The following is a 461,373-nucleotide window of genomic DNA, read 5'->3' as shown; positions in this document are numbered from 1 at the left end:
CACGCCCTCGGGTCCGGTACGCCACCCCGTGGGCGGCGCGAACCGGTCGGCGCCGCTGCGCGCGAACGTGGCGGCCAACTCCTCCTGGTGGTCGCCGAGTATGTGGACGCCGAGGTACTCGGTCTCGGCGATCACCGGCCAGCTGGACGACGAGGTGGCCACGCCGAACGACACCAACGGGGGTTCGGCGGCGACGGAGTTGAGCGAGGTGGCGGTGAAGCCGACGGGCCGGCCGCCGGGACCGTCGCCGCCGCGCGCGGTGATCACCGCGACCCCCGCCGCGTGCCGGCGGAAGACGGAGCGGAGGAGTTCGGGGGTGGCGGACCGGGGAGTGCTGAGCTCGGGCGTCGCCGTCATGCGTCGTCCTTCCGGGAGAAGAGGGGAACGGTTCCGTGGGTGCTCAGACACCCGGACAGCGCGCGCTCGCGTGACGGGCCAGGTCCACATCGGCCCGCCCGTACAACAGGAGTTCCCGGGGCACGACGTCAGGGTGCCGAGGGCGCGGGTCGCGGTCAAGGGCGCCCCCTCGGGGCGCGGTCAAGAGCGCACCTCACACGGCCTCGCCGAGCGCGGCGATCACGTCCGCCTTGCGCGGCTGACCTGCGGCCCTGCGGACGATACGGCCCCCGGCGTCCAGCACGAGGACGGTCGGGGTCCTGAGGATGCCCAGCTCCCGTACCAGCTCCAGCCGCTCCTCGGCGTCTATCTCGACGTGGGAGACCCCGTCGACCATCTCCGCGATCTCGGCGAGCGTGCGCCGGGTCGCCCGGCAGGGCGCGCAGAACGCGCTGGAGAACTGGACGAGTGTCGCCCGCTCCCCCAGCCCCACGCCCAGTTCGGCCTCGCCGAGCCGCTTCTCGCCGTCCCGCCCGCGCATCCTCAGCCTTCCGTCGCCGCGCCGGTGCCACAGCCCGAACACGCCCGCCACGGCGAGTACCGCCGCGCACACGATCAGTCCTGTCGTCGTCATCCTCAGCGGCAGCGTTCACACGACTGCAAAATATTCCGCGACCGCGCCGGTCCGCGGGCGGGAGATGCTGAGGGCATGGACCTTGACATCAGGGGCCCGCGCTTCGGGGCGGCCGTCACCACCGTCGTACTCGCCGTGGTCCTCGTCACGGGCAGCGGCGTTCTTCTCGCGTGGCAGACGCTCGCCTTCGCGGCGGGCGCGATCGGGGGCGTGCGGCGCTCTCCGTACGGCTGGCTGTTCCGTACGGTCGTCAGGCCGCGCCTGGGCCCCGCGGTGGAGTTCGAGTCCCCGGCGCCGCCGCGCTTCGCCCAGGCCGTCGGGCTGGTCTTCGCCGCGGTCGGCCTGGTCGGGTACTTCGCGGGCCCGGAGTGGCTCGGGGTCGCGGCCACGGCGTGCGCGCTGGCCGCCGCGTTCCTCAACGCCGCGTTCGGGTACTGCCTCGGCTGCGAGATGTACCTGCTGCTGCGCCGGACGACGGCGGCGGTGCGCTGACGTGACGAGAATCTCGCCCCGCGCGCAGACCAGGACTGGCCACGGCGCCCCGTATGGGGCACGATCGGCGCATTGCCGAAAACCTACGGCTGCGTAACTTCCGCCGGGAGAACCCTCCCCGGAACAGAAGGGTCCACCCCAGATGGCAGAGCTCGTCTATCGGCCGGTCATCGGCGCCGCCCGCACCATGTTCAAGGCGCTGGACCTGAAGATCGACACGCAGGGGTCGGAGAACATCCCGCGGACCGGCGGAGCCGTGCTCGTCAGCAATCACATCAGCTATCTGGACTTCATCTTCGCGGGCCTCACCACGCTCCCCCAGAAGCGCCTGGTGCGTTTCATGGCGAAGGAAGCGGTCTTCCGGCACCGGATCTCCGGTCCGCTGATGCGGGGCATGAAGCACATCCCGGTGGACCGCGAGCAGGGTGAGACGGCGTACACGCACGCGCTGGACTCGCTGCGCTCCGGGGAGATCATCGGGGTCTTCCCCGAGGCCACGATCTCCCCGTCCTTCACGCTCAAGAGCTTCAAGTCGGGCGCGGCCCGGCTCGCCCAGGAGGCCGGCGTCCCGCTGATCCCGATGGCGCTGTGGGGCACCCAGCGGCTGTGGACCAAGGGCAGGCCGCGCAACTTCCGGCGCAGCCACATCCCGGTGACGATGCGGGTGGGCGAGCCCATGGAGGCCCCGGCCGACCAGTACGCGGGCGCGATCACACGGCGGCTGCGGGACCGGGTGCAGGAGCTGCTGGAGGCGGCGCAGCGCGCCTATCCCGTACGTCCCAAGGACGCGAACGACACCTGGTGGGTGCCCGCGCACCTCGGGGGTACGGCCCCGACGGCGGCCGAGGTCCGGGAGGCCGAGACCGGCCGTCCCGCCACCAGCGCCTGACCGTTCCCCCTGCCCCTGGGAGCCCCCAGGAGTGACCCTGCGAGCCCGGGAGCCTGAACGGTCTCAGCACAGCGTGGTGGGCAGCGTCCTGACCAGGTGATCGAGGTCAGGAGCGGCCCGCAGCGCCCGCAGGACCGCCGGATGCGGGGCCTCGAACAGGACCGGGTGGTCCTTCTCGCCGAACTGCGGCTCGGGGGCGAAGGCCAACTGCTCGCCGTCCAGCGCGAAGTGGGCGTCCACCCCCGGCTTGTTGCCGCGCGCGTCCTGCCGGTCCCAGCGCTCGCGGCCCGGCAGCCGTATCGCGACCAGCCCGTGGACGACGTCGAACTCCTGGTAGCAGAGCGCGGTGGGGATCGACTCCGCCCGCAGCAGCGCGGCCAGGGCGTGGGACTTGGCGTAGCAGATGCCGGTGCGCTGCCCGATCACGTCGGAGGCGCGCCAGGTGACCCGCTGGTCCCCCGTGTCGCACGAGTGCGGTATCTCGTCGCGGACGAACTCATAGGCGGCTTTCGCGTATGCGTATGCACCGCCTTCCGTGGTACGGAGACGCGCCGCGGTCTCCCGTACCAACGGGTGGTCGTGATCGATGGCCTCATCGGCCGCCAGATAGGCGGAGAGATCAGGGTTGCGCTGGATCAGCTGCATACCCGTCACTCTAGGGAACGCAGGGCCAGCCATCCACTGAATATCCGGATTGCTACATAATTATGCGGCGAGTTCTTCCTTCAGGGCGTACAGGAAGCGGTCCACGTCGTCCTCGGTGGTGTCGAAGGAGCACATCCAGCGGACGTCCCCGGCCTGCTCGTCCCAGAAGTAGAAGCGGAAGCGCTTCTGGAGCCGTACACCCACGTCGTGCGGCAGCCGCGCGAAGACCGCGTTGGCCTGGACGGGGTACAGGATCTCGACACCGCCCAGCGCGCGCACGCCCTCCGCGAGCCGCCGCGCCATGGCGTTGCTGTGGCGGGCGCTGCGCAGCCAGAGGTCTCCCGCGAGCAGCGCCTCCAGCTGTACCGAGACGAACCGCATCTTGGACGACAGCTGCATGGACAGCTTGCGCAGCCGCTTCACGGCTCGTACGGCGTCGGGGTCGAGGACCACGACGGCCTCGCCGAAGAGCATGCCGTTCTTCGTCCCGCCGAAGGAGAGGACGTCCACGCCCGCGGCGTTGGTGAAGGTGCGCATCGGGACGTCCAGCGCGGCGGCGGCGTTGGCTATCCGCGCGCCGTCGAGGTGGACCTTCATGCCGAGACCGTGGGCGTGGGCGCAGAGGGCCCGGATCTCGTCGGGCGTGTAGAGCGTGCCCAGCTCGGTGCTCTGGGTGATCGACACGACCTGGGGCATGGCGCGGTGCTCGTCGTCGAAGCCGAAGGCCTGCCGGTCGACGAGGTCCGGCGTCAGCTTGCCGTCCGGGGTCGGTACGGTCAGCAGCTTGAGGCCGCCCATCCGCTCGGGGGCGCCGCCCTCGTCGGTGTTGATGTGGGCGGACTCGGCGCAGATGACCGCGCCCCAGCGCTCGGTCATCGCCTGGAGCGCCACGACGTTGGCGCCGGTGCCGTTGAAGACGGGGAACGCCTCCGCCGACGCGCCGAAGTGGCTGTGCATGACCTGCTGGAGGTGGCCGGTGTAGTCGTCCTCGCCGTAGGAGACCTGGTGGCCGCCGTTGGCGACGGCGAGGGCGGCGAGGATCTCCGGGTGCGCGCCGGCGTAGTTGTCGCTGGCGAAGCCCCGCACCTGGGGGTCGTGGTGCCGGCGGGCGTCCGTACCGCCGGCCGGCGCGAGGGATTCCGGCCGGCCTGACTTCACGACTCGGGGGTCAGCCACAGGCGCTTTCCGTTCACATCCTGGGCGGGCCTGTCCCAGACACCGGCGATGGCCTCGGCCAGGTCGGTGACGTCGGTGAAGCCCGCGAACTTCGCATTCGGGCGCTCGGCGCGCATGGCGTCGTGCACCAGTGCCTTGATGACCAGGATGGCAGCCGCCGAACGCGGCCCTTCGTCGCCCCCCGCCTTGCGGAAGGCGTCGGCCAGCGCCAGGGTCCACGCCTCGGCGGCGGCCTTGGAGGCGGCGTACGCGGCATTGCCCGCGGTGGGGTTCGACGCGCCGGCGGCGCTGATGAGCAGGTAGCGGCCGCGGTCGCTGCGCAGGAGTCCGTCGTGGAAGGCGAGGGAGGTGTGCTGGACGGTACGGATCAGCAGCTTCTCCAGCAGGTCCCAGTCGGCCAGGTCGGTCCCGGCGAAGGTGGCGCTGCCGCGCCAGCCGCCGACCAGGTGGACCAGGCCGTCGATCCGGCCGAACTCCTTCTCGGTCTTCTCGGCCCAGACGCGGGTGGCGTCGAGGTCGAGCAGGTCGACGGTGTCACCGGTGACCGTGGCTCCGCCGTGCGCGTACCGGGCGGCGTCGACCGCCTCGGCGAGGCGCGCGGGGTCCGCGTCCGAGCCCACCACGGTCGCGCCGGCCTCGGCCAGCCTCAGCAGGGCGGCGCGGCCCGCCGGGCCCGCGGCCCCGGCCACGGCGATCACGGCGCCGTCCAGCCTGCCGCTGCCCTCGATCCACCAGCTCGCGTTGGGGTCGCCGTTCTCGTCCATGACCGTCGTCCCGTCCATGACCGTCGCCTCCGGCTCGCGAGGGCTCACGCGGCCACTCGCTCGGTGCTCGTCGCGGTGATCCCCTTGGTGGAAGCGATCACGTTCTTCAATTTCTTGGACAGCGCCTCGTAGAACATGCTGAGGGGGAATTCGTCCGGCAGCACGTCGTCCACCAGTTTACGGGGCGGCTGGGTCAGGTCGAGGGCGTCGGGGCCCTTGGCCCAGCGGGACCCGGGGTGCGGGGCCAGGTAGGCGGAGACCAGGTCGTACGCGGCGAACCAGTGGACCAGCTTGGGGCGGTCGATGCCCGCCCGGTACAGGTCCTCGATCTCCGCGCAGAGCCGCTTGGTGACCTCGGGGGCGCGCTCCCAGTCGATGCGCAGGGTGTTGTCCGTCCAGCGCACCACGTCGTGCTGGTGGAGGTAGGCGAAGAGGAGTTGGCCGCCGAGTCCGTCGTAGTTGCGCTCACGCGCTCCCGTGACGGGGAAGCGGAACATCCGGTCGAAGAGGATCGCGTACTGCACGTCGCGGCCCTGCGGGACGCCGTCGGCCTCCAGCTGGACGGCCTCGCGGAACGCGGTGAGGTCGCAGCGCAGCTCTTCGAGGCCGTACATCCAGAACGGCTGGCGCTGCTTGATCATGAAGGGGTCGAAGGGCAGGTCGCCGTGGCTGTGGGTGCGGTCGTGGATCATGTCCCAGAGCACGAAGGCCTGCTGGCAGCGCTCCTGGTCGGCGACCATCTCGCGGATGTCGTCGGGCAGTTCGACACCGAGCACGCCGACGGCGGCCTCGGTGACCCGGCGGAAGCGGGCGGCCTCGCGGTCGCAGAAGATGCCGCCCCAGCTGAAGCGCTCGGGGGCCTCGCGCACGGCGATGGTCTCGGGGAAGAACACGGCCGAGTTCGTGTCGTACCCGGCGGTGAAGTCCTCGAAGGTGATGCCGCAGAACAGCGGGTTGTCGTAGCGCGTGCGCTCCAGCTCGGCCAGCCAGTCGGGCCAGACCATGCGCAGCACGACGGCCTCGAAGTTGCGGTCCGGGTTGCCGTTCTGGGTGTACATGGGGAAGACCGCCAGGTGCTGGAGGCCGTCCACGCGGTCGGCGGCGGGCCGGAAGGCGAGGAGCGAGTCCAGGAAGTCCGGTACGGCGAAGCCACCGGCGGTCCATTGACGCAGGTCCGCGACGAGGGCGGTGTGGTACGCGGCGTCGTGCGGCAGGAGCGGGGCGAGCTGCTCGACGGCGGCGATCACCCGGTCGACGGCGGCCCCGGCCACGGCACGCGTCGGCGCGCCCTCGGCGCCGAAGTCCACGGAGCCGTCCTTGGACTGCCAGGGGCGGATCTCCTCGACGGCGCTCTTGAGCTCCGGCCAGGCCGGGTGAGCGGTCACCGGGGCATCGCCGAATATGCGGCGCCCAGCGGGGTCCTGCTCAAGAATTTCCGTCATGTCACTTCCTCCACAGGAGAATCTTGCGTCAAGACAGCGTATATGTGCGAAGTTCTCCTATACAAGGCAACCAAGGGAAATTATCCTGCCCTACCCCCATGGTCGCCGCAGTTTTTCCTGCCCGCCACTGGCGCGGCACCGGCACGCCCCGCGGCCGGCCCCAGGACCACTAGGCTGCCGCCGTGCCGCGTGAGCACCGCGCGCCGCGCGGCGGCCGCCGTCGACGGGAGCGAGACGACCGTGAATTTCCAGATCATCGGCCACCGCGGGGTGATGGGGGTCGAGCCGGAGAACACCCTGCGCTCCTTCCTGCACGCCGAGCGGGCCGGCATGGACGCCCTCGAACTCGACCTGCACCTGAGCAAGGACGGCGCCCTGGTCGTCATGCACGACACGGACGTGGACCGTACGACCGACGGCACCGGCGCGATCGCCGAGCGGACCCTCGCCGAGCTGCGCGAGCTGGACGCCGGGGGCGGGGAGCGGATCCCCGTCTTCGAGGAGGTCCTGGACGCGGTGGGGTCCCCGCTCCAGGCGGAGATCAAGGACGCTGCGGCGGCGCGGGCGCTCGCCGGGGTGATGCGCCGGCGGGACCTGGCCGGGCGCGTCGAGGTGTCGTCGTTCCACGACGAGGCGGTCGCGGAGATCGCCGCGCTCGTACCGGGCGTACGGACCGTGCTGATCGCCAGCCGCTGGGGCGCGGACGTGGTCGACCGGGCGAAGGCGGTGGGCGCGGCCACGCTGGCCCTGAACATCCGCCGGCTCACGCTGGAGACCGTCGAGCGCGCGCACGCCGAGGGCATCCGGGTGATCGGCTGGGTGGTCAACACGCAGGAGCAGTTGCTCCTGGCGCGGGCGTTCCGACTGGCAGGTGTCACCACGGACTTCCCGGAGATCCGGCGCATCGGGCGTACCACCGCCTGAATCGGATCCGTGGTGATTGAACCGAAACCGCCGGCGGCCCGTACCCCTGACGGCGGCCCCCACTTCCGAACCGGGTCCGCCGCGCCCTCAGCGGGCCTCGCACGGAAGGATCCCCGGGTTGCCTCTCTTCACGCACTCCCGTCAGCGGCCGGACACCCCCACGACCACCACCGGTGACGGTCCGGCATCACCGGACGGCACCGGCGGCGGTGGTGGCGGCCGGTGGTTCCGGCACCCGGCCGTGGCGCGGGTCCTCACCGTCCTGTCCGCCCTCCTGGTGCTCACCGCCCTGCTGCTGCCCAACAATCTCGACCGCCTCACCCCCGGAGCGTTCGGCCGCATTCCGGTGGAAGGCGTCCTCGGAGCGGTCGTTCTGGTGGTCCTGCCACCGAGGCCGCGGCGGGTGGCGGCGGTTGTGTTCGGGCTCGGCCTCGGGCTGCTGACCCTCCTCAACTTCCTCGACATGGGCTTCTACTCGAACTTCGACCGGCCGTTCGACGTGCGGCTCGACTGGGTCCTGTTCGACGACGGCGAGGCGTTCGTCCGGGACTCGGTCGGCGGGGCCGCCGCGATCGGCGCCGTGGTCGGGGTGGTGGTCCTCGTGGTGGCCGTGCTCGTCCTGATGACACTGGCGGTCGTCCGGCTGAGCGGCCCGCTGGTACGGCACCGCGGCGTAACGTTCCGTACCACCGCCGTGCTCGGTACCGCCTGGATCGCCTGCGCGGCCCTCGGCGCGCAGATCGCCGGCGCGCCCGTCGCCGCCCGGAACGCCGCCGCCCTGGTCGACCATCACGCGCGGCTGGTCGGCGAGAGCTGGCGGGACCAGCGGGAGCTGTCCAGGGCCGCCGCCGTCGACGCCTTCGCCGACACCCCGCCCGACCAGTTGCTGACCGCGCTGCGCGGCAAGGACGTCATCTTCGCGTTCATCGAGAGCTACGGACGCAACGCGCTGGAGGAACCGCAGACGTCGTCGGAGGTCGGGGCGATGCTGACGAAGGGGACGGAGAAGCTGCGCGAGGCCGGGTTCTCCTCCCGCAGCGCCTTCCTCACCTCCCCGACGTACGGCGGCGGCAGCTGGCTCGCCCACTCCACCTTCAACACGGGTCTGTGGATCAAGAACCAACAGGGGTACGACTCCATCACCACCAGCGACCGGATGTCCCTCACCAGCGCCTTCAAGCGCACCGACGCCTGGCGGACGGTCGGCATCATGCCGGGGGTGACCCAGTCCTGGCCGGAGGGGAAGTTCTACGGCCTCGACCACGTCTACGACTCCGACCACCTCGGCTACCAGGGGCCCAAGTTCGGCTGGTCGCCCATCCCCGACCAGTACAGCCTGTCGGCCTTCGAGCGGCTGGAGCACGGCAAGAAAGACCGTGAGCCGCTGATGGCGGAGATCATCCTCGTCTCCAGCCACAACCCGTGGGCGCCGCTGCCGAAGACGATCGGCTGGAACCAGGTCGGGGACGGCTCGGTGTACGAGGGGATCAAGGCGGAGGGCAAGACCCGCGCCGAGGTGTGGAAGGACCCCAAGCAGGTGCGCGCCGAGTACGCGCACTCCGTCGAGTACTCGGTGAGCAACCTGGTCGACTACGTGGTCAAGTACGGCGACAAGAACACCGTGCTCGTCTTCCTCGGCGACCACCAGCCCGTCCCGACGGTCACCCACAACGCCTTCGGGCGTGACGTGCCGATCGCGCTGGTCGCCCACGACCCGAAGGTGCTCGACCGGATCTCCGGCTGGGGCTGGCAGGACGGGATCGAGCCGGGGCCCGACGCGCCCGTGTGGCGGATGGACCAGTTCCGCGACCGGTTCCTGACCGCGTACGGCTCGACGCCGACCCCCTGAGAGTCCTGCGGGCGCTGTGAGCGCGTGTGCTCAGCCGAGCGTCTTGACCAGCAGCTCGAACTCCAGGTCGTCCCGCTGCGGGATGCCGAAGCGGTCGTCGCCGTACGGGAACGGTGTCATCTTTCCCGTACGGCGGTAGCCGCGCCGCTCGTACCAGGCGATGAGTTCCTCGCGCACCGAGATGACCGTCATCTGCATCTCGGTCACCCCCCAGGCCTCCTGGGCGACCCGCTCGGCGTCGGACATGACCTGCTTGCCGAGGCCGCCGCCCTGGGCGGTGGGCCGGACGGCGAACATCCCGAAGTAGGCGACCTCGCCCCGGTGTTCGAGCTGGCAGCAGGCGACCGTCTCGCCGTCCCGCTCGAAGACCAGCAGCCGTCCCGCGGTCGACTCGATCACCGCGAGCACCCCCTGCGGGTCCGTGCGCTGCCCGTGGAGGATGTCCGCCTCGGTGGTCCACCCGGCCCGGCTGCTGTCACCCCGGTACGCCGACTCTATGAGGGCGACGAGGCTCTCGGTGTCGGACGCCGTGGCGTCCCGGTGGGTGAGAGGTGCGGTTTCCATGGGCACGTGCTCCGTATCTGTGCTGCGGGTCGAACGTCCGCACCCTAACCCGGCCGTTCCCCGCCCCGTCAGGGGCGGGGAACGGCCGGTCCGCTCACTCCCCGGCCACCGGCGCGAAGTGCGCGGTCACCGCGAGGTCACCGGTCACGTCGAGGGTGACCTCGGCGCCGCCGGGGACCTCCTCGCCGTTCACGGTCCAGCGGACGAACCGCTGTCCGGCCGCCGGCACCGCCGTGGCGGTCACCTGACTGCCCTTCTCGTAGCGGCCCGGCTCGGACTCGTTGCCCCCGAGCCGTACGGTCCCCGCCCCGGCGGGCTCGGCGGTCGCGCCCACCGTCTGCTGGACCATGTTGATGGCCATGACGTTGTAGAGCTTCGCCTTTCCGCTGCTGGTGGCGCCGTTGTAGCGCATGACGTTGACCGCGGTGACATCCCCGCCGTCCGCCTTCACCGTGAATCCGTCGGCGCCGAGGTTGTCGGTGCCCAGGTTGAAGGCCCGTACGTCACCGGACGTGACGACCAGACCGTGGTGGAAGCCGTACGCGAAGGCGTTGAACACCGTCAGCCGGGTGGCCCCGTCGACCGTCACGATCTGCGCCTGCAACCGCATCGGATCGTCGATGACCTGCGCGAAGATGTTGCTCTCCAGCACCCAGTTCGGCAGCGCGTACCCGACGCGCCCGACGGCGTTGCCGTTGTTCAGCACGCCTTCGATCCGGCCCCGGTCGCTCTTCCCCACGCTGATCGCCCGGTTGAAGACCGCGCCCGCCAGCTTGCGCACGGTGAAGCGGTCGTTGCGGTGGGCGGCCATGTCGATGCCGTTCCACGCGTTGGGCAGACCGAGGTCGATCGCGTACGTGCCGGTCCCGGCGCCGCGCACGGCGTACGGGTACGGCACGGGGCTGCCGTCCTCGCCGGGCCCGGTCTCGGCGGGGTTGTTCTCCGGGTACAGGACGCGCAGCCCGCGCACGCCCGCGTTCTTCCCGCCGAGCGTGACCAGGGCGATGGCGGTGTCGGGGCTCGGGGTGTTCCTGCCCTCGTACGCCATCAGGACCGTGCCGCCGCTCGCACCGTTCAGATCGCGGTTCGGTACGGCGGAGGCCCCGCGCAGCTCGACCCCGGCGGGGACCCGGAGGTGGCTGTCGATCCGGTACCACCCGGCGGGCAGGTAGACCGTGCCGCCACCGTCCCGTCCTGCCCGGTCCAGGGCCCGCTGGATCCGGGGGGTGGCGTCGCGCGTGGGCGGGATCCCGTGCCCTGCGGGCGCGGCGAAGGGAGCCTTCGTCACGTCGTACAGGGCCGCGCGGGCGGGTTTGGGGAGCGCCGTCTGTTCGTAGCGCGGGACGGCGCCCGCCAGCTGGTGGACGATGCCGGAGACCTCACCGGTCACGTCGGTGTCCGTCAGCTTCACATAGGCCTGGGCCTTGTTGCGTACGGCCGCCTCGCTGCCCTCCAGGGTGCTCGCCGCGAACGACAGCCCCCAGCGGGAGTCGAAGCTCTCCGCCTCCACGGCGACGTCCGTACGGCGGATGTCGGCCTGGAGGAAGGTGCCGGTGAAGGAGGCCCGCTGGCCCGGCACGATGTGGATGCCGGTCCGGTAGTCGGCCGCCTTGATCCGGTAGAACTGGTCCCACTCCAGGTCACCGAGGACGAAGCCGGTGCCGTGGGCGCGGGTCCAGGTGTCGAGCACGGCACGCTTCGGCGGGTGGTACGCGGCCGGTGCCTTCGCCCAGTAGCCGTTGTCGAGGGTGATGTTCTCCCACGTGCCGACGTCGGCGCCGTTGTAGGCGCGGAAGCCCTCGGAGAGGACCGTGCCCTTGATGTTCCGCAGGGTGGTCGACTCGTGGACCTGCCCGGCGCTCGGCGCGAGGCCCTGGTCGTTGGGCATCGTGCTGACACCCACACCCCGGTACGAGTTGAGCATGGTCACGTCGGCGACGGTGGCCATCATGTAGTTCTCGTTGCCGATCCACGCGTCGCCGGGGATCTCGAAGGTGGAGTTGTACGGCACGGGGTCGGCCGCGTTCTGCCGGGGGTAGTAGGTGGTGATGCCCATGACCCCGGCGCTGCCGCCGATCCGGAAGAGGACGGGACCGTCGGCGCCGGGCGGGAAGTCCGCCGACACGACCGTGCCGTAACTCCCCCTGCCCACATCGGGATCGCGCCGGTCGCCGCGCAGGGTGCAGAAGGAGTGGACCTCGACGGACGTGGTGACGCGGTACGTTCCGGACGGCAGCCAGACCGTGCCACCGCCCGCGTCGTAGCAGTCGTACAGCGCCTGCTGGATCGCCTTGGTGGAGTCCTTGACACCCTTGGGGTCGGCGCCGTAGTCGCGGGCGTCGAAGTCGGCGACGACCGGCGACTCGACGGGGTGGACGGTCTTGACGAGACGGGGTTCGGGGCGGACCGTACGCTGCCGCCGGACCTCCACCTCTCCGACCGTGACGCTCTTCGAACCGGCGGAGTAGCCGGTCACGTTCAGCCGGATGTAACGGGCCGTCAGCGGCTCGAAGGCGGTGCGGATCGTCTTGCCGCCGATGGCCCCGTTGTGGCCCACGGTAGTGAAGTCCTTGCCGTCCCGCGAGACTTGTACGGTGTAGTCGGGCGAGAAGGCCGAACCCCAGGCGATTTTGACCTCGTTGACCGTGAGGGCCTTGCCGAGGTCGGCCTGGAGCCACGCGCCCGCGCCGTCCTCGCCGCTCGTCCAGCCGTTGCCCGCGTCGCCGTCGGTCACCGCCTGCGGCGAACCCGCCGAGGTACTGCTCGCGGTGACCTTCGCCGTACGGGCGAGGTTGGTGGTCAGTGCCGAGCCGCGGAAGGTACGCAGCGCGGTGTCGAGGGTCAGCAGTGCGGCCTTGAGCTGCGCCTCGGTGGTGTCCTGGCCGTCGGCGGTCCGCTGGGCGGCGGTGATCGCGGCGGCGAGGGTGTTCTTGGCGCCGGCCGGGAACTGGCCGTCCCTGGTGCCCTCGCGGGCGGCCGTGTGGACGCGCCGTGCCTCGGAGATGAGGAGTTCCAGGCCCTCGGTGGGCTTGAGTTCGGCCGGGATGACGGTGATCCGGACGGCGGCGACCTTGAGTTCCGCGGCCGAATCGGCGGTGTGGACGCGGAAGTCGGAGCCGTTGGAGCGGTTGGTCATCAGGGCGTCGTCGAGCGTGAAGGTATGGGTCTTCCAGGTCTTGGTGTCGCCGTAGGTGAAGACCTCGGAGGACTTGAACATGTCGGGGATGGTGTCGCCCGGTGAGTCGTAGTGCAGGGCGATGCCGCCGCTGCCCTCGTCGAAGTAGTCGACGCTGACGAGGACGGTGTCGGTGGTGTTGTAGAGGAACGTGTCGGCGACGTTCATGTAGAAGAAGTTGAGGCCGGGGGCAGGCGCGGCGCGGTTCGTCCGCCAGTAGCCGCGGCCGTCCTGCTCGCCGGTGACGAGCCCGGTGGAGGCGTCACCGGCGCGCGGGCTGACGCCGTCGGACCGTACGGCGGTGCCCAGCGCCACGGACGCGCCGGGGGTGCCGACACGGACGGCGGCGACGGTGATGTCCCGGGCACTGTCCCCCTCCGACCCGCTGAGCCGCAGCGGACCGGCCTTGGCGTCGGCGGTGGTGATGTCGAAGGTGCTGGTCCGCCAGGCGCCGGTGCCGGTGAAGGCCGCGCGGGCGGGTGTGCCGCCGCCGGCCGGGCGCAGTTCCAGGGCGCCCGTGCCGGTGTCGCGGTAGGTGACGCTGAAGACGGCCGTCGGGGAGGTGAGCCGCGCGAGGTAGTCGGCGGCCAGGGCGAAGTCCAGGTGGCCGGTGCCGGCCGCGTGGTCGGTCTGCCAGTAGGTCCTGCCGTCCGCCTCGCCGGTGACCAGGCCCGCCGGGTCGTCGCCCGCCGTGGGGGTGACACCGAGGGTCTTGGGGGTGGGTCCGAGGTCGGCACCGACACCGTGCGGGTACATGTCGGGGCCTGCGGCGCGGGGTGCGGCGGTCGCGGCGGTGGGCGCGATCAGCGCGATGATCAGGAGCAGTAACAGCGGGAGTGTCCGGGGAGATCTGCGCCGGACGGCTCTGTTGCGGGCGGCTCTCTGACGGAACATGACGACCTCCGGGGTCAGGGGCGTGCGCGGCGTCAGGCGGGGCGTTGGGCCACGTACTGCTGGACCCAGTACTGGGTCCGGTCGATGTACGCCGTCTCGGCGGCGGCCCCGGTCTTTCCGTACGCCCCGTTGTACGTCTGGTACGGGAGGACGGACGGCGGGGTGGCGCTGGCGGGCTCGATCTGGCTGCCCTCGTGCCACTCGTTGAACGAGGTGATGCTGACCCAGGTCGGCGGCCTGCCGGTGGCGCCGCTGGTCAGGGTGTGCTGCCAGACCCGGTCGTACGTCGTGCCGTTCGCGCGCCCGACGGTCGGCGTGGTGTTGCCGGGCACGGCGCGGTCGTCGATGTACCCGGGGCCGAAGGACGGCGACCAGACCAGGCCGTTCGCGGTGCAGAAGCGGTCGACGCCGCTCCAGTTGGGCAGCGAGGCGGCGGCGATGCCGTCGTACGTGTACATCCCGCCGAAGTGGGCGGCCTTGGACGTGTCGGTGGTCTGGGTGAGCACGATGCCGAGGCTCTTGACCGCCTCGATCGCCGTCCAGTCGGGGATGTTGAGGCTCTGGAAGACGTAGAAGGCGTTGCGGTTGCCGTGGGCGGCGTCCCGGTAGTACGCGGGGTGGCCGCCGTAGGTGTTGACGAGGTAGCGGACGTCGTCCGCGACGGAGGCGGCGGTGCGGCCCCCGTACGGTTCGATGTGCCAGGCGACCTTGAGCCCGGCCGCCGCGGCGGCGTCCAGGACGACCCGGGACAGCGACTCCTCGTAACTGCCGCGCCCCCACCAGCTGGTGACGAGCACTCCGGTGCCGGCGGCGCGCATCCACCGCATGTGCTGGTCGACGGCTCCGGCGCGGTCCCCGGAGTCGTACGCGCCGAGCTTCGGGTAGAAGTCGGAGGACACGGCGTTCGGCGGGGTGAGGTTGCCCTGCTGCCAGTGGCGCCAGGAGCCGTGGACCTTCGGGGAGCCGTACCACGGGTAGTAGAAGATGTGGACGTTGGTGCTGAGCGCGGCGGCGGCGGCCGTCACGGACCCGGCGGCCCCGGCGGTGGGGACGCCGAGGACGGTGGCTCCGGCCGCGGCGGCGCCGGCGAGAAAGGTCCTGCGGGTGGGCGAAAGCCTGCGACGTGGGGTGGCAGACATCAGGTATCTCCTCTGGGGATGGTCTCTTCGGTGGGGGAGGAAGGACCGGCGCGCCAGCCGAACCGGGGGACGTACCCCAGCAGCCGGGCGCAGGCCGTGCTGTCGAACAGCGAGGTGTGCTCGTCCAGTTCGGCGAGGACAGGTACACCGGGGTGGTACTCCTGCATCAGCGCCGCCGTCGTCAGTGGGGATGACGTGTCGGGTGCGGCGACGTTGAGAATGTGGCAGCCGCGCAGCTCGGCGTGGAGCGCGCGGCGGATCGCGGCGGCCGCGTCCCGGGTGTCCAGCCAGCCCCAGAGGTCCATCCGGTGGGCGGCCGGGTCCTCCCGTACGGCGGCGAGCTGGCGGGTGAGGCGTTCGCCGGTGCCGGTGAAGGGGAAGCGCATGCAGACGATGTCGGTGCCGTGGCGCCGGTGGGTGGCGCGGGCCGTCTCCTCCAGCACGATCTTCGAGAGGCCGTACGGGTCCTGGACGAGGACGGGGTGTTCCTCGTCGAGCGGCACGTAGCGGGGTGACTGCGGCACCGGGGACCAGGCGAGGCCGACGGCGGAGAGGCTGGAGGCGGCCACCACCCGGCGGATCCCGGCGCGGCCGGCCTCGTCCAGCACGCGGTGCGCGGTGAGGCAGTTGGTGGCGAACAGGGCGCCGTCGTCGTCGCTGTTGGGGTGCGGGATCGCACCCAGGTGGACCACCGCCTCGGCGCCGTCCATGGCCTTGCGCACCAGGTCGCGGTCCTGGAGGTCGCCGGTGTGGACGGACGCGACGCGGGGGTCCTCGACGGGGACGAGGTCGACGGCGGTGATCTCGTTCCCCCGGATCAGGAGCTCGTCCAGCACGTACTGCCCGATGTGGCCGGCGGCTCCGGTGACCAGGACACGCATCAGCCCTTCACCGCCCCGACCAGTCCGTTGACGAAGTACCGCTGGAGGCTGAGGAAGAGGATGATCACCGGGATGACCACGATGAGGGCACCGGCCATCAGGTTGTTGTAGTGCGGCACGTTCTCCGCCGAGAGTGTCTGGAGCCCGAGGGGCAGGGTGTACGTGGACGGGTCGTTCAGCGAGACCCGGGTGAGCAGGAACTCGTTCCAGGTCGGGATCGCCGTCAGCAGTCCGACGGTGATCAACGCCGGTCTGGCCAGGGGCAGATAGACGCTGGTGAAGATGCGCAGCTCGCTCGCGCCGTCGACCCGCGCGGAGTCGCGCAGTTCCAGCGGGACGGCCAGGAAGGCGCCGGTCATCAGCAGGATCGACAGCGGGGCGCCGCCGTTGACGAACGGCAGCACCAGCCCGAAGTGGGTGCCGAGGATGCCCATCTTGTTCTCCAGCAGCACGATCGGCAGCATCACCGTGATGCCGGGCACGAACAGCAGGGAGACGAAGAGCTTCTGGAGCAGGCCCCGGCCGGGGAAGCGCAGGACGGCGAAGGCGTAGCCGGCCGCCGCGTAGACCACCAGGGTCAGCACCACGGTGTAGAGCGTGACCAGCAGGCTGTTCAGGAAGAAGTCGAAGAAGTGCAGTTCGTTCCAGGTGTCGACGAGCGTGTCGAACGTCGGGTTCTGCGGGATGAGGTGGCCGCCGCGTACGACCTCGATCTGGTCCTTGAAGGCCGCGGACACCATCCACAGGAACGGGTAGACGCTGACGAGGCCGTAGAGCGCCAGCAGGACGCCGACCACCACGCGGGCGATCCGCCTGCGGGTCCGGGCCCGGCTGTCGTCGGCGGCGCCCGGCCGGGCCTTGACGGATATCGATGTCATGTCTTGCTCCGCAGCGCTCGCAGGTTGATCAGGGCGAGGACCAGGGCGGCGGCGAACAGGATCCAGCCGAGCGCGCTGGCGAGCCCCAGGGTGGGCGCGAGGTTCTTGAGGAACGCGAGGCGGTACGCCTCCAGGCCCAGCACGTTGGTGTGGTCCCCCGGGCCGCCGTTCGTCATCACCAGGAAGGTCTGGAAGCCCTGGAGGGACTCCCGCAGGTTCAGCAGCATGACGATGGCCGTGATCGGCCGTACGAGCGGCCAGATGACGGAGGCGTTGGTGCGCCACCAGCCGGCGCCGTCCAGTTCCGCGGCCTCCAGCACGCTGCGGTCGATGCCCTGGAGCCCGGTCAGGTAGAGGAGCATCGCGACCGGCACATGGCCCCACACGGTGACCGCGATCATGGTCGGCATGGCGGTGGACGGGTTGCCGAGCCAGCCCTGCGGCTGGCTGAGGGAGCCCAGGCCGACGCTGTCCAGCAGGTAGTTGATCGCGCCGTCCGGCTGGAGGATGTACTGCCAGGCGAAGAAGACCGCGACACCACTGGTGACGTACGGCAGGAAGTACACCGAGCGCAGCACGGACTGGAGCCGCCTGACCCGGTTGAGCAGGACGGCCAGCGGAAAGGACACCGCGACGGTCAGGGCGGGCGAGGCGATCATCACCCAGAGGGTGTTGAGGGCCGCGTGCCGCACGCGGGGCGCGTAGACGGGGCTGCGCCAGAGCAGGTCGGCGTAGTTGTCGAGGCCGACCCAGGTCCAGTCCGGGGTGAAGCCGTTCCAGGTGGCGAAGCTGAGCGCGAAGCCGTACCCCACGGTGTACAGGCCCATGACGCAGAAGAGGATCACGGCGGGGCCGACGAACAGGTACCCGGTGAGGGTCTCGTACGAGCGCGGGCGCCGGCTCTTCGCGGTCCCGCCCGTGCCGGGGGCGCCGGCGGGGGGCCGGGGGCTCTCGCCGCCGGTCCCCGCCGTCCCCGGCACGGTCTGTCGGGGAGCTGTGGTCACTGCCGCGCCGCCGCCCAGTAGGAGGCGTTGAGCTCACGGAGCTTCCGGGCCGTCGTCTCCACGGACTGCTGCTTGAGCGGGGTCAGGTCGGCGAGGATCGCGCCGGCGTCGTCCTGCTCGTAGCCCGGCGCGCGGAACTCGTTGCCGCGGCTGGGGTCGTACGTGGTGCGGGGGGTGCCCTTGAAGCTGTCGACCAGGGCGGAGAGGGTGGGGCCGAGGACCGTGGCGGCGTCGGCGCCGAGCTCGGTGGCCGGTACGTCGGAGGCGTCCTTCGCGAACTGGGCGGCGACCTTCTGCTGGGAGAGGAACTCCATCCACTTCTTGGCGTTGTCGGGCTGCCCGCTCGTCGCGGTGAGGCTGAGGCCGGTGAGCGCGAGCGGGCCGAGCGCGCGGTGCGGGATGGCGCCGTTCTTCGGGGAGGGCAGGCCGAAGGCGAACACGTCGTCCGGCTTCATGCCGTTCTGCTGGAGGAAGGCGAGGGTGAAGGTGCCGCCGACGTCGAAGGCCGCCTTGCCCTGGGCGAAGGCCTGGTCGGCCTGGTCGATGGTGAGGGTCTGCGAGCCCGGCATCCAGTACGGGGTCAACTCGTTGTACATGCGGAGGACCTTGAGGCCGTTGGGCGAGGCGAAGTCGGCGTTCTTGTTCTCGCCGAACAGGCTCTCGTAGCCGGTCTGGCCCAACTGGCTGAACGCGAGCGGCTGGAGGACCCAGTTCAGTCCGGTGGACTGGACCTTGAGGCCGAGGGCGAGGCCGCCGGTGGCGGGGTTCTTGGCCTTGGTCACGCTGAGCGCGTCGAGGAAGCCCTCCCAGTCGTCGGGAGCCTTGTTGATGCCCACGTCGGCCAGGATCTTCTTGTTGGCGTAGACGATGCCGAAGGTGCCGACGGTGAGGGGGACGCTGAAGCGCTGGCCCTCCTTGATGCCGTGGTCCTTGGCGGTGGCCGGCTGCGAGTCCTTGAAACGCTGCGCGGTGACCAGTCCCGATTGCTGCACGGACTGCTGGACGCGCCCGGCCCAGTCGCCCTTGAAGTCGCCGCTGAGGTCGGAGAGGATCCCGGCCGCCCCGAGCACGCGGTCCTCGCCGTCGGAGTGCACTTCGAGCACGTCCGGCAGGTCCCCGGTCTTCGCCGCGCTCTGCACCTTGGTGGTGTACGCGTCGTCGGGGGTGTAGGCCTCGACCTTGACGGTGATGCCCGTCTGCTTCTTGAACTCGGCGGCCGCGGTGCGCAGGGCGCCGACGTGGGACTGCTTGAAGGTCCACATCTCCAGTGAGTTCGCGTCACTGCCGGAACCGGAGGAGCCGCTACAGGCGGACAGGCCTGTGAGTGAGAGGGCGGTGGCCGCGGCGACCACCGCGAGCCGGACATTCCGCGTGAAAGGTATGCGCATGGCCCCTACCTAAGGATCAACCGTTCAGAAGGCCGAATGGCGTTGGAGTGACTGAATTTATGGTCGTAGTGATATAGCGTCAAGACGCACGTCGAGATTCGTGCTGACCGGATCGCCGAGGGGCGCCGGTGCGGGAAGCGGAGGTTCCGTGGAATCGGTGGCAGCAGCAGCGCGCGGGCGCAGGCCCGAAGAGGTCAAGTCCGCCGCTCGGGTGCTTGAGGTGCTCGAACTACTCGGCGCGGAGGGCGCCCGGCTCTCGCTGGCCGAGATGGCCGGGGCGATGGCCGTGCCCAAGAGCAGCCTGCACGCGATCCTGCGCACGATGGAGGCACGCCACTGGGTGGATCTGGACGCGTCGGGGACCCGCTACAGCCTGGGCCTCAAGGCCCTGCTGACGGGGACCGCCTATCTGGAGGGCGACGACGTGGCGAGCCTCGCGGGGCCGGTGCTCGACGCCCTCGCGGAGGAGACGGGAGAGTCCGTACACCTGGGCAGGCTGGACGGGACGGACGTCGTCTACCTGGCCAAACGCGAGTCGCGGCACGCGCTGCGGATGTATTCGGCGGTGGGGCGCCGGCTGCCGGCGCACGCCACGGCGCTGGGCAAGGCGATGCTCTCCCAGTACGAGGCGTCGGAGGTGCAGATGCGGCTGAACTGGCCGCTGGAGCGGCTGACCCCGGACACCGTCACCGACCCGGACGAGCTGCTGGGGCAGCTGGCGGAGGCCCGGCTGCGGGGGTGGGCGATGGACGACGGCGAGAACTCGCCGGACATCCGGTGCGTGGCGGTGGCGCTCGGCACCGCCCAGGGCGGCGGCGACGCGATCAGCTGCTCGGCGCCGAAGAGCCGGATGGACGACGCCCGCGCGGAGGAGGTGGCCAGGGCCGTGACGGAGGCCGCGCACTCGCTGCGGACCCTCCTCAAACGGCTCGGTCAGCACTGAAGACGTGCCCTACGCCATTTGGTAGAGTCGTTGACAAATAGATTGACAAACGAATCCAGGGCTCCGTACGTTCGGATGGCGGTACACCATCCTGCTATCTGTACGCTGGAGTTCGCATGGCTCAGCCTGATGCCCGCTCCGAGGTCCTCGCTCCCGCTCCCTGGGTCGAGGAACGCGGCGCCAAGATCCGCATCACGGCCGTACGTACGTTCCTGACGGCCCCGCACGGCTGTCCCCACCTCATCGTCCGCGTCGAGACCAACGAACCGGGGCTGTACGGCCTGGGCTGTGCGAGCGACCCGCAGCGCACCCTCGCCGTGCGATCCGTCCTCGACGACTATCTGGCCCCGATGCTCACCGGACGCGACCCCGACGACATCGACGACATCCACCGCCTGCTGCTCAACAGCGCCTACTGGCGCGGCGGTTCCCTCACCGGGAACGCGCTGGGCGGCATCGACGTCGCCCTCTGGGACCTCAAGGCCAAACGGCTCGGGGCCCCGCTGTACTCGCTGTTCGGCGGCCGGGTGCGGGCGTTCGCCGAGGCCTACACCCATGTGGACGGCGCCGACGCCGCCGAGATCGCGGACCTGGTCACGGCCGCCCGCGAACGCGGCTACCGCCATGTCCGGATCCAGGCGGCGGTCCCCGGCTCCGACACGTACGGCACGAAGGCGGGCGGCGCCGCCGACACCCGGGCGCTGCGCACCCGTTCGGTGCCGTGGGACTCCGCCGCGTACGTACGGACCGTGCCCGGCGTCCTCACCGGGGTGCGGGAGCGTGTCGGGGACGGGGTGGAGCTGCTGCACGACGTGCACGAGCGGCTCGACCCCCGCCAGGCCCGGGACTTCCTGCGCCGCGTCGAGGACGCGGGGCTGTACTTCGTGGAGGATCTGCTGGCCCCGGAGGACGCGTCCCACTTCGCGGGACTGCGCGCCAACTCGTCCGTGCCTCTCGCCGTGGGTGAACTGTTCAGCGACGTCGGGCAGTTCCTGCCGCTGCTGGAGGGGCCCGCCATCGACTTCGCCCGGATCCGCGTCCCCACGCTCGGCGGACTCACCCCGGCCAGGAAGCTGGCGGCCTACTGCGAGCTGCGGGGCGTACGGCTCGCTCCGCACGGCCCCGCCGACGTGAGCCCGGTGGCCCAGGCCGCCACCCTGGCACTGGACATCAGCAGCCATGCCTTCGGCGTCCAGGAGGCGGCGGTCTTCAAGCCACCCGTCCACGAGGTGTTCCCGGGCACGATCACGGCCCGGGACGGCGGCCTCGTACCGTACGAGACACCCGGTCACGGCGTCGACTTCGACGAGGCCGCCGCGCGCCGGTACCCGGTGCCCGAGCCCCTGGAGCACGACCGCTGGGCCCTGCTGCGCAACACCGACGGGAGCGTGCAACGACCGTGACACACCAGGCATCCGAGGCCAGGAGGGCCCTGGTGGTCCGGGGCGGCTGGGAAGGGCACGACCCCGTGACGATCACGGATCTCTTCCTGCCCTTCCTGCGGGAGCGCGGGTTCGACGTCAGGGTCGCCGACTCCCTGGACGTCTACGCGGACTCCGAACTCCTCGCCGCCACCGACCTGGTGGTGCAGTGCTGGACGATGGGCGACCTGACGCGCGAGCAGAGCGCGGGGCTGGCCACGGCCGTCCGCGCCGGGACGGGGCTGGCGGGCTGGCACGGCGGGATCGTGGACTCCTTCCGCGGCGACGTCGGCTACACCCTGCTGACGGGAGGTCAGTTCCTCATGCACCCGCCCGGGTTCTCCGACCACACCGTCACCCTCGCCAAGGACCGCCCGGACCATCCGGTCATCGCCGGACTCGGCGACTTCCGGGTCCACACGGAGAAGTACTGGCTTGCCACCGACCCGGACATCGACGTCCTGGCGACCACCGTCTTCGAAGCGGCGGAGGACCGGCCGCGCGCCGTCACCATGCCCGCCGTCTGGACCAGGACCGCGGGCGCCGGGCGGGTGTTCGTCTCCACCATCGGCCACAAGGCGGACGACTTCGACGTACCGGAAGTACGCACACTCACCGAGAGGGGTCTGCTGTGGGCGAGCCGCTGAGGATCGGCATGGTCGGCGCGGGCAAGATCAGCGGCGCCTATCTGGACACCCTGGAGCGGCTGGAGAACGTCCGGCTCACCGCCGTGACCGACCTCGACGCGAGCCGCGCCAAGGCCGTGGCCGCGCGGGTGCCGGGCGTGGAGGTGGCGGGTTCGGTCGCGGAGCTGGTCGTACGGTCCGACGTGGACGCGGTCCTGAACCTGACCGTCCCCGCCGTGCACGCCGAGGTGGCGCGGGTCGCGCTCGCCGTCGGCAAGCACGTGTACGGCGAGAAGCCGCTCACCGCCACCCGCGAGGAGGCCGGCGCGCTACTGGCCTCGGCGGCGGCCGACGGGCTGCGGATCGGCTGCGCGCCGGACACCGTCCTCGGCACGGGCGTCCAGACCTCGCGCAAGGCGGTGGACGACGGGCTGATCGGCCGGCCGGTCGCCGCGACCGCCTTCATGACCACGGCGGGGCACGAACGGTGGCATCCCGACCCGGAGTTCTACTACCGCCCCGGCGGCGGCCCGCTGCTCGACATGGGGCCGTACTACCTCACCGCGCTCGTCCACCTGCTCGGTCCTGTCGTACGGGTCACCGGCGCGGCGTCCCGGCCGCGCGCCGAGCGGGAGATCGGGAGCGGGCCCCGGGCGGGCGAGCGGTTCGCCGTGGAGGTGGACACCCATGTCACCGGGATTCTGGAACACGCGGGCGGCGCGCTCACCACACTCGTCATGAGCTTCGACATCCACGCCGCGCGGCTGCCGCGCATCGAGGTGCACGGCACGGAGGGCTCCCTGTCCGTCCCCGACCCCAACGGTTTCGACGGACCCGTCGGCCTGCATCCCGCGAACGGCGCGTGGCAGACGCTCCCGGTGTCGGCGGGCCGGGTCGGAGCGGGGCGCGGGGAGGGGCTGTCCGACCTGGCCGACGCGATCGCGACGGGCCGGCCGCACCGGGCGTCGGCCGAGGTGGCCCGCCATGTCCTGGACGTGATGCTGACACTGCTCGACTCCGCGCGGGCGGGCGCCTCGCTCCCGGTGGAATCGACCTGTACGCGGCCCGATCCCGTGGCGCTGCGCCCGTAGCCGGAGCGCGTATTCCCGTTCATGGTGAGGCCATTCGTCAGGCCAATTAATTTCCGTCCACTTCACTTATCGGAAAATTATTTACCTGACACACCCTCTCGCAGCCCCCTGTTCACCAGTACCGCGAAGGAAAGGCGAAAGCCGTTGACTTGATAACACTCTTGGTTTTACATGGCGGTTACTGGCTGGACAGGGAGGGCCGCCCATGCATGACCGCAGGAAGTCCGGTGAGGCGCGAATAGCCCATTTTCTCGCCGACCGTTTGCGTCCCGCGCTGTATACCGGCCGGCTCCCCATGGACGTGGGCGCCTGGCACATCCCGGGTGAGCCGGTCCCTGTCGAGGTCGCCCTGCGCGCGGAGTACGCGCCGTTCGTCGTCGGCGATTCCTGGGGCGGGCCGTGGTCCACCACGTGGTTCCGGCTCCGCGCGGACGTCCCGGAACGCTGGGCGGGCCTGCGGGTCGAGGCGGTCCTCGACCTGGGGTCCGCCGAGGGCCTCGTCCACGACGAACTGGGCACGCCCCTCCAGGGGGTGCACGCCCGCAACCGCTCCGTCCTGCTCTCCGCCGCCGCGAGCGGCGGCGAGCCCGTCCATCTCCTGGTCGAGGCCGCCGCCAACCCGCCGATCGACGCGGCGTCGGGCACCGGCACGCGCTACGGCGACCCGCTGACGGTCGGCGACGAACCGCTCCACCGGCTGGTGCGCGCCGATCTCGCGGTCCGCGACGAGGACATCTGGCAGCTCATCCATGACATCGATGTCCTGGACGGGCTCATGCGCGCGCTCCCTCCCGGACTGCCGCGCCGCCACGCCCTCCTGCGGGCCCTGGAGGACGCCGTGGACGCGGTGGACCCCCGGGACATCCCCGGGACCGCCGCGCGGGCCCGCGCGGTCCTCGCCCCCGTCCTCGCCCGCCGCGCGTACGACTCCGCGCACACCGTCGCCGCCGTGGGCCACGTCCCTCCGCCGGAGGCCCGGCTGTGGCCGACGCGGGAGAGCGTCCGCAGGAGCGCCCGCGCCTTCAGCAGCATGACGGCGCTGGCCGAGGAGTATCCGGAGCTGACCTTCGCGGCCTCCTCCGCGCAGCGGTACGCCTGGATGAGGGACCACCACCCGCACGTCTTCGAGCGGGTGCGCAAGGCCGTCGCCGACGGCAACTGGGTGCCGGTCGGCGGGATGTGGGTGGAACCGGACGGAAGCCTGCCCGGCGGAGAGGCGCTGGTACGGCAGTTCGTCCACGGCCGCCGCTTCTACAGGGAGGAGCTGGGCGCCGACACCGACGGCGTCTGGCTGCCGGGTTCCCTCGGAATGAGCGCCGCCTTCCCGCAGGTGGCCGCGCTCGCCGGGGCCCGCTGGTTCCTCTCCCGCCAGCTCCCCGACGAGGACACCAGCGCCGTGCCCCACCACACGTTCTGGTGGGAGGGGATCGACGGCACGCGGCTGTTCAGCCACTTCCCGCCCGCCGGCGGGAACGTCGCGGAGCCGGCCGGGGGCGAGCACGGCGGGGGCGAGCACGGCGGGGAGCACGGCGCGGCGCTGACCGGGGGCGAACTGGCCGACGCGGTCGAGGCGTTCGCCGACAAGGGCGGCGGCACCCGCTCGCTGATGCCCTTCGGCGACGCCGACGGCGGGCCGACCCGCGAGATGCTGGAGCGCGCCCGCAGACTGGCCGACCTCGAAGGCTCCCCCCGCGTCGAGATGGCCGCCCCGTCGCACTTCTTCCGTGACGCGCTGGACGAGTACCCGGACGCGCCGGTGTGGCGCGGCGAGCTGGACCTGGCGGAGCGCCAGGGCACGTACACCAGCCAGGCCCGCACCAAGCGCGGCAACCGCCGGAGCGAATCCCTGCTGCGCGAGGCCGAGTTGTGGTCGGCGACGGCCGCCGTGCGGGACCGCATCCCGTATCCGTACGACGAGCTCGAATCGCTCTGGAGGAAGGTCCTGCTGCACCAGTCCCACGACGTCCTGCCGGGGACGTCGATCGCCTGGGCACACCAGGAGGCGGAGCAGACGTACCGCGAGGTCCACCGCAGGCTGGAGCATCTGATCCGGCGGGCCGTGGGCGCGCCTGACGCCGTCTCCGTGTCCGAGGTCTCCGTCTTCAACGCGGGTCCGCTCCCCCGCCGCGAGATCGTCGTCCTGGACGGCGACCGGCCCGCGGACGGCGGCCAGTTGCTGTCGGACGGGCGGATCGCCGTCCTCGCCGAGGCCCCCGCGCTCGGCCAGGGCCCGGCCGGGCTGCCGCAGGGGGACGTCGTGCCCGTGACGGTCGCCCCCGCCGAGGGCGGCGGCCACACGCTCGACAACGGCCTGCTGCGGGTCCACATCGACGCGGAAGGGCTGGTCCGCTCCGCGCTGGACCTGACCACCGGCCGCGAGGCCATCGCCCCCGGGGCCGCGGGCAACCTCCTCCAACTGCACCGCGACGACCCGGCGCGCTGGAGCGCCCGGAACCTGGACCCCCGGCCCCGCGCGGGCTGCCGTGACCTCGACGGGGCGGACTCGGTGGAGGTCACCGAGCACGGCCCCCTGCTGGCGGCGGTCAGGGTCGTGCGGTCCACCGGCCGGTCCACCGTGGGGCAGGAGCTGTCCCTGAGCGCCGGGAGCCGGGTCCTCACGCTGGACACCGAAGTCGACTGGCGGGAGCGGGACACCCTCCTCAAGGCGTCCTGGCCGCTGGACGTGCACGCCGAACACAGCAGGGGCGAGATCCAGTTCGGTCATGTCGAGCGCCCCACGCACGACAACACCGCGCGGGACGCGGCCCGTTACGAGATCTGGGCGCACCGCTGGATTCATGTCGGCGAGCACGGCTGGGGGGTGGCGCTGGCCGGGGACTCCACGTACGGGTACGACGTGTCGCGCGCGACCCGCGCGGACGCCGGGACGACCACGACCGTACGGCTCTCCCTGCTGCGCGCCGCCCACAGCCCCGACCCGCACGCGGACCGCGGTCCGCAGCGCTTCCGGCACACCCTGCGCCCCGGCGCGGACGTCGGCGACGCGATCGCCGAGGGGTACGCGCTCAACCTGCCGCTGCGCCCGGGGCCGGCCGGGCGGGGCGCGTCCCCGCTGGTCGGCGTGGACAGCCCCGACGTGGTGGTGGAGGCGGTCAAGCTCGCGGACGACCGCTCGGGTGACGTGGTCGTCCGGCTCTACGAGGCGCGCGGCGGCCGGGCCCGAACGACCCTCACCGCGGCCTTCCCCGTCGCGGCGGTGCACGAGACCGATCTGCTGGAGGACACTCTGACTGTCCGTCAACACCGGGACGGGGCGGTCACGCTGACCCTGCGGCCGTTCCAGATCCTCACCCTGCGGCTGGTACGCGGGGACGGCCGGCGGACGGGGGACACCGGTGCCTGACGCGCGTCCGGCCGAGAGGACGGCCGGTGGTCCGGCCGACCGGGCGGCCGGTCCCCTGTCGGCCGAGCACCGGGCCGTCCTGCGGCGCTGGGAGGCGGCGGGCGGGCCCCTGGCCACCCGCGCGAGTGTGGTCCTGCTGGCCGCCGACGGGCTGCGGGACGCCGAGATCTCGCGGCGGCTCGGGGTGTCCCGGCAGACCGTGGGCAACTGGCGGCAGCGGTGGACGAGCGCGGGCATCGACGGCCTGGAGCAGCGGCCCCGCACCGGCAGGCCGGCGACGGTGGACGAGGCCGAGGTGGTCACCCGTACGCTGCTGGCGCCCGGCGGCAGCGGCGCGTCCCGCGCCGTGGCAAGGGAGTTGGGCCTCTCCCACGCGACGGTCGCGGGGATACGGCGGCGCTGGCGGCTGACCCCGGACGAGGCCCCGGCCCCGTCCGTACCGACCAGGCCGCCGCTGCCCGGCGCCGACGTGTGGGTGATGGGTCTGTACGTGGACCCGGAGCGGGCCGTGCTGCTGGCGGGGACCCGCCGGGGCGCCGGCCGCCGGGGCGCGGGGCCGCAGGCCGCCACGGGCACGGTGATCGGCGCCGACGTACTCGCCGGGCTCGACCGGGCGCTGGACGCCGTGCTGGCCGCAGCGCCGGGGCCCGGGGCGGACGGTGCCTCCGCCGGGCCGGGGCCCGGGACGGAGCCGCCGCGCCCCGGGACCGGCGGTGCGTCCGCCGCGCTCCGCGCCGACCTGGCCGGGTATCTCGCGGAGGCGAGCCGCAGCCATCCGGATCTGCTGCTGCACGCCATCACGCTCTGGGAGCCGTCCGACGGGCCCGTACAGGAGCCGCCGGAACGGACTCTGACGCTCCATCAGATACCCGCGCGCTCCACCTGGCGGACGTTCCTGCGCGCCATGATCGCACTGGACAGCACGAGCCACCCGGAGTCCTCGCGCCGCGTGTACCTCGATCTGGCGGCGGAGTTGAAGCGGTACGCGGCGACCCGCTCCGAACGGCCGTGCGCGGCCGTGCGGTGGCTGCGGGAGAACGTCGCCGGCCACCTGCGCGCGGAGCGGGCCCCGGACGGCCCGGCGCCGAACCTGTCGTGGAGCGGGGTCAACCAGATCGACCTCGGGTCGTTCAACGAGTGTGTGGTCATCGAGACCGTACGGCTGTCGGGCACCATCACCCGCGGGGAGATCGCCCATCGCACGGGCCTCACCCAGCAGTCGGTGTCCCGCATCGCCCGCTCGCTGCTGGACCGGGGCATCCTCATCGAGGACGCGCAGCGGCGGGCCACCTCGGGCAAGCCCCGTACGCCGGTACGGCTCTCGGGCACGGCCGCCCACGCGCTCGGCATCCACATCGACCCGGAGGTCCTGACCGCGGTGGTCATCGACCTCGACGGGGCGATCGTGTGCACCCGCAGCAGGCCGGTGACCGCCGACACCGATCCCGCGGAGTTCGTCGAACGGGTCGCCACGCTGGGCCGGGAGACGCTCGCGGAGGCACGCGGGGCGGTGCGCGAGGACGGCTTCCTCGGGATCGGCGTGGCCGTGCCGGGGCCCGTCGACATCGCGTCGGGCACGGTCCTCGGCCCGCCGCTGATGTCCGCGTGGGGCGACCTGCCGCTGCTGTACCTGCTCAAGGACCATTTCCCCTGCCCGGTCCTGATGGAGAAGGACTCCACCGCCGCGGCGGCCGGGGAGCGGTGGATCGGCCGGGACCGCAGGGCGAGGGACTTCGCGTACCTCTATCTCGGTACGGGGGTGGGCACCGGGCTGTATCTCAACGGTGACCTCTACCGGGGGATCAGCTCCAACGCCGGGGAGTTCGGGCAGTTGTGCGCCATCGCGCTGGGGCGGGTGGACAAGGACGGCCGGCCGGAGATGGTGCCGGAGTGCAACCCGCCGGTGTCCGTGCCCGATCTGGCGCTGCGGGGCGGGATGCGGGGTCCGGCGGGGGGCTCCGCCCCCGGGGCCGGGGGCGCCGACTCCGGCAGTACGGCCGCCTACCTGGCCGTGGGCGAGGCCGCGGCGGCCGGTGATCCGGCGGCCGCTGCCGCCGTACGGGAGGTGGCCCAGGCGGTGGGACGCGGGGCCCTCGGTCTGGTCGACCTGCTGGACATCGATCTGATCGTGCTCGGCGGCCCGTTCTTCACGGCCGACGTCGCCGACTTCTACCTGGACGAGATCACCCGTACCGTCAACGAGTTCCCGACCGCCAGGCGGCTGCGGCGGGTCGAGGTCGAGCCGTCCGTGCTGAGCGCGGAGGCGGCGGCTGTGGGCGCCGCGTCGACGCTCTTCCATGCCACGTTCACCCCGCGCCTGCGGGGAGAACGCAGGCCGCCGGGTGCGTCCGGCGGCCTGCGCGCTTGAGGGGCACCGCCCGGCGCGCGCGTTCGCGCGGGCCGGGCGGGCGCTGGTGACGGAACGTCAGACGCGCGGCTGTGTCGGCCGGTTGGCCGTCAGCGCGATCTGCTTCTTCAGCATCCGGCCGCCGTCACCGGTCAGCCGGAGGTAGTAGTCGGACGAGCAGCCCGTGCCGTCCTCGTCGAGCGCGTAGATCCCCGACCCGGCCGGCACCTGTCCGCCGGTCTCCGCGGTCTTGGCGATCTGGTTGCCCTCGTTGAACTCGTCGTACATGGAGATGTAGATCCCCTGGGCGCCGACGCGGACCATGTTGTAGAACTGCCGCCACATGAAGTCGCCGTGCGCGCGCTGGCGTTCCTGGAGGTCGCCGGGGAGGACGCAGGGCTGGTAGTCGATGCCGTGCGCGTTGCAGTCGGCCTGGTCGGGCGTGTTGACGGAGGTGAAGAAGCGGTCGGTGTCGCTCACGTTGCCGATACGGCCGACCATCCAGGGCGAGAGCATGTTGAAGGCGTGGTACACGTCGGCGAATCCGGGCCGCGAGTCCTCGTTCCCGCTGCGCCAGTGGGTGGGCACGCCGCCGATCACGTAACAGCCCTGCGCCTTGAACCAGTCGACGACGTCCTTGCACGGACCCGGAGCGAACGGGCGTCCGTCGTCGTTGAACCCGAAGCCCCAGATGCAGACGACGGGCTTGCCGTTCTGGACGGCGTAGGCGCTGGACGCGGTATGCGCCTTCATCTTGTTCGTCCAGTCCTGCTTGATCTCCGACTGCATGTTCGTCCAGCCGGTGACGTCGTACATGATGTAGAACTTCCGGCCGTTGGCCTCCGCCGACTGCCGTACCCGCTGCGCCATCACGTCGCGCGTGGGACCCTCGCCGCCGAACGGGTTGAACCGCTGGAGCGCCGCGGTGTCGATGTTGTTCTCCCGCATCCACCGGAAGTGGGTGTCGACGGTCTGCTGGTCGTACGACGAGAAGAGCGTCGCGGGCTGCCCCTCGTTGGTGTTCGCGTAAGCGGTGCGGTAGGTGCGGCTGTACTCCCGCATGTCCGGCCACGACTTGATGGTGGTATTGCTCGGCGACGGGGGCTGGCCGGCATTCCTGCTCCAGTGCCACCAGCTGTTGATGGGGGCGCCGTCGCCGATGCAGGCGAACCATCCCTGATAGCCGACGGTGATTTTCCCGACGACGTCGCCGGGGGGACTCGCGGCGGGTGCGAGGGGGGCGGCCTCGGCCGCCACGGCACCCCGCTGGGCAGCGAGAACGCCGCCCACGGAAGCGGATGCGGCCAGCGCGGACGCGATGACCGATCGTCGTGAAACGCTCACGGAGGATATCCTCCCGGTAGGTGTCTGCCAGAAACACACGATTCCCTCGGGAGTGGGGGGAGTTATTGGGCGGTGGCAGTCCGTCCGGCCCCCAAGGGCACGCCTGTGCAAGGTAGTCGGGCCGCACATCCCGCACAAGGTGTGTTGTGCATGCATTCCGTCAAGAAAATGCGAAGGTCTGTCAGTTCATTTACTTGCCACTTTCCGTTTCCGGCGGAATGCGGAAAAGCGCGCGGAGAGTTCCGGCCGTGTCCGGCGCGCCCGGCGCGCTCCCCCGATGACCCTTTGCGCTCGCTTGCGCACCGAGCGTGCCGGGCAGCATCCGTTCGAGGTCGAAGGTCGAAGGTCAGGAGTCGAGGGGGAGGTGCGCGGTGCACGGACCGGCGACGGCCGGCTGGCTGCTGGTCGCGCTCTGCGCGGGGGCTGGGGGCTACTGCCTGCTGCGCATGCGCGGCGTCGTGGGTGAGGCGCGCGGTACGGCGGGCGGCGAGGCGCTGATGGGATTCGGGATGGCCGCCATGGCCGTCCCGGCGGTGGTGCTGTCGCCGCCGCGGTGGGTGTGGTTCGTGTACGCGGCGGTGTTCGGCGCGGCCGCACTGGGAACGGCCGTCCGGGCGCGGGGCTCGGCGCACCACGCGCACCACCTGCTGGGGATGCTCGCGATGGTCTACATGGCGGGGGCCATGGCCCTGACGCCGGGCGGGGCGCACGGCGTCCACACGGCGGCCGGCGCGCCGCTGGTCACCGGCGGGCTGCTGCTCTACTACACGGCGTACGTGCTGTGGGCGGGCGCCCGCCTGCTGCCGCTGCCCGCTCCGGCGGACGGTGGGCCGCCCGGCGGGGCGGCCGGGGCGGTGGCCGCCGGCTGGGGCGACCGGCCGGAGTTGACGCTGGTCTGCCGGCTCTCGATGGGCCTCGCGATGCTGGCGATGCTGCTGGGACTGTGAGCGGGGCCGTACCGGCCGGGCCGCCGTACGGCACCACGTACCGGACCACGCACGGCACCCCATACGGCACCACGTACGGCACCACGTACAAAACGTGTCCTGAGTCACATGGCCCGCCGGACCGTACCGCCGTGCGGCGCCGCCCTCATAGTCTGGTGACCATGATGGTCTCCTTGGCGCTGCTGCTGCTCGGTGCGCTGGCCGCCGTCGTCGCCCCGAGGCTCCTGGCCCGCGCCGACTGGCCGGAGCGCGAGCCCGTCGTGGCGCTGTGGGTGTGGCAGTGCGTGGTCGCCGCCGTGCTGCTGAGCTTCACCCTCGCCATGACCTTCAGCGCGGCCGCCGCCTGGCAGGCCGTACGGGGACACGTCTTCGCCCCCGCCCCGCGCGGCGTGATGGAGGCGTACGCGCTCGGCACCCACCGGCCCTGGTCCGCCGTGATCGCGGTGGTGCTCTTCGGTGGTGGGCTGTGGACGGCGGCGATGCTGACCCGGGAGATCCACCGGTCCCGCGCGCGGCGCAGGAACGACCGTACGGAACTGCTCCTCCGCTCTCCCGCCCTGCCCGGCGAGGAGTCCGGCTCCGATCCGCTCGTCGTGCTGGAGGGCGAGCGGCCCGACGCCTGGTGGCTGCCGGGCACCGCGCCCCGCCTCGTGATCACCACGGCCGCCCTGCGGCGGCTGAAAGGCCGTCAACTCGACGCCGTACTCGCCCATGAGGAGGGGCACGCGCGCGCCAGGCACGACTGGCTCCGGCACTGCTCGGCCGCGCTCGCGAACGGTTTCCCGCAGGTGCCGGTGTTCGCGGCGTTCCGCGACCAGATGCACCGGCTGGTCGAACTGGCCGCGGACGACATGGCCTCGCGCCGCTTCGGTCGGCGGACGACCGCCCTCGCGCTCGTCGAACTGAATGAGCACCGGGGGGTGTTCGGCCCCGGCACCACCCCTGACGCGCAACTGCCGCAGCGGGTGAACCGGCTGCTCGCGCCGGGCCCCCGGCTGACCGCGGGCCGCCGCCTGTGGCTGACCGCCACCGCCACGCTGGTCCCGGCCGTCCCGCTCCTGGTCGCCTTCGTACCGGCCCTGCGCGCCCTCGGATAGCTTGGCCTCTTCTCCATCGGCAAGGATCACCCCATGCACTCGCCGCCGATCCACTCCCCCGCGCCGACTCCCCCGGCCCCCCGCCCGCTCGTCACCCCCGCGCGTACGGCCGCCGTCCTCGCCGCCGTCTCGGCCGTCCTGGCGGGGCTGGTGGCCGCGGAGTGGGGGCCGCTGCTCTCCTTCGACCGTACGTCCGCCGACCGGCTGCACCGCTGGGCGGTGGCCGAGCCCGGCCTCACCCACACCAACCGGGTGCTGACCGACTGGGTGTGGGATCCCTGGACGATGCGGATCCTCACGGCGGTCGCGGTGGTCGTGCTGTGGTCGCAGGGCGCCCGGCTGCTCGCCGCGGCCGTCGTCGTGGGCGCCGCGGTGACCACGGCCCTCCAGCAGGGCCTCAAGGCTGTCGTGGGCCGTGAACGGCCCAGCTGGCCCGACCCGGTGGACTCGGCCCACTACGCGTCCTTCCCGTCCGGGCACGCGATGACGGCCACCTTCACCCTGGGGCTGTTCCTGTGGCTCCTGCGGCGCGCCGGCGCGAACGGGTGGCTGTGGGGCACGGCGGTGGCCGTCGCGGTCGTCTCCGTGGTGGGGGTGGGCCTGACCCGGCTGTGGCTGGGGGTGCACTGGAGTTCGGACGTCCTGGCCGGCTGGCTGCTGGGCGGGTGCCTCGTCGCACTGTTCATCACCACGTACGGGCGTCTGGCCTTGTCCCGGGGGCGCTGACCCGGGAAGTATCGGGCCCATGACGTTCAAGGGTGTGCTCTTCGACTTCTCCGGAACCCTCTTCCGTATCGAATCGGCGGGATCCTGGCTGCGCGCCGTGCTCGACGAGGCGGGTGCCGCCGTACCGCCCGACGAGGTGCGGCGGTACGCCATGGCGCTCGCCGTGTCCGGGGCGCTGCCGGGCGGTCCCGCGCCGGAGCGGGTCCCGCCGGACCTCGCCGGGCTGTGGGCGACCCGCGACCGGAGCGCGGCGGAGCACCGCGCCGCGTACACGGGGCTGGCCCGTCAGGTGGAACTGCCCGACCCTTCTCTGTACGACGCGCTCTACGAACGCCACATGACGCCGGAGGCATGGCGTCCGTACGCCGACGCGGGAGCCGTGCTCGGCGCGCTGCGGCAGGGCGGGGTCGGGGTGGCCGTGGTGAGCAACATCGGCTGGGACCTGCGGCCCGTCTTCCGGGCCCACGGCCTGGACTCACTCGTGGACGCGTACGTGCTGTCGTTCGAGCACGGCGTGCAGAAGCCCGACGAGCGGCTCTTCCGGGCGGCGTGCGACGAGTTGGGGCAGGACCCGCACGACGTCCTGATGGTCGGCGACGACCGTGCGGCGGACGGCGGGGCGGCCCGGCTGGGGTGCGCGGTGCACTTCGTGGACCATCTGCCGGTCGAGGAACGGCCCTCGGGTCTGCGGCCGGTGATCGCGCTGGCGGGCTGCGGGCCGCTCGTGTAGAGGCGCCGAGGACCCGCTTACGCCTGCCGGACCCGTTCACCCGTACAGGCCGGATCCGTCCACACGTGCAGAGTGCATATGTCCGCGCGGACGGGCCGGACATGGCAGCACGTACAGAAAAAGCCGTCTGCCTCGGGCGATCCCCCGCGTCGCCCAAGGCAGGCGGCAGCCCCGCTGACCAGGCACAAAGAGGCCTGTGGCAGGACGCTCTGAGTATACTGGTTGAAAGCCAGTCAACGCAGGAGTCCAGCATGTCCCCGCGGAGCGCATCGGTCAATGAAGAGCTGCGTCGGCGATCCCGGGATCGACTGCTGCAAGCCACGGTGGAATTGGTCGCCGAGCGCGGTTACGAGGCCACGAAGATCGCCGACATCGCCGACCGGGCCGGTACCGCGCGGGGTCTGGTGTCGTACTACTTCCCCAGCAAGCGCCAGCTCTTCCAGTCCGCGGTCCACCGGCTGATGCACCGCACGCTGGAGGCGGGGCTGGAGCGCGAGCCGCGTACGGACGACGGCCCCGAGCTGCTGGCGCGCGCGATCGACGCGATCCTCGGACTGGCCGTCGACAGCCCTGTCCTGATGCGGGCTCACATGGCCGGAATTCTCCAGGCCGAGGGCTTCGTACAGTGCCCGGAACAGCAGCGTCTCGCGCAGCTGCTGCGCGAGACGGTGGTGCGGTACGGCTCACCGGACGTGGACAGCGACTATCCGCTGTTGCGCGCCCTGCTGATGGGCGCGGTCTTCGCCGTCCTGATACCGGGGGCTCCGATGCCCCGGCAGCGGCTGCGCGACGAGCTGTTCACGCGCTACGGGCTGGCGTGGGAGCTCGGCGTCCCGCCGGGCGGCTGACCGCCCGGCGGAACGGATCGGGGCATCACCCCGCGGCGACCTCAGTCGTCGTGGTGGTCGTGGTGGTCGTCGCGGTCGAAGTAGTCGGGCTGCGTCTGGACGTTGAGCTCGTCGAGGCGCACGCGCTTCGCGGGGTCCGTCCTGCGGTCGTCGAGCTTCAGTACGTCGAAGCCCTTGGCGATGTCGTTGGAGTAGATGTAGCCGTTGTAGTAGTACGCGGACCAGGAACCGCCGGTCGCGTTGGTGGTGGCGGAGAGGGGACCGCGCTCGAAGTAGCCGATCTCGGTGGGACGCGACGAGTTGGTGAAGTCCCAGACGGATATGCCGCCCTGGTACCACGCCTGGACCATGATGTCGCGGCCCTTGACCGGGATGATCGAGCCGTTGTGGGCGACGCAGTTCTCGGTGCTCGCCTGGTAGCGGGGGATCTTGTAGTAGCTGCGGAAGACCAGCTTGCGGTGGTCGCCGCGGCCCACGATGTCGTAGATGCCGTCGGCGCCCTTGTTCGGGCCGATCGCCTCGTTGCAGGTGGCGGCGCCGCCGCCGCCCAGCTCGTCGGTGAAGACGACCTTGTCGGCGTCCTGGTTGAAGGTGGCCGAGTGCCAGAACGCGAAGTTGACGTTGTCCTGGACGCGGTCGATGACCTTGGGCCGCGCCGGGTTCTTGATGTCGAGGAGGATGCCGTCACCCATGCAGGCGCCGGCGGCCAGGTCCTTGGAGGGCAGCACGGTGATGTCGTGGCAGCCGGAGGTCGTGGAGACGCCCGGGTTGGTGGTCCCGCCCGGGTTGCCGCCGTCCGGGAAGAGCAGCGGGAAGTTCACGATCGACGACTTCTCGGGGGCCTTGCGCGGCACCTTGATGACGGTGATGCCGTCGTGCGGCGGCTGGCAGTCCGGGAAGCTGGCGCTGGGCGAGTACGAGGAGACGTAGATGTACACGTCCTTGCGCTCGGGCACCAGCGTGTGGGTGTGCGAGCCGCACGCGGTCTCGACAGCGGCGACGTACTTCGGGTTCCGCTTGTCGCTGATGTCGAAGATCTTCATGCCCTCCCAGGAGGACTTCTCCGAGGCCGGCTGCGTCACGCTGGAGCAGGAGTTGTCACTGCGTGAGGAGTCGGTCGACAGGAAGAGGAGATCCCCGGAGACGGTGATGTCGTTCTGGGAACCGGGGCAGAGGACCTGCGCGACGGTCTTGGGGGCCTTCGGGTTGCTGAGGTCGAAGATCCGGAAGCCGTCGTAGTTGCCCGCGAAGGCGTACTTGCCCTGGAACGCGAGGTCCGAGTTGGTCCCGGCGAGCGCGTCCTTGGGGGTGTTGCTCAGGTGCTTGATGTTGCTGCTGTGGACGATCTCGTCCACGCCGGGTATCTCACCGCTCTTGATCGCGGCAGTCGCGTCGGCGACGGCGGCGGCCGAGATCTTCGCCGGAGCGGATGTGTCACCTGGGTCGGGTGTGGCGACCGCGGGCCCTGCTACGAGCAGGGTGGCGAAAAGCCCGGCTGCGGCTGCCGCCACGCCCAGACGTCTCCGCCGCACGCGGGTGGTGTGCAACGAGGTCACTGCGTCCTCCCTTTCATCCGTTCAGAGTTGAACGGCTTACAGACCACGGCAGTATCGTCCCTCCCATGTACATCTCAACAGATGGCAACAGAGACGTAATGAAAGTTTTTGATCACTTGGTTGCGGAAGCGTGTTAGTACGGAGTCTCTTCTAGTCTCTTCTTCGTCTCTTCGAGATCATGTGCCGCAGGAGGTAGCTGTGTTGATCCGCCGCAGGAACCCGCGTTCCCGCGTGGCCGCCGTCGCGACGGCCGTCGCCGTCGCCGTACTCGCCCTGGGAGCCTGCGACTCGGGCGACGACAGTGCTTCTGGCGCGTCAAAGTTCAAAGCAGACAAGGGACTTGAGGTGGTGGCACCGGGAAAGCCGGGCGAACCGGCGAAGACCCTGTCGCCCGAGGAGGCGCTCAAGGCCGCACCGGACGACAGCCCCAACTCGGCTGATTTCACCTACGCGCAGATGATGATCGTGCATCACACGCAGGCGCTGAAGATGACCGAACTTGTCCCGAAGAGAGCGGCTTCGACCTCCGTGAAGCGGCTGGCCGAACGCATCGCCTCGGCCCAGAAGCCCGAGATCGACGCGATGGCCGGATGGCTGGAAATCAACGGTGGGGTAAAGAAGACGTCAGGACATGACCATGGCCCGATGCCGGGCATGGCGACCGAGGCGCAGCTGGACCAGCTGCGCGCGTCGAAGGGCAAGGCGTTCGACGAGCTTTTCCTGACGCTGATGATCACGCACCACCAGGGGGCGATCACGATGGCGACGGAGGCGTTGTCGTCGGGCAACAACGTGCTGGTCGAGGAGATGGCCGGCGATGTCATCGCGCAGCAGACGTCGGAGATGGCGCGGATGCGGGCGCTCTGAGGGGCCCGGGGGGTGTTCGGCGGCGTCCTGCCGTGGTCCTGTCGCGCGCCCTGCCCTGTTCTGGTGTGGTCCCGCCCTGCTCCTGCCGGTCAGCGGCGGTGGTGACGGGGTGACAGGTGTCCCTCGTCGCGGGCGCCCGCGATCAGCCTGAGTGACTTGCGCCGGCTGAATCCGGTGGCGGACATGACGGCGAGCACCGGGTCCAGGCCGTCGCGCTGGGCCGCGCGGTAGATGTCTGCGACGGTGCGGCGGCCGGGGGCGCGGCGGGAGGTGGCAGGGTCGGCGCGGTGGCGTCCGCCGAGCTGAGGGCTCGATGCGGCGCCGCCCTCCGCGGGCTCGGGCCCGGGTTCCGTTTCACCTCCCGCCGGGGGGTCCGGCACGTCGGGTACGGGCGGCTCCGGGGCGGCCGGCTCGGCGGCGGCCGGCTCGGGGGCCGGCGAAGGCTCGGGCACCGGGGTGCCCTCCTGCCCCACCACCACCTTGCACGCGTCCTGCAACGGCGCCTCGATCACCCCCGCGAGTGCCGCGAACCCTTCCAGGGCCAGTGGGGGGTCGGCCTGCGCGTCCTCGATGGCGATGCGCCCTTCGTGCACCACGGCCAGTACGTCGATCCGGGCGCCGTCGGCGAAGGTAAGCCGGATGTCCACCCACGGCGGCCGGATCTCCCGCCGCGCCGGGCCCGCCAGGGGGTCTCCGGCCGTGGTGACGGTGCCGTATCCCTGCACCTCCCAGACGGGCCATGCGGCCGTCTCGGGGTCGTTCGGTTCGGATTCATCGGGTTCCTGGGCGGACATCCATCTGCGTTCCGACACGTTCACAACTTAATCAGGCAATCCGTCCTTATTGCCACGGCACGCACGGGGGTGGGGTGACGGCACCCTGTCGGCGCATCGCTCCGCGCGCTGTTCGTTGCGCTTCCTGCTTGTCCTCAATCGCCGGACGGGCTTTGTTTGTGGCGTCTGCCCGGTGCGGGCGGGTGCGGCTTACTGATTGTCCTCAATCGCCGGACGGGCTTGGTTGTGCCCGCTGCGGCCCGGTGGGCTGGGTGCGGGTTGTTGCCGGGGGCCGGGCAGGGGTCGTGTCCTGCACTGCATGTTTTACGTCGCGTTCGGGGACTTCGGACATTCACGGTAGCCACGCGACACAAAACACGCTCTACGTTCCGGACACGACCCCTGCCCGTCCCCCTTCCACGCCCGCGCCAAAACAACCCGGCCCGTCCGGCGTTGGAGGGCACCGGGGGCACCATCCAGCCCGTCCGGCGATTGAGGACATCAGTAAGCGACACCGCCCACCGGCGGAAACTGACCCACCCCGCAGCGGGGGGTCGTTCAGCTCACCCTCGGCGTGAGGGGGGTGGGGTCGGAGGAGGTGCGTGTGTCCGGACGTAAAGCGTGTTTTGTGGCGCATGGCGAACGTGAATGTCCGGGGTCCCCCGAACGCGCCGTAAAACATGCAGTCCGGACATACGTACCTCCGCAGGCCCCACCCCCCGCCACCACGACAAACCCAAGCCCGTCCGGCGATTGAGGACATCAGTAACCCGCGCCCACCACCGGGGCGCAGACGCCCGTCCGGCGCGAGGACAAGCAGGAAGCGCAACGAACACCGGCAGAGGCAACACACTCACGCCCCACCAAGCCGCACCGCCTGGGCAGCCGCCGCGCCCAGGACACTGTCCAGCAGGCCAGGGAACAGCACGTCCAGATCCCGCCGCCGAAGCCCGTTCATCTTCGCCGTGCCCCGATAGATCTGGTGGATCACCCCACTCTCCCGCAGCACCCGGAAGTGATACGTCGTCGTCGACTTGGTGATCGGCAGCGGGATCTGCGAGCAGGTCAACTCCCCCTCCGCACACGCCAGATCCCTGACGATGCTCAGCCGCAGCGGATCGGACAACGCATGCAGAACGCCCTCGAGACGGATCTCCGCGCGCAGGGGATGAACCAGTTCGCGCGTGCTGCTCGCGGCACTCATCTGCGGCTCCACTTCGTCGGGAATCCCATTGTACGAGGATTCTCGTAGTTTGACATTCGCCTTACTACGATGCGTATCGTAGTAGCGCCATCCCGCCGCCCGTCACGTCCGACTGGAGTCCCCCGTGAGCGCACTGTTCGAGCCGTACACCCTGCGGTCGCTGACCATCCCCAACCGCGTGTGGATGGCACCCATGTGCCAGTACTCCGCCGAGGAGACGGGCCCGGACGCGGGCGTGCCCCGTGACTGGCACTTCGCTCACCTCGCCTCCCGGGCCATCGGCGGTACGGGGCTGATCCTCGTCGAGGCCACGGCCGTCAGCCCGGAGGGCCGGATCAGCCCCGCCGACGTCGGCATCTGGAACGACACGCAGGTCGAGGCGTTCCGCCGGATCACCCGCTTCCTCGCCTCGCAGGGGACGGTCCCGGGCATCCAGCTCGCCCACGCCGGGCGGAAAGCATCGACGGACCGGCCCTGGAAGGGCGGCGGCCCGGTCGCCCCCGACTCCAACGGCTGGGAGGTCCTCGCGCCGAGCCCCTTGCCCTTCACGGACGGGTATCCGGTGCCGGCCGAGCTGACGGTGGAGCAGATCCAGGAGATCGTGGAGCAGTTCGGGGCGGCGGCCCGGCGGGCCCGCGAGGCCGGGTTCCAGGTCGTGGAGGTGCACGGCGCGCACGGCTACCTGGTCGGCCAGTTCCTCTCCCCGCACAGCAACAAGCGCACGGATTCCTACGGGGGTTCGTACGAGAACCGCACGCGGTTCGCCCTGGAGGTCGTGGACGCGATCCGGGCGGAGTGGCCCGAGGATCTGCCCGTGTTCTTCCGCATCTCGGCTACCGACTGGCTCGACGAGGACGGCTGGACCGTGGACGAGACGGTACGGCTGGCGGACGACCTGCTGGCGCACGGCGTGGACCTGCTCGACGTGTCCAGCGGGGGCAACGCGGCGCACGCCCGGATCACGGTCGGCCCCGGCTACCAGGTGCCGTTCGCGGCCCGCGTCAGGGCCGAGACCCGGATGCCCGTGACGGCCGTCGGCCTGATCACCGAGCCGGAGCAGGCGGAGAAGATCGTCGCCAACGGCGAGGCGGACGCGGTGCTGCTCGGCAGGGAGCTGCTGCGCGACCCGTACTGGGCCCGCCGCGCGGCCCGCGAACTGGGCGGCACGGTGCACACCCCGCCGCAGTACGCGCGCGCCCACTGATCAGCCGCCCCTCCTCACCGGCCGGCCCGGGGAGCCGTACGGTGCGTCAGGTCCGCACCGTACGGCGGCGTACGGGTCTTACCGCCGTTCAGGCCGTCAGGAAGTCGGTCAGCACCTCGTTCACCGTGTCGGGTCGCTCCAGATAGCCGTAGTGGCCGCAGTCGGGTATCTCGGTGTACCGGGCGCACGGAATCGCCTCGGCGAGTTCCCGTGACAGGTGCGGGCGGACGGCCAGGTCGTCCCGGAAGCCGATGACCAGGCAGGGGCGGTCGATCGCCCGGTAGTGCGCGAGGCGGTTCGGGATCACCTCCAGGCCGAGCTGCCGGCGGAGCGCCGCCGGGTCGGGCGCGGTCATCTCCAGTACGGCGAGCCAGTCCCGTAACTTCGCCTCGTCGTTCAGCGTGCGCGGGGCGAGGTTCTGCAACGCGAGCTGGTACGCGGCCACGGCGGGCGGGAGCTTGACGCCGCCGCGCGCGAGTTCGAGGTCGGCGGCGGCCATGGCCCTGATCAGTTCGTCCGCGCGGCCGCAGCTCGACATGAGAACCGCCCGGCTGACGAGGTCGGGGCGCGCCAGCAGAAGTTCCTGCACGATGACACCGCCCAGCGAGTGGCCGACCACCCGGCAGGGCCCCTCCCCCAGGTGCTCGATCAGGGCCGCGACGTCCGCGACCAGGTCGTCCAGGGTGAACCGACGGGCTCCGGCGACGGTCATCCCGCTGCCCCGGTTGTCGACGGTGATCACCCGGAGGCCGGCCTTCCGCAGCGCGGGCACCTGGTGGGCGCGCCAGACGCGGCCCGGCGCGCCCGTTCCGGCCACCATCACCACCGGTTCACCACGACCGTGGTCCTCGAACCAGAGATCCACTCCGTTGACGTGCGCCATCGGCATCGGTGTACTCCTTCCCCGCGCGTCGGCCGGAGGCCCGGCCCTGATCTCGTCGGAGCACGGTCCTGGTCCCTTCGGAGCCCGGACCGGCCCCCGGCCCCTCGCCGACCGGTCCGGGCAGGGACCGCTCAGTCGGCCGGGGCGCGGCCCGCCGTCACGAGGAGCCCGCCGCGAACCTGCCCACCTTGCCGATCACATCGGCCCCGTACAGGCGCAGCGCCTGCTGGAACGCGAACTCGGCCATGTACGCGCGGAAGGCGTCCACCGGCTCCTCGGCGAGGTTGAGCATGTGCCGGTTGACCAACACCGCCTCACCGTCGAGCCGCGCCAGGCTGCGTTCCACGGCGGCGTCCAACTCCTCGGGCTCCACGACCTCGTCGACCAGCAGCCGGGCCGCCGGTTCCGACGCCCGGACCCGGCGGCCCTCCAGGATGATCTGGCGGGACAGCCGTGGTCCCGTGGAGCGGCCGAGGCGGAAGTTGGCGACCCCGGGGACGATCCCCTCCTTCGCCGCCGGAAGGCTGAAGTAGGCGTCCGAGGCGGCGAGGACGTGGTCGAAGACCAGGAGCAGCTGCGCGCCGCCGCCGATCGCGAAGCCGTCGACGGCGGCGACCCAGGGCTTCTCCGCGTACGGCGTGTGCCAGGCGGTGGGACCTTCGACCCGGATGCCACGGACCAGCTTGTGGACGTAGCCCAGCTCGCGGCGCAGCAGGAAGTCGACCAGGGAGATACCGCCGGAGCTGAGGTTCTTCAGGTTGATGCCCGCGCTGAAGATCCGCCTGCCCCGGTAGCGGGGGTGGCTCATCTCGCCGCCCCGCACCAGGCCCACCCGGACGCCTGGGTCGAGCAGGGCGAGGTCGACGGCGGTCTCCATGTCGTCGACCTGCTGGTTGTCCTCCGCGTTGAGACAGTCGTCCCGGCACAGGGTCAGCCGGGCGACCCCGTCGCGGCGCTCCAGCCGTACCGCCTTCATCCGGACCGTTCCCGTCCGGCGGAACTCCGGCAGCAGGGCGAGTGCGCGGTCCGTGGGACGCAGCATGGACGCGAGGAGGTGGGGTCCGGCGACGGGCGAGCGCAGGACGGCCCGCAGGAAGATGCCCTGGTCGATCTCGTGGCCTTCCTTGTCGGCCTGCGGCCGGCTGTTCTCCCGCTCCAGCAGCTCCGCCGTCGGCACCAGTCCGGGGTAGGCGGTCGCTGCCGCCGCGACCAGTTCGTCGATGCGCGGTTCGCGGGTACGTCCGTCGGTGAGGCGGTCGTAGACGGCGTCGGCGTGCCTCTGGAGGAACCCGGCCCGCTCCGCGCGCGCCCGGTTCTTCGCGGCGTCGGCGACGGCCCGCTGCGCGGCGGTGCGCCGCGCGGGGGCCGGTAGCGGGGTCAGCGTCCTCTCCGCCTGTTCCACCGCCTCGGTCAGGGCGTGCCACCCGTCGAGCGTCGATCCGCGCAGGGGCGGCGCCGTCGTCATGCGGCCTCCTCGGCGGCGGCGGAGCGCCGCAAGGCACGGTCGCAGGCCGCCAGGTGGGGGCCGAGGGCCTCTTCGAAGCTCGTGTGCTGCGCGTCGAACAACAGCTGGCGCCGGATGGCCAGTTCCTTGCCGGACAGCTCTTCGATCAGCTGCTCCGTGGCGGCGGCCGCCGCGTCGGGGCCTTCGGCCACTTCGTCGGCGATGCCCAGCTCCAGCGCCTCGGACGCGGTGAGGGGATGGCCGAAGAGCACACTGCGGCGCACCCGGGCGGCCCCGGCGAGCCGGACGAGCCGGAAGGTGGCCATGCCGGGCCAGGTCGACTCCCCGTCGAAGGGCACGAGCAGCCGGGTGTCCGGGGTGGCGATGCGGATGTCGGCGACGAGGAACACGTCGAGGGCCACTCCGCCGCAGTCGCCGGTCGCGAGGGCGACGGTCCCGGCGGGCAGCCGCTCCAGCCGGCGCAGCACCCGCTCCCACTTTGTGACCAGCGCGACGTCCAAGGTGTCCGTCCAGCCCGGTCCTGGCGCTCCGGTGACGCGCAGGGTGACGGTCCCCCCGGTGTCCCGGTCCTCGGCCCGGTCGCACAGGACGGTCAGGTCCTTGACGGTGCCGGCCGTGAGCGGCCGGGTCCCGTCGACGGTCAGTGTCAGTACACCGCTCGGGTCGCTCACCGCACCCACCGCGTTCACAGCACTCACGTCGCTCGCTTCTCGCATGGTGTTCTCCCCCGTCGTCACCACTGGACCAGCGCCGTTTCCAGCGTGGATCCCGGTCCCATCGTCATCAGCACGCCGTAGTCTCCGGGCCTGGTCACCCGCTCGTCGAGCAGCCGTTCGTACGAGAAGAGGAACGAGCCGCTCGACACATTGCCGTAGTCCCTGAGCACTCCGGTGGTGTGCCGCAGGTCGTGGCGGGTCAGCCCCAGATTGACGGTGACCGCGTCGATGACCTTCTTGCCGCCCGAGTGCACCAGCCAGTGGCCGATGTCGCTGCGGCGCAGGCCGGTGTCCGCGAGCAGGCGGTCGATGACGATCTCGGCGTGGGCGCCGACGACGTACGGGATCTGCGGGTCGAGGTAGAAGCTGAACCGGTCCAGCTCGCGGTCCCAGTCGTAGCGCATCGCGTCGATCGCCTCGGGAATGAGGCAGCTGGCGAACTTGAGGACGGTCGGACCCTCCGTGACCCCCGACACCTCGTCGCCGGCCCCCGACAGGAGGGCGATGGCCCCGGATCCGTCACCGAAGAGGCTGTTGACGACGGCCGTACGCATCGAGGAGTCCATCGCGTACGCGGCGGAGCAGGCCTCGGCGCAGAGCACCACGGCGAGTTCGCCGGGGTGGGCGGCGGACCAGCCGGCCACGACGTTCAGCGCGTTGAGGCCCGCGTTGCAGCCCATGCCGACGATGTCGCTGCGGCTGCAATGGCGGTCGATGCCCAGTTCGCGGATCAGCAGGGCGCTCAGGCCGGGGGTGAGGAAGCCGGTGGAGGACACGCAGCACAGGTGACGCAGGTCGGACAGTTCGGCGCCGGCCCGCTTCAGGCAGGCGCGCAGCGCCTCGGCGCCCATGCCGACGGCCATGGCCTTGTGCTTGTCCAGCAGGTCGCCCTGCGGCTCCGGGTGGCGGACGCCGTCGGCGCCGGGTTCGGGCAGGGTCAGATGGCGCCGGTCGATGGCGCTGTTGCGGAAGACGGAGCCGATCTTCGGGTCGGTGATGCCGAAGGCGTCGAGCACCTCCTGCTGGGTGTAGACGGTGGGCGACGCGGCGGTGCCCACGCCCACGATCCGCGGCCGGTACGGCGTCTTGAGGGAGCCGTCCCCGGTCAGGGCCGGGCGGTGTTCGAGCGACTCGGGCCGGTCGAGATCATCGAGCTGGTCGAGCTGGTCGAGGCTTGTGCTCATCGGAACGTCCATCCCCACATGCGCGGCTTGCTGCGCGGTTTCCGTGCACTGATACCGGTCACTTGCCTTCGTCGCCTTTCCGTGCGGAAACGGTCGGAACATTGAATTTCGACGCGTTGATTTCGACGGCCAGGATCACACGATTTCCACCGGGGTCACAATGCTGTCCAACAGGCCGGAATGCGCACTTGGACGGGGCTTGACGGCGAGTTCCCCACACGACGGAAATGCCGTACGTTTTATCGACCCTCAACTTCCGGCAGGCCGTGCGGCCACCTTGTGGAATGCCTGCCGCCGGGTGGGGGCCGGGGCGGGGGCCGCGCACCGGGGCGGCGCCGCCGGCTCGGCGGCCCAGCCCTCGTCGCGGAGGATACGGAGCACGGGCGCCACCAGCTCGGGCGAGACCGGTACCCGTACCTCCAGCGCCCCGCCGGCCGCGTCGCCCCCGGCCGTCAGGACCACCGTGTCCTCCGGGATGACGCCGAACTCCCCCACCCGGCGCAGCAGTTCGGGCAGCGCACCGGCACGCCCCGGGACGGCCACCAGGATCCCGGCGCCGGTGGCCGCGCCGTCCGCCCGGTTCGCGGGCAGCTCGGCCAGGCCCTCGACGCCTCGGTCGAGCAGATCCAGCAGCGTCCCCAGCCCCCGATCGGCACCGCCTCGGGCACCGGCACCGGCTTCGGCGCCGCCAGCGACACCAGGGCCGAGACCGGGTCCGGGCACGGACAGGGCTCCCGGAGCCGCTTCCGGATCCGCTTCCGCGAGCAGCTCGAACGCCGTCACCAGCCGGGACAGGTCGGTGTGCAACTCCCTGACGACCCCCACGATGGCCGGGGCGTTGGCCTGGAGAATGTCGCCCCACAGCCGTGAGTCGCCACCCGCGATCCGGGTGACGTCCCGCACCCCCTGCCCGGCGAACCGGGACATCCCGTCAGGCCCCTCGCGCAGACGCGCGGCCATCAGGCTGGCCACCAGGTGCGGCACGTGCGAGGTCAGGGCCACCGCGTCGTCATGGTCACGGCCGTGGGTCAGCACCGGGACCCCGCCGCACAGTTCGACCAACTCCCTGGCGAACGTCAGCGCCAGGTCCGAGGTGCACGCCGACGGGGTGAGCGCCCAGGGCCGGCCGTGGAACAGGTCGGCCCGCGCGGCCAGCGGGCCGGAGCGTTCACGGCCCGCCATCGGGTGCCCGCCGACGAAGCGGGCCGGGTCGGGAGCCTGGCTGAGCACCATCCGTACCGGCAGGGACTTCACGCTGGCCACATCGGTGTAACTGCGGGCGAGAAACCGGCGCTGGGCCCGTGCCAGCACCCCGCCGACCATGCTGGGCGGCACCGCGAGGACCGCCAGGTCCACCGGTCCGACGGGCTCTTCCGCCAGCCCGGCCCCCAGCGCCGCCGCCGTCCGCGCGGCCAGCGGGTCGCGGTCGGACAAGAAGACCGTCACCCCGCGCAGCCTCGCGGCCAGCGCCACCGACGTTCCGATGAGTCCCGTACCGACGACGGCCATCGTGCGGACCATGAACATCACTCCGTCCAAAAGGCGTCGACGTGCGAGCGAAATGCGGAACGAGTTTATGAACCAGCCCTGTCCGACTACCAGAGCGGACGAATACCGGTACGGGTTCGACCGATCCCTTTCTCTCCGACCACCACCATCCGTCCCGAGTGTCCGGCCCCGAGTGTCCAACCAATACCGCCCGGTGTTCGTGGCCCGATCCACGAGGCGCGTCCTACAGTGCAGAAAACTCGCTCCTTTTCCGGTTGGGGGACACATGCGGGACATATCCAGCACCGGGGCCGCCGATCCGCTCGGCGACCTCTCCGTCGACCATGTCGAGCTGTACGTCGGGCATCTGGAGGAGGCGGTGTTCGACTGGGTCGACCGGTACGCCTTCACCGTCGCCGGCACCGGCGGCTCGGCCGACCACCGCAGCGTCGCCCTGCGCCATGGCCAGATCACACTCGTCCTGACCCAGGCGACCTCGGACCACCACCCCGCCTCCGCCTACGTCGCCGAGCACGGCGACGGCGTCGCGGACATCGCGCTGCGTACGGCGGACGTGGGAGCCGCGTTCGCCGCCGCCGTCGCCAACGGCGCCCGGGGCCACCGCGGTCCGACCCGGCACGCGGACGGTGGCGCGGGCACGGCGGGGGGTCCCCGGGCCAGCGCCGTGATCAAGGGCTTCGGCGATGTCGTACACACGCTGGTACAGCGCGCTCCGGGGGAGGGCCCGGGGCTACCGTCGGGGTTCGTACCGGCGCTGCGCGCCCCCGACGAGGGCGCCGCCGACGTGGGCCTGCTGGACATCGATCATTTCGCGGTCTGCCTGAACACCGGCGACCTGGGGCCCACCGTCGACTACTACATGCGCGTGCTGGGGTTCCTCGACGTTTTCGAGGAGCACATCGTAGTGGGCGCCCAGGCCATGGATTCGAAGGTCGTACAGAGTCCGTCCGGCTCGGTCACCCTGACGCTGATCCAGCCCGACGCGTCCGCGCAGCCCGGACAGATCGACGAGTTCCTCAAGGGACATCAGGGGGCCGGCGTCCAGCACGTGGCGTTCTCGTCCGAGGACGCGGTCCGCTCCGTACGGGCGCTGGGACGGCGCGGGGTCAGCTTCCTGAACACGCCGTCCACCTACTACGACCTGCTCGGCGAGCGCATCCCCCTGGCCCCGGGCCGACTGGCGGACCTGCGGGCCACCCACGTGCTGGCGGACGCCGACCACGGGGGGCAGCTGTTCCAGATCTTCACCGCCTCCACCCACCCGCGGCACACCCTGTTCTTCGAGGTCATCGAGCGGCAGGGCGCCGAGACCTTCGGCAGCTCCAACATCAAGGCGTTGTACGAGGCCGTGGAGATGGAGCGAACGGGCCAGCGCGGCTTCCAGCCCTGACCCGGCGGGGAACTGAACAGGGAAGAACGAACAGGGGCCGGGGGTACGGGGAGGCCGCCACACGACATTCCGTGGCGGCCTCCCCGTACCCCCGGCCCCTGTTCCCGGTCCCGCAGCGCCGGCCCTGAATTGCCGGCACCGAGTTCCCGGATCGGGCGGGAAACCCGGGCGTCCAACCGTCCGCTTTCGACACTCGGACGCCCGGTTCCCCGGCCCGCTCAGCCGGTCTGCGGCACCTCGTCCCTGACCCGGACCGCGAACTCCGACCATAGGTCGGCGAACTGACGGGCCAGGTCGGCCACGATGTCCGTGCAGTGCGGAGGGACGTTGTTGACTATGGCATCCCATTCCTCCTCACGCACCGTGTGCAGCGCGAGGAGGCGCAGCAGGTTGCGCCCCGTGTCCGTGAACCGCAGGGCCGGGTCGGCCGTCAGGCGCCTCACGAGCGCGGCCCGGTCCAGGACCGGCCCCCCGTGGGGACGCCGGCCCGTGCGGGCGAGCCCCAGCGGCGCGGCCCTGGGCCGGTCGGCCAGGGTGTCCGCCGCTCCCCGGCGTCTGCGCGGCAGCGGGTCCTCGCCGTTGCGCAGCCGGTTGCGGACGTCGCGCGCCGTCTCCGGGGAGATACCCGCCGCATGGGCCACCTGACGCAACGACAGGCCCGGATTCGCGGCGAGCAGCTCCTGTGCCTGGAGGCGCCCCACACTGCCGTCGACCGGTCGCAGCCGGCCGTCCTGGCCCAGTCGGCGCCCGCTCGGCCCGATGTCGGGGCTCATCCTGCGCCGGAGGTCGCCGACGGTCCCCGGGGAGATCCCGGTGACGGTGGCGACCCGTCGGTCCGACCACTGGGGATGCGTCACGATGATGCGGTCGGCGGCGCGTTTGCGGTCCGACAGGGTCAGTGGCAGACCGTGGGCGACGTTCAGCTTCACCGCCAGGACGAAGGCCGCCGCCTCGTCCCCGTCGAAGAACCTGGCGGCGATGGTGTGTTCGCCCCGAAGGCGGGTCGCCTTCAGCCGGTGGAAGCCGTCGATGACACGCATCGTCGACCGGTGCACCGTGATGGGCGGCAGCGGATCCTGGACCGCGGCCAGGATCTGAATGTGTTCCGGCCTCTCTCCGGCCAGTCGTGGCGAACCCGACAGGTCGAGCGTGTCGATGTCGATGTCCACGACGGGCTGCTGATTGAGTTCCTCCTCTTCGGGTTCCATCCCGGCGCCTCTCAATCGCCGTCGCCGGGACGGCCGAAGGCCGCCGCCCGCGTGAGGTCTTCGTGCCGCGGCACCCCGTGTGCGGCACCTTCACAGCGCTTTGCCTGGGATCTCAGGAACCAGCCAGTTTCCAATGCTCTCGACTCCCCCTTGACGATGTGGTGCAAAAGATCTCAGCGGTTGTCGTACTTCCGCTGATGTGTCCGAAATTAACAGCACCTGCGGCACATCGACACCCCTGCTCGCAAAGCCTGAGCGACCCTTACGCCCCCTGTTTCCTAGGGGGGTGTAAGGGTCGGGCGAGCCACGAACAGGAGCGATGCCCCGGCCGGGCGGGGGTGGCCGGCAGGGGCACCGCCGTATCAGGTGGTGGCCAGGGCCTCCGTAGGGGGCAGCCGGGCGGCGCGTACGGCCGGGTAGAAGCCGGCGAGACCGCCGATGACAAGGGTGGCGCCGACGCCGCCGACCATCGCCCAGACCGGCACGACGGACGGCAGGCCCTGGTAACCGGCGTAGCCCGCCGTGACACCGATGCCGAGCAGCACGCCGCCGAGTCCGCCGAGCGCGGACAGGAGCAGTGCCTCGGACAGGAACTGGGTACGGATCTGGCCCCGGGTGGCACCCAGGGAACGGCGCAGGCCGATCTCGGAGCGGCGCTCCAGCACGGAGATCACCATCGTGTTGGCCACACCGACACCGCCCACCAGCAGGGCCACCCCGCCGAGTCCCAGCAGCAGTCCGCTGAGCGCGTCGTCGGTGGCCTCCTTGGCGGCCAGGGCGTCGGAGGGGCGTGAGACGTTGACGCCGCTGGGGTTCTGGGGGTTGGCGGTGGCACCGAGGACGGCCTGCACGTCGGCGACCGCGGATTCGTCGGTACGGGTGTAGACGGCCGTCGGATACCCGTCGAAGTTCAGGAGTTCCTCGGCGACCGGCCATCCCACGAGGGCCGCGGAGTCCAGCTCCGGCAGAAGTTCGTTGGCGGCGAGCAGGCCGACCACCGTGAACCAGCGTCCGCCGATCCACACCTGGACGTCCTCGCCGGCCTCGTGCACGCCGAGCTGCTGGGCCGCCTTGGCACCGAGGACGGCCGCCGGATAGCGGCTGTTGGCAGCGTTCAGCCACCGACCGTCCACAATCTCCGCCCCGGTGCTCTTCGGCAGGTCCGTACGGGCCGCGTTGACGGTGAGACCGCCGGTCTCCTCCTTGGGGATGTGGTCGTTGCGATAGACCTTCGCGCTCGTCTTGCCGATGGCGGACACCGACTCGACGGCACCGATCTCGCCGATCATGCCGATCGACTCGTCGGGCAGGTGCGCGGTGTCGCCGCTGATCGACTGCCCGGGGGTGACGGTGAGCAGGTTGGTCCCGAGGGCGGCGAGCCTGCGGTTGAGCCCCTCGGTGGACGAGCTGGAGATGCCCACCACCGAGACCATGGCGGCGATGCCGATGGCGATGCCGAGCGCGGACAGGAAGACCCGCATCGGCCGGGACCGCAGGCCGGAACCGCCCACGCGCACCACGTCCGCCGGGCCCATCCTGGCCGGCTTGGGACGGACGGGCGGTGGCAGCGCCGGCGAGTCCAGCTCCTCCGCCACCGGCTCGGTGTGGAGCGTGCTCATGACGTGATCTCCTGGGGGGCTCTGCCGGCGAGCGCCGCCGGGCGGCCGGAGTCGTACTCGATCAGGCCGTCCCTGACCCGGACCTCGCGGGGCAGGGACGCGGCGATGTCGTGGTCGTGCGTGATGACCACCACTGTCGTACCCGCCTCGTGCAGTTCGTGCAGCAGTTCCATCACCACGGCGCCCGAGCGGGAGTCGAGCGCTCCTGTCGGCTCGTCGGCCAGCAGCAGCGGCGGATCGCCGAGTACGGCGCGGGCGATGGCCACCCGCTGTTTCTCACCGCCGGACAGCTGGTGCGGCTGGTGGTCGAGCCGGTGGCCGAGGCCGACCCGGCGCAGCGCGGCCTCCGCCTTCCGGCGGCGCCAGGCGCGCGGCCGGCCGCCGTAGAGCAGCCCGTCCGCGACACTGTCCACCGCCGGTACGCCCTGGGCCAGGTGGAACTGCTGGAAGACAAAACCGATGGTGCGGGCCCGCAGCGCGGACAGTTCACGGTCGGTGAGGTCGTCCGTGAGATGTCCGTCGATGCGGACCGTGCCCGCGGTGGGCCGGTCGAGGGTGCCCATGATGTTCAGCATCGTGGACTTGCCCGAGCCGGAGGGGCCGACGATGGCGAGCAGTTCGCCGCGCCGGATGACCAGGTCGGCGCCCTGGAGGGCGTGGACCTCGCCGTATGCCTTGGTGACCCCGCTCAGGTGTACGACGGGGTGGGCCGGACCGGTCACTTGGGAACCCCCACGACCATGCCTTCCTTGACGGCCGCCCCGGTCACCTCGACCAGGTTGCCGGCGAACATGCCGAGCTTGACCGGGACGTACTCGACGCCCTTGTCGGTCACGGCCTCCAGCGCGTAGCCGCCCCGCTGCGCGGTCAGCGCGTTGACGGGGACGGCGAGGACGTCCTCGCGGGTCTCGGCCTTGAGGACCACGTCGACCTGCGCGGCCTGGTACCGCCCCAGCTTCTTCTGCTCCTTGATCTTCAGCTGTACGGGGATGGTGGCGGTGTCGCTGCCGCCCTCGGGCTGCTGGCCCGCGTCGCCGCCGGAGCCGCTCTGCGCGGGCGGCGGGGTGCCGATGTCGGTCACCACGGCCTCGACGGTGGTGTCGTCGGGGAGGGTGACGGTCGCCTTCGTGCCCTCCTTGACGAGGTCCTCGAACTGCGGGTCGAGGTCGACGTTCACCACGCGCGAGGTGCCCGTCAGGGACAGCAGGCTGCCGCTGAGCAGGGCGCCGGGCACCGACTTGACCTCGGCGACGCGGCGGGGGCCGGAGGCCACGACCGCGTCGCCGACCTGGACGGTGCCGGTCTCCTCCCGGTCCAGGTCCTCCTGCCAGTCCTCGACGGCTTCCGCGGTGCTGGACGTATAGGTGTCGTCAACGGTGAAGCCGGTGTAGCCGAGGGCCTTCAGGTTCTTCTCAAGGATCTTCACGTCCTCGCCCTCGTTCCCGGTCTCCAGGGTGCGGTACAGGGGAATGGAGCCGTACAGCAGCGGCACCTTCTCCTGTCCCACGCGGTAGACGGTGTCGCCGCGTTCAAGGACGACGCCGTCGCTCGGCAGCCAGGTGATGACCCCGGCGCCGGTATCGCCGGAGCCCTGCTGGCCGCCGCCCGAGCCGGCTCCGCCCGAGGCGGCCGGGGCCTGGACGTCGGTCGCGTCGCCGTAGCTGAGGTTGCCGTCCACCGTCTCGGTGTCGGTCAGCGTGGTGCGCTGCACCTTGGTCGTGGCGGGCGGCCCGGAGGGAGCGGCGCTCGCGGCGCTCTCTCCGTCGCTGCCGAGGACTCCGGAGGCGGCCATGCCCGCCGTCGCGGCCACGGCGACCGCGATCGCGATGAGCAGTACCGTACGCAGCGGGCGGCGCCTTCGCCCGCCGCGGCCCGACTCCTGGTCGCCGTCGCCGGATCCGCCGTCGTCGCTCCTGGTGGCGAGGGGCTCGCCGGTCCCCTCGGACGCGGGGACCGGCGGCGTGCCGGGTGTCCTGCGTTCCAGGGCGTTCGGTTCTTCGCCGCGCACGGCGAGTTCGGTCTCGTCGGAGGTGGTCACTGACCCGGCCCCGGTCCCAGCATCAGGCCACCGCCCGGGTACTTGTCCTGGCAGGCCTGCTGCGCCTGCTGGAACTCCTCGGGCGTGATCCCGGCGGCCTTGGGGTCGATCGTCATGTTGCCGCCGTTGATCTCCGGGTCGGGCAGCTTGGCGAGACCGTTCTCCCGGAGGCACTTGGCCCACTCGGCGACCTTGGCGGAGTCGAGCTGGCCGCCGCCACCACCGGGGCCGCCCTGGCCTTGTGGCATCTTGTCGCGGCAGGCCGACTCCGCCTTCTGGTAGCCGGCGGAGTTCGGGTCGACGTCACCGGGGCTGATCCGGACGCCGCCGCTGTCCTGCTGCGGGTCGGGGAAGCCGGGGACGCCGTTGGACCGCATGCACTCGGCGTAGTCCAAGGCCTTGTCGAAGGGACTGGTAGGGGAGGCCGCCGCCCCTGCGCCGACGTCGCTGCCGACGGTGTCGCTCTTGCCGTCGTCGGAGCAGCCGGTCAGGCAGAGGGCGACGGCGAGCGCCGACGCGGCCAGCGTGGTGTGCGAGAGAGCTCGCTTCTTCAGAGAGAACATGCGCTCAGTTCTACGCAGCGACCGGTCACACGGCGGACACAGAAGAGGGCACCAGCACCACCCATGACATCCAGGACACCGAGAACACGACGTGGCCCGGTGGGGCAGCGGGACGAAACCGTCTCGTCCCGCTGCCCCACCGGGCCACGGGTGTACGTAGGTGTCGCGTCCGTCAGGCGGCGCTGCCGGAGACCGTGGCCACCGCACGGGCGCTCTCGGGCTCTGCGGGCGTGACGCCGGCGAGCGAGGCCAGCATCGAGACGAAGTCCGACAGGGTCGGGTGCTCGAAGACGGTACGCAGGTCCAGCTCGACCTGGAAGGCGTCCTCGACGTCGGTCAGGACGTTCAGCGCCGCCAGCGAATGCCCCCCGAGGGCGAAGAAGTCGTCCGTGTCGCCCACGTCGGGCACACCGAGTTCCGCGCACCACAGGGAGACGACAAAACGGCGTACGTCCCCCGGGCCCCCCTGTGCCGCGTTGCCCTTGATCATGTTCTCTCCCTCGTGTTCATGGCGTCCCCTTGCCGTTCATGGAGCGTGATCGCGCCCGAGGGGCATCGCTTCGCGGCCCCCCGCACCGATCCGGTCAGCCCGGCGCCCGGCACCGGGATCTTGAGCAGGACCTTGCCGTCGTCGTCCGACTGGTCGAAGACCACGGGCACGAACAGCACGCACATCCCGCCGCCCACGCATCTGCCGCGGTCGACCTCGACCTCCAACTGTCCGTCCATGCGCCCTTCTTCTCCCCCTCCTCCGCTCGCCTCTCTGCTCGCTCCTCCGCTCGCTCCTCCGCCTTCTGTTTGTCTTCCTCTCACCAGGCGACCGGCAGCCGTTCCAGCCCGTAGGCGGGCGAACGGACCCGGAAGCGCACCTCGTCGGCGGGGACCGCCGGGCGCAGCCCGGGGAAGCGCTCCACCAGGGCCGTGAGTGCGACGCGCAGTTCGATACGGGCCAGCGCGGCGCCCAGGCAGTGGTGGATGCCGTGTCCGAAAGCGACGTGGGGCACCGGGTCGCGGCCGGGGTCGAAGCGGTCGGGGTCCGGGGTGAGCGCGGGGTCCCGGTTGGCCATCGGCAGGGAGCACACGACGTTCTCACCCGCGCGGACCAGCTCCCCGCCGATGACGACGTCCTCCCGAGCGATCCGGGGGGTCGGGGCGTGCGGGACGGACAGGTAGCGCAGCAGTTCGTCGATGACGCGGTCGGCGGTCCCCGTGTCCTGGCGCAGGGCGGCCAGTTCGGCCGGGTGTTCCAGCAGGACCAGCGTGCCCAGGCCGATCATGCCGGAGATGTTGTCCAGTCCCGCGAGCATCAACAGAACGCACAAGCCGCGCAGTTCCTCGTCGGTCAGCTCGTCGCCGTGGTCGCGCACGAGAGCGCCGAGGAAACCGTCGTCCGGCTCCTTGCGCCGGCGTTCCACCAGACCGGAGAGGTAGCGCAGGAACGACTCCCCGGCGGCGGCACGGCGCTGTCTGCCCCGCGCGGCCTCCAGGTGCGCGTGGCCCCGGCGCAGGAAGTCGTCACGGTCGTCACGGGGCACTCCGATCAGCTCGCACAGCACCGCGCCCGGCACGGGCGACGCGAACCTCTCCACCAGGTCGGCCGGCGGCCCCACCCGTTCCATGGCGTCCAGGCGCTCCGCCACGGTCCGGGCGATGTACGGCTCCATCCCGCGCAGGCGGCGGAGGGTGAACTCCGGCGTCAGCATCCGGCGCAGCCGGGTGTGCTCGGGCGGGTCGTAGTCCATCAGCTGGCCGACAGCCTGCTCCGGCCGATCGGGGCCCGGCGCGTCCGGTGGTCGCGCGGGGCCGGTACGGCGGCGGGTGGAGAAGCGGGTGTGGTCGCCGAGGACCTGGCGCACTTCCTCGTACCCGGTGACCAGCCAGACGGGCCGTCCGTCCGTGCCGGGGCCCACGGGCAGGCGCACGACAGGGCGTCCGCCGGTGAGCGTACGCAGGTCGTCCGCGGGGTCGAAGCGTGTCCGGCGGGTGTGTACGGGCACGGCCGGCGTTTCGCGTGGCATGCCGCCCCCTACCAGGTGACCGGCAGCGCGTCGACGCCGTAGTTGGGGGCCAGTGTGCGGTAGCGCAGCTCCTCCGGCGGGACCGCCGGTCGCAGCTTGGGGAAGCGCGCGAGCAGGGCGGGGAAGGCGATCCGGAGGGTCAGCCGGGTGAGCGGGGCGCCCAGGCAGTAGTGGATGCCGTGTCCGAAGGCCAGGTGGGAGGAGATCTCGCGGGTGATGTCGAGTTCTTCGCGCGAGGGCTGTGGCGGCTCCGTGGGCTCGAACCGGTTGACCGCCATCAGGGAACACACCACGGTCTCCCCCGCCTTGACCTCGTGCCCCTCGATGGTCAGGTCCTCCAGCGCGGTGCGCGGCGAGGCCGTGGCGATGACGGAGACGTACCGGATCAGCTCCTCGACGGCCCGGTCGACCACCTCGGGACTGTCCTGGAACAGGGCCAGTTGATCCGGGTGCCGCATCAGCGCCAGGGCGCCGAGGCCCAGGGTGCCCGCGACGTTCTCGAACCCGGCCGCCATGGTCGTGGCGGCTGTCCCGACCAGTTCGTCGTCGGTGATGTCGTCGCCGTGCTCCCGGATCAGTCTGCTGAGCAGGTCGTCGCCGGGGGCGCGCCGCTTCTGTCCGATCAGTTTGTGCATGTACGCCATGTAGGCCTTGCCCGCCGCCTGTTGCTGTTCGCGGCTGCGGTTGGTGGCGCGGGTGACATCAAGGTTGCGGGCCAGTTCTGCGTGGTCGTCGCGGGGGATGCCGAGCAGCGCGCAGCTCACCAGTCCGGGCACGGGCCAGGCGAAGTGCCGCATGAAGTCGGCGGGCGGACCGGCCAGTTCGAGGGCGTCGAGGCGGTCGGCCACGATGTCCGCGATCAGTGGCTCCAGCCTGCGCATGCGGCGCAGCGTGAACTCCGGTGTGAGCAGCTGCCGGAGCCGGGTGTGCTCGGGCGGGTCGTACTGGAGGAGGTTGCCCGGCTGGATGAGCCGGCGGGAGTCCTCCTTGCTGTCCGCGGGCGGCAGGGTGCTGAACCGCGCGGCGTCGCCGAGGACCGTACGTACCGTCTCGTTGCCCGACGCGAGCCAGGCACGGGCCGAGGTGCCCGGCGCGGGGGTCTCCGCGAACGGGCACTCCCGGCTCGTACGGCCCAGTTCGGGCAGCGGATCGAGTCCGACCCGGCGGTTGTGCAGAGGGATTTCCGGGGGCTTCGGCATCGGCGGTTCCCTTTCGTCATTTCTCGCTGCGGGATCCGTGGCGCCCACCGTCTGATTCTGAAATCGCCGGGCACTGACGTCAACGAATGTCCAACTGACCAATTTCGCAGGAGAACCGCCGGTGTCGATCACCGTCCGGCCGGCTCAGTCCTTTTCCCCACAGGAAAGCCGTTCCGGAAGGCCTTCCCGGAACGGCTTTCCAAAACGGTCTTCCTGCAACGGCATTCCGGCAGTGCTCCGTGCGTTCCGCCACTGTTCCGTGCCGCTCCGGCCCTGACCGGAGCCGTTACGGTTCACGCGGAGACGTTCCTGCCTACTCGGAGCCGTTCCGAGCCGCTCCGAGCTTCTCCGTGAGGACGCGCCCGATGTGGGCGGCCGGTGTGGGCTTCAGCATTTCCTTGTGGCGGGTGGCGATCTCGTGGGACTCGACGTTTCCGGATACGTACGGATCCCAGGTCGCGACCGCCTCCGATACCGGCCTGTCCTGGGGCCGGTCCACCGTCGCGACAAAGACGAGCAGGTCGCCCCGGAAGTGACGCGGTGTGTAGTCCGGCATGAATCCGGCCGTGTTCTGGATGACCTTCTTGACGTTCTCCAGCGCGGGACCGCTCACGCCGGTGATGTCCTGGCCGCCGGGACCACGTTGCATTCGCCGGCCGCTGTCCCGTCCCTCGGGTGTCTCCTCGTCGTCGTAGGTGTACAGCGACGTACCGACGCCGTGCTGGGGATAGGCGTCGAGCACCGCGAGCAGGGCCACCTCCTCGCCCAGTTCCTCCAGCCGGGTGGCGACGGCGTGGGCGAGGACTCCGCCCAGGGACCAGCCGAGCAGGTGGTACGGGCCGGTGGGCTGCACCGAGCGGATCTGCTCGGCGTAGTCCGCCGCCATCTCCTCGATGCCGTCCGCCGGCGGTTCGGCGCCCGTCAGACCGCGCGCCTGGACTCCGTAGACCGGCAGGTCCTGCGGCAGGTACTGGAGGAGGGCCGCGTAGATCCAGCTCAGGCCGGTGGTCTCGTGCAGACAGAACAGCGGCGGCCGGCCGCCGCTCGCCCGCAGCGGCAGCAGCACCTCCAGCTCCCGGCTGTCGGTGACCGTGCGCCGGGCCCGGGAGCCCCTGTCGCGCTCCTCACCCGGATCACGCAGCGCCAGCAGCCCGGCGGGGGTCCGCCGCGCTCGTTCCCCGGTGCGCAGCATCCGCTCACCCGGGCCGCCGTACGGGAGGGCCACGAACCGTTCCGCGGTCAGTGACGACCCGCCCGCGATCCCACGGGACAGCGGGGTCCCCGTCACGTACACGTCACCCACGACACCCGGCGGAACCGGGCGCAGCAGGTCGTCCAGGACAAGCGCCCGGCTGCCGTGCACGGGCCGTCCGGCCGGGAGCCGTACCGGGGCAGGGTCGCCCGGCGACAGCCGGTGTTCGAGCCACGGTCCCGCCGTGCCGACCGCGGTGACGCTGCTGATCAGCGAGGTGTCCGGGTGGAGTTCCTGCCACTCACGGGTCTCCGCGGCGCCGACCGGCCGCCCGGACTCGACCACCGTAACCTCGGCGAAGGGACGGTGCCCCGCCTCCGATCCGATGATCTTCCGCAGCCGGTCCCTGGTGGTGACCAGGGTCGTCTCGGCCGGCTCCGCCGCGGTGGCGAGGGCCACGGCGTCCTCTCCCGGCACGACGAATCGAACGCCGCCGCCCGCGCCGAGGGACGCGAGCAGCGGTACGAGGAACGCGCCGACAGGGGCCCGCGCGTCGAGCAGGGCAGGGGCGCCGTTCACCGCGACGGTTCGCAACCGGTGCGCTGTCTGGCGCAGCAACGCCCGGTGGTCGACGACCGAGCCGGGAGCGGACTCGTCCGCTCCGAGGGCGTCGAGGACGACGGCCGCCTGAGCGGGCCGGGACTGCGGCGGCGCCGCGGCGGTCGGGGTGGCGGCGGGCGCGAACTCGGCGTCCTCCTCCAACAGGTCGTCGATCCACAGCACCGGAATCCGGCTGTCCGCGTTCATCCGTCCCGCCATGGCCGCCGTGCAGACCAGCGCCGCGGGCCGACTGCGCGGTCCGGGGCCGTCCGAGCCGCCGACGAACGGCCGGGTGGGGTCGACGAAGGAGCACACCCCGCCGGCCTTGAGCACCCCGATCAGAGCGACGGTGAAGCCGGCGCCGGGCGGCAGCATCACGATGACCCGCTGCTCGGTGCCCGCGCCCCGCCGGGAGAGCCGGCGCGCGAGCAGATCGGTCACCGAGTCCAGCGCACGGTAGGTGAGGGACCCGTCCTGGCCCTTCACGGCGAGGGCGTCCGGTGTACGGGCCACCTGATCGGCGAGCAGGCCGAGGACGGTGTCGTGACCGAGAAGCGTGTCGCGGAGGGGCGTCGGACCGTGGACAGGATCTGTGTCGTGAACAAGGTCATCGGCCGGATCGAGGCCTCCGCCCAGGAGCTGACGGCGTTCCTCCTCGCCGAGCAGCACGTCCACCTCGCTGACTCGCAACTCCGGTTCGGCGGCCACCTGTTCCAACACGCGCACGAGGCGGCCCGCGAGCGCGGTCGCGGTGGAGGCGTCGAAGAGTTCGGTGGCGTAGCGCAGCACCCCCTCGATGCCGTTGGGTGTGCCGTCGCCGTGGGTGCGTTCGTTGAGCGCGAACCACAGGTCGAGTTCCGTGTCACCGCTGACGCCGTCCAGCCGGGTGGTGCGCAGACCGGGCAGGTCCGCCGCGTCCAGCTCCTCGACGCTCAGGTCACCCACTTCGAGCAGGACCTGGAACACCGGGTGGCGCGCCGCCGATGCGGGGTGCCGGAGCACGTCCACGAGCCGTTCGAACGGCATGTCCCGGTGGCGCAGGGCTTCCTGGTTCACCTCCTGCGCACGGCGCAGCAGTTCGCGGTAGGTCGGGTCACCGGAGGTGTCGGTCCGCAGCACGAGCGGGTGGGTCAGCGGCCCGACCACGCCCTCCAGATCGCCTTCCTCGAAGCGCCGCGACAGCCGGGTGCCGAGCACCACGTCGTCACCGGCACCGAGCCGGGTCAGCAGCAGGGCGAGGGCCGCCTGTACGGCCACGAAGACCGGGGCGTCCTCGGCTTCCGCCGCGTCCGCCAGACGGTCGTGCGCGTCCGCGTCGAGGCTCAGCGGCACGGAGCCGGTCCGGTGGTCGGCCAGCACCGGACGCGGCCGGTCGAAGGGAAGCGGCAGTTCGGGCTCCAGGTCGGCCAGCCGCTCCTTCCAGTAGGTGAGCTGGTCGCTGATCAGACTGTCCGACTCCTCCGTGCCTCGCAGCAGCTCACCCTCCCACAGGGCGTAGTCGGCGAACTGGAGTGACAGCGGGGCCCGTTCGGGCTTGCGGCCCTCGCGCCGGGCACCGTAGGCGGCGGCGAGGTCACGGACGACGATGTCCAGCGACGCGTCGTCCCCGGCGATCCGGTGTACGACGAGCAGCAGCACGTGCTCCGTGTCCGACAGCGCGAACAGGTCCGCCCTCCAGGGCAGTTGACGTGCAAGGTCGAACTCGCGCCCCGACCGGTCGGCGAGCAGTCCGGCGAGTTCTTCCTCTCCGGCGGAGGTGGCGGAGGTCACCGACAGTGCGGGCCTGGCCGCGGGATCGTCGGCGTCCAGAACGTGCTGACGCAGGTCGTCGGCACGTTCGCCGGTGAACCGGGTCCGCAGGATCTCGTGCCGTACGGCGACGTCCCCGAGGGCCGCCTCCAGGGCGGCCCGGTCCAGCGAGCCGGAGAGCCGCAGGGCGATCGAACTCCGGTGGGCGGCGCGCGACTCCTCGGCCAGCCCGCTCATCAGCCAGGTGCGCTGCTGCTCCACCGAGACCGGCATCTCCTCGGAACGCTCGGCCGGCCCGAGTTCCGGCCGCGCCTTCGCCGCGAGCATCCGAGCGACACCCACAGGCGTCGACGCACCAAAGAACTGACGCATGCTCAGATCCGCGCCCAACTCCTCGCGGATGCGGGCGGCCAGGCGCATCGCCAGCCCCGAGTCACCACCCAGGTCGAAGAAGTTGTCGTCGACACCGACCCGTTCCAGCTCCAGGACCTCGGCGAACAGCGCGCACAGCTTCTCCTCCGTCTCCCCGACCGGCGTGCGGTCCGACACCCGCCCGGCGAAGTCCGGGGCGGGCAGGGCGCCCCGGTCGACCTTGCCGTTCGGTGTCAGGGGCAGGGCGTCCAGTACGAGGAGCGCGGCGGGGACCATATACTCCGGCAGCGCCTCGGCGAGGTGCTCCCGAACCTGCCGCATGTCGATGTCCTGAGTCCGCGGTACGACGTAGCCGACGAGCTGCTTGTCGCCGGGGCCATCCTCGCGGGCCACGACAACCGCCTGACCGACGGCGGGGTGGGCGGAGAGTATCGCCTCGATCTCACCCAGCTCGATACGGAAGCCACGCACCTTCACCTGCGCGTCGGCCCGCCCGACAAACGCCAACTCCCCCTCACCGTTCCAGCGCGCCAGATCACCCGAGCGATACATCCGCTCACCGGTAACGAACGGACACGCCACAAAACGCTCCGACGTGAGATCAGGGCGGGCGACGTAACCACGAGCCAGACCCGCACCCGCGACATACACCTCACCCGTGATGCCCGGCGGAACCGGACGCAGGAAGGAATCCAGCACATAGATACGGGAGTTGGACAGCGGACGGCCGATGACAGGAGCCTCGTCCGCCGACGCGATACGTGCGTCGACCGGACCCGCCGTCACCATCACCGTCGCCTCGGTCGGCCCGTACGTGTTGACCACCTTCGCCCCAGGCACCCACCGAGCAGCGAGATCCGCGGTCAGGCGCTCTGCGCCTAACACCCAGGTCTTCACTCCCGACACCTGCTCGGGATTCAGAACCCCGAGGAGAGAGGGCACCACACTGGCCGTAGTCACGCCGTGGGCCGCGATCATCCCCGCCAACGCACCCGGCTCCGCACGCTCCTCACCCATCGCGATCGCCAACGTGCCACCCGAACCCAGCACCACCGCCACATCCAGGATCGCCGCATCAAAACTGAACGAAGCGAACTGCAACGTCACCACACCAGGACCCGCACCCAACACCGGAGCCATCGCCCCCACCAGGTTCACCACACCCCGATGCCCCACCGCCACGCCTTTGGGCCGACCCGTCGACCCAGAGGTATAGATCACATACGCGAGCTGGTCCGGATCCGTCACACCCGGCAACACGACCGGATCAGGCGCAGCAGGGACTTCCTCAAGCAGAACAACGCGGGCCGGCCCCGCAGGCACCCGGGCCAACGTCTCCGCCGTCGCCAGCACCACACCCGCACCACTGTTCCCGACCATGTACCGCAACCGATCGGACGGATACTCAGGATCAAGCGGCACGAAAGCCCCACCGGCCTTCCATACGGCCAACTCCCCCACCACCACATCCACCCCACGCGGCAGGCACAGACCCACCACCCCTTCACGCCCCACACCCACACTCACCAGGAATCTGGCCAACCGGTCCGACCGCTCATCCAACTCCGCATACGACAAAACCTCAGAGCCCGACCGAACCGCCACCACACCCGGACTCGCACGAACATGCGAACCGAACAACTCCAACAACGACCCACCCGCCACAGGCCGCCCCGTATCGTTGAACCCCCCCACCACAAGCTCCCGCTCAACCTCCCCCACCACATCAACCCGCCCCACCGCCACCAACGGATCAGCCACCACCTGCTCCAACACCCGCATCACCCGACGGAAGACAGACTCCGCGGTGGCCCGGTCGAACAGGTCGGGACGGTAGTCCAGCTTGAAACGCAGGCGCGGACCAGGGGTGACAACCAACGTGATCGGATAGTGGGACGCGTCGCGCGACATGCCCGACGGCCTGATGGACACGGCGTCGGGAACCGCCGGCGCGGCGGGCGGTGCCGGGAAGCTCTCATACAGTACGAGCGAGTCGAACACGGCGCCGGGACCGGACAGCTTCTGGATCTCGGACAGGCCCATGTACTGGTAGGACATGAGTCCGGTCTGGCGTTCCTGCAACCGCTCCAGGGTTTGGAGCATCGACTGCGTACCGTCGAGTTCGACCCGTACCGGCAGTGTGTTGATGAGCAGTCCCACCATCGATTCCACACCCGGCAGCTCGGCCGGCCGGCCGGCCACCGTAGCGCCGAAGACGACGTCGTCGCGCCCGGCCAGCCGCGCCAGTACCAGCGCCCACGCGCCCTGCACCACCGTGTTCATGGTGAGGCCCTGGCTGCGGGCGAGATCGCTCAAGGCTCGCGTGGTGTCCTCGGGGAGCTCGCCGAAGACGTGGGCCGGGAAGGCCGGGGCACGGGTGGGGTCCGCCGGGGCCACGAGGGTCGGCTCGTCGGCGCCGGACAGTTCCGTACGCCATGCGCTCCTCGCTTCCTCCTTGTCCTGGCGTGACAGCCATGCCATGTACTGGCCGTAGGACGGGGCCCGTCGTAGGCGTGAGGCGTCACCGTCGGCCGCGTAGATCGTGGAGAGTTCGCTGAGCAGGACGGGCATGGACCAGCCGTCCATCAGGACGTGATGGAACGTCATCACCAGGCGGTGCCGGTTCTCGCCGAGCCGGATGAACAACAGTCGCAGCAGAGGAGCGACGGCAAGGTCGAACCGTACGGCCAACTCGCCGGCCGCCAGGCGTTCCACCTCGGCCGCCGCTTCCGGTTCGGTCAGCTCGCTGACGTCCGCCTCGGTCCAGGGCAGTTTCACCTCGCGGGCGATGACCTGGACCATCTGGCCTCCGCTCACTTGGCGGAAGCAGGCGCGCAGCGCCGCGTGACGGGCGGCGAGCGCCTGCCAGGAGGCTCTGAAACGGGCCGCGTTCACGGGTCCGCCGATGTCCAGGGCGGACTGGACGGTGTAGACGTCGGGGCCTTCGTTGTCGAAGGCGGCGTGGAACAGCATGCCTTCCTGCAACGGCGACAGCGGCCACACGTCTTCGACAAGGGATCGGGTCATGGAACTCTCTCCTCACAGAGGCTTGCGACTGTGGCTACTGCTGGTCGCCGGCGAGGCCGGCTTCAAGTTCTTCGATCTGGTTCTGCGCCAGGCTCAGGAGGGGGAAGTCGGAGGGGGTGTGTCCGCCTGCGGTGGGGGCGTCGGTGTGGGCGGCGAGTCCGGCGAGCAGATCAGTCCAGGCCGCGCCCAACGCCTCCGCGTCGGCCGCCTCCAGGACTCCGTCCGGCCAGCTCAGCGTGAGCGTCAGCTCCGGACCCTCAACCGTGTCACGAACGACAGCACCCGCCTCGACCACATGCGTCACCGGCATATCAGGATCGGCGGAACCACCCACCGCACTCTCCCCGGCCATCTGCCACACCCCCACCAAAGCAGAACGGCCGGACCCAGTAGCCGCAGCGAACCGACCTAGATAGTTGAAACCAATCTGGGCCACCGGCGCGTTCTTGAGCACCTCCGCCGTCTGCGGGTTCAGATGGCGCAGCAGTTCGTAACCCATCCCGTCAGCCGGCACGGCACGGGCCTGCTCCTTGACCACCTTCACCAGGTCACCGGCCGCGGCCCCACCCTCGGTCACCACACCCAGGTCGATACCGGTCACGTCCAGCCGTACGGGCTGCACGCTGGTGAACCACCCCACCGTCCGTGACAGTTCGGTGCCCTCCAACGGCTCACGGCCGTGCCCCTCGATGTCCACCAGGACGCTGCTCGTGCCCGGCCGCCAACCGCTGACCGCACCGGCCAGCGTCGACAGCAGCACCTCGTGCACTCCGCAGTGGAAAGCCGCCGGAGTACGGCCCACCAACGTGGCCGCCTGCCAGGCCGGCACCGCCCACTCACGGCCCCGCAACGTCCGGGCCAGATCCACCTCGGGATCCAACGGCCGACGGCCCAGGGTCCGGGCCTCCTCCCCCAACAGGGCTAGCCAGGCGTCCAGTTCCGCGATCCGCTCCGGGCCGTTGGCTTGCTCGGTAAGTACCCCTGCCCAGCGGCGGAAGGATGTCCCGACCGGATCGAGTACGGGAGTACGGCCTGCGGCCAGATCCTCGTACGCACGCTCCAAGTCCGGCAACAAAATCCGCCACGAGACTCCGTCCACCACCAGGTGATGCACCACCAGCACCAGCCGGCCAACCCGACCAGGCCCCGCGTCCACCCACACCACCTGAACCATCACCCCAGCCGCAGGATCCAACCGCCCCACAGCCCCACGAGCCACCCGACCCGCCACCACATCAAGGCTCTCACCACCGGCCCCGGCCCCGGCACCAGCCTCGACCCGGGTGATCAGGCTCGCGGCATCCACCGACCCCGGCTCACCCACGATCAGCTTCGACTCGCCACTGACCACGCGTGCCCGCAGCATCCCGTGCCCGTTCAGCAGCACACTCACAGCCCGACCCAACACATCTAGGTCCAGATCCGCCGGAGCACCCACCACCACCCATTGCGCGAAATCGGGTCGTACGATCCGGTCACCGAGCGTCCGCATGACGGGCGTCCATGGCACTTCTCCTTCCGCCACGTCGTCCACGGCGCCGACCGCCTGGGGGTCCGCCGACTCGACGACGTCGGCCAGTCGCTCGACTGTCTTCTCCTCGAAGACCTGCCGAGGGGTGATCGCGAGACCGGCCTTGCGCGCACGTGATGCCAGCTGCATCGACATGATCGAGTCGCCGCCCAGCTCGAAGAAACTGTCGTCGGCGCCGACCCGTTCAAGCCCCAGGGTCTCGGCGAACAGCGTGCACAGCAATTCCTCCAGCTCGCCGACCGGCGGTCGCCCGGCGACCCGTTCGGCGAAGTCGGGCGTCGGCAGCGCGGCCCGGTCCACCTTGCCGTTCGGAGTGAGGGGCAAGGTGTCGAGGACCATGACGGCCGTCGGCACCATGTACTCCGGCAGACGGTCACGCAGGAAGTCCACAAGCACGGTGGTCAGTTCGCCGCCCCGCTGCCCGGAGTCCGTGGTGGGGTCGGCCACCGCGTACGCGATCAGCCTCTCGTCTCCGGGACGGTCCCGGCGTACGGTGACCGCCGCCTGGACCACGAAGGGATGGGTGGCCAGGACGGCTTCGATCTCGCCGAGTTCGACGCGGTGGCCGCGGACCTTGACCTGGTCGTCGGCCCGGCCGACGAAGAGCAGGTCGCCGTCGCCGGTCCAGCTGACCAGGTCCCCGGTGCGGTACATCCGCTCACCCGACGCGAACGGAGAGGCCACGAACCGGCCCGCCGTCAGCGCCGACCGCCCCAGGTAGCCCCGCGTCAATCCGGCCCCGGCCACGTACAGTTCACCACTCGTGCCGGGCGGCACCGGTTGCAGGAACGGGTCCAGGACGAAGGTCCGTACGTTGGAGATCGGGCGCCCGACCGGCACCACGTCCGCACCCGGCGACAGCGGCGCACTCATGCTGGCGCACACGGTCACCTCCGTGGGGCCGTAGGCGTTGATCATGCGGCGGTCCCGTGACCAACGGTCCGCAACACCAACCGGGCAGGTCTCCCCGGCCACCACGACTGTCGCCAGTTGCGGAGGGATCTCGTCCTCGACGGCGAGAACGCTGGGCGGCACGGTGACATGCGTCGCGCCGGTCTCACGCAGGGCTTCGGAGAGAGACACCTGCGGCGGCAGCCGGTCCGGTGTGGCGACGGCGACCGACGCGCCGGAGAGCAGGGCCATGCACAGTTCGGAGACGGCGGCGTCGAAGCTCACCGACGCGAACTGGAGAACCCGGGACTCCGGTCCCACGGCGAAGCGTTCGATCTGCGCCCGCGCCAGATTGCCGAGCCCCGCATGGGGGACGACGACTCCCTTGGGTATGCCCGTCGATCCGGACGTGTAGATCACGTACGCGGCGTGGTCGGGCCGCAGCGGAGACAACCGCTCCCCGTCCCCGATCGCGCCACCCTCCAGTTCCGCCAGCCGGGCAAGCACCGAAGGATCATCCAGTACCACCACCACGCCACCGAACCCCGCCGGCACCACCTCCCGCGTCCCCGACGTGCACACCACCACCGCCGGATCCGCATCCCCCAGCACAAACCCCACACGCTCCGCCGGATACCCCACATCCACCGGCACGAACACACCACCCGCCATCGACACCGCCAGCAACGACACCACCAACGCCACCGACCGCTCCACCACCACCCCCACCCGACACTCAGGCCCCACACCCAACCCCACCAACAACCGACCCAACCGACCCGCCCGACCCTCCAACTCCCCATACGTCAAAAATTCTTCACCACCAACAACCGCCACCGCACCCGCCGACAACACCACCCGCCGCGCGAACAACTCCGGCAACACCTCCGGCACCCACGGCACCACCGTCCGATTCCACCGGTCCACCACCACCTCACGACCGGCACCACCCACCACACCGATCCGCCCCACCAACCCACCAGAATCAGACACAAACTGCTCCAACACCCCCACGAACGACGCCAACACCTCACCCGCCCGCACCCGATCAAACACATCCGGCCGATAGATCAGGTCACCCTGCATAGGGTCGCCGGGCGCGACGATCAGCGTCAGCGGGTAGTGGCCGGTGTCCTCCGGTACGTCGGCCGGGCGGATGGTGATGGCGTCGGGGCCGGTCACGGGATCGATCGCGGCACGCGGGTAGTTCTCATACACCACCAACGTGTCGAAAACGGCTCCCGCACCCACCCACTGGTTGATCTCCTGCAACCCCACATGCTGATGCGACATCAACACCGACTGCCGCGCCTGAAGATCCACCAACAGGCCAAGCAAGGGCCGACCGCCGTCGAGACGCACCCGCACCGGCAGCGTATTGATGAACAACCCGATCATCGACTCCACACCCGGCAACTCCGCCGGCCGGCCGGCCACCGTCGCCCCGAACACCACATCCTCCCGACCCGCCAACCGCGCCAGAACCAACGCCCACGCCCCCTGCACCAACGTATTCACCGTCAGCCCATGCGCACGCGCCAGCTCACCCAACCCCCGCGACAACCCCTCCTCCAGAGCGAACCGCACCCGCTCCGGCACCACCACCGACCGCACGGACTCCGCAGCCACCACCAACGTCGGGCCATCAACCCCCGCCAACTCCCCCTGCCAGACCTCCCGAGCAGCCCCCTTGTCCTGCTCCCCCAACCACCCCAAGTACTCCCCATACGACCCCACCACCGGCAACCCACGCCCAGAACCACCCGCCGCATACGCCGCCGACACCTCCCCCACCAACACCGGCAACGACCAACCATCCAACACAATGTGATGGCTCGTCACCACCATGCGATACCGCTCCGGCGCCAGCCTGACGATCAGCACACGTACCAATGGCGCCTCGGCCAGGTCGAACCGCGAAGCCCGCTCACGGCCGGACAGCCGCTCCACCTCGGCCGTCGCCTCGACGTCCGTCAACTCCGACACATCCGCCACGGTCCACGGCAGGACCACCCGCCCCGACACCACCTGCACCGCACCACCCGACACCGCCACACCCGGATGGAAACTCGCCCTCAACACCGGATGCCGCTCCAACACCACCCCCCACGCCAACCGCAACCGCCCCACATCCAACGGCCCCTCCACCACAAGCGACCGCTGCCCCTCATAGACGTCGGGCCCGTCCTCGTCATAGGCCGCATGGAACAGCAGGCCCTCCTGCAACGGCGACAAGGGCCAGACATCCACCAGATCGGGAACCACAGCCTCAAGCTCCGCCACAGCCGCCTGCGACACCTCCACCAACGGGAAGTCGGAGGGGGTGTGTCCTCCTGCGGTGGGGGCGTCGGTGTGGGCGGCGAGTCCGGCGAGCAGATCAGTCCAGGCCGCGCCCAACGCCTCCGCGTCGGCCGTCTCCAGGACTCCGTCCGGCCAGCTCAGCGTGAGCGTCAGCTCCGGACCCTCAACCGTGTCACGAATAACAGCACCCGCCTCGACCACATGCGTCACCGGCATATCAGGATCGGCGGAACCACCCACCGCACTCTCCCCGGCCATCTGCCACACCCCCACCAAACCAGAACGGCCGGACCCAGTAGCCGCAGCGAACCGACCCAGATAATTGAAACCAATCTGGGCCACCGGCGCGTTCTTGAGCACCTCCGCCGTCTCCGGGTTCAGATGGCGCAGCAGTTCGTAACCCATCCCGTCACCCGGCACGGCACGGGCCTGCTCCTTGACCACCTTGAGAATCTGCCCCGCCGAGGCCCCGCCGTCGACCGCGTCTGCGAGATCCAGGCCGGTCACGTTCAGCCGTACGGGCTGCACGCTGGTGAACCACCCCACCGTCCGCGACAGTTCGGTGCCCTCCAACGGCTCACGGCCGTGCCCTTCGATGTCCACGAGCACGCTCGCCGCTTCCGGCCGCCACCGGCCCACCGCCCCGGCCAGCGTCGACAGCAACACCTCGTGCACACCACAGTGGAACGCCACCGGAGTCCGGCCCGCCAGTGTCGCCGCCTGCCCGGCCGGCACGACCCACTCCCGGCGACGCAACGTCCTGGTAACGTCCACGACCGGATCCAGGGGACGACGGCCCAGCGTCGAGACCTGGTCGCCCAACAAAGCTTCCCATGCGGGGAGTTCAGCGACTCGCTCCGGACCGACGGCCTGTTCGGCCAGTACCCCCGCCCAGCGGCGGAACGACGTCCCGACCAGATCGAGTACGGGCGTACGGCCGCCGGCCAGATCCTCGTACGCACGCTCCAAGTCCGGCAGCAGAATCCGCCAAGACACACCATCCACCACCAGGTGATGCACCACCAGCACCAGCCGACCAACCCGACCAGGCCCGGCATCCACCCACACCACCTGAACCATCACCCCAGCCGCGGGATCCAACCGCCCCACAGCCTCACGAGCCACCCGACCCGCTACCCCATCAAGGCTTTCACCACCGGCATCAACCCGAGTAATCAGACTCGCGGCGTCCACCGACCCCGGCTCACCCACGATCAGCTTCGGCTCGCCACTGACCACGCGTGCCCGCAGCATCCCGTGCCCGTTCAGCAGCACACTCACCGCCCGACCCAACACATCTAGGTCCAGATCCGCCGGAGCACCCACCACCACCCACTGGGCGTTCTTCGGCAGAGCCGCTCGTTCCCCCGAGGCACGCATGGCAGGCGTCCAGGGAATCTCTCCCACAGCCACGTCGTCCACGTCGTCACTCTCAGCAGCCCCCGCGGCTTCAACCGCTCGCGCAAGCCGTTCGACGGTCTTCTCCTCGAAGACCTGCCGAGGAGTAATCACCAGCCCGGCCCGCCGAGCACGCGACGCCAACTGCATCGACATGATCGAATCGCCACCCAGCTCGAAGAAGCCGTCGTCAGCGCCCACCCGCTCCAACCCGAGGACCTCCGCGAACAGAGCACACAGCTTCTCTTCCGTCTCCCCTACCGGCGTACGACCCGAGGCCCCTTCACCCACCTCGGGGGCAGGAAGGGCGGCGCGGTCGACCTTGCCGTTGACGGTCAGGGGCAGCGCATCCAACGTCACCAACACCGCCGGCACCATGTACTCCGGCAGCGCCTTTCCGACGTACTCGCGAAGCTCGGCCGCCTCGGCCCCTTGCGTCTGCGGTACGACGTAGCCGACGAGCTGCTTGTCGCCGGGGCCATCCTCGCGGGCCACAACAACCGCCTGACCGACGGCGGGATGGGCGGACAGCACCGCCTCGATCTCGCCCAGCTCGATACGGAAGCCACGCACCTTCACCTGCGCGTCAGCCCGCCCGACGAACGCCAACTCCCCCTCACCGTTCCAGCGCGCCAGATCACCCGAGCGATACATCCGCTCACCCATCGCGAACGGACACGCCACAAAACGCTCCGACGTGAGATCAGGGCGCGCGACGTAACCACGAGCCAGACCCGCACCCGCGACATACACCTCACCCGTGATGCCCGGCGGAACCGGACGCAAGAAGGAATCCAGCACATAGACACGGGAGTTGGACAGCGGACGGCCGATGACAGGAGCCTCGTCCGCCGACGCGATACGTGCGTCGACCGGACCCGCCGTCACCATCACCGTCGCCTCGGTCGGCCCGTACGTGTTGACCACCTTCGCCCCAGGCACCCACCGGGCAGCGAGATCTGCGGTCAGGCGCTCTGCGCCTAACACCCAGGTCTTCACTCCCGACACCTGCTCGGGATCCAGAACCCCGAGGAGAGAGGGCACCACGCTGGCCGTAGTCACGCCGTGGGCCGCGATCATCCCGGCCAACGCACCCGGTTCCGCGCGCTCCTCACCCGTCGCGATCGCCAACGTGCCACCCGAACCCAGCACCACCGCCACATCCAGAATCGCCGCATCAAAACTGAACGAAGCGAACTGCAACGTCACCACACCAGGCCCAGCACCCAGTGAAGGCCCCATAGCCTCCACCAGGTTCACCACACCCCGATGCCCCACCGCCACACCCTTCGGCCGACCCGTCGACCCAGAGGTATAGATCACATACGCAAGCTGGTTCGCATCCGTCACACCCGGCAACGCGACCGGATCAGGCGCAGCAGGGACTTCCTCAAGCAGAACAACGCGGGCCGGCCCCTCAGGCACCCGGGCCAACGTCTCCGCCGTCGCCAACACCACACCCGCACCACTGTTCCCGACCATGTACCGCAACCGATCGGACGGATACTCAGGATCAAGCGGCACGAAAGCCCCACCGGCCTTCCACACCGCCAACTCCCCCACCACCACATCCACCCCACGCGGCAGGCACAGACCCACCACCCCTTCACGCCCCACACCCACACTCACCAGAAATCTGGCCAGCCGGTCCGACCGCTCGTCCAACTCCGCATACGACAAAACCTCAGAGCCCGACCGAACCGCCACCACACCCGGACTCATACGAACATGCGAACCGAACAACTCCAACAACGACCCACCCACCACAGGCCGCCCCGTATCGTTGAACCCCCCCACCACAAGCTCCCGCTCAACCTCCCCCACCACATCAACCCGCCCCACCGCCACCAACGGATCAGCCACCACCTGCTCCAACACCCGCACCAGCCGACGCCCGACCCCCGACGCCTCCGCGAGGGAGAACAGATCCGGCCGGAAGGTGAGGCGGATCTGAAGGCGGTCCGCCGGGGCGATGCCCACGGCCAGGGGATAGTGCGTACCAGCCAGGGTGTCCAACTGTCGGATCGACACAGTGCCGTCATCCCGGCCGGACGCGGAGAGAGCGACCGAGTTCCGGGGGTAGTTCTCGAACATGAGCATGGTGTCGAAGGAGGCACCCGGACCGGCGATTCCCTGGATCTCCGCCAGACTCATGTGCTGGTGGGACATGAGCCGTGTCTGCCGTTGCTGAAGGTCGGCCAGCGTCTCCAGGACCGACCGCGCGCCGTCCAGCCGTACCCGTACCGGCAAAGTGTTGATGAAAAGCCCCACCATGCCCTCCACGCCAGGCAGCTCCGGGGGACGCCCGGCCACCGTCGCGCCGAACACCACATCCTCCCGCCCGGCCAGCCGCGCCAGTACCAGCGCCCACGCGCCCTGCACCACCGTGTTCACCGTCAGACCATGCGTCCGGGCCAGTGCCGCGAGGCCTTGGGTGGTTTCCCGGGAGAGGTCCACCGAGGTCTGCCCGGGGGCGACTGATGTCCTGCCCGGGTCGGCAGGGGCCACGAGTGTCGATTCCTCGACTCCCGCCAGTTCCGCGCGCCAGGCCTCCCGAGCCGCCGACGTGTCCTGACGGCCGAGCCAGGCCAGGTACTCGCCGTACGAATGCGTCCGCTGGAGGCCGGAAGCCTCGCCTCCGGCGGCGTAGACGGCTGCCACCTCGTTGAGCACGATCGGTGTCGACCAGCCGTCCAGCACGATGTGATGGCTGGTGACGACCAGGCGGTGCCTATCGTCCGCCAGCCGGATCAGCAGCAGCCTGAGCAGGGGTGCCCGGGTCAGGTCGAAGCGCTGCGCCGCCTCGACGTCCGCCAGCCGTTCGGCCTCTGCCTGGGCTGCGGTCTCCGGCAGTTGCGAGAGGTCGACCTCCTGCCAGGGGAGTACCGCGTCCCGGGCGACAACCTGGACCGACTCGCCGGTCGCGCTCTCGTGGAAGCTCGCGCGGAGGACGGCGTGCCGTGCCACCAGGGCCTCCCACGAGGCCCGCAGTCGAGAGGTGTCCAGCCGGCCGTCGAGGGCCAGCGTCCGCCGGGTCTGATAGACGTCCGGTCCCGCCTCGTCGTAGGAGGCGTGGAAGAGCATCCCCTCCTGCAACGGGGCGAGCGGCCAGATGTCCAGGAGGTCCGGAACGGCATGCTCCAGCTCCTCCACGGCCGTCTGTTCCAGTGCCACCAGCGGAAAGTCGGAGGGCGTGTGTCCGCCGACGACAGGGCTGGTCGTGTGGGCGGCGAGACCGGACAGGATGGTCATCCATGCCTCGCCGAGGGCCTCCGCGTCGTCCTCGTCGAGAAGGCCGTCCGGCCAGCTGAGGCTGAGTGTCAACTCCGGCCCCCGCGCGGTGTCGCGGATGACGGCACCGGCTTCCAGGGTGTGCGCCAAGGGCACGTCCGGATCGGCGGAGCCGCCGACCGCGCTCTCCCCCGCCATCTGCCACGGCCGGGCCGGCCCCGTCTCCACTGAGGCCGCAGCGAAGCGGCCCAGGTAGTTGAAACCGATCTGCGGAGCCGGGGCCGCAGAGAGCACCTTCGCGGTCTCCGCGTTGAGATGGCGCAGGAGTTCGTAGCCCGTCCCGTCGCCCGGCACGGCACGGGCCTGTTCCTTGACCGCTTTCACCAAGTCACCGGCCGCGGCCCCGCCCTCGGTCACCACACCCAGGTCGATATCGGTCACGTCCAGGCGTACCGGCTGCACGCTGGTGAACCAGCCGACCGTCCGTGACAGATCAACGTCACCGATCGGCTCACGTCCGTGCCCCTCCACGTCTACCAACAGGTCCGCGGCCTCCGGCCGCCACCGGCCCACCGCCCCCGCCAGCGTCGACAGCAACACCTCGTGCACACCGCAGTGGAAAGCCGCCGGAGTACGGCCCGCCAATGTCGCCGCATCCCCGGCCGGCACCACCCACTCCCGACGACGCAAGGTACCGGCCACATCCACCACCGGATCCAACGGCCGACGCCCAAGCAGCGGACCTTCCTCGCCCAACAAGCCCAACCAGGAATCCAGTTCGGCCACCCGTTCCGGACTCAGCGCCTGTTCGGCCAACAGCCCGGCCCAGCGGCGGAACGACGTCCCGACCAGATCGAGTACGGGAGTACGGCCTGCGGCCAGATCCTCGTACGCACGCTCCAAGTCCGGCAGCAGGATCCGCCACGACACCCCGTCCACCACCAGGTGATGCACCACCAGCACCAGCCGGCCAACCCGACCAGGCCCCGCATCCACCCACACCACCTGAACCATCACCCCAGCCGCAGGATCCAACCGCCCCACAGCCCCACGAGCCACCCGCCCCGCCACCACATCAAGGCTCTCACCACCAGACCCGGCCTCAACCCGAGTGATCAGAGCAGACACATCCACCGACCCCGGCTCACCCACGATCAGCTTCGGCTCGCCACTGACCACGCGTGCCCGCAACATGTCATGCCCGCCCAACAACACACCCACAGCATGGCCCAACACATCCAGATCCAGATCCGCCGGAGCACCCACCACCACCCACTGCGCAAAACCCGCGCGAGCGGCCCGCTCCCCCAGCGCCCGCATCACAGGCGACCACGGCACCTCACCCACACCCACGTCACCACCACGCACGGCTCCACCCGCGCCCACCACATCAGCAACCAGGGCCAGCCGTTCGACGGTCTTCTCCTCGAAGACCTGCCGAGGAGTAATCACCAGCCCGGCCCGACGAGCACGCGACGCCAACTGCATCGACATGATCGAGTCACCGCCCAGCTCGAAGAAGCCGTCGTCAGCCCCCACCCGCTCCAACCCGAGAACATCCGCGAACAACCCACACAACAACTCCTCGACCCCACCCACCGGCGCCCGCCCCGACACCCGGCCGGCGAAGTCCGGCTCAGGCAGAACACCGCGGTCCACCTTCCCGTTCACAGTCAACGGCAGGGCATCCAGAACAACCACCACCGCCGGAACCATGTACTCCGGCAGAACCCCCGCCACATACGCACGCACCGCCGAGGGATCAACACCGGAACCCTCCGACACCACATAACCGACAAGCCGCTTCTCCCCCGGAAGGTCCTGTCGGGCGACAACAACGGCCTGGCCGACGGTCGGATGGGCGGACAACACCGCCTCCACCTCGCCGAGTTCCACCCGGAAACCCCGGACCTTCACCTGCTCGTCAGCCCTGCCGAGGAAGACCAACTCCCCGTCGTCGGTCCACCGCACCAGGTCCCCGGTGCGGTACAACCGCTCGCCCGCCACGAACGGAGAGGCCACGAAACGGCCCGCAGTCAGACCCGAACGCCCCAGATATCCCCGCGCCAGCCCGGCGCCCCCGATGTACAACTCCCCCGCCGCGCCCGGCGGTACCGGAAGCAGGAAGGAGTCCAGGACGTAGGTCCGCCGGTTGTCGAGCGGGCGGCCGATGGGTAGCACGCCGGGCGAATCGTCGCCCGGGTGCAGGACGTGCGACGTCGCGCAGAGGGTGATCTCGGTCGGACCGTACAGGTGTCTGACCGAGACCTCCGGGCAGACCTCCCGTACCCGGCGGACGGATGCGGCGGGAACCACATCGCCGCCGGTCAGTACCTCGCGCAGGCCGAAAAGACTCTCGGGGGACTCCTCCGCCAGCACCCGGAACAGCCCGGCGGTGACGTGCGCGACCGTCACACCGTCGGCCACCGCCTGGCGCAGTCGCTGGGCGTCGACGGCGCCGGGCCCGGCGATCACCACGCGGCCGCCCGCGGCGAGCGGGACCCACACCTCGAACAGGGAGATGTCGAAAGCATGCGGGGCGTGCATCAGGACCGCATCGTCCGCGCCGACAGACCAGCCGCGCTCTCCGACGAGAGCGGCCACACTGCCGTGCGGGACGGCCACGCCCTTGGGCACCCCGGTCGACCCGGACGTGTACATCACATAGGCCAGATCCCCGGCGGACGACGGAAGCCGGCCGCCCTCTTGAAGGGAGACCTCGGAGGCCTGAGAAGCCGGGGAAGCAGCTACGGCCGCCGCCACCACCGGATCGTCCAACACCAACGCATCCGGCGCGAGTTCCGCAGGGAGCACACCGCGCGACTGCTCCGTGCAGACCACCCTCGCCGGGACGGAGTCGGACAGCAGGAACGCAATCCGCTCGGCGGGGTAGCCCGCATCCACGGGTACGTACGCGGCTCCGGCCTTCCAGATCGCCAGCAGGGTCACCAGCAGATCGGCGGAGCGCTCCATCAGCACGGCCACGCGGTCGCCGCGACGGACACCGGTGCCCGTCAGGTACGACGCGAGCCGCGCGGAGGCGGAGTCCAACTCCTCGTACGAAAGACGCGTCTCCCCGTCGACAACAGCCACGGCGGCCGGCGCGCGCCGCACCTGGGCGGCGAACAGCTCGGGTACGGAGTGGCTCAGAGTTGGGGCCGCCGTGGCGTTCCAGGCCTCAACAACCTGTCCATGCTCGGATCCGGTCATCACGCCGAGCCGGCCGACCGGCAGCGACGGATCGGCCACCACCTGCTCCAGGACCCGCACGAACCGGTCGAAGACGGCCTGGGCGGCAGCGCCGTCGTAAAGGTCCGGCCGGTGGTCGAGCTTGACGCGCATCGTGTCGCCGGGTGCCACGACCAGGGTGAACGGGTAGTGAGCCGCCTCCCGGCCACCGGAGAGACGGATCGCGAAACGGTCCGGAGTGGTCGGTTCGGCGTGGGGCAGAGGGTAGTTCTCGTAGACCACCAGCGTGTCGAAGATCGCGCCGGGGCCGACCAGGCGCTGGATCTCGGAGAGTCCTAGGTGCTGGTGGGACATCAGCGCGGACTGGCGCGCCTGGAGGTCCGTCAGCAGGTCAAGGAGGGGCTGCCCGCCGTCAAGACGTACCCGTACCGGCAAGGTGTTGATGAACAAGCCGATCATCGACTCGACGCCCGGCAACTCCGCGGGCCGGCCCGCCACCGTCGCCCCGAACACCACGTCCTCCCGGCCGGCCAGCCGCGCCAGCACCAGCGCCCATGCCCCCTGCACCACCGTGTTGACGGTCAGGCCATGGGTACGGGCCAGGCGCACCATGCCCCGCGCCACTTCCTCGGGGATCTCGGTGATCAGGCTCTCGGGGGCCACAGGCGCCCTGCCCGGATCGGCCGGCGCCACCAGCGTCGGCTCGTCGGCGCCCGCCAGTTCCTCCCGCCACGCGGCGCGCGCGGCTTCCTTGTCCTGCGCTGCCAGCCAGGCCAGGTAGTCGCGGTAGGGGGAGACCTGCGGAAGCCCGGCGATCGCGTCAGCACCGGATGCGGCACCGGCACCGTTTCCCCGCCCGGTAAGCGCACTCGCACCCCCCGCCTCGTAGATCCGCGTGAGTTCGTTGATGAGTACGGGTACGGACCAACCGTCCATCACCACGTGGTGGCTCGTCAGGACCAGGCGGTGCCGGTCCTCGCCGAGCCTGATCAGCAGCACGCGCAGCAACGGAGCCGAGGCGAGGTCGAACCGCCGCGCCTGCTCCCCGCCGGCCAGCCGCTCGACCTCGGCGGACGCCTCGACCTCCGGCAGCCCGGAGACATCGGCCTCCTGCCACGGCAGTACGACCTCTCGCGCGATGACCTGTACGGCCTCACCCGACTTGCGCCGCCGGAAACTCGCCCGGAGCGCCGCGTGCCGGGCGAGCAGCGCCTCCCACGCCCCGCGCAGCCGGTCCGCGTCGAGCGGACCGATCAGGTCGAAGTTCCGTTGTCCCTGATAGACGTCGGGGCCCTGGTCGTCAAAGGCGGCGTGGAAGAGCATCCCCTCCTGCAACGGCGAGAGCGGCCAGACATCCTCGACACGGGATCGGGTCATCACTTCTTCTCCTCAGCGGCTTGCATCGAGATGTCTAGAAGTCGTGGTTGTTGTCGTTGCCATCGGCGAACTCGGCTTCGAGTTCGTCCACTTCGTCCTGTGCGAGGTTCAGAAGACCGAAGTCGGAGGGGGTGTGTCCGCCTGCGGTGGGGGCGTCGGTGTGGGCGGCGAGTCCGGCGAGCAGATCAGTCCAGGCCGCGCCCAACGCCTCCGCGTCGGCCGCCTCCAGGACTCCGTCCGGCCAGCTCAGCGTGAGCGTCAGCTCCGGACCCTCAACCGTGTCACGAATAACAGCACCCGCCTCGACCACATGCGTCACCGGCATATCAGGATCGGCGGAACCACCCACCGCACTCTCCCCGGCCATCTGCCACGCCCCCACCGAAGCAGAACGGCCGGACTCAGTAGCCGCAGCGAACCGACCCAGATAATTGAAACCAATCTGGGCGCGAGGAGCAGATTCGAGAACAGGCCGGGTCTCCGGGTTGAGATGAAGCAGCAGTTCGTAGCCAAGGCCGTCGCCTGGGACCTGGTGGGCCTGTTCCTTGACCACCTTCACCAGGTCGCCGGCGGCGGCTCCACCTTCGGCCGCGTCCACCAGGTCGACGTCGGTCACGTCCAGGCGTACCGGCTGCACGCTGGTGAACCACCCGACCGTCCGTGACAGATCAACGTCACCGATAGGCTCACGGCCGTGCCCCTCCACCTCCACCAGGACGCTCGCCGCTTCCGGCCGCCACCGGCCCACCGCTCCGGCCAGCGTCGACAGCAGCACCTCGTGCACACCACAGTGGAAGGCCGCCGGAGTACGGCCCACCAGTGTCGCCGCCTGCCCGGCCGGCACCGCCCACTCACGACGACGCGACGTCCCAGTCACGTCCACCGCCAGGTTCAGCGCCCGACGCCCGAGCACCGGAGCTCCCTCGCCCAACAGGGCAAGCCAACCGTCCAGTTCGGCGGCCCGCTCCGGACTCACCGCCTGTTCGGCCAGTATCCCCGCCCAGCGGCGGAAGGATGTCCCCACCGGGTCGAGTACGGCAGTACGGCCTGCGGCCACATCCTCGTACGCACGCTCCAAGTCCGGCAACAAAATCCGCCAAGACACACCATCCACCACCAGGTGATGCACCACCAGCACCAGCCGACCAACCCGACCAGGCCCCGCATCCACCCACACCACCTGAACCATCACCCCAGCCGCAGGATCCAACCGCCCCACAGCCCCACGAGCCACCCGACCCGCCACCACATCAAGGCTCTCACCACCGGCTTCGGCATCGACCCGAGTAATCAGAGCAGACGCATCCACCGAACCAGGCTCACCCACCACCAACCGGGACGCACCACCGACCCGCGCCCGCAACATGTCATGCCCGTCCAACAACACACCCACAGCACGGCCCAACACATCCAGGTCCAGATCCGCCGGAGCACCCACCACCACCCACTGCGCAAAACCCGCGCGAGCGGCCCGCTCGCCCAGCGCCCGCATGACGGGGGTCCACAGCACCTCGCCCACCCCGACGTCATCGGCAGGCTTGTCGTCCTCGCGAACAAGAGACTCCGCGATCCTCGCAAGCCGCTCAACAGTCTTCTCCTCGAAGACCTGCCGAGGAGTAATCACCAGCCCGGCCCGCCGAGCACGCGACGCCAACTGCATCGACATGATCGAGTCACCGCCCAACTCAAAGAACCCGTCGTCAGCCCCCACCCGCTCCAACCCGAGAACCTCCGCGAACAGAGCACACAACAGCTCTTCGACCCCACCCATCGGTGGCCGACTTGAAGCTCTCCCAAGGAGGTCCGGGGCGGGCAGGGCGCCCCGGTCGACCTTGCCGTTCGGTGTCAGGGGCAGGGCGTCCAGTACGAGGAGCGCGGCGGGGACCATGTACTCCGGCAGCGCCTCGGCGAGGTGCTCCCGAACCTGCCGCATGTCGATGTCCTGAGTCCGCGGTACGACGTAGCCGACGAGCTGCTTGTCGCCGGGGCCATCCTCGCGGGCCACGACAACCGCCTGGGCCACTCCCGGATGGGCGGACAGCACCGCCTCGATCTCGCCCAGCTCGATACGGAAGCCACGCACCTTCACCTGCGCGTCAGCCCGCCCGACAAACGCCAACTCCCCCTCACCGTTCCAGCGCGCCAGATCACCCGAGCGATACATCCGCTCACCCATCGCGAACGGACACGCCACAAAACGCTCCGACGTGAGATCAGGGCGCGCGACGTAACCACGAGCCAGACCCGCACCCGCCACATACACCTCCCCGGTGATGCCGGGCGGAACCGGGCGCAAGAAGGAATCCAGCACGAAGAGACGGGAGTTGGACAGCGGACGGCCGATGACAGGAGCTTCGTCCGCCGGCGTGACGTCCTCCGCCACGAGCCCGGCAGTGACCATGACGGTCGCCTCGGTCGGCCCGTACGTGTTGACCACCTTCGCCCCAGGCACCCACCGAGCCGCCAAGTCGGAGGTCAAACGCTCAGCGCCCAGCACCCAGGTGTCCACTCCAGGCACCTGCGCCGGATCCAGAACCCCGAGCAGCGAGGGCACCACACTGGCCGTGGTCACGCCGTGGGCCGCGATCATCCCCGCCAACGCACCCGGCTCCGCACGCTCCTCACCCGTCGCGATCGCCAACGTGCCACCCGACCCCAGCACCACCGCCACATCCAGAATCGCCGCGTCAAAACTGAACGAAGCGAACTGCAACGTCACCACACCAGGACCCGCACCCAACACCGGAGCCATCGCCCCCACCAGGTTCACCACACCCCGATGCCCTACCGCCACACCCTTCGGCCGACCCGTCGACCCAGAGGTATAGATCACATACGCGAGCTGGTCCGGATCGGTGACACCCGGAAGATCTTCGACCCCCGTGGTAGCCGGAACCTCCTCAAGCAACACCACACGGGCCGGCCCCGCAGGCACCCGGGCCAACGTCTCCGCCGTCGCCAACACCACACCCGCACCACTGTTCCCGATCATGTACCGCAACCGATCGGACGGATACTCAGGATCAAGCGGTACGAAAGCCCCACCGGCCTTCCACACCGCCAACTCCCCCACCACCACATCCACCCCACGCGGCAGACAAAGACCCACCACCCCCTCACGCCCCACACCCACACTCACCAAAAACCGGGCCAACCGATCCGAACGCTCATCCAACTCCCCATACGACAAAACCTCCGAGCCCGACCGAACCGCCACCGCACCCGGACACGCACGAACACGCGAGCCGAACAACTCCAACAACGACCCACCCACCACAGGCCGCCCCGTATCGTTGAACCCCCCCACCACAAGCTCCCGCTCAACCTCCCCCACCACATCAACCCGCCCCACCGCCACCAACGGATCAGCCACCACCTGCTCCAACACCCGCACCAGCCGATGCCCAATCCCCGATGCCTCCGCGAAGGAGAAGAGATCCGGCCGGTAGGTGACATGGATCTGAAGCGAGTCTCCAGGCAGAATGCCCAGCGTCAGGGGGTAGTTGGTCGACTGGGAACCTTCGAGGATGGAGACCGAAAGGGCGTCCGGAGCTGACGAGTCCGCGGATCCATGCGGGTAGCTCTCGTAGACGACGAGTGTGTCGAAGACGCTCCCGGGGCCGGCGAGTTTCTGAATCTCGGCCAGGCCCATGTGCTGGTGGGACATGAGCCGTGTCTGCCGTTGCTGAAGGTCGGCCAGCGTCTCCAGGACCGACCGCGCGCCGTCCAGCCGTACCCGTACCGGCAAGGTGTTGATGAACAGGCCGATCATCGACTCCACGCCGGGCAACTCCGGAGGTCGGCCGGCCACCGTCGCGCCGAACACCACATCCTCCCGCCCGGCCAGCCGCGCCAACACCAGCGCCCACGCACCCTGTACCACCGTGTTCACCGTCAGACCATGCGTTCGGGCCAACCCGGCCAGCTCGGCGCTGGTTTCGGAGCTGAGCTCGACCGTCACCTCTCCGGGTAGTACGGCGGTACGCGTCGCGTCGGAGGGAGCGATGAGCGTCGACTCTTCGATACCGGCCAGCTCCGCCCGCCATGCGGTTCGTGCGGCTTCCTTGTCCTGGTGGTCGAGCCACGTCAGGTACTCGCCGTACGAGTGCGCCCGTCCGAGTCCGCCGGTGGCACCTTCGGCCGCGTAGATCGCCGAAAGTTCACTCAGCAGGACGGGCATCGACCAGCCGTCCATCAGAAGGTGGTGGGTCGTCATCACGAGGCGATGACGGTCGTCGGCTAGCCGGATCAGGACCAGGCGCAACAGCGGCGGCACGGTCAAGTCGAGTCGCTGGGCCCGTTCCCGTCCGGCGAGTTCGTCGATGCGCGCCGCTACCTCGGACTCGGGCAGATCCGAGAGATCGGTCTCGCACCAGGGCAGGGCGACCTCACGCATGATGAGCTGCACCGCCTCGCCAGACCCCCGACGGTGGAAGCTGGCCCGCAGGGTGGCATGGCGCCTGAGCAGGGCCTCCCAGGATGCCCGGAGCCGCGCGGCGTCCAAGGGGCCGTCAACGGCGAGCACAAACTGCACACCGTAGATGTCCGGCCCCTGGTCGTCGTAGGCCGCGTGGAAGAGCAGCCCTTCCTGCAACGGCGACAGCGGCCATACCTCCGCCAGGGCCGACTTTTGGGCACCACGGGTTGATGTCACTGGGAGAGCCCTCCTTCGAGGCGTGCGGCAATCGCTTCAAATTCGTCGACTTCGTCCTGTACGAGGCGCAGGAGCCCGAAGTCGGAAGGGGTGTGTCCGCCGGCGGCGGGAGCGTCCGTGTGAGCGGCCAGGCCGGACAGCATGTCCATCCATGCCTCGCCCAGCGCCTCCACGTCGTCCCCGTCGAGAAGGCCCTCCGGCCAGCTGAGGCTGAACGTCAACTCCGGCCCCCGCGCGGTGTCGCGGATGACGGCACCGGCCCCCAGCGCGTACGCCGCCGGCATGTAGGGGTCGGCGGAACCGCCGACCGCGCTCTCCCCCGCCATCTGCCACGGCCGGGCCGGCCCCGCCTCCACTGAGGCCGCGGCGAAGCGGCCCAGGTAGTTGAAACCGATCTGCGCGCGCGGTGCGGAGGCGAGGACAGCGCCGGTCTGCGGATTGAGATGGCGCAGGAGTTCGTAGCCCATCCCGTCACCGGGCACGGTCCGGATCTGTTCCTTGACCGCTTTCAGCAGGTCACCAGCTGCGGCCCCGCCCCCGGCCGCGTCCATCAGGTCGACGTCGGTCACGTCCATCCGTACCGGCTGCACGCTGGTGAACCAGCCGACCGTCCGTGACAGATCGACGTCACCGATCGGCTCACGGCCGTGCCCCTCGATGTCCACGAGCACGCTCACCGCTTCCGGCCGCCACCGGCCCACCGCCCCGGCCAGCGTCGACAGCAACACCTCATGCACACCACAGTGGAACGCCACCGGAGTCCGCCCCGCCAGAGTCGCTGCCTCCCCGGCCGGCACCACCCACTCCCGACGACGCAACGTCCCCGCCACATCCACCGCCGGATCCAACGGCCGACGACCAAGCACTGGATCGTGCTCGCCCAACACACTCAACCAGGGCTCGAGTTCGGCCACCCGCTCCGGACTCATCGCCTGCTCGGCCAACACCCCGGCCCACCGGCGGAACGACGTCCCCACCGGCTCCAGCACCGCCGCACGCCCCACCGCCAGATCCCCATACGCACGCTCAAGATCCGGCAGGAGGATCCGCCACGACACCCCGTCCACCACCAGGTGATGCACCACCAGCACCAGCCGGCCAACCAGGCCCGGCCCCGCATCCACCCACACCACCTGAACCATCACCCCAGCCGCAGGATCCAACCGCCCCACAGCCCCACGAGCCACCCGACCCGCCACCACATCCAAACCCTCGACGCCCACCTCAACCCGAGTAATCAGACTCGCGGCATCCACCGACCCTGGCTCGCCCACCACCAGCGTCAACGCACCACCGACCACCCGCGCCCGCAACATGTCATGCCCGTCCAACAACACACCCACAGCACGGCCCAACACATCCGGGTCCAGATCCGCCGGAGCACCCACCACCACCCACTGCGCGAACCCCGACCCCACCACCCGCTCGCCCAGCACCCGCATCACAGGCGTCCAGGGCACCTCGCCCACCCCTATGTCTCCGGCAAGGGGCGTCTCAGCCGCGCCGGAAGCGCTGATCGTTTCCGCCAACCGCTCGACGGTCTTCTCCTCGAAGACCTGCCGAGGAGTAATCACCAGCCCGGCCCGACGAGCACGCGACGCCAACTGCATCGACATGATCGAATCGCCACCCAGCTCAAAGAACCCGTCGTCAGCCCCCACCCGCTCCAGTCCAAGAACCTCCGCGAACAACCCACACAACAACTCCTCGACCCCACCCACCGGCGCCCGCCCCACCGCTCGTTCGGCGATGGCGGGGTCAGGGTCGGGGAGGGCCGCCCGGTCGACCTTGCCGTTCGACGTCAGAGGCAGGGCGTCCAGAACGACCACCAGCGCTGGGACCATGTACTCCGGCAGCCTCTCGGCAACGTGCTCGCGCACCGCCCGACCGTCCAGTGCCGGTCCGCTTCGCGCCACGTAGCCGATGAGACGGCGCGGCCCCTGGCGGTCTTCCCGTACAAGAGCGACAGCCTGGGCGACACCGGGACTGTCGGCGAGGGCGGCTTCGATCTCGCCCAGTTCGATACGGTGGCCCCGGACCTTGACCTGATGGTCGACACGGCCGACGAAGAAGAGTTGGCCGTCGTCGGTCCAGCTGACCAGGTCTCCGGTGCGGTACATCCGCTCGCCCGCCACGAACGGAGAGGCCACGAACCGGCCCGCCGTCAGACCTGAACGCCCCAGATACCCCCGCGCCAGCCCGGCGCCCCCGATGTACAACTCCCCCGCCACACCCGGCGGTACGGGAAGCAGGAAGGAGTCCAGGACGTACACACGTGTGTTGTTGATGGGCCGGCCGATCGGAGGTGTCTCTCCTCCGCTGAGGGGCCGGCTCACGGTGGAGGCGACCGTTGCCTCGGTGACACCGTACTCGTTGACCAGCTCACGGCCCTCCGCCCAGCGGCGCCGTAGTTCCCCGGACCCGGGCTCGCCACCGATGACGATGGAGCGCAGCTCGGGCAGTCGGTCCGCCGGCAGCTGCGCGAGCACCGTGGGGGTCGCGGCGACGTGGGTGACGTGTCGGGTACGCATCAGGTCGGCCAGTTCGTCACCGGAGGTGTCGTGGAGTCGTCCCGGAGCGAGGACGAGCCGTCCGCCGGCACACAGTACGGGCCAGATGTCGGCCATCGAGACGTCGAAGCTCGGTGAGACGAGCTGGAACACCGCGCTGTCCGCGTCGATCCGGTAGCGCCGGACGCGATCCGCGACAAGGTTGCTCAGGCCCGCGTGGGGGACGGCGACTCCCTTGGGTGTGCCCGTCGATCCGGACGTGTAGATCACGTACGCGGCGTGGTCGGGCCGCAGCGGAGACAACCGCTCCCCGTCCCCGATCGCGCCACCCTCCAGTTCCGCCAGCCGGGCAAGCACCGAAGGATCATCCAGTACCACCACCACGCCACCGAACCCCGCCGGCACCACGCCCCGCGTCCCCGACGTGCACACCACCACCGCCGGATCCGCATCCCCCAGCACAAACCCCACACGCTCCGCCGGATACCCCACATCCACCGGCACGAACACACCACCCGCCATCGACACCGCCAGCAACGACACCACCAACGCCACCGACCGCTCCACCACCACCCCCACCCGACACTCAGGCCCCACACCCAACCCCACCAACAACCGACCCAACCGACCCGCCCGACCCTCCAACTCCCCATACGTCAACAACTCTTCACCACCAACAACCGCCACCGCACCCGCCGACAACACCACCCGCCGCGCGAACAACTCCGGCAACACCTCCGGCACCCACGGCACCACCGTCCGATTCCACCGGTCCACCACCACCTCACGACCGGCACCACCCACCACACCGATCCGCCCCACCAACCCACCGGAATCAGACACAAACTGCTCCAACACCCCCACGAACGACGCCAACACCTCACCCGCCCGCACCCGATCGAACACATCCGGCCGATAGACGAGTTCGGCGTGGAGGCGCTCGTGTCCCGGATCCACAACAAGACTCAGCGGGTAGTGGCCCGCGTCGAGAGGGATGCCTGCGGACCGGATGGTGATGGCGTCGGGGCCGGTCACGGCATCGGTCGCGGCACGCGGGTAGTTCTCATACACCACCAACGTGTCGAAAACGGCTCCCGCACCCACCCACTGGTTGATCTCCTGCAACCCCACATGCTGATGCGACATCAACACCGACTGCCGCGCCTGAAGATCCACCAACAGGCCAAGCAAGGGCCGACCGCCGTCGAGACGCACCCGCACCGGCAGCGTATTGATGAACAACCCGATCATCGACTCCACACCCGGCAACTCCGCCGGCCGGCCGGCCACCGTCGCCCCGAACACCACATCCTCCCGACCCGCCAACCGCGCCAGAACCAACGCCCACGCCCCCTGCACCAACGTATTCACCGTCAGCCCATGCGCACGCGCCAGCTCACCCAACCCCCGCGACAACCCCTCCTCCAAAGCGAACCGCACCCGCTCCGGCACCACCACCGACCGCACCGACTCCGCAGCCACCACCAACGTCGCACCATCAACCCCCGCCAACTCCCCCTGCCAAACCTCCCGAGCAGCCCCCTTGTCCTGCTCCCCCAACCACCCCAAGTACTCCCCATACGACCCCACCACCGGCAACCCACGCCCAGAACCACCCGCCGCATACGCCGCCGACACCTCCCCCACCAACACCGGCAACGACCAACCATCCAACACAATGTGATGACTGGTAATGACCAAGCGGTGCCGGCCCTCGGCGAGCCGGATCAGGAGCAGCCGAAGCAGGGGTGGCCGGGTCAGATCGAAGCGGTGCGCCTTTTCGGCGGCGGACAGCCGCTCCACCTCGGCCGTCGCCTCGACGTCCGTCAACTCCGACACATCCGCCACGGTCCACGGCAGGACCACCCGCCCCGACACCACCTGCACCGCACCACCCCACACCGCCACACCCGGATGGAAACTCGCCCTCAACACCGGATGCCGCTCCAACACCACCCCCCACGCCAACCGCAACCGCCCCACATCCAACGGCCCCTCCACCACAAGCGACCGCTGCCCCTCATAGACGTCGGGCCCGTCCCCGTCATAAGCCGCATGGAACAACAAGCCCTCCTGCAACGGCGACAAAGGCCAGACATCCACCAGATCCGGAACCACAGCCTCAAGCTCCGCCACACCCACCTGCGACACCTCCACCAACGGGAAGTCCGACGGCGTGCGCCCGCCCGCTCCCGGGGTGTCCGTGTGCGCGGCCAGGCCCGTGAGCATCCGCATCCAGGTCTCGCCCAGTTCCGCTGCCTCGGCATCGGCCAGGACTGCTTCCGGCCAGCTCAGAGTGAGCGTCAGCTCGGGACCGTCGGCCGTGTCGCGCACGACGGCCCGTACCTCGACCACGTGGGCCACGGGCATGTCGGGGTTGGAGGAACCGGCCACGGCCGTCTCACCGGCCATCTCCCAGGCGCCCACCGCCGCCGTCCCGGTGCCGGCCGCGAACCTGCCCAGGTAGTTGAAGCCGATCAGGGGAGCCGGGGCCGCGGAGAGCACCTGCGCCGCCTCCGGGTTGAGGTGCCGGAGCAGGCCGAAGCCGAGCCCATCACCGGGTACGGCACGGGACTGCTCCTTGACCGCCTTGAGAAGGCCCCCGGCCGCCGCGCCTCCCACGGCCGCGTCCGCGAGGTCGATGCCGGTCACGTCCAGCCGTACAGGATGAATCTTGGTGAACCAGCCGACCGTACGCGACAGATCGAGGTCCCCGACCGGCTCACGTCCGTGCCCCTCCACGTCCACCAACAGGTCCGCGGCTTCCGGCCGCCACCGGCCCACCGCCCCTGCCAGCGTCGACAGCAACACCTCATGCACACCACAGTGGAACGCCACCGGGGTCCGCCCCACCAATGTGGCCGCCGCGTCTGCCGGCACCACCCACTCCTGGCGGCGCAACGTCTTGGAGACATCCACCGCCGGATCCAACTCCCGACGGCCCAGTACGGGGTCCGTGTCCCCCAACATCTCCAACCAGGAGTCCAGTTCGGCGAACCGTTCCGGGCTCTTCGCCTGCTCGGCCAACAGCCCGGCCCACCGGCGGAACGACGTCCCCACCGGCTCCAGCACCGCCGCACGCCCCGCCGCCAGATCCTCGTACGCACGCTCAAGATCCGCCATGAGGATCCGCCACGACACCCCGTCCACTGCCAGGTGATGCACCACCAGCACCAGCCGACCCACGCGGCCCGGCCCCGCATCCACCCACACCACCTGAACCATCACCCCAGCCGCGGCATCCAACCGCCCCACAGCCCCACGAGCCACCCGCCCCGCCACCACATCAAGGCCTTCACCACCGGCATCGACCCGAGTGATCAGAGCAGACGCATCCACCGACCCCGGCTCGCCCACCACCAGCGTCAACGCACCACCGACCACCCGCGCCCGCAACATGTCATGCCCGTCCAACAACACACCCACAGCACGGCCCAACACATCCAGGTCCAGATCCGCCGGAGCGCCCACCACCACCCACTGGGTGAACCGCGCCCCTACGATCCGCTCTCCCAAAGCCTTCATGACGGGGGTCCACGGCACCTCGCCCACCCCGACGTCACCGGCGGGCTTGCTGTCCTCACGAACAAGAGACTCCGCGACCCTCGCAAGCCGCTCGACGGTCTTCTCCTCGAAAACCTGCCGAGGAGTAATCACCAGCCCGGCCCGACGAGCACGCGACGCCAACTGCATCGACATGATCGAGTCGCCACCCAGCTCGAAGAAGCCGTCGTCAGCCCCCACCCGCTCCAACCCGAGAACCTCCGCGAACAGAGCACACAACCGCTCCTCGACCCCACCCACCGGCGCCCGCCCCGACACCCGGCCGGCAAAGTCCGGCTCAGGCAGAACACCACGGTCCACCTTCCCGTTCACAGTCAACGGCAGAGCATCCAGAACAACCACCACCGCCGGAACCATGTACTCCGGCAGAACCCCCGCCACATACGCACGCACCGCCGAGGGATCAACACCGGAACCCTCCGACACCACATACCCGACAAGCCGCTTCTCCCCGGACCCGTTCTCAATCGGGAGCCCGCCCCCTGCGCCGGCGGCCCCGCCATCTCCGGCCCCGACATCCCTGGCCACAACCACGGCCTGCCCGACGCCCGGATGGGCGGACAACACCGCCTCCACCTCGCCGAGTTCCACCCGGAAACCCCGGACCTTCACCTGGGCGTCCGCCCTGCCGACGAAGACCAGATCACCGTTCCCGGTCCACCGCACCAGGTCCCCGGTGCGGTACATCCGCTCACCCGGCACGAACGGGGAGGCCACAAACCGGCCCGCCGTCAACCCCGAACGCCCCAGATACCCCCGCGCCACCCCGGCGCCGACGACGTACAGCTCCCCCGCCAGCCCGGCGGAGACCGGCCGCAGGAAAGAGTCCAGGACGAAGGTGCGCATGTTGTCGAGCGGCTTGCCGATGGGCACGGCCGACGGCACGGGGGTCATCGGTTCGAGGCGGTGGGAAGTGGCGAAGGTGGTGGTCTCGGTCGGGCCGTATCCGTCCACGACGACCAGACCGGGGCATGCCTCCCGTACCCGCAGGACCGCTTCGGCCCGGACCGCGTCGCCACCGGTCCACACCTCGCGCAGCCCGCGCAGGCAGCCCGGGTCGTCCTGGGCGAACAGGTGGAACAGGGCGGCGGTGAGCCACATCGCGGTGATTCCGTGCCGGTCGATCCACTCGCGCGCGAGTGCCGGGGTCAGAACGCCCGGTGGGGCCATCACCGCGCGCCCACCCCGGAGGAGAGGCACCCACAGCTCGTACGTTGAGGCGTCGAAAGTCTGCGCGGAATGGACCAGGACGCTCTCGTGCCCCTGCGCGAAGCGGCTGTCGTGCGCGAGCGCCACCACGTCTGCGTGCGTGACCACCACGCCCTTGGGTACGCCGGTCGACCCGGAGGTGTACATCACGTACGCCACGTCACGCGCCGTCACCCGCGCCTCGCCGCTGTCACCCAGGCCGGACGCGGCGGGCTCCCCGGTCTCCGCGAGCAGCGTTCCGGCCGGTACCGCGTCAGCGAAGGCGGACGTGTCCGCCGTATGCGGCCCGGACACGCTCAGCACCGTGTCCTCCAGCATCAACCGCACACGGCGCTCCGGCCAGTCCGGGTCCACCGGTACGTAACCCGCGCCCGCCTGGAGCACTCCCAGTACCACGGCCATGTAGTCCGCCGAACGCTCCAGCGCTACCCCGACCAGGTCGCCGCGGCGCACCCCCCGGGCGGTGAGTCCGCGGGCCACCCGATCGGCGGCCGAGGCAAGTCGGGCGTACGTCCACACGCGGTCCGTCTCGATCACGGCCACCGCGTCCGGGGTGCGCGCCACCTGGGCGCGGAACAGCTCCGGCAGAGAGCCGGAGGGCATCGGGCGCGCGGTGGCGTTCCACTCCTCGGTGACCCGGCGCCGCTCGCCTCCGTCCATGAGCGTGAGGCGGCCGACAGGCGTGTGCGGGTGAGCGGCCAACTGCTCCAGGGCGTGCAGGAAGCGGCCGAGGAGGGCTTCCGCGGCGGGCCTGTCGAGGATGTCCGTGCCATAGGAAAGGCGGAGGCGGAGCCCGTCGAGCGGGTCGGCCACCAGCACGACGGGGTAGTTGACCGACTCGCGCATCCAGGCCTCGGTGAGCATCACACCCTCGGGGGCCTGGCCGTCGGTTCCCGAGGCGGTCGCGGGGTTCATCCGGGACGGGTAGTTCTCGAACGCGAGGAGTGTGTCGAAGCCGGAGCCGGGTCCGGCGAGGCGGTGGATGTCGCTGAGACGCAGGGTCTGGTGGTCGAGCAGCGCCGACTGGTGTGCCTGGAGGTCGGTCAGGGTGTCGGTGACGGTCCGTTCCGGGGCGAGGGGGACCCGTACGGGAACGGTGTTGATGAACAGCCCGAGCATGTTCTCCATGCCGGGCAGTTCGGCGGGCCGGCCCGCCACGGAGGCGCCGAAGACCACGTCGTCACGGCCGGTCAGCTGGCCGACGACAAGGGCCCACGCGGTCTGGACGACGGTGTTCAGGGTCACGCCCAGGCTTCGGGTCAACGCACCGAGGGCCTCGAAGAGGTGGTGCGGCGCCTCGCCGGAAACCGTCTCGGACGTGGCTCCGGGGTCGTCCCGGTCGGCGGGAGCGACCAACGTCGGCTCCTCAAGGCCCGCCAGTTCCGCGCGCCAGGCCTCCCGGGCCGCTTCCTGGTCCTGCCGCGCCAGCCAGGACAGGTAGGTCCCCTCGGAGGTCACCGGGGGCAGACCGGCCGCACTGCCGCCCGCCGCGTAGCAGGCCCACAGTTCGCGGCGCAGGACGGGCAGCGACCAGCCGTCGAGTACGAGGTGGTGCAGCGTCACCAGCATGCGGTGGCGGTCGGGCCCGGTCTTGACCAGCAGTACCCTCAGCAGGGGCGGCCGCGCCACGTCGAAGCGGTGTGCGCGTTCCTCGATCGCGACGCGTTCCGATTCCGCCCAGGCGTCGGCTTCATCCCGACCTGACAGGTCCTCCTCCCGCCAGGGCAGCACGACCTCGTCCACCACGACCCTCACCGGTCGCTCCACCCCGGCGACCTGGCGGAATCCCGCCCGCAGGGTCGGGTGCCGGTCCAGGAGGGCTTGCCAGGAAGCCCGCAGTACGCCGGTGTCCAACGGGCCTTCGAGGCCGAGGACCATCTGCTCGACGTACACGTCCGTGGCCTGCTCGTCGTAGAGGGCGTGGAACAGCAGTCCTTCCTGGAGCGGTGCGAGCGGCCAGACGTCGACAAGCCCGTCGACTGCGGATTCCAGCGCCTCGACCTGGTGCTGTTCGAGCGCCACCAACGGGAAGTCGGACGGGGTACGGCCGCCGCCGCTGAATCGGGTGACGTGCGCGGCCAGACCGGCGAGCATCGCCGCCCAGCCCTCCGTGAGGGCGCGTGCCGCCGCTTCGTCCAGCAGGCGGCCGGGCGCGGCGACGGTCAGGGTGAGTTCGGGGCCATCGGCGCGGTCGCGCACCTCGCCCATCGCTTCTACCGCGTGCATGACGGGGAACTTTCCGCCGGAGCCGGCGGTGAGGGCGAGTTCAGCGGTCGGCGTCCAGGGGGGCGTGTCCGTGGGTGTGCTGGTGGAGGTGCCCGGCGTGGTGACGGTGGAGGTACCTGCGGAGGTGCCGGGGGCGGTACCCACGGGGGTGCCCGCCGTAGACCTGCCCAGGTAGTTGAAGCCGATCTGCGCCGACGGCAGTTCCGCGAGTACGGCCCTGGTCTCGGGGTTGAGATACCGGAGCAGGCCGTGCCCAAGACCGTCGCCGGGGACCGCCCGCAGCTGCTCCTTGACGAGCTTCAGCGCCCGGCCGACTGCCGGACCGCCGGACCGGAACTCGGCCGCGTCGGCCCTCCCGAGGTCGAGCCGGACCGGGTGTGCGCCGGTGAACCACCCCACCGTGCGCGACAGGTCCATTCCCTCCGTCAGCGGCTCCCGCCCGTGGCTCTCCACGTCCACCAGCAGCCCGCCGTCCTCCGAGCGCCCGTCCTTCGGGTTTGCGTTGCCCCGGTCCGCCTCCCCCGAGTCCACGTTCCGGGCGCCCTGCCACTCGGCAACTGCCGCGCCCAACGCGGTCAGGAGGACGTCGTCAATGCCGGCCCGGAAGGCGGCCGGTACGGCGGTCAGCAGCGCGGACGTCACCTCCGACGGCACTGTCACGGAGACCCGACGCACGGTGGCGACGAGATCACGGGTGGGGTCGACCGGCTGCTCGGTGAGGGGGCGCTCGGATGAGCCGAGCAGGCGCGCCCACCGCGGAAGCTCCGCCAACCGGGCCTCTCCGGAGGCCTGTTCGGCCAAGCGTCGTGACCAGTGCCGGAACGACGTCGGCACCGGCAGCGTCACGGGTTCGCGCCCGGCCGCCAACTCCTCGTAGGCGTGGGCAAGACCGGGCAGCAGCACTCGCCACGACACCGCGTCGACCACAAGGTGGTGTGCGGTCATCAGCAGCCGACCGGGCACGTGCGGCCCGCAGTCGAGCCACACCACCTGTGCCACGGTCCCGGAGAACGGATCCAGCCGGTCCACGGCGGCTTCTATCTGCCGCTCCATCACGTGATCGAGGTCGGCGGAGGTCACCTCGACGCGGCGGACCCATGCCATGGCGGAGACGGTCCCCGGCTCGGCCACCACCAGCCGCTGCGGCTCGGTCTCCGTCTCCAGCCGGGCGCGCAACATGTCGTGGTGGTCGACGATCGCCTGGACTGCTCGGACCAGCGTGTCGTACCGCAGGCCGGGCGGGGTGGACAAGGCGCCGGACTGTACGACCTGGCTCAGGCGGTCGAGGCCGACCCGGTCGATCAGTTCCCGCATGACCGGCGTCAGCGGCACGTCGCCCACGCCCGGATCACCGCCGCCCACCGGTACGTCCCGGGCGAGAACGGCCACGGCTGCCAGCGACGCGGGGGTACGACGCTCGAACACCTGGCGGGCGGTAATGGCCAGCCCGGCCCGCCGGGCGGCGGACACCAGCATCATCGACATGATCGAGTCGCCGCCCAGCTCGAAGAAGCCGTCGTCGGCGCCCACGCGCTCCAGCCCGAGGACTTCGGCGAACAGCGCACAGAGCAGCTCCTCGACCACACCCGCCGGGGCACGACCGCCGGCGGCTTCACCACGACCGGGGGCAGGCAGGGCGGAGCGGTCGACCTTCCCGTTCGGGGTCAGGGGCAGCGCGTCCAGCGTCACGAACACCGCCGGCACCATGTACTCCGGCAACCGCTCACCCGCGAACGCCCGGAGGTCACCGACGGACAGTGCCGTCCCGTCGGCCGCGACCACGTAGCCGACGAGTTGCTTGTCGCCGGGCCCGTCCTCGCGGGCCACAACAACCGCCTGACCGACGGCGGGATGGGCGGAGAGGACCGCCTCGATCTCGCCCAGCTCGATACGGAAACCACGCACCTTCACCTGCGCGTCGGCCCGCCCGACGAACGCCAACTCCCCCTCACCGTTCCAGCGCGCCAGATCACCCGAGCGATACATCCGCTCACCGGTAACGAACGGACACGCCACAAAACGCTCCGACGTGAGATCAGGGCGGGCAACGTAACCACGAGCCAGCCCCGCACCCGCGACATACACCTCCCCGGTGATGCCCGGCGGAACCGGACGCAAGAAGGAATCCAGCACGAAGAGACGGGAGTTCGACAGCGGACGGCCGATGACAGGAGCTTCGTCCGCCGGCATGACGTCCTCCGCCACAAGCCCGGCAGTGACCATGACGGTCGCCTCGGTCGGCCCGTACGTGTTGACCACCTTCGCCCCAGGCACCCACCGGGCAGCGAGATCCGCGGTCAGGCGCTCTGCGCCTAACACCCAGGTCTTCACTCCCGACACCTGCTCGGGATCCAGAACCCCGAGGAGAGAGGGCACCACGCTGGCCGTGGAGACGCCGTGGGCCGCGATCATCCCCGCCAACGCACCCGGCTCCGCACGCTCCTCACCCGTCGCGATCGCCAACGTGCCACCCGAACCCAGCACCACCGCCACATCCAGGATCGCCGCATCAAAACTGAACGAAGCGAACTGCAACGTCACCACACCAGGACCCGCACCCAACACCGGAGCCATCGCCCCCACCAGGTTCACCACACCCCGATGCCCCACCGCCACGCCTTTGGGCCGACCCGTCGACCCAGAGGTATAGATCACATACGCGAGCTGGTCCGGATCCGTCACACCCGGCAACACGACCGGATCAGGCGCAGCAGGGACTTCCTCAAGCAGAACAACGCGGGCCGGCCCCGCAGGCACCCGGGCCGACGTCTCCGCCGTCGCAAGGACCACACCCGCACCACTGTTCCCGATCATGTACCGCAACCGATCGGACGGATACTCAGGATCAAGCGGCACGAAAGCCCCACCGGCCTTCCACACCGCCAGCTCCCCCACCACCACATCCACCCCACGCGGCAGGCACAGACCCACCACCCCTTCACGCCCCACACCCACACTCACCAGGAATCTGGCCAACCGGTCCGAACGCTCGTCCAACTCCGCATACGACAAAACCTCCGAGCCCGACCGAACCGCCACCGCCCCCGGACACGCACGAACATGCGAGCCGAACAACTCCAACAACGACCCACCCACCACAGGCCGCCCCGTATCGTTGAACCCCCCAACCACAAGCTCCCGCTCAACCTCCCCCACCACATCAACCCGCCCCACCGCCACCAACGGATCAGCCAGCACACGTTCCAGGAAGTGGAGGAAGGAGGCGTGGGCGGAGTGGAGCCACCGGGCGTCGTACAGGCGGGAATTGGCTTCGAAGGTGACGCGCATTCCGTCGTCGTCCGACCAGCCGCTCACCAGGACGCCGAATTCTTCGACGCGCCGGTTCGACCGCTCCTGCACGACGGCCCTGTGCTCACCGAAGCGGAGGGTTTCGCCGATCGGCATGATGTTGACGTACGGGCCGAACTGCCAGCGAATGCCCGTGGGCCAGCCGGCCGTCCGGCGCAGCCACTCGCCGCGGAAGCGCTGGTGCTCGACCAGGCCGCCGACTTCCCGCTCGGCGAGCCGGGCGAGTTCGACGAGTGTGGTGTCGGCGGTCACGGGGAGGCGGACCGGGAGCACGTTCGCGGTCGTCACCGGGGTTCGTCGTGCCTGTGCGGTGGTGCGGACCGAGACCGGGAGGCTGAGGAGGGCCTCGTCCGTGCCGCCGAGCCGGCTCGTGAAAGCGGCGACGGCCGCGACGACCAGGCGGGGCCAGCTCACCTTGGTCAGAGCGGCGGCCCGGTGCAAGGCCTCGACCGAGGCGGGAGGCAGGTGGCCCGTTCGCCGGAGGACTTCGTCGGGCCCGTCGGAGCGCTGCCCCGGGATGCTCACGGGTTCGGGCCGGTCCGCGAAGTGGTCGGTCCAGTACTGGAGGTCGTTGTTGTACTCGTCGGAGGCGCGGTAGTCGGACTCCTGCCGTCGTAGTTCGCGGAGAGGCGCGTGACCGGGGGGCAGGCAGGTGTCACCGTTCAGGAGGGCTGTGTAGATCTTCGCCACGCGGCGGCCGATGAGTGAGCAGCCGTACGCGTCCATCAGCAAGTGGTTGTAACGCTGGAACCAGCCGTAGCGGTCGGGGGCGAGACGGAGGAGGGCATGGGAGAAGAGCCGACTCTCGGTGGGGTCGCCGACCTGGTGCAGTTCCGCCCGCATCCATGTTTCTGCGGCTTCGTCGGGGTCGCTCTCCGCGCTGAGGTCCACGAGAAGCATGGCCCCGTGTTCCTCTCCTGTCCCGGGATCGCCGGCGAACCGCTGTACGACGCGGTCGCCGTCTGCCACGAGTTTCACGCGCAGGATCTCCGTCTCCGCGACGGCCTGCCGCAAAGCCCGCTCGAAGAGTTGGCGATCGACGGCGCCGGCGATTTCGATGTACTGGCCGACGTTGTAGAGGCGACGCGAGTCTTCCATGCGCTGCGCCAGCAGAATTCCCTCTTGGGAATGGAAGAGTGGCAGTTCGTAATCAGCCTGACCGTTCATCATTCCCCCGGGCCTGAAATTCCGAGCAGGGCGCGATCCGTGCGATCCGCGTAATCCGTCTGTCGCGGATGAGCAATTCGTGTCTGGTGTCGATAACGGGCATGATCCAGCCCGGGTTCATGCTCTCACGGACATTTGCTGGGCGACAGTGTGTACGGATCGGGGCTTGGGGAATGGTGTCCAACCGACTGTTTTTCTCGGTTGGACACGCCGTCGGAGAACCAATGGGACACACCGTTGGACACGTCAAAGGCGCTCAGCCCGCGGGCATGCGAAAAGAGCCCGCCTGCGACACTTCACAGGCGGGCGCTTATGGCGTAAGGGAGTTCTTCGGTCCGCTCAGTCCACTCGGGCGGCTGGTTTGCGGACCGTCTGGTGCCCGGTGCCGTTCGGGAGAGCGCGGACGCGTTTCGGGAAGAAGGCTTGCATCATCAGGCCGCCTCCGGGGCGGGCGCGGGCCACAAGTTCGGCCCCGTGCGCGGTGACGATGGCCCGGACGATGGAGAGGCCGAGGCCGTGGTGGCCGTCGTCCGGCGTGCGGACGAGCCGCTGGAAGGGTTCCAGGAGGCGCTCGACCTGCTCGGGCGGGATCTCGTTGCCGGAGTTGGAGACGGCGACGAAGGGGCGGCCGGAGCGTGCGGTGCCGGTGGTGATCTCCACGCGGCCGCCGGGCACGTTGTAGTCGATGGCGTTGTCGAGGAGGTTGGCGACCAGGCGCTGGATGAGGGCGGGGTCGCCGGAGATACCCGTCGGCCGGATGTCCGCCACCAGCCGCAGTCCGCGCCGGTCGATCTCCCCGTCGAAGGAGAGCAGGACGTCCTCGGCGAGCGCCGCCAGGTCCAGCGGTTCGGGCTGTTCCACGCCGCGTTCGCTGCTGGAGAGGGTGAGCAGTGACTCCAGGAGGCGCGCCTGCTGCCTGCTGATGACGAGCAGGCGGTCGAAGGTGCCCCGGAAGGTGTCGACCGTGGCCTCGTCGTCCATGAGGGCTTCTTCCAGCAGCGCGTGTTCCAGGGTGAGCGGGGTGCGCAGTTCGTGGGCGGCATTGGCGACGAACCGTTTGTGGGACTCCAGGGCGGTCTGTAGCCGGCCCAGAAGCCCGTCCACGGTGTCCGCGAGATCCTTGAGTTCGTCGGAGGGGCCCTTGGCGTCGAGGCGCTCGTGCACGTTGCGCGCGGAGATCTGGCGGATGGTGGAGGTCATGGTGCGCAGGGGGCGTACGAGGCGGCCCGCGACCAGCCAGCTGAGCACGATGGAGATGCCGGCCATGATCGCCAGAGCTATCCCGGACTGCACGAGGAGGTGGTGCATCTCCATCGCGTGCTGCCGTACGGCCTGTTCGCTCAGCTCCCGGGCGACACCCTCGGCCCAGGGAGGGGGCCGGCCGGGCAGGGTCTCCCCGCCGCCCGTGCCGTCGGGCAGGGGCAGCCGGGTGGCGCCCTGGTTGAAGATGGTGATGTTGCCCTTGCGGCGGGAGACCAGGAAGTACGTGATGGCGAGCAGCCCGGCGCCGGAGGCGACGAAGAGCAGACCGAACAGCAGCGTGAGCCGCATACGGACGCGTCGGGGCAGCAGGCGTGCCGGAACACCGGCGGGGACCGGTCGGATCAGGCGGGGCAAGGGGGGCAGGCGGAACAGCCGCATCGGCATCTCAGATCCGGTAGCCGCCGCGCGGGACGGTCTCGATCAGGGGCGGTGACCCGAGCTTCGGCCGTAACCGGTTCACGGTGGTCTTGACGGTGTTGGTGAAGGGGTCGGCGGCTTCGTCCCAGACACGTTCGAGGAGTTCTTCCGCGGAGACGGGTCGGCCCTGGGCAGCCAGCAGGCATTCGAGGACCGCGAACTCCTTGGGGGTGAGCCGCAGCGGGAGGCCCGCCCGGGTGGCGACCCGGCGGGCGGGGTCGAGGCTCAGGTCGCCGTGGACCAGGACGGGGGGCAGTGCCTGTTCGGGGCGGCGCGCGACGGCGCGGATACGCGCGACGAGTTCGGCGTACGCGAAAGGCTTGGGCAGGTAGTCGTCCGCCCCACGGGTGAGTCCCGCCACCCGGTCGGCGATCGTGGTGGACGCCGTCAGCATCAGGACGCGGGCCCTGTGCTCCTGAGCCACGAGCACGGCGCACACCTCGTCGCCGTGGACCTTGGGAAGGTCCCGGTCCAGCACGACGACGTCGTAGTCGACGACCGTCGCTCGTTCGAGCGCGTCGGCTCCGTCGTGGGAGACGTCGACCGCCATTCCCTCGCGGCGCAGTACGCGCGCCACCGATGCCGCGAGTTCGGCATGGTCTTCGACGACGAGAACCCTCAACTCTTCACCCCCGGCGCGGCGCTTCATGGCAGGGAGGCCGGGCGGCACAGGCTGTTCATGCTGGTCAGCCTGCCCGGACCATGGTCACACCCCGGTCACAGCGTCCGCGTGTCAGTTCTGCGTGGTCGGCTTCCCCGTGGTCGGCCCGTACGTCTTCCGCGTGGTCGGCCCGTATGTCCTTCAGGGTAGGGCCGGGCTCTGTACCACGGCCCGGTTTTCCCATTTGTGGCCACTTCCCTCATGGTGTCTCCCGCATCCGCCTCCCACCGTGCACGGCACGGTGTCCGGAACGCGGCGTGCGCGTTCCGGACACCGTGCCGACGCGCGGGGCGCCCTGTTCCGTACGGCTCACCGCTGTACCGGAGGGGGTCCGCCGAGAATCATCGGGGCGGGCCCCGAACCCGGCGGCGGGAGGGGTGGGAGCGGGTCGGCGCCTCCGCCGCCGAAGGACTGCGGCCCGACGGCCGGCTGCGGGACCGGCCTTACGTACCCGTTGCCGCGGCCGTTGCCCGCGAACTGGGTGCGGTACAGCTCCGCGTAGAGGCCGCCGAGTTCGAGCAGTTCCTCGTGGGTTCCCTGCTCCTGGACCCGGCCCTTGTCGATGACGAGGATCTGGTCGGCGTCGCGGATCGTGGAGAGCCGGTGCGCGATGACCAGGGAGGTCCGGCCGATGAGCGCGGTCTTCAGGGCCCGTTGCAGAGCGGCCTCCGATTCCGAGTCGAGGTGCGCGGTGGCCTCGTCCAGGACGACGACGGGCGGGGCCTTGAGCAGCAGCCGGGCCATTGCCATACGTTGCTTCTCGCCGCCGGAGAGGCGGTAGCCGCGGTCGCCGACGACGGTGTCGAATCCGTCGGGCAGCGACTCGATCAGGTCCCAGATCTGTGCCGCCCGGCACGCCTCGACGAGCATGGGCTCGGTGGCGTCGGGGCGTGCGTACAGCAAATTCTGACGGATGGTCAGGTGGAACATGTGTGCGTCCTGGGTGACCATGCCGACGGTGTCGTGCAGGGAGGCCAGGGTGAGATCGCGCAGGTCCTGGCCTCCGATACGGACCGTTCCCTCGACCGGGTCGTACAACCGCGGTACCAGGTGCGTGATGGTGGTCTTGCCCGCGCCAGAGGGTCCGACCAGCGCGGTGAGCTTGCCGGCCGGCACGGTGAAGCTGAGGTTTCGCAGGGTCCAGGAGTCGTCCACGCGTTCCGCGGAGGGCAGGGCGATCGATTCGAGCGAGGCGAGAGAGACCTCCCGGGCACGGGGATAGCGGAAGGACACGTTGTCGAACTCGATGTCCGGGGCGCTGCCGGTGCCGGCGCCGAAGGCGGGCAGGGCGCGGGCTCCCTGCTTCTCCGCGATGAGCGGCTTCAGGTCGAGGACCTCGAACAGCCGGTCGAAGCTGACCAGGGCGGTCATCACGTCGGCCTGGGCGTTGGAGAGTTGGGTGATCGGGGTCATCAGGCGGGTGAGCAGCGTCGCGAGTGCCACCAGGGTGCCGATGTAGAACGACCCCTCGATGACGAGCTTGCCACCGACGCCGTAGACCGCGGCCGTGGCCAGTGATCCCAGGAGCATCATCGACAGGAAGAGCATCTTGCCGTGGACGGCGGTCCGGATGCCGAGGTCGCGGCCCCGGCCCGCCTGTTCCGCGTAGAGGCCGGCCTCGGTGTCGGGGCGACCGTAGAGCTTGGCCAGCAGAGCCCCCGTCACGTTGAACCGCTCGTTCATCAACGAGCCCATCTCGGCGTTGACCTGCATGTGGGACCGCATGAGGTGTTGCAGCCTGCGTCCGATGATCTTTCCGGGGAGGATGAACAGCGGGACGATCACCAGGCCGATCAGAGTGATCTTCCAGGACAGCAGGAACATCGTCACCAGGACGAAGACCAGGGTCAGCCCGGCGGAGACGACGGTCGACAGCAGGGTGGTCAGCGCGCGCTGGGCGCCTACGACGTCCGTGTTGAGCCGGCTGACCAGGGCGCCGGTCTGGGCCCTGGTGAAGAACGCGAGCGGCTGGCGCTGTACGTGGTCGAAGACTTCGGTGCGCAGCTCGTAGATGAGGCCCTCGCTGACGCGGGCCGAATACCAGGTCTCCGCCCATCCCACGACCAGTCCGACCACCGCGAGCGCGCCGATCCCCATCGCGAGCCACATCACGAGAGACGTGTCGCGTTTCACGATGCCGTCGTCGATGAGGTACTTGAACATCACGGGGGGCGCCACGGTGATGGCGGCGTTCAGGGTCGTGATGAGCAGGAGCAGACCGATGCTGGACCGGTACGGCCGGGTGTAGGGCAGGATGCGTCCGGCCGTACCGGGTTTGACGCGTTGTCGGGCTCCGGACGAATCCGGCCCCACTCCGCCGAATGTCACCGGCCCGGAGCCGCCGATCATGGACACAGGAATCTCCTCTTGTTCCGCGCCATCAACGGGCGGCTTGCGCGGACTCGACGTCCTGCTTGTTCGCGGCGTCCTTGTTGGCGGCGTCCTTGTTCATGGCGTCCACGAGGCTCTGCGGACGCAGGTCCGTCCAGTTCTCCTCGACGTAGTCGACGCAGTCCTTCCGGGAGCTCTCGCCGAACACCACACGCCAGCCGTCGGGGATTTCGGCGAAGGCCGGCCAGAGGGAATGCTGGTTCTCGTCGTTCACCAGCACGAAGAATGAACCGTCTTCATTGTCGAACGGGTTTGCCATGACTACTCCAATTCAATTGGGGCCTGCCTGGACTCGCTCAAGGTAGTCGCGAGAACGATGGCACACAAGGCTGGACAAACTGACGTGCTCTGCCGGGATTTCCGGGGTCGGCAAAAGAGCCGCGTATCGCGTCCGCGACACCGTCGAATTGATTCGTCGGGGAACTGTCCAAGTGACGGATTCGGACACTTGGACACCCGGAAACACCCGGCCCGGTGGTCTGCGGTGTTTCGTTCTGCCGCCGTTGTTCAGTTGCCGGACCAGATGGGGTCCCGCTTCTCCGCGAACGCCCGTGGCCCTTCGACCGCGTCGTTGCTGTGCCTGCGGCGTTCCTCCCATGTGTACCGGGTGGTGAACGCCTCGGCGAGCGGGAGGTCGACGGAGGTGAGAGCGGCTTCCTTGATGGCCCTCACGGAGAGGGGCGCGCTCCGGACCAGGTCGCTCGTCCACTCCTCGACGCAGTTGTCCAGCTGTTCGCGGGCGACCACCTCGTTGACGAGGCCGAAGTGCAGGGCCGTCGCGGCGCTCAGTCGGCGGCCGGTGAGCAGATGGCCGAGGGCGACCTTCTGGGGCATCTGCCGGACGAGCCGGAACACACCCCCCGCCCCCGGGACGAGCCCGAGGCGCGCCTCCGGCAGGGCGAAGACCGCGTCCTCGGAGGCGATGACGATGTCGCAGGCCAGGGCCAGTTCGAACCCGCCCCCTAGGGCGAAGCCGTTGACCCGTGCCACCACCGGCTTGGACAGCGTGAAACGGTCGGTGAGCCGGGGCCAGCCCGGCTGGCCCCGGCTGCCGAAGGTCGTCGGAGGCGCTCCCTCGCGGTTGAGCGTGGCGCGCTCCTTGAGATCCTGGCCGACGGAGAACGAGCGGTCCCCGGCGCCCGTGAGCACCGCGACGCGGAGAGTGTCGTCCGCCTCGAAGTCGTCCCAGACAAGGGCGAGTTCGTCGTGGGTCCGGGTGTCCATCGCGTTGAGGACGTGGGGGCGGTCGAGGGTGACGTACGCGACGTGGTCCTTCTTCTCGTACCGCACCCTGGGGCTTTCCGCGGCCCGTGTCATGGCGTTCCTCCACCGGCTTTCTTGACGGTCCCGGCTGTCAGGTCTTCGGTTTCCCCGGACGCCGCTTCCCGGAATGCCGCGTGTCCGTACACCGCTTCGCAGTACCCCGCTCCTCAGGGCGCCCGCTCCTCAGCACGCCGCGCTCTCCGCCTCGATGAAGCGCGCGAGCCGCGCGGTGCCCTCCTCGATCTCCGCGGGTGTCAGATAGCTGATGGACAGCCGGAGCCCGTGGTGGCCGCCGCCCTGCGGGTAGAAGTACGACATGGGCGTCCAGATGACGCCGTATTCCTGCGCGGACCGGGTCAGCGCCGCGTTGTCGACACGGAACGGGACGTGCACGGTGAGGAAGAAGCCGCCGGTGGGTTCGTTCCACCGGACGCCGAGGGCCGCCCGGCGGTCGGCCGGCAGGTGTTTCTCCAGGCTCCTGATGGTGTCCCGCAAGGCGGTGCCGTAGTACGCGGCAGCCTCGGTGTTCACCTCGGAGATCCGTCCGCCCGCCGCCAGGAGGGTGCCCGCCACCGCGGCCTGGCTCAGCGACGACGTGTTGACCGTCACCATGCTCTTGATCTTGGCGAGTTCGTCCGCGAGGAGGCTGGTCCTGCCGGAGCTGTCCACGACACGCTGGTCGGCGACGGCGAAGCCGACGCGGGCACCGGGGAAGACCGTCTTGGCGAACGAGCCGAGATGGACGACGGTACGCGCGCGATCCAGGGACTTGAGGGTCGGCAGCGGTGTGCCGGGGCTCACCAGCCGGTACGGGCTGTCCTCCAGGATGAGGATCCCGTGGCGTTCGGCCAGCTCCAGCAGATCGGCGCGGGTCTCCGAACTCATCGTGGTGCCGGACGGGTTCGAGTGGTCGGGCACCACGTAGAAGGCACGCGGGCGGCGACCGCGCGCCCGCTCCTGCCGGATGACCGCTTCGAGGTCGTCGCAGGACAGCCCGTCCTCCCGCTCCTCAACGGCGGTCACGGCGATGTCCAGCAGCCTGGCCGCACCGGTGATTCCCACGTAGCAGGGGCTGGCTGCCAGGAGCACGTCGTCCGGGCCCGTGATGAGGGCGCGCAGCACCAGCAGCATGGCTTCCTGGGCGCCGACGGTGACCACGATGGACTCGGGTGCGACGTCGATGTTCTCGTCGGCGCGCAGCGAGTCGGCGATGATGCCGCGGATCTGGCCGGCGGTGGGGCCGTATTGGTACATGGCCGTACGGATCTCCTGGGCCGAACGGCCCTGCTCCGCCAGGTGGTTCAGGTAGCGGCGGATGTGGGTGACGATCTGCTCGGTGTCGAAGAAGCCGTCGTACGGGCGGCCGGGTGCGAAGGAGATCGCGTCGGAGTAGCGGTGGGTGACCTCGTTGAGGAAGGTCATGGTGTCCAGGACGGGGTCGGAGACGCTGGCGTGCAGGTCGCTCTTGCGCAACACCTGCGCCGCCCGGGCCGGTGTCACCCGCGCGGGCCGGTGGCTTGTGCGGATCAGTCCGGGCGCGGCGTCCGCCGGTGAACCGGTACCGGTGAACTCCATTGCCTTGCGGAGGCCGTGGACGAGGCCGTCCAGGATGTTCCCGGCCCCCCTGTCCCCGGCCTGTGCGACGCTCGCGGTCAGCGGTCCGTCGGTCAGCAGGCCGTCCAGAAGCGGGTGGTCGACCATCACGGCGTCGGCGCCGGAGGCCAGCGCCACCAGGACGTCGGCGCCGCTCCGTACACCTCCGGTCAGCAGGACGGGACCGCGGCCGGCCACCGCCGACACGATCCGCGGCAGTGTGTCCAGGGCCTCCGTGACGATCCCGTCGGCGCCCGCTTCGAGCGCCCGCTCGGCGTCCTCGGCGGTCCGTACCCCCGCGACCAGCAGGGGAAGGGAGGAGACCGAGCGCAGCCACGCGATGTCGGACCAGTCGGTGGCGGTGGCCGGCGGGGTGCCCACCGGGCCTCCCCCGCGCACGACGGCCCGGGGGGAGGACGGAGCAGGACCGTCGTGCGCGAGGTTGGCCGGTGCGGCGCCCGGCGCGAGCCGGACGTCCTCGCCGGGGCCGACCGCGAGGATCACGGCGCCGAACCCGGCCTCGGTGGCGTGGTCGACAAGGCCCCGCGCCAGGGCGCGGTCCTGGAAGGTGTGGGTCCGCAGCCACAGCGGGCCACCGGCGGCGGAGGCCAGGTCCGCGAAGGTCCGTGCGGTGAAGGCGCTCACGACGACGGGCAGGCCGGCCGCCCCGGCGGCCCGTACCACCGCAGGCTCGGCGTCGGGGCGTACGAGACCGGTGAGCGGCCCGACGACCACCGGCGCGCTCCAGGAGCGGCCGAGGATCTTCGCGGCGGTGTCCGGCGGGCCGGTGTGAACGGATCCGCCCTGGCGCAGTCCGGTGCTGTCAAAGACTTCGCGGTTCCCCGCGAACTCACGTTCCTCGGCCGCGAGGCAGTCCGACAGAAAGGAGTCCTGGCCTTTCGGCGCCGAACGCGCAGAGCCGTCGAGGCTCCGTCCTGTCATGGATTTCCCCCATGCGACATCAACTCATTGACGGATGTGATTTCCACGTCAGGATCACATGAACGCCGTGGCACCGACAACGCCGTCCAACGGGCCGTTTCTCTCACTTGGACAGTGCCCTATTCACCTGGGCGTGGTGTCAGTATCTTTTGTTTTTCGACGTCCGTCCGGGGTACATCTGATGTCCGCGAATAGCACGAGCCGCTGCGGGAGGTCGGACCGGCTGCTGACCTTTAACTTGCGGTAGATTTTGGTGAGATGCTGCTCCACCGTGCTCACGGTGATGAAGAGTTTGCCGGCGATCTCCCGATTGGTGCAGCCCAAGGCGGCGAGCGCCCCGACCCTTCGTTCGGCGTCGGTCAGCTCCGCCAGTAAGGGGTCGGAACCGCTCTCCTCGGCGAGCCCGTGTTCGCCTCGCGTGTCGCGGTGGGGCCACGCGTGGCCGCGAGGTCCCGGCCGGCCCTCCTCGTAGCCCGGTAACGCCCGCGACAATACGGCGAACGCCTCCCTCCCGGCCGCCGTGCCCGGCCGCTGGAGGGCCGTTCGGGTGAACGTCAAGTCGCCCTGCGCCCGTCTCAGTTCCGGCTGGTCACCGCAGGCCGCAAGGATCTCCACCGCCTCCAGGAGCAGCGGCAGGCGCTCGTTCAGTGGGCTTGTGGCCGCCAGGAGGCGCAGCGCGATGCCCCGCGCCCGGGAGTGTCCTTCGCTCTGGCGGGACAGCTGCTCCTCGATGAGCGCGCGAGCCCCGCCGAGCTGTCCCATGGCGATGAGCGCCGAGGCGGCGTCGTTACGCCAGTCCGCCAGCTCCGACCAGTCGAGCCGCCACTTCGCCATCAGCTCCCCGCACAGCTGGAAGTTGGTGAGCGCGGTGTGCGGTCGTCCCGTGGCCAGGTGGTAGCGGCCGAAGGCCCGGAGGTAGGGCAGCGCGAAGGGTGTGTCGAACATGACCGGCGGGACGGGCAGGTTGAGGTATGACAGTACGACGTCGAACTGGCCCAGTTCGGTGGCCACATGGACCGCCAGCGCCAGCGGGAGGCCGGCCATGACACCCCAGGCGGACGGCGAGGCCACCTCCAGTGCCGTACGCACGGACCTCCCGGCCGTCACCAGGTCACCCTGGCGCAGCGCCGCCACCGTCCTGATGGTCTCCATGAGCGCGCGCCGCATGGGGACACGGCGGATCCACGGCTCCTGGAGGAGCCGTTCCGACCAGTGGACCGCCTCGTCCACGCGGTGCGTCTGGATCAGGAAGATCAGCGCGAAGAGCCTGGCGGCCATCGGGCTGCCCGCGTGGGTACCCCGGAGCAGCCGATCTGTCTCATATGTGCCGTCGGCGTTGCCCTCTCCCTCGCCGGAGAGACTTCCCAGGAGGTTGAGGAAGGTGAGGGCGGATACCGGACCGGATCCGATCGCGGGGTGGACGAGCGGGTGGTACGTCCCGTCCATGTCGGCCGTCGCGGCCTCGCGGGACAGGTTGGGGTAGCAGAAGGACAGCCATAATCGGACGAGCGTGACGTCCGACGGCAAGGGGCCGCGCGAGGGGCCGGCGCGGTCCCGGTCCTGGCTCGCCTCGATCGTCCTCAGCAGGGCGTCGGCCTCGGCGAAGTCGCCCCGCCAGATGAGCTGTTTGACCGGCACCATGGCGCCGTCGCCGGTGAGCAGCCCCGTACGGACCAGATAGCCGAGTTGGTGCGTGTGCCTGGCCGCCTTGGTCGGATCGATGAGCCATTGGGCTTCGGCCAGCTCGGCGGTGACACGTGCTACCTGTGCCCCGTCCGCGCAGATGCCGGACGCGTGGCGGAGGAAGTCGACGGATTGGGCGATGTCGCCCGATTCCATGGCGTCCCGGGCGGCCTCGCGGAGGATGTCGACCCGCCACGCGGCTTTGACGGTGCCGTGCGTGGCCATGAGCTGGGCGGCCACGGCGAGCGCGGGTGCCCCGCTCTCGTGGAGCAGTTCGGCGGCGCGGTTGTGCATGGCGTGCAGGTCCCGGGCCGGGATGTCGTCGAGCACGGCGGGCGGTGCCTGTTCGTGCCGGAACCGCACGCCCGAGAGCAGGCCGGCGGCATTGAGGTCGGCGAGGGCACGGCGCGCCGATGTGGCGTCGGCGTCGAGGAAGTCACCGACGAGCGACGGCGAGGCCGACTCCCCGAGGACCGCGACGGCGCGGGCGGCGTCGAGCATCGAGAGTTCGCACCGGTGCAGGCAGCGCAGGAAGGCATGCCGGAAGGACGCACCGGCCACAGGCGCGATCTGTGGCGGCTCCTCCGACGCGGGCTCCCGAGGCTCGGCCTCCGGCGGCCCGGGCTCCGGCGGCTCGGAGTTCCCCGGCCCGGCGTGTCCTGGCCCGGAGTGTCCCGGCCCGGAGTGCTCAGGCCCGGACAGCGCAGACCTGGACTCCCCCTGTACGTACCTTCCGGGCACGTACTGCCCCAGTACGGGACCTGGTACGGCCTCCCCCGGCACCGCCGTTCGCGCCGCGTCGTCCTCCAGGAGGTGGTCGTCCACGAGGGCGTGCAGCAGCAAGGGGTTGCCTCCGCTGGCGTCCGCCCACGCCTCGGCGGCCCCGCGCTCGGGAGCGGCGCCGAGGCGGTCGGCGAGTTGGTCGGTGACGCCGGCCACGGTCAGCGGCGCGATTCTGATCCGGTGGCAGTAGGGCAGGTGCAGCGTCTCCGCGTGGAGCGTCGCCAACTCCCGCTCGTGGCAGGAACTCTCGTTCATCACGATCATGACCGCCGAGGAGTCGATCCGGCGGATCAGATAGCGCAGGCACTGGAGGGACGGTTCGTCCGCGAAGTGCACGTCGTCGATGCCGAGGACGAGTGGCCTGTCCTCGGCGGAGTCAGCGACGGCCCTGCTGATGCGTTGCAGGAGCCCGAGCGGGACCTGCGGGGCGCCTTGGGACTCCGCGTCGGCGGACACCGTGACCCCGTCCTCGGCGGCGAACAGGTCGGCGGTCGTTCCGCCTGTCCGCATCGCGTTGCCCAGTTGGTCGATCAGTCCGAACAGGTGGAGCTTCTCGGTCGCCGAGGCGGTCACCGAGAGGAACCGGCCTCCCCGTTCCTCCACGTGCTCGGCGAACGTCTGGAGCAGGGCGGTCTTCCCGCAGCCGACGGGACCGTTCGTGAGGACGACGGACCCTTTGCCTCGCACACATCCCCCGTACAGCTGATTGAGCAGCTGGAGTTCTTCGTCTCTTTCGCTGAGCTTCACAGATACCCCCGTATCTTCCGTGCGCTCTCCGCCACCGGGCGATCAGACCCCGCATCATTCGCCGCGGACCGTGAACAGGCGGGAAGGGGCGAAAGGATACCCCTAACCTGCAGCGATCGAACTGGTGTGAGACCACGACCATAATGTTGTGCGGAGAGAGACACACCTATACACAGAGTAGCGAGTCGCTCCACCACATGTGGGACCTTTTCGGACACCCAAAACCGACTCGCGTCAACGTTATTGGGCCACACACGAATTGGGTATGAGCCAGGGCCGCGGAACGGCCGGTACGGCGCCGTTCCGCCCGCCGCACCGGGAGCCTGACCTGTCAGGCGCCGAGTGCGGCGGTACGAGCGGCCAGGTGGTCGCGGTCGGAAAGGCATACCGGCCACCCCGCGCCGGCGGACGGCGAGCGCGATCCAGGTACCGATCGGACCCGTGCCGATCCGGGTCGCGGGGAATCAGCCGGAGAATGATCTCTTCCCTTCTGTTGCCCGGCCGTTCGGGGCGGGCCGTCCGGTCAACGCAGAAATGCCTTCGTAGCCGGATCGGCGATAAGAACCGTACTGTTCCATCGAATCGGTTGATTTCCCGGTCGGGGGGACGCTCATGACGGACTTGCCCAAGGAAACGGATCCGCGCGCGGAACTCTCCGTCGACCATGTCGAGGCGGACATCGAGAACCGGGAAGCGGCGTGACGTCCCGGAGGGACCACGGTGATCTCCTCCGTGGAATGTCGGCGTCCGGCGTCAAAGATCCCGGCGTCCATGGGCTCGGCATGGAGGAGCCCGGCCTCGAAGAGCCGGCGACGGCGCTGTGCCTGGGCGACTTCGAGCGCGCGGCGGCCTCCGTACTGCCCCCCGACGTCTGGGACTTCGTGACGGGAGGCAGCGGCGACGAGTCGACCCTCGACGCCAACCGGACCGCGCTGGACCGCGTCCGTGTCGTGTCCCGGGTCCTGAGAGACGTCTCGCGGGTCACCACGGACGCCTCGCTGCTCGGCCGTCGGGCTGACCTGCCGGTCGCGGTCGCGCCGATCGCCTACCACCGGCTCGTCCACCCCGACGGCGAATTCGCCACCGCCCGTGCCGCGAAGGCGGCGGGGGTGCCGTTCACCGTGAGCACCCTGAGCAGCGTCCCCATCGAGGCGATCACCCAGGTCGGGGGGACGGTCTGGTTCCAGCTCTACTGGCTGCGGGACACCGAACAGTCCCTGGACCTGGTCCGCCGGGCCGAGGACGCCGGGTGCCGGGCCATCGTCCTGACGGTCGACGTGCCCTGGATGGGCCGCAGGCTCCGGGACGTACGCAACCGGTTCACCTTGCCCGGCCATGTGCGGGCGGCCAACATCACGACGGGTGCGGCGGGTGCGACGGGCACCACGGCCCACCGGCGGTCCGCGGACGCGTCCGCCGTCGCCGTCCACACCGGCCAGGCGTTCTCCCCCTCGCTGACCTGGTCGTCGGTGACGGCCCTGCGCCGGCTGACCTCCCTTCCCCTGGTGCTGAAGGGCGTGTTGGCGCCCGAGGACGCCCGCCGCGCGATCGAACTGGGGGTCGACGCCGTCGTGGTCTCCAACCACGGCGGCCGGCAGCTCGACGGCGCTGTTGCCAGCATCGACGCGCTGCCCGAGGTCGTACGGGCTGTCGGCGGGGAGTGCGAGGTCCTGCTCGACAGTGGAGTACGTGGTGGCACCGACGTGCTCAGGGCCCTCGCCCTCGGGGCGTCCGGTGTACTCCTGGGGCGTCCCCTGCTGTGGGGGCTGGCCGTGGCCGGGGAAGCCGGTGCGCGGGCGGTGCTCGACCTGCTCGCCGACGAACTCCGGGACGCCCTCGGGCTCTCGGGCTGCGACAGCGTCGCAGCGGCGGCCGGACTGCGTACGGCCTGAGAGCCGCCTCTCACGGGCCGGGCCCTCCGGCTGTCCAACCGTTCACTTTTCACGCTCGGACACCACCCGTGCGGCTACGGCCCCGTCACCGCCCGGCGCCCACCCGGTCACGGAGCGGGCGGGGTGGTGTTCGCGGCTGACCAGCTTGTACGGTACGGAGATCCGCATGACCTGGAGCACACCCCTCGGGCCCCCAAATGCAGAACTTCAAAATCCTGTACGTCTCCGACCAGGTCGGTGATCGTCCGCAATACTCCACGGCTGACAAAAGCGTCACCGACCGCCGAGCGCACCGATTCGACTACAGCGTCGATGTCCACAGCGTTCCGGCAACCGGGCCGGAACGGCCTGGAATTGTGCTGCCGTCGAATTCGTTGAGAAAAGCAACGGAAAGCGGACCACGTCAGGGAAGCTGCCACTCGACCGGCTGGGCGCCCTGACGGACCAGCAGGTCGTTGGCCCGGCTGAACGGGCGCGATCCGAAGAAGCCCCGGTCCGCCGACATCGGCGAGGGGTGGGCCGACTCGATCGCCGGGTAGTCGCCGAGGAGGGGGCGCGCGTTGCGGGCGTCGCGCCCCCACAGGATGGACACCAGCGGCTTGCCCCGGGCGGCCAGGGCCCGGATCGCCTGTTCGGTGACCTCTTCCCAGCCCTTGCCGCGGTGCGCGGCGGGCTTGCGGGGTGCGGTGGTCAGCGCGCGGTTGAGCAGCAGGACCCCCTGGCGCGTCCACGGGGTCAGGTCGCCGTTGGACGGGAGGGGCAGGCCGAGATCCGACTGGAGCTCGCGGAATATGTTCTGGAGGCTGCCGGGGAGCGGGCGGACGTCGGACGCCACGGCGAAGCTGAGGCCGATGGCATGTCCCGGGGTCGGGTACGGGTCCTGGCCGACGACGAGGACCCGTACCTCGTCGAAGGGCTGCTGGAAAGCGCGCAGCACGTTCGCCCCCGCGGGCAGATAGGTACGGCCGGCGGCGATCTCCGCGCGCAGGAAGTCGCCCATCTCGGCGATGCGCCCGGCGACGGGCGCCAGTGCGTCCGCCCAGCCGGGCTCGACAATTTCGTTCAGAGGTCGTGCTGCCACGGGATCACTCTACTGGTCACGGGAGCGTGCCCAGGACCCCTCAACCGACTGCGAAGACGCCTCACTTGCGGACCGCTCGCCCGGCCGGGCGGCCGCGACGCGCGGTAGGTGCCCCCTCCCGGGTGACCCGGTGTCCCCTCTTTAAGGTGGAAGCCGCGTACGCCCGGCGCCGAAGAGCGCGAGGGCGGCGTGAGCCCGGTGCTGATCCGCGCCGGGCGCGCAACGAGCCAGGGGTAGTGGGATGAGCCGGGTGCGGGGATGAGCTGGGTGCTGGGCGTCGATTCGGGCGGCTCGGGGCTGCGGATCGCACTGCGTTCCACGGACGACCCCGCACGCGTCCTGCTCGCGGATCCGGGCGAGCCGCTCCGTACCGGCCTTTCGGGCATCGACGCCGGCCAGCTGCTCCGTCAACTCCTTTCCACCGCAAAGGAGTTGCTGGTACGGGCCGGGGCGCCGGAACCGGTCGCGGTGGCTGTCGGCGCGGCCGGGATGGCCACGCTCGGCGACGGGCTGCGTGCGGAGCTGCCCGCCGCGCTGGAGCGGTCCCTGGGGGTACGGCGGCTCGCGCTCGCCGCCGATGCCGTCACCGCGTACGCCGGCGCGCTGGGCCAGCGGCCCGGGGTGGTCGTCGCGGCCGGCACGGGCATGATCGCGCTGGGGACGGACCTGGCCGCCTGGCACCGCGCCGACGGCTGGGGCCACTTGCTGGGCGACTGCGGCGGCGGCGCCTGGATCGGCCGCGCGGGGCTGGAGGCGGCCCTGCGGGAACACGACGGCCGGCGCGGCGGCTCGCCCGCGCTGCTGGCCGCGACGGAGGATTTTTTCGGACCCGCCCCCGAGCTGCCGGGACTTCTCTATCCGCGCGGCGACCGGCCCGCCGTACTCGCCTCGTTCGCCCCCGAAGTGGCCCGCCTCGCGTCCGGCGATCCGGTCGCGCGGTCGATCCTCGCGGCGGCCGCGGAGGGGATCGCGGAGTCGGCCGAGGCGGTCTGCCCGAGGATCGGGGAGTGTGAAGTCGCCCTTACAGGCGGCCTGTTCAAACTGGGCGAGCCGCTGCTGGCGCCCCTGCGGGCCGAACTGGCGGACCGGCTGCCCCACGCCCGTACCGTCCCCGCGGCCGGCGATCCGCTGGTGGGCGCGTTGAACATCGCGGCCGCGCTCGCCACGGACACGCTGCGACTGCCGCCCGACGAGCGGCTGTTGTACATCACGACACAACAGGATAGATGAGCAGAAAAATACCTAACGGATAAATAGGGACAGATGCCTCGGTGTTGGCCCCTCCCCGAACAGCCGCACCCACAAAACCAGTAGCATTCGACGCCATGAGCACCCCCACTGGGCCTGCACCCGGCCTGCCTGTACGAATGCCGCGACCCCGTCAGTCGGGGCGCCACCGCCGCCCGGAGCCCGTGGCGGCGCCCGAAGGTGCCCCCGCGCTGGTCCTCGCCGTTCCCGGCGCCCCCTCGGACGCGGCGCGCGGCCTGGCCGAGGAAGTCATCAGCATCGCCCGCTCCGAGCTGCCGGGACTGGACGCCGCGATCGGCTTCCTCGACGGCGCCGACGACGCGGACGAGACGACCGAGCAGCCCACGCTCCAGGCCGTCCTGACCCGGCTCGCCGCGCGGCGCATCGAGCGCTACGAGCTGGCGAAGGCCGCGGGCCGCGAGGTCACCGAGCCCGAGGGTCCGGCCGCGGTGGTCGTCCCCCTGCTGACGGGTCCCGAGAACGACCTGCTCGACCGGATACGCCGGGCTGTCGCGGACAGCGGCACGGAGGCGCGGACGACGGACGTCCTCGGTCCGCACCCGCTGCTCGCCGAAGGTCTGCACGTACGGCTGTCGGAGGCCGGGCTCGCCCGCGCCGACCGCGCCAGGCTGTTCACGGTGGCGACCGCCGCCGACGGCATCATCCTGGTCACGGTGGGCGGGGAGGAGGCGGTACGGACCGCCGGGATCACGGGCATGCTGCTGGCCGCCCGTCTCGCCGTACCGGTGATGGCCGCCGCGCTCGACGTGGAGGGTTCGGTCGCCGCCGTCGCGGAGGAGCTGCGCGGCTCCGGCGCGACGCAGCTGGCGCTCGCGCCGTACCTGGTCGGTCCCGAGCTGCCCGGCGGGCTGCTCGACACGGCCCTCAAGGAGGCGGACAGCGCTGCGGCCGAGCCGCTCGGGGCGTATCCCGCGATCGGCAAGCTGGTGCTCTCCAAGTACACGGCGGAGCTGGGCATCGCGGAGCCGGCTCAGGGGGCACCGACCCACTGAAGCCGGGGCCGCGCAGGGGCGGCAGGCACACCCCGTGACGCGGAAGGGCCGCGCCGGTCAGTCTTCGGCGCAGGCCCTTCCTCGGGTGCTCTCACGGGGTCACAGGGGCTCTCGCGGGCCGGCCGGGGGCGTACGGTCCGCGCTCAGCGGTCGTACGGTCAGCGCTCAGCCGGCCCCGAGGGTCAGCCGAAGATCACACAGGAGGCCGCAGGGGCCGTGAAGGACCCCGCCGGGACGGGGATCCCCGTCTCCTGGTCGATGTCGAACCAGCTCACGTCGCCGGAGTGCTCATTCGCGGCGTAGAGGCGGCGGCCCGCCGGGTCCAGCGCGAGATCGCGCGGCCAGCGGCCGCCGCACGGCACGGTGGTGACCAGCTCGGCCTTCTCGCGCGACTCGTCGAGCGCGAGGACGCTGATGCTGTCGTGCCCCCGGTTGGCCGTCCAGACGAACCGCCCGTCCCGCGCCACGACCACCTCGGAGGCGAAGCTCTCCGTCTCCACGCCGTCCGGCAGGACGGCCGTCTCGCCGACCGCCTCCAGGACCCCCGCCGCCGCGTCCCAGCGGCAGACGGTCAGGGTCGGTTCGAGTTCGTTCAGGACGTACGCGTGAGTGCCTTCCGGGTGGAAGGCGAGATGACGCGGCCCCGAGCCCGGCCGCAGGGCCGTCTCCCCGCGCGGGACCAGCTCTCCCGACGCGGCGTCCACGGAGGAAACCTGGACGGAGTCGGTGCCGAGGTCGACGGCGAGGAGCCACCGGCCGCTCGGGTCGGCCACCACCTGGTGCGCGTGCGGTCCGCGCTGCCGGTCCGGGTGCGGTCCCGTGCCCTCGTGCTGGAGCACCCCGCTGGCCGGGAGCAGCGCGCCGTCGACGGCGAGCGGCAGCACGGTGACGCTGCCGGAGCCGTAGTTCGCGGTCACGAGATGACCGGCGGCGAGCGTGAGATGGGTGGGGCCCGCGCCGCACACGGGTACGGGCTCCCCGAGCGGCCGGGGCGCCCCGGGTCCGGAGACCGTGAAAGCCGCCGCCGCGCCCTCCTCCGTCTCCGAGACCGCGTAGAGCACGGACCCGCCGGGGGCCGCCGCGAGGAAGGAGGGGTCCGCCACGGCGTCGGTGGCCCCGAGTTCGGTGAGGGCGCCCGTCTCCGGGTCCACGGTCACGGCGATGATGCCGCGGCCGCCCGCCGAGGTGAACGACCCGATGAAGGCCCGCCCGTCGCTCCTGCCGCTCACGTGTATGTCCCCTCTTCGACTGAAACTCGCCGGGGCGACGGTAGCAGGCGGTCTGGACCAATTTCCCGTCGCGCGTGCCCCCGTTTCCCGCCGCGTGCGCGGCGGGGCGTGCGTCCTGGCCGTATACCCGGCGTACGGCTTGGCATGCTGGGGGTATGAGCACTTCGCACCACCCGGCGGTCATCTTCGATCTCGACGGAACCCTGATCGACAGCGAACCCAACTACTACGAGGCCGGGCGGCTGCTGCTCGCCCGGCACGGCGTCGACGGCTTCACCTGGGAGCACCACAGCCGTTTCATCGGGATCAGCACCTGGGAGACGCTGGTGGCGCTGCGCGAGGAGTACGGCATCGACGCCCCCGTGGAGCGGCTGCTGGCGGAGAAGAACCGGCTCTACCTGGAGCTGGTGCGCGCCTCCACGGAGGTGTTCCCCGAGATGCGGAAGTTCGTGGAGCGGCTGCACGCGGAGGGCGTACGGATGGCGGTGGCGTCCGGGTCGTCCGGCGAGGCGATCACCGTGGCGCTGGGCGTCACGGGTCTGGACCCGTACTTCACGACGACGGTCTCCGCCGAGGAGGTCCCGCACGGCAAGCCGGCCCCGGACGTCTTCCTGGAGGCGGCCCGCCGGCTGGGCGCCGAACCCGCCGCGTGTGTGGTCCTGGAGGACGCGATCCCGGGGGTGGCCGCCGCGAACGCGGCGGGCATGCGCTGCGTCGCCGTTCCGTACGTCGCCGCCCTGGCCACCGATCCCGTGTACGGCACCGCGGGGCTGCTGTTCCCCGGTGGCCAGAGCACCTTCACGGCGGAGGCGGCCCACGCGTGGGTGTTCGGCTCACCGGACGAGCGCCCTTAGGACGGCCTACGCCACGTCAGGACGGCCTACGCCGCGTCGTCCCGTGCAGAGGCCGGCGTGGCCAGCAGCAGAGCCACGTCGTCCTCCTGCCCCTGCCGGGTCTCTATCGTCTGGACGATGTACTCCGCCAGTTCGTCGAGGTCCGCGGGGCCGTCGTACAGCGCGCTCCGGATGCGCTGCTCCCCGACATCGATGTCCTCGCCCCGGAATTCGAGCAGCCCGTCCGTACACAGCAGGAGCGTGTCGTCGGGCCCGAGGACCAGCTCGGTCGTGGGATAGGGCGCGTCGCTGTACTGGAGCAGCCCGAACGGCAGGCCGCCCGCCACCCCGGGGCTGCTGCTGCTCCCGTCGGCGTGGCGGATCACGGGTCCCGGGTGCCCGGCCCGTACCAGCAGCGCGCGCCCGGTCGCCGGGTCGAGATCGACGTAGATGCAGGTGGCGAGGCGGTCGGTGTCCAGGTCCTGGAGGAACTTCGACGCCCGGGCCATGACGGCCGCCGGCGGATGCCCCTCGGCGGCGTACGCGCGCAAGGCCGTGCGCAGCTGGCCCATGACGGCGGACGCCTGGATGTCGTGTCCTTGGACGTCACCCACCACCAGGCCGACCCGCCCGCCCGGGAGGGGGACGACGTCGTACCAGTCACCGCCGATCTGGTGGCCGGTGCGCGCGGGCTGGTAGCGCACGGCGACCCGCAGGCCCGGCATGCTCGGGATGGCCGCCGGCAGCATCGACTGCTGGAGGCCGACCGCCATGGCGTGCTCCTCGTCGTACAGCGCGGCCCGCTGCACGGACTGGGCGATGGTGGCCGCGAGGGCGATCAGGAGGGTGCGTTCCTCGGGGGTGAAGGAGGTCTTGCCCTCGTACATGATCGACAGCACGCCGCTCGCCCTGGCCTGCGCGATCAGGGGGAGGACGGCGCCCGCGGTGAGCGGGGTGTCCTTGACGTGCGGCCACAGCTGCGGGTATTCGGCCTCGACGCTCTGCCTGGTGATGAACACGGGGCGGTGGGTACGGAACGCCTCCGCGACGGGCAGGTCGGCGTCGATCCGGGAGAACTCCATCTCCTCCCGCATCGTCATGGGCAGGCTGGCGACGGCGATACGGCGCAGCCGGTCCTGGTCGAGGACGGTGAGGGAGATCGCCTGGGCGCCCACCGGGTCGAGGATCTCGCGGCTGGTGAGCGCCGCCAGGACGTCCTCCACGGTCAGGGCCCGGGACAGGGCGGCGGTGGTCGCCTGGACCACGTCGCTCTGGTGGCGGCGCTGGGGCTCCAGAATGGCCTGCTGGGCGACGTGCTGGAGTTCGGCGCTCGCGTCCCGGACGACGCCGATGGCCCGCAGCGGGGCCCCCGAGGCGTCCCGTTCGATGACGCCCTGGGTGTGTGCCCAGCGGATGGTGCCGTCGGAGCACCGGATGCGGAAGTACGTGCCGTAGGCGCCGGGCTCGTACCGTACCCGGGAGACCATCGCGCGCAGGGCGGCCGCGTCCTCGGGCACCATGAGCGCGAACAGGGTCTCCGGCCGGCCGTCGAACCCGTCGGGCGGGAGGTCGAAGACCGCGAGGGCGCCCTCGTCCAGGAAGATCATGTCGGACCTCAGGTCCCGCAGGAATCCGCCCATCCGGTTCGCCGCCAGCGTCCTCGGGAGCGCTGCCCGCAGGTCCGCGCCCAGCGCCCGGAGGGTCGCGTCTCGGTCCTGCGTGGATCGGGCGCTGCGGCGCTCCATGTGACCTGCCCTTCCTCAGCGGCATTGGCGGGACAGCACTCAGGCGACGGCGCTGACGGACGGGTATCGGCGGGCATCGGCGGGGCGGCTCGGACGGCCGGAGGGCAGCCGGCGGACCCATTTGTCCTGGAACCAACTATATGCACGCTTCGGTGTGGCGTTGAGTCCGCCCGAGGGAGGCCGGTGCCGTCCCGGCGCACGGACCGGGCGGGGCCCTGGCCAGAGGTGGGCGTCCACGGGATATCTTGATATCAAGCAATGTTGCAGACGTGGAGCGGAGCACCGGGTGACTGACTCGACCATCATCTATACACACACCGACGAGGCGCCGGCCCAGGCGACGTATTCCTTCTTGCCCGTGGTCGAGGCCTATGCCGCGACGGCCGGGGTCACCGTGGAGAGCCGCGACATCTCCCTCTCCGGGCGCATCATCGCCGGTTTCCCCGAGCGCCTGGAGGAGGGCCAGCGCATCGAGGACGCGCTGGCGGAGCTGGGCAAGCTCGCCAAGACGCCCGAGGCGAACATCATCAAGCTGCCGAACATCTCGGCGTCCATCCCGCAGCTCAAGGCGGCGATCGCCGAGCTCCAGGGGCAGGGCTACGCGCTGCCGGACTACCCCGACGACCCGAAGACCGACGAGGACCGGGACGTCCGCGCGCGGTACGACAAGGTCAAGGGCAGCGCCGTCAACCCGGTCCTGCGCGAGGGCAACTCCGACCGCCGCGCCCCGGCCTCGGTGAAGAACTACGCGAAGGCCCACCCGCACTCGATGGGCGCCTGGGACCCTCGGTCCAAGACGAACGTCGCCACGATGGACGCCGACGACTTCCGTAGCGGCGAGAAGTCCGCGGTGATCGCCGAGGCGGGCTCGCTGCGGATCGAGCTGGCCGGCGACGACGGTACGACGACGGTCCTGCGGGAGTCGGTGCCCGTGCTGGCCGGGGAGATCGTGGACGCCTCGGTGATGCGCGTGGCGGCGCTGCGTGAGTTCTTCACCGCGCAGGTGGCGCGCGCCAAGGCCGAGGGCGTGCTGTTCTCGGTGCACCTCAAGGCCACGATGATGAAGGTCTCCGACCCGATCATCTTCGGCCATGTCGTACGGGCGTTCTTCCCGAAGACGTTCGCGGAGTACGGCGAGACGCTGGCGGCGGCCGGCCTGAGCCCCAACGACGGGCTGGGCGGCATCCTGGGCGGTCTGGATACGCTGCCCGACGGCGCGGCGATCAAGGCATCCTTCGACGCCGAGCTGGCCGACGGCCCCGCGCTCGCGATGGTCGACTCGGACCGCGGCATCACCAATCTGCACGTGCCGAGCGATGTCATCGTGGACGCCTCCATGCCGGCCATGATCCGCACCTCGGGGCACATGTGGGGCCCCGACGGCCAGGAGGCCGACACCCTCGCGGTGATCCCCGACAGCAGCTACTCGGGGATCTACCAGGTCGTCCTGGACGACTGCCGCGCGCACGGCGCCTTCGACCCGGCGACGATGGGCTCCGTGTCCAACGTCGGCCTGATGGCGCAGGCGGCGGAGGAGTACGGCAGCCACGACAAGACCTTCGAGATCCCCGCCACCGGCACGGTGCGCGTGGTCGACACGGCGGGCGAGGTCGTCCTCCAGCACGCGGTGAGCGCGGGCGACGTGTGGCGCATGTGCCAGACCAAGGACGTACCGGTCCGGGACTGGGTCAAGCTCGCCGTCTCGCGCGCCCGCGCGACCGGTGTCCCGGCCGTTTTCTGGCTGGACGAGACCCGCGCTCACGACGCGAACCTCATCGAGAAGGTCAAGGCGTACCTGCCCGAGCACAACACGGAGGGGCTCCAGATCGAGATCAAGTCGCCGGTCGACGCGATCGCGTTCTCCCTGGAGCGGATCCGCCGCGGCGAGGACACGATCTCGGTCACCGGCAACGTGCTGCGTGACTACCTGACCGACCTGTTCCCGATCCTGGAGCTGGGCACGAGCGCGAAGATGCTCTCCGTCGTGCCGCTGATCAACGGGGGCGGCCTGTTCGAGACGGGCGCCGGCGGTTCCGCGCCCAAGCACGTCCAGCAGCTCATCAAGGAGAACTACCTGCGGTGGGACAGCCTGGGTGAGTTCCTCGCCCTCGCCGTCAGCTTCGAGCACTTGGCGCAGACGACGGGCAACGCGCGCGCCCAGGTGCTCGCCGACACGCTCGACCGCGCGACGGGCACGTTCCTGGACAAGGACAAGTCGCCCAGCCGCCGGGTGGGTGGCATCGACAACCGCGGCAGCCACTTCTACCTGGCTCTCTACTGGGCCCAGGAGCTCGCCCAGCAGACGGACGACGTCCAGCTGGCGGAGGCGTTCGCCGCTCTCGCCAAGACGCTGTCCGAGCAGGAGACGACGATCGTCGAGGAACTGATCGCCGTCCAGGGCAAGCCGGCCGACATCGGCGGCTACTACCGCCCGGACCCGGTCAAGGCGGCGGCGGTCATGCGCCCGTCGGCGACCTTCAACCAGGCGCTGGCAACGCTCGGCTGACGGTCCGTCCACGCTGAACGCAAGAGGGCCGGGAGCCCGCACGGCAAGTGCGGCCTCCCGGCCCTCCGTTCGTTCCCTACCGGCTCAACGGCCTTGCAGGGCCTTGACGTTGTTGCCGAACGTCCAGTTCTTTGAACCGTCCCAGTTGATGGACCAGGTCATCAGGCCCTTGAGCCCGTTGGCGTACTTGTTCCAGGCCTGCGTGACCAGGTTCGGCGCCATGTAGCCGCCGCCCGCGCCCGTTTGGGCGGGGAGTCCCGGGACCTGCTTGTCGTACGGGACCTTGATCGTGGTGCCCTGGACGACCAGTCCCTTGTTCAGGCAGTCGGTCTGGGCGGTGAAGCCCGCGACGGTGCCGGCGGAGTACGAGTCGCCCGCGCACCCGTACATGCTGCCGTTGTAGTACTGCATGTTCAGCCACCAGAGGCGGCCGTTGTCCGCGTACTTCTTGATGATGGGCAGGTACGCGCCCCAGATCGAGCCGTACGTGATGGAGCCGCCGGTGACGTAGGCCGTCTCGGGGGCCATCGTCAGGCCGAAGTTGGAAGGCATCTGGGCCAGGACGCCGTCGATGATGCGGATCAGGTTGGCCTGCGAGGTGGACGGCTTGGTGATGGTGCCGCTGCCGACCAGCCCGGTCTCGATGTCGATGTCGATGCCGTCGAAGTTGTACTTCTTGAGGATCGGCACGACGGTCGCGACGAAGCGGTCCGCCACGGCGGTGGAGTTGAGGTCGATGCCGGCGGCGGCCCCGCCGATCGACATCAGGAGCGTCAGGCCGTTCTGCTTGGCCTGGCACATCTCGGACGGGGTCGCGACCTTGACCGTCGCGTCCATCCCGTCCTCCCACAGGACGGTGCCATCCGAACGGATCACGGGGAAGGCCGCGTTGACCACGTTGTAGCCGTGGGCGGCGATGCGGCTGTCGGTGATCGGGATCCAGCCGAGCGGGGGGTGGACGCCGTTCGCGGCGCCGTCCCAGTTCTCCCAGTACCCCTGGAGAACCTTGCCCGCGGGCTTCGACTTGACGGCGCAGGTCTCGGCCTGCGGGGCGCTCGGCGCGGCGGTGGCGGGCGGCTGGGCGAGGAAGCCGAGCGAGGCGAGCGCGAGTCCGGCGCCGAGGATGCGTATGGTCCGACCGATCATGCGGTAGTCCCTTCTGGCCATGACAGGCGGCACCTGAGCGGGCCGGCCGTTCATGACGGTCTGTGGGGGGGGACCCGGCCAACTCCCGGCCTGTGGGGGCCTGGAGACGTCCGTGGGGGTTCCGGTGTTCCGCCGAACGGTAATTTGGTCCAGACCTTCGGTCAAGAGGTCTGGACCACACGCCCGTGGGGCCGCCGGGACGGGTGGGAGACGGGTGGCGCCATTGACTCCGGGCGGCGCCCCCTCCACCATCCTCCCCACAGCCGCTTCCCCCCACCGGCCGACAGGAGACCCCCCATGCCCACGGCGCCCCCGCAGGAGCCGGACCCGAAGCCGGCGCTCCCCACGCCGTCCGAACCGTCGTCTCCGGCCGGAGACAACTGGCTCGCGCGGCTGGCCCTGCGTTTCACCGCCTTCACCGAGAAGTGGCTGCCCGACGCGCTGGGCTTCGTCCTGGTGGGTACGTTCGCGGTCCTCGCGCTCGGACTCGCCTCCGGGGAAGGGCTGTTCGGCAGTCCGTCCGATCCGGCGGACACCACCGGGTACGGCCTGGTGGACGCGTGGGGCCAGGGCTTCTGGTCCCTGATCACGTTCACGCTCCAGATGGCCATGATCATCATCGCGGGTTACGCGGTCGCGGTCTCCCCGCCGGTGAGCCGGCTGATAGCGAGGATCGCGCGGCTGCCCCGTACCCCGCGCGGTGCCATCGCCTTCACCGCCGCCGTCGCCATGGTGACCTCGTACCTCAACTGGGCGTTCAGCCTCATCTTCACGGCGATCCTCGCCAAGGAGATCGCCCGCAGGGTCAGCGGGGTCGACTACCGGGCGCTCGGCGCGATGGCCTTCCTGGGCCTCGGTACGGTCTGGGCGCAGGGCCTCTCCGGGTCGGCCGCGCTCCAGGTGGCGAGCGACGCGTCGAGCCCGCCCGCGGTGCAGAAGGTCATCGCGGAGGGGCGCGGCAGCGGGCTCATCCCGCTCACCGAGACGATCTTCCTGTGGCAGGGCGTCGTGGCCACGGCGGTCATCTTCGTCATCGCCGTGACGACGGCCTGGTTCCTCTCCCCGTCCCCCGACCGCGCGAAGACCGCCGACCAGTTGGGCATCGAACTGGGGCCGAGCGTCGCGGGGAAGCGGCCCGAGACGCGGCGGGGGCGTCCCGGGGAGTGGATCGAGTACAGCCCGGTCTTCGCGGTCCTGCTGTTCGCGCTCGGCGCCTGGTATCTCGTACGGCACTTCGCCGACGCGGAGGGCGACGCCCTCGCCGCGCTCGACCTGAACACCATCAACCTGATCCTGATCCTGCTGGCCCTCATCCTCCACTGGCGCCCGGTCCGGCTGGCCCAGGCCTTCCGCGAGGGCGCCCCCGCCGCCTCCGGTGTGCTGCTCCAATTCCCCCTGTACGGCGGCATCTTCGGGATGATCGCCTTCACCGGCCTGAGCAAAACGATCGCGGGCTGGCTGGTGTCGGTGTCGAACGAGTTCTTCTACCCGGCCCTCACCGCGGTCTACAGCTGTGTCCTGGGCATCTTCGTCCCGAGCGGCGGCAGCAAGTGGGTGATCGAGGCACCGTACGTCCTGGACGCGGCGAACCAACTCCACGTGAACCAGGGTTGGGTGGTCGTGGTGTACGACCTCGGCGAGGCGAGCGCCAACCTCCTGCAACCGTTCTGGATGCTCCCCACGCTCACGATCCTGGGCCTCAAGGCCCGCGACATCATGGGCTACACGTTCGCCATGTTCCTCGCCTGCTTCCCCGCGGTCCTGATCCTGGTCACCCTCTTCGCCCGCACCCTCCCGTTCCCGTAGGGCGCGGGGCGCGGTGGCGGTAAGCGGACTCCGGGCCGGAGTGGTCCGGTCCGGAGCCCGCTCGCTCCCCCGATGTGCCCGTCAGGAGCCGATGGGGATCCTGACGGACAGTCTGTGATGTGTGGTGGCGGGTGGCTCAGTAGAGCTTGGCCACCGCCGTGCGGGTGGTCGTGCGGAAGCCGTTCAGGGGTGCTCCGTCGAGGTCGCCCAGCTGGCTCCAGCCGATCACCGTGACCGCCTTGCCGTCGCGGCCGACCGCGTACAGCGCGATGTCGGTCGAGCCCACCCCGGGGTCGGCGGTGTCGATGCTGTAGAGGTCGGCGCCCTCCTCCACGGCGATCCGGCCGTGGTGGAAAGCCTCGCCCTCCAGGGTCGGGTACTCCGCCTTGAGGCGGTCGACGCAGCCCTCGATCGCGGTGCGCAGCTTCGCCGCCAGGGCCTTCGCCTTGGTCTCGCTGGCGGCGACCGTGATCGTCTGCCGGGCGCCGGTGTCCAGGTCGGTCCTGAACTCGCGGTGTTTGCTGTTCGCGTCCGGTGCGACGCCCTCGACGCAGAAGTCGTCGGCCGCCCCGGACTGCACGGGCCCGGCGATCCACGGCGTGCTCGCGGCCGGCAGCTGGGAGGCCGAGAGGAAGGCGGGTGTGACGGGAGCGGCGGTGGCCGCGGTGATCGTGGCGACGGTCATCCCCACGGCCGCTGTGGTCAGAGCGGCGGCGCGGAACATGTTGGTGATCATGGAAGTACTTCCCCCGTGTTCGTCGTCTGCTGAACGATCACCAGCTTCGACGGCTCGTGACGTAGGCCGCAAGCATCTGAGCCGTCGGTGGAACGCTGGAACCGTTCCACCCCCTTTGACGTGGGTCTCTTCAGTAGGGATGGAACGCCGTCCTGTGACGGCCGGGGGGAGTGGGCACGCTGTGAGCACGCCGAAGGACGCGGAGACCGACGCGTTCGCGCGACGACTGCGTGAGATCCGGGAGGGATCGGGCCGTAGTTACGGTGCGCTGGCGCGCCGGGTGGGGGTGAGCGGCTCGACGCTGCACCGGTACTGCTCGGGGAGCACGGTGCCGGTGGAGTTCGCGCCGATCGAACGGCTGGCGCGGCTGTGCGGCTGCGAGGCCGACGACCTGATCGCCCTTCACCGCCTGTGGGTACGGGCCGACATCGAGCGCCGGAAACGTCAGGAGGCCGGGGCCGGAGTGGCCGCGGGGGCCGGGGCGGGGGCGGGGGCGGGCGCCGACAAGGAGATGGAGGGGGAAGTGGAGGTGGAGGGCGGATCGGCCGACACCAGCGAGCCCCTCACCGTCGGTCCTCCCCCGCCCGACCCGCCCCCTCCCGCCCGCCGCCGGCTCCTGCGCCGTACCGGCTGCTCCGCCGCCGTCGCCGCGGCCGTCCTCGCGCTTGTCCTCCTCGTGGCCTTCGACCGCTCGCCCCTGTCCACGGCCGACCGGCCGCGCGCCGCCGATCGGCCGGCCGGCGGCTCCACCACCGGCACTACGCCGTCGCCGGGCGGCGGCGTCACGTCCGGTACCTCCTCGTCCCCGGGCCCCCGCATCTCAGGTACGGCCACGGCTCCCACCGGAGCCCCCCGTTCGGGTGATCCGAAGCAGACGAAGAACCCCCGCCCGGGGACCACGGCCGGCAAGAAGCCGTCCGGTCCGTCGTCGGGCACCAAGGGCGGCGGCGGAAGCGGAAACACCGGTGGAGGCAACGACAGCGGCACCCCCTTCACCTGGAGCACCAACCGCTACGTCTGGGAAGGCGGTTGCGGCCACGCCTTCCTCGTCAACCGCGCCCCCTCCGCCGTCCCCCCGCCCCCCACCGAGGCCGACGCCGAGCCCTGGGCCCGGTCGGTCGGCGCGGTGGACGCCGGGGAGAGCAGCGTGCGCGTCACTGTGCAGGGCAAGAGCGACACGGCGGTGGTCCTCCAGGCCCTGCACGTCCGGATCGCGGCGAAGCGGACACCGCTGCCGTACCGCACGTACCACATGAGCCCCGGTTGCGGCGGCTCCCTCACCCCCCGCCTGTTCGACATCGACCTCGACGCGTCCCGCCCCCTCGCCCGCTCCAAGGCGGGCAACGACGCGGGCGAACCGATCCCCGCCGTCTCCTTCCCCTACCGGGTGTCGGCCACGGATCCCGAGATCCTGCTGGCCACCGGCCGTGCGGTCACCTGCGACTGCGCGTGGTACCTGGAGCTGGAGTGGAGCAGCGGGGCGCGCTCCGGGACCGTACGCATCGACGACCACGGGAAGCCGTTCCGTACGAGCGGTCTCCGGGGCCGCCCCGCCTATGAATACGACACCGGATCGCACCGCTGGATCCCGGCCGAGCCGACCCTGGCAGCCGACCCGGCCGGGATCACGGACACACCCCAGGGCAGCCCTGAGGCCTGAGCCCTGTCCGCGAGGAGCGGCGCGCTAGTTCCAGCCCGTCAGCCCCGCCCCGTACTGATAGAGCGGATTCCCGTACGTGGGCGGCACCGGCTGGCCCGCGTCGATCTTCGCGCGGATGTCCGCCCGTTCGGCGTCGGTCGCGCCGAGGTCGTACGGCAGGTCCCACTTCTCGTTGGCGTCCGCCTGGACGTCACCGCCGCCGGGCTTGAGGACCTGGTCCAGGCTCCTCGGCATCTGCCACGGAAGCTTCCCGCGCGGGGTGTAGTCGCCGAAGAGCAGGGAGGCCGTGGCCGGTCCCACTTCCTCGCCGCCCCGGTAGGTGACCACGATGGCGTCCGCGAGCCCGTTCCACTCGCTGATCACGATCGGCCGCGGCAGAGTGAGCACCACGACCACCGGGATCCCCTGATTCTTGAAGTTCTGGATCAGGGCGAGTTGATCGGCCGGCAGATGGGGCTGGGTGTTCGGCCACGAGGTGGCGTGGGTGTACGACGGCTCCCCCACGGCCACGACCGCCAGCTTCGGCGCGGGACCGCTGTCCTGGTAGACGTTGACCCCGGCGGTCGCGGCTCTCGCCCTGATCGCCTCCAGGGTGGTCTGCGAACCGTAGTTGGGGTGGAAGTAGCTGGACCAGATGCAGCACGCGGCGCCGTCCGTGGCCCGGGCGCCCGCGACGACGATGTTGTCGCCCCGGTTGAGCCTGACCGGCAGGACGCCGTTGTTCTTGAGCAGGGTGTTGGACTCGCGCGCCGCCTTGTTGGCGAGAGCCACGTAGCTCGGCTGGTGGAAACGGTAGGGGCCGTTGACCGGATCGCCGTACGGCCGGTCGAAGACGCCCAGTTGGAACTTGAGCCGCAGGATCCGGGTCACCGCGTCGTTGATCCGCGCGATCGGGACCTGCTGCTGGAAGCCCGCCATGGTGAAGCCGGCCGCGCCCGGGTCGGCCCCGCCCATCACGTCGGACCCGGCGTTGGCCGCGTTCACCCAGGCGCCGGACGGCAGCCAGTCGGTGGTGATGAGGCCCGTGTAACCGAGGTTCTGGCGCAGGTACGCGAGGATCTTGGCGCTGTCGCCCGCGCCGGGACCACCCGGGTCGAGGAACGAACTGCCCGCGTAGCCGGGCATGATGTTGACGGCCCCGGCCTCCATCGCCGCCCGGAACGGGATCATGTGGTACTTGATGGTGACCCCGTCGTAGACGATGCCCGCCTCGCCGCCGGCCCCTTCACCGGGCCAGTGCTTGACGGTCGCGAGGACGGAGGCGGGGTTCAGCTCGGGCCCGCCCTGGAGTCCGGCCACCAGCGCCCGCAGCTGCGCGCCGACGGCGTCGGCGTTCTCGCCGCCGCCCTCCTGGATGCGGGGGTAGAGCACCTTGGTGCCGACCTCCGCGAGCGGTGAGAGGGTGCCGCGCGCGCCGACCTCCAGCTGCTCCTTGCGCTGCATGTCGCCGAGTTGGTAGTCGAGCGGGTAGTCCTTGCTCGCGCCCAGCGTGCTCTGGAGCGGGTACGTGGTCTGGTAGCCGGCGGTGGTGTCGCCGGCGGAGACCGGCGGGATGCCGAGCCGGGTGGCGGCCGTGGAGAGCAGGATGTCGTGCAGGTCGCCCGGTTGCGCGGGGCCGAAGTGCCAGCCGGAGCGCGGGAACGACTGGACGTTGTAGAACATCTGGTACGCCTTCTCCTCCGGCGTCATCCTGCCGAGGAGATCGCTGACCCGGGTCTCGACCGGCTGGCGCCAGTCCTCGTACGGTTCGAGTGTCCCGTTCTTGTTGAGATCCCGCGCGCCGTTGACGAGGCCGACCCCGTCACTGACGGTCTCGATGTCGGGCTTGTAGACGCTGAAGGTACGGATGTTGGAGGTGGTCTTCGCCCCGGAGCCGCTCACCGCGACGACGTACCACTTGTAGGTCCACCGGTCGGTGATGTCCCAGGAGGGCGCGTACGTGGTGCCGGTGGGCTCGGCGACCTTGGTGTACAGGTCGAGGAGGTTGCCCGACGCGGTGAAGTCGTAGTCGGTACGGCTGACGTTGAGCCACACCTCGTAGCGGGCGGCCCCGGCGACGGCCGCCCAGGAGAAGGCGGGCCTGCGGGTGCTCGTGATCATGGCCCGGTCGGCCGGCGCGGAGAGCGCGAACTGGTTGAGGGTGCCGGGGGCCTTGGTGGGCGGGGACAGCAGCGGCGCGGTGGCGGCGGAGCTGTCGACGGACCCGAAGACCTGGAACTCCCAGAGCGAGACGCCGTAGCCGGTGGCGCGCGTCGTGGCGAACAGCCGTACGTACCGGGCCTTACCGGTGACGGCAGGGCGCTCGACGCCGCCCTTCCCCGTGGTGGTGGTGTGGACCGTGGTCCAGTTCGTGCCGTCGTCGGACAGCTCGACGCGATAGCTGGAGGCGAACGCGGATTCCCAGTTCAGCTCGACCCCGGTGATCGTGGCCGTTCCGCCGAGGTCCACCTGCAACCACTGGTTGTCGGCGAACTGGCTCGACCACCGGGTGTCGGTCCGCCCGTCGAGGGCCGCCGCGGGCGCGTTGGCGCCCTCCCAGGTCGACGCGGACACCTGCTTGTAGGCGGAGATGGGCGTGCCGGTGGGGGTGGGGCCCCCGCCACCGCCGCCCGCTGTGCCGTACACCTGGAACTCCCAGAGGGAGTAGCCGTAGCCGGTGGCGCGGGCGGTGCCGTACACCCGCACATAACGCCCGGATCCGTTGACGGCGATCGTCTGGTTGCCGCCGGGGCCGGTGGTCGTTGAGTGGATGTCGGTCCAGTTCTGGTCGTCGCCCGAGACCTGGATCTTGAACGACGTGGCGTACGCCGTCTCCCAGTTGAGGACGACGGAGCTGATGGTGGCGGTGGCGCCGAGGTCGACCCGGAGCCACTGCGGGTCGGCGGCGGCGCTGGACCAGCGGGTCCCCGCGTCCCCGTCGACCGCCGCGGAGGCGGGGGTTCCGGCGTTCTCGGTCGAGGAGGTGGTGACGGCCTTGCCCTGCGACAGCAGGGTGTCGGCCGCTTGGGCGGTGCCGGCCGAGGTGGCGGCGGCACCGCCCATCGCGAGGCTCATCGCGACGGCCACCGCGATCAGCGGTCTGCGGCGCCGGACGGTTCGCAGTAACGAGGACAGGAGGCGCATGCGGGTCTCCACGGGTTGTGATGCCTCTCCACCACAACGCCGGGGCACGGTCGGCGACGGCGCGTGCGGGGCGGCTGTCGGTGACTCAGGACTCATCGCTCCGTGGTCGGAAATGACCACGGAGAGCGCTCTCCCGCGAGAGTGTCTTCATGACTGACCACTGTCAACCCTTGGAGCCGTTCCCGGTACGCGATCTCCTTTCCCGGTACGCCTGCCCTGCCCGGCGCCCTCTGCCCGGCCCCGCCGTGCCGTGCGCCCGCTCAGTCCTCGTCGGCGGCCGCGTACAGCGCGGCGATGTCGAGCTTCTTCATGCCGAACATCGCCTTCATGGCCCGTTGCGCGCGCGACTGGTCCGGGTCGTTCATCAGCTCAGCCATCGCCGCCGGGACCACCTGCCACGACAGGCCGTACCGGTCCTTGAGCCAGCCGCAGGGGCCTTCCTCGCCGCCGTCGGAGAGCTTGTCCCAGTAGTAGTCGATCTCCGCCTGGTCGGCGCAGTCGATCGCGAAGGAGACCGCCTCGTCGAAGGTGAACTGGGGACCGCCGTTGATCGCGAGGTACTCCTGACCGTCGAGCACGAACTCGACGGTCAGCACCGTGCCCGCCTCACCCGGACCGGCCTCGCCGTAGTAGGAGATGTTCTTGATCTTCGAGTTCGGAAAGACCGAGACGTAGAACTCGGCAGCTTCCTCGCCCTGGGTGTCGAACCAGAGACTGGGAGTGATACGGGGCATGACCGCCTCCTCGTGGCGTCGATGGCGCGCGACCGATGTCCGCTGTCCGTAGTGACCGTCGCGGCGGCCGGAACTCATCGCGATACGGTATCGGGACAAATCGACTCACGACAGCTGTGGCGCAGAACGGGAGACCGCTCGATGGCGGGACTGGAGATCGCCCTCGTCCTGGTGACGACCGTTCTGCTGCTGACCTGGGTGTCCCGCCGCCTGCACGTCAGTGAGCCGGTGGCCCTGCTCCTGGGCGGCGTACTGGTCGGGCTCATCCCCGAGTTCCGCCACGTGCACCTGTCGTCGGACCTCATCCTGCTGATCTTCCTGCCGCCGCTGCTGTACGCGGAGTCCCTGAAGATCTCGCTCCACCAGATCCTGGCCAACCTGCGGGTCATCGTCCTGCTCGCGGTGGGACTGGTGCTGACCACCGCGGTGACCGTGGCGGCCACCGCGCACGGCTTCGGCATGGCCTGGCCGCTGGCGTTCGTCCTGGGCGCCGTACTGGCGCCCACGGACGCGACGGCGGTCGCGAGCGTGGCTCGTGGCATGCCACGCAGGACGCTCACCACCATGCGGGCCGAGAGCCTGGTCAACGACGGTACGGCGCTGGCCGTCTTCGCGGTGGCCGTGGAGATCGCCACCGGCGAGCACTCCTTCCAGTGGGGCGGGGCGATCCTGCGGTTCGTCCTGTCGTACGTGGGCGGGGCGGCGATCGGCGCGGCGGTCGCGCTGCTCGTGCTGGCCGCCCGGCGCAGGACCCACGACAGCACGATCGAGAGCGGGATCAGTGTCCTCACGCCGTTCGCCGTCTACGTCCCGGCGGAGCTGGCCGACGTGTCGGGCGTACTGGCCGTGGTGGTGTGCGGGCTGATCGTCAGCAGGGCGAGTCCCCTGCTGATGCCCGCGAGCACCCGCGTCCAGAGCTTCGCGTTCTGGCAGGTCACCACGTTCCTCCTCAACGGGTCGCTGTTCGTGCTGGTCGGCCTGCAACTGCCCGACGTGATCGGGTCGCTTCCCACGCTCGGCCAGGGCGATGTGGTCGCCCTCGCGGCGGCGGTCACGGGAGCGGTGATCCTCACCCGGCTGGTGTACCTGCACACCACGCCGTACCTGATCCGGGCAGTGGACCGGCGCCCGCAGCAGCGGGCCCGCCGGATCGGCGCCCGGCAGCGCATGCCGGTCGCCTGGGGCGGGGTACGGGGCGGGGTGTCCCTGGCGGCCGCGCTCGCCGTACCGACCCTGGCGGCCGACGGGACGAGGCTGGCGGACCGGAACGTGATCGTCTTCGTGACGGCCGTGGTCATCGTGGCGACCCTGCTGCTCCAGGGGCAGACCCTGCCTGCCGTGATCCGGTGGTCACGGCTGTCCCCGGACCCCACCGAGGCCGGCGAGGAACTGCTGGCGCGCCAGGAGATGACCGCCGGCGCGCTGGCGGCGCTGCGCGAGCGGGCGGAAGGGTGCGGTGCGCCGCCCGAGGTCGAGCGGCACCTCGCCGAGGAGCTGGAATCGTACGCGGAGAGCCTGCGCGGGACAGAACCACCGGCGCACCACACCGAACTGCGCCTGCGCCAGGAGCTGATCGGGGTGAAACGCGCCCGGCTGGTCACCCTCCGGGACGCGGGCCGCATCGACGACACCGTGCTGCGCCGGGTGCAGGAGACGCTGGACAGCGAGGAGACCCGGCTCAACCTGCGGATCGAGGAGGGACGCGCGACGGCGGGCGGTCTGCGTGCCCAGGGGGAGGGACGGGACGAAGGCGGCACTCCCTGAGAGCATCCGACGGACACGCCCTACGGCCGCCCGGGGTCGGCCGCCGATCGCAGCAGGAGCAGGGCGATGTCGTCGTTGCGGATCGGGCCGCACGGCCCCGGGAGCAGCAGGTTGTCCGCGAGGGCGTCCAAGGACCGGTACTCGCTGCGGGCCAGGCGCCGGGCGACGTCCCTGACGGCCTCGTCCATGTCGACTCCCGGGCACTCGACCAGACCGTCGGTGTACATCATCAGCAGGCTGCCCGGCGGCAGCGCGACGTCCACGGTCTCGTACGTGGCAGCGGAGTCCACGCCCAGCAGGACCCCGGCCGGCAGGGGGATCGTCTCGGCGTGCCCGTCAGGGGCGTACAGCAGCGGCGGCGGATGGCCCGCCGTGACCAGCCGGGCCCGGTGGGCCGCCAGGTCCACCTGGACGTAGAGGCAGCTCGTGGACAGGTCGGGGGCGAGGTCGGTGAGCAGGCGGTTGGTCCTGGCGAGGACTTCACCGGGGGCCGCGCCGGCGGTCGCGTAGGCGTGGACGGCGGTACGGACCTGTCCCATCAGCGCCGCCGCCGAGACGTTGTGGCCCTCGACGTCACCGATCACCGCCGCCACGGTGGTGTCGTCCAGCCGGATGAGGTCGTAGAAGTCACCTCCGATGTCCATGCCGTACGTGGCGGGCAGATAGCGCCCTGTCACGTCCAGGCCGGTGACGCCGGGGAGTCTCTGCGGGAGCAGGCCCTCCTGGAGTCCCTGGGCGAGCTGGTGCTTGGCGTCGTACAGCCGGCCGCGGTCGAGCGCCTGGGCGATGAGTCCCGCCAGCGAGGTGAGGGCCGCGCGCTCCTCGTGGGGGAAGGGGTGCGGCTTGTCGTACGCGAGCAGGCAGACGCCCACGGTACGGCCCGACGCGATGAGGGGCAGGAACGCCCAGGCGCCCTTCGTCGTCCGCGAGATCACTTCGGGGAACGCCTCGGCCAGCTCGTCGCGGGTGGCGAAGAAGCTGGCGGTCCCGGTGCGGGCGACGAGCGATCCCGGGCTGAGGCCGGAGACGTGCATGGCGTCGAAACGCTCCAGGAGGTCGGGGCCGAAGCCGTGCGAGCCGATGATCCGCAGCCGGCCTTCCTGGAGCGTCGCCAAGGCCACCGCCTCGGCGTCGAAGGCGCTCACGATCTGGTCGGCGATCAGCTCCACGACGTCATCCACTCCGACGGCCTCGGTGAGTGAGGCGGCCAGGTGCATCAGGTGGTAGAGGGCGCCGGGTCTGACCGGCGCGGGTGTCTCGGTGTGCCGCGGCTGCCGGGCGCCCTCGGGTTCGCCGGAGGGGGCCGGGGTGATCACCACGCTGATGCCGGAGGGGTCGGGGTGGAGGCGGAAGGTCAGCCAGGTGTCGGGCGGGCGCAGGGCGGTGAAGGTCATGGGCTGCTGGCTGAGCACCGCCGACCGGTAACGGTCCTCGAACACCGGGTCGTTGAGCCACGACAGTTTCTCGGCGGGAAGGAAGCCGACCAGGTCCGCCGGGTCCCGGCCGACGAGTTCGCCGGCCCGTGGGCTGATGAAGACGATCCGTCCGTCCAGGTCCAGGGAGCAGGCCCCCTCGGGAAGGCGCGCGGCGAAGTCGACTGCGGCGAGGGCCTGCGCGGGTCCCGGCGGCTCCGAGGGGCGGGGGGACAGCACGCGCGGCTCGGGGCCGATCAGGGTGGAGCGGCCCCGGGCGGCGGCGCGGCGGCACACCGCCGCCAGGTCCGCGCAGGCCGTCTCGGCGGCGTCCTGTTCGGCCTCGCTGAGTTCGGAAGGGTGGGTGCCGGGCCAGAGCAGGACCAGGGCGCCCCAGGCCGTACCGCCGCTCGTGATCGGAGCGGCGACCATGGCGAACGAGTACGGCAGGATCAGTCCCGTCCGTGGGTAGTGGCGGGACAGCGCGCCGTCGGGGCTGAGCCACACCAGCCGGCGTTCACGGGTGGCGTCGGCGACCGGGACGGAAGCGGCCACGGAGACCCGCTCCCACGGCCTTGTCACGGTCTGCGGCACCCCGGTCGTGACCACGAGCCGCAGGATCTTCCGGTCGGGCGGGGACAGGAGCCACACACCGCCCGCGTACGCGCCCGTGTCACGGACCGCCCGCTCCAGTACGGAGTCCAGCGCGAGGCCGGGGCCCGTACGGGAGAGGAAGAAGGACGTCTGACCGGCCATGCACGCTCACCTCCGCCCCTGGTGGGCGGCCCACCGGCGCCGCCGGACACCACGCGCGTGCCCGAACGGACACTGTGGGCCTTACAAGAACAATAAGCGATGAGGCGAATATGCGAAGAATGTCGGCTCCGAGCGTCAACCGTTCTAAAATGGTGAATACCGGACCCCCGGGGCCACGGTGGGCGAGCGTGCGTTTTCGCCACTCTTCGCACTCACCCGCCTACCGGATGTATGCGATGTCGAGCGCGGCCCCGAGGGCGATGCCGTGCAGTGGCAGGGAAGGGGCTCACGATGAGCAATCCGATCGACGACTGGACCTCCCGCCTCCAGGACATGACGGGCGAGAAGGAATCCGACCCCGAGGACACGCGGCGCTTCGTCGAGGATCTGTACACGGCGGCGCAGGTCGACCAGGACAAAATGCGCGCGCAGGCGGAGTTCGAACGGGAGGAGTGACACGCCACCGGCACATGCCAACGGCCGTTCCGGGGGCCGCGACCCGTTTTCGGTTCATGTAACACGTTTCACGAAGTAGCAGGTCAGAGGCGTGGGTTGACATATCCCCACACCTCACCTTTCCGCCTGCTTTACATGACGTCACGGTCAAAAACAAGGAACATCTGGGTTTCCTCACCCCACAGAGGTAGTTGAGATGTGAACGTTCGTCCGGCTGTCGATCACTCGCGGCAGCCGCGTCGTCGGACTCATCCCGCACGGGCGGCAGTCGCCCGCGCACACCGAAGTGAGGTCAGGCACAGGTGGACATATCAAGACCCATGCGGACGTGGCTGCGTCCGCTTGCCGGAGCAACAGCGGGCCTGCTGGCCCTGAGCGTTCTCTCGATGACCGGGGCACTCCCGGCCGCCGCGTCCACAGGCCCGTCAACAGGCCCCGACGCGTCGGTGGTTCGTTCGGGTGACGGATGGACCGTGACCCGGGCCGCCGGCGGTTACGTCGTGTCGCTGAAGCTGGACACGGCCCTGCCCGTCAGGAGCGACCTGCCCGAACTGGTCGCCGACGGTACGGATCTCGGCCCGGCCAAGGAGTCCCGCGACGGGCGCACCCTGACGGTGACGACGTCCGACCCGTCGGTCGCCACCGCCGGGAAGGTCGACTGGCGCTGGTCCGCCGGCGGCGACAGCACCGCCGCCGGACCGACGAGCCTGCTCTCGGCGGGCGCCCAGGCCAAGGCCAGGAAGCTGACCGAGGCGAAGGCCGAGGCCGACGCCGAGGACAGCCCGGGGACCGGCGTGGTCGCCGAAGGCGTCGGCGGATCGGGGACGACGTCCGACGATCCCACGACCATCGGCCAGGGCTCCTACACGATCGCCGACTACAACTTCGGCGCGCAGTCGATCCCGCTCACCAACATCGGCGGGATCCGGGGCGAGTTCGAGGGCCGTATCTACCTGCCGACCGACGGCAAGGCCCACCCGGTCGCGATCTTCCTGCACGGCCGGCACAGCTCCTGTTACAACACCACGACCCTGCGGGGCGCCAGCGGCTGGCCCTGTCCGGTCGGTACGGCACCGATCCTCAGCTACGCGGGGTACGACGCGGCCGCCGAGGCACTGGCGGCGGACGGCGTCACCGTCGTCTCGATCTCGGCCAACGCCATCAACGCCAACGACAACCAGCTCGCCCCGGACAACGGGGCCAACAGCCGGGGCCAGTTGGTCCTCGACACCCTGGCCATGCTGAAGAAGGCCAACGCGGGTGAGCCGGTCGCGTACCACGACGCGGCGACCGACCAGGACGTCACCCTGGCCCAGGCCCTCGACTCGGGCGACGCCACCTACCCCGGCGGTACGGTGACGGCGCAGCAGCTCGTCGGCACCATGGACTTCGGCTCGATCGGCCTGATGGGCCACTCGCGGGGCGGCGAGGGCGTCGTGTCCGCCGCCGCCCTCAACGCGGGGCTGCCGCAGCCGTGGCACCTCACGTCCGTACTCCCCCTGGCCCCGGTCGACTTCACCCGTACGACCCTGCCGGACGTGGTCACCACCACGATGCTGCCGTACTGCGACGGAGACGTCTCCGACCAGCAGGGTCAGCACTTCTACGCGGACTCGCGGGACGCGTTCCCGGACGACGACGTCCTGCGCTCCAACGTCTGGGTCATGGGCGCCGACCACAACTTCTTCAACTCCCAGTGGACTCCGCCCTCCCCGGGCGGCTCCGACGACTGGTCGAGCACCGCGGACGCCGTCTGCGGGACCAGCGCCGCCGCGCTGGCCTCGGGCAAGAACATCCGGCTCACGGCGGCGCAGCAGTACCAGGTGGGCGCCGCCTACATCGCCGGCTTCTTCGAGGCGACCCTCGGCGGCCGGACCCAGTTCCGGGGCCTGTTCGACGGCTCCGAGCTGGTGCCGCCGTCGGTGGCCGCCTTCGCCGACGTCCGTACGATCGCGCAGCAGCCGGCCTCGGCACGGCGGGACCTCGCCTCGTTCAAGACGACCAGCCCGCTCATCGGCACCACGTCGACGGCCACGGCGACGGTCTGCGCCAACAAGTCCGGGCGTACCGTTCCGCAGCCGTACCCGCTCTGCACCAACCCGGGGAGCACGCTCACCAACCAGCAACTCCCGCACTGGACACCGGCGTCGTTCGCCCCGAACGTGCCGCTGAACGTGATGACGCACCTGACGTGGACGGCGGCGACCGGAGCCCTCGGGGTGACGCTCGCGGCCAACGGGCAGAACGCCTCTCGCTACGACGAGCTGAGCGTCGGCATGTCGCCGGACGAGAGTGTCACCACCGGCACGGACATGACACTGAGTGTGGCCGACGCGTCGGGACACACATGGAGCAGTCCGGTGTCGGCCCTCAACCCGTGGGGCGTCACCAGGATGCCGGCGAGCGGCTCGACGACGCTGGGCAAGATCGTGCTCCAGCAGGTACGGGTCCCCACCGCCACCCTGGCCGCCGCCGGGCTGGACCTCACCCACCTCACCAAGGTCACCTTCACCGGGGCCGTCGGCGCCGACGGCGTACCTGGCGGCGGGGTGTACCTCTCCGACCTGGGCTTCAACAGCAAGGCGCTGGGGACGCCGAAGGTCCAGGCGCGGCCGACGGTCAACGTCGCGTCGACCAGGACCGAGGAGGGCAACGGGCCCGGGGTGTCCACGGCGGCGGTGTACCTGTCGCGGCCGAGCACGACCCCGGTCTCCGCGTACCTCACCGTGGTGGGTTCCGCGACCGGCAAGGTCGGGCTCGCGATGCAGAAGGTCACCTTCGCGCCGGGCACGACCTGCCAGGTGACCGACATCCCGGCGGCCGGTGACACCGTGGCGGGAACAACCCCCACCACCGCCTTCAAGCTCGGGGTGTCCAACTCCACGTACGCGGTCCTCGGCGTGCAGGACTTCGGCACCCTCACGGTGCGCGAGGACGACGGGGTGACCGGTACGGCGACCGCCGCACCGCCGGTGGGCGTCCAGGGCGACCCCTGCGCGGAGTACGAGGCGCTCTCCCGGCCGGGGCCGCTGACGGTCGGCGACTCCAAGCCGGAGCCGGGAGCCGCCGTCACCCTCGGCGGGTCCGGCTACCGCGCCGGGGAGAGCGTGGCGTTCACGCTCGGCTCGGCCGCGCTCGGCAGCGCGGTCGCCGGCAGCGACGGTACGGTCTCGTTCCAGGCCACCGTCCCCGCGGACCAGGCCTACGGCAGCGCGCAGGCCAGCGCGGTCGGGGCGGGGTCCGGGTACACCCGTACGGCGTCCGTCGAGGTCCTCGCGACCACCACGACGGCGCTCGCCCTCTCCCCCGCCGCGCCCCGGATCAACGAGACGGTCACGCTCAAGGCGACGGTCACCGGGGCGGGCACCGACGGCGCGGTGGTCACCTTCCGGGACGGCGCCACCGTCCTGGGCTCGGCCCCGGTCAGCGGCGGGACGGCGTCCCTGCGGATCCCGTCGGGCTTCAAGGCGGGGACGCACACCTTCACCGCCTCGTTCGCGGGCTCCGCGTCGGCGGACGTGTCGGTGTCCGACCCGGTGGGGCTGATCCTGACGAAGGGTCAGAGTTCCCTCGCCATGTCGCTGGTGGCGAACTCCACCCGCTACGGGCACGCGGTCTCCGGGGTCTTCGCGGTGGCCGGTGCCAAGGAGGGCACGGTGACCGTCACGTACGGCACGGGGTCCGGTCTGAAGGCGAAGGTCGGGGCCTCGGGAACGGGTACGTTCAAGCTGCCCGCCACCCTGTCCGTCGGCGCGCACACGGTCTCCGTCTCCTACGACGGAACCGACTTCGTGGCTCCGAGCGGGGTCGCCTCGCAGAAGCTCACGGTCCTGAAGGCGAAGACGACCACGGCGCTCAGCCTCTCCAAGACCAAGCTGGCGCGGGGGAAGTCGCAGACCGTCAAGGTCACGGTCGGCGGGCACAGCGCGGGCGCGTACCCGACCGGCACGATCACCGTCACGGCCAAGGTCGGCGGCACCACGACCACCAAGAAGGTCAGCCTGTCCGCCGCCAAGAAGGGCGTGCTGAGCTTCTCCGTCACCATGCCGAAGAAGAAGGGCACGGCGACCGTGACCGCCGTCTACGCGGGCAACGGCAGCTTCCTGTCGAGTACGTCACCGCACAAGAAGGTGACGCTGACCTGAGCCGGAGGGGGTAGAGCAGAAGGGGGAGGGGGCCCGGTCCGGGCCCCCTCCCCCCGCTCGTCGCCGCGGCCCGCCGTCAGCTCAAGGCCGCGAGTTCATGGTTCAGTTCCACGACGTTGACCGCCTGCTGGCCCAGGAAGCCCACGTTCCGGCTCTTGACGTGGTGCGAGACCGTCTCCCGTACGAGGGCCGGGCTCAGCCCGCGGGCCCTGGCGACCCTGGCCACCTGCTGGTGGGCGTACGCCTTCGAGATGTCCGGGTCGATGCCCGAGCCCGAGGACGTCAGCGCGTCGGCGGGCACGGTCTCCGGCCGCACCCCGTCGAACGCGGCCACCGCGGCCCTGCGCTGCCGGATGGTGGACACCAGCCCCGCGTCGTTGGGGCCCAGGTTGGAGGCGCCGGTGGCGGTCGGGTCGTACCCGGCGGTGCCGGCCGCCGGCGGGCGCGGCTGGAACCACCGGGGGTCGGGACGGCCGGTGGTCTCGCCCTCGCGGAGGGGCAAGGTGAAGTTCTGGCCGATCAGGCTGGAGCCGACGGTCCGCCCGCCGTCCTTGATCAGTGAGCCGTTGGCCTGGTGGGCGAAGAGTCCCTGGGCGATCCCGGTGAGGGCCAGCGGGTACGCGACACCGGTGATCACACTGAACACCAGCAGCATCCGCAGCGCCGCCAGATGCTGCCGGACGACGGAGGAGAGGGAGGAGGGCATGACGGGCATTCTCCTGGGGGTCAGCGCAGGCCGGGGATGAACTGGACGATCAGGTCGATTACTTTGATCCCCGCGAACGGGAGGACCAGGCCGCCCAGCCCGTACAGCAGGATGTTGCGGGCCAGGAGCGCCGACGCGGACGACGGCCGGTAGCGGACGCCGCGCAGGGCCAGCGGGATCATCGCCACGATGATCAGCGCGTTGAAGATGACCGCGGCGGAGATCGCCGACGTCGGGCTGTGCAGGCGCATGACGTTGAGCTGGTCCAGCCCGGGGATGACGGCGGCGAACATGGCCGGGATGATCGCGAAGTACTTCGCGACGTCGTTGGCGATGGAGAAGGTCGTGAGCGCGCCGCGCGTGATGAGCAGCTGCTTGCCGATCTCCACGATCTCGATGAGCTTGGTGGGGTTGGAGTCCAGGTCCACCATGTTCCCGGCCTCCTTGGCGGCCGAGGTCCCGGTGTTCATGGCCACCCCCACGTCCGCCTGCGCCAGCGCCGGGGCGTCGTTCGTGCCGTCCCCCGCCATGGCCACGAGCTTGCCGCCCGACTGCTCGCGGCGGATCAGCGCGATCTTGTCCTCGGGGGTGGCCTCCGCGAGGAAGTCGTCGACACCCGCCTCGTCCGCGATGGCCCGTGCGGTCAGCGGGTTGTCACCCGTGATCATGACCGTCTTGATCCCCATCAGCCGCAGCTCGGCGAACCGCTCCCGCATGCCCTCCTTGACGACGTCCTTGAGGTGGATCACCCCGAGGACCCGGGCGGTACGGGTGTCCCCCTGGCGGGTCGACTCGGCGACGACGAGGGGCGTTCCCCCGCCGGCGGAGATGCCGTCCACGAGTGTGCCGACCCCGCCCATCGTGTCGCCGCCGTTCTCCCGCACCCAGCGCATCACGGCGGCCGCCGCGCCCTTGCGCAACGCGTGCCCGCCGTCCGGGCCTTCGAGGTCGACACCGCTCATCCGGGTCTGCGCGGTGAACGGGACGAAGGAGGCGCCCGCCAACTCCCCCTCGCCGCGGGCGCGCAGCGCGTACAGCTGCTTGGCCAGGACGACGATCGAGCGGCCCTCGGGGGTCTCGTCCACGAGCGACGACAGCTGGGCGGCGTCGGCCAGTTCCTCCGCCCCGACACCCTCGGCGGGCAGGAACTCGGCGGCCTGCCGGTTGCCGAGGGTGATGGTGCCGGTCTTGTCCAGCAGCAGCGTGTTGACGTCCCCGGCCGCCTCGACCGCGCGGCCCGACATGGCCAGCACGTTGCGTTGCACCAGCCGGTCCATGCCCGCGATGCCGATCGCCGAGAGCAGGGCGCCGATGGTCGTCGGGATCAGCGCGACCGTCAGGGCCACCAGGATGACGATGGTCTGCTCCGCGTGCGCGAAGATCGCGAAGGGCTGGAGGGTGGTCACGGCGACGAGGAAGATGACCGTCAGGGAGGCCAGCAGGATGTTGAGGGCGATCTCGTTCGGTGTCTTCTGCCGGGCGGCGCCCTCGACCAGGGCGATCATCCGGTCGATGAAGGTCTCGCCCGGCTTCGAGGTGATCCGTACGACCACCCGGTCCGACAGCACCTTCGTCCCGCCGGTGACCCCCGACCGGTCGCCGCCCGACTCGCGGATGACCGGAGCCGACTCCCCGGTGATCGCCGACTCGTCCACGCTGGCGACCCCCTCGACCACATCGCCGTCCCCGGGGATGGCCTGCCCCGCCTCGACCACCACGAAGTCGCCCACCCGCAACCGGTCGGCGGCCACCTCCTCTTCGCCTTCGTCCCGGTCGGCGCCGCCCGGCCGCCACCCGTGCGTGAGGCGGCGGGCGATGGTGTCCGTTCTCGTACGGCGCAGCGTCTCGGCCTGTGCCTTGCCGCGCCACTCGGCCACCGCCTCGGACAGGTTGGCGAAGACGCTGGTCAGCCAGAGCCAGACGGTGATCACCCAGGCGAAGACACTGGGATCCTTGATCGCCGAGTACGTCGTCAGGACCGCGCCCACCTCGACGACGAACATGACGGGGTTACGGAACATCACCCGCGGATCGAGTTTGCGCAGCGCCTCCGGGAAGGACGCCACCAGTTGTCGCGGGTCGAGCAGACCACCCGAGACCCGGGAGGTGTCCCGCGCGGGAGGGCCCGGAGGCGGGGCCGAGGTCGTGGCCATCAGTGCAGCCCTTCCGCGAGCGGACCCAGCGCGAGCGCGGGGAAGTAGGTGAGGCCGACGACGATGAGGATCACGCCGATCAGCAGGCCGACGAAGAGCGGCCGGTGCGTGGGCAGCGTGCCCGCGTTGGCGGGGACCGCCTGCTGCTGGGCGAGGGATCCGGCGAGGGCCAGCACGAACACGATCGGCAGATAGCGGCCGACGGCCATCGCCAGGCCCAGCGCGGTGTTGTACCAGACCGTGTTGACCGACAGCCCGGCGAAGGCCGATCCGTTGTTGTTGGCCGCCGAGGTGAAGGCGTACAACACCTCGGAGAAGCCGTGCGGCCCGGAGTTGAGCATCGCGGCCCGCTCCCCCGGCAGCGACATCGCGACGCCCGCCCCGGCCAGGACGACCGCCGGGGTCGTGAGGATGTACAGCGAGGCGAACTTCATCTGCTGTCCGCGCAGCTTCTTGCCCAGGTACTCGGGCGTGCGGCCCACCATCAGGCCCGCCACGAACACACCGACGATCGCCAGGACCAGGATGCCGTAGAGGCCGGAGCCCGTACCGCCGGGGGCGATCTCCCCGAGCATCATGTTGAAGATCGTCATTCCGCCGCCGAGCGGGGTGTACGAGTCGAGGAAGGAGTTCACCGCACCGGTGGACGTCAGGGTGGTGGACGCGGCGAACAGGGCGGAGGCCCAGACGCCGAACCGCTGCTCCTTGCCCTCCATCATGCCGCCGGCCGCGTGACCCGCCGTACTGCTGACCTTGTACAGCTCGTTGATCGTCACGATCGCCACGGAGGCGGCCCAGATCAGCGCCATGACGGCGACGATCGCGTACCCCTGCCTGCGGTCGCCGACCATCGTGCCGAAGGTGCGGGGCAGGCAGACGGCGATCACCATCAGCAGATAGATCTGGAGCCAGTTGGTGAATCCGTTGGGGTTCTCGAAGGGGTGGGCGGAGTTGGCGTTGTAGAAACCGCCGCCGTTGGTGCCCAGTTCCTTGATGACCTCCTGGGAGGCGACCGGGCCGCCCGTGATGCTCTGCTCGCCGCCCGCGACGGTGGTGACCGACTGGAGGCCGTGGAGGTTCTGGACCACCCCGGCCGCCACCAGCACGATCGCGAAGACGACACAGAGGGGCAGCAGGACGCGCAGCACGATCCTGGTGACGTCCACCCAGAAGTTGCCCACCTGGTCGGTCCGTTGCCGGGTGAAGCCTCGGATGAGGGCGGCCACGACGGCGATCCCGACGGCGGCGGAGACGAAGTTCTGGACGGCGAGACCCGACATCTGCACGAGATGGCCGAGGGCCGACTCCCCCGAGTAGGACTGCCAGTTGGTGTTGGTCACGAACGACACGGCCGTGTTGAAGGACTGGTCGGTGTCCATGGCCGGGGTGCCGAGCCCCAGCACGAAGTGGTTCTGGAGCCGGAGGAAGCCGTAGAGGAAGAGCACGGAGACGAGCGCGAAGGCGAGCACACTGCGCAGGAACGCGGACCAGGGCTGACCGGCGTCGGCGTCGACCCCTCCGAGGCGGTACAGCACGCGCTCCGGCGCCGAGTGGCGGGGCGAGGTGAGGACGTACGCCATGTAGTCGCCCAGCGGCCGGAAGGACAGCGCGAGCGCCGCCACCAGGGCGAGGATCTGGAGCCACCCCGCGAGGGTGTCGTTCATCGAGGGCTTTCCACCGTTCGGGGTGTACGGGCGCGGTCAGAAGCGCTCGGGGAACATCAGGCAGAGGACGAGGTACACGACGAGCAGCGCCGCGGCCGACAGCCCGACGATGTTGTCGGTGCTCACAGCCGGCCCACTCCCTTCGCGATCAGATGGAGCAGGGCGAACACGGCGACAGTGACCACGACGAAGACAAGATCCGCCACGTGCGGTACCCCCAGGGGAGCGGTCGGGAGAGACTCCGACGTTATCGACCACGGCCCCGGCCGGCCGGTGACACGCCGGTGCACGGCCCCCGGGCCCGGCGGACCTCGCCGGGCGGATTTTCCTACAAGCCCTCCCTTGACCCACCGTTCACCGGCCGGACACCGCGACCCCGCCCAGAATGATCAACAGCTGCTCCATCCTGTTGACCGTGTGCTCGTCCGCGGATCGGGTGAGCCGTCAACGAAGGGTCCTCACCGTGGTGTTGTCCCGTACCGCGTCCCGTACCGCGTCCTCCGACCGCCGCCGCCACCTGGCGGTCTGTCGCGGTGTCACGCTGGCGCTCGTCGCCGGTCTCTCCGTACCCGCCGCCCTCCCGGCCGCCGCGGCGGCCCCCGCCACCCCCACCATCAGCCTGTCCACCGCCTATGTGTCGGGTGCGGTGGGCGCGACGGGAGACCCGACGGTCACGGTGCGGGTGGCGCAGCAGGCCACCGACGCGGCGACGCTGACGGTCCGCGCCTCGGCCAGTTCCCGCGCCTCGGTCGCCGGTACGGGAGATGTCACCGTCACGGGCACCGGCGGCAGTCGTGAGATAGCCGTCCAGGCGCGTGCCACCGGCTACACCGACCTGACGATCCAGGTCACCGGCGCGGGCGGCAAGACCGCCACGACGAAGCTGCACTACGCGGCGTCCTCGGCGGTGCGGTCCCCCGCCGACACCCGCTACTTCACCGGCTCCAGCGACGCCTCGGCGGCGGTGGACGCCGGCGGGGGCTACGCGGTGGTGGCCGACGACGAGTCCAACACCCTGCGCCTGTACCGGCGGGACGCGTCGGGCGCCCCGGTGAAGACCTGGGACTTCAGCTCCCAGCTCAAGGTCGACGGCGAGATCGACATCGAGGCGGGAACCCGCGTCGGCGACACCATCTACTGGAACGGCTCGCTGGGCAACAACAAGGACGGCAAGGTGAAGGCGGAGCGTTCCACGCTCTTCACCACCACCGTGTCCGGTTCCGGCGCCGACACCCAGCTGGCCCTCGCCGGCTCGTACCAGGGGCTGCGCGCGGACCTGATCGCCTGGGACAAGGCGGCCCAGAACCGGTACGGCTTCGCGGCGGGCGCCGCGTCCGGCCAGATTCCCAAGCAGATCGACGGGTTCAACGCGGAGGGACTGGAGTTCGCCCCCGGGAGCACCACCACCGCCTATGTCGGTTTCCGGGCGCCTCTCGTGCCGCCGGCCAACGGCGGGAAGGCGCTGCTGGTCCCGGTCACCAACATGGACAAGCTCGCGACGTCCGTCGGCGGCAAGGTCCACGCCGCCTTCGGTACGCCCGTCACGCTCGACCTCGGCGGACTGAGCGTCCGGGACATCCGACGCGACGCCTCGGGCGGGCTCCTTCTCCTCGCCGGCTCCTGGGCGGCCGAGGACAACTCCGCGCCCTACGCCCTCTACTCCTGGGACGGTGTCGCGGGACACGCGCCGGTCAAGCGCCTGGACCTGCCCACGACCGACCCGGGCGGCTGGGAGGCCATCGTCGACGTTCCCGACGCGGGCGCGCAGGACCCGCGCGTCCAGCTGATCACCGACAACGGTTCGGCGGATCTGTACGGGGACGGGACCGAGGCCAAGGATCTCGACCACGCGGAGTGGAAGAAGTCCAGGACCGTACGGTTCGCCCTCCAGCCCTGACAGCACGGCACGCCCGCCCGCCCGCCCGGCCGCACGGACACGACTGCGGCCGGGCGGGCGTGTGTGTGGGCCGAACGAACCACGATACGGGACGTCTGGCGGCTCGCTGGTGGGTCGGCTTGAGCGGGTGACCGGTGGGTGTCAGCATCCGCAGACCTCTGCCGGAAGGAACGCACGTCATGGGCACCCTCACCACGACCGACGGAACCGATCTCCACTACAAGGACTGGGGGTCGGGACAGCCCGTCGTGTTCAGCCACGGCTGGCCGCTCAACGCCGACGCCTGGGACGACCAGATGCACCTCGTCGCCCGCGAGGGCTTCCGGGCCGTCGCACACGACCGCCGGGGGCACGGCCGGTCGGAACAGCCGTCGAACGGCAACGACATGGACACGTACGCGGACGACCTCGCCCAGCTGATCGAGGCCCTGGACCTGCGGGACGTGATCCTCGTCGGCCACTCCACCGGCGGCGGTGAGATCACCCGCTACATCGGCAGGCACGGGACGTCCCGCGTCGCCAAGGCGGTGCTCCTGAGCGCGATCCCGCCGCTGATGCTCCGGACGGACGCCAACCCGGAGGGTACGCCGATCGGGGCCTTCGACGACATCCGGGCCGGACTGCTGGCCGACCGGTCGCAGTTCTACGCCGACCTCAGTGCGCAGTTCTACGGGGCGAACCGCAAGGGTTCGAAGGTCTCGCAGGGCGTGCGGGACGCGTTCTGGATGTGGTCGATGCAGGTCGGGTTCAAGGGCGCGTACGACTGCGTCAAGGCCTTCTCGGAGACCGACCTCACCGAGGACCTCAAGCGTTTCGACGTTCCGACCCTGGTCATCCACGGGGACGACGACCAGATCGTGCCCATCGTGGCGGCGGGCCCCAAGTCGGCGAAGATCGTCAAGGACGCGACGCTCAAGGTCTATCCCGGGGCGCCGCACGGGCTGATGTCCGTGAGCCCGTTCAAGGAGCAGTTCGACACCGACCTGCTGGCGTTCATCAGGAGCTGACCCTTCCTCAAGAGCTGACCTGCCCGGCGCGGCGCTGCGTCCGCAGCGTCTCCAGCAGGCGGAGCCAGACCTCGGACGGGGTGGGGTAGCTGGGGACGACGTGCCACAGGACGGGGACCGGAATCCGCGCGACGACGGCCGTCGTCGCCGCGTGGACGAGGTCCGAGATGTCCGGTCCGACGAACGTCGCCCCCACCACGGTGTCCGTGGCCCGGTCGAGGACCAGCCGGGCCCGGCCGGTGTAGTCCTCGCGCATCACGTACGTACCGGCGAGACCGGCCATGTCGTACTCCACGGTCTCGACGTCGATGCCCGCCGCGCGCGCCTCCCGCTCGGTCAGGCCGGCCGAGCCGACCTCCGGGTCGGTGAAGGTCACCTGCGGGGCGCCGCGATGTCCGGCGGCGGCGTTCAGCGGGCTGTCCTCGCGGCTGTCCGGCTGTTGTCCGGCGGCGCGCGCGGCGATGACCTCGCCGGCCACCCGCGCCTGGTACTTGCCCATGTGGGTCAGCAGCGCGCGTCCGCAGGCGTCGCCGACGGCGTAGAGCCACTCGCCCGGTACGGCGCACACGGACTGGTGGTGGTCGACCTCCAGATAGCCGCCGTCGGGGCGGCCCACCGACGACAGCCCGATGTCCCCGGTGTTCGGGGTGCGCCCGGCGGCGACCACCACCTCGTCGGCGACCAGGGTCGTACCGTCGTCCAGCACGCATGTGACCTCGCCGCCGTGCCGCGTCCCCGTCCCCGTGTCGCGGGAGTCCTCCCGGGACACCTGGGTGATCGCCCGGCCCGGCAGCAACCGCACGCCCGCGGCGCTCAGCGCCTCACCGACCATGCGCCCGGCGAAGGGTTCGGAGCGCGGGAGGAGGCCGTCGTCGCGGTAGACGAGGGTCAGTTCGGCGACGCCCAGCGAGCGGAGCCAGGTCGCCGACTCGCAGGCGACCACCCCTCCGCCGAGGATCACGACGCGGCGCGGCACCTCGTGCAGGTGGGTGACGTCCCGTGAGGTCCACGGGCGGGCCCCGGCCAGGCCGGGGATCGGTGGCACGGTGCTGGTGGATCCCGTGTCGACCACCACCGCGTGACGGGCCGTCAGGGTACGGATGCCGCCGTCGGGCCCGGTCACCCGTACGGCACGCTCCCCCGCGAGCCTTCCGTACCCCCGCACCACGTCGATGCCCGTGTCCAGTGCCCACTGGATCTGGGACGTGTCGTCGAGGTGGTTGACGACGGTGTCCCGGTGGGCGAGTACGGCGGGGACGTCGAGTGTGCCGCCCTCCACCAGGGCGGCGACGCCGGGGACGTGGTGCGCGGTGTCCAGGACGTCGCCGGGGCGCAGCAGTGCCTTGCTGGGCATGCACGCCCAGTACGAGCACTCGCCGCCGAGCAGTTCCGCCTCGACGAGCACCGCGTCGAGATCGGAGAACTGTGTGGCGTACTGGGCCGCGTTCTCACCGGCGGCGGCGCCTCCCAGGACGATGACGTCCCATTCCGTACGGTCGGGGTCGACGGAACCTGCCATCGGCGGCTTCCCCTTTCGTGAGGCTCGGATCTCGTGAGGCTCGGGCGAACGGGCTCGGGCGAACGGTCCTCAGACGAACGGCGCCATGAAGTCACCGATGTGTCCGGCGATCTCGTCGCCGTGTGTCTCCAGCGCGAAGTGCCCGGCGTCGAGCAGGTGGAACTCGCCCTTCGGCAGATCCTGCCGGTACGCCTCGGCGCCCGCCGCCCCGAAGATCTCGTCGTTCTCGCCCCATGTGACGAGGAGCGGGGGCTGGTGTGCGCGGAAGTACTCGTGGAAGACCGGGTAGAGGTCCAGGTTGAACTGGTAGTCCCAGAAGAGCTGGAGCTGGATCTCGCTGTTCCCCGGCCGGTCGAGGCCGGCCTGGTCCATGAGCCACGCCTCGGGCGCGATCCGGTCCAGCCGGTCCCGGGGCGTGCCCTGCGTGTACTGCCAGCGGGTCGCCTCCACGGTGAACAGCTTCCGTACCTCCGCCTCGTTCGCAGCGCGGTCCTTGGCGTGGGCGAACAGGAGGTCCCAGAAGGGGGTGAACCCCTCCATGTACGCGTTGCCGCTCTGCGTGATCAGGGCGGTGACCCGCTCGGGCCGCCGGCTGGCCATGCGCAGACCGATCGGAGCCCCGTAGTCGTGGATGTACAGCGCGAAACGCTCCAGCCCGAGGTGGGCGACCAGCCCTTCCGTGACCTCCGTCAGCTTCTCGAAGCTGTAGTCGAAGGTGTCGACGGGGGGCATCGCCGAACGGCCGAAGCCGATGTGGTCGGGTGCCACCAGGTGGTAGTCGTCCGCCAGCGCGCGGATCAGGTCGCGGAACATGTGGGAGCTGGACGGGAAGCCGTGGAGCAACAGGATCGCCGGGTTCGCCGGGTCACCGGCCTCCCGGTAGAACACGTCCAGACCGTCAATGGATGCCGTCCTGTGGTGAACGATGGAAGGGGTCATGACGCCTCACTTCGCTGCTTGCACCACTTTCCAGCGTGCGCCGGGGCAGGACCCTCCGCAATCGGGCCCGCCGGGGCGGGATGATGGGACGAGGAGCGGGCCGCCCGGCGTGGGCCGCCCGCCTGAGGCCCACCAGCGTACGGAGACAGCGTGTCGGAGACCGTGTTCGTGACCGTGAAGGACGTCGAGGAGCTCCACCGCTTCGAGGCCCGCGTGGACGGCCGGCCGGCCGGCTTCGCCGACTACATCCGTACGGGAAACCTGGTGGTCTACCCGCACACGGAGGTGGAGCGGGAGTACGAGGGCCAGGGCGTCGGCGGCGTACTGGCGCGAGCGGTTCTCGACGACGCGCGGACCCGGGATCTCCCGGTCCTGGCGACGTGCCCCTTCATCTCGTCGTGGATGAGCCGGCACCCGGAATACCTGGACCTGGCGTACCAGAACCGCAGCAGGGTCACGGACTGAGGACGCCGTCCTAGGAGGGTGGTCAGGGGCGCTTCCTCAGGAGGTGTCCTGAGAAGGTGTCTTGACGTTGACGTGCGCGTCAGGGGTTAGCGTCGCCGGGCTCTCGCGGCGGACACGTACCGCTCCGCCGCGCCGTACCGTCCAGGAGTCCGGCCATGACCACAGCCCTGCCCACTCCCCCTGCCCTCCCCGCCGTCACGCGCGAGATCCGGCTCGTCGCCGCGCCCCCCGGGCTGCCCGCTCCGGAACACTTCGCCCTCACCGAGGTGCCTCTTCCGCCGCCGGGACCGGGGCAGGTGCTCGTCAGGAACAGCCACTTCCTCGTCTTTCCCGGCCTGCGCACCCTCATCGGCGGGGAGGTCGACGGTGTCCCGCTGCCCGCGCTCCACCCGGGTGACGCCCTGTTCGGGCCGGCCGTCGGCCAGGTGGTCGCCGCGGCGGACGACGGCCCGCTGCGCCCCGGCGACACGGTCTCCCACCTGCTCGGCTGGCGGGAGCACGCCCTGCTCCCCGTCGCCGGGTGCACGCCGCTGGACGGCGTGCTGCCGGACCCGGTCGCCCACCTCGCCCAGGGGTCGGCCCCGTACGGCGCGCTGACCCGGCTCGCCCGGGTCGGTCCCGCCGACACCGTCCTCGTCACCGGCGCGGCGGGGGCGGTGGGCTCGCTGGCCGGGCGGATCGCGCGGCTGCTGGGCGCGGAGCGGGTCATCGGCAGTACCCGTTCGCCGGAGAAGGCGGAGCGGCTGGTGTCCGAGTGCGGCTACGACGCCGTCGTACCGCGGGGAGCCGGGCCCTTCGCGGCGCGGCTCGCCGAGGTGGCGCCCGACGGGATCGACGTCCTGCTGGACACCGTCGGGGGCGAGCAGCTGACCGCCGCGCTCGGCGCGGCCCGGCAGGGAGCGCGCTTCGCGCTGGTCGGCGCGCTCTCCGGGCAGTTGTCGGCGGCGCGGCGGGGCGGCAGCGCGCCGACCGAGATCGACGCGTTCCGGATCGTCGTCCGGGGCATCTCCGTACGCGGCTACAGCGGCGCGGACCACCCCGAGGTGGAGGCGGAGTGGACCGAGCGCTTCGGCGGCTGGCTCCGCTCCGGTGAGATCGGCTTTCCGCACGTACGGATCCCCGGCATAGCGCGGGCCCCGCAGGCGTTGGCGGAACTGATGGAAGGACGGCACTTCGGGGCCGTGGTCGTGGAGTTGTGACGGTGACGAAGCCGTGGTGAGAAGGCGGCGGGGGGCGGGGGCAGGGTGCGGATAGGTGACGCGGCAGCGGCGGCGGGGACGACGCCCAGGGCACTGCGGTTCTACGAGGAGCGCGGGCTGCTGCCCCCGCCCGTACGCACGGCTTCCGGCCAGCGGGACTACGGTCCTGGTGAGGTGGCCCGCGTCCGGGTCGTCCGCGACCTGCTGGCGCTCGGGCTCACGGTCGAGGATCTGCGCGGCTTCGCGGACCGCATCGACCTGCTGGCCCAGGACCCGCCGCAGCGGTGCGGCTCCGCCGAGCCCGGGGCCCGTACCTCGGAGATCGTCGGCCGCAGGCTCGCCGCCCTCGACGCGGAGATCGACCGACTGACCCGACTGCGGGACCGCCTCGCCCGGCAGACCGGCCGCGCACCGGGCGAATAATGCGATGCGGGCACGTCGGGGGCGGGCATAGGGTCGACGCCCGTGGAACCACTCAGTGAGAACCAGATCCGCTCGTCCTTCGTGAACAGCACCAAGGGCGAGGCGGCCCGGCTGCGGCTGCCGCTCGACTTCGCCGAACTGCCCTGGGACGACCTGGACTTCCTGGGGTGGGTGGATCCGGGAGCGCCGCTGCGGGCCCATCTCGTCCTGCCCGGGGCGCGGGGGCCGCTGGGGATCTCCCTGCGTGTCCCTTCCGTGAACCGCACCAGCGTGGTGAAGTCCAGCCTGTGCCAGATCTGCCTGACGGGCCACGCCTCGTCCGGGGTCGCCCTGCTCGTCGCCCCGCTGGCGGGCGCCCAGGGCCGCCAGGGCAACACGGTCGGCACGTACATCTGCGCGGACCTCGCCTGCCCGCTGTACGTACGGGGCAAGCGGCAGCCGAGGCTGCGAGCCGGGCGGTACGAGGAGTCCCTGACCCTGGACGAACGGCTCGCGCGCATGTCGGGCAACCTGGACGCCTTCGCGGCGAGGGTCACCGCGGGCTGAGCGGGCGCAGATATACAGCTAGGCTGTATTATTGCTCCATGAAGAACGAGGAGATCCTGGCCGACCGGCTGCGGGAGTCCATCGGCCGTTTCGTACGGGTCACCCGCGCGCACGCCGACTCGCTGAGCGGGCCCCACACGTCCACACTCGGCCTGCTCAGCCGTGAGGGCGACGCCACGATCGCGGCGCTGGCCCAGCGGCGCGGCGTACGGCACCAGAGCGCGAGCCGTACCGTGCTGGAGCTGCAAGATCTCGGTTACGTGCGCCGCCGCCCCGACCCGGCGGACGGCAGGGCCGTCCTGGTCGCCCTGACGGAGGCCGGGCGCGAGGCCGTCGAGGCCGACCGCCGGGCCCGGCGCGACTGGATGGCGGGCGCCATCGCGGTGGCCCTCGACGCGGACGAGCGCCGACAGCTGGAGGCGCTGCCCGGCCTGCTGGACAAGCTGGCGGCGCACGAGGACGGGCAGGGGTAGCGGGCCCCCTCAGCACCCCTCTCCGGATCGCCTTATACAGCCAAGTTGTACACTCGGGTTGTACAGTTCGCCGCCGTCCGTGAGGAGCCACCATGAAGTTGACCAAGTACGCCCACGCCTGCGTCGCCCTGGAGAAGGACGGCGTGACCCTCGTACTCGATCCGGGGAAGTTCACCCCCGAGGCCGAGGAAGCGGTGGCGGGCGCGGCGGCGGTGCTCGTGACGCACGAGCACGCCGACCACTTCGACGCCGAGCTGATCTCCAAGGCGCTGGACGCACGGCCCGGCCTGGTGGTCTTCGGCCCCGCGGTCGTGACGGCACAGCTCGGGGAGCGCGCCGGCCGGGTGACGGCCGTGACCGCCGGGGACACGTTCACCGTCGGCGGCTTCTCCGTCGCGGTCGACGGGGAGCGGCACGCCCCCATCCACCCGGACATCCCGATCGCGGACAACGTCGGCTACCTGGTCGACGGTACGGTCTTCCACCCCGGCGACTCGTACCACGTACCAGGCGCGCCGGTCGGGACGCTGCTGCTGCCGACCAGTGGACCGTGGACCAAGCTCAGTGAAGCGGCGGACTACGTACGCGCCGTGAAGCCGCGGCGGGTGGTCCAGATCCACGAACTGCTGCTCAGTGAGCTGGGGCAGAAGTCCACCGCGGCGATTCTGGGTGAGGGCGGCCTGACGGGAACGGCGCTGACGATCCTCGCCCCGGGGGAGTCGCTGATGGTGTGACCGTACCGGTGACGGCTCTTCCCGCCACTTCAATTTCCAGGAGGAGAGTTCTCATGCGGGTGCCGCTGTCGACCATCGGATCGCGGGGCGAGGTCCAGCCGTTGACGGCGCCGGCGGTGCGGCTGAGGGCCCTCGGTGAGGATGTCCGGCGGTGCGCGCCGCCCGACTTCCGGGAGGGGGCCCGTGCGCTCGGGATCCCGTTCGCGTCCGTCGGACCCGGCCGAGCAGCTGGGAATCCCGTACTTCTACGCCAGTTACTGCCCCGTCACCCTGCCGTCCCCGTACCACGCGCCTCCGCCGATGTCCCTGCGCGGGCCGACTCCCGGGCCCGGCACGGCAGATCCCCGTACCCTCTGGGCCGAGGACGGGGAACGCTGGAACAGCACCATCGGACCGGCCGTCAACTCCCACCGGTCGCCGGTCGCCGGTCGCCGACGTACGGGACCACATCTTCACCGACTCGCCCTGGCCGGCCGCCGACCCGACGCCGGCGCCCTGGCAGGAACCGGCGGAGCTGGAAGTGGTCCCCACGGGCGCCTGGATCCTGCCGGACGAGCGGCCCCTTTCACCGGAGGTGGAGAAGTTCCTCGACGCCGGCGAGCCGCCCGTCTATTTCGGCTTCGGCAGCATCCGCGCGCCCCACGACCTCAGCGGGACGATGATCCGGACCGCCCGCGCGCTCGGACGCCGTGTGATCGTGTCGCGCGGGTGGGCGGACCTGGCGCTGCTGGACGACCGCCCCGACTGCCTGTCCCTCGGAGACGTGAACCAGCAGGCGCTCTTCACGCATGTCCTGACAGGTCCGCGAGTCCGCCCCGAAGAAGGTCCGCCGGCTTCTCAGGAAGAGCGGACGGCGGTCAGACCGCGCCGGCCGGGCCCCGGTGCTCCAGCTGCCTCAGCCGACGGGCGCGTCCCTCCGCCGCGAGCGCGCCGGCGCGGTCGGCGAGCAGAGGGCCGCCGTCCGCGAGGTGCCCGGCCAGGACCCGCAGGGCGGCCGTACGAATGACGTCGAACGCCGGGGTCTCGCGGGCGGCGAGCAGGTGCTCGCGCTGCTCGCCGCCGAGCCCCGCGGCGGCCGGTGCCGCCTCGACGGCGGAGACGGCGTGTGATTCGAGGACCTGGTACGCGGCCGGCAGCTCCACGCGGTCGAGGCCGGTGCCTGCCAGGTCCGCCGCGAGAGCGCGGTCGTGGAGGGCCGCCGCGAGCAGCACCACCACGGGGCCGTGATGCTCCTGGACCTCCTCGGCCCGGTCCTGCCGTGCGGCAGCGGTGCCGAGGTGCCAGAGCACCAGCTCGTCCGCCGCCGCGAGCGCGTACTCCCAGAGCCCGGGGCCCGGTTCCACTGTGCGATCTCCCATCCCGGCACGCTATCCCGCCGTCATGTGTGTCCGTCCGGCGGGCCGGACCTGGGGCGGGCATCGTCGTGGAACCACGCAGGACCCACGTACCGGGCCTCACTCCGCACGCAGCGGCGGCACCTCTCGGGCAACGGCTCCTCTACGGGATCACCGGCTCCATCACCGCGACGGGCACGCTCAGCCGCGACAACTGACCCCCGTCAGCCCAGGTAGGCGGGGGCGACGGCGGACCGCATCAGGCGCCGGGGGGCTCCGTTGCCGTCGGCGGGGACCGTCCACAGGTCGGAGCCGTAGTCGCCCGGCAGCGCGTACACGAGTGTGGAGCCGTCCGCCCACAGCGCCTGGTCGTCCACGTCGCGCCGCTCGGCGGTGGCGGTCTCCGTCATGTCGCGGAGATTGAGCACGTACAGCCGCCAGGGCGCGTCGGCCGGTGCGCCGGGAACGCGCTTCTTGTAGGCGATCCGGCTGCCGTCGGGCGAGAGCGACGGGCACTCGACGTTGCGGTGCAGGGTCGTCAACGTCCGCGCCGTCAGGTCCCCTTGGACCAGGTACGTCTGCCCGGCCGTGGCCAGCGTCGCGTAGAAGCGGGAGTCGTCGGCGAAGGTGACGCCCCAGATGTTGACGTCGGAGGCGTGGTAGGGGCGGCCGTCCCTGACGACCGCGAACGTCTCCAGGTTGTCGTCGATCGCCCCCGTACGGGCGTCGGCGATCGAGGTGCGGGTGGAGAAGGCGGTGCCCGCGTACGAGTCGCCGCTGACGAAGACCGTCCAGGCGACCAGGTGTCCGGAGGGCGAGACCCTGGCCCGGGTGGGGATGCCGGCGACGGGATAGTGGCGTACTTCGCGCAGGTCCGCGTCGAGCACCACCGCGCGGTACGTGTCCTCCAGCGCGCCGCGCCGGGCCTGGAGGCAGATGCCGGTCCCGGCGGCGGCGTGGAAGCGCAGGCACTTCACGCCGGAGACGGTGCGCGGTCCGTCGGGGCGGGAGGCGGGGACGGTGGCGATCTCGTCGCGGTGCGGCCCCCAGGCCAGGTTGCGGACGAGGAGGCGGCGACCGGTGTCCGGCCGGAGCGTGACCGTACCGCTCCTGACGGGCGCGCCGCCCGCCTGTTCCTGGTTCCGCTCGCCGGAACGGTTCGCGGCGTGCAGCACCGCGCCGGTGCCGGCCGCGCCGAGCAGCAGGACGGCGACGAAGAGGATCACCAGGCGGGTGGTGCGGGTCATGCGGGCACCTCTTCGGCGGTACGGAGGACGAAGGAGGCCGCGACGGCGGCGGCGACGAGCGCGGCGGCGGTGACCGCGAGGGCGGTCCGGCCGTCCCACAGGGTCCAGGCCGCGCCGAAGGCGAGCGAGCAGACGAACCGGGCCAGCGCCTGGCCGGTGCCCACCAGGGCCTGCCCCGCGCCCTGGTGTTCCGCCGGGACCACACGGGCGGTGGCCGCCGCCAGCACTCCGTCGGTGGCCGCGTAGAACGCGCCGTGCAGTACGAGGACAGCCACCACCACGGACGCGCCGGCGTCCCGGGACGCGAGGAGCACCAACCCGTACCCCAGCAGCAGGAATCCGTGTCCCGCCAGGAAGAGGCGGCGCCGTCCCACGCGGTCGGCGACCGCGCCCATCGGCACGGCCAGCAGCAGGAAGGTGGCGGCCGTGCCCAGCGGCAGCAGGGGGAACAGGTGGACGGGCAGGCGCAGTTCGCGCTGGAGCAGCAGGTAGAGGAAGGAGTCGCTGACGGTGGTGAGGCCGAGGAGCACGGCGCACAGGGTGAGCCGCCGGAGGGCGGGCCGGCGCAGCAGGGCGACCGAGTCGCGCAGCGTGGCACGGCGCTCGGGGTCACCGGGTTCGCCGGCGTCCGGCCGGGTGGCGGGGTGACGTGACGCGACCTGCCGGGGTACGAAGAGCACGAGCACCAGGACGCCCAGCGCCGCGACACACCCGCTGACCGCGAAGACCGCGTCGTACCCGTCGACGGTGACCCGGAGCACGGCGAAGGCGGCGAGCGGACCCAGGAGCGCGCCGGTGGTGTCCATGGCGCGGTGCACCCCGAACGCCCTGCCCAGGCGCTCGGGCGGGGTCGACAGCGAGATCATCGCGTCCCGGGGTGCCGTACGGAGGCCTTTGCCGGTGCGGTCCAGGGCGAGCACGGCGCTGATCACGGGGAGCGTGTGCGCGAGCAGCAGCAGGGGCTTGCAGAGCGCGGACAGACCGTAACCGATCCCCGCCACCACCTTGTGCCGCCGTCCGCCGCGGTCGGCGAGGTGGCCGCCGGCCAGCCGGACCAGCGCGCCGACCCCGTTGTTGATGCCGTCGAGCAGGCCGAAGCCGAGGGGGGAGAGTCCGAGGGCGGCGACCACGTAGAGCGGGAGGACCGCGGTGACCATCTCGGAGGAGATGTCGGTGATGAGGCTGACCGCGCCGAGGGCCAGTACGGTGCCGGGCACGGCGGGCGCCCGCCGCCCCGGACGGATGCCGGTGTCCGGGGCGGCGGGGGCCTTGCTGCCGCGGGAGTCCGCGAGGTACACGGGGGTCAGTTCCAGATACCCGTGACGGCGGAGGCCGAGGCGGCGTTGCCCGCGTGGGTGGTCAGGCCGGCCAGGTCCTCCAGGGTGCGGAGGACGTTGTAGTGGTTGTAGGTGGTGGCCACGGAGCTGCCGGGGGTGACGTGCTGCCCGTAGAAGAGGGTGGGGATGCGGTTGCCCGACAGCTTGTTGTCCTCGTCGAAGGTCACCACCAGCATGCTGTTGTGGGTCTTCGCCCAGGAGGCGTACGCGCCGAGCTTGTTCTTGATCCAGGTGTCACCGGTGGAGACCGAGCAGTCGTGCATGTCGCTGCACAGGTTCGGCACGACGAAGGAGACCTTCGGCAGGGTGGTGTAGTCGGTGGGGAACTGCGTCATCGTCTTCGCCGTGCTGGTGGGGACGTTGGAGAAGCCGAACCACGGGTTGTGCTTCTGCGCGTAGTCGCCGCTGCTGCACGTGGTCGAACCCTGGCTGGGCAGCGACTCGTTGTAACTCGCCCACGTCTTGCCCGCCTTGATCAGCTCGGAGGCGAGGTTGGCGGCGGAGAGGGAGCCGACCTTGACACAACCGTCGTCGGTACGGCCCTGGTTGGAGCCCGAGAAGAGCATGTAGTAGTTCGGCTCGCTCGGGTGGGTGAGGCCGAAGGACTGGGTGAGGGTGGCGCCGCCGGCCTTCAGTGTGGTGTTGAGGTACGGCGCGCCGGAGGCGCCGATGACCTGGCTGTAGGCGTGGTTCTCCATGACGACGACCACGACGTGGTCGGGGGCCGGGAGCGCCGCCGCCTGGGCGGTGGATCCGGTCGCGGCCCAGAGGCCGAGCGAGGCGGCGGCGAGGCCTGCGGCCCCGGCCAGTGCGGTGAGGGAAAGTCGTCGGCTCCTGCGGACCTTGGATGCGCTCATGGCTCTCCTCGGGAAAGTGGCTTGCCCCTGTGGGGTGTTGGGGCGCCGCAAACCCTAGAAGTGGTCCGGCTCACCGTCCGCCGTACCTGAGTGAAAATCAGAAGAACAAATGCCCGCTACATCCAATGGCCGCTGCATCCATCGGCCCGCGTCCCTCCGGACCGAGGAAGCCGGCCACGTCAGGACGGCTGGGGAACGATCGCCACCGGGCAGGGGGCGTGGTGCAGCGCGCCGTGGCTGACCGGGCCCAGCTGGAGTCCGAACGCGCGCTGGAGGCGTCGCGAGCCGACCACGAGGAGGTCGGCGGCGGCCGCCGCGCGCAGGAGACCGTCCCGCGCGGAGCCGCAGTAGGCCTCCTGGCTGATGACCTTCACGCCGGGGTGGCGCGCGGCGGGCCCCTTGAGGGTCTCCTCCAGGTGTTCCTTCGCCGCGAACATCATCGGACCGCAGGGAATGCCGTCCTTCATCGCTTCGTCCTGGCCGGACTGGAGGTGCCACGCGTGTACGGCGTGCAGTTCGCAGTTCCTCGCCTCGGCCTCCCGGAACGCGAACTCCGCCGCCGCGGGCGCGTCGTCCGTCTCACGTACACCGAGGACGACCCTGCCGAACTCGCCGGCGATGTTCGACTTCTCCCCCCGGATGATGACCACGGGGCACTCGGCCCGTCCGGCCACCTCAAGGCCCACCGAGCCCAGCAGCAGTCCGGTGAGCGCGCCGCGGCCCCGGTGTCCGAGGACCAGGGCGAGCGCTCCCGCGCTCTCGCCCAGCAGGGCGTCCACCGCTTCGCCGGGCAAGACCTCGGCGGTCACCTTCACGCCGGGCGCCCGCCGCCTCACTCGTTCGGCCGCCGCCCCGACGACCTCGTCGCCCTCTTCCACCGCCTGTTCGCGGGTCTGGGGCGGGGCGAAGGGGAGAGCCTCGTCCTCATGCGGCTCCGGGCGGTTGGCCTGCACCACACCGTGGACGATCCGCAGCGGCACATCCTGCCTGGCCGCTTCGTCCGCGGCCCAGTCCACCGCTTCGAGGCTGGACGGGGATCCGTCGACAGCGACCATCAGGGGAGACACCATGGCCCCCACCGCCTTTCACACCGGTCGGTTTGCTCTCCTCCCAGCTTCACACTTCGCGCCCGCACATGGACACCGTCGGGCCCCCGACACGGCCGGACTCCCCGGACCGGGGGCCGCCGACCGGTGGATCCGGGGCGGGTAGGGGCAGTGTGCCGCCGGGTGGTCACGGATGGTGACAGCTGTACGGATCCGGCGGGACCCGTGCCCCCGCCCGGGTGACGGAGGGGTGACCGTGCCCCCGGGCAGCCGTTCTCACTGCACTCGCTCGCCCCCAGGGGCCGTGGTAAGCGTTGATCGATGAATCGATGATCCGCGTGCAAGGGAGAAGCGCATGACCGAGGCGCAGCCCGCGAAGGACGGGGCATTCACGGCCGGGTCGGTGAGTGACCCGTACGACGTGCCTGAATTCCGTTCCGAGGCCGCGACCGACCTTCGGCGCACCGGGATCGATCCGGATTTCTGGTATCCCGTCGCCGTCGCCCGGAGTGTCCGCAAGAACAGGGCGTTCGCCGCCACGTTCGCCGGTGAGCGGATCGCGCTGTACCGGGGCGCGAGCGGCACGGTCTACGCGCTGGAGGACCGGTGCGCCCACCGCCAGGTGCCGCTGAGCATGGGCGTGGTGGAGGGGGAGGCGCTGCGCTGCTGCTATCACGCCTGGGCCTATCGCGGGAACGGTCACATCTCGCAGATCCCCTATCTGCCCAAGGGCGTCGCCAGGCCGCCGCGCGGTGTGCGCGCCTATCCGGTCCGCGAGGCGTACGGATTTGTCTTCGTCTTTCCCGGCGACCCGGAGAAGGCGGCCACGACGCCGATGCCCGAACTGCCGGAATTCCATTCGCCCCGGCACCGGACGATGACGTTCTCGCGCACCGTGAAGTGCCACTACTCGTTCATGCACGAGAATTTGCTCGACATGAACCACCAATTCCTCCACCGGGGTGTTCTCGGCCGGATCCAGCCCAAGCTCCTCGGGTCCGAGTCCGGTCCGCGATTTGTCGAGGCGCGGTACCTCTTCACGCCCTCGGGCGGGAAGAAGGACCCCGGTGCCGGTCTGCTCTCCGCCGAGGGGTTCGGCGGCGCCGGTTCCCCGGACGTCGTCACGGTCCGTACCGACTATCCGTACCAGACCCTCCAGGTGGTCCCCGAGAAGGCCGACCTTCCCGCGTTCTCCCTGTGGGTGGCGTACGTACCGGAGGACGCCGAGCAGCGCGCCAACCACGTCTACGGCCTCCTCATGATCGAGAAGCCGCCGGTCCCGGGGGCGCTCCGACTGGCCTGGCCGTTCATCCGGCGCTTCACCGAGCGGGTGTTCGCCGAGGACCGGATGGCGGTCGAGGCCGAGCAGCGGGCCTGGGACGAGCAGGGCGAGGACTGGAACCAAGAGGTCTTCCCGCTGATCCTGGAGGTCCGTGACGTGCTGCGCACGAACGGCGTCCCCATCCGCCCCGGGTCCGCCCTGTGCGGCGCCGCCGCGCTCTGCGGCAGCACCGCACCGGCCGGGGCGAACCAGCCCGGCTGAATCGCCGCCCTCATCCGCCGTGCCGTCCCCGCCGTCGGCCGGTCACCCCTGCCCCGGGATATCCCGTCACCTCTGCCCCGGGATATATAGTGAACGCGACGTCCAGAAATTAGGAGTGCGATTCCCGGGGAACATGCCCCACGGGAACGGACGCGGGACGTGTGGAGGAGGGGCCCGATGGATCACACCCGGAAGTGCCTGGCGGGACCTGGCGCGGGCGGCCCGTCCCCGGAGGCGCCGCGCCTGTCCCGCGTCCCCCGGCCCTCCGGCGGGCAGGAGAAATCGCGGACGCCAACGCCAATGCCGGCAGCACCGGCACCGGCCCCGGCGTCCGACGGCACGCTGTCGCCCGCCCGGCTGCGGCGCGTGGTGCTGCTCCTCGCCTTCGCGTGCGGCGTGACCGTGGCGAACATCTACTACGCGCAGCCGCTCCTGTCCCCCATCGCCTCGACCTTCGGCGTCAGCGCGGGCAGCACCGCGCTGGTGGTCACCCTCACCCAGCTCGGCTACGCCCTCGGCCTGGTGCTCCTGCTGCCCCTCGGGGACCTGCTGGAGAACCGGGCGCTGGCCTCGCGCACCCTGCTGGTGACGGCGGCGGCCCTGGTGGCCGCCGGCCTGTCGCCGTACTTCGGCGTGTTCCTGGCGGCGTCGGTGCTGGTCGGGACCGTCTCGGTGGTCGCCCAGATCCTCGTCGCGTTCGGAGTGCACCTGGCGCCCGAGCGGGAGCGGGGGAAGTTCGTCGGTACGGTGATGAGCGGCCTGCTGCTGGGCATCCTCCTGGCGCGTACGGTCTCCAGCCTGGTCGCCGCCGCCTGGGGCTGGCGGGCCATCTACCTGATCTCCGCCGTCCTCATGGTCGCCCTGTCGGTCCTGCTGGTCCGCATGCTCCCCGAGCGGCGTCCGGTCCACAGCGGCAGCTATCCGAAGCTGCTGCTCTCACTCGGCCATCTCGTCCGGGAGGAGCCGGCGCTGCGGCGCCGTGCGGTGATCCAGGCGCTGATGTTCGGCGCGTTCAGCTGCTTCTGGACGTCGGTGGCGTTCGAACTGATCACCCGCCACCACCTCGGCCAGGTCGGGATCGGCGCGTTCGCGCTGGTGGGCGCCGCGGGCGCGGCGGCCGCCCCGCTGGCGGGCCGGCTCAGCGACCGCGGCCATGCCCGTATCGGCAGCGGTCTGGCGCTGGTGCTGGCCGCGGGCGCGCTGGTACTGGCCTGCCTCGGGGCGGGCAGTCTGATCCTGCTGGCGCTGGCCGGTGTCCTGCTGGACTTCGCCGTCCAGAGCCACCAGGTGTTCAGCCAGCGGGAGATATTCGGGCTGCGGGCCGACGCCCGTGCCCGCGTCAACACCGTGTTCATGGGCTCCGTCTTCCTCGGTGGGGCGGCGGGTTCCGGAATCGCGGGCATCCTGCACGACGGCTACGGCTGGACGGGCGTCACCCTCTTCGGCGCCGCGCTCCCCGTGGCCGGACTGGCCGTCTGGACCGTCTCCACCCTCCGGCAACGGCGGACGGAAGCCGCGTCCTGACCGTTCCGGACCGTCGGGCCGACCGCGCGGTCACACGCCTCTCACGCCTTCTCTGTCTCCGCCTTCCCCGTCTTCCCCGTCTACGTCTCCGCCGGCGGCGTCGGCGTCGGCGGGCGGGCACTCCGTACCCCGTCCAGCAGTTGCCTGACGAGCGTCGCCGCCAGCGCTTCGTCCAGGGGTTCGTGCCCCATCAGCAGCCGGTGGTAGACGGGCGCGAAGAGCTGATCGACCGCGGCCGCCACGTCGATCCGGGGGTCCAGTTCCCCTCGCTCCACCGCCTCCCGCAGCAGTCGCGCCCCCACCTGCCTGCGGGGACGCAGCCACTCGTCGTCGAGCGCCGCGCGGATCTCCGGGTCGGCCTGCCCCGCTGCCACCAGGTCACCCATCAACGGCCCCGCCGCCGTGTCCCGGAACAGGTCCGAGAGCGACGCCAGGTGGAAGGTCAGTACGTCCTGGAGCGACGCGTCCTCGTCGACCACGATGGTGCTCTTCGCCAGGCTGAAAAAACTCTCCAGCATCACGTGCGCGCGCGACGGCCACCATTTGTAGAGGGTCCCCTTGCTGACCTTGGCACGCGCGGCGATGGCCTCCATCGTCACCGCGTCGATCCCCCCGGTCACCAACAGGTCGGAGGCGGCGTCCAGAACGGCGGCCCGCGCCCGCTCGCTCCGCGGCCGGCCCCTGACGCCACGTCCCGGACCTTCGTTGTCCACCACTCACTCCACTCCCACCGGATACAGGCCCATAGTAGAAGGGCGGGATCCACCGGTCCGGAACGTCCGGTGGCACAGCTCACAGGCCGTACGGAAAGCCCGGGGAACATCCCGTATTGGTTCGCCGTTCATCCATACGTGGGTACGGAGGGGACAGTGTCCCCGGGCCTCACCTCCGGCCCATGGGGAAGATCGTTCGGCTGAAGCCCCATGGAGCCTTTCGCCGCGAAGGCGACCGCCTCTCCGGGCCCACACCTCATGACCACCCTGGCCGGCATCCCCCGTACCGGTCAGGGTTCCCGCCCCGGCCCAGGTCCCCCGCCTCGGCCGGGGCTCCCCTTTGCCTCGGGACGCACGACGCTGTCAGTCGTGCGGTGCGGCGCCGCTCAGACGGTGGTCCGCCAGGCTCAGAGCTTCCTCGATGACCCGCCGCAGATGCCCGTCGGACAGCCCGTGGACCATGCGGCGCCCCTCCCTCCGTACGGACACCAGCCCGGCCAGGCGCAGTTTGGCCAGATGCTGGCTGACCGCCGGGCGTGCCACGTCGCACACGGCGGTGAGGCTGGTGACGTCCGCCTCGCCCGAGGCCAGGGCGTGGAGCAGCGTCAGGCGGGTGCGGTCGGCGAGCAGCCCCAGGACCTCCGCCGCGAGCGCGAACTGTTCGGCGCCCGGGTCTCGCGGGTGCGCATCCTGCGCAGGTGATAGGTGCATGCGTGCGCTCATACGCACATAATGGGGCTGGGCGCGTTCGCGTGTCCACCTCTGTCCCGCGTCGGAAGGCCGGTTTCGTGAGCGACCAGCACGGACACACCCACCCGCACGAGCACCCCCACCCCCATGACCGGGGCCACCACCACGGCCACCGGGTCGGACACCTCCTCAAGCCGCACTCGCACCACAGCGCAGACAAGGTCGATCCCGCGCTGGAGTCCTCCGCCAAGGGCATGCGGGCGCTGTGGATCTCGCTCGCGGTCCTGGGCGTCACGGCGGCGGCGCAGGCGGTTGTCGTCGTGCTCTCCGGCTCGGTCGCGCTGCTCGGCGACACGGTCCACAACACCGCGGACGCCCTGACCGCGCTGCCGTTGGGCATCGCCTTCGTCCTCGGACGGCGGGCCGCCGACCGCCGCTTCACGTACGGCTACGGCCGCGCCGAGGATCTCGCCGGCATCGTCATCGTGCTCACCATCGCCGCCTCCGCCGTCCTCGCCGCCTGGACCGCGATCGACCGCCTGGTGAACCCTCGGGACCTCAGCTACCTGCCCGCCGTCGCGGCGGCGGCCGTGGTCGGTTTCCTCGGCAACGAGTGGGTGGCGCGCTACCGCATCCGCGTGGGCCGCGAGATCGGCTCGGCCGCGCTCGTCGCCGACGGACTGCACGCCCGTACCGACGGATTCACCTCGCTCGCCGTTCTGCTCGGCGCGGGCGGCGCCGCTCTCGGCTGGCGGCTCGCCGACCCCGTGGTGGGCCTGGCCATCACCGCCGCCCTCCTCCTCGTGCTGCGCGACGCCGGCCGGGAGGTCTTCCGGCGGGTGATGGACGCCGTGGACCCCGCGCTCGTCGACGCCGCGGAACAGGCCCTCGTCCAGGTGTCCGGGGTGCGGGCCGTGGGGGAACTGCGCCTGCGCTGGATCGGCCACCGGCTGCGCGCCGAGGTCGCGATCGTCGTGGACCCGGACCTCACCGTGCGTGACGCCCACCAGGTGGCCGTCGAGGCCGAACACGCGCTGCTGCACGCCGTACCGAAACTCGCCGCGACCCTCGTCCACGCCGACCCGGCCCCCGCGCCGGGCACCCCGGACCCGCACCTGACGCTGTCCCACCACGCCGTGTGAGCCGGCAGGTCCCCCGGATACGCCGGGCCGTCAGGTGGTGCCCTTCCTGGCGGCACCTGGCACCCGGCGGGCCTTCTCGCCGGCGGAAACGCCGATGCCGTACGCGCGGCGCGCCTCCTCGCCGCCCGCTTCTTCGAGTTGCCGGCGGCCTTCCTTCCCGTACCCCTCCGCGATCAGCAGCCGGCCGTCGAGGATGCCCGCCCGGAGCCGGTCCCGGTGGGTCAGCCGCATCTCGTCCCGGCGCAGTTCGTCCAGGTGCGCGCGTGCGTCCGCGAACCGCGTCTCCTCGAAGGCGAGATGGGCCCTCAGCGTCAGCAACTCCTGGTTGAGCAGCGGCGTCCCCACATAGCTGAGCGCGGATTGCGCCTCCTTCAGGCGCTCGGCGGCCGGCCCGGTCAGCGGGGGGACGCTCTGGAGGTACAGCGAGGCGGCAGCCAGCCTCAGGCGCGCCCACAGGGTCACATCGGCGCGGCTGTCGAGTCCTTCGATCGCGCGCTCGATGTGATCCCGGGCCGCTTCCTGGTCGCCCTGGCGGAACCGTACGGTCGCCGCCGACCAGAGCGCCTCGGCCCTGAGGGGGGTGCCACCGCACTCCCCGACCAGCCCGACCAACTCGTCCACGTGCGCGCGGGCTTCGGGCAGCCGCCCCTCCTCGGCCTCCGCGGACACGAGTGCCATCAGGGCGGCGGCGGTGTCCGGCAGGGACAGCCCGGCCTCCCGCGCCAGCCGGACAGCCTGGCCCGCCACGTCGATCGCCCGGCTCGTCTCACCCGTGGAGCGCAGACATCGTGCGAGGGAGGCCCATACCCGGCACCGCAGCTCGGGTAATCCCAATGTGTCGGCGAGCTGGTCCAGTTCCTCCAGGCAGGCGAGTTCCTCGGCGGTGTCGCCGCGTTTCCGCCAACTGCGGGCGACCAGCCACAGCGCCCGCCAGCGCAGCAACGGGTCGTCGCTGTCGGGCCTGCCGAGGGCGGACAGGAGATCCTCCACGTCCTCGTCGCCGTCAGTGGAGGACGCGATGCTCAAGGCCCGGGCCAGTGCCGTACCGCTCGGCGGCGCTTCGAAGACACGTCGGTCGACTCCCAACCGCTCTGCCACGTAGGCGATGACGCGCTCGGTGGGTTGCCGCGCCCCTGATTCCAGGCGGGACAGATACCCGGTGGAAAGCTCGTCGCCCGCGAGAGCGGCTTGAGAAAGTCCGCGCGCGCGTCTCAGTTCTTTGACGCGGCGGCCGAAAAGCGGTTGTTGCATCATCTGCATCCCAATGCTCAGGGTGCGCGACGGCGTTGCCCCCATCAGATGAGAATTCCCGCGGCACCAAGGGGCACGATCCCGCCGGGAGCATAGCCAAGGTCACGCATTCCAGGCAACTACTTGCCCGCGCCCCGACCTGGCATGAAGTCTGACTCAACCCCGGGGCGAACAGTTCCAGTTGCCATCAGGAGACACATTGTTGCCACCGGGGTCCGGCGCCGGGGAGGCCGCGGACACCGCGTCCGGCGTCGCGCGCCTCGCACGACACCGGCGCCACCTGGCCGGAACGTACGTATGTTGTATCGTCCCTCAATTGTGGCGCCCCCTCCCGGGGGCTGTGGAGTGGGTGGGGGGGCGGGTGACCGGGTTCGTTCTGTTCCGTATCAGGGCGCACCGACTGCTGCTCGCCGCGGCGTTTCTGGCCGTCCTGCTGACCACGTGCGTGCTGACCGCCCTCGTGGCGCTGTCCGGTTCCGTCGGTGACGCCTCGCTGCGGCACGCTCTGGCCCGTGACCAGGGGGCGTCGACCGCGCTGGTCGTCACCGCCCATCTGCCCGAGGAGAAGCTGGACGCGGCGCGGGCCGCCGTGGTCCGCGGGGCGCGGCAGACCTTCGGCGGACTGCCGACGACGGTGCGCAGGCTGGAGCGTTCGGGGGCGTACGCGCTGCCCCGCGCCCTCCAGGACCCGGCCGCGGACTCCACGTACCCCGATCTGACCCACTTCGCGGCGCTGGACCCGTCCAAGGTCGAGCTGACGGCCGGGACGATGCCCGATCCCGCGCGACGCGGCGACGGACCACTGCCCGTCGCCCTCCCCCAGGTCGCCGCCCAGCGGTTGGAACTGCGGCCGGGCGCGGTGCTCAGGCTCACCGACCGGGTGTCCGGCAAACCGCTGACCGTACGGCTCACCGGCCTGTACCGGCCCCTGGACCAGAGCGATCCGTACTGGACGCTGGACAGTCTCGACGGCCGCGGCGTGAGTCACCTCGTCTTCACCACGTACGGACCGCTCCTCACCGATCCGTCGGTGCTGTCGTCGGGCCGTACCAGCCGCGGCGACACGGGCTGGCTCGTGACCGCCGACTTCGCGGGGACGGGCGTCGGGGAGATCGGCGCACTGCGCACGGCGGCCACCGAGGGGGTCACGGCGCTCGGCAAGGATCCCGCGCTCGTCGGTTCGGTGGATGTACGCGGCGACCTGGCAACGGTCCTCACGCGCGCCGAGCGCGCGCTGCTGGTCTCCCGCTCCACCCTGATGATCGTCGCGCTCCAGCTCGTCCTGCTGGCCGCGTACGCCCTGCTCCTGGTGGCCCGGCTGCTGACCACCGAGCGGACGGCCGAAACCCAACTCCTGCGGGCCCGGGGGGCGTCCAGGGCGCGGCTGGCGGGCCTCGCGTCGCTGGAGGCGCTGCTGCTCTCCCTCCCCGCGGCGGTGGGCGCGCCGCTGCTGGCCGGTCCCCTGGTGCGGCTGATGACCCGGGGGTCCGTCCTCGGCCGGCTGGACCTGACGCTCGACGCTGTCCCGCGACCGGACGTCTGGTTGACGGCGGGCCTGGTCGCGGCGTGCTGCGCGGCGGCGGTGCTGGTGCCCGCGCTCGCCGGTTCCGCCGGGGCCCTGGGCCGGGGCCGGGCCGCCTCGCTGCCCGCGCCGGTGCGGGCGGGCGCCGACGTGGGCCTGCTGCTGGTGGCGGCCGTGGCGCTGTGGCAGCTGGCCCGGCGGACGGGCGGCGCCCTCACCGGCGACCAGGACGGCAACCTCGGGATCGATCCGCTGCTGGTGGCGGCGCCCGCGCTGGCGCTGCTGGCCGGAACCGTCCTCACCCTGCGGCTGCTGCCCCCGGCCGCACGCCTGGCGGAACGGCTCGCGGCTCGCGGGCGCGGGTTGTCGGCGGCGCTGGCGGGCTGGCAGTTCAGCCGCCGGCTGCTGGGCAGCGCGGGCTCGGTGCTGCTGCTGGTCCTGGCGGTGGCGACGGGGATGCTGGCGATCAGCCAGAACGCCTCCTGGGAGCGGTCGCAGAACGACCAGGCGGACTTCGGCGCGGGCACGTCGGTCCGGGTCCTGTCCCACCAGGGCGGCACGCCCGGGGAGGCCGGACGCTACGCCGAGCTGCCGGGCGTACGGGCGGCGGCGCCCGCCCACCGTACGACCACGGCCCTGTCGGACGGCCGCACCGCCACGGTGCTGGCGCTGGACACGGAGGACACGCGCGACCAGTTGCTCCTGCGGGACGACCTGACGCAGGAGCGGGCCGGGCGGCTGCTCACACCGCTCCGGCCCCGGGACACACCGCGCCCCGGCATCCCCCTGCCCGTGGACGCACGCCGGCTCACCCTCGATGTCAGGATCGCTCAGAACGGCACCGGCCCAGGCAGTGCCCCGGCCCGCTTCGTGCCCAGGGTCACGGTCCTCGTCGAGGACGGGTACGGCCTCCTCTACCGCCTGCCCGCCGGGGAGGTGTCCGCCGACGGCCGCGTCCGTTCCCTGTCCCTCGACCTGGGCAGCGGCGCTGAACTCGGCGCCTTTCACGGCGCGTTGACCCTCACAGGTCTTCACGTGGACGGACCGGTGCCTCCTGGCGCGCGGAGTGGTCAGCGGCTGGATGTCGTACGGGTCGGGGTGACGGACCGGGCGGGCGCGGCCCGAACCGTCCTTGTTCCGGAGGGACTTCGCTGGCGGGGTTCCGGTACGACCACGCAGGACGCGGTGGCGGGGAAGCCGGTGGCGCTGCGGCCCGCGGCGACCGCTGCGAGGCCCGTGTCCGTGCCGTACCAGCTCCGTTCGAGCGTGGGCGCGGACACCCCGTACCCGCCGGCCGAAAGTCTGGAGCTGCGGGTCGACGCCGTACGCTCGCCCGTCCCCCAGTTGGTCCCGGGGATCGCCACGGACGGGTTCCTGCGGGCGACCGGGGCCGAGGAGGGGCAGCGCGTCGACGTGACCCTCGCGGGCGAGCGGATACAGGTCACCCTTCTCCGCGCGGTGCGGCAGCTCCCCACCACCGCTCCGGACGAGGCGGTGACGGCGGGAGCGTCCTCCACGACGACGAAGCCGTCGGAGGCCGGGAACAGCGCGGACGGTGGGGCGTTGCTGCTCGATCTCCGTACCGTCAACGAGGTGCTCGCGCAGCGGGACGGCGGCTCGCTCGTGCCCAACGAGTGGTGGCTGAGCACGGACCCCGGCGCCGCCGGGCAGGTCGCGAAGGTGCTCCGCGCCGGTCCCGACGTCGACCCGGCGGATGTGCTGGTACGTGACGAGGCCGCCGACGAGCTGTTCGACGACCCGCTGGGCGCCGGGCCTTACGCGGCGCTGCTGGCCGTCGCCGTGGCCGCCGCCGCGCTCGCCGCGGTGGGATTCGCCGTCACGGTGGTGGGCACACTGCGGGAGCGTTCGGCGGAGCTGGCCGTCCTGCACGCCCTGGGCACACCGCGGCGCAAGCTGGTGGTGGCGGTCGCCGCCGAGCACAGTGTGCTGGTCGGCATCGCCCTGCTGGTGGGGCTGGTCCTGGGCGCCGCCCTGACCAGGACGGTGGTCCCGCTCATCGTCCTGACGAGCCGTGCCACCGCTCCCCTGCCACCCGTGCTGGTCGAACTGCCGCTCCCGCAGGTGGCTCTGCTGATCGCCGGGGTCGCCGCCCTGCCCCTGCTGACCGTCGCCGTCGCCGCCGCCCGCGCGGCCGACCCCGCCGTGACACCGCGCCTCCGGGGGGCGAACTGACATGACCGGCCGTCCGCGTGACAAGCAGCGCGAGAGAGACGAGAAATACCAGGAGAAACACCGCGACGGCCGCCGTGAGCGGCCCGTCGCCCCCTGGGTCAGGACCCGGCTGCGCACCGCGCCGGGAACGGCCCTTGTTCTCGGCCTGCTTGTCGTCCTGACCGCGTTCCTCGCCGCCGCCTTCCCCCGCACCGTGGACACCTACGAGACGCGGGGGCTGCGCGACGCCGTCGCCGAGGCGTCGCCCGAGCGCCGGGTACTGGACTTCCGCTCGCCCGAGCGTTCCTTCCAACTCCCCCTGTCCGTACGGGAGGAGAAGCTGCGGCCGAGCGGGGTGGACGCCGTACAGCGAGAGGTCTCAGGTCTGCTCTCCGATCCGCTCCGCGCGGACACGGGCGAGTCCGCCCGTGGGGTAAGGACCGGCAGGACCCTGATCGGGAGTGACCCCTGGCTGCCGCGCCACGACGGACTGCCCCCGCAGTTCGCCCTGGCCGCACAGGCCGGTCTGGCCGGCCACTCCACCGTGCGCCGTGGCCAACTTCCCACCGCCGTCGGGCGGGTGACGGCGGCGACGACCGACGTGGAGGCGGCGGTGTCGTCGGCCACGGCGACCACACTGCGTCTCTCCGTCGGCACGGTGCTGCACGTCGGCAGGGCGGGCAGCCCGACCCTCACCGTCCGGATCACCGGCATCGTCGACCCGGTCCGGCCGTCGGGGAGCTACTGGACGGCGGACAGTCTGCTGCGGACGCCGCACCTCAGCAGCACGGGCGCCAAACCACCGCAATTCTTCTGGGAGGCGGCGCTGTTGCTCGCCCCCGAGGCGGCCCCGGCCCTGCTGGGTACGGCGGGTGAGCCCGAGCGCTACTGGCGTGTCGCACCGGACACGAGCCGCCTCACCGGACCGCAGGTCGGCGCACTGTCGGAACGCATCGCCTCGCTCCAGGACGGACCTGCCCTGTCGCGCCTGAGGTCGGCCGCCGGGACCAACGCGTCCCTGGACACCGACCTGGACGACATCCTCCACTCGTACGAGTCGCTGCGCTCGGCGATCACCCCCGTGGTGGCCGTCGCGGCCGTCGGGATCGGTACGGTCGCCGGGGTGGTCCTGGTGCTGGCCGGCGGCCTGTCCGCGAGCCGCCGTCACACCGAACTGGTGCTGGTACGGGCCCGGGGCGGCTCGCTGAAGGGCATCGGCGGCCGGCTGCTGGCGGAGACGGCCGTGGTCACCCTGCCCGCCGCCGCGCTCGGCCTGCTGGTGGCCGTCCTCCTCGTGCCCGGCGGCCGGACGGGCCCGGCCGTGCTCGCGACGACGGCGGTCGCCGTGGTGGCCTGCGCCACGCTCCCGCTCCGCGCGGTGCTGACCCACCGCACCCCGCAGGTGTACGGGGAGCGCGACGACCTCGTGCGCGGCCGGCCGAGCCGGCGCCGTACCGTCGCCGAACTGACCCTGCTGGTCCTGGCCGTTGGCGCGGTGACGGCGCTGCGGCAGCGCGGTACGACCGACTCCGGCGACCACCTCGTCAGCGCCGCGCCCGTGCTGATCGGGCTGATCACGGCGACGGTACTCGTCCGGCTGTACCCGCTGCCGCTGCGCCTGGCAGCGCGCCCGGCGAAACGCCTGCGCGGCGCGGTCGGATTCCTGTCCCTGGCCCGCGCCGGCCGTGCCCCGGCTACGGGGACGCTGACCCTGCTCGTCCTCGTCGTCGCGCTCAGCACCGCCGCCTTCGGACAGGCGGTCCTCTCGGGCACGGCGGACGCCCGGGACCGGGCGGCCCTGCTCGCCGTCCGCGCCGACGCGCGGATCTCCTCACCCAACGCCACACTCGTGGTGCCGGCCCGTACGGAGCGTGCGGTCCGGGAAGTCCCCGGAGTGCGGTCGGTGACCGCCGTACGCACGGAGCACCAGGTGAACGTGGGGGCGCGGCCCGGCAGTTCGAGCCCCGTCCACGCGACCCTGGTCGGCGTGGATCCGGAGCCGTACGCGGGGCTGGCGCGCGACACGGACCTGGGCGGCTTCCCCGCGGGCGTGCTGGGTACGGACACAACGCCCGGCCCGTCCGGGGGCGGGGCCCTGCCGGTGGTCGCCTCGCCGGGAGTCGCCGACGCCCTCGGCCGTACCCCACGCGAGATCACCACCCTCGTGGGTGTTGTCACGGTACGGGTCGTCGCGGTCCGTTCGCGGACGCCCGCGACGGCGTCCTCGGAGTTCCTGCTGGTCGACCGCGCGGGGTTGCCCCAGCGTGCGGCGACCACACTGCTGGTCTCCGGCGGCGGTGCGGACGGGACGGCTCTGGACGGGACGGCTCTGCGGGCCGCGGTCCGCGCGTCGGGTGCGGAGCACTCCGTACAACTGCGCGGCGAGATCCGGGCGCGGCTGGTCGACTCGCCGCTCCAGACCGGTGCCAAGGTGATCTACCACGCCTCCATCCTGGCGGGCGGTTGTTACCTCGTGGTCGCCCTGCTGCTCTCGCTGGTGCACACCACGCCCGAGCGCGTCTCGCTCCTGGCTCTCCTGCGCACCCTCGGCCTCACGTCCCGGCAGGGGCGCCGGCTGCTCGCGCTGGAGGCCCTGCCGCAGGCGGTACTCGCCGCCGTGGGCGGAGCGCTCGCCGGCTGGGCGACGATCCTGCTGATCGCGCCCGGCGTCGACGTGACCCAGCTCGCCCTCGCCGCCGCGCCCGGCCTGGCCACCGGGCTCACCGCCGCCGGGGGTGCCGCGCTGCGGCCCGAGCCCTGGTCCCTCACGCTCTCCGCGCTGGCCGTGGTGGTGCTCACCGGTACGGTGGCGGCGGTCCAGGCCCGGTGGGCGGCCCGCCACGGATCCGCGGACCGACTCAGGACAGGGGACGCACGATGACCGACACCACGCTCGCCGAGCTGGAGCAGCGCGCGACCGCCCGCCGTGACGCGGTGCGCGACGACCACGACGCGCTCATCGCCTGCGACCGCCTCGTCCGGATCTTCGCCACGGACGGGGTGGAGGTGCAGGCGCTCCAAGGGCTCGATCTCCGCGTGGAGAAGGGAGACCTGATCGCTCTCGTCGGGGCGTCGGGCAGCGGAAAGTCCACCCTGATGAACATCCTCGCGGGCCTGGACGTGCCCACCGCCGGCGCGGCCAGGGTCGGCGGCCACAACCTCCTCGCCATGGACGCCAAGGCGCGGCTGGGCTACCGGCGCGACGTGGTGGGCTTTGTGTGGCAGCAGACCGCCCGCAACCTGCTCCCGTATCTGACGGCCTCTCAGAACATCGCTCTGCCCATGCAGTTGCGGGGCCGCACCCCCAAGAAGGCCGAACGGGTGGAGTCCCTGCTGTCCATGCTGGAGATCACCGAGTGCCGGGACCGCCGCCCGTACCAGCTGTCCGGCGGCCAGCAGCAGCGGGTGGCCATCGCGGTGGCGCTGGCCAACTCCCCTTCCGTGGTGCTCGCCGACGAGCCGACGGGAGAGCTGGACTCGGCCACCGGCGAACAGGTCTTCTCCGCGTTCCGCCGCGCCAACGACGAACTCGGCACCACGATCGTCATCGTCACCCATGACCAGGCCGTGGCGAGCGAGGTCCGGCGCACGGTCGCCATCCGGGACGGCCGCACCTCCTCCGAGGTGCTGCGGCGCACGGAGGTCGACGCGGAGGGACGGGAGTCGGTGGTGTCACGGGAGTACGCGATGCTGGACCGGGCGGGACGGCTCCAGCTGCCCGCCGACCACCTCGCCGCGCTGGGCATGAAACACCGGGTCGCGCTGGAACTCGAACGGGACCACATCGGCGTATGGCCGTCCGACGAGCCGGAGCAGCGGGCGTCCGGCGACACCACCGACAGGGGTATGTGATGGCCGAGGCAATCGATCCGCGCCCCGCAGACACTTCGGTGGAGACGCTGGTCCACGACCCGATGGTGCGGGCCGAGGGGCTGCGGCGCTCGTACGGCACCGGCGAGAACGCCGTACACGCCCTACGGGGCGTCTCGTTCACGGTCGGGCGCGGCGAACTGGTCGCGCTGAAAGGACGGTCGGGATCCGGGAAGACCACCCTGCTCAACCTGATCGGCGGTCTGGACACCCCGGACGACGGAAGTGTCACCGTCGACGGGGTGGGCCTGGCCGGCCTGAACGAGTCGGGGCTGCTGCGGCTGCGCCGGGACCGGATCGGTTTTGTGTTCCAGTCGTTCGGACTCATTCCGATCCTCACGGCGGCCGAGAACGTCGGCATCCCCCTGCGCATACGGGAGTCGGACCCGCGCGAGCGTGAGGAGCGGGTGGCGCTCCTGCTCTCGCTGGTCGGCCTCGACGGACACGCCGCCCAGCGGCCCGGCGAGCTGTCCGGCGGGCAGCAGCAGCGGGTCGCGATCGCCCGCGCGCTCGCCAACCGGCCGGCGCTGCTGATCGCCGACGAGCCGACGGGCCAACTCGACGCGGAGACGGGCATGGTGGTGATGAACCTGATCCGCGCGGTGGTACGGAGCGAGGGGGTGACGGCGCTGGTGGCCACGCACGACGCCCAGTGGCTGGGGCTGGCGGACCGCGTCCTGGAGCTGAACGACGGCGACATCACCGAGGAGCACGGCCCCCGGTGACGGGCGCGCGGAACGCCGTACCGGGCGCGGACCGGTGGTCACCGCCGTGCACGCCGGGCGGTACGCCTGGAACGCGTTCGGGTCTACCGTCCCGGTGACCAGACCGGCGAGGAACCGCCGTACCGAGGAACCCCGGCGACGCACCCGGCCGGTCGGAGATCGTTCCCGCCGCGGGGCCTTAAGCTCGGCGGATGGCGAAGTATTTCGATGTGCACCCAGAGAACCCCCAGCGACGCACGATCAGCGGTGTGGCGGACAACATCCGGTCCGGCGCGCTCATCGCGTACCCCACCGACTCCTGCTACGCCCTCGGATGCCAGCTGGGCAGCCGCGACGGTATCGACCGCATCCGGTCGATCAGGAAGCTCGACGATCGTCACCACTTCACGCTGGTGTGCCAGAACTTCGCGCAGCTGGGCCAGTTCGTGCACATCGACAACGACGTGTTCCGCGCGATCAAGGCCGCGACGCCCGGCAGTTACACCTTCATCCTGCCCGCGACGAGGGAAGTGCCGCGTCAGTTGCTGCACCCGAAGAAGAAGACGGTCGGGGTCCGGATCCCCGACCATGTCGTCGCCCAGGCCCTCCTCGCCGAACTGGGGGAGCCGATGCTGTCCAGCACCCTGCTCCTGCCCGACGAGGAGGAGCCGCTGACGCAGGGCTGGGAGATCAAGGAACGGCTCGACCATGAGGTGGACATCGTGATCGACTCGGGCGACTGCGGCACCGAGCCGACGACGGTCATCGACTTCTCGGGGGACGAGATGGAGATCGTACGGCGGGGGGCGGGCGACACGGCGCGGTTCGAGTAACCGGGGCGAGCGGCCGGCCGGCCACCGACCGGCCCGGCCGGCTCCCAGGGGTCGGAGCCCGCGAGCCGGAACCCGCGGGTCGGAGCACGGCGCACCCCGTTACGGTGGTGACCCCATCCCATCCGCAGGGGGCAGCCGTGAAAGTGTCGTTCTGGACCGTCCTCGCCGTTCTCCTCGCCGCCCTCGCGGTCGGCAGCTTCGCGTCGGCGGGCCGGGGGACCGGTGGGCCCAGCGAGGTCGGTGACCTGGTCGTCACCGCCGTACTCGCCGTCGGGGCGTGGGCGAGCTGGAAGATGCGGCGGCGGCGATGACCGTGTGATCAGGCGGGCGCCTTCGCAAGGTTCTTCTCCAGGTTCTTCAGGTAGGCGCCCATGAAGTGGTCGCGGATACCGTCCGAGGTGGGGGCCAGGAGGTCGGCGGTCAGGCCCTTGGCCCGGTCGCGCAGCCCGGTCAACAGCGGCATCCCGTCGTGCAGTTCGCCGTTGGCGTCGAAGTAGCGGATGGCGTCGACGTGGGTGAACACCGGCTCCGGCGGGACCTGGGGCACGATGTCGTTGTTGTTGACGAACCGGTAGGTGCGGTTCTTGAGCGCGGTGTTGTGCGCGGCGGCCAGCAGGCGGTCGCAGGTACGGGGCTGCCCGTACGTGTAGATGCCGTGCGGTACGACTCGGGGCCGGTCGAGGCACAGCCGGGTTCCGGCCAGCATGGCCAGCGCGCCGCCGAGGCTGTGCCCGGTGAACCACACGCTCTGCCCGTCTGCGCCGAACTCGGTGACGGTGTCACGTACTTCGGGGTAGACCGAGGCGAGCGCCTGGTGGAAGCCGAAGTGCACGAAGCCCTTGCCGCCGGGGCCGGGGACGGGCGGGGTGGTGGTGTCGGAGAGCCAGTCCTTGATCTGCGTCGGCTCCGTGCCCCGGAACGCGACCACCACCATCCGGTCGCTGCCCGCCACGTACGCCTGTGTGTCCTCCAGCGGGAAGGGCAGGGCATGTGGCGACACGAAGTGCCGGAACCGGTCGAACCCCCAGGCGGCCGTCTCGTCCCGCGCCGCGTCGGCGTCGCTGTACGCCAGCTCGGCGGCCCTGGCCAGCCAGTACGCGTGCTTCAGGTCGTACCGGGTGACGGAGTGGTCGATGGGGGTGATGGGCGGCACGGAGCCTCCTGCGACTCGGTCGGGCGTGGCAGCTTGATGACGGTGATCATCGAGCACGGGAGCCGCGCCCGCACCACGCCCCTACACCCGATCGGTCGGCGCACGGGAGCCCGCCGGGGCCGGGGCCGCACGCCCTTCGTCCGCCGTCAGTGCGTCGAGCAGCAGCTTCGCCGCCGCCGTCGCCCGGCCCACCCCGTACGACTGGTCCACCATCCGGGCCACCACGACCTGGCGCGTGCCGGCGCGGGCGGCGGCCGTCGTTGTGCCCGCGCCGCCGTGGTGGACAACTGTCGATCCGCGCCAAAAAAGGAGATCACAGCCCAGCGACCAGGACATCGTCCCGCTGGGCCTGCCCGAGATCCGCCCGACGAGGCCACGGCCCCTGAACCGACACACGGTCGCGCTACTACCCCAGCAGTCCGAGCAATCGTCCCAGCGCGTCCCCGACGGGCTGGGCCACCGGGCCGACCGCTGTGGTGATCTGGCCGAGACGGGCCAGGGTGAGGCCGCGCCCGGTCATGGCTTCGCGGTCCAGGGCGAGCACAGGCAGGGTCTCCTCGACCGCACGTGCCTGGTCCGGGGTGAGGTGGGCGGCGAGGTCGCGGAGCCGAGCGGTCAACTCCTCGACGGCCGCTCGCAATTCCGGGTCCTGGCCGGCACCGACGTAGCCGTAGTTGATGCCGATGTTCCGATCGCCGTTCTGGTTGAAGACCGGCGCGTTGTAGGTCGAGTGGTGCGTCGGTTCGCTCACAGCCTGATCCCCGTGTTCTGACCGCCGTTCTGGTTGAAGACGGGGCCGTTGTAGTTGTTCAACTGGTGCACGTACGCCGTGAACTCGGCCTCCGGGTGGTCGATCGCGTGGACGATGTGCCCGGCGATCGCCCGCAGCTCGTCCACGCTCGGCAAGGTCACGAGCACCAAGGAGCCGCCTGCCGTCTCCACCACCAGGACCGGCCTCTCCGGTTTGATCAGCGCCGCGATGAAGAAGGCGGCCAGAACGATCAGTAGGAAGAGAACCAGTGTCCAGCCGGTCACCGAGTAGACGACGGCGACAAGCGCCAGCCCCATCAGGAAACGGACGAGGTTCCGATCCGGCCGGAGCTTGATGGCCTCGACCCGGGTGAGGTTGTGCAGCGGCAGGGCCGCCGCGCCGATCCAGAGCATCCGGCGCTTGACCGAAATCTCCAGGACGCCTCCCGGGGTCGGCAGCGGCGGTAGCGGCGGCGGCGTCGAGGGAGGCCCGGACGGAGGATCCGGCGGGCGGGAGGGCGGCGGTCCGGACGGTGGCGTAGGTGTCGACGGCGGCCCGAAGCCCCCCGTGGTGTTCATGTGCTCCCCGTGTACTTGTCAGTCACCCGCACGCGCGGGAGCCCTATTAAGCAGCAACCCGGCTCCGCGCGGGAGACGAGAAGCAGCCAATCCTGGGGCCATGGGCCTTCCCCCTGTGAAGGTGGGCACGCGGTGGTCGGTACCGTCGGGCGGGAGCGGCCGGCCCCGGCGGCGCACATCCGCACCTCGGCGCCGAACCCCCCTGACCTCACGGCGAGTCCCACCAGCAGCTCGACGTCCCCGCGTGCTCCGTACGTTGTGAGCGTCCGCGTCAGGGCGACGGCCGCGTGTCGACGACGGCGAAGAGATCGCGTGCCGTGCTGCCGTCCGGGAGGAGCCATTCGGCGGAGACGTACCCGAGCGGTTGTTCCGTGCGGGCGGCCGTGTCGTGCTCGCCGGGGCGCAGGACGCGGTTCAGCTGGACGGTCAGCTCGGTGTCCGGGCGGGTCTGTGCGCCAACGGTGGCCGCGTCGGCGGTCCGTACGAGAAGACGTGTGCCGTCCGGCCCGTCCGTCACCCTCGTGGACCTGATCGCCCCCAGCTCACCGCTCCCCCCGAAGAAGGTGGTGACCGTCAAGTCGGGGGTCTGGCTCACGCTCTGGTCCTGCGCCTGCGCCTCGCCCCGCACAAGGGCGAGCAGTTGGGCGACCACCACCGGGTCGTGGGTCCCGTCGTAGACCCACCGCCGCCCCAGCACCTCGTGCTCGGTGGTGCCGACGAGCGCGTGGTCCGCACCGTCGAGCGGCGCATCGCGATAGCTGAGCGGGACTTGGTACGAGACCGGCTCGTCGCCGGACCAGTCGGTCACCACGACGAACTCGATGCCGACCGCGCCGTCCGGGTCGTCGAGCCGGAAACCGCCCACCTTGGCCAGTTCCGCCTCGTCGCCCTTGCCGATGTACCACGGCTGTCCGGGCAACCACCCGGCGAGCAACTCCAGCTTGCCGGGTTTCAGTGTGACGTGGTGGATGATCGCCATGCCTGATCTCGCTTCCCCTGAGCCGCGCGGGCCTCGCGATCATCTCACCGCACCCCGGGTCCTGCCGAACCATTTTTCCGGGGCGTGCGCGGTCGGGGACTCCGCTCGCGGCGGACAGGGTGGCGCTCATGGCCGCGCTCGGGCACGGCCGTGAGGCCACACCCGCCGCGCGGACCCGCGTTCCCGGCGCCGTACCGGCAGGCCTAGGCCGCGTCCGTGGGGGCGGGGACCCGGCCGCAGAGCAGGTTGCCCGGGTCCGCCGGATCGTCGCTCATCCAGAACTGGCGCCACAGCAGGGCGAATTCCTCGCGGCTGAGGTGTCCGTCGCCGTTCAGGTCGAGGAGTTCGAAGACGCCCGTCACGTCCACGGGGCGGCCGTTCCAGGTCTCGACCAGCCGGCGGTGTTCCTCGGGAGAGATCACGCCGTCGCCGTTGGCGTCCACGGCGTCGAAGACGGTCTCGGCCGTCGCCGTGACATCCGCGACCATGGCGGGCAACTGGTCCACGAGGGCGAGCAGTTCGCCCATGTCGATCGCGCCGTCCCCGTTCGTGTCGCCGGTTTCCAGCAGCGCCGCCCACCACCCCATCAGCAGCGTCTCCACCCGGGCGCGCAGTTCCGTCCCGGGGTCCACTCCGGGAAGGCGGTTCCAGCGGGCGACCAGCGCCCTGAAGTCCTCTCCGCGCAGGTAGCCGTCGCTGTCCGTGTCGAACGCGGCGAACATCGTCCTGAGCTTGCGCTCCTGAAACGTACTGGCCATGAGCGGCCTCCCTCTCGGCGCGGAAGCGATCCACCAACCACCGGTCGCGCCACCGCCCCGCGCGGGACAACGGCGGTCCGACCAACTGCTTTTCACCATAGGCCGAGAGGCGCCCCCACCCCCACGGGCACATCCACGCGAAGAGTCACCCACAAGTGCGACAATGAACGAAGGCCACCGCGTGTTCGTGGAGGGACCGCACATCTCTCCAACAACACACGGTGGCCGCCCTCCGTGTCAGAGCCGCGACCGGTCAGGTGGAGACCGGTCAGGTGGAAACCGTCAGAGCAGTTCCAGCCGGGTGATCTCCCGTCCCGCCGACCGGTCCATCACCATGCGCAGTCCGGCCGCCCGCGTCCTGTCGTACGCGGCCTCGTCCGTGACGCCCAGCTGGAACCAGACCGCCTCGGCCCCGAGCGCCACCGCCTGGTCGGCGACCTCGCCCGCCAGGTCGGAGTTGACGAACACGTTCACCACGTCCACCGGGAACGGGATCTCCGCGAGCGAGGCGTACCCCTGCTCGCCCCGCACCGTCTCGGCCTTGGGGTGCACGGGCACCACCCTCTTTCCGATGCGCCGCAGCTTGTCGGCCACCCGATAGGCTGCCCGTTCCTCGTTGTTGGACAGGCCGACCACGGCCCAGGTGTCCCCCGTTTCGGTAAGAATGTGTCTTATCGTCTCATCATCGCCATAGATCGTCATGCGGGTTCAACGTCGGTGACAGCGGCGGCGTTCCAGGACCGGGCATGCGAATCCACCACCCGGCAGGGCCTGCCTACCGGCGGTGGAGCCTGACGCCGATGCCGTGGATCGGGACCTCCAGGGTGACGGTGGTGCCTTCCCCGGGTGTCGAGTGGACCGTGAGGTGCGCGTCCAGGAGGTCGGCGCGCTCGCGCATGGCCGCCACCCCCATGCCTCCGGACACGGTCGTACGGGGCGGGGCCCGGAGGGCCGCCGCGGCGGCGGGCGTCAGGCCGACGCCGTCGTCCGTGACCTTCGTGGAGAGGGAGTGGCTGTCGCTGTCCAGGTCGACGCGGATCCGGGTCGGCCGGGCGTGCTTGACGGCGTTGGTCACCGCCTCCTGCACGATGCGGTAGACGTGGGCCTGCGCCTCGGGGCTCAGTTTCGCGCCGAGTTGGTCCCACCGCGCCCCCACGCGCAGTTCGGCGTCGATGCCGAAGTTGTCCGACGTGCTCCGGCACAAGGCCTCCAGCGCGGGGCGCAGGCCGAGTTGGTCGAGGGCGACCGGGCGCAGTTCGGCGATGAGATGGCGCAACGAGGTGATCTGGTTGCCGACCAGGCGCCGCGCCTGGTCGATGGCTTCCTTCATGGCACCGGGGCGGTCGCTCGCGGAGGCCGAGGTCAGCACGATCTGTACGGCGCCCAGTTCCTGGAGTGTGTCGTCGTGCAGTTCGCGCGCCCAGTGCCGTCGTTCCCGCTCCTCCCCGTCCCGGCGGGCCTGGATCCACTCCCGGTCGAGGCCGCGGTGGCGCAGGGCGGACCGGCGTCCTATCGCCGCGGCGAAGGCGATCAGGGTGAGGGGGACGAGGTGCAGACCGTTGAGCAGGGGTGCCTCGACGATACGGACCAGGAGGGCTACGGCGATCACGTACGAGATCGCGCCGATGACCGCGAGCCAGGGCCGGCGGGCTTCGGGGCTCAGTACGGCGGCCGCCAGGAAGGACGTACCGGCGGCGACACAGAGCGCGAATTCGACGCTCAGCGAGTGATGGGCGACCTCGAACGCGAGCGTGATCAGGAGCAGGAACGAACCGGCCGCCTCGACGACCGCGCCGGCCCGTGCCCGTGACAGATGGATCATGCGAGCAGCCCGCGCTCACGTGCGGCGGTGACCAGGTCGGCCTTGGTCTCGGCGCCCAGCTTCTCCCGGATCCGGGCGCGGTGCGTCTCCACCGTCCGTACGGATACGTGCTCGTGCCAGGCGATCTCCTGGTTGGTGTGGCCCTGCGCGAGCAGGGACAGCACCTCCACCTCGCGCGCCGTCAGCGCGCTGTCGTCCCCCGCGCCGGGCACGTCGGGGCCGGTGACGGCCAGGCGGGCGCCCAGCGAGGGCTGTACGTACGTGTCCCCCGCGCCGACCTGGCGGGCCGCCCCCAGCAGCTCCTCGGCGGCCGCCTCCTTCAGCAGGTAGCCGGTGGCCCCGGCCCGCAGCGCCTCGCGGGCGAACGCGGGATCCTCCTGCATGGTGAGGACGAGGATGCGGGTACGGGGCGAGGCGGCCAGCAGGTCGGGAATCGACCGCAGGCTGGGCTGCCTCGCCAGGGTCAGGTCCAGGACGAGGACCGAGGGGTGGTGCCGGGCCACGGCCGCGAAGGTCTCCGGCAGGGTGGCGCTCTCCGCGACGATCTCGAACGCGGGGTCCTGGGCCAGGAGGAGCCGCATGCCCGCGCGGACCACGAGATGGTCGTCCGCGAGCACCACGCTCAGGCGTGGCGACGGGCCCCCAGCGGTGACGCGGTCGACGTCGTCCATGCCCCAACCGTAGATCGCGGGACCGCTCCGCGAGAACTCGGCGATCAAGGATGCGGGGAACCCGCACCAGCCGTGCGGCGACCGTGCGGGCCGGAGGGGACAGGCCCGCACCCGGCGGTACGGAAGGCGGCAGAGAGCGTGCGGGGCAGTGCCGACGCCGTGGGGCCGCCCGGGCGGCAGGCTCGTGAGGGACAGGTTCGGCACTTCCTCTCAGGATGCACACGATGACCTCCCGCCCCACCGCCCGCAGGACCGCGGACCCGTCCGCGGCCTCCTCCGACACCCCCTCGGCAGTCCTCTCCCGGAACCTCTTCGATGCGGCCCGGAACCTCACGGGCGCCGCGGTCCCCACGCTGGCCGACGCGTCCTCCGTGGACGTGCTCGAACAGCTGCTGCGCGGTGAGGTCCCGCCGCCCGGACCCGTGCACGGGAGCGAACAGTTCCGGTGCGCGGCCTTCGCCACCACGCGGGAGGACGTCGCCCGGAGCGCGTACGAGGTCGGCGGGACGAGCCACGTGCCGCACGCGACGCCGTTCCGGCAGAGCCTGTCGGATCTGCGTCCGCGCCTGATCCGCCATCTGAGCCACAGCAGCCGGTGGCTCGCCCGCGACCCGGGGCGGGCGCGCCTGATCCGCGAGGCGGGGGCCCATTCCCTGATCGTGCTTCCACTGACGGTCCGGGGCGTGGTCCTGGGCCTGTTCGTCCTGTACCGGCTGGCCGGGTCGAACCCGTTCGGCGAGGACAGCCTCCAGGAGGCCGCCCGGCTCGCGAACCGCGCCGCGCTGACCCTGGACACCGTCCGGCGCCGCATCGAGGAGGACGCGCTCGCCCGGCTCCTGCGGCACTCCCCCGAGGCCGAGGAGCCTCCGGCCCTCAGCGCGCTCGAAGCGGCCCACGGGCGCGGCACCGCCGAGTCGTCCGCCGCGCAGTGGTACGACGTGCTGCCGCTGTCCGGCGCGCGGGCGGCCCTGGTGGTGGGCACGGCGGCCGGGCGGGGGGTGCCCGCCGCGGTCGCCATGCACCAGCTCAGAGCCGTGATCACCGCCCTGTCGGCTCTCGACCTGCCGCCCCACGAGCTGCTGGCCCGCCTGGACGACGCCGTGAGGCGGCTGGACCACCGGCCGCCCGCCCCGTACCGGCAACCCCCCGACCGGAGCCGGCCCGGCACCAGTTGCCTCTACGTGATCTACGACCCCACCACCGAGCGCTGTGTCGCGGCCCGCGCGGGCGATCCGTCGGTCCTGGTCGCCGACCCCGACGGCGAGGTCAGCATCCCCCGCCTCGCCCCGCACAGCTCCCTGGGTACGGGCGACGAGCCCTTCGAGACCACCGAGTTCGAGGCGCCGACGGGGAGCACCGTGCTTCTGAGGGGTGGCGGCACCGGTGTCCCGGAACAACACGAACCGCACGAACCGCACCCGCCGCAGTGCGCCGGCGCCGACGACGACGCCGACGACCCGACCCCGGAACGGCTCCGTGAAGCCATGATCCACTCCGCACCCCACCTGCCCCGACTCGCCGACCGCGTCCTGCGCCACCTGCCTCTCGACCGGAGGCCTCCCGTCCTGCTGGCCCGCACGCGGGCGCTGGACGCCAAGGATGTCGCCGCCGTGACGCTGCCGCCGGACCCCGCCACCGTCTCCACGGCCCGCGCCTGGGCCGGCCGCCAGCTGGCGGCCTGGCTGCTGGACGACCTCGCGTACGACACCGCCCTGGTCGTCAGCGAACTGGTGACGAACGCCGTCCGGTACTCCGGCGGGCCCATCGGTCTGCGTCTCATCCGCGACGAGCATGTACTGATCTGTGAGGTCTCCGACACCAGCGGGGAGGGCCCGCACCCGTACCGTCCGCGCGCGACCGACGAAGGCGGGCGCGGCCTGACGATCGTCGGCCGGCTCACCCAGCACCAGGGCACCCGGTACACGTCGTCGGGCAAGACGGTCTGGACCGAGCAGTCCCTGCCGGAGTGAGTCCGTCCGGTGCTGCCGGAGTGAGTCCGGTGTTGTGTTACGGGAGCGGGGCCGGCGCGTCCGGTTCCACGGGGCTCACGGAGAACGCGAGTCCACCCGTGAGCGCCACGACGGCGTCCTTCGTGAGGTACACGTGGGGCGGCCCCGCCTCCGCCTGGGGACGGGCGCCTTCCCTGGCGGGCGTACGCCACACCTCGCCGCCCGCCTTGTCCAGGGCCAGCAGTCCCCCGTAGCCGGTGACGAAGTACAGCTCGTCGTACGTCTCCGACCACACCGGCGCGGACAGGTTCTGCACCTCCGTGGCCCGGCGCCACCGCTCCTCGCCGGTGCGCGCGGACACCGCGGAGACCGTCCCGTCGGCCCGCGCCGTGTAGAGGGTTCCGCCGATCAGCCGTGTCGCGTCGTCCTTCATGACCCCGCCGCCCTTCGGCAGCGGCACCCGGCGGCTGGTGCCGGCCGTGGTGTCCACCCGTACCACCGAGGAGTACGCGAGGGGCTCCCCGGCGGGGTCGACCGGGTACTCCAGCAGCACCAGGTCGGACCCGTCGACACCGGCCGGCCGCGCGCGGTACGGGACGGCGCCCACCTCGTGCGGGTCGCCGTCCGCCGGGTCGAAGCGCCACAACGTACCCGTGAGGTCCTTCGCGTCCGCCGCGTAGCACAGCGCGTACAGGACATCGCCCGACCAGGGATCGCAGTACATCCCGGCCGGGACGGGAAAGCGCCAGGCCTCGGTGCCGTCGTCCGCGTTCATCGCTATCAGGTACCGCTCGTCCACGGACAGGACCACGACCCACGTCCCGAACGCCGCCGCACGCGCGCCGTCGGCGACGGAATGGGTCCACCGCGCCTTTCCGTCGTCTGCGCCCAGCCCGGTCACCCACTGCCGCTTCTCGGTCGACCACGCGGGACCCTGGTGGTCGTTCACCACCACGACCCCGTCCCGCGCCAGCACCGGCGTCGAGGATTCGACGCCCGCGGAGAACCGCCACGCGGTTGTGCCCGTGGCGGCGTCGAGCCGGACGGCGGTGAAGCCCTCACCACCGCAGTAGAGCGCTTCGCCCGAGACGAGACACCCGCTGTCGGAGTCGCCGGACCCGTACAGGGGCGTTGTGGTCCGTAGCGTCGTCTGCCAGGGCTGCCACCCCTTCGGGAGGGTGGGTGCGGGGGCGCCCGGGGCGTCCGAGCCGGGCGTGGCCCCGGCCGCCGCGTCACCGGTCCCCGTCCCGCCGGTCCCGCCGTACCAGGTGACCGCCACCGCACCGAGGCCCGCCAGGGCCAGGCCGGCGGTCAGCGAGGCGAGCAGCACCCGGCGTCGTGGGACCCGTGGCGGGCTCGTGGTGTGCCGGCTCGCGGGGTCCCAGGTGGTCACGACGGGCGCGGCCACCCGCCCCGTACCGCTCGCGCCGTCCGCCGGAAGCCCCTGGAACAGGGGGAGCAACTCGTCCAGCCCCGGCCGCCGTCGGGGGTCCTTCTCCAGGCAGCGCGCGACGATCGACCGCAGCGGCTCCGCCACGTCGTCCAGCACCGGCGGCAGATGCACCACGTTGTACGCCGTCAGGTACGCGCTCTCCGCGTCGAACGGCCCCCGCCCGCAGGCCGCGAACACCAGGACGGCGGCCAGGGAGAACACGTCCGAGGCGGGACCGGCACCGCGCGTCGAGTTCATCTGCTCGGGAGACATGAAGGGCGGCGTGCCGAAGGCCCGGCCGGTCGTGGTGAGGGCCTGGCTGTCGGCAGCGCGGGAGATCCCGAAGTCGATGACACGCGGCCCGTCCCCGGCCAGCAGGACGTTGGCGGGTTTCAGGTCGCGGTGCACTACGCCGGCCTGGTGGATGTCCCGCAGGGCCTCGCACAGGCCGAGCGCCAGCGTCCGCAACTCCGCGCCGGCGAGGGGCCCGCTCTCCGTCACCCGCTGGGCGAGCGTCGGCCCCGGCACGTACAGCGTCGCCATCCACGGACGCTCCGCCTCCGGGTCGGCGTCCACGACGGGCGCGGTGAACGCTCCGCTCACCCGCCGGGCCGCCGCGATCTCCTGCCGGAAGCGCGCCCGGAACTCGTCGTTCTCCGCGAACTGCGCGTGCACCAGCTTCACGGCCACCTGGCGGCCGGACGCCGAACGGGCCAGGTAGACCATTCCCATGCCGCCGGAACCGAGCCGGTCGATCAGGGTGTAGCCGCCCACCGTCGCCGCGTCCGAACTGCTCAACGGCACCGGCCCCAGCTCCCCCACCACATCAGTCACATCAGTCACATCGGCGCGACCCGTGCGACCACACCTTAGAGGAGAGAGTCCGGCGTCCCGGCGACGGGCGGGACCGTCAGCGGCTTGGCGTAACAGAGGCTCAGTTCGTGGAAACGGTAGTGGCCGAACTTGGCGCACGGTTCGTAGCCGCTGGACGCGTAGAGGGACAGCGCCTCGGGCTGCTTGGTGCCGGTCTCCAGCACCATCCGGATACGGCCCGCGGCCCGCGCATCGTCCTCCAGGGCGGCCAGGATCAGCCGGGCCAGACCACGCCCGCGCACCTCCGGGGTCACGTACATGCGCTTGATCTCCGCGTCCCCGTCCGCGTACCCGTCCTCGTTCTTCTCCTGGCTGCGCCAGCCGCCGGTGGCCACCGGGACGCCCAGGTCGTCGTAGACGATCAGGTACCGGCCGCGCGGCGGGTCGAACATGTCCGGCGCGAGAGGGGTGACGTCGCCTTCGTCGCCGTACCGCTCGCCGTATTCGAGCTGCACGCGATCGTTGAGCCGGACGGCGTCGGGGTGACCGAAGGAGACAGTGCGCATATCCATGCAGGTGATTGTACTTCTATGCATTTCCGCCCGGTGAGCCACCCCTCGGACGGGCACGGGCCGGAGATCACACCTAGAGTGAATCGAGCGACATACCCACCCACACCATGCCTTGTTGCCGGTGAGGGCCGGTGAGGGAAGGTGCGACATGGCGAAGACCGACGACGCACGGACGACGACGGACCCTACCAGCGCGCTGGACACGCTGGTCATCTTCGGTATCACCGGGGACCTCGGCCGCAAGATGACGCTCCGGTCCCTCTACCGTCTGGAGCGGCGGGGCCTGCTCGACTGCCGCATCATCGGGGTGGCGTCCACGGACATGAGTACCGCGCAGCTCGCGGCGTACGCGCGCGACGCGATCGCCGCCACCGGGGAGCCGGTGGAGGACGCGGTCTTCCAGCGGTTCGCCGGGCGGCTGACGTATCTGCCCGGCGATGTCATGGACGACTCGCTCTACGACCGGCTGGCGGGGGAGATCGGGCCGGGACACCGCCCCCTGTTCTACCTGGAGATGCCCCCGTCGCTGTTCGCGCCCATCGTCGAGCGGCTCGGCAAGGCGGACATCCTGGCGAACGCCTGCGTCGCGGTGGAGAAGCCCTTCGGGAACGACCTGGAGTCCGCGCGTCAGCTCAACGCGCGGCTGCGCGCGGTGCTGGACGAGGACCAGCTGCTGCGGGTCGACCACTTCCTCGGCAAGGAACCGGTCATCGAGCTGGAGTACCTGCGGTTCGCGAATCCGGCGCTGGCCGGCCTGTGGGACCGGAACAGCGTGTCGGCCGTCCAGATCACCATGGCGGAGGACTTCGGCGTCGAGGACCGCGGGAAGTTCTACGACTCCGTGGGCGCGCTCCGTGACGTCGTACAGAATCATCTCCTCCAGGTGCTGGCGCTGGTCACGATGGATCCGCCGACCCGCTCCGACGCGGACAGCGTGCGCGACAAGAAGGCCGAGATCCTCAGCGTCGTGCGTGCGGCCGATCCGGAGCACTGCGTCCGGGGCCAGTACGAGGGGTACGCGGACGTTCCCGGGGTGTCGGCGGGCTCCACCACCGAGACGTTCACCGCTCTGCGCCTGGAGGTGGAGAACTGGCGGTGGGCCGACGTCCCGTTCTTCCTGCGGGCGGGGAAGAAGCTGCCGCTGCGGGCGACGGAGGTACGGCTCCTGCTGCGCCGCGCGCCGCGGCTGGCCTGCCTTCCCGCGCCGACGCAGGCGGAGCAGAACCAGATCGTGCTCCGTATCGACCCCGATCCCGGTCTGCGGGTCCAGCTGGTCGGGCAGGGCGACGACGAGTCCTGGCAGCCGATCAACCTCAGCGCCTCGTTCGCCCCGGATGTCGGTGAGCCCTTCGAGCCGTACGAGCGGCTGCTGCACACCGCTCTGACGGGCGATCACCGGCTGTTCACGCGCGAGGACAGCGTCGAGGAGTCCTGGCGGATCGTGCAGCCGCTGCTCGACAACCCGCCCGAGGTGCATCCGTACCGGCCGGGATCGTGGGGCCCGGAGGAGGCGAAGAGGCTCGTACGCGGCCATCCCTCGTGGCGCGAGCCCTGGACGGGCCCGGCCCGCTGAGACCCGCTCTCGCGGTCCGGTTTTGAGGCGCGCGCGGTGTGCGCTACAGTCGATCTTGAGCTTGCCGCCGACACACCGGATCGCAAGACTCGCGTTGGTGGTCCAAGGAAAGACGCCCCGCTTCCTGCGGGGAAATGCAGGTGCAAGGCCTGCCCAGCGCTCCACCGAAGGCTCCGGACCCGCTCAGGGTCCGGGGCCTTCCGCGTGCTCCAGTGCCGTCGCGACCTCGCGGGTGCGGGGGTGGTCCTCGCCGTGGACGCGGGTCATGTCGGTCAGCAGGGTGGTGAGGAGCGCGGCGGACCCGGTGTGGTCGCCGGCGAGTGCCGGGACTTCGGCCTGCTGTTGGCGGGTGCGCAGGGCGCGCGGGTGGTCGGGGCCCAGCACCTCGTCAACAGTCGGGCGAAGGAGGGCCAGTTCGGTCGCGGCGGCGGCCGTGTCCCCCGAAAGGCCGCGCCAGTACGCGAGGTTGTGGCGGGCGATCAAAGTGTCCCGGTGGAGGCGGCCCACCGCTGCCTCCAGCCCGGCCACCGCCCGGACGTACGTGGCGACCGCTTCGCGCGGGTCGCCCGCCTCGCCCTCGTGCCGCCCCAGATCGGTGAGGACGCTCAGGGTCACCGGGTGGCCGGGGCCGAACTGCCGCTCCACGGCGGTGGCGATCGCGGCGCAGGCGTCCCGCGCGCCGCCGGCGTCCCCGGTCAGGCTGCGGCAGAGCGCGGCGTTCCGCCGCGCGTCGGTCACCAGGGAGTGGTCCGCGCCGAGCACGGTGGCCGCCCGGTCGGCGAGTGCGGTGAAGTGGTCCAGGGCGTCGGCCACCGCGCCCGCCTCCATGCGGAAGCGTGTCTCGTGGAGCCGTACGGTCAGGGTGTCGGGGTCCGAGGGTCCCAGGGTCCTTTCGGCCTCCCGCCGGATCTCCACCAGGGAGGCGAGCGCGGTCGCCGCCTCTCCCGACTCGCCGGTGGCGCGGGCGACCTGGCCGCGCAGGACGAGGACGTCGCGGTGTCCGTCGCCGAGTGTGGCGCGGGCCTGGGCGAGCAGCTCCCGGGAGACGTCGCGTTCCGCCGCGTAGCGGCCGAGTTCGGCGAGGTACGGGCCGACGCGGCGCAGGACCGGGTGCCTGCGCCCGTCCCGGAGCAGACCGCCGGGCGCGGTCCGGCGCAGGGACTCCACACCGCGGTAGAGGGCGGCCTCGGTGTCGGGCCCGTGCGGGGACTCCGCTGTGCCCGACCAGAGTTCCTCGATCGCGTCGGCGGCGGCGGCGACCGCGAGGGCGGGCAGGGCGGGGGCGGGTACGGTCTCGCGCGTCGCGCGCTGCACCAAGGCGTGTACCTCGACCGAGGCGGGGGTGCGGGACGGTGCGTGGGTGCCTTCGTGGGTGATCAGGCTGAGGCGGTGCAGGGCGCGCAGGGCGAGGAGGACGGCGCGTTCGGCGGAACGGGGGTGGGGGTCGGTGTTCCGGTGGGAGCTGTCCTGGTGCGCGCCGTCCCCGTGGGCGGTCATGGCCGCTTCGATCCAGCCCCGGGCCGCCGTCGTGTGCAGCACCGCCTCCGGGATGCCGTCCGGGGCGAGCATCGACACAAGTTCGAGCGCCGCCCTGGCACTTCGGGCCGGTGCGAAGGCCTCCGCCCGGTCCAGGGCCGGCTTCCAGGCGGTCTCCACCGTGTCGGTGTGTTCGTCGGCCGGGGAGGTCGCCGGCAGCAGGTCGGACAGGGTTTCCCGCCGGTCGTCGAACAGCCGGCGGTACGTCGTCAGCGGCATGCCGGTGTCGATGAGGACGGCCGCCGCCCGGGAGAGCGCGAGCGGGAAGTGGCCGAGGTCGTCGGCGGCGGGTCAGTGCCGACCTGAGCGGTACAGGTCGCGGAGCAGGGCGATTTCGGCTCCGTGGTGGAGCACTTCCTGGTTGACCCACCACACGATGTCGACAAAAGGCTCCTCGGCGTCGCTGCCGTGCGGGTAGGTGCAGTACCCCACGGCGTCGAGCGCGGCATCGTCCGCCGCCGAGAGTGCCTTCCGCCAGGCCGCCGCGCCCTCCTCGAAGGCCGCGACCGCGCTCGCCGCGTCGCCGGGGACGGGGTGGTCGTCGCGGGTCAGCACGTGGCGGCCGGCCGTGTGGTCGGCGCGGAGCGTCAGCATCTCGCTGAGGTGGCTCAGCCGCCAGGCGAGGGTGGTGAACGGCGGGGGCCAGGGGTGGGGGTACGGCGCGGCGTCGCGCCCCCACTCGCCCTGGCCCGCCAGGAGGGTCGCGCGTGCGCCCGGGCCGTCCGTGCGCCGCCGGACCGACCAGCAGTCGGGCACCGGCTCCCAGAGGTACTCCGCGTCCGTCAGCGGTCCGACCTCGGTCTGCGCGCCGTCGCCGCTGTCCATGACGGGCCCCGCCAGACGGCCGGCCAGGCGCTCGCACGCGAAGTCGAATTGTTCCAGCAGAGGAACCAGCCGTGGGGGGATCATTGGACGCTCCCATGTTCGACGGAGTTGCGGAAGGAGAGAGAAGGGCGGCCGAGTCCGTCAGCTTGGCACGTGCCTCACCTCACCGCATCTCCCTTACGCCCGCACCGCGCCTCGCGTGTCCACATGGTGTTGACGATCGGGGAGCCGGGATTGCTCGGGGCGGCGTTGGCCCCGACGAGGCCGTCCCGCCGTACGAGTTGGGGCAGTGCGCTCTGCGCGCCGACAAGTTGCCCTACAAGCCCGGTGGGTCGCCTTGGCGCACCACGGAGGTCCGGTGGGTGCGGAAGGTGCTCCGGTAGGTGTCCGGGGGCACACCGAGGGCGCGGTGGAAGTGCCGGCGCAGCGTCGCGGCGGTCCCCATGCCCGTGCGGGCGGCGATGAGTTCGACGCTGTCGTCGGTGGTTTCGAGGAGTTCCTGGGCGCGGTGGACGCGCTGGGTGTGCAGCCAGCGCAGGGGGGTGACACCGGTGGCGGCGGTGAAGCGGCGGGTCAGGTTGCGGGTGCTCATGTTCGCCCGGCGGGCCAGGTCGGGCACGGTCAGCGGCCGGTGCAGCCGCGCGCTCGCCCAGTCCAGCAGGTCGGCGAGCGCGTGGCCGGTGTCGGCGGGGACCGGTACGGCGACGAACTGGGCCTGGCCGCCCGCGCGCCGGGCGGGCACCACCAGGCGGCGCGCCAGCGCGTTGGCGACCGCCGCGCCGTGGTCGAGGGTGACGAGGTGCAGGCACAGGTCCATCCCGGCGGCCTTGCCGGCCGAGGTGAGGACCGTACCCTCGTCGACGTAGAGGACGTCCGGGTCGACACGGACCCGGGGGTGGCGCGCGGCGAGTGCGGCGGCGTGCTCCCAGTGGGTGGTGGCGCGGCGGCCGTCCAGCACTCCGGCGGCGGCCAGGACGAACGCCCCGGTGCACAGCGACACGACCCGGGCGCCCCGCTCGTGCGCCGCGCGCACGGCGTCCACCAACTCGCCCGGCAGGTCGGCCTCGACGTCACCGCAGGCCGCCACAATGACGGTGTCCGCGTCCGCCAGGGCGTCGTACCCGTGCGGGGTGTCGACGCGCAGCCAGCCGCCGAGCCGCGCCTGCCGGGGCCCGCAGACGCGGAAGTCGTACCACGGCTCGGCCAGGCCCCGGTCGACGCCGAACACCTCGCAGGCCGCGGCGGCTTCGAACAACAGGGCCCCGTCGTACAGCGCCAGCACCACAGAGGTCATGTCCGAAAGTGTACGCATCTCGTCGTTCCAGCCACTCGTAGCCGCCACCCCCGGCCGTGATCCTGGCCGAATGAACAGACAACAGCGGGCAGTCGCGGTCATCGGCGCCTACGGACACACCGCCGCCTTCGTCCTCGCCGAACTGCGCCGCCGCGGCCTCACCCCCGTCCTCGTCGGCCGGGATACCACCAGGCTGCGCTCCGCCGCCGAGGCGCACCCGGGAGCGGAGACCCACGTCGCGTCGCTCGCGGATCCCGCGTCCTTGGACCGCGCCCTGTCGGTCGCGGCGGCGGTCATCAACTGCGCGGGGCCCTTCGCCGACACCGCGGCCCCCGTGATCGACGCGGCGCTGCGGGCTCGCATCCCCTACCTGGACGTGGCCGCGGAGCAGGCCGTCGCGCTGGAGACGTTCGAGCGGTACGCCCTGCGGGCCCGCGAGGCCGGGGTGGTGGTCGCCCCGTCGGTGGCGTTCTACGGCGGGCTCGGCGACCTGCTGGCCTGCGCGGCGACGGGCGACTGGCCGGACGCGGACGACGTCACGATCGCGATCGCCCTCGACAGCTGGCTGCCGACCCGGGGCACCCGCGCGACCGTACGGCGCAACGCGGGCCGCCACCTGGTCTTCACCGGCAACCGCCTCACCCCGCCGCCCGCGCCGCCCGAAGGCCCGTCACGGACGGAGACCTGGCCGTTCCCGCACCCGCTGGGCGTCCAGGAGGTCACCGAGCTGTCCACCGCCGACCAGGTCACCCTCTCCCGCCACCTGCGGGTGCCCGAAATCCGCGTCCGTATCAACCGCGCGCCCCTGCGCGACCTGGGCGATCCCGGCACTCCCCCGCCCACGGCGGCCGACAGCTCCGGACGCTCGGCGCAGACCTTCGTGGTCGACGTGGTCGCACGCCGGGCCGGGGAGGAGCGCCGCGCGACGGCGTCCGGCCGTGACATCTACGCGGTCACCGCGCCCCTGGTGGTGGAGGCGGCGGTACGGATCCTCGACGGCCGGGCCCGCCGGGTGGGGGTGGCCGCCGCGGGAGAACTCTTCGACGCCCCGGACTTCCTGCGGGCGCTCGATCCCGCCCACCTCACCTACACCGCACCCGGCGCGCACCGGCCCTGATCACACTGGTCACCTCCGGCGCGACGTGGCACGCTTCCGGAGTGACCACCAGACCCACCCCGGAGCAGCACCTCCGCGATCTCGCGCGGCTGCGCCGCGTCCGCGACCGGATCGACCGGGAGTACGCGCGGCCGCTCAACATCGAGGAGCTCGCCCGTGGGGCGCACATGTCGGCCGGGCACCTCAGCCGCGCGTTCCGGCTCGCGTACGGCGAGTCACCGTACGCGTACCTGATGACCCGCCGTATCGAGCGCGCGATGGCGCTCCTGCGGCGGGGGGACCTCAGCGTCACCGAGGTGTGTTTCGCGGTCGGCTGTTCGTCGCTGGGCACCTTCAGCACCCGCTTCACCGAGCTGGTCGGTGTGCCGCCCAGCACCTACCGGCGCCGTACGGCGGGCGCCACGGCGGAGATGCCGCCGTGTGTCACGAAACAGGTGACGCGACCGGTCAGGAATCGAGAAGCGCGGGCCTCGGAGCGCACCTAGTGTGACCGGCATGGACCTCACGATTCACACCACGTTCCTCCCGCACGTCGACGCCGACGAGTCCCTGGCCTTCTACCGCGACACCCTCGGCTTCGAGGTGCGCAACGACGTCGGATACGGCGGGATGCGCTGGATCACCGTCGGCCCGGTCGGCCAGCCCGGCACGTCCATCGTCCTGGAGCCGCCGGCCGGCGACCCCGGCACCACGGACGACGAGCGCCGTACTATCGCCGAGATGATGGCCAAGGGCACGTACCTCCGTATCATTCTGGCCACCGCCGACGTCGACGCCACCTTCGCGCAGATCCAGGCCGCGGGTGCCGAGGTCGTCCAGGAGCCGACCGACCAGCCCTACGGTGTACGGGACTGTGCCTTCCGCGATCCCGCGGGGAACCTGATCCGGATCAACGAGGTCCGCTGAACGGTCCAGGACCGTTCGAACAGGACCGTTCCAAGAGGAAGACAGATGGAGACACGATGAGCAGGGCCCCCGAGGCGGACGCGCAGTCCCCCGCGCCGCACGTCGCGGACAGCCACGAGCTGATCCGCGTGCACGGCGCGCGCGTGAACAACCTCCAGGACGTCAGCATCGAGATCCCGAAGCGGCGGCTGACCGTGTTCACCGGCGTCTCGGGATCGGGCAAGAGCTCGCTCGTGTTCCACACGATCGCCGCCGAGTCGCAGCGGCTGATCAACGAGACGTACAGCGCGTTCGTCCAGGGCTTCATGCCGACGCTGGCGCGCCCCGAGGTCGACGTACTCGAAGGGCTGACCACCGCGATCATCGTGGACCAGCAGCGGATGGGCGCCGACCCCCGCTCCACGGTCGGCACCGCCACCGACGCCAACGCCATGCTGCGCATCCTCTTCAGCCGGCTCGGGCAGCCGCACATCGGCCCACCCGGCGCGTACGCCTTCAACGTGCCGTCCGTCCGGGCGAGCGGCGCCATCACCGTCGAGCGCGGCGACAAGAAGACGGTGAAGGCGACCTTCAACCGCACCGGCGGCATGTGCAACCGGTGCGAGGGCCGGGGCGCGGTCTCCGACATCGACCTCAGCCAGCTCTACGACGACTCCAAGTCGATCGCGGAGGGCGCGTTCACCATCCCGGGCTGGAAGTCCGACAGCTTCTGGACCGTACGGGTCTACGCCGGGTCGGGCTTCCTCGACCCGCACAAGCCGATCCGTGAGTTCACCGAGAAGGAGATGCGGGACTTCCTCCACCGGGAGCCGACCAAGGTGAAGGTCGAGGGCGTGAACCTCACCTACGAGGGGCTCATCCCCAAGATCCAGAAGTCGATGCTCTCGAAGGACAAGGAGGCGCTCCAGCCGCACATCCGGGCGTTCGTGGAGCGGGCGGTCACGTTCACTACCTGCCCGGAGTGCGACGGTACGCGGCTCAGCGAGGGGGCCCGCTCCTCGAAGATCGAGCGGATCAGCATCGCCGACGCCTGCGCGATGCAGATCAGCGACCTGGCCGCCTGGGTCGGCGACCTGGACGAGCCGTCGGTGGCGCCGCTGCTCACCACCCTGCGGCAGACGCTCGACTCGTTCGTGGAGATCGGTCTCGGCTATCTCTCGCTCGACCGGTCCTCGGGCACGCTGTCGGGCGGCGAGGCGCAGCGCGTCAAGATGATCCGGCACCTGGGGTCCTCGCTCACGGACACCACGTACGTCTTCGACGAGCCGACCGCGGGCCTGCACCCCCATGACATCCAGCGGATGAACGACCTGCTCCTGCGGCTGCGGGACAAGGGCAACACGGTGCTCGTCGTGGAGCACAAGCCGGAGACGATAGCCATCGCCGACCACGTGGTCGACCTCGGACCCGGAGCCGGTACGGCGGGTGGCACCGTCTGTTTCGAGGGCACCGTCGAGGGGTTGCGGACCGGCGGCACGCTGACCGGGCGCCATTTCGACGACCGGGCCGCCGTCAAGGAGACCGTACGGACGCCCAGCGGGGCGCTGGAGATCCGGGGCGCGACGGCGCACAACCTGCGGGGTGTCGACGTCGACATCCCGCTCGGGGTGCTCGCCGTCGTGACGGGTGTCGCCGGTTCCGGGAAGAGTTCCCTGATCCACGGTTCGGTGTCCGAGCGGGACGGGGTGGTGTCGATCGACCAGAGCGCGATCCGCGGCTCGCGGCGCAGCAACCCGGCGACGTACACGGGGCTGCTCGACCCGATCCGCAAGGCGTTCGCGAAGGCCAACGGGGTGAAGCCGGCGCTGTTCAGCGCCAACTCCGAGGGCGCCTGCCCGACGTGCAACGGTGCCGGGGTCACGTACATCGATCTGGCGATGATGGCCGGTGTCGCCTCTCCCTGCGAGGAGTGCGAGGGGAAGCGGTTCCAGGCGTCGGTGCTGGATTACCACTTCGGCGGCCGTGACATCAGCGAGGTGCTCGCGATGTCGGTGAGCGAGGCGGAGACGTTCTTCGGCGCGGGCGAGGCGCGTACGCCCGCCGCGCACACCATTCTCGGCCGGCTGGCGGACGTCGGACTCGGCTACCTCAGTCTCGGACAGCCGCTCACGACGCTGTCCGGCGGGGAGCGGCAGCGCCTCAAGCTGGCGACCCACATGGCGGAGAAGGGCGGGGTGTACGTGCTCGACGAGCCGACCACCGGCCTGCACCTCGCCGATGTGGAACAGTTGCTCGGGCTGCTGGACCGGCTCGTGGACTCCGGGAAGTCGGTCGTCGTCATCGAGCACCACCAGGCGGTCATGGCGCACGCGGACTGGATCATCGACCTGGGCCCGGGGGCGGGTCACGACGGCGGGCGGATCGTCTTCGAGGGCACCCCGGCGGACCTGGTCGCGGACCGTACGACCCTCACGGGCGAGCACCTGGCGGCGTACGTCGGCGACTGACGGGGGGCTGACGGGGCGACTGACGGGGCAGGCGGCTGACGGGCGGGACGGCCAGGCGGTCAGCGTGCCAGCAGGTCGTCCAGCTCGGCGGTGAAGAGCAGGCCGCTGTCGAATCCCATCCCGGTGAAGTGGCCCGCGAGTTCGAGGGACAGGACACCGTGCAGCCGGGTCCAGAAGGTCAGGCCCCGGTGGAGGGTCACGGCGGAGGCGGGGTGGTCGCGCGCCCACTGCCGGTGCTCTTCGAGATGCGTCTCGAACGGTGTCGCGGGACCGTCCGACGGCAGGCCCGCGAAGGCGTCGAGCACGGTTGTCATGATCTCGGCCGCGATGGCGGTGATGTCGCCGGGCGCGTGGTAGCCGGGGACGGGGGTGCCGTAGACGAGGAAGTACCGGTGGGGGTCCGCCAGGGCCCAGCCGCGCATGGCGTGGGCCAGCGCGGCCAGGTCGGCGCCGGACGCGGCGGCCGTACGGAAGGTGTCGGCGAGGCTCCGGTACGCGTCCCGGATGAGTTCGGTGATCAGGTCGTCGCGGCTGGCGAAGTACCGGTAGAGCGCGGGCCCGCTCATGCCCATCCGCTTGGCGATCGCGTTGAGGGAGAGCGCGGACGCCCCCGCCGTGGCGATCTGCTCCCACGCGTGTTCCTTGACCTCCGCGCGTACCTGGGTGCGGTAGCGCTCGCGGGGGGTCGTCGTGCCCGCCTCTGCCATGGCCTGCCGCCTTTCCGCACCTGCGCTTCTACAGTCTCAAGATTTAGTTAGAGGCTATCACGAGACTCGATCTCCTCGATCAGCTCCGCGGTCTCCATGATCATGCCCGCCGGTCCTGAGGGATTGACGTAGAGCGCGTACCCCTCGGGGAGCCGCTCGACCAGTTCGGCGACCGGGACGATCCGGGCCGCGAAGGCCCCGAAGGCGTCGTGGTACGCGGGCGAGGTGAAGACGGGGATCACCGGTTCGCCCTCCGCCGACCGCACGGCCAGCGCGCCGCCGTCGGCGCCCGTGAGGACGGCGACCTTGGCGGCGGCCAGCGTCCGCACGACGTCCTCGGTGGGCCCGTACCCCGTCACGGCGAGCTGGATGGCGGACTCGACCGGATCGGTGGGTGCGGGCCAGCCGAGGGCCTCCGGGGAGGGGCGGTACTCCTCGTTGTCCTCCCACGCCACGATCGCGCCGGTGGGGCCGGCCCGCCAGCGCCCGGGGATCGCCCAGTCCGGCGGCGCCTCCGCGTCCCGATCCTGGTCTGTGTCCCCGGGCCCGTCCCTGTCCCCGTCCTTGTCCCTGTCCCCGTCGGCGCCCGACCAGGCCGGATCGGGGAGGCTGAGCCACTGGTCGGGCAGGTGCCGGGCGGCCTCGATGATCTCCACCGGCGGCTCGGGTATCTCCGGGTCGAACCCGTCGTCGATCTCTGCCATGCGCGTTCCTCACATCAGTCCGGCTGTCCCGGGTGTCGAGTGATGTCCAGCGATACGACCGGCCCGTCGGGCGGCCCGAGAAACAGGCGGCCCCCGGCCGCGTCCAACAGCGCGAGCCGGATGCCCAGTTCGTACGCCGTGAGGGCGGCGAGCGCCTCGGCGAAGGCGGCGCTCGCCGCGTCGGTGCCCAGCCGGGCGAGGAGCAACCGGAATTGCTGAGTGCGTGTCAGACCGGCTGCGCGAACGGAGAGTTGGTCCCCTTGAAGGGACGCCTCCGCGTACTTGTCGAGCGTCAACGGTATGTGCAGAGCTGTCAGTTGCTCGATGGTGACCATCTCGTACGGTGGAAGCAGCGCCTCCGTACCGGGGATGCGGTCCTCCGCGTCCGGGACCTCCCCCGCCAGCCGGCTGTCCAGCCACGCTGCCAGCGCCTCGGGGGTGGCCGATCCGGAGCCCGCGCCGAGCAGTTCGGGAACGTCCCGGTCCAGCGCGGCGACCAGCAGGCGCGCGAACGCGCCGGGGTCGAGATCGAGGGCGGTCCGGTCGAACTCCGCGCTCTGCGCCCGTTCCGGGCTCTCTGTGCTCTCTGTGCTGTCCGCATCCTCCCCGTCGGCGGAGGGCACGGTCAGAAGCGCCGGGGCCGGTGGGGGGACGGGCACCGGAGCGGGAACAGGAGAGGGAGACGGGGGCGAAGGAACCCGTAGCGGCCCGGGCCGGAAAGTGAACCAGTCGGGCCGTTGCGGTACCGGTGTCCCCGTCAGGACGATGACCGCCTTGCGCAGAGCGGGATCGAAGACCAGCTGCGTCCCCTCGCGGGCCACCAGTGCCTTCCTCGCCGTACTCGACCGGGAGGCGATGCCCACCGCCACCTCGACCGGCGGCTCACCTGCGTCGGAGCCGATCAGGACGACGGGGGTGGCGAGGGGTATCGCGCCCAGCCGCTGGTCGTACTTGACCAGAGCGGCGACCTCGTCGTCCGGCACCCCGGGAACGGTGCCGGACGGCAGGTGCAGGTCGAGTTTCCCGCCGGAACCGTCGGCCACCAGGAAGTAAGGGGCGGCGGGCTGTCCCGAACCCGGCGCGGGCTGCCATGGGGAGGGGCTGGACACCCCGTTGGCGACCGTGCCGTCGGGCGACACCAGGTAGGTGTCCGTGACGATCTCCCCACGGATCGGCCGACTCCTCCAGTTGCGCCCCGGCACGGCCCCCCGCTTGGCCGACACGATGAGCGTCCTGCAGCTCAGCGCGCCCCGCTGCATGAGGTGGTACGCGGCGAGCTCCGCCGGATCGCGCGGATCGAGCCCGATGACCGCGGCGCCGGCCGCCAGCCGGAGCAGCGCCGACCCCCGCGTCAGGTCCACGGCCGGCCTCGGGCTGTCCCCGGGGTTCACGGGGCCGAGATGCAGGACCTTCTCCTCCAGGGCCCGCAGTTCCTCGGGGGTCCGCTCCCCGAGCGCCTCGCGCGCCTTGAGCGTCCCCCAGAAGAGCTTCACCCGGTCCGTGGCTCCAAGTCCCCAGAAGACCTCACCCCGCGCCCGCGTGGCGAGGTCGTCGAGATCCTCGTCCTTGAGCAGGGCCACCGCCCGGTCCACCGAGGGCAGCGGCACAAACGCGCGCAGCGGCAGCGGCGTTCCGTCGGCCCGGGTGGCCCCGGCGGCCTCCGCCGCGTACAGCATCGCCTTGATGTCGGCCGGCTCGACGGCGACCCGCGGGGGTGTGGGCCGCCCCGCCCGCTCCAGGTGCGCGCGGGTGACCTGGTCCAGCAGGTTCAGGCCGAACGGGCCGCCGAGCGCGGCCAGTTCCGGATCCGCCCGTCGCATCCGCTCCAACGCCCCGATCCCGCGCAGGAGTCGCTGGTACTCGCCCGAGGGATCGTCCTTGTCCTTCTCGACCCACACGCCGAGCGTCCAGCGCAGGGCCCGGACCAACGACAGGGTCCCCCGCCGTGCCTTCCCCGGGGAGACGCGCCCGTCCGCGGGGAGTCCGGCCCACCGCGCCAACCGGTCCAGCTCCGCGTCCTCCGGGTCAGGCCACAGTTCCCGCCAAGAGCCCTTCACCCCCTGAACGGTGGCCGCGGTCCCGTGCTGGTACGTACCGTCCATGGTCGTGCCCAGGTAGTGCAGCCGGTTGGGGGCGAAGACCGGCTGCCCGCTTCCGTTGGCGGCCGCTTGCGCCATGGACTCCATGTGGAGCGGATCGAAGACGAACGGGGAGGCGGTGCCTTCGTCCAGGTCGAACCCGTCGTCCGCGAGTGTGTCGGCCCAGCACGACGGAAGGACGATCGCGGGCTTGCGGCCGGCCCTGAGTGCCTCACCGCGGAGCTTCCGGAAACTCGGACGCCGTTTGATGAAGCCGCCCACCTGGCCACCACGGACGGACAGGACTCTTCCGTCGACATGCTCCAGCTCCGCCCGCAGCGGCTTGCCGTGCACGTGGAAGTAGTAGACCGGCCGGCCGGCCCACAGGACCGGGTCCGCGTCGCCGAACCAGTTGCCGCTGACCGGATCGAGGTGGCCGCTGGTGAGCATCTCCGGCAGCCGCCGGTGCAGTTCGTCCCTGGTGGCCAGGTCATGGTCCCTCATGGAGACACGTCCGATCGGCCGGTGGTTGTGGAGGAGGGTGACGGTCTTGACGCGGCGGTCCGCGACGAGCCCCACGTCCTCCACGTACAGCTCGTCGTGCGGCTCCTCCCGCGCGCCCTGCCCTTCGAGGCCTCCGGACTCTTCGAAGCCGGCCGGGTCCCGGTCCTCCGGCAGGCTGAGGGCCCAGTCGCCGAGCGCTCTTCGCGGGCGGAGGTCGGGGACTTCGATCCTGACCTCGTGGTCGGCGGGGTCGTCGGCGACCAGGTGAGTGGCCCGGCCGGTGTGGGTCCAGACCTTTCTGCCGGCCTTGAACGCGCTCCGGCCGGGCAGGTCGAGGCCCTGGCCACCGGCGTCCGGCACGAGCAGCAGCACGGGCACCTCGGCGCCGAGAGCGGCCAACTCGGGATCCATGGCGAGCAGTTCGGCGAACTCCTGCCACGAGATCCTGATGTGGCCACCGTTCCACGGCACCCTCACATGATCATGGCCTCCGTCGGCCACGACGGCGTACGGTTTCGGCTGTCCCTGTTCGCCGGGCCGGTGCCACGGCGACGGCTTCGGCGCTCCGACGGCCTTCCCGAGCCGGGTCTCGACGTAGGTGTCCGTCACCACGTTCGTGATCGGGTCGGTCGTCAGGTTGCGGCCTCCCGTACGGCCGTCGGGGCCGGCGATGCGGGTCGCCGCCCCGAACACACCGTTCCTGCTGAGGTGGTACGCGGCCAGCGCGTCCACACTCGTCGCGTGCCCGGCCCTCATGGCGTCCGCCGTCAGCTCGTAGAGTTCGGTGAGCGTGGTGTCGTCGACGGCGGCGTCCTCGTCCCGGTGCAGGATCCGGGCGGCCAGCACCTCGGGCTCGAAGAAGTCGACCAGCGTGGCCAGTTGCCTGACGGCGGCGGCGTAGGGGGGCAACCCCACCTCGACCGTCACCTTCTGCCGCCCGGTCCGCCCGTGGGGGCCGCTGTCCCGGCCGCGGCTGTCCACGACGATGCCGAAGCCGCCGAACAAGTGCGCCTGGCGCAAGCGCCTCAGGGCCCTTCGCAGGTGTTCCTCGAAGACAGCCTCGACCCTCTCCGCGCGTACGAGTCCGGTGACGCGGGCGGTCGTCCCTCTCTTCAGCCCCCTTCGGCCGTTGCCGTATCCGGTGATGCGTACGGTGACGGCCTTCTCGGGCGTCGGTATCCGCGCCTGCGCGCTCAGGGTTCCGGCCCAGGCGACCTGGCGGGCCAGCTCGGCGAGCTGCTCCTCGTCCTCGTCGCCCAGCAGCTTTCCCCGCTCCTCGAAGCGGATCACCGTCGAAGGAGGCGGCAAGGGGGAGTTCGCGGGGGTGGGATAACGCTCCGAATCGGACATGCCGTCGAGGTCGTGGCCGGTGTCGATCACCGCTTCGTCATCCGAATCCGTGTAGGTGCCGATGTCGTCGGCGTCGGAATCCGCCACGGCATCGTCCGCCGCGTCCGTATCGGCCTCATCCCCCTGCGCGGACGGCTGGGACAACGCGGGTACGGTCCCCCGCCCCGACGAGGCGGCCCGGGTGACGTCCGCCCGGTGGTCCCGGTCGGCCGCTCGCTGCCGGATGAGCAACACCTGCTCGGCGGGGGTGAGGCCGGCGTCCGCGACCGACAGCGGTGCGGCGCCACCGAGCAGGGCCGCGTGGATCTGCCGCGGGCCGGTCAACTCGATTCCGGCGCGGGCGAGTTCGTCGGTGGTGACCGGCTCCCCCGGGTCCAGCGAGGGTACGTCCGCCGGTACGTCGGCCTCCGGTGCCGCGTCGCTGCCCTCGTAGTGGTTGAACCCGTTGTAGTAGACCTCTATGTGCCGTACGGCGCTGTCGGGCCCCGCGACACCGCTCAGCCGCCGGTATCCCGATCCCAACGGCCGTACCACGTCGACCCGTACGTCGAACGCGTGCGCCAGGAGCGGCAGGAAGATCTCTCCCGCCTCCGTCCCCCAGCGGCTCTCCCAGTTCTCCACCGCGTCCAGGAGCCTGGCCGACTCCTCGCTGTCCAGCGGCGCGTGGCTCTGCGGATACACCGCGCTGAGCAGGCGGCGGAGTTGTCCGTCCGTCAGGGAGTCCAGACGCGGAAGCCGGCCCTGCTCCTCGATGTAGGCGAACATCCGGCCCGGCGCCAAGCCGCCGGCCTGTGCCTCCTCCACGGCTCGGGCGTCGTCCGTGGACAGGCCCTCGCGGGCGGGTTCGGACGCCAGGCGGGCGTCGACGTAGAGCCTGAGCAGTTCGTCGGGATCGAACGCCTCCGGCAGGGAGACGTGACCGACACCGTGGTGGGCGAGGTGACCGAGCGCCTCGGCGCGGTCCATCCGCTCGACACGGTGGGCGAAGGCATCGCTGACCGTCCTGCGGAACTGGCCCACGATCTGCGGATGGAGGACACCGTCGCTGCGGCCCACATAATCCGCCACAAGACCACGCACGGCCTTGATGACGGCGTTCCACGGCCCACGGGGCCGCCAGGTGGTGGCGTGGCTCCGCAGGTCCCGGTGGACCGTACCCGGATTCCCGAGCCAGTCGTGTGCGGCCCGGTCGACGGAGGCGAGGCCGAGGCGCTCGCGCAGGCGCTCGGGGTCGCTGGCCATGAAGGAGTACAGCAGGCACTCACCGTTGCGGGGAACCCGTACGGCGCGGCCCCGGGCGGTGGCGCTGTGGTCGATGGCGCTGTGGTCGGTGGTGGGGAGCGGGGCCGCCTTCTCGGCCGGGGGCATGGTCGCGGGCGGGGTGACCACACCCTCGGGGGTGTCGACGACCGGCGGCACGGGAGGCAGAGGCACGGCAGGCGGCGGCACAGGGAGGGGTGTGGCGGGAGGCGGCGTGGCGGGAAGCGGCGTGGCGGGAAGCGGTGTCACGGTGGTGCCGACCGACGGGTCGGGCTCGGTGGTCGGCAACGTCGTATCACCGGTCAGCGGCGCCGGGTCGGTGGACGGCGGCGGCACCGGTGGCGTCACCGTGCCCGACCGCGTCGACTCCACCGGCGGCAGGGCCAGTTGATAGTGGCGGTCCTCAAGGCTGAGCACCACATGGGGGAGATCACGGTCGGCGTCCCGCACCAAGCCCTGGAGATTGCCTCCCCCTGTGCGGCCCCCGGGCGTGAAGTGCTGGAAGCTGCCGTCCCCGCCGACCACCGTGATCCGTACCCCGAACGTCCGCGCGGCCAGCGTCGGGAGCAGGTCCGCGGCGGAGTGGTTCCAGCCGGTCTCGGCGTCGGCGTCGCCCCGCCGCAGGAGTTGCGCCTCCGCCAGACCCGCGCGGACCTCCGGGCTCAGGTCGGCGGCGTACGGCATGAGACCGCCGAGCGCGTCGAACTCACGGCGGGCCGGTGTGTCCGCTCCGAGGTCGAGCCCCGCGTTGTCGATCTCACCGCTGCTGAAGACGTCGGTGTCGTCGGGCGCGACAAAGGCCAGCAGATCCGCGTCCGCCGGATCGGTCAGCCGGGCGGCCAACCGCCGCCGCAGCAAGGTCATCGCGTTGCTGTCGGCGAGGTCGATGCCGACGGACGTCAGCAGCTCCGGGTCGGCCCGGTCGAGGCCCTCGGCGAGCGCGCGGAAGAACGACTCGCCGTCCTTCGGCACGTCGTGAAGCGTGTACGTGTCCTGCTCGGGCGAGGTGAGCACGGTGTCGGGGCCGGTACCGGTCCTCGTGTAGCGAGGAGGGTCCGGACGCGCGGGCGGGGTCGGCCTGGGCGGGGCCTGGTAGGTCACCGGCGGCGGTTCCTCCAGGCCGTCGAGCTGCCGTACGCCCTCCTCGGTGGCCGCCAGCCGGTGCCAGCGGGTGAGCTGGTCGGCCGCCGCCCGTACCCGGTGGTACTCCGCCGCCGCCCGTTCCGCCGCCTCCCTGAGCCCGCGCAGCTCATCCGCCGCCGCCTCGAAGGCGTCCCGTTCCGTGTCCCGGCGGGCGGTGGCGGCCGTGAGCGCCAGGCCGGCCTCGTCCGCGGGCCGTTTGAGCGCGGCGAGCCGGTCGGCTGCCTCCGTCTGTCCCGTACGCGCGGCTTCGAGCCGGAGATCGGCCGCCGCGCGCAGGGCGGCGGCAGCTGTCACGGCCTCGGCCAACCGGGTCCGGGCGGCGTCGTGTTCGTCCCGCAGGAGCCGCGCCCAGCCGTCGTGTTCCGGCTCGGCCTCGGCCTCGTACCGGGCGTGGGCGTCCACTTCGGCCTGGGCGGCGGCAATGCTGCTCCGCGCGCTGGCGTGGTCCCGGGTGGCGGCGTCCTGGGCCTGTCGCAGCGCGGTGTCCGCCGCGTCGAGGGCCGTGCGGGCGGGCCCGAGCGGAAGGCCCGCGACACGGGCCGCTTCACCGGCTCGGTCCAGGGCGTCCTGCGCGGTGTCGAGGGTCTCGCGCAGACCTGCGGCGCCACGCCGCTTCTTCCAGTACGCCTTGTCCCCGTCGACCCACCCCTTGCTCGCGCTCCCGACCGCGTCCCACGCCTTCCCGACCCGCTCCGGGAAGTTCGCGTCGGTGATCAGCATCAGTTCGCGGGCGATGTCCTCCCGTATCCAGGCGATGACGTACGCCTCGGACGTCATCGCCTGCGGACCCGACCGCGCCTGGCTGAACGTTCCGCCCCGGATCCGGTTCGCGGCCCGCGAGTCCACGATGTTGCGGTGTACGTCACCGATGCTCAGCCAGGAGCCGGGGACGGCGAACAGGAACGAGCGTCCGGTCTTCGGCTTGAGGTTGCGCGAGGTCAGGTGGTCGTCGCCGACCGGCATCCCGGTGCCGTCCAGGTCGTTGGGCCCGGGGAGGGTCAACCCCACCTGGTTGAGGCCCACGCCGTTCGGAGAGTCGTACAGGAACGCGCCGCCGAGACTCCCCGACTGGGTGTGCTCGTCGGCGGACGAGGTGCCCGCGATCTCCCCATACCGTCTGAGCACCTCTAGCTTCTTGCCGTCGGCGACCGTCAGCAGCAGCGCGCGGGAGAAGTCGGGTGTCGAGCGCAGGGAGAGCTGTCCGGTGTCGGTCCCGAGGAACGACTTCTCGCTCAGCCCGGCGAGTTGGTAGGCCTCGGGCTCCAGGGTGCGGGGGTAGAACGAGGTGACCGCCATGGTGCTGGTGCCGTCCTCCAGCGCCTGGGCGGAGCCGGTGCCGACCCGGGTCAGGCCGGTTCGCCTCGTCGTACGGAGGAGTTCGGTCAGGGTGGCGGCGGACGGGCCTTCGTCGCTCTCCAGGTCGCTGAGGGAGAAGCCGGCGTCGTAGGCGCGGGTGAGGAGGAGGTCGTTCGCGATGCGGATGTTCTCCAGGCCGATGATCCCGCGCGGGTGGAAGCCGTTCTCGGGAAAGGTGAACGACCGCTCGACGCCGTCCCCGTAACGGACCGTCAGTGTTGTCGGCACCACCGGGACGGGCACCGGCCTGGGCGCCCTGCCCCGGGCGAGAACGGCTCTCGGGTCCGGTGCGGGCAGGCGGGTGTCCGCGGGCGACGGACCGCTGCCGGACGGCGAGGGCTCCATCAGGCTCAGCGGCACGTGCTCGCGCAGGTCGCCGATGTCGGCCTCCTCGACGATCCGGTCCCTGCCCCGGAAACGGTCGAAGGCCGTGACCGCCTTGTCCCGCCCCTCCTCGGACTTCGGGGAACGGCCCGCCGGGGCTCCCGTGTTGGGGGTGTCGTCCGCCTCCAGGGTGATCCGCATCCGGTACGGGGTGACGATCTCCGCGTGCGGTTCGGTGGACGCCGCCCGGTAGATGGTGACGGTGGTGGTCGAGTGACCCGACGCCACCGTCTTCCGGTGGGAGCCGCTTTCGGTGTACGTGACGCCGGCGGCCGGGACATGTGTGTCGCCGGTGTGCAGCATCTGGGTGGTCAGGATCCCGACGTCCGGCCCGGAGGAGATCTCCGAGTTCTTCTGGACGGTCTCGATGGCCCGCCGGTTCTCCTCCAGCTCCGCACTGTGGTCGAGCCCCTCGAACACGGGTGTCCCGGGGATCAGTTCGACCCGCGCCCTGACCCACCGGTCGCCGATCCGCACCCTGCTCCAGCCCCAGCCTCCGACGGTGACCAGGGTGGAGGGGCCCGTGGACGTCATCTCGCCCTTCAGGGCCCGGGTGGCACGGGCCGTCACCAGCTGCCGGATCCTCTCCCGGCTCGCGTCGTCCAGGCCCAGTCGCGCGATCCGCTGCTCGAACACGCGCAGCACCTCGGTGGGGTCGAGCGTGTTCACCGCGTACGTACCGAATCCGGCGCCGCGCAACCAGGGCTGCGCGGACCAGAGCCGGTCCGTGTACCGGGGGACGTCGCCCAGGCCGTCGTCGAGCAGGCCCAGCCGGTGCGCGCTCTTCTCCGGCAGGTGCCCCAGCAGGCCGCCCGGGGTCGTCAGCGCCGTCCCCGCCGCTCCCGCGAGGGACCGTGGCACCAGCGGACTGCGCGCCGCCGCCCTCCCGATCGAGCCCATCCCGACCCGGCTCGCCGTCAGCGCGAACAGGTGGTGGACGTCCCCGGCGACCAGTACCTGGTGGGTGAATCCCTTGCGGTTCATGTCCGCGACGACGGTCCGTACGACGTTGAGGCTCTGCGCGGCCGACCGTGACAGGGGGTTGGCGACCACTCCGTACGCACTCAGCAGACCGTGCCCGGGGGCCTGGCCGTGGGAGAAGATCACCTGGCCGCCGAAGACCAGGCTCGTGCTCTTGCTGATCTTGCCGGCCGCCTGCCGGGTGCCGCCGAGGATCATCTCGGTGTCCATGGCCATCGACGAGGTGAGGGCGGTCATGTCGCCCACCGAGGTGGCGTAACGGAACGTCCCCCACAGTTCGCCGAAGGGGCCCTTGCCCAGCAGGCCGGTCCCCGGCATCCCCAGCGGCCCGGAACTCTGGTCGAAGCCGGCCGCCATGTACTGGGGTGTGAAGGTGCGGACGATCGCCTCCCGGGTGGGAGCGCCCTCCTTCACCAGCTGCCAGGCGCCTCCCGACGCCGCCTCCAGGACCCGGTCCACCTCCGCGGTCAGAAGGGGTGACAGCACCACACTGACGATCACGAACGGGTGCTGCTGGAAGGCGTGGAACCAGTCCGATCCCCGCGCCGTGTGCGGCCCGCCGCCGTCCCCGGGCGGCGCGAGGTCGCCCTTCGCCAGCGCGAGCGCCCGTTTCGTCGTGAGGGGTACGGGGGCGGGCTCGGCGGCCTTGTAGAGGTTGAGCGCGCCGTCCGCGTGCGGGTCGGCGGCGGGGGTGTGCTGGACGGGGATGCTGATCAGCACCTGCCCGGTCACCGCGCCGCCGCCGTGCAGCTGGAATCGGTCCCCCACCGGCGTCCGGCCGAAGAGGACGTTGCGCGGTTCCTCCAGCACGAGCAGTCCCGGCAGCCCCAGGCCCAGACCGCGGATCATGCCGCGGGGCCGCCAGTAGCCGCCCATCGAGGCGGTGAGCGCGAGGTCGTAGCGGTACAGGTGGGTGGGTTCGTTGCTCACCGACATCGGCTCGTTGGTGACGGTCGAGCCGAAGGAGGTCTCGGCGTCCCCCTGCCACCCCTTGCGCATGCCCAGCGTGACCCCGAGCGTGTTCTTGGGCAGGTCCGCGCTGTCGACGCTGTGGTCGCGGCCCGAGAACGTGCCCTCGAAGCCCAGTTCCGTACCGTGCTTGGCGCTCGTCTGTCCGTCCAGCCGGTCGATGCCCTGGGCGCTGAAACGCATCCCCTCGTTGATGTCCTTCCCCTCGTACCGCCGCCCCGTCAGCGTCCCGTGCACCCACAGCTCGTAGTAGGTCTGCCCGATCGTGTCCGGGTCGGACAGCCTGATCCGCAGGCCGACGGTGCTCAGGGCCTCCAGGTTGGCGGTGACGTTCTGCGCGGAGATCACACCGAGGATCTGGAGGGTGTTCTGGAGCGCCGTGTGGTACTTCGCGCGGCTGGACCACTGGGGCGGTACGGGCAGGGTCCTGGCCGCGTCCAGCACCTCGCCGGGGTGGCGCCTCAGCAGGTCGTCGAAGCGGGCGCGCCAGCTCTTCGGCAGGCCGGGCGGCAGGAGGTGGCCGAGCGGCGCCACCAGTCCCCGGCGCCGGGCGGCGACGGCGTTCACGACGCTGTCGGCGAACGCGTCCAGCAGCGTACGGCCCACGTCGTCCGCGTCGACCCGGGTCCGCAGGCCGTCGTCGAAGGTGAACTCCTTCACCCGGTGCATGCCCAGGGTCCGCGGTTTGTTCTCGGACAGGTACGCCGGGACGAACGGCGTGGAACCGTGGCGCAGGACCAGCCCCGTCCCGTCGTCCCAGCCGGCCAGCCGGCGGGCCTCGGCGCTGGTCATCCGGTCCAGGCTCCAGGTGAGGAACCGGGCCGGCGGCCCTGTGTCACCCGCCCGCCGTACGCGGACCGACTTCACGACCAGGTAGAGGGCGGTCCTGGGGCCCTTGACCTGTCCGGCCGACTTGAGGGTCCCGGCGCCGCCGAGTCCGGCCGTGTAGGTACGCGAGTGCCCGTACTGGGCGCTGGGCCCGAACAGGAGCCGCAGGTCGAACGGCACCGGGACCATGTCCCGGAAGTTGAACGCGGGTCCGGCGGCGGCCTGGAGCAGCAGGTTCCTGCCCTGCGCGCGGCTCCGCTCGCTGCGGACCGTCGACGTGTTGATGTCCCGCATCTCGGCCTTGTCCGTCTCGCCGACGAGCACGGCGGCGCGGGGGATCACCTCCTCCACCACGAAGACACCGAGGGGCGACTTCCTGTCGTCGTCGGCGAAGAGGGGCGGGGTGGTGACCCGGCCGCGCGCCATCATGCCGCCGTGCCGCTGGAAACTGTCCCCGGAGAAGAACGTGTCCAGCTCGGCGTAGGCGGTACTGCCCGGCAGCGCCCCGACGCGCCCGGCCGCCCAGTCGCGGATCGCCGCCACGGGGCCGTACCCCTCGATCCGGACCAGGCGGTACTGGGAGTTGCGGTCCAGGGTGATCGACGCCGGGATCCGGCCCGGCTCGGAGCTCCTGAGCACGCTGTCGGGCAGGCGCACCAGCAGCCCGTTGCGGACGGCGAAGCCGAAGCGTTCGCGCGTGGCCCGGCCGGCGCCGGGGTCGAGCACGGCGCCGGTGACGCGTGCCTCGAAGTAGGCGTCGTCCAGGTACGACCGGGAGTCGTCGAGCGTACGGGTCTCCATCTGGTTCATCCGCGCGTTCGTCAGCGTGTATCCGACCTTGTTGACGAACCCGAACCGGAAGGCGAGGCGGCCGAAGCCGCTGAACGCGGCGGTGCTCGCGGGGCCGAGCGGAGCACCGAGGCCGTAGTTGTAGTTGGCCTGCATGTTCTTGGTCAGGCCGAAGGTCGCGGCGCCCCGGTGCATGCTGTCGATCTTCGAGGCGTTCCCGAAGCCGTCCTCAAACGGCATCCAGTGGGCGTAGTGGCGCGCCTTGAGGTGGAAGACCCGGATCTTTCCCTTCGCGTTGACGTACGGGAAGGGCCGCCCGCCCTCCGTACCCAGCGTCTTCGGCTTCTCGCGGAGCGTCTGCCTGATGTCGGACAGGAGTTGGGTGTCACCCTCGGGCAGTCGTGCGTCCGGCCGGCTCTTCAGCTCGTCCGCGATCGCCCGCACGATCTCGTCGATGCCGCGCAGGACGACGGTGCTCTGGCCGAACGTGCCGGGGTTGGCGAGGAGTTCGTCCACCTCGTTCTTGGTGAGGCCGCCGGGCAGCAGGGACCTGAGGTGGTCGACGTAGGCGGGCATCCGCCTGCCGTCGGCGAAGGTGACGGGGGTGGCGGGGGTCCCCGAGGGCGGGGCGAGGGCGCGGTCGACCACGGGCGGGCGTGTGGGGCCGTCGGGGTCGGGGGCCGGCTCCTCGGTCCGGATCAGGTCCGAAGCGGAGTCGGAGCCCGGGTCCGAGCCCGGGTCCGGATCCGAGCCCGGGTCCGACGCCGGGTCAGGACCCGCGAAGACGACCCCCGTATCGCCGAGGGGCGCGGGGGCACCCTCCGGGAGCAGGTCGCGCGGCCGGACGGCCGCCCAGTCGCCGGCCGCCGGACTTCCCGGCACGAGGGGGAGCAGGGAGGGCACGTACAGATTCGGCTGGGCCTCCACCAGGTTCGCGCCGCCCTGGGACGCCCACACCCCCCGGCCGGTCGCCGCGCTGACCACGGCGCGCGGGTCGGGGTGCGGGGCGACGGTGGCCAAAGGTCCCGGTCCCGCCGGGGCCACGGGGGCCACCGGGGCGACCTTCGAGGCGGTCAGCACCACATCCACGTCCAGGCGGCGGACGGACAGGACCGGGTCACGCGACAACAGCTCGGCGACCTCGTCGTACGGCACCGGGCGGCTGAACCCGCCGGGCAGGGTGAGGGTCAGAGCGCCCGCCGCGCCGCCCGCCCACACCAGGTACGGCGCCGGCCGGCCGGGGGCGGTCCAGGGCGAGGTCTCCGTGCTGACGGGACGGTAGCCGCCACCCTGGGTGGGGGCCGCGACAACGGCGCGGTCCGTCACCACCTTGGCGCTCGGCACCCCGCCGGCGTTCGGCGCCACCTCGGCCTCCGGCGCCGGCTTGGCCCAGTTCCGGCCGGTCGGCACGCCCTTGGGATCGACCAGCTGGGTCTCCGGGCCGAGGGCTCCGAGCACTTCGAGGTGGAAGGCGGCCAGCTCCGTCGCGTTGTACGGATCACGTCCCGCGGCCGCCGCCCGGGCGACCAGCAGGAACAGCTCATCACGCCGGGCGGGGTCCGGCCGGTCGAGATGGAGGACCTTGGCGGTGAGTACGTCCGGGTCGGGCGTCCGGCTCTCCCATTCCAGGGCCTTCACCGTCGCCCAGAACAGCCGTGCCCGCTCGGGTTCCCCGACGGCCGCCGGGCCGCCGGACAGGCCCAGGATCCTGACGGCCTCGGCGTCCGGGTCCGCGAGGCCGCCCAGCCGCCGGGCCGCGCCGGTGACGTGCGGCAGGCCGGCGAAGTCACCGAGGGCCAGGCCGGGGCGCCTGGTGACGGCCCCGGCGGCTTCGGCCAGCAGATGCCGGAAGTCGCCGGGACCCAGGTCACCGTCCACCGCGCCGGACCGTTGCGGCCGGGCCGCGCGGGCGGCCCGCTCGAACAGGTCGAGGGAGAACGGCCCGAAGCCGCCGAGCACCGGATCGGCGGCGCGCAGGGCCTCCAGCGCCCCGATGCCGCCGAGCAGATCCCCGTACCCGCTCTCGTCCTCCACGGCCGGCCCGAACGTCAGACGCAGGGCACGGACCAGCCGCAGCGTCCGGTACCGGACCGCGTCCGTGGCGGGCCCGGGGCCGTGGTGCAGGCCGGCCGCCCGGGCCCGGTCGTCGAGGGCGTCCCCGGTGGGCTCAGGCCGGTGCTCCACCCACCTGCCGCGCCGCCCTCGCGCGTCGGTCAACGAGACGTGGACGTAACCCCGCCCCGGCAGGAACTGGAGACCGACGCCCCGGGTGGCGCCGTACACCGTGCGCCCGGTCTCGTCGGCCGCGTGCTGCGCCTTGCCGATCGTCGCGAGCGGGTCGGGGACGAAGGCGTCGGGAGCGGCACCGCGTACGGTCGTGAGCCCCTTGCCCGGCACGGTCCAGCATTCCTCCATCAGGATGCCGTACTCCCGGGGCAGTCGGGCGAGGCTCGGGCGCCGCTTGAGCATGCCCCCGGTCTCCCGTTCCCGGGCGACCTTGACCGTCTTTCCTTCCAGGGGCACATGGGTCTCGCCCGTCCTGCCGTGGGCGGCGAAGACGTACACCGGCTTTCCGGCGAACGGAAGGGGCTCGTCGTCCCGGGTCCAGACGTCGGTCGCCGGGTTCCTGTGCCAGTGCTCCGTCGCCTCCGTCGCGTGGCTGAGGTGCTCCAGGACGGCCGGGGCCTCGGCGTCGTCGAACACGCCTCTGCCGATCGGCCCGCTGTCGGACACGATGGTGTGGCTCACCATCCTTCGTTCCCAGGCAGGGGCGTTCTCGTCCGTGCCGGGGGCGGGCACCTGACCGGGGTCGCTGGGGATCCAGTCGGCGCGCCGCAGGCCGGGTCCGGACAGCAGGGAGATGGTGCGCGGCAGCGCCGGGTCCCGCTGCGGGGTCAGTTTCACCAGGCCGTTGGCCGACCAGAGGCGCCGGCCGACCCGGTCCGCCGTACGGCGGGGCAGTTCCAGGCCGCTGTCGCCCGCGCCGGGAATCAGCAGGAGTACGGGAACGTCGGAGGGAAGCGCGGCCAGCACGGGGTCGAGGGCGAGCAGTTCGGCGAACACGTCGATCGGCACCCGGCGCGACGCGCCGTCGAAGCCGCGCACCACGACGTGGTCGTGGGCGCCTTCCGCCGTCACCACGTACGGCCGCGGCTTGCCGGGCCCCTGCCAGCGCGCCGTACGGACGTCACCGCGCTCCAGCAGGCCGTCGGGACGGTAGGAGACCTTCCCGGTGGTCGTCAGGTCGAGATCCTTACGCGGAGAGCCCGTCCAGTCACGACCCTGGAAACCGCTGGGGTCGGACACCGCGCGGGTCGGGGACAGGACGCCCCTCAGCTGGAGGTGGAACGCGGCGAGGGCGGCCAGGCTGTCCGCGGACTCGACGGCTTCGTCCATCGCCACCCGGAACAGCTCACCGTGGTGCGCGCCGGTCACCGGGGTCGCGGGGTCCAGGAGGAGCACGCGGCGGGCCAGGGCGTCCAGGTCGAGCGGGCCGTCCCGCAGGGCGGGATCGGCCTGCCGCAGTCGGTCGAGGTGGTCGAGGGTGGCGCGGAGGGCCGGGTAGAGACGGCTCGACCCGATGGCGGAGCCGAACACGCCCACCAGCAGCGGGTGGGCCGGGGTTTCCCGGGAGGAAGTGGCTGGGGTTTCCCGGGACGTAGGGGCCGGGGCTGCCCGTGACGAAGTGGCCGGGGCGGGCTCCCTCTGGGTGCGGTCGGCGGACGTCGGTGATGCGCCCTCGGGCCGGCCGGGGGTGTGGGTGACCGGGGCGCCGCCCGGCCCTCGGGGGCGCAGTCCGAGGCCGTGCCGGAGGCGTCCGGCGACGTGCACGGCCGTACGGTGGTCCGCCCCCTCCGTCGCCAGGTGGGCGGCGACCTGCCGGACCGCGTCGCGGTACTCCTCCCCGGCGTAGCGGGAGTCGGCGAGCACGGGGTGCAGCTCCAGGGGCAGCACGAGGCCGACGGCCGTGTCCCAGGCCCGGGCGGCGGCCGTGTCCGTGGACGTCTTCATCTCCGTGTCGCCGGCCGGATCCGTGCCCTCGAACTCCGCGGACGCCGTCCGCCAGATCCGCCGCGACGCGTTGGCCGCGACGGTGTCGAGCGCGGTGGGCCAGGAGCCGGACCGCACCATCAGCAGGCGCACCTGGTCGAGAGGCGTCAGCCGGCCGGCGTTCAGGGGAAGTTGACCCGGAGTGATACCTGCGGCGTTCAGTTCGGCGGGGGTGACGGTGTCGGCGCTGTCGAGACCTGGCGGGTCCTCCGGCAGGTCCTCGGCCGTCACGTGCTGGGCGATCCAGTGGCGCGAGGCCTCGTCGCGCCGGACGACGGGCACCTGGTCCGCGCTGCCGAAGCCGCGCCGGGGGCCCAGGTCGTAGGGGTCGACGCCCAGGTGGATCAGCCGGGCCTCGGCTTCCTCCAACTGACCGCGCGCGTGCTGTTCCCGCTCCGTGGCCGTCCGGAGCACGGTGGTGTCGGAACCGGTCGCCGCGTCCGGCGGGAGCTGTCTGATGCTCTCGGCGGCACGGTTCGCGTCGGCGTAGGTGCGCAGGGCGTCGGCGTGCTCGTCCCGTGCGTCGGCGATGGCGTCCGGGTCCGGGCTCTCGGGCAGGCTCTCGGGCAGGTCGCTCAGGAACGCTGCCCGGCTCTTGCCCTTGCCGTTGTCATGGGCGTCGGTGTTGTCGTGAGCGTCGGCATCCCGGTCCGTATCGGCCGCCGGGCCGTAGGTGTCCTGGGACTCGGTCGGAACGGGCCGGTACGGCGGCGGGATCTCCGAGCCGGTCCGCGGCGGTGTCGAAGGCCGCGCCGATTCCTCCGAGGACGGAGGGGTACGGAGGTCGGAGTTGTCGTTCTGCCCGGGCAGCGGCGACAACCCGGCGGAGTCGGGCGTCCCGTCGGTGGCGGGGACATCGGCCGGGACTTCCTCGGGGACGCCGGCCCGGTGGTCGGTCGTGTCGGGCTCGACGGAGGAGGTCTGGGGCCGGGGCTGCGGGGTGACGCTCTGCTGCCCGCCGGCGGGGGCGGAGGCGGCGGGCGCGGAGGCGCTGGGCGCGAGGGCCGCCGCCGGTGTGGTGCCGCCGGTGACCGCGTCCTCGTCGAACGGCGCCAGGCCGTCCTCGTCCACCGAGCGTTCTCGTACGGTCTCGTCCGGGAGGGACCCGGTGCCGTTCTGGGTGCCCGGCCGGCCTGCGGACGACTCGGCGGTGTCCGCCCCCGCCAGGGGCGGCCGGTGAACGTCGGACCGAGCACTCTCCGGGTCGGACACCACCTCGTCCGGAGCGGCGAAGTCCTCGTCGGCGAAGAATCCCTCGGCGTGCTGGTCGCCGGAAGCGGCCTGCCCGCCGGCGGGGGTGAAGGCGGGCAGGGGGGCGGAAGCACCCACCGGGGGAAGGATGTTCGGCGGCGCTCCGATGCCGTTGTCCCCGGGCGTGGCACTCCGCTGCGGGCTGAGCGTCGAGAAGACAGAATCCGCGTTCAGGTCCACCGGTGAGGGCAGCGCGCTCTCGCCGACGACGGATTCCGGGTCGGCGGTCTCGTCGTACGGACGCGCGGGAATGTCGTACGGGTACGGCGGCTTCGCCGCCTGGCCCGTACCGACTCCGATCGGCGGCCCCTGCTGCTCGTACTCGTCCAGGCCGTAGTCCGAGACGGACAAGACGTCATCAAAATCGCTGCCGTCACTGAAAACTGACGACGTCTCACTGAAGTCGCCGACGGACGACGCGAAGTCGTCGGGGTCGGAGTCGGGGTCGGGGTCGGGGTCGAAGCCACGGCCGGGGTCGTACGGCGGTACGTAGGCGTCGTCGGCGGAAGCCGTGGAGGGACGCGGCACGGAGTTGATGCCGTAGTCGGCCGGGGGGTCGTACAGATCGACACCCCCGGCAGGACCGGTGTCCACGGTCCTCCGGGGAGGCGGCGTGTGATCGCCGCCCCCGCTCCCCTCCCGGCCGCCCGGCGGAAGGTGATTGAGGCCCTGCCCGAAGTCGAGATTCTGGAAGAATTTGTGGTTCAGCCACTTCCCGCCGTACTCGACTGTGGTGGAAGCCGCCTCGGTGAGAAGTCCACTGGTCCCGGCGCTCACGAACGTGCCGGGGTTGATGGAGAACGTGCCCTGGAAGATGAGCTTGGTGAAGGCTTCCGCGAAGGTCTCGGCCTGCCCTTCGTTGACGAAGGAGGCCGGAAGCTCGAACAGGTCCTTCCACGGCGAGTTCTTCTTGAAGAGGTCGCGGAAGAACGGCGCCGCCGCGCCCGAGAAGATTCCGGCGAAGGCCCCCGCCAGCGCCCCCGCGACCGCCGACTGCCCGATGTCGCCCCAGTCGAAATCCGGGCGCCGGCGCCTCGGATCGCCCGGCGCGACCATCGAGATCACCTGGGACGCGAACGTGACGAACGCTTCCTGGATCGCTTCGAGCAACGCCGACAGCGGAGTCGGCACCGCGTGCCCCAACCGCTGGAGGATCAGCAGCATCGACAACGCGGTACGTGATCTCACCGCGGCGATCTCGGCCAGCGACGTACCCCCGGTGAAAAAGGCAAGCGCCGCGATGAGGGCGAGTTCCAGATTCATCAGGATGAACTCGAGAAGAATCTGGTACTTCGCTTCATTGAGCTTGATCGACCGGTCCACCTGCCGGTCACCGATCGTCCGGACCTCCTCGGCGAAGTCCGCCAGATGGTTCCGCCCGCCGTCGTCCACGAATAACCTCAGCGCGGCGACGAATTCCTTGGCCACGGCCGGCGGAAGCGAATCCCCGGACGTCAGGATCGCCGACTTCATCGCATCGGACATCGTCCCGATGTCGTCCGACAACCGGTAATAGGGGCCGCTGCTGTTGAATCCGTCCCGCGCGTTACCGCTCGCGACACTCGCACCGACCCAGACCTCAAGGAACTCCCGCAGAGCGGGAGGGAAGTTGATGTCCATCGCTGCGGCCAGTCCACCCCGGCCAGATGACAAGCGCGGGGCGGGGCGGGGTGACCACCAGATGACAAACAGAAGAAGGAAAGGGAGAACGTCCCACGTCCCGTGCCAGGAAAGGGGTTCGGGGTCGGGCTACGCCCCGTCCGCCGCTACCGCCTGGTCTCGCTCTCCGCGCCGTACGTCTGGATGTCGTCCATCGCGAGCGTCTGCGGCCTGCGTACGTTCTCCGCCTCCGCGTCGACCGCGTCCACCAGGGCCCGGTAGCCGCTCGTGATGCTGAGGAGCGTTTCGAGGACCATCTCCCGCTCCTTCCGGGCCTGCGGACCGACCTGGTTGGCGAATTCGTCGTCGCCACCCTCCTCGCCCCAGCAGTTCTCGTACGCGCTGCTGTCGGCGTCGAACCTCGGCCCGATCTCCTCGCCCGTCCTGGAGGCGTCCGCGATGTGCCGCGAAAGGCCCCGGATTCCCTCGTAGTCGCCCGAATACGTACCCGACATCGCTACGCGCCTCCCGGTCGCTCGGTCCCCGCGCCACGACCGCCGGGCGGCGGGCCGGCCGGCTCCGGTTCGTCCTCATGGATCTCGTCACGCAGCCGGCTCATCGCCGTCGGCCCCTGGTCGACGGAGGTCTCTTCGAGCAGCGACCCGAAGAGCGAGCCCCAGTCGACGCCGGCCCGTTCCGGTGCGATGCCCCGCGCGGTCATCCGGGTGAGGGGGTCCAGCAGGTCGACGACCCGGCGCGCCATCTCGGCGCGTGCCGTGTTCGCGGCCTCCAGCACCGAGGCGGAGAGCTGTGAGGCGGCCATGGTGCGGTACTTGCCGTCGAGGAACTCCACACTGGTCAGTTCCCCCTTCGACCCGACGGCCACCCGCACCGACCTGTCGGCGGAACGCGCGGTCGCCGACGCCGCGTCCAGCTCGCCCCGCGCCTTCGCCGCCGCCTCTTCCGTCGCCTTCAGGTGGGCGATCGCCTGGGCCACCCGGTCATCCATCGACTGACTCAACCCGGTCTCCTCACTGGGTAACTCTCCTGCGTGCGGCGCGCGGTCATCGTCCCAGGGCCTGGGGAGCGCCGCCCTCGTCGGTGCCCCAGACGTCCTCGTCCTCCACCACCCACGTGGTGCGCTCGCGGTCGCCGCTCTCGGTCTGCTGCCCTCCCCCGCCGCCGGGCCCGCCGGCCATCGGCGGCATGAACGGCGTCTGGCTGCTGGTCTGCGTGCCGCGCGGGACGACGCGGTGTTCCTGGTCCTCGACGGTCGACACACCGCCGCCCGCTCTGGCGGAGCGGCCGAGGCCGGGCTCGATGACGTTACGGGTGCGCTCGCCGGAGGACCCGGACTCGCCGCCGCCGCCGGCGCCCCGCATCATCGGCGGGGACATCCCCGGCGAACCGGCCGCCCCGTTGGAGCCGTCGGCGGCGGCCATGGCGCCGCTCCCCTCGGGGCGCCCCAGCGCGGACGTCAGATCGTCCTGGTTGTAGAGGTTGTCGTTGAACACGGACGAGTACGCCGAGTCCGCGCCGACCGACGAGAAGTCGGGGGGCTGCGGGAGATCCGCGATGCGCTGGCGGATCTGCTCGTCGATGTTCCTGTCGCCGGCCCCGATGCGGTCCTGCTCGGCCTGGATGTCGCCCATGCGCCGGTCGTACTCGGCCCTGGCGTCCCGCCGCGCCTGCTGCGCGTCCTCGCGGGCCTCCTCCCGGACGTCCTGGGCCGCCTCCTTCTGCTGCTCGTACTCCTTCTTGGCGTCCGCCTCGGCGGCGTCGGCGTCCTGGACGGCATCCCGCTCGGTGGCGTCGATCTCGGCGAGCCGGCGTTCGTACTCCTCGCGGGCCTGCTGCTCGTCGCCACCGCCGGCTATCTCGCGGTCGTACTCGCGCCGTGCTTCCGCGCGGTCCTCGTCGGCCTCCTGCTTGGCCTCGTCGCGCTGCTCCTGCGCCTCGGCCTTCTCGTGCTCGTACTCCTGCTTCGCCGCCGCCTCCTGGCGGTCGGCCTGCTGCTCAACGGCCTCGCGCTCGGCGCGCGCGTCGGCCTTGTCCCGCTCATAGTCAGCTTGTGCTTCGGTCTTGGCCTGCTCGGCCTCCAGCCGGGCCTGCTGCTTCTCCCGTACGGCCTCGCTCCGGGCCTGCTCCTGGGCGTTCTCCGCCTCGCCCCGGGCGGCGGCCTGCTCCTCCTTCGCGGCGGCCTTCTCGGCCTCCGCCTCCTTCTTGGCCTCTTCCTGGGCCTTCTCGGCCTCGGCCTTCGCCGCTGCCTGCTCCTCCTTGGCTGCGGCCTTCTCCGCGACCTGCTCGGCCTTCGCTTCTTCCTGGGCCTGCTTGGCCTCGGCGCGGTCCGCCTCGTTCTGGGCCTTTACCTCTTCCCGCTCCTTGTCCGCCTCGGCCTTCTCCGCGGCCTGTTCCGCCTTGGCCGCCTCCTTCTCCTTGTCCGCCTCGGCCTTCGCCGCCTCCTGCTCGGCCTTCGCCGCTTCCTTCTCCTGCCGGGCTTCCTCCTTCGCCTGTTCCTTCTCCGCCTCGGCCTCGGCCTTAGCCGCTGCCTGCTCCTCCTTCGCGGCGGCCTTCTCCGCGGCTGCCTCCTTCTTGGCCTCCTCCTTCTCCTTCTCCGCGTCGGCCCGCTGCCGCGCCGCCATGGAAAGGGCCAACGCCTGCTGCGCCGCCGCCTCCGCCTTCGCCTCTTCCTGAGCCTTCTTGGCCTCGGCGCGGTCCTCGGCGTTCTGGGCCTTCACCTCTTCCCTGTCCTTGTCGGCCTCCGCCTTCGCGGCATCCTGCTCCGCCTTGGCCGCTTCCTTCTCCTTGTCGGCCTCGGCCTTCTCCGCGTCGCGCTCGGCCTTGGCCTCCTCTTTCTCCTTGGCCGCCTCGGCCTTGGCCTCTTCCTTCTCCCTGTCAGCCTCCGCCTTCTCGGCGTCCCGCTCCTTCTTGGCCTCCTCCTTCTCCTTCTCCGCCTCGGCCTTGGCCTCTTCCTTCTCCCTGTCAGCCTCCGCCTTCTCCGCGTCCCGCTCCTTCTTGGCCTCCTCCTTCTCCTTCTCCGCCTCGGCCTTGGCCTCTTCCTTCTCCCTGTCAGCCTCCGCCTTCTCCGCGTCCCGCTCGGCCTTGGCTTCCGCCTTCTCCTTTTCGGCCTCCTTCTTCGCGTCCTCCTTTTCCTTCTCCGCCTCCTTCTTGGCGTCCTCCTTCTCCTTCTCGGCGGCGGCCTTCTCCGCCTTCGACTCCTCCTTCGCGGCGATGTCCGAGAGGGACTTCTTGTCCTTGTCCGTGATGGTGGGGTCGAAAGCCTTCTCCGCCGCGGTGAACGCGTTGCCGATGGCGAGGACCGCCTCGGCTCCCGCCGGACCGAGCCAGTTCTTCACCGACAGTTCCCAGCGGCGTACGGCCTCCTCGCCGATCTTCTTCCACGTCGTCATCTCGGTCGGCGCGCCGTAGGGCTGGCCGTCGATCGTGATCACACCCGAGAATCCCTCGCCCGCGACGATATTGCTGGAGTAGTCGTAGCGGTTGGTGGACGGCTGGAAGTCGATCTTGCCGAACTGATTGTCGAGGATGTCCATCCGGGCTTCCTGCAACAGGTCGTACAGATGCTGCTGCGGACTGCTCTCGGGCCGCCACGCGTCCCAGGCCGCGACCAGATTCATCGCCTGTTGGTGCAGAGTCCACTGGGCGTCCGCGAGGGCACGCGCGGGCTCGGAGAACACCGGATCACCCTCGATGGTGACGTAGGTGGTCGACTCCGCACCCTCTTCACCCGCGATCTGGTCGGCGTATCCCTCGTAATTTCTCGCCAGCTTGTGGATGAGCGCCTTGAAAATGGCAGCCGAGGTGCCGTCCCAGGATTTACTGCCCTCGCCGATGTCCTCGTTGTCCCATTTCCCGACGGCGGCGGCACTGTTCTTGAAGAAGGTGACCACCCGGTCGAACGCCCTGGCCGTGTCCGAGAAGGATCCGAGGTCGACATAGAGGGAGTCCGTCACGTCGACGCCGCTGTGGCTGAACCCGTGGGAGGAATACGGGGGCGTCGCGATCTCCATGAGGGCGGCCCTGGTGCCGTGGATGTACTGGGCGAGTTTGGTGGTGTCCCAGGAAACGGCCTTGCCGTCCTTGTTCCAGCCGCCCTCGTCCTTCAGCACCTTGCTCGTGTACTCGAAACTCCCGATCACGTCCATTCCGCTCGGCGGTGCGTCGCCGACGGTCGCCAGGATGGTGATGTACGCCCGGTACCGGTCGAGCTTCGTTCCCGGCGACGTTTTGTCCGCGTCGTGGTAGGACCGGTAGAACGGAATGGTGTAGTCGGTGTTCTTGGTGTGCCAGCCACCCGAGCCGGCGAAGCCGGATTCGTAGTAACTGCCCGCGTGATCCAGCCGGACATGCATCAGCGGGATCTCGTCGTTGCCCTTCATCTTCTCGAACAACGACGCGCGCGGGCCCGCCTCGTACCCGGTGAGCTTCTTGACGGCCGTGGCCCAGTCGTCGTCGTTGTTGTCCGTGGGGCTGGCCTCGGACTCTGCCATCACCGTGCTCCGGGAGGTTGTGGGGGTCGTGGAGGGGCAACTGAGGACGAGAGGTGGGGGAAGGAGCCCTGGGACAGGCCCTAGTCCTCCTTTTCGCCGCCGGATCCGCCGAGGTCACTGTCGACGTCTTCGAACACGTCCATGAACTCTTCCGGGGTGATGCCCTGCAGGGTCGCCCCCTGGGTCTTCTCCAGCTGTTTGATCGTTTCCCGCAGCGCTTCCTCGAAGTCCTCGAAGAGCACGGTCTGCTCCTCGATGATGCGGACGATCTCGACCGCCTCCGCCTGGATGACCCCGTTGAGCTTGCCCCCGGCGCCCTCCTTCTCCGCGGCCATGTTGCCGATGATGAGCGGCTTCGTGGTGCTGAGCGTGGTGGTCGACCTGCCGTCGGCGATGTACGAGATCGCCTCGCCCTCCGTCGGGCTGTACTTGACGATCCCCTCCAGGGTCCCCACGAACGGCTCGATGTGGTCGCTGATGAACTTCTTCAGGAACGCGCTGTCAAGGACCGTGACCTCGGCCATGTCGCCCTTCCCCTCCCCTTTTCCCTACCGTGCCGTCCGGCCGACGACCGGTCAGCGACCGCCGATCCTGATGTCCGACCACCGCTGGGAGAGGTTCTGCTCGGTGTGCCGGTAGCTGCCGGAGATGTCCGTGAGCAGGGTGGAGTGATTGGCGAGCAGCGTCCGGATGTTCGTGACGGCCGCGTCCCACTTCGCCTGCACGTCCTGGTAGACGTCCCGGTCGTCACCGATCCAGCTGTTCTTCAGCTCGGTCAGCTCCGCTTCCAGGTTCTCCAGGACGCTCATGATGGACTGGGACTGCGTGACCATGTTGTCCGCCGCGCCCTCGGCGTGGTTGTAGTCGATGTAGATGTAACCGTCGGTGAAATCCATCAGAAACCCTCGATTCGCCGCGTGTACGGTGAGTGTGCGGTGGGTGTGCGATCACGGCCGGTGGGCCGGCCCGTGACGGTCAGGCGTTGGGGTTGGTACCGCCCGCGACGCCGTTCGGGCCGCTGTTGTACCCGTTGAGCTCGTCGAACACGGCCGTGGACCTGGAGTACTCCTGGTCGATCGCCTCGCTCGAAGAGCCCTGCGCCAGGCCGTGTTCGGTGAGGGTGGAGTTGAGCTCGTCCACCATCCGGTCCAGATTGAGCAGGATCGTGTCGACGTGCCCGTCCCACTGTTCGAGCAACCGCTTGAAGCTTCCGCCGTCCGAACCACCGTAGTTGGAGGCGAGGGTGCCCGCCGTGGTCTGGACGTCCTGCTGGCACCGCTGGACACCGCTGAACGCCGTCTCCAGCGCCATGATTCCGTTGCGTGTCGCGTGCTCTTCGGACTGCTGCATGGCCATGAGAGAGAACTTCCTTCCGGCGGAATTCACCGACCTGTGGACCCCCGCACCACCTGTGGGCAGACAAGGTGGCCCTGTGAACACACCCCGCTTCACAGGGACATGGGGTGGCCCGATGCTAAGCAGGCGGCAAGTTGTTTGGCAATTGCCACCCAACCCGCCGCGGCGGAGCGGGCCTTGCCCCCGAATGCTCGATTGAGCAGGGGCCCGGAATGCGGGCCGCTCACCTGAGCGGCGGCCGGATTCCGGCCGGAGATAACGGTCATTGACCCCGTTTCAGCGACGCGTCCGGACACGCGGACTTCACACGGGGCCACTGCGGGGAATCCAAAAGTTTGCCCGTCCGAACAGTCTCCGCGGGGCGATTTTTCCGCCATAGCCCCTACATCTCCGGACACCGCAGTGTCACGCGCCCTTCTCCGGAAGAAGCCGCCTCCGGAGTGAGGTCGGGTCCGCTCGGCAGCATGGCCAGCAGTGGCGACGGCATCGTCCGCTCCTCGACGCCCTCGTACCCGAGCGCCTTCACCCCTTCCTGGGACAGCAGGCGGTACTTGACCCCTTCGTCCGTCACCAGGTACGTGGTGTCGCCCAGCGCACTGCCGCCCGCGCCCACCACCCTGACCAGCGCGCCCTTTCCGGCCCGTACGGCGATCGCGTCGACCTTCAGGCAGGCGGGCACGACCTCCGGGGCCGGCGGCTGCACGACCTGCGGCAGCGCGTGCTCGGGCAGTACGGACGTACCCACCCGTACGCCGCCCGGGGTGGAGTCGACGTCCGCGCACGCGACGGAGCCGACGGCGATCTCGACCGGCCTCGGCGGCTTCTCCGGCAGCCGCGCCGGGTTCACGACGGCGTCCTCGGAGCGGGGGGCGAGATTCCCGGTCAGCGCGTCCGCCCCGAGCGTCGCGACCCGTACGGCGTTGCCTTCGTACGCCTTCGCGCGGGTCTCCGGGTCGCCCATGAGGAGCGCCGCCCCGGTGGCCGTGAGCGGGACCAGGCCGTCCTTCTGGAGCAGGTGGTAGCGGGCGGCGGAGCCCGGGACGTCGACGAGGAAGAGCTGCCCGATCCTCGTGGCGCGGCCGGCCAGGTCGGGTCCCTTCGCGCCCCGGTCCGGCACCTCGGCCGCCGCGAGGTCGGGTCCCTGGGGGAAGGCGTCGAGGAAGGAGGCGGCGACCGGGCGGGGCGTGACGTTGCCGTACCCGAGAGCCTGCGCCGCGTGCCCGCGCCCGTCGAGGCGCAGCCTGCTCCCCTGCCACAGCAGGTAGGTGGTGGAGCCGGGCCCGGCGACCAACAGGCCCTCCTGGTCGGCCAGTCGGCGCCCGCCGGGTACGTCCCCGGGCTCGTCCGTGCCGACGGCGAGCGTCGTGGTCGCCGTGGCGCCGCCCGACGTGCCCGGGAGGAGGCCGGAACACACCAGCCACGGCTTGGTGTCCAGGTCGCCGGTGCCGGGCAGCGCCTCGGGGCCGTCCGGGATGCCGACGGGTGTGCCGTGCGGGGTGCCGGCGAGGGAGCCGGTGCCGACGGTCGTGACGGCGAGGGCGCCGCCGGTGATCAGCTGGGCGGACGCGTAGTTCCGTACGGGGCGGAGCCGTCCGTCCAGGTACAGGTAGCGGGCGCCCGTCTGCTTGTCGACGATCAGGTTCTGCGCGGTGCGCCAGGAGTCGTTCCCGCCGGGCTTGATGAGCCCGAAGACGAAGGCCCCGGCGCACACCAGCACGGCGATGAGCACGCCGATCGCGGCGCCGCGGTTGGTCCGGCCCAGGGGGCTCTCCGGATCGTCGGGTTCGGCCCGCAGCATGGCCGAGGCGAGCCTGCCCATCACGAAGAGGTGCGCCTGTACTTGGTCCCGTTTGCTGTGCATGGTTGCCCGTTCTTCCGATCAGCCGGATCAGCCGTTGATGCCGCGCAGCGTGCCGTACACGCCCATCGCCCAGAGCATCAGCGGCAGCATGCTGATGGCGGCGAGGGAGTGCAGCAGCTCGGCCGCGCGTCCCCAGTACGGCAGGAGCCGCCGCCCGGGCACGGTCCAGGAGGCGATGGTGATCGTGGCGGCCAGGGCCAGCAGACCGGCCGTCAGGGTCAGCCGGTCCGTGGGGTCGAGAGCCCGGGCCGCCCCGTACAGCAGCAGGGCCGAGCCCCAGGCGCCGGCGGTGGTCAGGGCGAGCCGCTGCCAGACGTTGCCCAGTCCCCTGCTGTGCAGCAGCAGCAACAGCGACAGGGCGACGACGGTGAGGATGCCCGGGAGGTCGGGGTCGGCCACGAGCATTGCGAGGCACGGCAGGCAGATCAGGCCGATGGCCGCGTAGAAGGCGGTCATCCAGCCGTCCGCCAGGGTGGCGCGGGTCTCCACGTCGGAGGCGGGGTACGGGTCGATGCCCTGCTGCAACTGCTGGACGTTGGTGGGCAGCGGGGGCATCCGCATCCCGGAGAGCCGGAACGACAGCGAGGGGACGAAGCCGCCGAACAGCACCACCACGACGGCCACCACGCTGGCCGCCTGGTCCGGTGCCAGGTCCATGATGATCAGGGTGGCCCCGAGCGCGCCCGCGACGGCGACGGAGGCCGTGCCGAGGAACAGCGCCGGGTACACGCCGACCGCCGCCAGCGCGAGCACGACCGCGCCACCGCCGGCGGCGGAGGCCGCCAACAGCCGTGCCCCCAGCACCGCGTCGCCCCCGGCGCCGCCCAACTCCCCGCCGGGCAACAGCCATCCGGCCAGCGCGAAGTAGGGGGCCGCCATGAGGCCGAGCACCGAGCCCGCCCCGGAGTCGCCGACGGCCCGGGCGGCCGAGCCGGCCCCGGCGATCAGCAGCAGTCCCGCGGCCCCGGCCGCCAGCGCCCGCAGCCAGCCGGGGGAGCCCGGCAGGCCCAGGAGCACGAGGCCCAGCGTGAGGGTGGCGGCGGCCAGGGCGAGCAGCAGGCGCCGTCCTGCCACCGGGCTCCACCCGTGCGGGCGGTTCTGCATGGTGGTGGATATGCCGTCGACCAGGTCGTCGAGATGGACCTCGGGGAGCGCCTCGGCGCGCGGCCGCAGACTGAGTACCTCGCCGTCACGCAGGCCGAGGGAGTCCAAGGTACTCTCGGGGTCGAGCGGTGGGCCGCCGAGACGTTGCAGCACCCAACCACCGTGCTCCAGGCCGGATTCCTCCAGGTCCTCGCCTCCGTAACCGATGACTGTGGGCAGCAGGTCGGCTACGGAGACGTCGGAGGGCACCGCCAGGTCGATGATCCTCGTCGGAGCGCGTACGGTGACGCGGCACAGATTCGCCGTCTGGGTTTCTGTCATGGGCTTGGGTTTCACGCTTTCCGCTGAATGTGACAGGAAGTCGGGCGTGTGGGTGCCGACGAGCCCATTGGGGAAACCGGCGGCATCGCGCGAGACTCTACTTCATCCGCATTGCGAGGCAACTCGCCCTTCCGGCAGCCGACTTCGAATGCCTTATGGGCGCCCGTCGTTCCGGTGAACCCCGGTATCGGCTGAACTCCGGTGAAGACCGGGTGAACTCCGGTAAAGGCGGACCGTCCCGCGCTGTTTTCATGGAATTGTTCGGAATCGCACAGGAGGCCATTCGTTGAGCGTGATCCTGTTCCGCAGGCCGGCACGCCGTAGAGGTCCGGAATCGCCGTCGGGAGACCTGAGTCTTCAGGAGCCGCCGACGCTTCCCGAAGTGGTCCCGGACAGTTCCGCGGTGTGGACCTACTTGCCGATGGCCCTGATGTCCGTGTCCATGATGCTGATGTTCATGCGGCCCGGCATGGCCAAGTCCAGCGGCGGATTCATCTATATCGCGCTCGGTGTGATGGTGGTCGCCTCCGCGGGCATGATGATCGGTCAGGTGATGAAGCGCAACGCCGACCGCAAGCAGCGGATGAAGGGCGAACGCCGCGACTACCTGCGTTATCTGCGGCAGACGCGGCGCAAGGTGCGGGCCTCCATCGTCGACCAGCAGCGCGCGCTCGCGTGGCGCCATCCCGAGCCCGACGCGCTGTCGTCCTTCGTGCGGACGTCGCGGCTGTGGGAGCGCCGCACGTCCGACGAGGACTTCGCGGAGGTCCGGATGGCCGTCGGTGACCAGCGCCTGGCGATGAAGCTGATCCCGTTGTCCACCAAGCCCGTCGAGGATCTGGAACCGCTGTCCGCGCACGCCCTGCGCAGCTTCACCCGGGCCTATTCGACGGTACGGGACCAGCCCATCGCGATCTATCTGCGCGCCTGGTCGAAGGTGTTGTTCCGGGGGGACGAGGAGCGGATACGCGGCCTGGTGCGCGGCCTGCTCGGCCAGTTGGCGGTCTTCCACTCGCCCGACGACCTGTGGATCGCGCTGTGCGTGTCCGACGAGCGGCGGTCGGAGTGGGAGTGGGCGAAGTGGCTCCCGCACAGCCTGCACCGGTACGAGGAGGACGGCGCGGGCCCGACCCGGATGATCACCTCGGCCTTCAACGAGCTGGAGAACCTGCTCGGTGTCGAGTTCCAGGAGCGTCCGGGCGCCGATCCCGACGCGGCCCCGGGGCGGGAGGAGCCGTACACGGTCATCGTGATCGACGGCTGCGCCCTGCCGGCGGGCCACCGTTTCGACGGCCCCGGGTTCCGCAACGCCGTCGTCCTCGACATCACGGGGGCCCTCACCTGGAAGCCCGGGCGCACCACCCTGCGCCTGGAGGTGGAGGAGGACAGCGTCGCGCTGGTCCGCACCGACCGCGACCGCAAGGAGCAGTCGACGGTGCTGGGAAGGCCCGACAAGTTCGGCCCGGTGGGGGCGCGGGCGCTCGCCCGGCTGCTCGCGCCGTACCGGATGAGCATGGGCGGCGACGACTCCAAGCCGTTCTCCGACGACGTCGAGCTGACCGCGCTGCTGAACATCCCCGATCTGCACCAGCACGAGCCGGCCACACTCTGGGAGCGGTACACGGGCAGCGCCCGGCTCCGCGTCCCCATCGCGGTCAGTGGCGAGGGCAGGCCCGTGGAGCTGGACATCAAGGAGTCCGCGCAGGGCGGTACGGGTCCCCACGGCATGCTCATCGGGGCCACCGGTTCCGGCAAGAGCGAGCTGCTGCGCACCCTTGTTCTCTCCCTCGCTCTCACCAACTCCTCGGAGACGCTGAACTTCATCCTGGTCGACTTCAAGGGTGGTGCCACCTTCCTCGGTCTGGACGAACTGCCGCACACCTCCGCGGTCATCACCAACCTCGCCGACGAGGTGTCACTGGTCGCCCGCATGCAGGACGCCCTGCACGGCGAGCTGATACGCCGTCAGGAACTGCTGCGCGCCGCCGGGAACTACACCTCGGCCCTGGAGTACGAGAAGGCGCGGCAGTCCGGTGTCCCGCTGGCGCCGCTGCCGAGCCTGTTCGTCGTGGTGGACGAGTTCAGCGAACTGCTGTCCGCGCACCGCGACTTCATGGAGCTGTTCGTCATGATCGGCCGGCTCGGGCGCTCGCTCGGGGTGCATCTGCTGCTCGCCTCGCAGCGGTTGGACGAGGGCCGCATGCACCAGTTGGAGAGCCATCTCTCGTACCGGATCGGTCTGCGCACCTTCTCCGCGATGGAGAGCCGGGGTGTGCTGGGGGTGCCGGACGCGTACGAACTGCCGGCCCAGCCGGGCGCCGGTTTCCTGAAGAGCGGGGTGGACGCGCTGACGCGGTTCCGTGCCGCCTACGTCTCGGGGCCGTACCAGCGCCGCCGGGCCGTCGTGCAGGCGCAGGTGGCCCGCCAGGTGGTGCCGTGGACGGCGGAGTGGGTGGTGCCGCGCGCGCCGGCGGACCCGGACGTGTCCGGCGGGGGCGAGGAGGAGCCGGAGGGCGACGAGGAGAACGGCGAGACGCTGTTGTCGGTGGCGCTGGACCGGCTGCGCGGTTCGGGACCGCCCGCCCACCAGGTCTGGCTGCCGCCGCTGTCCGCGCCGGCCAGTCTGGACCAGATCCTGCCTCCGCTGGCGCCCGACCCGCGCTTCGGCCTCACCACGGCCGACTGGCCGCTGCGGGGCCGGCTCACCGTCCCGGTGGGTGTGGTGGACCGGCCGTTCGACCAGCTCCGTGATCTGCTGACGGTGGACCTGTCGGCGGCGGGAGGCCATGTGGCGATCGCGGGCGGCCCGCAGAGCGGCAAGAGCACCCTGCTGAGGACCCTCATCACCGCGCTCGCGCTGACCCACACACCGAGGGAAGTGCAGTTCTACTGCCTGGACTTCGGCGGTGGCACCCTCGCCGCCCTCGACGAACTGCCCCACATGGGCGGGGTGGCGGCGCGGGTGGACGCCGAGCGGGTGGGCCGTACGATCGCCGAGGTCAGTACGCTGCTCAGTAAGCGGGAGCGGTTCTTCCTCGAACAGGGCATCGACTCCATGCCGACGTATCGCAGGCGGCGGGCGGCGGGCGAGTTCCCCGATGAACCGCACGGCGACATCTTCCTGGTGGTCGACGGCTGGTCCACGGTGCGCCAGGACTTCGACCGGCACCTTCCCACCTTCAACGCGCTGGCCGCCCGCGGCCTCAACTACGGTGTCCACCTGATGATCACCACGGGCCGGTGGGTGGAACTGTCGTCGTCCGTACGGGACCAGACCGGCACCCGTCTCGAACTGCGCATGGGTGACGCGATGGACTCCCAGATCGACTCCCGCAAGGCGGCGACGATCCCGCGCAGCCCCGGCCGGGGCCTGACCCCCGACAAGCTGCACTACCTGTCGGCGCTGCCGCGCGTCGACGGGGTCGAGGACGCCGACGACCTCGCCGACGGTGTCGCCGGGCTGGTCGCCGCGATCAGCGAGAACTGGACGGGCCCGCCGGCGCCCCGGGTGCGGATGCTGCCGACCGCCCTGCCCGTCGCCGAACTCCCGGCGCCCGTGGGCGAGAACGGGCTGCGGATCGCCATCGGCCTGGACGAGAACGAACTCGCCCCGGTGTGGCACGACTTCTCCGAGAACCCGCACATGATCGTGGTGGGTGACAGCGAGTGCGGCAAGACCAACCTGCTGCGGGTGGTCGCCAAGGGCATCACCGAGCGGTACACCCCGGCCGAGGCCCGCATCATGACGGTGGACTACCGGCGGGAGCTGGTGGAGGCCGTCCCGGAGGCGTACCGCCTGGGTCACGCGGTGTCGATGGACATCCTCAAGGACCTGGTGGACGGGGTGGCGAGGGCGGTCAGGCAGCGCGTTCCCGGGGAGAGCATCGCCCCGTCGCGGATGAGGCTGGCCGACTGGTGGTCGGGGCCGCGGCTGTTCATCCTGGTCGACGACTACGACATGATCGGCAGCGGTCCCATGGCGCAGCCGTTCGCCCCGCTGCTCGACCATCTCGCGCTCGGCCACGAGGTGGGCCTGCACATGGTCGTGGCCCGCTCCTCGGCCGGCGCCGGGCGCGGCCTCAACGAGGCGTTGCTGCGGCGGCTGTTGGAGATCAACACACCGGGCCTGCTGATGTCGTGCCCGCCGAGCGAGGGGTATCTCTTCGGCAGTGTGAAGGGGCGCGAGCTGATCCCCGGGCGGGCCGTGCGCATCGCGCGGCGCAAGACGCTCCAGATCCAGACCCCGCTGGGGGACGAGCGCTGATGTCCCCCAGGCGTGTCGCGGCGGCCGGCGGCCTGCTCCCTTCGGGGGGCCGGGCCGCCGGGGCCGTACGGACGTTACCGGGCCGGCGGAGTGCTGTCCGGGCGGCGGCCGGGCGGCAGCCAACTCCTGGCCCTGCCACGGGGGATCACCGCGGCCGCGCCTCCCACGAGCAGGACGAGCGCCAGTCCCCCGCCCGCGATCGCCAGCGCCCGGTTCCTGGGGCCGGGGTCGGCGGGCTCGGGCAGGTGCGCGGGTACGGCCTCCGCGGCGGCCTCCCGCGCGGACGCGCCTTGTTCCTGTACGAGGGACAGGGCGGCGTAAGGATCGAGGCGGGGGGTGTCCGACGGGTAGGCGGTCGCGAGCAGGCGGCGCGCGACCTCCCGGGCGGTCAACTCCGGCCGGTAGGCCCGTACCAGAGCGGCGGTCCCCGCCGCCCCCGCCGCGGCGAGCGAGGCCCCGGACCCGATGTAGTGGCCGGGTCCCCCCGGCCCGGCGCCGACCATGGAACTGCCCGGCGCCGACAGGTCCGGCTCATGGGCGGGCGGCGCGTTCTCCTGCCGTACGCCGGTGGGCCCGAAGTCCACCACGGCGAGGACGCCCGGCGCGGCGGCCGGCCAATAGGGGCCTCTGGGCATGGAGTTGCCGGGCCCGCGCTCCTCCTTGGGCACGGCGTCCGGGGCGGCGGGGGCGACCACCAGCACGTCGTGCTCCGTGGCGTAGGCGACGGCGTCGGTGATCTCCTCCCTGCCCGTACGCAGCGCGTGCCCGACGTAGACGACCCGCGCCTTCCGGTCCACGGCCGTCCGGATTCCGAGGGCGACCAGTTCCGGCGACGGCACCCCGCGCTCGTCGGTCCCCCGCAGCGCGACGATGTCGGCCTTCGGGGCGACTCCCGTGATTCCGCTGCCCTTCTGCGGGGCCGCGGCGATGAGACCGGCCACGAAGGTGCCGTGTCCCACGCAGTCCTCCCCCGCCCCGTCGACCGCCGTCACCCGGCCGGACAGGCCGGGCACACCGGAGGCGACCCCGGTGTCGATCACCGCGACGGTCACCCCGGCCCCCTCGGAGATCCGCTGGGCCCTCGGCAGCCCGAGCGCCTTCTGCGACCAGGCCGCCCCGGTGGCGGTCTCCTTGGAGGGCTCGGTGCAGGGGTTGCCCTCGCCGAGGCGCAGCGGCAGCGGGGGCAGCAGCGTGGCGACCGGCTCGTCGGCGCCGGGACCGAACGACCCGCCCGGCGTGGCGAAGGCGGGCCCGCAGGTGACTGGCAGGATGACCGCGACAGCCAGCACGAGGCCCGCATACCTGTATTTCATGGTGCTTCGCATTATCACATGGTATGCGCATGCCATACTCAGGCGCACGCACAGGGCAGGCCAAAGACCCAGCAATACCAGGAGGTTCGAGGCGCGTGGCACGGCACATACTCACGGTCTGCCCGGAACGGCCGGACTGTTTCCCGACGATCGGTGAGGCACTGGCCCAGGCGCGCACCGGGGCGGTGATCCATGTGCGCCCCGGGCGGTACGCCGAGAACCTGGTCATCAGGAACCGGGTGACGATCGTTGCCGAGGGCGAGCCGGGAACGGTCGAGATCTGCCCGCGCGCGGGCAGCGCGATCAGTCTCATGGCCGACGCCGTCATGCTCAGCGGTCTGACCCTGCGCGGACGCGACAAGGAACTGCCCGTCGTGGACATCCCGGCCGGCCAGGCCGCCCTCGACGGCTGCACCGTGAGCGGCGCGGGATGGGCGGCGCTGCTGGTCCGGGGCAAGGGCTCGCTGGCCGCCCGCGGCTGCCGTGTCGGCAATCCCGGCGGCGCGGGGGTCGTCGACTCCTCGGAGACCGAAAGCATCATCGAGGACTGCGTGTTCGAGAACTTCGGCACCTCCGCCGTGGTGATCGGCGAGAGCGCCCGGCCCCTCGTCCGCGACTGCCGGATACGCGGCGCGCGGGCCAACGGCATCCTCGCCAGCGGCGAGGCCGGCGGCACCGTCGACAGCTGTGACATCTCCGGCACCGACAAGCCCGCCATCGCCCTGGAGGGCCACAGCTCGACCCGCGTCCTGCGCTCCACCGTCCACCACACGTCGGTGGGCCTGCTCGTGAGCAGCCTCTCCCGCCCCGAGATCGAGGACACGACCTTCGAGTCGACGGCCCAGAGCGCCATCGTCATCTCCGGCGGCGCCGACCCCCTGCTGCGGCGGTGCGTGACCCGGCGTACCAAACACAGCGGACTCCTCGTCCTCGACCGCTCGCGCGGAAACCTGGAGGGGTGCGCCTTCCACACCTCGGCACAGTCCGCCGTGCGGGTCGTGGACGGCAGCTCCCCGCTGCTCAGGGACACGGTGGTGAGCGACTGCGCCGACACCTCGGGGGCGGTGTACCTCAGTGACCACTCCACCGCCGAGTTCGAGCGCCTGGACGTCCTGGACGCGGCCGGGGTCGGCATCCACGTCCGCGCCTCCGCCAACCCGCTGCTGCGCCACACCCGGGTCCTCGGAGCGGGCGGCCACGGCATCGAGATCACCGACGACGGCCGGGGCCGTCTGGAGCACTGCGAGGTCGAGTCCGCGGGCGGCTCCGGGCTGAGCGTGGACGACGACGCCGACCCCGAGATCAGCGACACCGCGCTGCGCTCCTCCGCCCGCTCGGGCGTGGTCATCGGCGAGCGCGGGCGCGGAACCCTGCGGGACTGCGAGATCAGCGACAGCGCCGACGCGGGCATCACCGTCGGGGACGAGGGCGAACTCGCCCTGGACCGGGTGCGGGTGAGCGGCTCGAAGGCCCACGGCATCCAGGTGTCCCACGGCGGCCGGGCCTCGCTCACCTCCTGCGAGATCACCGGCAGCACGGGCGACGGCATACGGGTCGACAGCGCCGAGCCCGTCCAGCTCAACCGGTGTGTGGTGCGCGACAACCGCGGGGCGGGCCTGCGGCAGAGCCGGGGCAGCGAGCGCCTCTCGGTCGAGTACCTGACCAGCGCGGACAACGGCGCGGCGGACAGCTGGGGCGAGACCGCCGAGGTGACGGGCGGGAGCGGGGCGCCGGGCGGGTCCGAGAAGGGGTCCGCGCCGCGCACCCCGATGGACGACCTGGACGCGCTCATCGGCCTGGAGAACGTCAAGCACCAGGTGACCACCCTGGTCAACCTCAACCAGCTCGCCGAACGCCGCCGCAAGCTCGGCATGCCGGTCCCCTCGATGAGCCGGCACCTGATCTTCTCCGGACCGCCCGGCACCGGAAAGACCACGGTGGCCCGGCTGTACGGGAGCATCCTCGCCGACCTGGGCATCCTGCGCAGCGGCCACCTCGTCGAGGTCGCCCGGGCCGATCTGGTCGCCCAGATCATCGGCGGTACGGCCATCAAGACCACGGAGGCCTTCACCAGCGCACTGGGCGGGGTGCTGTTCATCGACGAGGCGTACACCCTGACCCCCGAGGGATCCTCCAACGACTTCGGACGCGAAGCCGTCGACACCCTCCTCAAGCTCATGGAGGACCACCGTGACGACGTGGTCGTGGTCGCCGCCGGCTACTCCGAGCAGATGGAGTCGTTCCTGTCCGCCAACCCGGGGATGGCCTCCCGGTTCACCCGTACCATCGAGTTCGGCAACTACGCGGTGGAAGAACTCGTCACCATCACCGAATCCATGTGCAACCGCCACCAGTTCGAGCTGGGACCGCTGACGCGCGAGGCGCTGGCCGTACGGTTCGAGGGGATGACGCGCGACGCGTCCTTCGGCAACGGCCGGGCGGCGCGCGGGGTGTTCGAGGACATGGTGGACCGTCAGTCCTTCCGGCTCGCGTCCATGGCCGACCCAGACGAGAGCGACCTGACCCTGCTGCTGCCGCAGGACGTCGGGGACGCGGAGGCGGCGGCCGTCGACGGCACACCGCGCGGCGGCGACGACGCGGCCGACCCGATGGCGGAGCTGACTGCCATGGTGGGCCTCGGGGCGGTGAAGCGTGAAGTGACCGATCTGGTCAGCCTGTTGTCCAACGCACGGCAGCGGGTCGCCGCCGGGCTGCCCAGCCCCAGGATCAGCAACCATCTGGTCTTCACCGGGCCACCGGGCACCGGAAAGACCACCGTGGCGCGGCTGTACGCCAAACTCCTGCACTCGCTCGGGGTGTTGCCCCGCGCCGGCCTGGTCGAGGTGGCCAGGGCCGACCTGGTCGGCCAGTACGTCGGACACACCGCCCAGCGCACCAAGGAGGTCTTCACCAGCGCGCTGGGAGGGGTGCTCTTCATCGACGAGGCGTACACCCTCACCCCCGAGGGATCGTCCAACGACTTCGGACGCGAAGCCGTCGACACGATCCTCAAGCTCATGGAGGACCACCGCGACGAGGTGGTGGTCATCGTCGCCGGGTACACCGAGGAGATGGAGCGCTTCCTCGCCTCCAACCCCGGGCTGGCCTCGCGGTTCTCCAAGTACGTGCAGTTCGAGGACTACAGCACGGAGGAACTGGTCACCATCGTCTCCCGGCACGCCACCGCGTCCGGTTACGAGTGCGGCCCCGACACCCTCGCGATGCTGCGCGCCCACGTGGACGCGATCCCCCGGGACCGGTCCTTCGGCAACGCCCGGCTCGCCCGCCAGCTGCTGGAGACCATGATGACCAGCCAGGCGCGCCGGCTCGGCGGACTCCGGTCCCCCAGCCTCGCCGACCTCACCACGCTGCTGCCCGAGGATCTGCCGTACGGGGAGCGCCCGGCGCGGCACGAACAAGCGGCGCTCTGAGCCGCCGTACCGCTTCGAGAAGAGCCGTACCGCTGTGAAAAGAAGCGCCCGCCGGGAAGGTTCACCCGGCGGGCGCTTCCTTCGCGGTCACGTGTGCGGCGTTCCGCCACCCACCCGCGTGACGGCCCGCCTCACACGGTGAGCCTGATGGCCTGGAGCGCCAGGGTCTTCTCCAGGGTCCCGGCGAAGATGAGATTCTCGCCGCCGGGGTTGTCGCACTTCAGACCGAGCCATCCCCGGTCGGTGACAAACGCGTTCTCGCACACCAGGGGCAGGCCGATGTTGATCGCGAAGCCGCCCAGGGCCGGGGCGCTGCTCGACGCGACCCCGATGTACAGGTCGCCGCCGTCGGACGCGCCCTTCCAGGGTGCCTTGTAGCCCTCCCCCATGGTCCAGGGGGTGGCGTTCACCCCGTTGGTCGAGGACACGGCGATGTTGAGGGCCGTGATGGGCCGGTTCTGCCCCTGCGTGCCCGCTTCCGCGCCGTCGCACACCGGTGCCTGCCAGCCGATGCCCTTGACGTAGGCCCGGTAGCAGATGTGCCGGCCCGCGTTCTGGGTGGCCAGCTTCATGACGGCGAGCGACGCGGTGTTGGCCGGCGGCTTGGCCTCGACCACCGCCTTCTTCTTGGGCGCCTTCTTCACCGGCGCGGACTTCTCCGCCGTCGGCGACGGCGACGGCGGACTCAGCGGCTCGGGCGGCGGCAGGGCCTTCGCCTTCGCCTTGACGGAGGGCTTGGCGGTCGTCGGCTTCGCCGTCGGCGACGCCGGGGCGTAGTCCTCCGGCGGCGCGTTGAGCGCCTGGTCGTCGAGGATGGTGTCGGACTCGGCGACCACCGACGTGGTGTCCGTCTTCTTGTCGGAGTCGTTCGTCGCCCAGATCAGCAGCGGCACCGCCAGGAGGACCACACCCGCGAGGCCGGCGGCCGCGAGGAGGGGCTTCTTCGGGTTGCCGGAGGGCGGTTCGCCGTCCCCCCGCCCGTCGCCCCGCCCGGCTCCTTCGCCGGAGGCCTCACCCGAGGCCGAGGCCGAAGCCGCGGCGGAGGCGGAGGCGGAGGCGTCCGGAGCGGTCGCGGCCGAGGCCGATCCCGTACGGGTCGCCTGGGTTGCCTGGGCCGCCTGGGCCCGCCTGCCCGCACCGGCGGACGCTTCCGGCTCCGGCTGCTGCCGCGTGGCCGCCGCGCCGGTGGCGGCACCCGCCGCCGCCTCCGCTTCGGCCGTACCGCTCGTGGTGCCCGGCTGTACGGGGACGGTCGCCGCCGCGGCCTCCTCGTCCGCGCCACGCCCCGTGGGGGCGGACGACGACGCGGCGGACGACGACGCGGCGGGCGTCGGCAGCCGGCCCGGGTCGGCTCCCACGGACCGCAGAGTGACGGCCCGGCGGATGGAAGGGCCGCCCGTGGCGCCCGACGGGTCCCCGTTACCGGTGGCGGAGGACCCTCGCGATGGTTCGTCCGGTGACGATCGATTTTGACGATTTGTCATATTCTTCCTTTGCTGTCGTACGTGATCGGTGGTGCGGACCCCGGCACGCCGGGGTGGTCTTGGATCCCCCTCGGACGCACGCCCTACCCGGCGCCCTGGCCCACGGGCCCGGCGCAGCGTTCCGGCCAGCCCTGGCCCTCGCCGGCGGGCGGTTTTGTGGCCAGCGCCGCTTCGAGGTGCGCGAGCGCCTTGAGGTCCAGGCCGCTCAGTTCCTCCGCCCCGTCCATGTAGGCGGTCGCGTTGCCGGGGAGTTCCCGCAGCAGCACGACGGAGGGCCCGGCGGGCACGGTCCGTACGGCCAGCACCCGGAAACCGGTCCCCGGCACGAAGACGATCTCGTCGTACGCATCCGGGGATCCGGCGGGCCGGTCCAGCAGTTGACGCACCTTGCGGCCGGTGATGGACCAGATCGCGTAGCGCACGGTGGCCCCGGCCGGCAGCGCGGACGGCTTGGCCAGCGCGCTGATCGGCCCCGGCTCCTGCAACAGGGCGCCGACGGCGGGCTCGGGCGAGGCCACGTCGCCGCCGCGCAGCGCCACACCCCGGTAGGAGGGCAGCCGCCGCAGCGCGGACGCCAGGCACCCGGCGTAGGGCAGCAGGCGCCCTTCGCCCGTGCACAGGTCCCGGATCAGCTCACGCGGGTGCAACGGCCCTTCCTCGGTGGTCAGATACGCGTGCGCCGCGATGAGATCGGTCCGCGCCGCGTCCAGTTCGTGCCCGCGAAGCGCGGGCATCCGCGTGAGCACCCGGGAGACGGCGGCCGCGTGCCCTTCCCAGGCGGAGCCGGCGAAGTCGCGGAACGCGACACGTTCGGCGACGGAGCTGACGTGCCCCGGGGAGAAGGGCAGGGGCACGGCGGATCGCGCCGGGTCGGTTGCCGCGGACGGGCCCGACGCGCGGCGGACCGGCTCCGGTGGAGCCGGTGTTACGGGATCCGGGGCGTCCGGAACCGAAGGGGCCGGTCCCGGTCCGACAGGTCCCGGTCCGGCCGGACCAAACACGGCCGGACCGGACGCGACGCGAGCCGATTCGTCCGGGGCCACGGGATCCGACGCTTGCGCCCGCGCCGGTGAAACCGGAGCCCCCGGCCCTGGAACGGCAGACCCAGGCACAGCCGGACCGGACACGGCCGGGTCCATGGGATCAGGTGCCCGCACCCGCGCACCCGCCGACGGTCCGGAAACGTCCGCTCCCGGTGTGGCGGGTCCCGCCGCGACCGGTCCGGACGCAACCGGACCGGCCCAAGCCCCTTCGGCCGAGGCCACGGAATCAGGTACCTGTGCCTTTGCCGGCGGTACGGGAACGTCCGGGCCCGGAACGGCAGACCCCGTCCCGACCGGACCGGACGCGGCCGGGTCCGTACCCGCCGGAGCCGGAGCGGCCGGGGTCACCGGATCCGGCGCCTGCGCCCATGCCGGTGAAACCGGACCATCCGGGCCCGGTACGGCGGGTCCCGCTGCGGCCGGACCGAACGCGGCCGGGGCCGTACCCGCCGGATCCGGCGCGGCCGGTATGACGGGATCCGGCGCCTGCACCCGTGCCGATGGAACCGGAACATCAGGTCCCGGTACGGCAGGTCCGGCTCCCGCCGGGTCGGATGCGATCGGACCGGACCCGGCGGGAGCCGAAGCGGTCCGAGCCGGTGCGGCCGAGGCCACAGGATCCGGCGCCTGCGCCCATGCGGGTGGAACCGGACCATCCGAGCCCGGTACGGCGGGTCCCGCCCCGACCGGACCCGAGGTGGCCCGAGCCAGCGTGGCCGGATCTGTCGCCTGTGCCCATGCCGGTGAAACAGGACCATCCGAGCCCGGCACAGCAGGTCCCGCCGCGACCGGACCGGACGCAGCCGGACCGGTCCAAGCCTGTTCAGCCGGGGCCACGGCATCAGGTGCCCGTACCCGCGCCCCCGCTGGCGGTACGGAAACATCCGGGCCCGGCACGGCAGGCCCCGCCCCGACCGGACCGGGCGCGGCCGGGTCCGTGCCCGCCGGCGCCGGTCCGGTCGGGGACGCGGGCGGCCGCTCGCCCGCGGGCGCTTCGCGTTCGGGGCGCTCGATGCGAGCGGGGTCCCCACCGGCCGTACCGGCAACCGGCCCGCCGGGTACGTGCCCCAACGCCCCCGCGACCGCTTCGCCTGCCCGTGGTGCGGGGGCGTGGTCCGCCCCCTCACCGGACGGTGAGCCGGACAGCGGGGGACGGCCGGGTACGGGTCGACCGGGTGACGCCAGACCCGCCGAGGTGTCACCCGGCGCCCGCGTCGTCGCCCCGGCGACCGGGCCGTGCCCCGACGTACCGTCACGCCGTCCGCCGGCCTCCGCGCCACGCGGCGGCAAGGTGCCTCCGGCGCCCCGCGCAGTCCCGCCGGGCGCTCCACCCCCCGCCGCACCGGCGGCAGTGGCCGCTGCCCCCTCCGCCATGCCCCGGACCGCCGGTCCGGCAGGCTGCCCGGACGGGCCGCTCCCGGTGGCGATCGCCTGTCCCGTCGGCCCGGACGAGGAGGAGACCCGTACAGGAGGCATCGGTGGGCCGGCCGGAGCCGCTCCCGCGACCGGGCGCGGGGCGGGAGCGGGCCGGCGCGCGGGCCCGGGAACCCGGGGCGGACCCGCGGTGACGTAACGGATGCCCGGTACACCGTGTTCGGCGGCCAGGCGGCGCAGTTCGCCCTCCCCGCTCATGAGCTTGCCGCGCACCAACAGCGTCGTCCTCGCGCGGACGTCGGACCCGAGGCCGGCCAGGAGCCGGGAGAGCGCGGGCAGGACGGAGTTGTCCAACGGCCTTCCCGGCGCGCCCAGTTCGACGGCGCACCGGTCCGGGTCCACAGGCAGCGCCGCCAACGGCGGCCGGGGGCCGTCCCGTTCCCACAGGGCCAGCCCGGCCCGGGTCACCGTGGCCTGCCAGCGGTCCGTCAGCACGACGGTCCCCGGTTGGGTGCCGCGCGGGATCCAGGCGGGCGGATGGCTTCCCAGCAGGCGCGGGGCGGGGAACCTGCCCTCCGCGTCGGCGGGTCCACACGTCACGGAGGACACGAACGGCTGCCAGCTCGGCGCGCCGTCGGCGCCCACCAGGGTCGGCCGGGGAGCCGTTCCCGGCGGTGCGTGGTCGGCGAGCAGCGGCAGACCGGTGAGGACTTCCACCTCGCTGCCCAGCAGACCGGCGACCGCGTGGCCGAGCCGCAGCAGATCACGCCGGCCGCCCGGCGCGAGGCGAACGCGGGACCGCTGCCCGACCGGCAACGCCGAAAGCACGGCGGCCACTTCGTCGGCCGCCACGTCCTCCGCCCGGGGAGCGCCGACCACGACCGTGGGGCGTTCGAAGTCGGCGGGCACCGCGAAGCACAGGTCGTCGAGGTCCGGCGTGGGGGCGCCCGCCGGGCGCATCACCACGCCAGCCGGTATCTGCTCCACCACACAGCCGCCGGTCGTGCGCGCGGGCACCCGGCCCAACGCCTCCTGCCAGGCGGGGGCCGGAGCGCGCGGGCCCAGTTTCCTGGGCGCCTCGCCGGGCGCGAAGCGCCACCATCCGCGGCCGCCCGTCCGGGAGTCGCCGTGGACGAAGAGCCCGCCCCCGGGGGTGATCAGGACGGCCCCGTCGGGAGCCAGCACCTCCAACTCCCAGGCGTCCGCGATCCTGCGGGCCACACAGGGCCGGCCCGGCTGGTCGTCACCGGCACCGGACATGACGAGCCGGACCCGGCCGACACCCGTCGAGCGCAGGGAGTCGAGCAGGGCGCCCAGCCGGGTCCAGAGGTCGTCGTCCGCCGGGCCACCCCCGGCGGCGGAGCCGACCATCACCGTGACGATGTCCGCGTCCACGCTCACGGCATGGGCGACTTCGGCCAGCGTGGCGAGCGGGAACGAGTCGTCCTCGACGGAACGCACCAGCAGGAGGCCGTCGATGTCCTCGACGGGCGGGGCGCCGCCGGCGCCCTGGCGCCCGGCGCCGGCCGGCGACGCGGCCGTATTCCCGGGAGCGCGCTCCGGGGCGGACCTGCCGCGCCTGCGGTGGAGGGCGGATGACCAACGGCTCACGCGTCCGCCCCCCGTGACCGAGGGCCGGCCTCGCGGATCTCGGCGGGAACGGGGGGAGGCCCGTCGTCCGGGCCGTCGCTCTGGGGCATCGCTGTCCTTACTCGTTGGTTCGGTGGCGGGTCGGTCACACGGCCTGGGCGGCGGCCGTCGTACGGCGGAAGGAGCGAAGGCGGAGGCCCGCGCGGCGGGTCCCCCCGAGGGGCGGCTCGCGAACGGCCTTACGCAAGAACCCGGTTGTCCGGTACGGCGCTCTCACGTGGCCTTCTCCACCACACGGGCGTCCGGCGTCCGCGCCGTGCCGTCCGGCATCCGAGCTGTGCCGTCCGGCGTCCGAGCTGTGTTGTCGGGTCTCCGCGCCGCGCCGTCCGGGCCCTCGTACCACAGGAGGCGGCGCGCCGTGGCCGCGTCCGTGACCACGCGGGTGAGAAGCCCGGACTTCAGGACGGCGTGGATCGCCCCGGCCCTCCGCACCCCGCCCGCGACCCCGATCAGCTCGGGAATCTCCCGGAGTTGGCCGGCGCTCGGGGCGATCGTACGGGCGTCCAACGCGCCGGGAAGCGGGCGGCCGTCCCGGTCGAAGAGGTGCCCGGCCACCTCGGCGCACGCCCCGAGTGTGCGGTACGTGTCGCGCTCCCGCTCCGTCAGGGCGTCGTACACCGCCGACAGCGTGGCCTCCCACGCGCCGATGCCGACGACGGCCTTGGTGACCCGGCCGAACCGGCCCAGGGTCTCGGCCGTGTCCGGCTGGCTCCTGAGGAGGGCGGCCGTCGGCGCGTCGGGCAGGACGAACGGGGCGTGGAGCGGAAAGGCCCTGCCCCGGCCGGCCGCGGCGGTACGGTGGACCGCCTCGATCGCCGTGTCGTGGGCCAGGTCAGGCCCGTGCACCCCGGTCAACTGGACGACCTCGCGGGAACGCAGCCGCCCGACCGCCTCGCTGAGCGCCTCGACCGTGCGGCTCGCGTCCAGCCCGAGGACGTCGCCCTCCTCGCTGATCTCCGAGATCAGCCGGGCCGCCGCCGTCCCCAGCCACCGGCCGGCGCGGCGCGAGTCCCCCGGGGCCACCGCGTCGCCCTCGCTCCGGGTCAGATCGACCACCACGGCCTGGCGGAGCCCGAAGCGTTCGGCCAGGGCGTGCGAGAGCGGGGCGTCGATCTCGGCGGGGACGGTGATGTCGATCCTGACGATGTCGTGGGCCACCGCGGCGTCGAGGAGACGTGCCACTTTGAACCGGCTGATCCTGAATTCCTTTGCGATGTCGACCTTCGACCGGTGCTCCAGGTAGAAACGCCGGGCGACGGACGCGGCGAGCAGTTTGTCGACCGCGGCGAAGGGAGCCTCCGCCTCGCGGTCTTCGCCCAGGTTCATGAGGGGACGACCGCCGTCCCTGAGGTGCCCGGGCGGATCGCCGTCGGCGGCGCGGTCGGCGTCACGTGCCACGGCTCACGAGGGTGCGCGCCTGGCGTACTGTCCGCTGCTAACACGTCTCTCCTCCTCCGGGAATGCCGTCCTCCGCGGGACGCGTCGCACGGGAGTTCGGTTCCGAGGCTCGGCACGGACGACTCCCCGCGATCGGACCGGCACGCGGAGCAGTGGTCACGATCGGGGCGGTCGTGTCCTCGGCGGGCCCGCGCGGGCAGACTTCCGGGGCCCGGCCGGCCAGGTCCGTCTCCCGCCCCGTGCGATCCACAGACAACTCCCGCCCCACGGTCATCAGTTCGATGCTACGCACCTGGTGTTACGCCAGGGGTACAGGGGCACCACATGAGGCGGAAATCTCGCCGTCGGGGGGACGTCTTCGGCGCGACGGGCCCGGCGCCGCGCCGCGCACCCCGTTGTCAGTGGGACTGTCTAGGCTCGGCGAGGCCAGGTCGGCGGCCCAACTCCGCTGCCCTTCACCCTACTTCGACACCTCGGCGGTTGTTGCGACCGTCATCCCGGGAGCACAGCGTGCGAGCGACCTTCGCGGACTTCACCACCGATCCGCCCCGCCGGGGCCCCGGCGCGGCCCGGTTCGAGAACTGCCGTATCGCGCCGGACCATCTCGCGATCGACGCGGGCGGCAGCGCGACGTTCGACTTCCTGCCGGCCGACGTCTTTCCGCCGGGCGAGGGCGGGACGCCCGAGGAGCTGGCCCTCACGGTCACCGCACTGGTCCCCTCGAACGGCGAGTCCCCGGAGGGCACCCCGATCGAGGTCACGGTCAACGGCCGTGCGGTCGTGGCCGATTCCGCCGTGTCGGGCGAAGTCGTGCCCGGGGAGGCGGTGTTCGCGGTGCCCGGCGCGCTTCTGGTTCCGCACACGAACACGCTGCGCCTGCGCCACCCCGCCGGGGCGCGGGGCGGCCTCCGGCTGTACTGGATCGCGCTGGACCCGTCCCGTACGACCGGCGACGTGCCACGTACGACCAGTGACCCGTCCCGTACCACCGGCGGCGCGGACCGCGTCACCGGCGGCGCGGACCGTACGACGGCGGAAGTGGCGGCCGGGGAGGCCGTGTTCACCTTCCTCACCGAGCGCCGCGCCCACACGTCCGCGAGCTGGCGGCCCGCTCCACGGCTGACCGTCCACCTGGACCGTGCCGGGCGCTCACTTCCGGAACAGCTCTCCTGGCGCGGCGAGGACGGTGCGGAGGCGGCGGTCGCCTTCCCTCCGGCGCGGACGGAGTTCTACGGGCACCACCGCGCCGCCGACGGCTCGCTCACGGAGTACCGCGGGGTGCTGGAGGAGCGCGCGGCGCTCCCGGAGGGCCCGTACACCGGCCCCTGCGCGGGCACGGCCCCGCACCGGTTCCGCACGGAGGAGAGCCGGGGCGACGGCGACTGGCACGCCTCCGGCGAGCTGCGGCTGCTGATCGAGGACGGGGGCGCGCCCGTCGAGCGGGTGACGTGGCACGACCGGGCGGGCGATTCTGGCTCGTTGGCGCTGCGGAGGGGCGGGCCCGACCCACGGGAGGAGGTGACCGGGCTGGTGACCGGGGTACGGGCGAGTGATGAGTTCACGGAGGCCGGCGAGATCGCCCGTAACCTCCTCGACGCCACCCGGCACAAGTGGCTGGGCGACGGGCACACCGCCTGGCTGGAGTTCTCCCTGAGCCGGCCGGTCGCCGTCCTCCACTACATACTGGCCTCGGCGAACGACTGCGGCGACCGCGACCCCGAGGACTGGACCCTCCAGGGTTCGCACGACGGCGAGCGGTGGGTCGCGCTCGACTCCCGCGCCGGGGAGCGCTTCCCCGAACGCCACCAGCCCCGGGGCTTCACCCTGTCCGCGGGCCCGGCCACGGCCTACCGCCACTACCGTCTTGAGATCACCCGCAACGCGGGGGCCCGCCATGTCCAGCTCTCCCAGGTGCGATTCTTCGCGTCCGCCCCTGAACCGCGGGGTTTTTCCGGCTACCACCAGCGGGTGAACGAGGGCCCGACCGGCTACCGGGGCACGTCGGCGTCGACCGCCCCGGAGCGAGAGCAGGGGCCGGAGCCGCGGTCCGAGCACGCCACCGACCCGGAACCGGAGCCGGAGCCGGAACCCACGTCCGGCCCGGCGGCCGCACTGCGTACCGTCGAGAAGTGGCGGGGCTACCTCGCCGAACACAGCGCCGACTTCCTGGCCGTACCGGACAACGAGGAGCCGGACGGCGTCACCGCCCGGCAGCGAGCCGTCGGCCGGCTGCTCTACGGAGGCGCCGACGACGAACGGATAGCGGCCCTGGAAGAACGGCTCGGCACGCGGCTCCCGCCGAGCTATCGCGCGTTCCTCGCCACCTCGGACGGTCGGCTGAATCTCAGTCCGTTCATGTGGGAGATGCGGACGGCCGAGGCCGTCGACTGGTTCCGCAGTGAGTCCGGCCTCTGGGAGATGCTCCGGATGGACGGCGAGGAGGGCTTCGAGGAGCAGACCGCGATGATGGACCGCGCGCTGCTGATCTCCGAGGACGGCGACGCGCAGTACTGGCTGCTGGACCCGGGGGACGTGTCGGAGGACGGCGAGTGGGCCGCGTACATCTGGGCGAGCTGGTACCCGGGCCTGAGCGAGAGGTACGCGTCCTTCGCGGAGCTGGTCATCGAGGAGCGCAGCGGGTTCGAGGACGAGTGACGGACGGCGACGACTGACCTGCGGCCTGGGCCTGGTACGGGAGACCTCAGGGCACCCCGGGCGCTCAGCCGGTGTTCCCGGACCGGGCCTCCAGGACCGCGCGGGCCGCCGCCACGACGGTCGCGCGCCGCAGGGCGGGGTCGCCGCCCAGGGCCGGGGCCAGCGGCCCGTTGGAGAGGGACAGCAGGACCATCAGATCGCGCAGCTCCTCGGCGGGGAAGTCGGCGGAGATCCGCCCCTCCTTCTGGGCCCGGGCGATCCTCCCGGCCTTCTGGGCCTGCGCGTCGTGCACGGCCTGGGGCGGCGCGTGCTCGGGCCGTTCCAGCTGGTGCCAGGCCGCCAGGCGTACGACGTGAGGGTGCGCCTCGTAGTAGTCGTAGAGCCGCCCGACGTACCCGGGCAGGTCTTCGGGGTCCAGGTCCACGGCCTCGACGATCTCGACCACATGGCGGCTGTACACGACGTCGAACAGCTCCAGCTTGCCGCCGAAGTAGCGGTACAGCAGGGCGTTGTTGACGCCCGCCGTGGTGGTGATGCGGTCGACACGCGCCCCGGCGATGCCGTACCGGGCGAATTCGTCCGCCGCGGCGTCCAGGATCTTGCGCCGGGTCTCTTCCGCGCTGCGTGCCATGGCCCCAGCATAAGTAGGTAAGCACCTACTTGACAAGTATTCCGGGGCGTCCTAGCGTCGAAGTAGGTAACCACCTACCTTCATACGGACCGGAGAGATCATGATCGTCTACGACAAGCTCTACATCGGCGGCCACTGGGCGCCCTCGTCCCTCGACGAGCGGATCGAGATCCTTTCCCCGCACGACCGGTCCCCCGTCGGCCACGCCGCCCAGGCCGCGCCCGCCGATGTGGACGCGGCCGTCGCCCTCGCGCGCGAGGCCTTCGACCATGGACCGTGGCCCCGGCTGAGCCCCGGGGAGCGCCGGGCCACGGTGGCCCGGTTCAACGCCCTGCACGCCGCGCGGGCCGAGGAGATCGCCGACCTCGTCACGGCCGAGAACGGCTCGGCGAGCTGGTTCACCCGCAGCCTCCAGACCGCCCTGGCCGGGCAGACCGACGCGTATCTGCGCGCCTCCGAGGCTCTGCCGTGGGAGGAGGAGGTACGGTCCCCCGCGGGCGCCCGGTCGCTGGTGCGCCGCGAGCCCGTCGGCGTGGTCGCGGCGGTCATCCCCTGGAACGCGCCGCACCAGTCCGCCCTGGTCAAGATGGTTCCCGCCCTCCTCGCGGGCTGCGCGGTCATCCTCAAGGCCTCACCCGAGACCGCCCTGGACGCGCTCCTGCTGGCCGAGGTCTTCGACGCGGCCGGATTCCCGGAGGGCGTGGTCTCCGTGCTGCCCGCCGGCCGGGAGACCAGCGAATACCTCGTCTCCCACCCCGGTGTCGACAAGATCGCCTTCACCGGCTCGACCGCGGCGGGCCGCCGTATCGCCTCGATCGCCGGGGAGCAGCTCAAGCGGGTCAGCCTGGAGCTGGGCGGGAAGTCCGCCGCGATCGTGCTGGACGACGCGGATCTGGAATCGGTGACGGAGGGGCTGCGGTACGCGTCGTACGGGAACAACGGCGAGTCCTGCGTGAGCCTCACCCGCGTCCTCGCCCCGCGCGCCCGCTACGAGGAGGTCGTCGCCGCGGTGGCCGCCCTGACCGAGAGCCTGACCGTGGGCGATCCGGCCTCGCCGGACACGTTCATCGGCCCGATGGTGCGCCCGGGCCAGCAGGAACGGGTCCAGTCGTACATCAGGACCGGTATCGAGGAGGGCGCGCGGCTGGTTGTCGGCGGTCCCGACACCCCCGCCGGGCTGGAGGGCGGCAACTACGTGCGCCCGACCGTCTTCGCCGACGTGGACAACTCCATGCGGATCGCGCGGGAGGAGATCTTCGGCCCGGTTCTCGTCGTCATCCCCTACGACGACGACAACGACGCGGTACGCATCGCCAACGACTCGCCGTACGGCCTCTCCGGCGGTGTGTGGACGGCGGACGCCGAACGCGGTACGGAGATCGCCCGCCGCGTCCGTACCGGCACGTTCTCCGTGAACGGCGCCGCGCCCGACTTCAGCACCCCGTTCGGCGGCTACAAGGCCAGCGGCATCGGCCGCGAGTTCGGCGCGGCGGGGCTGGGCCAGTACCTGGAGCTCAAGTCCATAGCCCTGTGAGGCCGCCGCCCCGAGGGCGTCCAGGGCCGGGCCGAGCCGGCCGCGCTCCGGAAGGACGCGCTCGGCCCCGGGCCGCCGAGCGTGGAAGTCAGGCCCGAAACATGGTCCGATGACGGCATGAGCGAATCATCAGAAAAGCCACAAACAGGGCAGGGTCGGGGCTCGGACCTCACGTACGACGTCGTGGTCATCGGCGCCGGTCCGGTGGGCCAGAACGTCGCCGAACGGGCCCGCGCCGCCGGGCTGAGCGTGGCGGCGGTGGAGCGGGAACTGGTGGGCGGGGAGTGTTCGTACTGGGCGTGTGTGCCCAGCAAGGCACTGCTGCGTCCGGTGCTCGCCGTCGCCGACGCCCGCAAGGTGGACGGGGCGCGCGAAGCGGTCAGCGGCACGATCTCCACGGACGGCGTCTTCGGGCGGCGCGACCGCTACGTCACCGACTGGGACGACACGGGCCAGGCCGACTGGGTCCGGGGCATCGGCGCCGACCTCGTGCGCGGCGACGCGCGGCTGGACGGCAGCCGCCGCGTGGTGGTCCGTACCCCCGACGGCGGGGAGACGGTCCTCACCGCCCGGCACGCGGTCGCCCTGTGCACCGGCAGCGACGCGGTCGTCCCCGACCTGCCCGGACTCGCCGAGGCCCGCCCCTGGACCAACCGCGAGGCCACCGACTCCCGTACCGTCCCCGGCCGGCTCGTCGTGGTCGGCGGGGGCGGGGTCGGCGTCGAGATGGCCACCGCCTGGCAGGGACTCGGCTCGACGGTCACGCTGCTGGCCCGGAGTCCGCTGCTGCCCCGGATGGAACCCTTCGTCGGCGGGATGGTCGCCGACGGGCTCAAGGACGGCGGGGTGGACGTACGGATCGGCGTGTCCGTCACCGCGCTGCACCGCCCCGATCCGGACGGTCCTGTCGGCATCGTCCTGGACGACGGCACCCGGCTGGAGGCCGACGAGATCCTCTTCGCCACCGGCCGCTCGCCCCGGACCAAGGACGTCGGTCTCGAGACGGTGGGCCTGACCCCCGGGACCTGGCTGGACGTGGACGGGACCTGCGCGGTCCGCGATGTCGACGGGGCCTGGCTGTACGCGGTCGGCGACATCAACCATCACGCCCTCCTCACCCACCAGGGCAAGTACCAGGCCCGGATCGCCGGCGACGCGATCGGCGCCCGCGCGGCGGGGGAACCGCTGGACACCGCGCCCTGGGGCGCCCACGCCACCACCGCCGACCAGCACGCCGTCCCCCAGATCTTCTTCACCGACCCCGAGGCCGCCGCGGTGGGCCTGTCGACGCAGGAGGCCACCCGCGCCGGCCACCGCGTCCGGGCCGTCGACGTCGACTTCGCGACCGTCCCCGGCGCCCTGCTCCACGCCGACGGCTACCGGGGCCGGGCCCGTATCGTCGTGGACCTGGACCGCGAAACCCTGCTCGGCGCGACCTTCGTCGGCCCCGGCGTCAGCGAACTGCTCCACTCCGCCACGATCGCCGTCGCCGGCGAGGTGCCTGTCCCCCGCCTGTGGCACGCCGTGTCCTGTTTCCCGACGGTCAGCGAGATCTGGCTGTACCTGCTGAAGGCGTACCGGGGCTGACCCGGAGAGACCGGGAGCCGGGAGGGACCGGGGGGCCGTGAGCGACCACGGCCCCGCCACCGGCGAGGGGGCCGTGCGGGTCTCCCCTCCGGCCCCCGTTCTCCGGTGTCAGTCGTTCCGTACGGCCCTGATGATGACGTCGGTGACCGCGTCCGGGTCGGAGACCATCGACAGGTGCGGCGCCTTCACACTGACGGTGCGGGATCCGGCCCGTGCGGTCATGAATCGCTGCTCCGCCGGGGGAATGACCTGGTCCTCGGTGCCGATGAGGGCCCAGGAGGGGATCTTCTTCCAGGCGGGCTTCCCGGAGGGCTCGTCGAGTGTGCTCGCCGCGAGGGGCCGCTGTCCGGCCGCCAGCACCGCGGCCTTGTTGCGCGGGACACCACCGGCGAAGATCTGCGGGAACAGGTTCTGCTTCACGTACAGATCCGCGTCGCCGTCGCTGCCCGGGATCGGCACGGTGTCGAAGACGGTGCTGGGATCGGGAACGGCCAGCGCCGACCCCGGCTCGGCCGCGCTCAGCTCGCCCGCCGTCTCCCCCTCGGCCGGGATGAAGGCGTCGATGAAGACCAGGGACTTGATGTTCTTGATGCCCGTCGCGGCGTTGGAGATGACAAACCCGCCGTAGGAGTGGCCCGCCAGCACCACAGGGCCCGTGAGCGTCTCCAGGTACGCCCGCAGGTTGGCGGAGTCCGTGGCGACTCCCCGCAGTGTGTTGGGCGGAGCCTTGACGGTGAAACCCCGGTCCTGGAGACGTTCGGTGACGGCGGCCCAGCTGGAGGCGTCCGCCCACGCTCCGTGGACCAGGACGATCGTGGGCGTACGGCCGTGCGAAGGACCGGCGGACTCGGCGTTGCCGGTGGTCGCGGAACCGAGGGTCAGAGTGACCGCGGCGGCCGCCGCCAGCACGCTGAGGGTGACTTTTCGCTTTGCCTTCATGGGCGATTTCTCTTTTCGTGAAGTCCGACTACCGAATGTCCCCGCCCGCGATCGACGGCGTCAGATTACGTTCGCCCTCCGGAAAGCAGCCCGCCCGGCTGGGGAGTTCACCCAAGTTCAGTCGAACGGCCGCGCGAGTGAGCCCCGGACCGTCTTCCGGTCCGGGGCTCACTCGCGGGCACGCCGGTGCCGGTCGCGGTGTCAGGCGCGGTAGCGCTCCGCGGGAACGTCCCGCGACATGATGGGGGCGACGGCGTCCCGCGCCTCTTCGTAGGCGTTCCACGCCGCGACGTCGACCAGGGACGGGATCGTGACGTCCTCCCCCGCGTCGAGTCCGGACAGCGCGGCGTCCACGGCGTCCTCGGGCGTCATGACATTCGAGGCGGGGAAGTTGGACAGTTCGACGCCGGATCCGTCCCAGAAACCGGTGGACATCGCGCCGGGCACGACCACCTGCACCCGGACGCCCGTACCGGACAGCTCCTGCTGGAGCGCCTGGCTGAAGGTCAGCACATAACTCTTGGTGGCGCTGTAGACCGAGCTGACCGGCTGGATCCAGAACGCCATGGCGGACGAGATGTTCACGATCGTCCCCTGTCCGCGCCGCGTCATGCCGCTCAGCGCGGCCAACGCCAGGCGGGTGGTGGCGGTGACGTTGAGGGCCACCTGCTGGTTGATCGCGTTCACGTCGAAGCCCGGGCTGGGCGCGAACGTGGCCGCCCCCGCCGCGTTGACCAGCAGGTCGAGGGACTCGTCGGTACGCAGCCCCTCCTCGACCTTCGCGAGCTGGGCCTCGTCGCCCAGATCGGCGACCAGGGTCCGCACCTCCACCTCGCTGTGCTCGGCGATGTCCGCGGCCACGTTCTTGATCTTGCCTTCGTTACGGCCCACCAGCACCAGGTCGTACCCCCGCTCGGCGAGCCTTCGGGCGTAGGCCTCACCGAACGGGGAGGAGGCTCCGGTGATGACAGCGGTCTTGGAGGCGTTTCCGGACATGATCGATTCCCATCTGGCGGTGTCGCATGGTCGATGTGGTTTGATTTCCCAACCGCAAGCCGATGATCGAACGCTAGCACGCCATGGTCCGACTTTCAAACCACATTCGAGGTAGAGTGCGCTCATGCCCGTGATACGCATCGACCCGACCACCCTCGCCGGCCGCCCGTGCAGCCTCGCCTCCGCGCTCGAACTCGTGGGAGACCGCTGGTCGCTGCTCGCGGTGCGCGAGGTGTCCTTCGGCAACCACCGGTTCAGCCAGATCGCACGGAACACCGGAGCGCCGCGCGACCGCCTCTCGGCGCGGCTCAAGGCCCTGGTCGAGGGAGGCGTCCTCGAACGGAGGGCCGATCCCGAGGGCTCCCGTTACGAGGGGTACTACCTCACCGAGGCCGGCGAGGATCTCGGCCCGGCCGTCCTGATGCTGATGTCGTGGGGCGCCAAGTGGACCGTGACCTCACCGCCGATGCGCCAGACGCACGAGGACCACCCGCTGGCCCTCACCGCGACCTGCGCGACCTGCGGCCGCCTGGGCGGCGCCGACGAGATCACCCACGAGATGGCCGTACCCCACTGGAACCTCGCCGGACCCGAGAAGTAGCGGATCCCGCGACCGGGCGCCATGAACGAACGCGGCGACCTCGGCGGTCACGGGAACGTCCGTCCCATGACCGCCGAGGTAGCCGTCGCCCCCTGCGCCGATTACTCCGCGCGGGAGCGCCGGGGTGTCGCGGTCAGCTGATCTTCTGGAGTGTGACGTCGTCGACCGTCTGCCACGTACTCACGCCGGACGGGCCGTAGTACCCGGCGTACACGGACAGTTGGGTCGCCGTCCCGGGCTTCACCGTGAGGACGTAACGGTTCCAGCCGGGGCTGGTTCCGTGGCTGATCTCGTTGACCACGGTGCCCGTGGTCGTCTTCGCTCCGAGCCAGGCGTGGTCGATGTTCCCGGAGTTCTTCACCCAGACCGTGAGCCGGTACGTGGCGCCGGCGGTGACGTTGACGGTCTGCTTGACGCCGCCCCAGTCCGTCGTGCCGCTGGAGGAGATCCAGGCGTTGTCCTGACCGGTGTGCGCCTTGCCCTGGGCGACGTCCAGGCCGTACGGCAGGCTGCCGTCGCCCGCCCAGGGGGTGCTGGTCGCCGTGATGGCCGTCTGCTGCTCGAAGCCGCCGTCGGTCACGGCGTTCGCGCCCGCCGCCGGCGCGTTCTGCGCCTCGACCGCCCCGATGTCGGTGCCGAGACCCACACTGCTGTTGTTGCCGTAGATGTCGGTGGTGGCCGTCGCCGCCGTGCCGTTGTCCTTGGCCGGACTTGTCGGACCGGGCCGGTAGTCGCCGCCCGTGGTGTCGGTGAACTGGGGATCGGCCGCCATGTCACCGACGCCCGGGGAGTAGCCGAGCGCGCCGTACACGAGGTTGTGATGGTGCGGCCAGTTGTGGTCGTAGAGGACCACACCCGACGTCAGGTAGAAGATGTTGTTGGTGAGGGAGAGCCAGGCGTCGGCCGCCGGAGGGCCCTCTTCCCGGTAGAAGTAGATCGCGAACTGCGTCTGGTTGTCGCCCCGGGCCCGTACCACCGTGTTGTGGTCGACCGTGTATCCGGACGGGGTGGTGGTGGTGTCGAAGGCCACGAACTGCTGGTAGTCGTCGCTGATGTTGTACAGCAGGCTGACGTCGGAGCTGTGGGTCTCGGTCACCTCCAGGAAGCCCTGCGACCCCGAGGAGAAGTTGTGGTCGATCGTGATGTTGTTCTTGTCGTGGTCGAAGCCCTCGATCTCGACCGCGCCGCCGTCCGCTCCGTACGGGCTGTCGGTGGAACGGCAGTTGACGAACTGGTTGTGACTGACCTGGGCGTCGCTGTTGTTGATCGAGACACCGACGGCTCCGTAGGAGGTCTCGGTGCCGGAGTCGACGCCCCTGAAGGCGATCTTCAGGTCGTGGAACGAGTTGTGATCGATCCGCGTGCTGGTGGCGTAGGTCTTCACCCCGATGCCGACCTGGGTGAACTCGTTGTCGTGGATGTGCGCCGACGTGGCCGGGTCGGTGACCGCGACCGCGCCGCTGAGCCTGTACTTGGGGCCGGTGATGCCCTGGCCGTCCGCGTTGTCGAACACCACGCCGTCCGCGAACCGCAGCTGGCTGACGTCGATGTGCGTACCCGCCAGCTGGAGCATGTTCCAGCCCGTCGGGTTCGACAGGGTCGGCGCGGCCCCGCTGCCGAACGCGGTGACGGCGATGGGGGCGGCGGCGGTGCCGGAGCCGTTCACGGTCGCGCTGCCGGTGAACGTCTGGCCCCGGCGCAGGGCGACCACGTCACCGGGTGCCAGTGAGGCGGTGGTGACCCGGCTCAGTGTTTTCCACGCGGTCGCGGTGGTGGTGCCCGCCGCGGTGTCATTTCCGGACTGCGCGTCCAGGTAGTAGACCTTCCCGGTGCCCACCGGGGTGGGGCTGCCCGAGGTCTGGAGCCGGGCGCCGGTTGTCGGGGGCGGTACGGCCGCCGCCAGGGACGGGGCCGGGACGGCCTTACGGGGAGTGGAGGTGGTGTCGGCGTGGGCCGGGACGGTCGCCGAGAAGGTGGCGAGAACGGCAACGACGAGACCTGCCGCGGTGTTCCGCAGGTGGCGTATACGGCGTGGTGCGTCGGCTCTGACGTGCACGCGATGCTCCTATCGGCTGGACCTTGGTGTCTGAATGGCCTGAGCTGCTGCCTGAGTTGCGTGTTGGGCGGCCTCGACCAGGCCGGTTCCGCGGGCGAGACGGGCCGCCGTGACGCCGGCGAACATGTCGCCCGCTCCCGTGGTGTCGACTGCTGTGAGCCTCGGTGCGGGAAGGTGGGTCGTACGCCCGTTCTCCACGACGAGGGAACCGTCGGAGCCGAGGGTGATGATGACCGAAACACACTGCTTCGCAAGGATCTTCGCGGCGTCCGACGGTGTGTCGGTGGACGTCAGGAAGTGTGCTTCGGTGAGATTTACCACGAGGGGGTCCGCCGCGGCAAGGACCGCTTCGGGCAGGGCCGCACTGGGGCTGGCGTTGAGCATCAGCCGTGCGCCGTGGGTGAGCGCCCACCGTGCCGTGGCCCCGGTGGCCGCGAGCGGGATCTCCTGCTGGGTGAGAACGACCTGGGGTACGAGGACGTCGAGGGCCCGGGTGACGTCGTCCGGCAGCAACAGGTGATTCGCCTCGGGCAGTACGGTGATGCTGTTCTCCCCGTCGTGCGTCACCGTGATCAGGGCGTGGCCGCTGGGCCCTTCCACGGCGAGGAACTGGGACGTGTCGACGCCGCGCCGTACCAGCTCGGCCTCCAGCACCCGCCCCGCTTCGTCGGATCCGCGGCGGCCGACGAACGACGTCGTGGTCACCGTCGCCGCCGCGGCGGCCTGGTTGAGGCCCTTTCCACCGGGATGCTGGAAGTAGCCCGTGCCGAGGACGGTTTCGCCCGGGGCGGGGCGGCGGGGGGTGTGGGCGACGAGGTCGAGATTCGCGGATCCGACGACGGCTACGCGGGTCAATTCTTGCTCCCAGTGGTGGCGACCGATGCGACGAAGTAGCGCTGGAGACCGAGCAGGATCGCCGCGGGAATGACCGCCAGCACCGCTGTCTCGGCGAAGACACGGCCGTAGTCCGTACTGAACGCGGCGAAGGTCTTGGCGATGGCGACGGGCGCCACGTCATTGCCGTCGCTGGTGGTGACGAGGATGGGCCACAGATAGGCCTGCCACTGGAAGAGGAACAGGATGAGACCCGTGCCGATGAGCGCCGGGCGGGTCAGGGGGAGGTAGATCCTGAGGAAGATACGGGGCCACCCGGCACCGTCCACGCGGGCGGCCTCGGCCAGCTCCGACGGGATGCCCAGGAAGAACTGACGGAGTGTGAAGATCGCCAGTCCGTTGCCGAGTCCGGGCAGGATCAGGGCGGGCATGTTGTTCGTGAGGCCCCAGTCGCTGAACGTGTGCGCCAGGGGGATGGCGATGGCCTCGAAGGGGACGAGGAAGCTCAGGACGACCATGCCGAAGACGATCTTCCGGCCCGGGAAGTCGACCACGGCCAGCGCGAAGGCGGCCATCGCCGAGATCACGATGCCGAGGAGGACGGTCACCGCCGCGACGACCACACTGTTGGCGAGGTTGCGCAGGAAACCGTTGTCGATCGCCGAGTGAAGGTTCTCCAGGGTCCAGTGGGCCGGCCACAGCATGTGCCAGTTCATGGACGAGCTGTTGGCGAAAGTCTCCGTGGAGCTGCGGAACGTACTGGCGATGAGCCACAGGACCGGCAGCAGGAAGGCGAGGGCCACGACGAGGGCGGCGGCGGTCAGGACCACACGGCCGGTACGGCTGCGCTTCTGGGCCACATAGGCGCCGGGGTTCGGAGGCGGGGTGCGGTTCATGATCAGCTCTCCTCGGCGCTGCGCAGCAGCCGGAACTGGACCGCGACGATGACGATCATCAGGACGAGCAGGACGAGGAGTTCCGCCGCGGCGGTGTGCGGGTCGGACAGCTCGAAGCTGTTGTGGAAGATGTCGTACATCAGGAAGTTCGACTTTCCTTGCGGTCCCCCGTCGGTCAGGATCTGCATGGGCGCGAACAGGACGAAGTTCGAGACGGTGTCGGCGACCAGGACGAACAGCAGGGGCCGGCGGAGCAGGGGAAGCGTCACCGACCAGAAGCGGCGCAGGGGCCCCGCTCCGTCGATCGCGGCCGCTTCGTAGTACACGGCCGGGATGTCGTTGAGCCCGGCGATGAGGAAGATCATCCAGTATCCGACGCCGATCCAGCTGGCGATGAGGATGATGCTCCCGAGGACCTGTCCCTGTCCGGTGAGGAAGGGCTGCTGGTGGATGCCGACGGAGGTGAGGGCCGCGTTGACCGGGCCGTCCGGGCGCAGTGCGATGCCCCACACCACCGCGGAGCCGGTCATCGGGACCGCGGCGGGCAGGAAGACCAGGGTGCGCCAGATGCCGGTGGCGGGGAGGTTCTGGGTGAGGAGCACCGCGAGGGCCAGCGCCAGCGCGATCTGGAGCGGGTTCACGATGACGTTGAAGACCAGCGTCTGCTGCACCGAGGACCAGAAGGCGTGGGACGAGAACAGGGCGGTGAAGTTGTCCAGCCCCACGTAGCGCGGCGGCAGTGTGCTGCCGGGCAGACTCGTGTGGGTGGCGTCGTTCACGGCCTGGACGACCGGGATCAGCCGGAGCACGACGATGAGCGCGAGCGCGGGGGTCAGGAAGATCGCCGCCGCGCTGAGGTTGCCCACGAATCTGCGCCGCTGGAGTGTGCCCTTGGGGAGTGGGGGCGGTTTCGCCCCGGTGCTCTCCGGGTGGTGTGTTGTCAGTGTCATTGCGGGTTGTCCCTCTCGCCGGCCGGGGCTCCATCGGCTCGCCCCGGCCGGTCGGCTCGCATGGGTCAGCGGTACTTCGCCCACGCCTGGTTGATCGTGCTGGTGGCCGACGACAGCGCGCTCTTCGCGGAGGCGCCGTTACTGATGTCGTCGAAGGTCTTGGACAGCGTGTCCTCGAACTCGACATAGCCGGTGGTCCTGGCACGCAGGGTGGCGGTGTTGGCCAGTTCGTACTTGGTCAGGTCCACGGCGCCCGCCATGCGGGGGTCCTTGAAGATCTTCTCGTCGTAGAAGCTCGCCGTACCGGCCGTGTTGGACGGCGGCACCGCCAGGCTCGGCATGTACTGGGCGAAGCCGCCCTTGTCGAGGCCCATGAACTTCATGAAGATCTCGGAGGCGACCGCCTTCTTGCTGGCGGGGTTCAGCCCGAGGGACCAGCCGCCGGTGGGGGTGACCGCCTTGCCGCCCTTGAAGTACGGGTAGGCGGTGACGCCGAAGTCCAGCTTGGAGTTCGCGGCGAACTTGGGGCCCCACCACGGCCCGCCCGGGAAGAACGCGACCTGGCCGGAGGCGAAGAGGTCGGGGGTCTGTGCCACCGGGACGCCGCGCGGGGAGATCTTGTCCTTGAACAGCGACCCGTACCAGTCCATCGACTTTTCCCAGCCCGCGGTCTGGAGCGCGGGGGTCAGGTTCTTGTCACCACCGGCACCCGAGCCGCCGCCGAGGCTCTCGGCCAGGGGCTGCAACTGGTAGTAGCGGTTCACCTGGTCGAAGACCAGTCCGTACTTGGCACCGGCCTGCTGGGTCTTCTTGGCGTCGGCGGTGACCGCCTCCCAGGTCAGGCGGTCGTCGGGCTTCGCCGAGGGGAAGGCGACACCGGCCTTCTTGAGCAGCGCCTTGTTGTAGTAGAGGAGCTGGCTCGACGTCTGGTACGGCATCGTGACGAGCTTTCCGTCACTGGTCGCGGCGTCCAGGGACGCCTTGTCGACCTGTCCCGCCAGGTCGGGGAACGCCTTCGACAGGTCGGTGAGCCAGCCGCGTGCCTGGTACGCGTCGGTACGGGGCATGTCGACGTCGTACACGTCGAGCGTCGCGTCCTTGCGGCTCAGGCGGGTGCTCAGGACACTGTTGAACTGGTCGAACGGAACCGCCTGGTAGTTGACGGTGATGTTCGGGTGTTCCTGGTGGAAGGCCGCGAGGACCGGCTTGATGTCGTCGGCCGCGTACGCGGCACCGGCGTAGTTGATGGTGACCGGCGTGGCCGGGTCCTTGAGCCCGGTGGCAGCGGTGAGACCCGCGGGCTGCTGGGCGCCGCCGGAGGAATCACCGCCGGATCCGCAGCCGGTGATCAGCAGGGACACGGCGATCGCGCCGCCGACGAGTGAGGTGGTCGCCCGGACGGGGCGGGTAAGGACGGGGAACTTCATGACGGTCCTCTCTGACGGTCATGGGGATTGCGGTCAATCGCCGGCGGGAGTACCGGTGAGGCGATCGAGGAAGAGGCGGCCGAAGCCAGGCACGTCGGTGTCGACGGCGACCGAGGCGTTGGGGGGTCCGAGGGGTGGGGCGAGGGCGAGTCCGCGGTCGGCCACGACCAGGCCCCGGGCCAGCTCGCTGGTGGTGTCGGTGACGACGTGCGCGTCGGCCCACGTACAGAGGGACGGGTCGAGGAACGCCGCCACCACGAGGGGGTCGTGCAGGAAGCACGCGTCCCGGTGCTCCTCCCGCAGCGGGAAGGCCCTGGAGAGGAAGTCGATCCAGGCCAGCGCGCACTCCCCCGCCCAGCGGCCGAAGGAGTCCCCGCGGGACAGGACCGCCGCGTCGTCGCGGGTGAGCCGTACGCGCGAGGTCTGGTCGATGCCCACCATACGCAGCGGGGCACCGCTGGCCAGGACGATCGCGAGGGCCTCGGGGTCGACGTAGGCGTTGAAGTCACCGACGACGGTGATGTTCTGGGCGTACCCGGTGGCGGAGCCCGCCATCATGATGATGTCCGCCACATTCCGGGCGAATCCGGGGTCGAGGCGCAGCGCCAGCGCGAGGTTGGTCATGGGGCCGATGGCGACGACCGAGATCTCGCCGGGGTACGTGGCCGCCAGCTCCACCAGGTATTCGGCGGCCGTGACGTCGGTCGTCGGTCCGATCCGGTCCTCCGCCGCCGTCCGGACGGGATGGTCCCCGACCACGTCGTCGAACAGCGCCCGGACGGGAGCCATGTCGCGCAGCAGCGGACGGTCGGCGCCGCGCAGGACCGGCAGGTCAGGGTGGCCCAGGCGCTCGACGAGACGCCTCGCGACGTCGACTCCCGTGTCGACGTCGACGTTGCCGTTGACGACGGTCAGCGCCTCGACGGTCAGTTCCGGCGAGCGCAGGGCCAGCGCGATGGCCAGGCCGTCGTCGATGTCGGACCCGGGTTCGCCCAGGCCGGGGTCGGTGTCGATCACGATCCTGCGGGTGGCGGTCATGCGAGCACTTCCTGTTCGAAGGCGGCACGGACGGCTTCGGTCCGTGCGGCGAGTTCGGTGACGGTGATCCGGTCGAAGCCCTGGACGGCGCTGCGGACCACTCCGCCGGTCGGCTCCACCAGCCGGGCGGGGACGGCGTCGGGCCCGTGCAGGGCGCCGAACACACTGCCGACGGTGGCCGCGGTCGAGTCGGTGTCACGGCCGGCGCCGACAGCGAGGGCCACCGTACGGACGAAGTCGCCCTCGCCCCACAACAATGCCGCGGCGATGATGGCGGCGTTGTTGACGGTGTGCACCCAGTTGTAGTGGCCCAGCTCCTGGTCGATCCAGTCCTGCGCCGCCTGGGCGGTGGCACCCTGCTCGAACAGGCGCAGCACCCCGGCCTGGCTCGCGTGGAGCCGGGAGCGCGGGGGGACGACGGTGAGGGCGGCCCGCAGGGCGTCGGCCGGCTCGGTGGAGACCAGGGCCTCGGCGACCAGGGCGGCCGACCACATCGCGCCGTAGATCCCGTTGGCGGTGTGCGACAGGACCGCGTCGGTCAGCGCCATCCTCGCCGCGGCACGTGGGTCGCCCGGCTGGACGTAACCGTAGATGTCGGTACGGATCAGCGCACCGATCCATTCACGGTACGGGTTGTCGTGCGTGGCCGTCTCCGGCGTCCGGAGGCCGTGGATGAGGTTGCGGTACGCCGCGCGCTCGGCCGTGAACGTCTGGGTGAAGGGGATGCGGTCGAGCCACTCGTGGCCGATGTCCTCCGTCGTGAGGCCGCGCCCGTACGTCTCCAGCAGGTGCAGGCCGAGGATCGTCCAGTCCAGGTCGTCGTCGCGGGGGACGGCGTCGAAGCGGCCGGCCGCGGCGAAGGGGGCCGATTCGTGCAGGTGGCTGACCCCGGCGGGCAGCTCGTCCAGCAAGGGTATGAAGCCGGTCTGCGGCCATTGGCCGGTGGCCCGCAGGTAGATGCCGACCTCGTCCCGGGTCAGTCCCTCGACGGGCTTGCCCATCGTGTTGGCCACACACCGTCCCAGCCAGGCACCTGCCAGGCGGGTGGGCAGTTCTCCCCCGGCGACGGGCCGCGCGGGCCCCGTCGGCGGGGCGAGGGCCGCCCATATCTCCTCGGCGTCGGACGGTTCGTCGAAGTCCCAGCCCGGGGAGCGCCGCAGTGCGGCGAGTGCCTCCGCTGTGGAGGCGAGTTCCGCGAGGTCGTCGGCCGCGGCGGCCCGGCGGGCCGCGTCCAGCAGCTCTCCGGCCGCGTACCCCGAGGACAGAAGCTGTTCGGCTTCGTCGGGGACGAGATCGCGTGGGTCGAGTACGTCGTGCACGAGCGGTGAGCTCCTCAGGCAGATTCGCGATGAACAAGGTGGTGCTGGACCAGAACCCGGCGGGGCGTCTGGGACGGAGCGTCTATGCGGGCGAGCAGCAGCTCTCCCGCCACCCGCCCGATCTCCTGGGCCGGCACCCGTACGGTGGTCAGGGACGGGCTGACGAGGCTGGCCGCGTCGATGTCGTCCACGCCCAGTACGGCGACGTCGCCGGGGACCGACAGGCCGAGCGCGCGGGCCGCGTCGAGCGCGCCGATGGCCATGAGGTCGTTGGCGCAGAACACCGCCGTGGGCCGTCGCTCCAGGTCCATCAGCTGGTGCATCGCCTTGGCCCCGGACTCCCGCGTCCAGTCCCCCACCGCCTCGGCCGCCCGCAACGGCCGCAGGCCGTGGTCGCGCAGGGCCTGCCGGTAGCCGTCGAGGCGCGCGGATCCGGGGGCGACCCGGACGGGCCCGGAGATGATGCCCAGGGTGCGGTGGCCCTGACCGTGCAGGTAGGCGACGGCGTCGGTGGCGATCCTCTCGTCGTCGGAGGACACCACGTCGGTCGACGTACCGTGCCGGGGTGAGCCGACGGTCACCACCCGGGCGCCCGAGGCGAGCAGAGGTTCGAGCAGCCGGTCCGGTACGTCGACGGCGGCCACGACCACTCCGTCGACGCGGCGCTGGACGGCCTCGTTGAGGAAGGCCTCGATCGGTGGGGTGCCGGCGCCGACGTCGGCCAGCAGGACGACGTAGTCACGCCCGCCGACCGCTTGCTGGAGCCCCCGGGCGAGGGCGGGGTAGAACGGGTTGGTCAGGTCCTGGACGACCAGGGCGACGGTCTGGCTGCGGCGTCCTGACAGGCCGAGTGCGAAGAAGTTCTGCTGGAACCCCATCTCCTCGACCGCCCGTGTGACCTTGCGGCGTGTGGCCTCGGAGACGGGGCGCCGGCCGGACAGCACGTGCGAGACGGTCGTCTTGCTCACCCCGGCGCGGGCGGCGACGTCGGAGATGGTCGCGGGCCCCTTCGCGGGCCCTTTTGATCTCTCGCCCTCCAAACCGGTTTGCGTGGGGATCCCCGCAGGCGCACCGCCCGTCTCCTTCATCTGTGCTCCTTCGATGCAAACCGGTTTGCGTACGAGAGCAACAGTCATCCAGATCCGGCCAGGAAGTCAAGAGGTGTGCTGTCTGAAATTCGACAACCGCGCTCATCTCGCCTCGTCGAGGCGGCCGGATTGACGGCGCCGGTACGACATCAGTGTGCCGGGACCGGGCCGCGCGACGGTGCCGCCGGTGCCTTCGGTGTGCGGCGGAGTGGCGGGCGGTGTGCCACCGGACACGTGAGAGACACCGACGGGCGCGGACGTGAGACACCGTGCCACGTTCGGCCCGTGTGCGGGGTCGGGTCGGAACTGTCGGCGTCGGCGAACACGGCCGGTTCGGCGAACCGGCCGGCGGCCCGCCCCCGCGGGGCGGGCCCCACCCCCCGCCAGGCGCGCGTCCGACGTGGCGCCCTGTTCCCCGTACGCCTCCACCCGCGCCCGCTGCCGCTCGCTCACCAGGGGTCCCGCCTGGGTCCGGCGATCGAGGGACGGCCCGACGCGCAGGGCCCGCGCGAACGCCGCCACGGCCTCCTCGTACCGGCCGTGCGGTGGGAGCACGCGACCGGCGAGGGACCGGCCGCAGTCGCCAAGAGAAGCGCGAGCGCGAGCCGGTCCCGGCTGCCATGGTTCCCGGACGTCTCCTCGCTCCCGCCCCCGCCCCCGGGTCCGGGTCCGGGTCCGTCCAGGAGTCCGGCGAACCGCCGCAGGACCGCCGCCCGTTCGCGCGGCCGCCGGTGGGCCCATCCGCCGGGAGCGTCGAAGGCCGTACGCGCGGCGGCGACGGAGGAGTCCACATCGGCGGTGTCGGCGTCGGGCGCCGGCCCGATCACTCGGCCCGAGTGGGCCGACAGGACCGGGGTGGTCTCCTTCGAGTGAGGCGTCGCCCCTCGCCCGCCGATGAACAGTTCGCGCCGGCGGGTGTCCGAGAAGGTGGCGCGGCTCATGCCGTTCCCCTTCCTTCGGTGTCATGGTTCGTGAAGGCTCACCTCTTTCACGGTCACCCCCGGCAGTCATCATGACCAGCGATTTCTCGTGATGGGGATCAGCACGGCGTGTGATAATCGAGGTATGGAGCTACGCCACCTCGAATACTTCCTCGCGGTCGCCGACACCGGCAGCTTCACCCGGGCCGCGCGGGCCCTGCACGTGGTCCAGTCGGGGGTGTCGGCGACCGTCAAGGCGCTGGAGCGGGAGCTGGGCTCCGCCCTGTTCGTCCGGAGTTCCAACGCCGTCACACTGACCGCCGCGGGACGGGCCTTCCTGCCCCGCGCCCGGGACACACTCAGCGCCGCGAGCGCGGCCAAGGACGCCGTGCACCGGACCCGGGGCACACTTCAGGGCGAGGTGACGGTCGGCACACTGACCTCGATCGACGTCACCAACCTCCCGGAGCTGCTGAGCGTCTTCCGGGACAGGCACCCCGCGGTCACCGTACGGCTCAGGGCGGCGTCGGCCGGATCGGCCGGACTGGCACAGCAGTTGCGCGACGGGCAGCTCGACGTGGCCTTCCTGTCCCTGCCCGGGCCGGCCCCGGCCGGCCTGGACACCCGGCTGCTGGCCACAGCGCCTCTCTTCCTGTACGTGCCCCGCACCCATCCCCTCGCCGGGACGGGCCGGGTGTCGCTGGCGCAGCTGGGCGAGTTCCCCTTCGTCGACTCCCCGCAGGGTTTCGGCAACCGCGTTCTGGTCGACCGGGCGTTCGCCGCCGCGGGGGTCGAGCGGGAAGTGACCCTGGAGGTCGCCGACATCGGCACCGCCGTGCACTACATCCGCGCGGGGCTCGGGATCGGATTCCTCAGCCGCTTCCTCGTCGGCGACCACGCGGGCCTGGACGTCCTGGAGGTCGCCGACCACGAACTGCGCTGGCAACTCACCGTCGCCACCGCCGCGAACCGGCGTCCCGGCGCCACGACGGAGGCGTTCCTGGACCTGCTCAGGGAGCGCAATCCGGCACCGCGCGAACTCACGGGCCGATAGGGCCGCCGCGCGCCTGCGCCCGTCGGACTCCGGTCGGACTCCTTGACGTTCCAGCGAACCGGGTCTCAGAATGAGCGCGCTTGACAACGTTGTCGAAGCCTCGTGCCCAGGAGGTGCATGCGCGTGACACATCAACCGGCCGAACTGAACAGGCGCCGTTTCGCCCAACTCGCCGGCCTGACCGCCGCATTGACCGCGGTGCCGCTTTCCCTCGCCGAGGCCGGGCCCGCCATGGCGTCCGGTCACCACAGAAAGAAGTCCTACGCCGCGCCGCCGGACGAGGTCGCCGCCGCGTACCACAAGGCACTGCTCACGCACACCCGCTGGTCGGAGACGCAGTGGGACGCGGCCAAGGGCTACTACACCGCCAAGGACTTCGGGTTCGCGGTGGTCCTCGGACATGCCCTCCTGCTCACCCGGGGTACCTACGACGCCGCGGAGGCGGGCGTCGACAAGGAGACCCTGCGCTCGCGCACCCTCGCCACGATCACGCACTTCGCCGCGTCGAACCGCCTGACCGGCGGCTCCGAATGGGGTCGCACCCTGTTCTTCGACACCACGTTCCAGCTGTACTTCGTGCTCGCCGCGCGGCTCCTGTGGGACCAGCTGGACGACACGACCCGTAGCAACATCGACACCATCGTCCGCGCCCAGGCCGCCTACACCACCGCGCTCGGCTCGGCCAACGACCCGGCCTCGGGCGGCTGGACGCCCAACGGCCTGACCGGCGGCCACGTGGGTGACACCAAGCTGGAGGAGATGGGCGTCTACGCCCAGTCCCTCGCGCCGGGTCTCGCCTGGGCCTCCGACGACACGCGGTACAAGGCCTGGAGCGACGCCTTCGGCCGGTGGAGCCGCAACGAGGCGGGCCTGCCCGCCGCCGACCGCGCCAACCCCGCCCTGGTGGACGGTGTCGCGGTCAGCGCGAACACGGCGCAGAACCTGTACGACACGTTCATCGTCGAGAACCACAACTCCTTCGGACCGCACTACCAGGAGGAGTTGTGGCGTACGTCGGGGCGTAACGCGGCCCACTTCATCGCCGCCGGGCGTCCCCTGCCCCAGGTCCTCACCGCGCAGCCCAACGCGGGGCCGCTCTGGGACACCCTGCTCACCGTCATGAGCGACGCGGGCGAACCGCTGATGCCCATGGTCAACGACCGCGAGCACCTGTACGGGCGTGACGTCATCCCGATCGCCTTCCTGGCCCAGGTGTTGGGGGACCGGGCCGCTGCCCGCTCCGAGGCGGCGCTCGCGGAGCGCCTGGCCGCGTACCAGGCGTACGCGCCGGCCTACCGGCTCACCAAGTTCTCCGGCGAACCCAAGTACGAGCCGGAGGCCCGCGCCGAGGTCGCCATCAGCTATCTGCTGCACGAGTGGCGGGCCGCGCACGGCACGGCGGTCCGTCCCCTCACCGACGCCGAGTTGTTCGCGCGGGCGAGCGGCGTGAAGGACTTCGGCGCGGGCCCCGGGCTGGTGGCACACCAGTCCCCCGCCGCCTGGGCCGCGGCGGTCAGCAAGCAGGGCTTCCTCAAGTTCTGCTGGCAGCCGGCGCACGACGACTGGCTGTTCTCGCTGAGCGGCACCACGCCCATGTTCCTGCCGTCGGTGGCGGGCGGTACGACCACCCGTTCCGTCTCCGCGTACCGCAAGGTCCGGGACGGATTCGACGGCAGCGCCTCGGTGTTCACCCTGGGCACCGGCTTCGCCGGATTCAGCACCCTGCCCACCGGTGACGTCGTCTACGCGTCCAGCGGGGTCGCGGCGGGCGAGGGACACATCGAGGTGTGGAACCTGACGATGCCGGGCGTCGCCGGTCTGGACGGCAGCCGTACGTACACAACCGCCGAGGGCAGCGTCAGCGTCGCGGCCAAGGACGCGGGCACCGCGCCGCCGTCCACGACCGGGCGTACCGACGACCTCACCTTCGCCCGGGCGTCGTACCGTCACGTACGGGTCCAGGGCATCAGCCCCGATCCCCGGTACGGGTACTCGCTGTTCGCGGTCGAGATACGCGACGGCGCCGCCGGCACCGACCTCGCGCGGAGCGGCACGGCCACGGCCTCCTCCGCCGACCCCGGCAAGGGCGCGCCCCTCGCCGTCGACGGCGATCTCGCCACCCGCTGGGCGGTGTCGCTCGCCGACCGGCCGAAGGCGGACAGCTGGCTCGCGGTCGACCTGGGCGCGGAGCGGAGCTTCGACCGCGTCACCCTGCGCTGGGAGGCGGCGGCCGGGCGGGGTTACGTGATCCAGGGCTCGGCGGACGGGAAGGCGTGGACCGATCTCGTCCGGTATCCGCGTCCGAACCTCACCAGCGACGGCGGCTGGGTCGATGTCGACGGCCGCGCCGGGTTTGTCGTCCGGGGTGCGAAGAACCCCCTCACCGTCTCCGACGACATCCTCGTCCTGTCCGACGGGCCGGCCGGACCTGTCGTGATCGAGGGGTACGTGGGGAAGACCGCGGCCGACGTGAAGGCCGCCGCCGCCCGCCCTGCTCCGGTCGCCGCCAGTACGGCGGTGAAGGCGAGCGTCGCAGGAGGACACCTGAGCCTCTTCAACCTGTCCGCCGCCGCGGTCAAGACCACCGTGTCCGTGGCGCAGGACACGCGGACGGTCCACCTGTACGCGGGGATCCAGACCGTCACGGCGACCGGCACCGACCATGTCGCCCAGCTCGCCGCCGCGTCCGCCGTGATCGCACCCGCCCGGTTCACCCTGCGGCCGGGCAGCGGCACACGCGTCCCGGTGGGCGTGCGCGCCGAGGTGGTCGACGCGGCAACGGTCACGTTCTCGGGGCCGTCCTGCCAGCTTGTCCTGACCGCCACGAGCGGCCAGGTCGTCCATGTCACCGTACGGAGCGGGCGTACCGAGCGGGTGTCGGTGGCGGGCGTCATCGCCTATCCGCTCAACGACCTCGCGCTCGGGCGGATCACGTTCCCCACGGCCCCGCTGCCGTCCGGCATGTCCGATCCGGCGGCCGCGGTGGACGGTGACACGCACACCGCCTGGAACCCGGGCGCGGCGGGCCGGATGGTGGTGGACCTGGGCGCCGTGATCCCGGTCGGTGAGGTACGGGTGGCCTGGACGAGCGGCCGCGTCCCGGCCTCCAAGGTCGAGTTCAGCACGGACGGGCTGACCTACACACCGGCGGGAACCCTGCGGGTCAGGAGCCGTACCGGCACACTGGCCACCTCGGCCGGCGCGCGCTATGTGGCGTTCGCCGTCCAAGGACGGGGGGCGAACGACGCGCGGGTGGTCTCGGTGTCGGTGCTCGGTTCGTGAACCACTGAGGAACCGCTGAGGAACCACTGAGGCGTACGGCCCCGGGGTGGGCCCTCCCCGCGAACGGGAGGGCCCACCCCGGTCTCACCTCGCGGCCCGTGTCCCGTGGACGGTCACTCGCCCAGGAGGACGGTCGGGTCGCCGGAGAACCACGCGCTGTCGATGGTGAGGCGCCTGATGCGCCAGATCTCGCCGTCGCGTACCAGGTCGGCGTCGTAACGGTTCATCATCAGCGCCTGCCGGGTGCGGTCCGGCCTGGGCCCGTCGCCGGGCGGGAAGTGCTGGGCCATCGCGCAGGCCCGGGCGTGCGCGGTGTCGCCGTCGACCGTCGTACGGATGTTGCTGACCACGTGGCTGGTGTCCAGGGGGCCCACCGCGGGGATCAGCACCCCCACCACGGTCTCGCGCGGCGCCAGCACGGGGAAGTCCAGGCCGATCTTGCCCGTGGCGGGCGTCAGGTCGACCGTGGCGTCCTCGGTCAGCGAGGACGTGAGCAGTTCGGCGTCGTTGAGGTCAAGTCCCGCCGTGTAGCGGTGCAGTGTGTCCGCGACGGCGGCGCGGTCGGCGAGAAGCTGAAGCGTGGTGTCGGTCATTCCGTGGCCTCCGAGGGCGGGATGTTGTGGTTGAGGCGGAACAGGTTGCGGGGGTCGTACCGGCGCTTGACCTCGCGCAGGCGGCGGTAGGCGGCCTCGTCGTACGAGGCACGCACGTCCGGTACGGAGCTGTGGTGCGCGGCGATGAAGTTGAGGTAGCGGCCGCCGGTCGACCAGGGGCGCACCTGGGCCAGCAGCGCGTCGGCGTAGGCGTCCTGCGCCGCGAGATCGCCGGGCATGCCGATGGCCACGATCCACAGGGCGTAGCGCGCGTTGCGGTTGCCGACGGCGTTGTCCGCCGGGCGGGCGAACGCGCCGCCGAGGTGGCGCAGTTCGACGAACTGCACCGGGCAGTCCGCGCCGGGTCCTGCCGCCGCCAGGATCGCGTCGAGGGCGCCGGGCGTCAGCGCCGACAGCAGGGTGGTGTACTCCGAGAACGGAGCGGGATCGACCGGGTCGGAGTGGATCTGGGCGAAGTCCTCGTAGGGGATGAGGCCGACGGTGTCGAGGAGGAGCGGGGCCGCCGCGCGCAGCGGCGCGAGCAGCCGCTCTCCGTCCTCTTCGCCGCCCAGGTAGGAGATCCGGACGTGGAGGGTGAACTTCCCGGCCAGCAGCTCGGGGATCCCCGGCAGCGGAGGCAGCCGCAGCAGGGCGATCGAGGAGCTGAGGGCGTCGGGGGCGGTGGCGGTGAGGTCCGCGTAGGCGCGCAGGACCGCTTCCGTGTCGTCCCCGGAGAAGAACAGGCCGCCGGCCCACAGGTGGGTGACGGGGAACAGGGCGAACTCCATGGCCGTGACGACGCCGAAGTTGCTCTTGCCGCCGCGCAGGGCCCAGAAGAGGTCGGGTTCCGTGGTGGCGTCCACGTGCCGCGGGGCGCCGTCCGCCGTGACGACGTCGATCGAGGTGACGTGGTCGCTCGCCCAGCCGTAGGTACGGCCCATCGTCGGGCTGAGGCCGCCGCCGAGCGTGTAGCCGACGACCCCGACGAGCGGGGAGGAGCCGTTGAGCGGGGCGAGCCCGTGGGGGGCGGCCGCGTCGACCACCTGCCGCCAGAGGGCTCCCGCCTCGACCCGTACCGTACGGGCCTCCGGGTCGACGCTCACCCGGGCCATCCGCCCGGTGGTGATGAGGACGGCCCCGTCGGCCGGGACGATCGCCTGGTGCCCGGTGGCCAGGACGGCGGCGGGCAGGCCGTGTGCCGCCGCGAAGCGGACGGCGGCCTGGACGTCGGCGCTGTCCACCGCGCCCACCACCACGGCGGGACGGTGGGTCACGGCAAGGTTGTAGGGCGCGCACTCCTCGGCGAACCCGTCGTCCTCCGGCCCCAGGACGGGGCCGGTGACCTGGGTGACCAGGAGGTCGCGCTTCGATGAACTCAGCATGGGGCCATACGACAGGAGGCCTGTCGACGTGGTGTCGACGAACCGCCGACGGACGGTCGATCGGGTCGATCGAAGCCGTCACCGGTCCCGGACGGCGCCTCGCACGGTGACACCCTGCCCTTGCGGACCGCCGCGCCGGTAGGTGTGCCGGTGCCGGTCCACACGCTCCGGTACGCGCACCGGCGCCGCGTCCAGGAGGGCGGCGGCCTGGTCCCGTACCGCCCGTACGTCCGAGGGGTCGGCGGACCCGTCGGCCAGATAGTGGCGCAGCAGGCGTCGTAGCGCCTGCCCGAGCCGCGCGCGGCCCAGGCCGTCCAGGGCCTGGCGGCGGGCGAAGGCCTTGACAAGGCCGAGGTAGTGGTAGCCGCCGGGCCCTGTCTCCACCACGTGCAGGTCCACCAGCGCCTCCATCAGCGCCTTCGCCCGGTCGACGGGCAGGTCGAGCAGGGCCGCGGCGGCGGCCGGGGAGAGCTGCCGGCAGTCGGGGAAGGCCGCGAGGTGGAAGGCGGCCCGCCGGCGGGTGTCCATGTGCGCCTCGGCGTCCCGGAAGGGCCGGTCGACGATCGCGCAGTCCTCGTGCATGACCACCGGCCGGCGCAGGTCGTCCTCCAGCTGGGCGAGGATCTCGTCGATCGTCCAGGACGGCCGGGCGGCGAGCCGGGCCGCCGCCACCTCGACGGACAGCGGGTGGTACGAGCAGGCGGCGACCAGCCGCTCGGACGCCTCGCGCTCGGCGTACACCCTGCCGCGCCCGGAGATCGTGGCCAGCAGCTCCAGCGCGTCGTGCGGCGGCAGGACCCCGAGCCGGTGCCAGTGGACGCCCGGCAGGTCGATGATCCGGCGGCGGGCCGTCACCAGGACGGCGCATCCGGGCGAGGCGGGCAGGAGCGGGCGGACCTGCCCGGCCGCGTCGGCGCTGTCCAGGACCACCAGGAGTCTGCGGCCCGAGACGGCTGTACGCCACTGGGCGGCCCGTTCTCCGAGCGTGGCCGCCGGCTGCTCGACGCCGAGGGCGCGCAAGAACCGGCCCAGTACGTCGGCCGGTTCGGCGGGGGTGTCGTCCCCTCCGAGGTCGGCGTAGAACTGGCCGTCGGGGAACCGGTCCCGCAGCAGGTGCGCGACCCGGACGGCGAGGGTGGTCCTGCCCGTGCCGCCGAGGCCGGTGATGCCGGCGACCGGCGGCCCGGACGTGTCGTGGAGCGCCGCCGTCAGTTCGGCGATCTCCGCCGCGCGGCCGGTGAACGCCGAGAGGTCCGGGGGCAGTTGGGACGGGACCGGCGGCCGCGCGGCACGCCGTACGTCCAGTGCCGGATCGGTGTGCAGGATACGGCTGTGCAGCCGGTCGAGGCCGGCACCGGGATCGACGCCCAGCTCCTCCCGCAGGACCTTCCGGGCGTCTCGGTACGCGGCCAGGGCGTCGGCGCGGCGTCCTGAGCGGTACAGGGACAGCATCAGTTGCTCGTGCAGGCGCTCGCGCAGCGGGTGCGCCGCGACGGCGGTACGGAGTTCGGCCGTCAGGCCCGGCCGCTCGCCGAGTTCGAGTTCGGCGGCGTGCAACTCCTCCAGTGCGGCGAGCCGCAGCTCCTCCAGCCGGTCGCGCTCCGATTCGAAGAAGATCCCCCGTACCCCGGCCAGCGCCTGTCCGTGCCAGGCTCCGAGGGCCTGCCGCAGACAGCGGGCCGCGCCCCCCGGATCGCCGCGGCGGCCGGCCTCGTACGCCTGGTCCGTCAGCCGCAGGAAGCCGTTCACGTCAAGCGTGGCGTCCCGCAGTCCCAGGACGTATCCGTTGCTGGTCGACTCGATCACCGCCCCGGCGCCGAGGAGCGGGCGCAGGCGGTAGACGTACGTACGAACGGTCCCCCGGCCGCCGCGCGGTGTCCGCTCCCCCCACAGGACGTCGAGCGCCGTGTCCGTCTCGACCAGGCGCCCCTCGTGCAGGAGGAGGAGGGCCAGCAGGGCTCGCTGCTGCGGAGTGCCGAGGCCGATCTCCTCGTCGTCCCGCCAGGCCCGTACCGGGCCGAGAAGCTCGAAGCGCATCATCAGGTCATTGTCCGCCGCTCCGGACGTTACGGACGATCTGTCTCCCGGAGCCCGGTGCGGCCGGTGCGGCCGGTGCGGCCGGTGCGGCCGGAGGGGTCGCACCGGACGTCGGAGTCGTACCGGCCGGTGGGGTGGACGGCCGGCGGGCCACGGCATGGGCCGACGCGCGGGCCCATGCGGTGGCCGACAGGAGGCCGAGGAGGAGGACCCCGGCCCCGTAACCGGCGTTGAGCCACCATCCGGTCCGGATGCCGTCGGTGCCCACGCCGCCGCTGCCGCCGCTACCGGCGAGAACGGCGCCCGCGACGGCGACGCCGAGGGTCGCCCCGATCTGGCGGCTGGTGGAGCTGATGCCGGTGGCGACGCCGATCCGCTCGCGCGGCATGCCCGCCACCGCCGCCTGCGAGATCGGGGCGCCGACGGCCGCGTTGCCGATTCCCATGACCGTGTAGGCGAGCAGCAGCCACCGGACGGGGGTGGTGGTGTCGACGACGGACAGCATGACACCGGTGGCGCCGATGCCGGTTCCGGCGATGGCCAGCGGGATGCGGGGCCCTCGTACGGCCAGGATGCGTCCGCCGACCGGGCCGAAGACGATGCTGACCGCCGCGAGCGGGAGGACGAGGAGTCCGGAGGTGAAGGCGTGGAAGCGGGCGCCGATCGTGGGCAGTGCCACGTTCACGCCGGTCATGTCGATCCCGACGAGGAGGACGCTGGCACAGCACAGGGCCAGCAGCAGGTTCTTGCGCAGGGGAGTCAGAGGGGTGGTCATCTCGGTCCTGTCGGTCCTGTCGGTCCTGTCGGTCCTGTCGGTGCTGCCGGTGCCGCCGGACCTGCCGGTCCTGTCCGTGCTGCCGTCAGATCTGGGCGTGGCCGCCGTCGACGAACAACTCGGCCCCGTTCACGAAGCTCGACGCCCCCGAGGCCAGGAACACCGCCGCCGTGGCGATCTCCGTGGGGTCGGCGACCCGGCCGAGCGGGATCCTCGCCGCGAAGGAGTCGAGGAACTCCTCCTCCCGGCCGGCCCGGGCCAGCCCGAGCAGGCCCGGCGTCCTGGTCGGCCCCGGGGTCAGTACGTTGACCCGTATGCCGCGTCCCCGCAGGTCGACCGCCCAACTGCGGGCGAAGCTCCGTACGGCGGCCTTGCTCGCGGCGTAGACGCTGAACCCCGGCCCGTCGACCCTGATCGAGGTGGTGGATCCGATGAGGATCACCGACGCGTCGCGGTCCATCAGCGGGAGAGCCTCCTGCACGGTGAAGAGGAGCCCCTTGACGTTGATGTCGAACGTGGTGTCGTACTGCTGCTCCGTGATCGTCCCCAGCGGCGCGCCACCCCCGCCTCCCGCGTTGGCGACCAGGATGTCGAGCCTGCCCTCGCGTTCCCTGACGGTACGGAACAGCGCCTCGATCCCGGACAGGTCGGCCGCGTCGGTACGTACGCCCGACGTACCCGGCCCGATCTCCGCCACCGCGGCGTCCAGTTCGGCCTTCCTGCGCCCCGTGAGGTAGACGCGGGCTCCTTCCGCCACGAACTCGGCGGCGATGGCCCGCCCGATACCGGAGGAGGCTCCGGTGACGACGGCGATCTTTCCTTCGAGCGATGCGGTCACAGCGATGCTCCGTGGGGTTCCGTGGTGCCGGTGGACGAGGTCACCGAAGGGGCGGCCACGACATCCGCCGGCGGGTAGTCGGTGTAGCCGCGGTGGCCGCCCTGGTAGAACGTCTCGCGGTCGCCGTCGGCGAGCGGGAGATGGTGCGCGAAGCGCTTCGGCAGGTCGGGGTTGCTGATGAACAGCGCCGCGAACGACACCAGGTCGGCAAGGCCTTCGCCGATGACCGTGTTGCCCGATTCCTGGTCGAGGCCGGCGTTCGCGATGAGCGTCCCCCGGTACAACGGCCGGAACACTCCCAGCGATTCGAGTCGCTGCTCCGCCGTCACCCGTACGTTGGGCTGCCGGGTCATCATCAGGTGCAGATAGGCGAGCGGGTGGTCGTTGAGGCGGGCGGCCACGTACTCGTGGACGGCCAGCACCTCGGGCGAGGCCGCCGCCGACTCGCCCAGCACCTGGTGCGGGGCGAACTTGACGCCCACCCGGTGCGGCCCCCAGACACCCACCACCGCGTCGAGCACCTCGAACAGGAACCGTGCGCGGCCCTCGGCGGTGCCGCCGTAGGCGTCCGTACGCAGGTTGAGCGCGGGGTTCAGGAACTGGGCGATCAGATAACCCCGTTGGGCGTGCAGCTCCACACCGTCGAAGCCGGCCAGCTTCGCGTTGACGGCCGCCGACCGGTACTGCTCCACGACGTCCGCGATCTGCGACACGCTCAGCGCGCGGGGCGTGACGACGTGGGTGAGTCCGTTCGGTGTGAACACCTTGCCGCCCGGGTTGACCGCGGAAGGCGCGACCGGCAGGTGGCCCTGGTGGAAGTCCGGATGCGAGGCGGCGCCGGTGTGCGCCAGCTGGGCGAAGATGGCTCCGCCCTCGGCGTGCACCGCCGAGGTCACCTCGGCCCAGGCACGGGCCTGTTCCTCGCTGTACATGCCGGGTACGTGCACCGCCCCGATCGCTCCGGCGCTGATCCAGGTGCCTTCCGACACGATCAGGCCGGCGCCCGCGCGCTGCCGGTAGTACTCGCTGTGCAACTCCGTCGGGGCCAGCTCCGGATTCTCCGCCCGGGCCCGGGTCATCGGGGCCATGACCACGCGGTTGCGCAGGGTCAGGCCGTCGCCGAGATCGTACGGATCGAGCAGTGGCTGCTCCGCGGTGCGCAGCGGGAGGGACATCCCCGCCTCCTCGTCATGACAGATGGATCAAGCTGGCCCGTCCACTGTCGCCCCGCGCCACCCATCACGTCCAACGATCACTGGTGATGAGTGCCAGCATCGGTGGTGATAGGCCGGAGCCCTGAAAAGGCGCTACCGTCGCAGGTGAGGGGGAGCCGTTCACCCACCCACTTCACCCGTTCACGGGGAAGGAAGAACCTCACATGAGCGAGCACACGAACGAGAACAAGGTGCTGACCGATCTTGTCCTCTCGGACTCGACGGTCCACGCGACCATCGGCGCGCCCTTCGACCAGGTCGACCTCGCCGACTGGCTGGGGAATCTGTCGGACGAGGAGTACCAGCGCTGCGCGCCGGGCGAACACAAGGCCTGCGCGCACGGCATCACCGACGACGGCCGCCGGGAAACGCTGAACGTCGAGATGATCGGCACCACCCTGACGATCCAGCACGCCGTGCACGACGTCTTCGAGAAGCACCACCTGCGCCTGGTGTCGCTCTCTGACGCGCTGACACCGAACGGCTGGACCACTTCGCAGGGGATCTGGGAACTCGGTGTGACGGACAACGGAGACGGCACCTGCCGGCTGAGCAACAGCATCCTCGCCCACCCGACCACGGAGGGGATGGAGTTCTACGGGACGAACGGCATCACGTTCGAACAGGCCGCGTCAGCACGTCAGGAGGCCTCGGACGCCCACAACCACCGGGAGACCCCGAACTACGCCGCCAGCATCACGCGCAAGGCACTGGCCTCCCGCGCCTGAACACCGGCGGGACCGTGTGGGCCGACAGGGCTGCGTGTGTCGGCAGTGTGAAATCTCGCGATCGCGGCTCCCGGCCCCCGAAGCGCTGTTGTCGCCCACTGCCAACGCTCGCGCCGCGTCAACACACCGACTGACACCGTGTGAGGCGGGTCACCGGCACTCCCCGCCGTCCGGAAAGGGGGTTAACGTCTGCCGCACACCCCCCAACACCCCCTCATCGACCGGGAAGTCCGCCGTGACCGAGCTCCTTTTCAACGCGTTCCTCATGAACACCGCGTCCCACTACCACCACGGCCAGTGGCGGCAGCCGGTGGCACGCCAGGCCGACTTCAACGACGTCGACGTGTGGATCGATCTCGCCAAGCGGCTGGAGGCGGGCCTGTTCGACGGCATCTTCTTCGCGGACCAGGTCGGCGTACAGGGCCCGGCGGACGGCGACTTCAGTGGGAACGTACGGGAAGGGCTGCACATACCCAGCAACGACCCGGCGGTCCTCCTGTCGGCGCTCGCCGTGCACACGGAACATCTCGGTCTCGCCTTCACCAGCTCGATCGTCCAGGAGCACCCCTTCGACTTCGCGCGCAAGGTGTCCACGCTCGACCACATCTCCCGCGGCCGCGTCGCGTGGAACATCGTCACGAGCGCCGTCGAGAACACCGCCCGCAACTTCGGCCTCGACCAGTTGCCGGAACGGGAGGAGCGCTACCGGTGGGCGGCCGAGTACGTCGACGTCGTCTACAAGCTGTGGGAGGGCTCGTGGGACGAGGGCGCGGTCCTGAAGGACCGGGAGCGGGGCATCTACTCGGACCCCGCGAAGGTCCACCGGATCCATCACGTCGGTGAGCGCTACCGCGTCCTCGGGCCGCACCTGCCCTCGCCGTCGCCGCAGCGCACACCGGTGCTCTTCCAGGCCGGCGCCTCGGGACCGGGCAAGGCGTTCGCCGCCCGGAACGCGGAGGCCGTCTTCATCGCCGCGCCCACGCCCGAGGTCGCCAAGGCCGTGATCGCGGAGACCCGCGCGCTCGCCGTCGAAGCGGGCCGGCGGGCCGAGGACATCATGTTCTTCCAGGCGCTGACCTTTGTGATCGGCGACACCGAGGAAGAGGCCCGCGCGCAGGAGGCACACCTGGAGAGCTTCATCAGCCCCGGGGGCTATCTCATCCAGCTGAACTACGGGAACCGCCCGGACGGTACGCCGTATCCGCTCGACACCCCGCTCTCCGAGGTCAGGACGACCGGGAGCCAGGCCGTCCTGGACTGGACACGCATGGGTGTCACCGAGGAGAACCCCGTGGTCGCCGACCTGGCGCGGATCCTGACGCGCCGTAACCGGGTGGTCGGTTCGCCCTCCCGGGTCGCCGACATCCTGGAGGAGTGGCAGGCCGCGGGCGTCGACGGCATCAACGTCACCAACTGGCACATCCCCGGTTCGTACCAGGAGGTCATCGACAAACTCCTGCCGGAACTGCGCCGCCGCGGCCTCGCCAGGACCGCCTACACACCCGGCACCCTGCGCGCGAAGCTCTTCCACACCGGCGCCCACCTCAACGACCGGCACCCGGCGGCGGCCTACCGGGGAGCGTTCGCGGCGGGCGCGTGAGGAACGCCGATCCCGGCGGTGCCGTGCGTCGCGGAGCGGCCGTCCTCCTCAAGGGGCGGCCGCTCCGGGGTTTCCGGCGAGCCGCCGAAAACACTTGACACGACATACATGTCGTGTCATCTTTCTTCTATGACGACTCACACGAACCCCGCCCCCGTCCAGCGCGTCTCCGTGGTCAGCACCGGCGAGGTGATGATCCGCCCCGAGCACCGGGCCGCGACCCGCAAGCCGATGTACTGGTGGCTGGCCACCTCGCGGCGCTGGACCGAGCCGCTGCCGATCAATGTGTACGTGATCGAACACCGCGACGGACTCGTGCTGTTCGACACCGGCCAGGACCGCGCCTCGGTGACCGACCCGGCCTACTTCCCCGGCGGCCCTGTCGGGCTGATCTACAAGCGGCTCGCCCGCTTCGACATCGCCGCCGACCAGACCCTCACCAACCAACTCGCCGCCCTCGGGTACGACATCCGCGACGTCACCACCGCCGTCGTCTCCCATCTGCACCAGGACCACATCGGCGGTCTGCGCGAACTGACCCACGCCGAGATCGTCGTCAGCCGCCGCGAGTGGGAGACCCTGAAGGAACCGGCCCCCGAACAGAAGGGGTTGCTGCGCTCCCACATCCAGATCCCCGGCCTGCGCTGGAAGCACGTCGATCCCCGGCCGCTCACCGATCCCGCCCTCGCCCCCTTCACCACCGGGCACGACCTGTTCGGCGACGGCAGCATGGTCCTGGTGCCCACGCCCGGCCACACCCCGGGTTCCCTGTCGATGCTCGTCCGGGGGCCCCACCACCCGCCGCTGCTCATGGTCGGTGACGTCACGTACGACTCCGCCCTGCTCGAAGCGGGACACGTCCCGGGTGTGGGCGAGAAGAGGCGCCTCACCGACACCACCACGTTGATCAACGAAATGCGCCGGCGCAACCCCGGCCTGACCGTACTGGCCGCCCACGACCCCGGCGCCGCCGCCGCTCTCACCGCTGCCACCGCCAACGCCACCCAGGGGACCCGGCTCGCCGAAGCGGCCCGAGCCTGAGCGAGCGCGAGCCCCCACCCGTACGCCTCCCGAACAGCCCGAACAGCCGGGACAGACCGGACAGTCCACACAGGACAGGACCTGACATGACCAGCCAGCACGCCACCCGTTTCCTCGACGCCTCCCCCGCCCAGGTCCGCCACGCCCTCCTGGACCCCCTTGCCCTGCGCGACTGGAACCCGGCGTTCAAGCGCGTCGACGGACCGGCCCGCGCCACCACGGGAGTCCCGTACGCCCTCACCGTGGTCGGCGGACTCACCGGGACCTGGCAGTACACCCGTATCGAAGAGCGGGAGATCGACTGCGCCTGGCAGGTCCCCGGCTTCCAGGAGACGGGCACCTGGCGCCTCCGGCCCCACCTCGACGGCACCCTGGTCACCCACGCGTTCACCCACCAGGGGCCGCTGGCCCGCGCCCTCGCCAAGGCGTACCGGGGCGTGGCCGAGCTGCGCCTGGACCGTCTCACCGAACGCGCGGCCCATGTGGGGCTCCTCGCCGACGCGGCCGTATGAGCGAATCCGCCGTCACCGATCAGGGAGAATGTCCCCATGCCCGCCATGCGTCCCGCCGAGGAACTCCGCTACCTGATCCTGGCCGCCCAACGTGAAGGCAACCGGCTGCTCGGCCAGGCCCTCAAGCCCCTGGGGGTCACCACTTCCCAGGCGGAGGTCATCCGCGTCCTGGAAGAGCGCCAGCCACTCACCCTGAACGGTCTGGGCGAACTCCTGGTCTGCGAGAGCGGCAGTCCCAGCCGCCTCGTGGACCGGCTGGTCTCCGCCGGCCTGGTCACCCGCGAGGCGGCCGCGCACGACCGCCGTCACATCGAGATCGCGCTCACCCCGGCCGGGGCCCGGCTGGCCCGCCGGGTCGCGGAGATCGAGGAAACCCTCTACCGGTCCATCGACGCCCTGACCCACACGCACGACACCGGACAACTCACGGATTTCCTCCGCGCCTTCGTGGCGGGCCTCCCCTCCGGCCAGGCCCTGGCCAACCGCATGGCGTGACACCGGCCGGGTGTCACGCGGGGCACCACCGCCCCGGAGCCTTACAGGAACCGGCGGATGGGGGTGACGGCCGCCTCCCGCAGCCGTTGTGCGGTCGGGCGCCGCTTCCAGCGCCCCTTCTCGATCCGCTCGCTGACCGCCAGGTCCTCGTCGAAGTGGCCGTCCAGGGTGGCGGTGAAGTCCTCGTCCAGGACGGCGAGCATCACCTCTTCGTCGTGGTCGAGGGAGCGGCGGTTGAAGTTGGTCGAGCCGATCAGGGCGGCGACCCGGTCGACGGTGATGACCTTGGCGTGCATCATCGTCGGCTGGTACTCGAAGATCTTCACTCCACAGGCGAGGAGGTCGTCGTAGTGGTTCTGGCCCGCGAGCTGGCAGACCCGCTTGTCGGTGTGGGGGCCGGGCAGCAGGATCTCCACCTCGACGCCGCGCCTGGCCGCCGCGCACAGCAGCTCGATGAAGTACGTGTCGGGGGCGAAGTACGCGGTGGCCAGGCGGAACCGCTCCTGGGCCGACTCGATCATGACGCGCAGGAGGGTCTGCATGTCCTGCCAGCCGAAGCTCGCCGAACCGCGGACCACCTGGACGACGGCGTCCCCCTGCGGCTCGTGGCCGGTGAAGCGGTCGTGCGCGTCGAAGAGGGTGTCGTGGCACTCGGCCCAGTTCTGCGCGAAGGCCGCGGCGACGCCGTCGACCGCGGGCCCGCGCACCTGGACATGGGTGTCGCGCCACTCGTTCGCGTTGCTCGCGTTGCCGCACCACTCCTCGGCGATTCCCACCCCGCCGGTGTAGGCGACACGTTCGTCCACGACGAGTACCTTGCGGTGACACCGATGGTTCTGCTTCAGCGGCGAGAGGTACAGCGGCTTGCGGAACCACTCCACCTCCGCGCCCGCCGCCGCCATCAGATCGAGCAGATCCTTCTCGATCAGCCGGCTGCCGAAGCCGTCCAGCAGCAGCCGTACGCGCACCCCTTCGCGCGCCCGGTCCGCCAGGGCCGTCGCGAACCGGCGGGCTATCTCACCCCGCCAGTACACGAACGTCATCATGTCGATGGTGTACTCGGCGCCGCGGATGCTCTCCAGCATCGCCGCGAAGATCTCGTCCCCGTTGCGCAGCGGAAGCAGCGTGTTGCCTTCCGTGGCGGCGATCCCGATCAGCCGTTCCAGGCGGCGCCGCATCCGCTGCTTCCGCTCCGGTACGGATCCGGGCCGGTCGGGGACGTCCGGGGTGGGTTCGAGTTCACTGCGTGCGCTTGTCATACGATGCCGCCGTGCCGGGAAAGGCGACACCTCCGCGTTTCCGGCGACCGCTGAGGCGACTGCGAGCCGGTCGGAAGGGGTGGCTGACGCAGCTCGACCAACAGTCTGGCCGCGAACGCCGTCCTCAAACCCGTCCTGGCCAGGACCGCGCCATGGCCGTTCCGTCCGGGGCGTGGTCCGCCTCGGCGAAGGCGGGCGACCCGGTCGAGGTCCGGGTTTTGCGGAGGGGCGTTCCGCGACGGCGCTGACGGCGGTGATGAGAAGGGTGAGGGCGACACCGCCGAGGATCGCGACCGAAGGAGTCGCCGGATTCAGCGCCACGGCGGACAGGGACGCGGTGAGGCTGTAGCCCGCCCCCTGGACCGCGTACATGACCGAGTACGCGGCGGCGTGGGCGTGTTCGGGCAGGCGTTCCCGGAGGCTGAGGTTGCGGGTGGCCATGACGCCGGACTGGAAGACGCCCGCTGCGGAAAGCTCGGCATCCGCTCCCGTGTCGCACTCGCCCCGGCCACATCCACGACCACGGCTTCGGGGCGGCCTGCGAGGGCATGTGACCGCGCGAAGGGGGCGGGGAGCGAACGCCCGGCCGGCGTCCGCCCCCTGCCCCCCCCTGCCGCCCGGTCCGGCGGTCACTGAGTCCCGGGCACCGTGTCCTCGAAGGCCTTGCCCGCCGCGCGGTACGCGGCGACCTTGGCGTTGACCTGCGCCGGTGTGAGCACCTGGTCCTTGACGTGCAGCACGTAGTCGACCTTCTGGTCGTACGCCCGGGGCGTCGTGCTCGTCTGCCCCGCGAGGTCGATCAGCCACTGGTTGAAGTTGATCGACATGGGCCGCTCGGGCAGATAGCGGGCGTCATGGGTGCCGAACGGCTGGCCGTCGACGTAATAGGTGATCGCCGTATTGTCGATGGTGACCACCAGATCGTGCCAGCCCGCGTAGCTGGTACGGGACTCGGAGTGCTGGTTGACCGCCTCCCAGGGATCGGGGCGGTAGGTCTCCCAGGAGGTGGTGTAGAGGATGTTGGACGGCTCCCCCCAGCCACCGTTGGGCAGGTACTCGAAGTCGTACTCGGCGTAGTCGTCCGCCATCGGCGCCTTGAGGTCGTTGATGGTGAAGAACGTCTGGACCAGGCGGTCGCCGTCGGGTCCTGACTTCGGTGTGTCCGCGAACTTCACCCGTGCCGCGTACGTGCCGTTCCTGAACTTCGTTGCTTTGGTGAGGACTTCGGTCTGTTCCGTGGTGGAGGCGGTACCCGCGGTCGACGTCTCCAGGTTCATGACCGAGTTGGTCCCCTCCTTGGCGAAGGTGACGTTGTCGGCCGCCCAGGTCGCGCCCGGCACGCCGGGGCCGCCCGCGTTGGACCGCACGTTCCAGCCGTGGGTGCCGATCAACGGATCGGTGTACGAGGTGTAGTTGAAGTCGTCGAAGAGGGCCGCGCCGCCGGTGGGCGGGTCCGTCGGGGGGTCGGTGGGCGGGTCGGTCGGCGGGTTGGTCGGACCTCCCGGGTCGTTGCCCGCCGGGGCCGTACCCCAGACCGTGGTGCCACCCACCGTCGCGGTCGCCTTGGTCCAGTCCCCGTACGTGGTCTGCGCGGGGCCGAAGGAGTAGTCGTCGCTCTGGTTGAGCGCCGCCCAGTTGGAGCGGTAGAAGCGCAGTTGCATGTCTCCGGTGTCCGCCCCCGCGGCGAGGCTGCCCGCCCCCGCCGTGAAGCCGATCTCCAGATAGCGGTCGGCGGTCGCGGTGGGATGGGCGAGAGTGCCGAAGGTGCCGGTGATGTTCGCGCAGCCCTTCACCGCCCAGGAGCAGGCGAAGGTGTACGAGGCGCCGGCCTCGGCCCTGAAGTAGTAGCGCACCTTGACACCGGTGAGCGCGACGGAGGAACCGGAGGTGTTGACGACCTTGAACCAGGGCTCCGCCTGGTCGGATCCCGTCGAGCTCTGGCGGTACTGCACCTTCACGGTCGGGTCGGCGGCCCCGGCGGGCACCGCGGTCAGTGCGGCGCAGCCGAGTCCGGCCGCCACGCCCAGGGCGACGGCGGTACGGAGGCGTCCGGCGGACCGCCTTCCGGGGGTCCCTGTTCCTTCGGTGGCGCTGCTGTCTTGCCTGGTCATCGGGTGTCTGGTCATCGACCTGATTCCTCTCCTGGCGGGGGGATGTGCGGGGAGTGGTGCGGGTCGTGCGGGTCCTGCGGGTCCTGCGGGTCGTGCTGGTCCTGCGGGTCGTGCGGTGGTCGGTCCGGCACGCCGAGCGTGTCGAGCCGGGTTCTGTGGTGGGCCAGCCGGCGCTGGAAGCCCGGCCAGTCGCGGTGGGCGGACCAGGCCGTCTCCGCGAGGGCGCAGAGCCGGGGGAAGGCCAGGTACTCGGCGTGCGCGGCGGTGGGGACGTACTCGCTCCACAACTGCGCCTGGGTGCCGAGGACGCGGGCGGCCGTGGCCGCCTCCCAGCCGGCGGGCGCCGGGTCGAGGTCGTACACGTCCCGCAGGGTCACCGGGCCGCCCGGCTGGCCGGGCGGTTCCTCGGGCCGGCCGCTCTGCGGGTAGTCGAGGTACGTCGAGCGGTGGGGCGCCATGATGATGTCCTGGCCCCGCCCCGCAGCCACCAGGCCGTGCGCGGCGTCCCGCCACGGCAGGGCGGTGAAGCCGAGGGGCAGGTCGCGGCCGCTCTCCGTCCAGCCGAGGGGCGTACGGCCCCGTTCCGCGAGGAAGCCGCCGATCCGGTCCATGAACCAGCGGTGCAGCTCGCCGGGGCCGCTCAGCCCTTCCCGCGCCGCCCTGCGCCGGGCCGCGTCGGACCGCTCCCACTCGACGATCGGGCACTCCTCGCCGCCGACGTGCACGTACGGCGAGGGAAAGACGTCGACCACCTCGTCCAGCACGGCACGGCAGAAGTCCAGGACCTCGTCGTGCACCCCGAGGATCGTGTCGCAGACCCCCCAGCGGTTCCACACCTCCAGCCGGCGCGAGGGGTCGTTGCCCAGTTCGGGATAGGCGGCGAGGGCGGCCCGTACATGGCCGGGCATCTCGATCTCGGGGACGACGCTGATGCCGCGCGCGGCGGCGTAGGCGATCAGGTCCTCCAACTCCCGGCGGGTGTAGGCCCCGCCGTGCGGCTCGCCGCCCACGGTGGTGAGCCGGGGATAGGCGGCGACCGGCATGCGCCAGCCCTGGTCGTCGGTGAGGTGCAGATGCAGCACGTTGAGTTTGTGCAGGGCGAGCAGGTCGACGAACCGGCGGAGGAAGGAGACGGGCCGGAAGCGCCTGGCCACGTCGAGCATGACGCCGCGCCAGGCGAAGCGCGGAACGTCGGTGATCTGGACGCACGGCAGCGTCCACTCCGTCCCGCGTACGGGCTCCGCCGACAGGGCCTCGGGCGGCAGGAGTTGACGGATCGTCTGGACGGCGTTGAGCAGACCGTCCGGGTGCGCGGCGCGCAGCAGCACGGCGTCGGCGCCGACCGTGAGGCCGTAGCCCTCCCGGCCGAGACCGGCGAGGGCCGGGTCGACCACCAGGACGACACTGCCGTCCGCCGCCGCGGGCAGGGGCAGTCCGGTGGCGGGAGCGAGGAGGGTACGGAGCAGGTCCGCGGCGGCGGTGGCGCCGCCGGGCGCGGCCCGTACCGCGGTGTGCGCGTCGAGCGTGAACCTCCCGGGCAGGGTGGTCAGCTGGGACGGGCGGGGGATCAGGGGTGGTCCGCCGCGCCGGGTGGCGGGGTCGGCTGCGGGGTGCGCGGGTGCGGTCATCCGGTGTGTGTCCCTATCCCTTGACGGCGCCGCTGGTCATCCCGGCGGCGACCCGGCCCTGGAGGACCAGGAAGAGCAGCAGCACGGGCAGGGCGAAGAGAGTGGAGGCGGCCATGGTGGCGCCCCAGTCCGTGCCGAAGACGTTGGAGAAGGAGGACAGCCAGACGGGGAGGGTCCGGTCGTCCTGGTTCTTGATGATCAGCATGTTGGCGAAGGCGAATTCGTTCCAGGCGGTGATGAATCCGAAGAGCGAGGTGGCGAGCAGGCCGGGTGCGAGGAGCGGCAGGGTGACCCGGCGGAAGGCGACCGCCCGGGTGCATCCGTCGACCTGCGCGGCCTCTTCCAGTTCGACCGGGATGGCGGTGAGGAAACCCCGCAGGGTGACGATGGTGAAGGGCAGGGTGATCATGAAGTAGATCAGCGTCAGGGTGGACAGCCTGTCGAGCATGTCCGTGTCCCTGGCGATGATGTACATCGGGATCAACAGCGCTTCCCAGGGCGCCACTTGCGCGATGAACACCATGAGGATGAAGCCGCGGCGCCCCTTCCACCGCAGCCGCGCCACGGCGAACGCGGCGCCGAGGGCGACGATCAGGGCGAGGACGACACAACTGACCGTGACGATCAGGCTGTTGCGCCAGAAGAGCCAGAAGCCGTCGGCCTCGAAGGCCTTGGTGAAGTGGTCGAGGGTCACCGAGGTGGGCAGGAAGACCGGGGTCTCGGACTGGATGTCCGCGGTGGGCTTGAAGGCGGTCAGCACCATCCAGTACACGGGGAAGGCCGACAGGACGAAGACCAGCAGAGCGGCGGCGTGGAGCGGGACGCGCCGGGCGCGGGATCGGCTCACTGTTCTGCCTCCTGCCGGAACATCTGACGGAAGTAGAGGACGAGCACGGCCAGGAGCAGCAGGACGGTGACGGTCGAGACCGCCGCGCCCAGGTCGTACCGGTGCAGGGACTGGGCGACGCGGTAGGCGTAGACGGGCAGGGTGGTGGTGGCGTCGCCGGGGCCGCCCTTGCTGATGGCCCAGATCTGGGCGAAGCAGCGGAAGACCCAGATGACTTCGAGGCAGAGCACGAGTCCGAAGATCGGGCGGAGGATGGGCAGCGTCACGGAGCGGAAGATCCGTGCCGCGCCGGCGCCGTCGAGCCGTGCCGATTCGTACAACTCGGCGGGGACGGTGAGCAGGGCCGCGTGCAGCGTGATGGCGGCGAACGGGACGGACTGCCAGACGACGACGATCACCAGGATGGTGAAGGTGGCGCGGCCGTCGGCGAACCAGGAGTAGTTCTCGTACGACGTGAAGCCGAGGCGTACGAGCAGCCAGTTGACCACTCCGAGCCGGGACGAGAACAGCCACTGGAAGACGGTGGTGGTGGCGATGACGGGGCTGGCCCAGGCGAGCACCAGCCCGCTCAGCACCAACAGCCGGGAGCGGCGGTCGAGTTGCTGGAGCAGGAGGGCGACGAGCGTGGCCAGGACCATGATCAGGAAGACGTTGACGGCCGTCCACCAGAGGGTGCGGCGTACGACCTCCCAGAACTCGTCGTCCCCGAGGATGTCCCGGTAGTTGGCGAGACCGGCGAACGAGGCTCCGCCGCGGACGAGTTCGCCCATTCCGTACCGCTGGAAGGAGATGACGATATTGCGGACCAGCGGGTAGAGGAGCAGACCGGCCGCCCCGAGGACCGTGGGAGCGACGAGCAGATACGGCCAGAAGGCCCTGGGGAGAGTCCTGGGAAGCGCCCTGGGGAGAGCCCGGTTCATGAGCCGAGCGTCTTGGTGATGCTGTCGGACGCGTCCTCGGCCGCCCGCGCGGGGTCGGCTCCGGTCAGTACGGCGGTCATGTACTGCTTGATGGGATTGGTGGCCTCGACGGCGGCCCACTGCGGGGAGTTGGGGGTTGCCCGCCCCCGCGCCGCGCCGGCCGCCATCGCCGCCGTACCCGCGTCGCCCTGGACGGCCGACGCGAGGGACGTCCGGTTGGGTACGTAGCTCATGGTCTTCGCCATGTCCTTCTGCCAGGTGTCGCCGGTGAGGGCCTTGATCACCTGATAGGCGCCGTCCTGGTGGCCGGAGGCCTCGGGGACGACGAGGTCGGAGCCGCCGGTGAAGACGGATCCGGGGACGCCGGCGGTCCTGCCCGGCACCGGGAAGAAGCCGATCTTCCCCTTCAGCGCGGGATTGGCCTCCTCGACGATCTTCGCCCCGCCGGGGACGGAGATGATCTGTGCGACACCCCCCTCGGCGAAGACCTCGGCCTGCGGCGGCTTGGCCTCGTCGGAGTCCTTGGGACCCTTGCCCAGCACCTGGAGGCGACGGTAGAAGTCCATCCCCGCCAGGGCCTGCGGGCTCTGAAGGGCCCCCTTCCAGGTGTCGCCGGAGCGGGTGGCGAGGTCCCCGCCCTGGTCCCAGATGAAGCCGGCGAGGGTGTACCAGTTCTGCCCGGGGAGGTAAATGCCCTGGGTGGCACCCTTGTTGAGCTTCGCCGTGGCGGCGAGCCAGGCGTCCTGGGTGGCGGGCGGCCCGGTGATCCCGGCCTCGGCGAAGAGGTCCTTGTTGTAGAGCACGACCCGGTTGGCCGCGTACCAGGGGATGCCGTACTGCTTGCCGTCGATCCTGCCCGGCTCGGCGAGACCGGGCAGCCAGTCGCCACCGGACAGGTCCCCGGTCCGGTCGGTGAGGTCCTTGACCCCGCCGCTCGCCGCGTACTGCGCGACCTGGGTGTTGCCCACCTCGATCACGTCGGGGGCGTCCTTGCTGGCGAGGGCGGCCGTGACCCTCTCGCCTATGCCGTCCCACTCCTGGATCTGGATGTCCAGGGCGAGGTCCTTGTGCCGGCGTTCGAAGTCCTGGGTGAAGCGGCCGAGGAAGTCGGAGGTGACGCTGTCCTTCATGATCCAGACAGTGAGCTTCTCGGGCCCGGCGGCGGTGTCGGAGGAAGAGCTACAGGCGCTGAGCGCCAGGGTCGTGGCGAGAGCTGCGATACCGGCGATGAAGCGGATCTTCACGGACCACCTCGATGAGAGATTTACCAATTGGTCAACTGGCAAGACGCGGTGACCAGAAGGTGGCATGGACCAATGAAGCCGTCAAGCCCGGAACCAAAGGATTCACTTGCGCCCGACGGCGACGGCAGCGGCTAGAATGGTGCAGAATGACCCTTACCAGTTGACCAGCCACCGACCAGTCACTGACCACTGACCAGTAGGATCGACGCAGGATCGACGCAGGATCGACGCAAGCGAAAGAGGTCACCTCCATGGGGAGCGGTTCGTCGGGCGGGGTACTCAAGCGCGAGCGGGTCAGGGACCACCTGCTCGGCCTGATCGAGACGCGCCACGCGGGCGACGCCATCCCCTCCGAACGCACCCTCTGCGCCGAACTGGGCGTCTCCCGGCCGACGTTGCGCTCGGCCGTGGACGAACTCGTCGCCACAGGCCTGCTGGTGCGGGAGCACGGCCGCGGCATGTTCGTGGCCCCGGCGAAGATCACTCAGGAACTCAGCGCCGACGACACCGCGTTTGTCGTCCCCCGGGCCTCCGGCGCCTGGTCGAGCCGCATCCTGGAGCGCAGCACCTCGCAGGCCGGCGCCAGGATCGGCCGCAAGCTGCGCGTCTCCCCGGCCGCCGAGCTGATCTACATCGCCCGCCTGCGGCTGGTGAACGGCGCTCCCATGGCGATCGAGCACCTGCACATCCCGGCCGAGCTGGCTCCCGGACTGACACCGCAGGAGCTGGAGTCGGGCGAGCTCTACGACCACCTGCGGGAACACCACCAGGTGTACGTGCACGAGGCCACCCAGTCCATCGAACCCACCGTCGTGAACGAGGCGGAGGCCTCCGTCCTGGACGTCCCGGTCCTCTCCCCCGCCCTGCTCATCGAACGGCTGACCCTGGACACCTCGGGCCGCCCCGTCGAGTACGTACATTCCCTCTACCGGGGCGACCGCTACCGCATCGTCTCCCGCCTGGCCCTCGGCACGTCGTCCCCGCACCCGCGCCCCCAGGGCCACCACCCCGGCATCCCCCCGGGCGACTTCGCACACGACGGCATCATCACGTCGTCCACGACGGGGGACGCGTACTGACACCCACGCCGGGCCGGCTCAGCGCGGACCGTGCAGCGGCACGACGCGGTCGCGGATCTCGTCCCGGTCGGACGGGTGCCCGGTGATCAGGATGATCAGGGCTGGGCCAGGAGGCGGGCCGGCAGGGGGCGGGCGCCGCCGTTGAGGCTCCGCGCCAGGCGGTCAACGAGTTGCCGGCCCCGGTGGGCCGTAGTGCACGAGCGTGGTCGGCACGACGGTGCGCCGGAACGGAGTGGCGGCCCCGGCGCTCGCGGGTCCTCCGCCCATACGCGCGACCAGCAACCGGCCCGCCTCACGGCCCAGTTCGTCGCTGTCGTAGGCAACGACGGTCAGCGGCAGGCCGAGTGTGTCCGCGAGTTCGAAATCGTCGAAGCCGGCCAGCACCGTGGTGGTTCCGGCGCGGCGGACGGCACGGAAGGCTCCGATGGTGTTGCGGTTGTTGGAACAGAACAGGGCCGTCGGGGGTTCCGGCAGGCCGAGCAGTTCCGCGGCGGCGCTCGCGGCCTCGCCGGTCTGCCGCTGTCCCCGCCGCACGTAGGCGGGGTCGGTGGACAGGCCCGCGGAGGCGAGGGCGTCGGTGAATCCGCGCAACCGCTCCGTACCGGTGTAGACGGCGGGTGGCGAACCGAGGAATCCGATCCTGCGATGACCGGCGCCGAGCAGGCTTTCGGTGGCGGCGCGAGCGCCGCCGTAGTCGTCGACCAGGACACAGTCCGCGCCGAACCCCTCGGGCGGACGGCTCGCGACCACGACGGGCACCCCCTCGGCCGCCGCGGCGGCCAGATGCCGCTGGTCAGGACCGGCGGGCACGGCGATGATGCCGTCGACACGCCGCCCGACCAGGTCCTCGACGAGACCGCGCTCGGTGTCGAGGTCCTGGCCGGTGTTGCCGATGACGGCCTTGAGGCCGTGCCGGACGACGACGGAGTCGACGCCCAGGGCCAGTCGTGAGTAGAACGGGTTGGCCAGGTTGGTGACCACCAGGCCCACGAGGCCCGTACCACTTCCGAGACGCAGGCTGCGGGCCATCTCGTTGCGGCGGTAGCCGAGTTCCGCGACCGCCGCGCGCACGCGGGCCGCGGTGGCCGGCAGCACCTTCGGATCGTCACGCAGAACGCGGGAGACGGTCATGGCGCTGACCTTCGCCCTCTCGGCGACGTCACGCACCGTCGGCTGAGCGTCCTTCGACCCGTGTGTCCCCGGCATCCCGGCCGTGTTCCCTTCGTCCGTCCTCACGCGGTGGCAGCCGCGCGTGCCGCGCCGATCAGTGCGGCGTCCTCGGCGGAGCCGGCGGGCCTCACCGCACGAGTATGCCGTGCGGTGCCGGCCGGGACGCGACGCGGACCGGTGGTGGTACCCGGAGGGCTCGCAGGTGTGTCGGTACGCTGCGATCCGTCGCCCCGGTCCACGTCGTCCGGGACCACGTCCCCCGGCTCCCCGTCGTCCGGAACCCAGCCGCCCGAGGCGAGTCCGCCGCGCAGCGCGGGGAAGACAAGATCCCAGGAGCGGGCCATGGACCCTCCGACGACCAGGACGGTCGCGCCAAAAGCCGCCAGGCGCGGGCCGAGCGCGGCACCCAGCGCGGTCAGGGCGTCGGCCAGCACCCGGCGGGCCCGTTGCTCCCCCGCCCTGGCGCGGTCGGCGATGTCGCGCACGTCGGCGGCCGGATCGCCGTACCGGACGAGGATCGCCCGGCGGGAAACGGTGTCCTCCAACGGCCTGCCGCCGACCTCGGTCAGGTCCATGCGCCCCCCGGGCGGCACGCCGGAACCGTCCTCGCGGATGAGGCCGTCGGCGAGAAACGCCGAACCGACGCCCGTACCGAGCGTGATGCCGACAGCACGGCGGTGTCCGTGGGCCGCGCCCCCGGTCCACTCACCGGCCAGGAAGGCGTGCGCGTCGTTGAGGAACACGACGTCACCGGGACGCTGCCACAGACCGCCGAGGAGTGCCGCTCGCACGTCCACTCCGTACAACGCCTCGAACTTGCCGACACCCGCGAAGAGCGCGACTCCCTTCGCGTAGTCGAACGGTCCCGGCACGGCCACGCCCCACCGTGCGCCGGGAGGCGCCGGCAGCCCGGCGGCGCAGCGCCGTACGCCGCCAAGAATGTCCCCGGCGCCGCCGTGCGGGTCGAGCGGGCTCCTGGTGCGGTGGACGACCCGTCGCCCGGGCAGGTCGACGAGGGCGGCGGTGACATGGGTGCCGCCGATCTCCAGGACGGGGATCAACGGACGAGCGCCTTCACGACCCGTACCGGGCGATCACCGACCGCCCGCAGGGTGTAGCCGCCGACCGCGGCCGGCACGGTCAGCGTCTCCGCGTAGGCCAGTTCGTGCCGGTCCCCGGCCGCCGTGTGCACGGTGACGCCCTCGCCCTCCACCACGTTCAGCAGGTGGAAGCGGTCGCGGGTGTGGTCGTCCGCCTCGGCGCCGGCGTCGATCACGTACCTCCTGACCTCGTAGAACATCTCGTCCAGTGCGCCGATCACCTCTTCCCGCCAGCCGTTGCCCTCGCGCAGGGTGCGCGGCTCCTGCACCAGGTCGCGGGCGACACTCTCGCCACGCCGTCCGCTCTCCAGGTTGGCGAATCCGTGTTCGTACGGCAGGGGGCGCGGGGTGCCGTCGGCGGCGGGCCGCAGCCAGTCGTAGAACCTCAGGCTGTACAGGTACGGGGTGGCGCTGATCTCCAGCACCAGATTGCCCGCCCCGCTGGCGTGCGGGGTGCCCGCGGGGATCATGAACAACTGCCCCTGCTCGGCGGGGAAGGCGAGGACGTGGTCCTCGGGGTCCATGGGCACTCCCCCGGCGACGGACTCCCGTACCTCCTTGCGGAAGAGATCGACGTCGGCGTCCTCACGCAGGCCGAGGAAGACCTTGGCACCGGGGCCGCCGAGGGTCAGGTAGTACGTCTCGTGCTGGGTGTAGGGCCAGCCGAAACGCTCCCGCATGTACGCCTCCTTGGGGTGGCAGTGCAGCGAGAGGTTGCCGCCGCCGACGGTGTCGAGATAGTCGAAGCGGATCGGGAAGGAGGTGCCGAAGCGGGCGTGGGCCTCGGCCCCCATCACGTTCTCGGGTTCCAGCACGCACATCAGCTGGAAGGGCACCTCGACCTGAGCCCGCGGCCCGGTGCCGATGAGGATGCCGGCCTCCGGCGCGATCAGTTCGTAGCCGAGCGCGGTATTGCCGGCGTCGCGGTTGAACCCGAGCTCACGCTGGGCCCAATGGCCGCCCCAGGGCGTGGAGTTGAAGTACGGACGGGTGCGGACGGGCCCGCGCGCCAACGTCGCGTAGGTGGCGCGCAGGCCGTCGCCGTCGATCAGCGCGGGACGGTCGGGTTCTTGCATATCGAGCCAGGCGTCGAGGCGGTGGGCCAACGCGTCGCGGTGGCGGTCGAGCATCGGCCAGTCGACGTAGAACAGCCGCCTGAAGTCGGGCTTCCCTTCGGGCAGTCCGAGGTTCGCCCCCCGCCTGCCCGCGGCCACCGCGGCCTCCGCGTACCGCTTGGGCACGTCGGCGTACCAGAGCAGGTCGTGCTCCACGAGAGCGGCGCCCGGCCCGTAGACGAGCAGGACCCCTTCCTGCGGGGGAGCCGGCCGCGGAAGGGTGTCGAAGAGGTCGTCGAGGGGGTTCTCGGCGAGCTTGCGGAAGTACGGGTCGTCCGCGTCCTCCGGTCGCTCGGTGCGCCGCTCGACCTGGGCCGGCGGTACGTAATGGGCGCGGACATCGAGCAGGACGAGCGGGGTGCCACGCGCGGTCAGCTCGCGTTCGAGGCCGTCGCGGAATCGCTCCCAGTCGACGGACGGGGGTCCGTCGACGGCCACCACCGCCGGGCCGTCCGGGAGTTGCGCGGACACCGCCCGCCATCCGGCGGCGAGGACGGCCCGGGGTGCGGGGGTGTAACGCGGGTCGAGCCGGTACATGCGGTCTCCTTCACGTTCATGAATGTTATCGTTAACACGCTACGCGTCGAGGTTGCCTGCCGAACCCTGCCGATGTCAATCCCCGGGACGGATCGCTCCCGCCCAGGCCCTTGATAGGCAAGCGAAGACTTGCCTATCCTGTGGTCGTGGCCGACGATCTTTTCAAAGCCCTGGCCGACTCCACCCGCCGTACCATCCTCGACGAACTCGCGGAGAAGTCCGGACAGACCCTGTTCGAGATCTGCTCGCGACTGGCCATGAAGCATCAACTCGGCATCTCACGCCAGGCGGTGTCCCAGCACCTCGCCCTGCTGGAGGCCGCCGGGCTGGTCGAGACCCGGCGGGAGGGCCGCTACAAGTTCCACGACCTCAACACGGCCCCGCTGCGGCGGATCGCCGAGCGATGGCCCCTGCCCGACACCCCCGGACCCGAGGAGAACACCCCATGAAGATCCATCTGACCAGCGTCTTCGTCGACGACCAGGCCAAGGCCCTGCGCTTCTACACCGAGATCCTCGGCTTCGTGAAGAAGTACGACGTCCCGGTGGGCGGGCAGGACCGGTGGCTGACCGTCGTCTCGCCCGCCGAGCCCGGCGGCACCGAACTCCTCCTGGAGCCCGCCGGCCACCCGGCCGTCAAGCCCTACCGCGACGCGCTCGTCCAGGACGGCATCCCGATCCACCAGTTCGCCGTCGACGACGTACAGGCTGAGTACGAGCGGCTGCGCGCCCTCGGCGTCGTCTTCACCCAGGAACCCCTGGAGATGGGCCCCGTCACCACCGCCGTCCTCGACGACACCTGCGGCAACCTGATCCAGATCGCGACGCAGCCGAAAGACACGCCCTAGGCACGCAAAGCGTCGACAGCGTCTTCGAGGGTGGGCTGGAAGCTGAAGAGCTGGTCCAGGCCGACGATACGGAAGACACGCGTCAGGTCGGCGTTCAGCCCGACGAGGACCAGCGGGGTACCGGCCTGCTGGGCCCGGTTGTAGGCGGCGACAAGGACGGTGAGGCCGGTGGAGTCGCAGTAGGTGAGATCCGTCAGGTCGATGATCACGGGAGCGTCGGAGGTGAAGGGAGCCTCGTCGACGACGTGGCTGAGCTCCCGGGCGGTGTGGTGGTCGAGTTCGCCCGTCACGGCCAGCACCGTGGCGCCCGCGGGGTGAGGTCGTCGGGTCGCGGTCAGAGTACGGTCGGTCACCTGTTCTCCTGTACGGGTCGGTCGGTGGTACCCAGGGGGACCAAGGGGACGGAAAGGGCGAGCAGCGCGGTGTCGTCGCTGACTCCCGTGCCCAGGTCCGTGAAGAGGGTGTGCAGCATCGCGAGCAGGGCGTCGGCTCCCTGGGCAGGATGTTCGGACAGGTGGCGGGCCAGTCCGTCCTCGCCGAGCATGGCGCCCCCCGCGGTGCGGGCCTCGCTGAGTCCGTCGGTGTACAGCAGCAGCGCGTCGCCGGGGGCGAGGCGTGTGGTGGTCCCTACGAAGTGCGGATCGGGCAGCAGTCCGATCAGCTGGCCGCCCGTGGTGGAGATGGGCTCGACGGTGCCGTCCGCACGCAGCGCCAGGGCCGGGGGGTGGCCGCCACCGGCCAGTGTGACGGCGAACGACCCGTCGGCCAGGGCGTCCAGCACGCCGAACACCGCGGTGCAGAACCGCGGGGTGCTGCCCTGGTACTCCCCTTTCAGGACGGTGTCGAGGTTCGCCAGGGCGGTGCACGGGTCGGGGTTGTAGATGGCCGCGGCGCGCAGGGTGTAGCGGGTCAGCGACGTCAGGGCGGCGGCGTCGGCCCCCTTGCCGCACACGTCACCGAGGAAGAACGCCCAGCGGCCGTCGTCGAGGGGGAACAGGTCGTAGAAGTCGCCGCCGACCTCGTCGACGGAGGCGGGGTGGTAGGCGGCGGCCGCGTCCAGGCCGGGCACCAGAGGCAGGGCGGGGGGCAGGAGAGTGCGCTGAAGGGTGCGCGCCAGCCGTTCGGCGTCGGTTCGCCGCTCGCGCTCGGCGGCGACGGTACGCAGCGTGGACAGGCGTACTTCGAGTTCGTCCATGACGAGCGCGGCGAGGTCCTCCAGCGCTTCGAGCTGACCAGGGGTGGGATGCCGGGGCCTGGTGTCCAGGACGTTGACGGTGCCGAGCCGGTGGCCGTCGGCGGTGGTGATCGCCGCGGCGGCGTAGAAGCGGACGGCCGGACAGCTCCGCACGAGAGGGTGGACGGTGGCCCGGGGGTCGGCCCGGGTGTCGCTGACGACGTACGGCCCGCTGTGCAGGATGGCGGAGGCACACAGGCCCGGGGCGCAGCTGGTCTCGCTCATGTCCTTGAGGCCGTGGGCGGCCTTGAACCACACCCGGTCGCTGTCCACGATCGTCACCGTGGCCATGGGTGCGTCGAAGATGCGCGCCGCCAGGGAGGCGATCCTGCCGAAGGCGCCGTCGGGCGCGCTGTCGAGGATCCGGTAGCGGCGTACGGCGGCGAGGCGTGCCTGCTCGTCCGGCGAGGACTGCCCCGCGTCCGGATGGAAGGCGTCCTGGGTCGCCGTCATAGTGTCTCCCCCGCTGCCGGCAACCGGACCGCCGGCCCGAGGGCGGCTGCCTTATCCTACGGAACGCGTCCCATGAGTTACCCCGGGGTGGCTCGAAGCAGTCCTACGGCGAGCGGCACGCGGCCTGTGCGTGTGGTCTGTGACGTGCGCGCACCGGTACGCCGGAAGCGGCCGGCACGGAGGGGACTGACGTGAACGGAAGGGTGGAACAGTGACAGGTTCCGAGGACGCGGAGCTCGACATGCCTCCCGCGGAAGGCGCCGCCGTGTTCACGGCCGACGAGGAGATCGGCCGGGATCTGGCCCGCGTGGACTGGGCGGCCGTACCGCTCGGGGATCCGGCCGGCTGGCCGCAGAGCCTTCAGACAGCGGTGAGCATCCTGCTGTCGTCGCGTTTTTCCATGTGGATGGCGTGGGGCGAGGATCTGACGTTCTTCTGCAACGCCGCGTACCGCCGTGACACCCTGGACCGCAAGTACCCCTGGGCGCTGGGGCGTCCGGCCAGTGAGGTGTGGGAGGAGATCTGGGACGACATCGGTCCCCGCATCCACACCGTACTGAACACCGGCAAGGCGACCTGGGACGAGGCGCTGCTGCTGTTCCTGGAGCGCTCCGGCTACACGGAGGAGAGCTATCACACGTTCTCCTACAGTCCGCTGCGCGACGACGCGGGACGTGTCGTCGGCATGCTGTGTGTGGTCATCGAGGAGACCGAACGGGTCATCGGCGAGCGCCGCATGGGCACGCTGCGCGATCTCGGTTCCGACCCGAGCGTGGTACGCACCGAGCAGGAGATGCTCGACTTCACCAGCCGGCAGTTGGAGCGGAACGGGCACGACCTGCCCTTCACGCTGACCTATCTCTTCGACGACGACGGCGGTGCCCGCCTGACCGCGGCCACCGGAATCGCGCCGGGCCACCCCGCCGCCGCCGAACTCCTCCTCCCCGCCGACGAGGGTGTCTGGCCGGCGAGTTCCCTCGCGGGCGGGCAGTCCGTGGTGGTGCCGCTCGACAGCGACGCGTTCCCGGACCTGCCGACCGGGGCGTGGCAGGAGCCGCCCGTCCAGGCCGTGGTGGTGCCGCTGCTGCAACAGGGCGGCGCGCCCTACGGGTTCATGGTGGCCGGCCTGAACCGCTACCGGGCCTGGGACGACGACTACCGCGGCTTCGTGGACCTGGTCGCCGGCCATGTCGCCGCCGGTGTGGCCAGCGCCCGCAGCTATCAGGCGCAGCAGCGCAGGGCGGAGGAACTGGCGGAGCTGGACCGGGCGAAGACGACGTTCTTCTCCAACATCAGCCACGAGTTCCGCACTCCCCTCACCCTGATCACGGGCCCGGTCCAGGAACTGCGGAACCGGCTCTCCGACGCGGACCCGGAGGTGCGTGAGGAACTGGAGCTGATCCATCGCAACGGGCTGCGCCTGAGCAAGCTGGTCAACACGCTGCTCGACTTCTCCCGCCTGGAGGCGGGACGGATGCAGGCGAGCTACGAGCCGGTCGATCTGGCCGCCGTCACCGGCGAGTTGACCAGCGTCTTCCGTTCCGCCATCGACAGGGCCGGCCTGGACTTCCATGTCGACTGCGCGCCGTTGCCGGAGCCGGTCTACATAGACCGGAGCATGTGGGAGAAGGTGGTCCTGAACCTGCTCAGCAACGCGCTGAAGTTCACCTTCGACGGCTCGATCCGGGTCAGCGTGCGCGCCGTGGACACCGCGGCGGAGGTGGTTGTCGTGGACACCGGGATCGGTGTCGCGGCCGGGGAGATGGCCCGGCTGTTCGAGCGCTTCCACCGTATCGAGAAAGCCCGCTCCCGCTCGAACGAGGGCAGCGGTATCGGCCTGGCCCTGGTCAAGGAGCTGGTGGGTCTGCACGGCGGTACGATCACCGCCGCGTCCACGGAGGGCCGGGGCACCCGCTTCACCATCCGGCTGCCGTTCGGATCCGCGCATCTGCCCGCCGACGCCCTCCTGCGGGAGAGCGGCACGGACACGATCCCCGTCGCCACCGACCCCTTCGTACAAGAGGCTCTGAGGTGGCTTCCCGGCGAACAGGCGCCGCCGGCCCCCGCGGCCGTGAGCGGACCCGGATCCGGCGCGGGGGGCCAGGCCAAGGTACTCGTCGCCGACGACAACGCGGACATGCGCGAGTACCTCACCCGCCTGCTGCGCGGTGCCGGCTACACCGTCAGCACGGCGTACGACGGCCGGCAGGCCCTGGAGGCCATCCGCGCCGAGACTCCCGACCTGGTGGTCAGCGACGTCATGATGCCCCGCCTGGACGGCCTGGCCCTGGTCGAGGCGCTGCGGGGCGACTCGCGTACCGCCTCCGTACCAGTACTGCTGCTGTCCGCCCGGGCCGGGCAGGAGGCGTCCATCGAGGGCTTGCAGGCCGGTGCCGACGACTACCTGGTCAAACCGTTCGCCGCCGCCGAACTCCTCGCCCGGGCCCGGGCGGCCATCCGGCTGGCGCGCCTGCGCAGCCACCACGCCCGCTGGCGCACCGCGCTGATCGAGTCGCTCCAGGAGGCCTTCTTCGTCTGCGACGAGGACGGCGCCGTCATCGAGATCAACGCGGCTTTCACCAACATCCTCGGTTACGGCCCCGAGGGGCTGCCCTACGCACCCGTACAGCCGTGGTGGCCGAACGCCGACAGCGATCCCGAGGCCCACGAGAAAGTACGGAACGCCTTCGACCTGCTGGTCGGCAACCTGAAGGGCAGCTACACCGTCCCCCTCACCCACCGTGAGGGACACCGGATCTGGGTCAGCGCCACCTTCAACCAGGTCCAGGATCCCGACACCGGCCGCACCGTGATCGTCGGCACCTTCCGCGACGTCACGGCCGAGCACTACGCCATCCAGCGGGAAAGCGCCCTGGCCGCCCTCGGAACCTGCCTGTCCCGGGCCACCAGCCTGTCCGAGGCGCTGGGCGGCGCGCTGGACGAGCTGAAGAAGCGGTGGCGTGCCCAAGGGGTCATGGCCGCGGTCTTCGACCACGGCGAGGAACCCACCATGACGGCCACCGACCAGGGCCTCACCTGGGAGGACCTGGCCCCGGGCAGGCGCCAGGCGCTCGCGGGGCTGCGCCGGCACCCGCTGCTCGCCCCGGTGACCGACCCGTCGGGAGCCGGCGTCCTGCTGGAGCATCCCGACGGGCCGCTCGTCCTCTGGATCGACCTCGGAGAACAGCGGCCCTTCACCGGGGAGGACCAGCTGCTGCTGTCGCTGCTGGCCGGTCACCTCGCGCAGGGCCTGGCGCGGGCCCACCAGATCGACCAGCAGCGCGAGACCGCCATCGCCCTCCAGCGCGCCATCCTGGGCCCCTCCCACCTGCCCGACGGTTTCGCCGTCCGCTACGAGCCCGCCACCCGGCCCCTGGAGGTCGGGGGCGACTGGTACGACACCGTCCCCCTCCCCGACGGCCGTATCGGCATCGTCGTCGGCGACTGCGTCGGCCGCGGCCTGCAAGCCGCCACCGTCATGGGGCAGTTGCGCAGTGCCTGTCGCGCCCTGCTGTTGCAGGACGCGCGGCCCGCCCAGGCGCTGATGGCCCTGGACCGGTTCGCCGCCGGTGTCCCGGGCGCGGTCTGCACCACCGTCTTCTGCGGGGTCCTCCATCCCGAGAGCGGACAGCTGACCTATTCCAGCGCGGGACACCCGCCCGGCATCCTCGTCCAACCCGACGGGACCACCCGCCTGTTGGAGGAGGGCCGTTCCCTGCCCCTCGCCGTCCGCCCCGGCACACCCCGCCCCGAAGCCAGTTGCACCATCCGGGCCCGCTCGACCCTCCTGCTGTACACCGACGGGCTCGTCGAACGCCGCCGCCGCCCGCTCACCGCGGGCATCGACCAGGCGGGGAAGGCCCTCAGGGACGGCCGGAACACCGCCATCGACGACCTGGCCACCGACGTGATGGCCACGCTCGCCCCGGCCGACGGCTACGACGACGACGTCGCCCTGCTGCTGTACCGCCACCCCGCGCCGCTGGAGATGTCGTTCCCCGCCGAATCCGCCCAGCTCGCCCCCGTCCGCAAGACCCTGCGCGGCTGGCTCGACCAGTGCGATCTTCCGCCCCACACCGTGCAGAACGTCCTGGTGGCGGCCGGCGAGGCGTGCGCCAACGCCATCGAACACGGCCATCGGGACGCCCCTGGTGCCCCCGTGCACTTCCGTGCGGAGGCTTTTGTCGACAACCTGCACCTGACCATCACCGACACGGGCCGCTGGAAGACCCCCCAGCCCGAGCTCAACGCGCACCGCGGTCGAGGCATGGGCCTCATGCATGCCCTGATGCACGACGTCACCATCACCTCCGGCCCGACCGGCACCACCGTCGACATGCACACGAGGATCGCCTGATGACCACACCGCTCACCCTCACCTCCGGCCGACGGCCCGACGGCACCGCGCTGTTGACCGCGGTCGGCGAGATCGACCTGAGCAACACCGAGGTCCTCGCCTCCGCCCTCGACGGTACGAGCGGCCTCCTCGTCCTCGACCTGACCGGCGTCGAGTACCTCGACAGCGCGGGCCTCAGCGTGCTGTTCCCCCACGCCGACCGGATCGAGCTCATCGCCACCCCGCTCCTGAAACCCGTACTGACCATCTCGGGTCTCGCCGACGTCACCACCATCCACGACGCGTAAGCAGAAAGGGGAAGCGTGACCGAGACCGGCGACACCCGATCCGCCACCGGTGAAGCGCGGGAGGTGCCACGGGGCCGGCTGCGGCTCCTGATGCGCTACCTCCCCCTGATCGCCCCCGTCCTGCTCTGGGCCGTACCGTGCTGGGTTCTCCTGTACACCGGTCAGCACTGGCCGTTCCCCGTCACCCTGATCGGCACCGTGCTGTTCGCCGTCGGCCTGATCGGTATGCCGCTCGCCATGGCGCGCGGCCACGGCCGGCGTCAGCGGGACCGGGCGGCGATCGTCGGGGACACGCTGCTGGGCTCCGTCTGGGTCCTGTTCACCTGGTCCGTGTTGCTCGGCGTCCTCCTGCGGCCCGCCCTGACCGTGGCCGGTGCCGGTGACGGACAGGACCGGGCGCGTATCGTCACCTGGACCGTCCTCGGCGTGACCGCCGGGCTCCTCTCCTGGGGGTACGCCGAGGCCCGGCGCGTGCCACGCGTGCGCCGGCTCGACGTGCAACTCTCCCGTCTGGGCGCCGGGTTGGACGGCACGCGGGTCGTCCTGATCACCGACACCCACTACGGTCCGCTCGACCGCGCCCGCTGGTCGGCACGGGTCTGCGAGACGGTGAACACCCTGGAGGCCGACCTGGTCTGCCACACCGGCGACATCGCGGACGGAACGGCCGAACGGCGTCGTGCCCAGGCCGCCCCCCTGGGCACCGTGCGGGCGACCCGGGCGCGTGTCTACGTCACCGGCAACCACGAGTACTACAGCGAGGCCCAGGGCTGGGTCGACCTGATGGACGAACTGGGCTGGGAGCCGCTGCGCAACCGCCATGTGCTGCTCGAACGCGGCGGTGACACCCTCGTGGTCGCAGGCGTCGACGACGTCACGGCCGAGTCCTCCGGACTGGCGGGCCACCGCGCCCACCTCGCCGGAGCCCTCCAGGACGCCGACCCCGACCTCCCCGTCCTCCTCCTCGCCCACCAGCCCACGTTCGTCGACCGCGCCGCGGCCCACGGCGTCGACCTCCAGCTCTCCGGCCACACCCACGGCGGCCAGATCTGGCCCTTCCACTACTTGGTACGTCTCGACCAGCCGGCCCTGGCCGGCCTGAGCCACCACGGCCCGCGCACGCTCCTGTACACGAGCCGAGGCACCGGCTTCTGGGGCCCGCCCTTCCGCGTCTTCGCCCCCAGCGAGATCACCCTGCTGGTACTCCGCTCCCCGCAACGGCCCACCGCGCCCTGAGCCGGAGGCCGGCGCGCCCCGCCCGCTCCACCGGACCGGCTCACTGCCCGAGGAAGCTCAGGCGGACCTGGCGGTCCGGATTGTCCCTGTTCGTGTCCACCAAACTCCGCTAAGGCAACCGCCAGGACACCGCTACGCGACTCGACGTGGCGCGTCACCGGAAAGATGTCACCATGGACGCAGGCGGCCCAGCCCCCGGCATCTCCACGTCCTCGCCGATCTTGTTCGCGGTCTTCCCCATCCTCATCCCGTGTTGGGGGTAATGGACCGCTTCTCCCCAGTCACAGATGACAGGGCCGTTGCACGCGGCGCCCGAGGACGTTGCCGCAGGCACCCAGCCCCCCTCCTCACACGGCACCGACCAAAACGTCGAAACAGCCCCCACTGACAATCACCCTGACCTGCAACGACGTTGCCACCTGCCTCCCCTCACCACCGGAGGCGTTAAGCTCAGCAGATGACGACCAGCAACCCGGAGCAGCAGGTCAAGGGATTGCAAAGCGCCCACTAAGCTGCAGGTCAGGAAGAGTCCTCCCCGCCAGCGCGGGGGTGTTCCGAGCACGGCGATGCCTCGGGTGGTGCCGTAGCGGTCCTCCCCGCCGGTGCGGGGGTGTTCCGGAGAGCCCTCGAACCGCGCCCAGGCCGAGCGGTCCTTCCGGCCGGCGCGAGGGTCTTCCGCTCGCCAAACCTGCGGAGATCAAGGGGAAAAGTCCTCAACGAGACCGCACCAGCGCGCGGCACCCGCTCCCCTACGGCTTTGGACCACAGTGCGAACCCGGACGAAACGCTGCACCACCACTCCGGCCAGGTGGCGGAGGTCTGCCGCCGCGAGGACCTGGCGGGCCTGGTCGCCGCCGGCACCCCGCTCGGACCCGGGCAGCCGCCGCCCGGCCCCGGTCCGGTAACCGCCTGAGCCTGAGGGAGTGTCGTTCTCCGGCCGGTCCCTCTTAAGCCTTGGGGCCGGTCCAGCGCATGATGGTGTCCCTCGTGTCTTTCGACCTGGTGGACGAGGAAGCGCGCCCTGCCGGTGATGCGGGCGGCATTGAGCGGGTATCCGTTGACTTGCGATGACCGCCGCGAGAGCCGGTCCCCCTACAGACAGGTGCCCACCATGGTTCACGTTGTCCGCTCGATGACCGTCAACAGGCCGCTCGGCCCCGTGGTCGCCTACCTCGCCGACTTCTCCAACGCCCTGGAATGGGACCCGGGCACGCGTGAGTGCACGCGCCAGGACCACGGTCCGCTGCAGGTGGGCTCCCTCTGGCACAACGTCTCCGAGCTACGCGGCCGGCGCACCTCCTTGACCTACCGGCTCACCCGGATGGACTCGGACCGGCTGACGTTCGTGGGCAGCAACGACACAGCGACCTCCACCGACGACCTCACCTTCAAGGACCATGGCGCGGCAACCCTCGTGGTCTACGAGGCCACCGTTACGTTCAACGGTCTGGCCAAGCTCGCCGACCCCTTCATGCGCCGTGTGTTCGAAGGCCTGGGGGACGAACTCGTTCACTCCCTGCCGGCCGCGGTCGAAGCGCGCGTGACACCCGCCTGAGAGCCGCGCCCTCGGACTGCGGGCCCTCACTCACCATCCTCCCCAAGCACCGACGGATTGCCGCGGGAAGCCGCAGGCCGTGCGGATCGAGGTCGTGCAGGCCGACCGCCGGCCTGCGGGCGGCGGGGTGTTCGCGCGAGGGTACGGTCCTCCGGCAGCCACGTCCTGGGCATGGAGACCACCGGAAGGCGCAGCCACCGCGACCACGTCATCAACGGGGCGGAAGACCTTCGTCGGCAACAGCCACGTCGGCGATCCGCACGACGCCGCCGACCTCCTGGACCACGGTCTGCCCTGCGATCCCGAGCTGATCAACGCGAACCACGTGGGTTCCGTGTCGGCCCGGGAATCCGCGTACCGCCATACTGCTCGCCGGCGCCTCGGGGCTCTGCCGCGTCCTGCCCTTCGAGCGCTCCCGGCGGGACGCGCAGTATATGGACACCCCTGCCGGGACCGGCGACATCCGGATCCGCCGCCTGGCGGAGGGGGCCCTCGGCATCACCGAAAGCCCCCAGTGGTCGCAGCGGTTCGCCCACCTCCTCGCCCGGCCGGGCCCGCGCCCGGCGGCGAGGGCGTCATGAACGACGGGACTCCCTGCTCCGGGGTACCGGCGGACTGCTCCGGACCCTTTGTGGGTGCCCGCGCGGGTGAGGTGTGGTCTCCGCGCGGGCCGGGTGTCAGACAGTACGGAGCCAGACGCTGGTGTCGTTGGGCAGCTGATTGCCGTTCAGGGGGTGGGAGGCCAGCAGTACGGCGTGGTTGCCGGGCAGCTCGACCGGGGTGCCGGACAGGTTGACGAGGCAGGTGAAGTCCGTGCCGCGGCGGTAGGCGAGGACGCCCTCGGGGGCGGGCAGCCACTGGATGGGGCCGTCGCCGAGGTCTTGGCGCTCTGCTCGCAGGGCGAGCGCGGCGCGGTAGAGGTTGAGCATGGAGGCGGGGTCGGGCTCCTGTGCCGCGACGCTGAGCCCGGCCCAGGCGGCGGGCTGGGGCAGCCACGGGCGGGCGGCGGCGTCGGGGCTGAAGCCGTAGGGGGCTTCGGTGCCGGACCAGGGCAGGGGGACGCGGCAGCCGTCGCGGCCGGGGTCCTTTCCACCGGTGCGGTGGTAGATGGGGTCGTCGCGGCGGTCGGCGGGAATGTCCTCGACCTCGGGGAGTCCGAGTTCCTCGCCCTGGTAGATGTAGACCGCGCCGGGCAGGGAGAGCGTGAGCAGGGCTGCGGCGCGGGCACGGCGCCGGCCGAGATCCTCGTCGACGATCGGGTTGTACTGGCGGATGCCGGCGGCGGTGCTGGTGTCGGGGCGGCCGTAGCGCGTGACGTGGCGGGTGACGTCGTGGTTGGACAGTACCCAGGTACTGGGGGCCCCGACCGTCGCGTGGATGCTGAGTGTCCGGTCGATGACGGTGCGCAGGGCGGAGGCGTCCCAAGCGCAGCCGAGGAAGTCGAAGTTGAAGGCGGCGTGCAGCTCGTCGGCGCGGAGGTAGCGCGCGAAGCGTGCGGAGTCGGCCAGCCAGACCTCGCCGATCAGGGCCCGGGAGTCGGGGTAGGAGTCGGCGACGGCCCGCCAGCCCCGGTAGATGTCGTGGTTGATGTCGAGGTCGACGTAAGGGTGGGGGTCGGGCAGGCCGGAGTGGTCGAAGTCGGGCAGCTCGGGGTCCTTGCCGCACATGGCGGCGGAGTCGACGCGGATGCCGTCGACACCGCGGTCGAACCAGAAGCGCAGGATGTCCTCGTACTCGCTGTGGACGAGAGGGTTGCGCCAGTTGAGGTCGGGCTGCTCGGGAGCGAAGAGGTGGAGGTACCACTGGCCGTCGGGCAACCGGGTCCAGGCGGGGCCGCCGAAGATGGACTGCCACTCGTTGGGGGGCAGCTCGCCGTTCTCGCCGCGGCCGTCGCGGAACCAGAAGAGGTCGCGCTCGGGTGAGCCGGGGGTGGCGGCGAGGGCCTTGAGGAACCACTCGTGCTCGTTGGAGACGTGGTTGGGGATGACGTCGACGATGATGCGGATGCCGCGCTCGTGTGCCTCGCCGATGAGGGCGTCGGCGTCGGCGAGGGTGCCGAAGCGGGGGTCGATCTGCCGGAAGTCGGTGACGTCGTAGCCGGCGTCGGCCATGGGGGTCAGGTACCAGGGCGAGAACCAGATGGCTTCGATGCCGAGCCCTTTGAGGTAGTCCAGGCGGTTCCGGACGCCGGTCAGGTCGCCGATACCGTCGCCGTTGCCGTCCGCGAAGCTGCGCGGGTAGACCTGGTAAATGGCTGCGTGACGCCACCAGTCGGTGGTGCGCGGGGTCATGGGACCTGCCTTCGTGAGTGTGGTGGAACGGGCGCGCGGGCCCGGCAGCGGGGTTGGGCCGGGCCCGCGGGTCTGCGTGTCCGGTCGACCGCGGGCCCGGCGGTCAGGGGGCAACCGGGCCCGCGGTCGGCCGTGGCTACCAGCCGGAGTTGCCGGTTCCGCGCTGGATGGCGAATCCGCCGGTCATGTTCAGGGGCGCGCCGGCGGTGGAGGTGACCTTGGTGTTGGAGAAGCTTCCGCTGCCCGCGGCGTTGCCCTCGATGCCGTGGAGACCGGTCTGGTTGATGGTCAGGCCGTTCACGCGCAGGTCGGAGACCACCCGCTGCCAGCTGATGAGGAGGCCGCTGTAGGTGGAGTCCTCGACCGTGTTGTTCGTCAGGACGACGGGCTGGGTGATGTCGTAGCGGTCGGCGTAGACCCACAGGGCGCCGAGCTTGCTGTTCCAGTTGACCTCCATGCTGCCGGTGCGGCGCAGGAGGTTGCCGGAGACGGTGGTGGTGCCGCTGAAGGGGTCGCCGAAGCGTGTGGAGACGGTGATGCCCGCGGCGGCCACGACGGTGTCGGAGATGAGGTTGTTCTCGACGCTGTTGCCGCTGCCGCCGTAGACGGCGGCGCCGTTGGCCAGGGTGGGGAGCTGGACGGTGTTGTTGCGGAAGGCGCTGTTGGTGACAGCCGCTCCGTCCGACCACATGGCCAGGGCGTCGTCTCCGGTACCGCGGAGGCTGCTGTTGGAGATGACGGTGTTCCTCACCGCGCCGTGCAGGTTGACCCCGTCGGCGAAGGTGTTGCGGATGCGCAGATCGCTGGCCTTCAGGCCGTCGGTCGGCGCGGAGATCCACAGGCCGACCTTGGTGTGCTGGATCCAGACGTTCTTGATCACCGATCCGGTGCCGAAGTCGCCCTCGACGGCGGCCTGGCCGGCCGCGTCGTCACGGACGTTGTTCTGCCCGTCGATCATCAGGTTCTCGACGGTGCTGGTGCCGCCTCGGCCGAACAGTCCGCCCTTGAGGCCGGTGCCGCGCAGGACGGTGTACCAGACACCCGCGCCGCGCAGCTTCACGCCGCTGAGGTTGACGTGGTCGGAGATGTTGTAGGTGCCGGCGGGGAGGAACAGGCCCCGGCCCTGGCTCTTGGCCGTGTTCAGGGCGGTGTTCAGGGCGGCGGTGTCGTCCTGGTTGTCGTCGGGCGTGACACCCAGGGTGCCGGCGGAGACGTAACCGCTGGGCAGTGTGCCGGCCGCGCCGGTCTCCTCCGCCTCGATCAGGTCGATCGTGTAGGAGGCGGCGGTGTCTCCGGTGTCCTTCTGCAGCCGCAGGACCGTGCCCGCCGGCAGGGTGCGGCCGAAGGAGGCGCGGCTCTCGTCGAAGAAGCGGTGGGCCTGGCCCTCGCCCGGGTTGTTCGTGTACGGGTACGCGCCGTAGACCCAGGCGTATCGGGAGGTCAGCTGGAGGTCGGGCAGGGCTGTGCCGTCCGCGTAGGCGCTCAGCGTGGCGTCGATGCCCCTGCCGTCGCCGCTGTCGGGCAGGGAGTAGCGCAGGTTGACGGCGTTGGCGGGCTTGGTGAGCTTGACCTCGACGTAGTCGCCGGCCTGGGTCAGCTTGACGGCCTTGCGGCCGGAGGCTTCCGAGGCGACGGTGAGGTAGGTGCGGTCGGGGCCGATGGACGAGCCCTTGAAGGTGCCGGACTCGGCCTCGTAGGTGGTGAAGGGCAGGGTGGCGCCCACGCCGCTGGGGGCCGGGGGGCCGGGGTCGGTGGGCGTGGTGGGGGTGTTCGCCTTGACGCTGTCGATGTTGACGTTGCCGCTGTCGTTGTTGGTGAAGGCCAGCGTGAGGGTGTTGGCGCCCTGGGTGAAGGTGACGGGCACGTCGATGGTCGCCCAGCTCGTCCAGCCGCTCGTGGCGGGGAGATTGACCCCCGAGGCGGTTCCGCCCGCCGTGAGGGTCAGCGTCTTGGCCGAGCCGTTGCCGTTGGCATAGCGGACGGTGACGGTTCCGGCACCGGCGTAGGCCGACTGCACGGTGGTGGTGAGGGACGCGCGGCCCCTGTTGGCGTCGGTCAGTCCGCCGACGTAGCCGGTGCCGGTGTAGCCGGCGTGCTCGTTCTCGACGATGGCGCCGCCCGCGAGGACGGCGCCCTCGGCCTCGGAGGAGCCCGGCTGCGTCGTGGTGTCGGGCGTGACGGCCGTGAGGCTGTCGACGTTGACGTTGCCGCTGTCGGCGGCGCCGAACTTCAGGGCGAGGGGGTTGGCGCCCTGGGTGAAGGCGACCGGCACGTCGATGGTCGCCCAGGTCGTCCAGCCGCTCGTCGCGGGCAGGGTGACCTGCTGGGAGGCGGTGCCGCGGACCAGGGTCAGCGTCTTGGCCGCGCCGTTGCCGTTGGCGTAGCGGATCTTCACCGACCCGTTGCCCGTATGCGTGGACTGCACGGTGTAGGCCGCGGTGGCGCCCCGGTTGGCGTCGGTGTAGCCGCCGACGTAACCGGTGCCGGTGTATCCCGAGTGCTCCGTCTCGACCCGGGCACCGCCCGTGAGCGTCGCGGTCTCGGCCTGAAGGAGGGCGGTGGCGGCGTGCGCCGGGAGGGGGGCTGCGACGCCGTAGGAGGCGGCGCCGGTGAGCGCGAGGAGGAGGGCCGCTGTCACGGCCGAGTTTCTGGGGCGCGGGTTGGTGTGGTGGATCGACACAGCGTTGTGTCCTTTCGGGGCAGGGGCGGCTCAGCCCTTGGGGGTGTACCGGCGGGGGCCGGCGGTAGGCGCCGTCGGGCAGGCGGAGGCCAGTCGGCGGTCGGGCGACCGGTGCGCGGGATTCGTGCGGGGAGGCGCCGGTCGGTCGGAGGGGATGTGCTTCTCGCCGGGCCGGGCGGGCTGGTTCAGCCCTTCAGGCTGCCCGCGGTCAGACCGGCGATGATGTGCCGCTGGAAGATCAGGAAGATGACCAGCAGCGGGACGGAGGCCATGACCATGCCGGCGAGGAGCTGGTTGGCGGGCATGAACTCGGCGAGACGGTTGAGGGCCACGGTGATGGGCTGGCGTGCAGGGTCGGGCAGGACCAGCAGGGGCCACAGGAAGTCCTTCCAGACCCCGACGACCGCGAAGATCGACACGACGGCCAGGACCGGCCGGGACAGCGGCAGGACGAGCGACCACAGGATCCGCACGGGGCCGGCGCCGTCCAGGCGGGCGGATTCCAACAGCTCGCCCGGGATCTGGTCGAAGAACCTCTTCAGGATGAAGATGTTGAAGGCGTTGGCGCAGGCCGGCAGCCAGATCGCCCAGGGGGTGTTGATCAGGTTGGCGTGGATGAGGGGAACGTCCGTGACCGTGAGGTAGGTCGGGACCAGGAGCGCCGAGACCGGCAGCATGAGCGTGGCCAGCATCATGCCCAGGACGACGTTGCCCAGTACCGGCCGCAGCCGGGACAGGGCGTAGGTGGCGGCGACGTCGACGATGACCTGCGTGAGCCAGGCGCCGACAGCGAGGAGCAGGGTGTTGAGGAAGTACTGGCCCAGGCCGACGTTGGTCCACGCCTCGCTGTAGGACTCCGGGTGCCAGCTCTGCGGCAGCAGCGTCGGGTTCGGATCGGCGAGTTCCGCGGAGGACTTGAGGGCCCCGCTGGCCATCCAGTACAGCGGGAAGACGAACGCGAGGGTGAAGCCGACGACAGTCAGGACGAGGACGAACCGGTAGAGGAGCCGGCCCGCACGGCGGTTCATCTCAGTGGGGGCGATGAGGGTGCGTTCCGCAGGGGCGGACATGGTGGTTCCTTTCAGCCCTTGCTGCGGGTCAGCCGCAGGTAGACGGCGGCGAACAGGCCCAGGACGATGAAGAGCACGGTGCTCATCGCGCTGGCCATGCCGAAGTCGTTGTAGACGAACGCGTACCGGTACAGCAGCAGCAGGACGGTGACGGTGGCGTCGTTGGGGCCGCCGCCGGTGAGCACGTAGGGCTCGACGAACACCTGCATGGTGCCGATGATCTGCAACAGCAGGGTGATCATGAGGATGAACCGCGTCTGCGGGATGGTCACGTGCCACAGCCGCTGCCGGATGGAGGCGCCGTCCAGTTCGGCCGCCTCGTACAGTTCGCCCGGGATGGAGCCGAGGGCGGCGAGGTAGATCAGGGTGGTGGTGCCCATGTTCGCCCAGGTGGAGACCAGGACCAGGGAGACCATGGCGAGGTTCTCCGACTCCAGCCACTGCTGGGCCGGCAGGTGGAACATCTCCAGGACGTTGTTGAACAGGCCAGGGCCCGGGTCGTAGAACCAGCGCCACAGCAGCATGGTCACGATCGGTGGCAGCATCACCGGGAGGTAGACGGTCATCCGCAGGTAGGACCGGGCGTGCCGGAACTCGTTGAGGACGACCGCGGTGGCGAACGGGGCGACGAAGCCGAAGACGAGGGCGAGGAGCGTGAAGTAGCCGGTGTTCTTCCACGCGGTGGCGAACAGCGGGTCGTCGAAGAGGCGCTGGTAGTTCTCCCAGCCCACCCAGGTCGACGGCCGGGCGAAGGTGACCTGCTGGAATCCCAGCAGGATGCCCCGCACGATCGGGTACCAGGAGAACAGGGCGAAGCAGATCAGCCCCGCGCCGAGGAACGCGTAGGCGGTGAGGTTCTCGCGGATGCGGCGCCGGAGCCTGCTGGGGTGGTCCACCGAGTGCTTCTGCGGCTTGGCTGTGCGCTGGGGTGCCCTGGCCAGGGTCGGAGCCGCCATGTCACTTGACCGTCGCGAGGATGCCGTCGACCTTCTTGGCGGCATCCGCGAGCAGCTGGTCGATGTTCGCGTCCTTCTTGGTCAGCACCGCCTGCATCAGCCCGTCCAGGACGGTGTAGATCTGCTGGGCGTTCGGCGGCTCGACCTTCTGCTCCAGCTGGGCGTTGCGCTCGATGAAGGGCTTGTAGTTGCCCTGCGGGACGTTGGCGTACGTGCGGTGCGCGGCGTCCTGCTTGGCCGCGGCGCCACCGGTGAGGAGCCTGTCCAGCGGGAGGCCGATCGGGACGTCGTTGCTGGAGGCGCGCTTGTCCTCGAACTCGGTGCGGTCGGGGTTGAGGTACTTCCACTGGAGCCACTCGATGCCGGCCTTGATCTTCTCCGGCGACGCCTTCGGATTGAACATGAAGCCGCTGCCGCCGCCCAGGGTGGCGTTGTCGTTCGGCATGCCGGCGACGCCGTAGTCCTCGTACTCGCGCTCGAACTGCTTGACGATGGTGGGGATGTTGTCCGGCCCGGCCATGTACATACCGAGCTTGCCGGCGCCCATCATCTTCTGCACGTCCTCGATCTGCAGGAGCTGACGGGTGCCCATGGTGTTGTCGGTCCAGCGCATGTCGTGCAGCATCTGGAGCGCCTTGCGGCCGGCGTCGCTGTTGAACGCGGCCTTCCAACGGCCCTGCTCCTTGACGGCGATGTCGCCGCCCATGGAGTAGACCCAGGCGGTGTAGTGCCAGCCGCCCTGGTTGTTCTTGCTGTAGTCGGCGTAGCCGACGGTCCCGTCACCCAGCGCCGAGATCTTCTTCGCGGCCGCCCGGACCTCGTCCCACGTGGTCGGCGGCTTGTCCGGGTCGAGGCCGGCCTTCTTGAACAGGGCGCGGTTGTACACCAGGCCGAGGGAGTACTGGCCGTTCGGCAGCCCGTACAGGCCGCCGTCGGGGCCGGTGAACACCTTCAGGTAGTCCTTCTTGATCTGGTCGTAGTACGGCATGTCCTTCACGTACTTGCTGATGTCGGCGCCCTGGCCGCGCTGTATCAGCCCCGAGGGGTCGGTGAAGTACACGTAGTAGACGTCCTCCAGCTGGCCACCGGCCAGTTTCGCGGAGAAGGTCTTGGGGTCCATCTGGCCCTCGCGGGCGTCGATCCTGATCTTGGGGTGCGCCTTCTCGAAAGCCTTGATGTCCTCCACGAAGTACTTGTGGTCCACAGGCTGCGTCTTGGGCGGCATGCCGTTCACCGTGATGGTGACGACGCCGTCCTTGCCGACTCCCGTGGTCTCGCTACTGCATGCGACGAGACCCGCGGAGAGGGCACAGGCGATGCCTGCGGCGATGAGCCGGCGGCGGCTCTGGATTCCAGCCATGAGAGGTCAGCCTTCCTGCGATACACCCGCGTCCGTGGGCCCCGTCGCCCACAGCTCCAGCGGACACGCAGAACGTAGAAGCCTGTCATGTAAGAAGTCAATGACTGTGCGCAAAACTTCTACTGGATCGCTCCGGCGGGCGGCCTGCCCGTGGAGCCGCGAAGGAGCAGCTGGGTCTGGAAAAGGGTCACGCCCGGAGCGATCTGCTGTCCTTGCATCTGTTGCGCGAGCGCCTCCACGGCCGCGTCCGCCATCCGCGCCACGGGCTGCTGGCACGTGGTCAGCGGCGGGTCGACGGCCACCATGAACACCGAGTCGTCGAACCCCGTCACCGAGACATCACGGGGCACGTCCAGGCCCAGGCGGCGAACTCCACGAATCGCCCCCAGCGCCAGTTCGTCACTTCCGCAAACAATCGCGGTCGCCCCGTCCCGTACGAGCCTCACCGCGGCCGCGGCGCCCCCTTCCAGTGAGAACAGAGCGTGCCCGACCAGCGGCATCCAGTCCTGCGAGGGGACCTCGCGGGCTTTCCAGAAGGCCGCGAAGGCCGCGAGCTTGCGGGCGGACGGCACGTGCCCCGCCGGGCCGATCAGCAGCCCCACGCGCTGATGCCCCACCCAGGTCAGATGGGTGAGGGACTGGATGACGGCATCCGCGTCATCCGCACTGATCCGTACCGATCCCTCGTTCTCGTCGGCGGGGTTCACCAGCACCATCGGCACCTTGCGATCCTTCAGCGCCCTGCCCTGCTCCGGTCCGGCGTCGGCGTAGCTGGACCCGATGAAGACGATTCCGCCGATGTTCTGTTTCAGCAGCATCTTGATGTAGTTCGCCTCGGAAACCCCATCCGATGTGCGAGTGCACAGCACGGGAATGAGCCCCCGCTTGTTGAGGCGGCCGGCGATCGCCTCCGCGAAGGCGGGGAAGACCGGATTTCGCAGATCCGGCACCACCACGCCCACCAGCGGGCTCCGCTCGACCTCGGCCGTGGCGGGCCGCGGCAGACCCATCACGTCCAGAGCCCTCAGCACCCGCTCCCGTGTCGCGGGGGCCACCGCCGGATTGCCGTTCAGCGCCCTACGGACCGTCCCCTCGCTGACACCTGCGAACTCCGCGACATCGCTCAGCTTTTTCTTCATACGCGAACCGTACATCGAGAGCGCAAGAAATGATCAGAAAAATGCAAGGATTCCGCAATCGCAAGGCGGACCGGAGGCGTCTCTCCGCACTCGACGATCTCCACCGCGAGGCCGCCGCCAGGCGGTCACCCCGGAGCAGCACCGAGGATGCCGTCGTACCCCCCTGTCGGCCGGCTGGTGGTCCGCCGGGAGCCGTTCGACCGGCTGCGGGGTCCGGCTCAAGTCACCGTGGTGTCCGCGCCGTCCGGTAGCGGCAAGAGTGTGCTGCCGCGGTCGTGGAGTGAGCAGGCCGCCCCGGCCGGGCGAGTGGCGTGGTCGGCGGTCGCGGGTGAGGAGCGGGATGGGCAGGGCTTCCGGCTGTCGGTCGTCGACGCGTCGCGGAGGACGGGGCCGGGCTCGGAGCTGGTGCAGGCGGTGTCGGCGGCCCCGGACTTGGACGGGTGGGCCCTGGTGGAGCGCCTGCTGAACGACCTGGCTCCGCTGGACGAGCGGGTACGGCTGGTTGTCGACGATGTGCACCAATTGGACGACACCGAAGCGGTGCATCGCGCTGACGGCCAGACCCGTACCCACCTGGCCTCCGCCCGCGACAGTGAAGGACCCCGGCGGACCCTGCGGCTCGGCTCCTCGGCCGTGGGACGCCGGACCGGCCGAGCCCTGCTCGCAGCCCACCAACCCGACCTCGCCGAGCCCTACCTCGGCAGCCGTACGGTCGACGACGCCGAGGGCTACCCCCGCGACAGGATGCTCTTCGCCGCTGTCTGACCGCCCTCAGCTCCGCGGAGGACGGCGGAGCCTTGACCGGCCCCCCAGCCGCTTGGCCCGGGCGGGTCGTCGGCTCCTGGCGCCGAGGACTCAACGCCCACGCGACGGCTTTCCATACATGACCGCCAGGTGGTCAGCAGGAGCCAGCTCTCCCGCACGGTTGAGCCGGGCTGCTTCACCGCTGGACGTGACGCGTTCCGGGCCTCTCAGCCCAGGAAGCTCAGGCGGACCTGGCGGTCCGGGTTGTCCCTGTTCGTGTCCACCAGGCAGACCGCCTGCCAGGTGCCCAGTTCCAGCCGGCCGGCGATCACCGGGAGGGTGGCGTGCGGGGGGACCAGGGCCGGGAGTACGTGGTCCCTGCCGTGGCCCGGGGTGCCGTGGCGGTGTTGCCAGCGGTTGTCCGCCGGGAGGAGCGTGCGCAGGGCCGCCAGCAGGTCGTCGTCGCTGCCGGCCCCCGTTTCGATGATCGCCACGCCCGCCGTGGCGTGCGGGACGAAGATGTTGAGGAGGCCGTCGCGGCCGGCGGCGGTGTCGTGGAGGAACCGTTCGCAGGCGGCCGTCAGGTCGGACACGGTCTCCTCCGGGCCGGTGCCGATGTTCAGGATCCTGGTGGTGAAGGCGTCTGGCATGGGTCCATCCTGCCCGCTCGCACCCTGGGATCACGCGTCCGCGTGCCGAGACACCATTGACCGCGTCCGGAGACGCTCGCTACGTTCTGCGCCATGTTGCGTTCAGCTCTGCTCACCACGCGCGGTCACATCGACCTGCTGCGGGTGGCCTCCGCCGCGTGTTGTCGCGGCTGCTGACCTTCTTCTTCCGTATCGCCGCTGACGCTCAGCGGCGCGTTCCGTTCCGCCCGCGGTCCCGCTGACCGTACGACGTCGTCGTGCGTCGTCATCGGGGACGCCGAGGCGTTTTTCGCGTACGGCCCTCTCCCCCACCTGCCCGTGGAGCCGTCATGACCGTCGATCATGCCCCACCGGATCTTCCTGCCGTCCCGGCCGGGGAGCGGCCCGCCGAGCTGGAGGCGGTCGTCCCCGCCGCCGGCCCGGGGAAACGTTCCTCCCTGGGCTCCGTCCCCCGCTGGCTGCGCCGGACCGCCGGGCCGCTGCTGCTCCTCGTCACCTGGCAGGTGCTCAGCTCGACCGGCGTCCTGCACCCCGACACCCTCGCCTCGCCCGGGTCGATCGCCCGGTCGGCCGGGGGTCTGATCGCGGACGGCACCCTGCCGACCGCGATGGGCGTGTCGCTCCAGCGGGTCGCCGTCGGACTGCTGATCGGCGGAGTCGCCGGGACCGTGCTCGCCCTCGCGTCCGGGCTCTCGCGGCTCGGCGAGGACCTGATCGACGCGACCGTACAGATGCTGCGGACCGTGCCGTTCATCGGGCTGATCCCGCTCCTCATCATCTGGCTGGGCATCGGTGAGGCGCCGAAGATCGCGCTCATCGCGCTCGGCGTCGCCTTTCACCTCTACCTCAACGTGTACGCCGGGATCCGGGGTGTCGACGAACAACTCATCGAGGCCGGGCAGTCGTTGGGGCTGGGACGGTGGGGGCTCGTCCGGCACGTCATCCTGCCGGGCGCCCTGCCCGGCGCGATGACCGGGCTGCGGTACTCGCTCGCCACCGCCTGGCTGGCCCTGGTCTTCGGTGAGTCCATCAACGCCGACGCCGGTATCGGCTTCCTCATGAACCAGGCCCGGGAGTTCTTCCGTACCGACGTGATCGTCGTCTGCCTGGTCGTCTACGCCTTCCTCGGCCTGCTCGCCGATGCCGTCGTCCGTACTCTCGAAAGGCTGTTGCTGCAATGGCGACCCACCTTCAAGGGCCGGTGAGCCGCGTGAGCGGTGACACCGCCGTACGGGTCACGGGGCTGACCCGGGCCTTCGACAGCCGGCCGGTGATCGACAAGCTCGATCTCACCCTGCGCGCGGGCGAGTTCACCGCGCTCCTCGGCCGCAGCGGCTGCGGCAAGTCGACCCTGCTGCGGATACTGGCCGGCCTCGACCGTGACATCGAGGGGACCGTGCTCGTACCGAAGCGGCGTGCGGTCGCGTTCCAGTCGCCCCGGCTGATGCCGTGGAAACGGGTCTGGCGCAATGTGCTGCTCGGCCTCGACGGCAGGCCCGGACGGGCCGTCGCCGAGGACGCGTTGGAGGAGGTCGGGCTCGGGCACCGGTCCGGCGCCTGGCCCAAGACACTGTCCGGCGGCGAGGCCCAGCGCGCCTCACTGGCCAGGGCGCTCGTACGGGAGCCCGATCTGCTGCTGCTCGACGAACCGTTCGGCGCGCTCGACGCGCTGACCCGCATCAAGGCCCAGCAGTTGGTGGCCGAGTTGTGGCAGCGGCGCGGCTGCGCGGTGCTGCTCGTGACCCACGACGTGGAGGAGGCCCTGTCGCTCGCCGACCGTGCCCTGGTGATGCGTGACGGTGTGATCGCGTACGAGACCGAGGTCGGCCTGGACCGGCCGCGCTCCGTCGGTGATCCCGCCTTCGCCGCGCTGCGTTCGCGGCTGCTCACGGAGTTGGGCGTCGAGGAACCGGCCGCCAGTACCGGAACGAGCGCCGCCGCCGGGACGAGCCATGCCGCGTAGGCCGCGGGGGCTGACGTTCGCCCTCCTCCCCGTCGCCCTCACCCTTCTCCTCTCCGCCTGCTCCTCCGCCGACAACTCCTCGGGCGGTGGCCTCGGGGGCGGCAACACCGACGGCAAGGGGTCCGTGACCCTCAACGTCGGCGACCAGAAGGGGGGTTCGGAGGCCGTCCTGCGGGCCGCCGGTGAACTGGACGATCTCCCCTACCGCGTCGAGTGGTCCACGTTCACCTCCGGGCCGCCCATGCTCGAAGCCGTCAACGCCGGCGCCGTGGACATCGGGAGTGTCGGCAACACCCCGCCCGTCTTCGCCGCCGGCGCCAAGTCGAAGATCACCGTCGTGGCCGCCACCCACGGCGACTCCGCGGGCGAGGCCATCCTCGTCCCCCAGGACTCTCCGCTGAAGAGGACGAGCGACCTCAAGGGCAGGACGGTCGCGGTCGCGCAGGGCAGTTCGGCGCACTACCAGCTGATCGCCTCGCTCAGGAAGGCCGGTCTGACGCCGGACGACATCAAGGTCACGCTCTTGCAGCCGGCCGACGCGCTCGCCGCCTTCACCAGCGGCAAGATCGACGCGTGGGCGGTCTGGGACCCGTACACCTCACAGGTCCTGAGCGGCGGCAAGGGGCGGGTGCTGACCACGGGACGCGGGGTGGTGAACGGCCTCAACTTCCAGGTCGCCGCCCCCGCCGCGCTCCAGGACAAGGAGAAGGAGCAGGCGATCGACGACTTCGTCACGCGGCTGCGCCGGGCGCAGGACTGGGTCTTCGCGCACCCCGAGGAGTGGGCGAAGGTCTGGGCGAAGGACACCGGACTGCCGTACGACGTGGCCCTCGACGCGGTGAAGCGGAGTTACGGCACCCGTGTGCCGGTCGCCCTCGACGAGGCCGCGATCGCCTCCGAGCAGGAGATCGCCGACAGCTTCGCCGATCTCGGACTCATCCCGGGCCGCTTCGACTTCGCGGACTTCGTGGACGACCGCTTCAACGACTCCCTGCCGCCGTCGACCTCCCCGGCGCGCAGCTACGGAAAGGCCCCCTCCTGATGAGCATCCATCTGCACTGGTTCCTGCCGACGGGCGGTGACGGCCGGACCCTCGTGGACCGTCACGCGTACACCGACGGAGGCATCACCCGCTCCGGGAACACCGCCGTGACCGGGATCCGCGCGCCCGACGTCGACTATCTGGCGCAGATCGCCAAGGCGGCCGAACGCCTGGGCTTCGAAGGCGTGTTGACCCCCACGGGCACCTGGTGCGAGGACGCCTGGCTGACGACGGTCGCGCTCTCCCAGCACACCGACCGGCTCAAGTTCCTGGTGGCGTTCCGGCCCGGGGTGATCTCCCCCGTGCTGGCGGCGCAGATGGCGTCCACGTACCAGCGCATCACGCGCGGCCGGCTGATGCTCAACGTGGTGACCGGCGGTGACTCCACCGAGCAGCGGCGCTTCGGCGACCATCTCGGCCACGACCGGCGCTACGCCAGGACGGCGGAGTTCCTCCAGGTGGTACGGGGCGTATGGGGCGGGCAGCCGTTCGACTTCGACGGCGAGCACTACCAGGTCAAGGGCGGGCTGACGGCGCTGCCGCCCGACCCGCTGCCGCCGGTCTTCTTCGGCGGCTCGTCGGCGGCGGCGGGCCCGGTCGCCGCCGCGCACACGGACGTCTACCTGACCTGGGGCGAGCCGCCGGCTCAGGTGAAGGAGAAGATCAACTGGATCCGGGGGCTGGCCGAGGAGCAGGGCCGTACGGTCCGCTTCGGCATCCGGATGCACACCATCTCGCGGGACTCCGCGAAGGACGCCTGGGCGACGGCGAACCGGCTGCTGGACGACCTCGACCCGGAGACGGTCGCCGCCGCCCAGAAGGCGCTCGGCAAGAGCGAGTCGGTCGGGCAGCAGCGGATGCTCGCGCTGCACGGCGGCACCCGTGACCAGCTGGAGATCGCGCCGAACCTGTGGGCGGGGGTCGGGTTGGTACGGGGTGGTGCAGGGACCGCGCTGGTGGGCAGCCACGCCGATGTCGCCGACCGGATCGAGGAGTACCACGAGCTGGGGATCGAGCACTTCGTGCTGTCCGGCTACCCGCATCTGGAGGAGGCGTACTGGTTCGGGGAGGGCGTGACCCCGGAGCTGGCGCGGCGCGGGCTGCTCGCGGAGCCGGCGCCCCTGCCCGGCGCGGCGGCGGGGGGCGCGGCGCCGCTGCTGGTGTCCGGGGGTCGCTGAGACGGGAAGATCCCCCGCCCCCGGGCTGTTGGCACGAGCGTGAGCGACTTCGGCGTACGGGACATCGATGTGGTGGTCGTAGGCGCGGGGCAGGCGGGTCTGTCCGGCGCCTACCATCTGCGCCGGTCGGGCCTGGAGCCCGACCGGGACTTCGTGGTGCTCGACCACGCCCCGCGGCCGGGCGGCGCCTGGCAGTTCCGGTGGCCGTCCCTCACGTACGGCAGGGTGCACGGCATGCACTCGCTGCCCGGCATGGAGCTGACCACCGCGGCGGCCGACGACACCCGGCCCTCCTCCGAGGTGATCGCCGCCTACTTCGCCGCTTACGAGAGCCGCTTCGATCTGCGGGTGCACCGGCCGGTGGATGTCTCGGCGGTACGGGAAGGCTCCGCGGCACGCGAAGGTTCCGCGGAACACGAGGGCGGGGCGGGGCGGCTGCGGGTCGAGACGTCCGAAGGGGTCTGGTCGGCGCGGGCCCTGATCAACGCGACCGGCACCTGGGACCGGCCCTTCTGGCCCCGCTATCCGGGCCAGGAGACCTTCCTGGGACGGCAGTTGCACACCGCGAACTATCCGGGCCCCGGCGCGTTCGCCGGACTGCGGGTGGTCGTGGTGGGCGGTGGTGCCTCCGGGACCCAGCATCTGATCGAGATCGCGAAGGTGGCGGCGGACACGACGTGGGTGACCCGGCGGCCGCCCGTCTACCGCGAGGGCCCGTTCGGTGAGGAGCAGGGCCGGGCGGCCGTCGCCCTCGTGGAGGAACGGGTCCGCCAGGGCCTTCCCCCGCAGAGTGTCGTGTCCGTGACCGGGCTGCCGGTGAACGAGGCGATCACGAAGGCGCGCGAGGAGGGGGTGCTGGACCGCCTGCCGGTGTTCGACCGGATCACCCCGACCGGTGTGGCCTGGGACGACGGGCGGACGGTGGAGGCCGACGTGATCCTGTGGGCGACCGGCTTCCGGGCGGCCGTGGACCATCTGGCGCCCCTGCGGCTGCGGGAGCCGGGCGGCGGTATCCGCGTCGAGGAGACCAGGGCCGTACGGGACGAGCGGGTCCATCTGGTGGGGTACGGGCCTTCGGCCTCGACGATCGGCGCGAACCGGGCGGGCCGGGCGGCCGTACGGGACATCGGACGGCTCCTCGCGCGGGTGCCCGAGTCGGTGTGAAACCCCTGGGGCCGGCTCAGCCGGTACGGCCGGCCGCCCGGCGGTTCTCGTTGAACTCCTCCACGTTCCGCTGCTGCTCGGCGAAGCTGTCCGTGAAGCGGGTGTCCCCCGGCGCCACGGTGACGAAGTAGAGCCAGTTCCCCCGCGTGGGATGGACGGCCGCGTTCAGCGCGTCGTCCCCCGGGTTCCCGATCGGGGTCGGGGGCAGTCCCTTGCGTTCGTACGTGTTGTACGGGCTGTCGATCCCGGTGTCCTTGTACGTGGTGTCCAGGCTGCTGCGGTGGAGCGCGTAGTTGATGGTCGAGTCCATCTGGAGCGCCATGACCCGGGCGAGCCGGTTGTGGATGACCCGGGCGACCTTGCCCATGTCGGGCGCCGTGGCGGCCTCGGCCTGCACGATGCTCGCGATGGTGACGGTCTGGTAGACGGTCACGTGGTGGAGCTGGGCGCCGGCACTGACGTGGTGGTCCCCCAGCCGCTGGTTCGCGGTGTTGACCATGAAGCTGAGCAGGCTGGCGGGTGTGCTCTCCGAGTCCACCGGATACGTCGCCGGGAAGAGATAGCCCTCCGGGTTGTCCCCCGCCGTCTCCGGGAGGTCGAGCGGTACGGACGCGGCCTTCTTGCGCGTGGTGCCGGGGGCCACGCCGAGAACGCGGTCGACGGAGGCGTACACCTGCCCGGCCCGCCGCCCCTCGGGAACGACCAGCGTGGCCGGTCCTGGGCCGTCGGACCCCCGCTCGACCAGGACGGGCACCAGCACCGCGACGGCGATGACCAGGACGGCGGCCATCATGAGGACCAGCCGGCCCCGGCGGGTCAGCCGGGGACGGCGCCCCGGCCGGCGCCTCGAAGGGTCGTACGTCATACCGGCACGCTAACCCGGGGTGATCACCGATCACGGCACGTGGCGGGCGCCGACACGGAAGAGCACACCACAGCCTCTACGGCGCGAGCGACGCCAGGTCCTCCGCCGGGGGCAGGCTCTCCCCGGCCCCCGCGGGCCGCGTGTCCCTGCGGACCAGCGCCGCGTACCGGCCGTCCTCCCGCAGCAGCTCCTCATGGGTGCCCCGCTCCACGATGCGCCCCGCGTCCAGGACCACGATCTGGTCCGCGTCCCTGATCGTGGAGAGCCGGTGGGCGATGGTGAGGGTGGTACGTCCTTCGAAAAGCGCGTCGATGGCCTGCTGCACCGCCTGTTCCGTACGGGTGTCCAGCGCGCTGGTGGCCTCGTCCAGGATCAGGACGGGCGGGTCCCGCAGGATCGTACGGGCGATGGCCAGGCGCTGCTTCTCACCGCCGGAGAAGCGGTACCCGCGCTCGCCGACGAGGGTGTCGTACCCGTCGGGCAGCGAGGCGATGTGGTCGTGGATCTGCGCGGCCCTCGCGGCCGTCTCCATCTCCTCGTCCGTGGCGTCCGGCTTGGCGAAGCGCAGGTTCTCGGCGACGGAGGCGTGGAACAGGTACGTCTCCTGGGACACGACGCCGACCGCGCGGGCGAGGGTGTCGAAGTCCAGGTCCCGTACGTCCACCCCGTCGAGGAGGACCCGGCCGCCGGTCACGTCGTACAGCCGGGGCACCAGATAGCTGAGCGTGGACTTGCCGGATCCCGTGGGCCCGACCACCGCGAGGCTGCCGCCGGCCGGGACCGTCAGGTCGATGCCGGTCAGCGTCCGGCCGCCCTTGCCCTCGTAGCCGAAGTCGACGCCTTCGAAGCGGACCTCACCGCCGATCTTGGCGAGGCGGACGGGCTCGTCGGGCTCGGTGATGTCGACCCGCAGGTCGAGGTATTCGAAGATGCGCTGGAAGAGCGCCAGGGACGTCTGCATCTGCACACCGGTGGAGAGCAGGCTCACGGCTGGGCGGAAGAGGCCCTGCTGGAGCGAGACGAAGGCGACGAGCGTGCCGATGGAGACGGCGGTGCCGCTCTCGTGGAGGGCGAGGCCCGCGACCCAGTAGATGACCGCCGGCATGGCGGCCATCACGATCCCGATGGTCGACATGCGCCAGCGTCCGGCCATGTTCGACCGCACTTCCAGGTCGACGAGCTGCTCGGACTCGTCGGCGAACGCCTTCGTGAGCGAGTCGGCCCGGCCCATCGTGCGTCCTAGGAGGATGCCGCTGACGGAGAGCGATTCGGTGATGTTGGCCGCCATCGTGGCCATCTGGCGCTGGCGTTGCGTGGTGATCTTCTTGCGCTCGCGGCCGACGCGGCGGCTGATCCAGACGAAGACCGGCAGCAGGAGCAGCGAGACGAGCGTGAGCCGCCAGTCCAGGGCCAGCATCGCGACGACCGTGGCGATGACGGCCGTGAGGTTGGAGACCAGGGAGGTCGCGGTGGAGGTCACGGTCGCCTGCATGCCGCCGATGTCGTTGGCGATGCGCGACTGGACCTCGCCGGTCCGTGTCCTGGTGAAGAAGGCGAGCGGCATGCGCTGGAGCTGGGCGTACACACCTGTGCGCAGGTCGTGCATGACACGCTGGCCGACGGTCGTGGAGATGAGGGTCTGGAGCACGCCGAAGACGCTGTTGACGACGGCGGTGAGGATCATGCCGAGGGCGAGCAGGCTCAGCAGGCCCGTACGCCCCTGGGGGATGGCGGTGTCGAGGATCTCGCGCAGCAGGAACGGCGAGGCGACGGAGACCAGGGACGAGGCGCCGACGAGCAGTCCCACGACGGCGAGACGGCCGCGGTAGGGGCGGAAGAGACGGAAGATGCGCCGCAGCTCGGCGGGCGGCTCCCGGCCGGGCGCCTCGGCGTCGGGACCGCCGGGGTCAGGACGGCCGGGGTCAGGACGGCCGACATCGGGGGTCGGCGAGGGTTTCCAGGTGGGGGCGTGCGGGTTCATGGGCTCCTTCGAGAGGTGTCGATACTTCCCTGAGCATAGCCGACTGTTACCTATGCTCACAATGAGCGTGGTCCTGATATTATTCCGCCATGGACACCCCCGATCCCGACGGCGTGCTGGCCGAGCAGCTGTTGCGTCTGACCCGGCGGCTCCACCGCCTCCAGAAGCGGCAGCTGGAACCGATCGGTATCACGCCCGCGCAGGCGAGGCTGCTGCGTACGGTCGCGATGTACGACACTCCGCCCCGCATGGCCGATCTGGCCGCGCGGCTGGAAGTGGTTCCCCGCGCGGTCACCACGCTCGTGGACGGTCTCGAGGCGAGCGGCTGGGTCCGCCGCGCCCCGGACCCGACCAACCGCAGAGTGGTACGGATCGAGCTGACCGACACCGGCACGGCCACGCTCAAGTCGCTGCGGCTGGCCCGCCGTTCGGCCGCCACGGAGATCCTCGCCCCGCTGACCGGCGAACAGCGCGAGACGCTGGGCGGGCTGCTGGCGACCCTGGTCGACGGGACGGCGGGCCCCCGCTGCTGACCCCGTTCCCGATCTGGCGGATGGCTCGATTCCGCTCGTCCCGGAGAAAATCGATTGCTCCGGGCCGTGCGCGAGGGCGAACCTTGCACGGTTTGGGCCACTCCACCAGTCATGGGACATCATGCAGATTCGCGACCTTCCGTATCCCGATCCAGGGGTTCCCGACGCGCGGTCGGGCCCGCGGTTCCTGCTGTGGCTCGGACGCAACCAGCTCGGCGGCCAGCTCAAGGCCGTGGCCTGGGGACTGCTGCACCACCTGGGCATCGCCGGTCTCCCGGTCGGTGCCGGGCTCGCCGTCCAGGCCGTGGTGGACCGCTCCGGCGGACGCCTCGCGTGGGCCGGCGGCCTCATCGCACTGTGCGGCGCCGCCATCGCCGTCGGCGACACGATGCTGCACCGCACCGCCGTCACCAACTGGATCACCGCCGCCGCCCGCGTCCAGCAGCTCCTCGCCCGCAGGACGGCCGACCTGGGTTCGGCGCTGACCCGCCGGGTCGCCGCCGGAGAGGTCGTGGCGGTCTCCACGGGTGACGTCGAGAAGATCGGCTGGTTCGTGGAGGCGCTCTCGCGCTTCCTGGCCGCCGCCCTCGCGATCATCCTGATCTGCGTGGGGCTGACGCTCTACCTGCCCGAGCTGGGCTGGATCGTCGCCGCCGGTGTGCCGGTGCTCGCGCTGGCCGTCCTGCCGCTGCTCCCCGTGGCCACCCAACGCGCCGACATCCAGCGCGAGAAGGGGGGCAAGGCCACCGAGCTGGCCTCGGACACCGTCGCCGGACTGCGGGTCCTGCGCGGCATCGGCGGCGAGGAGCTGTTCCTCGGGCGCTACCGCGCCGCGTCCCAGGAGGTCAGGAGGGCCGCCGTCCGCAGCGCGCGGATGTGGTCGCTGATCTCGGCCGTCCAGGTCCTGCTGCCGGGCATCCTGCTGATCTCGGTCGTCTGGTACGGCGCGCACCTCGCGCTCGACGGGCGGATCGGCATCGGCGGGCTGGTGACCGTCTACAGCGCGGTGACCCTGCTGCTCTTCCCGCTGGGCCAGTTCGAGGAGATCGCCATGGCGTACTCCTTCTCCCGGCCCTCCGCGAAGCGCGCGGCGCGGGTGCTGTCGCTGGAGCGGACCTCGTACGACGACGAGCGCGGCGGCCTGGACGACGCGCGGCCGACCGGGGACCTCTACGACCCGGCGACCGGGCTGCTCGCCCCGGCGGGTCTGCTGACAGCCGTGGTGTGCGGCGACCCGGACGCGGCGGGGCTGCTCGCCGAACGCCTGGGCGGGCACGCGACCGAGGAGGAGAAGAGCCCGTCGGTGCTGCTCGGTGGGGTGGCGCTGGACGACCTTCCGCTCGACGCGGCGCGGGCCAGTGTGCTCGTACAGGACAAGGATCCGGTGCTGCTGTCGGGCACGCTCACCGAGCTGCTGGACGTGCCGGCCTCCGGCGCCGTCGACGCCGGGAAGGCGCTGGAGGCCGCGCAGTGCGCGGACGTGCTGGACGCGCTCGCGCAGGCGTCCGTGGACGGCAGCGGCGACCCGATGTCGTCGCGCATCACCGAGCGCGGGCGCTCGCTGTCCGGTGGTCAGCGCCAGCGGCTCGCGCTGGCCCGTTCGCTGGTCACGGACCCGGAGGTGCTCGTCCTCGACGAGCCGACGTCCGCCGTGGACTCGCATACGGAGGCCCGGATCGCGCAGGGCGTCAAGGAGCTGCGCGCGGGTCGTACGACGATCGTGTTCGCGTCCTCGCCGCTGCTGCTCGACAGCGCGGACCGTGTGGTGTTCGTCCACGAGGGGGCGGTCGCCGCGGTGGGCGGCCACCGTGAGCTGGTGCGGACCGACGCGCGGTACCGCGCGGTCGTGACGCGCGAGACGGAGCCGGAGAGCGAAGAGCTGTCCGTACCTGACGAGTTGGCGCCGGCGTCCGTGCGGGCCCGGGAAGAGATCGAGGAATCGGCATGATCGGCCTGTCTCCCCCGGCGTTCGATCCGGCGGCCCCGGAATCGGCGACCACCCTGCCCGTCGGGACGCCCGCGACGGTGCGGGCCTATGTGCGGGAGCTGCTGCGGCGCCACCGCCGGGCGTTCGTCCTGCTCGTCACGGTCAACGCGGTCGCGGTTGTCGCGTCGATGGTCGGCCCGTACCTGCTCGGCTCGCTGGTCGAGGATCTCTCCGAGGGGGCGCGCGAGCTGCGTCTGGAGCGCGTGGCCGTGGTGTTCGCGGTGGCGCTGGCCGTCCAGACGGTCTTCACGCGGCTGGTACGGCTGCGCGGGGCGATGCTGGGCGAGGAGATGCTCGCCGATCTGCGGGAGGACTTCCTCGTCAGGGCGGTCGGGCTGCCGCCGGGCGTGCTGGAGCGCGCCGGGACGGGCGATCTGCTGTCCCGGATCACGACCGACATCGACCGGCTGGCGAACGCGATGCGGGAAGCCGTACCGCAGCTCGCGATCGGTGTCGTGTGGGCGGCGCTGCTGCTCGGCGCGCTGACGGTCACCGCGCCGCCGCTGGCGCTCGCGGTGCTGGTCGCGGTGCCGCTGGTGGTGGCGGGCTGCCGCTGGTACTTCAAACGGGCGCCGTCCGCGTACCGTTCGGAGGCCGCCGGGTACGCCGCGGTCGCCGCGATGCTCGCGGAGACCGTCGACGCGGGCCGTACGATCGAGGCGCACCGCCTCGGCGCGCGCCGTGTCGCCCTGTCGGAGCAGCGGGTCAAGGAGTGGACGGCGTGGGAGCGGTACACGCTCTGGCTGCGGTCGGTGCTCTTCCCCGTCATCAACCTCACCCATACGACGATCTTCCTGTCCGTCCTGATGATCGGCGGGGTCTTCGTCCTCCAGGACTGGATCACCGTCGGGCAGCTGACGACGGGCGCGCTGCTCTCCCAGATGCTGGTGGAGCCGGTCGGGCTGATCCTGCGGTGGTACGACGAACTCCAGGTCGCCCAGGTGTCCATCGCGCGGCTCGTCGGCGTACGGGACATCGAGCCGGACGGGGGCGACGAGTCGGTCGTCCCGGACGGCAGGACCGTCAGCGCCGACGAGGTGCGCTTCGGGTACCGCGCGGGGGTGGACGTCCTGCACCAGGTGACGCTGGACGTCCGGCCGGGCACCCGGCTCGCGCTGGTCGGCCCGTCCGGGGCCGGCAAGTCGACGCTGGGGCGGCTGCTCGCGGGCATCTACGGGCCCAGGACCGGCAGTGTCACGCTCGGCGGGGCGGAGCTGTCCCGGATGCCGGCCGAGCGGGTGCGGCGGCATGTGGCACTGGTCAACCAGGAACACCACGTGTTTGTCGGCTCGTTGCGCGACAACCTGCTGCTGGCCCGCACGGACGCGACCGATGCCGAGCTGTGGGGGGCGCTGGGCGCGGTGGACGCGGAGGTCTGGGCGCGGGGGCTCGACGCGGGCCTGGACACGGAGGTCGGGTCCGGCAGTACGACCCTGACCCCGGCCCAGGCCCAGCAGGTCGCCCTGGCCCGCCTCGTCCTGGCGGACCCGCACACCCTGGTCCTGGACGAGGCGACCTCCCTGCTGGACCCGCGGGCGGCCCGCCATCTGGAGCGCTCGCTGGCCCGGGTGCTGGACGGCCGTACGGTGGTGGCGATCGCCCACCGCCTGCACACCGCGCACGACGCGGACGTCATCGCGGTGGTCGAGGAGGGCCGGATCAGCGAACTGGGCAGCCACGACGAGCTGGTGGCGGCGGACGGGGCGTATGCGGCGCTGTGGCGGTCGTGGCACGGGTGAGCGTCGCCGGTACGGTCGCCTGAACGCGGCGCGCCCGGCCTGGCGGCCGGTCTGTTGTCCTCAATCGCCGGACGGGCTTGATGGTGCCCGCTGCGGACCCCGGGCGGGTCCGCGAAGTGGGGTCGTCCGCCCGGAGGGCCCGCCCCGTACGGGATGTACGGGGTAGGTCCGACAACGCCGCGTCGCGGACACGCCCTGGGTGTCAGGTGGTCGCGGTGGTGAAGTAGTGGCCCTCGTCCAGGTCGTCCAGGAGGCCGGGATGGGTCGGGTGCCAGTCCAGCAGGTCGCGGGTGTGGGCGCCGGAGGTGGGGCTGTCCAGGGCGACGAACGGGGCCAGCCAGGTGAAGTGCCCGGCCGCGTCTTCCGGGGGGACCGAGACCACGGGCAGGCCGAGGTGGCGTCCGATCACCTCGGCGACGGCCTTGATCGGTACGCCTTCGTCCGCGACGGCGTGCAGGGTGGAGCCCGCCGGGGCGTTCTCCAGCGCCAGGTGGAAGAGGTGGGCGGCGTCGGCGCGGTGCACGGCGGGCCAGCGCTGGGCGCCGTCGCCGACGTAGCCGGAAACGCCCTTCTCGCGGGCGATGGCGACCAGGGTGGCGAGGAAGCCGTTGTCCCCGTCGCCGTGGACGGTGGGGGCCAGCCGTACGACCGACGAGCGCACGCCGCGGTCCGCGAGGGCGGTCGTGGCCTGCGCGGTCGCGAGCCGCCTCGCGGGGCCGCCGGTGGCGTGGGCGCCCCCGGTGACGGACGACTGGCCGTCCCGCTCGGTGGCGACCCGCCCCGGCGCGAGGCCGAGCGTGCCGGCGGCGATGACGAGCGGGCGGCCGGTTCCGGCGAGCGCCTCGCCGAACGTGTCGACGGCCCTGCGGTCCGCGTCGGCGGCGTCCTCGAAGCCGCCGCTGAACGCGATGTCGTGCTTGAAGGCGAGGTGGATGACGCCGTCGGACGTCTGGGCGGCCTCGCGCAGGATGTCGAGATCGTCGAGGGTGCCGCGGAGCACGTCGGCGCCGGCCCGGGTGAGGACGTCGGCCGCGGCGTCGGAACGGGCGAGGCCGAGGACCTTGTGGCCGGAGCCGAGGAGTTCGGGGACGACGGCGGAGCCGATCCAGCCGGACGCGCCGGTGAGGAACACACGCATGGGAGACCTCCAGGGTCTTGTCGGTTCGATGCCAGTCACCATCGATGTCAGTCACTGTCATCACCAACGTAACACTCGATGTCAGTGACTGCCATCGCGTAGGATCGGGGCATGAGCCGATGGGAGCCCGACGCGCGCGGGCGGCTGGAGCGGGCCGCGCTGGAGCTGTACAGCGAGCGGGGTTTCGAGCAGACGACGGCCGCGCAGATCGCGGAGCGCGCGGGTCTTTCGGAGCGGACGTTCTTCCGCCACTACGCCGACAAGCGCGAGGTGCTCTTCGGCGGGGCCCAGCTGCTGGAGGGGGCCTTCGTGGAGACCCTGGCCGCCGCCCCGGCGGCCGTCGGGCCGATCGACGCGATGGCCTTGACGCTGGAGGCGGTCTCGGAGTTCTTCGCGGACCGGCACGAATTCGCGCGGCGGCGGCAGGCGGTCATCGCGGCGAACGTGGAGCTTCAGGAGCGCGAGCTGATCAAGCTGGCGTCACTGACTGCCGCGCTCGCGACGACCTTGCGGGGGCGCGGGGTGGGTGAGGCGGCGGCGAGTCTGGTGGCGGAGGTGGGGGTGGCGGTGTTCAAGGTGGGGTTTGAGCGGTGGGTGCGGGACGGGTCGCGTTCGTTGGCGTCGCTTTTGCGCGAGGCGCTCTTGGAGTTGCGGGTGGTGGTGGGGGCCTCGCGGTGACCGCGCTGCGGTCACTGTTGTCCTCAATCGCCGGACGGGCTTGATGGTGCCGCTGCGGGCCGGTTGCATATGCGCGGGTCGGTCGCCGGGGGCCGGGCAGGGGTCGTGTCCTGCACTGCATGTTTTACGTCGCGTTCGGCGGGTCGTTCAGTTCACCGGAGCCACGCGACACAAAACACGCTCTACGTTCCGGACACGACCCCTGCCCGTCCCCCTCCCACGCCCGCGTCAAAACGACCTGGCCCGCTCCGTGCGGGGGAATTCGTTCAGCTTGTTGTTTAACGTCCGTCCCTGAGAGGCCAGTTGGCGCCTGACGGGCGATGCGGCAGTGGTACGGCCTTGGTGTGATCATGTGCGTTGTCGAGACGCTGTTGATCATGCCAAGGCCGCGAGGGTGAGTCTGCTGTACAACGCTGTTCGCGTCGAGTCCCTGACCGTGTTGTCCCGGTTCCGGACCGACTTCTACGACTGCCTGACCGCCCGCGCGGACGCACTGTTCGAGCTGACCGACGCCGTGCTGTGCACCGACGGACCGGTACGGTCGCTGGTCGACCTCGCCCTGGCACCCGAGCACCGCCGGGGTCACGGTTCCCTCTACGCCGGCCTGAACCGCGGCGGGCTCGATGTCGCCCGGTTGCGGCGCGCGCTGGCCGGGGTTCCGCTGCCGCGGGCGGGCGACGGGCGGCTGGTCCTGGCGGTGGACGTCTCGCCGTGGCTGCGGCCGGACGCCGGGACCGTGCCGGACCGCTCGTTCTGTCACACCTACGGCCGTGGCAACGCCAAGCACCAGATGATGCCCGGCTGGCCGTACTCGGTGGTCGTCGCCCTGGAGGCCGGCCGCACCTCCTGGTCGGCGTTCCTGGACGCGGTCCGGCTGGCCCCCGGCGCGGACCTGGCGGCGGTCACCGCCCGCCAGGTCGGCGAGGTGGTCGAACGGCTCGTCGCGGCGGGCCAGTGGAGCGAGGGTGACCCGGACGTCCTGATCGTCCTGGACGCCGGATACGACGCCCCGCGCATCGCCCACCTGCTGTCCGGCCTGCCGGTCGAGATCCTGGGCCGGACACGGTCGGACCGGGTGATGCGCCGCCCGGCACCCTCGCGGGAAGAGTTTCTCCGTGCGAACCCGAAGGGTGGACGGCCGCCCAAGCACGGCGGGGAGTTCGTCTTCGGCGACCCCGCGACCTGGGGTGAGGAGCAGGCCGTCACGGTCACCGGCACCCGCCTCTACGGCACGGCGACCGCGCGGGCCTGGGACCGGCTCCACCCGCGGCTGACCCAGCGGGCCGCCTGGCTCGACCACGACGGCCCGCTGCCGGTCATCGAAGGCACCGTCATCCGCCTGTCAGTCGAACACCTGCCGTCCGGCGGGGTCAACAAGCCGGTCTGGCTGTGGTGGTCCCGCACCGGCGCCACCGAAGCCGACGTCGACCGCTGCTGGCAGGCGTTCCTGCGACGCTTCGACATCGAGCACACCTTCCGCATGCTCAAGCAGACCCTCGGCTGGACCCGGCCCCGCCTGCGCGACTCGGCCGCCGCCGACCGCTGGACCTGGCTAATCATCGCCGCCCACACCCAACTCCGCCTCGCCCGCCCCCTCGCGACCGACCTCCGCCGACCGTGGGAGAAGCCAGCGCCGCCGCACAAACTCACACCGGCCCGCGTCCGGCGCGGGTTCCGGAACCTCCGCACGACGACCGGTTCGCCGGCCGGGGCACCGAAACCCACCACACCCGGCCCTGGACGCCCGCCCGGCTCGAAGAACCACAGACCTGCACCCCACCACGACGTGGGACGAGTCCTCACCGGCAGCGAGGCATACCAGCGACCGGCCCACCACAAGGTCGGCACCAAACCCCGACGAACTGGTTAAAAAACAAGTTCAGTGCCTGTGTCTGAACTGCGTTGAGTTCACTCCCGCGAGTGATTTGGTGGTGGCGAGGCCGCTCAAAGCCTTCAGCACCGGATCTGATGGTCAATGTCGGGAGGCGGGATTGCCTCGTCTGCCGGCTTTGTCGATCTGATGAGGAGCGGACCCATGACTGCTGTCAACCAGAAGAACGCCCCCTGGGGCCTTGCCCGTATCTCCCACCGCCCGAAGCTCACGTTCGCCACCTTCAACCGCTACGACTACGAGCAGAAGGCTGGGGAGGGCGTCGATGTGTACGTCCTGGACAGCGGGGTTTCCGAGAACCACCAGGATTTCGAGGGCCGGGCCAGCTGGGGTACCAACGCGACCGGCGACGACGAGAACATCGACGGCAACGGTCTGGGTACCCACCTCGCCGGGATCGTGGCGGGCCGTAAGCACGGTGTCGCGAAGCAGGCGAGGATCATCGCCGTGAAGGTGGCATACGCCAACGGGGAGGTAGACCCGAAGGCCCTGATCAAGGGACTGGAGTGGACGGTGGAACAGGCGACGGCGTCCGGGCAGCCGTCTGTCGCCCTGATCGGTGGTGCCTGGATGGGAGGAAAGGACGCGGATGTCGACGAGGCGGTCGACGCCGCCGCGAACGCAGGACTGTTCGTCGTCGTTCCGGCCGGAGACAACAACGACGACGCGCTCATCCGCTCGCCCTCCGGTGCCTCCGGCGCTTTCACCGTCGGAGCCTCCACCCTCACCGACGAGCGCTGGTACGGCTCCGGTCACGGGCCCGCCGTCAATGTCTTCGCTCCCGGCGAGAACGTCCTGTCCACGTACATCGGTAATGCCCAAAGTACGGCCACCCTGTCCGGCACGGCACAGGCCGCGGCGCATGTCGCCGGCCTGGCCGCATACCTGCTGTCGACGTCGGCGGAGGTGACTCCCGCCACCGTCAGGGACGCGATCACCGTCCTGGCCACCAGGGATGCCCTGGCCAACATCCCAGACGGCACGAGCAACCTGCTGGCGTTCAACAACGTCAGTCCCTCCTGAGTGCCCTTTTTCAATCCTGAGCTGCGCGTTTGCCCGGCTCAGGATTGAAACGGTGCTGGTTCGGATGCTTGCCGCAGGCGCTGGGAGCGCGGAGTCGCTGACAGGCTTCGGCGGCGGTGGGAGAGTTGTTCTCGGGGCCGCGATCCGGGCCCGGTGACCTCTTGGTGGGACTGCTGACCGTCAGTGCCGAGACGATCAGTCGCGGTGGGCCTCGCGGGAGGTCGGCTGTCCGCTCCTGCGGGAGCTTCGGCGGGTGATGCGCCTGGCCATAAGGGTGATCGCGGCCCAGGTGATGAGTGATTCCGAGTGCTGGATGAGCCGTTCGTAGTCGCGCGCGTGCCGACGAGCGTGCATGATCCAGGCGTGTGAGCGTTCGACGACCCAGCGCCGGGGCAGGACGACGAACCCGGGGACGTTCTTGGGGCGGCTGACGGTCTTGATCGTCAGGTTCAGGTAGGTCTTCGCCCAGGTCACGAGCTGTCCGGCATAGGCGGAGTCGGCCCAGACGATGGTGATCTCGGGGTGCATCAGCCGCAGCCGGAACAGTACTTCCTTGGCCGCGTTGCGGTCGGTCATGTCGGCCGGGGTGACCATGACAAACAGCGGCAGGCCCTTGGTGTGCACGACCAGGTGCCGCTTGCGGCCGTTGATTTTCTTGCCGACGGTGTCGGCCGCCTTGATCGACTGGGAGTCAATGACGGTGGCGACGGCTCCGGGCGCCTTGCCCATCTCGCGGCGGATGCGTTTGCGGAGATGGTCACGGATCTGTCCGATGACGCCGGCGGCAGCCCAGCGGGCCATGAATCCGTAACACGTGCGCCAGGGCGGGAAGTCCTTGGGCATGGCCCGCCACTTGCATCCGGTGTCGACGACGTAGCGGATCGCGTCCACGATTTCCCGGCGGGGGTGCTTCTCCGGACGGCCGCCGGCCGGGGTCTCGCAGGCCGGGGTGGGCAGCAGCGGTTCGATCAGGGCCCACTCCTCGTCCCAGGTGTCGGAGGGGTAGCAGCGTCGCCGCGGCAACGTTCCCTCCCTGGAAGACGGGGTGGGGCCGGTGAAGTCGGCGATCACATCGAGCATGGACTCGACCGAGTTCAGCTGGGTGTTGAGGTGTTTGATCCACCGGCCCTTGGGCTGGAGAGCGGCGTGCGGGGCGACGGTTGCGGTGATGAAACGGCGGATCTCGGTGAGCTTGCCGCGGATGATCGCGACCTCGTATGCCTGGAGTTCGGCGGGATCGGCGCAGAACTTGTAGCCGTCCGGCCTCGTCCAGATCAGCGGCGGCCAGCCGCGTTCGGTGATGGTGTCCCGCAGGCAGGCCAGGCCCGAACGGGTCTGATGGGGTGACAGCTCGCCGGCTCTGACCAGCTGGACGAAGGTCAGACCGGCCGGACGTGCCTCGAACAGCACGAACCGGACGGTGTCGGCGTATCGCTGGGCTGCTGCCGATCTGCGCTCGGAAGCGCGCGGCACGGTTACTCGTCTTGCAGGAGCTTGGCCAGTTCACCGTCGACGTCGACCTTGCCGGTGTCGACGGCCGTCTCGATCCAGTCCAGCGTCGCCCGCACCCGGGCGACGTTCTCGTGCACGATCACGCGTTCGTCGTCGCCGAGCCGGCGGTCGCGCAGGCCCGGGACGACCCGGCCGGACGCCGCGACGAACGCGTGGCATGCGGTGACCAGGTCCAGGAACTGAACCGACCGGTGGATGCTGCGGATCGCCGGGGCGACGGGGCTGGTGTCCTCGAAGTGTTCGCGGGCTTGGCGGCCCCGCTCGACCTGGGCGTGGTTGACCTGGTGGCGGGCGGTGTCGTCCGACATCGCCCGGAAGGCGACGTCCGGGCGGCGCAGCAGGCCGGTGGTCACCTTCGCGGCGACGTGGTCGTCGCGGGTCAGTTCCTCGACAACCCGGACCTTGTCCTCCTGATCGACCTGGGCGACCACCGCCGGGCGCCGCAGCAGGTCGCTGGTGACGGTGGCGGCGACCTCCTCGTCGGTGGCCAGGGTGTGGATCGCGCTGATCTTCTCCTGCGGAGTGACCGGGCGCTCAACCTGCCGGCCGACCCTCCGGTTCGCCTCGCCCGGCGTCCAACGGACCTTGCCCTTGGGCGGGCTGTTGATCGCGGTGAACCGCTCCTCGTCGTCCGTGATGGACGCCAGGATCTGATGGACGGTGAAGGACACCCCCGACACCCGGCGGTCCTTCGGCCACTTCGACGCGGTCCACCGGGCCTTGTTCACCATCGCGTAGGACAACCCGATGTCCTCGGCCAGGCGGAACAGCGAGTCCTTGACCGTGAACAGCCCGTCGCTCCGCTCCTGGCCGCCGGACTCTCGCATCGGCTCCACTTCCAGCGCGTAGTCGCCGATCGTGAACTGGATACGGCTGGCGGTCTCCACCAGCTTCCGCAGCTCGGCCACGATCTCCGCGTACCGGTTCGCGCTGACGCTGCCGACCTTGTCTGCCATCTCTATCTCTTCGGGCATGGCATCCACCACCCACCGCGGGACCGGGGCACGGCCCCGAGGCCGTGACAAGACCCGGCCCGGATCTGAGAACGAGAGTCAGACCGTAAATCCCATGATCACAACGAATGACCAGAAGTGATCGGAATCTGATCGCAGATGCGGTTCGGGTGCGTTCGCGATGCGGTCACTGTGACCGTTCGCCGAACGTTTCCTTCCGGGCCCGCCAGGCCCTCGTGACGCACCGCCGCGAGCAGTACACGGCATTCGAACGCCGGTCCACCCCGGCCACCCAAGCGGCCCCGCATTCGGGGCACCTGGCCTGACCGGCGCCGCTCAACTCCGCGGCCACCCGCTTGCGCAGCCGGCGGCGCCAACGCCACTGCCTGGAACGACATGCCGCCGAGCAGTACACGGCCGCCGGCCTTGCGTCCGGCCTCAGCCGTTCACCGCAGCCCGCACACACCCGCTCTCCGGCTTGCCCGGCGCCCTCGGACACCCCGCCGGCCTAGGCCCCAAAGCTACTCAAAAACCGGGATCGGAAACAGGCACTCAGCTTGTTCTTTATCTACCGGTCCCGCCTCACGATGCCCTCCTCCCGTCTCACCTGGCCTTGTTGGGTTCGCGAGTCGGCGGTCCTGTCCCGGAAGGGGCGGCGGCCTTGAATAATAGTGATCATGCCTTCCTTAGTCGCTCCAGCGATACCCGTCGGTGCCCTTGCCGCTTCCGATCAGCCGACTCTGCCGATCGGAAGCGGTGTGTTACTGCGTCCTTGGCGAATCATCGATGCCGAAGCCGTGATGAAGGCGTTCCAAGACCCGGAGATCCAGCGTTGGCACGTACGGAGGGCTGACTCTGTAGAAGAGGCACGAGAGTGGATCGAGGGCTGGCAGAGCAGTTGGAGCGATGAGACCGGCGGTCACTGGGCCGTGGCTGAAGCTGAAGGCGACGAACTTCTGGGCCGGATGTCGCTGAAATCGTTGCATCTGGAGGACGGCAAGGCCGAGGTGGCCTACTGGATGATGCCGACTGCTCGCGGTAGTGGCATCTGTACCCGTGCGGTGACGACGCTGACGCGCTGGGCCCTGGAGCAGGGCGGGTTCCACCGCCTCGAGCTTGAGCACTCCACTGCCAATCAGGCTTCGTGCCGCGTTGCGATCAAGGCCGGCTTTGAGGGAGAGGGTGTCCTCCGTGGGGCAGCGTTGCATGCTGACGGCTGGCACGACATGCATCTTCACGCCCGTGTCCGGACAGAGGCATGACGGTGATACAGGATCGGATACTGAACACCACACACGCCGAGGGGTGAGATCATCTGAGACCGGGCGTCGTCGACCCTGACGAATGGCAGTGTTAGCTGAGGATCTTGCCTCGCCCCAGCTCACACGTTTTTGCATCCGCGCTGGTCACAGAGTTATCCATTGGCAAGATCGAATGAGACGGAAGACTACCAAGATCTTCCGAGCTTGCCGATGGCTTTGAGGGTCTCGGGGCGTTTGACGGTTTTGCCGACGTCGTAGCGGGGTGCCCGGTGTTTGTTCTTGGTCCCGGGCGGTCGTCCGGGACCAGCGCCGCGAGGTTGGGGAACACGGGCCGGGCAGAGCAGGTGGGCGCGGATGTTCCTGAACCCCCGGCGGACCCGGGCCGGGGTGAGGCGTTCGGGCTTGGCCGGCTTCTCCCAGGGCCGGCGGAGGTCTGCGGCCAGTGGCCGGGCGAGGCGGAGCTGGGTGTGGGCGACGACCACGAGCCAGGTCCACCGGTCCGCGGCCTCGGGAGTACGGACCTTCGGGGTGGTCCAGCCGAGAATCTGCTTGCCGAACCTGAAGGTGTGCTCAAGATCGAATCTCCTGAGGAACACCTGCCACCACAGATCCACGTCAGCCGGGGCGGCACCGGTCTTGGAGGACCACAGCCAGACCGGCGGTGCTTCCCGTTCCTTGGAGAGGTGCTCGACCCTTCAACCGGACCAAGGTGCCCTCGACGACGGGGAGTTCACCGTCGTGCTCCAGCCAGGCCGAGCGGTGGGTCAGCCTCGGGTGGACCCGGTCCCACGCTTGGGCTTCGGCCTTACCGTAGTGGGCGGTGTCGGTGACGGTGGTGATCGCCGCCTCGGGCCAGGTCTCGGGTTTGGCAAAGCGGAACTCGTCGCCGTGCTTCGGCGGTCGCCCGCCCTGGGGATAGAAGCCGTATCTCAACCGAACGTGATCTGTTGATTTCTGCTGGTCAGGCATAGTTTTAATCGGGGTGAGGGAGGGATGCGGTGTCTTGTATCCGCTTCATGGCCGAGGGGTGCGCGGTGGCGTCGGTGCTGGGAATGCTGGAGGAGCGGGAGGCGGCTGCCCGGGTGCGGGTGGAGGGGCTGCGGGAGGAAGCCGCGTGGTTGGCTGGGGTGTTGGAGGCCGCGGAGATCGAGCTGGATCGGCGGGTGATCGCGCGGGAGGAACTGGTCGAGGCCCTGGCCCTGTCCGTCGCCGAGACGACTACCGTGACCGGGGCGGAGCCGGAAACGGTGCCCTCACCGGTGCCGGGGTCGGTGGTGCCGCCCTGGCGGGACGGGTTGCCGGTGACCGCGCTCGCGCCCGACTACCAGCGGATTCTGGGCGTATTGGAGGAGCGGCGGTCCGCGGGCAGGGGACCGGTGAAGGCCAGGGAGATCGCGGCGGAGCTGGGCCTTGGGACGACGCCGGCGAAGGTCGAGGGGGTGCGGTCGAAGGCCAGGCGCCTGGCGGAGCGCGGGTGGCTCGCCCTGGAGGTGTCGGGGGCGTTCAGTGCCGGCCGGCGGCCCGTGGCCGTGCCAGGCGCCGGCTCATCCGTGTGACCATCGACCACCGGATCATCGCCTCGCTGCTGGCCGGCAGCGTCTCGTAGTCCCGGGCAAGCCGGCGTGAATGCATCAGCCACGCGAACGTGCGCTCCACCACCCACCGCCTGGGCAGCACCACGAACCCCTCCTTGTCGTCGGTGCGCTTGACGACCTCCAGAGTGAGCGCGAGTTTCTGGCGGCACCAGTCGACGATGCCGCCGGTGTAGCCGCCGTCGGCCCAGACGAGGGTGATGTCGCGGTGCAGGCGGTGCAGCCGGGTCAGCAGGCCCGTCGCGGCGTCGCGGTCTCCGATGTCCGCGGCGGTGACCGCGACGACCAGGAGCAGGCCCAGCGTGTCGGTCACGATGTGCCGTTTACGGCCCGGCACCTTCTTCCCGCCGTCGTAGCCGCGTGAGGCGGCCGGCACCGAAGCTGCGGCCCGCACCGACTGCGCGTCGATGATCCCCGCCGTGGGCTCGGCCTCACGGCCCTCCCGTTCACGGACCTTCCCGCGCAGCCGGTCGTGGAACTCGGTGATCAGCCCGTGTTCGCGCCAGCGGCGGAAGAAGGCGTAGACCCGGCCCCAGGCCGGGAAGTCCGCTGGCATTGCCCGCCAGGAGATCCCTCCCGCGACCAGGTAGCGGACCGCGTCCAGCAGTTGGCGGTGGCAGTAGCCCTCGGGGCGTCCACCCCGCCCGTTCAGCCAGGCCGGCACCGGCAGCAACGGCCGCACGGCCGCCTACTCCACGTCCGTCATGTCCGAGGGATACCTGCGCACCCGACCCGGATGGTCGGCCGCGTTGCCGTACACATGCGCGAGGCAGTCACACGATGGAGCAGCCGAGTTGGACCGGACCGGCTCGGACACGTACAACAAGGACACCAGGGCCTCCCGGCACTGCTCGGTCAGATTCGCATCCCCGAGCTACCGAGAGGCCCTGTCTTCATGCACGCACAACGGGAAGATCACCCCGGCGGGAAACCTGTTCGACCCGCACGTTCCATGATCGGCTGAGATACGGCTTCTCAAGGTCCCTGGGCACCAGGGGGACTTCTGGCGGCTGCTGGGCCTGGCACTGCCCGAGTTCGAAGAGCGCCGTACGGAACTGGACGAACTCGGACGTCGCATGTGGATGGGGTCGATCGGGTAGAAGGCCGCGGGTCGGATTCGCGGGAGACGGACCCCGGCGTACAGCCCGACTTGTCTGCCGGCAAGGGCCCCTGACCGGCTGAGTGCCGGTCAGGGGCCCTTGCCTTCCGCGGGTCAGCCGAAGGTCTTGTAGGCGTTCCAGTTCTCCGTCGAGACCGTCTTCACGGGCGCGTTGGTGTTGGTCGTGGACGGGTGGTAGATGCTCACGTGGCCGTCGGAGGCGAAGCGGGCCCAGATGTCGGGGATGTTGTCGTTGTTGACGTCCGGGATGCCGATGGCGGTCGAGATGTTGGCCTCGGTCCAGCTTCCGCCGTACGAGACGTCGCCGTCACGGGAGTTGGCCGCGGTGGTGAGCGAGTTCAGGTCCACGCTGCCGGCCGTCGCGCCGGGCTTGCCGTGGCGTACGTAGATGGAGCCGAGGTCCAGGTTGCGCCACAGCAGGTCGGGTGTGCCGTCCAGGTCGATGTCCGCCACGTTGACGATGTCGCGGCGCGCCCAGCTGTCGGAGTTCATCTGGATCGCCTGCTGGAAGGTCGCTCCGGTGTAGCCGATCAGTGCCCAGTAGGCGGTTCCGGCGCGTACGAACACGTCGGGCAGCTTGTCGCCGGTGACGTCGCCGACCGCCTTGAGCTGGGTCCAGGTCGAGGGGGCCGGGGCGTTGGAGGGCAACCGGATCCTCATCCGGTCGTCGACGTTGAAGGTGCCGTAGCCGTCGCCGGGGTACAGCCAGAATCCGCCGTCGGGGGTGCGGGCGAACAGGTCGTTGAGGCCGTCACCGGGGTAGACGTCCTGGTAGTGGCTGATCAGCGGCGCCGGCTTGCCCGCGGTCGCGTCGTACCAGTGCCCGGCCGGGTTGAGCTTGTTGCCGGAGGTGTAGGCGCCGGCCATGCTGCCGTACAGCTCGCCGTCCGTGCTGCCCGGGAAGGAGAGCAGGTTGCCGGACGCGTTGACCGCCAGCAGGTCGGCGATGCCGTCGCCGCCCACGTCACCGGGGCTGTCGGCCGCCTCCTTGGGCGGGACGTAGAAGGCGTAGTCGGTACGTGCGCTGACGTTCCCCGTCGCGTCGAGGGAGAAGACGTGCAGCCAGTTCGGGCCCGCGTGGGGCGGCTTCAGGTCGGATTTGGTGTACGCGCCGCCGGTCGCCGTCACGTCGGTGTAGTTCAGGCCCTCGAAACCGAAACGGAACTTGGCCGCGCCCTCGGAGGCGAAGGTGATCGCCCCGGTGCCGCCGAACTTGACCGTCGCCCACGTCGCGCCGTCGTTGGTGGCCCTCTTGAACACCTCACTGGTGACGGTCGGCGGCGGCGGCGCCGAGCCGTCGACCGTCACGGCGCAGGGCGTCGTGCCGGGCGGGAAGTACGTGGACACACCGGCCGGTGTGATGGAGTCCTCGGCCCGTACGTCCCAGTAGTAGGTAGCCTTGTCCGCCAGGCTGGTGGACGGGATCGTCGTCGAGGCCCAGCCGCCGGACAGGTTGGTCGCCAGCGTGCCCGCCGGGGTGGCCGCGCCGACCTTCCAGAACCGGAAGCGCAGGCCCTTGAGATTGCCGTCGGGGTCGGTGGCCTTCGCCTTCAGGACCAGATTGGTCTTGCCGACCGTGCGCCCGGGCGAGCCGACGAGGCAGTCGCCGCCGGGGACGGTCTCCCCGTCGACCGGCTCGGTGGGGTTGCGGTTGTAGGTGACCTCCATCGTGGCGGAGGTCGCCTTGAACTTGCGCCACGTCTGGGTGTCGGACTCGCTGGTGGCCCGCATGCCGAACGTCAGGTTGGAGGAGCCGTTGTCCGCGCCCTTCTGGGCCGCGGCCTTCACGTCGAACGCCTCGTACTCGTCCGGGCAGTCGGCGGACGACCAGCCGTGCGCGAACGACTTCCTGTCCAGCTCCGTGGTCCATTTCGGCTGCGAGTTCCACGTCGTACCCGACGAGATGGAACCGGTCAGCCAGAACTGGAACTCACGGTTCGTGCACGACCACGAGTGGTTGTTGAGCACCTTGAACGACGCCTTCGAGATCGTCGCGCCCTTCAGGCTCTTGGAGAAGCCGATGCGCCAGAAAGACCGCGCCGTACCACCGGTGTCGTTCTCGTGGCCCACCCGGGCGTCCGAGGTGCCCGAGCTGAAGTTGGTGCCGTTGTAGAAGCTGGTGTTCGGGTACGGGCGGTACGCGACCGTCCACGCCTGCCAGCCCGGGTTGATGGTCGGGTCGACGAACACCGGGAACGTCACGTCCTCGCCGGTGAGCAGGCCCGTGGCGGCGGTGTCCAGCCGCAGACGGGCCGTGCCGGTCCCGTCCCCCTCGACGCTCAGCGGGACCGGCGCCCGAAGCGCGCCCGGCTCGGCGCCGCTCAGGCCGGACAGCCGCAACACGTCCGCGGACGTCGCCGTGGAGGTGAGGGGCGTCGGCCTGTCGTCCGGAACCTCGGGGTCACGGCCGGCGGAGTCCCACGCGAAGGGCGTCGGGATCGAGCCGATCTCCGTACCCTTCGCGTCCTCGACCAGCACCTGGCCATGAGCCTCGTCCTGGCGGAAGACCGCCATCGGTGAACGCAGGCCGTACGAAATGGTCTTGAGCGCCGGCTGCTGCGCCGCCTCACGCGACTTCACGATCAGGAGCTGGCCGAGGCCGCCTTCCTCGCGGACGACGAGGAGGAGGTCCACACCGGGCAGCACCTCGGGGTACAGGGCCCGCGGTCCCTCCAGCACGGGCTCCGGCAGGGCGCCGGGCCAGGTGTAGGCGAGGGTGTGGCCTTTGATGTCGATCTCGGCGAGGACGGACTCGCCCGGCTGCGGGGCACGTACGTACGAACGGTCCGCGCGGCTCTTCTCCGCGCTCTCGGCGCTTCCGCCGCTTCCGTCGGCGAGACGCACCGGTACGGCGGGGTTGACCGGAGCGATGCCGAGCCCGCGAGGGGCCTTCTTCGTCCGCGTCAGCTTGTTGTCGATCGGGGCCCATCGGCCCTCGGCGTTCTTCGCACGCTGCGCCAGCGCGTGGATCTGGGTGCGCATCTGCCCGTTCGGCAGTGCCCAGGTCATCTCGGTGGCGGTGGTCGCCGTGTCGACGAGCACCTGCTTGCCGGCCCGCCGGGCCTCGGCGACAGCGGCGGTCTCGTCACGCGGACCGGTCGAGACCGGCTTCGTGTCCGTCGACTTGTCGCTCTGCTGGGTGCCCTGCGCCGTCGGCGGAGTCTGAGGCTGCCACCAGGGGAGGAGAGCAGCGGTGAGTGCGGCCAGTACCAGGCCGAGAGTCAGGGACAGCCGGGTGCGCGTGCGCACGAAAGGGCTGAGAAGGCGAGGTGGCGACGCGAACACGGTGGTCTACTCCCGTGTGAACCAGGCGGATGGGGGACATCGAGGACAGCACCGTTCGGCGGGCCGTGGAGCATAGGTGGCCACACGATTACACGAGCCACACGGAGCGTCCACAAGTTAGGGAGTTGTGAAAATGTTACCCAGGTCGTGGAGCTGCGGTGATGGTGATCACTTTGCACTTCCTTGCCCGTTTGATGGGAAGGGAGTGAGCCGGATCTGACGGTTCATCCGGTACGGCGCAAAGGTTGGCTTCCGGCGCGTTCTGGCCCGAACTGCCCCGTGGCGCAGGTCACTTCGACGGCTTTCCGCCCGATGCCTCGATCTTGAATCCCGCGACGGACATGACAGATAGTGCGGAGGCATGTGCCTGAGGTAAGCGCGTGCTCTGTGGTGTTTCCGCACCTCATCCGTTGTCTGTAATACCTGGGTGGGAGTCGACACGTATGCGTGCTTCAGGTCCACTGTCATGGCTGGGGCGTGGACGCCTTGCCATGACGGCGTCACAACGCCGGCGAAGTCGGCTTCGCCGTACGGCGGTTGTCCTCCTGTTGTCCTCGGTGCTCACGGCGACGAGCCTGAGCGGCCCCGCGTGGGGCGTGCCAGGACCCGGCATGAACCGCCAGGACGCCCAGGTCGACCTGCCTGATCTGCCGAAGAGCACGTCGCTCGACGCGGACGAGACCGCGGAGAAGACGCTCACCACGGCGCCCGAGGTGCCGATCGACCCGTACGAGCCGACGGCCGTCACCCCCTGGCTGGAGGGCAACGGCACCGCGCCGCTGACCGCCACCAGCGTGCCCGGCGAGCCCGTCCCGGTGTCCAACGGGCTGCCGATAGCCGTCGCCGTTCCCGTCGGCACCGACCCGGCCGCCCTCGCCGGCGTGTGGACCGTGGACCTCGCCGCCCCCGAGGCGTCCCAGAGCGCCGGTGTCTCGGGCGTCATCATGAAGGTCACCCCGCCGGCCACCGCCGACCCGGCCGCGCAGGTCGCGCTCAGCGTCGACACCACTGGCTTCGCCGACCTCTACGGCCCGCAGGCCGCCGACCGCTTCGGCCTGGTGCTGCTGCCCGACTGTGTCTACTCCGACCCGGACGCCGGTGAGTGCGCCGACGACGCCGGTACGACGACCATGTCGGTCGAGGACGCCCCGGCGTCGTTCGAGCGGCTGCGCAGCACGGTGAAGGAGGTGCCCGCCAAGGACGCGCCCACCCATACCTCGTCCGCGAAGAACGCGAAGACCCGCAAGATCCTCACCGGCTCCGTCCCCGTCGCCGACCTGCTGGGCAACGGCGCGGGTGCGGGCAGCGGCGCCAAGGGCGCCTCGGCACGCACCGCGGCTCTCCCTGCCGCCGCCGCGGCCGGCGGTTCCGCCGTCGGTCTCCTGGACACCGGCGCCTCCGCCTCCGGTGACTTCACCGCCTCGCCGCTGCTGTCCTCCGGTTCGTGGTCGGCGGGCTCGTCGTCCGGCGCCTTCACCTACGGCTACCAGGTGCAGGTTCCCGAGGTCGCCGGCGGCCCGGCGCCCAACGTGAACCTGGCGTACTCCTCCCAGTCGGTCGACGGCCGCACGTCCGCGAGCAACAACCAGGCCTCCTGGATCGGCGACGGCTGGGACTACAACGCGGGCTCCATCACCCGTACGTACGCCAACTGCCGTGAGGACTCGAAGAAGTCCGGCTCCAACAACGCCACGCACCGCACCGCGGACCTCTGTTACGGCTCGGAGAACGCCACCCTCTCGCTCGGCGGCACGACCACCGAGCTGGTGTGGGACAAGACCAAGAACAAGTGGTTCACGGCCAACGGCGACGGTTCCAAGATCGAGCGGGTCAAGGACACCTCCAAGGACCCCCGTACGGCGACCAGGGACGACGACGGTGAGTACTGGGTCGTCACCACCAAGGACGGCACCCGCTACCACTTCGGGCTGAACAAGCTGCCGGGCTGGTCCGACAAAGGCAACTCCGACCCCGCCGACGACGACCCGTACACGGACTCCGTCCTCACGGTCCCGGTGTACGGCAACCACGCGGACGAACCCTGCTACAAGGCCGGCGACTGGGCACACTCCTACTGCACCCAGGCCTGGCGCTGGAACCTCGACTACGTCGAGGACGTCCACGGCAACGCCATGTCCCTGTGGTGGAAGCGCGACGCCAACTACTACGCGCGCAACTTCAACTTCAAGGCCCCGGTCGAGTACCACCGCGACGGCTACCTGTCCCGCATCGAGTACGGGCAGCGCAAGGAGAGCGTCTTCTCGGCCCCGGCCCCGGCCCGCGTCGACTTCACCGTCAACGAGCGCTGCTACGACGAGGGCTCCGTCACCTGCAGCGAGGCGAATTTCAGCGCCAAGGATCCGGGCAAGTACCGCATCTGGTACGACACTCCGGCCGACCTGCGCTGCGAGAAGGCCAAGAAGTGCTGGAACGCCGGGCCGTCCTTCTGGTCCCGTAAGCGCCTCGGCCAGATCACCACGTGGGCCCAGCGCCGGGCCGGCGTCACCCCCCAAGTCGTCGATGAGTACCGGCTCGCGCAGAACTTCGCGGAGCTGAAGACCGGCCCGAACACGGCCCTGTGGCTGGAGTCGATCACCCGTACCGGCTACGCCCGCAACGGCAAGACCGACGCCAAGGTCACCCTCAACCCGGTGCGCTTCGAGCCCAACGCCGAAGACATGCCGAACCGCGTCAAGGCGGTCAACCCCCAGCGTCCCGGCTTCTCCCGGCTGCGTATCGGCCGGGTCATCAACGAGTACGGCGGCGAGACCGTCGTCACCTACAAGCCGGCCACGGGCGACTGCGCCAACGGCCCGCTGCCCGCCAAGACGGACACGGCCGCGCTGAAGTCCAACGACCGGCTGTGCTATCCGGTGTACTGGAACCCCGACCCCGAGTTCCAGGACATCGACTGGTTCCACAAGTACGTCGTGGACAGCATCGAGGAACTCCCCGACGTCGACGGCGCGTACGCCACCAGGACGGCGTACGACTACAAGAACCCCGGCTGGAAGCTCGCCGAGCAGGAGTTCACCAAGAAGGCCACGCGTACGTATTCGCAGTTCGCGGGCTTCGAGCAGACCACCACGATCACCGGCGCCGAGCAGCCCGAGATCGGCAGCAAGCAGAGCAAGGCCGTCGTCCGCTACTTCCGGGGCATGGGCGACAGCGTGTCCGTCAAGGACATCACGGGCGCCGAGATCGCCAAGGACAGGGAACCCTTCGCCGGCCACATCGCGGAGGAGCTCTCGTACACGAGCGCCACCGACGCGGACAGCAACTGGCTCACCCGTTCCGTCACCGTTCCCGAGGCCACCGAACTGGCCAGGCGCGACCGCGACGACGGCCTGAGCGACCTGCGCGCCTGGCGCGTCACCGAGCCCGAGGAATTCGCGTACACGAAGTCCTCCGGCACGAAGAGCGACGACAAGCGCACCCTGCGGACCGTAGAGACCCTGACGACGTACGAGCCGACGTACGGCCTGCCCATCCTGGTGGAGTCCTCCGGTGACACCGAGAGGACCGGCGACGAGTCGTGCGTCAAGTCGGAGTACGTGCACGACACCGACAAGAACCTCATCGGCCTCACCAAGCAGGTGCTCAGCTCCCCGACCCTCTGCGCGAACGCGAACTGGACCGACCTCACGACCCTGAGCGGCGCGGCCCGTACCGCCTACGACGGCGGCGCGTACGGCGCGGCGCTCGGCGCCTCGACCCGTGGTCTGGCCACCGAGTCCTGGTCGCTGAACGGCACCGGCACCGGCTTCCAGACCAACGGCACCACGGGCTTCGACCAGGTCGGCCGCGTGGTGCGGGGCACCGACCCGGACCAGAAACCCTCCACGATCACCTACGACCCGCCGTCCGGGCAGGTCTTCAAGGTCACCCAGACGAACTCGCTGGGCCACAGCCAGATCCAGGAGTTGGAGCCCGGCCGCTCGGTCACCCTGAAGACGACCGACGCCAACAACAAGGTCAGCGAGGCCGTGTACGACCCGCTGGGTCGGCTCGCCGAGGCCTGGGCCCCGGGCCGTACCCCGTCGGCGACGGCGGTGCCGGACTTCCGGGCCGTCTACACGATCCCGGACGTGGACCCGGACGACGACGACGGCAAGCGCAAGCCGTCGTACGTCACCACGTACTCGCGTGGCCAGGAGAACCGGATCGAGACCTCCGTCACCCTCTACGACGGCCTGGGCCGGGAGCGGCAGACGCAGGAGGAGGCCACCGGCGGCGGTCACCTGATCACCGACACGCTGTACAACAGCTCGGGTGAGGTCTGGCAGACCAACAACGCCTACCTGACCCACGAGGCGAAGCCCGGCGAGCTGTTCACGCCCCTCGCCGACACGGCCATTCCCAACATCACCCGCTACAAGTACGACGGTCTCGGCCGTGTGGTCGAGGAGACGCCGTACCTCAAGTACGTCGACCCCGTCACTAAGGAGACCTCGTCCAGGGAGTACTCGGAGCGGGCCACCCGCTACGAGTACGGCGAGGACTGGTCGAAGGTGATCAACCCGCAGGGGGCCTCCTCCTACCGGGTCTACACCGACGCGCTGGGCCGGACGACCCGTACGGACACGTTCAACCCGGCGGCCCCCGGCGGCTTCACGTCGACGAGCTACACGTACGACGCCATCGGTCAGTTGGCCGAGGCCACCAGCTCGGCAGATCCGACGCGCCCGTGGTCGTGGACGTACGACCACCGGGGTCTGCTGGAGACGTCCACCGACCCGGACTCCGGCACGACCCGTAACACGTACGACCACCGCGACCGGCCGCTCACCGCGACCAACGCCCGCGGCGTCAAGGTCTGGAACGGCTACGACGAGCTGTCCCGGCCCACCCAGCAGCGCCTGAACAGCGCCACCGGCACGCTGCTGGCCGAGTACGGCTACGACGGCGCCGTCCCCGGCGGCAAGGGAATGCCCGCCACCGCCACCCGCTACACCGACGGTCTGGCGTACACCCAGAAGGTCAACGGCTACACGAACGACTACCAGCCGACCTCCACGACGCTGTCGCTTCCGCAGCAGATGGCCGACACGTGGGGCCTGGCGAAGGACTACACGTACAACTACGCCTACACGGAAACGGGCCAGCTGGAAGAGGCCACGCTTCCGCCGGTGGGCGGGTTCGACGCCGAGAAGCTGGTCGTCCGCTACAACAAGGAGGGCCTTCCCCTCTCGCTCTCCGGCAAGGACTGGTACGGCTCCGAGACCGTCTACTCGCCGTACGGCCAGGTCATGCGCTCCACCCTGGGCGCGCAGCCGTACCGGGTGTGGACGCAGAACTCGTTCGACGAGTCCAGTGGTGAGCTGAAGGACCAGCTGGTCTACCGGGAGAAGTCGGGCACGGGCGCGGACACCTCCGTCGTCGCCGGCAACCTCGTCTCGAACCGGTCGTACGCCTACGATCCGGCCGGCAACGTCACCTCGGTCCGCGAGCAGTCGGTGGGCATCGAGGAACGGCAGTGCTTCGTCTACGACCCGATGGGGCAGCTGAAGACCGCCTGGACCTCGAAGGACCAGGAGAACTGCACCACCCCGAAGAGCGCCGACGGCGCCGTCAACGTGACGGCCGGCAAGGACAACTCCGGCTACTGGCAGGAGTACGAGTACGACCTCCTCGGCAACCGCAAGAAGCTGACCGAGAAGGACCTCGGCGGCACCACCGCCAAGGACGCCGTCACCGACTACGCCTACGGCAAGGCCGACGGCACCCAGCCCCGCACGCTCGCCAAGGTGACCAAGAAGTTCACCACCCCGGCCGGCGCGCAGGTCACCACCGAGGCGCAGCGCCTGTACGAGCTGACGGGTGAGACCAAGTCCGTCACCTCCACCGAGAACGGCGACAAGCAGGAACTGACCTGGACGTACGACGGCCAGGTCGACCGGATCACCGGTCAGGGCAGCGGCGGCAGGACCCCGTACGTGGGTCCGGCGCAGAAGTGCCTCGACATCAAGTCGGATACGCCGGCGGCGAGTCAGCCGGTCCAGCTGTACGGCTGCAACAGCTCGCTGGCGCAGAGCCTCAAGTTCACCCCCACCCCGGGTGCGACCCAGACCGATCCCAACCGGGGCACGCTCTCGGTCTACGACACGTGGTGCCTGCGGCCCGCGGCGAACACGTCCGGGTCGGCGGTCCAGGTCCAGAAGTGCGACGGCTCCGCCGCGCAGGAGCTGAAGCGCGGTGCCACCGGCCAGCTCACCCATGTCGCCTCCGGCCTGTGCCTCGCGGCCCAGGGCGGCGCGACCGCCAACTCGACCCCGATCGTGCTGGCGACCTGTGACGGCGCTTCCGCGGCGCAGCTGTGGGAGCCGCAGAACGACACCCGCCACATCTACGGTCCCGACGGCGGACGGCTGCTGACCGTCAACGGCAAGGAGGCCACGCTCTATCTGGGCGAGGCCGAGGTCACCGTCCAGAAGGGCGGTGTCCTGGTCAGCACCCAGCGCACCTACGCGGCGGCCGGCGGCGCGGTCATGCGCTACGCCTACGGCACCGGTGCGGAGACGCTGGTCGCCCAGACGACGGACCACCAGGGCAGCGCGTACACCGAGGTCGGGCTGTACGGCACCATGCCGGTACGGATCCGCAAGCAGGACCCGTTCGGCAACGAGCGCGGCACCGCCAATGTCGGCCTCCAGAACCACACCGGGTTCCTGGGCAAGACCAGGGACGACGCGTCCGGCTACCAGCCGCTCGGCGCCCGTCTCTACGACCCGGTGGTCGGACGCTTCCTGTCCGCGGACCCGGTGCTCGACCTGAACGACCCGATGCAGTCCAACGGCTATACGTACGCGCACAACAACCCGGTGACGATGGCCGACCCGACGGGTCTGTCCATCAGCCTCTCGGCCTCCGAGCGGGCCGCGGCCCTCGCGGGCGCTGGCCTGAGCGCGGCACAGGTCTCCCAGGCGCAGGCGATGCAGGGCAAGTCCCTGACCTCGGTGATCCTCGCCGTGGCCTGGGAGACGCTGAAGGACTTCATCGGCATCAACGACGCGATGGCCTGCTTCGGCGGTGACATGTGGTCCTGCGGCAGCATCATCCTCGGAGCCATTCCGTGGACGAAGCTCGGCAAGATCCCGTCCGTCCTCAAGGCCATCAACCGCACCATCGACGCCATCCAGGCGTTCAAGACGGCGAAGAAGGCGGCCGAGGCCGTTCTCAAGGCGGCGAAGGCGGCTGAGGCCGCGGCGCTGCGAGCCAAGAAACTGGCGATAGAGAAGGCCAAGAAGGAAGCGGCGCAAAGGGCGAAGAAAAAGGCGGCGGAGGCGGCCAAGAGAACGAGCGACAGGGCGCTTCAGCAAGCCAAGAAGACCGGTAACGCGGCCCAGAAGCAGGCTCAGGCGAAGGCGGCCCCGAAGGCCTCTTCCGTGGCCGGCTCAGGAAAGGGCGGCGGAAGCAAGGCCGGCGGAAGCAAGCCCAGCGGCAGTTCCGGTGGCGGTTCCCGCACCAAGGGCGGCAGTTCCGGTGGCGGCGGCTCGGGCAAGGTCGACGAGGGCGGCACCTGCAACAGCTTCGTGCCCGGCACGAAGGTGCTGATGGCCGACGGCACCACCAAGCCGATCGAGAAGGTCAAGGCCGGCGACAAGGTCGTCGCGACCGACCCGGAGACCGGGGAGACCCGGATCGAGACGGTCACCGCGGAGATCAAGGGCCAGGGTCTCAAGCACCTGGTCAAGGTCACCATCGACACGGACGGCAAGCGCGGCTCCAAGACAGCCCAGGTCACCGCGACCGACGGCCACCCCTTCTGGGTCCCCGAACTCGACAAGTGGATCGACGCGACCGACCTCCGCCCGGGCCAGTGGCTCCGGACGAGCGCCGGCACCTTCGTCCAGATCACCGCGATCGAACGTTGGACGGCTCAGGAGTCGGCTGTCCACAACCTGACGGTCTCCGACCTGCATACGTACTATGTGCTGGCGGGGGCCACACCGGTACTCGTTCATAACTGCAACTTCAATCGCGACACGGAGGCCGCGAGGCTACCGGCCTATCAAGAAGGGGGCCCGACTTCAGGTCGTGCAGTTGCCGAGGATGGTGCTTCATACGATCTGGTCAGCGGCAATACAAGAGAAGACGCCGCTTTGATCGGTTGGGTCAACGACACACTGCGTCAACGAGGCGTGTTGCCTGGAACGTCCACCTCGTGGCGGGCCAGTGATGTCGAGCAAAAATTCGCCGCCATAATGGCGCGAGACGGCATAGCGAACGCGAATTTGGTGATCAATTTTCCGACGGGTCCGTGTACGGTGAGATTGGGATGCGACCAGGTGTTGGACACCCTGCTGGGTGGCGATCGATCACTTACGGTGCATTGGCAGGATTCGGGTGGCGCCTGGAATAGCCGGAGATATGGGAGGCGTTAATCATGCAGGCTCGTGCTGAAGCACGATATCGATGGGATCACGGCGAGCGGCCGGCACTCCTCCATACGACTGAGGAGGTCGATTCGTTGATCGACTCACTCCTGAGTGGTCCTGTCTACGAGAACCTGGCTCAGATCCATTCTCTGGAGCGAGATTCCATGCCCTCCGGATTCCCCGATCATGAACTGCTGGTTGGGGTCGACAGGGACCTCCAGGTGGGTATCCTTACCTACCTGGATTCCAGTGGCAATGTAGTCACCTTGGGATCGCTCGGTCGCTCTCCTGTGTATTACATCCAGGGGCACATGACGGAGTTTCCCGCCAATTCGGAAATTCCTATCGATCTTGTTCGGCGAGGAGTCAAGGAATTCTTGTCTTCGGGAGGACGGCGTCCTACCTGTGTTCAATGGCAAGCGGTGCATCCCTGAAGATCCTGGTATGCGGTACTCGCACTGTCGCCCCGCAGAGGAAAGTTTCGTGGGGAGTAGTGGTTATAGAGCCGAAATAGACGAGCTGAGGCGTTCGATAGGCATGTACGCCGAGCCATCTACTTAAAATCAGGCAAGGTGAAATATTCGCGACGCAGAAGCCCCACCGGAATTCCGGTGGGGCTTCTGCGTCGTTTGACGGCAACACTGACAAGCCGTTTCTCAACCGGTGTTGGAACGTGGTGGTCGAACAGGGTTCCTGGTCGGGTGATCTTTTTGTGGGCGGGGCTTGAAGGCGCAGGGCCTCTTGGTAGCTCGGGGGTGCGATCCCATCCGAGCGGTTCCAGGAGGCCCTGTTGTCGCAGTTGTACGCGCACGTCCCCGTTGCCTTCAACTCGGTCCCTCCATCGTGTGATTGCCTCGCGCACGTGTACGGGAACGCGGCTGATCATCCTGATCGGGTGCGTCGGTATCCCTCGGACATGACGGATGTGGAGTGGGCGGCGGTGCGTCCGTTGCTGCCGGCGCCCGCCTGGTTGGAGGGCAAGGGCGGGCAGCCCGAGGGTTACTGCCACCGCCGACTGCTGGACGCGATCCGGTACCTGGTCGCGGGCGGGATCTCCTGGCGCGCGATGCCCGCGGACTTCCCTGCCTGGGGCCGGGTTTATGCCTTCTTCCGGCGGTGGCGGGAGCACGGGTTGGTCGCGGAGTTCCATGACCGGCTAGGTGGGAAGGTTCGTGAGCGCGAGGGCCGGGAGGCGGAGCCTTCGGCGGGCATCATCGACGCGCAGTCGGTGCGGGCCTCCGCCTCGGTGCCGCTTTCCTCGAGCGGGTACGACGGCGGGAAGAAGGTGCCGGGCCGCAAACGGCATATCGTGACCGACACGCTCGGCCTGCTGCTGGTCGTCGCGGTGACCGCCGCGAACGTCGGCGACCGGGATGCGGCCGTGCCCCTGATTTAGCGGCTGCACACCCTGCACCGCGAGATCACCCTGGTCTGGGCCGACGGCGGTTACACCGGCGGCCTGATCGGCTGGGCGAGAGAGAAACTCGCGCTCGCCCTCCAGGTCGTCAAGCGCACCGACACCATGGAAGGGTTTGTGGTGTTGCCCCGCAGGTGGGTGGTGGAGCGCACGTTCGCATGGCTGATGCATTCCCGCCGTCTGGCCCGCGACTACGAAACCCTGACCGCCACCAGCGAGGCAATGATCCAATGGTCGATGATCACGAGGATGAGCCGCCGCCTGGCCCGGCCACGGACCTGCGGCGAGGGCTGAACATCCCCGACGCCTCCAGGACCAGCCACCCGCGCTCAGCCAGCCGCCTCGCCTTCGACCGCACGCCCTCCACCTTCGCCGGCGTCGGCTCCAGCCCCAGCACCACCGCGATCTCCTTGGCCCTCACCTACTCCTGGCCCGACCGGTCCGCCACAATGCCCAGGATCCGCTGGTAGTCCGGCGCGAGAACAGCCGTCGGCAGACCATCCCGCCAGGACGGCACCATCGTTCCCGCCAACGGCGCGGGCTCACACACCGATTCCGTCTCCGTCTCTGCCTCAGTCGCGGCGGTGGTCTCGGCAGCGGACACGGCCAGGGCCTCGAGGAGTTCTTCCCGCGCGATCACCCGCCGGTCCAGCTCGATCTCGGCCGCCTCCAGAACGGCAGCCGCCCGGGCCGCCGCCTCCCGCAGATCCTCGACTCGCTCGCGAGCAGCCGCTTCCCGCACCTCCAGCAACCCCAGAATCGACGCCACCGCACACCCTTCACCGATCAAGCGGAACAGAACGTCGGAACTCTCCCTCGCCCCGACCGAAACCATGCCTGACCAGCGAGAATCAAACGATCACGTTCGGTTGAGATACGGCTTCATAGGCCAGGGCGTACTCCTTGAGCGAGGGCTTTGGCAGCCGCATCACCCGGTCGCTGCGGATCCGCCCGACCAACTCGACAGGAAGATCCCGCAGGACCCAGACCAGGCGGGTGACGTCGTAACCCGCGTCCCTGACGATCGTGATGTCCGGGTCGCCGGGCGCCCACTGGCCGGCTGAGATGAGCCGCTCGGCCACGGTGCGGAGCTGGGTGGCGGTGACGGCGGTCGCATCGTCTTCGGGTCCGAGCCGGACCACGTCCAGGATCGCCGTCCACGAGGTGGCTCCCGGTTCGAGGACGGCGACGAAGGAGTACGGCCAGCCCGGGATGAATTGTGACGCGGATTTCGCCCGGCCGTAGACGTGGCAGAACAGCCGGTCTGCCGAGCACGGCGCGTCTGAGCGCAGCCACGGTGACACGTCGACCGCGAGCACCAGGCGTCCGCCCTCGAAACGCGGCATCGGCAACCCGGCCAGCACCGTCCGCAGACGGTCGACGTCCACCCCGCCGCGGTTGAGGGCGCCGTACAACGCACCGTGCCCACGGCAATGTTCGGGCACCAACGTCAGATCCACCGGCGATTTCACCGGGCCGTCCGCACACAGCACCGCGTCCACCAACTCGAACAATTCGTCGCGCCTGGCGGTCAGGCATGCGTAGAAAGCGCCCCGGAAGCGTGACGCTTCCGCGAACGCTTCCGGGCGGACATCATCAGGCGGCAGATCGCCATCACGGCCTTCGTCTCGGTCACGTGCGCTCCTGGGTCGGAGCACAGGATCAGGCGAAGGCCGCCCCCACGTCCGGCAAACTCCCTGGTGAGTGACCCCGTTCGAGACGTCGTTCGAGACCGGAAGAAAAAGAACAAGCTCAGGAGGTACGGACGGCGTGGCCGTTGCCGTCCTGGTGTGTCATATACGCCTTGGTGACCTGACCGTTCGCGTCACACTCGGTCGCGGCAAGAGGGAGAAACTCGGGAAACTCGTCATCTTCGGCCTTAACCAAGACGTTGAGTTCCAGGGTGTTCTTGTGCACGTTTCGGGAATTGTATTTGCTCTCCTCGAGCGGGAAGGTCTTCGCGCCCTTTTCCATGAACAGTTTGCCGGTCACAGCGCCCTGCTTTAGCTCGAGGGTGAACGTTCGGGGGTAGACCCCGTTTTCGGTCGTGTAGTCCTGCTTGAGTTCGAAGGACGCCGCGTCCTCGGCCCCGGTCCAGCTGGCCAGGGTGGTCCCGCAGGCTGCGGCCTGGACACTCGGCGCGGCGGACGCCGTTCCCGTCCCACACATCAGGGCTCCCGTGACGGCCAGCGTCGCGGCTCCGTGGGCGAGACGTGTTCGTGCTCGTGTCATCTATTCCTCGCGTTTCCCCCAGGGCTGACGGGATTCCCCGGGGTCAGGGTCCGGCCCCGGGGAATCCCGTCGACCGTTCAGCCTTGACCCTAGAGACGGTTGCCTTCATCGACCGGCCGCGAATCGCCGGGGGTAGTCCGCACGAGTCAGGACCCGGCCCGACGTTCTCGAACAACGTCTCGTACAGCCTGCTCGAATCGGCCACACGTCGGTCACCAGCGCACGGAGATCTCCCCGCCCTTGCCGTGGCTGACACTGCAGCTTCGGATTCGCGTCGATGAGCCCCGTCACCCCGCTACGACGTCGGCAAAGACCTGTCCCGTAAATTGATCTCCAGAGGGCGGCGTTCGGTCGGGCGCGCGGCCTTGCTGGGGCCTCTGTTCGTGTGCTGTGCCGCTTCAGGCCCGTGCGGGGAAGTCAGGATGGTCGTTGTAGGGCGAAGCAAGGTCACGCAGGTCGTGGCACGGCCAGGGATCGCGGGCGTGACGGGCCAGGATGCGCCGTTTGGCTTTGATCTCGCGCAGGACGCGGGCCGGGTCGTGCAGAGCCACGTGTCGAGCAATCGTGGGGTGGAAGCTGGAGAGGTCGGCCTGGCAGAAGTCGACCGTGTGTCCGTTGGCAGTCCACGTCCCGCATCCGTCGTCACCGTCGCAGCGCCGGGCCAAGTCGGCCTCCTCATCCAGCCGCGCCTCGATGAACCTCACTAGTTCTTCAGTCATAGGAGCATTCTCGACGTTGTGCTGGGCACCATGAAACGATCTTGTGGTGTCTGGTGTGATCACGGCGTCGGAGCCGTCCTGGATAGCCCCGTTCACCGGGCTGAGCCCCCGTCTGTTCGGGAGGTGGGTGACGGTTCTACGGCGGAGGGCGCGGACGCGGCCCGCAGGGGCCGGCCGTGGGGTCTGCCGCTGGAGGACCGGGCTCTGCTGGTCGCGGCTTACTGGCGCACGAACCTGACCATGCGCCAGTTGGCCCCGCTGTTCGGGGTTTCCAAGTCGGCGGCGGACCGGATCATCGATCATCTCGGGCCGATGCTCGCCCTCCAGCCCCGGAAGCGGTTCGCGAAGGACACCGTGCTGATCGTGGACGGCACCCTGGTGCCCACCCGCGACCACACCATCGCCGAGCAGTCCAAGAACTATCGGTACTCCACGAACCACCAGGTCGTCATCGACGCCGATACCCGGCTTGTCGTCGTGGTCGGCAAGCCCTTGCCCGGCAACCGCAACGACTGCAAGGCATGGGGGGAGTCCGGCGCGAAGGCCGCCGTCGGCAAGACCATGACGATCGCCGACGGCGGCTACCCGGGCACCGGGCTCGTAATGCCTCACCGACGCCGGAAAGGCGAGGAGTTGCCGGTCTGGAAGCAGGTCCACAACAAGTCCCACAAGCAGGTCCGCGCCCGCGTCGAGCACGTCTTCGCCCGCATGAAGACCTGGAAGATCCTCCGCGACTGCCGCCTCAGAGGCGACGGTGTCCATCACGCCATGCTCGGCATTGCCCGGATGTACAACCTCAACCTCGCCGGATAGGCGACCGGTCGGACTGGTCCGACCACGTCCACACCGGTCAGAGATCATTTACGGGACAGGCCTAAGACCGTCAAGCGGCCCGAGACCCTCAAGGCCATCAGCAAGCCTGGAAGATCTTGGTAGATAAAGAACAAGCTCAGTCTCCCGGCGGCGTGAGGGGGGTGGGGTCGGAGGAGGTGCGTGTGTCCGGACGTAAAGCGTGTTGTGTGGCGCATGACTACCGTGAATGTCCGGAGACCCTGAGGCGCCGTAAAACATGCAGTCCGGACATACGTACCTCCGCAGGCCCCGCCCCCCGTCACCACGGCACACCCAGCCCGTCCGGCGATTGAGGACAAGCAGTAAGCGCAACGGACAACGGGCGCAACGTCTAGAAGACCCCAAGAGCCCCCGCGGCCCCCACCGCCCCCAAGATCATGAACACCGGCGTCAGAACCTTCAGCTCCACCCAGCTACCGGCACGGAACCGCATCGGCTTCGGGGGGCCCAGCGCGTACCACCGCTTACGACCCAGCGGGATCGGCCACAGGATCGGGCAGCCCGAGACCGTCAGCGCGTCCCCGATGTCGTGGACCAGCGCGCCGAGCACGATCGGCAGGCCCAGCCACAGGTACTCCTGGCCGGGCGCGCTGAACAGCCAGTCCGAGCCGTTGCCGGGCTGGTCCAGAATGCCCGCGAGATTCCACGCGGACGTCGCCCCCAGGAGCCACACCAAGATGTCGCTCGACATCCTCGCGGCCCGCCACAGCAGCCCCTCCACCGCCAGGACCAGGTGCACGAAGAGGATGAAGAGCACCGCCCAGCGCCCGCCCACGAGCGCCAGCCCCGACGCGCCCGCGCCGATCGCGACGGCCCACAGCCAGGTGTGCGTGAGGGTGCGGTGCCCCCCGCTCCTGCGGGGATCGCCGGGCTTCTTCGTCGACTTGTAGACGGCGTACGACAGCTTGTCGACGATCTCGCAGAGCCGCTTCGAGACCGGGCCGAACGCCCTCGATATCGTCGCGGCCTTGTGATCCAGGTCGGGGGCCAGCGCGGCCCCCGCGGTGATCAGCGCGCCGACCACCAGAACAGGCCACGGCATGCTGTGGCCGGCGGCGGCCGCCGCGGCGCCCACCCCCAGCCAGGCCGCAGCCCCTGACAGTGAGTGTGCCGGTCCCATCATGCGCGTACCCGCCCCATTTCAGTTGTGGTGAAGCTCAGTTGACAGGGCAGAGTACCGCTCATGATCTTCGGCCGAGCGGCCGGTTCCCGCCGGAGGGCGTGAGGCAGGCAAGATGGGGTGGTGACCCTCATTGATCAGCTGCCGCCGACCGCCGACCCCGACGCCCTTTTCGAGGCCTTCACCACCTGGGCCGAGGGCGAGGGCATCACGCTCTACCCGGCTCAGGAAGAGGCGCTGATCGAGGTGGTCTCCGGGGCCAACGTGATCGTTTCGACCCCCACGGGCTCCGGGAAGAGCCTGATCGCGGCGGGTGCGCACTTCGCCGCGCTGGCGCAGGACAAGGTCACGTTCTACACCGCGCCGATCAAGGCGCTGGTCTCGGAGAAGTTCTTCGACCTGTGCAAGCTCTTCGGCACCGAGAACGTCGGGATGCTGACCGGCGACGCGTCCGTCAACGCCGACGCCCCGGTCATCTGCTGCACGGCGGAGGTGCTCGCCTCCATCGCGCTGCGGGACGGCAAGCAGGCGGATGTCGGCCAGGTCGTGATGGACGAGTTCCACTTCTACGCGGAGCCGGACCGCGGCTGGGCCTGGCAGATCCCGATCCTGGAGCTGCCGCAGGCGCAGTTCATCCTGATGTCCGCGACCCTCGGCGACATGTCGCGGTTCGAGGAGGATTTGACCCGCCGTACGGGCCGGCCGACCACGGTCGTCCGGTCGGCGACCCGGCCGGTGCCGCTGTACTACGAGTACAAACTCACGCCCATCACCGAGACCCTGACCGAGCTGCTGGAGACCAAGCAGGCGCCGGTCTACATCGTGCACTTCACGCAGGCCGCCGCCGTGGAGCGGGCGCAGTCGCTGATGAGCATCAACATGTGCAGCCGCGAGGAGAAGGACCGGATCGCCGACCTGATCGGCAGTTTCCGCTTCACCACCAAGTTCGGCCAGAACCTCTCGCGGTACGTACGGCACGGGATCGGGGTGCACCACGCGGGCATGCTGCCCAAGTACCGGCGCCTGGTCGAAAAGCTCGCGCAGGCAGGGCTGTTGAAGGTCATCTGCGGTACGGACACGCTCGGCGTGGGCGTCAACGTGCCCATCCGTACGGTGTTGTTCACCGCCCTGACGAAGTACGACGGCACGCGGGTACGGACGTTGCGCGCCCGGGAGTTCCATCAGATCGCCGGGCGGGCGGGGCGGGCCGGCTTCGACACGGCCGGGCTGGTCGTCGCGCAGGCGCCCGAGCACGTCGTGGAGAACGAGAAGGCGCTCGCCAAGGCGGGCGACGACCCGAAGAAGCGCCGCAAGGTGGTCAGGAAGAAGGCGCCCGAGGGCTTTGTCGCCTGGTCGGAGACGACCTTCGACAAGCTGATCGGCTCCGATCCCGAGCCGCTGACCTCGCGTTTCCGGGTCACGCACACCATGCTGCTGTCGGTCATCGCCCGGCCGGGCAACGCCTTCGAGGCGATGCGCCACCTGCTGGAGGACAACCACGAGCCGCGCAGGCAGCAGCTCCGGCACATCCGCCGGGCCCTCGCCATCTACCGCTCGCTGCTGGACGGCGGGGTGGTGGAGCGCCTGGAGACCCCGGACGCGGAGGGCCGGATCGTCCGGCTCACCGTCGACCTCCAGCAGGACTTCGCGCTCAACCAGCCGCTGTCCACCTTCGCGCTGGCCTCGTTCGAGCTGCTGGACCCCGAATCGCCGTCGTACGCACTGGACATGGTGTCGGTCGTCGAGTCCACGCTGGACGATCCGCGGCAGATCCTCGCGGCCCAGCAGAACAAGGCGCGCGGCGAGGCGGTCGGCGCGATGAAGGCCGACGGGATCGAGTACGAGGAGCGGATGGAGCGGCTCCAGGAGATCACGTACCCGAAGCCGTTGGAGGAGCTGCTCGTCCACGCGTACAACGTGTACCGCACCAGCCATCCGTGGGTCGGCGACCACCCCGTCTCGCCCAAGTCCGTGATCCGGGACATGTACGAACGGGCGCTGTCGTTCACGGAGTTCACGTCCCACTACGAGCTGGCCAGGACCGAGGGCATCGTCCTGCGCTATCTCGCGGGCGCGTACAAGGCGCTGGAACACACCATTCCGGACGATCTCAAGTCGGAGGATCTGGAGGATCTGACGGCCTGGCTCGGTGAGATGGTCCGTCAGGTGGACTCCAGCCTGCTGGACGAGTGGGAGCAGCTGGCCAACCCCGAGGTGGAGACGGCCGAGCAGGCGCAGGAGAAGGCGGACCAGGTACGGCCGGTCACGGCCAACGCGCGGGCCTTCCGGGTCCTGGTGCGCAACGCGATGTTCCGCCGCGTGGAGCTGGCCGCGCTGGACCGCGTCAACGATCTGGGCGAGCTGGACGGCGAGTCGGGCTGGGACGCGGACCGGTGGGGCGAGGCGATGGACGCGTACTGGGACGAGTACGAGGACCTGGGCACGGGTCCCGACGCCCGCGGGCCCAAGCTGCTGGCCATCGAGGAGGACGCCGAGCACGGCCTGTGGCGGGTCAGGCAGACGTTCGCCGACCCGAACGGCGATCATGACTGGGGCATCGGCGCGGAGGTGGACCTCGCGGCGTCCGACGAGGAGGGCCGGGCCGTCCTGCGCGTCACGTCGGTGGGCCAGCTCTCCGCGGTGCGCTGAGACCCGATCGGGAGAACAAGGGCGACAAGGAGCACACCACACCATGACCAACCCCGCCGAGCGGCTCGTCGACCTCCTCGATCTGGAGCGGATCGAGGTCGACATCTTCCGCGGCCGCAGCCCCCAGGAGTCCCTGCAACGGGTCTTCGGCGGCCAGGTCGCGGGCCAGGCGCTGGTCGCGGCCGGCCGTACCACCGACGGCGACCGGCCGGTCCACTCGCTGCACGCGTACTTCCTGCGCCCGGGCCGTCCCGGCGTGCCGATCGTCTACCAGGTGGAGCGGGTCAGGGACGGCCGGTCGTTCACCACCCGCCGGGTGACAGCCGTGCAGGAGGGCCGGACGATCTTCAATCTGACGGCTTCCTTCCACCGCCCCGAGGAGGGCGGGATCGAGCACCAGCTGCCGCCGCGCCTGGACTTCCCCGACCCCGAGTCGCTGCCGACGGTCGCGGAGGAGGTACGGGAGCATCTGGGCGCGCTGCCGCAGTCGTTGGAGCGGATGGCCAGGCGCCAGCCGTTCGACATCCGGTACGTGGACCGGCTGCGCTGGACCCAGGAGGAGATCAAGGACGCGGATCCGCGCAGCGCGGTGTGGATGCGCGCGGTGGGGCCGCTGGGCGACGACCCGCTGGTGCACACCTGCGCGCTGACGTACGCGAGTGACATGACCTTGCTGGACGCCGTACGCATCCCGGTCGAGCCCCTGTGGGGCCCGCGCGGGTTCGACATGGCATCTCTGGACCACGCCATGTGGTTCCACCACCCGTTCCGCGCCGACGAGTGGTTCCTGTACGACCAGGAGTCGCCGATCGCGACGGGGGGCCGGGGCCTGGCGCGCGGCCGGATCTACGACCGGGCGGGCACGCTGCTGGTGTCGGTGGTGCAGGAAGGTCTCTTCCGGCGCCACGCCGTCGAGGGATAGGCAAGGGGCCGCCGGGTCAGAAGCCGGGGATCGGGTCCTGGTCGGCCTCGCGCCGCCGGGTCCTGACGTCCGGCGCGGGCGGGTGCAGCTTGGCGTCGCAGTCGGGCCCCAGACCGCTGCGCCGGGACGCCGTACCCCTCAGCGGGCGGCCGCACATACGGCAGCGGACCAGGCGGCCGGCGGGCTCCGGCACGGCACCCGGCAGGGGCGGACCGGCCGCGGGTCCGTCCGGCGGGAACAGGTCCGGCAGCGGGGAATCGGGCATGTCCCACGTCTACCACCCCGGCCGCCGCGCCGGTACGGCCGGCCCGGTCCGCGAGCACCGAGCCCCCTGACCGCCGCCTCGTCGGCAGGTCCACAATGGGGGGAGGACCACCGCCTGCACCAAGGAGACCCAGGATGACTCTGTACGAAATTCCGCTGCGCACCCTCGCCGGTGAGCCGACCTCGCTCGCGGCGTACGAGGGCAAGGCCGTCCTGGTGGTGAACGTGGCGTCCAAGTGCGGTCTCACCCCGCAGTACGCCGGCCTGGAGCGGCTCCAGAAGGAGTACGGCGACCGGGGGTTCACCGTGCTCGGGGTGCCCTGCAACCAGTTCGCCGGGCAGGAGCCGGGCAGCGCCGAGGACATCCAGACGTTCTGCTCGGCGACGTACGGGGTCAGCTTCCCGCTGCTGGAGAAGACCGAGGTGAACGGTGACGCTCGTCACCCCCTGTACGTGGAGCTGACGAAGACGGCCGACGCCGAGGGCGGCGCGGGCGACGTGAGCTGGAACTTCGAGAAGTTCCTGCTCTCCCCGAAGGGCGAGGTCGTGGCCCGCTTCCGGCCGACCACGGAGCCCGGGGCACCGGAGCTGGTCGCGGCCGTCGAGGCCCAGCTGACCGCCTGACCGCCGACCGCCGTACGGCCGTCCCCGCCGGGAGGTTCCGGCGGGGACGGCCGTACGGGAGCGCACACGCCCTAGCGGATCGGCATGCCCGACAGCGTGCGGGCGATGACCAGGCGCTGGATCTCGCTGGTCCCCTCGAAGATCGTGTAGATCGCGCTGTCGCGGTGCATGCGCTCCACCGGGTACTCCCGCGTGTAGCCGTTGCCGCCGAGTATCTGGACGGCCTGCGCCGTGACCTCCTTGGCGGTCTCGCTGGCGTACAGCTTCGACATCGAGCCCTCGGCCGCCTCGAAGGGCCGCCCCGCCGCCGCCATCCAGGACGCCCGCCACACCAGCAGGCGCGCGGCGTCGATGCGGGTGCGCATGTCGGCCAGCTGGAAGGCGATGCCCTGGTTGTCGATGATCGGCCGGCCGAACTGGGTGCGGGTCCTGGCGTAGTCGAGCGCGACCTCGTACGCGGCCCTGGCGGTGCCGACCGCCATCGCGCCGACCGCCGGGCGGGAGGCCTCGAAGGTGGCCATGGCCGCGTTCCGCACCCGCTCGGCGCCGGGCGCCGCCGCGCGCTCGCGGGCGCGGGCGAGCCGCTCGTCCAGTTTCTCCTTGCCCCCGAGCAGGCAGTGGCCGGGGATCCTGGCGTCCTCCAGAACCACCTCGGCGGTGTGGGAGGCCCGGATGCCGTGCTTCTTGAACTTCTGGCCCTGGGAGAGTCCTGGCGTACCGGGCGGTACGACGAAGGAGGCGTGGCCCTTGGTGCCGAGGGCCGGGTCGACGACGGCGACCACGACGTGGACGTGGGCGATGCCCCCGTTGGTCGCCCAGGTCTTGGTGCCGTTGAGGACCCATTCGTCCTTGGCCTCGTCGTAGACGGCGCGGGTCCGCATGGCGGCCACGTCGGAGCCGGCGTCGGGTTCCGAGGAGCAGAAGGCCGCCAGTTTCACGTCGTCGGCGTCGCCGTACATCTGCGGCACCCACGTGCCGATCTGCTCCTCCGTACCGTTGGCGAGGACTCCTACGGCCGCCAGGCCCGTTCCGACGATGGACAGGGCGATGCCCGCGTCGCCCCAGAACAGCTCCTCCATCGTGAGGGGGATCCCGAGGCCCGTGGGGTCGAAGTACTGCTGGGCGTAGAAGTCGAGGGAATAAATTCCGATCTTGGCGGCTTCCTGGATGATCGGCCAGGGAGTTTCCTCACGCTCGTCCCACTCGGCGGCGGCCGGGCGGATGACGTCCGCGGCGAAGCCGTGGAGCCAGTCACGTACCTGCTTCTGGTCGTCGTTGAGTTCGAGCGTGAACTCGGCCATCGTGCCCCTCCGGTACTGTGTCGCCTGCGTTTGTTACTGGCGGTAACCGCAGTCTGTTACCCGCAAGTAGCCGATGTCAACCGGCCAAGGAGCGGGCGGCATTGCCTGGGGGCGGGGTGTTACGTTGCCCGGGCGTCACGGATATATCGCAGGGCGGGGAGAGACACGATGGAGACCACACAGCAGGCCGAGCAGCAGCGATCGGCGCGGCAACGCCGGCGGCAACTGCTGGAAGCCGCGGACCGGGTGGTGCTCCGGGACGGCCCGCAGGCCTCCATGAACGCCATCGCCGCCGAGGCGGGCATCACCAAGCCGATCCTGTACCGGCACTTCGGCGACAAGGGCGGGCTGTACCGGGCACTGGCCAAGCGCCACACGGACGCGCTGCTGGACGCCCTGCGGGCCGCGCTCGACGCGCCCGCGGAGCGCCGCCAGCGGGTGGAGGCGACGCTCGACACGTACCTCGCGGCGATCGAGGCGAGGCCACAGGTCTACCGCTTCCTGATGCATCCGGCCGAGGACAGCCAGCCGTCCGAGCAGGGCTTCGACGTGGGCCGGCATTCGGTCCCGCTGCTGCGGCGCCTGGGTGAGGAATTGGCCAAGGTCATCGAGGAGCGCGTCGACCTCGGTCCCAGCAGCGAGCAGCTGGCGCGGGTCTGGGGCCACGGCATCGTCGGCATGATGCACGGCGCGGGCGACTGGTGGCTCGGCGAACGGCCGTGCCCGCGCGAGCAGTTGGTGCACAGCCTGGCGGACCTGCTGTGGGGCCGGCTGGCGGTCGCGGGCGACCGCACGGGCGGACCGGCGTTCTGAGGTGCCCCCGACCAGGACGAGGGCGGTACGGACCGGTGCCGTACGGGTTCCGCGTACCGGAGATCAGACCGTACGGACGCCCGGCACCCGGCGCCCCGCCCGCAGCGCCCTCGACCTGCGCCACCCCGTGAGCCGGTCGGTGTACACCGTCCCCTCCAGGTGGTCGCACTCGTGCTGGAGGCAGCGGGCGAAGAAGCCGGTGCCCTCGACCCGTACCGGCGCGCCGTCCAGGGTGAATCCCTCCACGACGGCCCGGTCGTACCGCTCGGTTCCGGCCTCTACGCCCGGCAGCGAGAGACAGCCCTCGGGCCCGCGGAGGACGATGCCGTCCACCTCCGTCAGCCGGGGATTGACGAGGTGCCCGAGATGACGGACGTCCTCGTCGTCCGGGCAGTCGTACACGAACACCCGCCGGTCCACCCCGATCTGACTGGCCGCCAGGCCGACACCCCGGGCCTCGTACATCGTCGCGAAAAGGTCCTCGACCAGCGCCGCGAGCGCGGGACCGAAGTCGGTGACGGGTGCGCAGGGGGCGTGCAGCACCGGATCGCCCAGCAATCTCATGGCTCGTACTCGCCCGGAACTGCCGGGGATCGGACGGTTTCGCATGACGCTCAGGGTACGGTCCAGCGTGACCTCCGCCTTCTGCCCGGTGCCGCGGTTCGGGGCCCTGGCCGGATCTCGATAGGCTGACCCACGGACCGACGCAAGGAGGATCAAGGACGATGGCAGGCAACACGGAGCCGCTGTCGCCGCGGGCCAAGTTGGCCGTGACGGCGGGCAAGGCCGCGGCGGCGGTGTCGCGCGCGGCTGGCCGCGGCAGCGGATCGGTGATCGGCGGGAAGGTGGCGCTGAAGCTCGACCCCGATCTGCTGGGGCGGCTGGCGCAGCACCTGGACGTCATCCTCGTGTCGGCGACCAATGGCAAGACCACCACCACACGGCTGATCGCCGAGGCGCTGGGCGCCGCGGGACCCGTCGTGTCGAACGCGCTCGGCGCCAACATGCCGGCGGGGATCACCTCCGCCCTGGCGGGCGGTTCCGACGCGAAGTACGGCGTGATCGAGGTGGACGAGAAGTACCTCGCCGGTGTGGCGCGGGACACCACGCCGAAGGCGATCGCACTGCTGAACCTCTCGCGCGACCAGCTCGACCGCGCCGCCGAGACGCGGATGCTCGCCGAGAAGTGGCGTGAGGGCCTGGCCGGTACGAAGGCCGTCGTCATCGCCAACGCGGACGACCCGCTGATCGTCTGGGCCGCCTCCTCCTCCCCCAACGTGGTGTGGGTGGCGGCGGGCCAGGAGTGGAAGGACGACGCCTGGTCGTGCCCGTCCTGCGGTGGTGTGATGCAGCGCCCCGGGGACGACTGGTTCTGCGGCGAGTGCGGTTTCCGCAGGCCGTCGCCGAGCTGGGCCCTGCACGGCGACCACGTCCTGGACCCGCACGGGTCGGCGTGGCCGATCCACCTCCAGCTGCCGGGCCGCGCGAACAAGTCGAACGCGGCCACCTCCGCCGCCGTCGTGGCGACCTTCGGGGTGCCGCCGCAGGTGGCGCTGGAGCGGATGTACCAGGTGCAGGCCGTCGCGGGACGGTACGACGTGGTGTCCTTCCACAACCGCGACATCCGGTTGCTGCTGGCGAAGAACCCGGCGGGCTGGCTGGAGACGTTCTCCCTGATCGACCCGCCGCCGACGCCCGTCGTGCTGGCCGTCAACGCCCGGGGCGCCGACGGCACCGACACCTCCTGGCTGTGGGACGTGGACTACACCCGGCTCGCCGGGCATCCGATCTTCGTCCTCGGGGACCGCAAGCTCGACCTGGCCGTCCGTCTCGAAGTGGCCAATCTCGACTTCCGGGTGTGCGAGACGCTGGACGAGGCCGTCCAGCTGGCACCGCCGGGCCGCATCGAGGCGATCGCCAACTACACCGCGTTCCAGGACCTGCGCCGAAGGGTCGGTAACTGACCGATGGACCCCCGGACCCAGAGAGCTTCGGAAAGGCGAGCGAACATGAGCGAGAGCAGCCTGCGGCTGGTGTGGATCTATCCAGACCTGCTGAGCACGTACGGCGACCAGGGCAACGCGCTGGTCGTGGAGCGCCGTGCCAGACAGCGCCGCCTGGGTGTCACGCGCGTGGACGTCCGCAGTGACCAGCCGATCCCGACCTCCGGCGACATCTATCTGATCGGCGGCGGTGAGGACCGGCCGCAGCGGCTGGCCGCCGAGCGGCTGCGCCGGGACGGCGGGCTCAGCCGTGCCGTGTCGAACGGCGCGATCGTGTTCTCGGTCTGCGCCGGCTACCAGATCCTCGGCCACGAGTTCATCAACGACCTGGGCGAGCGCGAGGCCGGCCTCGGGCTGCTCGACGTGGTCTCCACCCGCGGTGAGGGCGAGCGGTGTGTCGGTGACGTCCTCGGCGACATCGACCCGCGGCTCGGCCTGCCGCAGCTGACCGGATTCGAGAACCACCAGGGCGTCACCCACCTCGGCCCGACGGCCCGGCCGTTCGCGCAGGTCAGGCTGGGCAAGGGCAACGGCACGGGGGACGGTACGGAGGGCGCGTACAACGACACCGTCTTCGGTACGTACATGCACGGCCCGGTCATGGCACGCAATCCGCACATCGCGGACCTGCTGCTGAAGCTGGCGCTGGACGTCAACGCGCTGCCGCCGACCGACGACCGCTGGTACGACGCGCTGCGCGCGGAGCGCATCAACGCGGCCGTCCAGCCCGCCTGAGGCCCCGCTCACGGCCCGCCCGGCGGCCCGTACGTACCCCTCGCGGGTCCGTCGCGGAGCCCCGGGCGGCTGTCCAGCAGTCGGACGGCAGGTTCGGTCCTGACATCCCGCGCCGGTAGGCTGGCGACGATCGGGCCGGACAGAGTGGTGCGGCCTCCAGCCCACGTTGCAAAGGTATTCCGGGCCATGCGAATTGGTGTGCTCACCTCAGGCGGGGACTGCCCCGGCCTCAACGCCGTCATCCGGTCCGTCGTACACCGCGCCGTCGTCGACCACGGCGACGAGGTGATCGGCTTCCACGACGGCTGGCGGGGTCTCCTGGAGTGCGACTACCGCAAGCTCGACCTGGACGCGGTGGCCGGGATCCTGGCGCGGGGCGGTACGATCCTCGGCTCCTCGCGGGTCCAGCCGGCGCACCTGCGCGACGGGGTGGAGCGGGCCAGGGGCCATGTCGCCGACCTCGGTCTGGACGCGATCATCCCGATCGGCGGCGAGGGCACGCTCAAGGCGGCCCATCTGCTGTCCGAGGCCGGGCTGCCGATCGTCGGGGTGCCGAAGACCATCGACAACGACATCCCCTCGACGGACGTGACCTTCGGTTTCGACACGGCCGTGGGGGTCGCCACCGACGCGCTCGACCGGCTCAAGACCACCGCCGAGTCCCACCAGCGGGTCCTGATCGTCGAGGTCATGGGCCGCCACACCGGCTGGATCGCGCTGCACTCCGGCATGGCCGCCGGGGCCCACGCCATCGTCGTCCCCGAGCGTCCCTTCGACATCGGTGAGCTGGCGGCGCTGGTCGGCAAGCGGTTCTCGGCGGGCAAGCGGTTCGCGATCGTGGTGGTCGCCGAGGGCGCCAAGCCGCGTGAGGGCTCGATGAAGTTCGACGAGGGCGGCACGGACGTGTACGGGCACGAGCGCTTCGCCGGGGTGGCCGGGCAGCTGTCCGTGGAGCTGGAGCAGCGGCTCGGCAAGGAGGCCCGTCCGGTGATACTGGGCCACGTCCAGCGCGGCGGCACGCCGACCGCGTACGACAGGGTCCTCGCGACCCGGTTCGGCTGGCACGCGGTCGAGGCGACCCACCGGGGCGAGTTCGGCATGCTGACGGCGCTGCGCGGCACGGACATCGTGATGGTGCCGCTGTCCGAGGCCGTGGCGACGCTCAAGACGGTGCCCGCCGAGCGGTACGCCGAGGCGGAGTGCGTGCTCTGAGTTCCCGTACACGTTCCCGTATGCCTGAAGACACCGCCCCCGGTCGCGATCGCGGCCGGGGGCGGTTCTAGTCTGGTGCGGACAACCGGCACGAATCGCCGCGGCACCACTCGTCACTCGGGAGCGCACGGATGGATCACAGCGGGCACGGCATGACCATGGATCTGCCGCCGTTCACGCTGGGACGGGCGCTGGAGTACTCCCCCGACTACTTCTTCCTGACGGGCTGCCTGCTCGCGCTCGTGCTGTACGGCTGGGGCGTGGTGCGGCTGCGCCGGCGCGGCGACGGCTGGCCCGCGGGCCGTGCCGTCGGGTTCACGCTCGGCGTGCTGACCGTGGCGCTGGTGATGTGCACGAAGCTGAACGACTACGGCATGGTCATGTTCAGCGTGCACATGGTCCAGCACATGGTGATCAGCATGGTGTCCCCCATCCTGATCCTGCTGGGCGCGCCGGTGACACTGGCCCTGCGGGCCCTGCCGGTGGCGCGGCGCCGGGGTCACAAGGGGCCGCGTGAGCTGCTGCTCGCGGTCCTGCACAGCGGTTTTGTACGGGTCATCACGCACCCGGCCTTCACCATCCCGCTCTTCATCGCGAGCCTCTACGGGCTGTACTTCACCCCGCTCTTCGACTTCCTGATGGGGTCCAAGACCGGGCACCTCGCGATGATGGTGCACTTCCTCACCGTGGGCCTGGTCTTCTTCTGGCCGATCATGGGCATCGACCCGGGGCCGCACCGGCCGGGCTATGTGATGCGGATGCTGGAGCTGTTCGCCGGGATGCCGTTCCACGCGTTCTTCGGGATCGCGCTGATGATGGCGAGCGAGCCGATGATCGGCGCGTACCGTACGCCTCCGGCCTCGCTCGGCATCGACGCCCTGAGCGACCAGACGGCGGCGGGCGGTATCGCCTGGGCGTTCAGTGAGATCCCGTCCGTGCTGGTGCTGGTCGCCCTGGTCTTCCAGTGGTACCGCTCGGAGCAACGGGTCGCGACCCGCTCCGACCGGGCCGCCGACCGGGACGGGGACAAGGAGCTGGTGGCGTACAACGCCTATCTCGCCTCGCTCCGGACACGGGGACAGTAGCGCGAACCACCCGTCCGGGGCGACGATAGCCCTCACGGCCCCGGCCGGGAGGAGGACGTACATGTCCGGTTCCACAAAAACGATGGGTGGCATCACCGTCGGTGCGCTGGTCCTGGTGACCGCCTACACGGCGGCGCTGGGCAGCAACGGATGGCTCTGGTTCGGGTGGGTGGTACTGGGACTGCTCACGATCGGAATGGCCGCCTCGCGTTCCTGAAACTCGTGACGAAGTGCGCGTACGACAAAGGCACCGCTACACACGTAGCGGTGCCTTTGTCGTACGCGCCCCGGCGGTGAGCCTTGTCGAGCAACCTTCGGGTTGCACTTCAGTGGGCGTGGTGCAACCATTGAGTTGCACATCCGATCGAGTCGAACGAGTCAAACGAACCACCGGAGGTACTGCCATGTCGGAATCCGATGACCGCATCGAACGGGAGATCACCATCGAGGCGCCGCCGGAGCGCGTCTGGGCCGTACTCACCGAGCCCGCGCACGTGGGGAGTTGGTTCGGACAGGGGCAGCCCACCCCCGTCGACCTGCGCCCCGGGGGCACCATGTACCTGGACCACGGCGCGTACGGCCAGTTCCCGACGACGATCGTGACGGTCGACCCGCCGCACCGCTTCTCGTACCGCTGGGCGAGCGCCTACCCCGGCGAGCAGGCGACGGAGGGCAACTCCACCCTGGTCGAGTTCACGCTCGCGGCCGAGGGCGAGGGCACCCGGCTGCGTGTGGTGGAGACCGGCTTCGCGGATATCGTCATCCCCGAGGACCGGATCGACACGGCCTCCAAGAAGAGCCACACCGAGGGCTGGACGGACATGGTCGTGAACCTGAAGAAGTACGCGGAGCAGCTCGCGGCATGACGGAGGACGCTGACCGGGACACCGTCGGGGAGGTGCTGTCCGCACTGGCGGACCCGACCCGTCGCCGGATCCTCGACGCCCTCGCCGCCCGCGGTGAGGCGACCGCGACGGTCCTGGCGGCGGAGCTGCCGGTCAGCCGCCAGGCGATCGTCAAGCACTTGGCGGTCCTGGACCGCGCGGGGCTGGTGGCCGGCCGCCGGGCGGGGCGTGAGGCGCGGTACGCGGTCAGACCGGCCGGACTGGGCGCCACGGCACGGTGGATGGACCGGATCGCCGCCGAGTGGGACGGCCGGCTGTCCGCGATCAAGCGGCTGGCGGAAGCCGACGATCCGGCCTGAGCGGCAGACGCCGGCGGCCCCCGCACCCGACCTGACCGGGTCTGGTGCGGGGGCCGCCGGCTTTCCGGGCCGGGTACCGGTCCTACTTGGTCTCGGGGGTACGGACCGGAGCGTTGCCGTTCAGGTTCGGGGACGCTGGGGCGCCGCCGTTGCCGGTCGTGCCCGTCGTGCCGGGGCGCTGGAGCGAGTTCAGGATCGCCAGGCCCTGGCTCACCAGGCCCGCCACCATCTCGTTGAGGCCGTCGGTCCCGTTGAGGACGGTCAGGTTGGCGCCGGCCATGCCCCGCGCCGCCGCGTCGGCGAGGGCGGGCAGGTTCTCCACCGTCCGGTTGGCGGCGATGAGTTCCTGGTTGCCGTTCTTGAGGGACTCGGCGCGGGCGCTGTTCGCGTCGGCCTGGGCCTGCGCGAGCGTACGTTCCGCGTACGCCGAACCGTCCGCCTCGAACTTCGCCCGGTCACGGGAGGCTTCGGCCAGCGTGCGCTGCCGGTAGGCCTCGGCGTCCGCCGGACGCCTGACCTCGGCTTCGAGGCGCTGTGCGGCCAGGAGCGCCTGGCGTGTCGCCAGCGAGGTCTGCTCCTCGATGACTTCCTGGGAGGCCCTGGCCTCGGCCAGCGGTCCCGCCTGCGCGGCGCGGGCGTTGACCTGCTCCGTCTCGGCGTGGAAGCCCGCGCGCTTGATCGCGGTGTCCCGTTCGTACTCGGCCTTCAACGCGGCGGCCTGCTGCTCGCGTTCCGCCGCTTCCTGGTCGGACTTCGCCTGGGCGATACGGGCCTGGCTGGCGACGGCCGCCGCGTGCGGGGCGGCGAGGTTCTGGATGTAGCCGGTGGCGTCCTCGATCTCCTGGATCTGCAAGGCGTCGACCACGATCCCGAGTTTCTCCATCTCGCTGTGGCTGCCCTGCTTCACCTCCTGGGCGACCCGGTCACGCTCGCGGATGATCTGTTCGACGGTCAGTCCGCCGATGATGGAACGGAGGTGACCGGCGAAGATCCGGCCCACCAGCTCCTCCATCCGGTCCTGCTCGGCGAGGAAACGCCGGGCCGCGTTGGCGATCGACACGGCGTCGTCGCCGACCTTGAAGACGGTCACCGCGCGCACGTTCAGCCGGATGCCCTGCTGCGTGACGCAGTCCTCGACTATCTCCGCCTCCCGCAACGCGAGGGACAGCATGCGGGCCTTCTGCTTGATGGGCATGACGAAGCTGCCGTGCCCGGTGACGATACGGAACTGCGTGTCCTGCGCCTGGCGTTTGGAGCCGGAGATGAGCATCGCCTCGTTGGGCGCGGGAACATGCCAGAACAGCATGGTGGGACTCCTGTCGTACCGCGTGGTGCGTGTGTGGGGTTGCTCAGGAGGGAAAGGGCTCCACGATCACCGAGCGGGCCGAGATCGACTCGACGACGATCACGCGGAGGTTCCTGCCGATCGGCCGGTCCGACCAGGCCGCGTAGGCCTCGGATCCGCCCCGTACGGCGACCAGTACTTCGCCCGGACCCTCGGCGGGGATCGGAACGGTGACCCGCCCGATCGCGCCGACCGGGCTCTGCGCGGAGTCATCTGCAACGGACATACGTCGTCGCCCCACCCGTTTCCCTGGCGCGGGGCTCCCCGGCGCCGGGCGCCGCTCCGCGCTTATGCACAGCCGGTGTGTCAGCCGCGATCATGAGCGACCACGCCTTCCGGAGGACCGTGCCTCCGACGTCGTTCCTCGTCGAGGACGCCACCGGCAGAACGGCCGATGACGACGGGTCCTCGATACCTTTCACAGTACTCCGCGAAGGGTCAGGAAAGGCTTACTGTCGGCGATGTTCCCGGGCCCCACCCCGGGGTACCCCCGGAAAGGAACTTAGTCTAGCCTTACCTAAGTTTTGCGCCCGGTCCGTGGGCGCGGGCAGGGATTCCGGAGGGGCGCGGTGGAGTGCGGTGGGGGCTGAAGTCCCAGCAGGACGGGTCGTCCTGAGGCGAGTGGTCACCGGACAGCGGCGCGATGTGCTCCTCGCCTCGCTGCTCGCGGCCGGGCACCAGGGCGGCGAGGCCCTCGTCCCCGTCCTGGTCGGCGTGGTGATCGACCGGGCCGTCGCCGAGGACGACGGAGGGGCACTGGGTCTGTGGATCGGTGTGCTCGCCGTCGTCTATGTCGGACTCTCGTTCAGCTTCCGGCACGGCGCCCGCCTCTCCGAGCGGGCCGCCGTGGTCGCCGCGCACGAGCTGCGGACCGCCCTGGTGGCGCGCGTGCTGGAGCCGGGGGGCGGGGCGGAGGCCGGACGGCTGCCCGGCGCGCTCACGAACCTCGCCACCGAGGACGCCAAACGGGTCGGCGCCGTCACCGTCGCCGTGATGGAGGCCGCCGCCGCGCTCACCGCGCTCACCGTGAGCGCCGTGGCCCTGCTCTGGATCTCCGTCCCCCTGGGACTGGTCGTCCTGCTGGGCACCCCGCTGCTGCTCTGGCTGGGCCACCTGCTGAGCAAGCCGCTGGAGCGGCGCAGCGAGGCCGAGCAGGAACGCGCCGCGCACGCGTCGGGCGTCGCCGCCGATCTGGTGGCCGGGCTGCGGGTACTCAAGGGCATCGGCGCCGAGTCCGCCGCCCTCGCCCGCTACCGGTCCACGAGCCGCGCCTCGCTGGGCGCCACACTGCGGGCCACCCGGGCCCAGGCGTGGCAGAACGGCATGACGCTCGCCCTGACCGGGGTGTTCCTCGGCCTGGTCGCCCTGGTCGGCGGCCGGCTGGCCGCGCGGGGGGACATCAGCCTCGGCGGGCTGGTCTCGGCGGTGGGTCTCGCGCTGTTCCTGCTCGGGCCGCTGCAAGTGGCCGGCTGGGTGAACGCGGAGCTGGCCCAGGGCCGCGCGTCCGCCGCGCGGATCGCGGAGGTGCTGTCCGCTCCCCCGGCCGTGGTGCCGGGGCCGGGCGCGCCGGCTCTGCCTGTACGGGGAGAGGTCAGGCTGCGTGAGGTGTCGTACGGCGGGCTGCGCGGCTTCGAACTGGCCGCCGCGCCGGGTGAGTTGCTCGGAGTCGTCACGACGGACCCGGCCGACGCCCTGGCGCTGCTGCACTGCCTGGGACGGGTGGCCGACCCGGACTCGGGGTCCGTGGAACTGGACGGTACGGCCCTCGCCACGCTCGATCCGGCGCTGGTCCGTGACGTGTTGCTGGTGGCGGGCCACGACGCCGATCTGTTCGAAGGGACCCTCCTGAGCAACGTGTCGGCCGCCGCCCCGGACCCCGCCGACACCGGACATCTCCGGCGGGCGATGGCGGCGGCGGGCGCGGACGAGGTCGCCGACACCCTGCCGTACGGCGCGGAGACGACGGTCACCGAGCGCGGACGCTCCCTGTCCGGCGGGCAGCGCCAGCGCGTGGCACTGGCCCGGGCGCTGGCCGCCGAGGCGCCGGTGCTGGTCCTGCACGATCCGACGACGGCGGTCGACGCGGTCACGGAGGCCCGGGTGGCGGGTGCGGTACGGGAGTTCCGGCGCGGCCGTACGACGATCCTGGTCACCGCGAGCCCCGCGCTGCTGGCCGTCACCGACCGGGTGGTGCTGGTGGACCGGGGGCGCGTGACGGACACGGCCGCGCACGCCGACCTGGTACAGCGGCACGAGTCCTACCGGACGGCGGTCTTCGCGTGACGGACAACTTCGGTATGACACCGGGCGACTCGGCCACCCCCTCGGCCGGGGCGCCCGCCGGGGCGGACGGCCGGACCCTGCTGCCCACCGCCTCGGTCCGGCGCACCCGTGCGGCCGTACGGGAACTGGTGCGCCCCCACCGGGGGTTGGCCCTGGCCGGACTGGTCACCATGGTCGCCGCCACCGCCGTCGGGCTGCTGATCCAGCCGACGCTGGGCCATATCGTCGACGCGGTCACCGAGGGCCGGCCGGCCGGTGCGCTGACCGCCCCGGTGGTCCTGTTGGTCGTGGTCGCCCTCGTCCAGGGCGCGGCGACCGGGCTCGGGCTCTCCCTCGTCTCCCGGCTCGGCGAGACCGTACTCGCCCTGCTGCGCGAGCGGTTCGTGGACCGCGCGCTGCACCTGCCCCTGGAGCGGGTGGAGGGCGCGGGCTCGGGCGACCTGACGGCGCGGGTCACCGGAGACGTGTCTCTGATCGCCGACGCGGTGCGCAACGCCCTTCCCGAGCTGGCCCGTTCGGTCCTGGCGATCGTCCTCACGCTCGGTGCGCTGGCCCTGCTCGACTGGCGGTTCTTCCTGGCCGCGCTGCTCGCCTTTCCCGTACAGGCGCACACCGCGCGCTGGTACCTGCGCAACGCGGCACCGCTCTACGCCGAGCAGCGCGTCGCCAACGGGGCCCAGCAGCAGCAGTTGCTCGACACCATCGGGGGCGGGCCGACCGTGCGCGCCTTCCGGCTGGAGAAGGAGCACACCGGGCAGGTCACCGCCCGGTCGTGGTCGGTGGTCGGGCTGACGATGCGCGGGGTGCGGCTGATCCTGCGCTTCTACAGCCGCCTGCACCTCGCGGAGTTCACCGGTCTGGCCGCCGTCCTGGTGGCCGGCTTCCTGCTGGTGCGGGCCGACGCCGTGTCGATCGGTACGGCGACCGCCGCGGCCCTCTACTTCCACAGCCTCTTCACGCCGGTCAATTCGGCGCTGATCCTGATCGACGACGCCCAGTCGGCGACGGCGGGGCTGGCCCGGCTCGTCGGGGTGGCCGATCTGGCACCGCCCGTACAGCCGGAGCGGCCGGCCGTGCCGCAGGACGCGTCCGTCACCGTCCGGGGCCTCACGCACGCGTACCGCACCGGCCATCCCGTCCTGCACGGGGTGGACCTGACGCTGGCCCCCGGGGAGCGGGTCGCGCTGGTCGGGGCGAGCGGCGCGGGCAAGACCACCCTGGCCAAGATCGTCGCGGGCATCCACCGGCCGCGGGAGGGCACGGTCCTGATCGGCGGCGCGGACCTCGACGCGCTCGGCCCTGCGGCGGTCCGCCGGGCCGTCGCGCTGATCACCCAGGAGGTCCACGTCTTCGCCGGACCCCTCGCGGACGACCTGCGGCTGGCGCGCCCCGGCGCGACGGACGCGGAACTGCGCGAGGCGCTGGACCGGGTCGACGCGCTCACCTGGGCCGACCTGCTTCCGGACGGCCTCACCACGGTCGTCGGCGAGGGGGGCCACCGGCTCACCAGCGCCCAGGCCCAACAGCTCGCCCTCGCCCGGCTGGTGCTGGCCGACCCGCCGGTCGCGGTCCTCGACGAGGCCACGGCGGAGGCGGGCAGTGCCGGGGCGCGTGCCCTGGAGAAGGCCGCCGCGCGGGCCGTGGACGGCCGTACGGCACTGATCGTGGCGCACCGGCTGACGCAGGCCGCGACCGCGGACCGGGTGGTCGTGATGGACGCCGGCCGGATCGTCGAGTCGGGGACGCACGACACCCTGCGCGCGGCGGGCGGGCGCTACGCCGCGCTGTGGGAGGCGTGGTCGGACAGCCGCGAGGCGGCGGGCCCGTGACCGGGCTTTCCCGAAGCGGGCCGTGACCGTACTTCCCGAACGCACCACTCAACCCCCCGCATCCACCCACCAGAGAAGCACCACCGATCACGAAGGACCTCTTTGATGGCCCGCACACTCCGTGCCGACCGGCTCGCCGCCGCGTTCGCCTCCGTCCTGCTGCTCTTCGCCACCGTCGCCGCCTGCGGCTCGGACCCGGAATCGGGCTCCGGCTCGAAGCCGGGCGCGGCGGCCGAGGACAAGGACTCGGCGGCGCCCGGGTCGTACCCCGTCACGATCGCCCACAAGTTCGGCAGTACGGTCGTGAAGTCGGCGCCACAGCGGATCGTCACGGTCGGCCTGACCGATCAGGACGCCGTGCTCGCGCTGGGCGAGGTCCCGGTCGGCACGACGGAGTGGCTGGGCGCGTACAAGGGCGCGCTCGGCCCCTGGGCGACGGCGAAGCTGGGCGGCGGGGCCGTACCGACGCTCCTCAAGGACCCCGGCACCGGGCCGCAGACCGAGCGGATCGCGGCGCTGAAGCCCGATCTGATCGTCGCGCTGTACTCGGGGCTCACCAAGGAGCAGTACGAGACGCTCTCGAAGTTCGCGCCCGTGCTGGCGCAGCCGAAGCAGTACAACGACTACGGCATCCCGTGGGAGCTCCAGACCGAGACGATAGGCAAGGCGCTCGGCAAGGAGGCGGAGGCGAAGAAGCTCGTCGCCGGGGTGGAGGCGAAGTTCGCCGCCGCGCGCGAGGCGAATCCGGCGTTCACCGGGGCGACGGGCGTGATGGCGACCCCGTACGAGGGCATGTTCGTCTTCGGCAGCCAGGACCCGCGCTCGCGGCTGCTGACGTCGTACGGCTTCAAGCTGCCGACGGGGCTCGACAAGGCGATCGGTGACCAGTTCGGCGCGAACATCAGCAAGGAGCGGACGGATCTGCTGAACCAGAAGGTGGCGGTGTGGTTCGTCGGCGACCCGGTCAAGGACGCGGAGAAGCTGCACAAGGACCCGACGTACGGGGATCTGCCGGTGGTGAAGCAGGGGCGTGAGGTCTTCATCAAGGAGACCAGCGACTACGGGAACGCGCTGTCGATGGGGACGGTGCTGAGCCTGCCGTACGCGCTCGACCGGCTGGCGCCGCAGCTGGCGGCGGCGGTGGACGGGGACCCGGCGACGGTGGTGGCGCAGCCCGCGTCGTGATGTGACACGTGCGGTGACCGCACCCCGGCCGGGCGGGTCCTGGCCGGGGTGCGGTCATTTGCCTGATTACCTAACGAATAATCAGTAAGGGTTCATTTCTCGCAAGCCGCCTATATACCGCAAACATAATGCGGTGTCATATTCCTGCCAGATCACCCCGTTCATCTCGTTGAACCGATCAGGGGAAGGCAGGGACATGAGCAGATTCAGGTACGGAACCACGGCGCCGGTCATCGCGCTGGCCGCCTTGGGAGCGCTCGTCACCACGGGAGGCACGGCTCACGCGGAAGCGGGCCAGGACAGCATCACCATGCTGAAGCAGGAGAAGAACCAGTGGTGCTGGGTGGCCTCCGGGCTGACCATCGCCAAGTTCCAGGGCTTCGGCTCCACGCAGACGGACTTCTGCGACCGCGCTCAGCCCTCCTACGGCTGCAACAACCAGCCCGCCACGCTCGGCGACATGGCCAAGGGATGGAGCAGCCTCGGCATGACCCACACCGGGTCGGGCCTGAACAGCGCGGCCACGTTCGACCAGGTCTACACGGACGTCAAGGCGGCCCGGCCGGTCGGTGCCCGCATCGGGTGGACGTCCGGCGGGGGCCACATGAACGTGGTCTACGGCTTCGACACGGCGAACACGACGATCGCGGTGGCCGACCCGTGGCCGGACACCACCACGTACACGTGGTGGAAGTACAGCGACTACGTGAGCAACAGCTCGTCCAAGTGGACCCATTCCCGCATCGGTATCTCCCGCTAAGGCAGGCAACATGCGTGGCACCAGCGGCACCAGAATGTCCGGCGGGCGGGCGGCCCGCTCCTCCCGTCTCTCCGTCCTCCTCGCGGTCGGCGCGTCCGCGCTGCTGTCCGTCGTCGGTCCGGCGTACGCGGCCCCGGCCAAGGACCCGCTCCCGGCCGACATCCCCGACTACCGGGCCGCCCTCGACGCGGTGAAATCCACCGACGTCCTCAACACCGTCTGCCGGTTCCTGCGCACTCCGGTGCCCACGGGCGAGGCGAGCACCCGGGTGCAGACGATCCCCGACACGGCCGAGCCCTGCCAGGGCCTCCCCGCCTTCACGATCAAGGACCCGGTCGCGCGGAACGAGATCACCCCCGGTTTCGCGGCGGGAACCGCCCAGCCGCTGGCCACCGAGGCGATCAGCCTGACGGGGCTGGTCTCCTCGCTGAGCACCAGCGTCAACGGCCGCGACGCCACCGTCCTGCTCGCCCCCACCCAGGGCGGCGGCTGGCACCTGGCGGCCGTGCGCGACGGCAACAGCGAGGCCGGATACGCCGGCCGGGCCGGCGTGGGCACGCTGGTCTTCACCGAGCCGCAGATCCGTGGCTGGTACCGGCTCAGGCTCACCACCGTCGAACCGCTCAACGACCAGGCCCGGGAAGGACTGGGCGGCAAGGCGTCGGTGTCGCTCCGCGACTACCAGAAACTGGTCAAGGCCCGCTACGCCGACAAGCTGCCCGGCTCGGAGTACGACTCCAAGGGCTTCTCCAGCGGCTACGAACTCCAGCGCGCGGAGACCGGCTCCTCGCCCTCCTCGCCCTCCACCCTGCTCCTCGCCGGCGGGTCCGGCACGGCACTCGCCCTCGCGGGCGGCGCCGCCGTGTTCCTCCGGCGCCGTCGTCCCGGTACGCGCTGAACCGGCCCACGTAGGTCCCACTCTGTAGGCCCCCCGCTCCGCCCCGGCGGACGGGGGTGAACCTCTCGCATGTCGTGCTCGTGTGTTATTCCGGTAGATACGGGTCGAAGAGTGCATCCACCACTCAGACGGCTTCCCCATCCGTACCCGCTGGACCAGCACGAAGGGCTGTCATGAGTAACCACCCGTTCCGTTTCGGCGTGAGTCTGATCAACGTCGGTTCCCGCTCCGCCTGGCGTGATCGTGTGCGCGAGGTGGAGGACCTGGGGTACGACGTGCTCCAGATGCCTGATCATCTGGGCATGCAGTCGCCGTTCCCGGCTCTGGTGGCGGCCGCCGACGTGACCACCATGCGGCTGGGCACGTACGTGCTCAACGCCGGCATCGCCAGTCCCGCCTACCTGGCACGGGACGTCGCCGACACACAACGCCTCACCGACGGCCGCCTGGAGCTGGGGCTCGGCGCGGGATACATGCCGAACGAGTTCGAGGCCGTCGGCCTGCCCTTCGGTACCGGAGGGGAACGTCTGGGGAAGCTGGCGGCCACCCTGGCCGCGACGCGTGAGCTGCTGGCGGCGGAGGCGGACCGGCCCGTGCCGCCGATCATGCTGGCGGGCTCCGGCGATCGCATGCTGCGTTTCGGCGCACGGGAGGCGGATATCTTCAGCTTCTCCATCATGGCCGGGGTGACGGAGGGCGTGCCCCCCGAGGAGGCGTTCGCGCGTCGCGTCCGCGTCCTGCGCGAAGCCGCCGGCGAGCGGGCCGACCGGATCGAGCTGAACCTGTTCGTCGCCGCGGTGGGCGAGAGCGCCGAGCAGCTGGATCTCGCGATCATCCGGCAGGCCAGTGGTTTCGACGATGCCGCGCTCAATCAGCTGCCCGGTGTGCTGATCGGTTCGGCGGGTGAGATCGCGGATCGGCTGCGGCGGTACCGGGAGGAGTACGGCGTCAGCTACATCAGTGTGCTGGATCCGCACCGGGCCGCGTTCGCGGAGGTCATCAAGCACCTGCGGTGACGTCGGCGCGGAGCGCTCACGCCGGGGCTCCGCCCCGGGCCCCGGTCCTCAGTCGCCGGACGGGCTGATAGGGGTCGCCGGACCAGAAAGAGGCGGTCGGGGCTCCGCTTCGAGCCCCGACCAAGGGACAGACCTGACGGTCAGAGGGTCAGGCTCTTCGGGCGGAGGTCCGTCCAGTTCTCTTCGATGTACGTCAGGCACGACTCGCGGGTCGTCGGGCCGTGGGTCCTCGTCCAGCCCGCCGGGATCTCCGCGAAGTCCGGCCACAGGCTGTGCTGGCCCTCGTCGTTGACCAGGACCGAGTAGACGCCCTCGGGGTTCTCGAACGGGTTGCTGCTGCTCATGTCGGATTCTCCTCAGACTGTTCTTGTCACAAACGTGCGCCGGCGCGTGCCACCAGCGCTTCCAGGGCCCGGAACCACGTCTCCGCGAGGTCCCTGACATCTTCCTCGTCCAGCACTCCCGCCGGCCAGGACCAGTGTGCCGCGAGGACCGGGCCCTCGGGGCGGTCTTCCGTGACGACGTTGACGCCGAGGGCGTGGCCCTCGCGCATCGACGGTTCGGAGCCGATGTCGGCCGCTTCCTCCTCGGGCGCGTACGACCAGTCGGTCGCCTCGGGGATGCTGAAGCGTCCCAGGTAGTTGAACTCGATCCGCGGCGGTTCCAGCGCGGCGAGCACGGGGGCCGTACGGGGGTTGAGGTGGCGGAGCATGCCGTAGCCGACGCCGTTGGCCGGCAGTCCGCCCAGGTGGCGCTTGACCCGCTCAAGCGCCTCGTCCACCGCAGGGCCGCCCGCGAAGGCGTCGGCCAGGTCGACCGGGCCCGGGTCGAGTCGGACCGGGAAGACACTGGTGAACCAGCCGACGGTACGGGACAGGTCCGCGTCGCCGGTCAACTCCTCCTCGCGGCCGTGGCCTTCGAGGTCGACCAGCACCCCGCCCGTCGTACCCCGGCGGCGGAGCCAGTCCGTCAGCGCCAGTCCGAGGCCCGTGAGCAGGACGTCGTTGACCGTCGCGTCGAGGGCCGCGGGAGCCGTGGACAGCAGCGGGTCGGTGTGTTCCGGCGCCAGGCGCAGCGCCACCTCCCGTACGGTGCCGGTGGTGTCGCGCTCCGGGTCCAGCGGGCGGAGCAGCGGGAGCGGCTCGGCGCCGTCCAGGATGCCGGTCCAGACGGGGAGTTCGGCCTCCCGGGCGGGGTCCTGCGCCAGCTCGGTGAGTTGGCGCGACCACTGCCGGAACGACGTCTCCACGGGGGCGAGTCCGGCCGGTCGGCCCTCGGCGACGTCCTGCCAGGCCGCCGCCAGGTCGGGCAGCAGGATCCGCCAGGAGACGCCGTCGACCAGCAGGTGATGGGCCATCAGGAGCAGTCGGCCGGGGCGGTCGCCCGTATCGAACCAGACGGCCCTGACGGCGTCGCCCGTCTCGGGGTCGAGGGCGGCCCGGGCGGCGTGGGCCCGGTCGGCGACGAGGGCGCCGAGGGCGTCCGGGTCGTTCGCGTCGAGACCGGTCGCGTCGACGCGTTCGATCCAGCGGTCGGAGTCGAATCCGTCGGCCGGGGGGACGTCCAGGGCCCAGTGAGCCGTGTCGGTGGTGTCGGTGGTGTTGGTCGCGTCGGTCGCTTCGGTCGCTTCCGTACGGATCAGCCTCGCCCGCAGCATGTCGTGCCGGACCGCCAGCGCCCGCAGGACGGACGCCAGCTTCGGGCGGTCGAGTGTGGCGGGGGTCTGGACGAGGGCCGCCTGGTGGTAGCCCTGGAAGGGGCCGCCCAGTTCGCGCAGCCAGTGCATGACGGGGGTCAGCGGGACGCTGCCCGTCCCGTCGTCCGGGGTGCGGACCACCGGGGCCGCCGTCTGTTCCGTGGCGACGGCGCACAGGCCCGCGACCGTACGGTGCCGGAAGACCAGGCGCGGCGTGATGCGCAGCCCGGCCGCCCTGGCCCGGCTGACCAGTTGCATGGCCACGATGCTGTCGCCGCCGAGGGTGAAGAAGTCGTCGTCGGCGCTGACCTGTTCGAGTCCGAGGACGTCGGCGAAGACGGCGGCCAGGGTCTTCTCCTGGGGGGTGGCGGGCGGCCGGCCGGTGGAGAGGGCGGTGAAGTCGGGCGCGGGCAGGGCCGCGCGGTTGAGCTTGCCGTTGGCGAGCTGCGGCAGCCGGTCCAGCAGGACGACGGCCGCGGGCACCATGTAGTCGGGCAGGTGCTGGGCGGCGTGGCCGCGCAGCCGGGCCGCGTCGGGGGTGCGTCCTGCCACCGGGACCACGTAGGCGACGAGCTGCTTGCGCGGTCCGTCCTGACGGGCCGTCACCACGGCCTGTGCCGTGTCGGGATGGCGGTCCAGGACGGATTCGATCTCGGCGAGTTCGACGCGGAAGCCACGGATCTTGACCTGGTCGTCGGCGCGGCCGAGGTAGTCGAGCATCCCGTCGGAGGTCCAGCGCGCGAGGTCACCGGTGCGGTAGAGCCGGGATCCCGGCGTGCCGAACGGGTCGGCGACGAACCGTTCCGCCGTCAGCGCGGGGCGGTCGAGATAGCCGCGCGCCAGGCCGCCGCCGGCGAGGTACAGCTCGCCGGTGACACCGGGGGGTACGGGCCGGAGCCGGTCGTCCAGCACGTAGGCCCGGGTGCCCGCGACGGGGCGGCCGACCAGGGGCCGGTCGCTGTCGCGGACCCGCGCGACCAGGGCGTCGACGGTCGACTCGGTGGGCCCGTAGAGGTTGAAGACCTCCGTGCCGCGCAGCCCTCGGAGCCTGTCCCACAGCGCCTGCGGTACGGCCTCCCCGCCGACGCCGACCACCGCGAGGGGGCAGGTGTCGCCGGAGACCAGGCCGGTGTCGGCCATCTGGGCGAAGAACGACGGGGTGACCTCCAGGAAGTCGAAGCCGTGCGTGACGACGGCCGCCGCGAGCAGTTCGGGGTCGCGCCGGGTCTCCTCGGACACGACGTGCACGCAGTGGCCGTCCAGCAGCCACAACTGGGGCTGCCAGGAGGCGTCGAACGAGAACGACCAGGCGTGCCCGGCCCGCAGATGGCGCCGGCCGGTCGCGGCGACGGCCGGTGCGTAGAGGGTCTCGCGGTGGCTGTGGAAGAGGTTGCCGACGGTCTCGTGGGTGATGACCACCCCCTTGGGGCGGCCGGTGGAACCGGAGGTGTAGATCAGGTACGCCGGGTGGGCCGGGGTGAGCGGGGCCGTACGGTCCGCGTCGGTGAGGTTCCGTACGTCCGCCTCCGCGAGGCGGGTGAGGGTCCCGGGGTCGTCGAGCACCAGGACGGGCACCTCCGACTCCGGGAGCAGCGGGGCGAGTTCGCGGGTGGTCAGGGTCAGGACGGGCCGGGCGTCGGCGAGCACGTCGGCCGTGCGGGCGGCGGGGGCGTCGGTGTCGACGGGCAGGTACGCGGCGCCCGCCTTCTGCACGGCCAGGATCGCCGCGAAAGTGTGGGCGGTACGGGGCAGGGCGAGCGCGACGAACCGCTCGGGTCCGGCGCCCTGTTCGACCAGCAGGCGCGCCAACTGGTTGATGTACGTGTTGAGTTCGGCGTAGGTCAGCTCGACGCCGTCCGAAGCGACGGCGGGCGCCCCGGGAGACAGCCGTACCTGCCGCTCGAACAGGGCGGGCACGGTGGTCGGCGGGGCCGGCAGGGCGCGGGCGTTCCACTCGTGCAGGATCCGGTGGCGTTCGCTGTCGCCGAGGATGTCGATCCCGCCCAGGGGCCGGTCGGGGTCGGCGGCGACGGCGCGCAGCAGGCGGTGCAGCCGGTCGGCGAGGGCCTGCGCCGTCGACCGGTCGTACAGGTCGGTGCTGTATTCGAGGACGCCGTGCACCCCGCCGCCGTCGGCCTCCTCCACGAAGTCGAAGGACAGGTCGAACTTGGCGGTGTCCTGGCCGATGTCCTCCTCGCGGGCGGTGAGCCCGGGCAGCGCGGGGCCGCCGGAGCCGGCCGCCAGGTAGACGACCATGACCTGGAACAGCGGGTGCCTGGCGAGCGAGCGCGGTGGGTTGAGGACTTCCACCAGCCGCTCGAAGGGGACGTCCTGGTGGTCGTACGCGGCGAGGTCCGTGTCCCGGACGCGGGCCAGCAGCTCGCGGAAGCCGGGGTCGCCCGAGGTGTCGGTGCGCAGGACCAGGGTGTTGAGGAAGAAGCCGACCATGTCCTCCAGCGCCTCGTCCGTGCGTCCGGCGATGGGGCTGCCGAGGGGGATGTCGGTGCCGGCGCCGAGCCGGGTGAGCAGGGCGGCCACGGCGGCCTGGATCAGCATGAACATACTGACCTCGCCGCCACGCGCCAGTTCCCGCAGGGAGCCGGCGAGTTCGGGGTCGAGGGTGAGGTCGACGGACCCGCCCCGGTAGCTGGCCTCCTGCGGGCGCGGCCGGTCGGTGGGCAGGGCGAGTTCCTCGGGCAGTCCCCCCAGGGCCCGCTTCCAGTAGGCGAGTTGGCGGGCGGCCAGGCTGCCGGGGTCCCGCTCGTCGCCGAGGACGTCCCGCTGCCACAGGGTGTAGTCGGCGTATTGAACCGGCAGGGGCGCCCACTGCGGGGCGAGCCCGGCGGCCCGCGCCGCGTAGGCGGTGGTGAGGTCGCGGGTCAGCGGCAGCTCGGACCATTCGTCACCGGCGATGTGGTGGACGAGGACGAGGAGGACGTGCTCGTCCTCACCCAGCTCGAACACCGTGACGCGCAGCGGGGGTTCACGGTCCAGGGCGAAGCCGTGGGACGCCGTGTCGGCGAGCAGGCCCGCGAGGCTCTCCTCGTCGGCGGGGACGACGTCCACGGCGAGGTCGTACGAACCGGGGGTGAGGATCCGCTGGTAGGCGGTGCCACCCTCGTCGGGGAAGACCGTGCGCAGCGTCTCGTGCCGCTCCGCCAGGTCGGCGACGGCGGCACGCAGGGCCGTGGTGTCCAGCGCGCCGGACAGCCGCCAGACGGACGGGATGTTGTACGTGGAGCTGGGCCCCTCCACCTGGTGGAGCACCCAGAGCCGCTGCTGCGCCGACGAGAGGGGCAGCCGGTCAGGACGGGGCCTGGGGACGAGCGGGGGCCGGGGCGCGGCGCTCTGCCCGTCCGTCGCGGCCGACCGCTGGGCCAGTTCGGCGACGGTGGGCGCGTCGAACACCGTACGCAGCGAGATCTGCGTACCGAGCGCGGAGCGGATCCTGGCGACGAGCCGCATCGCGAGCAGGGAGTGGCCGCCGAGGGCGAAGAAGTTGTCGTCGATGCCGACCCGTTCGACGCCGAGGACGTCGGCGAACTGCGCGCAGAGGATCTCCTCGCGCGGGTCGCGGGGGCGCCGGCCCTCGGGCACGGCGGTGACGCCGGGGGCGGGCAGGGCGGCGCGGTCCAGCTTGCCGCTGACGCTCCTGGGCAGCGCCGTCAGCGGGACGAAGGCGGCGGGCACCATGTGGGCGGGGAGCGCGGCGGCCACGTGGGTGCGCAGGTCCGACGAGCCGGGGACGCGTGCCGCGTCCGCCGGGACGAGGTAGGCGACCAGCCGTTGTACCCCGGGGGTGTCCTCGCGGACGATCACGGCAGCGGCGGCCACGTCGGGGTGTCCGGCGACCAGGGCCTCGATCTCGCCCAACTCGATCCGGAATCCGCGCAGTTTCACCTGGTCGTCCGCCCGGCCGAGGAATTCCAGGGTTCCGTCGGCGCGGCGCCTGGCCCGGTCGCCGGTGCGGTACATGCGGCTGCCGGGGGCGCCGAACGGGTCGGCGGTGAAGCGTTCGGCAGTGAGGGCGGGCCGGTGCAGGTAGCCACGGGCGAGTCCCTCCCCGGCGAGGTACAGCTCTCCCGCCACGCCGACCGGGACCGGCCGGAGCACGGCGTCGAGGACGTGGGCGCGGATGTTGGCGAGCGGGGCGGCCCACGTACCGCTGTCGCCGCTGTGCACGTCGTCGTCGCCGTGCCCGCTGTCGCCGCTGTGCCAGCCGTACGCGTCGACGGCGGACTCGGTGGGTCCGTACAGGTCGTGGACGACCGTGCCCGGCAGGGCGCGGAGCTGCTCCCACAGGGGGGCGGGGGTGGCCTCGCCGCCGACGGCGAGGACCGCGGGCACGTGGCCGCCCGGTGCCAGGAAGCCGTGGTGGGTCAGTTCCTTGAGGTAGGTCGGGGTGACGTCGAGGAAGTCGATCTGTTGGTCGGCGAGTTGGGCGAGGAGGGCGGCCGGGTCGGTCATCGTGGTCTCGTCCACGACGTGCAGTTCGTGTCCGGCGAGAAGCCAGAGCAGCGGTTCCCATGAGCCGTCGAAGCTGAACGAGGCCGCGTGCAGGGCCCGCAGGACGGTCCGTCCGGCGGCGCGCTCGGCGGGCAGGATCAGGTCCTCGCGGTGGGAGGCGAAGAGGTTGCTGAGGCCCCGGTGGGTGCCGATGACGCCCTTGGGCCGGCCGGTGGAGCCGGAGGTGAAGATGAGGTAGGCGGCGCTCGCGGGGTGGGGGGCGGGCGTCGTGAGAGGTCCGGCGTCCGGCTCCTCCGCCTCCTCGGCGAGGAGGGTGTCCAGCAGGACACGTGCGGGACCGGTCTCCGGCAGCTTCGCCGCCAGCTCTTCGGTGGTGAGGACGCACAGCGGCGCCGCGTCCGTCAGCATGAACTCCAGCCGGTCGGCCGGGTATTCGGGGTCGAGCGGCAGGTAGGCGGCGCCCGACGCGAGGACGCCGAGGATCGCCGGGACCATCTCGGCCCTGGGCAGGGCGAGGCCGACAACCGTCTCGGGCGCCGCGCCGCGCCGCAGCAGGGCGCGGGTCACGGCGGCGGCCTTCGCGGACAGCTCGGTGAAGGTCAGTGGCCCGCTCGCGGTGACGAGGGCGGTGGCGTCAGGCCTGTCCCGTACCGCCGCGTCGAACAGCTCGGGGACGCTACGGCGCTCGATCGGCCGGTCCGTGTTGTTCCAGGTGGTCAGGGCGGCCGTGGCCTCGTCGTCGGTGAGCACCCGCAGGGCTCCCACCGCCCGCTCCGGCGCCTCGGCGACCTGCGCCAGCAGGCCCACCAGGCGTTCGGCGAGGCCGGCCGCCGTGCCGGGGTCGACCAGGTCGGTGGCGTACTCCAGGAGGAGCACGAGCGACCGGTCGCCGCCGTGGTCCACGAAGGTGAAGTCGAGGTCGAACTTGGCCATGCCGGTGTCCATGTCGTACCACTCGGTCTCCAGGCCCAGCAGGTCCGGATCGCCGTCGGGGCGGTAGTGGTAGCCGAGCATGACCTGGAAGAGCGGGTTGCGGTCCGCGACCCGCGCCGGGTTGACCGCTTCGACCACCCGGTCGAAGGGGAGATCCTGGTGCTCGAAGGCCGCGAGCGCGGACTCCCGTACCCGGGCGAGCAGTTCGGCGAAGGTGGGGTCGCCGGTCAGGTCCGTGCGGAGCACGAGGGTGTTGACGAAGAAGCCGACGAGGTCGTCCACGGCCGCGTCCGTGCGGCCCGCGATGGGGGCGCCGAGCGGGATGTCGTCACCGGCGCCCAGGCGGTGCAGCAGGGTGGCGGTGGCGGCCTGGAACAGCATGAACATGCTGACGCCCTGGGCGCCGGCCAGCTCCCGCAGGGCGCTGGCGGTGTCCGCCGGCAGTTCGACCCCTACGACTCCGGCGTGGCCGGTGGCCTGTGCGGGGCGGGTGCGGTCCAGCGGCAGGTCGAGGTCTTCGGGCAGGTCGCGCAGGGTCTCGGTCCAGTAGGCGAGCTGCCGCTGCCCCACCTCCTCCAGCAGGCGGTCCTGCCACAGGGTGTAGTCGGCGTACTGCACCGGCAGCGGCGCCCACGTCGGCGCGCGCCCCTCGGACCGTGCCGCGTACGCGGTGTTGAGGTCGGCGAGGAACGGCCGGTCGGACCACTCGTCCGTGGTGATGTGGTGGAGGACGACGGCCACCACCTGGTCGGCGGGGCCCAGGCGCAACACCTCGGCCCGCAGGGGCAGTTCGGTGCTCAGGTCGAAGGGGCGGCGCTGCGCCTCCTCGACGCGCGCGGCCAGGTCGTCCTCGGTGCAGTCGGAGACGATCAGCGCGGGACGGGCCTCGTCGGCGGGGACGATCCGCTGGTACGGCTCGCCCTCGTGCTCCTCGAAGCGGGTACGGAGCGCTTCGTGACGCCCCGTCACATCGTGGAGCGCCAGCCGCAGCGCGTCCAGGTCGAGGGTCCCGCGCAGCCGGAAGACCAGCGGGAAGTTGTAGGCGACTCCGTCACCGGTGATCTTCTCGACCAGCCAGAGCCGCCGCTGGGCGGCGGACAGCGGGACGCGGTCGGGGCGTCGAGCGGCGGGTTCCAGGACGGGCCGGGCGGGCGGTCCGCCGTCGGTCCGGCCGGCGAGGAGTTCCGGGGTCGGGGCCTCGAAGAGGTCACGGATGGCGAGTTCGGCGCCCAGTTCGGTGCGGGCGCGGCTGATGAGCCGGGTGGCGAGCAGCGAATGCCCGCCGAGGTCGAAGAAGTTGTCCTCGGCGCCCACGGCGGGCAGGCCGAGCACGTCGGCGAAGAGCCGGCACAGGATCTCTTCGCGGGGGGTGCGCGGGCCGCGGCCCTCGCCCCGGGCGACGGCGGGCTCGGGCTCGGGCAGCGCCCGGACGTCGAGCTTGCCGTTGCCGGTCATCGGCAGGCGCGGCAGGACGGCGAAGGCGGCGGGCACCATGTAGTCGGGCAGCGACTCCTTGAGGTCGTCCCGGAGCTGCCGTACGAGACCGCCGGAACCGCGTGTGGTGGTCGGGGTGTTGGCGTAGGGCGGGGTGCCGCCCTGGGGGCGGTGGAGGCCGGCGGTCAGGCGCGGGGCCGTGCCGTCGTCCCGTACGAACACCGCTTCGTAGCGGCCCAGTTCGGCGGACCAGGTGGTGAGGGTGCGGTACCCGAGGCCGGCGGCCAGGTCGCGCAGGGCTTCGGGCTCCACTCCCCCGTCCGGTACGGCGTGCGGGCGGCCGGTGTCCAGGGCGCGCAGGGCGGCCAGTTCGCCCACGGTGCGGGCGTCGGGGATGCCGGTGACGCGCAGCTGTCCGGGGCGCCGGTCGCGCAGGTGCCGTACGAGGGTGCTGTCGTCGGTCCAGCCGGTCACGGGCACGTCGGTGAACCGGAGTACGTCGTCCGCGCCGGGCGACTCCCGGTAGAGGACGGCGTCGTAGCGGTGGCGGGTGAGTTCGTTCTGGTGGCGTCCCGCCTTGGTGCGCAGGTCGACGCCGAAGCCGAGGGTGCTGAAGTAGTCGGGGTCGACGAGGAGTTCCTTCTCCAGCGCGATGCCCCGGTCCACGGCCCGCCGTACGGTCGCGGCGTCCGTGCCCTCGTCGGCGCGGGTGAGCTGGATGGCGGCCTGGAAGGCGCGGGCGAGGCGCAGGTTGCGTACGTCGCCGACGAACAGGGCGCCGCCGGGGACGAGGAGGTCCATGGCGCCGGTGATGACCTCGGTGAGGTGGTCGACGCTCGGGAAGTACTGGATGACGGAGTTGATGACGACGGTGTCGAAGAAGCCGGTGGGCAGCCCTTCGGTGTGGTGGGCGGCCTGGGCGCGCAGTTCGACCTTGGCGGCCAGCTCGGGGTCCTGCCGCAGGTCCTCGCCGATCTTGCGGATGACGGGCGCGGCGAAGTCCGTGGCCCAGTACGCCTCCGCGTCCGGCGCGAGCTGCGAGAGGAGCAGCCCGGAGCCGACGCCGATCTCCAGGATGCGGCGGGGGCGCAGCGAGCGGATGCGCTCGACCGTGGCGGCCCGCCACTCGCGCATGTCCTCCAGCGGGATGGGGGCGCCGTCGTACGAGCTGTCCCATCCGGCGAAGTCCTCGGTGAAGACGGCGGTGTTGATCTCGGTGTACTCGGCGGAGTAGATCTCCTGCCATTCGCCGATCTGCTCGCGTTCCGCCTCTTCCTTCGCCGCGCCGGTGAGTTCGGCCGGGACGACGTAGCCGATGAGGCGCTGGGTGCCGGGCGCGGACGGGTCGTCGCGGGCGATGACGGCGGCCTGGGCGACCTGGGGGTGCCGGTCGAGCGCGGCCTCGATCTCGCCGAGTTCGACGCGGTAGCCGCGCACCTTGACCTGGTCGTCGGTGCGGCCGAGGAAGTCCAGGTTGCCGTCGGGGCGGCGGCGCACGAGGTCGCCGGTGCGGTACATCCGCTCGCCCGGCTCGCCGAACGGGTCGGCGACGAAGCGTTCGGCGGTCAGGCCAGGCCGGTCGAGGTAGCCGCGGGCGAGGCCGGCCCCGGCGATGTACAGCTCGCCCGGGACACCGTCCTGGACGGGCCGCAGCCAGGCGTCCAGGAGGTGGGCGCGGGTGGCGCGGATCGGGCGGCCGACGGTCGGGGTGGCGCTGTCGTCCGTACCGCCGCCGAGGGTGTTGATGGTGTATTCGGTGGGGCCGTACAGGTTGTAGCCGTACGTGCCCTCCGTGTCGCGCAGCCGGTTCCAGACGGTCTCGGTGACGGCCTCGCCGCCGAGCAGGACCAGCGGGGGTCGGTGGCCCTCCAACAAGCCTTCCTCGATGAGGAGATGGGCGTAGGTCGGGGTGACGTTGACGACGTCGATCCGCTGTTCCTCGCAGTACGCGACGAGCGCCTCGGCGTCGCGGCGCAACTCCTCGTCACAGATGTGCACTTCGTGGCCCTCGACCAGCCAGAGCAGTTCCTCCCAGGACATGTCGAAGGCGAAGGACACGGTGTGCGCGATCCGCAGCCGCCGGCCGCCGGCCGAGGCGATGGCGGGCCCGAAGATCTCCTTCTGGTGGTTGAGCCGCATGTTGGTCAGGCCCCGGTAGGGCGTGACCACGCCCTTGGGGCGGCCGGTGGAGCCTGAGGTGTAGATGACGTACGCCGGGTGGTCCAGGGCGAAGTCGACGTGCACCGGGCCCTCGGGCAGCGCGGCGAGTTCGGCGACGACCTCGGGGTCGTCCAGCAGGACGCGCGGGACGCCGCCCTCCAGCGTCTCCGACACGGCGGAGGTGGACAGCAGGAGCAGCGGCCGGGCGTCTTCGAGCATCAGCGCGAGGCGGTCGGCCGGATGGTCCAGCTCCAGGGGGAGGTAGGCGGCGCCGGTGCGCAGGACGGCGAAGAGCGCGACGACCATGTCGAGGGAGCGCGGCAGTCCGAGCGCCACCACCCGCTCGGGTGCGGCGCCCCGGGCGATCAGCAGCCGGGCCAAACGGTCGCAGCGCGCGTCGAGTTCGGCGTAGGTGAGCGTGCGGGTGCCGAAGACGAGCGCCGTCGCGTCGGGGGTACGGGCGGCCTGGGCGGCGAGGAGGTCGGCGACGGTCTCGTCGGGGACGGGCTCGCGGCTCGCGGCGTTCTCCCGTACCAGCGTGGCTCGTTCGGCGGGCAGCAGCGCGTCGAGACGGCCGACGGGCGCGGCGGGGTCGGCGGTCAGGCCCTCCAGAAGCAGGGTGAAGCGGGCCAACAGGGTTTCGGCGTAGGGGTGTTCGATGAGGTCGGGGCGGTAGGAGAGGGTGATCCGCACCCGTTGTCCCGGCGTGACGACGAGGTTGACCGGGTAGTGCGTGGCGTCGACGTTGGCGACCGCGGTGGCGCCGTGCAGGTCGCGCAGTTCGGCGAGCCGCTCCTCGGTGTCGGCGTTGCGCAGCACGAACAGGGTATCGAAGAGCCTGCGGTGGCCGGTCTCGGCCTGGAGGACGCCGAGGCCCAGGTATTCGTGCGGCATGAGGGCGAGGCGTTCGCCCTGGATGCGGCGGAGCAGGCCGAGGACCGGCTCGGCCGGGTCGAAGGCGATGCGGGCGGGCACGGTGTTGAGGAACATGCCGATGACGTTCTCGACGTCCGGCACCTCGCTCGGGCGGCCCGCCACCGTCGTGCCGAACACCACGTCGGTACGGCCGGTGGCGCCGGCGAGGGCAAGCCCCCAGGCGGCGTTGAGGACGGTGTTGAGCGTAAGGCCGTGCTTGCGCGCGGTGTCGCGCAGCCGGTCACTGGCCTCCCCCGTCAGGTCGGTGTCGAGACTCCGCGGGATGACGGGTTCGAGGCCCCGGTCGGCCGCGGCGGGGACGAGCAGGGTGGGCTCGTCCAGTCCGTCGAGGGCGGTGCGCCAGGCGCCGGTGGCGTCCTCCTCGTCCTGCTGGTCCAGCCAGGTGAGGTAGTCGCGGTAGGAGCCGGGGCGCGGCAGGCCCTGGGCGTCGCCGCCGTTCTCGTACAGGGCGAACAGCTCGTCCAGGAACAGCCACGCGGACCAGCCGTCCCAGAGGATGAGGTGGCGGCCGATGACCAGCCGGTCGCCACGCTCCTCGCCGAGGCGGATCAGCAGCATCCGGAAGAGCAGCGGGCGGGTGAGGTCGAAGCGGCGGGAGCGCTCCTCCTCCATCACCTCACGGAGCCGGACGTCCTGTTCGGCGGCGGGAAGGGTGGCGAGGTCGACCTCTTCGAGGGGGATCGCCGGGTCCTTGACGATGAACTGGACGGGCCGGCGCAGCCCTTCACTGGTGAACCCGGCCCGCAGGCTGGGGTTGCGCGCCAGCAGCACCTTCACGGCGGCGCGCAGACGGCCGGTGTCGACGCGGGCGGCGAGGTCGAAGGACTCGTGGACGGTGTAGACGTCCAGAGCGCCGTTGTCGTACGTGGAGTGGAAGAACAGGCCTTCCTGGAGCGGCGCGAGGGGCCAGATGTCCTCGACGGCGCCGGGGGCGATCCGCTCGACGCGGGCCGTCTCCTCGGGGGTGAGCGAGAAGGAGTCCGTACGGTCCCGCTCCGCCCGCTCGTCCGTCGTCGCTCCGGTGTCCAGCGTCGCGGCGGCCACCGCGAGGGCGGCCGGGGTGCGGTGCTCGAAGATGTCGCGGGGGCTCAGGCCGAGGCCAGCTCGGCGGGCGCGGCTGGAGACAGCGATGGAGCTGATGCTGTCGCCGCCCAGGAGGAAGAAGTCGTCGTCGACCGAGACGTCCGCCAGCTTGAGGACGGCCGCGAAGATGTCGGTGAGCGCCTGCTCCCGCGCGTTCTTCGGGGCGCGGGCGGCGGCACGGACGGTGGTCGGGGCGGGCAGGGCGCCCCGGTCCAGCTTGCCGCTGGGGGTGAGGGGCAGGGCGTCGAGGACGACGTAGGCGGTGGGCACCATCGGGGCGGGCAGGGCGCCGGTGAGGAAGGCCTGGAGCGCGGGGGCGTCCGGGGCGTGGCCCGGTGCGGGGACCACGTACGCAACGAGTGTGTTCTCGCGGACGGTCACGGCGGCCTGGGAGACGCCGGGCGCACCGAGGAGGGCGGCCTCGATCTCGCCGAGTTCGACGCGGTTGCCGCGCAGTTTGACCTGCCGGTCGGTGCGGCCGAGGTACTCGACCGTGCCGTCGGCGCGGCGCAGGACCAGGTCGCCGGTGCGGTACATCCGGGTGCCGGGCGGGCCGTACGGGTCGGCCGTGAAGCGCTCGGCGGTGAGCGCGGCGCGGCCGTGGTAGCCGCGGGCCAGCTGGACGCCGGTGAGGTACAGCTCACCGGGGACGCCGGCCGGGACGGGCCGCAGGCAGGCGTCCAGGACGCGCAGCCCGGTGTTCCAGACGGGGCGGCCGATGGGCACGGTGGTGCCGCCCCCGGCGTCGTCCGCGTACGTGTGGTGCGTGACGTCGACGGCCGCCTCGGTGGGGCCGTACAGGTTGTGCAGGGGCACGCCGGTGAGCGCGTGCCAGCGGCTCGCGGCGGAGACGGTCAGGGCCTCGCCGCTGCTGAGGACCCGGCGGAGAGTAGTCGCCCAGGCGGGGTCGCCGGTGACCTCGTCGGCCGCCAGGAACGCGTCGAGCATGGACGGCACGAAGTGCATGGTGGTGACGCGCTCGTCGCGGACGAGCGCGGCGAGGTAGGCCGGGTCGCGGTGGCCGTCGGGCCTGGCGAGGACGACGGCGGCGCCCTCGGTCAGCGGCCAGAAGAACTCCCACACGGACACGTCGAAGCTGGACGGTGTCTTCTGGAGCACCCGGTCGTCGGCGCGCAGGCCGAACTCGCCCTGCATCCAAGCGAGTCGGTTGACGATGGCGCGGTGGGTGACGACCACGCCCTTGGGCCGGCCGGTGGATCCGGAGGTGTAGATGAGGTAGGCGGGGTCGTCGGGTCCGGCGGCGGTCCCGGTGGCGCTCTCGGCGGGCGAGACCTCGTCCGGTGCGTCGAGCACCAGCGCGGTCACCCCCTCGGCCCCCGGCAGCCGGGCGGCCGACGCGGCGGTGGTGACCACCGTGGCCGCGCCCGAGTCGGTGAGCATGTGCGCCACCCGGTCGGCCGGGTAGTCCAGGTCGAGCGGGAGGTAGGCGGCGCCGGACTTGAGGACGCCGAGGAGGGCGACCATCAGCTCGGTGGAGCGCGGGACGGCGACCCCGACGACCTGGTCGGGTCCGGTCCCCCGGGCCCGCAGCCGCCGGGCCAGCCGCTCGGCGCGGGCGTCCAGCTCGGCGTAGGTCAGGTGCTCGTAGCCGAAGACGACGGCCGTGGCGTCCGGTGTCCTGGCGACCCGGTCCTCGAAGGCGGCGGAAAGCGTGGTCGCCGGTATCTCGCGTTCGGCGCCCGCGAGTCGGGCCCCCGACCGCTCCGCCGGGGAGAGCAGTTCGATCCGTGCGGCGGGCTGCGCCGGGTCGTCGGCCAGCGCCTCCAGGATCAGCGCGAGCCGGCCGGCGATCGCCCGGACGGTGTCGCCGTCCAGCCGCTCGGCGTGGTGCTTGAGGCGCAGGTCGAGCCGCCGGCCCGGCTTCACGATGAGGGCGAGCGGGTAGTGGACGGCGTCGTGGAACGCGTGGCCGGTGATCCGGACCGTGCCCGAGGGGTCGCGCAGGTCGGTGTCGGCGGGGTAGTTCTCGAACACCAGCAGGGTGTCGAAGAGTTCGCCGCCGCCCGCGTGGCCGGTGAGGCGCTGGATCTCCGCGAGCCCGAGGTGCTGGTGGTCCAGGAGCTGGGCCTGCTCGTCCTGGAGCCGGCCGAGGAGCGCCGCGAGGGTGTCGGCGGGGTCCCAGGTGAAGCGGGTCGGCAGGGTGTTGATGAACAGCCCGACCATCGACTCGATGCCGTCGACCTCGCCGTCCCGGCCGGAGACGGTGGTGCCGAACACCACGTCCTGGCGGCCGGTGAGCCGTCCGAGCAGCAGGCCCCAGGCGCCCTGGACGACCGTGCCCAGGGTGACACCGTGCTCGCGGGCGCGGGCGGCGAGCCGTCCCGTGGTCCGCTCGGACAGCTCGACGCGGACCTGTTCCGGCCGCATCGGGGCACGGTCGGCGGGGGTGGTGACCAGCCGGGTCGGCTCCTCAAGACCGGCGAGGGCGGCACGCCACGTGGCGCGGGCGGCCTCCCGGTCCAGGCCGGCGAGCCTGCGCAGGTACGTGCGGTACGGAGCGGCGCCGGGCAGCGGCGCGGTGCCGGGCCCGGAGCCGTACGACGCCATCAGCTCGCGGTGCAGCACCGGCAACGACCAGCCGTCCGCCACGATGTGATGGAACGTCAGGATGAGTGCGGCGCGCTCGGGTCCGAAGCGTACGAGCGCGCAGCGCAGCAGCGGGGGCCTGGCCAGGTCGAAGCGGCGGGCGCGTTCGTCGGCGGCGACGGCGTCGGCGAGGGAGTCCCGTACGGACACGTCCTGCGCGGTCAGGTCGATCTCACGCCAGGGCAGGGCCAGGCCGCCGGTGATGATCTGCACGGGTGCGCCGTCCGGGCCCTGCCGGAAGGCGGCGCGCAGGGGGGCGTGCCGGTCGAGGAGGCTCTGCGCCGCGGTGCGCAGGGCTTCGCCGTCTAGGGGTCCCGCCAGTTCGACGACCTGCTGGACGACGTACGCGTCGCGGTCGGAGCCGCCGGCGAGGGAGTGGAAGTAGAAGCCTTCCTGGAGCGGGGTGAGCGGCAGCAGATCCCGTACGGCCAGCGGTTCCGCGCCCTGGATCTCGGCGAGTTCGGCGGCGGTGACCGCGACGAGCGGTTCCTCGCGGTCGGTGGCGCCGCCGCCCGTACGGTCGACGGCGACGGTCGCGAGCGCGGCGACCGTGCGGTGCCGGAAGACGTCGCGCGTGGTGAGCTGGATCCCCTCCTTGCGGGCCCTGATGAGGAGTTGGATCGCGGTGATGCTGTCGCCGCCGAGGGCGAGGAAGTCGTCATCGATGGTGACGGAGCGCAGGCCGAGCACGTCGGCGTACAGGCCGCAGAGCAGCGTCTCCCGGGTGTCCCGGGGGGCGCGGCCCGAGCTGAGAGCGCCGTAGTCCGGGGTGGGCAGGGCCTTTTCGTCCAGCTTGCCGCTGGGGGTGACGGGCAGCCGGTCGAGCGGGACGAACGCCGACGGCACCATGTACTCCGGCAGCCGGTCGGTGGTGTGCGCGCGCAGGGTCTTCATCAGCGTGGTGATGTCACGGAAGGGCACGGGACGGTTGGCGTGCGGGAAGGTCCCGCCGGGCCGGTAGACGGTGCCGAGCGGCGCGTCGCCCGCCGCGAGGACGACGTCGAGGCTTCCGTCGTCGGCGTGGCCGTTCCAGGTGACGGCGCAGCGGTAGCCGTGCCGGGCGGCGAGGGTGTGGAACGTCTCGGGGTCGATCCCGGCGGGGGCGGGGCCGCTGCTGTCCTCCAGGGCGCGCAGTGCCGAACTGTCCTCGCCCAGGCGTCCGTTGGGAACACCGGTGACCCGGATTCGGCGGGGGTGTTCGCGGAGGAGGGCGGTGAGCGCGTCGAGCCCGCCGGTCCCGGACGATCCGCCGAGCGCGGACCAGCGGATCTCCCGCGACTCCTGAGGGTCCGCAACGGCCGTGGACGACCCGCTTACTGCGCCCGACGGGCGCAGCACGACGTCGTACCGGTAGCGGCTCAACTCGTTCTGGTGGGCGGCCCGTTTGACGAGGACGTCCGCCTCGTAGCCGGGCAGGGTCGTGAAGTAGTCCGGATCGAGGAGCAGTTCGCCCTCCCAGCGGACGGAGCGCTCGACCGCCGCGCGCAGCGCGGTCTTGTCGCTCTCGTCGTGCCCGGCCGTGCCCCGGCTCTCGACGGCGGCGCGCAGGGTCCGCAGCAGCCGCATGTTCCGTACGTCGCCGACGAAGACGGCGCCACCGGGCGCGAGCAGGGCCGTGACCTTGCGCAGCACCTCGGCGAGGTAGTCGGCGCTCGGGAAGTACTGGGCGACGGAGTTGATGACGACGGTGTCGAAGAACCCTTCCGGCAGTCCCTCGGTGTCATGGGCGGGCCGGGCCGACAGCTCGACGCGCGCGGCCAGTTCCGGTACGGCCCCGACCTGCGCGCGCAGCGCCCGTACCGCCTCGTGGGAGACGTCGGTGCCCCAGTACGCCTCGCTGTCCGGGGCGATCCTGGAGAGGATCAGGCCGCTGCCGACGCCGATCTCCAGCACCCGGCGGCCCGGGCCGAGCGCGCGGATGCGGTCGATGGTGGCGTCCCGCCACTCGCGCATCTCGTCGACGGGCAGGGGGGTGCCGTCATACATGCTGTTCCAGCCCGCGAAGTTCTCGCGGAAGCCCTCGCCCTCGGACCCGGCGGCGCTGTAGAGCAGTTCGTGCAGGTCCTTCCACTCCTCGACCTGGGCGGTCTCGTCGTGGCCGGGCTCGGTGTCGAGCGAGGGGACGACATACGCGGCGAGCCTGCGCTCGCCGGGGCGGTCCTCGCGGGCGACCACGGCGACCTGGTCGACCGCCGGGTGGCCGCGGAGCACGGACTCGATCTCGCCGGGTTCGATGCGGAAGCCGCGGATCTTGATCTGGGTGTCGGCGCGCCCGAGGAACTCCAGGCGGCCGTCGGCCTTCCACCGTACGAGGTCACCGGTGCGGTAGAGCCGTTCGCCGGGCGCGCCGAACGGGTCGGCGACAAAACGCTCGGCGGTGAGGGCGGGCCGGCCGAGGTAGCCACGGGCGAGGCCCGCGCCGCCCAGGTACAGCTCACCGGGCACGCCCGCCGGGACGGGTCGCAGGCGGGCGTCCAGGACGTAGGCCCGGGTGCCAGGGTCGGGGACGCCGATGGGGACGATCGTGCCGGCCGGGGTGCCGGGGTCGCAGAGACCGAGGGTCGAGTTGGTGGTGGCCTCGGTGGGACCGTACGCGTTGAACATCATGCGGCCGCGCGCGTAGCGCCCGACCAGTTCCGGCGAGACGCGCTCGGTGCCGGCCAGCAGGGTGGCGGCGGGCGGCAGGTGGACGTCGTCGGGCATGGCCGCGAGGAGGGCGGGCGGCAGGATCATGAAGGTGATGCCGTGGGCGTTCGCGTAGTCGGCGAGAGGGGCGCCGGGCACCCGCAGTTCGCTGGGTACGACCACGAGTCGGCCGCCGGAGAGCAGGCCGAGGCAGAGGTCCCAGACGGCCACGTCGAAGCTGGGCGAGGCGAATTGGAGCACCCGGCTCCGCGGTCCGATGCCGAAGCGCTCGCTCTGGGTGGCGACGAGCTTGGCGACGCCGGTGTGGGAGAGGACAACTCCCTTGGGGCGGCCGGTGGATCCCGAGGTGTAGATGACGTACGCGGCGTTCAGGACGGTGAGTTCACCGCCGCGGTCGGCGTCGGTGGGGTCGTGCGCCGGGCGTCCGGCCAGTTCCGCGGCGGTCTCCGGCAGGTCGAGGAGGAGCGTGGTGATCCCGTCCGCCGCGTCTTCCCCACCCCGGGGGACAAGGTCGGCGTCGGCCGTCGTGACCAGGCAGACCGGTCGCGCGTCCGCGAGCATGTACGCGATCCGGTCGGCCGGGTAGTCGCGGTCGACCGGCAGGTAGGCGGCGCCCGACTTGAGGACGGCGACCTCGGCGACGATCAGGTCGGCGGAACGCGGCAGCGCGAGGGCCACGACCCGCTCGGGACCTGCGCCGCGCGCGATCAGGGCGTGCGCGAGGCGGTTGGCCCGCTCGTCCAACTCGGCGTACGTCAGCCGCTCTTCCTCGAAGACGAGCGCGGTCGCGTCCGGGCGCAGGCGGACCTGCTCGGCGAACATCGCGGGCCAGGTCGCGGCCGGGACGGAGTGTGCGGTGGCGTTCCATTCGACCAGCAGCCGGTGGTGCTCGTCGGGGGTGGTCAGGGCCAGTTCGGCGACCGCCGCCTCCGGCCGGGCGAGGCCGTCCGCCAGCAGGGTCTCGTAGTGGCCGAGGAGCCGGTCGACGGTCGCGTCGTCGAACAGGTCGGTGCGGTACGTCGCCTGCACCTCGCCCGGCACGACGTCCAACGCCAGGTCGAGCGTGCCGGGTATGTCCTCGTCGGCACTGTTCACGCCTGCCGCCCGCACCCCCGCTCCCGTACCGGGGTCCGCGTCGAACGCGGTGTTGAAGAACAGTCCGCCGCCGCGCGTCGGCGCCGGGCGCAGGGCCCCGACCAGCGCCCGCAGCGACACCCGGTGCTCCCGGGCCGCCGCGAGGGCGTCCTCCACGCGCCGTACCAGCGCGCCGAAGGTGGGGCCACCGCCGAGGTCGACCCGTACCGGCAGGTTCTCGTACCCCACCGTGAGGTCGGCGGCGCCGCTGTACCGGTGCAACAGGGCGAAGTAGGCGGCGAGCCGGGTCTCGGCCGCGGCCATGGTGTCCGTGCGCCGGGTCCGTACCGACCGGTCCCCGGAGGGGGACACCGGGTAGGGGCGGTCGGCCGGCAGCGCCGTCTCGGGTGAGAGCGGTGCGAGCACGTTCCGCCAGTAACCCACTGCTTCTTCGATACCGGACACGGTGGCCGCGCCTCCCCAGGCAGGTCGGTCCCCGGTTCGGTGGAGCCCGGGTCGGACGCCATACTAAGGTAAGGGTTACCTAATCAAAAGCACCCACCCGCCCCCGAGGCACCCCAAGGCCCCTGCACTACAGTTAAGGCCTGCCTAACCTAAGGATGTTGACGTGGAGAGAGTTCGGTGACCCGGGCGAAAGCCCCTCGTGCGGTGCTGCTCGTGGCACTGCCCGGCGCCGCCCTTCTCACTTTGTGCCTGCTGTCGATCGCGTTCGGGGCGCTGAGCGTTCCGCTCGGCCAGGTCGTGGAGACCCTGTTCGGCCACGCGCCCAGCGCGCGGATCGACAGCGTCATCTGGTCGGTACGGATACCCCGTACCGCGCTCGGTCTGGCGGCCGGAGCCGCCCTCGGGCTGTCGGGCTGCCTGATGCAGGCCCTGACCCGCAATCCGCTGGCCGACCCGGGCGTGCTCGGGGTCAGCGCGGGCGCGGCCTTCGCCATCGCGGTCTCCGTCGGGGTGTTCGGCCTCGGGTCGGTCTACGGCTACATCTGGTTCGCCTTCGCCGGGGCGCTGTTCGCGAGTGTGCTGGTGTATCTGCTGGGCGGGCTCGGGCGATCCGGTACGACACCGGTCAAACTCGCCCTCGCCGGGGTCGCGATCACCTCGCTGCTCTCCTCGCTGACCAGCGCCGTCGTCCTCACCGACGCGGACGCGCTGAACCGCTTCCGCTTCTGGGAGGCGGGCTCCCTCGCCAACCAGAACGGCGACACGCTCGTCCGGGTGCTGCCGTTCCTCGCGGTGGGCGCCGTCCTCGCCCTCGCCTCCGCGCCCGCGCTCAACAGCCTTGCCCTGGGCGACGACGTGGCGGCCTCCCTGGGACTGCGGCTGGGGCTGATACGGATCCAGGGCGTGATCGCCGTGACCCTGCTCACGGGCGGGGCGGTGGCCGTCATCGGCCCGGTGGTCTTCGTCGGACTGGTCGTCCCGCACGTGGCGCGCATCCTCACCCAGGCGGCCGGCATCGGCCCCGACCACCGGTGGCTGCTGCCGCTGTCGGCGGTGCTCGCGCCCTGTCTGCTGCTCCTCGCCGACATCGCCGGACGTCTGATCGCGCGCCCGGTGGAGATCCAGGCCGGCATCCTGGTCGCCTTCATCGGCGGCCCGTTCTTCATCGCGATGGTCCGCCGCCGACGACTCGCGGAGCTGTGAACATGACCGGTCCGCTGCCCACCCGTACCCCGGCCGCCGTCACCGCGCCCGCGCCGATTCCGCGCCGTACCGCCGGCCGTGTCCCGTTCCGGCTGGCCTTTCCCCCCGTCTCCGGGGTGGTACGGCCCCGGCTGGTGGCGGTCTGCGCCGGCCTCGCCGTCGCCACCTTCCTGGTGTTCTGCTGGGGCATGTCCGTGGGGGAGATTCCCCTCGGCCTGTCCGACGTGGTGCGGGCCGTGCTGGGCACGGGCGATCCCGGCACCCAGCTGATCGTCCAGGAACTCCGGCTGCCGCGCGCGACCACCGGGCTGCTCGTCGGGATCGCCTTCGGGATCTCCGGCGCGCTCTTCCAGACCATGACGCTCAATCCGCTGGCCAGCCCCGACATGATCGGCATCACCCAGGGCGCGGGCGCGGCGGTCGTCGCGGGTCTCGTCCTCGGCTGGGACGCGGGGTTGAGCACCCAATCGCTGGGTCTGGCGGGCGCGTTGGCCGCAGCCCTGCTCGTGTACGTCCTGGCGTGGAAGCGCGGGACCACCGGATACCGGATCGTGCTCGTCGGGATCGGCATCTCCTGGATCTGCACCAGCGTCACGGACTATCTGATGGCCCGCGGCGGGCAGTTCCAGGCGCAGGCCTCGCTCGGCTGGCTCGTGGGGAACCTCAACGGCCGCGGCTGGAACGAGGTCAGGCCGCTCGCCGTCGCGATGGCCGTGCTCGTCCCGGTCTCGCTCCTGCTCGGCCGCCGGCTGCGCACCCTGCAACTGGGCGACGACGTGGCCAAGGGCCTCGGCACCGCCGTGCAGCCGGTCCGGCTGGCCACCCTGCTCACCGGCGTCGGGCTGGTGGCGTTCGGTACGGCGGCGGCGGGGCCGGTCGCGTTTGTCGCGCTGGCCGCGCCGCAGGTCGCCCAGCGGCTGGCCCGTACCGCCTGGCCCCCGCCGGTGGCCGCCGGTCTGACCGGCGCGCTGATGGTGCTGGCCGCGGACCTGGCCGCGCGGGAGCTGATCCCCGATACGGAACTTCCCGTCGGCGTGGTCACCGGGGTGCTCGGCGCGCCGGTGCTGCTCTGGCTGCTCGTCCGCGCCAATCGTGTCGGCTCAGGAGGCTGAACCCATGTCATCGAAGTCCGTGCCCGACACCGACCCGGCGGCCATGCCGACGCCGACGCCCACCGACGCCCCTGTCACCGACTCCGGTCCCGGCCCCGACCTGCGGGCCGAGGGGGTACGGCTCGCGTACGACAACCGGGTCGTGGTCGACCACCTGGACGTGGCGATCCCGCCCGGCCGGGTGACGGCGATCGTCGGGGCCAACGCGTGCGGCAAGTCGACCCTGTTGCGGGCGCTGGCCCGGCTGCTGTCGCCGCGCGAGGGTACGGTCCGGCTCGACGGCCGCTCCCTCCACGCCATCCCGACGCGGGAGTTGGCCCAGCGGCTCGGCATCCTGCCCCAGGGCCCGGTGGCGCCGGAGGGCCTGACGGTCATCGACCTGGTGGGGCGCGGCCGTTCACCGCACCAGACGTGGTGGCGGCAGTGGTCCCAGGGCGACGAGAAGGCCGTGCACGACGCGCTGCGCGCGACCGCCATGACGGACCTGGCGGACCGTCCGGTCGACGAACTCTCCGGCGGCCAGCGCCAACGCGCCTGGATCGCCATGGCGGTGGCCCAGGGCACGCCGGTGCTGCTGCTGGACGAGCCGACGACGTATCTCGACCTGGCGCACCAGATCGACGTCCTGGACCTGATCACGGATCTCAACCGGCACGAGAACCGCACGATCGTGATGGTGCTGCACGACCTCAACCAGGCCTGCCGGTACGCGGATCACGTCATCGCCATGAAGTCCGGCGCGATCGTGGCCGAGGGGCCGCCGGCCGAGGTCATCACGGCGAAGACGGTGGAGGAGGTCTTCGGCCTGCGCTGCCAGGTCGCGGAGGACCCCGTCAGCGGCACCCCGATGATCATCCCCATGAGCCGCCACCACGAGCCCGCGCTGCCGTGACAACGCGCTGGACGGGCCCGTCACGGCCCGTCCAGCGATCGGTCCGCTTTCTCTAGGCGCCCGCGTCCGGCAGGACCGTCGTGCCGGAAGCCCCTGGGTCCAGCAGGCCCGCCCACAGCGCGTGGTGCACCCGGCCGTCCAGGACGCGGGCCGTGGCGACCCCCGCCCGTACCGCCGTGCGGCACGCCTCCATCTTCGGGAGCATTCCCCCGTCCAGGCCGGGCAGCAGGGGGTCCAGGTCTCCCGCCGTGAGGCGCTCCACGACGCGGTCGCTGTGCGGCCAGTGCGCGTACAGGCCCGGCACGTCCGTCAGGACGACCAGCGTCTCCGCCTCCAGCGCCGCCGCGATCGCGCCCGCCGCCGTGTCGGCGTTGACGTTGTAGACCTCGCCCCCCTCGCCGCGCGCGACCGGCGAGACGACCGGGATGTGGCCGTGGTCCAACAGGACTTGTACGGCCGCCGTGTCGACCTTGGTGATGTTCCCCACCATGCCGAGGTCGACCGGCTCGCCCGCCACCCGCGCGTAGTGCTTCTCCGCCGTCAGGGTGTGCGCGTCCTCGCCGGTGAGCCCGACCGCGTACGGGCCGTGCTCGTTGAGCAGGCCGACCAGTTCGCGCTGGACCTTCCCGGAGAGCACCATCCGTACGACGTCCATCGCCTCCGGCGTCGTCACGCGCAGCCCCGCCTCGAAGCGGGACTCCAGCCCGTGCCGGGCCAGTTGGGCGCTGATCTGCGGGCCGCCGCCGTGCACGACGACGGGTTTCACCCCGGCCAGGCGCAGGGCGACGACGTCGTGGGCGAACGCGCGCTTGAGCGCGTCGTCCACCATCGCGTTCCCGCCGAACTTGACGACGACGATCCGGCCGCGCAGCCGCTCCAGCGCGTCCGTACCGGCATCGGCCGGCGCGAGGACCCCGCTCACGGACGGGCGGTCAGGTAGCCGCCCATGGTGCGGAAGTAGTCCGTGGCCGCGTGCTCGACGCCGTCCTCGGTACGGACCCGCTTGATCACCAGGCCCTTGCTCCGGCCGAAGCGTGCCTCCGTACCCGCCACGATGACCACCCCGTCGCCCTCGCGGATGAAGATCCGGCCGGGGGTGCCTCCGTAGTTGGCCTGCGAGAGCGCCGCCGAGACGATCCGTATCCGCTCGCCGCGGTGGTAGGTGAAGGCGTTGGGGTACGGGTCCGACTGGGCGCGTACCAGCCGCTCCAGGTCCTCGGCGGGCCAGGTCCAGTCGATCCGGCTGTCCTCGACCGAGCGCTTGTGGAAGAAGCTGGCCCGGCTCCGGTCCTGCGGGACCCACTCCGCGGTGCCCGACTCGATCCGGTCGAGGGAGGCCCGCACGATCGGCCCGATGAGGTCGACCGTACGGTGGAAGAGGTCGGTGGCCGTGTCGGTGGGGCCGACCGGGACGGAACGCTGGAACACGACGTCCCCGGCGTCCAGTTCGCCGTCCATCCGGTGCGCGGTGACGCCGACCTCCCGCTCGCCGTTGATCAGCGCCCAGATCAGCGGCGAGAAGCCCGCGTACGAAGGCAGCAGCGAGTCATGGACGTTGAGCGTGCCGTGCGGCGGCAGGTCGAAGATCTCCGGCGGCAGCCACGTACGCCAGTTGTTGGCGACGATGATGTCCGGCGCCGCCTCGCGCAGCGTCCTGAGCAGCTCCTCGTCGTCGGGGCGGTTGCGCAGCAGCACCGGTACGCCGTGCTTCTCGGCGAGTTCGGCCACCGAGTCGTCCCAGATCTTCTCGTAGACGTGGTCGCTCTTGGGGTGGGTCACCACCAGGACCACGTCGTGAGTGGAGTCGAGCAGCGCTTGGAGCGTGCGATGACCCCAGGTCTGGTAGCCGAACATGACGACCCGCATGGTGAATCCTCCTCAGACATTGCAAGGTAAGGCTAACCTTATCTAACATGTGCCTGCTTAGGGAGGCGATGACGCGGTGAACCCACTGCACAGTGAGCCGGGCTCGGTCCAGGACATCCATGACGTACTGGGCATCGGATTCGGGCCGTCGAACCTGGCGCTCGCGATAGCGATCCAGGAGCACAACGCACGAGTCCCCGACGACGAACGGATACGGGCCGGTTTTCTGGAGAAGCAACCGCGTTTCGGCTGGCACCGGGGCATGCTCATCGACGACGCCACGATGCAGGTCTCGTTCCTCAAGGACCTGGTCACGATGCGGGACCCGACGAGCGACTTCAGCTTCCTGTCGTACCTGCGGGAGCAGGGCAGGCTGGTGGACTTCCTCAACCAGAAGACGCTGTTCCCCCTCCGTATCGAGTTCCACGACTACTTCGAGTGGGCCGCCGCCCGCGTGGACGACGTGGTGGAGTACGGCTCCGAGGTCGTCTCCGTGGACCCGGTGACGGTGGACGGCGAGGTGCGCTGGTTCGACGTGACCAGCCGCGACCCCGGGGACCCGGAGGGGCGGATCGTGCGCCGGGCGCGCAATCTGGTGGTCGCCACGGGCCTGGAGCCGCATCTGCCGCCCGGGACCGTGCTGTCGGACCAGGTGTGGCACAACAGCCAACTCATACCCCGGGTGGCGGAGTTGGCGCGCAGCGGCAAGCAGGTGCGCCGGGCCGTGGTGCTGGGCGCCGGGCAGAGCGCCGCGGAGGCGGTCGACTATCTGCACCGCAGCTTCCCGGAGGCCGAGGTCTGCTCCGTCTTCTCCAAGTACGGCTACACCCCCGCCGACGACAGCCCCTTCGCCAACCGGATCTTCGACCCGGAGGCCGTCGACATCTACTACCACGCGCCGCGCGGCGTGAAGCGGTCGCTCTTCGACTACCACCGGGGCACCAACTACTCGGTGGTGGACATGGATCTGATCGAGGCCCTCTCCCGGACCATGTACCAGGAGAAGGTCCAGGGCCGGGAGCGGCTGCGGATGCTGAACGTCTCGCGCATCCGTGAGGTCGAACCGCGCGGGGACCAGCTGGACATCACCGTGGAGTACCTGCCGACCGGGGAGCGGGAGGTGCTCACCGCGGACGTCCTCGTCCACGGGACGGGGTACCGGCCGCAGGATCTCGGCGAGCGCCTGGGCGGCGTCGGCAAGCTGTGCCTGCGCGACGACGAGGACGCGCTCCTCGTGGGGCGTGACCACCGCGTCGTCACGGCCGCGAACGTGAGCGCCGGGATCTATCTCCAGGGCGGCACGGAGCACACCCACGGGATCACCTCGACCCTGCTGTCGAACACGGCGGTACGGGCCGGCGAGATCCACGAGGCGCTGCTCGCGGAGCGCGGGAGCCGGGAGCCCGCCCCGGTGAGGAGCGGCACCGTCTGAGGACGGTCCTGCGGGGGCCGGACGGCGGTGTACGGAACGTGGCTCCGGCGCAGGGGGCTGAGCCGGGGCCCGGAGGCGGCCCGGCGCCCCTACGGCCCCTGCGGCTCAGGCGGTCGGCAGCTCCGACTGCTCCCGCAGCCGCTCCAGGGCGACCAGCGCCACGTCGTCCTCCAGCCGGCCTTCGACGTGCTCCAGCAGATCCTTGACCAGGCGCTGGAGCAGTTCGTCGGGGTCGCACCAGAGCAGGGCGTCGAAGCGCTCGTGCGCCGGGTAGAACGCGCCGGTGCTGTCCCGGGCCTCCAGCAGGCCGTCGGTGTGCAGGAGAAGCGTGTCCCCGGACTCCAGCGGGAAGCTGTCCAGTTGGTAGTCCTCGATGTCCCCCGCCAGGCCCAGCGGCGGCGCGGGGTGCGGCGAGCGCAGGAGCGTCGTGACCCCCCGGTGGGAGCGCAGGGGCGGCGGATGGCCGCAGCTGATCATCCGTACCACCGGGGCGTCGTCCGGGATCTCCAGGACCAGGGCGGTGATGAACCGCTCGCCGCTGTCCCGGTCGGTCTTGCCGACCTCCCGCAGATGCCGGCCCACGCTGCCCTCCAGCGAGGCCACCAGCTCCGGCAGGGTGGCGTCGCGGTGGGCGGCCTCCCGGAAGGCCCCCAGCACGGCCGCGGCGTCGTCCACCGCCGGCAGGCCGTTGCCCCGTACGTCCCCGATGATCAGGCGGACCGCGCCCGGGGTCCGCTCGGCGGCGTACAGGTCACCGCCGATCTGTGCCTGCGCGGCGGCCGAGCGGTAGACGGACGCGATCCGCAGGCGTCCGATCCGGCGGGGCAGGGGGCGCAGCACCGCGCGCTGGGCGGCGTCCGAGACGGATCTCACCTGGACCAGCGCCTTGAAGTCCAGGTCCCGCAGGCGCCAGAACAGCACGACCAGACCGCAGACGACCAGCAGGTCGATCAGGTGGATCGGCAGGATCGGTGAGTCCATGAGGCCGTCACGGATGTCGAGCGAGGCGGCGGCCACACACGCCAGGGCGGTGATGAGGGCCGTCCACCGGGGACCCACCAGCCCGGCGGTCAGCGCCGGCACCGCGACGAGCAGCGACGCCAGGTGGATGTCCATGGGGACCAGGAATCCGACCACCGTCACCGCGCACAGCACCGCCAGCGGCAGGACCGTGGGCGCCTGCCACAGCAGACGGAGCAGGAAGGCCTTCCCCGCCGTGGCTCCGGACCAGCGCGCCAGAGGGCCCGGGCGGGCACGCGTGGGGGTGGGAGTTGTCCGTTCTCTCAAAAGGGTGCCTCAAGCGGGGAGCGGGAGCGGGCCGGTCGCGGAACAGGGGTGTCGGGTGGGCTGTTTGTCCTGTTTTTGACCTGTCCAACTGTACGCATATCGCACAGAACATCCAGAGCCGTGTCCCGTCAGGCCGAACCCGGCTGGACGATGCCGGACTCGTACGCCAGGATCACCACCTGCGCGCGGTCCCGGGCACCGAGCTTGGCCATGGCCCGGTTGACGTGGGTCTTCACGGTGACCGGGCTGACGTACAGCTGGGCGGCGATGTCCTGGTTGGACAGCCCCCGTCCCACCCAGGTGACCACCTCCCGTTCGCGCGGGGTCAGCCCCGCCAGCCGCTCCGCCGCATCCGGGTTGGGCCGCTCGGTCTGCGCGAGGAAGCGGGAGATGACGCTCTTCGTGGCGGCGGGCGAGAGGAGCATGTCACCCGTGGCGATCACCCGGATCGCGTCGAGGAGTTCCTCGGGGTTGATGCCCTTGCCCAGGAAGCCGCTGGCCCCGGCCCGCAGGGCCTCCGCCACGTACTCGTCGTTCTCGAAGGTGGTCAGGATCAGCACCCGGACCCCCGCCAGATCCTCGTCCGCCATGATCAGCCGGGTCGCGTCGAGGCCACTCATGCCGGGCATGCGGATGTCCATCAGCACGACCTCCGCCTGGCTGCTGAGGGCCAGTGCGACCGCCTCACGGCCGTCGGACGCCTCGGCGACGACCTCCATGTCCGGCTCGGAGTCGATGAGCAGCCGGAACGTACCCCGCAGCAGCGCCTGGTCGTCGGCGAGCAGCACCCGGATCGTCATGCCCGGCCGCCACCGAGGAGGCGCACGCCGGTGATGAGGCAGGGGGCGGTGGGATCGGCGGGGCTCGGGATCCTGCCGGTGGGATCGGTGGGACCGGGCTCGGTGACGTCGGGCACCTGGGCGCTGTCCGCGGCGCCGAGGACCCTTACGGCCGGGGACGCGGCGGTCGCGGGCGCGGCCGCCCCGACGCTCAGCGGCAGTTCGGCCGTGACGCGGAACCCGGCCTCCGGCGCGGGCCGCGCGCCGGCCGTCACCGTGCCGCCCGCCGTCCGCGCCCGCTCGTGCATCCCGATGAGGCCGTACCCGATGCCGTTCCCCGTACCGGCGTCCCGTCCGTCGTCCTCGACGGTGATCCGCACCTGGGCCGCCGTGTAGTCGAGCCGCACCCGGGCGCGGGCCCGCCCGGCGTGCTTGTGGGTGTTGGTCAGGGCTTCCTGGATGATCCGGTACGCCGTGAGGTCGGCCGTCGCCGACAGCGTCCCCGGCTCCCCCGCGCACACCAGCTCCACCGGCAGCCCGGAGTGGCGGAACCGCTCCAGCAGGTCGTCCAGATCGGCCAGCCCCGGCGCGGGCTGCGTCGAGGGCGCCTCGCCGGGCTGGCGCAACAGGCCGACCGTGGCACGCAGTTCGTCCAGAGCCGACCGGCTGGTGTCCCGGATGCGTTCGAGGGCCGTGTACGCGTGCTCCGGGTCGGTGCGCATCAGATGATGGGCGACCCCGGCCTGGGCGTTGACCAGGGTGATGTGGTGGGCCACCACGTCGTGCAGCTCGCGGGCGATCCGTACCCGCTCCTCCGTCACCCGGCGCAGCGCGACCTCCTCACGCGTCCGCTCGGCGCGCTCGGCCCGTTCCGTCGCCGCCGCCAGGACCTCCCGGCGGCTGCGGACGCCGTCGCTGATGGCGACGGGCAGGCAGGTCCAGGGGAGCACACCGAGGTTCATCGGCAGGTTGTCCACCCCGGGCCGGGCGAACAGGGCGACGGCGGTCAGCGCGAGGACGACCGCCCCCGCGACCCGCCACGCGGTACGGCGGCCGGTGTGCGCGGCCATCACGTACAGCGCGATCACGGTCGCGGTGGGGTACGTCTTCTGGAAGTCCGGCTCGATCAGGAACAGCCGGGTCACGTCGAGGGCGGCGGTCACCAGCACGACGGGCACCGGCCAGCGGCTCCCGGCGAGCAGCGGCAGACAGGTCAGCACCACCAGGCCCGCCGGGACGGCGATGGCGGAGTCCGACGCCCTGAGCGCGACGCTGAGGGTGATCGACAGGAGCACGACGACGGTCCCGAGGGCCACCACGGCGTCGTGCAGCGCCGGGCGCGATCTGACCCGGCTCCACACCATGGGGATCACTCGTCCTCCTTCGCCGTACGGGACCCCGCCGCGGGCTCAGCGCCCGACCGGCACATCCTGCCTGTCGTCCCGGTCCTGCCGGTCCGCCGCCGTGTCCGGCACGTCGTCCGGTGTCCCCTCGATGGAGAGGTGCGGCAGCAGCTTGTCCAGCCAGCGCGGCAGCCACCAGTTGCGCGCGCCGAACAGATGCATCAGCGCGGGCACCACCACCATACGCACGAGCAGCACGTCCAGAAGAACGGCGAGCGCGAGACCCAGGCCGAACTCCGCGACGATCCGCTGGCCGCTGAACATGAAGGCCGCGAACACACACGCCATGATGACGGCGGCGGCCGTGATGATCCGTCCGGTCTCGGCCTGCCCGATCCGTACCGCCCGCGCGTTGTCCCGGCTCAGCGTCCATTCCTCGTGCATACGGCTGATCAGGAACACCTGATAGTCCATGGACAGACCGAACAGGATCGCGATCATCATGACCGGCGCGAACGCCTCCACCGGTCCCGCCGCCCCGGCGCCGAGCGCCTCGGACAGCCAGCCCCACTGGAAGGCCGCGACCACGGCGCCGAAGGCCACGCCCATGGTCAGCAGGTTCATCACCACACCGATCAGGGGGACCAGCACACTGCGGAACGCCACCATCATCAGCAGGCAGCCGAGGCTGACGATGATCACGATGAACAGCGGGAGTTTGGACACGATGACGTCGGAGAAGTCGACGCCGCTCGCCGTGCTGCCGCCCACGTAGACCTGGAGGTCGGTGTTCTGCTCCGCCCTCGGGACCACGGTGTCCCGCAGGTGTGTGATCAGGTCGGTGGTCTGCACGGACTGGGGCGAGGTGGTCGGGACGACCTGGATCGTGCCCACGTCCTGGCCGGGCGCCAGCGGCGGGGCCACCACCCGCGCGACGCCCTTCACGTCGGAGAGGTCGGCGGCCAGGGACTCCAGCGCCGTCTTGTCCTGGGCGTGCGGTGCCTGGGCCACCAGCAGGAGCGGTCCGTTGAAGCCGGGTCCGAAGCCGTCGGCCAGCAGGTCGTACGACTGACGGCTCGCGCTCGACGAGGGGTCGTTGCCCGCGTCCGCGCTGCCCAGCCGCAGGGAGAACACCGGCAGCGAGACGACGACCATCACGAGCAGGGCCAGCACCGCCTTGCCGCGCGGCTTCGCCAGGACGGCGGAGGCCCAGCGCCCCCAAACTCCTCGCTGCTCGTCGTGGACGGGGCCGTGTTCGCGCAGGGTCCGCCGCTGCTTGCGGCTCAGCACCCGGTGCCCCATGAGCCCGAGGAGGGCCGGGAGGAGGGTGATCGAGGCGAGGACGGTGAGGGCGACGGTGAGCGCGGAGGCGGCCGCCATGCCGTTGAGGAAGCCGATGCCCAGGGCGTACTGGCCCAGCAGGGCGACCACCACGGTCAGGCCCGCGAAGATCACCGCGCGCCCCGAGGTGTCCAGGGCCCGCGCCGCCGCGTCCTCGACGGAGGATCCGGCCATCAGCCCCTTGCGGTGCCGGTTGACGATGAACAGCGCGTAGTCGATGCCCACACCGAGCCCGACCAGGGCGGCCACGGTGGTCGCCACGTCCGGGATGGAGAGGGTGTGGCTGAGCACGCCGGTGCCCATGATGCCGGCGCCGACCCCGGCGACCGCGGTGAGGATGGGCAGGGCCGCCGCCCACAGCGAGCGGAAGATCAGCAGCATGATCAGCAGCGCCGCGATCACCCCGACGATCTCACTGGTGGGCTTGAGTTCGTTCTCGGCCGCCTTGAAGGCCTGCCCGCCGTACTGCACGTCGACCGTGTCCGTACGGGCCTGCTTCACGAGCGAGATGACGTGCTCGACCTGCGCCTTGTCCACGTCGTTCGCGGCCTTGTCCAGCGTCACCGCCGCGTACGCGGTCGCCCCGTCCTCGCTGATCTGTCCCGCGCCGCCCCGGGCGTACGGGCTGGTGACCGAGGCCACCCCGGGCGCCCTGGATATCTGGTCCAGCACCCCCGTGAGGTCCTGGCGCACCGCGCTGTCGGTCACCTTGCCGTCGGTGGTGTGCCACACGACGGTGTCCCGGTCGCCCGAGGCGGCCGGACTGTTCTTCTTCAGCAGGTCCAGGGCCTTGCTGGACTCGGTGCTCGGCGCGGACAGCGTCGTGCTGAACGCGCTGCCCACGCTGTTCGACACCGCGCCCAGTCCGACCAGCACCCCCAGCCAGATCAGTGCGGTCAGTAGCCGGTGCCGGTAGCACCAGCGGGCAAGGGCGGACATCGGTCCTCCAGGAACAACGTGCGGCTGAAACTGCGGAAAGCTGGGAAGGAGCTGCGCGGACGCAGCGGGGCGCCGGGCAGGCTCCGCGCCGAGCCCTCCTCGCGCCTGTCCCACACTTCCGCAGTACGGTCCGTACGTCGTCCTGCCACCGCAGGCGCCCCGCCTGCTGCGAACGCAGCAGACCACGCCCGTGCGGCGCTCGCGGCGGCCGAGGCCGCGCGGCACGCGGTCGCCGAGGTGAACGCGCTGCTCCGGGGCCGGCTGGTGGTGGGCATGGTCACCGCGTGCACCGTCCCCCGCTGTTCGACGCCCTGTCCTCCTTCCACCGGGACCACCCCGGGGTCGGGATCAGCCTGTTCGAGGACACCTCGGACCGCCTCACGGAACGGGTGCGCGGGGGTACGGCGGACCTCGCCCTGATCGGTACGGCCGACAGCTCACCCCCGGGCCTGGAGGCCCTGCCGATCGTGAGCGAACGGCTGATCGCGGCCGTGCCCCCGGGCCATCCGCTGACCGCGCGGGCGCGGGTCACCCTGGCCGACGTCAGCGCGTACGCGCTCGTCTGCCTGCCCGAAGGCACCGGCATCCGGGCGGTGTGGGACCGGGCCTGCGCGGCCGGGGGCGTCCGGCCGGACATCGCGCTCCAGGCCGGTGCGCCGAGCGCCGTCGCCGATCTGGCCTCGCGCGGGCTCGGGGTCGCCGTGCTGTCCGAGTCCATGGTCGTACGGGACGACGGGCTGGAGGCCCGCGTCATCGACGACATCGGGACGCGCGCGATGCTCGCCCTCGTCCACCGGACGGACGGGAGCGCCGCGCTCCGGGAGCTGCTGACGCACTGCCACCGCTCGTTCCTCCCGGCGGTGCGGGCCACCTCGGCGTGAAGCGGGGGAAATTGGCTGGAGGCACCCCGGTGGTGAAGGTCATCATGGCCGGATGAACACTCCCGCGCCGCACGCAGAGGCCCTGATCGTGGTGGACGTCCAGTCCGCCTTCGTCTCCGGTGACGGGGCGGTGCCCGACGCGGCCCGGCTGGTGGACCGTACGACCGACCTGATCGCGCGGGCCCGCGGGAGCGGCGCGCTGGTCGTCCACGTACAGAACGACGGAGCGGCCGGCGCGGACGACGAAGCCGGCACGCCCGGCTGGGAACTCCACCACCCCGTGACGGCGGGCCCCACGGAGGTCGTGATCCGCAAGACCAAGGACGACGGCTTCGACGGGACGCCGCTGGGAGGCCTGTTGACCGAGGCAGGGGTACGGACGCTCGCCGTCTGCGGCGTGATGTCCGAGATGTGCGTCCTGGCGACGGCCCGTACCGCCCTGGCGCTGGGATACCGGGTGGTCCTGCCGCACGACGCCCACGCGACGCAGGACATCCCGGCGAAGCCCGGCCTGGGCGACCGCGTCCCGGCCGCGACGGTCTCCCGCGTCGCCGAATGGGCGCTGGGCGCCGGGGTGGAGATCCCCCCGCACGCGGCGGACGTCACCTTCGCACCCCTCCCCTAAAAAGGGCGGCGCGGAAGGGCGGCGGCGGGGGCGGACCCGTCCGTTGCGCCAGACAGGGCATTCTGCCGGTTTCCCGGCGTTTCTCCGCCGGGTTTTGTCGAATATGTGACATTTAGTCAGATGATCGCATGCAGTACGACAATCATCCCGGCTTGAAGGAGCCTCCCATGCCCACGTCGCCCTCCCTCCGCTCCGCCCGCTCCCGTTCCGCCGCCGTCCTCGGCGCGTTCGCTCTCGCCGGCGCGTCCCTGGCCGGGGCGTCGGCCGCGGTCGCCGCTCCCGGCGACAGCGGGGACCTGAGGATCCACCGCGCCGGGACCCCCGCCGGCAACACCGGGGACGCCCTGAAGGTCTGCAAGTTCAACCTGAGCGCCTTCAACTTCGAGACGGTCCCGCTGGTGACCTTCACCATCACCGCCGAGCCGCCCACCCCCGCCCTGCCCACCCTGACCGGCGCCATCACGCTCGCGGCCGGGAAGGGGAACACCTCGGACTACTCGCTCCCCAACGGCACGTACCAGCTCAACTGGACCTTCCCCGGCGGGGTGCCCAAGAAGAAGCTCTTCAAGGTCGAGTGCCCGCTGGGCAGCGGTGAGCTCCCCTTGCCGGTCGGGGCCGTGGCCGCGGGCGGCGGCGGGGTCGCGAGCCTCGAAGGCGGCGACGACTCGTCCACGGGGCTGACCCCGTGGCTCGTCACCGGTGCGGTCGGAGCCGCGGGCCTGCTCCTCGTCCGCCGCGCCCGCCGCCGCGGCCATGGCGCCGCGTAACACCGGACATCGACGCCGGAGAGGGCCGAGCCGCGCCTGCCGCCTCACCCTCACGCTGAGCCTGACCGCCTCGCTGGTGACCGGTGTGGTGTGGGCGTGCGGCGACGCCCCCGCCGATCCACCGTTCACCGGGACCGTCGTGCTCGCCGCGCCCGCCGCGGAGAGCGCGAAGGGCGCCGGCCGGCGGCCGGGGCGGGCGGCGGCGGTCCCGCGCCGCCCGCCCCGCCCCCTGCCGCCCTCGCCGGCGGTACGGCTCGCCGTCCCCGCCCTCACGATCGAGGCACCGGTCATCCAGGTGGGTCTCGACCGGCTCGGCCACCTGGGCACTCCGTCTCTGGAGCGGCCCCGGGAGGTCGGCTGGTACCGGGGCGGTCCCACGCCGGGCGAGGCGGGGACCGCCCTGATCGTGGGCCACCGGGACACCAGGACCGGACCGGCCATCTTCCTCAACCTCAACGCCCTGCGCCCCGGCGACCTCGTCAACATCGCCCGGGCGGACCGGCGGACGGCGGTGTTCAGCGTCGATGCCGTGAAGACGTACCGCAAGGACAAATTCCCCGACCGGGAGGTGTACGGCAGGACCGGGCGCCCGGAGCTGCGCCTGCTGACGTGCGGCGGGAGCTTCGAGAAGAAGACCGGCTACGCGGCCAACATCGTGGTGTTCGCGCACCTGACGGATGTGAAACGCGCGTGACCCGGGCGTACGCGATCCGGCCGCGCGGGCCCGGCGGCACCCGCACGCCGCCGGGCCTCCGCATCTCGGTGTGCTGGTCACCGCGTTCCGCTTATGGCCGCCAGCAGGAACGCCGATGGGCAGGCCGGAAGGCCCTGAGCGGCCCGCTCCTTGTACCGGATACAGCCGCGCGACACCGCACGCGGCGTTCCGTACCGCTTCAGGAGATGCCCCTCATGACTGTCAGAAACGAAGAGCCGGCCGCCCGCCAGGAGAAGTCGTCGGGCGAGCTGACGGACCAGGTCGCCCTCATCACCGGGGGCACCGCGGGAATAGGCCTGGAGGCCGCCCGCCTCTTCATCCGTGAGGGAGCCCACGTCGTCATCTCCGGCCGCAGCCCCGAGCGCGGCGCCAAGGCGCTCGCCGACCTGCCGGAAGGCCCCGGCACCGTGCGCTTCGTCGCGGCCGACCTCGCGGACCTCAACTCGGTCCGCGCCCTGGCACAGGAGGCCGGCCCGGTCGACATCCTCGTCAACAACGCCTCCGCGCAGCCCGTCGCCCCGACCCTGGACCAGAGTGTCAGCGCGTTCGAGCAACTTTTCGACACGAACGTCCGCGGCACCTACTTCCTCACCGCGAGCCTGGTCCCGGCCATGCTCGGCAAGGGCGCGGGCAGCATCGTCAACGTGACCACCATGGCCGCGTCGATGGGCGTTCCGGGCGCCTCGGGCTACAGCGCCACCAAGGCCGCGCTGAACTCGTTGACCCGTACCTGGGCCGCCGAGTTCGGCTCCGCCGGCGTCCGGGTCAACAGCGTCGCCCCCGGCCCGACCGTCACGGAAGGCGTCCTGGTCGAGTGGGGTGACGGAATCGCCGAACTGGGCAAGACGCTGCCACTGCGCCGTACCGCCAAGCCCACCGAGATCGCCGAGGTCATCCTCTTCCTGGCCTCACCCCGCTCCAGCTTCGTCACCGGCGCCACCCTCGCGGCGGACGGCGGCGCCACCGCGGTCTGAGTCGTCCCCGACGACCGGGCTCATCGCCCCCGAGAGCGCTACTGTCGGGATCACGTGCCATCGGAACCACGTGCGACAGGAAAGGGGCTCTCGGGGGCGATGGAGATCCGGGAGATGCGTGCGTTCGTGACGGTCGTCGACGAGGGCGGGCTCTCGGCGGCGGCCCGCGTCATGCACGTCAGCCAGTCGGCCCTCTCGCAGACGATGCGCTCACTCGAACGCCAGGTCGGCGGTCAGCTGCTCGTCCGGGGCCCCGGCGGCGCGCACCCCACCGAACTCGGCGCGGCCCTCCTCGGGGAGATCCGTGGCCTCGTCGAGCGGCACGACCGGCTGATGAGCACCATCGACCGGCCGGCCGTGCCGCCCGAACGGGTGCGCGTCGGCGTGCCGCTGGAACTTCCCCCGGACCTGCTGCCGACGGCGATCGCCGAGGTGGGCGCCACGTACCCGAACACCTCGGTCGTCCTCCAGCACGCCCGGAGCACGGCCCAGCTCACCGCCCTGCGGGCCGGTGAGCTGGAAGTGGCGCTGGTACGTGACCACCCCACGGACCCGTCCCTCGACAGCGTGCTCGCGGTGGAGGAGGCGATGGGGGTGGTCCTCACCGCCGCCCGCGCCGAAGAACTGGTGGACGCGGGGAGCGTACGGCTGCACCGGCTGAGGGGCATGTCGTGGGTGAGCTTCGCCCGCGTGGACGCGCCGGCGTGGCACGACCAGGTGATCGCCACCTTGCGCAGCCACGGGGTCACCGACACCTACAGCGCGAGCGAGGAGGGCCGTCCGGTGCCCCGGGAGGTGAAGTTCGCCGCGGTGAACGGCCCGCGGACGTTCGCCTTCGCGTCGCCGCGCTGGGTGCACCCGCTGCCCGACGGGCTGGTGTGGCATCCCCTGACCGGCGATCCGCTCGTCCGCCACACCTGGGCGGTCTGGCGGGCGGACGCCACGGAGCGGGGGCTCGCCGCACTGGTCGCCGCGCTGGACCTCAGCGCCCGCTGACCGTACCGGCGTTCCTCGCCTCTCGCCGGATCACCCCTTGTTGGATCACCCCTTGTTGGATCACTCCTTGGTGGATCACTCCTTGGTGGATCCGGCGAGCATCCCGGACACCAGCGTCCGCTGCGAGAAGAGGAACAGCACCAGCACCGGCAGGATCGCGATGATGATGGCCAGCGCGAGTTCGGGGATCGTGATGTTGAGGCCGGCCCCCGCGACGGGGTTGAACGACGGCGTGGACGACAGGAGTTGGTTCAGTCCCACCTGGACGGGGAACTGGTCGCTGTTCGGCAGCACGAGATACGGAAGGAAGAAGTTGTTCCAGTTGCCGACGAAGCTGAAGAAGGCGACCAGGCCGATGACGGGCTTGGCCAGCGGCAGCGCGATGAGCTGGAAGATCTGCCATTCCGAACACCCGTCGATGCGCGCCGCCGAGAGGATCTCGCGGGGCAGGCTGGTGGCGAAGTAGATGTAGACGAGGTACACGCCGAACGGGTAGAAGGAGAAGGGCAGGATCACCGACCAGGCCGTGCCGATCAGGTGGAACCGGTTGAGCTCCAGGAAGATCGGCAGCACCAGGGTGGCCGACGGCATGATCATCGTGACGAGGGTAACCGTCAGCAGCAGCTTGCGTCCCCGGAACCGCGTCAGCGCCAGCGCGTACCCCGCCGGCACACTGGTGAGCAGGGTCAGGATCAGCGAACCGCCCGAGTAGACGGCCGAGTTGCGCAGCCACAGGAGCAGCGCGCCGTCCTGGAAGTCGACCAGGTGGTGCCAGGCCGTGCCGATCTGGGCGAAGGAGCCGAAGGAGAGCGGCGAGTCGTGGGTCATCTGCCCCGCCGTCTTCGTCGGCGCCAGCAGCAGCCAGACGACGGGCAGGACGAAGAAGACGAGCAGCGCGGTCAGCAGCACGCAGACGACGAGGACCGACAGGGCGCGGGAGGGCTTGCCGCGCTGCGGGCGGGTGGGTGGGCCAGATGCGGTGTAGGTCATTTCTCATCCAACGTGAACATGTCCGAGCGCCACACGAGCAGCCCGGCGACGATGACACCCAGGGCCAGCAGGAAGACGGAGATCGCCGCGGCGCCGTTGAAGTCGCCCTGCTGGAAGGCGAAGACGTACGCGAGCTGGTTGGGTGACCAGGTGGGGCTGACCCGGCCGAGGCTGGCCGTCTGGAGCAGTTGCGGCTCGACGAAGAGCTGGGTGCCGGCCGCGAAGGCCAGGATCGTCATGTAGGCGATCCACTGCCTGATCATGGGGATCTGGATGTGCCAGGCCGTTTTCCACGGGCCGGCGCCGTCCATCCTGGCGGCTTCGATGACCTCGTCGGGGATGTTGTTCAGCGCTCCGTACATCACGACGATCCAGCCGCCGGCGCCGGTCCAGAAGGCGATCAGGACAAAGATCACCGGAAGGTCGCCGGGGCTGAGGACGGCGGCGAAGCTGTCCTTGCCCATGGCGTCCAGCAGCCAGGAGACGGGGCTGACCGCCGGGTCCAGCATGAACAGCCAGACGAGCACACTGGCGACCCCGGCCAGTGCTCCCGGGATGTAGTAGAGGAAGCGGAAGACTGCGGACAGTCCCGGCTTCATCCGGCCGCGCAGGACGACGGCCACCAGGACCGTCAGGACGACCAGGATGACCAGCCACATCACCAGGTAGAACAGGATGTTGGTGAAGGCGGGGACGAACCGGTAGTCCCCCATCACCTTGGTGAACTGGTTGATGCCGGTGAACTGGCCCTTGTCGTTCGTCAGGGACAGGTAGAACGAGTAGACGGTGGGGAAGACCCCGAAAGCGAGCAGCAGGATCGCGTAGCCGGCGACGAACAGGTAGCCGGCCACCCCTCCCCGCCGCCGCGACGCGGCGCGGCGGCGGGGAGGGTTCGTGACGTGCTGAGTGTCCAGCACGGTCATTTCGTGGTCACCTTGTATCCGACGGCCTTGGCCTCGTTCGCGATGGCCGTCTGCCAGGCGGGCAGGGTCTCCGACAGGGTCTTGCCCGAGGTCAGCGCGGGCAGGACCACGCTCGACCAGGCGGTCGAGTCACTGAACTTGGTGTTGGACCAGCCCGTCCAGACCTGGCCGGCGGCCGTGCGGAAGACGTCGCTGATGTCACCGGCGAAGTACTTCTTGTTGTCGGGGTTGGCGAGCCAGGCGTCGGCCGCGGGGGCGTACGCCGGGTAGGTCGGCGCCTTGGCCTGGTTCTCGTCGGACGTGGTCAGCCAGCTGACCAGGTCGGCGGAGGCCTTGAGGTTGGCGCTGTGGGAGGAGACCATCCACAGCCCGCCGCCGACGTTGCCCGTCGAGGCGGTGGTCTCACCGGGCCAGGTCAGCGGGGCCGCGGCGGAGATCTGTCCGGCCGGCGTCTTGAAGGCGGCGTTGAACAGGTACTGGCCGTACCAGGACGGGCCGTACGCCATCAGGACCTTGCCACCGCTGTCCTTGGCGAAGCCCTGGCTGAAGAAGCCCTGGGTGCTGATGGTCTTCTTGGCGATGAGGGTGTCCAGCAGCTTGGACATCCGGGTGCACTTCTCGTCCCCGAGGGCGACCCGCAGGGTGTTCGGCGCCGTCAGGTTGAAGGCGGGGCACTGGCTGGACCAGAAGTACGACTCCTGGGAGTTGGTGTCACCCACCGACCCGACGAGGTAGCCGGGGTGGTCCTTGGCGAGCTTCTCGCCGATGGCCTGGTACTGCTCCCAGGTGGTGGGCACCTCGTAGCCGAACTGGTCCATCAGCTTCTTGTTGTACCAGAGCACGACCTGGGCTATGTCGTTGCGCATGCAGTAGGTGTGGCCGTCGACCTGGCACGGCGCGAGCGAGCCCTTGGCGAAGTTGTCCAGGGTCTTCTGCGGGACCAGGTCCTGGTCCAGCGGCGCGGCGAAGGGGATGGCGCCGGGCTTGGTCGGCTCCGCGGCCCAGGTCACGTCGGTGGGCGAGCCGAACACGACGTCGGGCCAGCCCTTGCCGGTCCGGTCGAAGAGCTGCACCTTCGTCTGGAGGTACGTCGATCCGTCGGCGCCTCCGTCGTACGTGACGACGTTGAGCTTCGCGTCCGGGTGCTGCTTCTGGTACGCCTCCACCTGCGGCAGCCGGGTCGAGTCGGTCCAGACGGTGATCTTCGACGCGTCGTCCTGCTTGACCGGCTTGAAGGCCTTGGTGGTGTCCGACGACGAGGACTGCGTGGCGTCGGCACAGCCGGCCAGCAGGGTGACGGCCGACAGGGCCAGGGCCGCGACCGCCTTCCGGGTGATGGTGCGGCGGATGCCGGCTCCCGAACCTCTTGAAGACGTCATTGTCTTGCCTTTCTGCGTTCTTACGTGTGTCACGAGTGCTTCTCGACAAAGGGGTGGAGGGCGCTGCCGTACTCGAAGTCGAGCGGCAGCGCGATCCCCGGACCGGTGGGTGCGTGGACGAGTCCGTGCTCGTCCACGTGGCGTTCGCGGGTCACCGTCGTCCGGGTGACGAGGGACTCGTAGTAGGTGGTGTTGGAGATCGCCATGCAGAGGTGGTGGTTCGGGATGTCCGAACCGTGCACCTCGGCGCGGAGCAGGTGCGCGTCGGCGAGGTGGGCCGTACGCATCGCTCCGGTGATGCCACCGCGCAGGGTGGTTCCTGTGCGTACGCCGAAGGTCGCCGCCCCCGAGGCGATGAAGTCGGCGGAGTTCATGTGGGCGCCGTCCGAGGTCTCGGCGACGAGGAGCGGGACGGAGACGGCCTGGCCGAGCCGCCGGTAGGCGCCGACGCTGAATTCGCGCATCGGCTCCTCGTACCAGAGGTAGTCGGCCTCGGAGAGGGCGCGGCCCAGCCGGACGGCGTCCGGCAGGTCGAACCCGGCTGACCCGTCGTACATCAGCGGGACGTCGCTCCCGACGTGTTCGCGCAGCGCCAGGCAGAGCGCGGCGTCCTTGCGGGCGTCGCCCCAGGCGTGCAGCTTGATGCCCTGGTAGCCCAGCTCCAGGCACTGGTCCGCGACGTCGAGGAACTCCTCGGTGGTCGCGAAGGTGCTGGTGGAGGCGTACGCGGGTATCGCGTCGCGGAACCCGCCGAGGAGCTGCCAGACGGGCTGGTCGCTCACGCGTCCCGCGAGGTCCCACAGGGCGATGTCGATCAGGCCGAACGCGGGCAGCGGCAGCTCGTGGATGCGGTCCAGTTCCCAGACGCGATGCCAGAGCCACTCCCGCCGGAACGGGTCCTGCCCGACGAGTTCGTCCCGGAACACCCGGTCCACGAGGTCGGCGAGGAGGACGGCCGCGCCGGGTCTCGCGAACACCGCCACTCCCTCGGCGCCCTCGTCGGTGCCGATCCGCAGGACCGCGCCGTCGCCCACTGCGGGGCTGCCGGCCAGGCCCTGCCGCCAGCTGAACGGCGGGTCCGCGGCCGGGACCCGGATCGGATGGGCTTCCACATGCGTGATCTTCATACTGGCTTTCGTTTCGGTGGGAGGGGGAGACGGGCGGGACGCTCGTCTCCCCCTCGGAATCACAGGATCAGAAGTCGCCGTACGCCTGGAGCTCGTACAGGCTGCCGCCGTTCCAGTTGGACCCGGTGACCGTGAGCCGGAGGTAGCGGGCGGAGACCGGCGCGTCGGGGAGGGAGATGTTCGTCCGTCCCGAGGTGGCCGTCGCGGTGTGGTCCTCCAGCGTCGACCAGGTGGTGCCGTCGGTGGAGTACTCGACGCGGTACTTGTAGCCGTTCTGGAGCTCGAACGTGGTGACCACACCCGAGACCGACGCCGTCCTGCCCAGGTCGACCTGGATCCAGGACGGGTCCGGGAGGCCGAGGCCCTGGGCCCAGCGGGTGGAGAGGTCACCGTCCACGGCGAGCCCGGGGGTGTTGGGCTCGGAGTACGAGGACACCGTGACCGGCTTGTCGAGGGCCAGGTTGACGTAGGCCGGCAGGGTCGCGTCGGCGGCCGGGCTCGGTGCGGAGGCGTTGAGCGCGCCGTCCACGGCGACCACGGTGAAGCTGTACTTCTGGCCGGAGGTCAGACCGGTGAGCCGCAGGCTCGTCCGGTCGGTGACGGCGATCCGCTTGCCGTCCTGGAAGACCTCGTAGGTGACCACACCGACGTTGTCGGCCGGGGCCGTCCAGGTGAGGTCGGCCGTGCCGGGCACCAGCGGGGAGACCTTCGGCGCGGCGGGTGCGGCCGGGGCCTGGGTGTCGGTGTTCGGCGGCTGTACGGAGCCGTACGCCTGGAGCTCGTAGAGGCTGCCGCCGTTGCCGTTGGAGCCGGTGACCGTCAGGCGCAGGTACCGTCCGGCGGTCGGCCTGGCTGCGGACGAGTAGTTCGTCGCCTCGGTGGTGGCCGAGCCGGTGTGGTCCTCCAGGGTGACCCAGTGGACCTCGTCCGGGGAGACCTCGACGCGGTACTTGTAGCCGTTGGCCTTCTCGAAGGTGGTGATCGCACCGGTCACGTCGTACTGGGCACCCAGGTCGACCTGGATCCAGGAGGGGTCCGGGAGGAAGAGGCCCTGGGCCCAGCGGGTGGAGAGGTCACCGTCGACCGCGAGCCCGGGGGTGTTGGCCTCGGAGTACGAGGACGCCGTGACCGGCTTGCCCTTGGCGATGTTGACGCCGGCCGGCATGGTCACCACGACGGGCCTGCTCGCCCTGGACTCGTTGCCTGCGGCGTCGCGGGCGGTCACCGTGAAGGTGTACTTCTTGCCCGCGGTGAGGCCGCTGACGCGGGCGGTGGGCTTGGTGGAGGCGCTGACGACCTTGCCGTCCAGGTACACCGCGTACCCGGTGACACCGGTCTTGTCCTGCGACGCGGCCCAGCTGAGGTCGGTGACGGTCGGGAAGCCGGCCTTCGCGGTCGGGGTGCCGGGCGCGGTGGGCGCCGTACGGTCCGTGGTGGCGGGGTCGGGGTCCAGGTGGCGGTACTCCGGCTGGAGCCCGGCGTTCTCGATGATCGAGGCGGGCAGCTGGGCGCAGCTGTCGACCTTGGTGTTGTCGGCTATGGAGGAGCCGATGGTGTTCGCCTGGGTCGAGTAGGTGGGCTGGGTGGTGAAGTTGCGGTCGGCGGTGATGTCCAGGCCGTGGTTCATGAACAGCCACTGGTACGAGACATCGCAGAACGCGTTCTGCGTCGTGCGGAAGTACTGGCTGCCCTCGTCGTGGTAGACCGCCCCGTAGGCGGGGCCGGGGATGCCCTTGATGTAGTTGCCCGAGACGACGCTGCCGGGGTTCGAGCTCAGTGTGTAGATGGCACCCCCGTCGGCCTGGAGCTTCATGATGTCGCTGATCTCGTTGTCACTGATGACGTTGTTCTTGGCGGGCGTCGGTGTGTCGTAGATGGGGACGCCCGAGTTGCCGGGGTAGTTGGTGTCGCCGCCCTTGTCGGTGAGGCCCCAGCCCCAGCCGAGGGAGATCCCGCTGTAGGGGAGGTCGTAGACCTTGTTGTGCGTGATGACGGTGTGGTCCGTGTAGCTCGCCATGATGCCCAGCGAACCGGTGTACTGGTCGGCCACGTTGGTGACCACGTTGTTGCTGACGGTGGTGTTCTTGGTGATCGACCGGGGGTCGCTCGGGTGGTGGTCGATGACGTCGGTGCCACCGATCTGGATGCCCGTCCCGGCGATCTGCCGGAAGACGTTGCCGGTGATCGTGGTTCCCTGCGTGCCGGTGTTGAGGTTCAGCCCGACCGCGCCGAGGTGCGTGAAGGTGTTGTCCAGGAAGGACACGTCGTGGCCGTAGCTCACGTTGACCGCGCCGGGCGTCTTCTGCCAGTGCAGCCGGGTGGAGTCGAAGTCCGGGTTGTCCTTGCCGACCATGCGGAAGCCCGCCTGGCCCTCGATCAGCCCGTCGTCCGAACTGGGCGCGAGCCAGGTCGAGTAGGAGAACGTGATGCCCTTGAACGTGACGTCCGTGACCGGCTTGGAGAGCGTGCCGTTCAGGTCCACCAGGTCCTGGACGCGCGGCACGGTCACCTTCGCGGTCGCGAGGTTCTGGCCGGCCTTGGGTATGTAGAAGACATCGCCCGCGCTCTTGTCGAGGTACCACTCCCCCGGGGTGTCCAGCAGCTCCCTGGCGTTCTCCAGCCAGGTCGGGTTGGTGATCTCCTGGCCCTGCTGGAGGTTGGCGTTCTTCCAGCACGGCTGCCGCATCGTCACCGTGGTGCCGACGATCGAGTCGACCGGGCAGCGCATGAGCTTCCAGCCCCAGCGGCTGGCGACCTCGATGTCCGACTGGTTCTTCCAGCCGGCGAGGCTCGTGTCGGTGATCTTGTAGCCGGTCGCGGTCTTGGTGAAGCCGCCGGGGTCCTTGGCGCCGCGGGCGCGGGTGGCCAGCTCGCCGTTGACGTACAACTGGCGGGTGTCGATGTTCCCGACATGCGCCTTGTAGACGTTCTTCGCGGCGTCGGCGACGCTCCAGCCGGTCACGGACGTGCCGCCGCTGATCACGGGGTGGGCGCCGGGCGCGGCCTCGTACGTGATGGTGTGGCCGTTGGTCCCGGAGTCCGCGCTCGTCAGGGTGAAGGTGTCGGTGAGCTGGTACGTACCGTCCAGCAGCTCGACCTCGATGTCGCGCTTCATCCGGTCGTTGAGCGCGCGCACCTGGTCCCTGGCGTGTGTCAGGGTCTTGTACGGGTGCGAGGCCGTGCCGGAGCCGGCGTCGCGGCCCTTGCCCGGCGAGACGTAGATCTTGAGCGGTGCCGGCGAGGACTTCGCCGTGCCGGCCGAGGCCAGGCCGACGGGCATCGCCACGGTGACGACCAGCGCGAGGCCGGTCATGAGGGTCATTCTCCGCTTCACGGTGCGGAGAGTGCCGGGAAATTTCGACACTGAAATTCCAATCGACTGCCAGGGACGAATGGGGTGGTGGCGTACGGGGCCGGAGGGTGCTCCGGGTCGTTCCTGCGGGGTTCTGGACGGCCTGCGTGCGTCGTCCGCGAGACGTCTTCTACGAGGCCGAAGTCTGTTGTCGCTCCCCCGGCGCCGGCGGGGTGACCGCCGGGCCGGTGGTGTGGTCCGGCTGGTTGAAGAGCCGGTCGCGGATCTTGCGTTCGAACTGGGTCTGGGTGGTGGAGATGTGCTCGGCCATGAGCCGGACCGCGGATTCCGCGTCGCCCGATCCGATGGCCTCGGCGATGGCGAGGTGCTGCGCTCCCGCGATCCGGAGGGAGCCCGGCACGTCGCCGTGGAAGAGCAGGACGTCCGACTGCGCGGCGAAGCTGCGGATGTTGGCCACGCTGGAGCGCAGGAAGACGTTGTGCGCCGCGATGCCGACCGAGTCGTGGAACAACGCGTCCGCGCGGGCGAACGTCTCGACGTCGTCCACCGTCCCCGCCTCCAGGGACGTGCTCGCCGCCTCGCGGATCGCCCGGACCTCGATCGGGGTGGCCAGGGTCGCCGCGCGTCTCGCCGTCTCGGACTCGATGAGCCGGCGGTAGTCGAGGAGCATGAGGACGTGTTCCATGCTCGTCGGCTGGAAGTGGGCGAGCCGGTCGTCGCCCAGCGCGCCCGGTGAGGACGCCACGAAGATGCCGGCTCCCCTGCGGACGCTCAGCCGGCCGATCGCCGCGAGGACCTTGACGGCCTCGCGGGTCACGTTGCGGGTGGCCCCGAGGATCTCCGCCAGTCCTTTCTCGGTCGGCAGCCGGTCGCCGGGAAGCAGGTTCTGCTCGGCGATGTAGTTGAGCAGCTGTTCCGCGACGAGTTCGTACCCCGGGCGGTAGCGGTCGGACGCGTCGTCCGTACCGCCGGACGCGGGACCGGCAGGGCCTGACACCACGCAACCTCCTCAAGTTCAGATGAATCAGATCTATCGGCGCGGTCACTATGACACCGGCGTGGGGCGAAGGGAAGGTTTGCGCCAAACTCCGTTCGGCGAGTGGCTGATTCATTCGAGCAATCCAGACAAACCACCCATGGGCGCCGCAACCGTTGCCTGTTGGCCCGCCGATACATAGGGTCCATCCCGTCCGATGAACCAGATACATCGAGTCGGACCAAAAACAGCCACTGCCACTGCCACTGCCACCCAGGGAGGACGGGCCGTGCCCCAGCCCACCACTCGGCGATTCGCCTCGGTCATCCGCCTGCGCCCGGAGAAGGAGGCCGAGTACCGCGCGCTCCACGCGGCGGCCTGGCCCGGCGTCCTGGCGGCGTTGAAGCGCGCGCACATCGCCAACTACTCGATCTTCCTGCGCGGCGGGGTGCTTTTCAGCTACCTGGAGTACACGGGGGACGACTACGAGGCCGACATGGCCTCGATCGCGGCGGATCCGGTCACGCGGGAGTGGTGGGAGCGCACCGATCCCTGCCAGCGGCCCCTGGAGGACGCGGCGGAGGGTGAGTGGTGGGCGCCGGCGGAGGAGGTCTTCCACCTCGGCTGACGGGCGCGAGCCGCTAAGATCATCCGTTCATGGGCCCGAGTACGGAACACGAGACGACCACAGCCGTCCCACCGGGGCGGGTGATCCTGTCCGACCGGCGGACGCAGCGCAGTTGGCCGGTCGAGGTGGCGCCGTACCGGCTCGGGGTCTTCGCCGTCACCCAGGCGTCGTACGCCGAGGTCACCGGCCTCGCTCCGAGCACCGCGCGGGGCGGCCGGCTGCCGGTCGAGGGGGTGTCGTGGTGGGACGCGGTCCGCTACTGCAACGCGCGGTCGGAGCGGGAGGGGTTGACGCCCGCGTACGACCTCCCGGCGCTCCCGGCCCTCCCGGACGACGCCGCGACCGCCGCGACCGCCGCGACCGTCGCGTGGGACACGTCCGCCGACGGGTACCGGCTGCCGACCGAGGCCGAGTGGGAACACGCGTGCCGGGCGGGCACCACCGACGCGCGGTACGGGCAGCTCGACGACATCGCGTGGCACCGGGGCAACTCGCTCGACCGGGTGCACGAGGTGGGCGGCAAGCTGCCCAACGCGTGGGGCCTGTACGACATGGTGGGCAACGTGTGGGAGTGGTGCTGGGACCTCTACGACGCGGAGGTCTACGCCTCGTACCGGGTGCTGCGGGGCGGCGGCTGGTTCGACGAGCACTGGAGCTGCCGCGCCTCGGTGCGCCGCCGCAGCCACCCGACGTTCCGGATCGACGACGTGGGATTCCGGGTGGCGCGGTCCGTGGTGGGCTGATGCGCGGCGCGTGCCAGCCCACCCCCGGGGCGCCCTACAAGTTGATCATGTGCCCGGACAGCCCGTGGACCGCTTCCTGGATGGCCTCGCCGAGCGTCGGATGGGCGTGCACGTTGCGCGCGACCTCGTGCACCGTGAGGTCCCACTTCTGCGCCAGGGTGAGTTCGGGGAGCAGTTCGGTGACGTCGGGACCGATCAGGTGGGCGCCGATGATCTCGCCGTGGCGCGCGTCGCTGAGCAGTTTCACGAAGCCCTTCGCGTCCCCGAGGCCGTGGGCCTTCCCGTTCGCGGTAAACGGGAACGTCGCCACCTTGACGTCGAATCCCCGCTCGCGCGCCTGCGCCTCCGTCCAGCCGAAACTGGCGATCTGGGGCTGACAGAAGGTGGCGCGCGGAATCATGACGTAGTCGAGTTCCATGGTCTCCGCGTCGGCGAGGGTCTCGGCGGCGATGACCCCCATCGCCTCGGCGGCGTGCGCGAGCATCAGCTTGGCGGTCACGTCGCCGATCGCGTAGATGTGCGGCACCGAGGTCCGGCAGTGGCCGTCGACGTCGATCGCGCCGCGCTCGGTGAGCGCCACTCCGGTCGTCTCCAGGCCGTACCCGTCGACGTTCGGCACAAATCCGATGGCCTGGAGGACCTTGTCGGTCTCCAGGACCCGGGACGAGCCGTCCTTCGCGGTGACCGTGACCTGCACGCGCGGCCCGGACTCGTCGATCCTGTCGACCCGGGTCGACGTGAGGACCTCGATGCCCAACTTGCGGTAGCGCCTGGCCAGTTCGGCCGACACGTCCACGTCTTCCAGCGGCGCGATCCGGTCCAGGAACTCGACCATCGTGACCTGGACGCCGTAGTTGCGCAGCACGTACGCGAACTCGATGCCGATCGCCCCGGCCCCGGCGATCACGATCGACTCCGGCAGTTGGTCGCTGAGGATGAGTTCCTCGTACGTCACCACCCGGTCGCTCACGGCGGTCCCGGGAAGGAGCCGGGTGGAGGCCCCGGTGGCGATGATGCAGTTGTCGAACCCGATGACCCGCCTGCTGCCGTCCGACTGGGTCACATGAAGGGTGTTCGGGTCGGCGAACGTGCCGTGCCCGTCGACCTCGGTGATCCCGTTCTTCTTCATCAGGTAGTGCACGCCCTTGACGCGGCCGTCCGCCACCCGCCGGCTGCGGCGGAACGCCTCGCCGTAGTCGAGGGACACCTCGCCGTCGAACCGGATGCCGAAGGTCTTCGCCTCCTGCGTGACGATGTGCGCCAGCTCGGCGTTGCGCAACAGCGCCTTGGTGGGGATGCAGCCCACGTTCAGACAGACACCGCCCCAGTACTTCTTCTCCACGACCGCGACGCTCCGACCCAGCTGCGCGGCCCGGATGGCAGCCACGTAACCGCCCGGACCCGCCCCGAGTACGACGACATCGAAGTGCTCGCCCTGTTCGTCCATGAGGTTCACCGTAGACCAGATCAATCGAAGCTTTCATGTCCCGTTACGCCGACCTGTCCACAACGCCGAAGTAGGGCGGACACCTTTCGGCGGGCTCGTCGCGGACGCTTTCCCGTGAGGGCGGGTGTGCATACACTGACCCCCGCCGGGGCACCCGCTGACCTGGGGCAATGTCGCCCTGGGGCCGGTCGGAGCAGTGAGGGGCGTATCCCATGTTCTATTACGTGCTCAAATACGTGCTCCTCGGGCCCCTGCTGCGGCTGCTCTTCCGCCCCCGGATCGAGGGGCTGGAGCACATCCCCGCCGACGGGGCCGCGATCGTCGCGGGCAACCATCTGTCGTTCTCCGACCACTTCCTGATGCCCGCCATCCTCAAACGGCGCATCACCTTCCTCGCGAAGGCCGAGTACTTCACCGGGCCCGGGGTCAAGGGGCGGCTGACCGCCTTCTTCTTCCGGAGCGCCGGGCAGATCCCCGTGGACCGGTCGGGCAAGGAGGCCGGGCAGGCGGCGATCCGCGAGGGGCTCGGGGTGCTCGCCGAGGACGAGCTGCTCGGGATCTATCCCGAGGGCACCCGCTCGCACGACGGACGCCTCTACAAGGGCAAGGTCGGCGTCGCGGTGATGGCGATCCGGGGGAAGGCCCCGGTCGTGCCGTGCGCGATGGTCGGTACGTTCGAGATCCAGCCCCCCGGACAGAAGGTCCCCCGCATCAAGCGGGTCACCATCCGCTTCGGCGAGCCGCTGGACTTCTCGCGGTACGAGGGCCTGGAGGACCAGAAGGCCGCCATCAGGGCCGTCACCGACGAGATCATGTACGCGATCCTCGGGCTGTCCGGCCAGGAGTACGTCGACCGGTACGCCGCCGACGTCAAGGCGGAGGCCGCGAAGGCCGAGGCCAGGAGCGCGAGGAAGTTCCCCCGGCTGCGCCGCTGAGAGCGGATCCGCCACCGGCGAAACCCTCTGGGGCCAGCTGACCGGGCTCGGCGACCGGATCGGCTCGGCGGTCGTGATCTCCAGCGGTGCGGTGTACGAGGACGACCGGGGCCGGGGCTTCGACACCCAGGGCGAACCGGACGGCGCCCCGCACTACCCCGTACCCATCCCGGAGACGCGGCGGACCGTGGCCCCCGGCGAGGCGACGTACGCCACGCGGAAGATCCAGCTGGAACGCGACCTGCTCGCGGCGGGCGAGTCGCTGCCGGTGACGCTGTTGCGGGCGGGCGCGATCCATGGACCGTACTCCCGCACCCCCCGGGAGCTGTTCTTCGTCAAGCGCGCGCTCGACGGGCGCCGACGGCGTGTCCTGGCCTACGGCGGCAGGAGCCGCTTCCACCCCGTGCACACGTCCCACCTCGCCGAGCTGATCCGGCTGGCCGCGCTGCGTCCCGGGTCCCGGGTGCTCAACGCGGCGGACCCCACGGCGCCGACCGTCACCGGGATCGGCCGCGCGACCGACGCGGTGATGGGCCACGAGAGCGAAACGGTCCTGGTGGAAGGGCCCGCCCCGGTGGGCCTCGTGGGCTCGACCCCGTGGTCGGTCGCGCACCCGATCGAGTACGACATGACCGCCGCCGAGCGGGAGTTGGGCTACCGGCCCGTCACCGACCACGCCGAGTCCCTCCCGGCGACGGTCGAATGGCTGGTCGCGCGGCTGCGGGAGCGGGAGTGGCAGGATACGTTCCCCAAGCTGGCCGCGCAGTTCGCTCCGTACGGCGGTCTTTTCGACTACGCGGCGGAGGACGCCTGGCTGGACGCGTACGGAGAGGGAGCGCAGTGAGCGAGACCCACGAGAGTCACCGGACTTACGAGACCTACGACAGGCTGACCGGGCTGCTGGACGAACACGGGGTGGTCTACCGGGTCATCGAGCACGCGGAGCAGGGCGCGACCGAGGAGGTCAGCGCGCTGCGGGGCAACACCCTGCGGCAGGCCGCCAAATGCATCGTGGTGATGGTCAAGACCGGCAAGAAGACGAAGCGTTACGCGCTCGCCGTCGTACCGGGCGACCGCCGGGTGGACCTGGGCGCGCTCAAGGCCCTGTGGGGCGGCACCTACGCGGGCTTCGCGACGCCCGAGGTGGCGGAGCGGCTCGCGGGCAGTGTCAGCGGCACGATCCTGCCGTTCTCCTTCGACCCGGAGCTGGAACTGGTGGTGGATCCGGTGCTCCTGGAGGAAGAGGAGATCTTCTTCAACGCGGCCCGTCTGGACCGGTCGTTGGCGCTGCGTACCGCCGACTACCGGACCGTCGCCCGGCCGCACACCGCGCCGATCTCCCGGCCCGCGGCACCGCCGGCGGGCTGACCCGGCCGTACACGGGGCACGAAGAAGGGGCGGCCGGTGGATCCGGCCGCCCCTTCGTGTTGATCAGTAGCTCAGCTCAACCCCGCCTGCCGCCTTACGGCTTGGGCGTGGCGTGCGGACCGCAGGTGACGTCCTTGCCGCCCACCGCGCCGGTGAGCAGGTACGCCTCCACCCGGTCGTTGACGCACGGGTTCACCAGGTTGGTGATGCCGTGCGAACCGGCGTCCTTCTCGGTGATCAGTCGCGAGCCCTTGAAGCGCTTGTGCAGCTCGACCGCGCCGGGGTACGGCGTGGCCGCGTCGCGCGTGGACTGCGCGATCAGCACGGGCGGCAGGCCCTTGCCGGTCCTGACCTCGACCGGGGTCTGCTGCTTGACGCCCCAGGTGGCGCACGGCAGGTTCAACCAGGCGTTCCCCCACGTGAGGAAGGGGTAGTCCTTGTTGAGGCGGGTGTTGTCCCGGTCCCACTTCTGCCAGCTGGTGGGCCACTTCGCGTCGGTGCACTCGACGGCGGTGTAGACCGCGTTGCCGTTCTCCGAGGCGATGTTGCCCTTGGTGTCGGACAGGTCGGGCGCCGCCGCGTCGACGAGCGCCTGCGTGTCACCGGCGAGGTACTTGCTCCAGGTCGAGGCGACGGGCACCCAGCTGGAGTCGTAGTACGCGGCGCTCTGGAACAGTCCGTCCAGCTCGGCCGGGCCGACGAGGCCCCCGAAGGGCGCCTTCTTGGCAGCGGCGCGGAGCTTGTCGTACGCCTGCTGGACCTTGGTGGCGGTGGAGCCGATGTGGAAGGTCGCGTCGTTCTGCGCCACCCACTTCTTCCAGTCCAGGAAGCGGCCCTCGAAGGCGACGTCCTGGTCGAGGTTGGCCTCGTACCAGATCTTGTCCTTCGACGGGTTGACGACACTGTCGACGACCATGCGCCGCACGTGCGTCGGGAAGAGCGTGCCGTAGACGGCGCCGAGGTACGTGCCGTACGAGACGCCCACGTAGTTCAGCTTCTTGTCACCGAGCGCGGCGCGGATGACGTCCAGGTCGCGTGCGGTGTTCGCCGTCGTCATCTGCGGGAGCATCCAGCCGCTGCGCTTCACGCAGCCGTCCGCGTACGCGGCCGCCAGCTTGCGCTGCGCCTTCTTGTCCGCCTCGCTGTGCGGGACGGGGTCGAGCTTGGGCGCCTTGACGAACTCCTGCGGGTCGATGCAGGAGATGGGCGTCGAACGGCCCACCCCGCGCGGGTCGAAACCGACGAAGTCGTACGCCTTGGCCGCGTCGGCCCAGATGGCGTTCTTGGTGACGACACGGCGCGGGAACGCCATGCCGGAACCGCCGGGACCGCCCGGGTTGTAGAGCAGCGAACCCTGGCGCTCGTCCTTGGTGCCGGTGTTGCCGATGCGGTCGACGGCGAGCGTGATCTGCTTGCCGTCGGGCTTCGTGTAGTCCAGCGGGACGCTCACGTAACCGCACTGGATGGGCTTCTCCAGCGACCAGTCCGCCGGACAGTCCGCCCAGGCGATGCCCTTCTTGGCGGCCCTGTCCGCGGCGACCTTCGCGCCGTAGGACGCGCTGTACGACGCGCTGTGCGACGTGGAGTTCCCCGTCTGCCGGGCGTCGGCGGTGGCCGCCGGTGCGGCGACCGCGCCCGCTATGAGCGCGCCGGCGAGCAGAGTGCCGGCCGAGCCGAGCACTGCTGTGCGTCTCAAGTGGAACCTCCCCCTGTGTGATGCGCTGTCTGCCTGCGACAACGCGTTCGATCGGACTCCGGGATCCTCGCTCCTGTGACACAGCTGAGAACAGGCCTCATGGCCCATTCTTTACCTAACCCATAACCGGTGTCGGTGGCCCGCTCAGCGGTACGCGGTCAGGCGCAGCGCCTCGTCCAGTACGCGCCGCAGTTCCAGGGCGTCCGCCGCGACGGCGGTGACGAGCACGCCGGGTCCGGCGAGCGGGGTGAGGACTGCGGTGTCGCCGAGCAGGAGGGGTTGCGCGGGTTTCTCCTCGAACTCCGGTCCCGCGACGAGGAGTTGGCCGACGGCGCGGTGTCCGCCGAGGACCGCTCCGCCGTCCCAGCCGCCGGGCGCGCCGGGCCCGTGGCGCAGTTCCTGGTCGAGGAGGGGGCGGCCGGCGCGGCGGACGGTGAGGCGGGTGAGGAGGGTGCCGGGCTCTTCGCCGTGGCGGCCGAGGATCTGTTCCTCGCGGAGCACCAGGCGGGCGGTGGCGGCGAGTTCGACGGTCGTCCGCATCCGCAGGTCGCTGCCCCGGGCCGAGACGAGCTGTTCGGGCAGCCAGTGCAGTGCGGCGCCCTCGTCCACGGTGAGGCGCACGTCGTAGTGGGCCGGTTCCGCGGTGTCCGCGTCCGCCGGGATCCGGCCGGGCAGCGCGATGGTCGCCGCCGCCGCGTCCACGGTCAGCCGGGCCCCGTCCCGTACGCGCGCCTCGATCGCGAGCCGGTCGCCGCCCAGGGGCGCGCTCATCGCGCCGACGACGGTGACGCGGTGGCCGGTGCCGGTGCCGGTCGCGCGGGTACGGCGTACCGCCAGCGGCCCGTCGCTCGCGAGGACGGGCAGTCCTGCGCGGGTCGCGACGATCCGGGCGGTGGCGCGGACGCTCATGCGGTCCAGGCGGCAAGCCGCGCCCGCACCCACGCGGCGACCGGCTCGACGCCTTCCTCGCCGGTCCTCAAGGAGGTGAGAACGACAGGGAGTTCGCCGCGCTGCTCCTTGGCGTCGCGGGCCATCCGGCCGAGATCGGAGCCGACGTACGGGGCGAGGTCCGTCTTGTTGATCACGAGCAGGTCGGCGGTGGTGACGCCGGGGCCGCCCTTGCGGGGGATGTCGTCGCCGCCGGCCACGTCGATGACGAACACCTGCGCGTCGACCAGTCCCTTGGAGAAGGTGGCGGTGAGGTTGTCGCCGCCGGACTCGACCAGGATCAGGTCGAGCGGTCCCACCGCGTCCTCCAGGTCCTCCACCGCCTCCAGGTTGGCGGAGATGTCGTCGCGGATCGCGGTGTGCGGGCAGGCTCCGGTCTCGACGGCCTGGATGCGCTCCGGGGGCAGCACGGCGTGCCGGAGGAGGAACTCGGCGTCCTCACGGGTGTAGATGTCGTTGGTGACGACGGCGAGGGAGAACTGGTCGCGCAGCGCGCGGCAGAGCGCGGCGACGGTGGCGGTCTTGCCGGACCCGACGGGCCCGCCGAGGCCGATGCGCAGGGCGCGCCGGGTGCCGTCGGGCCGGGCGGCGTCGGCGCTGACGGCGGCGGGGCCGGAGAGGCTGTGGTCGAGGTGCATGGGGCGACTCCTTGGCTTCTGGCCCCTGGGGGCCTCGTGTCCCGGGGGCTTCGTGCCCTTGAGGGCTGCGTACTCCTGGAGGCTTCCTGTCTCTGCGGGTGTCCGCCCCCTCAGGAGGCGAACAGTCTGACCGGCCAGGCCGCGTGGGCCTCCGCCGCGATGTCCGCCAGGGGGCCCGAGGCGGCGGGCAGCGCGTCGAGGCCCTCGTCCGCCGCGCGTGCCGCGTACGCGACGGCCCGCGCCGCGACCTCGTCCAGTTCGGGTGCGAGGCGGGCCAGGACGGCGGTCGCCTCGAAGGGGTTGAGGCTGAGGAGGCGTACGGCGGCGGTGGCCGGCCCGCTGACGGTCTCGTACGCCACACAGTGCGCGGCGTCCCCGGGCGTGAGTCCGGCGGAGCGTGCGGTGACGCCCAGGACGACCGGTTGGTGCGCGCCGCGCGGCCGGGCGGCGGCGAGCGCGTCGAGTTCCCGGCCGGGCCAGGTGGCGCGGGCCGCGCGCATCAGCTGGCGGCCGAGTCTGCGGGCCGTGGCACGCAGGGCGGGTGAGGGGGTACGGGCGTCCGCCGCCTCGTCCAGGTCGAGCGGGTCGAGGCCCCCGGCGGCGGCCGCGGCCAGCGCCGCCGAGGTGAGTCCCGTGGTGTGCAGGCGCCCCTGGCAGAAGGCGGCCAGATCCCGGGCGTCGCGGATCCGTCCCGCCTTGACGGCGGCCTCCGCCCCGCCGGAGTGGGCGTGGCCGCCGGCGGGGAAGCGTCCGTCGGCGAGGACGAGCAGGGCCGCGTGACTCATCCGGTGCTCCTCTCGGCGGTCGGTAGCGGTTGGCAGGACGTCAGAACAGGAAGTACCGCTGCGCCAGCGGCAGTTCCGTGGCCGGGGCGGGCTCGACCGGTTCGCCGTCGATCGTGACGGTGAACGTGTCCGGTTCGACCTCCACGCGCGGCCGGGCGTCGTTCTCCCGCATGTCGGCCTTGCTGAGCCCTCTGGTGTTGCGGATGGGGACGAACCTCTTGCCCAGAGCGAGCCGTTCGGGCAGTCCGTCCTCGATCGCCGCCTCCGCGACGAAGTTGAACGACCCCGCCGCCGCGGCCCGGCCCAGCGCGCCGAACATCGGCCGGGGCAGCACCGGTTGGGGGGTGGGGATGGACGCGTTGGCGTCGCCCATCTGCGCGTACGCGATCTGCCCGCCCTTGATGACCAGTTGGGGCTTGACGCCGAAGAACGCCGGGTCCCAGAGGACCAGATCGGCGAGCTTGCCGGTCTCCACCGAGCCGATCTCGCCGTCGAGGCCCTGGGCGACGGCCGGGTTGATCGTGTACTTGGCGACGTACCGCCGGACCCGGTGGTTGTCGGCCCGCCCGTCGCCGGGCAGCGCGCCCCGGCGCTTCTTCATCACGTGCGCGGTCTGCCACGTCCGCATGACCACCTCGCCGACCCGCCCCATGGCCTGCGCGTCGGAGGAGATGATCGAGATGGCTCCGAGGTCGTGCAGGATGTCCTCGGCCGCGATGGTGGAGGGCCTGATCCGGGACTCCGCGAAGGCCAGGTCGCCGGGCACGGCCGGGTTGAGGTGGTGGCACACCATCAGCATGTCGAGGTGTTCGTCGATGGTGTTGACGGTGTGCGGCCGGGTCGGGTTGGTGGAGCTGGGCAGCACGTACGGCTCGGAGACGACCGTGATGATGTCCGGGGCGTGCCCGCCGCCCGCGCCCTCGGTGTGGTACGCGTGGATCGTACGGCCCGCGATGGCGGCGAGGGTGTCGCCGACGAACCCCGCCTCGTTCAGGGTGTCGGTGTGGATGGCGAGCTGGGCGCCGCTCTCCTCGCAGACCCGCAGGCACGCGTCGATGACGGCGGGGGTGGCGCCCCAGTCCTCATGAATCTTGAACCCGAGGGCCCCGCCCCGGAGTTGGGCGTGCATGGAGTCGCTCGACATGGTGTTGCCCTTGCCCAGCAGCCCGATGTTGACGGGGAAGGTCTCCAGCGCCTCGAACATCCGGGCGAGGTGCCAGGCGCCCGGGGTGACGGTGGTGGCCTTCGTGCCCTCGGCCGGTCCCGTACCGCCGCCGACCAGTGTGGTGACACCGCTCGTGAGCGCCTGGTCGACGATGGTCGGCGAGATGAAGTGGACGTGGGCGTCGATCGCGCCCGCCGTGAGGATCTTCCCGTTGCCCGCGATCACTTCGGTCTCGGGCCCGATGACCAGGTCGGGGTGGACGCCGTCCATGGTGTCGGGGTTGCCGGCCTTGCCGATCCCGGTGATACGGCCGTCCCGGATGCCGAGGTCGGCCTTGACGACGCCCCAGTGGTCGATGATCAGCGCGCCGGTGATCACCGTGTCGGGCGCGCCTTCCGCCCGGGTCGTACGGGACTGGCCCATCGACTCGCGGATCACCTTGCCGCCGCCGAACACCGCCTCGTCACCGGCGCGTCCGGGGCCGCCGCTGCGGTCCTCCTCCACCTCCACGAACAGGTCGGTGTCGGCGAGGCGGATCCGGTCGCCGGTGGTGGGGCCGAAGAGATCGGCGTACCCGGCGCGGGAGATGTCAGTCATCGAGGGGACCTCCGGTCTCACCGCGCAGGCCGGGGACGACCCGCAGACCGGCGAGGGGGACGAGTGCGACGGCGACGGGGATGCCGGGCTCGAAGCGCACGGCCGTACCCGCGGCGATGTGCAGGCGCTTGCCGCGCGCGGCGGCGCGGTCGAACTCCAGCCCCGGGTTGGCCTCGGCGAAGTGGTAGTGCGAGCCGACCTGGACGGGCCGGTCGGCGGTGTTGAGGACGGTCAGGCGGGTGACCTCGCGGCCCTCGTTGAGGACGATCGGCCCGTCGCCGTGCAGGATCTCTCCGGGAATCATCGGCGTCCCGCCCCTCAGACGATCGGGTCGTGGACGGTGACGAGCTTGGTCCCGTCCGGGAAGGTGGCCTCCACCTGCACGTCGTGGATCATCTCGGGGATGCCCTCCATGACGTCCTCGCGCGCGAGGACCGTGCGCCCCGACTCCATGAGTTCGGCGACGGTACGGCCGTCCCTGGCGCCTTCGAGGAGGTGCGAGGTGATCAGCGCGACCGCTTCGGGATGGTTGAGCTTCAGTCCGCGGTCCCTGCGCCTGGCCGCCACGTCCGCGGCCACATGGATGAGCAGGCGTTCCTGCTCGTGCGGGGTCAGTTGCACGCTTCCACCTCACAGTGTCGGCCCGGTGACGGCTCCAGGGTCCCTGGCACGTTAAGGCCGAAGTTTTTCGGGCGCGTTAACTGGAGCCCTCGACAGGGCCGTGGGAGTGAGTGCCGTATACAACGGCGCGGTACGACGGCGGCGCGGGCGCCCGCCCCCTCCCGTCCCACCGTCAGCCGCCTGTCGGCGGCCCGTCAGCCGCGCGTCAGCGGCCGTGGGGCGGCTCGTCGTGCCGCCCGCGCAGCTCGGCCGCGATACCGAAGCGCGCGCGTTCGCCCGGAGCGGACGGCAGGGTCCCGACCGACGTGACCGACGTGATCACCTGCTCCTCGGCCGCCTCCTGCTCCTTCTCCAGTCGTTCCAGGTCAGCGGCGGAGACCAGCGCCACCAGCGGCTTGCCGTGACGCGTCACGACCACCCGCTCGCCGCCGTACACGACGCGGTTGATCAGTTCCGCCAGCTCGGCCCGGGCTTGCGTCACCGGAATCTCGTAGGCCATGCTCCCCAGGGTACGGGACGTACGTCCTGTACATTTTTTACAGAAAGGGAGATCCGTGATGCCCGGCCTTTCCGCCCCCGGCCCCGCCGCCCCCGGACTTTCCGCCCGCTATGTACTGCCGGAGTTCAGCGAGAGGACGAGTCACGGGACCCGCACGCTCGACCCGTACTCCAAGCTCTTCGAGGAGCGGATCATCTTCCTCGGCACCCCGATCGACGACACGGCGGTCAACGACGTCATCGCGCAGTTCCTCCACCTCGAATACGCCGCGCCCGACCAGGACATCTGCCTCTACATCAACTCCCCCGGCGGCACGATCGGCGCCATGACCGCCCTCTACGACACGATGCGGACGGTCATGTGTGACGTGGAGACGACCTGCCTCGGCCAGGCGGCCTCCACCGCCGCCGTCCTGCTCGCGGCCGGCACGCCCGGCAAGCGGATGGCGCTCCCCGGCGCGCGCGTGGTGCTCCAGCAGCCGGGCGTGGACGAGCCCGTCCGGGGCCAGCCGTCCGACCTGATGATCCAGGCCGGCGAGCTGCTGCGGACGCGCGACCTGCTCGGGTCGCTGCTGACGCGCCACACCGGGCAGAGCGAGGAGCGGGTACGGGACGACCTGGAGCGGGACACGATCTTCGACGCCGCCGGGGCCAGGGCGTACGGCCTGGTCGATCACGTGGTGCGGACCCGCAGGACCTCCCTGGGCCTCGCCGGCCCGGCCGGCGGGCGGTGACCCGCGGATGCTGCCGGAGCTGCCGCCGCTGCCCGCGCTGACCCGCGCCGAGGGCGAGTTCGTCGACGCCTTCCTCCAGGTGGTCGATCTGCTGGGGCGGATCAACCCGGCGCGCGAAAATGACACGTACAGCGCATTGCGTGCCGCCCAGGCGCTCCCCTCGCGCGCCGCCGAGCTGCGGGACGCCCTGACGACGATGCACGCCAGAGGGGAGACCGAGGTGCACGCCGGGACCCTGGCGCGGGCGTTGCGGGTGCTCGACGGGGAGCGCCGCGCGGGGCGCGTCACCATGCCGCCCGGAGCGCCGACTTGAGGGAGTGTTCCCGTACGGGCGCGTCCGTACGGGAAAGCCTCCCCCGTTCGGCGTAGGAGCAGACTGGACAACCGCGGGGACGCGAGTTGCGCAAAGTGACCATAAGCGCAACGAGGGGTGACACTCCGTCGCAGGTGCGGCCCTCGTCGGGCTCGCGCCGTCGGGGCCAAAACTCTCGCGTCCACCCGTATGGGTCAGACGTGATGAGATTCACATATCGTCGTTTCGCCTCGGAAATCCCTCGGATCCGCGTCAAGATCCCTGGGACGACAAGCCCCCGCCACCCACGGCGGGGCGGTCCGGGCGGACGCCGAGTCCTGCCGCCGCTCCGGATGCCTGGTCGACACGAGTGGATCGGCAGGAGTGGAGGACCCGAGCAGTACGGGCCGGCCCGCACATGGGTCGTCCCTCGGGGTGAAGCCGCTGACGCGGCCGGGCGACTTCGCCAGCCCGAACCCGACAGGTCATCCTTCACAGGCGGCTGACGAAGGGTTGCGCATGACTGCGCAGACACATGTCCCGTCCTTGTTCTCCCGGGCGGGGGCCGTCTCGGCCCTCACGCTCGCCGCGGTCGGCGGCTCGCTGCTGGTACCGGGCGCCGCGTCCGAGGCCCAGGCCGTGCCCCACGCGGCGACGGCGCTCAAAGTGGCAGCTTCCAAGAAGGGATCGCCGTACAAGTACGGGGCCTCGGGACCACGCCGCTTCGACTGCTCGGGGCTGACGGTCTATTCGTACAAAAAGGCGGGCAAGAAGCTGCCTCGTACGGCCCAGCAGCAGTACAACAAGACGCGCCACATCTCGGCGTCGAGCAGGAAGAAGGGGGATCTGGTGTTCTTCCACTCTGGGAGCAGCGTCTACCACGTCGGGATCTACGCGGGCAAGGGCAGGATCTGGCACTCGCCGAAGCGCGGCTCCGTGGTGCGGCTGGAGCGCATCTGGTCCAGGAGCGTCTGGTACGGGCGGGTGCGCTGACGGGGCCGGGGCGGGAGACGGCGGGCCGGCTCAGGCGGTACGGGGGCGGGGACAGGGCCCTCGGAGCCGCGGGGGCGGATTCAGCTCTGCGCCGGCGCCGTCCAGGGCAGGGCGATCCAGACCGTCTTCCCGCCTTCCTCCGTGGGGGTGACGCTCACCCGTCCGCCGCACTCGGCGGTCAGTGAGCGGATGATGACCATGCCGCGGCCGTTGTCCTGCTGCACGGCGGCGGGCAGCCGCCGCGGCCACCGCGGATGGCTGTCGGTGACGCCGACCCGCAGCCGCTCGTCGCGCTCCAGCCGTACCTCCACGGTGAACGTCGGCGACGTGCCGAAGGTGTGCTGGACGGCGTTGGTGGCCAGCTCCGAGACGATCAGCCGGACCGTGTCCGCCAGATCGGCCTTGCCCGGCAGCCCCCATTCCCTGAGAAGGTCCGCGACAAATCTTCGGGCCTCGGGGACGGAGGCCGCATCACTCGGCAGGGTGACGGATGCTTCCTGATGGTCTGCCATGGCGACGCTGTCCCTTTCCCGCCGGGCCGGACTTCGGCACAGAACTGATGCTGCGCCGGCGGCCTCGGACTGTGCTTCGCGCCAGAGTGCCACTTATCGTGCCGTTCGGGGCGCTGATCCACCGAGATATGTGGAATTCTGTCGCTCGAAGCGGTGAACTCTGCTACGTCAGAACGTATTTGAGGGCTCTTGTCCAGAGGTCAGCGACCGGGGCCCGGTGCGGTCCCGGCGGTCTCAGCCCACCGGGGCCGCGGTGGCGATGATCGTCTCCACCGCCGCGTCGAGCTGACGGTACGTCATGTCGGCCCGGGCCGTGAGCCTGATCCGCGAGACGCCGTCGGGCACCGACGGCGGGCGGAAGCATCCCACGGCCAGGCCGGCCGCGCGGCAGTCCGCCGCCCAGCGGACGGCGGCCTCCGGCGAGGCCGCCCGGACGGACACCACGGCGGCGTCGGGACGCACCGCGCTCAACCCGGCCTCGGTGAGCCGCCCGTACAGGGTCAGCGCCACCTCCCGCGCCCGCGCCGCCCGCTCGGGCTCGCGGCGCAGCAGCCGCAGGCTCTCCCGCGCCCCGCCCACCGCCGCCGGTGCGAGTCCGGTGTCGAAGATGAACGTCCGCGCGGCGTTGACCAGGTGGTCGATGACCCGGGCCGGTCCGAGGACGGCGCCGCCCTGGCTGCCCAGGGACTTGGAGAGCGTGACCGTGGCCACGACGCCCCCGGCCCCCGCGATCCCGGCGGCGGCCGGCGCGCCGCGCCCGCCCGGGCCGAGCACGCCCAGGCCGTGCGCGTCGTCGACGAGCAGGGCCGCGCCCCGGGTACGGCAGACCTCGGCCAGCTCGCCCAGCGGCGCGGCGTCGCCGTCCACCGAGAACACCCCGTCGGTGACGACGAGGGCCCGGCGTCCCGGGTGGGCGTCGAGTGTCTTCCGTACGGCCTGGGGGTCGGCGTGCGGGACGACAGACGTCTCGGCGCGTGAGAGGCGGCAACCGTCGATGATGGAGGCGTGGTTGCCGGCGTCGGAGACGATCAGCGAGCCGGGGGCCGTGAGCGCGGTCAGGGCGGCGAGGTTCGCCGCGTAGCCGGACGACAGGACGAGCGCCGCCTCGAAGCCGCAGAACTCGGCCAGTTCGTTTTCCAGGTCGGCGTGGAGCGCGGTGCTGCCCGTGACCAGACGGGAGCCGGTGGCGCCGGCGCCCCAGCGCAGGGCCGCGTCCGCGGCGGCGGCGGTGACCGAGGGGTGGCGGGTGAGACCCAGGTAGTCGTTGCCGGCCAGGTCGACCAGGGGCGAGTCGGCCGGGCGGGGGCGGAGCGTACGGACCAGGCCCGCGCGTGCGCGCCGGCGCGCCTCGGCGTCGGTCCAGTCGAAGGGATCCGGGGGCGGCGCGGACGCATGACCGGCCGCCGGGCGGGCAGGCTCGACCGGTGCGGACGTGGGGCCGCCGGTCCGGGGGCGCGGGTCCTGCGGGTCCGGGTGATCCTGCGGGTCCTGGCGGTCCTGCTGCACGGGAAGGGTCCTTTTTGTAGGCTGCGCACAGACCCTAACCGGGACCGGATCGGGCAAGGGTGTGGCCATACACACACTTCGATCGGGTGGTGTTGTCGGGTTCCTCCCTGGCACCGGAGCCTCGCCGTGCGCGAGGATCAACGCCATGGATCTGCTGAAGACGCTGGTGGAGAAGGGCCTGCGGCGTGAGCTGCCGACCCGCGAAGAGGCCCTCGCCGTACTGGCGACCTCCGACGACGAGCTGCTCGACGTGGTGGCCGCGGCGGGGAAGGTGCGCCGGCAGTGGTTCGGGCGTCGGGTGAAGCTGAACTACCTGGTCAACCTCAAGTCCGGTCTCTGTCCTGAGGACTGCTCGTACTGCTCGCAGCGGCTCGGGTCGACGGCGGAGATCCTCAAGTACACCTGGCTGAAACCCGACGAGGCGTCGAAGGCGGCGGCCGCGGGGGTGGCCGGCGGGGCGAAGCGGGTCTGCCTGGTGGCGAGCGGCCGGGGGCCGACGGACCGCGATGTCGAGCGCGTCTCGGGCACCATCAAGGCGATCAAGGAACAGAACGAGGGCGTCGAGGTGTGCGCGTGCCTCGGGCTCCTCTCGGACGGCCAGGCCGAGCGGCTGCGGGCGGCGGGAGCCGACGCGTACAACCACAACCTCAACACGTCCGAGGGGACGTACGGGGACATCACCACGACGCACACCTACGCGGACCGCGTGGAGACCGTGAACAAGGCCCACGCGGCGGGCCTTTCGGCCTGCTCCGGGCTGATCGCGGGCATGGGCGAGAGCGACGACGACCTGGTCGACGTCGTCTTCTCGCTGCGCGCGCTCGACCCGGACTCGGTGCCGGTGAACTTCCTGATCCCCTTCGAGGGAACGCCGTTGGCGAAGGAGTGGAACCTCACCCCGCAGCGGTGTCTGCGGATCCTCGCCATGACGCGGTTCGTCTGCCCGGACGTGGAGGTACGGCTGGCGGGCGGGCGCGAGGTGCATCTGCGGACGATGCAGCCGCTCGCGCTGCACCTGGTCAACTCGATCTTCCTCGGCGACTACCTCACGAGTGAGGGCCAGGAGGGCAAGGCGGACCTGGACATGATCGCCGACGCCGGGTTCGAGGTGGAGGGCGCGGGCACCACGACGCTGCCGGAGCACCGGGGCGGCGGGGGCTGCGGGCCCTGCGACGGGGCGGACGAGGGCGCGGGTACGGGCGGGTGCGCGGGTACGGTCCCGGCGGCGCGGGCCGACGTGGCTCCGGCGGACACCGTACGGACGGATCTGGTGGCCGTACGGCGCCGGGGTGCCGGTACGGACCTCGCCCCGAATGCCTGAGACCGCGCCGTCCTGGCTCGGCCCGGACGAACTGCTCGCGCTGGACCGGGCCCACGTCTGGCACCCGTACGGCCCCATGCCGGGCCGTGCGGAACCGCTGGTCGTGGAGTCCGCGTCGGGGGTACGGCTCCGGCTGGCCCGGCCCGCCCACGGGCAGCGCGAGTTGGTCGACGGGATGTCGTCCTGGTGGTCGGCGATCCACGGCTACAACCACCCCGTTCTCAACGACGCGGCACACGGCCAGCTGGACCGGATGAGCCATGTCATGTTCGGCGGGCTCACGCACGAGCCGGCGGTACGGCTCGCGGCCAAGCTGGTCGAGATCACCCCGGAGCCGCTGCGGCACGTCTTCCTCGCCGACTCCGGTTCGGTGTCGGTCGAGGTCGCGGTGAAGATGTGCCTCCAGTACTGGCGTTCGGTGGGCCGGCCGGCCAAGCAGCGGCTGCTGACCTGGCGGGGCGGGTACCACGGGGACACCTGGCAGCCCATGTCGGTGTGCGACCCCGACGGCGGGATGCACGAGCTGTGGTCGGGGGTGCTGCCGCGCCAGATCTTCGCGGACGCGCCGCCGGTCGCGTACGACGAGACGTACGCGCGCGGTCTGCGTGACCTGATCGGCCGCCACGCCGGTGAGCTGGCGGCGGTGATCGTGGAGCCGGTGGTGCAGGGCGCGGGCGGGATGCGCTTCCACTCCCCCGCGTATCTGCGGGTGCTGCGGGAGGCGTGCGACGCGCACGACGTGCTGCTGATCCTGGACGAGATCGCGACGGGTTTCGGCCGTACGGGCACGCTGTTCGCGGCCGAGCAGGGCGGGATCTCGCCCGATGTGATGTGCGTGGGCAAGGCGCTGACCGGCGGCTACCTCACGATGGCGGCGACGCTGTGCACGGAACGGGTGGCCGAGGGCATCGCGCGGGGCGACGTACCCGTCCTGGCCCACGGCCCGACCTTCATGGGCAACCCCCTGGCCGCGTCCGTCGCGCTCGCCTCGATCGACCTGCTCCTCGCCCAGGACTGGCGGGCGGAGGTCGAACGCATCGGTACGGGCCTGCGCGAGGGCCTCGCCAAGGCGGAGGGGCTGCCCGGCGTCCTGGACGTACGGGTGCTGGGCGCGATCGGGGTGGTCCAGCTGGACCATGAGGTGGACATGGCGGCGGCGACCCGGGCGGCGGTACGCGAGGGCGTGTGGCTGCGGCCGTTCCGCGACCTCGTCTACACGATGCCGCCGTACGTCACCGGCGACGACGACATCACGAGAATCTGCCGCGCGGTGGTCGCGGCGGCGGAGGAGGCCTGACATGCCGGTGCTGGTCGTGACGGGAACGGGCACGGAGGTCGGCAAGACGATCGTCACGGCGGCCGTGGCGGCGACGGCGCTCGCGCGGGGCCGCACGGTCGCGGTGCTGAAGCCGGCCCAGACGGGAGTGGCCCCGGAGGAACAGGGGGACGCGGCGGAGGCGGCGCGGCTCGTGCGAAGGGCCGGGGTGGTGACCGTGGTGGAACTCGCCCGGTTCCCGGAGCCGTTGGCGCCCGCCACCGCCGCGCGGCGGTCGGGGCTGGCCGCGGTGTCTCCCGACGAGATCGCCGACGCGGCCCTGAAACTCGCCGTCGAACACGACCTGGTGCTGGTCGAGGGCGCGGGCGGACTGCTGGTGCGGTTCGACGGGACGGGCGGCACGCTCGCGGACGTGGCCCGGCTGCTGGGCGCGCCGGTGCTCGTGGTGGCCGCGGCGGGCCTCGGCACGCTGAACGTGACCGCGCTGACGACCGAGGCGCTGCGCGCCAGGGGTGTCGACCCGCTCGGGGTGGTGATCGGCAGCTGGCCCGCCGACCCGGACCTCGCGGCGCGCTGCAATCTGGCGGACCTCCCGGAGTCGGCGGGGGCGCCGCTGCTCGGCGCCGTACCGGCGGGGGCGGGCGCGTGGGATCCCGTGGACTTCGGGGCCCGGGCGCCCGGCTGGCTGGCGCCCGAGCTGGGCGGGGAGTGGGACGCGGCGGCGTTCGGCACGCGGTTCGGCGCGCGACTCCCGCGCGGCACGGGCCCCTCCGTACGGTGAAGACCGTGCCGGCGCCACCGGCCCCGGCGGGGACTTGAGGGGACGATGGCGCCGGCGCACGCCACGGGGCTGTTCCCGCGGCGTGCGGCGCGCGGCTGTGCGGCTATGCGGACCCGAGCCGCTTGAGATCAGCGGCGTACTTCCTGATGAGGGACCGCGAGAGGTGCGGTATGTCCTCGGCCGGCCCGATCCCGGCGGCCCGGACCGCGGCCCGGAACCGGGTGGAGGGGATCACGGACCCGGGCACGGCCTCCTCGGGATGCTCGAATCCGTGGAGGAGCGGCAGCGCCGAGTACTGCCGCTGTTTCTCGGGCAGGGCGCGCATGGCCGTCTCGAACCGGGCGAACCAGTCCCCGTAGTCGTCCACCCGTTCGATCCGGTCGCCCGCGTCGTCGAGCCAGTCGACGAACACGTCGAGCGAAACTCCGTCGTCGTGCGGATTCACCAGGCTGAAGGTCTCGTACCCGTCCGTGGTCCGCCCGCCCAGGGCCACCACGGCGGCGGCGGTGAAGTCCACCGGCAGACCGTCGTAGTGGGCCCGCGGGCGGCTCTCCCCGGAGTCGGCGCGGTAGAAGGAACGCGGCGCGATGCCGGTGGCGATGACACTGAACAGCAGGCGGGTGAACATGTCGGGCACGTTCAGCTGCCCGCCGAACCGGCTGTGGGCGAGGATCATGTTCGACCGGAACGTGGTGACGGGGAGACCGCACAGGTCGTGCGCCTCGCGCAGCAGCACCTCACCGGCCCACTTGCTCGTCGCGTAACCGCCGGCGTAGCCCTCGTCGATCGGCTGGACCGGGAGGGCGGCCCGGACGTCCGAGTCCTCGTCCAGGGCGGGCAGTCCGGGACGGGAGGTGGCGACGGCCACACTGGAGATGTACGTGAACGGTTTGACGCGGCTCGTGAGTGCCAGACGGATGAGCTCCGCCGTTCCCACGACGTTGGCCTCGAACAGGTGGTTGTACGGGAGAACGTGGTTCACCAGGGCGCCGGCGTGGACGATCAGGTCCACGTCGTCGGACAACCGCCGCCAGGTCTCCTCGTCCAGGCCCAGCCGCGGTTCCGCGATGTCGCCCGCCACGACCTCCAGGTGCCCGGCGGCCAGGTCCTGGTAGGTGCTGACCAGGTCGGCGTCCCCGCTGCTGAAGGCCTCGTCGAGCCGCTTCCTGGCCGCGGCCGCGTCCCTGCCGCGCACGACGGCGATCAGTCTGCCGCCCGTCCGGGCCAGCTGTTCCAGCCATTCCAGGCAGAGGAACCGGCCCAGGTAGCCGCTCGCCCCCGTCAGCAGCACGGTCCGGGGCGCCCCGGCCGGACGCGGCAGCGCCTTGGCGCCGGTGAGGGTCCGCGCGTCGATGAACTTGTCCAGGGTGAGGTCCTTGGCGTGGACCTCGGTACCGTCCTCGCCGTGCACCGACGCGAAGGAGATCTGCGTCGGGCCGCTCTCGCGCTTCGCTTCGATGTACGCGGCCAGTTGCCGCAGGTCGTTCGCCGGGCTGATGACGACGTCCACGGGAACCTTGATCCCGAAGATGTCGTGGAGCAGCTTGGAGAAGGACACCGCGGAGAGGGAGTCGCCCCCCAGGTCACGGAAGTACGCGGTGGGGCTCACCTCGGCCATGGAGCCGGCGAGCAGCGCGCGGGCGGCCCGCCGGACGGTATCCAGCACGGACCCCTCCGTACCGGTACGGCGCAGTTCGCGCAGTTCCTCGGTCTCCCGCGCGGCGATGTCGGTGTACAGGTCCTCAAGTGGTTTCCGGTACCGGTCGAGCAGCGGGGGCCACAGCAGCTTCCGGTGGTCGGAGAGCAGGCCGTTCGCCTGGCTGAAGGGCTCGGTCTCGATGAGGAAGTCCCGGGGGATCTCGTACGAGTTCAGCTCCGCGTCCTTCGCGACGCGCTGGAACGACTCGCTGAGGTGCTGCTTGAGGGTTTCCCTGTCGTCGCCGAACCGTTCGAGCGTGTCCGGGGTGGGGACGACCACGGCGAGCAGATAGGACCGTTCGCTGTTGCCGTGCACGAAGATCTGCCGGACCAGGGGGCTCGTGGCGAAGACGGCTTCCAGCCGGGAGGTCGCCACGAACTCGCCCTGCGACAGCTTGAGTACGTTCTTGCGGCGGTCCACCACGACGTGCCGGTCGGGGCCGATCTCGGCGACGATGTCGCCGGTCTTGTAGAAGCCGTCCTCGTCCAGGATCTCCGCCGTCAACTCGGGCTGTTTGTAGTACCCGGGTATCAGGCCCTCGGTCTTCAGCAGGAGCTCGCCCCGCGGGTGGGGGGTGTCGGTCCGGTAGTACCCGAGTTCGGGCACGTCGACGAGCTTGTAGTCGGTCACCGGCGGGCGCAGCAGCTCGCCGTCGACCGAGACGGCAGCGGCCTCCGTGGAGCCGTAGATGATGTGCAGGGGGAGTTCCAGAAGGGATTCCACAAAAGCCTTGAGCTCGGCGGACAGCGGGGCGGAGCCGCAGCTGACCCACGTGAGGCGGCCGCCGATGAGATGCTCGCGCATCTCCGCCTTGACCTCCGACTCGACCGCGTCCTGGTCGGTGCCGTCGAGGGTCCGCCGGTCGAGTTCGCTCCGGTATTTCTGGAAGAGCATTTCACAGACGCGGGGCACAAGCGAGAGTTCGTTGGGCCGTACCAGGGCGATGTCCTCGAAAAAGGTGGACAGGTCGCTGCTGGCCGTGAAGTAACTGATCCCGCCGCGCGCCAGGGTGTTCTTCAGTGAGGAATGTCCGGCGACATGGCTCATCGGCATGTAATTGATATTGATCGCGTGTGCGTCGGAGAACAGCTTGGACCAGACACCGCCCCACATGGCGCCTGCCAGCCGTTCGGTGTACATGGCGCCCTTGGGCGTCCCGGTGCTTCCCGACGTGTAGATGAGCATGGACAGGGGGTCGTCGCCCTCGGCGGAGGCGTACAGCGGGGCTTCTGGCAGTGCGGACCCGCGCGCGAGCACCTCGGACAGGGGGACGACATCGATGTCGCGGCCGGCCTGCCTGAGGCGGTCGTACGCGGAGGTGAACCGTTCATGCTGGTCGCTGACTTCGGGGTGGTAGTCGAAGACGACCAGGCGCCGGGCCGACGCGCCGCGCAGCACCAGTTCGACGGCCACGTCGAGGCGCTCGACGCTCGACGCGACGATGTGCGGGGCCGTCTCGGCGACGATGGAGGCCAATTGGGAGACCGGGGCGCTGGTCTGGAGGGGAACGGCGACCGCGCCGAGGTGGACGCAGGCCAGATCGAGCGTGGCGTAGTCACCGCTGGCGAAGCCCAGGAGGGCGACCCGCTCACCCGGGAGCAGGGGGTGTTCCGGATTACCGTGCCATTCACGCGCCACGGTGCGGACGCGGTCCCACAGCTCGCTGTAGCTGGTCGTCTCATAACGGGGCAGGAGGCGGAGAGAAACACGTCCCGTGCCCGGGTCCCGGGTGAATTCCTTTGCGCGTTCACCGACGGCGGGCCGGTCCGCGTAGCGTTCCATCACATCTGCCAACATGTGCGCAAGCCGCATTCTGGGTCTCCGCATCGCATCAATGGCCGGCATTTCTGGCTGACACTCGAAGGAGATGCTAACCAGAGCCGAACGAGGTATCGGAACAAACAATCGACGATCCGTCAGGTCGGTGCGGAGCGGTACGGGCTACCGCGGACCGTTCGACAGCGCGACGACCGCGTGGGCGGCCGAGGCGAGGGTGACGTGACGGTGCCAGCCGCCGAAGGAACGTCCGGAGAAATCGCGGATGCCCACCCGGTCGGCGATCTCCGTGAAGTCACGGTCGACCTTGTCGGTGAGCTTGCCCAGTCGCACCAAGGAGGCAGGCGTCCTGGCTGTCATGGTGGTCAGCCACAGTTCCGTGGGCCAGTTCCTGCTGTCGTCGCCCGTGCCGAGCAGGAGCAGTTCCTCGTGCGCCTCGGGGTGTCCCGCCCCGGCTGGTTGTTCCCACCGGTCGGGCGGGCCGACCCGGACCGCGGCGGCCAGATTCATCCGGTTCGCGGTCCGGGGATCGTGGCTCGGCGCCGCGGCGGGCCGCCGCATGTCCTTGGCGAGGCTCATGATCTCGTACGCGGACAGCACCTTGCCTCCGTGGCCGGGCAGGACGGAATCCCGTACGGCCAGACGGAGATCGCCGTTGACCCGCCCGAGGAGCGGCATGCCGGCGGCGCCGAGTCTCTCGAAGACCGTCATCGCGTGTACTTCCCGGACGTCGAGCACGACGGGCCGCACCGGCAGGTCCCACCGGGTCACGGTCTCCAGGCAGGCCTCGATCACGCACTCGCTGCGTGTCTCCACACCCACCTCGTCCGGAATTGACACCTGGCTCCGCCGGACGTCGTCCTTGAGCCAGGCCTTGGGCAGGTGAAGGCGCCAGTTGACCGGGGTGCTCATCTCCTCCGAGACCGCCCAGACCCCGACGGCCCGCTGCGCGTTCAGCACCTGTCCCAGGAGAGGGGAGAAATGCTTGTCCACGCCGACCGAGTGCCGTCCCGTCTTGGGGATGATCATGGGCTGCACCACCCAGGCCCGCGGCGGTGCCACACCCACCAGGTGGTGGGCGAGCGCCTGGCGGACGGGCGTCCAGTCCCAGGTGGAACCGCTGATGAAATGGTGGAGGTTCTGCTCCGAGACCTGCTCGCCGAGCAGCGCCGCGAGGTTGCGTATCGACTTGCGCCCGCGGGCCTCCACCAAGCCGCGTAAGTACTGCATCCCTTTTCTGTACTGGTCGCTGCGGGGCAGCGAGGTGAACAGTATCGAGCCGAGTTCGGCGAGGAGCACATCGTGGGAACTGGACTGGAACGACACGGGGGCGCCCGCTGCCCCGCGCGTGTCGTACAGGTCGACGCTAACCATGGTTTCCCTCACTCTTGCCAGGCCAGGAGTGCTTCGAGGTCGCTTCGATCAGGTGCGGAAGCGGATCAGGGTGCGAACCGGCATCGTGTCGCGCCGTCAGGGCGGCGCGGCTCGTCATGGCGCTTGTCGCCCCGGTCCAGACAGTAGGGATCAGAGGGGGCGGAACCATCACACCCGACGCGAGAGTGTCATGTTACCGGATAGTAGTTCGGTTAGTGCGTGGCCCTCCGCCGTCACGTCCGGCTCGTGCGACGCCGGCGGGTTCCGCCCGCGCGTCCAGGGCGGCGACCAGATGGGCCACGGAGGCCAGCGTGATGTGGCGGTGCCAGCCAGGGAACGACCGCCCCCCGAAGTCCCGTATCCCCACCCGTTCGGAGACGGCGGCGAAGTCGCGCGCCACGACACCGGGCAGCCGGGTGAGCCGCAGCGCGGGGACGAGGGAAGGAGCACGGGCGTTGGTCAGCCACAGCCGGCGGCGGACGCGCCCGACGGTGCTCCACTCCCCCAGCAACAACATCCCGTCACTCCGCGCGGGGGGTCCCGCTATGGGTATCGCCACGGCCGTCGTGGGGCCGTCACCCGGGTTCACCTCGCGACGGAGGCGGGGCAACGACTCGGCGAGTTCTCCCGCCGCGCGCTCCTGGTCCCCGTACCGGGGCAGTACCGCCCGGTCGAGCCGCAGCCGCGCCTCCGGGCTCACCCGGACGACGAAGGGGAGTCCGAGCGACGAGAGGAAGCGTGCGACGGACACGGCGTCCACGTCCGCGACGTCCACCACGACCGGCCGGCCCACCTCGTCGCCCAGGGCGACGAGGTGGGCCACCGCCTCACGTACGCACTCCTCGACGGTGCCCGCCGCGGCGTCGGCGGGCACACCGGCGCGTTGCCGCAGCGGGTCGGCCAGCCAGCGGGCGGACAGGCACAGTTGCCAGTCGACAGGGACCGCGGACCGTGCGGACACGAGCCATGTGCCCACCGCGTACTGGCCGTTGACGGTCCGCCCCCGCGGCAGCGACCGCTGGTCGACGCCCACGGAGTGGGTGCCGGCCTTGCGGATCAGGGTGGGCCTGATCACCCAGGCCTCGGGCGCCTGGGTCCGCAGCGCGTGACGGGCGAGGGTGCGCCGCACCGGCATCCACGCCCAGGGAGACGCGCTGATGAAATGGTGCACGTTCTGTTGCGCCGCCGGACCGTCGAACTGCGCCGCGATGCTGCGCAACGTCTTGCGCCCCCGCACCGACAGCAGACCGCGGACGTACTGTTCCGCCTTGACCCGCTGCCCACTGCGGTGCAGCGAGCCGAACAGCCACTCACCGAGCCCGGCGTCCAGGACCGAGCGGGCGGCCGACTCCTCGGCCGGATGCGCGTGTTGATGTCGGTCCCGCGTCACGGCTCCCCCGAACCCTCAAAAGAGGACTGATGTCCGGTTTCTTTATACAGGGGCGGTGGAACAGCACAAATCCCCGGTGCTTCGAGCGCTGCCGGGGAGAAAAAAGGTCGGGCTGACGGTTCGGCGGGGCCTCACACCCGCCGGGCGGAGCGGATCACGGGGCTGCCGGCCTCCAGGAGGAGGCGTTCGGCGCGGTACGGCGAGGTGTCGAGCTTCGCCAGCACGCCGGCACTGGCGATGTTGGGAAGGATGAGCTCGAAGAGGCAGGAGATCTCTTCGGACAGGTCACGGTCCGGCAGCGTCTCGGTGACCAGCTGCACCCCCGTCCACGCGCCGACGAGCAGCCGCGCGGTCGCGTGCGGATCGACGTGCGCCAGCAACTCGCCGCGGTTTCCCGCCTCGACGAGCAGCTCCTCCCCCACCCGTATCCAGTCGGGCCAGCGGGTACCGAAGAGGCCCCGGGCCTTGATGTCGACGGAGAGCCGGATCGAGGCGCTGAGCAGGGGCTCCCTCGGGAGGCGGTACGCGAGGAGCAGCGCGAGGTCCACCCATTCCTGGAGCTTGAGCGCCTGGGGGGCGAGCCCGTTCATGGTCACCGCCTCGTCGAGGACGGCGCGCGCCAGCTGCTCCTTCGAGGTGAAGTGGAAGTACAGGCCGCCGCGGGTGAGTTGGATCCGGTCGATGAGGCCGCCGATGCTGGTGGCGTCGTAACCGAACTCGTTGAACATCTCCGCCGCGGCCTCGAGGATCATTCTGCGGGTGTGGATCGCGCGTTCCTGCTTCGCCACCCCTTACCTCCCCCTTGCTCGTTCTTTGCCATTTCATGAACTGGCACGTACGTTCACCCCAAAACCGACCGGAGAGCCGGTACTTTAACAGCATCACGTGCTGAGTTGCATATCGGTTCGACCAAGGGGGGACCTTGTCCGACGACACTCTCATTGCCTGCTTAGCCACCTCGCCGCCGCCTCTCCTCGCCGCCTACGCCCACCTGAAGCACGAGGAATCCGTACTCGTCACGGGCTGGAGACGCACCGGCGACGAGGAGTTCATGGTGGGCGTCAGGTGGCCCGCCGCCTTCGGGGACCTGCCGTACGATCCGCGCCTGCTCACCCAGACCATCCGGCAGAGCGGTCTGCTCGTCGCGCACGCCGTGTACGAGGTTCCACTGACGCACCAGACCATGCTGGACACCCTCGACTTCACGGTCGCGCCCCGCTTCCGCGCTCCCCTCGGGCAGCCTTCGGAACTCGATGTCCGGGTCACCGTGGAGGAGACGGCGGGGAACCGGCGGGCCGGCAGTTCGCTGCACATGAGGATCCACCTGATCCGGGACGGCGTCACGGTGGCCCGGGCCGAGACCGAGTTCCGCTGGATCTCGCCGCGGGTCTACCGGCGGGTGCGCGGGGACCGGCTCACGTTCGACTGGGGGTCCTGGCCCGTGCCGGCGCCCGTGGCCGCGGAGCTCACCGGTCGGGCCTCCGCCGCCGATGTCGCCCTCGCGCCCGGGGACGGCCCGCGTCGCTGGCTGCTGCGCAACAACACGGGCAACCGCCTCCTCTTCGACCACCCCGTGGACCACGTACCGGGACTGACGCTGCTGGAGGCCGCGGACCAGGCCGCCCAGGCCCTGCTGGCCCCGACGCGCCTCGTCGCCACGCGGATCACGACCACCTACTACCGGTACGTCGAGTTCGACGAGCCCTGCTGGATCGAGGCCGCGTTCCTGCCCGCCCCCGCTCCCGGCCTGTGTGCCGTCCAGGTCACCGGGACACAGAGCGGGAAGGAGGCGTTCCGGGTCAGGCTCGGCGGGGTGGCGCGGGAAGGCGGTGACGCCGTGCCCCCGGGGGACGCGGTGACGCCGGGGGACGCCGTGACGCCGGGGCTCCGGGCCTACTGATTGACGAAGCCGCCGTCCACCGGCAGCACCGCGCCGGTCAGGAACGCGCACCGGTCACTGAGCAGCCAGGCCGCCGCCGCCGCGATCTCCTCGGGTTCCGCCGTACGTCCCTGGGGAGTCAGCGAGTTGACGTGGTCCTCCAAGCCGGGATTGCGAGCGAACCAGTCGGTGGTGATCTCGCTCCGGGTGGTGCCGGGGGCCACCGCGTTCACGCGGATGCCCCGCTTGGCGTACTCGTCGGCGGCGGCCCTGGTGAAGCCGATGACGGCGTGCTTCGAGGCGATGTAGGGAGCGGCGGCCGGGATGGCCACCAGGCCGCCCACACTGCTGTTGTTGACGATGGAACCCCCGCCGTGCTCCAGCATCGCCGCTATCTCGTGGCGCAGGCAGTTGAAGAGACCGCGGACGTTGGTGTCCATGACGGTGTCGTAGACATCGTCCGCCATCAGATGCAGGGGGGTGCGGTCGCCGCCGATCCCCGCGTTGTTGAAGGCGAGATCCAGGCGTCCGTACTCCGCCATGGCGAGGTCCACCGCCTTGGCGGCGTCCTCGGGGACGGACACGTCACCCGCCACGTGGACCGCTTGTGCCCCCTTGTCCCTCAACTCACCGACGAGGGCGGCCAGGCGGTCCTCGCGCCGGGCGGTGAGAACCACCGCGGCGCCCTCCTGGGCGAACAGGCGCGCGGACGCCGCGCCTATGCCGCTGCTCGCACCCGTGATGAGGGCGACTTTTCCTAAGAGAAGATCATTTGTCATGGCCGAATCCTCTCAGACCCCGTGCGGGCGTGTGGGCGAAGTCCGGTGGGACCGCGGCGTCACACCGCCGGCTCCGCGGTTGCCCGCGGCAGCCAGCGCAGGGCCAGGAACCCGAGGACGAACAGGATCAGGCTCGCCACGCCGATCGCCACGTGCATGCCCGTGACGAAGGCCTCCTCGGCATCCGCGATCGTCCCGGCCGCGAGGCCCGGGGTGTCGAGCGTCTCGTCGAGCGTGCCCGCGACGTCGGGGCCGAGCAGCCGGAAACACACCGCCGCGAGCGAGCCGAGCAGCGAGATCCCGAGCGCGTTGCCGAGTTCGTTGCTCATCTCGGCGAGGGCGCCGGCCGAGCCGGCGCGCTCCATGGGCACGGCCGCGACGGCTGTCTCCGCCACCAGGCTGAAGGAGAACCCGTAGCCGACGCTGGCGACGATCGTCGAGGCGATGAACACCCACACCCCGCCCGTGACGCTCGTCAGCAGGAGAATCAGCAGACCGACCGCCATGAAGAACAGGGACGCGACGAACGCCGCCTTCTTGCCGACCCGTTCGACGACCACGTTGGCCCCGATGCACGCCCCCGTGAGCACGAACGCCCCGGGCAGCGCCGCCATCGCCGCGGTGAGGATGCCGTATCCCAGCACCGACTGGAGATAGACGCCGGTGAGGTAGCTCGCGGCCGACCACGCGACGAGTGTCACGGTCCCGGTGAGGATGGCGATCGTGAAGACGCGGTCGTGGAAGAGCTTGAAGTCGACCAGGGGGTACTCGAGGGTGCGCTGCCTGCTCACGAACCACCACAGGGTCCCGATGCCCAGGACACCCGTGACGGCCTGGGTCAGCGAGAAGCCGTGCGCGGCCGCCGATTTGACGGAGTAGACGGCCAGCAGGATGCCCACGGACGACAGGGCGACGCTCAGGGGGTCCACACGACCGGGGTTCGACGTGCGCACCTCGCGCAGCAGGACCGGAGCGAACGCGAGGAACAGCACCACGATCGGGATGTTGATCAGGAAGACCGAACCCCAGGAGTAGTGGTTCAGCAGCACCCCGCCGAGGATCGGCCCGACCACGAAACCGGCCGCGAAGGTCGCCGCGAAGATGCCGATCGCCTGGGCGCGCTGCTTCGCGTCGTGGAAGAGGTTGCTGATGATCGCCAGTCCCGAGGGCAGCAGCGTCGCGCCGCCGAGTCCCATGAGCGCCCGGAAGGCGATGAGCATCTCCGGGGTCGACGAGAACGCGGCTCCGACCGATCCGACACCGAAGACGATCGACCCGATCACCAGGAGCCTGAGCCTGCCGTAGCGGTCACCCACGGTGCCGAACGTGATCAGGAACGAGGCCACCACAAATCCGTAGATGTCGAGGATCCACAGCGCCTGGTCGGTACTCGGCGTGATCGCGGACGTGATGCTCGGCATCGCGAGATAGAGCACGGAGCCGTCCATGGCGACGAGCGCGACCAGGCAGAGCACAATGGTGAGGCCGAGCCACGCACGCCTGTCGGCACGCTGCTGGACTAAGTTGACGGTCACGGAAAACCCCTCAGGAGGTGGTGTGGTGGTGTTCGGTCCACTCGATGCGTACAGCGTACGCAAGCCCGTTGGGGATGGTACCTCATGACCACCAAGTCGCAAGGCAGGAAGTCGAGTTCCCCCGCTCTGACCCGGGACGCCATCATCGAGGCGGGGGTTCGCATCGCGGACGCGGAGGGCATCGGCGCCCTCTCGATGCGGCGTATGGCGACGGAACTCGACTCGGGTGTGATGTCGCTCTACCGGCACGTCGCGAACAAGGACGCGCTGCTCACGGCGATCACCCGGGTGGCGTGCGACGAGAACCCGTACCCGACGCCACCGCCGCCGAACTGGCGTGACGCGATGCGGGTCGCCGCCGAACTCGACTGGGAGGTCTACCGCAGGCATCCCTGGGCGCTGGTGACCTCGTCGTCGGCGCGGCACTTCTCGGACACCTCCTGCCGCGACTGGATGACGTCCGTACTGAAGGAGTTGACCGACGACACGGCACTCGCGCACTCGCTCGCGATCGCCGTCTGGTCCTATGTGCAGGGAGCGTCGATCCAGCGGGTGGCGCAGCAACTGCTCCCCGGTGACGACGCTCCCTCGCAGTCGCCGCTGACGGCGACGGAGGAGGACTTCGCCCTGGGGCTCGAAACGTTCCTCGACGGCATCGAGCAGCGTTGCCGGGCAGGTCGCCGGGTGCCCGGTACGGACGGGGAGGAGTGTCCGGCGTCGAGCGTGGTCGTTGACACGGCATGACCACACTTCAGCTGAACCGCGTCGCCACCGGCACCGAACCGACCGCCGAGGACCTGGCGCCGCTCGCCTTCGCCGGCTACGCCCACTTCACCGCCGTGCAGGTGCGCGGGGGCCGGGTCCGCGGACTCGACCTCCATCTGGACCGACTGCGGTCCGCCTCGGTCGAGTTGTTCGGCCGGGCCCTGCCCGACGACCGGGTGCTGTCCTGCCTGCGGGCGGCGGTGGAGGCCGGGCCCGCCGACCTCTCGCTGATGGCGACGGTCTACTCGCCGGCGGGTGAGTTCACGGTGGCCGGGGCCGACGACGAGCCCCGGGTCCTGGTCCGCACCGGGCCCGCCGCGTCGGGCCCGGAGGGTCCGCTGGCGCTGGCGGCGGTCGAGTACGAGCGGTTCCTCCCGGCCGTGAAGCATGTCGGCGAGCTGGCCAAGACGTACTTCCTCCGGCGGGCCGTCGACCAGGGCTTCGACGACGCGGCGTTTGTCGACCGCCGGGGCCGGCTCAGCGAGGGGTCGATCTGGAATCTGGCGTTCTGGGACGGCACCTCGGTGGTGTGGCCGGTCGCCGAGATGCTGGGCGGCGTCACGATGGGCGTCGTCCGCAGGCAGTTGGACCGCCTGGGTGTCCCCCAGCGCGTCCAGGAGATCACGCTCGCCGACCTGCCCGGGCTGACCGGGGCCGTGGTCATGAACTCGTGGACCCCCGGAGTGGCGGTGCACCGGATCGCCTCCGTGCACCTGCCCGAGGCGCCCTCCTTCGTGGAGCTGCTCCACCGCGCCTACCGGGCCGAACCACTCACGTCGCTGTAGCGCGCGGGCCTGAGCGCCCGGCCGCGGTCCCAGGATTTCCCGTCGTACGGTCAGCAGCCCGACAGCGCGTCACAGGGCTGCCCCGTCCCCCGATCACCCGGCCAGGCCTCGTCCATGGCCGGTTCCGCGTCCTTCGAGGTCACCGCGGAACTGCCCGCCGCGACGGTCCCCGCCCGTACCGCCTCCGCCGCCAGGTGGGGCAGCGTCAGCCGCCAGAACGACGTGACGGCCCGGCGGGAGTACCAACGGGCGTCGTCGCGGCCCAGCACCTCCAGCCCGGCGACCACCGCCGTGATGGCGTGAACAGCGTCGTCGAGCATCACGTCGGCGGCCAGGCTCCCCTGCCTCCTGGCGACGGTCAGCATCAACTGGACCCAGTCCTGCCACTGTTGCAACAGGAGCGCCCCGCCCCGCCAGGTCGCGTCGCTGCCGAGTCCGAACCCGGCCCTCAGCAGCGGATCGCAGGAGAGCCGGGCGGCCAGTGTGTGCGACGTGTCGACGAGCAGCTGCAACGGCGCCGGGTGCCGCAGCGGGACATGTCCCGTGATGTGCAGGAGGATCCGGGCCGCGGCGGCCTCGACCGCCTCGCCCAGGGCCTGCTTGTTCTTGAAGTGGAAGTGCAGCGCACCGTGGCTCACACCGGCCCGGGAGCATATCTGCGTGACGGAGGAATCCGCGAACCCGCCCCGGCCGAAGACCTCCGCGGCTGAACGGATCAGTTCTTGACGTGTACGTACGGCACGGTCCTGCTTGGCCATGGACACTCCGGGAGAAGGGTCGGCGGGGGGGGGTGAACCACACGAGAACTTGCCATGGAGCGACGACGTCGCCAAAGCATTCGGGGCCTTTACGGCTCCGCATGGCGAAGCGTTGACGGGCAGCATCGCACACGGCCGGCGCGGGCCCGCTGGATGACGGCCGCGTAACGACCTGACATATCAGCCGTCACCTGACGGAATACCCGTCACCTGACGGAGTACGGCCAAGCATGTTGGCGCCGTCCTCGTTTCGTCACATGATTTAGCCCGCTGCGGAGATCCGCGGGGCACGGCCCGGATTCGGCCCGGTACGGCGGCTCGTGCCGCTCCTACCGGATTCCCGCGCTTTCCGTTACTCCGTTTCTCCGTTACTCCGTTACTCCGTTCTCTGCTCTCCGTTCTCTGCTCTCCGCTCTCCCTGCTCCGCTCTCCTGTTCATCGATACCAGGCATGGAATGCCCGTTCTCTCTGCCCTCGGCGCGACCGCACACCACGCCCGTTCGCGATTGGAGAATTCAATGGACAACGCTCTGCTCGATGTTCGGCTCAGACCGGCGCTCCAGCAGCCGCCGTGGGAGGACGCGTCCCACGTTCTTCGCGTACGAAACGAACTGGCCGCCCGTCCCGGGCTCGTGGATGCCGAGGGCATCGCCACGTTACGGTCCCTGCTGGCCCAGGTGGCCGCGGGCGAGGCCCACGTGGTGCAGGCCGGCGACTGCGCGGAGGACCCCGCCGAGTGCACCCCGGGCTACGTCGCCCGCAAGGCCGGGCTGCTGGACATGCTCGCGGGCGCCATGCAGATGGAGACGTGCCGGCCGGTGGTACGCGCCGGCCGGATGGCCGGTCAGTTCGCCAAGCCCCGCTCTCTGCCCACCGAACGGGTCGGGGACCTCGAACTCCCCGTCTACCGGGGGCACATGGTCAACAGCCCGGAGCCCGATCCCGACCTCAGGCGCCCCGACCCGGAGCGGCTGCTGGCGGGCTACCGGGCCGCGTACGACGTCGTAGGCCACCTGGGCTGGCGCGACCAGGACGGGAGCACCCGTATCGGCGCGCCCATCTGGACCAGCCACGAGGCGCTGCTGCTCGACTACGAGATCCCCATGCTGCGCCGGGACGAACAGGGGCGGCTGCTGCTCGCCTCCACGCACTGGCCCTGGATCGGCGAGCGGACCAGACAGGTGGACGGTGCCCACGTCGCCCTCCTCGCCGAGGTCATCAACCCGGTCGCCTGCAAGGTGGGCCCCAGGATGGCGGTCGGCGAACTGCTGGCCCTGTGCGAACGGCTCGACCCCGGACGGGAGAGCGGCAGGCTGACCCTCATCGCCCGGATGGGCGCCGCGGCCGTGGCCGACCGGTTGCCCGCCCTGGTCGAGGCGGTCCGCGCCGCGGGACACCCGGTGATCTGGCTCAGCGACCCGATGCACGGCAACACCGTCAGTACCCCGGACGGGCTCAAGACCCGCTTCGTCCAGACCGTCGTCCGTGAGGTCAGGGACTTCCAGCACGCGGTCAGGGGCGCTGGCGGTGTCGCGGGCGGACTCCACCTGGAGACGACCCCCGACGACGTGACCGAATGCGTCCAGAACGAGTCCCGGATCCACCAGGTGGGAGCCAAGTACACGAGCTTCTGCGACCCGCGGCTCAACCCGGCCCAGGCCCTCTCCGTGATGTCGGCCTGGTGGAGCACCGGTCGCTCTGCGCTGGAGGACACCCGCTGAGGTCCGGTCCGCGGAGAGAGGTCCGCCCCCGGGCGACCCGCTCGACAACGCCCGGACGAAGCCCGGTCGACGCCCGGACGCCCCGACGCCCAGATGACGCCCAGGAGAGGAAGGTCATGGCGGGGATACCCCCCATCGAGCCGTACCCGATGCCCGTGGCAGGCGACCTGCCCGGCAACACCGCCACGTGGACCGTGGACCCGGAACGCGCGGTGCTGCTCGTGCACGACATGCAGCGCTACTTCCTGCGGCCGTTCCCGCCGGCCGTCCGCGATCCGCTGGTGAGGAACGCCACCCTGCTGCGCGAGCGCGGCCGCGCGCTCGGCATTCCCGTGGCGTACACGGCCCAGCCGGGCGGCATGAGCGACGAACAGCGCGGGCTGCTCAAGGACTTCTGGGGCCCCGGCATGCGCGTGGACCCCGCGGACCGGCAGGTGGTCGAGCCGCTGGCCCCGGAACCGGGCGACTGGGTGTTCACCAAGTGGCGCTACAGCGCGTTCTTCCGCTCCGGCCTGCTGGAGCGGATGCGGGAGCACGGGCGTGACCAGCTCGTCGTCTGCGGGGTGTACGCCCACGTCGGTGTGCTGATGACCGCGGTCGAGGCGTTCACCAACGACATCCAGCCGTTCCTGGTGGCCGACGCCGTCGCGGACTTCTCCGCGGAGTACCACCGGCTGGCCATCGAGTACGCGGCGCTGCGCTGCGCCGTGGTCACCACCGCGGGCGAGGTCCTGGCCTCGCTCGGAGCATCCGCCGCCACGGCCGGCCGCGGGGCCGTCGCATGACCGGGGCCGAGGAGACGGCACCGACGGGCGCGGAGCTGCTCGACCGGGTGCTGGGGCCCGTGCCCCCGCCCTTCGCGCTGCTCCACCGCCCGGAGTCGACGGGCGAGGGAACGCTGGACATCCTGGTCGGTGAGATCTCGACGCACGCCGCGCTGGCGGACCTTCCCGTGCCGGGGGCCTCGTCGCCCCCCGGCGGTGCCCGTCACCAGGTGCTGGCGCTGGTCCCGTACCGGCAGATCACCGAACGTGGCTTCGCCTGCGCCGACGACGACGAGCCCCTGGTCGCGATGACCGTCACCGGCCAGGGACTGCTGCCCGTGGCCGAGTCACTGCGGCGGCTCCCCGACCTGCCGATCACGCTGGCCGGCGGCCACTTCGACGTGGACGACGACACCTACGCCGATACGGTCCGCAGGGTCATCGCCGACGAGATCGGCGAGGGCGAGGGCGCGAACTTCGTCATCAAGCGCTCGTTCGTCGCCGACATCACCGGCTACACACCACACAGCGCCCTGTCGTTCTTCCGGCGGCTCATGCGCGGCGAGACGGGCGCCTACTGGACGTTCGTCGTCCACACCGGCACCCGTACCTTCGTCGGCGCCACCCCCGAGCGGCACATCAGTGTCTCCGGCGGCAACGCCGTCATGAATCCCATCAGCGGCACCTACCGTTACCCGCCGTCCGGCCCCACCCTGCCGGAGGTGATGGACTTCCTCGCCGACCGCAAGGAGGCCGACGAGCTGTACATGGTCGTCGACGAGGAACTCAAGATGATGGCCCGGATCTGCGAGTCGGGCGGCCGGGTGGTCGGCCCGTACCTCAAGGAGATGGCCCGGCTCGCGCACACCGAGTACTTCATCGAGGGCCGCACGGCACGCGACCCGCGCGAGATCCTCCGGGCGACGATGTTCGCCCCCACGGTCACCGGCAGCCCGCTGGAGAGCGCGTGCCGGGTCATCAACAAGTACGAGCCGCAGGGCCGGGGTTACTACAGCGGTGTGGTCGCCCTCATCGGGCACGACGAGCACGGCGGCCCGACCCTGGACTCGTCCATCCTCATCCGTACCGCCGACATCAGCGACCGGGGACGCATGCGGATAGGCGTGGGCGCCACGCTGGTACGCCACTCCGATCCCGCGTCCGAGGTGGCCGAGACCCGGGCCAAGGCGGCCGGGCTGCTCGCGGCTCTGCGGACGGACGGCCCGGTCCCGCTGGCCGAACACCCGGCCGTCCTGGCCGCCCTGGAACGGCGCAACGCGACCATCGCCGGCTTCTGGCTGGCCGAGGACGCGGCGCGGCTCCGGCCGGAACCGGTCCTGGCGGGCCGGCGTGTGCTGGTCGTGGACGCCGAGGACACCTTCACCTCGATGATCGACCACCAACTCAGCTCCCTGGGGCTGTCGGTGACGGTCCGGCGCTTCGACGAGCCGTACTCCACGGACGGCTACGACCTCGTTGTCATGGGCCCGGGCCCGGGCGACCCCCGTGAGACGAACCACCCCAAGATCGCCCACCTGTCGTCGGCGATCGGCGGACTGCTCGACGAGCGGCGGCCGTTCCTCGCCGTGTGCCTGAGTCACCAGGTGCTCAGCAGGCGGCTCGGCTTCCCGCTGGTCCGCAGGAAGGTGCCGAACCAGGGGGTGCAGCGGGAGATCGACCTCTTCGGCGCCCGGGAACGGGTCGGCTTCTACAACACGTTCGCCGCCCGCGCCGCCGAGGACGGGGCCACGTGCGAGGGCGTCGGCCAGGTGGAGGTGAGCCGGGACCCGGAGACCGGAGAGGTCCACGCCCTGCGCGGCCCGCACTTCGCCTCGCTCCAGTTCCACGCCGAGTCGGTACTCACCGAGGACGGTGTGCGCCTCGTCGGGGCGCTGCTGGCCGACATGCTGGCCGAGGTGCCGGCCGACTGACGGCCCGTCGCCGACCGCGCGCCCGCACGCCCGCTCGACATGCCCGGAGGACCCCCCTCATGAGTGTCCGTCCCCCCGACCGCGCCGGCCCGTCCCGGCCGGCCCCTCCCCTCGTCCCCTTCACGGCCCGGGTCCCGGGCTCGAAGAGCATCACCAACCGGGCCCTGCTGCTGGCCGCCGCGGCCGTCGGCACCACCAGGCTCCGGGCCCCGCTGGTCAGTGACGACACCCTCGCCTTCCGTACGGCGCTGACCGACCTCGGCATCCGGGTGGACGCCGCCCCGCACGACGCGTACTGGGACGTCACCGGAGGGGGCGGCGGCCCCACCGGGCCCGGCCGGGTCTGGTGCGCCGACGCCGGAACGGCGGCCCGCTTCCTGCCGCCCTTCGCCGCGGCGGGAACGGGGAGCTTCCTCTTCGACGGCTCCGCGCAACTGCGCGCGCGTCCGTCGCGCCCGTTGACGGACGCCCTCACCCGCCTCGGCGCCACCGTCCGGACGGCGCCGGGGAGTTCCCTGCCCCTGGTGGTGGACGCCGCGGGGCTCGACGGCGGCCGGATCGCCCTGGACGGTTCACTGAGCAGCCAGTACCTGAGCGGGCTGCTCATGGCCGCGCCTCTCTTCCGTACCCCGCTGGTGATCGACGTCGCCGGACTGGTCAGCCGCCCCTACATCGGCATGACCCTCGCGCTGATGCGGCACTTCGGGTCGGAGGCCGCCGAGGGCCCGGACGGAAGGATCGAGGTCCGGCCCGGCGGATACCGGGCCGCCGACCTCATGGTCGAGCCGGACGCCTCCACCGCCTCCTACCTGTTCGCGGCGGCCGCGGTCACCGGCCGTACGGTCACGGTTCCCGGCCTCGGCACCGGCAGCCTCCAGGGCGATCTCCGGTTCGTCGAGGTGCTGCGCCGGGCCGGCGCCCGGGTGGAGGTGACCGGGGACGCGACGACCGTCACCAGCACCGGGCGTCTCAGAGGCGGCTTCGACATCGACATGGGCGACATCTCGGACACGTTCATGACCCTGGCCGCGATCGCGCCGCTGGCCGACGCCCCCCTCACCATCCGCGGCATCGGGCACGCCCGGTTGAAGGAGTCGGACCGGATCGCGGTCGTCGCCCGGAACCTGGCGGCGTGCGGGGTGGTCACGGAGTCCGGCCCCGACTGGCTGACCGTCCACCCGGGCAGGCCGGACGCGGCGCTGATCGCCTGCCACCGGGACCACCGGATCGCCATGGCGTTCTCCGTCCTCGGCCTGGGCGCGCCCGGTGTCCTCACGCTCGACGACCCGGGCTGTGTCGGCAAGACCTTCCCCGGCTTCCACGCCGAGCTGAACCGGCTCTGCCCGGAGTACGAACCTCCCGCGTACGACGCGGGCGGGGCCCTCGCGACCAGCGGGGCGGCGACCCCGGCCCCACACCGGCAGTGACAAGAACCGAGGAGGACCGTTGAGCAGATTGCGGTGGCTGACGGCGGGAGAGTCGCACGGCCCCGCGCTGGTGGCGACGCTGGAGGGGCTGCCCTCCGGGGTCCCCGTCACCACGGACATGGTGGCGGACGCGCTGGCACGGCGGCGGCTCGGCCACGGCCGGGGCGCGCGGATGACGTTCGAGCGGGACGAGGTCACCTTCCTCGGTGGCGTACGGCACGGGCGCACGCTCGGCTCCCCGGTGGCGGTCATGGTGCGGAACTCCGAGTGGCCCAAGTGGGAGAAGGTGATGGCGGCCGATCCCGTCGCAGGCGCGGAACTGGCGCCGCTGGCCCGCAACGCCCCGCTGACCCGTCCCAGGCCCGGGCACGCGGATCTGGCGGGCATGCAGAAGTACGGCTTCGACGAGGCCAGGCCGGTCCTGGAACGGGCGTCCGCCCGGGAGACCGCGGCCAGGGTCGCGCTCGGCGCGGTGGCCCGCTCGTACCTGAAGGTGACGACCGGGATCGATATCGTCTCGCACGTCGTGGAACTGGCCACGGCCAAGGCCCCCGTCGGTGTCCGCCCCCTCCCGTCCGACGTGGCCCGGCTCGACGCCGACCCGGTCCGCTGCCTGGACCCGGAGGCCGGCCGGGCCATGGTCGAGGCCGTCGACCTGGCCCAGAAGGAGGGCGACACCCTGGGCGGGGTGGTCGAGGTCCTCGCGTACGGCGTACCGGTCGGCCTCGGCTCGCACGTGCACTGGGACCGCCGCCTGGACGCCCGGCTGGCCTCGGCCCTGATGGGCATTCAGGCGATCAAGGGCGTCGAGGTCGGCGACGGCTTCGGCCTGGCCCGGGTGCCCGGTTCCGTGGCACATGACGAGATCGTGCCGACGGCCGACGGCATCCGGCGGGCCACGGGCCGCTCGGGCGGCACCGAGGGCGGCCTGAGCACGGGCGAACCGCTGCGCGTACGGGCGGCGATGAAGCCCATCGCGACCGTGCCGCGCGCCCTGGCGACCGTGGACGTCACCACGGGCGAGGCGGCCCGGGCCCACCACCAGCGCTCGGACGTGTGCGCGGTGCCGGCCGCGGGCATCGTCGCGGAGGCGATGGTCGCGTTGGTGCTGGCGGACGCGGTGGCGGAGAAGTTCGCGGGCGACAGTGTCACCGAGACCCGCCGCAACGTGCGGGGCTTCCTCGACCACCTCGCCGTCCGGTGAGCGGCCCGGCCGTGGTGCTGGTCGGTCCGCCGGGCGCGGGCAAGACGACGGTGGGCGCGCTGCTGGCCGAGCGGCTGGGCGCCGCCTTCCGCGACACCGACCGCGACATCGCGCGGGGGGCGGGCAGGACCGTCGCCGAGATCTTCGCCGACGAGGGCGAGGCGCGGTTCCGCGCCCGGGAACGGGAGGCCGTACGAGCCGCTGTCCGGGAGCACACCGGGGTGCTGGCGCTGGGTGGCGGCGCGGTGCTGGACGCCGGGACCCGGGCGCTGCTGGCGGCGCTGCCGGTCGTCTTCCTCGACGTCGGCCCCGCCGAGGCCGTGCGGCGGATCGGCCACGACGGCACGCGCCCCCTGCTGGCGGGGGATCCGGGCCCGCGATGGCGCCGGCTGGTGGAGCGGCGCCGCCCGCTCTACACCGGGGTCGCCCGGGTTGTCGTCAGCACCGGGGGCCGCACCCCCGGGGAGGTCGCCGGTGTGGTCCTGGACGCACTGGAACAGCCGCTGGACGGGTGAACCCCTGGCCGGGACGTGTGAGCGCCCCGCAACGGGCCACCCTCCCTGTAGGGCCGTTCGATCTCCGGCCGGCCGCGGCAGGGAGGGGAACGATGACCGAGGCACTCCTGCTGGTCGGGGCGGTACTGCTGTCGTTCGCCTGCGGCGCCTTCGTCGCGGCGGAGTTCTCCCTCACCACCGTCGAGCGCGGTGAGCTGGAGCGGGCGGCGGACGAAGGCCGGCGGGGGGCCGCCGGCGCCCTGGAGGCCGTACGGAGCCTCACCTTCCAGCTCTCGGGCGCCCAACTCGGCATCACCGTCACCAATCTGGTCGTCGGCATGCTCGCCGAACCGTCGCTCGGCAAGCTCCTGCGCGGGCCCGTCGAGGACGCCGGGCTGTCCCGTTCCGTCGCGTCCTCGGTGGCCCTGGTGATCGGCACGGCCCTGTCGACGGTCTTCCTGATGGTCATCGGCGAGCTCGTCCCCAAGAACTGGGCGATCTCCTCCCCGCTCGCCGTCGCCACGGCGGTGGGCACTCCTCAGCGGTACTTCACCCTGGCCTTCAAGCCCTTCATCTCCCATCTCAACAACACCGCGAACCGCGTCGTGCAAGCTCTCGGCATGGAACCGACCGAGGAGCTGGCCACCGCCCGCAGCCCGCAGGAGCTGGTCGCCCTGGCGCGGCACTCCGCGAAGGAGGGCGCGCTGGAGGCGGACACGGCGGAGTTGTTCGTACGGACCCTGAGCCTGTCGTCGCTGACGGCGGAGAACGTGATGACGCCCCGCGTGCAGGTGATCGCCCTCGACGTGCGGGCGACGGCGGAGGACGTCGCCAACGCCACGCGCGCCACCGGGCTCTCCCGCTTCCCCGTCTACCGCGACAGCCTGGACACCGTCGTCGGCATCGCCCACATCAAGGACGTGCTGGCCGTCCCGGCGGAGGAGAGGCCCCGGCGGCCGGTGTCCGAGCTGCTGCGCGAGCCGCTGCTGGTCCCCGAGTCGCTGACGGTGGACCAGCTCCTCGACCGGTTGTCGGCGGGGATGACGATGGCCGTCGTGATCGACGAGTACGGGGGTACGGCCGGGGTGGCGACGCTGGAGGACATCGTCGAGGAGGTCGTCGGCGAGGTCAGGGACGAGCACGATCCGCACGAGACCTCGGACCTGGCGCCGGTCGGCGAGGACGCGCGCGGCCGGCGGCTCTGGTCGGCGGACGGCGCGGCCCGCTCCGACCAGCTGGAGACGATCGGGCTGCGGATGCCCGAAGGGCCGTACGAGACTCTCGCCGGGCTGGTGGCGGCCTCGCTGGGGCGGATCCCGGCCAGGGGCGACCACCTCGACGTGGCGCGGTGGCAGCTGGAAGTGGTGGACGACACGGGCCGCCGGGCGGCACGGCTGCTGCTGCGGGCGCCGCTTCCTACGGATGACGACGAGGGCGGCGACGGTGACAAGGGCACGACCGGCGGCGACGGCGACGCTCCGCCCACCCCGGACGAGCGGGGCGGCCGATGACCGCCGTCCAGCTGATCGTGGGACTGCTCACGATCGCCCTCAACGCCCTCTTCGTCGGCGCCGAGTTCTCCCTCATCTCCGTACGGCGCAGCCAGATCGAGCCCGAGGCCGAGGCGGGGAACCGCCGGGCGCGCAGCGTCCTCTGGGGGCTGGAGCACGTGGCGGCCCTGCTGGCGGCGGCGCAGCTCGGCATCACCCTGTGCACGCTGGTGCTCGGCATCGTCGCCGAGCCCGCCATCGCCCATCTGCTGGAACCGCTCTTCGACGCGGTGGGCCTGCCGCACGGACTGATCCACCCGTTCTCCTTCGCAATCGCCCTCATCCTGGCGACCTATCTGCACATGCTGCTGGGCGAGATGGTGCCGAAGAACATCGCCCTGGCCAGCCCCGTCCGGCTCGCGCTCGCGCTCGGCCCGCCGCTGGTCGCCGTCGCCCGGGGGCTGCGTCCGGTGATCTTCACGGTCAACGCCTTCGCCAACAGCCTCCTCAAGCTGCTCAAGGTGGAGGTGAAGAGCGAGGTCGCGGCGACCTACTCGGACGACGAGCTGTCCCGTCTGGTCACGGACGCCGGTCATGCCGGGGTGCTCGACGAGCGGTCGGCCGAGCGGTTGCAGGACGCGCTGGAGCTGGGACGGCGGCCGGTGCGGGACGTGGTGCTGCCGCTGGAGCGGGTGGTCACGGCGGAGGTCGGTGTCACGCCGGAGACGCTGGAGGGGCTCGCGGCCGAGTCGGGGTTCTCGCGCTTCCCGGTGGTCGACCCCTCCCGGCGGATCCTCGGCTACCTCCACGTGAAGGACGCGCTGGACGCGGCCCCGCGCGACACACCGTTCGAGGTCTCCGCGATGCGGGCGATCGCCCGCGTGAAGGACACGACCCCGATGGACGACGTGCTGAACGCGATGCGCCGCAGCCGTACGCACCTGGCGGCCGTCCTGGACGAGGACGGCAAACTGGAAGGGCTCGTGACCATGGAGGACGTGCTGCGGGAACTGGTGGGACGGCACGCGTAGGGCGGGGAGCGCCGCCCTCGCACGCGCGGTACGGGAGACGCCGGAAGGACCCGCCGTACCGCGCGGTACGATCACTCCGCCATGGAGATGAACGCCAGCTACACCAGCCTTGTCGCGGTCGGTGACTCCTTCACCGAGGGCATGTCCGACCTGCTGCCCGACGGTTCCTACCGGGGCTGGGCGGATCTGCTCGCCGCCCGCTTCGCCGCCCGTGACCCCCGCTTCCGGTACGCGAATCTCGCCGTACGCGGCAAGCTCATCGGACAGATCGTCGAGGAGCAGGTGGAGGTCGCCGCCGCGATGTCCGCCGACGTGGTGACCCTGGTCGGCGGTCTGAACGACACCCTGCGGCCGACGTGCGACATGGGCCGGGTGCGCGGGCTGCTCGAAGAGGCCGTGGAGAAGCTGACCCCGTCCTGCAAGCAGCTGGTGCTGATGCGCAGCCCCGGCCGGAACGGCCCGGTGCTGGAACGGTTCCGCCCGCGCATGGAGGAGATCTTCGGCTTCATCGACGAGCTGGCGGAACGGCACGGCGCGCTGGTCGTGGACCTGTACGGCGCCCCGGCGCTCGGTGACCGGCGGATGTGGGACGTGGACCGGCTGCATCTGACCCCCGAGGGCCACCGCCGGGTCGCCGAGGCCGTCTGGCAGACACTGGGGCAGGCGGCCGAGGACGACTGGCGTACGGAGCTGCCCGCCGCCGTGCCGGTGCGCTGGATGGCGAGGCGCTCCGGTGACGTGCGGTTCGCCCGGCGGTACCTGGGGCCGTGGATCATGCGGCGGCTCACCGGCCGCTCCACCGGGGACGGCCGCCTGCCGAAGCGGCCCGAGCTGCTGCCGTACGACGCCGCGGACGACCACCCGCTTCCGTAGGAAGCGCGTGAGCCGTAGAAAGCCACAAGAACGGGCACGGCGTCGGCCTGCGGGATCCGCCAGTAGAATCAGGACACGTGACTGTCGCGTCTGAGAAGCCCCGTATCCCCAACGTCCTTGCCGGCCGCTACGCCTCGGCGGAACTGGCCGTGCTGTGGTCCCCCGAGCAGAAGGTGAAGCTGGAGCGCCGGCTCTGGCTGGCGGTGCTCCGGGCGCAGAAGGACCTCGGCATCGAGGTGCCCGAGAGCGCGCTCGCCGACTACGAGCGGGTGGTCGACCAGGTGGACCTGGCGTCCATCGCGGAGCGCGAGAAGGTCACCCGGCACGACGTGAAGGCGCGGATCGAGGAGTTCAACGCCCTCGCCGGCCACGAGCAGGTCCACAAGGGCATGACGTCCCGCGACCTGACGGAGAACGTCGAGCAGCTCCAGATCCGGCTCTCCCTGGAGCTGGTGCGGGACCGTACGGTCGCGGTGCTGGCCCGGCTGGGCAAGCTCGCGGGTGAGTACGGCGAGCTGGTCATGGCGGGCCGCTCGCACAACGTGGCCGCGCAGGCCACCACGCTCGGCAAGCGGTTCGCGACCGCCGCCGACGAGCTGCTGGTCGCCCACGGCCGGCTGGAGGACCTGCTGGGCCGCTACCCGCTGCGCGGCATCAAGGGCCCGGTCGGCACCGCGCAGGACATGCTGGACCTGCTGGGCGGCGACACGGCGAAGCTGGCCGACCTGGAGGACCGTATCGCGGGGCATCTGGGCTTCGCCCGGGCCTTCACCTCCGTCGGCCAGGTCTACCCGCGCTCGCTCGACTACGACGTGGTGACCGCGCTGGTGCAGCTGGCGGCGGCGCCGTCGTCGGTGGCGAAGACGATCCGGCTGATGGCCGGGCACGAACTGGTCACCGAGGGCTTCAAGCCCGGTCAGGTCGGCTCGTCCGCGATGCCGCACAAGATGAACACGCGCTCCTGCGAGCGGGTCAACGGCCTGATGGTGATCCTGCGCGGCTACGCGTCGATGACGGGCGAGCTGGCGGGTGACCAGTGGAACGAGGGCGACGTCTCGTGCTCGGTGGTACGGCGGGTCGCGCTGCCGGACGCGTTCTTCGCGTTCGACGGTCTGCTGGAGACGTTCCTGACCGTCCTGGACGAGTTCGGCGCGTTCCCGGCGGTCGTGGCGCGTGAACTGGACCGCTACCTGCCGTTCCTGGCGACGACCAAGGTGCTGATGGCGGCGGTACGGGCCGGGGTGGGCCGGGAGGCGGCGCACGAGGTCATCAAGGAGCACGCGGTGGCGTCGGCGCTGGCGATGCGGGAACAGGGCGCGGAGCGCAACGAGCTGCTGGACCGGCTCGCGGCCGACGAGCGGATGCCGCTGGACCGGGCCCGGCTGGACGCGCTGATGGCCGACAAGCTGTCCTTCACGGGCGCGGCGGAGGACCAGATCGCGGCCGTGGTCGCACGGGTCGAGGAGATCCTCAAGCGGTACCCGGAAGCGGCGGCGTACGCGCCCGGCTCGATCCTCTGAGCAGGGCCGGGTCAGACCGATGAAGTCCGAGGAGCTGGAGGCCGCCCGCGACCGCGTCATCCCCGACGTGGTCGCGGAGGGGCTGCGCGTGCTGTTCTGCGGCATCAACCCGGGCCTGATGTCCGCCGCGACGGGCCATCACTTCGCCCGCCCCGGCAACCGCTTCTGGCCGGTGCTCCACCTGTCGGGGTTCACCCCCCGGCAGCTGAGCCCTTCGGAGCAGGACGAGTTGCCGTCGTACGGCCTCGGCATCACGAACGTCGCGGCGCGCGCGACCGCGCGGGCCGACGAGTTGAGCGACGAGGAGTTCCGCGAGGGCGGGCGGCTCCTGGTCGCGAAGGTGGAGCTGTTGCGGCCACGCTGGCTCGCGGTGGTCGGTGTGACCGCGTACCGCATCGCTTTCGGCGACAAGAAGGCGCGGATCGGCCCGCAGGAGCGCACGATCGGGGACACCCGGATCTG

General features: G+C 71.2%; 320 protein-coding genes, 7 pseudogenes and 1 riboswitch (2 of these 328 running past the window's edge). Of the genes and pseudogenes, 145 read left to right on the top strand and 182 right to left on the bottom strand.

All coding sequences use genetic code 11. The annotated features are described in order from the left end of the window. On the bottom strand, window positions 1-357 hold the 5' portion of the coding sequence (locus tag OG349_RS32535; RefSeq protein WP_327237998.1) for a flavin reductase family protein. Its footprint begins 165 nt before the window's first position; only the first 357 of its 522 coding nucleotides appear in the window; its start codon is at window positions 355-357; its stop codon lies beyond the left edge, outside the window. A gap of 193 nt (window positions 358-550) precedes the next feature. Next, window positions 551-970 carry a TlpA family protein disulfide reductase gene (locus tag OG349_RS32530; RefSeq protein WP_327237997.1) on the bottom strand — a complete coding sequence of 140 codons (420 nt, stop codon included), beginning with the start codon at window positions 968-970 and terminating at the stop codon, window positions 551-553. 75 nt (window positions 971-1,045) lie between these two features. Between OG349_RS32530 and OG349_RS32525 the strand changes: the two genes are divergently transcribed. Both OG349_RS32525 and OG349_RS32520 read left to right on the top strand, forming a co-directional pair. Beyond that, window positions 1,046-1,462, top strand: a complete 417-nt coding sequence (locus tag OG349_RS32525) for a DUF4395 domain-containing protein (RefSeq protein ID WP_327237996.1) — start codon at window positions 1,046-1,048, stop codon at window positions 1,460-1,462. Between the two features lie 142 nt (window positions 1,463-1,604). After that, window positions 1,605-2,351: a lysophospholipid acyltransferase family protein gene (locus OG349_RS32520; RefSeq protein ID WP_327237995.1), complete on the top strand. Its 747-nt coding sequence runs from the start codon at window positions 1,605-1,607 to the stop codon at window positions 2,349-2,351. A 63-nt stretch (window positions 2,352-2,414) separates the two neighbouring features. On the opposite strand, the gene OG349_RS32515 is transcribed toward OG349_RS32520, so the two are convergent. The 4 genes from OG349_RS32515 to OG349_RS32500 are packed head-to-tail and all read right to left on the bottom strand — an operon-like array spanning window position 2,415 to window position 6,378. Then, on the bottom strand, window positions 2,415-2,996 hold the full coding sequence (locus OG349_RS32515; protein ID WP_327237994.1) for a transglutaminase-like domain-containing protein: 582 nt from the start codon (window positions 2,994-2,996) through the stop codon (window positions 2,415-2,417). A gap of 60 nt (window positions 2,997-3,056) precedes the next feature. After that, a complete protein-coding gene (locus OG349_RS32510) occupies window positions 3,057-4,172 on the bottom strand; it encodes a threonine aldolase family protein (RefSeq protein ID WP_327237993.1) in 1,116 nt (371 codons plus the stop codon). Then, window positions 4,151-4,936 carry an SDR family oxidoreductase gene (locus OG349_RS32505; protein ID WP_327238814.1) on the bottom strand — a complete coding sequence of 262 codons (786 nt, stop codon included), beginning with the start codon at window positions 4,934-4,936 and terminating at the stop codon, window positions 4,151-4,153. Before OG349_RS32505 ends, OG349_RS32510 begins: the two co-directional genes overlap by 22 nt. A 44-nt stretch (window positions 4,937-4,980) precedes the next feature. Then, window positions 4,981-6,378: a DUF6421 family protein gene (locus tag OG349_RS32500; RefSeq protein WP_327237992.1), complete on the bottom strand. Its 1,398-nt coding sequence runs from the start codon at window positions 6,376-6,378 to the stop codon at window positions 4,981-4,983. Window positions 6,379-6,651: 273 nt separating this feature from the next. Here OG349_RS32500 and OG349_RS32495 point away from each other — a divergent pair, with 273 nt between their 5' ends. Together OG349_RS32495 and OG349_RS32490 are read left to right on the top strand one after the other, a co-directional pair. Next, window positions 6,652-7,302 carry a glycerophosphodiester phosphodiesterase gene (locus tag OG349_RS32495; RefSeq protein WP_327238813.1) on the top strand — a complete coding sequence of 217 codons (651 nt, stop codon included), beginning with the start codon at window positions 6,652-6,654 and terminating at the stop codon, window positions 7,300-7,302. 118 nt (window positions 7,303-7,420) lie between these two features. Continuing rightward, window positions 7,421-9,151 carry a sulfatase gene (locus OG349_RS32490; RefSeq protein ID WP_327237991.1) on the top strand — a complete coding sequence of 577 codons (1,731 nt, stop codon included), beginning with the start codon at window positions 7,421-7,423 and terminating at the stop codon, window positions 9,149-9,151. 30 nt (window positions 9,152-9,181) lie between these two features. Here OG349_RS32490 and OG349_RS32485 read toward each other — a convergent pair whose 3' ends face one another. The 7 genes from OG349_RS32485 to OG349_RS32455 form a co-directional block, all read right to left on the bottom strand. Beyond that, window positions 9,182-9,715 (bottom strand): GNAT family N-acetyltransferase, encoded by a 534-nt coding sequence (locus tag OG349_RS32485; RefSeq protein ID WP_327237990.1) that lies wholly within the window; start codon window positions 9,713-9,715, stop codon window positions 9,182-9,184. Window positions 9,716-9,809: 94 nt separating this feature from the next. Then, entirely contained in the window at window positions 9,810-13,784 is a 3,975-nt protein-coding gene (locus OG349_RS32480) for a discoidin domain-containing protein (protein ID WP_327237989.1), read from the bottom strand. A 32-nt stretch (window positions 13,785-13,816) separates the two neighbouring features. After that, window positions 13,817-14,923: a glycoside hydrolase family 99 protein gene (locus OG349_RS32475; protein ID WP_327237988.1), complete on the bottom strand. Its 1,107-nt coding sequence runs from the start codon at window positions 14,921-14,923 to the stop codon at window positions 13,817-13,819. Further along, window positions 14,923-15,804, bottom strand: a complete 882-nt coding sequence (locus OG349_RS32470; RefSeq protein WP_327237987.1) for an NAD-dependent epimerase/dehydratase family protein — start codon at window positions 15,802-15,804, stop codon at window positions 14,923-14,925. Before OG349_RS32470 ends, OG349_RS32475 begins: the two co-directional genes overlap by 1 nt. Then, entirely contained in the window at window positions 15,804-16,682 is an 879-nt protein-coding gene (locus OG349_RS32465; protein WP_327237986.1) for a carbohydrate ABC transporter permease, read from the bottom strand. The genes OG349_RS32470 and OG349_RS32465 overlap by 1 nt, the downstream gene beginning before the upstream one ends. After that, a complete protein-coding gene (locus OG349_RS32460; protein WP_327237985.1) occupies window positions 16,679-17,686 on the bottom strand; it encodes a carbohydrate ABC transporter permease in 1,008 nt (335 codons plus the stop codon). The genes OG349_RS32465 and OG349_RS32460 overlap by 4 nt, the downstream gene beginning before the upstream one ends. Next, complete coding sequence (locus OG349_RS32455) at window positions 17,683-19,074, bottom strand: ABC transporter substrate-binding protein (protein ID WP_327237984.1); 1,392 nt, start codon at window positions 19,072-19,074, stop codon at window positions 17,683-17,685. Before OG349_RS32455 ends, OG349_RS32460 begins: the two co-directional genes overlap by 4 nt. Before the next feature lie 157 nt (window positions 19,075-19,231). Here OG349_RS32455 and OG349_RS32450 point away from each other — a divergent pair, with 157 nt between their 5' ends. The 6 genes from OG349_RS32450 (at window position 19,232) to OG349_RS32425 (ending at window position 28,887) form a co-directional block, all read left to right on the top strand. Further along, on the top strand, window positions 19,232-20,017 hold the full coding sequence (locus tag OG349_RS32450) for an IclR family transcriptional regulator (RefSeq protein ID WP_327237983.1): 786 nt from the start codon (window positions 19,232-19,234) through the stop codon (window positions 20,015-20,017). Between the two features lie 116 nt (window positions 20,018-20,133). Further along, the gene (locus OG349_RS32445) at window positions 20,134-21,420 is read left to right on the top strand and encodes an enolase C-terminal domain-like protein (RefSeq protein ID WP_327237982.1); all 1,287 of its coding nucleotides are present in this window, start codon (window positions 20,134-20,136) and stop codon (window positions 21,418-21,420) included. Next, window positions 21,417-22,085: a ThuA domain-containing protein gene (locus OG349_RS32440; protein ID WP_327237981.1), complete on the top strand. Its 669-nt coding sequence runs from the start codon at window positions 21,417-21,419 to the stop codon at window positions 22,083-22,085. Before OG349_RS32445 ends, OG349_RS32440 begins: the two co-directional genes overlap by 4 nt. Then, on the top strand, window positions 22,070-23,155 hold the full coding sequence (locus OG349_RS32435) for a Gfo/Idh/MocA family protein (RefSeq protein WP_327237980.1): 1,086 nt from the start codon (window positions 22,070-22,072) through the stop codon (window positions 23,153-23,155). Before OG349_RS32440 ends, OG349_RS32435 begins: the two co-directional genes overlap by 16 nt. A gap of 205 nt (window positions 23,156-23,360) precedes the next feature. Further along, on the top strand, window positions 23,361-26,519 hold the full coding sequence (locus OG349_RS32430) for an alpha-mannosidase (protein ID WP_327237979.1): 3,159 nt from the start codon (window positions 23,361-23,363) through the stop codon (window positions 26,517-26,519). Next, window positions 26,512-28,887, top strand: coding sequence for an ROK family protein (locus OG349_RS32425; RefSeq protein WP_327237978.1), 2,376 nt, complete (start codon window positions 26,512-26,514; stop codon window positions 28,885-28,887). The genes OG349_RS32430 and OG349_RS32425 overlap by 8 nt, the downstream gene beginning before the upstream one ends. A 57-nt stretch (window positions 28,888-28,944) precedes the next feature. On the opposite strand, the gene OG349_RS32420 is transcribed toward OG349_RS32425, so the two are convergent. Beyond that, window positions 28,945-30,210, bottom strand: a complete 1,266-nt coding sequence (locus OG349_RS32420) for a glycoside hydrolase family 71/99-like protein (RefSeq protein WP_327237977.1) — start codon at window positions 30,208-30,210, stop codon at window positions 28,945-28,947. A gap of 371 nt (window positions 30,211-30,581) precedes the next feature. Here OG349_RS32420 and OG349_RS32415 point away from each other — a divergent pair, with 371 nt between their 5' ends. The 5 genes from OG349_RS32415 to OG349_RS32395 all read left to right on the top strand — a co-directional run bounded on the left by OG349_RS32415 (window position 30,582) and on the right by OG349_RS32395 (window position 34,558). Continuing rightward, entirely contained in the window at window positions 30,582-31,157 is a 576-nt protein-coding gene (locus OG349_RS32415) for a DUF5134 domain-containing protein (RefSeq protein WP_327237976.1), read from the top strand. 161 nt (window positions 31,158-31,318) lie between these two features. Then, window positions 31,319-32,254 carry a M56 family metallopeptidase gene (locus OG349_RS32410; RefSeq protein WP_327237975.1) on the top strand — a complete coding sequence of 312 codons (936 nt, stop codon included), beginning with the start codon at window positions 31,319-31,321 and terminating at the stop codon, window positions 32,252-32,254. Window positions 32,255-32,287: 33 nt separating this feature from the next. Further along, window positions 32,288-32,980: a phosphatase PAP2 family protein gene (locus OG349_RS32405; RefSeq protein ID WP_327237974.1), complete on the top strand. Its 693-nt coding sequence runs from the start codon at window positions 32,288-32,290 to the stop codon at window positions 32,978-32,980. 19 nt (window positions 32,981-32,999) lie between these two features. Then, a complete protein-coding gene (locus OG349_RS32400) occupies window positions 33,000-33,710 on the top strand; it encodes an HAD family hydrolase (RefSeq protein WP_327237973.1) in 711 nt (236 codons plus the stop codon). 251 nt (window positions 33,711-33,961) lie between these two features. Beyond that, window positions 33,962-34,558, top strand: coding sequence for a TetR/AcrR family transcriptional regulator (locus tag OG349_RS32395; protein ID WP_327237972.1), 597 nt, complete (start codon window positions 33,962-33,964; stop codon window positions 34,556-34,558). Window positions 34,559-34,599: 41 nt separating this feature from the next. Here the strand turns inward: OG349_RS32395 and OG349_RS32390 are convergent, their stop codons facing one another. Then, window positions 34,600-36,114 carry an LVIVD repeat-containing protein gene (locus tag OG349_RS32390; protein WP_327237971.1) on the bottom strand — a complete coding sequence of 505 codons (1,515 nt, stop codon included), beginning with the start codon at window positions 36,112-36,114 and terminating at the stop codon, window positions 34,600-34,602. Between the two features lie 198 nt (window positions 36,115-36,312). On the opposite strand from OG349_RS32390, the gene OG349_RS32385 reads away from it, so the two are divergent. Beyond that, window positions 36,313-36,981 carry a DUF305 domain-containing protein gene (locus OG349_RS32385; protein WP_327237970.1) on the top strand — a complete coding sequence of 223 codons (669 nt, stop codon included), beginning with the start codon at window positions 36,313-36,315 and terminating at the stop codon, window positions 36,979-36,981. A gap of 89 nt (window positions 36,982-37,070) precedes the next feature. Here the strand turns inward: OG349_RS32385 and OG349_RS32380 are convergent, their stop codons facing one another. Both OG349_RS32380 and OG349_RS32375 read right to left on the bottom strand, forming a co-directional pair. Beyond that, entirely contained in the window at window positions 37,071-37,793 is a 723-nt protein-coding gene (locus tag OG349_RS32380) for a DUF6214 family protein (RefSeq protein ID WP_327237969.1), read from the bottom strand. A gap of 814 nt (window positions 37,794-38,607) precedes the next feature. Next, window positions 38,608-38,958: an ArsR/SmtB family transcription factor gene (locus tag OG349_RS32375; protein ID WP_327237968.1), complete on the bottom strand. Its 351-nt coding sequence runs from the start codon at window positions 38,956-38,958 to the stop codon at window positions 38,608-38,610. Between the two features lie 124 nt (window positions 38,959-39,082). Between OG349_RS32375 and OG349_RS32370 the strand changes: the two genes are divergently transcribed. After that, window positions 39,083-40,162, top strand: a complete 1,080-nt coding sequence (locus OG349_RS32370; protein ID WP_327237967.1) for an NADH:flavin oxidoreductase/NADH oxidase — start codon at window positions 39,083-39,085, stop codon at window positions 40,160-40,162. An 88-nt stretch (window positions 40,163-40,250) separates the two neighbouring features. On the opposite strand, the gene OG349_RS32365 is transcribed toward OG349_RS32370, so the two are convergent. The 5 genes from OG349_RS32365 to OG349_RS32345 all read right to left on the bottom strand — a co-directional run bounded on the left by OG349_RS32365 (window position 40,251) and on the right by OG349_RS32345 (window position 45,931). Further along, a complete protein-coding gene (locus OG349_RS32365) occupies window positions 40,251-41,051 on the bottom strand; it encodes an alpha/beta fold hydrolase (RefSeq protein ID WP_327237966.1) in 801 nt (266 codons plus the stop codon). Window positions 41,052-41,202: 151 nt separating this feature from the next. Next, complete coding sequence (gene dpgC / locus OG349_RS32360; protein ID WP_327237965.1) at window positions 41,203-42,510, bottom strand: (3,5-dihydroxyphenyl)acetyl-CoA 1,2-dioxygenase DpgC; 1,308 nt, start codon at window positions 42,508-42,510, stop codon at window positions 41,203-41,205. Then, the gene (gene dpgB / locus OG349_RS32355) at window positions 42,507-43,208 is read right to left on the bottom strand and encodes an enoyl-CoA-hydratase DpgB (RefSeq protein ID WP_327237964.1); all 702 of its coding nucleotides are present in this window, start codon (window positions 43,206-43,208) and stop codon (window positions 42,507-42,509) included. The genes dpgC and dpgB overlap by 4 nt, the downstream gene beginning before the upstream one ends. A 35-nt stretch (window positions 43,209-43,243) precedes the next feature. After that, window positions 43,244-44,410: a 3,5-dihydroxyphenylacetyl-CoA synthase DpgA gene (dpgA, locus tag OG349_RS32350; protein WP_327237963.1), complete on the bottom strand. Its 1,167-nt coding sequence runs from the start codon at window positions 44,408-44,410 to the stop codon at window positions 43,244-43,246. Between the two features lie 249 nt (window positions 44,411-44,659). After that, complete coding sequence (locus OG349_RS32345) at window positions 44,660-45,931, bottom strand: prephenate dehydrogenase (RefSeq protein WP_327237962.1); 1,272 nt, start codon at window positions 45,929-45,931, stop codon at window positions 44,660-44,662. A gap of 253 nt (window positions 45,932-46,184) precedes the next feature. Here OG349_RS32345 and hppD point away from each other — a divergent pair, with 253 nt between their 5' ends. Beyond that, window positions 46,185-47,309: a 4-hydroxyphenylpyruvate dioxygenase gene (hppD, locus tag OG349_RS32340; RefSeq protein WP_327237961.1), complete on the top strand. Its 1,125-nt coding sequence runs from the start codon at window positions 46,185-46,187 to the stop codon at window positions 47,307-47,309. Window positions 47,310-47,527: 218 nt separating this feature from the next. Here hppD and OG349_RS32335 read toward each other — a convergent pair whose 3' ends face one another. From OG349_RS32335 to OG349_RS32240, 20 genes are all read right to left on the bottom strand, one after another. Then, entirely contained in the window at window positions 47,528-48,517 is a 990-nt protein-coding gene (locus OG349_RS32335) for a ParB/RepB/Spo0J family partition protein (protein WP_327237960.1), read from the bottom strand. A 362-nt stretch (window positions 48,518-48,879) separates the two neighbouring features. Next, a complete protein-coding gene (locus OG349_RS32330; RefSeq protein WP_327238812.1) occupies window positions 48,880-50,052 on the bottom strand; it encodes an ABC transporter permease in 1,173 nt (390 codons plus the stop codon). A gap of 80 nt (window positions 50,053-50,132) precedes the next feature. Further along, window positions 50,133-50,858 (bottom strand): ABC transporter ATP-binding protein, encoded by a 726-nt coding sequence (locus tag OG349_RS32325; RefSeq protein ID WP_327237959.1) that lies wholly within the window; start codon window positions 50,856-50,858, stop codon window positions 50,133-50,135. Then, the gene (locus OG349_RS32320; protein WP_327237958.1) at window positions 50,855-52,174 is read right to left on the bottom strand and encodes a peptidoglycan-binding protein; all 1,320 of its coding nucleotides are present in this window, start codon (window positions 52,172-52,174) and stop codon (window positions 50,855-50,857) included. Before OG349_RS32320 ends, OG349_RS32325 begins: the two co-directional genes overlap by 4 nt. After that, complete coding sequence (locus tag OG349_RS32315) at window positions 52,171-52,737, bottom strand: hypothetical protein (RefSeq protein ID WP_327237957.1); 567 nt, start codon at window positions 52,735-52,737, stop codon at window positions 52,171-52,173. The genes OG349_RS32320 and OG349_RS32315 overlap by 4 nt, the downstream gene beginning before the upstream one ends. A 172-nt stretch (window positions 52,738-52,909) precedes the next feature. Further along, window positions 52,910-53,227, bottom strand: coding sequence for a phosphopantetheine-binding protein (locus OG349_RS32310; protein ID WP_327237956.1), 318 nt, complete (start codon window positions 53,225-53,227; stop codon window positions 52,910-52,912). Further along, entirely contained in the window at window positions 53,224-53,466 is a 243-nt protein-coding gene (locus tag OG349_RS32305; protein ID WP_327237955.1) for a ferredoxin, read from the bottom strand. The genes OG349_RS32310 and OG349_RS32305 overlap by 4 nt, the downstream gene beginning before the upstream one ends. A gap of 80 nt (window positions 53,467-53,546) precedes the next feature. Beyond that, on the bottom strand, window positions 53,547-54,755 hold the full coding sequence (locus tag OG349_RS32300; RefSeq protein ID WP_327237954.1) for a cytochrome P450: 1,209 nt from the start codon (window positions 54,753-54,755) through the stop codon (window positions 53,547-53,549). Window positions 54,756-54,763: 8 nt separating this feature from the next. Further along, on the bottom strand, window positions 54,764-55,954 hold the full coding sequence (locus OG349_RS32295; protein ID WP_327237953.1) for a cytochrome P450: 1,191 nt from the start codon (window positions 55,952-55,954) through the stop codon (window positions 54,764-54,766). Window positions 55,955-56,267: 313 nt separating this feature from the next. Next, window positions 56,268-62,894 (bottom strand): non-ribosomal peptide synthetase, encoded by a 6,627-nt coding sequence (locus OG349_RS32290; RefSeq protein ID WP_327237952.1) that lies wholly within the window; start codon window positions 62,892-62,894, stop codon window positions 56,268-56,270. A 34-nt stretch (window positions 62,895-62,928) separates the two neighbouring features. Then, the gene (locus tag OG349_RS32285) at window positions 62,929-76,812 is read right to left on the bottom strand and encodes an amino acid adenylation domain-containing protein (RefSeq protein ID WP_442806343.1); all 13,884 of its coding nucleotides are present in this window, start codon (window positions 76,810-76,812) and stop codon (window positions 62,929-62,931) included. Window positions 76,813-76,846: 34 nt separating this feature from the next. Then, window positions 76,847-81,466 carry a non-ribosomal peptide synthetase gene (locus tag OG349_RS32280; protein WP_327237951.1) on the bottom strand — a complete coding sequence of 1,540 codons (4,620 nt, stop codon included), beginning with the start codon at window positions 81,464-81,466 and terminating at the stop codon, window positions 76,847-76,849. Then, window positions 81,463-95,451 (bottom strand): non-ribosomal peptide synthetase, encoded by a 13,989-nt coding sequence (locus OG349_RS32275; protein WP_327238810.1) that lies wholly within the window; start codon window positions 95,449-95,451, stop codon window positions 81,463-81,465. The genes OG349_RS32280 and OG349_RS32275 overlap by 4 nt, the downstream gene beginning before the upstream one ends. 339 nt (window positions 95,452-95,790) lie before the next feature. Then, window positions 95,791-97,002: a sensor histidine kinase gene (locus OG349_RS32270; protein WP_327237950.1), complete on the bottom strand. Its 1,212-nt coding sequence runs from the start codon at window positions 97,000-97,002 to the stop codon at window positions 95,791-95,793. A 97-nt stretch (window positions 97,003-97,099) separates the two neighbouring features. Next, window positions 97,100-97,753, bottom strand: coding sequence for a response regulator transcription factor (locus OG349_RS32265; protein ID WP_327238809.1), 654 nt, complete (start codon window positions 97,751-97,753; stop codon window positions 97,100-97,102). Between the two features lie 348 nt (window positions 97,754-98,101). Next, window positions 98,102-100,141: an ABC transporter ATP-binding protein gene (locus tag OG349_RS32260; protein ID WP_327238808.1), complete on the bottom strand. Its 2,040-nt coding sequence runs from the start codon at window positions 100,139-100,141 to the stop codon at window positions 98,102-98,104. 31 nt (window positions 100,142-100,172) lie between these two features. Then, entirely contained in the window at window positions 100,173-100,442 is a 270-nt protein-coding gene (locus OG349_RS32255; RefSeq protein WP_327237949.1) for an MbtH family protein, read from the bottom strand. A gap of 248 nt (window positions 100,443-100,690) precedes the next feature. Continuing rightward, window positions 100,691-101,500 carry an enoyl-CoA-hydratase DpgD gene (gene dpgD / locus OG349_RS32250; RefSeq protein ID WP_327237948.1) on the bottom strand — a complete coding sequence of 270 codons (810 nt, stop codon included), beginning with the start codon at window positions 101,498-101,500 and terminating at the stop codon, window positions 100,691-100,693. Window positions 101,501-101,629: 129 nt separating this feature from the next. Further along, window positions 101,630-103,981: an aminotransferase class I/II-fold pyridoxal phosphate-dependent enzyme gene (locus OG349_RS32245; protein ID WP_327237947.1), complete on the bottom strand. Its 2,352-nt coding sequence runs from the start codon at window positions 103,979-103,981 to the stop codon at window positions 101,630-101,632. A gap of 123 nt (window positions 103,982-104,104) precedes the next feature. Next, on the bottom strand, window positions 104,105-107,194 hold the full coding sequence (locus OG349_RS32240; protein ID WP_327237946.1) for a helix-turn-helix transcriptional regulator: 3,090 nt from the start codon (window positions 107,192-107,194) through the stop codon (window positions 104,105-104,107). Window positions 107,195-107,976: 782 nt separating this feature from the next. Between OG349_RS32240 and OG349_RS32235 the strand changes: the two genes are divergently transcribed. Continuing rightward, a complete protein-coding gene (locus OG349_RS32235; protein WP_442806440.1) occupies window positions 107,977-109,086 on the top strand; it encodes an alpha-hydroxy acid oxidase in 1,110 nt (369 codons plus the stop codon). Window positions 109,087-109,489: 403 nt separating this feature from the next. Here the strand turns inward: OG349_RS32235 and OG349_RS32230 are convergent, their stop codons facing one another. Next, window positions 109,490-110,167, bottom strand: a complete 678-nt coding sequence (locus OG349_RS32230) for a uracil-DNA glycosylase (protein WP_327237944.1) — start codon at window positions 110,165-110,167, stop codon at window positions 109,490-109,492. Window positions 110,168-110,425: 258 nt separating this feature from the next. On the opposite strand from OG349_RS32230, the gene OG349_RS32225 reads away from it, so the two are divergent. Beyond that, complete coding sequence (locus OG349_RS32225; protein ID WP_327237943.1) at window positions 110,426-111,397, top strand: N-acetylglucosamine kinase; 972 nt, start codon at window positions 110,426-110,428, stop codon at window positions 111,395-111,397. A gap of 95 nt (window positions 111,398-111,492) precedes the next feature. Next, complete coding sequence (locus tag OG349_RS32220; protein ID WP_327237942.1) at window positions 111,493-112,428, top strand: sirohydrochlorin chelatase; 936 nt, start codon at window positions 111,493-111,495, stop codon at window positions 112,426-112,428. A gap of 182 nt (window positions 112,429-112,610) precedes the next feature. Here the strand turns inward: OG349_RS32220 and OG349_RS32215 are convergent, their stop codons facing one another. Then, the gene (locus tag OG349_RS32215) at window positions 112,611-113,657 is read right to left on the bottom strand and encodes a lactonase family protein (protein ID WP_327237941.1); all 1,047 of its coding nucleotides are present in this window, start codon (window positions 113,655-113,657) and stop codon (window positions 112,611-112,613) included. A 155-nt stretch (window positions 113,658-113,812) separates the two neighbouring features. Between OG349_RS32215 and OG349_RS32210 the strand changes: the two genes are divergently transcribed. After that, window positions 113,813-114,511, top strand: coding sequence for an HAD family hydrolase (locus OG349_RS32210; protein ID WP_327237940.1), 699 nt, complete (start codon window positions 113,813-113,815; stop codon window positions 114,509-114,511). 26 nt (window positions 114,512-114,537) lie between these two features. On the opposite strand, the gene OG349_RS32205 is transcribed toward OG349_RS32210, so the two are convergent. Further along, a complete protein-coding gene (locus OG349_RS32205) occupies window positions 114,538-116,235 on the bottom strand; it encodes a SpoIIE family protein phosphatase (RefSeq protein WP_327237939.1) in 1,698 nt (565 codons plus the stop codon). 286 nt (window positions 116,236-116,521) lie between these two features. Here OG349_RS32205 and OG349_RS32200 point away from each other — a divergent pair, with 286 nt between their 5' ends. Then, window positions 116,522-118,741, top strand: a complete 2,220-nt coding sequence (locus tag OG349_RS32200; protein WP_327237938.1) for an NADP-dependent isocitrate dehydrogenase — start codon at window positions 116,522-116,524, stop codon at window positions 118,739-118,741. An 84-nt stretch (window positions 118,742-118,825) separates the two neighbouring features. Here the strand turns inward: OG349_RS32200 and OG349_RS32195 are convergent, their stop codons facing one another. After that, entirely contained in the window at window positions 118,826-119,887 is a 1,062-nt protein-coding gene (locus tag OG349_RS32195; RefSeq protein ID WP_327237937.1) for a chitinase, read from the bottom strand. A gap of 297 nt (window positions 119,888-120,184) precedes the next feature. On the opposite strand from OG349_RS32195, the gene OG349_RS32190 reads away from it, so the two are divergent. Further along, window positions 120,185-121,693, top strand: coding sequence for a short-chain fatty acid transporter (locus OG349_RS32190; protein ID WP_327237936.1), 1,509 nt, complete (start codon window positions 120,185-120,187; stop codon window positions 121,691-121,693). A gap of 136 nt (window positions 121,694-121,829) precedes the next feature. Here the strand turns inward: OG349_RS32190 and OG349_RS32185 are convergent, their stop codons facing one another. Next, entirely contained in the window at window positions 121,830-122,429 is a 600-nt protein-coding gene (locus tag OG349_RS32185) for a hypothetical protein (RefSeq protein WP_327237935.1), read from the bottom strand. A gap of 181 nt (window positions 122,430-122,610) precedes the next feature. Between OG349_RS32185 and OG349_RS32180 the strand changes: the two genes are divergently transcribed. Next, entirely contained in the window at window positions 122,611-124,089 is a 1,479-nt protein-coding gene (locus OG349_RS32180; protein ID WP_327237934.1) for a helix-turn-helix domain-containing protein, read from the top strand. Between the two features lie 24 nt (window positions 124,090-124,113). On the opposite strand, the gene OG349_RS32175 is transcribed toward OG349_RS32180, so the two are convergent. Both OG349_RS32175 and OG349_RS32170 read right to left on the bottom strand, forming a co-directional pair. Then, window positions 124,114-127,143, bottom strand: a complete 3,030-nt coding sequence (locus OG349_RS32175) for a discoidin domain-containing protein (protein ID WP_442806439.1) — start codon at window positions 127,141-127,143, stop codon at window positions 124,114-124,116. A 329-nt stretch (window positions 127,144-127,472) separates the two neighbouring features. Next, a complete protein-coding gene (locus OG349_RS32170; protein WP_327237932.1) occupies window positions 127,473-127,946 on the bottom strand; it encodes a VOC family protein in 474 nt (157 codons plus the stop codon). A gap of 141 nt (window positions 127,947-128,087) precedes the next feature. Here OG349_RS32170 and OG349_RS32165 point away from each other — a divergent pair, with 141 nt between their 5' ends. Then, window positions 128,088-129,710 carry a Na+/H+ antiporter gene (locus OG349_RS32165; RefSeq protein ID WP_327237931.1) on the top strand — a complete coding sequence of 541 codons (1,623 nt, stop codon included), beginning with the start codon at window positions 128,088-128,090 and terminating at the stop codon, window positions 129,708-129,710. A 20-nt stretch (window positions 129,711-129,730) separates the two neighbouring features. On the opposite strand, the gene OG349_RS32160 is transcribed toward OG349_RS32165, so the two are convergent. Further along, window positions 129,731-131,878 carry a SpoIIE family protein phosphatase gene (locus tag OG349_RS32160; RefSeq protein WP_327237930.1) on the bottom strand — a complete coding sequence of 716 codons (2,148 nt, stop codon included), beginning with the start codon at window positions 131,876-131,878 and terminating at the stop codon, window positions 129,731-129,733. A 291-nt stretch (window positions 131,879-132,169) separates the two neighbouring features. Here OG349_RS32160 and OG349_RS32155 point away from each other — a divergent pair, with 291 nt between their 5' ends. Continuing rightward, window positions 132,170-132,334, top strand: a complete 165-nt coding sequence (locus OG349_RS32155; protein WP_202534062.1) for a hypothetical protein — start codon at window positions 132,170-132,172, stop codon at window positions 132,332-132,334. Between the two features lie 386 nt (window positions 132,335-132,720). Beyond that, entirely contained in the window at window positions 132,721-136,479 is a 3,759-nt protein-coding gene (locus OG349_RS32150) for an Ig-like domain-containing protein (protein ID WP_327237929.1), read from the top strand. A gap of 76 nt (window positions 136,480-136,555) precedes the next feature. On the opposite strand, the gene kdpC is transcribed toward OG349_RS32150, so the two are convergent. From kdpC to OG349_RS32130, 4 genes are read right to left on the bottom strand one after another with little or no spacing between them, the layout of a single operon-like run. Then, window positions 136,556-137,185, bottom strand: coding sequence for a potassium-transporting ATPase subunit KdpC (kdpC, locus tag OG349_RS32145; protein WP_327237928.1), 630 nt, complete (start codon window positions 137,183-137,185; stop codon window positions 136,556-136,558). A gap of 20 nt (window positions 137,186-137,205) precedes the next feature. Next, window positions 137,206-139,338 (bottom strand): potassium-transporting ATPase subunit KdpB, encoded by a 2,133-nt coding sequence (gene kdpB, locus OG349_RS32140; protein ID WP_327237927.1) that lies wholly within the window; start codon window positions 139,336-139,338, stop codon window positions 137,206-137,208. Further along, window positions 139,338-141,002: a potassium-transporting ATPase subunit KdpA gene (gene kdpA / locus OG349_RS32135; RefSeq protein WP_327237926.1), complete on the bottom strand. Its 1,665-nt coding sequence runs from the start codon at window positions 141,000-141,002 to the stop codon at window positions 139,338-139,340. Before kdpA ends, kdpB begins: the two co-directional genes overlap by 1 nt. 36 nt (window positions 141,003-141,038) lie before the next feature. Then, window positions 141,039-141,128 (bottom strand): potassium-transporting ATPase subunit F, encoded by a 90-nt coding sequence (locus OG349_RS32130; protein WP_327237925.1) that lies wholly within the window; start codon window positions 141,126-141,128, stop codon window positions 141,039-141,041. A gap of 391 nt (window positions 141,129-141,519) precedes the next feature. Between OG349_RS32130 and OG349_RS32125 the strand changes: the two genes are divergently transcribed. Both OG349_RS32125 and OG349_RS32120 read left to right on the top strand, forming a co-directional pair. Beyond that, window positions 141,520-142,899, top strand: coding sequence for a hypothetical protein (locus tag OG349_RS32125; protein WP_442806438.1), 1,380 nt, complete (start codon window positions 141,520-141,522; stop codon window positions 142,897-142,899). Window positions 142,900-143,078: 179 nt separating this feature from the next. Then, window positions 143,079-143,906, top strand: coding sequence for an alpha/beta fold hydrolase (locus OG349_RS32120; RefSeq protein ID WP_327237924.1), 828 nt, complete (start codon window positions 143,079-143,081; stop codon window positions 143,904-143,906). Between the two features lie 7 nt (window positions 143,907-143,913). Here OG349_RS32120 and OG349_RS32115 read toward each other — a convergent pair whose 3' ends face one another. Both OG349_RS32115 and OG349_RS32110 read right to left on the bottom strand, forming a co-directional pair. Continuing rightward, window positions 143,914-145,425, bottom strand: coding sequence for a dihydrolipoyl dehydrogenase family protein (locus OG349_RS32115; RefSeq protein ID WP_327237923.1), 1,512 nt, complete (start codon window positions 145,423-145,425; stop codon window positions 143,914-143,916). A 69-nt stretch (window positions 145,426-145,494) separates the two neighbouring features. Then, the gene (locus OG349_RS32110; RefSeq protein ID WP_327237922.1) at window positions 145,495-146,364 is read right to left on the bottom strand and encodes an alpha/beta fold hydrolase; all 870 of its coding nucleotides are present in this window, start codon (window positions 146,362-146,364) and stop codon (window positions 145,495-145,497) included. Between the two features lie 150 nt (window positions 146,365-146,514). On the opposite strand from OG349_RS32110, the gene OG349_RS32105 reads away from it, so the two are divergent. The 6 genes from OG349_RS32105 (at window position 146,515) to OG349_RS32080 (ending at window position 150,204) form a co-directional block, all read left to right on the top strand. Continuing rightward, window positions 146,515-146,829 (top strand): GNAT family N-acetyltransferase, encoded by a 315-nt coding sequence (locus OG349_RS32105; protein WP_442806342.1) that lies wholly within the window; start codon window positions 146,515-146,517, stop codon window positions 146,827-146,829. Between the two features lie 155 nt (window positions 146,830-146,984). Further along, the gene (locus tag OG349_RS32100; protein ID WP_327237921.1) at window positions 146,985-148,028 is read left to right on the top strand and encodes an MDR family NADP-dependent oxidoreductase; all 1,044 of its coding nucleotides are present in this window, start codon (window positions 146,985-146,987) and stop codon (window positions 148,026-148,028) included. A gap of 45 nt (window positions 148,029-148,073) precedes the next feature. Further along, the gene (locus OG349_RS32095) at window positions 148,074-148,451 is read left to right on the top strand and encodes a MerR family transcriptional regulator (protein ID WP_327237920.1); all 378 of its coding nucleotides are present in this window, start codon (window positions 148,074-148,076) and stop codon (window positions 148,449-148,451) included. Window positions 148,452-148,493: 42 nt separating this feature from the next. Next, window positions 148,494-148,997: an FBP domain-containing protein gene (locus OG349_RS32090; protein WP_327237919.1), complete on the top strand. Its 504-nt coding sequence runs from the start codon at window positions 148,494-148,496 to the stop codon at window positions 148,995-148,997. A gap of 38 nt (window positions 148,998-149,035) precedes the next feature. After that, window positions 149,036-149,470 carry a MarR family winged helix-turn-helix transcriptional regulator gene (locus tag OG349_RS32085; protein ID WP_327237918.1) on the top strand — a complete coding sequence of 145 codons (435 nt, stop codon included), beginning with the start codon at window positions 149,036-149,038 and terminating at the stop codon, window positions 149,468-149,470. Window positions 149,471-149,562: 92 nt separating this feature from the next. After that, window positions 149,563-150,204, top strand: coding sequence for an MBL fold metallo-hydrolase (locus OG349_RS32080; protein ID WP_327237917.1), 642 nt, complete (start codon window positions 149,563-149,565; stop codon window positions 150,202-150,204). 857 nt (window positions 150,205-151,061) lie between these two features. Here OG349_RS32080 and OG349_RS32075 read toward each other — a convergent pair. Then, the gene (locus OG349_RS32075; protein ID WP_327237916.1) at window positions 151,062-151,562 is read right to left on the bottom strand and encodes a hypothetical protein; all 501 of its coding nucleotides are present in this window, start codon (window positions 151,560-151,562) and stop codon (window positions 151,062-151,064) included. Window positions 151,563-151,627: 65 nt separating this feature from the next. Between OG349_RS32075 and OG349_RS32070 the strand changes: the two genes are divergently transcribed. Next, entirely contained in the window at window positions 151,628-151,756 is a 129-nt protein-coding gene (locus tag OG349_RS32070) for a hypothetical protein (RefSeq protein ID WP_327237915.1), read from the top strand. A gap of 6 nt (window positions 151,757-151,762) precedes the next feature. On the opposite strand, the gene OG349_RS32065 is transcribed toward OG349_RS32070, so the two are convergent. The 4 genes from OG349_RS32065 to OG349_RS32050 form a co-directional block, all read right to left on the bottom strand. Next, complete coding sequence (locus OG349_RS32065; RefSeq protein ID WP_327237914.1) at window positions 151,763-152,785, bottom strand: TolB family protein; 1,023 nt, start codon at window positions 152,783-152,785, stop codon at window positions 151,763-151,765. Further along, complete coding sequence (locus OG349_RS32060; protein ID WP_327237913.1) at window positions 152,782-154,083, bottom strand: MFS transporter; 1,302 nt, start codon at window positions 154,081-154,083, stop codon at window positions 152,782-152,784. The genes OG349_RS32065 and OG349_RS32060 overlap by 4 nt, the downstream gene beginning before the upstream one ends. Before the next feature lie 5 nt (window positions 154,084-154,088). Beyond that, on the bottom strand, window positions 154,089-154,979 hold the full coding sequence (locus OG349_RS32055) for an alkaline phosphatase family protein (RefSeq protein WP_327237912.1): 891 nt from the start codon (window positions 154,977-154,979) through the stop codon (window positions 154,089-154,091). Between the two features lie 179 nt (window positions 154,980-155,158). Continuing rightward, the gene (locus OG349_RS32050) at window positions 155,159-156,049 is read right to left on the bottom strand and encodes a universal stress protein (RefSeq protein WP_327237911.1); all 891 of its coding nucleotides are present in this window, start codon (window positions 156,047-156,049) and stop codon (window positions 155,159-155,161) included. A gap of 331 nt (window positions 156,050-156,380) precedes the next feature. On the opposite strand from OG349_RS32050, the gene OG349_RS32045 reads away from it, so the two are divergent. Next, on the top strand, window positions 156,381-157,568 hold the full coding sequence (locus OG349_RS32045) for an aromatic ring-hydroxylating dioxygenase subunit alpha (RefSeq protein ID WP_327237910.1): 1,188 nt from the start codon (window positions 156,381-156,383) through the stop codon (window positions 157,566-157,568). 300 nt (window positions 157,569-157,868) lie between these two features. Further along, window positions 157,869-159,092 carry an MFS transporter gene (locus OG349_RS32040; RefSeq protein WP_327237909.1) on the top strand — a complete coding sequence of 408 codons (1,224 nt, stop codon included), beginning with the start codon at window positions 157,869-157,871 and terminating at the stop codon, window positions 159,090-159,092. 80 nt (window positions 159,093-159,172) lie between these two features. Here OG349_RS32040 and OG349_RS32035 read toward each other — a convergent pair whose 3' ends face one another. Then, on the bottom strand, window positions 159,173-159,805 hold the full coding sequence (locus OG349_RS32035; protein WP_327237908.1) for a TetR/AcrR family transcriptional regulator: 633 nt from the start codon (window positions 159,803-159,805) through the stop codon (window positions 159,173-159,175). Between the two features lie 363 nt (window positions 159,806-160,168). Continuing rightward, window positions 160,169-160,516: an ArsR/SmtB family transcription factor gene (locus OG349_RS32030; protein ID WP_327237907.1), complete on the bottom strand. Its 348-nt coding sequence runs from the start codon at window positions 160,514-160,516 to the stop codon at window positions 160,169-160,171. A gap of 77 nt (window positions 160,517-160,593) precedes the next feature. Between OG349_RS32030 and OG349_RS32025 the strand changes: the two genes are divergently transcribed. Continuing rightward, entirely contained in the window at window positions 160,594-161,637 is a 1,044-nt protein-coding gene (locus tag OG349_RS32025) for a cation diffusion facilitator family transporter (protein ID WP_327237906.1), read from the top strand. 30 nt (window positions 161,638-161,667) lie between these two features. Here the strand turns inward: OG349_RS32025 and OG349_RS32020 are convergent, their stop codons facing one another. Next, window positions 161,668-162,891 carry a helix-turn-helix domain-containing protein gene (locus OG349_RS32020; RefSeq protein ID WP_327237905.1) on the bottom strand — a complete coding sequence of 408 codons (1,224 nt, stop codon included), beginning with the start codon at window positions 162,889-162,891 and terminating at the stop codon, window positions 161,668-161,670. 358 nt (window positions 162,892-163,249) lie between these two features. Between OG349_RS32020 and OG349_RS32015 the strand changes: the two genes are divergently transcribed. From OG349_RS32015 to OG349_RS31990, 6 genes are all read left to right on the top strand, one after another. After that, on the top strand, window positions 163,250-166,603 hold the full coding sequence (locus OG349_RS32015; protein ID WP_327237904.1) for an ABC transporter permease: 3,354 nt from the start codon (window positions 163,250-163,252) through the stop codon (window positions 166,601-166,603). Between the two features lies 1 nt (window position 166,604). Then, window positions 166,605-169,463, top strand: a complete 2,859-nt coding sequence (locus OG349_RS32010; RefSeq protein ID WP_327237903.1) for an FtsX-like permease family protein — start codon at window positions 166,605-166,607, stop codon at window positions 169,461-169,463. Then, entirely contained in the window at window positions 169,460-170,434 is a 975-nt protein-coding gene (locus OG349_RS32005) for an ABC transporter ATP-binding protein (protein ID WP_327237902.1), read from the top strand. Before OG349_RS32010 ends, OG349_RS32005 begins: the two co-directional genes overlap by 4 nt. A gap of 62 nt (window positions 170,435-170,496) precedes the next feature. Further along, window positions 170,497-171,177: an ABC transporter ATP-binding protein gene (locus tag OG349_RS32000; RefSeq protein ID WP_327238805.1), complete on the top strand. Its 681-nt coding sequence runs from the start codon at window positions 170,497-170,499 to the stop codon at window positions 171,175-171,177. 191 nt (window positions 171,178-171,368) lie between these two features. Continuing rightward, a complete protein-coding gene (locus OG349_RS31995) occupies window positions 171,369-171,989 on the top strand; it encodes an L-threonylcarbamoyladenylate synthase (RefSeq protein WP_327237901.1) in 621 nt (206 codons plus the stop codon). Between the two features lie 137 nt (window positions 171,990-172,126). Then, window positions 172,127-172,300 (top strand): hypothetical protein, encoded by a 174-nt coding sequence (locus OG349_RS31990; protein ID WP_327237900.1) that lies wholly within the window; start codon window positions 172,127-172,129, stop codon window positions 172,298-172,300. Between the two features lie 8 nt (window positions 172,301-172,308). On the opposite strand, the gene OG349_RS31985 is transcribed toward OG349_RS31990, so the two are convergent. The 9 genes from OG349_RS31985 to OG349_RS31945 all read right to left on the bottom strand — a co-directional run bounded on the left by OG349_RS31985 (window position 172,309) and on the right by OG349_RS31945 (window position 178,701). Beyond that, the gene (locus OG349_RS31985; RefSeq protein ID WP_327237899.1) at window positions 172,309-173,142 is read right to left on the bottom strand and encodes a lipase family protein; all 834 of its coding nucleotides are present in this window, start codon (window positions 173,140-173,142) and stop codon (window positions 172,309-172,311) included. Window positions 173,143-173,223: 81 nt separating this feature from the next. Beyond that, on the bottom strand, window positions 173,224-173,538 hold the full coding sequence (locus OG349_RS31980) for a nucleotide disphospho-sugar-binding domain-containing protein (RefSeq protein ID WP_327237898.1): 315 nt from the start codon (window positions 173,536-173,538) through the stop codon (window positions 173,224-173,226). A gap of 10 nt (window positions 173,539-173,548) precedes the next feature. Continuing rightward, window positions 173,549-173,893, bottom strand: coding sequence for a hypothetical protein (locus tag OG349_RS31975; protein ID WP_327237897.1), 345 nt, complete (start codon window positions 173,891-173,893; stop codon window positions 173,549-173,551). Next, window positions 173,890-174,324 carry a DUF6232 family protein gene (locus OG349_RS31970; RefSeq protein ID WP_327238804.1) on the bottom strand — a complete coding sequence of 145 codons (435 nt, stop codon included), beginning with the start codon at window positions 174,322-174,324 and terminating at the stop codon, window positions 173,890-173,892. Before OG349_RS31970 ends, OG349_RS31975 begins: the two co-directional genes overlap by 4 nt. A 418-nt stretch (window positions 174,325-174,742) precedes the next feature. Further along, window positions 174,743-175,450, bottom strand: coding sequence for a maltokinase N-terminal cap-like domain-containing protein (locus tag OG349_RS31965; protein WP_327237896.1), 708 nt, complete (start codon window positions 175,448-175,450; stop codon window positions 174,743-174,745). Between the two features lie 203 nt (window positions 175,451-175,653). Further along, complete coding sequence (locus OG349_RS31960; RefSeq protein WP_327237895.1) at window positions 175,654-176,208, bottom strand: EF-hand domain-containing protein; 555 nt, start codon at window positions 176,206-176,208, stop codon at window positions 175,654-175,656. Between the two features lie 282 nt (window positions 176,209-176,490). Beyond that, entirely contained in the window at window positions 176,491-176,904 is a 414-nt protein-coding gene (locus OG349_RS31955; protein WP_327238803.1) for a CoA-binding protein, read from the bottom strand. 79 nt (window positions 176,905-176,983) lie between these two features. Beyond that, entirely contained in the window at window positions 176,984-178,030 is a 1,047-nt protein-coding gene (locus tag OG349_RS31950) for a sensor histidine kinase (protein WP_327237894.1), read from the bottom strand. Further along, window positions 178,027-178,701, bottom strand: coding sequence for a response regulator transcription factor (locus OG349_RS31945; RefSeq protein ID WP_327237893.1), 675 nt, complete (start codon window positions 178,699-178,701; stop codon window positions 178,027-178,029). The genes OG349_RS31950 and OG349_RS31945 overlap by 4 nt, the downstream gene beginning before the upstream one ends. Window positions 178,702-178,925: 224 nt before the next feature. On the opposite strand from OG349_RS31945, the gene OG349_RS31940 reads away from it, so the two are divergent. After that, window positions 178,926-180,671 carry an ATP-binding SpoIIE family protein phosphatase gene (locus tag OG349_RS31940; RefSeq protein ID WP_327237892.1) on the top strand — a complete coding sequence of 582 codons (1,746 nt, stop codon included), beginning with the start codon at window positions 178,926-178,928 and terminating at the stop codon, window positions 180,669-180,671. 37 nt (window positions 180,672-180,708) lie between these two features. On the opposite strand, the gene OG349_RS31935 is transcribed toward OG349_RS31940, so the two are convergent. Together OG349_RS31935 and OG349_RS31930 are read right to left on the bottom strand one after the other, a co-directional pair. Continuing rightward, complete coding sequence (locus OG349_RS31935) at window positions 180,709-182,916, bottom strand: serine/threonine-protein kinase (RefSeq protein ID WP_327237891.1); 2,208 nt, start codon at window positions 182,914-182,916, stop codon at window positions 180,709-180,711. 35 nt (window positions 182,917-182,951) lie between these two features. Further along, the gene (locus OG349_RS31930; protein WP_327237890.1) at window positions 182,952-183,467 is read right to left on the bottom strand and encodes a GNAT family N-acetyltransferase; all 516 of its coding nucleotides are present in this window, start codon (window positions 183,465-183,467) and stop codon (window positions 182,952-182,954) included. Window positions 183,468-183,615: 148 nt separating this feature from the next. Here OG349_RS31930 and OG349_RS31925 point away from each other — a divergent pair, with 148 nt between their 5' ends. After that, the gene (locus OG349_RS31925) at window positions 183,616-185,040 is read left to right on the top strand and encodes a glucose-6-phosphate dehydrogenase (protein WP_327237889.1); all 1,425 of its coding nucleotides are present in this window, start codon (window positions 183,616-183,618) and stop codon (window positions 185,038-185,040) included. Window positions 185,041-185,223: 183 nt separating this feature from the next. On the opposite strand, the gene OG349_RS31920 is transcribed toward OG349_RS31925, so the two are convergent. From OG349_RS31920 to OG349_RS31910, 3 genes are all read right to left on the bottom strand, one after another. Continuing rightward, on the bottom strand, window positions 185,224-186,795 hold the full coding sequence (locus OG349_RS31920) for a tetratricopeptide repeat protein (protein ID WP_327237888.1): 1,572 nt from the start codon (window positions 186,793-186,795) through the stop codon (window positions 185,224-185,226). A 72-nt stretch (window positions 186,796-186,867) separates the two neighbouring features. Beyond that, complete coding sequence (locus OG349_RS31915; protein ID WP_327237887.1) at window positions 186,868-187,485, bottom strand: DinB family protein; 618 nt, start codon at window positions 187,483-187,485, stop codon at window positions 186,868-186,870. Window positions 187,486-187,717: 232 nt separating this feature from the next. Continuing rightward, complete coding sequence (locus tag OG349_RS31910; RefSeq protein WP_327237886.1) at window positions 187,718-188,695, bottom strand: helix-turn-helix domain-containing protein; 978 nt, start codon at window positions 188,693-188,695, stop codon at window positions 187,718-187,720. A gap of 70 nt (window positions 188,696-188,765) precedes the next feature. On the opposite strand from OG349_RS31910, the gene OG349_RS31905 reads away from it, so the two are divergent. Genes OG349_RS31905 through OG349_RS31890 form a run of 4 tightly spaced genes read left to right on the top strand, consistent with a single transcriptional unit; the run spans window position 188,766 to window position 193,165 of the window. Beyond that, window positions 188,766-189,812: a saccharopine dehydrogenase family protein gene (locus OG349_RS31905; protein WP_327237885.1), complete on the top strand. Its 1,047-nt coding sequence runs from the start codon at window positions 188,766-188,768 to the stop codon at window positions 189,810-189,812. Window positions 189,813-189,853: 41 nt separating this feature from the next. Next, window positions 189,854-190,297 (top strand): helix-turn-helix transcriptional regulator, encoded by a 444-nt coding sequence (locus tag OG349_RS31900; protein ID WP_327237884.1) that lies wholly within the window; start codon window positions 189,854-189,856, stop codon window positions 190,295-190,297. A gap of 10 nt (window positions 190,298-190,307) precedes the next feature. Then, window positions 190,308-190,718, top strand: coding sequence for a VOC family protein (locus OG349_RS31895; protein WP_327237883.1), 411 nt, complete (start codon window positions 190,308-190,310; stop codon window positions 190,716-190,718). A 56-nt stretch (window positions 190,719-190,774) separates the two neighbouring features. Then, on the top strand, window positions 190,775-193,165 hold the full coding sequence (locus tag OG349_RS31890; RefSeq protein WP_327237882.1) for an excinuclease ABC subunit UvrA: 2,391 nt from the start codon (window positions 190,775-190,777) through the stop codon (window positions 193,163-193,165). A gap of 59 nt (window positions 193,166-193,224) precedes the next feature. On the opposite strand, the gene OG349_RS31885 is transcribed toward OG349_RS31890, so the two are convergent. From OG349_RS31885 to eccD, 11 genes are all read right to left on the bottom strand, one after another. After that, complete coding sequence (locus tag OG349_RS31885; protein ID WP_327237881.1) at window positions 193,225-193,872, bottom strand: TetR/AcrR family transcriptional regulator; 648 nt, start codon at window positions 193,870-193,872, stop codon at window positions 193,225-193,227. 47 nt (window positions 193,873-193,919) lie between these two features. Then, on the bottom strand, window positions 193,920-194,576 hold the full coding sequence (locus tag OG349_RS31880; RefSeq protein WP_327237880.1) for a type VII secretion system-associated protein: 657 nt from the start codon (window positions 194,574-194,576) through the stop codon (window positions 193,920-193,922). Between the two features lie 14 nt (window positions 194,577-194,590). Then, the gene (locus OG349_RS31875; RefSeq protein WP_327237879.1) at window positions 194,591-213,139 is read right to left on the bottom strand and encodes a lonely Cys domain-containing protein; all 18,549 of its coding nucleotides are present in this window, start codon (window positions 213,137-213,139) and stop codon (window positions 194,591-194,593) included. 146 nt (window positions 213,140-213,285) lie between these two features. Continuing rightward, on the bottom strand, window positions 213,286-213,633 hold the full coding sequence (locus OG349_RS31870) for a hypothetical protein (protein ID WP_327237878.1): 348 nt from the start codon (window positions 213,631-213,633) through the stop codon (window positions 213,286-213,288). Window positions 213,634-213,635: 2 nt separating this feature from the next. Then, window positions 213,636-214,127 (bottom strand): YbaB/EbfC family nucleoid-associated protein, encoded by a 492-nt coding sequence (locus tag OG349_RS31865; protein ID WP_327237877.1) that lies wholly within the window; start codon window positions 214,125-214,127, stop codon window positions 213,636-213,638. A 55-nt stretch (window positions 214,128-214,182) separates the two neighbouring features. After that, window positions 214,183-217,629, bottom strand: coding sequence for an AAWKG family protein (locus OG349_RS31860; RefSeq protein WP_327237876.1), 3,447 nt, complete (start codon window positions 217,627-217,629; stop codon window positions 214,183-214,185). A gap of 80 nt (window positions 217,630-217,709) precedes the next feature. Further along, window positions 217,710-218,153 carry a type VII secretion system-associated protein gene (locus tag OG349_RS31855; RefSeq protein ID WP_327237875.1) on the bottom strand — a complete coding sequence of 148 codons (444 nt, stop codon included), beginning with the start codon at window positions 218,151-218,153 and terminating at the stop codon, window positions 217,710-217,712. Window positions 218,154-218,204: 51 nt separating this feature from the next. After that, a complete protein-coding gene (locus OG349_RS31850) occupies window positions 218,205-218,525 on the bottom strand; it encodes a WXG100 family type VII secretion target (protein ID WP_327237874.1) in 321 nt (106 codons plus the stop codon). Between the two features lie 79 nt (window positions 218,526-218,604). Then, a complete protein-coding gene (locus OG349_RS31845) occupies window positions 218,605-218,985 on the bottom strand; it encodes a hypothetical protein (protein WP_327237873.1) in 381 nt (126 codons plus the stop codon). Window positions 218,986-219,367: 382 nt separating this feature from the next. Beyond that, window positions 219,368-220,846 (bottom strand): type VII secretion protein EccB, encoded by a 1,479-nt coding sequence (eccB, locus tag OG349_RS31840; RefSeq protein WP_327237872.1) that lies wholly within the window; start codon window positions 220,844-220,846, stop codon window positions 219,368-219,370. Window positions 220,847-220,873: 27 nt separating this feature from the next. Next, a complete protein-coding gene (gene eccD, locus OG349_RS31835; RefSeq protein WP_327237871.1) occupies window positions 220,874-222,271 on the bottom strand; it encodes a type VII secretion integral membrane protein EccD in 1,398 nt (465 codons plus the stop codon). Between the two features lie 292 nt (window positions 222,272-222,563). Between eccD and eccCa the strand changes: the two genes are divergently transcribed. After that, the gene (gene eccCa / locus OG349_RS31830; RefSeq protein WP_327238802.1) at window positions 222,564-226,535 is read left to right on the top strand and encodes a type VII secretion protein EccCa; all 3,972 of its coding nucleotides are present in this window, start codon (window positions 222,564-222,566) and stop codon (window positions 226,533-226,535) included. A gap of 74 nt (window positions 226,536-226,609) precedes the next feature. On the opposite strand, the gene OG349_RS31825 is transcribed toward eccCa, so the two are convergent. Beyond that, window positions 226,610-227,848, bottom strand: a complete 1,239-nt coding sequence (locus OG349_RS31825; protein ID WP_327237870.1) for a S8 family serine peptidase — start codon at window positions 227,846-227,848, stop codon at window positions 226,610-226,612. Window positions 227,849-227,943: 95 nt separating this feature from the next. Between OG349_RS31825 and OG349_RS31820 the strand changes: the two genes are divergently transcribed. Next, window positions 227,944-231,279, top strand: a complete 3,336-nt coding sequence (locus OG349_RS31820) for a right-handed parallel beta-helix repeat-containing protein (protein ID WP_327237869.1) — start codon at window positions 227,944-227,946, stop codon at window positions 231,277-231,279. Between the two features lie 131 nt (window positions 231,280-231,410). On the opposite strand, the gene OG349_RS31815 is transcribed toward OG349_RS31820, so the two are convergent. From OG349_RS31815 to OG349_RS31805, 3 genes are all read right to left on the bottom strand, one after another. Continuing rightward, window positions 231,411-232,637, bottom strand: coding sequence for a hypothetical protein (locus OG349_RS31815; protein ID WP_327237868.1), 1,227 nt, complete (start codon window positions 232,635-232,637; stop codon window positions 231,411-231,413). Between the two features lie 209 nt (window positions 232,638-232,846). Beyond that, complete coding sequence (locus tag OG349_RS31810; RefSeq protein WP_327237867.1) at window positions 232,847-236,791, bottom strand: hypothetical protein; 3,945 nt, start codon at window positions 236,789-236,791, stop codon at window positions 232,847-232,849. A 252-nt stretch (window positions 236,792-237,043) separates the two neighbouring features. Further along, window positions 237,044-238,228, bottom strand: coding sequence for a sugar-binding transcriptional regulator (locus OG349_RS31805; RefSeq protein ID WP_327237866.1), 1,185 nt, complete (start codon window positions 238,226-238,228; stop codon window positions 237,044-237,046). A gap of 510 nt (window positions 238,229-238,738) precedes the next feature. Here OG349_RS31805 and OG349_RS31800 point away from each other — a divergent pair. Continuing rightward, window positions 238,739-240,883 (top strand): SMI1/KNR4 family protein, encoded by a 2,145-nt coding sequence (locus OG349_RS31800; RefSeq protein ID WP_327237865.1) that lies wholly within the window; start codon window positions 238,739-238,741, stop codon window positions 240,881-240,883. 64 nt (window positions 240,884-240,947) lie between these two features. Here the strand turns inward: OG349_RS31800 and OG349_RS31795 are convergent, their stop codons facing one another. Next, window positions 240,948-241,514: a TetR family transcriptional regulator gene (locus OG349_RS31795; RefSeq protein WP_327237864.1), complete on the bottom strand. Its 567-nt coding sequence runs from the start codon at window positions 241,512-241,514 to the stop codon at window positions 240,948-240,950. Window positions 241,515-241,614: 100 nt separating this feature from the next. On the opposite strand from OG349_RS31795, the gene OG349_RS31790 reads away from it, so the two are divergent. Both OG349_RS31790 and OG349_RS31785 read left to right on the top strand, forming a co-directional pair. Then, window positions 241,615-243,048, top strand: coding sequence for an aldehyde dehydrogenase (locus tag OG349_RS31790; RefSeq protein ID WP_327237863.1), 1,434 nt, complete (start codon window positions 241,615-241,617; stop codon window positions 243,046-243,048). A 117-nt stretch (window positions 243,049-243,165) separates the two neighbouring features. Further along, a complete protein-coding gene (locus OG349_RS31785; protein WP_327237862.1) occupies window positions 243,166-244,635 on the top strand; it encodes a dihydrolipoyl dehydrogenase family protein in 1,470 nt (489 codons plus the stop codon). A 108-nt stretch (window positions 244,636-244,743) separates the two neighbouring features. Here OG349_RS31785 and OG349_RS31780 read toward each other — a convergent pair whose 3' ends face one another. Both OG349_RS31780 and OG349_RS31775 read right to left on the bottom strand, forming a co-directional pair. Then, window positions 244,744-245,574, bottom strand: a complete 831-nt coding sequence (locus OG349_RS31780; RefSeq protein WP_327237861.1) for an alpha/beta fold hydrolase — start codon at window positions 245,572-245,574, stop codon at window positions 244,744-244,746. 201 nt (window positions 245,575-245,775) lie between these two features. After that, window positions 245,776-246,570: an SDR family NAD(P)-dependent oxidoreductase gene (locus tag OG349_RS31775; protein WP_327237860.1), complete on the bottom strand. Its 795-nt coding sequence runs from the start codon at window positions 246,568-246,570 to the stop codon at window positions 245,776-245,778. 124 nt (window positions 246,571-246,694) lie between these two features. Between OG349_RS31775 and OG349_RS31770 the strand changes: the two genes are divergently transcribed. Next, window positions 246,695-247,171, top strand: a complete 477-nt coding sequence (locus OG349_RS31770; RefSeq protein ID WP_327237859.1) for a winged helix-turn-helix transcriptional regulator — start codon at window positions 246,695-246,697, stop codon at window positions 247,169-247,171. Window positions 247,172-247,304: 133 nt separating this feature from the next. On the opposite strand, the gene OG349_RS31765 is transcribed toward OG349_RS31770, so the two are convergent. From OG349_RS31765 to OG349_RS31720, 10 genes are all read right to left on the bottom strand, one after another. Further along, a complete protein-coding gene (locus OG349_RS31765; RefSeq protein WP_327237858.1) occupies window positions 247,305-249,227 on the bottom strand; it encodes a hypothetical protein in 1,923 nt (640 codons plus the stop codon). 9 nt (window positions 249,228-249,236) lie between these two features. Continuing rightward, entirely contained in the window at window positions 249,237-250,082 is an 846-nt protein-coding gene (locus OG349_RS31760) for a ribokinase (RefSeq protein ID WP_327237857.1), read from the bottom strand. Further along, complete coding sequence (locus OG349_RS31755) at window positions 250,079-250,957, bottom strand: carbohydrate ABC transporter permease (RefSeq protein ID WP_327237856.1); 879 nt, start codon at window positions 250,955-250,957, stop codon at window positions 250,079-250,081. The genes OG349_RS31760 and OG349_RS31755 overlap by 4 nt, the downstream gene beginning before the upstream one ends. Window positions 250,958-250,959: 2 nt before the next feature. Further along, window positions 250,960-251,907, bottom strand: a complete 948-nt coding sequence (locus OG349_RS31750; protein WP_327237855.1) for a carbohydrate ABC transporter permease — start codon at window positions 251,905-251,907, stop codon at window positions 250,960-250,962. A 65-nt stretch (window positions 251,908-251,972) separates the two neighbouring features. After that, window positions 251,973-253,334: an ABC transporter substrate-binding protein gene (locus OG349_RS31745; protein WP_327237853.1), complete on the bottom strand. Its 1,362-nt coding sequence runs from the start codon at window positions 253,332-253,334 to the stop codon at window positions 251,973-251,975. Between the two features lie 33 nt (window positions 253,335-253,367). Then, complete coding sequence (locus OG349_RS31740) at window positions 253,368-254,372, bottom strand: nucleoside hydrolase (RefSeq protein ID WP_327237852.1); 1,005 nt, start codon at window positions 254,370-254,372, stop codon at window positions 253,368-253,370. Further along, window positions 254,369-255,691, bottom strand: a complete 1,323-nt coding sequence (locus tag OG349_RS31735; RefSeq protein WP_327237851.1) for an ADP-ribosylglycohydrolase family protein — start codon at window positions 255,689-255,691, stop codon at window positions 254,369-254,371. The genes OG349_RS31740 and OG349_RS31735 overlap by 4 nt, the downstream gene beginning before the upstream one ends. A 14-nt stretch (window positions 255,692-255,705) precedes the next feature. After that, on the bottom strand, window positions 255,706-256,779 hold the full coding sequence (locus tag OG349_RS31730) for a LacI family DNA-binding transcriptional regulator (protein WP_327237850.1): 1,074 nt from the start codon (window positions 256,777-256,779) through the stop codon (window positions 255,706-255,708). Window positions 256,780-256,881: 102 nt separating this feature from the next. Continuing rightward, window positions 256,882-257,301 (bottom strand): aldehyde dehydrogenase family protein, encoded by a 420-nt coding sequence (locus OG349_RS31725; RefSeq protein ID WP_327237849.1) that lies wholly within the window; start codon window positions 257,299-257,301, stop codon window positions 256,882-256,884. Then, complete coding sequence (locus OG349_RS31720; protein ID WP_327237848.1) at window positions 257,229-257,720, bottom strand: aldehyde dehydrogenase family protein; 492 nt, start codon at window positions 257,718-257,720, stop codon at window positions 257,229-257,231. The genes OG349_RS31725 and OG349_RS31720 overlap by 73 nt, the downstream gene beginning before the upstream one ends. 124 nt (window positions 257,721-257,844) lie before the next feature. On the opposite strand from OG349_RS31720, the gene OG349_RS31715 reads away from it, so the two are divergent. Together OG349_RS31715 and OG349_RS31710 are read left to right on the top strand one after the other, a co-directional pair. Then, on the top strand, window positions 257,845-258,753 hold the full coding sequence (locus OG349_RS31715; RefSeq protein ID WP_327237847.1) for a LysR family transcriptional regulator: 909 nt from the start codon (window positions 257,845-257,847) through the stop codon (window positions 258,751-258,753). A gap of 117 nt (window positions 258,754-258,870) precedes the next feature. Next, the gene (locus OG349_RS31710) at window positions 258,871-262,035 is read left to right on the top strand and encodes a discoidin domain-containing protein (protein ID WP_327237846.1); all 3,165 of its coding nucleotides are present in this window, start codon (window positions 258,871-258,873) and stop codon (window positions 262,033-262,035) included. Window positions 262,036-262,148: 113 nt separating this feature from the next. Here OG349_RS31710 and OG349_RS31705 read toward each other — a convergent pair whose 3' ends face one another. The 6 genes from OG349_RS31705 to OG349_RS31680 form a co-directional block, all read right to left on the bottom strand. Further along, window positions 262,149-262,628 carry a nuclear transport factor 2 family protein gene (locus OG349_RS31705; protein ID WP_327237845.1) on the bottom strand — a complete coding sequence of 160 codons (480 nt, stop codon included), beginning with the start codon at window positions 262,626-262,628 and terminating at the stop codon, window positions 262,149-262,151. Beyond that, a complete protein-coding gene (locus tag OG349_RS31700) occupies window positions 262,625-264,010 on the bottom strand; it encodes an FAD-binding oxidoreductase (RefSeq protein ID WP_327237844.1) in 1,386 nt (461 codons plus the stop codon). The genes OG349_RS31705 and OG349_RS31700 overlap by 4 nt, the downstream gene beginning before the upstream one ends. Before the next feature lie 78 nt (window positions 264,011-264,088). Beyond that, window positions 264,089-266,050, bottom strand: a complete 1,962-nt coding sequence (locus OG349_RS31695) for an AfsR/SARP family transcriptional regulator (protein WP_327237843.1) — start codon at window positions 266,048-266,050, stop codon at window positions 264,089-264,091. 4 nt (window positions 266,051-266,054) lie between these two features. After that, window positions 266,055-266,822 carry an MFS transporter gene (locus OG349_RS31690; RefSeq protein ID WP_327237842.1) on the bottom strand — a complete coding sequence of 256 codons (768 nt, stop codon included), beginning with the start codon at window positions 266,820-266,822 and terminating at the stop codon, window positions 266,055-266,057. Between the two features lie 85 nt (window positions 266,823-266,907). Further along, the gene (locus OG349_RS31685; protein ID WP_327237841.1) at window positions 266,908-267,660 is read right to left on the bottom strand and encodes an SDR family NAD(P)-dependent oxidoreductase; all 753 of its coding nucleotides are present in this window, start codon (window positions 267,658-267,660) and stop codon (window positions 266,908-266,910) included. After that, entirely contained in the window at window positions 267,657-268,835 is a 1,179-nt protein-coding gene (locus tag OG349_RS31680) for an alkene reductase (protein WP_327237840.1), read from the bottom strand. Before OG349_RS31680 ends, OG349_RS31685 begins: the two co-directional genes overlap by 4 nt. Before the next feature lie 203 nt (window positions 268,836-269,038). Between OG349_RS31680 and OG349_RS31675 the strand changes: the two genes are divergently transcribed. The 5 genes from OG349_RS31675 to OG349_RS31655 all read left to right on the top strand — a co-directional run bounded on the left by OG349_RS31675 (window position 269,039) and on the right by OG349_RS31655 (window position 273,250). Beyond that, window positions 269,039-269,602, top strand: coding sequence for a hypothetical protein (locus OG349_RS31675; RefSeq protein WP_327237839.1), 564 nt, complete (start codon window positions 269,039-269,041; stop codon window positions 269,600-269,602). 235 nt (window positions 269,603-269,837) lie between these two features. After that, entirely contained in the window at window positions 269,838-271,202 is a 1,365-nt protein-coding gene (locus OG349_RS31670; RefSeq protein WP_327237838.1) for an LLM class flavin-dependent oxidoreductase, read from the top strand. Window positions 271,203-271,331: 129 nt separating this feature from the next. After that, on the top strand, window positions 271,332-272,243 hold the full coding sequence (locus OG349_RS31665) for an N-acyl homoserine lactonase family protein (protein ID WP_327237837.1): 912 nt from the start codon (window positions 271,332-271,334) through the stop codon (window positions 272,241-272,243). A gap of 86 nt (window positions 272,244-272,329) precedes the next feature. Continuing rightward, the gene (locus tag OG349_RS31660) at window positions 272,330-272,755 is read left to right on the top strand and encodes an SRPBCC family protein (RefSeq protein ID WP_327237836.1); all 426 of its coding nucleotides are present in this window, start codon (window positions 272,330-272,332) and stop codon (window positions 272,753-272,755) included. Window positions 272,756-272,791: 36 nt separating this feature from the next. Continuing rightward, window positions 272,792-273,250: a MarR family winged helix-turn-helix transcriptional regulator gene (locus OG349_RS31655; protein WP_327237835.1), complete on the top strand. Its 459-nt coding sequence runs from the start codon at window positions 272,792-272,794 to the stop codon at window positions 273,248-273,250. Window positions 273,251-273,291: 41 nt separating this feature from the next. Here the strand turns inward: OG349_RS31655 and OG349_RS31650 are convergent, their stop codons facing one another. The 6 genes from OG349_RS31650 to OG349_RS31625 form a co-directional block, all read right to left on the bottom strand. Continuing rightward, window positions 273,292-274,509, bottom strand: a complete 1,218-nt coding sequence (locus tag OG349_RS31650) for a phospholipase D-like domain-containing protein (RefSeq protein ID WP_442806341.1) — start codon at window positions 274,507-274,509, stop codon at window positions 273,292-273,294. A 629-nt stretch (window positions 274,510-275,138) separates the two neighbouring features. Then, window positions 275,139-276,620, bottom strand: coding sequence for a cellulose binding domain-containing protein (locus tag OG349_RS31645; RefSeq protein WP_442806437.1), 1,482 nt, complete (start codon window positions 276,618-276,620; stop codon window positions 275,139-275,141). 11 nt (window positions 276,621-276,631) lie between these two features. Continuing rightward, on the bottom strand, window positions 276,632-278,248 hold the full coding sequence (locus tag OG349_RS31640; RefSeq protein ID WP_327237833.1) for a beta-N-acetylhexosaminidase: 1,617 nt from the start codon (window positions 278,246-278,248) through the stop codon (window positions 276,632-276,634). A gap of 13 nt (window positions 278,249-278,261) precedes the next feature. Continuing rightward, complete coding sequence (locus tag OG349_RS31635) at window positions 278,262-279,095, bottom strand: carbohydrate ABC transporter permease (protein ID WP_327237832.1); 834 nt, start codon at window positions 279,093-279,095, stop codon at window positions 278,262-278,264. After that, a complete protein-coding gene (locus OG349_RS31630; RefSeq protein ID WP_327237831.1) occupies window positions 279,092-280,015 on the bottom strand; it encodes a carbohydrate ABC transporter permease in 924 nt (307 codons plus the stop codon). Before OG349_RS31630 ends, OG349_RS31635 begins: the two co-directional genes overlap by 4 nt. Beyond that, window positions 280,012-281,259, bottom strand: coding sequence for an extracellular solute-binding protein (locus tag OG349_RS31625; protein WP_327237830.1), 1,248 nt, complete (start codon window positions 281,257-281,259; stop codon window positions 280,012-280,014). The genes OG349_RS31630 and OG349_RS31625 overlap by 4 nt, the downstream gene beginning before the upstream one ends. Window positions 281,260-281,510: 251 nt before the next feature. Between OG349_RS31625 and OG349_RS31620 the strand changes: the two genes are divergently transcribed. Beyond that, the gene (locus OG349_RS31620) at window positions 281,511-282,338 is read left to right on the top strand and encodes a GntR family transcriptional regulator (RefSeq protein WP_161311792.1); all 828 of its coding nucleotides are present in this window, start codon (window positions 281,511-281,513) and stop codon (window positions 282,336-282,338) included. A gap of 162 nt (window positions 282,339-282,500) precedes the next feature. Here the strand turns inward: OG349_RS31620 and OG349_RS31615 are convergent, their stop codons facing one another. Genes OG349_RS31615 through OG349_RS31605 form a run of 3 tightly spaced genes read right to left on the bottom strand, consistent with a single transcriptional unit; the run spans window position 282,501 to window position 286,260 of the window. Next, window positions 282,501-283,544, bottom strand: a complete 1,044-nt coding sequence (locus OG349_RS31615) for a LacI family DNA-binding transcriptional regulator (protein WP_327237829.1) — start codon at window positions 283,542-283,544, stop codon at window positions 282,501-282,503. 26 nt (window positions 283,545-283,570) lie between these two features. Then, on the bottom strand, window positions 283,571-284,569 hold the full coding sequence (locus OG349_RS31610) for an ROK family protein (protein ID WP_327237828.1): 999 nt from the start codon (window positions 284,567-284,569) through the stop codon (window positions 283,571-283,573). After that, entirely contained in the window at window positions 284,566-286,260 is a 1,695-nt protein-coding gene (locus tag OG349_RS31605; RefSeq protein WP_327237827.1) for a class I mannose-6-phosphate isomerase, read from the bottom strand. Before OG349_RS31605 ends, OG349_RS31610 begins: the two co-directional genes overlap by 4 nt. Window positions 286,261-286,406: 146 nt before the next feature. On the opposite strand from OG349_RS31605, the gene OG349_RS31600 reads away from it, so the two are divergent. Both OG349_RS31600 and OG349_RS31595 read left to right on the top strand, forming a co-directional pair. Further along, window positions 286,407-286,709, top strand: a complete 303-nt coding sequence (locus OG349_RS31600; protein ID WP_327237826.1) for an ArsR/SmtB family transcription factor — start codon at window positions 286,407-286,409, stop codon at window positions 286,707-286,709. Next, window positions 286,706-287,107, top strand: a complete 402-nt coding sequence (locus tag OG349_RS31595; RefSeq protein ID WP_327237825.1) for a VOC family protein — start codon at window positions 286,706-286,708, stop codon at window positions 287,105-287,107. Before OG349_RS31600 ends, OG349_RS31595 begins: the two co-directional genes overlap by 4 nt. On the opposite strand, the gene OG349_RS31590 is transcribed toward OG349_RS31595, so the two are convergent. Together OG349_RS31590 and OG349_RS31585 are read right to left on the bottom strand one after the other, a co-directional pair. Then, on the bottom strand, window positions 287,104-287,460 hold the full coding sequence (locus OG349_RS31590; protein WP_327237824.1) for an STAS domain-containing protein: 357 nt from the start codon (window positions 287,458-287,460) through the stop codon (window positions 287,104-287,106). The two genes, OG349_RS31595 and OG349_RS31590, sit on opposite strands and share 4 nt — an antisense overlap. Further along, window positions 287,457-288,794 (bottom strand): PP2C family protein-serine/threonine phosphatase, encoded by a 1,338-nt coding sequence (locus OG349_RS31585; RefSeq protein WP_327237823.1) that lies wholly within the window; start codon window positions 288,792-288,794, stop codon window positions 287,457-287,459. Before OG349_RS31585 ends, OG349_RS31590 begins: the two co-directional genes overlap by 4 nt. A gap of 241 nt (window positions 288,795-289,035) precedes the next feature. On the opposite strand from OG349_RS31585, the gene OG349_RS31580 reads away from it, so the two are divergent. The 6 genes from OG349_RS31580 to OG349_RS31555 all read left to right on the top strand — a co-directional run bounded on the left by OG349_RS31580 (window position 289,036) and on the right by OG349_RS31555 (window position 296,810). Next, window positions 289,036-293,151 (top strand): SpoIIE family protein phosphatase, encoded by a 4,116-nt coding sequence (locus tag OG349_RS31580; RefSeq protein ID WP_327238800.1) that lies wholly within the window; start codon window positions 289,036-289,038, stop codon window positions 293,149-293,151. Next, window positions 293,151-293,438, top strand: coding sequence for an STAS domain-containing protein (locus OG349_RS31575; protein WP_161307310.1), 288 nt, complete (start codon window positions 293,151-293,153; stop codon window positions 293,436-293,438). Before OG349_RS31580 ends, OG349_RS31575 begins: the two co-directional genes overlap by 1 nt. A 15-nt stretch (window positions 293,439-293,453) precedes the next feature. After that, window positions 293,454-294,674, top strand: a complete 1,221-nt coding sequence (locus tag OG349_RS31570) for a metallophosphoesterase (RefSeq protein WP_327237822.1) — start codon at window positions 293,454-293,456, stop codon at window positions 294,672-294,674. Between the two features lie 757 nt (window positions 294,675-295,431). Then, on the top strand, window positions 295,432-295,587 hold the full coding sequence (locus OG349_RS31565; RefSeq protein WP_327237821.1) for a hypothetical protein: 156 nt from the start codon (window positions 295,432-295,434) through the stop codon (window positions 295,585-295,587). Window positions 295,588-295,785: 198 nt separating this feature from the next. Beyond that, window positions 295,786-296,229 carry an SRPBCC family protein gene (locus tag OG349_RS31560; RefSeq protein WP_327237820.1) on the top strand — a complete coding sequence of 148 codons (444 nt, stop codon included), beginning with the start codon at window positions 295,786-295,788 and terminating at the stop codon, window positions 296,227-296,229. A 434-nt stretch (window positions 296,230-296,663) separates the two neighbouring features. Beyond that, window positions 296,664-296,810 carry a hypothetical protein gene (locus OG349_RS31555; RefSeq protein ID WP_327237819.1) on the top strand — a complete coding sequence of 49 codons (147 nt, stop codon included), beginning with the start codon at window positions 296,664-296,666 and terminating at the stop codon, window positions 296,808-296,810. Window positions 296,811-296,906: 96 nt separating this feature from the next. On the opposite strand, the gene OG349_RS31550 is transcribed toward OG349_RS31555, so the two are convergent. The 6 genes from OG349_RS31550 to OG349_RS31525 all read right to left on the bottom strand — a co-directional run bounded on the left by OG349_RS31550 (window position 296,907) and on the right by OG349_RS31525 (window position 305,725). Next, a complete protein-coding gene (locus tag OG349_RS31550) occupies window positions 296,907-298,520 on the bottom strand; it encodes a glycoside hydrolase family 13 protein (protein ID WP_327237818.1) in 1,614 nt (537 codons plus the stop codon). 136 nt (window positions 298,521-298,656) lie between these two features. Next, window positions 298,657-301,158, bottom strand: a complete 2,502-nt coding sequence (locus OG349_RS31545; protein WP_327237817.1) for a carbohydrate-binding protein — start codon at window positions 301,156-301,158, stop codon at window positions 298,657-298,659. A gap of 227 nt (window positions 301,159-301,385) precedes the next feature. Then, a complete protein-coding gene (locus OG349_RS31540; RefSeq protein WP_327237816.1) occupies window positions 301,386-302,270 on the bottom strand; it encodes a carbohydrate ABC transporter permease in 885 nt (294 codons plus the stop codon). 11 nt (window positions 302,271-302,281) lie between these two features. Then, complete coding sequence (locus OG349_RS31535; protein ID WP_327237815.1) at window positions 302,282-303,226, bottom strand: carbohydrate ABC transporter permease; 945 nt, start codon at window positions 303,224-303,226, stop codon at window positions 302,282-302,284. A 1-nt stretch (window position 303,227) separates the two neighbouring features. Continuing rightward, window positions 303,228-304,586 carry an ABC transporter substrate-binding protein gene (locus OG349_RS31530; RefSeq protein WP_327237814.1) on the bottom strand — a complete coding sequence of 453 codons (1,359 nt, stop codon included), beginning with the start codon at window positions 304,584-304,586 and terminating at the stop codon, window positions 303,228-303,230. Between the two features lie 119 nt (window positions 304,587-304,705). Continuing rightward, the gene (locus tag OG349_RS31525; RefSeq protein ID WP_327237813.1) at window positions 304,706-305,725 is read right to left on the bottom strand and encodes a LacI family DNA-binding transcriptional regulator; all 1,020 of its coding nucleotides are present in this window, start codon (window positions 305,723-305,725) and stop codon (window positions 304,706-304,708) included. A 147-nt stretch (window positions 305,726-305,872) separates the two neighbouring features. Between OG349_RS31525 and OG349_RS31520 the strand changes: the two genes are divergently transcribed. Then, the gene (locus OG349_RS31520) at window positions 305,873-306,490 is read left to right on the top strand and encodes a hypothetical protein (protein WP_327237812.1); all 618 of its coding nucleotides are present in this window, start codon (window positions 305,873-305,875) and stop codon (window positions 306,488-306,490) included. 206 nt (window positions 306,491-306,696) lie between these two features. Here OG349_RS31520 and OG349_RS31515 read toward each other — a convergent pair whose 3' ends face one another. Next, window positions 306,697-307,119 (bottom strand): YjbQ family protein, encoded by a 423-nt coding sequence (locus tag OG349_RS31515; protein WP_327237811.1) that lies wholly within the window; start codon window positions 307,117-307,119, stop codon window positions 306,697-306,699. Window positions 307,120-307,212: 93 nt separating this feature from the next. Between OG349_RS31515 and OG349_RS34915 the strand changes: the two genes are divergently transcribed. The 6 genes from OG349_RS34915 (at window position 307,213) to OG349_RS31490 (ending at window position 312,466) form a co-directional block, all read left to right on the top strand. Beyond that, window positions 307,213-307,296: a putative leader peptide gene (locus tag OG349_RS34915; RefSeq protein ID WP_343234701.1), complete on the top strand. Its 84-nt coding sequence runs from the start codon at window positions 307,213-307,215 to the stop codon at window positions 307,294-307,296. A 152-nt stretch (window positions 307,297-307,448) separates the two neighbouring features. Continuing rightward, window positions 307,449-308,324 (top strand): ABC transporter permease, encoded by an 876-nt coding sequence (locus OG349_RS31510; RefSeq protein ID WP_327237810.1) that lies wholly within the window; start codon window positions 307,449-307,451, stop codon window positions 308,322-308,324. After that, the gene (locus tag OG349_RS31505; RefSeq protein ID WP_442806340.1) at window positions 308,297-309,082 is read left to right on the top strand and encodes an ABC transporter ATP-binding protein; all 786 of its coding nucleotides are present in this window, start codon (window positions 308,297-308,299) and stop codon (window positions 309,080-309,082) included. The genes OG349_RS31510 and OG349_RS31505 overlap by 28 nt, the downstream gene beginning before the upstream one ends. Further along, the gene (locus OG349_RS31500) at window positions 309,072-310,124 is read left to right on the top strand and encodes an ABC transporter substrate-binding protein (protein WP_327237808.1); all 1,053 of its coding nucleotides are present in this window, start codon (window positions 309,072-309,074) and stop codon (window positions 310,122-310,124) included. The genes OG349_RS31505 and OG349_RS31500 overlap by 11 nt, the downstream gene beginning before the upstream one ends. Next, window positions 310,124-311,302: an LLM class flavin-dependent oxidoreductase gene (locus OG349_RS31495; protein WP_327237807.1), complete on the top strand. Its 1,179-nt coding sequence runs from the start codon at window positions 310,124-310,126 to the stop codon at window positions 311,300-311,302. The genes OG349_RS31500 and OG349_RS31495 overlap by 1 nt, the downstream gene beginning before the upstream one ends. Before the next feature lie 39 nt (window positions 311,303-311,341). Beyond that, window positions 311,342-312,466, top strand: coding sequence for an NAD(P)-binding domain-containing protein (locus OG349_RS31490; protein WP_327237806.1), 1,125 nt, complete (start codon window positions 311,342-311,344; stop codon window positions 312,464-312,466). A 16-nt stretch (window positions 312,467-312,482) separates the two neighbouring features. Here OG349_RS31490 and mltG read toward each other — a convergent pair whose 3' ends face one another. Together mltG and OG349_RS31480 are read right to left on the bottom strand one after the other, a co-directional pair. Then, entirely contained in the window at window positions 312,483-313,331 is an 849-nt protein-coding gene (mltG, locus tag OG349_RS31485) for an endolytic transglycosylase MltG (RefSeq protein WP_327237805.1), read from the bottom strand. A gap of 76 nt (window positions 313,332-313,407) precedes the next feature. Continuing rightward, the gene (locus OG349_RS31480; protein WP_327237804.1) at window positions 313,408-315,312 is read right to left on the bottom strand and encodes an ABC transporter ATP-binding protein; all 1,905 of its coding nucleotides are present in this window, start codon (window positions 315,310-315,312) and stop codon (window positions 313,408-313,410) included. 89 nt (window positions 315,313-315,401) lie between these two features. On the opposite strand from OG349_RS31480, the gene OG349_RS31475 reads away from it, so the two are divergent. The 3 genes from OG349_RS31475 to OG349_RS31465 all read left to right on the top strand — a co-directional run bounded on the left by OG349_RS31475 (window position 315,402) and on the right by OG349_RS31465 (window position 319,571). Then, entirely contained in the window at window positions 315,402-315,845 is a 444-nt protein-coding gene (locus OG349_RS31475; RefSeq protein ID WP_327237803.1) for a MarR family winged helix-turn-helix transcriptional regulator, read from the top strand. 121 nt (window positions 315,846-315,966) lie between these two features. Beyond that, complete coding sequence (locus OG349_RS31470) at window positions 315,967-317,793, top strand: ABC transporter ATP-binding protein (RefSeq protein ID WP_327237802.1); 1,827 nt, start codon at window positions 315,967-315,969, stop codon at window positions 317,791-317,793. Next, on the top strand, window positions 317,790-319,571 hold the full coding sequence (locus tag OG349_RS31465; protein WP_327237801.1) for an ABC transporter ATP-binding protein: 1,782 nt from the start codon (window positions 317,790-317,792) through the stop codon (window positions 319,569-319,571). Before OG349_RS31470 ends, OG349_RS31465 begins: the two co-directional genes overlap by 4 nt. 202 nt (window positions 319,572-319,773) lie before the next feature. On the opposite strand, the gene OG349_RS31460 is transcribed toward OG349_RS31465, so the two are convergent. Then, the gene (locus OG349_RS31460; protein WP_327237800.1) at window positions 319,774-320,709 is read right to left on the bottom strand and encodes an SDR family oxidoreductase; all 936 of its coding nucleotides are present in this window, start codon (window positions 320,707-320,709) and stop codon (window positions 319,774-319,776) included. Between the two features lie 111 nt (window positions 320,710-320,820). On the opposite strand from OG349_RS31460, the gene OG349_RS31455 reads away from it, so the two are divergent. From OG349_RS31455 to OG349_RS31445, 3 genes are all read left to right on the top strand, one after another. Further along, window positions 320,821-321,387 (top strand): TetR family transcriptional regulator, encoded by a 567-nt coding sequence (locus tag OG349_RS31455; protein WP_327237799.1) that lies wholly within the window; start codon window positions 320,821-320,823, stop codon window positions 321,385-321,387. A 394-nt stretch (window positions 321,388-321,781) separates the two neighbouring features. Then, a complete protein-coding gene (locus OG349_RS31450; protein ID WP_327236868.1) occupies window positions 321,782-323,257 on the top strand; it encodes an NF041680 family putative transposase in 1,476 nt (491 codons plus the stop codon). Window positions 323,258-323,422: 165 nt separating this feature from the next. Continuing rightward, window positions 323,423-324,301 (top strand): S8 family peptidase, encoded by an 879-nt coding sequence (locus tag OG349_RS31445; RefSeq protein WP_327237798.1) that lies wholly within the window; start codon window positions 323,423-323,425, stop codon window positions 324,299-324,301. Window positions 324,302-324,483: 182 nt separating this feature from the next. Here the strand turns inward: OG349_RS31445 and OG349_RS31440 are convergent. The 3 genes and pseudogenes from OG349_RS31440 to OG349_RS31430 form a co-directional block, all read right to left on the bottom strand. Then, window positions 324,484-325,324, bottom strand: a pseudogene (locus OG349_RS31440) (IS5 family transposase); the annotation flags it as partial. Window positions 325,325-325,363: 39 nt separating this feature from the next. Next, window positions 325,364-325,774 (bottom strand): annotated as a pseudogene (locus tag OG349_RS31435) (RacP protein); the annotation flags it as partial. Window positions 325,775-325,776: 2 nt separating this feature from the next. Beyond that, window positions 325,777-326,787 (bottom strand): DUF6192 family protein, encoded by a 1,011-nt coding sequence (locus tag OG349_RS31430; RefSeq protein WP_327237797.1) that lies wholly within the window; start codon window positions 326,785-326,787, stop codon window positions 325,777-325,779. 656 nt (window positions 326,788-327,443) lie between these two features. Between OG349_RS31430 and OG349_RS31425 the strand changes: the two genes are divergently transcribed. Then, window positions 327,444-328,028, top strand: coding sequence for a GNAT family N-acetyltransferase (locus OG349_RS31425; protein ID WP_327237796.1), 585 nt, complete (start codon window positions 327,444-327,446; stop codon window positions 328,026-328,028). Window positions 328,029-328,213: 185 nt separating this feature from the next. Here OG349_RS31425 and OG349_RS31420 read toward each other — a convergent pair. After that, a pseudogene (locus tag OG349_RS31420) lies at window positions 328,214-328,946 on the bottom strand (NF041680 family putative transposase); the annotation flags it as partial. A 98-nt stretch (window positions 328,947-329,044) separates the two neighbouring features. Here OG349_RS31420 and OG349_RS31415 point away from each other — a divergent pair. After that, the gene (locus tag OG349_RS31415; RefSeq protein ID WP_327238798.1) at window positions 329,045-329,584 is read left to right on the top strand and encodes a hypothetical protein; all 540 of its coding nucleotides are present in this window, start codon (window positions 329,045-329,047) and stop codon (window positions 329,582-329,584) included. Here OG349_RS31415 and OG349_RS31410 read toward each other — a convergent pair. Together OG349_RS31410 and OG349_RS31405 are read right to left on the bottom strand one after the other, a co-directional pair. Continuing rightward, window positions 329,532-330,302 carry an IS5 family transposase gene (locus OG349_RS31410; protein WP_327237795.1) on the bottom strand — a complete coding sequence of 257 codons (771 nt, stop codon included), beginning with the start codon at window positions 330,300-330,302 and terminating at the stop codon, window positions 329,532-329,534. The genes OG349_RS31415 and OG349_RS31410 overlap by 53 nt on opposite strands. Window positions 330,303-330,833: 531 nt before the next feature. Next, complete coding sequence (locus tag OG349_RS31405) at window positions 330,834-333,989, bottom strand: DNRLRE domain-containing protein (RefSeq protein ID WP_327237794.1); 3,156 nt, start codon at window positions 333,987-333,989, stop codon at window positions 330,834-330,836. A 647-nt stretch (window positions 333,990-334,636) separates the two neighbouring features. On the opposite strand from OG349_RS31405, the gene OG349_RS31400 reads away from it, so the two are divergent. The 3 genes and pseudogenes from OG349_RS31400 (at window position 334,637) to OG349_RS31395 (ending at window position 344,114) form a co-directional block, all read left to right on the top strand. Further along, window positions 334,637-342,409: a polymorphic toxin-type HINT domain-containing protein gene (locus OG349_RS31400; protein WP_327237793.1), complete on the top strand. Its 7,773-nt coding sequence runs from the start codon at window positions 334,637-334,639 to the stop codon at window positions 342,407-342,409. 2 nt (window positions 342,410-342,411) lie between these two features. Further along, complete coding sequence (locus OG349_RS34910; RefSeq protein ID WP_442806339.1) at window positions 342,412-342,837, top strand: Imm1 family immunity protein; 426 nt, start codon at window positions 342,412-342,414, stop codon at window positions 342,835-342,837. A 482-nt stretch (window positions 342,838-343,319) separates the two neighbouring features. Continuing rightward, window positions 343,320-344,114, top strand: a pseudogene (locus OG349_RS31395) (IS5 family transposase). On the opposite strand, the gene OG349_RS31390 reads toward OG349_RS31395, so the two are convergent. The 5 genes and pseudogenes from OG349_RS31390 to OG349_RS31370 all read right to left on the bottom strand — a co-directional run bounded on the left by OG349_RS31390 (window position 344,062) and on the right by OG349_RS31370 (window position 346,771). Continuing rightward, complete coding sequence (locus OG349_RS31390) at window positions 344,062-344,241, bottom strand: hypothetical protein (RefSeq protein ID WP_327238843.1); 180 nt, start codon at window positions 344,239-344,241, stop codon at window positions 344,062-344,064. The pseudogene OG349_RS31395 and the gene OG349_RS31390 sit on opposite strands and share 53 nt — an antisense overlap. Beyond that, window positions 344,242-344,589: a hypothetical protein gene (locus OG349_RS31385; protein ID WP_327237792.1), complete on the bottom strand. Its 348-nt coding sequence runs from the start codon at window positions 344,587-344,589 to the stop codon at window positions 344,242-344,244. A gap of 97 nt (window positions 344,590-344,686) precedes the next feature. Beyond that, window positions 344,687-345,427: pseudogene (locus tag OG349_RS31380) on the bottom strand (transposase); the annotation flags it as partial. Window positions 345,428-345,572: 145 nt separating this feature from the next. After that, window positions 345,573-346,052, bottom strand: coding sequence for a hypothetical protein (locus OG349_RS31375; RefSeq protein ID WP_327237791.1), 480 nt, complete (start codon window positions 346,050-346,052; stop codon window positions 345,573-345,575). Window positions 346,053-346,450: 398 nt separating this feature from the next. Next, on the bottom strand, window positions 346,451-346,771 hold the full coding sequence (locus OG349_RS31370) for a DUF6221 family protein (protein ID WP_327237790.1): 321 nt from the start codon (window positions 346,769-346,771) through the stop codon (window positions 346,451-346,453). 46 nt (window positions 346,772-346,817) lie between these two features. Between OG349_RS31370 and OG349_RS31365 the strand changes: the two are divergent. Then, window positions 346,818-347,584: pseudogene (locus OG349_RS31365) on the top strand (transposase). Window positions 347,585-347,954: 370 nt separating this feature from the next. Here the strand turns inward: OG349_RS31365 and OG349_RS31360 are convergent. After that, window positions 347,955-348,746, bottom strand: a complete 792-nt coding sequence (locus OG349_RS31360) for a metal-dependent hydrolase (RefSeq protein ID WP_327237789.1) — start codon at window positions 348,744-348,746, stop codon at window positions 347,955-347,957. 120 nt (window positions 348,747-348,866) lie between these two features. Here OG349_RS31360 and OG349_RS31355 point away from each other — a divergent pair, with 120 nt between their 5' ends. Beyond that, a complete protein-coding gene (locus OG349_RS31355) occupies window positions 348,867-351,392 on the top strand; it encodes a DEAD/DEAH box helicase (RefSeq protein WP_327237788.1) in 2,526 nt (841 codons plus the stop codon). A gap of 43 nt (window positions 351,393-351,435) precedes the next feature. Further along, window positions 351,436-352,314, top strand: coding sequence for an acyl-CoA thioesterase (locus OG349_RS31350; protein WP_327237787.1), 879 nt, complete (start codon window positions 351,436-351,438; stop codon window positions 352,312-352,314). A gap of 16 nt (window positions 352,315-352,330) precedes the next feature. Here OG349_RS31350 and OG349_RS31345 read toward each other — a convergent pair whose 3' ends face one another. After that, window positions 352,331-352,579, bottom strand: a complete 249-nt coding sequence (locus OG349_RS31345; RefSeq protein ID WP_327237786.1) for a DUF6011 domain-containing protein — start codon at window positions 352,577-352,579, stop codon at window positions 352,331-352,333. A gap of 134 nt (window positions 352,580-352,713) precedes the next feature. On the opposite strand from OG349_RS31345, the gene OG349_RS31340 reads away from it, so the two are divergent. After that, a complete protein-coding gene (locus OG349_RS31340; protein WP_327237785.1) occupies window positions 352,714-353,202 on the top strand; it encodes a glutathione peroxidase in 489 nt (162 codons plus the stop codon). Window positions 353,203-353,273: 71 nt separating this feature from the next. Here the strand turns inward: OG349_RS31340 and OG349_RS31335 are convergent, their stop codons facing one another. Further along, a complete protein-coding gene (locus OG349_RS31335) occupies window positions 353,274-354,503 on the bottom strand; it encodes an acyl-CoA dehydrogenase family protein (protein WP_327237784.1) in 1,230 nt (409 codons plus the stop codon). A 168-nt stretch (window positions 354,504-354,671) separates the two neighbouring features. Between OG349_RS31335 and OG349_RS31330 the strand changes: the two genes are divergently transcribed. After that, window positions 354,672-355,316 carry a TetR family transcriptional regulator gene (locus OG349_RS31330; RefSeq protein ID WP_327237783.1) on the top strand — a complete coding sequence of 215 codons (645 nt, stop codon included), beginning with the start codon at window positions 354,672-354,674 and terminating at the stop codon, window positions 355,314-355,316. A 63-nt stretch (window positions 355,317-355,379) separates the two neighbouring features. Here the strand turns inward: OG349_RS31330 and def are convergent, their stop codons facing one another. Beyond that, window positions 355,380-355,925 carry a peptide deformylase gene (gene def, locus OG349_RS31325; protein ID WP_327237782.1) on the bottom strand — a complete coding sequence of 182 codons (546 nt, stop codon included), beginning with the start codon at window positions 355,923-355,925 and terminating at the stop codon, window positions 355,380-355,382. A gap of 116 nt (window positions 355,926-356,041) precedes the next feature. Between def and OG349_RS31320 the strand changes: the two genes are divergently transcribed. The 7 genes from OG349_RS31320 to OG349_RS31290 all read left to right on the top strand — a co-directional run bounded on the left by OG349_RS31320 (window position 356,042) and on the right by OG349_RS31290 (window position 361,555). Continuing rightward, window positions 356,042-357,280 carry a MurT ligase domain-containing protein gene (locus OG349_RS31320; RefSeq protein WP_167034684.1) on the top strand — a complete coding sequence of 413 codons (1,239 nt, stop codon included), beginning with the start codon at window positions 356,042-356,044 and terminating at the stop codon, window positions 357,278-357,280. Between the two features lie 45 nt (window positions 357,281-357,325). Next, entirely contained in the window at window positions 357,326-358,054 is a 729-nt protein-coding gene (locus OG349_RS31315) for a type 1 glutamine amidotransferase (protein ID WP_327237781.1), read from the top strand. A 186-nt stretch (window positions 358,055-358,240) separates the two neighbouring features. Next, complete coding sequence (locus tag OG349_RS31310) at window positions 358,241-359,266, top strand: 6-phosphofructokinase (protein WP_161307468.1); 1,026 nt, start codon at window positions 358,241-358,243, stop codon at window positions 359,264-359,266. A gap of 131 nt (window positions 359,267-359,397) precedes the next feature. Continuing rightward, on the top strand, window positions 359,398-360,351 hold the full coding sequence (locus OG349_RS31305; protein WP_327237780.1) for a cytochrome c oxidase assembly protein: 954 nt from the start codon (window positions 359,398-359,400) through the stop codon (window positions 360,349-360,351). A gap of 61 nt (window positions 360,352-360,412) precedes the next feature. Further along, a complete protein-coding gene (locus OG349_RS31300) occupies window positions 360,413-360,568 on the top strand; it encodes a hypothetical protein (RefSeq protein ID WP_202532366.1) in 156 nt (51 codons plus the stop codon). Between the two features lie 187 nt (window positions 360,569-360,755). Continuing rightward, window positions 360,756-361,217, top strand: coding sequence for an SRPBCC family protein (locus OG349_RS31295; protein WP_327237779.1), 462 nt, complete (start codon window positions 360,756-360,758; stop codon window positions 361,215-361,217). Then, the gene (locus OG349_RS31290; protein ID WP_327237778.1) at window positions 361,214-361,555 is read left to right on the top strand and encodes an ArsR/SmtB family transcription factor; all 342 of its coding nucleotides are present in this window, start codon (window positions 361,214-361,216) and stop codon (window positions 361,553-361,555) included. Before OG349_RS31295 ends, OG349_RS31290 begins: the two co-directional genes overlap by 4 nt. Window positions 361,556-361,637: 82 nt before the next feature. Here the strand turns inward: OG349_RS31290 and OG349_RS31285 are convergent, their stop codons facing one another. Beyond that, window positions 361,638-362,861 (bottom strand): SPFH domain-containing protein, encoded by a 1,224-nt coding sequence (locus OG349_RS31285; RefSeq protein WP_327237777.1) that lies wholly within the window; start codon window positions 362,859-362,861, stop codon window positions 361,638-361,640. A 43-nt stretch (window positions 362,862-362,904) separates the two neighbouring features. Continuing rightward, window positions 362,905-363,126, bottom strand: a complete 222-nt coding sequence (locus OG349_RS31280) for a hypothetical protein (protein ID WP_202532365.1) — start codon at window positions 363,124-363,126, stop codon at window positions 362,905-362,907. A gap of 353 nt (window positions 363,127-363,479) precedes the next feature. Here OG349_RS31280 and OG349_RS31275 point away from each other — a divergent pair, with 353 nt between their 5' ends. The 6 genes from OG349_RS31275 to OG349_RS31250 all read left to right on the top strand — a co-directional run bounded on the left by OG349_RS31275 (window position 363,480) and on the right by OG349_RS31250 (window position 370,871). Beyond that, window positions 363,480-365,183 carry an ABC transporter ATP-binding protein gene (locus OG349_RS31275; RefSeq protein ID WP_327237776.1) on the top strand — a complete coding sequence of 568 codons (1,704 nt, stop codon included), beginning with the start codon at window positions 363,480-363,482 and terminating at the stop codon, window positions 365,181-365,183. 14 nt (window positions 365,184-365,197) lie between these two features. Beyond that, window positions 365,198-367,012 carry an ABC transporter ATP-binding protein gene (locus tag OG349_RS31270; RefSeq protein WP_327238797.1) on the top strand — a complete coding sequence of 605 codons (1,815 nt, stop codon included), beginning with the start codon at window positions 365,198-365,200 and terminating at the stop codon, window positions 367,010-367,012. 105 nt (window positions 367,013-367,117) lie between these two features. Further along, the gene (locus tag OG349_RS31265; protein ID WP_327237775.1) at window positions 367,118-368,197 is read left to right on the top strand and encodes an iron-siderophore ABC transporter substrate-binding protein; all 1,080 of its coding nucleotides are present in this window, start codon (window positions 367,118-367,120) and stop codon (window positions 368,195-368,197) included. Between the two features lie 196 nt (window positions 368,198-368,393). Further along, window positions 368,394-368,957: a papain-like cysteine protease family protein gene (locus OG349_RS31260; RefSeq protein ID WP_327237774.1), complete on the top strand. Its 564-nt coding sequence runs from the start codon at window positions 368,394-368,396 to the stop codon at window positions 368,955-368,957. A gap of 10 nt (window positions 368,958-368,967) precedes the next feature. Next, the gene (locus OG349_RS31255; RefSeq protein ID WP_327237773.1) at window positions 368,968-369,855 is read left to right on the top strand and encodes a hypothetical protein; all 888 of its coding nucleotides are present in this window, start codon (window positions 368,968-368,970) and stop codon (window positions 369,853-369,855) included. A gap of 200 nt (window positions 369,856-370,055) precedes the next feature. After that, window positions 370,056-370,871 (top strand): TIGR03621 family F420-dependent LLM class oxidoreductase, encoded by an 816-nt coding sequence (locus OG349_RS31250; RefSeq protein WP_327237772.1) that lies wholly within the window; start codon window positions 370,056-370,058, stop codon window positions 370,869-370,871. 140 nt (window positions 370,872-371,011) lie between these two features. Here OG349_RS31250 and OG349_RS31245 read toward each other — a convergent pair whose 3' ends face one another. Together OG349_RS31245 and OG349_RS31240 are read right to left on the bottom strand one after the other, a co-directional pair. Beyond that, window positions 371,012-371,215, bottom strand: a complete 204-nt coding sequence (locus tag OG349_RS31245; protein ID WP_161310003.1) for an MbtH family protein — start codon at window positions 371,213-371,215, stop codon at window positions 371,012-371,014. 26 nt (window positions 371,216-371,241) lie between these two features. Next, the gene (locus OG349_RS31240; RefSeq protein ID WP_327237771.1) at window positions 371,242-390,372 is read right to left on the bottom strand and encodes a non-ribosomal peptide synthetase; all 19,131 of its coding nucleotides are present in this window, start codon (window positions 390,370-390,372) and stop codon (window positions 371,242-371,244) included. Between the two features lie 177 nt (window positions 390,373-390,549). On the opposite strand from OG349_RS31240, the gene OG349_RS31235 reads away from it, so the two are divergent. Genes OG349_RS31235 through OG349_RS31225 form a run of 3 tightly spaced genes read left to right on the top strand, consistent with a single transcriptional unit; the run spans window position 390,550 to window position 393,579 of the window. Then, window positions 390,550-391,575 carry a FecCD family ABC transporter permease gene (locus OG349_RS31235; protein WP_327237770.1) on the top strand — a complete coding sequence of 342 codons (1,026 nt, stop codon included), beginning with the start codon at window positions 390,550-390,552 and terminating at the stop codon, window positions 391,573-391,575. Between the two features lie 2 nt (window positions 391,576-391,577). Then, window positions 391,578-392,687: a FecCD family ABC transporter permease gene (locus tag OG349_RS31230; protein WP_327237769.1), complete on the top strand. Its 1,110-nt coding sequence runs from the start codon at window positions 391,578-391,580 to the stop codon at window positions 392,685-392,687. 43 nt (window positions 392,688-392,730) lie between these two features. Further along, entirely contained in the window at window positions 392,731-393,579 is an 849-nt protein-coding gene (locus OG349_RS31225) for an ABC transporter ATP-binding protein (RefSeq protein ID WP_327238796.1), read from the top strand. A gap of 52 nt (window positions 393,580-393,631) precedes the next feature. Here the strand turns inward: OG349_RS31225 and argB are convergent, their stop codons facing one another. Further along, entirely contained in the window at window positions 393,632-394,501 is an 870-nt protein-coding gene (gene argB, locus OG349_RS31220) for an acetylglutamate kinase (protein WP_327237768.1), read from the bottom strand. Then, window positions 394,498-395,445, bottom strand: coding sequence for a methionyl-tRNA formyltransferase (locus OG349_RS31215; RefSeq protein ID WP_327237767.1), 948 nt, complete (start codon window positions 395,443-395,445; stop codon window positions 394,498-394,500). The genes argB and OG349_RS31215 overlap by 4 nt, the downstream gene beginning before the upstream one ends. Before the next feature lie 76 nt (window positions 395,446-395,521). Here OG349_RS31215 and OG349_RS31210 point away from each other — a divergent pair, with 76 nt between their 5' ends. Next, window positions 395,522-396,877, top strand: coding sequence for a lysine N(6)-hydroxylase/L-ornithine N(5)-oxygenase family protein (locus tag OG349_RS31210; protein WP_327237766.1), 1,356 nt, complete (start codon window positions 395,522-395,524; stop codon window positions 396,875-396,877). A gap of 105 nt (window positions 396,878-396,982) precedes the next feature. Here the strand turns inward: OG349_RS31210 and OG349_RS31205 are convergent, their stop codons facing one another. The 4 genes from OG349_RS31205 to OG349_RS31190 all read right to left on the bottom strand — a co-directional run bounded on the left by OG349_RS31205 (window position 396,983) and on the right by OG349_RS31190 (window position 402,566). Beyond that, window positions 396,983-398,164, bottom strand: a complete 1,182-nt coding sequence (locus tag OG349_RS31205) for a PP2C family protein-serine/threonine phosphatase (RefSeq protein WP_327237765.1) — start codon at window positions 398,162-398,164, stop codon at window positions 396,983-396,985. Between the two features lie 128 nt (window positions 398,165-398,292). Beyond that, window positions 398,293-398,964 (bottom strand): response regulator transcription factor, encoded by a 672-nt coding sequence (locus OG349_RS31200; protein ID WP_327237764.1) that lies wholly within the window; start codon window positions 398,962-398,964, stop codon window positions 398,293-398,295. After that, on the bottom strand, window positions 398,961-400,307 hold the full coding sequence (locus tag OG349_RS31195; protein WP_327238795.1) for a sensor histidine kinase: 1,347 nt from the start codon (window positions 400,305-400,307) through the stop codon (window positions 398,961-398,963). Before OG349_RS31195 ends, OG349_RS31200 begins: the two co-directional genes overlap by 4 nt. A gap of 45 nt (window positions 400,308-400,352) precedes the next feature. After that, a complete protein-coding gene (locus tag OG349_RS31190) occupies window positions 400,353-402,566 on the bottom strand; it encodes an MMPL family transporter (protein ID WP_327237763.1) in 2,214 nt (737 codons plus the stop codon). Between the two features lie 284 nt (window positions 402,567-402,850). Here OG349_RS31190 and OG349_RS31185 point away from each other — a divergent pair, with 284 nt between their 5' ends. The 6 genes from OG349_RS31185 (at window position 402,851) to OG349_RS31160 (ending at window position 407,524) form a co-directional block, all read left to right on the top strand. Then, entirely contained in the window at window positions 402,851-403,447 is a 597-nt protein-coding gene (locus OG349_RS31185) for a LysR substrate-binding domain-containing protein (protein WP_327237762.1), read from the top strand. Window positions 403,448-403,499: 52 nt separating this feature from the next. Beyond that, window positions 403,500-404,072 carry a cysteine hydrolase family protein gene (locus OG349_RS31180; protein WP_327237761.1) on the top strand — a complete coding sequence of 191 codons (573 nt, stop codon included), beginning with the start codon at window positions 403,500-403,502 and terminating at the stop codon, window positions 404,070-404,072. 167 nt (window positions 404,073-404,239) lie between these two features. Then, window positions 404,240-404,839, top strand: a complete 600-nt coding sequence (locus OG349_RS31175; RefSeq protein WP_327237760.1) for a hypothetical protein — start codon at window positions 404,240-404,242, stop codon at window positions 404,837-404,839. A gap of 61 nt (window positions 404,840-404,900) precedes the next feature. After that, the gene (locus OG349_RS31170) at window positions 404,901-405,533 is read left to right on the top strand and encodes a class F sortase (protein ID WP_327238794.1); all 633 of its coding nucleotides are present in this window, start codon (window positions 404,901-404,903) and stop codon (window positions 405,531-405,533) included. Between the two features lie 215 nt (window positions 405,534-405,748). Then, the gene (locus OG349_RS31165) at window positions 405,749-406,528 is read left to right on the top strand and encodes an SDR family NAD(P)-dependent oxidoreductase (protein ID WP_327237759.1); all 780 of its coding nucleotides are present in this window, start codon (window positions 405,749-405,751) and stop codon (window positions 406,526-406,528) included. A 114-nt stretch (window positions 406,529-406,642) separates the two neighbouring features. After that, window positions 406,643-407,524 carry a LysR family transcriptional regulator gene (locus OG349_RS31160; RefSeq protein ID WP_327237758.1) on the top strand — a complete coding sequence of 294 codons (882 nt, stop codon included), beginning with the start codon at window positions 406,643-406,645 and terminating at the stop codon, window positions 407,522-407,524. 75 nt (window positions 407,525-407,599) lie between these two features. Here the strand turns inward: OG349_RS31160 and OG349_RS31155 are convergent, their stop codons facing one another. The 6 genes from OG349_RS31155 to OG349_RS31130 all read right to left on the bottom strand — a co-directional run bounded on the left by OG349_RS31155 (window position 407,600) and on the right by OG349_RS31130 (window position 416,256). After that, complete coding sequence (locus tag OG349_RS31155) at window positions 407,600-408,514, bottom strand: carbohydrate ABC transporter permease (protein WP_327237757.1); 915 nt, start codon at window positions 408,512-408,514, stop codon at window positions 407,600-407,602. Then, window positions 408,511-409,437 carry a carbohydrate ABC transporter permease gene (locus tag OG349_RS31150; protein ID WP_327237756.1) on the bottom strand — a complete coding sequence of 309 codons (927 nt, stop codon included), beginning with the start codon at window positions 409,435-409,437 and terminating at the stop codon, window positions 408,511-408,513. Before OG349_RS31150 ends, OG349_RS31155 begins: the two co-directional genes overlap by 4 nt. Further along, window positions 409,434-410,816 carry an ABC transporter substrate-binding protein gene (locus tag OG349_RS31145; RefSeq protein ID WP_327237755.1) on the bottom strand — a complete coding sequence of 461 codons (1,383 nt, stop codon included), beginning with the start codon at window positions 410,814-410,816 and terminating at the stop codon, window positions 409,434-409,436. The genes OG349_RS31150 and OG349_RS31145 overlap by 4 nt, the downstream gene beginning before the upstream one ends. Before the next feature lie 29 nt (window positions 410,817-410,845). Beyond that, window positions 410,846-411,943: an enolase C-terminal domain-like protein gene (locus OG349_RS31140; RefSeq protein WP_327237754.1), complete on the bottom strand. Its 1,098-nt coding sequence runs from the start codon at window positions 411,941-411,943 to the stop codon at window positions 410,846-410,848. A 67-nt stretch (window positions 411,944-412,010) separates the two neighbouring features. Further along, on the bottom strand, window positions 412,011-415,256 hold the full coding sequence (locus OG349_RS31135) for a discoidin domain-containing protein (protein WP_327237753.1): 3,246 nt from the start codon (window positions 415,254-415,256) through the stop codon (window positions 412,011-412,013). A 169-nt stretch (window positions 415,257-415,425) separates the two neighbouring features. Next, window positions 415,426-416,256 carry a FadR/GntR family transcriptional regulator gene (locus OG349_RS31130; RefSeq protein WP_442806338.1) on the bottom strand — a complete coding sequence of 277 codons (831 nt, stop codon included), beginning with the start codon at window positions 416,254-416,256 and terminating at the stop codon, window positions 415,426-415,428. Window positions 416,257-416,521: 265 nt separating this feature from the next. Here OG349_RS31130 and OG349_RS31125 point away from each other — a divergent pair, with 265 nt between their 5' ends. Next, a complete protein-coding gene (locus tag OG349_RS31125) occupies window positions 416,522-416,860 on the top strand; it encodes an L-rhamnose mutarotase (protein WP_327237752.1) in 339 nt (112 codons plus the stop codon). 29 nt (window positions 416,861-416,889) lie between these two features. Then, window positions 416,890-417,603, top strand: coding sequence for a formylglycine-generating enzyme family protein (locus tag OG349_RS31120; RefSeq protein ID WP_327237751.1), 714 nt, complete (start codon window positions 416,890-416,892; stop codon window positions 417,601-417,603). 34 nt (window positions 417,604-417,637) lie between these two features. On the opposite strand, the gene lpdA is transcribed toward OG349_RS31120, so the two are convergent. Beyond that, window positions 417,638-419,050, bottom strand: a complete 1,413-nt coding sequence (gene lpdA, locus OG349_RS31115) for a dihydrolipoyl dehydrogenase (RefSeq protein WP_327237750.1) — start codon at window positions 419,048-419,050, stop codon at window positions 417,638-417,640. Window positions 419,051-419,262: 212 nt separating this feature from the next. Here lpdA and OG349_RS31110 point away from each other — a divergent pair, with 212 nt between their 5' ends. The 3 genes and pseudogenes from OG349_RS31110 (at window position 419,263) to OG349_RS31100 (ending at window position 421,353) form a co-directional block, all read left to right on the top strand. Continuing rightward, window positions 419,263-419,985, top strand: a complete 723-nt coding sequence (locus OG349_RS31110) for a lysophospholipid acyltransferase family protein (RefSeq protein ID WP_327237749.1) — start codon at window positions 419,263-419,265, stop codon at window positions 419,983-419,985. 34 nt (window positions 419,986-420,019) lie between these two features. After that, window positions 420,020-420,829: pseudogene (locus OG349_RS31105) on the top strand (NAD-dependent epimerase/dehydratase family protein); the annotation flags it as partial. Further along, window positions 420,826-421,353: a YbaK/EbsC family protein gene (locus OG349_RS31100; RefSeq protein WP_327237748.1), complete on the top strand. Its 528-nt coding sequence runs from the start codon at window positions 420,826-420,828 to the stop codon at window positions 421,351-421,353. The pseudogene OG349_RS31105 and the gene OG349_RS31100, both read left to right, overlap by 4 nt. Window positions 421,354-421,447: 94 nt before the next feature. Here the strand turns inward: OG349_RS31100 and OG349_RS31095 are convergent, their stop codons facing one another. The 8 genes from OG349_RS31095 to OG349_RS31060 all read right to left on the bottom strand — a co-directional run bounded on the left by OG349_RS31095 (window position 421,448) and on the right by OG349_RS31060 (window position 428,302). After that, window positions 421,448-423,049 carry an alpha/beta hydrolase gene (locus OG349_RS31095; protein WP_327237747.1) on the bottom strand — a complete coding sequence of 534 codons (1,602 nt, stop codon included), beginning with the start codon at window positions 423,047-423,049 and terminating at the stop codon, window positions 421,448-421,450. A gap of 144 nt (window positions 423,050-423,193) precedes the next feature. Beyond that, a complete protein-coding gene (locus OG349_RS31090; protein WP_327237746.1) occupies window positions 423,194-423,958 on the bottom strand; it encodes an urease accessory protein UreD in 765 nt (254 codons plus the stop codon). Further along, complete coding sequence (gene ureG / locus OG349_RS31085; RefSeq protein WP_327237745.1) at window positions 423,955-424,635, bottom strand: urease accessory protein UreG; 681 nt, start codon at window positions 424,633-424,635, stop codon at window positions 423,955-423,957. The genes OG349_RS31090 and ureG overlap by 4 nt, the downstream gene beginning before the upstream one ends. A 110-nt stretch (window positions 424,636-424,745) precedes the next feature. Continuing rightward, on the bottom strand, window positions 424,746-425,420 hold the full coding sequence (locus OG349_RS31080; RefSeq protein WP_327237744.1) for an urease accessory protein UreF: 675 nt from the start codon (window positions 425,418-425,420) through the stop codon (window positions 424,746-424,748). 40 nt (window positions 425,421-425,460) lie between these two features. Continuing rightward, window positions 425,461-427,182, bottom strand: coding sequence for an urease subunit alpha (locus OG349_RS31075; protein WP_327237743.1), 1,722 nt, complete (start codon window positions 427,180-427,182; stop codon window positions 425,461-425,463). Then, window positions 427,175-427,486: an urease subunit beta gene (locus OG349_RS31070; protein ID WP_327237742.1), complete on the bottom strand. Its 312-nt coding sequence runs from the start codon at window positions 427,484-427,486 to the stop codon at window positions 427,175-427,177. Before OG349_RS31070 ends, OG349_RS31075 begins: the two co-directional genes overlap by 8 nt. 14 nt (window positions 427,487-427,500) lie before the next feature. After that, window positions 427,501-427,803: an urease subunit gamma gene (locus OG349_RS31065; RefSeq protein ID WP_327237741.1), complete on the bottom strand. Its 303-nt coding sequence runs from the start codon at window positions 427,801-427,803 to the stop codon at window positions 427,501-427,503. A 205-nt stretch (window positions 427,804-428,008) separates the two neighbouring features. Further along, window positions 428,009-428,302 carry a type II toxin-antitoxin system Phd/YefM family antitoxin gene (locus OG349_RS31060; protein ID WP_327237740.1) on the bottom strand — a complete coding sequence of 98 codons (294 nt, stop codon included), beginning with the start codon at window positions 428,300-428,302 and terminating at the stop codon, window positions 428,009-428,011. 58 nt (window positions 428,303-428,360) lie between these two features. Here OG349_RS31060 and OG349_RS31055 point away from each other — a divergent pair, with 58 nt between their 5' ends. The 3 genes from OG349_RS31055 to OG349_RS31045 all read left to right on the top strand — a co-directional run bounded on the left by OG349_RS31055 (window position 428,361) and on the right by OG349_RS31045 (window position 430,320). Continuing rightward, window positions 428,361-429,035, top strand: coding sequence for an ATP-dependent Clp protease proteolytic subunit (locus OG349_RS31055; protein WP_327237739.1), 675 nt, complete (start codon window positions 428,361-428,363; stop codon window positions 429,033-429,035). A 7-nt stretch (window positions 429,036-429,042) separates the two neighbouring features. Continuing rightward, entirely contained in the window at window positions 429,043-429,348 is a 306-nt protein-coding gene (locus OG349_RS31050; protein ID WP_327237738.1) for a hypothetical protein, read from the top strand. Between the two features lie 323 nt (window positions 429,349-429,671). Next, a riboswitch (cyclic di-AMP (ydaO/yuaA leader) is annotated at window positions 429,672-429,843 on the top strand. A gap of 3 nt (window positions 429,844-429,846) precedes the next feature. Next, a complete protein-coding gene (locus tag OG349_RS31045; RefSeq protein WP_327237737.1) occupies window positions 429,847-430,320 on the top strand; it encodes a C40 family peptidase in 474 nt (157 codons plus the stop codon). An 80-nt stretch (window positions 430,321-430,400) separates the two neighbouring features. On the opposite strand, the gene OG349_RS31040 is transcribed toward OG349_RS31045, so the two are convergent. Both OG349_RS31040 and OG349_RS31035 read right to left on the bottom strand, forming a co-directional pair. Further along, window positions 430,401-430,832, bottom strand: coding sequence for an ATP-binding protein (locus OG349_RS31040; RefSeq protein WP_327237736.1), 432 nt, complete (start codon window positions 430,830-430,832; stop codon window positions 430,401-430,403). Window positions 430,833-431,066: 234 nt separating this feature from the next. After that, window positions 431,067-432,155, bottom strand: a complete 1,089-nt coding sequence (locus tag OG349_RS31035) for an 8-amino-7-oxononanoate synthase (RefSeq protein ID WP_327238792.1) — start codon at window positions 432,153-432,155, stop codon at window positions 431,067-431,069. Window positions 432,156-432,483: 328 nt separating this feature from the next. Here OG349_RS31035 and bioB point away from each other — a divergent pair, with 328 nt between their 5' ends. From bioB to bioD, 3 genes are read left to right on the top strand one after another with little or no spacing between them, the layout of a single operon-like run. Then, window positions 432,484-433,659, top strand: a complete 1,176-nt coding sequence (gene bioB / locus OG349_RS31030) for a biotin synthase BioB (protein WP_327237735.1) — start codon at window positions 432,484-432,486, stop codon at window positions 433,657-433,659. Then, the gene (locus OG349_RS31025; RefSeq protein ID WP_327237734.1) at window positions 433,652-434,956 is read left to right on the top strand and encodes an adenosylmethionine--8-amino-7-oxononanoate transaminase; all 1,305 of its coding nucleotides are present in this window, start codon (window positions 433,652-433,654) and stop codon (window positions 434,954-434,956) included. Before bioB ends, OG349_RS31025 begins: the two co-directional genes overlap by 8 nt. Window position 434,957: 1 nt before the next feature. Next, the gene (gene bioD / locus OG349_RS31020) at window positions 434,958-435,716 is read left to right on the top strand and encodes a dethiobiotin synthase (protein ID WP_327237733.1); all 759 of its coding nucleotides are present in this window, start codon (window positions 434,958-434,960) and stop codon (window positions 435,714-435,716) included. A 103-nt stretch (window positions 435,717-435,819) separates the two neighbouring features. Here the strand turns inward: bioD and car are convergent, their stop codons facing one another. From car to OG349_RS31000, 4 genes are all read right to left on the bottom strand, one after another. After that, window positions 435,820-439,260 carry a carboxylic acid reductase gene (gene car / locus OG349_RS31015; protein ID WP_327237732.1) on the bottom strand — a complete coding sequence of 1,147 codons (3,441 nt, stop codon included), beginning with the start codon at window positions 439,258-439,260 and terminating at the stop codon, window positions 435,820-435,822. A 96-nt stretch (window positions 439,261-439,356) separates the two neighbouring features. Next, a complete protein-coding gene (locus OG349_RS31010) occupies window positions 439,357-440,565 on the bottom strand; it encodes an IS701 family transposase (RefSeq protein ID WP_327237731.1) in 1,209 nt (402 codons plus the stop codon). 193 nt (window positions 440,566-440,758) lie between these two features. Further along, window positions 440,759-441,955: an IS701 family transposase gene (locus OG349_RS31005; RefSeq protein ID WP_327237730.1), complete on the bottom strand. Its 1,197-nt coding sequence runs from the start codon at window positions 441,953-441,955 to the stop codon at window positions 440,759-440,761. A 131-nt stretch (window positions 441,956-442,086) separates the two neighbouring features. Then, a complete protein-coding gene (locus tag OG349_RS31000; protein WP_327237729.1) occupies window positions 442,087-442,743 on the bottom strand; it encodes a ScbR family autoregulator-binding transcription factor in 657 nt (218 codons plus the stop codon). A gap of 134 nt (window positions 442,744-442,877) precedes the next feature. Between OG349_RS31000 and OG349_RS30995 the strand changes: the two genes are divergently transcribed. Next, window positions 442,878-443,855, top strand: a complete 978-nt coding sequence (locus OG349_RS30995; protein ID WP_327237728.1) for a ScbA/BarX family gamma-butyrolactone biosynthesis protein — start codon at window positions 442,878-442,880, stop codon at window positions 443,853-443,855. Here the strand turns inward: OG349_RS30995 and OG349_RS30990 are convergent. Together OG349_RS30990 and OG349_RS30985 are read right to left on the bottom strand one after the other, a co-directional pair. Further along, on the bottom strand, window positions 443,849-444,613 hold the full coding sequence (locus OG349_RS30990; RefSeq protein ID WP_327237727.1) for an SDR family NAD(P)-dependent oxidoreductase: 765 nt from the start codon (window positions 444,611-444,613) through the stop codon (window positions 443,849-443,851). The two genes, OG349_RS30995 and OG349_RS30990, sit on opposite strands and share 7 nt — an antisense overlap. Before the next feature lie 59 nt (window positions 444,614-444,672). Continuing rightward, on the bottom strand, window positions 444,673-446,148 hold the full coding sequence (locus OG349_RS30985) for an MFS transporter (RefSeq protein ID WP_327237726.1): 1,476 nt from the start codon (window positions 446,146-446,148) through the stop codon (window positions 444,673-444,675). A gap of 84 nt (window positions 446,149-446,232) precedes the next feature. Between OG349_RS30985 and OG349_RS30980 the strand changes: the two genes are divergently transcribed. Together OG349_RS30980 and OG349_RS30975 are read left to right on the top strand one after the other, a co-directional pair. Continuing rightward, window positions 446,233-446,892 carry a TetR/AcrR family transcriptional regulator gene (locus tag OG349_RS30980; protein ID WP_327237725.1) on the top strand — a complete coding sequence of 220 codons (660 nt, stop codon included), beginning with the start codon at window positions 446,233-446,235 and terminating at the stop codon, window positions 446,890-446,892. Further along, window positions 446,889-447,698, top strand: a complete 810-nt coding sequence (locus OG349_RS30975) for an aminotransferase class IV family protein (RefSeq protein WP_327237724.1) — start codon at window positions 446,889-446,891, stop codon at window positions 447,696-447,698. The genes OG349_RS30980 and OG349_RS30975 overlap by 4 nt, the downstream gene beginning before the upstream one ends. Window positions 447,699-447,748: 50 nt before the next feature. Here the strand turns inward: OG349_RS30975 and OG349_RS30970 are convergent, their stop codons facing one another. After that, complete coding sequence (locus OG349_RS30970) at window positions 447,749-448,456, bottom strand: ScbR family autoregulator-binding transcription factor (protein WP_327237723.1); 708 nt, start codon at window positions 448,454-448,456, stop codon at window positions 447,749-447,751. Between the two features lie 518 nt (window positions 448,457-448,974). Here OG349_RS30970 and OG349_RS30965 point away from each other — a divergent pair. The 11 genes from OG349_RS30965 to mug all read left to right on the top strand — a co-directional run. Further along, entirely contained in the window at window positions 448,975-450,177 is a 1,203-nt protein-coding gene (locus OG349_RS30965) for a 3-deoxy-7-phosphoheptulonate synthase (protein ID WP_327237722.1), read from the top strand. A gap of 116 nt (window positions 450,178-450,293) precedes the next feature. Then, complete coding sequence (locus OG349_RS30960) at window positions 450,294-450,962, top strand: isochorismatase family protein (RefSeq protein WP_327237721.1); 669 nt, start codon at window positions 450,294-450,296, stop codon at window positions 450,960-450,962. Further along, window positions 450,959-452,872, top strand: a complete 1,914-nt coding sequence (locus tag OG349_RS30955) for an anthranilate synthase family protein (RefSeq protein WP_327237720.1) — start codon at window positions 450,959-450,961, stop codon at window positions 452,870-452,872. Before OG349_RS30960 ends, OG349_RS30955 begins: the two co-directional genes overlap by 4 nt. 59 nt (window positions 452,873-452,931) lie before the next feature. Next, entirely contained in the window at window positions 452,932-454,299 is a 1,368-nt protein-coding gene (gene aroA, locus OG349_RS30950; protein ID WP_327237719.1) for a 3-phosphoshikimate 1-carboxyvinyltransferase, read from the top strand. A 19-nt stretch (window positions 454,300-454,318) separates the two neighbouring features. Beyond that, window positions 454,319-455,503 (top strand): chorismate synthase, encoded by a 1,185-nt coding sequence (aroC, locus tag OG349_RS30945; RefSeq protein WP_327237718.1) that lies wholly within the window; start codon window positions 454,319-454,321, stop codon window positions 455,501-455,503. Next, window positions 455,500-456,018: a shikimate kinase gene (locus OG349_RS30940; protein ID WP_327237717.1), complete on the top strand. Its 519-nt coding sequence runs from the start codon at window positions 455,500-455,502 to the stop codon at window positions 456,016-456,018. The genes aroC and OG349_RS30940 overlap by 4 nt, the downstream gene beginning before the upstream one ends. Before the next feature lie 92 nt (window positions 456,019-456,110). After that, window positions 456,111-457,508 carry a hemolysin family protein gene (locus OG349_RS30935; RefSeq protein ID WP_327237716.1) on the top strand — a complete coding sequence of 466 codons (1,398 nt, stop codon included), beginning with the start codon at window positions 456,111-456,113 and terminating at the stop codon, window positions 457,506-457,508. Then, a complete protein-coding gene (locus OG349_RS30930) occupies window positions 457,505-458,518 on the top strand; it encodes a hemolysin family protein (protein ID WP_327237715.1) in 1,014 nt (337 codons plus the stop codon). Before OG349_RS30935 ends, OG349_RS30930 begins: the two co-directional genes overlap by 4 nt. 81 nt (window positions 458,519-458,599) lie before the next feature. Next, window positions 458,600-459,391 (top strand): SGNH/GDSL hydrolase family protein, encoded by a 792-nt coding sequence (locus tag OG349_RS30925; protein ID WP_327237714.1) that lies wholly within the window; start codon window positions 458,600-458,602, stop codon window positions 459,389-459,391. A gap of 77 nt (window positions 459,392-459,468) precedes the next feature. Continuing rightward, entirely contained in the window at window positions 459,469-460,911 is a 1,443-nt protein-coding gene (purB, locus tag OG349_RS30920) for an adenylosuccinate lyase (protein ID WP_327237713.1), read from the top strand. A gap of 19 nt (window positions 460,912-460,930) precedes the next feature. Next, window positions 460,931-461,373, top strand: the 5' portion of a protein-coding gene (mug, locus tag OG349_RS30915; RefSeq protein WP_327237712.1) for a G/U mismatch-specific DNA glycosylase. It continues 115 nt past the right edge of the window; the window shows 443 of its 558 coding nt (coding positions 1-443); it begins with the start codon at window positions 460,931-460,933; the stop codon falls past the right edge of the window.

Source organism: Streptomyces sp. NBC_01317 (genome assembly GCF_035961655.1).
Taxonomy (GTDB): domain Bacteria; phylum Actinomycetota; class Actinomycetes; order Streptomycetales; family Streptomycetaceae; genus Streptomyces.
The sequence above is the reverse complement of the archived record's forward strand: the minus strand, read 5'-3'. Positions and strand labels throughout refer to the sequence as shown.

Excerpts from the sequence above, each read along its gene's own strand:
- OG349_RS32530 (WP_327237997.1), bottom strand. The coding sequence starts at position 970 with ATGACGACGACAGGACTGATCGTGTGCGCGGCGGTACTCGCCGTGGCG.
- OG349_RS32525 (WP_327237996.1), top strand. The coding sequence starts at position 1,046 with ATGGACCTTGACATCAGGGGCCCGCGCTTCGGGGCGGCCGTCACCACC.
- OG349_RS32520 (WP_327237995.1), top strand. The coding sequence starts at position 1,605 with ATGGCAGAGCTCGTCTATCGGCCGGTCATCGGCGCCGCCCGCACCATG.
- OG349_RS32515 (WP_327237994.1), bottom strand. The coding sequence starts at position 2,996 with ATGCAGCTGATCCAGCGCAACCCTGATCTCTCCGCCTATCTGGCGGCC.
- OG349_RS32505 (WP_327238814.1), bottom strand. The coding sequence starts at position 4,936 with ATGGACGAGAACGGCGACCCCAACGCGAGCTGGTGGATCGAGGGCAGC.
- OG349_RS32500 (WP_327237992.1), bottom strand. The coding sequence starts at position 6,378 with ATGACGGAAATTCTTGAGCAGGACCCCGCTGGGCGCCGCATATTCGGC.
- OG349_RS32495 (WP_327238813.1), top strand. The coding sequence starts at position 6,652 with ATGGGGGTCGAGCCGGAGAACACCCTGCGCTCCTTCCTGCACGCCGAG.
- OG349_RS32485 (WP_327237990.1), bottom strand. The coding sequence starts at position 9,715 with ATGGAAACCGCACCTCTCACCCACCGGGACGCCACGGCGTCCGACACC.
- OG349_RS32480 (WP_327237989.1), bottom strand. The coding sequence starts at position 13,784 with ATGTTCCGTCAGAGAGCCGCCCGCAACAGAGCCGTCCGGCGCAGATCT.
- OG349_RS32475 (WP_327237988.1), bottom strand. The coding sequence starts at position 14,923 with ATGTCTGCCACCCCACGTCGCAGGCTTTCGCCCACCCGCAGGACCTTT.
- OG349_RS32470 (WP_327237987.1), bottom strand. The coding sequence starts at position 15,804 with ATGCGTGTCCTGGTCACCGGAGCCGCCGGCCACATCGGGCAGTACGTG.
- OG349_RS32465 (WP_327237986.1), bottom strand. The coding sequence starts at position 16,682 with ATGACATCGATATCCGTCAAGGCCCGGCCGGGCGCCGCCGACGACAGC.
- OG349_RS32455 (WP_327237984.1), bottom strand. The coding sequence starts at position 19,074 with ATGCGCATACCTTTCACGCGGAATGTCCGGCTCGCGGTGGTCGCCGCG.
- OG349_RS32445 (WP_327237982.1), top strand. The coding sequence starts at position 20,134 with ATGGCTCAGCCTGATGCCCGCTCCGAGGTCCTCGCTCCCGCTCCCTGG.
- OG349_RS32430 (WP_327237979.1), top strand. The coding sequence starts at position 23,361 with ATGCATGACCGCAGGAAGTCCGGTGAGGCGCGAATAGCCCATTTTCTC.
- OG349_RS32410 (WP_327237975.1), top strand. The coding sequence starts at position 31,319 with ATGATGGTCTCCTTGGCGCTGCTGCTGCTCGGTGCGCTGGCCGCCGTC.
- OG349_RS32405 (WP_327237974.1), top strand. The coding sequence starts at position 32,288 with ATGCACTCGCCGCCGATCCACTCCCCCGCGCCGACTCCCCCGGCCCCC.
- OG349_RS32400 (WP_327237973.1), top strand. The coding sequence starts at position 33,000 with ATGACGTTCAAGGGTGTGCTCTTCGACTTCTCCGGAACCCTCTTCCGT.
- OG349_RS32395 (WP_327237972.1), top strand. The coding sequence starts at position 33,962 with ATGTCCCCGCGGAGCGCATCGGTCAATGAAGAGCTGCGTCGGCGATCC.
- OG349_RS32375 (WP_327237968.1), bottom strand. The coding sequence starts at position 38,958 with ATGAGTGCCGCGAGCAGCACGCGCGAACTGGTTCATCCCCTGCGCGCG.
- OG349_RS32365 (WP_327237966.1), bottom strand. The coding sequence starts at position 41,051 with ATGCCGATGGCGCACGTCAACGGAGTGGATCTCTGGTTCGAGGACCAC.
- dpgC (WP_327237965.1), bottom strand. The coding sequence starts at position 42,510 with ATGACGACGGCGCCGCCCCTGCGCGGATCGACGCTCGACGGGTGGCAC.
- dpgA (WP_327237963.1), bottom strand. The coding sequence starts at position 44,410 with ATGAGCACAAGCCTCGACCAGCTCGACCAGCTCGATGATCTCGACCGG.
- OG349_RS32345 (WP_327237962.1), bottom strand. The coding sequence starts at position 45,931 with ATGGTCCGCACGATGGCCGTCGTCGGTACGGGACTCATCGGAACGTCG.
- hppD (WP_327237961.1), top strand. The coding sequence starts at position 46,185 with ATGCGGGACATATCCAGCACCGGGGCCGCCGATCCGCTCGGCGACCTC.
- OG349_RS32335 (WP_327237960.1), bottom strand. The coding sequence starts at position 48,517 with ATGGAACCCGAAGAGGAGGAACTCAATCAGCAGCCCGTCGTGGACATC.
- OG349_RS32330 (WP_327238812.1), bottom strand. The coding sequence starts at position 50,052 with ATGGGCCCGGCGGACGTGGTGCGCGTGGGCGGTTCCGGCCTGCGGTCC.
- OG349_RS32315 (WP_327237957.1), bottom strand. The coding sequence starts at position 52,737 with ATGTTCTCTCTGAAGAAGCGAGCTCTCTCGCACACCACGCTGGCCGCG.
- OG349_RS32310 (WP_327237956.1), bottom strand. The coding sequence starts at position 53,227 with ATGATCAAGGGCAACGCGGCACAGGGGGGCCCGGGGGACGTACGCCGT.
- OG349_RS32305 (WP_327237955.1), bottom strand. The coding sequence starts at position 53,466 with ATGGACGGACAGTTGGAGGTCGAGGTCGACCGCGGCAGATGCGTGGGC.
- OG349_RS32300 (WP_327237954.1), bottom strand. The coding sequence starts at position 54,755 with ATGCCACGCGAAACGCCGGCCGTGCCCGTACACACCCGCCGGACACGC.
- OG349_RS32295 (WP_327237953.1), bottom strand. The coding sequence starts at position 55,954 with ATGCCGAAGCCCCCGGAAATCCCTCTGCACAACCGCCGGGTCGGACTC.
- OG349_RS32290 (WP_327237952.1), bottom strand. The coding sequence starts at position 62,894 with ATGACCCGATCCCTTGTCGAAGACGTGTGGCCGCTGTCGCCGTTGCAG.
- OG349_RS32285 (WP_442806343.1), bottom strand. The coding sequence starts at position 76,812 with ATGACCCGATCCCGTGTCGAGGATGTCTGGCCGCTCTCGCCGTTGCAG.
- OG349_RS32275 (WP_327238810.1), bottom strand. The coding sequence starts at position 95,451 with ATGAACGGTCAGGCTGATTACGAACTGCCACTCTTCCATTCCCAAGAG.
- OG349_RS32270 (WP_327237950.1), bottom strand. The coding sequence starts at position 97,002 with ATGCGGCTCACGCTGCTGTTCGGTCTGCTCTTCGTCGCCTCCGGCGCC.
- OG349_RS32260 (WP_327238808.1), bottom strand. The coding sequence starts at position 100,141 with ATGATCGGCGGCTCCGGGCCGGTGACATTCGGCGGAGTGGGGCCGGAT.
- OG349_RS32255 (WP_327237949.1), bottom strand. The coding sequence starts at position 100,442 with ATGGCAAACCCGTTCGACAATGAAGACGGTTCATTCTTCGTGCTGGTG.
- dpgD (WP_327237948.1), bottom strand. The coding sequence starts at position 101,500 with ATGACACGGGCCGCGGAAAGCCCCAGGGTGCGGTACGAGAAGAAGGAC.
- OG349_RS32245 (WP_327237947.1), bottom strand. The coding sequence starts at position 103,981 with ATGACAGGACGGAGCCTCGACGGCTCTGCGCGTTCGGCGCCGAAAGGC.
- OG349_RS32235 (WP_442806440.1), top strand. The coding sequence starts at position 107,977 with ATGGAGGAGCCCGGCCTCGAAGAGCCGGCGACGGCGCTGTGCCTGGGC.
- OG349_RS32225 (WP_327237943.1), top strand. The coding sequence starts at position 110,426 with ATGAGCTGGGTGCTGGGCGTCGATTCGGGCGGCTCGGGGCTGCGGATC.
- OG349_RS32220 (WP_327237942.1), top strand. The coding sequence starts at position 111,493 with ATGAGCACCCCCACTGGGCCTGCACCCGGCCTGCCTGTACGAATGCCG.
- OG349_RS32210 (WP_327237940.1), top strand. The coding sequence starts at position 113,813 with ATGAGCACTTCGCACCACCCGGCGGTCATCTTCGATCTCGACGGAACC.
- OG349_RS32205 (WP_327237939.1), bottom strand. The coding sequence starts at position 116,235 with ATGGAGCGCCGCAGCGCCCGATCCACGCAGGACCGAGACGCGACCCTC.
- OG349_RS32195 (WP_327237937.1), bottom strand. The coding sequence starts at position 119,887 with ATGATCGGTCGGACCATACGCATCCTCGGCGCCGGACTCGCGCTCGCC.
- OG349_RS32190 (WP_327237936.1), top strand. The coding sequence starts at position 120,185 with ATGCCCACGGCGCCCCCGCAGGAGCCGGACCCGAAGCCGGCGCTCCCC.
- OG349_RS32185 (WP_327237935.1), bottom strand. The coding sequence starts at position 122,429 with ATGATCACCAACATGTTCCGCGCCGCCGCTCTGACCACAGCGGCCGTG.
- OG349_RS32175 (WP_442806439.1), bottom strand. The coding sequence starts at position 127,143 with ATGAGCCTCGCGATGGGCGGTGCCGCCGCCACCTCGGCCGGCACCGCC.
- OG349_RS32170 (WP_327237932.1), bottom strand. The coding sequence starts at position 127,946 with ATGCCCCGTATCACTCCCAGTCTCTGGTTCGACACCCAGGGCGAGGAA.
- OG349_RS32165 (WP_327237931.1), top strand. The coding sequence starts at position 128,088 with ATGGCGGGACTGGAGATCGCCCTCGTCCTGGTGACGACCGTTCTGCTG.
- OG349_RS32160 (WP_327237930.1), bottom strand. The coding sequence starts at position 131,878 with ATGGCCGGTCAGACGTCCTTCTTCCTCTCCCGTACGGGCCCCGGCCTC.
- OG349_RS32155 (WP_202534062.1), top strand. The coding sequence starts at position 132,170 with ATGAGCAATCCGATCGACGACTGGACCTCCCGCCTCCAGGACATGACG.
- OG349_RS32150 (WP_327237929.1), top strand. The coding sequence starts at position 132,721 with ATGACCGGGGCACTCCCGGCCGCCGCGTCCACAGGCCCGTCAACAGGC.
- kdpC (WP_327237928.1), bottom strand. The coding sequence starts at position 137,185 with ATGCCCTCCTCCCTCTCCTCCGTCGTCCGGCAGCATCTGGCGGCGCTG.
- kdpB (WP_327237927.1), bottom strand. The coding sequence starts at position 139,338 with ATGGCCACGACCTCGGCCCCGCCTCCGGGCCCTCCCGCGCGGGACACC.
- kdpA (WP_327237926.1), bottom strand. The coding sequence starts at position 141,002 with ATGAACGACACCCTCGCGGGGTGGCTCCAGATCCTCGCCCTGGTGGCG.
- OG349_RS32120 (WP_327237924.1), top strand. The coding sequence starts at position 143,079 with ATGGGCACCCTCACCACGACCGACGGAACCGATCTCCACTACAAGGAC.
- OG349_RS32115 (WP_327237923.1), bottom strand. The coding sequence starts at position 145,425 with ATGGCAGGTTCCGTCGACCCCGACCGTACGGAATGGGACGTCATCGTC.
- OG349_RS32110 (WP_327237922.1), bottom strand. The coding sequence starts at position 146,364 with ATGACCCCTTCCATCGTTCACCACAGGACGGCATCCATTGACGGTCTG.
- OG349_RS32100 (WP_327237921.1), top strand. The coding sequence starts at position 146,985 with ATGACCACAGCCCTGCCCACTCCCCCTGCCCTCCCCGCCGTCACGCGC.
- OG349_RS32085 (WP_327237918.1), top strand. The coding sequence starts at position 149,036 with ATGAAGAACGAGGAGATCCTGGCCGACCGGCTGCGGGAGTCCATCGGC.
- OG349_RS32080 (WP_327237917.1), top strand. The coding sequence starts at position 149,563 with ATGAAGTTGACCAAGTACGCCCACGCCTGCGTCGCCCTGGAGAAGGAC.
- OG349_RS32075 (WP_327237916.1), bottom strand. The coding sequence starts at position 151,562 with ATGGGAGATCGCACAGTGGAACCGGGCCCCGGGCTCTGGGAGTACGCG.
- OG349_RS32065 (WP_327237914.1), bottom strand. The coding sequence starts at position 152,785 with ATGACCCGCACCACCCGCCTGGTGATCCTCTTCGTCGCCGTCCTGCTG.
- OG349_RS32055 (WP_327237912.1), bottom strand. The coding sequence starts at position 154,979 with ATGAGCGCATCCAAGGTCCGCAGGAGCCGACGACTTTCCCTCACCGCA.
- OG349_RS32050 (WP_327237911.1), bottom strand. The coding sequence starts at position 156,049 with ATGGTGTCTCCCCTGATGGTCGCTGTCGACGGATCCCCGTCCAGCCTC.
- OG349_RS32045 (WP_327237910.1), top strand. The coding sequence starts at position 156,381 with ATGACCGAGGCGCAGCCCGCGAAGGACGGGGCATTCACGGCCGGGTCG.
- OG349_RS32040 (WP_327237909.1), top strand. The coding sequence starts at position 157,869 with ATGCCGGCAGCACCGGCACCGGCCCCGGCGTCCGACGGCACGCTGTCG.
- OG349_RS32030 (WP_327237907.1), bottom strand. The coding sequence starts at position 160,516 with ATGCACCTATCACCTGCGCAGGATGCGCACCCGCGAGACCCGGGCGCC.
- OG349_RS32020 (WP_327237905.1), bottom strand. The coding sequence starts at position 162,891 with ATGATGCAACAACCGCTTTTCGGCCGCCGCGTCAAAGAACTGAGACGC.
- OG349_RS32010 (WP_327237903.1), top strand. The coding sequence starts at position 166,605 with ATGACCGGCCGTCCGCGTGACAAGCAGCGCGAGAGAGACGAGAAATAC.
- OG349_RS32005 (WP_327237902.1), top strand. The coding sequence starts at position 169,460 with ATGACCGACACCACGCTCGCCGAGCTGGAGCAGCGCGCGACCGCCCGC.
- OG349_RS32000 (WP_327238805.1), top strand. The coding sequence starts at position 170,497 with ATGGTGCGGGCCGAGGGGCTGCGGCGCTCGTACGGCACCGGCGAGAAC.
- OG349_RS31995 (WP_327237901.1), top strand. The coding sequence starts at position 171,369 with ATGGCGAAGTATTTCGATGTGCACCCAGAGAACCCCCAGCGACGCACG.
- OG349_RS31965 (WP_327237896.1), bottom strand. The coding sequence starts at position 175,450 with ATGGCGATCATCCACCACGTCACACTGAAACCCGGCAAGCTGGAGTTG.
- OG349_RS31960 (WP_327237895.1), bottom strand. The coding sequence starts at position 176,208 with ATGGCCAGTACGTTTCAGGAGCGCAAGCTCAGGACGATGTTCGCCGCG.
- OG349_RS31950 (WP_327237894.1), bottom strand. The coding sequence starts at position 178,030 with ATGATCCATCTGTCACGGGCACGGGCCGGCGCGGTCGTCGAGGCGGCC.
- OG349_RS31945 (WP_327237893.1), bottom strand. The coding sequence starts at position 178,701 with ATGGACGACGTCGACCGCGTCACCGCTGGGGGCCCGTCGCCACGCCTG.
- OG349_RS31940 (WP_327237892.1), top strand. The coding sequence starts at position 178,926 with ATGACCTCCCGCCCCACCGCCCGCAGGACCGCGGACCCGTCCGCGGCC.
- OG349_RS31930 (WP_327237890.1), bottom strand. The coding sequence starts at position 183,467 with ATGGATATGCGCACTGTCTCCTTCGGTCACCCCGACGCCGTCCGGCTC.
- OG349_RS31925 (WP_327237889.1), top strand. The coding sequence starts at position 183,616 with ATGGCGAAGACCGACGACGCACGGACGACGACGGACCCTACCAGCGCG.
- OG349_RS31920 (WP_327237888.1), bottom strand. The coding sequence starts at position 186,795 with ATGCCGCTGACGACGTACCGCCGGCTGTTCGACGACCGGCGGGAAACC.
- OG349_RS31915 (WP_327237887.1), bottom strand. The coding sequence starts at position 187,485 with ATGATCCCCCCACGGCTGGTTCCTCTGCTGGAACAATTCGACTTCGCG.
- OG349_RS31910 (WP_327237886.1), bottom strand. The coding sequence starts at position 188,695 with ATGACCTCTGTGGTGCTGGCGCTGTACGACGGGGCCCTGTTGTTCGAA.
- OG349_RS31905 (WP_327237885.1), top strand. The coding sequence starts at position 188,766 with ATGAACAGACAACAGCGGGCAGTCGCGGTCATCGGCGCCTACGGACAC.
- OG349_RS31895 (WP_327237883.1), top strand. The coding sequence starts at position 190,308 with ATGGACCTCACGATTCACACCACGTTCCTCCCGCACGTCGACGCCGAC.
- OG349_RS31890 (WP_327237882.1), top strand. The coding sequence starts at position 190,775 with ATGAGCAGGGCCCCCGAGGCGGACGCGCAGTCCCCCGCGCCGCACGTC.
- OG349_RS31885 (WP_327237881.1), bottom strand. The coding sequence starts at position 193,872 with ATGGCAGAGGCGGGCACGACGACCCCCCGCGAGCGCTACCGCACCCAG.
- OG349_RS31880 (WP_327237880.1), bottom strand. The coding sequence starts at position 194,576 with ATGGCAGAGATCGACGACGGGTTCGACCCGGAGATACCCGAGCCGCCG.
- OG349_RS31875 (WP_327237879.1), bottom strand. The coding sequence starts at position 213,139 with ATGGACATCAACTTCCCTCCCGCTCTGCGGGAGTTCCTTGAGGTCTGG.
- OG349_RS31870 (WP_327237878.1), bottom strand. The coding sequence starts at position 213,633 with ATGTCGGGTACGTATTCGGGCGACTACGAGGGAATCCGGGGCCTTTCG.
- OG349_RS31865 (WP_327237877.1), bottom strand. The coding sequence starts at position 214,127 with ATGGATGACCGGGTGGCCCAGGCGATCGCCCACCTGAAGGCGACGGAA.
- OG349_RS31860 (WP_327237876.1), bottom strand. The coding sequence starts at position 217,629 with ATGGCAGAGTCCGAGGCCAGCCCCACGGACAACAACGACGACGACTGG.
- OG349_RS31855 (WP_327237875.1), bottom strand. The coding sequence starts at position 218,153 with ATGGCCGAGGTCACGGTCCTTGACAGCGCGTTCCTGAAGAAGTTCATC.
- OG349_RS31850 (WP_327237874.1), bottom strand. The coding sequence starts at position 218,525 with ATGGATTTCACCGACGGTTACATCTACATCGACTACAACCACGCCGAG.
- OG349_RS31845 (WP_327237873.1), bottom strand. The coding sequence starts at position 218,985 with ATGGCCATGCAGCAGTCCGAAGAGCACGCGACACGCAACGGAATCATG.
- eccB (WP_327237872.1), bottom strand. The coding sequence starts at position 220,846 with ATGCACAGCAAACGGGACCAAGTACAGGCGCACCTCTTCGTGATGGGC.
- eccD (WP_327237871.1), bottom strand. The coding sequence starts at position 222,271 with ATGACAGAAACCCAGACGGCGAATCTGTGCCGCGTCACCGTACGCGCT.
- OG349_RS31825 (WP_327237870.1), bottom strand. The coding sequence starts at position 227,848 with ATGAAATACAGGTATGCGGGCCTCGTGCTGGCTGTCGCGGTCATCCTG.
- OG349_RS31795 (WP_327237864.1), bottom strand. The coding sequence starts at position 241,514 with ATGGCACGCAGCGCGGAAGAGACCCGGCGCAAGATCCTGGACGCCGCG.
- OG349_RS31790 (WP_327237863.1), top strand. The coding sequence starts at position 241,615 with ATGATCGTCTACGACAAGCTCTACATCGGCGGCCACTGGGCGCCCTCG.
- OG349_RS31785 (WP_327237862.1), top strand. The coding sequence starts at position 243,166 with ATGAGCGAATCATCAGAAAAGCCACAAACAGGGCAGGGTCGGGGCTCG.
- OG349_RS31780 (WP_327237861.1), bottom strand. The coding sequence starts at position 245,574 with ATGAAGGCAAAGCGAAAAGTCACCCTCAGCGTGCTGGCGGCGGCCGCC.
- OG349_RS31775 (WP_327237860.1), bottom strand. The coding sequence starts at position 246,570 with ATGTCCGGAAACGCCTCCAAGACCGCTGTCATCACCGGAGCCTCCTCC.
- OG349_RS31770 (WP_327237859.1), top strand. The coding sequence starts at position 246,695 with ATGCCCGTGATACGCATCGACCCGACCACCCTCGCCGGCCGCCCGTGC.
- OG349_RS31755 (WP_327237856.1), bottom strand. The coding sequence starts at position 250,957 with ATGAACCGCACCCCGCCTCCGAACCCCGGCGCCTATGTGGCCCAGAAG.
- OG349_RS31750 (WP_327237855.1), bottom strand. The coding sequence starts at position 251,907 with ATGACACTGACAACACACCACCCGGAGAGCACCGGGGCGAAACCGCCC.
- OG349_RS31745 (WP_327237853.1), bottom strand. The coding sequence starts at position 253,334 with ATGAAGTTCCCCGTCCTTACCCGCCCCGTCCGGGCGACCACCTCACTC.
- OG349_RS31740 (WP_327237852.1), bottom strand. The coding sequence starts at position 254,372 with ATGACCGCCACCCGCAGGATCGTGATCGACACCGACCCCGGCCTGGGC.
- OG349_RS31730 (WP_327237850.1), bottom strand. The coding sequence starts at position 256,779 with ATGAAGGAGACGGGCGGTGCGCCTGCGGGGATCCCCACGCAAACCGGT.
- OG349_RS31720 (WP_327237848.1), bottom strand. The coding sequence starts at position 257,720 with ATGAGCCGCGCCACCTTCTCGGACACCCGCCGGCGCGAACTGTTCATC.
- OG349_RS31715 (WP_327237847.1), top strand. The coding sequence starts at position 257,845 with ATGGAGCTACGCCACCTCGAATACTTCCTCGCGGTCGCCGACACCGGC.
- OG349_RS31710 (WP_327237846.1), top strand. The coding sequence starts at position 258,871 with ATGCGCGTGACACATCAACCGGCCGAACTGAACAGGCGCCGTTTCGCC.
- OG349_RS31705 (WP_327237845.1), bottom strand. The coding sequence starts at position 262,628 with ATGACCGACACCACGCTTCAGCTTCTCGCCGACCGCGCCGCCGTCGCG.
- OG349_RS31700 (WP_327237844.1), bottom strand. The coding sequence starts at position 264,010 with ATGCTGAGTTCATCGAAGCGCGACCTCCTGGTCACCCAGGTCACCGGC.
- OG349_RS31695 (WP_327237843.1), bottom strand. The coding sequence starts at position 266,050 with ATGATGCGCTTCGAGCTTCTCGGCCCGGTACGGGCCTGGCGGGACGAC.
- OG349_RS31690 (WP_327237842.1), bottom strand. The coding sequence starts at position 266,822 with ATGACCACCCCTCTGACTCCCCTGCGCAAGAACCTGCTGCTGGCCCTG.
- OG349_RS31680 (WP_327237840.1), bottom strand. The coding sequence starts at position 268,835 with ATGTCCCTCCCGCTGCGCACCGCGGAGCAGCCACTGCTCGATCCGTAC.
- OG349_RS31675 (WP_327237839.1), top strand. The coding sequence starts at position 269,039 with ATGAGCGAGCACACGAACGAGAACAAGGTGCTGACCGATCTTGTCCTC.
- OG349_RS31665 (WP_327237837.1), top strand. The coding sequence starts at position 271,332 with ATGACGACTCACACGAACCCCGCCCCCGTCCAGCGCGTCTCCGTGGTC.
- OG349_RS31660 (WP_327237836.1), top strand. The coding sequence starts at position 272,330 with ATGACCAGCCAGCACGCCACCCGTTTCCTCGACGCCTCCCCCGCCCAG.
- OG349_RS31655 (WP_327237835.1), top strand. The coding sequence starts at position 272,792 with ATGCCCGCCATGCGTCCCGCCGAGGAACTCCGCTACCTGATCCTGGCC.
- OG349_RS31650 (WP_442806341.1), bottom strand. The coding sequence starts at position 274,509 with ATGACAAGCGCACGCAGTGAACTCGAACCCACCCCGGACGTCCCCGAC.
- OG349_RS31645 (WP_442806437.1), bottom strand. The coding sequence starts at position 276,620 with ATGACCAGGCAAGACAGCAGCGCCACCGAAGGAACAGGGACCCCCGGA.
- OG349_RS31640 (WP_327237833.1), bottom strand. The coding sequence starts at position 278,248 with ATGACCGCACCCGCGCACCCCGCAGCCGACCCCGCCACCCGGCGCGGC.
- OG349_RS31630 (WP_327237831.1), bottom strand. The coding sequence starts at position 280,015 with ATGAACCGGGCTCTCCCCAGGGCGCTTCCCAGGACTCTCCCCAGGGCC.
- OG349_RS31620 (WP_161311792.1), top strand. The coding sequence starts at position 281,511 with ATGGGGAGCGGTTCGTCGGGCGGGGTACTCAAGCGCGAGCGGGTCAGG.
- OG349_RS31615 (WP_327237829.1), bottom strand. The coding sequence starts at position 283,544 with ATGCCGGGGACACACGGGTCGAAGGACGCTCAGCCGACGGTGCGTGAC.
- OG349_RS31605 (WP_327237827.1), bottom strand. The coding sequence starts at position 286,260 with ATGTACCGGCTCGACCCGCGTTACACCCCCGCACCCCGGGCCGTCCTC.
- OG349_RS31595 (WP_327237825.1), top strand. The coding sequence starts at position 286,706 with ATGAAGATCCATCTGACCAGCGTCTTCGTCGACGACCAGGCCAAGGCC.
- OG349_RS31585 (WP_327237823.1), bottom strand. The coding sequence starts at position 288,794 with ATGACGGCGACCCAGGACGCCTTCCATCCGGACGCGGGGCAGTCCTCG.
- OG349_RS31580 (WP_327238800.1), top strand. The coding sequence starts at position 289,036 with ATGCCTCCCGCGGAAGGCGCCGCCGTGTTCACGGCCGACGAGGAGATC.
- OG349_RS31575 (WP_161307310.1), top strand. The coding sequence starts at position 293,151 with ATGACCACACCGCTCACCCTCACCTCCGGCCGACGGCCCGACGGCACC.
- OG349_RS31560 (WP_327237820.1), top strand. The coding sequence starts at position 295,786 with ATGGTTCACGTTGTCCGCTCGATGACCGTCAACAGGCCGCTCGGCCCC.
- OG349_RS31555 (WP_327237819.1), top strand. The coding sequence starts at position 296,664 with ATGGACACCCCTGCCGGGACCGGCGACATCCGGATCCGCCGCCTGGCG.
- OG349_RS31550 (WP_327237818.1), bottom strand. The coding sequence starts at position 298,520 with ATGACCCCGCGCACCACCGACTGGTGGCGTCACGCAGCCATTTACCAG.
- OG349_RS31540 (WP_327237816.1), bottom strand. The coding sequence starts at position 302,270 with ATGTCCGCCCCTGCGGAACGCACCCTCATCGCCCCCACTGAGATGAAC.
- OG349_RS31535 (WP_327237815.1), bottom strand. The coding sequence starts at position 303,226 with ATGGCGGCTCCGACCCTGGCCAGGGCACCCCAGCGCACAGCCAAGCCG.
- OG349_RS31530 (WP_327237814.1), bottom strand. The coding sequence starts at position 304,586 with ATGGCTGGAATCCAGAGCCGCCGCCGGCTCATCGCCGCAGGCATCGCC.
- OG349_RS31525 (WP_327237813.1), bottom strand. The coding sequence starts at position 305,725 with ATGAAGAAAAAGCTGAGCGATGTCGCGGAGTTCGCAGGTGTCAGCGAG.
- OG349_RS31520 (WP_327237812.1), top strand. The coding sequence starts at position 305,873 with ATGCCGTCGTACCCCCCTGTCGGCCGGCTGGTGGTCCGCCGGGAGCCG.
- OG349_RS31515 (WP_327237811.1), bottom strand. The coding sequence starts at position 307,119 with ATGCCAGACGCCTTCACCACCAGGATCCTGAACATCGGCACCGGCCCG.
- OG349_RS34915 (WP_343234701.1), top strand. The coding sequence starts at position 307,213 with ATGTTGCGTTCAGCTCTGCTCACCACGCGCGGTCACATCGACCTGCTG.
- OG349_RS31510 (WP_327237810.1), top strand. The coding sequence starts at position 307,449 with ATGACCGTCGATCATGCCCCACCGGATCTTCCTGCCGTCCCGGCCGGG.
- OG349_RS31505 (WP_442806340.1), top strand. The coding sequence starts at position 308,297 with ATGGCGACCCACCTTCAAGGGCCGGTGAGCCGCGTGAGCGGTGACACC.
- OG349_RS31500 (WP_327237808.1), top strand. The coding sequence starts at position 309,072 with ATGCCGCGTAGGCCGCGGGGGCTGACGTTCGCCCTCCTCCCCGTCGCC.
- OG349_RS31495 (WP_327237807.1), top strand. The coding sequence starts at position 310,124 with ATGAGCATCCATCTGCACTGGTTCCTGCCGACGGGCGGTGACGGCCGG.
- mltG (WP_327237805.1), bottom strand. The coding sequence starts at position 313,331 with ATGACGTACGACCCTTCGAGGCGCCGGCCGGGGCGCCGTCCCCGGCTG.
- OG349_RS31480 (WP_327237804.1), bottom strand. The coding sequence starts at position 315,312 with ATGAACCCGCACGCCCCCACCTGGAAACCCTCGCCGACCCCCGATGTC.
- OG349_RS31475 (WP_327237803.1), top strand. The coding sequence starts at position 315,402 with ATGGACACCCCCGATCCCGACGGCGTGCTGGCCGAGCAGCTGTTGCGT.
- OG349_RS31470 (WP_327237802.1), top strand. The coding sequence starts at position 315,967 with ATGCAGATTCGCGACCTTCCGTATCCCGATCCAGGGGTTCCCGACGCG.
- OG349_RS31465 (WP_327237801.1), top strand. The coding sequence starts at position 317,790 with ATGATCGGCCTGTCTCCCCCGGCGTTCGATCCGGCGGCCCCGGAATCG.
- OG349_RS31460 (WP_327237800.1), bottom strand. The coding sequence starts at position 320,709 with ATGCGTGTGTTCCTCACCGGCGCGTCCGGCTGGATCGGCTCCGCCGTC.
- OG349_RS31455 (WP_327237799.1), top strand. The coding sequence starts at position 320,821 with ATGAGCCGATGGGAGCCCGACGCGCGCGGGCGGCTGGAGCGGGCCGCG.
- OG349_RS31445 (WP_327237798.1), top strand. The coding sequence starts at position 323,423 with ATGACTGCTGTCAACCAGAAGAACGCCCCCTGGGGCCTTGCCCGTATC.
- OG349_RS31430 (WP_327237797.1), bottom strand. The coding sequence starts at position 326,787 with ATGCCCGAAGAGATAGAGATGGCAGACAAGGTCGGCAGCGTCAGCGCG.
- OG349_RS31425 (WP_327237796.1), top strand. The coding sequence starts at position 327,444 with ATGCCTTCCTTAGTCGCTCCAGCGATACCCGTCGGTGCCCTTGCCGCT.
- OG349_RS31415 (WP_327238798.1), top strand. The coding sequence starts at position 329,045 with ATGGCCGAGGGGTGCGCGGTGGCGTCGGTGCTGGGAATGCTGGAGGAG.
- OG349_RS31400 (WP_327237793.1), top strand. The coding sequence starts at position 334,637 with ATGAACCGCCAGGACGCCCAGGTCGACCTGCCTGATCTGCCGAAGAGC.
- OG349_RS34910 (WP_442806339.1), top strand. The coding sequence starts at position 342,412 with ATGCAGGCTCGTGCTGAAGCACGATATCGATGGGATCACGGCGAGCGG.
- OG349_RS31375 (WP_327237791.1), bottom strand. The coding sequence starts at position 346,052 with ATGACACGAGCACGAACACGTCTCGCCCACGGAGCCGCGACGCTGGCC.
- OG349_RS31370 (WP_327237790.1), bottom strand. The coding sequence starts at position 346,771 with ATGACTGAAGAACTAGTGAGGTTCATCGAGGCGCGGCTGGATGAGGAG.
- OG349_RS31360 (WP_327237789.1), bottom strand. The coding sequence starts at position 348,746 with ATGATGGGACCGGCACACTCACTGTCAGGGGCTGCGGCCTGGCTGGGG.
- OG349_RS31350 (WP_327237787.1), top strand. The coding sequence starts at position 351,436 with ATGACCAACCCCGCCGAGCGGCTCGTCGACCTCCTCGATCTGGAGCGG.
- OG349_RS31345 (WP_327237786.1), bottom strand. The coding sequence starts at position 352,579 with ATGCCCGATTCCCCGCTGCCGGACCTGTTCCCGCCGGACGGACCCGCG.
- OG349_RS31340 (WP_327237785.1), top strand. The coding sequence starts at position 352,714 with ATGACTCTGTACGAAATTCCGCTGCGCACCCTCGCCGGTGAGCCGACC.
- OG349_RS31335 (WP_327237784.1), bottom strand. The coding sequence starts at position 354,503 with ATGGCCGAGTTCACGCTCGAACTCAACGACGACCAGAAGCAGGTACGT.
- OG349_RS31330 (WP_327237783.1), top strand. The coding sequence starts at position 354,672 with ATGGAGACCACACAGCAGGCCGAGCAGCAGCGATCGGCGCGGCAACGC.
- def (WP_327237782.1), bottom strand. The coding sequence starts at position 355,925 with ATGCGAAACCGTCCGATCCCCGGCAGTTCCGGGCGAGTACGAGCCATG.
- OG349_RS31320 (WP_167034684.1), top strand. The coding sequence starts at position 356,042 with ATGGCAGGCAACACGGAGCCGCTGTCGCCGCGGGCCAAGTTGGCCGTG.
- OG349_RS31315 (WP_327237781.1), top strand. The coding sequence starts at position 357,326 with ATGAGCGAGAGCAGCCTGCGGCTGGTGTGGATCTATCCAGACCTGCTG.
- OG349_RS31310 (WP_161307468.1), top strand. The coding sequence starts at position 358,241 with ATGCGAATTGGTGTGCTCACCTCAGGCGGGGACTGCCCCGGCCTCAAC.
- OG349_RS31305 (WP_327237780.1), top strand. The coding sequence starts at position 359,398 with ATGGATCACAGCGGGCACGGCATGACCATGGATCTGCCGCCGTTCACG.
- OG349_RS31300 (WP_202532366.1), top strand. The coding sequence starts at position 360,413 with ATGTCCGGTTCCACAAAAACGATGGGTGGCATCACCGTCGGTGCGCTG.
- OG349_RS31295 (WP_327237779.1), top strand. The coding sequence starts at position 360,756 with ATGTCGGAATCCGATGACCGCATCGAACGGGAGATCACCATCGAGGCG.
- OG349_RS31290 (WP_327237778.1), top strand. The coding sequence starts at position 361,214 with ATGACGGAGGACGCTGACCGGGACACCGTCGGGGAGGTGCTGTCCGCA.
- OG349_RS31285 (WP_327237777.1), bottom strand. The coding sequence starts at position 362,861 with ATGCTGTTCTGGCATGTTCCCGCGCCCAACGAGGCGATGCTCATCTCC.
- OG349_RS31280 (WP_202532365.1), bottom strand. The coding sequence starts at position 363,126 with ATGTCCGTTGCAGATGACTCCGCGCAGAGCCCGGTCGGCGCGATCGGG.
- OG349_RS31270 (WP_327238797.1), top strand. The coding sequence starts at position 365,198 with ATGACACCGGGCGACTCGGCCACCCCCTCGGCCGGGGCGCCCGCCGGG.
- OG349_RS31265 (WP_327237775.1), top strand. The coding sequence starts at position 367,118 with ATGGCCCGCACACTCCGTGCCGACCGGCTCGCCGCCGCGTTCGCCTCC.
- OG349_RS31260 (WP_327237774.1), top strand. The coding sequence starts at position 368,394 with ATGAGCAGATTCAGGTACGGAACCACGGCGCCGGTCATCGCGCTGGCC.
- OG349_RS31255 (WP_327237773.1), top strand. The coding sequence starts at position 368,968 with ATGCGTGGCACCAGCGGCACCAGAATGTCCGGCGGGCGGGCGGCCCGC.
- OG349_RS31245 (WP_161310003.1), bottom strand. The coding sequence starts at position 371,215 with ATGAGCAGCAGCAACCCGTTCGAGAACCCCGAGGGCGTCTACTCGGTC.
- OG349_RS31230 (WP_327237769.1), top strand. The coding sequence starts at position 391,578 with ATGACCGGTCCGCTGCCCACCCGTACCCCGGCCGCCGTCACCGCGCCC.
- OG349_RS31225 (WP_327238796.1), top strand. The coding sequence starts at position 392,731 with ATGCCGACGCCGACGCCCACCGACGCCCCTGTCACCGACTCCGGTCCC.
- OG349_RS31215 (WP_327237767.1), bottom strand. The coding sequence starts at position 395,445 with ATGCGGGTCGTCATGTTCGGCTACCAGACCTGGGGTCATCGCACGCTC.
- OG349_RS31200 (WP_327237764.1), bottom strand. The coding sequence starts at position 398,964 with ATGACGATCCGGGTGCTGCTCGCCGACGACCAGGCGCTGCTGCGGGGT.
- OG349_RS31195 (WP_327238795.1), bottom strand. The coding sequence starts at position 400,307 with ATGGTGTGGAGCCGGGTCAGATCGCGCCCGGCGCTGCACGACGCCGTG.
- OG349_RS31190 (WP_327237763.1), bottom strand. The coding sequence starts at position 402,566 with ATGTCCGCCCTTGCCCGCTGGTGCTACCGGCACCGGCTACTGACCGCA.
- OG349_RS31180 (WP_327237761.1), top strand. The coding sequence starts at position 403,500 with ATGAACACTCCCGCGCCGCACGCAGAGGCCCTGATCGTGGTGGACGTC.
- OG349_RS31175 (WP_327237760.1), top strand. The coding sequence starts at position 404,240 with ATGCCCACGTCGCCCTCCCTCCGCTCCGCCCGCTCCCGTTCCGCCGCC.
- OG349_RS31165 (WP_327237759.1), top strand. The coding sequence starts at position 405,749 with ATGACTGTCAGAAACGAAGAGCCGGCCGCCCGCCAGGAGAAGTCGTCG.
- OG349_RS31160 (WP_327237758.1), top strand. The coding sequence starts at position 406,643 with ATGCGTGCGTTCGTGACGGTCGTCGACGAGGGCGGGCTCTCGGCGGCG.
- OG349_RS31155 (WP_327237757.1), bottom strand. The coding sequence starts at position 408,514 with ATGACCTACACCGCATCTGGCCCACCCACCCGCCCGCAGCGCGGCAAG.
- OG349_RS31150 (WP_327237756.1), bottom strand. The coding sequence starts at position 409,437 with ATGACCGTGCTGGACACTCAGCACGTCACGAACCCTCCCCGCCGCCGC.
- OG349_RS31145 (WP_327237755.1), bottom strand. The coding sequence starts at position 410,816 with ATGACGTCTTCAAGAGGTTCGGGAGCCGGCATCCGCCGCACCATCACC.
- OG349_RS31140 (WP_327237754.1), bottom strand. The coding sequence starts at position 411,943 with ATGAAGATCACGCATGTGGAAGCCCATCCGATCCGGGTCCCGGCCGCG.
- OG349_RS31135 (WP_327237753.1), bottom strand. The coding sequence starts at position 415,256 with ATGACCGGCCTCGCGCTGGTCGTCACCGTGGCGATGCCCGTCGGCCTG.
- OG349_RS31120 (WP_327237751.1), top strand. The coding sequence starts at position 416,890 with ATGGGCCCGAGTACGGAACACGAGACGACCACAGCCGTCCCACCGGGG.
- lpdA (WP_327237750.1), bottom strand. The coding sequence starts at position 419,050 with ATGGACGAACAGGGCGAGCACTTCGATGTCGTCGTACTCGGGGCGGGT.
- OG349_RS31110 (WP_327237749.1), top strand. The coding sequence starts at position 419,263 with ATGTTCTATTACGTGCTCAAATACGTGCTCCTCGGGCCCCTGCTGCGG.
- OG349_RS31090 (WP_327237746.1), bottom strand. The coding sequence starts at position 423,958 with ATGAGCGTCCGCGCCACCGCCCGGATCGTCGCGACCCGCGCAGGACTG.
- ureG (WP_327237745.1), bottom strand. The coding sequence starts at position 424,635 with ATGCACCTCGACCACAGCCTCTCCGGCCCCGCCGCCGTCAGCGCCGAC.
- OG349_RS31080 (WP_327237744.1), bottom strand. The coding sequence starts at position 425,420 with ATGAGTCACGCGGCCCTGCTCGTCCTCGCCGACGGACGCTTCCCCGCC.
- OG349_RS31075 (WP_327237743.1), bottom strand. The coding sequence starts at position 427,182 with ATGACTGACATCTCCCGCGCCGGGTACGCCGATCTCTTCGGCCCCACC.
- OG349_RS31070 (WP_327237742.1), bottom strand. The coding sequence starts at position 427,486 with ATGATTCCCGGAGAGATCCTGCACGGCGACGGGCCGATCGTCCTCAAC.
- OG349_RS31060 (WP_327237740.1), bottom strand. The coding sequence starts at position 428,302 with ATGGCCTACGAGATTCCGGTGACGCAAGCCCGGGCCGAGCTGGCGGAA.
- OG349_RS31055 (WP_327237739.1), top strand. The coding sequence starts at position 428,361 with ATGCCCGGCCTTTCCGCCCCCGGCCCCGCCGCCCCCGGACTTTCCGCC.
- OG349_RS31050 (WP_327237738.1), top strand. The coding sequence starts at position 429,043 with ATGCTGCCGGAGCTGCCGCCGCTGCCCGCGCTGACCCGCGCCGAGGGC.
- OG349_RS31045 (WP_327237737.1), top strand. The coding sequence starts at position 429,847 with ATGACTGCGCAGACACATGTCCCGTCCTTGTTCTCCCGGGCGGGGGCC.
- OG349_RS31040 (WP_327237736.1), bottom strand. The coding sequence starts at position 430,832 with ATGGCAGACCATCAGGAAGCATCCGTCACCCTGCCGAGTGATGCGGCC.
- bioB (WP_327237735.1), top strand. The coding sequence starts at position 432,484 with ATGGATCTGCTGAAGACGCTGGTGGAGAAGGGCCTGCGGCGTGAGCTG.
- OG349_RS31025 (WP_327237734.1), top strand. The coding sequence starts at position 433,652 with ATGCCTGAGACCGCGCCGTCCTGGCTCGGCCCGGACGAACTGCTCGCG.
- bioD (WP_327237733.1), top strand. The coding sequence starts at position 434,958 with ATGCCGGTGCTGGTCGTGACGGGAACGGGCACGGAGGTCGGCAAGACG.
- car (WP_327237732.1), bottom strand. The coding sequence starts at position 439,260 with ATGCCGGCCATTGATGCGATGCGGAGACCCAGAATGCGGCTTGCGCAC.
- OG349_RS31010 (WP_327237731.1), bottom strand. The coding sequence starts at position 440,565 with ATGGTTAGCGTCGACCTGTACGACACGCGCGGGGCAGCGGGCGCCCCC.
- OG349_RS30990 (WP_327237727.1), bottom strand. The coding sequence starts at position 444,613 with ATGACAAATGATCTTCTCTTAGGAAAAGTCGCCCTCATCACGGGTGCG.
- OG349_RS30980 (WP_327237725.1), top strand. The coding sequence starts at position 446,233 with ATGACCACCAAGTCGCAAGGCAGGAAGTCGAGTTCCCCCGCTCTGACC.
- OG349_RS30975 (WP_327237724.1), top strand. The coding sequence starts at position 446,889 with ATGACCACACTTCAGCTGAACCGCGTCGCCACCGGCACCGAACCGACC.
- OG349_RS30970 (WP_327237723.1), bottom strand. The coding sequence starts at position 448,456 with ATGGCCAAGCAGGACCGTGCCGTACGTACACGTCAAGAACTGATCCGT.
- OG349_RS30965 (WP_327237722.1), top strand. The coding sequence starts at position 448,975 with ATGGACAACGCTCTGCTCGATGTTCGGCTCAGACCGGCGCTCCAGCAG.
- OG349_RS30960 (WP_327237721.1), top strand. The coding sequence starts at position 450,294 with ATGGCGGGGATACCCCCCATCGAGCCGTACCCGATGCCCGTGGCAGGC.
- OG349_RS30955 (WP_327237720.1), top strand. The coding sequence starts at position 450,959 with ATGACCGGGGCCGAGGAGACGGCACCGACGGGCGCGGAGCTGCTCGAC.
- aroA (WP_327237719.1), top strand. The coding sequence starts at position 452,932 with ATGAGTGTCCGTCCCCCCGACCGCGCCGGCCCGTCCCGGCCGGCCCCT.
- OG349_RS30935 (WP_327237716.1), top strand. The coding sequence starts at position 456,111 with ATGACCGAGGCACTCCTGCTGGTCGGGGCGGTACTGCTGTCGTTCGCC.
- OG349_RS30930 (WP_327237715.1), top strand. The coding sequence starts at position 457,505 with ATGACCGCCGTCCAGCTGATCGTGGGACTGCTCACGATCGCCCTCAAC.
- OG349_RS30925 (WP_327237714.1), top strand. The coding sequence starts at position 458,600 with ATGGAGATGAACGCCAGCTACACCAGCCTTGTCGCGGTCGGTGACTCC.